Origin of the sequence: Lederbergia citrisecunda, from assembly GCF_018343695.1 — a bacterium.
GTDB lineage: Bacteria > Bacillota > Bacilli > Bacillales > Bacillaceae_C > Lederbergia > Lederbergia citrisecunda.
The window spans coordinates 964,042-1,425,414 of record NZ_JAGYPJ010000001.1; the positions used below are offsets into that span (position 1 = coordinate 964,042).

At 35.2% G+C, this 461,373-nt stretch carries 444 protein-coding genes, 14 pseudogenes, 1 riboswitch and 3 other annotated features (2 of these 462 cut by a window edge); of the genes and pseudogenes, 223 read left to right on the plus strand and 235 right to left on the minus strand.

Annotated features, from left to right (window positions below):
• The 57 genes from KHA93_RS04840 to cotE form a co-directional block, all read left to right on the plus strand.
• Positions 1-240: the 3' end of a FliA/WhiG family RNA polymerase sigma factor gene (locus KHA93_RS04840; protein ID WP_267916983.1), read on the plus strand. The gene continues 516 nt to the left of window position 1, outside the view; 240 of the gene's 756 nt are visible here — the last part of the coding sequence; the start codon falls outside the window, past its left edge; it ends in the stop codon at positions 238-240.
• Between the two features lie 15 nt (positions 241-255).
• Positions 256-567, plus strand: a complete 312-nt coding sequence (locus KHA93_RS04845) for a hypothetical protein (RefSeq protein ID WP_213109695.1) — start codon at positions 256-258, stop codon at positions 565-567.
• Positions 568-605: 38 nt separating this feature from the next.
• Positions 606-1,085, plus strand: coding sequence for a hypothetical protein (locus KHA93_RS04850; protein ID WP_213109696.1), 480 nt, complete (start codon positions 606-608; stop codon positions 1,083-1,085).
• A 148-nt stretch (positions 1,086-1,233) separates the two neighbouring features.
• Positions 1,234-1,953, plus strand: a complete 720-nt coding sequence (gene rpsB, locus KHA93_RS04855; RefSeq protein WP_213109697.1) for a 30S ribosomal protein S2 — start codon at positions 1,234-1,236, stop codon at positions 1,951-1,953.
• Positions 1,954-2,071: 118 nt separating this feature from the next.
• Positions 2,072-2,953, plus strand: coding sequence for a translation elongation factor Ts (tsf, locus tag KHA93_RS04860; RefSeq protein WP_213109698.1), 882 nt, complete (start codon positions 2,072-2,074; stop codon positions 2,951-2,953).
• Between the two features lie 207 nt (positions 2,954-3,160).
• Positions 3,161-3,886: a UMP kinase gene (gene pyrH, locus KHA93_RS04865; RefSeq protein WP_213109699.1), complete on the plus strand. Its 726-nt coding sequence runs from the start codon at positions 3,161-3,163 to the stop codon at positions 3,884-3,886.
• A complete protein-coding gene (gene frr / locus KHA93_RS04870; protein WP_213109700.1) occupies positions 3,886-4,443 on the plus strand; it encodes a ribosome recycling factor in 558 nt (185 codons plus the stop codon). Before pyrH ends, frr begins: the two co-directional genes overlap by 1 nt.
• Before the next feature lie 506 nt (positions 4,444-4,949).
• Positions 4,950-5,747 carry an undecaprenyl pyrophosphate synthase gene (uppS, locus tag KHA93_RS04875; protein ID WP_213109701.1) on the plus strand — a complete coding sequence of 266 codons (798 nt, stop codon included), beginning with the start codon at positions 4,950-4,952 and terminating at the stop codon, positions 5,745-5,747.
• Positions 5,744-6,529 carry a phosphatidate cytidylyltransferase gene (locus KHA93_RS04880; RefSeq protein WP_213109702.1) on the plus strand — a complete coding sequence of 262 codons (786 nt, stop codon included), beginning with the start codon at positions 5,744-5,746 and terminating at the stop codon, positions 6,527-6,529. The genes uppS and KHA93_RS04880 overlap by 4 nt, the downstream gene beginning before the upstream one ends.
• A 227-nt stretch (positions 6,530-6,756) precedes the next feature.
• Positions 6,757-7,902, plus strand: coding sequence for a 1-deoxy-D-xylulose-5-phosphate reductoisomerase (gene dxr / locus KHA93_RS04885; protein WP_213109703.1), 1,146 nt, complete (start codon positions 6,757-6,759; stop codon positions 7,900-7,902).
• A gap of 33 nt (positions 7,903-7,935) precedes the next feature.
• Complete coding sequence (gene rseP, locus KHA93_RS04890; protein WP_213109704.1) at positions 7,936-9,198, plus strand: RIP metalloprotease RseP; 1,263 nt, start codon at positions 7,936-7,938, stop codon at positions 9,196-9,198.
• 32 nt (positions 9,199-9,230) lie between these two features.
• Positions 9,231-10,931, plus strand: a complete 1,701-nt coding sequence (locus KHA93_RS04895) for a proline--tRNA ligase (RefSeq protein WP_213109705.1) — start codon at positions 9,231-9,233, stop codon at positions 10,929-10,931.
• A gap of 149 nt (positions 10,932-11,080) precedes the next feature.
• Positions 11,081-15,397, plus strand: a complete 4,317-nt coding sequence (locus tag KHA93_RS04900; RefSeq protein WP_213112775.1) for a PolC-type DNA polymerase III — start codon at positions 11,081-11,083, stop codon at positions 15,395-15,397.
• Positions 15,398-15,618: 221 nt separating this feature from the next.
• Positions 15,619-16,086: a ribosome maturation factor RimP gene (rimP, locus tag KHA93_RS04905; protein WP_213109706.1), complete on the plus strand. Its 468-nt coding sequence runs from the start codon at positions 15,619-15,621 to the stop codon at positions 16,084-16,086.
• A gap of 131 nt (positions 16,087-16,217) precedes the next feature.
• Entirely contained in the window at positions 16,218-17,345 is a 1,128-nt protein-coding gene (gene nusA / locus KHA93_RS04910; RefSeq protein ID WP_213109707.1) for a transcription termination factor NusA, read from the plus strand.
• Between the two features lie 11 nt (positions 17,346-17,356).
• Positions 17,357-17,641, plus strand: coding sequence for an RNase P modulator RnpM (rnpM, locus tag KHA93_RS04915; protein WP_213109708.1), 285 nt, complete (start codon positions 17,357-17,359; stop codon positions 17,639-17,641).
• Entirely contained in the window at positions 17,638-17,943 is a 306-nt protein-coding gene (locus KHA93_RS04920; RefSeq protein WP_213109709.1) for a YlxQ family RNA-binding protein, read from the plus strand. The genes rnpM and KHA93_RS04920 overlap by 4 nt, the downstream gene beginning before the upstream one ends.
• A 15-nt stretch (positions 17,944-17,958) precedes the next feature.
• Positions 17,959-20,460, plus strand: coding sequence for a translation initiation factor IF-2 (gene infB, locus KHA93_RS04925; protein WP_213109710.1), 2,502 nt, complete (start codon positions 17,959-17,961; stop codon positions 20,458-20,460).
• A complete protein-coding gene (locus KHA93_RS04930; RefSeq protein WP_213109711.1) occupies positions 20,457-20,735 on the plus strand; it encodes a DUF503 domain-containing protein in 279 nt (92 codons plus the stop codon). The genes infB and KHA93_RS04930 overlap by 4 nt, the downstream gene beginning before the upstream one ends.
• A 15-nt stretch (positions 20,736-20,750) precedes the next feature.
• Positions 20,751-21,092, plus strand: coding sequence for a 30S ribosome-binding factor RbfA (gene rbfA, locus KHA93_RS04935; protein ID WP_213109712.1), 342 nt, complete (start codon positions 20,751-20,753; stop codon positions 21,090-21,092).
• A gap of 214 nt (positions 21,093-21,306) precedes the next feature.
• Entirely contained in the window at positions 21,307-22,215 is a 909-nt protein-coding gene (gene truB / locus KHA93_RS04940; RefSeq protein WP_213109713.1) for a tRNA pseudouridine(55) synthase TruB, read from the plus strand.
• 12 nt (positions 22,216-22,227) lie between these two features.
• Positions 22,228-23,178 carry a bifunctional riboflavin kinase/FAD synthetase gene (gene ribF, locus KHA93_RS04945; RefSeq protein ID WP_213109714.1) on the plus strand — a complete coding sequence of 317 codons (951 nt, stop codon included), beginning with the start codon at positions 22,228-22,230 and terminating at the stop codon, positions 23,176-23,178.
• Between the two features lie 118 nt (positions 23,179-23,296).
• Positions 23,297-23,566 carry a 30S ribosomal protein S15 gene (gene rpsO, locus KHA93_RS04950; protein WP_213109715.1) on the plus strand — a complete coding sequence of 90 codons (270 nt, stop codon included), beginning with the start codon at positions 23,297-23,299 and terminating at the stop codon, positions 23,564-23,566.
• Positions 23,567-24,160: 594 nt separating this feature from the next.
• Positions 24,161-26,278: a polyribonucleotide nucleotidyltransferase gene (gene pnp, locus KHA93_RS04955; protein ID WP_213109716.1), complete on the plus strand. Its 2,118-nt coding sequence runs from the start codon at positions 24,161-24,163 to the stop codon at positions 26,276-26,278.
• Positions 26,279-26,674: 396 nt separating this feature from the next.
• Positions 26,675-27,673 (plus strand): polysaccharide deacetylase family protein, encoded by a 999-nt coding sequence (locus KHA93_RS04960; protein ID WP_213109717.1) that lies wholly within the window; start codon positions 26,675-26,677, stop codon positions 27,671-27,673.
• A gap of 56 nt (positions 27,674-27,729) precedes the next feature.
• Positions 27,730-28,968: a M16 family metallopeptidase gene (locus KHA93_RS04965; RefSeq protein ID WP_213109718.1), complete on the plus strand. Its 1,239-nt coding sequence runs from the start codon at positions 27,730-27,732 to the stop codon at positions 28,966-28,968.
• A gap of 283 nt (positions 28,969-29,251) precedes the next feature.
• Positions 29,252-29,491, plus strand: a complete 240-nt coding sequence (locus KHA93_RS04970) for a YlmC/YmxH family sporulation protein (RefSeq protein ID WP_213109719.1) — start codon at positions 29,252-29,254, stop codon at positions 29,489-29,491.
• Between the two features lie 433 nt (positions 29,492-29,924).
• Positions 29,925-30,824 (plus strand): dipicolinic acid synthetase subunit A, encoded by a 900-nt coding sequence (gene dpaA, locus KHA93_RS04975; protein ID WP_213112776.1) that lies wholly within the window; start codon positions 29,925-29,927, stop codon positions 30,822-30,824.
• Positions 30,824-31,414, plus strand: a complete 591-nt coding sequence (dpaB, locus tag KHA93_RS04980) for a dipicolinate synthase subunit B (RefSeq protein ID WP_213109720.1) — start codon at positions 30,824-30,826, stop codon at positions 31,412-31,414. The genes dpaA and dpaB overlap by 1 nt, the downstream gene beginning before the upstream one ends.
• 288 nt (positions 31,415-31,702) lie before the next feature.
• Positions 31,703-32,758: an aspartate-semialdehyde dehydrogenase gene (gene asd / locus KHA93_RS04985; RefSeq protein ID WP_213109721.1), complete on the plus strand. Its 1,056-nt coding sequence runs from the start codon at positions 31,703-31,705 to the stop codon at positions 32,756-32,758.
• A gap of 26 nt (positions 32,759-32,784) precedes the next feature.
• The gene (dapG, locus tag KHA93_RS04990; RefSeq protein ID WP_213109722.1) at positions 32,785-34,020 is read left to right on the plus strand and encodes an aspartate kinase; all 1,236 of its coding nucleotides are present in this window, start codon (positions 32,785-32,787) and stop codon (positions 34,018-34,020) included.
• Between the two features lie 18 nt (positions 34,021-34,038).
• Entirely contained in the window at positions 34,039-34,914 is an 876-nt protein-coding gene (dapA, locus tag KHA93_RS04995; RefSeq protein ID WP_213109723.1) for a 4-hydroxy-tetrahydrodipicolinate synthase, read from the plus strand.
• Positions 34,915-35,170: 256 nt separating this feature from the next.
• Entirely contained in the window at positions 35,171-36,841 is a 1,671-nt protein-coding gene (locus KHA93_RS05000) for a ribonuclease J (RefSeq protein ID WP_213109724.1), read from the plus strand.
• Between the two features lie 106 nt (positions 36,842-36,947).
• Entirely contained in the window at positions 36,948-37,703 is a 756-nt protein-coding gene (locus KHA93_RS05005) for a ClpP family protease (protein WP_213109725.1), read from the plus strand.
• Positions 37,700-37,912 (plus strand): YlzJ-like family protein, encoded by a 213-nt coding sequence (locus KHA93_RS05010; RefSeq protein WP_213109726.1) that lies wholly within the window; start codon positions 37,700-37,702, stop codon positions 37,910-37,912. The genes KHA93_RS05005 and KHA93_RS05010 overlap by 4 nt, the downstream gene beginning before the upstream one ends.
• 149 nt (positions 37,913-38,061) lie before the next feature.
• Entirely contained in the window at positions 38,062-39,408 is a 1,347-nt protein-coding gene (locus KHA93_RS05015; protein WP_213109727.1) for an MATE family efflux transporter, read from the plus strand.
• Positions 39,409-39,525: 117 nt separating this feature from the next.
• Positions 39,526-41,832, plus strand: a complete 2,307-nt coding sequence (locus KHA93_RS05020) for an FtsK/SpoIIIE family DNA translocase (protein ID WP_213109728.1) — start codon at positions 39,526-39,528, stop codon at positions 41,830-41,832.
• Between the two features lie 166 nt (positions 41,833-41,998).
• Positions 41,999-43,087 carry a BMP family lipoprotein gene (locus KHA93_RS05025; protein ID WP_213109729.1) on the plus strand — a complete coding sequence of 363 codons (1,089 nt, stop codon included), beginning with the start codon at positions 41,999-42,001 and terminating at the stop codon, positions 43,085-43,087.
• Between the two features lie 124 nt (positions 43,088-43,211).
• The gene (locus KHA93_RS05030; protein WP_213109730.1) at positions 43,212-44,747 is read left to right on the plus strand and encodes an ABC transporter ATP-binding protein; all 1,536 of its coding nucleotides are present in this window, start codon (positions 43,212-43,214) and stop codon (positions 44,745-44,747) included.
• Positions 44,740-45,780, plus strand: a complete 1,041-nt coding sequence (locus KHA93_RS05035; RefSeq protein ID WP_213109731.1) for an ABC transporter permease — start codon at positions 44,740-44,742, stop codon at positions 45,778-45,780. The genes KHA93_RS05030 and KHA93_RS05035 overlap by 8 nt, the downstream gene beginning before the upstream one ends.
• Positions 45,781-46,740, plus strand: a complete 960-nt coding sequence (locus tag KHA93_RS05040; protein ID WP_213109732.1) for an ABC transporter permease — start codon at positions 45,781-45,783, stop codon at positions 46,738-46,740.
• Between the two features lie 150 nt (positions 46,741-46,890).
• Positions 46,891-48,171 (plus strand): EF-P 5-aminopentanol modification-associated protein YfmF, encoded by a 1,281-nt coding sequence (gene yfmF, locus KHA93_RS05045; RefSeq protein WP_213109733.1) that lies wholly within the window; start codon positions 46,891-46,893, stop codon positions 48,169-48,171.
• Positions 48,168-49,457, plus strand: a complete 1,290-nt coding sequence (yfmH, locus tag KHA93_RS05050; protein WP_213109734.1) for an EF-P 5-aminopentanol modification-associated protein YfmH — start codon at positions 48,168-48,170, stop codon at positions 49,455-49,457. Before yfmF ends, yfmH begins: the two co-directional genes overlap by 4 nt.
• A 48-nt stretch (positions 49,458-49,505) precedes the next feature.
• Entirely contained in the window at positions 49,506-50,228 is a 723-nt protein-coding gene (ymfI, locus tag KHA93_RS05055) for an elongation factor P 5-aminopentanone reductase (protein ID WP_213109735.1), read from the plus strand.
• Positions 50,229-50,784: 556 nt separating this feature from the next.
• The gene (locus tag KHA93_RS05060) at positions 50,785-51,165 is read left to right on the plus strand and encodes a P-loop nucleotide/nucleoside kinase family protein (RefSeq protein ID WP_213109736.1); all 381 of its coding nucleotides are present in this window, start codon (positions 50,785-50,787) and stop codon (positions 51,163-51,165) included.
• A 206-nt stretch (positions 51,166-51,371) separates the two neighbouring features.
• Complete coding sequence (locus KHA93_RS05065; RefSeq protein ID WP_213109737.1) at positions 51,372-51,629, plus strand: DUF3243 domain-containing protein; 258 nt, start codon at positions 51,372-51,374, stop codon at positions 51,627-51,629.
• A 206-nt stretch (positions 51,630-51,835) separates the two neighbouring features.
• A complete protein-coding gene (locus tag KHA93_RS05070) occupies positions 51,836-52,624 on the plus strand; it encodes a YmfK family protein (protein ID WP_213109738.1) in 789 nt (262 codons plus the stop codon).
• Between the two features lie 19 nt (positions 52,625-52,643).
• Positions 52,644-53,519 carry a helix-turn-helix domain-containing protein gene (locus KHA93_RS05075; RefSeq protein ID WP_213109739.1) on the plus strand — a complete coding sequence of 292 codons (876 nt, stop codon included), beginning with the start codon at positions 52,644-52,646 and terminating at the stop codon, positions 53,517-53,519.
• A gap of 269 nt (positions 53,520-53,788) precedes the next feature.
• Entirely contained in the window at positions 53,789-54,367 is a 579-nt protein-coding gene (pgsA, locus tag KHA93_RS05080; protein WP_213109740.1) for a CDP-diacylglycerol--glycerol-3-phosphate 3-phosphatidyltransferase, read from the plus strand.
• Positions 54,368-54,393: 26 nt separating this feature from the next.
• On the plus strand, positions 54,394-55,638 hold the full coding sequence (locus KHA93_RS05085) for a competence/damage-inducible protein A (RefSeq protein ID WP_213109741.1): 1,245 nt from the start codon (positions 54,394-54,396) through the stop codon (positions 55,636-55,638).
• Between the two features lie 259 nt (positions 55,639-55,897).
• A complete protein-coding gene (recA, locus tag KHA93_RS05090; protein ID WP_213109742.1) occupies positions 55,898-56,950 on the plus strand; it encodes a recombinase RecA in 1,053 nt (350 codons plus the stop codon).
• A 269-nt stretch (positions 56,951-57,219) separates the two neighbouring features.
• A complete protein-coding gene (gene rny / locus KHA93_RS05095) occupies positions 57,220-58,782 on the plus strand; it encodes a ribonuclease Y (RefSeq protein ID WP_213109743.1) in 1,563 nt (520 codons plus the stop codon).
• An 82-nt stretch (positions 58,783-58,864) separates the two neighbouring features.
• Entirely contained in the window at positions 58,865-59,665 is an 801-nt protein-coding gene (locus KHA93_RS05100) for a TIGR00282 family metallophosphoesterase (protein ID WP_213109744.1), read from the plus strand.
• A 145-nt stretch (positions 59,666-59,810) separates the two neighbouring features.
• Positions 59,811-60,071, plus strand: a complete 261-nt coding sequence (spoVS, locus tag KHA93_RS05105) for a stage V sporulation protein SpoVS (RefSeq protein WP_213109745.1) — start codon at positions 59,811-59,813, stop codon at positions 60,069-60,071.
• 564 nt (positions 60,072-60,635) lie between these two features.
• Positions 60,636-62,180 (plus strand): tRNA (N6-isopentenyl adenosine(37)-C2)-methylthiotransferase MiaB, encoded by a 1,545-nt coding sequence (miaB, locus tag KHA93_RS05110; protein ID WP_213109746.1) that lies wholly within the window; start codon positions 60,636-60,638, stop codon positions 62,178-62,180.
• Position 62,181: 1 nt separating this feature from the next.
• Positions 62,182-62,610, plus strand: coding sequence for a YlbF/YmcA family competence regulator (locus KHA93_RS05115; RefSeq protein ID WP_213109747.1), 429 nt, complete (start codon positions 62,182-62,184; stop codon positions 62,608-62,610).
• Positions 62,611-62,861: 251 nt separating this feature from the next.
• Positions 62,862-63,419, plus strand: a complete 558-nt coding sequence (gene cotE / locus KHA93_RS05120) for an outer spore coat protein CotE (protein WP_213109748.1) — start codon at positions 62,862-62,864, stop codon at positions 63,417-63,419.
• A gap of 50 nt (positions 63,420-63,469) precedes the next feature.
• On the opposite strand, the gene KHA93_RS05125 is transcribed toward cotE, so the two are convergent.
• Positions 63,470-63,955, minus strand: coding sequence for a GNAT family N-acetyltransferase (locus KHA93_RS05125; RefSeq protein WP_213109749.1), 486 nt, complete (start codon positions 63,953-63,955; stop codon positions 63,470-63,472).
• 69 nt (positions 63,956-64,024) lie between these two features.
• Positions 64,025-66,121, minus strand: coding sequence for a type I pullulanase (gene pulA, locus KHA93_RS05130; RefSeq protein WP_213109750.1), 2,097 nt, complete (start codon positions 66,119-66,121; stop codon positions 64,025-64,027).
• Positions 66,122-66,362: 241 nt separating this feature from the next.
• On the opposite strand from pulA, the gene glgB reads away from it, so the two are divergent.
• From glgB to spoIIP, 19 genes are all read left to right on the plus strand, one after another.
• Positions 66,363-68,279, plus strand: coding sequence for a 1,4-alpha-glucan branching protein GlgB (gene glgB, locus KHA93_RS05135; RefSeq protein WP_213109751.1), 1,917 nt, complete (start codon positions 66,363-66,365; stop codon positions 68,277-68,279).
• Positions 68,276-69,427 carry a glucose-1-phosphate adenylyltransferase gene (locus KHA93_RS05140; RefSeq protein WP_267917015.1) on the plus strand — a complete coding sequence of 384 codons (1,152 nt, stop codon included), beginning with the start codon at positions 68,276-68,278 and terminating at the stop codon, positions 69,425-69,427. The genes glgB and KHA93_RS05140 overlap by 4 nt, the downstream gene beginning before the upstream one ends.
• Positions 69,428-69,431: 4 nt before the next feature.
• Complete coding sequence (glgD, locus tag KHA93_RS05145) at positions 69,432-70,538, plus strand: glucose-1-phosphate adenylyltransferase subunit GlgD (protein ID WP_213109752.1); 1,107 nt, start codon at positions 69,432-69,434, stop codon at positions 70,536-70,538.
• A gap of 29 nt (positions 70,539-70,567) precedes the next feature.
• Positions 70,568-71,992, plus strand: coding sequence for a glycogen synthase (locus KHA93_RS05150; protein ID WP_213109753.1), 1,425 nt, complete (start codon positions 70,568-70,570; stop codon positions 71,990-71,992).
• Positions 71,993-72,032: 40 nt separating this feature from the next.
• Complete coding sequence (locus tag KHA93_RS05155; protein ID WP_213112778.1) at positions 72,033-74,435, plus strand: glycogen/starch/alpha-glucan phosphorylase; 2,403 nt, start codon at positions 72,033-72,035, stop codon at positions 74,433-74,435.
• Positions 74,436-74,865: 430 nt separating this feature from the next.
• On the plus strand, positions 74,866-77,439 hold the full coding sequence (mutS, locus tag KHA93_RS05160; protein ID WP_213109754.1) for a DNA mismatch repair protein MutS: 2,574 nt from the start codon (positions 74,866-74,868) through the stop codon (positions 77,437-77,439).
• A 24-nt stretch (positions 77,440-77,463) separates the two neighbouring features.
• Entirely contained in the window at positions 77,464-79,332 is a 1,869-nt protein-coding gene (gene mutL / locus KHA93_RS05165) for a DNA mismatch repair endonuclease MutL (RefSeq protein ID WP_213109755.1), read from the plus strand.
• 14 nt (positions 79,333-79,346) lie between these two features.
• Positions 79,347-79,601 (plus strand): hypothetical protein, encoded by a 255-nt coding sequence (locus tag KHA93_RS05170; protein WP_213109756.1) that lies wholly within the window; start codon positions 79,347-79,349, stop codon positions 79,599-79,601.
• Between the two features lie 263 nt (positions 79,602-79,864).
• A complete protein-coding gene (gene glpK, locus KHA93_RS05175) occupies positions 79,865-81,358 on the plus strand; it encodes a glycerol kinase GlpK (protein WP_213109757.1) in 1,494 nt (497 codons plus the stop codon).
• A 41-nt stretch (positions 81,359-81,399) separates the two neighbouring features.
• Complete coding sequence (locus KHA93_RS05180) at positions 81,400-83,040, plus strand: glycerol-3-phosphate dehydrogenase/oxidase (RefSeq protein WP_213109758.1); 1,641 nt, start codon at positions 81,400-81,402, stop codon at positions 83,038-83,040.
• A gap of 44 nt (positions 83,041-83,084) precedes the next feature.
• Positions 83,085-84,038: a tRNA (adenosine(37)-N6)-dimethylallyltransferase MiaA gene (gene miaA, locus KHA93_RS05185; protein WP_213109759.1), complete on the plus strand. Its 954-nt coding sequence runs from the start codon at positions 83,085-83,087 to the stop codon at positions 84,036-84,038.
• 28 nt (positions 84,039-84,066) lie between these two features.
• Positions 84,067-84,294: an RNA chaperone Hfq gene (gene hfq, locus KHA93_RS05190; RefSeq protein ID WP_213109760.1), complete on the plus strand. Its 228-nt coding sequence runs from the start codon at positions 84,067-84,069 to the stop codon at positions 84,292-84,294.
• Between the two features lie 410 nt (positions 84,295-84,704).
• Entirely contained in the window at positions 84,705-85,646 is a 942-nt protein-coding gene (spoVK, locus tag KHA93_RS05195) for a stage V sporulation protein K (RefSeq protein ID WP_213109761.1), read from the plus strand.
• A 112-nt stretch (positions 85,647-85,758) separates the two neighbouring features.
• On the plus strand, positions 85,759-87,006 hold the full coding sequence (gene hflX, locus KHA93_RS05200; RefSeq protein ID WP_432806304.1) for a GTPase HflX: 1,248 nt from the start codon (positions 85,759-85,761) through the stop codon (positions 87,004-87,006).
• A gap of 14 nt (positions 87,007-87,020) precedes the next feature.
• Positions 87,021-88,292, plus strand: coding sequence for a methionine gamma-lyase family protein (locus KHA93_RS05205; RefSeq protein ID WP_213109762.1), 1,272 nt, complete (start codon positions 87,021-87,023; stop codon positions 88,290-88,292).
• A 122-nt stretch (positions 88,293-88,414) separates the two neighbouring features.
• Positions 88,415-89,752, plus strand: a complete 1,338-nt coding sequence (gene glnA / locus KHA93_RS05210) for a type I glutamate--ammonia ligase (protein ID WP_213112780.1) — start codon at positions 88,415-88,417, stop codon at positions 89,750-89,752.
• 632 nt (positions 89,753-90,384) lie between these two features.
• The gene (locus tag KHA93_RS05215) at positions 90,385-91,563 is read left to right on the plus strand and encodes an FtsW/RodA/SpoVE family cell cycle protein (RefSeq protein WP_213109763.1); all 1,179 of its coding nucleotides are present in this window, start codon (positions 90,385-90,387) and stop codon (positions 91,561-91,563) included.
• Positions 91,564-91,865: 302 nt separating this feature from the next.
• A complete protein-coding gene (gene ppc / locus KHA93_RS05220; protein ID WP_213109764.1) occupies positions 91,866-94,616 on the plus strand; it encodes a phosphoenolpyruvate carboxylase in 2,751 nt (916 codons plus the stop codon).
• 133 nt (positions 94,617-94,749) lie between these two features.
• Entirely contained in the window at positions 94,750-95,844 is a 1,095-nt protein-coding gene (spoIIP, locus tag KHA93_RS05225) for a stage II sporulation protein P (protein WP_213109765.1), read from the plus strand.
• Positions 95,845-95,875: 31 nt separating this feature from the next.
• Here spoIIP and lexA read toward each other — a convergent pair whose 3' ends face one another.
• Positions 95,876-96,499, minus strand: a complete 624-nt coding sequence (lexA, locus tag KHA93_RS05230) for a transcriptional repressor LexA (RefSeq protein WP_213109766.1) — start codon at positions 96,497-96,499, stop codon at positions 95,876-95,878.
• A gap of 160 nt (positions 96,500-96,659) precedes the next feature.
• On the opposite strand from lexA, the gene yneA reads away from it, so the two are divergent.
• From yneA to KHA93_RS05270, 8 genes are all read left to right on the plus strand, one after another.
• Positions 96,660-96,980 (plus strand): cell division suppressor protein YneA, encoded by a 321-nt coding sequence (gene yneA, locus KHA93_RS05235; RefSeq protein WP_213109767.1) that lies wholly within the window; start codon positions 96,660-96,662, stop codon positions 96,978-96,980.
• Between the two features lie 11 nt (positions 96,981-96,991).
• Positions 96,992-97,663, plus strand: a complete 672-nt coding sequence (locus KHA93_RS05240) for a YneB family resolvase-like protein (protein WP_213109768.1) — start codon at positions 96,992-96,994, stop codon at positions 97,661-97,663.
• A gap of 88 nt (positions 97,664-97,751) precedes the next feature.
• The gene (locus KHA93_RS05245; protein ID WP_213109769.1) at positions 97,752-97,985 is read left to right on the plus strand and encodes a DUF896 domain-containing protein; all 234 of its coding nucleotides are present in this window, start codon (positions 97,752-97,754) and stop codon (positions 97,983-97,985) included.
• A 107-nt stretch (positions 97,986-98,092) separates the two neighbouring features.
• Positions 98,093-100,096: a transketolase gene (tkt, locus tag KHA93_RS05250; RefSeq protein WP_213109770.1), complete on the plus strand. Its 2,004-nt coding sequence runs from the start codon at positions 98,093-98,095 to the stop codon at positions 100,094-100,096.
• Positions 100,097-100,293: 197 nt separating this feature from the next.
• Positions 100,294-100,731 carry a sporulation inhibitor of replication protein SirA gene (gene sirA / locus KHA93_RS05255; RefSeq protein WP_213109771.1) on the plus strand — a complete coding sequence of 146 codons (438 nt, stop codon included), beginning with the start codon at positions 100,294-100,296 and terminating at the stop codon, positions 100,729-100,731.
• 75 nt (positions 100,732-100,806) lie between these two features.
• Positions 100,807-101,019 carry a YneF family protein gene (locus KHA93_RS05260; protein WP_213109772.1) on the plus strand — a complete coding sequence of 71 codons (213 nt, stop codon included), beginning with the start codon at positions 100,807-100,809 and terminating at the stop codon, positions 101,017-101,019.
• Between the two features lie 352 nt (positions 101,020-101,371).
• Positions 101,372-101,881, plus strand: a complete 510-nt coding sequence (locus KHA93_RS05265; protein ID WP_213109773.1) for a hypothetical protein — start codon at positions 101,372-101,374, stop codon at positions 101,879-101,881.
• 2 nt (positions 101,882-101,883) lie between these two features.
• On the plus strand, positions 101,884-103,449 hold the full coding sequence (locus KHA93_RS05270; protein ID WP_213109774.1) for an Ig-like domain-containing protein: 1,566 nt from the start codon (positions 101,884-101,886) through the stop codon (positions 103,447-103,449).
• Between the two features lie 282 nt (positions 103,450-103,731).
• Here the strand turns inward: KHA93_RS05270 and KHA93_RS05275 are convergent, their stop codons facing one another.
• On the minus strand, positions 103,732-103,893 hold the full coding sequence (locus tag KHA93_RS05275; RefSeq protein ID WP_213109775.1) for an aspartyl-phosphate phosphatase Spo0E family protein: 162 nt from the start codon (positions 103,891-103,893) through the stop codon (positions 103,732-103,734).
• A 294-nt stretch (positions 103,894-104,187) separates the two neighbouring features.
• On the opposite strand from KHA93_RS05275, the gene KHA93_RS05280 reads away from it, so the two are divergent.
• Positions 104,188-104,898 carry a cytochrome c biogenesis CcdA family protein gene (locus tag KHA93_RS05280; protein ID WP_213109776.1) on the plus strand — a complete coding sequence of 237 codons (711 nt, stop codon included), beginning with the start codon at positions 104,188-104,190 and terminating at the stop codon, positions 104,896-104,898.
• 78 nt (positions 104,899-104,976) lie between these two features.
• A complete protein-coding gene (locus KHA93_RS05285; protein ID WP_213109777.1) occupies positions 104,977-105,447 on the plus strand; it encodes a CcdC family protein in 471 nt (156 codons plus the stop codon).
• Positions 105,448-105,472: 25 nt separating this feature from the next.
• Here KHA93_RS05285 and KHA93_RS05290 read toward each other — a convergent pair whose 3' ends face one another.
• Genes KHA93_RS05290 through KHA93_RS05300 form a run of 3 tightly spaced genes read right to left on the minus strand, consistent with a single transcriptional unit; the run spans position 105,473 to position 106,670 of the window.
• Complete coding sequence (locus KHA93_RS05290) at positions 105,473-105,832, minus strand: fluoride efflux transporter FluC (RefSeq protein ID WP_213109778.1); 360 nt, start codon at positions 105,830-105,832, stop codon at positions 105,473-105,475.
• Complete coding sequence (gene crcB / locus KHA93_RS05295) at positions 105,829-106,224, minus strand: fluoride efflux transporter CrcB (RefSeq protein WP_213109779.1); 396 nt, start codon at positions 106,222-106,224, stop codon at positions 105,829-105,831. Before crcB ends, KHA93_RS05290 begins: the two co-directional genes overlap by 4 nt.
• 14 nt (positions 106,225-106,238) lie before the next feature.
• Entirely contained in the window at positions 106,239-106,670 is a 432-nt protein-coding gene (locus tag KHA93_RS05300; RefSeq protein ID WP_213109780.1) for a DUF2621 domain-containing protein, read from the minus strand.
• A 380-nt stretch (positions 106,671-107,050) separates the two neighbouring features.
• On the opposite strand from KHA93_RS05300, the gene KHA93_RS05305 reads away from it, so the two are divergent.
• The 3 genes from KHA93_RS05305 to KHA93_RS05315 are packed head-to-tail and all read left to right on the plus strand — an operon-like array spanning position 107,051 to position 111,517.
• Positions 107,051-108,196 carry an exonuclease SbcCD subunit D gene (locus KHA93_RS05305; RefSeq protein ID WP_213109781.1) on the plus strand — a complete coding sequence of 382 codons (1,146 nt, stop codon included), beginning with the start codon at positions 107,051-107,053 and terminating at the stop codon, positions 108,194-108,196.
• On the plus strand, positions 108,193-111,327 hold the full coding sequence (locus tag KHA93_RS05310) for an AAA family ATPase (protein WP_213109782.1): 3,135 nt from the start codon (positions 108,193-108,195) through the stop codon (positions 111,325-111,327). The genes KHA93_RS05305 and KHA93_RS05310 overlap by 4 nt, the downstream gene beginning before the upstream one ends.
• Before the next feature lie 10 nt (positions 111,328-111,337).
• Positions 111,338-111,517 carry a hypothetical protein gene (locus KHA93_RS05315; RefSeq protein ID WP_213109783.1) on the plus strand — a complete coding sequence of 60 codons (180 nt, stop codon included), beginning with the start codon at positions 111,338-111,340 and terminating at the stop codon, positions 111,515-111,517.
• A 353-nt stretch (positions 111,518-111,870) separates the two neighbouring features.
• On the opposite strand, the gene KHA93_RS05320 is transcribed toward KHA93_RS05315, so the two are convergent.
• Positions 111,871-112,080, minus strand: a complete 210-nt coding sequence (locus KHA93_RS05320) for a hypothetical protein (protein ID WP_213109784.1) — start codon at positions 112,078-112,080, stop codon at positions 111,871-111,873.
• 205 nt (positions 112,081-112,285) lie between these two features.
• Between KHA93_RS05320 and KHA93_RS05325 the strand changes: the two genes are divergently transcribed.
• From KHA93_RS05325 to KHA93_RS05340, 4 genes are all read left to right on the plus strand, one after another.
• The gene (locus KHA93_RS05325) at positions 112,286-112,699 is read left to right on the plus strand and encodes a general stress protein (protein WP_213109785.1); all 414 of its coding nucleotides are present in this window, start codon (positions 112,286-112,288) and stop codon (positions 112,697-112,699) included.
• Between the two features lie 169 nt (positions 112,700-112,868).
• Complete coding sequence (locus KHA93_RS05330; protein WP_213109786.1) at positions 112,869-113,261, plus strand: hypothetical protein; 393 nt, start codon at positions 112,869-112,871, stop codon at positions 113,259-113,261.
• Positions 113,262-113,275: 14 nt separating this feature from the next.
• Positions 113,276-113,695 (plus strand): STAS domain-containing protein, encoded by a 420-nt coding sequence (locus KHA93_RS05335; RefSeq protein WP_213109787.1) that lies wholly within the window; start codon positions 113,276-113,278, stop codon positions 113,693-113,695.
• A 91-nt stretch (positions 113,696-113,786) separates the two neighbouring features.
• Positions 113,787-114,353 carry a lytic transglycosylase domain-containing protein gene (locus KHA93_RS05340; RefSeq protein ID WP_213112781.1) on the plus strand — a complete coding sequence of 189 codons (567 nt, stop codon included), beginning with the start codon at positions 113,787-113,789 and terminating at the stop codon, positions 114,351-114,353.
• Positions 114,354-114,390: 37 nt separating this feature from the next.
• On the opposite strand, the gene KHA93_RS05345 is transcribed toward KHA93_RS05340, so the two are convergent.
• Entirely contained in the window at positions 114,391-114,654 is a 264-nt protein-coding gene (locus tag KHA93_RS05345) for a GlsB/YeaQ/YmgE family stress response membrane protein (RefSeq protein WP_213109788.1), read from the minus strand.
• A 359-nt stretch (positions 114,655-115,013) separates the two neighbouring features.
• Here KHA93_RS05345 and acnA point away from each other — a divergent pair, with 359 nt between their 5' ends.
• The 7 genes from acnA (at position 115,014) to KHA93_RS05380 (ending at position 119,742) form a co-directional block, all read left to right on the plus strand.
• On the plus strand, positions 115,014-117,728 hold the full coding sequence (acnA, locus tag KHA93_RS05350; RefSeq protein ID WP_213109789.1) for an aconitate hydratase AcnA: 2,715 nt from the start codon (positions 115,014-115,016) through the stop codon (positions 117,726-117,728).
• Positions 117,729-117,871: 143 nt separating this feature from the next.
• Complete coding sequence (locus KHA93_RS05355; protein WP_213109790.1) at positions 117,872-118,000, plus strand: FbpB family small basic protein; 129 nt, start codon at positions 117,872-117,874, stop codon at positions 117,998-118,000.
• 55 nt (positions 118,001-118,055) lie between these two features.
• Entirely contained in the window at positions 118,056-118,199 is a 144-nt protein-coding gene (locus KHA93_RS05360) for an acid-soluble spore protein N (RefSeq protein ID WP_213109791.1), read from the plus strand.
• Positions 118,200-118,243: 44 nt separating this feature from the next.
• On the plus strand, positions 118,244-118,477 hold the full coding sequence (gene tlp, locus KHA93_RS05365) for a small acid-soluble spore protein Tlp (RefSeq protein WP_213109792.1): 234 nt from the start codon (positions 118,244-118,246) through the stop codon (positions 118,475-118,477).
• 195 nt (positions 118,478-118,672) lie between these two features.
• Positions 118,673-119,110 (plus strand): acyl-CoA thioesterase, encoded by a 438-nt coding sequence (locus tag KHA93_RS05370; RefSeq protein WP_213109793.1) that lies wholly within the window; start codon positions 118,673-118,675, stop codon positions 119,108-119,110.
• A gap of 1 nt (position 119,111) precedes the next feature.
• Complete coding sequence (locus KHA93_RS05375) at positions 119,112-119,423, plus strand: hypothetical protein (protein ID WP_213109794.1); 312 nt, start codon at positions 119,112-119,114, stop codon at positions 119,421-119,423.
• A gap of 19 nt (positions 119,424-119,442) precedes the next feature.
• Entirely contained in the window at positions 119,443-119,742 is a 300-nt protein-coding gene (locus tag KHA93_RS05380; protein WP_213109795.1) for a HesB/YadR/YfhF family protein, read from the plus strand.
• Between the two features lie 26 nt (positions 119,743-119,768).
• On the opposite strand, the gene KHA93_RS05385 is transcribed toward KHA93_RS05380, so the two are convergent.
• Entirely contained in the window at positions 119,769-120,875 is a 1,107-nt protein-coding gene (locus KHA93_RS05385) for a CapA family protein (RefSeq protein ID WP_233711047.1), read from the minus strand.
• Positions 120,876-120,953: 78 nt separating this feature from the next.
• Positions 120,954-121,535 carry a glycerol-3-phosphate 1-O-acyltransferase PlsY gene (gene plsY, locus KHA93_RS05390; protein ID WP_213109797.1) on the minus strand — a complete coding sequence of 194 codons (582 nt, stop codon included), beginning with the start codon at positions 121,533-121,535 and terminating at the stop codon, positions 120,954-120,956.
• 319 nt (positions 121,536-121,854) lie between these two features.
• Between plsY and KHA93_RS05395 the strand changes: the two genes are divergently transcribed.
• The 11 genes from KHA93_RS05395 to KHA93_RS05445 all read left to right on the plus strand — a co-directional run bounded on the left by KHA93_RS05395 (position 121,855) and on the right by KHA93_RS05445 (position 137,313).
• Complete coding sequence (locus KHA93_RS05395; protein ID WP_213109798.1) at positions 121,855-122,268, plus strand: CoA-binding protein; 414 nt, start codon at positions 121,855-121,857, stop codon at positions 122,266-122,268.
• A 441-nt stretch (positions 122,269-122,709) separates the two neighbouring features.
• On the plus strand, positions 122,710-124,686 hold the full coding sequence (parE, locus tag KHA93_RS05400; protein WP_349772262.1) for a DNA topoisomerase IV subunit B: 1,977 nt from the start codon (positions 122,710-122,712) through the stop codon (positions 124,684-124,686).
• The gene (parC, locus tag KHA93_RS05405) at positions 124,686-127,133 is read left to right on the plus strand and encodes a DNA topoisomerase IV subunit A (RefSeq protein WP_213109799.1); all 2,448 of its coding nucleotides are present in this window, start codon (positions 124,686-124,688) and stop codon (positions 127,131-127,133) included. Before parE ends, parC begins: the two co-directional genes overlap by 1 nt.
• Positions 127,134-127,333: 200 nt before the next feature.
• Positions 127,334-128,368 (plus strand): N-acetyl-gamma-glutamyl-phosphate reductase, encoded by a 1,035-nt coding sequence (gene argC, locus KHA93_RS05410; RefSeq protein WP_213109800.1) that lies wholly within the window; start codon positions 127,334-127,336, stop codon positions 128,366-128,368.
• A 36-nt stretch (positions 128,369-128,404) separates the two neighbouring features.
• Positions 128,405-129,634, plus strand: coding sequence for a bifunctional glutamate N-acetyltransferase/amino-acid acetyltransferase ArgJ (gene argJ / locus KHA93_RS05415; RefSeq protein ID WP_213109801.1), 1,230 nt, complete (start codon positions 128,405-128,407; stop codon positions 129,632-129,634).
• Between the two features lie 18 nt (positions 129,635-129,652).
• Positions 129,653-130,432, plus strand: a complete 780-nt coding sequence (argB, locus tag KHA93_RS05420; protein WP_213109802.1) for an acetylglutamate kinase — start codon at positions 129,653-129,655, stop codon at positions 130,430-130,432.
• A 1-nt stretch (position 130,433) separates the two neighbouring features.
• Positions 130,434-131,591 (plus strand): acetylornithine transaminase, encoded by a 1,158-nt coding sequence (gene argD, locus KHA93_RS05425; RefSeq protein ID WP_213109803.1) that lies wholly within the window; start codon positions 130,434-130,436, stop codon positions 131,589-131,591.
• 66 nt (positions 131,592-131,657) lie between these two features.
• The gene (locus tag KHA93_RS05430; protein WP_213109804.1) at positions 131,658-132,713 is read left to right on the plus strand and encodes a carbamoyl phosphate synthase small subunit; all 1,056 of its coding nucleotides are present in this window, start codon (positions 131,658-131,660) and stop codon (positions 132,711-132,713) included.
• Complete coding sequence (carB, locus tag KHA93_RS05435) at positions 132,706-135,810, plus strand: carbamoyl-phosphate synthase (glutamine-hydrolyzing) large subunit (protein ID WP_213109805.1); 3,105 nt, start codon at positions 132,706-132,708, stop codon at positions 135,808-135,810. Before KHA93_RS05430 ends, carB begins: the two co-directional genes overlap by 8 nt.
• Positions 135,810-136,757 carry an ornithine carbamoyltransferase gene (gene argF / locus KHA93_RS05440; RefSeq protein ID WP_213109806.1) on the plus strand — a complete coding sequence of 316 codons (948 nt, stop codon included), beginning with the start codon at positions 135,810-135,812 and terminating at the stop codon, positions 136,755-136,757. The genes carB and argF overlap by 1 nt, the downstream gene beginning before the upstream one ends.
• Before the next feature lie 349 nt (positions 136,758-137,106).
• Entirely contained in the window at positions 137,107-137,313 is a 207-nt protein-coding gene (locus KHA93_RS05445; protein ID WP_213109807.1) for a hypothetical protein, read from the plus strand.
• Between the two features lie 492 nt (positions 137,314-137,805).
• Here the strand turns inward: KHA93_RS05445 and KHA93_RS05450 are convergent, their stop codons facing one another.
• The 4 genes from KHA93_RS05450 to KHA93_RS05465 all read right to left on the minus strand — a co-directional run bounded on the left by KHA93_RS05450 (position 137,806) and on the right by KHA93_RS05465 (position 140,220).
• Complete coding sequence (locus KHA93_RS05450) at positions 137,806-138,555, minus strand: ABC transporter permease (RefSeq protein ID WP_213109808.1); 750 nt, start codon at positions 138,553-138,555, stop codon at positions 137,806-137,808.
• Positions 138,556-139,317, minus strand: a complete 762-nt coding sequence (locus KHA93_RS05455) for an ABC transporter ATP-binding protein (RefSeq protein ID WP_213109809.1) — start codon at positions 139,315-139,317, stop codon at positions 138,556-138,558.
• 170 nt (positions 139,318-139,487) lie between these two features.
• On the minus strand, positions 139,488-139,829 hold the full coding sequence (locus KHA93_RS05460; protein WP_213109810.1) for a DUF1048 domain-containing protein: 342 nt from the start codon (positions 139,827-139,829) through the stop codon (positions 139,488-139,490).
• 70 nt (positions 139,830-139,899) lie between these two features.
• Complete coding sequence (locus KHA93_RS05465) at positions 139,900-140,220, minus strand: PadR family transcriptional regulator (RefSeq protein WP_213109811.1); 321 nt, start codon at positions 140,218-140,220, stop codon at positions 139,900-139,902.
• Positions 140,221-140,974: 754 nt separating this feature from the next.
• On the opposite strand from KHA93_RS05465, the gene KHA93_RS05470 reads away from it, so the two are divergent.
• The 9 genes from KHA93_RS05470 to KHA93_RS05510 all read left to right on the plus strand — a co-directional run bounded on the left by KHA93_RS05470 (position 140,975) and on the right by KHA93_RS05510 (position 147,338).
• On the plus strand, positions 140,975-141,634 hold the full coding sequence (locus KHA93_RS05470) for a nucleotidyltransferase domain-containing protein (RefSeq protein WP_213109812.1): 660 nt from the start codon (positions 140,975-140,977) through the stop codon (positions 141,632-141,634).
• Between the two features lie 170 nt (positions 141,635-141,804).
• Complete coding sequence (locus tag KHA93_RS05475) at positions 141,805-142,062, plus strand: hypothetical protein (RefSeq protein WP_213109813.1); 258 nt, start codon at positions 141,805-141,807, stop codon at positions 142,060-142,062.
• Between the two features lie 277 nt (positions 142,063-142,339).
• Positions 142,340-142,723, plus strand: a complete 384-nt coding sequence (locus KHA93_RS05480) for an IolE/MocC family protein (RefSeq protein ID WP_213109814.1) — start codon at positions 142,340-142,342, stop codon at positions 142,721-142,723.
• A gap of 859 nt (positions 142,724-143,582) precedes the next feature.
• On the plus strand, positions 143,583-144,008 hold the full coding sequence (locus tag KHA93_RS05485; RefSeq protein ID WP_213109815.1) for a hypothetical protein: 426 nt from the start codon (positions 143,583-143,585) through the stop codon (positions 144,006-144,008).
• 36 nt (positions 144,009-144,044) lie between these two features.
• Entirely contained in the window at positions 144,045-144,512 is a 468-nt protein-coding gene (locus tag KHA93_RS05490; RefSeq protein WP_213109816.1) for a hypothetical protein, read from the plus strand.
• A gap of 147 nt (positions 144,513-144,659) precedes the next feature.
• Positions 144,660-145,202 (plus strand): hypothetical protein, encoded by a 543-nt coding sequence (locus KHA93_RS05495; RefSeq protein WP_213109817.1) that lies wholly within the window; start codon positions 144,660-144,662, stop codon positions 145,200-145,202.
• 113 nt (positions 145,203-145,315) lie between these two features.
• The gene (locus KHA93_RS05500; RefSeq protein WP_213109818.1) at positions 145,316-145,768 is read left to right on the plus strand and encodes an SgcJ/EcaC family oxidoreductase; all 453 of its coding nucleotides are present in this window, start codon (positions 145,316-145,318) and stop codon (positions 145,766-145,768) included.
• A gap of 283 nt (positions 145,769-146,051) precedes the next feature.
• On the plus strand, positions 146,052-146,387 hold the full coding sequence (locus KHA93_RS05505; protein ID WP_213109819.1) for a hypothetical protein: 336 nt from the start codon (positions 146,052-146,054) through the stop codon (positions 146,385-146,387).
• Positions 146,388-146,711: 324 nt separating this feature from the next.
• Positions 146,712-147,338, plus strand: coding sequence for a cysteine hydrolase family protein (locus tag KHA93_RS05510; RefSeq protein ID WP_213109820.1), 627 nt, complete (start codon positions 146,712-146,714; stop codon positions 147,336-147,338).
• A 334-nt stretch (positions 147,339-147,672) separates the two neighbouring features.
• On the opposite strand, the pseudogene KHA93_RS05515 reads toward KHA93_RS05510, so the two are convergent.
• Positions 147,673-148,910 (minus strand): annotated as a pseudogene (locus KHA93_RS05515) (IS110 family RNA-guided transposase).
• Between the two features lie 358 nt (positions 148,911-149,268).
• On the opposite strand from KHA93_RS05515, the gene KHA93_RS05520 reads away from it, so the two are divergent.
• From KHA93_RS05520 to KHA93_RS05530, 3 genes are all read left to right on the plus strand, one after another.
• Positions 149,269-149,439: a DUF3953 domain-containing protein gene (locus KHA93_RS05520; protein ID WP_233711048.1), complete on the plus strand. Its 171-nt coding sequence runs from the start codon at positions 149,269-149,271 to the stop codon at positions 149,437-149,439.
• 207 nt (positions 149,440-149,646) lie between these two features.
• Positions 149,647-149,997, plus strand: a complete 351-nt coding sequence (locus KHA93_RS05525) for a DUF2651 family protein (protein WP_213109821.1) — start codon at positions 149,647-149,649, stop codon at positions 149,995-149,997.
• Between the two features lie 197 nt (positions 149,998-150,194).
• Positions 150,195-151,052 (plus strand): aminoglycoside phosphotransferase family protein, encoded by an 858-nt coding sequence (locus tag KHA93_RS05530; RefSeq protein WP_213109822.1) that lies wholly within the window; start codon positions 150,195-150,197, stop codon positions 151,050-151,052.
• 303 nt (positions 151,053-151,355) lie between these two features.
• Here the strand turns inward: KHA93_RS05530 and KHA93_RS05535 are convergent, their stop codons facing one another.
• Complete coding sequence (locus KHA93_RS05535; protein ID WP_213109823.1) at positions 151,356-151,550, minus strand: hypothetical protein; 195 nt, start codon at positions 151,548-151,550, stop codon at positions 151,356-151,358.
• A 33-nt stretch (positions 151,551-151,583) separates the two neighbouring features.
• Positions 151,584-152,369 (minus strand): TraX family protein, encoded by a 786-nt coding sequence (locus KHA93_RS05540; protein WP_213109824.1) that lies wholly within the window; start codon positions 152,367-152,369, stop codon positions 151,584-151,586.
• A gap of 456 nt (positions 152,370-152,825) precedes the next feature.
• Here KHA93_RS05540 and KHA93_RS05545 point away from each other — a divergent pair, with 456 nt between their 5' ends.
• The 4 genes and pseudogenes from KHA93_RS05545 (at position 152,826) to KHA93_RS05560 (ending at position 156,257) form a co-directional block, all read left to right on the plus strand.
• Positions 152,826-153,161 carry a hypothetical protein gene (locus KHA93_RS05545; RefSeq protein WP_213109825.1) on the plus strand — a complete coding sequence of 112 codons (336 nt, stop codon included), beginning with the start codon at positions 152,826-152,828 and terminating at the stop codon, positions 153,159-153,161.
• A 293-nt stretch (positions 153,162-153,454) separates the two neighbouring features.
• Positions 153,455-154,741: pseudogene (locus tag KHA93_RS05550) on the plus strand (IS110 family RNA-guided transposase).
• Between the two features lie 472 nt (positions 154,742-155,213).
• Positions 155,214-155,402, plus strand: a complete 189-nt coding sequence (locus tag KHA93_RS05555) for a hypothetical protein (protein WP_213109826.1) — start codon at positions 155,214-155,216, stop codon at positions 155,400-155,402.
• Between the two features lie 255 nt (positions 155,403-155,657).
• Positions 155,658-156,257, plus strand: a complete 600-nt coding sequence (locus tag KHA93_RS05560) for a hypothetical protein (protein WP_213109827.1) — start codon at positions 155,658-155,660, stop codon at positions 156,255-156,257.
• A gap of 293 nt (positions 156,258-156,550) precedes the next feature.
• On the opposite strand, the pseudogene KHA93_RS23815 reads toward KHA93_RS05560, so the two are convergent.
• A pseudogene (locus KHA93_RS23815) lies at positions 156,551-156,742 on the minus strand (YolD-like family protein); the annotation flags it as partial.
• Between the two features lie 479 nt (positions 156,743-157,221).
• Here KHA93_RS23815 and KHA93_RS05570 point away from each other — a divergent pair.
• The 4 genes from KHA93_RS05570 to KHA93_RS05585 all read left to right on the plus strand — a co-directional run bounded on the left by KHA93_RS05570 (position 157,222) and on the right by KHA93_RS05585 (position 160,038).
• Positions 157,222-157,734, plus strand: coding sequence for a GNAT family N-acetyltransferase (locus tag KHA93_RS05570; RefSeq protein ID WP_213109828.1), 513 nt, complete (start codon positions 157,222-157,224; stop codon positions 157,732-157,734).
• A 169-nt stretch (positions 157,735-157,903) separates the two neighbouring features.
• Positions 157,904-158,410, plus strand: coding sequence for an RNA polymerase sigma factor (locus KHA93_RS05575; protein WP_213109829.1), 507 nt, complete (start codon positions 157,904-157,906; stop codon positions 158,408-158,410).
• Positions 158,403-159,344, plus strand: coding sequence for an anti sigma factor C-terminal domain-containing protein (locus KHA93_RS05580; protein WP_213109830.1), 942 nt, complete (start codon positions 158,403-158,405; stop codon positions 159,342-159,344). The genes KHA93_RS05575 and KHA93_RS05580 overlap by 8 nt, the downstream gene beginning before the upstream one ends.
• Positions 159,345-159,534: 190 nt before the next feature.
• Positions 159,535-160,038 carry a hypothetical protein gene (locus KHA93_RS05585; protein WP_233711049.1) on the plus strand — a complete coding sequence of 168 codons (504 nt, stop codon included), beginning with the start codon at positions 159,535-159,537 and terminating at the stop codon, positions 160,036-160,038.
• Positions 160,039-160,428: 390 nt separating this feature from the next.
• Here the strand turns inward: KHA93_RS05585 and KHA93_RS05590 are convergent, their stop codons facing one another.
• Positions 160,429-160,608 (minus strand): YolD-like family protein, encoded by a 180-nt coding sequence (locus KHA93_RS05590; protein WP_213109831.1) that lies wholly within the window; start codon positions 160,606-160,608, stop codon positions 160,429-160,431.
• Positions 160,609-161,210: 602 nt separating this feature from the next.
• Between KHA93_RS05590 and KHA93_RS05595 the strand changes: the two genes are divergently transcribed.
• From KHA93_RS05595 to KHA93_RS05625, 7 genes are all read left to right on the plus strand, one after another.
• Entirely contained in the window at positions 161,211-161,390 is a 180-nt protein-coding gene (locus KHA93_RS05595; protein WP_213109832.1) for a hypothetical protein, read from the plus strand.
• A gap of 63 nt (positions 161,391-161,453) precedes the next feature.
• On the plus strand, positions 161,454-161,741 hold the full coding sequence (locus KHA93_RS05600) for a hypothetical protein (protein ID WP_213109833.1): 288 nt from the start codon (positions 161,454-161,456) through the stop codon (positions 161,739-161,741).
• Positions 161,742-162,403: 662 nt separating this feature from the next.
• A complete protein-coding gene (pgsA, locus tag KHA93_RS05605; protein ID WP_213109834.1) occupies positions 162,404-162,982 on the plus strand; it encodes a CDP-diacylglycerol--glycerol-3-phosphate 3-phosphatidyltransferase in 579 nt (192 codons plus the stop codon).
• A 113-nt stretch (positions 162,983-163,095) separates the two neighbouring features.
• On the plus strand, positions 163,096-163,830 hold the full coding sequence (locus tag KHA93_RS05610) for a GNAT family protein (protein WP_213109835.1): 735 nt from the start codon (positions 163,096-163,098) through the stop codon (positions 163,828-163,830).
• A gap of 368 nt (positions 163,831-164,198) precedes the next feature.
• Positions 164,199-164,708: a GNAT family N-acetyltransferase gene (locus KHA93_RS05615; protein ID WP_213109836.1), complete on the plus strand. Its 510-nt coding sequence runs from the start codon at positions 164,199-164,201 to the stop codon at positions 164,706-164,708.
• A 361-nt stretch (positions 164,709-165,069) separates the two neighbouring features.
• Positions 165,070-165,933, plus strand: coding sequence for a hypothetical protein (locus KHA93_RS05620; RefSeq protein WP_213109837.1), 864 nt, complete (start codon positions 165,070-165,072; stop codon positions 165,931-165,933).
• Positions 165,934-166,063: 130 nt separating this feature from the next.
• Complete coding sequence (locus tag KHA93_RS05625; RefSeq protein WP_213109838.1) at positions 166,064-166,573, plus strand: AAA family ATPase; 510 nt, start codon at positions 166,064-166,066, stop codon at positions 166,571-166,573.
• A gap of 242 nt (positions 166,574-166,815) precedes the next feature.
• On the opposite strand, the gene KHA93_RS05630 is transcribed toward KHA93_RS05625, so the two are convergent.
• The 3 genes from KHA93_RS05630 to KHA93_RS05640 all read right to left on the minus strand — a co-directional run bounded on the left by KHA93_RS05630 (position 166,816) and on the right by KHA93_RS05640 (position 169,922).
• On the minus strand, positions 166,816-167,487 hold the full coding sequence (locus tag KHA93_RS05630) for a 5'-methylthioadenosine/S-adenosylhomocysteine nucleosidase family protein (protein ID WP_213109839.1): 672 nt from the start codon (positions 167,485-167,487) through the stop codon (positions 166,816-166,818).
• A gap of 861 nt (positions 167,488-168,348) precedes the next feature.
• Entirely contained in the window at positions 168,349-168,717 is a 369-nt protein-coding gene (locus KHA93_RS05635; RefSeq protein ID WP_213109840.1) for a VOC family protein, read from the minus strand.
• Positions 168,718-169,427: 710 nt separating this feature from the next.
• A complete protein-coding gene (locus tag KHA93_RS05640; RefSeq protein ID WP_213109841.1) occupies positions 169,428-169,922 on the minus strand; it encodes a DinB family protein in 495 nt (164 codons plus the stop codon).
• A gap of 356 nt (positions 169,923-170,278) precedes the next feature.
• On the opposite strand from KHA93_RS05640, the gene KHA93_RS23085 reads away from it, so the two are divergent.
• From KHA93_RS23085 to KHA93_RS05665, 5 genes are all read left to right on the plus strand, one after another.
• Positions 170,279-170,422: a phosphotransferase-like protein gene (locus KHA93_RS23085; RefSeq protein WP_349772343.1), complete on the plus strand. Its 144-nt coding sequence runs from the start codon at positions 170,279-170,281 to the stop codon at positions 170,420-170,422.
• 505 nt (positions 170,423-170,927) lie between these two features.
• Positions 170,928-171,377, plus strand: coding sequence for a DUF1569 domain-containing protein (locus KHA93_RS05650; protein WP_213109842.1), 450 nt, complete (start codon positions 170,928-170,930; stop codon positions 171,375-171,377).
• A 329-nt stretch (positions 171,378-171,706) separates the two neighbouring features.
• Positions 171,707-172,192: a hypothetical protein gene (locus KHA93_RS05655; RefSeq protein ID WP_213109843.1), complete on the plus strand. Its 486-nt coding sequence runs from the start codon at positions 171,707-171,709 to the stop codon at positions 172,190-172,192.
• Between the two features lie 146 nt (positions 172,193-172,338).
• The gene (locus tag KHA93_RS05660; protein WP_213109844.1) at positions 172,339-173,154 is read left to right on the plus strand and encodes a lipid II flippase Amj family protein; all 816 of its coding nucleotides are present in this window, start codon (positions 172,339-172,341) and stop codon (positions 173,152-173,154) included.
• A gap of 172 nt (positions 173,155-173,326) precedes the next feature.
• Complete coding sequence (locus KHA93_RS05665) at positions 173,327-173,923, plus strand: GNAT family N-acetyltransferase (protein ID WP_233711050.1); 597 nt, start codon at positions 173,327-173,329, stop codon at positions 173,921-173,923.
• A gap of 227 nt (positions 173,924-174,150) precedes the next feature.
• On the opposite strand, the gene KHA93_RS05670 is transcribed toward KHA93_RS05665, so the two are convergent.
• The 3 genes from KHA93_RS05670 to KHA93_RS05680 all read right to left on the minus strand — a co-directional run bounded on the left by KHA93_RS05670 (position 174,151) and on the right by KHA93_RS05680 (position 175,529).
• Positions 174,151-174,663, minus strand: a complete 513-nt coding sequence (locus KHA93_RS05670; RefSeq protein ID WP_213112786.1) for a DUF3231 family protein — start codon at positions 174,661-174,663, stop codon at positions 174,151-174,153.
• A 327-nt stretch (positions 174,664-174,990) separates the two neighbouring features.
• Positions 174,991-175,233: a hypothetical protein gene (locus KHA93_RS05675; protein ID WP_213109845.1), complete on the minus strand. Its 243-nt coding sequence runs from the start codon at positions 175,231-175,233 to the stop codon at positions 174,991-174,993.
• 110 nt (positions 175,234-175,343) lie between these two features.
• Complete coding sequence (locus KHA93_RS05680; protein WP_213109846.1) at positions 175,344-175,529, minus strand: DUF4083 family protein; 186 nt, start codon at positions 175,527-175,529, stop codon at positions 175,344-175,346.
• Between the two features lie 302 nt (positions 175,530-175,831).
• On the opposite strand from KHA93_RS05680, the gene KHA93_RS05685 reads away from it, so the two are divergent.
• From KHA93_RS05685 to KHA93_RS05695, 3 genes are all read left to right on the plus strand, one after another.
• Positions 175,832-176,095, plus strand: coding sequence for a hypothetical protein (locus KHA93_RS05685; RefSeq protein ID WP_213109847.1), 264 nt, complete (start codon positions 175,832-175,834; stop codon positions 176,093-176,095).
• Positions 176,096-176,602: 507 nt separating this feature from the next.
• Positions 176,603-177,595, plus strand: a complete 993-nt coding sequence (locus KHA93_RS05690) for a DUF2262 domain-containing protein (protein WP_213109848.1) — start codon at positions 176,603-176,605, stop codon at positions 177,593-177,595.
• Positions 177,596-177,809: 214 nt separating this feature from the next.
• Entirely contained in the window at positions 177,810-178,259 is a 450-nt protein-coding gene (locus KHA93_RS05695; protein WP_233711051.1) for a hypothetical protein, read from the plus strand.
• A gap of 161 nt (positions 178,260-178,420) precedes the next feature.
• On the opposite strand, the gene KHA93_RS05700 is transcribed toward KHA93_RS05695, so the two are convergent.
• The gene (locus tag KHA93_RS05700; RefSeq protein ID WP_213109850.1) at positions 178,421-179,137 is read right to left on the minus strand and encodes a DUF3888 domain-containing protein; all 717 of its coding nucleotides are present in this window, start codon (positions 179,135-179,137) and stop codon (positions 178,421-178,423) included.
• A gap of 540 nt (positions 179,138-179,677) precedes the next feature.
• Between KHA93_RS05700 and KHA93_RS05705 the strand changes: the two genes are divergently transcribed.
• Together KHA93_RS05705 and KHA93_RS05710 are read left to right on the plus strand one after the other, a co-directional pair.
• The gene (locus KHA93_RS05705; RefSeq protein ID WP_213109851.1) at positions 179,678-180,220 is read left to right on the plus strand and encodes a dihydrofolate reductase family protein; all 543 of its coding nucleotides are present in this window, start codon (positions 179,678-179,680) and stop codon (positions 180,218-180,220) included.
• 66 nt (positions 180,221-180,286) lie between these two features.
• Positions 180,287-180,679: a GNAT family N-acetyltransferase gene (locus KHA93_RS05710; protein WP_213109852.1), complete on the plus strand. Its 393-nt coding sequence runs from the start codon at positions 180,287-180,289 to the stop codon at positions 180,677-180,679.
• 566 nt (positions 180,680-181,245) lie between these two features.
• On the opposite strand, the gene KHA93_RS05715 is transcribed toward KHA93_RS05710, so the two are convergent.
• Positions 181,246-181,569: an EamA family transporter gene (locus tag KHA93_RS05715; protein WP_233711052.1), complete on the minus strand. Its 324-nt coding sequence runs from the start codon at positions 181,567-181,569 to the stop codon at positions 181,246-181,248.
• Between the two features lie 263 nt (positions 181,570-181,832).
• On the opposite strand from KHA93_RS05715, the gene KHA93_RS05720 reads away from it, so the two are divergent.
• From KHA93_RS05720 to KHA93_RS05730, 3 genes are all read left to right on the plus strand, one after another.
• Complete coding sequence (locus KHA93_RS05720; protein ID WP_213109853.1) at positions 181,833-182,270, plus strand: VOC family protein; 438 nt, start codon at positions 181,833-181,835, stop codon at positions 182,268-182,270.
• Positions 182,271-182,408: 138 nt separating this feature from the next.
• On the plus strand, positions 182,409-182,867 hold the full coding sequence (locus KHA93_RS05725) for a DUF4830 domain-containing protein (RefSeq protein WP_213109854.1): 459 nt from the start codon (positions 182,409-182,411) through the stop codon (positions 182,865-182,867).
• Between the two features lie 367 nt (positions 182,868-183,234).
• On the plus strand, positions 183,235-184,332 hold the full coding sequence (locus KHA93_RS05730; protein ID WP_213109855.1) for an L-dopachrome tautomerase-related protein: 1,098 nt from the start codon (positions 183,235-183,237) through the stop codon (positions 184,330-184,332).
• 153 nt (positions 184,333-184,485) lie between these two features.
• Here the strand turns inward: KHA93_RS05730 and KHA93_RS05735 are convergent, their stop codons facing one another.
• The 5 genes from KHA93_RS05735 to KHA93_RS05755 are packed head-to-tail and all read right to left on the minus strand — an operon-like array spanning position 184,486 to position 186,800.
• Positions 184,486-184,785, minus strand: a complete 300-nt coding sequence (locus KHA93_RS05735) for a spore coat protein (protein WP_213109856.1) — start codon at positions 184,783-184,785, stop codon at positions 184,486-184,488.
• A gap of 18 nt (positions 184,786-184,803) precedes the next feature.
• On the minus strand, positions 184,804-184,998 hold the full coding sequence (locus tag KHA93_RS05740; RefSeq protein WP_213109857.1) for a hypothetical protein: 195 nt from the start codon (positions 184,996-184,998) through the stop codon (positions 184,804-184,806).
• A 17-nt stretch (positions 184,999-185,015) separates the two neighbouring features.
• Entirely contained in the window at positions 185,016-186,152 is a 1,137-nt protein-coding gene (locus KHA93_RS05745) for a zinc-dependent alcohol dehydrogenase (protein WP_213109858.1), read from the minus strand.
• A gap of 18 nt (positions 186,153-186,170) precedes the next feature.
• On the minus strand, positions 186,171-186,539 hold the full coding sequence (locus tag KHA93_RS05750; protein WP_213109859.1) for a spore coat protein: 369 nt from the start codon (positions 186,537-186,539) through the stop codon (positions 186,171-186,173).
• Between the two features lie 15 nt (positions 186,540-186,554).
• Positions 186,555-186,800 carry a spore gernimation protein GerQ gene (locus tag KHA93_RS05755; RefSeq protein WP_066255762.1) on the minus strand — a complete coding sequence of 82 codons (246 nt, stop codon included), beginning with the start codon at positions 186,798-186,800 and terminating at the stop codon, positions 186,555-186,557.
• 139 nt (positions 186,801-186,939) lie between these two features.
• Between KHA93_RS05755 and KHA93_RS05760 the strand changes: the two genes are divergently transcribed.
• The 4 genes and pseudogenes from KHA93_RS05760 to KHA93_RS05775 all read left to right on the plus strand — a co-directional run bounded on the left by KHA93_RS05760 (position 186,940) and on the right by KHA93_RS05775 (position 188,629).
• Complete coding sequence (locus tag KHA93_RS05760; protein WP_213109860.1) at positions 186,940-187,197, plus strand: ATP-binding protein; 258 nt, start codon at positions 186,940-186,942, stop codon at positions 187,195-187,197.
• A 15-nt stretch (positions 187,198-187,212) separates the two neighbouring features.
• Positions 187,213-187,362 (plus strand): annotated as a pseudogene (locus KHA93_RS23820) (ATP-binding protein); the annotation flags it as partial.
• A 268-nt stretch (positions 187,363-187,630) separates the two neighbouring features.
• A complete protein-coding gene (locus tag KHA93_RS05770) occupies positions 187,631-187,807 on the plus strand; it encodes a hypothetical protein (RefSeq protein WP_213109861.1) in 177 nt (58 codons plus the stop codon).
• 147 nt (positions 187,808-187,954) lie between these two features.
• Positions 187,955-188,629, plus strand: a complete 675-nt coding sequence (locus KHA93_RS05775; RefSeq protein WP_213109862.1) for a hypothetical protein — start codon at positions 187,955-187,957, stop codon at positions 188,627-188,629.
• 306 nt (positions 188,630-188,935) lie between these two features.
• Here the strand turns inward: KHA93_RS05775 and KHA93_RS05780 are convergent, their stop codons facing one another.
• The gene (locus KHA93_RS05780; protein WP_213109863.1) at positions 188,936-189,514 is read right to left on the minus strand and encodes a histidine phosphatase family protein; all 579 of its coding nucleotides are present in this window, start codon (positions 189,512-189,514) and stop codon (positions 188,936-188,938) included.
• Between the two features lie 1,124 nt (positions 189,515-190,638).
• On the opposite strand from KHA93_RS05780, the gene KHA93_RS05785 reads away from it, so the two are divergent.
• The 7 genes from KHA93_RS05785 to KHA93_RS23825 all read left to right on the plus strand — a co-directional run bounded on the left by KHA93_RS05785 (position 190,639) and on the right by KHA93_RS23825 (position 195,322).
• Positions 190,639-191,166, plus strand: coding sequence for a sigma-70 family RNA polymerase sigma factor (locus tag KHA93_RS05785; RefSeq protein ID WP_213109864.1), 528 nt, complete (start codon positions 190,639-190,641; stop codon positions 191,164-191,166).
• Entirely contained in the window at positions 191,159-192,721 is a 1,563-nt protein-coding gene (locus KHA93_RS05790) for a hypothetical protein (protein WP_213109865.1), read from the plus strand. The genes KHA93_RS05785 and KHA93_RS05790 overlap by 8 nt, the downstream gene beginning before the upstream one ends.
• Positions 192,722-193,141: 420 nt before the next feature.
• A complete protein-coding gene (locus KHA93_RS05795; protein WP_213109866.1) occupies positions 193,142-193,432 on the plus strand; it encodes a hypothetical protein in 291 nt (96 codons plus the stop codon).
• Between the two features lie 183 nt (positions 193,433-193,615).
• Complete coding sequence (locus tag KHA93_RS05800) at positions 193,616-194,155, plus strand: hypothetical protein (protein WP_213109867.1); 540 nt, start codon at positions 193,616-193,618, stop codon at positions 194,153-194,155.
• Between the two features lie 307 nt (positions 194,156-194,462).
• Positions 194,463-194,783: a hypothetical protein gene (locus KHA93_RS05805; protein ID WP_213109868.1), complete on the plus strand. Its 321-nt coding sequence runs from the start codon at positions 194,463-194,465 to the stop codon at positions 194,781-194,783.
• Entirely contained in the window at positions 194,773-195,042 is a 270-nt protein-coding gene (locus tag KHA93_RS05810; RefSeq protein WP_213109869.1) for a hypothetical protein, read from the plus strand. The genes KHA93_RS05805 and KHA93_RS05810 overlap by 11 nt, the downstream gene beginning before the upstream one ends.
• Position 195,043: 1 nt before the next feature.
• Positions 195,044-195,322: a hypothetical protein gene (locus tag KHA93_RS23825; RefSeq protein WP_213109870.1), complete on the plus strand. Its 279-nt coding sequence runs from the start codon at positions 195,044-195,046 to the stop codon at positions 195,320-195,322.
• A 368-nt stretch (positions 195,323-195,690) separates the two neighbouring features.
• Here the strand turns inward: KHA93_RS23825 and KHA93_RS05820 are convergent, their stop codons facing one another.
• Positions 195,691-196,965: an MFS transporter gene (locus KHA93_RS05820; RefSeq protein ID WP_213109871.1), complete on the minus strand. Its 1,275-nt coding sequence runs from the start codon at positions 196,963-196,965 to the stop codon at positions 195,691-195,693.
• A 92-nt stretch (positions 196,966-197,057) separates the two neighbouring features.
• On the opposite strand from KHA93_RS05820, the gene KHA93_RS05825 reads away from it, so the two are divergent.
• The 6 genes from KHA93_RS05825 to KHA93_RS05850 all read left to right on the plus strand — a co-directional run bounded on the left by KHA93_RS05825 (position 197,058) and on the right by KHA93_RS05850 (position 202,119).
• Complete coding sequence (locus KHA93_RS05825; protein ID WP_233711400.1) at positions 197,058-198,035, plus strand: LysR family transcriptional regulator; 978 nt, start codon at positions 197,058-197,060, stop codon at positions 198,033-198,035.
• Between the two features lie 271 nt (positions 198,036-198,306).
• Complete coding sequence (locus tag KHA93_RS05830) at positions 198,307-199,242, plus strand: aminoglycoside phosphotransferase family protein (protein WP_213109872.1); 936 nt, start codon at positions 198,307-198,309, stop codon at positions 199,240-199,242.
• 191 nt (positions 199,243-199,433) lie between these two features.
• Positions 199,434-199,781: a hypothetical protein gene (locus tag KHA93_RS05835; RefSeq protein WP_233711053.1), complete on the plus strand. Its 348-nt coding sequence runs from the start codon at positions 199,434-199,436 to the stop codon at positions 199,779-199,781.
• A 156-nt stretch (positions 199,782-199,937) separates the two neighbouring features.
• Complete coding sequence (locus KHA93_RS05840; protein ID WP_213109873.1) at positions 199,938-200,354, plus strand: NUDIX hydrolase; 417 nt, start codon at positions 199,938-199,940, stop codon at positions 200,352-200,354.
• A 143-nt stretch (positions 200,355-200,497) separates the two neighbouring features.
• A complete protein-coding gene (locus KHA93_RS05845; RefSeq protein ID WP_213109874.1) occupies positions 200,498-201,040 on the plus strand; it encodes a GNAT family N-acetyltransferase in 543 nt (180 codons plus the stop codon).
• A gap of 617 nt (positions 201,041-201,657) precedes the next feature.
• Positions 201,658-202,119, plus strand: coding sequence for a staygreen family protein (locus KHA93_RS05850; RefSeq protein ID WP_213109875.1), 462 nt, complete (start codon positions 201,658-201,660; stop codon positions 202,117-202,119).
• 174 nt (positions 202,120-202,293) lie between these two features.
• Here KHA93_RS05850 and KHA93_RS05855 read toward each other — a convergent pair whose 3' ends face one another.
• The 3 genes from KHA93_RS05855 to KHA93_RS05865 all read right to left on the minus strand — a co-directional run bounded on the left by KHA93_RS05855 (position 202,294) and on the right by KHA93_RS05865 (position 205,867).
• Positions 202,294-203,865, minus strand: a complete 1,572-nt coding sequence (locus KHA93_RS05855; RefSeq protein ID WP_213109876.1) for a Vga family ABC-F type ribosomal protection protein — start codon at positions 203,863-203,865, stop codon at positions 202,294-202,296.
• Between the two features lie 290 nt (positions 203,866-204,155).
• Positions 204,156-205,328, minus strand: coding sequence for an MFS transporter (locus KHA93_RS05860; RefSeq protein WP_213109877.1), 1,173 nt, complete (start codon positions 205,326-205,328; stop codon positions 204,156-204,158).
• A 5-nt stretch (positions 205,329-205,333) separates the two neighbouring features.
• Positions 205,334-205,867 carry a PadR family transcriptional regulator gene (locus KHA93_RS05865; protein ID WP_213109878.1) on the minus strand — a complete coding sequence of 178 codons (534 nt, stop codon included), beginning with the start codon at positions 205,865-205,867 and terminating at the stop codon, positions 205,334-205,336.
• 199 nt (positions 205,868-206,066) lie between these two features.
• Between KHA93_RS05865 and KHA93_RS05870 the strand changes: the two genes are divergently transcribed.
• The 3 genes from KHA93_RS05870 to KHA93_RS05880 all read left to right on the plus strand — a co-directional run bounded on the left by KHA93_RS05870 (position 206,067) and on the right by KHA93_RS05880 (position 207,739).
• Positions 206,067-206,444 carry an iron chaperone gene (locus KHA93_RS05870; protein ID WP_213109879.1) on the plus strand — a complete coding sequence of 126 codons (378 nt, stop codon included), beginning with the start codon at positions 206,067-206,069 and terminating at the stop codon, positions 206,442-206,444.
• A gap of 218 nt (positions 206,445-206,662) precedes the next feature.
• A complete protein-coding gene (locus KHA93_RS05875; protein WP_213112790.1) occupies positions 206,663-207,196 on the plus strand; it encodes a bifunctional transcriptional activator/DNA repair enzyme AdaA in 534 nt (177 codons plus the stop codon).
• 27 nt (positions 207,197-207,223) lie between these two features.
• Entirely contained in the window at positions 207,224-207,739 is a 516-nt protein-coding gene (locus tag KHA93_RS05880; protein ID WP_213109880.1) for a methylated-DNA--[protein]-cysteine S-methyltransferase, read from the plus strand.
• A 387-nt stretch (positions 207,740-208,126) separates the two neighbouring features.
• On the opposite strand, the gene KHA93_RS05885 is transcribed toward KHA93_RS05880, so the two are convergent.
• From KHA93_RS05885 to KHA93_RS05955, 15 genes are all read right to left on the minus strand, one after another.
• Complete coding sequence (locus tag KHA93_RS05885; protein ID WP_349772344.1) at positions 208,127-208,411, minus strand: HAD hydrolase family protein; 285 nt, start codon at positions 208,409-208,411, stop codon at positions 208,127-208,129.
• Positions 208,412-209,072: 661 nt separating this feature from the next.
• Positions 209,073-209,306, minus strand: coding sequence for an IolE/MocC family protein (locus tag KHA93_RS05890; protein ID WP_213109882.1), 234 nt, complete (start codon positions 209,304-209,306; stop codon positions 209,073-209,075).
• A gap of 324 nt (positions 209,307-209,630) precedes the next feature.
• Entirely contained in the window at positions 209,631-211,610 is a 1,980-nt protein-coding gene (locus KHA93_RS05895) for a hypothetical protein (RefSeq protein WP_233711054.1), read from the minus strand.
• A 72-nt stretch (positions 211,611-211,682) separates the two neighbouring features.
• Complete coding sequence (locus KHA93_RS05900) at positions 211,683-212,042, minus strand: hypothetical protein (protein WP_213109883.1); 360 nt, start codon at positions 212,040-212,042, stop codon at positions 211,683-211,685.
• A 20-nt stretch (positions 212,043-212,062) separates the two neighbouring features.
• Positions 212,063-212,719, minus strand: coding sequence for an ATP-binding cassette domain-containing protein (locus tag KHA93_RS05905; protein ID WP_213109884.1), 657 nt, complete (start codon positions 212,717-212,719; stop codon positions 212,063-212,065).
• Between the two features lie 225 nt (positions 212,720-212,944).
• Positions 212,945-214,018, minus strand: a complete 1,074-nt coding sequence (locus KHA93_RS05910) for a sensor histidine kinase (protein ID WP_213109885.1) — start codon at positions 214,016-214,018, stop codon at positions 212,945-212,947.
• Complete coding sequence (locus KHA93_RS05915) at positions 214,015-214,725, minus strand: response regulator transcription factor (protein ID WP_432806305.1); 711 nt, start codon at positions 214,723-214,725, stop codon at positions 214,015-214,017. The genes KHA93_RS05910 and KHA93_RS05915 overlap by 4 nt, the downstream gene beginning before the upstream one ends.
• 430 nt (positions 214,726-215,155) lie before the next feature.
• A complete protein-coding gene (locus KHA93_RS05920) occupies positions 215,156-215,698 on the minus strand; it encodes a DUF6241 domain-containing protein (RefSeq protein ID WP_213109886.1) in 543 nt (180 codons plus the stop codon).
• Positions 215,699-215,954: 256 nt separating this feature from the next.
• Entirely contained in the window at positions 215,955-216,218 is a 264-nt protein-coding gene (locus tag KHA93_RS05925) for a hypothetical protein (protein ID WP_213109887.1), read from the minus strand.
• A 228-nt stretch (positions 216,219-216,446) separates the two neighbouring features.
• Positions 216,447-216,923 carry a hypothetical protein gene (locus KHA93_RS05930; RefSeq protein WP_213109888.1) on the minus strand — a complete coding sequence of 159 codons (477 nt, stop codon included), beginning with the start codon at positions 216,921-216,923 and terminating at the stop codon, positions 216,447-216,449.
• 90 nt (positions 216,924-217,013) lie between these two features.
• A complete protein-coding gene (locus KHA93_RS05935; protein WP_213109889.1) occupies positions 217,014-217,532 on the minus strand; it encodes a hypothetical protein in 519 nt (172 codons plus the stop codon).
• A 315-nt stretch (positions 217,533-217,847) separates the two neighbouring features.
• The gene (locus KHA93_RS05940) at positions 217,848-218,315 is read right to left on the minus strand and encodes a pentapeptide repeat-containing protein (RefSeq protein ID WP_213109890.1); all 468 of its coding nucleotides are present in this window, start codon (positions 218,313-218,315) and stop codon (positions 217,848-217,850) included.
• A 334-nt stretch (positions 218,316-218,649) separates the two neighbouring features.
• Complete coding sequence (locus KHA93_RS05945) at positions 218,650-218,952, minus strand: hypothetical protein (RefSeq protein ID WP_213109891.1); 303 nt, start codon at positions 218,950-218,952, stop codon at positions 218,650-218,652.
• A 318-nt stretch (positions 218,953-219,270) separates the two neighbouring features.
• Entirely contained in the window at positions 219,271-219,552 is a 282-nt protein-coding gene (locus KHA93_RS05950) for a hypothetical protein (RefSeq protein ID WP_213109892.1), read from the minus strand.
• Positions 219,553-219,731: 179 nt separating this feature from the next.
• Positions 219,732-219,923, minus strand: a complete 192-nt coding sequence (locus tag KHA93_RS05955) for a hypothetical protein (RefSeq protein WP_213109893.1) — start codon at positions 219,921-219,923, stop codon at positions 219,732-219,734.
• A 187-nt stretch (positions 219,924-220,110) separates the two neighbouring features.
• On the opposite strand from KHA93_RS05955, the gene KHA93_RS05960 reads away from it, so the two are divergent.
• Entirely contained in the window at positions 220,111-220,254 is a 144-nt protein-coding gene (locus KHA93_RS05960) for a hypothetical protein (RefSeq protein WP_213109894.1), read from the plus strand.
• A 203-nt stretch (positions 220,255-220,457) separates the two neighbouring features.
• Here KHA93_RS05960 and KHA93_RS05965 read toward each other — a convergent pair whose 3' ends face one another.
• Positions 220,458-220,802, minus strand: coding sequence for a DUF4362 domain-containing protein (locus tag KHA93_RS05965; protein ID WP_213109895.1), 345 nt, complete (start codon positions 220,800-220,802; stop codon positions 220,458-220,460).
• 543 nt (positions 220,803-221,345) lie between these two features.
• On the opposite strand from KHA93_RS05965, the pseudogene KHA93_RS23090 reads away from it, so the two are divergent.
• Positions 221,346-222,107, plus strand: a pseudogene (locus tag KHA93_RS23090) (COG4705 family protein); the annotation flags it as partial.
• Positions 222,108-222,933: 826 nt separating this feature from the next.
• Here KHA93_RS23090 and arsC read toward each other — a convergent pair.
• The 16 genes and pseudogenes from arsC to KHA93_RS06040 form a co-directional block, all read right to left on the minus strand.
• A complete protein-coding gene (gene arsC / locus KHA93_RS05975; protein WP_213109897.1) occupies positions 222,934-223,353 on the minus strand; it encodes an arsenate reductase (thioredoxin) in 420 nt (139 codons plus the stop codon).
• A gap of 27 nt (positions 223,354-223,380) precedes the next feature.
• Positions 223,381-224,676 (minus strand): arsenic transporter, encoded by a 1,296-nt coding sequence (locus KHA93_RS05980; protein WP_213109898.1) that lies wholly within the window; start codon positions 224,674-224,676, stop codon positions 223,381-223,383.
• Between the two features lie 16 nt (positions 224,677-224,692).
• A complete protein-coding gene (locus tag KHA93_RS05985; RefSeq protein ID WP_213109899.1) occupies positions 224,693-225,037 on the minus strand; it encodes an ArsR/SmtB family transcription factor in 345 nt (114 codons plus the stop codon).
• Between the two features lie 168 nt (positions 225,038-225,205).
• Entirely contained in the window at positions 225,206-225,718 is a 513-nt protein-coding gene (locus KHA93_RS05990; protein WP_213109900.1) for an arsinothricin resistance N-acetyltransferase ArsN1 family A, read from the minus strand.
• Between the two features lie 18 nt (positions 225,719-225,736).
• Positions 225,737-225,943 carry a hypothetical protein gene (locus KHA93_RS05995; RefSeq protein WP_213109901.1) on the minus strand — a complete coding sequence of 69 codons (207 nt, stop codon included), beginning with the start codon at positions 225,941-225,943 and terminating at the stop codon, positions 225,737-225,739.
• A gap of 69 nt (positions 225,944-226,012) precedes the next feature.
• Positions 226,013-227,383, minus strand: coding sequence for an FAD-dependent oxidoreductase (locus KHA93_RS06000; RefSeq protein WP_213109902.1), 1,371 nt, complete (start codon positions 227,381-227,383; stop codon positions 226,013-226,015).
• A 113-nt stretch (positions 227,384-227,496) separates the two neighbouring features.
• Positions 227,497-227,946: a MarR family winged helix-turn-helix transcriptional regulator gene (locus tag KHA93_RS06005; RefSeq protein WP_213109903.1), complete on the minus strand. Its 450-nt coding sequence runs from the start codon at positions 227,944-227,946 to the stop codon at positions 227,497-227,499.
• Positions 227,947-228,400: 454 nt separating this feature from the next.
• Positions 228,401-229,210, minus strand: coding sequence for a pyrroline-5-carboxylate reductase (proC, locus tag KHA93_RS06010; RefSeq protein ID WP_213109904.1), 810 nt, complete (start codon positions 229,208-229,210; stop codon positions 228,401-228,403).
• 393 nt (positions 229,211-229,603) lie between these two features.
• Positions 229,604-229,818: pseudogene (locus KHA93_RS23690) on the minus strand (TnsA endonuclease N-terminal domain-containing protein); the annotation flags it as partial.
• Between the two features lie 228 nt (positions 229,819-230,046).
• Positions 230,047-231,120 (minus strand): phosphotransferase enzyme family protein, encoded by a 1,074-nt coding sequence (locus tag KHA93_RS06015; RefSeq protein WP_213109905.1) that lies wholly within the window; start codon positions 231,118-231,120, stop codon positions 230,047-230,049.
• Between the two features lie 461 nt (positions 231,121-231,581).
• Complete coding sequence (locus tag KHA93_RS06020) at positions 231,582-232,256, minus strand: arginase family protein (protein WP_233711055.1); 675 nt, start codon at positions 232,254-232,256, stop codon at positions 231,582-231,584.
• A gap of 35 nt (positions 232,257-232,291) precedes the next feature.
• On the minus strand, positions 232,292-232,465 hold the full coding sequence (locus KHA93_RS23095; protein ID WP_233711056.1) for a hypothetical protein: 174 nt from the start codon (positions 232,463-232,465) through the stop codon (positions 232,292-232,294).
• Positions 232,466-232,663: 198 nt separating this feature from the next.
• Complete coding sequence (locus KHA93_RS06025; protein ID WP_213109906.1) at positions 232,664-233,083, minus strand: YhfM domain-containing protein; 420 nt, start codon at positions 233,081-233,083, stop codon at positions 232,664-232,666.
• 274 nt (positions 233,084-233,357) lie between these two features.
• Entirely contained in the window at positions 233,358-233,741 is a 384-nt protein-coding gene (locus KHA93_RS06030) for a VOC family protein (RefSeq protein ID WP_213109907.1), read from the minus strand.
• A 97-nt stretch (positions 233,742-233,838) separates the two neighbouring features.
• Positions 233,839-234,117, minus strand: a complete 279-nt coding sequence (locus tag KHA93_RS06035; RefSeq protein WP_213109908.1) for an ArsR/SmtB family transcription factor — start codon at positions 234,115-234,117, stop codon at positions 233,839-233,841.
• 340 nt (positions 234,118-234,457) lie between these two features.
• Positions 234,458-234,631 (minus strand): hypothetical protein, encoded by a 174-nt coding sequence (locus tag KHA93_RS06040; protein ID WP_213109909.1) that lies wholly within the window; start codon positions 234,629-234,631, stop codon positions 234,458-234,460.
• Positions 234,632-234,697: 66 nt separating this feature from the next.
• Between KHA93_RS06040 and KHA93_RS06045 the strand changes: the two genes are divergently transcribed.
• Positions 234,698-234,856, plus strand: a complete 159-nt coding sequence (locus KHA93_RS06045) for a hypothetical protein (RefSeq protein WP_213109910.1) — start codon at positions 234,698-234,700, stop codon at positions 234,854-234,856.
• 304 nt (positions 234,857-235,160) lie between these two features.
• Here the strand turns inward: KHA93_RS06045 and KHA93_RS06050 are convergent, their stop codons facing one another.
• The 6 genes from KHA93_RS06050 to KHA93_RS06075 all read right to left on the minus strand — a co-directional run bounded on the left by KHA93_RS06050 (position 235,161) and on the right by KHA93_RS06075 (position 239,871).
• Entirely contained in the window at positions 235,161-235,835 is a 675-nt protein-coding gene (locus KHA93_RS06050) for a class I SAM-dependent methyltransferase (protein WP_213109911.1), read from the minus strand.
• A gap of 171 nt (positions 235,836-236,006) precedes the next feature.
• The gene (gene paiA, locus KHA93_RS06055; RefSeq protein WP_213109912.1) at positions 236,007-236,525 is read right to left on the minus strand and encodes a spermidine/spermine N(1)-acetyltransferase; all 519 of its coding nucleotides are present in this window, start codon (positions 236,523-236,525) and stop codon (positions 236,007-236,009) included.
• A gap of 25 nt (positions 236,526-236,550) precedes the next feature.
• Positions 236,551-237,003 carry a MarR family winged helix-turn-helix transcriptional regulator gene (locus tag KHA93_RS06060; RefSeq protein ID WP_213109913.1) on the minus strand — a complete coding sequence of 151 codons (453 nt, stop codon included), beginning with the start codon at positions 237,001-237,003 and terminating at the stop codon, positions 236,551-236,553.
• A gap of 283 nt (positions 237,004-237,286) precedes the next feature.
• Positions 237,287-237,754: a cupin domain-containing protein gene (locus KHA93_RS06065; RefSeq protein WP_233711401.1), complete on the minus strand. Its 468-nt coding sequence runs from the start codon at positions 237,752-237,754 to the stop codon at positions 237,287-237,289.
• A gap of 369 nt (positions 237,755-238,123) precedes the next feature.
• Positions 238,124-238,816, minus strand: coding sequence for an acyltransferase (locus KHA93_RS06070; protein ID WP_213109915.1), 693 nt, complete (start codon positions 238,814-238,816; stop codon positions 238,124-238,126).
• Positions 238,817-238,887: 71 nt separating this feature from the next.
• Entirely contained in the window at positions 238,888-239,871 is a 984-nt protein-coding gene (locus tag KHA93_RS06075) for a glycosyltransferase family 4 protein (RefSeq protein WP_213109916.1), read from the minus strand.
• Between the two features lie 142 nt (positions 239,872-240,013).
• Here KHA93_RS06075 and KHA93_RS06080 point away from each other — a divergent pair, with 142 nt between their 5' ends.
• Positions 240,014-241,027, plus strand: coding sequence for a DUF4855 domain-containing protein (locus KHA93_RS06080; RefSeq protein WP_213109917.1), 1,014 nt, complete (start codon positions 240,014-240,016; stop codon positions 241,025-241,027).
• A 122-nt stretch (positions 241,028-241,149) separates the two neighbouring features.
• Here KHA93_RS06080 and KHA93_RS06085 read toward each other — a convergent pair whose 3' ends face one another.
• From KHA93_RS06085 to KHA93_RS06100, 4 genes are read right to left on the minus strand one after another with little or no spacing between them, the layout of a single operon-like run.
• Entirely contained in the window at positions 241,150-242,142 is a 993-nt protein-coding gene (locus KHA93_RS06085; protein ID WP_213109918.1) for a glycosyltransferase family protein, read from the minus strand.
• Positions 242,129-243,079 carry an NAD-dependent epimerase/dehydratase family protein gene (locus tag KHA93_RS06090; RefSeq protein WP_213109919.1) on the minus strand — a complete coding sequence of 317 codons (951 nt, stop codon included), beginning with the start codon at positions 243,077-243,079 and terminating at the stop codon, positions 242,129-242,131. Before KHA93_RS06090 ends, KHA93_RS06085 begins: the two co-directional genes overlap by 14 nt.
• Before the next feature lie 3 nt (positions 243,080-243,082).
• A complete protein-coding gene (locus KHA93_RS06095; protein WP_213109920.1) occupies positions 243,083-244,165 on the minus strand; it encodes a Gfo/Idh/MocA family protein in 1,083 nt (360 codons plus the stop codon).
• On the minus strand, positions 244,166-245,269 hold the full coding sequence (locus KHA93_RS06100; protein ID WP_213109921.1) for a DegT/DnrJ/EryC1/StrS family aminotransferase: 1,104 nt from the start codon (positions 245,267-245,269) through the stop codon (positions 244,166-244,168).
• 268 nt (positions 245,270-245,537) lie between these two features.
• Between KHA93_RS06100 and KHA93_RS06105 the strand changes: the two genes are divergently transcribed.
• Positions 245,538-246,845 (plus strand): nucleotide sugar dehydrogenase, encoded by a 1,308-nt coding sequence (locus tag KHA93_RS06105; protein ID WP_213109922.1) that lies wholly within the window; start codon positions 245,538-245,540, stop codon positions 246,843-246,845.
• Between the two features lie 289 nt (positions 246,846-247,134).
• Here KHA93_RS06105 and KHA93_RS23100 read toward each other — a convergent pair whose 3' ends face one another.
• Complete coding sequence (locus KHA93_RS23100; RefSeq protein WP_233711057.1) at positions 247,135-247,461, minus strand: alpha/beta hydrolase family protein; 327 nt, start codon at positions 247,459-247,461, stop codon at positions 247,135-247,137.
• A 48-nt stretch (positions 247,462-247,509) separates the two neighbouring features.
• On the minus strand, positions 247,510-247,890 hold the full coding sequence (locus KHA93_RS23105; RefSeq protein ID WP_233711058.1) for an alpha/beta hydrolase: 381 nt from the start codon (positions 247,888-247,890) through the stop codon (positions 247,510-247,512).
• 245 nt (positions 247,891-248,135) lie between these two features.
• Between KHA93_RS23105 and brfA the strand changes: the two genes are divergently transcribed.
• Positions 248,136-248,342: a ribosome rescue factor BrfA gene (gene brfA, locus KHA93_RS06115; RefSeq protein WP_213109923.1), complete on the plus strand. Its 207-nt coding sequence runs from the start codon at positions 248,136-248,138 to the stop codon at positions 248,340-248,342.
• Positions 248,343-248,357: 15 nt separating this feature from the next.
• Here the strand turns inward: brfA and metG are convergent, their stop codons facing one another.
• Positions 248,358-249,998 carry a methionine--tRNA ligase gene (gene metG, locus KHA93_RS06120; protein ID WP_213109924.1) on the minus strand — a complete coding sequence of 547 codons (1,641 nt, stop codon included), beginning with the start codon at positions 249,996-249,998 and terminating at the stop codon, positions 248,358-248,360.
• A 53-nt stretch (positions 249,999-250,051) separates the two neighbouring features.
• Positions 250,052-250,314: a binding site (T-box leader), on the minus strand.
• A gap of 170 nt (positions 250,315-250,484) precedes the next feature.
• On the opposite strand from metG, the gene KHA93_RS06125 reads away from it, so the two are divergent.
• Positions 250,485-250,658 carry a hypothetical protein gene (locus tag KHA93_RS06125; RefSeq protein WP_213109925.1) on the plus strand — a complete coding sequence of 58 codons (174 nt, stop codon included), beginning with the start codon at positions 250,485-250,487 and terminating at the stop codon, positions 250,656-250,658.
• A gap of 205 nt (positions 250,659-250,863) precedes the next feature.
• Here KHA93_RS06125 and KHA93_RS06130 read toward each other — a convergent pair whose 3' ends face one another.
• From KHA93_RS06130 to KHA93_RS06140, 3 genes are all read right to left on the minus strand, one after another.
• Positions 250,864-252,486, minus strand: a complete 1,623-nt coding sequence (locus KHA93_RS06130; protein WP_213109926.1) for an ABC1 kinase family protein — start codon at positions 252,484-252,486, stop codon at positions 250,864-250,866.
• A gap of 62 nt (positions 252,487-252,548) precedes the next feature.
• A complete protein-coding gene (locus KHA93_RS06135) occupies positions 252,549-253,001 on the minus strand; it encodes a GNAT family N-acetyltransferase (protein WP_213109927.1) in 453 nt (150 codons plus the stop codon).
• Between the two features lie 14 nt (positions 253,002-253,015).
• Positions 253,016-253,819, minus strand: a complete 804-nt coding sequence (locus tag KHA93_RS06140; RefSeq protein ID WP_213109928.1) for an HAD family hydrolase — start codon at positions 253,817-253,819, stop codon at positions 253,016-253,018.
• Positions 253,820-254,056: 237 nt separating this feature from the next.
• Here KHA93_RS06140 and KHA93_RS06145 point away from each other — a divergent pair, with 237 nt between their 5' ends.
• Both KHA93_RS06145 and KHA93_RS06150 read left to right on the plus strand, forming a co-directional pair.
• Positions 254,057-254,653, plus strand: coding sequence for a hypothetical protein (locus tag KHA93_RS06145; RefSeq protein ID WP_213109929.1), 597 nt, complete (start codon positions 254,057-254,059; stop codon positions 254,651-254,653).
• 123 nt (positions 254,654-254,776) lie between these two features.
• Positions 254,777-255,406, plus strand: a complete 630-nt coding sequence (locus KHA93_RS06150) for a metal-dependent hydrolase (RefSeq protein ID WP_213109930.1) — start codon at positions 254,777-254,779, stop codon at positions 255,404-255,406.
• Between the two features lie 27 nt (positions 255,407-255,433).
• On the opposite strand, the gene KHA93_RS06155 is transcribed toward KHA93_RS06150, so the two are convergent.
• Positions 255,434-256,414 carry an alpha/beta hydrolase gene (locus tag KHA93_RS06155; RefSeq protein WP_213109931.1) on the minus strand — a complete coding sequence of 327 codons (981 nt, stop codon included), beginning with the start codon at positions 256,412-256,414 and terminating at the stop codon, positions 255,434-255,436.
• Between the two features lie 224 nt (positions 256,415-256,638).
• On the opposite strand from KHA93_RS06155, the gene KHA93_RS06160 reads away from it, so the two are divergent.
• Entirely contained in the window at positions 256,639-257,997 is a 1,359-nt protein-coding gene (locus KHA93_RS06160) for an Nramp family divalent metal transporter (RefSeq protein WP_213109932.1), read from the plus strand.
• A 4-nt stretch (positions 257,998-258,001) separates the two neighbouring features.
• Positions 258,002-258,883, plus strand: coding sequence for a GNAT family N-acetyltransferase (locus KHA93_RS06165; protein ID WP_213109933.1), 882 nt, complete (start codon positions 258,002-258,004; stop codon positions 258,881-258,883).
• A gap of 7 nt (positions 258,884-258,890) precedes the next feature.
• Here the strand turns inward: KHA93_RS06165 and KHA93_RS06170 are convergent, their stop codons facing one another.
• The 6 genes from KHA93_RS06170 to KHA93_RS06195 all read right to left on the minus strand — a co-directional run bounded on the left by KHA93_RS06170 (position 258,891) and on the right by KHA93_RS06195 (position 263,612).
• Positions 258,891-259,226 (minus strand): L,D-transpeptidase, encoded by a 336-nt coding sequence (locus KHA93_RS06170; protein WP_213109934.1) that lies wholly within the window; start codon positions 259,224-259,226, stop codon positions 258,891-258,893.
• Positions 259,227-259,256: 30 nt separating this feature from the next.
• A complete protein-coding gene (locus KHA93_RS06175; protein WP_213109935.1) occupies positions 259,257-259,937 on the minus strand; it encodes an HAD family hydrolase in 681 nt (226 codons plus the stop codon).
• Between the two features lie 57 nt (positions 259,938-259,994).
• Entirely contained in the window at positions 259,995-261,059 is a 1,065-nt protein-coding gene (rlmN, locus tag KHA93_RS06180) for a dual-specificity RNA methyltransferase RlmN (protein ID WP_213109936.1), read from the minus strand.
• 232 nt (positions 261,060-261,291) lie between these two features.
• Complete coding sequence (locus KHA93_RS06185; RefSeq protein WP_213109937.1) at positions 261,292-261,936, minus strand: HD domain-containing protein; 645 nt, start codon at positions 261,934-261,936, stop codon at positions 261,292-261,294.
• Positions 261,937-262,137: 201 nt separating this feature from the next.
• Positions 262,138-262,821: an N-acetylmuramoyl-L-alanine amidase gene (locus KHA93_RS06190; protein WP_233711059.1), complete on the minus strand. Its 684-nt coding sequence runs from the start codon at positions 262,819-262,821 to the stop codon at positions 262,138-262,140.
• A complete protein-coding gene (locus KHA93_RS06195; protein ID WP_213109938.1) occupies positions 262,818-263,612 on the minus strand; it encodes an RDD family protein in 795 nt (264 codons plus the stop codon). Before KHA93_RS06195 ends, KHA93_RS06190 begins: the two co-directional genes overlap by 4 nt.
• Before the next feature lie 115 nt (positions 263,613-263,727).
• Between KHA93_RS06195 and KHA93_RS06200 the strand changes: the two genes are divergently transcribed.
• The gene (locus tag KHA93_RS06200) at positions 263,728-264,699 is read left to right on the plus strand and encodes a stage II sporulation protein M (protein WP_213112794.1); all 972 of its coding nucleotides are present in this window, start codon (positions 263,728-263,730) and stop codon (positions 264,697-264,699) included.
• A gap of 113 nt (positions 264,700-264,812) precedes the next feature.
• On the opposite strand, the gene KHA93_RS06205 is transcribed toward KHA93_RS06200, so the two are convergent.
• From KHA93_RS06205 to KHA93_RS06340, 28 genes are all read right to left on the minus strand, one after another.
• Positions 264,813-266,159, minus strand: a complete 1,347-nt coding sequence (locus tag KHA93_RS06205) for a DUF58 domain-containing protein (protein WP_233711060.1) — start codon at positions 266,157-266,159, stop codon at positions 264,813-264,815.
• The gene (locus KHA93_RS06210) at positions 266,122-267,051 is read right to left on the minus strand and encodes an AAA family ATPase (protein WP_213109940.1); all 930 of its coding nucleotides are present in this window, start codon (positions 267,049-267,051) and stop codon (positions 266,122-266,124) included. The genes KHA93_RS06205 and KHA93_RS06210 overlap by 38 nt, the downstream gene beginning before the upstream one ends.
• A complete protein-coding gene (locus tag KHA93_RS06215; protein WP_213109941.1) occupies positions 267,048-268,175 on the minus strand; it encodes a DUF4350 domain-containing protein in 1,128 nt (375 codons plus the stop codon). Before KHA93_RS06215 ends, KHA93_RS06210 begins: the two co-directional genes overlap by 4 nt.
• Positions 268,156-268,830 carry a DUF4129 domain-containing protein gene (locus tag KHA93_RS06220; protein WP_213109942.1) on the minus strand — a complete coding sequence of 225 codons (675 nt, stop codon included), beginning with the start codon at positions 268,828-268,830 and terminating at the stop codon, positions 268,156-268,158. Before KHA93_RS06220 ends, KHA93_RS06215 begins: the two co-directional genes overlap by 20 nt.
• 24 nt (positions 268,831-268,854) lie before the next feature.
• Entirely contained in the window at positions 268,855-269,763 is a 909-nt protein-coding gene (locus tag KHA93_RS06225) for a DUF7847 domain-containing protein (RefSeq protein ID WP_213109943.1), read from the minus strand.
• A 446-nt stretch (positions 269,764-270,209) separates the two neighbouring features.
• Complete coding sequence (gene msrB / locus KHA93_RS06230) at positions 270,210-271,292, minus strand: peptide-methionine (R)-S-oxide reductase MsrB (RefSeq protein WP_213109944.1); 1,083 nt, start codon at positions 271,290-271,292, stop codon at positions 270,210-270,212.
• 22 nt (positions 271,293-271,314) lie between these two features.
• Complete coding sequence (locus KHA93_RS06235) at positions 271,315-272,595, minus strand: hypothetical protein (RefSeq protein WP_213109945.1); 1,281 nt, start codon at positions 272,593-272,595, stop codon at positions 271,315-271,317.
• A gap of 66 nt (positions 272,596-272,661) precedes the next feature.
• A complete protein-coding gene (locus tag KHA93_RS06240; protein ID WP_213109946.1) occupies positions 272,662-274,455 on the minus strand; it encodes a hypothetical protein in 1,794 nt (597 codons plus the stop codon).
• Between the two features lie 138 nt (positions 274,456-274,593).
• The gene (murB, locus tag KHA93_RS06245) at positions 274,594-275,517 is read right to left on the minus strand and encodes a UDP-N-acetylmuramate dehydrogenase (protein ID WP_213112795.1); all 924 of its coding nucleotides are present in this window, start codon (positions 275,515-275,517) and stop codon (positions 274,594-274,596) included.
• A gap of 393 nt (positions 275,518-275,910) precedes the next feature.
• Positions 275,911-277,602: an arginine--tRNA ligase gene (argS, locus tag KHA93_RS06250; RefSeq protein WP_213109947.1), complete on the minus strand. Its 1,692-nt coding sequence runs from the start codon at positions 277,600-277,602 to the stop codon at positions 275,911-275,913.
• Positions 277,603-277,709: 107 nt separating this feature from the next.
• Positions 277,710-277,918, minus strand: a binding site (T-box leader).
• A 52-nt stretch (positions 277,919-277,970) separates the two neighbouring features.
• The gene (locus KHA93_RS06255; protein ID WP_213109948.1) at positions 277,971-278,810 is read right to left on the minus strand and encodes a DeoR/GlpR family DNA-binding transcription regulator; all 840 of its coding nucleotides are present in this window, start codon (positions 278,808-278,810) and stop codon (positions 277,971-277,973) included.
• 147 nt (positions 278,811-278,957) lie between these two features.
• Positions 278,958-280,235 (minus strand): L-rhamnose isomerase, encoded by a 1,278-nt coding sequence (gene rhaA / locus KHA93_RS06260; RefSeq protein WP_213109949.1) that lies wholly within the window; start codon positions 280,233-280,235, stop codon positions 278,958-278,960.
• Between the two features lie 82 nt (positions 280,236-280,317).
• Positions 280,318-281,802, minus strand: a complete 1,485-nt coding sequence (gene rhaB / locus KHA93_RS06265) for a rhamnulokinase (protein ID WP_213109950.1) — start codon at positions 281,800-281,802, stop codon at positions 280,318-280,320.
• Between the two features lie 25 nt (positions 281,803-281,827).
• A complete protein-coding gene (locus KHA93_RS06270) occupies positions 281,828-283,897 on the minus strand; it encodes a bifunctional aldolase/short-chain dehydrogenase (RefSeq protein WP_213109951.1) in 2,070 nt (689 codons plus the stop codon).
• Positions 283,898-284,404: 507 nt separating this feature from the next.
• Entirely contained in the window at positions 284,405-285,004 is a 600-nt protein-coding gene (locus KHA93_RS06275) for a response regulator (protein WP_213109952.1), read from the minus strand.
• A 12-nt stretch (positions 285,005-285,016) separates the two neighbouring features.
• Positions 285,017-286,135 (minus strand): sensor histidine kinase, encoded by a 1,119-nt coding sequence (locus tag KHA93_RS06280; protein WP_213109953.1) that lies wholly within the window; start codon positions 286,133-286,135, stop codon positions 285,017-285,019.
• A 79-nt stretch (positions 286,136-286,214) separates the two neighbouring features.
• Positions 286,215-287,246: a Delta(5) desaturase DesA gene (gene desA / locus KHA93_RS06285; RefSeq protein WP_213109954.1), complete on the minus strand. Its 1,032-nt coding sequence runs from the start codon at positions 287,244-287,246 to the stop codon at positions 286,215-286,217.
• 233 nt (positions 287,247-287,479) lie between these two features.
• Positions 287,480-288,016: a mismatch-specific DNA-glycosylase gene (locus KHA93_RS06290; RefSeq protein ID WP_213109955.1), complete on the minus strand. Its 537-nt coding sequence runs from the start codon at positions 288,014-288,016 to the stop codon at positions 287,480-287,482.
• Positions 288,017-288,163: 147 nt separating this feature from the next.
• Positions 288,164-288,760 carry an adenylyl-sulfate kinase gene (gene cysC / locus KHA93_RS06295; protein ID WP_213109956.1) on the minus strand — a complete coding sequence of 199 codons (597 nt, stop codon included), beginning with the start codon at positions 288,758-288,760 and terminating at the stop codon, positions 288,164-288,166.
• 15 nt (positions 288,761-288,775) lie between these two features.
• Complete coding sequence (locus KHA93_RS06300; RefSeq protein WP_213109957.1) at positions 288,776-290,551, minus strand: SLC13 family permease; 1,776 nt, start codon at positions 290,549-290,551, stop codon at positions 288,776-288,778.
• On the minus strand, positions 290,541-291,734 hold the full coding sequence (gene sat / locus KHA93_RS06305; protein ID WP_213109958.1) for a sulfate adenylyltransferase: 1,194 nt from the start codon (positions 291,732-291,734) through the stop codon (positions 290,541-290,543). Before sat ends, KHA93_RS06300 begins: the two co-directional genes overlap by 11 nt.
• Positions 291,735-291,760: 26 nt before the next feature.
• Complete coding sequence (locus tag KHA93_RS06310) at positions 291,761-292,678, minus strand: AraC family transcriptional regulator (protein ID WP_213109959.1); 918 nt, start codon at positions 292,676-292,678, stop codon at positions 291,761-291,763.
• A gap of 119 nt (positions 292,679-292,797) precedes the next feature.
• Positions 292,798-293,823, minus strand: a complete 1,026-nt coding sequence (locus KHA93_RS06315) for a Gfo/Idh/MocA family protein (RefSeq protein WP_213109960.1) — start codon at positions 293,821-293,823, stop codon at positions 292,798-292,800.
• 90 nt (positions 293,824-293,913) lie between these two features.
• The gene (locus tag KHA93_RS06320; protein WP_213109961.1) at positions 293,914-295,308 is read right to left on the minus strand and encodes a sulfatase family protein; all 1,395 of its coding nucleotides are present in this window, start codon (positions 295,306-295,308) and stop codon (positions 293,914-293,916) included.
• A 5-nt stretch (positions 295,309-295,313) separates the two neighbouring features.
• The gene (locus KHA93_RS06325; RefSeq protein ID WP_213109962.1) at positions 295,314-296,138 is read right to left on the minus strand and encodes a sugar phosphate isomerase/epimerase family protein; all 825 of its coding nucleotides are present in this window, start codon (positions 296,136-296,138) and stop codon (positions 295,314-295,316) included.
• Complete coding sequence (locus KHA93_RS06330) at positions 296,135-297,157, minus strand: Gfo/Idh/MocA family protein (protein ID WP_213109963.1); 1,023 nt, start codon at positions 297,155-297,157, stop codon at positions 296,135-296,137. Before KHA93_RS06330 ends, KHA93_RS06325 begins: the two co-directional genes overlap by 4 nt.
• A gap of 27 nt (positions 297,158-297,184) precedes the next feature.
• Positions 297,185-297,550, minus strand: a complete 366-nt coding sequence (locus tag KHA93_RS06335; RefSeq protein ID WP_213109964.1) for a sensory rhodopsin transducer — start codon at positions 297,548-297,550, stop codon at positions 297,185-297,187.
• Between the two features lie 136 nt (positions 297,551-297,686).
• Complete coding sequence (locus KHA93_RS06340; protein ID WP_213109965.1) at positions 297,687-298,571, minus strand: AraC family transcriptional regulator; 885 nt, start codon at positions 298,569-298,571, stop codon at positions 297,687-297,689.
• Between the two features lie 153 nt (positions 298,572-298,724).
• On the opposite strand from KHA93_RS06340, the gene KHA93_RS06345 reads away from it, so the two are divergent.
• Positions 298,725-299,558: a phytanoyl-CoA dioxygenase family protein gene (locus KHA93_RS06345; RefSeq protein WP_233711062.1), complete on the plus strand. Its 834-nt coding sequence runs from the start codon at positions 298,725-298,727 to the stop codon at positions 299,556-299,558.
• Positions 299,559-299,589: 31 nt separating this feature from the next.
• Here KHA93_RS06345 and KHA93_RS06350 read toward each other — a convergent pair whose 3' ends face one another.
• The 19 genes from KHA93_RS06350 to KHA93_RS06440 all read right to left on the minus strand — a co-directional run bounded on the left by KHA93_RS06350 (position 299,590) and on the right by KHA93_RS06440 (position 318,481).
• Positions 299,590-300,426 carry a sugar phosphate isomerase/epimerase family protein gene (locus KHA93_RS06350; protein ID WP_213109966.1) on the minus strand — a complete coding sequence of 279 codons (837 nt, stop codon included), beginning with the start codon at positions 300,424-300,426 and terminating at the stop codon, positions 299,590-299,592.
• A gap of 20 nt (positions 300,427-300,446) precedes the next feature.
• Positions 300,447-300,908 (minus strand): hypothetical protein, encoded by a 462-nt coding sequence (locus tag KHA93_RS06355; RefSeq protein ID WP_213109967.1) that lies wholly within the window; start codon positions 300,906-300,908, stop codon positions 300,447-300,449.
• Entirely contained in the window at positions 300,901-301,173 is a 273-nt protein-coding gene (locus KHA93_RS06360) for a hypothetical protein (protein ID WP_213109968.1), read from the minus strand. The genes KHA93_RS06355 and KHA93_RS06360 overlap by 8 nt, the downstream gene beginning before the upstream one ends.
• A 110-nt stretch (positions 301,174-301,283) precedes the next feature.
• A complete protein-coding gene (locus KHA93_RS06365) occupies positions 301,284-302,297 on the minus strand; it encodes an ABC transporter ATP-binding protein (protein WP_213109969.1) in 1,014 nt (337 codons plus the stop codon).
• Between the two features lie 19 nt (positions 302,298-302,316).
• Positions 302,317-303,360, minus strand: coding sequence for an ABC transporter ATP-binding protein (locus tag KHA93_RS06370; protein WP_349772263.1), 1,044 nt, complete (start codon positions 303,358-303,360; stop codon positions 302,317-302,319).
• 15 nt (positions 303,361-303,375) lie between these two features.
• Positions 303,376-304,524, minus strand: a complete 1,149-nt coding sequence (locus KHA93_RS06375; protein WP_213109971.1) for an ABC transporter permease — start codon at positions 304,522-304,524, stop codon at positions 303,376-303,378.
• On the minus strand, positions 304,521-305,519 hold the full coding sequence (locus KHA93_RS06380; RefSeq protein ID WP_213109972.1) for an ABC transporter permease: 999 nt from the start codon (positions 305,517-305,519) through the stop codon (positions 304,521-304,523). Before KHA93_RS06380 ends, KHA93_RS06375 begins: the two co-directional genes overlap by 4 nt.
• A gap of 84 nt (positions 305,520-305,603) precedes the next feature.
• Positions 305,604-307,547, minus strand: coding sequence for an ABC transporter substrate-binding protein (locus KHA93_RS06385; RefSeq protein WP_213109973.1), 1,944 nt, complete (start codon positions 307,545-307,547; stop codon positions 305,604-305,606).
• Positions 307,548-307,668: 121 nt separating this feature from the next.
• Positions 307,669-309,051: a sulfatase family protein gene (locus tag KHA93_RS06390; protein ID WP_213109974.1), complete on the minus strand. Its 1,383-nt coding sequence runs from the start codon at positions 309,049-309,051 to the stop codon at positions 307,669-307,671.
• Positions 309,052-309,326: 275 nt separating this feature from the next.
• A complete protein-coding gene (locus KHA93_RS06395; protein WP_213109975.1) occupies positions 309,327-310,190 on the minus strand; it encodes a dimethylarginine dimethylaminohydrolase family protein in 864 nt (287 codons plus the stop codon).
• A 211-nt stretch (positions 310,191-310,401) separates the two neighbouring features.
• Positions 310,402-311,625 carry an MFS transporter gene (locus tag KHA93_RS06400; RefSeq protein ID WP_213109976.1) on the minus strand — a complete coding sequence of 408 codons (1,224 nt, stop codon included), beginning with the start codon at positions 311,623-311,625 and terminating at the stop codon, positions 310,402-310,404.
• Positions 311,626-311,664: 39 nt separating this feature from the next.
• Entirely contained in the window at positions 311,665-312,678 is a 1,014-nt protein-coding gene (locus KHA93_RS06405; protein WP_233711063.1) for an ROK family transcriptional regulator, read from the minus strand.
• Between the two features lie 134 nt (positions 312,679-312,812).
• Positions 312,813-313,352 (minus strand): DUF1572 family protein, encoded by a 540-nt coding sequence (locus KHA93_RS06410; RefSeq protein WP_213109977.1) that lies wholly within the window; start codon positions 313,350-313,352, stop codon positions 312,813-312,815.
• Between the two features lie 45 nt (positions 313,353-313,397).
• On the minus strand, positions 313,398-313,541 hold the full coding sequence (locus KHA93_RS06415) for a hypothetical protein (protein ID WP_213109978.1): 144 nt from the start codon (positions 313,539-313,541) through the stop codon (positions 313,398-313,400).
• A gap of 190 nt (positions 313,542-313,731) precedes the next feature.
• Positions 313,732-314,805, minus strand: coding sequence for a branched-chain amino acid aminotransferase (locus tag KHA93_RS06420; RefSeq protein ID WP_213109979.1), 1,074 nt, complete (start codon positions 314,803-314,805; stop codon positions 313,732-313,734).
• A gap of 30 nt (positions 314,806-314,835) precedes the next feature.
• Positions 314,836-316,083: a glutamate-5-semialdehyde dehydrogenase gene (locus KHA93_RS06425; RefSeq protein WP_213109980.1), complete on the minus strand. Its 1,248-nt coding sequence runs from the start codon at positions 316,081-316,083 to the stop codon at positions 314,836-314,838.
• Between the two features lie 72 nt (positions 316,084-316,155).
• The gene (gene proB, locus KHA93_RS06430) at positions 316,156-317,256 is read right to left on the minus strand and encodes a glutamate 5-kinase (RefSeq protein ID WP_213109981.1); all 1,101 of its coding nucleotides are present in this window, start codon (positions 317,254-317,256) and stop codon (positions 316,156-316,158) included.
• A 62-nt stretch (positions 317,257-317,318) separates the two neighbouring features.
• Positions 317,319-317,533: a binding site (T-box leader), on the minus strand.
• 44 nt (positions 317,534-317,577) lie between these two features.
• Entirely contained in the window at positions 317,578-317,859 is a 282-nt protein-coding gene (locus KHA93_RS06435) for a DUF6509 family protein (RefSeq protein ID WP_213109982.1), read from the minus strand.
• A gap of 10 nt (positions 317,860-317,869) precedes the next feature.
• Positions 317,870-318,481, minus strand: a complete 612-nt coding sequence (locus KHA93_RS06440; protein WP_213109983.1) for a DedA family protein — start codon at positions 318,479-318,481, stop codon at positions 317,870-317,872.
• Positions 318,482-318,615: 134 nt separating this feature from the next.
• Between KHA93_RS06440 and KHA93_RS06445 the strand changes: the two genes are divergently transcribed.
• A complete protein-coding gene (locus KHA93_RS06445) occupies positions 318,616-320,001 on the plus strand; it encodes an amidase (protein WP_213109984.1) in 1,386 nt (461 codons plus the stop codon).
• Positions 320,002-320,090: 89 nt separating this feature from the next.
• On the opposite strand, the pseudogene KHA93_RS23830 reads toward KHA93_RS06445, so the two are convergent.
• Positions 320,091-320,165: pseudogene (locus KHA93_RS23830) on the minus strand (putative holin-like toxin); the annotation flags it as partial.
• A gap of 180 nt (positions 320,166-320,345) precedes the next feature.
• Between KHA93_RS23830 and KHA93_RS06450 the strand changes: the two are divergent.
• Positions 320,346-320,726, plus strand: coding sequence for a VOC family protein (locus KHA93_RS06450; protein WP_213109985.1), 381 nt, complete (start codon positions 320,346-320,348; stop codon positions 320,724-320,726).
• A 128-nt stretch (positions 320,727-320,854) separates the two neighbouring features.
• Here the strand turns inward: KHA93_RS06450 and KHA93_RS06455 are convergent, their stop codons facing one another.
• The 3 genes from KHA93_RS06455 to KHA93_RS06465 form a co-directional block, all read right to left on the minus strand.
• Positions 320,855-321,370, minus strand: coding sequence for a hypothetical protein (locus tag KHA93_RS06455; RefSeq protein ID WP_213109986.1), 516 nt, complete (start codon positions 321,368-321,370; stop codon positions 320,855-320,857).
• Between the two features lie 263 nt (positions 321,371-321,633).
• Positions 321,634-322,506, minus strand: coding sequence for an alpha/beta fold hydrolase (locus KHA93_RS06460; RefSeq protein WP_213109987.1), 873 nt, complete (start codon positions 322,504-322,506; stop codon positions 321,634-321,636).
• Between the two features lie 85 nt (positions 322,507-322,591).
• Positions 322,592-323,587 (minus strand): phosphotransferase enzyme family protein, encoded by a 996-nt coding sequence (locus tag KHA93_RS06465; protein WP_213109988.1) that lies wholly within the window; start codon positions 323,585-323,587, stop codon positions 322,592-322,594.
• Positions 323,588-323,894: 307 nt separating this feature from the next.
• Here KHA93_RS06465 and KHA93_RS06470 point away from each other — a divergent pair, with 307 nt between their 5' ends.
• Positions 323,895-325,286: an MATE family efflux transporter gene (locus KHA93_RS06470; RefSeq protein WP_213109989.1), complete on the plus strand. Its 1,392-nt coding sequence runs from the start codon at positions 323,895-323,897 to the stop codon at positions 325,284-325,286.
• Between the two features lie 209 nt (positions 325,287-325,495).
• Here the strand turns inward: KHA93_RS06470 and KHA93_RS06475 are convergent, their stop codons facing one another.
• The 5 genes from KHA93_RS06475 to yfkAB form a co-directional block, all read right to left on the minus strand.
• Positions 325,496-325,681, minus strand: coding sequence for a hypothetical protein (locus KHA93_RS06475; RefSeq protein ID WP_213109990.1), 186 nt, complete (start codon positions 325,679-325,681; stop codon positions 325,496-325,498).
• A gap of 38 nt (positions 325,682-325,719) precedes the next feature.
• Positions 325,720-328,890, minus strand: coding sequence for an ATP-binding cassette domain-containing protein (locus KHA93_RS06480; protein WP_213109991.1), 3,171 nt, complete (start codon positions 328,888-328,890; stop codon positions 325,720-325,722).
• 476 nt (positions 328,891-329,366) lie between these two features.
• The gene (locus KHA93_RS23110) at positions 329,367-329,783 is read right to left on the minus strand and encodes an SRPBCC family protein (RefSeq protein WP_349772345.1); all 417 of its coding nucleotides are present in this window, start codon (positions 329,781-329,783) and stop codon (positions 329,367-329,369) included.
• A complete protein-coding gene (locus KHA93_RS23115; protein WP_233711065.1) occupies positions 329,784-330,107 on the minus strand; it encodes an ArsR/SmtB family transcription factor in 324 nt (107 codons plus the stop codon).
• A gap of 194 nt (positions 330,108-330,301) precedes the next feature.
• On the minus strand, positions 330,302-331,426 hold the full coding sequence (gene yfkAB / locus KHA93_RS06490) for a radical SAM/CxCxxxxC motif protein YfkAB (RefSeq protein ID WP_213109992.1): 1,125 nt from the start codon (positions 331,424-331,426) through the stop codon (positions 330,302-330,304).
• Between the two features lie 805 nt (positions 331,427-332,231).
• On the opposite strand from yfkAB, the gene kynU reads away from it, so the two are divergent.
• From kynU to kynA, 3 genes are read left to right on the plus strand one after another with little or no spacing between them, the layout of a single operon-like run.
• Positions 332,232-333,503, plus strand: coding sequence for a kynureninase (gene kynU, locus KHA93_RS06495; RefSeq protein ID WP_213109993.1), 1,272 nt, complete (start codon positions 332,232-332,234; stop codon positions 333,501-333,503).
• Complete coding sequence (kynB, locus tag KHA93_RS06500) at positions 333,503-334,141, plus strand: arylformamidase (RefSeq protein WP_213109994.1); 639 nt, start codon at positions 333,503-333,505, stop codon at positions 334,139-334,141. Before kynU ends, kynB begins: the two co-directional genes overlap by 1 nt.
• Before the next feature lie 2 nt (positions 334,142-334,143).
• The gene (gene kynA, locus KHA93_RS06505; protein WP_213109995.1) at positions 334,144-334,992 is read left to right on the plus strand and encodes a tryptophan 2,3-dioxygenase; all 849 of its coding nucleotides are present in this window, start codon (positions 334,144-334,146) and stop codon (positions 334,990-334,992) included.
• Positions 334,993-335,056: 64 nt separating this feature from the next.
• Here kynA and KHA93_RS06510 read toward each other — a convergent pair whose 3' ends face one another.
• Entirely contained in the window at positions 335,057-335,341 is a 285-nt protein-coding gene (locus tag KHA93_RS06510; protein ID WP_213109996.1) for a hypothetical protein, read from the minus strand.
• A gap of 290 nt (positions 335,342-335,631) precedes the next feature.
• Entirely contained in the window at positions 335,632-336,390 is a 759-nt protein-coding gene (locus KHA93_RS06515; protein ID WP_213109997.1) for a hypothetical protein, read from the minus strand.
• A 257-nt stretch (positions 336,391-336,647) separates the two neighbouring features.
• Here KHA93_RS06515 and KHA93_RS06520 point away from each other — a divergent pair, with 257 nt between their 5' ends.
• Both KHA93_RS06520 and KHA93_RS06525 read left to right on the plus strand, forming a co-directional pair.
• Positions 336,648-337,649 (plus strand): RES family NAD+ phosphorylase, encoded by a 1,002-nt coding sequence (locus KHA93_RS06520; protein ID WP_213109998.1) that lies wholly within the window; start codon positions 336,648-336,650, stop codon positions 337,647-337,649.
• Positions 337,650-338,094: 445 nt separating this feature from the next.
• The gene (locus tag KHA93_RS06525; RefSeq protein ID WP_213109999.1) at positions 338,095-338,559 is read left to right on the plus strand and encodes a hypothetical protein; all 465 of its coding nucleotides are present in this window, start codon (positions 338,095-338,097) and stop codon (positions 338,557-338,559) included.
• A gap of 403 nt (positions 338,560-338,962) precedes the next feature.
• Here KHA93_RS06525 and KHA93_RS06530 read toward each other — a convergent pair whose 3' ends face one another.
• The gene (locus tag KHA93_RS06530; protein ID WP_213110000.1) at positions 338,963-339,706 is read right to left on the minus strand and encodes a 6-phosphogluconolactonase; all 744 of its coding nucleotides are present in this window, start codon (positions 339,704-339,706) and stop codon (positions 338,963-338,965) included.
• A gap of 283 nt (positions 339,707-339,989) precedes the next feature.
• Between KHA93_RS06530 and KHA93_RS23120 the strand changes: the two genes are divergently transcribed.
• The gene (locus KHA93_RS23120; RefSeq protein WP_233711406.1) at positions 339,990-340,202 is read left to right on the plus strand and encodes an NADPH-dependent FMN reductase; all 213 of its coding nucleotides are present in this window, start codon (positions 339,990-339,992) and stop codon (positions 340,200-340,202) included.
• Positions 340,203-340,271: 69 nt separating this feature from the next.
• Entirely contained in the window at positions 340,272-340,412 is a 141-nt protein-coding gene (locus KHA93_RS23125; protein WP_233711066.1) for a hypothetical protein, read from the plus strand.
• A 424-nt stretch (positions 340,413-340,836) separates the two neighbouring features.
• On the opposite strand, the gene KHA93_RS06540 is transcribed toward KHA93_RS23125, so the two are convergent.
• The 6 genes from KHA93_RS06540 to KHA93_RS06565 form a co-directional block, all read right to left on the minus strand.
• On the minus strand, positions 340,837-342,594 hold the full coding sequence (locus KHA93_RS06540) for a DUF4153 domain-containing protein (protein WP_213110001.1): 1,758 nt from the start codon (positions 342,592-342,594) through the stop codon (positions 340,837-340,839).
• 369 nt (positions 342,595-342,963) lie between these two features.
• Complete coding sequence (locus tag KHA93_RS23130) at positions 342,964-343,191, minus strand: HAD-IA family hydrolase (RefSeq protein ID WP_267917115.1); 228 nt, start codon at positions 343,189-343,191, stop codon at positions 342,964-342,966.
• Positions 343,192-343,569: 378 nt separating this feature from the next.
• Entirely contained in the window at positions 343,570-343,857 is a 288-nt protein-coding gene (locus KHA93_RS06550; protein ID WP_213110002.1) for a hypothetical protein, read from the minus strand.
• A 386-nt stretch (positions 343,858-344,243) separates the two neighbouring features.
• Positions 344,244-344,618, minus strand: coding sequence for a nucleotide excision repair endonuclease (locus tag KHA93_RS06555; protein WP_213110003.1), 375 nt, complete (start codon positions 344,616-344,618; stop codon positions 344,244-344,246).
• A gap of 70 nt (positions 344,619-344,688) precedes the next feature.
• The gene (locus KHA93_RS06560; RefSeq protein WP_213110004.1) at positions 344,689-345,297 is read right to left on the minus strand and encodes a branched-chain amino acid aminotransferase; all 609 of its coding nucleotides are present in this window, start codon (positions 345,295-345,297) and stop codon (positions 344,689-344,691) included.
• Between the two features lie 29 nt (positions 345,298-345,326).
• Complete coding sequence (locus KHA93_RS06565; RefSeq protein WP_213110005.1) at positions 345,327-346,607, minus strand: DEAD/DEAH box helicase; 1,281 nt, start codon at positions 346,605-346,607, stop codon at positions 345,327-345,329.
• Between the two features lie 625 nt (positions 346,608-347,232).
• On the opposite strand from KHA93_RS06565, the gene KHA93_RS06570 reads away from it, so the two are divergent.
• Entirely contained in the window at positions 347,233-347,769 is a 537-nt protein-coding gene (locus tag KHA93_RS06570) for an NADPH-dependent FMN reductase (RefSeq protein WP_213110006.1), read from the plus strand.
• A gap of 557 nt (positions 347,770-348,326) precedes the next feature.
• Here KHA93_RS06570 and KHA93_RS06575 read toward each other — a convergent pair.
• From KHA93_RS06575 to KHA93_RS06600, 6 genes are all read right to left on the minus strand, one after another.
• Complete coding sequence (locus KHA93_RS06575; protein ID WP_213110007.1) at positions 348,327-349,379, minus strand: hypothetical protein; 1,053 nt, start codon at positions 349,377-349,379, stop codon at positions 348,327-348,329.
• 68 nt (positions 349,380-349,447) lie between these two features.
• Positions 349,448-350,542 carry a phospholipase D-like domain-containing protein gene (locus tag KHA93_RS06580; protein ID WP_213110008.1) on the minus strand — a complete coding sequence of 365 codons (1,095 nt, stop codon included), beginning with the start codon at positions 350,540-350,542 and terminating at the stop codon, positions 349,448-349,450.
• Positions 350,543-350,658: 116 nt separating this feature from the next.
• Positions 350,659-350,826, minus strand: a complete 168-nt coding sequence (locus tag KHA93_RS06585) for a hypothetical protein (protein WP_213110009.1) — start codon at positions 350,824-350,826, stop codon at positions 350,659-350,661.
• A gap of 327 nt (positions 350,827-351,153) precedes the next feature.
• Positions 351,154-351,399, minus strand: a complete 246-nt coding sequence (locus KHA93_RS06590) for a hypothetical protein (RefSeq protein WP_213110010.1) — start codon at positions 351,397-351,399, stop codon at positions 351,154-351,156.
• Positions 351,400-351,573 (minus strand): hypothetical protein, encoded by a 174-nt coding sequence (locus KHA93_RS06595; protein WP_213110011.1) that lies wholly within the window; start codon positions 351,571-351,573, stop codon positions 351,400-351,402.
• Positions 351,574-351,735: 162 nt separating this feature from the next.
• Complete coding sequence (locus tag KHA93_RS06600) at positions 351,736-352,050, minus strand: hypothetical protein (RefSeq protein WP_213110013.1); 315 nt, start codon at positions 352,048-352,050, stop codon at positions 351,736-351,738.
• Positions 352,051-352,531: 481 nt separating this feature from the next.
• Between KHA93_RS06600 and KHA93_RS06605 the strand changes: the two are divergent.
• Positions 352,532-353,017 (plus strand): annotated as a pseudogene (locus KHA93_RS06605) (site-specific integrase); the annotation flags it as partial.
• A gap of 237 nt (positions 353,018-353,254) precedes the next feature.
• Here the strand turns inward: KHA93_RS06605 and KHA93_RS06610 are convergent.
• The 15 genes and pseudogenes from KHA93_RS06610 to KHA93_RS06680 all read right to left on the minus strand — a co-directional run bounded on the left by KHA93_RS06610 (position 353,255) and on the right by KHA93_RS06680 (position 371,830).
• A complete protein-coding gene (locus tag KHA93_RS06610; RefSeq protein ID WP_213110015.1) occupies positions 353,255-353,473 on the minus strand; it encodes a hypothetical protein in 219 nt (72 codons plus the stop codon).
• A complete protein-coding gene (locus tag KHA93_RS06615; RefSeq protein WP_233711067.1) occupies positions 353,473-354,165 on the minus strand; it encodes an AbiTii domain-containing protein in 693 nt (230 codons plus the stop codon). Before KHA93_RS06615 ends, KHA93_RS06610 begins: the two co-directional genes overlap by 1 nt.
• Before the next feature lie 102 nt (positions 354,166-354,267).
• Positions 354,268-354,774 carry a tyrosine-type recombinase/integrase gene (locus tag KHA93_RS23135; protein WP_233711068.1) on the minus strand — a complete coding sequence of 169 codons (507 nt, stop codon included), beginning with the start codon at positions 354,772-354,774 and terminating at the stop codon, positions 354,268-354,270.
• A 2-nt stretch (positions 354,775-354,776) separates the two neighbouring features.
• Positions 354,777-355,256: a site-specific integrase gene (locus KHA93_RS23140; RefSeq protein WP_233711069.1), complete on the minus strand. Its 480-nt coding sequence runs from the start codon at positions 355,254-355,256 to the stop codon at positions 354,777-354,779.
• A 269-nt stretch (positions 355,257-355,525) separates the two neighbouring features.
• Positions 355,526-355,891, minus strand: coding sequence for a hypothetical protein (locus KHA93_RS06625; RefSeq protein WP_213110016.1), 366 nt, complete (start codon positions 355,889-355,891; stop codon positions 355,526-355,528).
• Positions 355,892-355,995: 104 nt separating this feature from the next.
• Positions 355,996-357,459, minus strand: a pseudogene (locus KHA93_RS06630) (caspase family protein).
• Positions 357,460-358,705: 1,246 nt separating this feature from the next.
• Positions 358,706-360,358, minus strand: a complete 1,653-nt coding sequence (locus tag KHA93_RS06640; protein ID WP_213110018.1) for a LeoA/HP0731 family dynamin-like GTPase — start codon at positions 360,356-360,358, stop codon at positions 358,706-358,708.
• A complete protein-coding gene (locus KHA93_RS06645) occupies positions 360,355-362,355 on the minus strand; it encodes a GTPase (RefSeq protein ID WP_213110019.1) in 2,001 nt (666 codons plus the stop codon). Before KHA93_RS06645 ends, KHA93_RS06640 begins: the two co-directional genes overlap by 4 nt.
• A 580-nt stretch (positions 362,356-362,935) precedes the next feature.
• A pseudogene (locus tag KHA93_RS06650) lies at positions 362,936-363,132 on the minus strand (YdbC family protein).
• Positions 363,133-363,158: 26 nt separating this feature from the next.
• The gene (locus KHA93_RS23480; protein WP_213112800.1) at positions 363,159-366,257 is read right to left on the minus strand and encodes a type I restriction endonuclease subunit R; all 3,099 of its coding nucleotides are present in this window, start codon (positions 366,255-366,257) and stop codon (positions 363,159-363,161) included.
• Between the two features lie 13 nt (positions 366,258-366,270).
• Complete coding sequence (locus KHA93_RS06660) at positions 366,271-367,473, minus strand: AAA family ATPase (protein ID WP_213110020.1); 1,203 nt, start codon at positions 367,471-367,473, stop codon at positions 366,271-366,273.
• Positions 367,474-367,477: 4 nt separating this feature from the next.
• Complete coding sequence (locus KHA93_RS06665; protein ID WP_213110021.1) at positions 367,478-368,656, minus strand: restriction endonuclease subunit S; 1,179 nt, start codon at positions 368,654-368,656, stop codon at positions 367,478-367,480.
• Complete coding sequence (locus KHA93_RS06670) at positions 368,653-370,200, minus strand: type I restriction-modification system subunit M (protein ID WP_213110022.1); 1,548 nt, start codon at positions 370,198-370,200, stop codon at positions 368,653-368,655. Before KHA93_RS06670 ends, KHA93_RS06665 begins: the two co-directional genes overlap by 4 nt.
• A gap of 34 nt (positions 370,201-370,234) precedes the next feature.
• A complete protein-coding gene (locus tag KHA93_RS06675) occupies positions 370,235-370,828 on the minus strand; it encodes a type IV toxin-antitoxin system AbiEi family antitoxin domain-containing protein (RefSeq protein WP_213110023.1) in 594 nt (197 codons plus the stop codon).
• 443 nt (positions 370,829-371,271) lie between these two features.
• Positions 371,272-371,830, minus strand: a pseudogene (locus tag KHA93_RS06680) (recombinase family protein).
• A gap of 472 nt (positions 371,831-372,302) precedes the next feature.
• Here KHA93_RS06680 and KHA93_RS06685 point away from each other — a divergent pair.
• Positions 372,303-372,563 (plus strand): hypothetical protein, encoded by a 261-nt coding sequence (locus KHA93_RS06685; protein WP_213110024.1) that lies wholly within the window; start codon positions 372,303-372,305, stop codon positions 372,561-372,563.
• An 832-nt stretch (positions 372,564-373,395) separates the two neighbouring features.
• On the opposite strand, the gene treC is transcribed toward KHA93_RS06685, so the two are convergent.
• From treC to KHA93_RS06700, 4 genes and pseudogenes are all read right to left on the minus strand, one after another.
• The gene (gene treC, locus KHA93_RS06690; RefSeq protein ID WP_213110025.1) at positions 373,396-375,057 is read right to left on the minus strand and encodes an alpha,alpha-phosphotrehalase; all 1,662 of its coding nucleotides are present in this window, start codon (positions 375,055-375,057) and stop codon (positions 373,396-373,398) included.
• Positions 375,050-376,503: pseudogene (gene treP, locus KHA93_RS06695) on the minus strand (PTS system trehalose-specific EIIBC component). Before treP ends, treC begins: the two are co-directional and overlap by 8 nt.
• Positions 376,504-376,668: 165 nt before the next feature.
• Positions 376,669-377,013 (minus strand): annotated as a pseudogene (locus KHA93_RS23155) (PTS sugar transporter subunit IIA); the annotation flags it as partial.
• 170 nt (positions 377,014-377,183) lie between these two features.
• A complete protein-coding gene (locus tag KHA93_RS06700; RefSeq protein ID WP_213110026.1) occupies positions 377,184-378,920 on the minus strand; it encodes an ABC transporter ATP-binding protein in 1,737 nt (578 codons plus the stop codon).
• Between the two features lie 507 nt (positions 378,921-379,427).
• Between KHA93_RS06700 and KHA93_RS06705 the strand changes: the two genes are divergently transcribed.
• Positions 379,428-379,973: a DinB family protein gene (locus KHA93_RS06705; RefSeq protein ID WP_233711070.1), complete on the plus strand. Its 546-nt coding sequence runs from the start codon at positions 379,428-379,430 to the stop codon at positions 379,971-379,973.
• 71 nt (positions 379,974-380,044) lie between these two features.
• Here the strand turns inward: KHA93_RS06705 and KHA93_RS06710 are convergent, their stop codons facing one another.
• Positions 380,045-380,878, minus strand: coding sequence for a hypothetical protein (locus KHA93_RS06710; RefSeq protein WP_213110027.1), 834 nt, complete (start codon positions 380,876-380,878; stop codon positions 380,045-380,047).
• 119 nt (positions 380,879-380,997) lie between these two features.
• Between KHA93_RS06710 and KHA93_RS06715 the strand changes: the two genes are divergently transcribed.
• Positions 380,998-381,189, plus strand: a complete 192-nt coding sequence (locus tag KHA93_RS06715) for a YbxH family protein (protein ID WP_213110028.1) — start codon at positions 380,998-381,000, stop codon at positions 381,187-381,189.
• 68 nt (positions 381,190-381,257) lie between these two features.
• Here KHA93_RS06715 and KHA93_RS06720 read toward each other — a convergent pair whose 3' ends face one another.
• From KHA93_RS06720 to KHA93_RS06730, 3 genes are all read right to left on the minus strand, one after another.
• Complete coding sequence (locus tag KHA93_RS06720) at positions 381,258-381,578, minus strand: hypothetical protein (protein WP_213110029.1); 321 nt, start codon at positions 381,576-381,578, stop codon at positions 381,258-381,260.
• A gap of 68 nt (positions 381,579-381,646) precedes the next feature.
• Positions 381,647-382,117 carry an NUDIX hydrolase gene (locus KHA93_RS06725; protein WP_233711071.1) on the minus strand — a complete coding sequence of 157 codons (471 nt, stop codon included), beginning with the start codon at positions 382,115-382,117 and terminating at the stop codon, positions 381,647-381,649.
• Between the two features lie 10 nt (positions 382,118-382,127).
• Positions 382,128-382,547, minus strand: a complete 420-nt coding sequence (locus KHA93_RS06730; protein WP_349772264.1) for an SRPBCC family protein — start codon at positions 382,545-382,547, stop codon at positions 382,128-382,130.
• A gap of 455 nt (positions 382,548-383,002) precedes the next feature.
• Between KHA93_RS06730 and KHA93_RS06735 the strand changes: the two genes are divergently transcribed.
• Entirely contained in the window at positions 383,003-383,470 is a 468-nt protein-coding gene (locus KHA93_RS06735; RefSeq protein WP_213110030.1) for a GNAT family N-acetyltransferase, read from the plus strand.
• Between the two features lie 2 nt (positions 383,471-383,472).
• Here KHA93_RS06735 and KHA93_RS06740 read toward each other — a convergent pair whose 3' ends face one another.
• From KHA93_RS06740 to KHA93_RS06755, 4 genes are all read right to left on the minus strand, one after another.
• The gene (locus tag KHA93_RS06740; RefSeq protein WP_213110031.1) at positions 383,473-384,462 is read right to left on the minus strand and encodes an aminoglycoside phosphotransferase family protein; all 990 of its coding nucleotides are present in this window, start codon (positions 384,460-384,462) and stop codon (positions 383,473-383,475) included.
• 26 nt (positions 384,463-384,488) lie between these two features.
• Complete coding sequence (locus KHA93_RS06745) at positions 384,489-385,613, minus strand: DHHW family protein (RefSeq protein WP_213110032.1); 1,125 nt, start codon at positions 385,611-385,613, stop codon at positions 384,489-384,491.
• A 12-nt stretch (positions 385,614-385,625) separates the two neighbouring features.
• Complete coding sequence (locus KHA93_RS06750) at positions 385,626-387,011, minus strand: MBOAT family O-acyltransferase (protein ID WP_213110033.1); 1,386 nt, start codon at positions 387,009-387,011, stop codon at positions 385,626-385,628.
• A 233-nt stretch (positions 387,012-387,244) separates the two neighbouring features.
• On the minus strand, positions 387,245-387,802 hold the full coding sequence (locus KHA93_RS06755; protein WP_213110034.1) for a DUF4358 domain-containing protein: 558 nt from the start codon (positions 387,800-387,802) through the stop codon (positions 387,245-387,247).
• 333 nt (positions 387,803-388,135) lie between these two features.
• Here KHA93_RS06755 and KHA93_RS06760 point away from each other — a divergent pair, with 333 nt between their 5' ends.
• The 4 genes from KHA93_RS06760 (at position 388,136) to ftsH (ending at position 392,569) form a co-directional block, all read left to right on the plus strand.
• Complete coding sequence (locus KHA93_RS06760; RefSeq protein ID WP_213110035.1) at positions 388,136-389,482, plus strand: cytochrome ubiquinol oxidase subunit I; 1,347 nt, start codon at positions 388,136-388,138, stop codon at positions 389,480-389,482.
• Positions 389,479-390,504: a cytochrome d ubiquinol oxidase subunit II gene (locus KHA93_RS06765; protein ID WP_213110036.1), complete on the plus strand. Its 1,026-nt coding sequence runs from the start codon at positions 389,479-389,481 to the stop codon at positions 390,502-390,504. The genes KHA93_RS06760 and KHA93_RS06765 overlap by 4 nt, the downstream gene beginning before the upstream one ends.
• Before the next feature lie 15 nt (positions 390,505-390,519).
• Entirely contained in the window at positions 390,520-390,624 is a 105-nt protein-coding gene (cydS, locus tag KHA93_RS23835) for a cytochrome bd oxidase small subunit CydS family protein (RefSeq protein ID WP_432806306.1), read from the plus strand.
• 103 nt (positions 390,625-390,727) lie between these two features.
• The gene (gene ftsH / locus KHA93_RS06770) at positions 390,728-392,569 is read left to right on the plus strand and encodes an ATP-dependent zinc metalloprotease FtsH (protein ID WP_213110037.1); all 1,842 of its coding nucleotides are present in this window, start codon (positions 390,728-390,730) and stop codon (positions 392,567-392,569) included.
• Between the two features lie 185 nt (positions 392,570-392,754).
• Here the strand turns inward: ftsH and KHA93_RS06775 are convergent, their stop codons facing one another.
• From KHA93_RS06775 to KHA93_RS06835, 13 genes are all read right to left on the minus strand, one after another.
• Positions 392,755-393,522 carry a HipA family kinase gene (locus KHA93_RS06775; protein WP_213110038.1) on the minus strand — a complete coding sequence of 256 codons (768 nt, stop codon included), beginning with the start codon at positions 393,520-393,522 and terminating at the stop codon, positions 392,755-392,757.
• On the minus strand, positions 393,519-394,634 hold the full coding sequence (locus KHA93_RS06780; protein ID WP_213110039.1) for a glycosyltransferase family 4 protein: 1,116 nt from the start codon (positions 394,632-394,634) through the stop codon (positions 393,519-393,521). Before KHA93_RS06780 ends, KHA93_RS06775 begins: the two co-directional genes overlap by 4 nt.
• Before the next feature lie 104 nt (positions 394,635-394,738).
• A complete protein-coding gene (locus KHA93_RS06785) occupies positions 394,739-395,812 on the minus strand; it encodes an RIO2 family protein (protein ID WP_213110040.1) in 1,074 nt (357 codons plus the stop codon).
• A 208-nt stretch (positions 395,813-396,020) separates the two neighbouring features.
• Entirely contained in the window at positions 396,021-397,346 is a 1,326-nt protein-coding gene (locus tag KHA93_RS06790) for a UDP-glucose dehydrogenase family protein (protein WP_213110041.1), read from the minus strand.
• A gap of 1 nt (position 397,347) precedes the next feature.
• Complete coding sequence (gene galU / locus KHA93_RS06795) at positions 397,348-398,244, minus strand: UTP--glucose-1-phosphate uridylyltransferase GalU (RefSeq protein WP_213110042.1); 897 nt, start codon at positions 398,242-398,244, stop codon at positions 397,348-397,350.
• Between the two features lie 520 nt (positions 398,245-398,764).
• Positions 398,765-399,193 (minus strand): cell wall hydrolase, encoded by a 429-nt coding sequence (locus KHA93_RS06800; protein WP_213110043.1) that lies wholly within the window; start codon positions 399,191-399,193, stop codon positions 398,765-398,767.
• A 69-nt stretch (positions 399,194-399,262) separates the two neighbouring features.
• Positions 399,263-400,285 (minus strand): hypothetical protein, encoded by a 1,023-nt coding sequence (locus tag KHA93_RS06805; protein WP_213110044.1) that lies wholly within the window; start codon positions 400,283-400,285, stop codon positions 399,263-399,265.
• 5 nt (positions 400,286-400,290) lie between these two features.
• A complete protein-coding gene (locus KHA93_RS06810; RefSeq protein WP_213110045.1) occupies positions 400,291-401,133 on the minus strand; it encodes an SDR family oxidoreductase in 843 nt (280 codons plus the stop codon).
• The gene (locus tag KHA93_RS06815; protein WP_213110046.1) at positions 401,126-401,881 is read right to left on the minus strand and encodes an exodeoxyribonuclease III; all 756 of its coding nucleotides are present in this window, start codon (positions 401,879-401,881) and stop codon (positions 401,126-401,128) included. The genes KHA93_RS06810 and KHA93_RS06815 overlap by 8 nt, the downstream gene beginning before the upstream one ends.
• Before the next feature lie 13 nt (positions 401,882-401,894).
• Positions 401,895-402,722 (minus strand): GNAT family N-acetyltransferase, encoded by an 828-nt coding sequence (locus KHA93_RS06820; protein WP_213110047.1) that lies wholly within the window; start codon positions 402,720-402,722, stop codon positions 401,895-401,897.
• Complete coding sequence (locus KHA93_RS06825) at positions 402,697-403,728, minus strand: phosphotransferase (RefSeq protein ID WP_213110048.1); 1,032 nt, start codon at positions 403,726-403,728, stop codon at positions 402,697-402,699. The genes KHA93_RS06820 and KHA93_RS06825 overlap by 26 nt, the downstream gene beginning before the upstream one ends.
• Positions 403,729-403,791: 63 nt before the next feature.
• Positions 403,792-404,697 (minus strand): homoserine O-acetyltransferase MetA, encoded by a 906-nt coding sequence (gene metA / locus KHA93_RS06830; protein ID WP_213110049.1) that lies wholly within the window; start codon positions 404,695-404,697, stop codon positions 403,792-403,794.
• Positions 404,698-404,975: 278 nt separating this feature from the next.
• Positions 404,976-405,344: a glyoxalase superfamily protein gene (locus KHA93_RS06835; protein ID WP_213110050.1), complete on the minus strand. Its 369-nt coding sequence runs from the start codon at positions 405,342-405,344 to the stop codon at positions 404,976-404,978.
• A 159-nt stretch (positions 405,345-405,503) separates the two neighbouring features.
• On the opposite strand from KHA93_RS06835, the gene KHA93_RS06840 reads away from it, so the two are divergent.
• On the plus strand, positions 405,504-407,201 hold the full coding sequence (locus tag KHA93_RS06840) for a transglutaminase domain-containing protein (RefSeq protein ID WP_213110051.1): 1,698 nt from the start codon (positions 405,504-405,506) through the stop codon (positions 407,199-407,201).
• A 74-nt stretch (positions 407,202-407,275) separates the two neighbouring features.
• Here KHA93_RS06840 and KHA93_RS06845 read toward each other — a convergent pair whose 3' ends face one another.
• The 4 genes from KHA93_RS06845 to KHA93_RS06860 form a co-directional block, all read right to left on the minus strand.
• The gene (locus KHA93_RS06845; RefSeq protein ID WP_213110052.1) at positions 407,276-409,045 is read right to left on the minus strand and encodes an ABC transporter ATP-binding protein; all 1,770 of its coding nucleotides are present in this window, start codon (positions 409,043-409,045) and stop codon (positions 407,276-407,278) included.
• Positions 409,035-410,765 carry an ABC transporter ATP-binding protein gene (locus KHA93_RS06850; protein WP_213110054.1) on the minus strand — a complete coding sequence of 577 codons (1,731 nt, stop codon included), beginning with the start codon at positions 410,763-410,765 and terminating at the stop codon, positions 409,035-409,037. The genes KHA93_RS06845 and KHA93_RS06850 overlap by 11 nt, the downstream gene beginning before the upstream one ends.
• Positions 410,766-410,882: 117 nt before the next feature.
• Positions 410,883-411,632: a polysaccharide deacetylase family protein gene (locus KHA93_RS06855; protein WP_213110055.1), complete on the minus strand. Its 750-nt coding sequence runs from the start codon at positions 411,630-411,632 to the stop codon at positions 410,883-410,885.
• A gap of 71 nt (positions 411,633-411,703) precedes the next feature.
• Complete coding sequence (locus KHA93_RS06860) at positions 411,704-412,153, minus strand: hypothetical protein (protein WP_213110056.1); 450 nt, start codon at positions 412,151-412,153, stop codon at positions 411,704-411,706.
• 156 nt (positions 412,154-412,309) lie between these two features.
• Here KHA93_RS06860 and msrA point away from each other — a divergent pair, with 156 nt between their 5' ends.
• Complete coding sequence (msrA, locus tag KHA93_RS06865; protein WP_213110057.1) at positions 412,310-412,834, plus strand: peptide-methionine (S)-S-oxide reductase MsrA; 525 nt, start codon at positions 412,310-412,312, stop codon at positions 412,832-412,834.
• Positions 412,835-412,929: 95 nt separating this feature from the next.
• On the opposite strand, the gene KHA93_RS06870 is transcribed toward msrA, so the two are convergent.
• The 5 genes from KHA93_RS06870 to KHA93_RS06890 all read right to left on the minus strand — a co-directional run bounded on the left by KHA93_RS06870 (position 412,930) and on the right by KHA93_RS06890 (position 418,696).
• The gene (locus KHA93_RS06870; protein ID WP_233711072.1) at positions 412,930-414,093 is read right to left on the minus strand and encodes a DUF2264 domain-containing protein; all 1,164 of its coding nucleotides are present in this window, start codon (positions 414,091-414,093) and stop codon (positions 412,930-412,932) included.
• A 48-nt stretch (positions 414,094-414,141) separates the two neighbouring features.
• The gene (locus KHA93_RS06875) at positions 414,142-415,008 is read right to left on the minus strand and encodes an SDR family NAD(P)-dependent oxidoreductase (protein ID WP_213110059.1); all 867 of its coding nucleotides are present in this window, start codon (positions 415,006-415,008) and stop codon (positions 414,142-414,144) included.
• 156 nt (positions 415,009-415,164) lie between these two features.
• Entirely contained in the window at positions 415,165-416,727 is a 1,563-nt protein-coding gene (locus KHA93_RS06880; RefSeq protein WP_213110060.1) for an FAD-dependent oxidoreductase, read from the minus strand.
• A 104-nt stretch (positions 416,728-416,831) separates the two neighbouring features.
• Positions 416,832-418,055: a CapA family protein gene (locus tag KHA93_RS06885; RefSeq protein ID WP_213110061.1), complete on the minus strand. Its 1,224-nt coding sequence runs from the start codon at positions 418,053-418,055 to the stop codon at positions 416,832-416,834.
• Positions 418,056-418,513: 458 nt separating this feature from the next.
• Positions 418,514-418,696 (minus strand): cold-shock protein, encoded by a 183-nt coding sequence (locus KHA93_RS06890; protein WP_213110063.1) that lies wholly within the window; start codon positions 418,694-418,696, stop codon positions 418,514-418,516.
• Between the two features lie 184 nt (positions 418,697-418,880).
• On the opposite strand from KHA93_RS06890, the gene KHA93_RS06895 reads away from it, so the two are divergent.
• Positions 418,881-420,500: an ABC-F family ATP-binding cassette domain-containing protein gene (locus KHA93_RS06895; protein WP_213110064.1), complete on the plus strand. Its 1,620-nt coding sequence runs from the start codon at positions 418,881-418,883 to the stop codon at positions 420,498-420,500.
• Positions 420,501-420,672: 172 nt separating this feature from the next.
• Here the strand turns inward: KHA93_RS06895 and KHA93_RS06900 are convergent, their stop codons facing one another.
• The 4 genes from KHA93_RS06900 to KHA93_RS06915 all read right to left on the minus strand — a co-directional run bounded on the left by KHA93_RS06900 (position 420,673) and on the right by KHA93_RS06915 (position 423,449).
• A complete protein-coding gene (locus KHA93_RS06900) occupies positions 420,673-421,545 on the minus strand; it encodes a DUF421 domain-containing protein (RefSeq protein WP_213110065.1) in 873 nt (290 codons plus the stop codon).
• Positions 421,546-421,556: 11 nt separating this feature from the next.
• On the minus strand, positions 421,557-421,763 hold the full coding sequence (locus KHA93_RS06905) for a DUF1657 domain-containing protein (protein WP_213110067.1): 207 nt from the start codon (positions 421,761-421,763) through the stop codon (positions 421,557-421,559).
• 125 nt (positions 421,764-421,888) lie between these two features.
• Positions 421,889-422,092: a DUF1657 domain-containing protein gene (locus KHA93_RS06910; RefSeq protein WP_213110068.1), complete on the minus strand. Its 204-nt coding sequence runs from the start codon at positions 422,090-422,092 to the stop codon at positions 421,889-421,891.
• A gap of 286 nt (positions 422,093-422,378) precedes the next feature.
• Positions 422,379-423,449, minus strand: a complete 1,071-nt coding sequence (locus KHA93_RS06915) for an AI-2E family transporter (RefSeq protein WP_213110069.1) — start codon at positions 423,447-423,449, stop codon at positions 422,379-422,381.
• A gap of 151 nt (positions 423,450-423,600) precedes the next feature.
• Here KHA93_RS06915 and pepF point away from each other — a divergent pair, with 151 nt between their 5' ends.
• Entirely contained in the window at positions 423,601-425,412 is a 1,812-nt protein-coding gene (pepF, locus tag KHA93_RS06920) for an oligoendopeptidase F (RefSeq protein ID WP_213110070.1), read from the plus strand.
• A gap of 58 nt (positions 425,413-425,470) precedes the next feature.
• On the opposite strand, the gene trhO is transcribed toward pepF, so the two are convergent.
• A complete protein-coding gene (gene trhO, locus KHA93_RS06925; protein ID WP_213110071.1) occupies positions 425,471-426,439 on the minus strand; it encodes an oxygen-dependent tRNA uridine(34) hydroxylase TrhO in 969 nt (322 codons plus the stop codon).
• A 239-nt stretch (positions 426,440-426,678) separates the two neighbouring features.
• Between trhO and KHA93_RS06930 the strand changes: the two genes are divergently transcribed.
• Complete coding sequence (locus KHA93_RS06930) at positions 426,679-427,569, plus strand: YitT family protein (RefSeq protein ID WP_213110072.1); 891 nt, start codon at positions 426,679-426,681, stop codon at positions 427,567-427,569.
• Between the two features lie 179 nt (positions 427,570-427,748).
• Here KHA93_RS06930 and KHA93_RS06935 read toward each other — a convergent pair whose 3' ends face one another.
• The 6 genes from KHA93_RS06935 to pplA all read right to left on the minus strand — a co-directional run bounded on the left by KHA93_RS06935 (position 427,749) and on the right by pplA (position 433,834).
• On the minus strand, positions 427,749-428,987 hold the full coding sequence (locus tag KHA93_RS06935) for an MFS transporter (protein WP_213110073.1): 1,239 nt from the start codon (positions 428,985-428,987) through the stop codon (positions 427,749-427,751).
• An 85-nt stretch (positions 428,988-429,072) separates the two neighbouring features.
• The gene (locus KHA93_RS06940; RefSeq protein WP_213110074.1) at positions 429,073-429,876 is read right to left on the minus strand and encodes an energy-coupling factor transporter transmembrane component T family protein; all 804 of its coding nucleotides are present in this window, start codon (positions 429,874-429,876) and stop codon (positions 429,073-429,075) included.
• Positions 429,873-430,730: an energy-coupling factor transporter ATPase gene (locus tag KHA93_RS06945; protein WP_213110075.1), complete on the minus strand. Its 858-nt coding sequence runs from the start codon at positions 430,728-430,730 to the stop codon at positions 429,873-429,875. The genes KHA93_RS06940 and KHA93_RS06945 overlap by 4 nt, the downstream gene beginning before the upstream one ends.
• Positions 430,721-431,539 (minus strand): energy-coupling factor transporter ATPase, encoded by an 819-nt coding sequence (locus tag KHA93_RS06950; protein ID WP_349772265.1) that lies wholly within the window; start codon positions 431,537-431,539, stop codon positions 430,721-430,723. Before KHA93_RS06950 ends, KHA93_RS06945 begins: the two co-directional genes overlap by 10 nt.
• A gap of 29 nt (positions 431,540-431,568) precedes the next feature.
• Complete coding sequence (locus tag KHA93_RS06955; protein WP_213110076.1) at positions 431,569-432,615, minus strand: FAD:protein FMN transferase; 1,047 nt, start codon at positions 432,613-432,615, stop codon at positions 431,569-431,571.
• 316 nt (positions 432,616-432,931) lie between these two features.
• Positions 432,932-433,834 carry an extracellular electron transfer flavoprotein PplA gene (pplA, locus tag KHA93_RS06960; protein ID WP_213110077.1) on the minus strand — a complete coding sequence of 301 codons (903 nt, stop codon included), beginning with the start codon at positions 433,832-433,834 and terminating at the stop codon, positions 432,932-432,934.
• A 602-nt stretch (positions 433,835-434,436) separates the two neighbouring features.
• Between pplA and KHA93_RS06965 the strand changes: the two genes are divergently transcribed.
• From KHA93_RS06965 to KHA93_RS06975, 3 genes and pseudogenes are all read left to right on the plus strand, one after another.
• Positions 434,437-436,302 carry an FAD-dependent oxidoreductase gene (locus KHA93_RS06965; protein WP_213110078.1) on the plus strand — a complete coding sequence of 622 codons (1,866 nt, stop codon included), beginning with the start codon at positions 434,437-434,439 and terminating at the stop codon, positions 436,300-436,302.
• A gap of 37 nt (positions 436,303-436,339) precedes the next feature.
• Positions 436,340-436,756 carry a NusG domain II-containing protein gene (locus tag KHA93_RS06970; RefSeq protein WP_213110079.1) on the plus strand — a complete coding sequence of 139 codons (417 nt, stop codon included), beginning with the start codon at positions 436,340-436,342 and terminating at the stop codon, positions 436,754-436,756.
• A 21-nt stretch (positions 436,757-436,777) separates the two neighbouring features.
• A pseudogene (locus tag KHA93_RS06975) lies at positions 436,778-437,284 on the plus strand (Gx transporter family protein); the annotation flags it as partial.
• Positions 437,285-437,300: 16 nt separating this feature from the next.
• Here the strand turns inward: KHA93_RS06975 and mobB are convergent.
• The 3 genes from mobB to moaA are packed head-to-tail and all read right to left on the minus strand — an operon-like array spanning position 437,301 to position 440,095.
• Entirely contained in the window at positions 437,301-437,804 is a 504-nt protein-coding gene (mobB, locus tag KHA93_RS06980) for a molybdopterin-guanine dinucleotide biosynthesis protein B (protein WP_213110082.1), read from the minus strand.
• Entirely contained in the window at positions 437,774-439,063 is a 1,290-nt protein-coding gene (locus KHA93_RS06985; protein WP_213110083.1) for a molybdopterin molybdotransferase MoeA, read from the minus strand. The genes mobB and KHA93_RS06985 overlap by 31 nt, the downstream gene beginning before the upstream one ends.
• 27 nt (positions 439,064-439,090) lie before the next feature.
• Entirely contained in the window at positions 439,091-440,095 is a 1,005-nt protein-coding gene (gene moaA / locus KHA93_RS06990; protein WP_213110084.1) for a GTP 3',8-cyclase MoaA, read from the minus strand.
• Positions 440,096-440,242: 147 nt separating this feature from the next.
• On the opposite strand from moaA, the gene KHA93_RS06995 reads away from it, so the two are divergent.
• The gene (locus tag KHA93_RS06995; protein WP_213110085.1) at positions 440,243-440,959 is read left to right on the plus strand and encodes a TPM domain-containing protein; all 717 of its coding nucleotides are present in this window, start codon (positions 440,243-440,245) and stop codon (positions 440,957-440,959) included.
• Positions 440,960-441,110: 151 nt separating this feature from the next.
• Here the strand turns inward: KHA93_RS06995 and KHA93_RS07000 are convergent, their stop codons facing one another.
• The 3 genes from KHA93_RS07000 to KHA93_RS07010 all read right to left on the minus strand — a co-directional run bounded on the left by KHA93_RS07000 (position 441,111) and on the right by KHA93_RS07010 (position 444,494).
• Positions 441,111-443,024 (minus strand): vWA domain-containing protein, encoded by a 1,914-nt coding sequence (locus KHA93_RS07000; RefSeq protein WP_213112806.1) that lies wholly within the window; start codon positions 443,022-443,024, stop codon positions 441,111-441,113.
• An 18-nt stretch (positions 443,025-443,042) separates the two neighbouring features.
• Entirely contained in the window at positions 443,043-443,909 is an 867-nt protein-coding gene (locus KHA93_RS07005) for an ATP-binding protein (protein WP_213110086.1), read from the minus strand.
• Between the two features lie 93 nt (positions 443,910-444,002).
• Entirely contained in the window at positions 444,003-444,494 is a 492-nt protein-coding gene (locus KHA93_RS07010) for a Rok-like winged helix domain-containing protein (RefSeq protein WP_213110087.1), read from the minus strand.
• 269 nt (positions 444,495-444,763) lie between these two features.
• Here KHA93_RS07010 and KHA93_RS07015 point away from each other — a divergent pair, with 269 nt between their 5' ends.
• On the plus strand, positions 444,764-446,248 hold the full coding sequence (locus KHA93_RS07015) for an aldehyde dehydrogenase family protein (protein ID WP_213110088.1): 1,485 nt from the start codon (positions 444,764-444,766) through the stop codon (positions 446,246-446,248).
• A 352-nt stretch (positions 446,249-446,600) separates the two neighbouring features.
• Positions 446,601-446,723, plus strand: a complete 123-nt coding sequence (gene sda / locus KHA93_RS07020; RefSeq protein ID WP_213110089.1) for a sporulation histidine kinase inhibitor Sda — start codon at positions 446,601-446,603, stop codon at positions 446,721-446,723.
• Positions 446,724-446,791: 68 nt separating this feature from the next.
• Here the strand turns inward: sda and KHA93_RS07025 are convergent, their stop codons facing one another.
• The 3 genes from KHA93_RS07025 to KHA93_RS07035 all read right to left on the minus strand — a co-directional run bounded on the left by KHA93_RS07025 (position 446,792) and on the right by KHA93_RS07035 (position 452,829).
• A complete protein-coding gene (locus tag KHA93_RS07025) occupies positions 446,792-447,601 on the minus strand; it encodes a DUF2935 domain-containing protein (protein ID WP_213110091.1) in 810 nt (269 codons plus the stop codon).
• A 914-nt stretch (positions 447,602-448,515) separates the two neighbouring features.
• Positions 448,516-449,766, minus strand: coding sequence for a 2-oxoglutarate dehydrogenase complex dihydrolipoyllysine-residue succinyltransferase (odhB, locus tag KHA93_RS07030; RefSeq protein WP_213110092.1), 1,251 nt, complete (start codon positions 449,764-449,766; stop codon positions 448,516-448,518).
• A gap of 219 nt (positions 449,767-449,985) precedes the next feature.
• The gene (locus tag KHA93_RS07035; protein ID WP_213110093.1) at positions 449,986-452,829 is read right to left on the minus strand and encodes a 2-oxoglutarate dehydrogenase E1 component; all 2,844 of its coding nucleotides are present in this window, start codon (positions 452,827-452,829) and stop codon (positions 449,986-449,988) included.
• Between the two features lie 512 nt (positions 452,830-453,341).
• Here KHA93_RS07035 and KHA93_RS07040 point away from each other — a divergent pair.
• Positions 453,342-453,815, plus strand: coding sequence for an Hsp20/alpha crystallin family protein (locus KHA93_RS07040; protein ID WP_213110094.1), 474 nt, complete (start codon positions 453,342-453,344; stop codon positions 453,813-453,815).
• On the opposite strand, the gene KHA93_RS07045 is transcribed toward KHA93_RS07040, so the two are convergent.
• Positions 453,810-454,454, minus strand: coding sequence for an MOSC domain-containing protein (locus tag KHA93_RS07045; RefSeq protein WP_213110095.1), 645 nt, complete (start codon positions 454,452-454,454; stop codon positions 453,810-453,812). The genes KHA93_RS07040 and KHA93_RS07045 overlap by 6 nt on opposite strands.
• Positions 454,455-454,557: 103 nt before the next feature.
• Here KHA93_RS07045 and KHA93_RS07050 point away from each other — a divergent pair, with 103 nt between their 5' ends.
• Positions 454,558-455,820, plus strand: a complete 1,263-nt coding sequence (locus KHA93_RS07050; RefSeq protein ID WP_233711073.1) for an MFS transporter — start codon at positions 454,558-454,560, stop codon at positions 455,818-455,820.
• A gap of 52 nt (positions 455,821-455,872) precedes the next feature.
• Positions 455,873-456,286, plus strand: coding sequence for a VOC family protein (locus KHA93_RS07055; protein WP_213110097.1), 414 nt, complete (start codon positions 455,873-455,875; stop codon positions 456,284-456,286).
• Positions 456,287-456,334: 48 nt separating this feature from the next.
• On the opposite strand, the gene corA is transcribed toward KHA93_RS07055, so the two are convergent.
• Positions 456,335-457,285: a magnesium/cobalt transporter CorA gene (gene corA / locus KHA93_RS07060; RefSeq protein WP_213110098.1), complete on the minus strand. Its 951-nt coding sequence runs from the start codon at positions 457,283-457,285 to the stop codon at positions 456,335-456,337.
• Between the two features lie 135 nt (positions 457,286-457,420).
• Here corA and KHA93_RS07065 point away from each other — a divergent pair, with 135 nt between their 5' ends.
• The 5 genes from KHA93_RS07065 to KHA93_RS07080 all read left to right on the plus strand — a co-directional run.
• The gene (locus tag KHA93_RS07065; protein WP_349772266.1) at positions 457,421-457,918 is read left to right on the plus strand and encodes a hypothetical protein; all 498 of its coding nucleotides are present in this window, start codon (positions 457,421-457,423) and stop codon (positions 457,916-457,918) included.
• Between the two features lie 18 nt (positions 457,919-457,936).
• A complete protein-coding gene (locus KHA93_RS23160) occupies positions 457,937-458,209 on the plus strand; it encodes a hypothetical protein (protein ID WP_233711074.1) in 273 nt (90 codons plus the stop codon).
• Positions 458,181-458,420 carry a hypothetical protein gene (locus KHA93_RS23165; RefSeq protein ID WP_233711075.1) on the plus strand — a complete coding sequence of 80 codons (240 nt, stop codon included), beginning with the start codon at positions 458,181-458,183 and terminating at the stop codon, positions 458,418-458,420. Before KHA93_RS23160 ends, KHA93_RS23165 begins: the two co-directional genes overlap by 29 nt.
• 94 nt (positions 458,421-458,514) lie before the next feature.
• Positions 458,515-458,710: riboswitch (cobalamin riboswitch) on the plus strand.
• Positions 458,711-458,909: 199 nt separating this feature from the next.
• Complete coding sequence (locus KHA93_RS07075) at positions 458,910-461,174, plus strand: ribonucleoside-diphosphate reductase subunit alpha (protein WP_213110099.1); 2,265 nt, start codon at positions 458,910-458,912, stop codon at positions 461,172-461,174.
• Positions 461,162-461,373, plus strand: partial view of a flavodoxin gene (locus KHA93_RS07080; RefSeq protein WP_213112808.1) — the start only. The gene runs 229 nt beyond the window's last position; the window shows 212 of its 441 coding nt (coding positions 1-212); it begins with the start codon at positions 461,162-461,164; the stop codon falls past the right edge of the window. The genes KHA93_RS07075 and KHA93_RS07080 overlap by 13 nt, the downstream gene beginning before the upstream one ends.

Sequence of the window (461,373 nt, forward strand, 5' to 3'; positions counted from 1 at the left end):
AATATTCAAGATGAGGAAACACTAACACCAGAAGAACAGCTCGTAAAAAACGAATGGCTTCATGATCTTGAAATGGCTCTTTCTGAGCTCAATGAAAAAGAGCAGCTTGTATTAAGTTTATTTTATAAGGAAGAATTGACATTTACAGAGATTGGAGAAATATTACAACTATCTACTTCAAGAATTTCCCAAATTCATTCTAAGGCAATTGTAAAATTAAAAAGTGTACTTCTAAAATAACGGAGGTATAAAAGAGTGAGCCTTAAATCGATTGAAATGCAAGTTGCCATCCCTAGAACTATTGAAGCGGGGAAAATCTCCGAACAGCTTCAACAGAGAGGGCAAACCATCTTAGATCAGGCAACGGAGGAAATGAAAGAAAAAGTAGAACGTGAAAGAAACGGAATAATTGAAGCGGAGCGAAAAGAGAAATTATTGTTAAAAGATCGTTCATCATCCGATCCAAAAGACGAAGGAAAGCAGCCTGGAAAAAATAAAGTAAAAAAACCTAAAAAAGCGGACTCTCCTCACCCTTATAAAGGTAAAACAATCGATTACAATGGGTAGTGATAACATTGACCGGTATACTAATCTTTATCTTATTTATGTTAAATATTTTTTTGATTTTGGCTGTCGTCATCTTATTTCAACGCCAAAATCGTTTTATAGAAATGGAACGGAATCAACGTAAAATTCAACAGGAATCGGAGGAAATGTTATCTGCTTTTCTATTGGAAATAAAAGAAGAAAATAAATCATTCATTTCTAAATTTTATCACACGAAGCAAGATGATAGATCCGATGAACAACCTATAGACATTGACATCCATAGATCAAAGGATGAACCAATAAGAACATTAACACAGGAAGAGCCTATTACCTCTGAGACATACTCCAGAATGCTAGCTTCCGAAGTATATCAGAAATCAAGTGACAATAAGAGAGATTCAGAGGAAAAAACATTCATAGAACAAGTTGATGCTCTATCACAGAAAGGTTTAACTAGCAGTGAAATAGCAAAACATTTAAAAAAAGGAAAGACTGAAGTAGAACTTTTACTGAAGTTTCATGAAAATCGTAAGTAATACTTGATAGCATATTTTTTTTATGCTATATTGATTGATGGTGTTAATACACACGTTCCGTGATTTTGTTGCATGGTGCTGTTTCAAAAACAGAATGTACAAAAAATGAGCGGAGCGGAGGAAAAAAAACCAAGGAGGAAATAACAATATGTCAGTAATTTCTATGAAGCAATTGCTTGAAGCTGGTGTACATTTTGGACACCAAACACGCCGTTGGAACCCAAAAATGAAAAAATACATTTTTACGGAGCGTAACGGTATTTATATTATCGACCTTCAAAAAACAGTTAAAAAGGTTGAAGAAGCATACAAATTTTTAAGAGAGCTTGCAGATAACAATGGAAAAGTTCTTTTCGTTGGAACAAAAAAACAAGCTCAAGAATCAGTTAAAGAAGAAGCAGAGCGCGCTGGACATTATTATGTTAACCATCGCTGGCTTGGCGGAACGCTAACTAACTTTGAAACTATCCAAAAAAGAATCGATCGTTTAAAAGCAATCGAGAAAATGGAAGAAGACGGAACTTTCGATGTGCTACCTAAAAAAGAAGTCGTTATGTTAAAGAAAGAATATGATCGACTTGTTAAATTTTTGGGCGGTATTAAAGATATGAAGACTCTTCCAGATGCAATGTTCATTATTGATCCTCGCAAAGAAAGAATTGCAGTTGCAGAGGCACGCAAATTGAATATTCCTATCGTCGGAATCGTTGATACAAACTGTGATCCGGATGAAATCGACTATGTAATCCCTGCTAACGATGATGCAATTCGTGCGGTAAAACTTTTGACTGCTAAAATGGCTGATGCATTAATGGAATCCAAGCAGGATGAAGAAGCAGAAGAAGCAGCTGAAACAGCAAACGTTTAACATATAAAAGAGCTGCAGCACTGGGATCTTACAGAGCTGTATCGTTACGATAAAAGGTGATAAGAGTGTTAGACACTTATCACCTTTTTTCAAACTATCATTTAGGAGGACAAGACAAATGGCAATTACTGCACAAATGGTAAAAGAATTGCGTGAAAAAACAGGCGCGGGTATGATGGATTGTAAAAAAGCGTTGACAGAAACAAATGGAAATATGGAAGAAGCGATCGATTTTTTACGTGAAAAAGGAATTGCTTCTGCAGCCAAAAAAGCTGATCGTATTGCTGCTGAAGGTACAACTTTTATTTTGAGCAAAGGTAATGACGCAGTTATCCTTGAAGTAAACGCTGAAACTGACTTCGTTGCAAAAAACGAAAATTTCCAAAACTTAGTAAATGAATTGGCTGAGCACTTGCTTGCTAATAAGCCTGCATCTGTAGAAGAAGCATTAGAACAAAAAATGGATAATGGGCAAACAGTCGGTGAATATGTGAACGCAGCGATTGCAAAAATTGGTGAAAAAATCACGTTACGCCGTTTTGAAGTAAGAACTAAGGCAGATAATGGCGCATTTGGTGAATACTTGCATATGGGTGGCCGCATCGCCGTACTCACTGTACTAGAAGGTACTACGGATGCAGCAGTTGCTAAAGATGTAGCGATGCACATTGCAGCTATTAATCCTAAATATATTTCTCGTGATCAAGTTTCTGAAGAAGAAACTGAGCGTGAGCGTCAAGTACTTATACAACAAGCATTGAATGAAGGAAAACCTGAAAACATTGTTGTAAAAATGGTTGAAGGTCGCCTACGTAAATTCTTCGAAGATATTTGCTTGCTTGACCAAACTTTCGTAAAAAATCCAGATCAAAAGGTTCGTCAATTTGTAGAATCAAACGGTGCGAAAGTTGTAGAATTTATCCGTTATGAAGTTGGGGAAGGCATCGAGAAGCGTCAAGAGAATTTTGCAGAAGAAGTTATGAGTCAAATTAAGAAGTAATATTGAAGGGAACATTCTGTGTTCCCTTTTTTCAAAGATATTTTATTCTCTTACAGTAGAGGAAGCTTCTTAAAAGTGGCTCCACTTAAGTAAAAGGCTTTGTTAAAGCTCAATGTTGATTTTTCTGTTTGTTGATTGGAGCGGAAATCAATATTCTTGCTTAACTAAGCCATGCAAAATAATACATAACTACATACGGAGGTTCTTATGGGCAACCCAAAATATAAACGAGTTGTACTTAAACTCAGTGGTGAAGCACTAGCTGGCAATGAAGGTTTCGGCATTAAACCTGCAGTCATTAAATCAATTGCTGAACAAGTTAAAGAAGTAGCTGAATTAGGCGTTGAAGTAGCTGTAGTAGTTGGCGGAGGAAACATTTGGCGTGGGAAAGTAGGCAGTGAAATGGGAATGGATAGGGCGACAGCGGATTATATGGGTATGCTTGCCACTGTCATGAATTCTCTAGCCTTACAAGATAGTTTGGAACAACTTGGTATTGAGACACGTGTTCAAACATCGATTGATATGAGGCAAGTTGCTGAGCCATACATTCGTAGAAGAGCGATACGTCACTTAGAAAAAAACCGCGTCGTTATTTTTGCTGCTGGAACTGGAAATCCGTATTTCTCTACAGATACAACAGCTGCATTAAGAGCTGCTGAAATCGAGGCAGAAGTCATACTAATGGCTAAAAACAATGTCGATGGTGTATATAGCGACGATCCTAAAATTAATAAAGATGCGGTAAAATACGACCAACTTTCTTACTTAGATGTTTTAAAGGAAGGTTTAGGGGTAATGGATTCTACTGCTTCTTCTTTATGTATGGATAATGATATACCATTGATTGTCTTTTCATTTACAGAAAAAGGCAACGTAAAGCGTGCTGTCATGGGTGAACAAATTGGAACATTAGTGAGGGGGAAGGAATAATGGCAAAGCAAGTACTTTCTGAAACGAAAAACAAAATGGAGAAAGCGATCCAAGCGTATTCTCGTGAGCTAGCTAGCATTCGTGCTGGTAGAGCTAGTGCATCATTGCTTGACAAGCTGACAATTGATTATTACGGTGCGCCGACACCAGTAAATCAAATGGCTTCCATTTCTGTACCAGAAGCTAGAATGCTTGTAATTCAACCTTATGATAAATCCATTCTCGGTGCTATCGAAAAAGCAATATTAAAATCTGATCTGGGTCTTACACCTTCAAATGATGGCTCATTAATTAGACTAATGATTCCTCAACTTACGGAAGAGCGTAGAAAAGAACTCGTTAAAGTTGTAAAAAAAGAAGGCGAAGATGCAAAAATTACGATTCGTAATATCCGTCGTGATGGCAATGAAGAATTAAAGAAGCTTGAAAAAAATGGAGAAATTACAGAAGATGATTTACGTGGTTATTCCGATGATATCCAAAAATTGACGGATAACCATATTAAAAAAATTGATGACCTTACAAAAGAAAAAGAACAAGAAATATTAGCAGTATAAAAGGATTCAATGAAACGATTATTCTCCCTTTATCATGAAGGGAGTTTTTTTCTTTTATTAAGATTCCGAACAAGGTCGGTTGATTTCCGCTACAGGCATTCGCTTCCGCGGGCGGTTCGTGAGCCTCCTCGGCGCTTGACGCGCCTGTGGGGTCTCACGTATACCGTTATTCCCGCAGGAGTCTCACGCCTTTCGCTCCAATCAACAGTGTGAAAATAAATAATAAGCTTGAACTTAGTTTTTATACAAATAAAAAAAGCATCTTAGTAATCTTTCTTATGATTTCTCGTTCTGTCGCCAATTTACGCACTTCAGGTTCTTTTTCTTAAAGTTAAGGTTCTGAAGTTGCACTTCTATTAACATAAGTCTTCGATCTTTTGTTGTAATAAAATGTATTATATTTATACTTTCTGTATCATTCTCTATCCAAACAGTAATATTTTATTTATAATAGGAATTATGGCTCTTTCGATTATAAGGAAGCAACTCTGATGGGGGATCCTTTCATGTTAAATATATTTAAATTATGGAAAAGTTCAAAAAAAACATTTTCAATAGATGAGAGAATAGAAAAAGCGTTAAAACAGCCAGTTCCAACTCATATTGCCATTATTATGGACGGGAATGGCAGATGGGCAAAGAAAAGGGCTCTTCCCCGAATAGCAGGTCATCATGAAGGTATGAAAATCGTTCGGAAAATTACGATGTTGGCTAATCGACTTAATATTGATACTCTAACACTTTACGCCTTTTCTACTGAAAATTGGAAACGACCTAAACAGGAAGTTGATTATTTAATGGGGTTACCTGAGGAATTTCTTGGAAATTTCCTTCCAGAACTCATTGAAGAAAATGTAAAAGTTTGTATGATTGGCCATAATAATAGAATTCCAGAACATACAAGACGAGCAGTAGAAAAAGCAATACAGGAAACGTCGGCGAATACCGGTCTGAAATTGAATTTTGCATTGAATTATGGGGGCAGAGCAGAAATTCTTGAAGCAGTTAGAGACATTTCCAATGATGTAAAGAATGGAAAATTAATTGATAGTGATATTGATGATGAGTGCTTTTCTAAATATTTGATGACTCATGATTTACCTGATCCAGACCTATTAATTCGAACTAGTGGAGAGCTACGCATTAGCAATTTTATGCTTTGGCAAATTGCATATTCGGAATTATGGTTTACAGACGTACTATGGCCAGATTTTAAAGAAACACATTTACTCGAGGCTGTTGAGGCATATCAGCGGCGTACAAGGCGATTTGGAGGAATACATAGCGAGGAGTCACAGAAATGAAACAACGAATCATAACAGCAACAATTTTGATTGCGATATTTTTACCCATTGCCATTTTAGGTGGAATTCCTTTTTTATTTCTAGCATACATCATGGCATCAATTGGATTATATGAGCTTTTTCATATGCGAAAGCTTTCAATTTTTTCCTTTCACGGTTTAATAGCCACTATTTTACTGTGGATTTTCTTATTACCTAATCATTATTTTGACATGATTAATATTACGGGCTTATCCAAAATTGAACTTGCATTTGCAGCCGTTTTACTATTTTTATCATATACGGTGATCGTCAAGAACCAGTTTACGTTTGATGATGTCGGATTTATTCTATTATCCGTTTTATATATTGGCATCGGGTTCTTCTATTTTGTACAAATTCGTGAACAAGGACTTGTTTATCTTTTTTATGCATTATTTGTTGTATGGGTAACAGATTCTGGAGCGTATTTTGTAGGAAGAAAATTTGGAAAGCATAAATTGTGGCCAGATATTAGTCCAAATAAAACAGTCGAAGGTTTTTTCGGCGGGATTGCGTCCGGATTAATTGTAGCTATTTTATTTATTTTCTTTTCCAACATTCAAATACCTTTTGGAAAATTACTAATCGTTACGATTATTATTTCTATATTTGGGCAAATGGGCGATTTGGCTGAATCTGCATTGAAACGCCATTATGGGGTAAAGGATTCTGGAAACCTATTTCCTGGCCATGGAGGCATTCTTGATCGCTGTGATAGCTGGTTATTTGTACTGCCTCTACTCCATTTTTTAATATTTTAGGCTCTTTTCTTAAACATTGTTGCTTTTTTTTCTTAAGTTACATAGTAAGAATAAATTCGGAACTCAAACTTAGTCATTCCGCTTAGAAAAGAGCTGCGTACTTCATAAGAATCGCTAAACTCACCTTTTAAGGGTAAAAGCCGGCTTTTGGGCTTTTACAAAAACAACAAACTTTACGAAGACAGCCATATTTTAATACAGATTGTATTCAGCAAGGAGCGGAAATAATGAAATACATAAGTTTGCTTGGTGCAACAGGTTCGATTGGCATACAAACTCTTGATGTTATACGGAATAATCCAGAACAATTTAAACTAGTGGCAATTTCGGCGGGGAAAAATATAGAACTTGTAAGGAAAATTCTGCTTGAGTTTAAACCAGAATATGTTTCCGTACAATATAAGGAAGACTATGATAAGTTAAAAATAGAGTATCCACAAGGGTTTACTTTTGGGTATGGCTCAGAGGGATTAATGGAAGCGGCTGTGTATCATAAGTCCGATATACTCTTAAATTCGGTAATAGGAAGTGTAGGTCTGAACCCAACACTGGAAGCTATAAAAGAAAAAAAGACAATCGCTCTTGCCAATAAAGAAACGTTAGTGACAGCTGGACACCTTGTCATGACGCATGCGAAAGAGAATAATGTTCCCATCATACCAGTCGATAGTGAGCATTCAGCTATTTATCAATGTTTGCAAGGGGAAAAACTGTCTAGCGTAAATAGGCTAATAATAACAGCATCTGGCGGGAGTTTTAGGGATTATAAACGTGAAGATCTTAAAAATGTTACATTAGAACAGGCGTTAAGTCATCCAAATTGGTCAATGGGCTCCAAAATTACGATAGATTCTGCTACAATGATGAACAAAGGGTTAGAAGTCATAGAAGCACACTGGCTCTTTGATAAACCATACGAAAAAATTGATGTTCTTTTACATCGTGAAAGCATTATCCATTCAATGGTTGAATATGATGACAGCAGTATAATAGCCCAATTGGGAACACCTGATATGAGAGTACCTATTCAATACGCACTCACATATCCCGACAGATTCCATTTTCAGACAGAGAATCGTCTTGATTTAGCTAAAATTGGACAGCTTCATTTTGAGGAAATGGATTTTGAAAGGTTTAGATGTTTAGAATTTGCTTATGAGGCTGGAAAAAGAGGCGGAACATTGCCTACTGTTTTAAATGCAGCAAATGAAGTAGCTGTACATGCATTTCTTTCAGGTAAAATTTCTTTTCTATCAATCGAAGACTTGATTGAGAAGGCACTTGCTCGCCATACTACTATTAAAAACCCTGATCTCGAAACAATTCAAGATGTTGATGCGGAAACTAGGGTTTATGTTAACTCACTTACTTAACGAAGAGCATTTTTCTTAAAGGAGGTTGTGTAAATGAATACCGTTATTTCCTTTATCATTATATTTGGGGCTCTCGTATTTTTTCATGAGCTAGGGCATTTTATTTTTGCTAAGCGTTCAGGAATACTTGTAAGAGAGTTTGCAATTGGGTTTGGTCCGAAAATTTTTTCATACAAAAAAGGTGAAACGACCTATACAATAAGACTTTTACCTATTGGTGGGTTTGTAAGAATGGCCGGGGAAGATCCGGATATACCGGAAATAAAACCTGGACATCGGATCGCTATCCAGTTTGATCAAAGTGAAAAGATAAATAAAATTATCTTAACCGGTAAAAATCGCTATCCGAATGTAAAAATGATTGAAGTTGAAAAGGCCGATTTAGAACATCGTCTTTTTATTCAAGGATATGAAGAAGGTGAAGAGGATCATCTTCAAAGATTTGACGTATCTCGTGAAGCGGTCGTTGTTGAAGATCAAGTTGAAACACAGATTGCGCCATGGGATCGCCAATTTGCTTCTAAAAAATTAAGCGCAAGAGCAATGACGATTTTTGCAGGTCCATTGTTTAACTTTATTTTGGCAATTGTGGCATTTACGATGATTGGTGTTATTCAAGGCGTACCGATAGAAGAGGCTAAGCTCGGTAAGGTGCTTTCAGATGGGGCAGCCCAAGAATCTGGCTTGAAACAAGGTGATCTTGTTTTAAGTATTGATGGCTCTGAAGTGAAGACTTTTACGGATATGACAACGATTGTTAGAGCGCATCCTGAAGAGGAGTTAGTTTTTACGGTTGATCGGGACGGTAAAACTTTGGACATCCCGGTAACTCCGAAACGATTTGTTGAAGAAGATAAAGAAATTGGTTTGATTGGTGTCCAATCTTATTTAGATAAATCTTTTTCAAAAGTAGCATTAAGCGGATTTGTCGAGACGTATCATTGGACAATAAAAATTTTCCAATTGCTCGGACAATTAGTCGTTGGCCAATTTTCTATTGATATGCTTTCTGGGCCGGTAGGGATATACAAGTCCACAGAAGAAGTTGCTAAAGCAGGGATTCTTTATTTAATGAAGTGGACTGGTCTTTTAAGCATTAATTTAGGTATTATGAACTTATTACCAATTCCAGCCCTTGACGGAGGTCGACTACTATTTTTTGGTGTAGAAGCTGTCAGAGGAAAGCCTATTGATCGCCATAAAGAAGGAATGGTTCATTTTATCGGCTTTGCCCTGTTGATGGTATTGATGATAGTAGTTACTTGGAACGATATTCAACGTTTTTTCATTAATTAAACATTGTAGTAATAAAAGATGGGGTGCTAAGTTTGAGACAAAGTATGACATTAATTCCTACTCTTCGTGAGGTACCAGCTGATGCTGATATTAAAAGTCATCAGCTCCTCCTTAGAGCGGGCTTCATAAGACAAATTGCAAGCGGAGTCTATTCATATATGCCACTTGCGAAAAGAGCATTGGATAAAATTGAAAAAATTATCCGAGAAGAAATGGAAAATGCTGGGGCAGCTGAACTACTAATGCCCGCATTACAACCAGCTGAGTTATGGCAGGAGTCTGGACGTTGGTTCACATATGGCGATGAATTAATGCGTATGCATGATCGCCATGGACGGGATTTCGCATTAGGAGCAACTCATGAGGAAGTAATTACGAGTCTTGTAAATGACGATGTACAATCGTACAAGCGACTTCCACTTACCCTTTTTCAAATTCAGACAAAGTTTAGAGATGAAAAACGACCAAGATTCGGTTTATTACGTGGACGTGAGTTTATTATGAAGGATGCGTACTCCTTTCACACTTCTGCTGAAAGCTTGGATGAAGTTTATAATAAAATGTATACTGCATATATGAATATTTTCACTAGATGCGGTCTAGACTTCAGAGCCGTTCTAGCAGATTCAGGAGCAATTGGTGGTAAGGATACTCAGGAATTCATGGTTTTATCAGAAATAGGTGAAGATACAATTGCTTATTCTGATACTTCTGACTATGCTGCTAATATTGAAATGGCTGAATGTGTTGTCGATTATGAGAAGTCAACTGAGGACGAGAAAAAATTAGAAAAAATCGCGACTCCAAACCAAAAAACGATTGCAGAAGTGTCTTCATTTTTTAATATAGAACCTCAAAAATGCATTAAGTCATTAGTATTTAAAGTAGATGACGAGCCTATCATGATACTTGTTCGCGGAGATCATGATGTCAATGACATTAAAGTCAAAAATGTATTGAATGCAAAAACTGTTGAACTTTGCGATCAAGAGGAAACGGAACATATTTTAGGCTGTCCTACTGGTTCACTAGGTCCTGTTGGTGTGACTGGAAAGTTGAAGGTATACGCAGATCATGCGGTTAAAGCTTTAGTCAATGCCGTTTGCGGTGCCAATGCTGATGGTTTCCATTTCGTTAATGTGAATCCTGGAAGGGATTTTGAGGTTGAAAACTACGCCGATTTCAGATTTATTATGGAAGGTGATCCTTCTCCAGACGGAAAAGGAATAATACGTTTTGCCCGCGGTATAGAAGTGGGACATATTTTTAAACTAGGAACAACTTATAGTGAAGCAATGGATGCTAATTATTTAGATGAAAATGGACGAGCTCAAAACTATATTATGGGTTGTTACGGTATCGGTGTTTCTCGTACATTATCTGCGATTGCCGAACAATTTAATGATGAAAATGGACTTGTATGGCCAAATAATATTGCTCCATATCATATCCATGTGATTCCGGTAAATATGAAAGATCAAGACCAGGTTGACTTAGCTGGAGAACTATATGACTTATGTAAAACAAATCGATATGATGTTTTATTAGATGATCGTTCTGAAAGACCTGGTGTGAAATTCAAAGATTCTGATTTAATCGGTCTTCCAATCCGAGTTACGGTTGGCAAAAGGGCTAATGAAGGTATTGTTGAAGTGAAAGTTAGAAAAACGGGCGAATCATTTGAAGTGGATAAAGCAGAGTTGTTACCACTGATTAACAATTTATTGAAATAATAGGCATTGTAATAGTCTTAACATGCGGATAAATGGATTGTAGCGGAAAGCGAGTGGCTGCAGGAAAATCTACTTACAAGTATACAAAGTCAAATAATAAAAAAAGGTACCTATTTAGGTACCTTCCTTTATGGGAGGCAGATGTGGCAATGAATCCCGCCGAAAAAAAAGAGAGATTTCAGTTGCTTCTGCAACAACTTGGTTTAACGGATGATGCGTTTACTCAATATTTTTATAATGCAGAAATAACAAAGCTTACAATTGATCGATCAATAAAGCAATGGCATTTTTCCTTCACGTTTGAAAAAATCATTCCGCATAATGTGTTTTCTACATTTTCTAATCATCTTCAAAAATCTTTTCAACATATTGCTTCTGTTAGTTTTGTGGTTGAAGCAAAGGACTCGGTTCCTACAGAAGAACTTATACTAGATTATTGGAATGGATGCGTAAAGGAAATAGACGGCATTTCTCCAATGCTATTAACTTTATTAAACGAACAATCTCCTAAAATTAATGGGAATAAAATGATCATCGGTACTCGAAATCATACGGAAGCAGAGACGTTAAAAGCGAAATATGGTGGATTAATCCTTGATATTTATAAGAGTTTCGGCTTTCCTTTACTCCAATTCGATACTGAAGTAAATGATGAGCAACAATCAGAAGATGTACAAAGGATTATCGAGGCCAACAGAAAAGAAGATGAGGAAAGGGCTAGGCAAGCTGTAGTTGATATGCAACGTACAGATGCAGAAAAAGAAAAAAATAACGGTGAATTCGTTGGACCACTTATGATTGGTCTCACCATTAAAAACGATGAAGATATTAAAAAGATTGAAGACATTATCGATGAAGAAAGAAGAATTGCGGTACAAGGGTATATTTTTGATGCGGAAATAAGAGAATTGCGAAGTGGTCGATCATTATTAACTTTTAAGATGACCGACTATACGGATTCCATTTTAGTAAAAATGTTTTCAAGAGATAAAGAAGATGTAGAAATGCTAAACATGGTTAAAAAAGGAATGTGGGTAAAAGTACGAGGAAGCGTACAAAATGATACATTTGTTCGAGACCTAGTCATGATTGCTAATGATATAAATGAGGTAAAACCAAAAACACGATTAGATTTGGCGAAAGATGGATCTAAACGTGTAGAATTGCATCTTCATTCTCCGATGAGTCAAATGGATGCTGTAACCTCTATTTCCAGCTACGTCGCTCAAGCAAAAAAATGGGGACATAAAGCGATCGCAATTACGGATCATGCAGTTGTGCAATCTTTTCCAGAAGCTTATAGTGCAGGCAAAAAGAATGATATTAAAATACTTTATGGATTAGAGGCTAACTTAATCGATGATGGGGTGCCAATTGCCTATAATAGTGACCACCGACTTCTCGATACTGCCGAATATATTGTGTTTGACGTTGAAACAACGGGTTTATCTGCCATTTACGACACGATTATAGAACTTGCAGCGGTGAAAATTAGAAATGGTGAAGTAGTAGATAAATTTGAAAGCTTTGCAAATCCACACCATCCTCTTTCTGCGACAACGATTGAATTGACAGGAATTACAGATGATATGGTTAAGGATGCGCCAGAAGTAGAGGACATGCTTCAGAAATTTTATGAATGGTCCGAAGATGCCATATATGTAGCTCATAATGCAACGTTTGATATGGGTTTTTTAAACACTGGTTTCCAAAAAATCGGAGTTGGAAAATCTAAGAATCCTGTTATAGATACATTAGAGCTTGCTAGATTTCTATTTCCTGAATTTAAGAACCATCGTTTAAATACGCTGGCTAAAAAGTTCGATATTGAATTGACCCAGCATCACCGAGCTATTTATGATGCGGAAGCTACAGGATTTTTATTTTTAAAAATGCTAAAGGACGCCAAAGAAAAAGGCATAGAATATCATGATCAATTTAATGATTATATGGGTGAAGGAGATGCTTATAAGCGAGCAAGACCAAGCCACTGTATTTTGCTAGCAAAAAATGAAATAGGATTGAAAAATATATTTAAGCTTGTATCTATTTCACACTTAAACTACATTTATCGAATTCCTAGAATTCCTAGATCTGTACTTGAAAAACATCGAGAGGGAATCCTTGTTGGTTCTGGCTGTGATAAAGGGGAAGTATTTGAAGCGATGATGCAAAAGGGGCAAGCTGAAGCTGAAAAAGCAGCTGCTTTTTATGATTATCTTGAAGTTCATCCTAAATCTGTATACGCCCCATTGATTGAAATGGAACTTGTTAGAAATGAAAAGGATTTAGAGGATATTATTAAGAATATCGTCAACATGGGAGAGAAGTTGAGTTTACCAGTCGTTGCTACTGGAAATGTACATTATTTGAACGAAGAAGATAAAATCTATCGTAAGATCTTAATTTCCTCTCAAGGTGGAGCAAATCCATTAAATAGGCATGAATTGCCTGACGTCCACTTTAGAACGACAAACGAGATGCTTTCTGAATTTGCCTTTTTAGGAAAAGACCTGGCACAAAAGATTGTTGTCGATAACTCAATTTTAGTAGCAGATATGATTGAAAGCATTAAACCTATAAAAGACGATCTCTATACTCCGAAAATTGAAGGCGCTGAAGATGAAATACGGACAATGAGCTATGAGAGAGCAAAGAGCATTTATGGAGATCCACTTCCTGAAATTATAGAAGCAAGATTAGAAAAAGAATTAAAAAGTATTATCGGGCACGGATTTGCCGTTATTTATCTCATATCGCATAAGCTTGTAAAAAAATCTTTGGATGATGGATATTTAGTTGGTTCTCGAGGATCAGTTGGATCATCCTTCGTTGCAACAATGACTGAAATAACAGAAGTAAATCCAATGCCGCCACATTATGTCTGTCCAAATTGTAAGCACTCAGAGTTTTTTGATGATGGAACGGTTGGTTCAGGATTTGATTTGCCTGATAAAGATTGCCCACAATGTGAAACGGCCTACAAAAAAGACGGTCACGATATTCCATTTGAAACTTTTCTTGGCTTTAAGGGAGATAAAGTACCGGATATTGATTTGAACTTTTCCGGTGAATATCAGCCTCATGCACATAACTATACTAAGGTTCTATTTGGAGAAGACTATGTGTATCGTGCTGGAACAATTGGAACAGTCGCGGAAAAAACGGCTTTTGGCTATGTGAAAGGATATGCACAAGATAATAATCTACATTTAAGAAATGCTGAAATAGATCGCTTAGTACAAGGATGTACAGGTGTTAAAAGAACAACAGGTCAGCACCCGGGTGGGATTATAGTTGTTCCAGATGATATGGAAATTTTTGACTTTAGCCCAATTCAGTTTCCTGCTGACGATAAAGAGTCGGAGTGGAAAACGACTCATTTTGATTTTCATTCCATCCATGATAATTTATTAAAACTTGATATTCTTGGTCACGATGATCCGACTGTTATTAGAATGCTACAAGATTTAAGCGGAATTGATCCTAAAACAATTCCAACAGATGACTCTGAAGTTATGAAAATATTTAGCGGTACAGAATCTCTTGGTGTAACTGAGGAACAAATTATGTGTAAAACGGGGACACTTGGTATACCTGAATTCGGTACTCGTTTTGTGCGCCAAATGCTTGAAGATACTAAGCCGACTACTTTTTCGGAGCTTGTGCAAATATCTGGACTGTCGCATGGTACGGATGTATGGCTTGGAAATGCTCAAGAACTTATTCATAACAAAATTTGTACTTTGCCAGAAGTTATCGGCTGCCGTGACGATATAATGGTTTATTTAATATACCAAGGACTTGAACCTTCACTTGCGTTTAAAATTATGGAATCCGTTCGTAAAGGAAAAGGTCTAACTCCTGAATGGGAAGATGAGATGAGGAAAAATACTGTTCCCGAATGGTATATCGACTCATGTAAAAAAATTAAATATATGTTTCCAAAGGCGCACGCAGCTGCCTATGTATTAATGGCTGTAAGGATTGCCTACTTTAAAGTACACCATCCATTGTATTACTACGCCGCTTATTTCACTGTAAGGGCAGAAGATTTTGATTTGGAAGCTATGGTTAGAGGCTCGCAAACGATTCGAGCAAGAATAGAGGAAATCAATGCGAAAGGCTTGGACGCATTGCCGAAAGAGAAAAGTTTACTTACAGTGTTAGAGCTTGCGCTGGAAATGTGTGAAAGGAATTTTAAATTCATGCGTGTTGATCTTTATCGTTCAAGCGCAACGCAATTTATTATCGATGGAGATGCTTTAATACCTCCATTCAATTCAATACCAGGACTCGGAACTAACGCAGCATTGAATATCGTAAAAGCAAGAGAAAATGGTGAATTCCTATCAAAAGAAGATTTACAGCAAAGAGGCAAGGTTTCAAAGACCATTATTGAATACTTAGATAAGCATGGTTGTCTTGAATCTTTACCTGAACAAAATCAACTATCGTTGTTCTAGCGCTTTCTTATCATTTGCATATATATAATGGATATGGTATATTTTTAATGGAAATACTATGAATAACTCTCTGTTGACAAAAAGAGTGGGCGCCCCCCACTCTTTCGTATTGTTCCGGATAGTCTAAAGAAAGCGCAATAACCATGCTAATTAACGCAGTATTGCTAATCGATTTCAAGCCCAAAAATGAAAACTATTGAAACTCTCATATGGAGGTCATTATGAGTAAGGTAACAGAAATCGTTGAAGATCTCGTAAATCCTATCTTAGAAGATATGAAGCTTGACCTTGTCGATATTGAATATGTAAAAGAAGGAAAAAACTGGTTTCTCCGCATATTTCTTGATAAGGAAAATGGTATAGACATTGAAGAATGCGGTATTGTAAGTGAAAGACTAAGTGTAATTCTAGATGACATCGATCCAATACCTCATAATTATTTTTTGGAAGTATCTTCACCAGGTGCAGAACGACCATTGAAAAAAGAGTCTGATTTCGAATCTTCAGTCGGTAAAAACATTCATATTAAAACATATGAACCAATCGATGGTGAAAAGATATTTGAAGGGAAGCTCATTAATTTTAATGGGGAAACAATCATACTTGAGATGAAAATCAAAACACGTGTTAAAACGATTGAAATTCCATTTGAAAAAGTTGCTAAAGCTAGATTGGCCGTTGTTTTTTAAAAAATGACTTTGTTAAAGTGTATATTGAATTTTACCACAATGGAATCTACATACAAGATTAACAGAGCATAAAAAAATTTATGTTTGAATCATACAAAGGTAAAAAGTGAATTAAAGGGGATGACCATTAAATGAGCTCGGAACTATTGGATGCTCTCATTATTCTGGAAAGAGAAAAAGGAATTAGTCGTGATGTATTGATTGAAGCAATCGAAGCGGCTCTTGTTTCAGCTTACAAAAGGAATTTTAATCAAGCGCAAAATGTCCGTGTTGACTTGAATTTGGAGACCGGAACAATGCGAGTATTTGCTCGTAAGGAAATCGTTGATGAAGTTTTTGATTCCAGACTTGAAATATCTCTTGATCAAGCTAAAAAGATTAATCCTGCATACGAAACAGGAGATATTCTTGAGTTAGAGGTAACACCGAAAGACTTCGGAAGAATAGCAGCTCAGACTGCGAAACAAGTTGTAACCCAACGCGTTCGTGAAGCGGAGAGAGGTATTATTTACTCGGAATTCATTGACCGAGAAGACGATATTATGACAGGCATTGTTCAAAGGCAAGACCCTAGGTTTATATACGTTAGCCTTGGTAAGATTGAAGCTTTATTACCACAAAGTGAACAGATGCCAAATGAAACTTATAAACCACATGATCGTATCAAAGTCTATATTACAAAGGTTGAAAAGACGACAAAAGGCCCGCAAATATATGTTTCTCGAACTCATCCAGGATTGTTGAAAAGATTATTTGAAATCGAAGTTCCTGAAATTTATGATGGCACAGTAGAAATTAAATCTGTTGCCCGTGAAGCGGGTGACCGATCCAAAATCTCTGTGAGTACAGATAATGCTGAAGTTGATCCAGTAGGTTCTTGCGTTGGACCTAAAGGTGCTAGGGTTCAGGCAATTGTCAATGAATTAAAGGGTGAAAAAATCGATATCGTAGAATGGTCGTCTGATCCAGTCGTTTTTGTTGCAAATGCCCTAAGTCCTTCAAAAGTACTGGATGTTGATATCCATGAAGAAGAAAAAGCAACTACGGTTGTCGTACCAGATTATCAATTATCACTAGCCATCGGAAAAAGAGGGCAAAATGCTAGACTTGCAGCAAAGTTAACGGGTTGGAAAATTGATATAAAAAGTGAGTCAGATGCTCGAGCAGCAGGCATATATCCACGCGGAGATTCTCTTTTCTTTTTTGATGAAGATGAATCAAGTGACACATTCGATTTAAATGATGAAGAAATCGAATAGGGGTGAGTTAATTGGCAGTTCAAAAAAAAATTCCTATGAGAAAATGTTTGGCTACGGGCGAAATGAAACCGAAGAAAGAAATGATACGTATTGTTCGCTCTAAAGATGGAGAAGTATCGGTCGATTTAACCGGTAAAAAATCCGGAAGAGGTGCTTATGTTTCCTTAGACCGTGATGCTATACTTGCGGCTCAAAAGAAAAACATTTTTGCTAGCCAGTTAAATGCGGAAGTTGATAATTCCGTTTATGAAGAGCTTCTCGCATTATTAGATAAAGAGAGCAAGCCTAAACAATGAAGCAAGAAAAATGGATGTCACTGCTTGGATTGGCATATCGAGCAAGGAAAATTATTTCTGGAGAAGAATTGGTCGTTAAGGAAATCAAAAATAGAAGAGCAAAGCTTGTATTAATTTCCAAAGATGCCTCTTTAAATACTTCAAAAAAAATACGGGATAAATGCACTTATTACGAGATTCCTTTTTATTTTGTAGAGTCAAGGGAAAAACTTGGGAATGCGATTGGGAAGGACGAAAGAGTAGTTGTAGCAATCCTGGAAGAAGGCTTTGCAAAAAAGCTAACTTCAATGCTCGATGAATAAAACGGGGGTGAACCTATGAGTAAAGTACGTGTATATGAATACGCAAAAAAGCAAAATACATCAAGCAAAGATGTAATTTCAAAGTTGAAAAGTTTGAATATAGAAGTCTCCAATCATATGTCTATGATTGATGCACAAACTGCTGGAAAACTAGATTCCATTTATAATGGTAAAAGTACACAAAGCGATTCGAAAAAAACAAGCCAACAACTTAAAGCTCAACCGAATAGCAAGAATTCAGTCCAGAAACCTTATAGTAACCAAACAGGTCAGAGACCTCAAAGTAACCAAACAGGTCAGAGACCTCAAAGTAACCAAACAGGTCAGAGACCTCAAAGTAATCAAACGGGTCAGAGACCTCAAAGTAACCAAACAGGTCAGAGACCTCAAAGTAATCAAACGGGTCAGAGACCTCAAAGTAACCAAACAGGTCAGAAACCTCATAGTAATCAAACGAGACAGTCTAAAGAGTTTAGACCAAATCAATCAAAAAATACGAATGATCACCAGCGCCGCTCTGAACACACACACACTAATTCAGCACCAAAACAAAGACCGGCTGGGAAACAACGTAATAACGAGATGGGGCAAAGTAATCATAATATGAAAAATGGTACGGGAAATCATCAGAATAAAAACCAACAACAAAAAAATAATAATAAAAACGCAAATAGAAATCGAAAAGATAATGTAAGTAATAAAAACAATAAGCAAAGACAGAGACCGCAACAACATCAGCCGGCACCTCAAAAGCAAAAAGAGCTACCAGAAAAAATAACATTCAGCGGTTCTCTTTCATTAGGAGAGCTAGCAAAGAAGCTGCATCGAGAACCAACTGAGCTTATTAAAAAATTATTCCTTTTAGGAGTAATCGCGACTATTAATCAAGAACTCGATAAAGATGCGATTGAACTTATTTGCACGGATTATGGGGTTGAGGTAGAAGAAGAAATCCAAATCGATACAACGGATCTAGAAGTGTATTTTACTGAAGAAAATGAGGAAAACTTAGTTGAACGTCCATCCGTTGTGACGATAATGGGTCACGTTGACCATGGGAAAACTACCTTACTTGATTCACTTCGCAATACAAAGGTAACTGCAGGAGAAGCTGGAGGTATTACGCAGCACATTGGTGCTTATCAAATCGTTGCGAATGAGAAAAAAATTACATTCCTTGATACTCCAGGACACGCTGCCTTTACGACAATGCGTGCTCGTGGTGCTAAAGTAACTGATATCACCATTCTAGTTGTAGCTGCCGATGATGGTGTTATGCCACAAACAGTTGAGGCTATCAATCATGCTAAAGCAGCGGAAGTTCCTATCATTGTTGCTGTAAATAAAATGGATAAACCTACTGCCAATCCGGACCGAGTGATGCAGGAACTGACTGAGCATGGCCTTGTTCCTGAAGATTGGGGCGGAGATACAATTTTTGTTCCGATATCCGCATTAAAAGGGGAAGGAATCGACAGCTTACTTGAGATGATTTTACTCGTAGGTGAAGTAGAGGAATTCAAAGCTAATCCTAACCGAAATGCAATCGGAACTGTTATTGAGGCCCAGCTTGATAAAGGACGTGGATCCGTTGCGACTTTACTAGTGCAAAACGGTACATTAAAGGTCGGTGATCCGATAGTAGTTGGAAGCACATTCGGTCGCGTACGCGCCATGGTAAATGATGTCGGCAGAAGAGTAAAAGAAGCGCCGCCATCTACTCCGGTAGAGATAACGGGATTAAACGATGTACCACAGGCTGGAGACCGGTTTGTTGTATTTGATGATGAAAAAACCGCTCGCCAAATTGGAGAAGTTCGTGCCCAGGAAGCATTGCTCGCATCTAGAAATGAAAGCTCACGAGTTAGCCTTGATACATTATTTGAACAAATGAAGCAAGGTGAAATGAAAGATTTGAACGTAATCGTAAAAGCGGATGTACAAGGTTCAGTAGAGGCACTAGCTGCAGCGCTTAGACAAATAGATGTTGAAGGCGTTAATATCAAAATCATTCATACCGCTGTTGGCGCTATAAACGAATCGGATATTACTCTTGCTGCTGCCTCCAATGCGATTGTAATTGGATTCAATGTTCGCCCAGATGTTAATGCGAAGCGAGCAGCAGACTCAGAAAATGTAGAAGTTCGCCTCCATCGAGTGATTTATAAAGCAATCGAAGAAATTGAAGCTGCGATGAAAGGGATGCTTGATCCAGAATTTGAGGAAAAAATTATCGGACAAGCGGAAGTTCGTCAAACATTCAAGGTATCAAAAATTGGTACGATTGCAGGATCATATGTAACAGATGGTAAGATTACACGTGACAGCGGAGTTCGTCTTATCCGAAACGGCATCGTTATTTATGAAGGTGTCATCGACGCCCTTAAACGCTTTAAAGATGATGTTAAAGAAGTTAGCCAAGGATATGAGTGCGGTATTACGATTAAAAACTTCAATGATGTAAAAGATGAAGACATCATTGAGGCGTTCGTAATGGAAGAAATTGAGCGTAAGTGATTGGGTTTGTTGAGTGTGAATACAGAGTTTTTCATGTCCACTCATTAAAAGAAAAAAGGGCCGTCCTTAAGCGGACCTTAACTAGACTTAGACAAAAATTCAATGTATCTGCAGCCGAAGTTGATCATCAAGATGTATGGCAGTTAACGAAAATTGCTATTACGACTGTTTCATCTTCCCGTCAGGCTGCAGAACGTGAGTTAAATAATGCTCTTAGTTTTCTGGATTCTTTTCCAGAATGGGAAAGAGTAAGTACAACTTTTGAATGGCTGTAATGAGAGGTGTTTGTTATGAGTTTACGTGCCAATCGTGTTGGAGAACAGATGAAAAAAGAACTGGGAGAAATAATCAGTAGGAAAATAAAAGATCCTCGAGTAGGCTTTGTTACTGTAACCGACGTGCAGGTTACTGGGGATTTACAGCAAGCGACTGTTTATATTTCCGTTCTTGGGGATGAAGAGCAAAAAGCAAATACGTTAAAAGGACTTGCTAAAGCTACAGGATTTATTAGATCAGAAATCGGTCAACGAATCCGTCTTCGTAAAACTCCAGAAATTACTTTCGAATTTGATGAATCTATTGGATATGGAAATAAAATTGAATCTTTACTAAAACAAATTAAAGAAGACTAAACGAGCTAAAGTATTCAGCCGTCCCATATACGCTTTGTACTGATCACTCATATTATATTTATATGATGATTGGTCTTAGCCCAAACTGGTGACGGCTTTTTTTATCTAGGCTTTCTTAAAAATCATTGTTGATTTCACCAACATATTGATTGGAGAGAAAATCAATATTCAAGTTTAACGAAGCCTGCATGTAAATAGGAGGGAAGTTATTTTTATGGAAGGAATATTGCCATTATGGAAACCAAAAGGAATGACCTCTCATGATTGTGTCTTTAAAGTACGTAAACTTTTACGAATGAAGAAGGTCGGACATACTGGCACATTAGATCCAGATGTTGATGGCGTTCTTCCCATTTGTTTAGGAAGAGCAACCAAAATTGCTGAGTACATTACCGATGCTGGTAAAGTATATGAAGGGGAAGTGACGATTGGCTTTTCTACAACAACTGAAGACGCTTCTGGGGAAAAAATAGAAGAAAAAAAAATAGAACGGGATATTTCTATAGAGGAAATAAATACAGTTCTACAATCTTTTATCGGAACAATAAAACAAACTCCTCCAATGTTTTCCGCAGTTAAGGTAAAAGGAAAGAGGTTGTATGAATATGCGCGAGAAGGAATATCTATTGAACGACCTTCTAGAACTGTGCATATTTATGAACTAAAGCTACTCGATGACTTGATTCAAAAAAGCAATGGTACCTTTTCCTTTCGCTTTCGAGTCCATTGTAGTAAAGGAACGTATATTCGAACATTGGCTGTCATGATAGGAGAAAAATTAGGGTATCCTGCACACATGTCTTCTTTGACAAGAACGGAATCCGCAACAATAAAAACAAATGATTGTCTTACGTTTGCCCAGTTGGAAAAAGCTGTTCAAGAAGACGAAATCATTCAATATATTTATCCATTAGAAAAAGGTATTTCTCACTTGTCCTTTTTTTCATTAGATAGTAATTTAGTGGTAAAGATTAAAAATGGAGCTGTTCTTCCGCGACCAAACAATTGGCCGGAGAATGGTCAAGTAGTAATGGTTTATGAAGAAAAAGCTTACGCAATCTATCAGGTCCATCCCGATAATGAAACACTAATTAAGCCAGTGAAGGTTATACGAAACGAATAGCAGGTGAAAAAATTGAAAGTAATAATGATCAATCATCCACATCAATATAGTAAAGACGATTTCCCTCCTATGGCGATAGCATTGGGTTTTTTTGATGGTGTACATAAAGGGCATCAAAAAGTCATATCAACTGCACGTAATATAGCAAATGAAAATGACTGGAAAAGTGCTGTCATGACATTTGATCCGCATCCTTCAGTCGTACTAGGAAAGGAAAAAAAGAAAGTTCAATATATTACTCCACTGGAGGATAAAATAGAAATATTATCTACACTTGGTATAGACTTTTTATTTGTAGTAAGTTTTACTTCCTCATTTTCAAGTTTAGAACCTGAAACTTTTGTTAAGGAATATTTAATAGGACTAAACGCAAAGCATGTTGTAGCGGGATTTGACTATTCATATGGAAAATTTGGGAAAGGAACGATGGAAACTTTGCCGATTCATGGCGAGGGACAGTTTGAAGTGACTACAGTAGCAAAATTAGAAGATCATCATGAAAAAGTGAGTTCAACGAGAATTAGACAGCTTTTACTTAGCGGCGAAACGGATGAAGTGAGTAATCTATTAGGAAGATTTTTTGTTACGAAAGGAATAGTCGTTCATGGGGATAAACGTGGACGAACAATCGGTTTCCCAACCGCAAACTTACAGTTGGAAAACGATTATCTCATTCCAAAAACAGGTGTGTATGCCGTACGCTTTTATGTTGCAGGAAAATGGTATAACGGTGTATGTAATATTGGATATAAGCCAACTTTCAAAGAACCCGGACAAACTAGACTTTCAATAGAAGTACATATTTTAGATTTTGACCAATCTATTTATGGAGAAAAAGTACAGGTGGAGTGGCATATTCACATTCGGGATGAGAAAAAGTTTAATGGCGTCGAAGAATTGAAAGCACAAATTTCTAAAGATACCCAAACAGCGATCGAATACTTTGATAAGATGAACAAATAAACTTGATTTTTGCCTTGGAAAGATGTATTCTAATACAGTATCAAGAACCTTTGCTTGGCAAGACGACTCACCAACGTTTGCTAGGTAACAGGGGATAGGAAAATAGGAGGTGAACAGGATGGCGATTTCTCAAGAACGTAAAAATGAAATCATCAACCAATATAAGATTCATGAAAATGATACCGGATCACCGGAAGTTCAAATTGCGGTTTTAACTGAAGAAATCAACAAATTGAACGATCATCTTCGCGTGCACAAAAAGGATCATCATTCACGTCGTGGTTTGCTAAAAATGGTAGGCCGTCGTCGTAATCTTTTAACGTATCTTCGTAACAATGATGTGCAACGCTATCGTGAATTAATTAACAGCCTTGGCTTACGTAGATAATATCCGTATAGCCTATTAAAAAGCGGGAATTTTCCCGCTTTTTTGTTAGAAAAGAAACAATAAGTATATTATAGCTACTAGATCCAGCGCCTAATGGTATGGTGAACTACTGGTCATCTCATAAAATGATAAGTCAACTCGCTTGGCATAGTTTTGAATGTCTATTGAGGGTACACGTAGTAAACACTATTATCTGTAAGGGACTTGAGCTTTTCAAATTCGTCATTTTATTAAGTGGTTTCATGTTGCTGCCCGAGGCAATACTGCTTAGGACTGTCAAGTAATGCTTGGCAGAACTGAACATTGGACATGTGTACGATAATCTTGCCTAGTCAGAACTATAAATTTGAATCCTTTAAATAGTTAGGTTCAGTATAGCTCTAACATCAATTATCTAGCAAGCATGTCATTTCTCCTACATAAGTAAAATCCTTAATGGACAGGCGCTTCGAGTTATTAATTCTTTTCGTGCCTATGTCTAATGTTCAGTAATCGGCTGGCGGCATTGATTCCAAAAAATGACAACAACATTTTATATTCACTAGTCCACAATAAGATGGACGATTGATTCGTATGAAAGTGAGGAATGAATGCATGGAACAATTGAAACAAACATTTAGTATGGATTGGGCGGGAAGACCCCTAACAGTAGAAATAGGACAATTAGCAAAGCAAGCAAGTGGATCAGCCTTAATTCGTTATGGTGATACAGCGGTTTTGAGTAATGCTACAGCTTCTAAAGAGGCAAAAGCAGTAGATTTCTTTCCTTTAACAGTAAACTATGAAGAAAGATTATATGCAGTTGGAAAAATTCCGGGTGGATTTATTAAAAGGGAAGGACGTCCAAGTGAAAAGGCTATTTTAGCTAGTCGTCTAATTGATCGTCCGATTCGTCCACTTTTTGCGGATGGTTTTCGAAATGAAGTTCAAGTTGTAAGTATCGTCATGAGTGTCGATCAGAACTGTTCTTCCGAAATGGCGGCAATGTTTGGATCTTCACTTGCACTAAGTGTATCGGATATACCTTTTGAAGGGCCGATTGCTGGGGTTGTTGTTGGGAGAATAGATGGTGAATTCATTATCAATCCTACTGTTGAACAAATGGAAAATAGTGATATTAATTTAACAGTCGCAGGTACAAAAGATGCAATCAATATGGTTGAAGCAGGTGCCGATGAGGTGCCAGAGGAAATCATGTTAGAAGCAATCATGTTTGGTCATGAGGAAATTAAAAAGCTTATTCAATTCCAAGAAGAGATTGCAGCTAAAGTCGGAAAACCAAAAAGAGAAGTCGTTCTTTATGAAGTAGACGCTACTCTAGAGTCGGAAGTTCGTAATATGTGTGAAAAATCTCTTATTGAAGCAATTCAAGTAGAGGAAAAACATGCACGTGAAGATGCAATCCAAGCTGTGAAAGAAAAAGTGATTGCTGACTTTACAGAACGTGAAAACATTGAAGATGCTACCCTAAAACAAGTAAAACAAATATTGGACAGCCTTGTTAAAGAGGAAGTGCGTCGTTTAATTACGGTTGAGAAAGTTCGTCCGGATGGAAGAAAACCAGATGAAATTCGACCACTTTCTTCTGAAGTTAGGTTATTGGCAAGAACGCATGGTTCTGGTTTATTTACACGTGGGCAAACTCAAGCATTAAGTATTTGTACACTTGGTGCACTAGGTGATGTACAAATATTAGATGGACTTGGGATAGAAGAATCCAAACGTTTTATGCACCATTATAATTTCCCACATTTTAGTGTAGGAGAAACGGGTCCAATCCGTGGACCAGGCCGTCGCGAAATTGGACATGGAGCACTTGGAGAACGTGCATTGGAACCAGTTATTCCTAATGAAGCAGATTTCCCATATACCATTCGTCTTGTTTCCGAAGTTTTGGAATCTAATGGTTCTACTTCACAAGCGAGCATATGCGCAAGCACACTTGCGATGATGGACGCTGGTGTTCCAATCAAGGCTCCTGTAGCAGGGATTGCAATGGGACTAGTGAAGTCCGGTGAGCATTATACAGTTTTAACGGATATTCAAGGTATGGAAGACCACCTCGGGGATATGGATTTTAAAGTAGCTGGTACTTCAAAAGGTGTAACAGCCTTGCAAATGGATATTAAAATTGAAGGTTTATCACGTGAAATTCTTGAAGAAGCTTTAATGCAAGCAAAGCAAGGACGTATGCACATCTTAGATTCGATGTTAGAAACGATTAAAGAACCGAATAAACAATTATCTCAATATGCGCCAAAGATTCTAACAATGCATATTAATCCGGATAAAATTAGAGATGTTATTGGTCCAAGCGGTAAACAAATCAATAAAATTATTGAAGAAACAGGCGTAAAAATCGATATTGAACAAGACGGAAAAGTATTTATCGCTTCTGCTGATGAAGAAATGAATGTAAAAGCGAAGAAAATCATTGAAGACATTGTTCGAGAAGTTGAAGTTGGCCAAATATACTTAGGAAAAGTAAAACGTATTGAAAAATTTGGTGCTTTCGTCGAATTATTCCCAGGAAAAGATGGATTGGTTCATATTTCACAACTTGCAGAAGAACGCGTCAATAAAGTGGAAGATGTCGTATCTATCGGAGACGAAATTCTCGTTAAAGTTATTGAAATAGATAACCAAGGCAGAGTAAACATTTCAAGAAAAGTAATCTTAAAAGAGCAAAAAGAACAACAAAATAACGAATAACAACATATGGAGCCAAGGCAACTTGGCTTTATTTTTTTGAAAGTACGCAAAGTTTTATTAGTCTATATTTTTGAAAATAGGCATTTATTGTCCAGCCCATCGACTTGAAACTTCTTGTCCTTTGGCCGCATCGTTTCGTCTTGTCAAGCTGCAAGTACTAGGGGATTGAGCACCTTCTCCGAGGTGGAGAATGTACTTGTTGCTAATCGAGCGACTTGTCCTCAAAAAGTAATATGGGCAACGAGTGCCACCTTCTAAGGAGCCATCCCGTGGGCCAGCATCTGGAGGAGCAGGAGCTTACGCTTTACTTATAATAGTTCGTTAATTAGCTGATATATGGGCAAATGGTCTATCTTGTCCACCTTTTTCATAATCTTAAATGAAGGAGGAATAGACATGGTTAGTTCAAAAAACTTGATAGCCTTTGCCCTGATTGCTATTCTATCATTATCTGTGATATTCAATCCGTATACGAATAAGTATATGAACCAGTTACAAAGTGATAGTATTTTTGCTAGTAAACGTGAAGAAGAATTATTTGATTTTATCGTAAAGGCAGCGGAATATTATCAAATTGAACCGCAAGATGCTAAAATAGATCGAGTCTGGAAAGCAATGCCTGGTTATAATGGGATAAAGGTAGATATTGAAGCATCATATCAAAACATGAAAAAAGATAAAATGTATGATGAGAGGAAACTAGTTTTCATTCAAATTCCACCTAAAGTCCACCTTTCAGATTTGCCGCCCTCAACCATCTACCGCGGACATCCTGAAAAACCTATGGTCAGTTTTTTAATAAATGTTGCTTGGGGAAATGAATATATTCCATCTATGCTGGCTACTCTTAAAAAAAATAAAGTACATGCCACTTTCTTTTTGGAGGGACGTTGGGCGAAAGAAAATCCTGATTTAACGAAAATGATTGCAGATGGTGGACATGAAATAGGAAATCATTCTTATAGCCATCCTAATATGCAACTGTTAAGTGCTGCTGAAACACGCCAAGAGCTTTCTAAAACAAATGAAATTATAGAAGCAACTACTGGTAAAAAAGTAACTTGGTTCGGACCTCCAGCCGGTGCTTTTCGAAAAGAAACAATTGACATTGCCCATTCGCTTAATCTTAAAACCTTGATGTGGACAGTAGATACAATTGACTGGCAGAAACCTTCTACTGACGTTTTGATCCAGCGAGTTACATCAAAGGTTCACCCAGGAGCAATGATATTAATGCACCCAACGGAACCAACCGATAAGGCTTTACAAACTTTAATCTCAGAAATTAAATCTCGAAATCTTAGGATCGGAACAGTCTCTAAACTAATGGACGAAGAACGTATAATAAAATTGTATGGATCACAAAACATGGAACAAGAGAGAATGAATCCATAAGCCTGTTTGATTATGGACACTCGGCATGTTTTTGCACCACGTTAGGAGGAATTGCTATGATGAAAAAATATATATGCCAAAACGGAGTGAGAGTTGTCCTAGAAACAATTCCAACAGTTAGATCGGTAGCGATAGGAATATGGATTGGAACAGGTTCACGTGATGAAAATCATCATAATAATGGCATCTCGCATTTTTTGGAACATATGTACTTTAAAGGTACTGAAACTAGGTCTGCCAGAGAAATAGCCGAATCCTTTGATTCCATTGGTGGTCAGGTGAACGCTTTCACATCAAAGGAATATACATGCTATTATGCAAAGGTACTTGATAATCACGCATCATATGCCTTGGATACTTTAGCAGATATGTTTTTTAACTCTACTTTTGATCGAGACGAGTTAAGTAAAGAAAAGAATGTAGTTTTAGAAGAAATTAAGATGTATGAGGATACGCCAGATGATATCGTACATGATTTATTAAGTAAAGCGGCCTTCGATACACATCCTCTTGGATATCCGATTCTTGGCACGGAGGAGACACTTGAAACGTTTACTAGTGAATTGTTAAGAGAGTATATACATAATATGTATACTCCCGAAAATGTTGTAATTTCGATAGCAGGAAATGTAAAAGAAGACTTCATTCATATTGTAGAGCGTTATTTCGGATCTTTTGAAAGAGGTAAAAAGGAAGTTTCCGAATCTAAACCTACTTTTTATTCTAATAAATACACAAAGCAAAAGGATACCGAACAGGCTCACCTATGTATAGGATTTAAAGGTTTGCCAATTGGACATAAAAATATTTACGATCTAATTGTGATGAATAACATATTTGGTGGAAGTATGTCCTCTAGATTATTTCAGGAAGTACGTGAAGAAAAAGGTTTGGCATATTCCGTATTTTCATATCACTCCTCATTTAAAGATAGTGGATTAGTTACGATTTATGGGGGTACAGGTGCGAATCAAATGGACGAACTATATAGCACGATCCACTCTACACTTGATTTATTAAAGAAAGATGGCATCACTTCTAAAGAATTGAAAAATAGTAAGGAACAATTAAAAGGTAATTTAATGCTTAGTCTTGAGAGCACAAATAGTAGGATGAGTAGAAACGGTAAAAATGAATTGTTATTAGGCAAGCATAGAACTTTGGATGAAATGATTGAAGAAATTGATCAAGTAACTGTAGACAGCGTTAACGGCATTACTAATCAAATTTTTACGGATGATTACACCATTGCATTAATCAGTCCTGATAATCGAATCCCGCAACGAATACATTAACCCCTTGTCGAAAACGATAAGGGTTTTTTTGTTCTAAAAAGCGTTCAGACAACTTATATATGATTAATAATACAAGTATTAAATGTTGTTCAAAAAGTCCGGTAAAAATGACACATCGGTGTTTTGAGTTGGCTTGTTTCTCCGCTGCTCGAAACCGTGCCACCTAGAACTTCCACTCACAGGATGTGCTAGTGTCGGCGTTGCTGACAGGACGTCAGCGTAGTTAGCCGACCTGGTCCTTTTTATCCTCCTTTTTGAACACACACTTTAAGGAGGGGGGATTATGCGTCTTAGTGAATTAGGAGGCAAAGAAATTGTAGATTACAAAAAGGCTAAACGATTAGGTGTACTTGGGCAGACAGATCTTGAGATTAATTCAAAGACAGGAGAAATCAATCATTTAATTATTCCTTCAGGAAAATGGGGTGTGAGAAAAGGGACGAACGAAATTAAGGTACCGTGGCATTATATAAGAACAATCGGGACAGATATGATTATTCTTGAAGTTCCGGAAAATAACTAACCATTTTGTAGGTGTTTTCAAAAAGTTGTAGTATTTGACTTTTTGAAAGCACCTTTATTTTTTTGTTTAGTTGATTTACTCTACTGGCCCTCGCTTTCCCTAGGCACCGAAAAGCGAAGGTGAAGCTAGACAAGTTAAGGGGAAGCCTCCAGGGCACTTGACGAGCTAGCTGTGGTCACATCATGACCCTTTTTCCCGCAGGAGTCTCTAGCCTTTCGCTATAATTAACACGGTGCCAAAATCAATGATGCTCTACAAATAGCATGCATCGTTTTTATTTAATTTGTTTTAAGGAATTATTGTACAGTTTTTTTATTCGAATAAATATTATTTTCATCAGATTCCTGTGTTCATGCACAGGGGTATTTATCCTACATACACTAATGGTGCGGTGTTATTCTGCCATGCATAAAAAAGAAGGTGAAGAAATGTGATGTTGACAGATATGCACATAGCCGTTTTAGGTGGGGATGCTAGGCAATTAGAAATCATTCGAAAACTGACCGAACTCGATGCAAAATTATATTTAATTGGATTTGAACAATTGGCTCAATCTTTTACAGGAGCGGTAAAAGAAAAATTGGCAGATGTAGATTTCTCCACTATTGATGCTGTCATCCTACCTGTTCCTGGAACGAGCCTTGAAGGAGAAATTGAAACAATCTTTTCAAATGAAAAAGTGATTTTGACGGAACAAATTCTCAATAAAACGCCTTCTTACTGTAAGATTTACTCCGGTATTAGTAATAGCTATCTTGATAACATAGCAAATCTTTCAAAGAGAACATTAGTACAGCTTTTTGAACGAGATGATGTAGCGATATATAACTCTATTCCAACAGTAGAGGGAACAATTATGATGGCCATTCAAAACACAAATATTACTATTCATCAATCATCCATAGCCGTTCTCGGACTTGGACGGGTCGGTATGAGTGTTGCTAGAACCTTTGCCCTTTTAGGAGCAAAAGTGAAAGTAGGGGCAAGAAAAAGTGCCCATTTAGCAAGAATTACGGAAATGGGACTAAAACCTTTCCATTTTAATGATTTAAAAAATGAAGTTAAGGATCTTGATATATGTATTAATACGGTACCCAATATGATTTTGAATGCTGGTGTCATAGCTAATATGCCTACGAATACACTGATTATCGATTTAGCATCCAAGCCCGGTGGCACAGATTTTCGTTATGCCGAAAAGCGAGGAATAAAAGCATTGCTTGCCCCTGGGTTGCCTGGAATTGTGGCACCGAAAACAGCTGGGCAAATTCTTGCCAATGTACTTTCGCAGCTTCTTGCGGATGATCTCGAAAAACGGAAGGAGAATTCATAATGAGTTTAGCGGGAAAAAGAATAGGTTTTGGAATGACTGGCTCCCATTGCACTTATGATGCGGTTATCCCTGAAATTGAAAGATTAATGGAGCAAGGAGCAGAAGTCATCCCTGTCGTTACATTTACACTGAAAAATACGAACACTAAATTTGGTGATGGTGAAGATTGGGTAGCAAAAATTGAAGAAATCACTGGTCGAAAAGTAATAGATTCAATCGTTGATGCAGAGCCTCTCGGACCAAAATTACCACTTGACTGCATGGTGATTGCACCATTAACTGGAAATTCTATGAGCAAATTTGCCAATGCTTTAACAGATAGCCCAGTTCTAATGGCCGCTAAGGCGACACTAAGAAATCGAAACCCAGTTGTATTAGGAATCTCTACAAACGATGCACTTGGATTAAACGGCTTAAATTTAATGAAGCTGATGTCTGCGAAGAATATATATTTTATTCCCTTTGGACAGGATGATCCAATCAATAAGCCAACATCAATGGTAGCAAAAATGGAATATCTTTCTGAAACAGTTCAAGCCGCAATAGATGGCTATCAATTACAGCCAGTCATTAGGGAGTATAGTATATAATAAATTATATGTAATTAATACAGTAGTTTAATAAGATCAGGTAGGGGGAAACTTTTACCTGATTCATTTTGTATAAAAATTCATCGGCTAGTCGAATTCTTGTAGCAAACTAAAGATTATACATGTATAAATGCACTTATAAATATTTTAATGAAGTGTTATTTTAGTATCCTTTTTTAACAAATGTATACCGGTAGCAAAGCTATATGTGATAATATGATAATATTAATACATGTAAATAATAAAACAACAAAGATTTACTTTCTTTGGCTGGAAGGAGTACTATAAATGGCAAATAAAGATGGTTTTCACGTAGCTGTTATGGGTGCTACTGGTGCAGTAGGTCAACAAATTATTAAACAATTGGAGAAAAGAAATTTTCCCATTCGAAAATTAACTTTACTTTCTTCTGCCCGTTCTGCTGGTAAAGAAATTATATTTAATAACGAAATCATTACTGTAGAAGAAGCAGTACCTGAATCGTTTGAAGGTGTAGAAATAGCCCTTTTTAGTGCGGGTGGAAGTATATCGGAGAAATTTGCACCTGAAGCAGTAAAACGTGGTGCAATTGTAATCGACAATACTAGTGCCTTTAGAATGCATCCTGAAGTTCCACTAGTTGTTCCTGAAGTTAATTCAGAAGCACTTCGTGGGCATAACGGCATCATTGCCAATCCAAACTGTTCAACAATCCAAATGGTGGCTGCTCTTGAGCCGATCAAGGTAGCCTTTGGATTAAATAAAGTTGTAGTGTCTACGTATCAAGCAGTTTCTGGTGCGGGTTCTAACGCAATTAATGAACTATACGAACAAACAAATGCGATTCTAAACAACGAAGAAGTTAACCCTGCTGTATTGCCTGTAAGCAGTTTGGATAAGCATTATCAAATAGCCTTTAATGCCATCCCTCAAATCGATAAATTCACTGAAAATGGGTTTACATTTGAAGAGATGAAAATGATAAATGAAACAAAAAAGATTATGGGAATGTCTGAATTAAAAGTAGCTGCAACATGCGTTAGACTTCCTGTAGAAACTGGACATTCAGAATCTGTCTATATCGAAATTGGAACGAACGACGTTTCAGTAGAGGATATTAAAAATGTTCTTTCAAATGCACCGGGGGTTACACTCCAGGATGATCCGGAAGCACAAGTGTATCCAATGCCTGCTATGGCAGTAGGAAAAGATGACGTTTTTGTTGGGAGAATTCGAAAAGATTTAGATGAGACAACTGGATTTCATATGTGGATTGTTTCTGATAATTTATTAAAAGGTGCTGCACTGAACACGATTCAAATTGCTGAAAGCTTGATTAAATTGGGCTTAGTTTCTACTAAATAATCCAGTTATTTAAATGGGGTGAAACCATGAAAATCATCGTCCAAAAATATGGAGGAACTTCTGTTCAAAGTGTAGAAACGAGACTCCAGGCACAAGCTCATATCAAGCAAGCAATCGAAGACGGATATAAAGTCGTTGTCGTTGTCTCTGCAATGGGGAGAAAGGGTTCTCCGTATGCAACTGATACGTTATTGTCTCTAATAGGTGGCGATAAAACATTACTGAGCGAAAGAGAGCAAGATATTTTACTTTCCTGCGGTGAGACAATATCCAGTGTTGTTTTTACACAAGAGTTAAAAGAAACCGGTATAAGCGCAGTTTCCATGACTGGTGCACAAGCCGGTTTCGTAACAAACAATGATCATACAAATGCTAAAATTATCGAAATGAAATGCAAAAGACTGCTTCATGAATTAATTACTCATGATGTAATCGTTGTAGCTGGTTTTCAAGGTGCTGCAAAAAATGGCGACATTACGACGATTGGCAGAGGCGGAAGCGATACATCTGCAGCAGCACTTGGTGCAGCTCTTAAAGCAGAATGGATTGATATTTTTACTGATGTTGATGGAATGATGACGGCTGATCCACGTATAGTAAAAAATGCACGTCCTTTATCCGTAGTTACTTATAATGAAGTATGTAATATGGCTTATCAAGGAGCAAAAGTCATCCATCCTCGTGCAGTAGAAATTGCTATGCAAGCAAAAATTCCAATTAGGATAAGATCAACGTATACAAATTCACCAGGAACTCTCGTAACAACATTTACTAGAGAGAATGAAACTGCAGAAATACGTGAGAGGCTTGTAACAGGAATTGCCTATGTGCCAAATGTTTCACAAATAAAAGTTACAGCTGGAAAAGATCAATACAATCTTCAATCAGATGTTTTTAAAGCAATGGCTAATGAAAATATCAGTGTCGATTTTATTAATATTTCTCCAAGCGGAGTGGTCTATACAGTTCCAGATAGTACAATAGATAAAGCCATCTCTATTTTGGAACGTTTAGGCTATCAACCGTCAGTGATTAGTAATTGTGCGAAGGTTTCGGTGGTGGGCGCGGGCATTGCAGGTGTTCCAGGGGTAACATCCAAGATTGTAACTGCGTTATCTGAAAAAGATATTAGGATCTTACAATCTGCTGATAGTCATACAACAATTTGGGTTCTTGTTGATGGGAAAGATTTGGAACTGGCTGTAAACGCGTTACATGATACTTTTGAATTACAATATGATTTGTTGGAATATGAACGATAAGATTTGAGGTGTGATAAAATGGTCCATTTTGGCCAAGTGTCAACTGCGATGGTGACGCCATTTGACAATAAAGGAAATATAGATTTCCAAAAGACAACAATGCTTGTTAACCATTTGATTCATAATGGTTCAGACTCCCTTGTTGTTGCAGGAACGACAGGGGAATCACCTACCTTATCTACTGAAGAAAAATTAGCGTTATTCAGACATATAACGAATACGGTAGATGGAAGAGTACCTGTCATAGCAGGAACAGGAAGCAATAATACGTATGCATCTATTGAGCTAACTAAAAAAGCGGAAGAAATTGGTGTCGATGCGATCATGTTAGTAGCACCATATTATAATAAGCCAAATCAAAGTGGTTTGTATCAACACTTTGTTTCTATAGCAAGATCCACTACGCTACCAATCATGATTTATAATATACCGAGTAGATCTTCCGTGAATATTGCACCAGAAACGATGATTGAACTTTCCAAAGTTGATAATATTGTAGCTGCTAAAGAAGCAAGTGGAGATTTGAATGCGATGGCAGAAATTATTTCTAAAACGGATGATGATTTCCTTCTTTATAGTGGCGACGATAGTTTGGCACTTCCAGTGTTGGCTATTGGGGGCTGTGGTGTTGTTTCAGTTGCAAGCCACGTCATTGGTCCCGAATTGCAGGAAATGATAAGTTTATTCAAAGAAGGTAAACACGAAGAAGCTGCTTCTATTCATAGAAGGCTGCTCCCTCTCATGAGAGGATTATTTGCTGCACCAAGTCCAACACCTGTAAAGACAGCATTACAAATGAGTGGCTTTGATGTAGGTTCAGTTAGACTTCCATTAGTACCATTATCAGAGCAAGAAAGAGCGGATTTGGCTCATTTACTTGAGAGAATAAAATAAGTTGATCCATTTTTCGAAACATGAAGCTGGTTCCAATTTCGGAATCAGCTTCTTTATTTACATAGAAATCAGATAAACGGCTAGAGAATCTTCTTGTCTCTTGCAATTAGTAAGGGTCGTGAAGTTATAGGCTATAAACCTCTTGTCGAGCGTCTTTCATTTTTCTTTATTGGTAAAAGTTGAACAGCGATTTCATATTCTAGTATAATGAAACTGACTGATGTAGATCGGGAATAAACAATAGGAGGACATAGATTTGACAAAAAAGAAAAACGAGGTCATAAAGATCATTCCACTCGGAGGTGTGGGAGAAATCGGCAAGAACATGTACGTCATCGAAGTAGATTCGGAGATTTTTATTATCGATGCCGGACTCATGTTCCCTGAGAATGAAATGCTCGGGATCGATATAGTGATACCGGATATTTCATGGTTAGAAGAACAAAAAGATCGGATTAAAGCTGTATTTTTAACTCATGGACATGAAGATGCAATCGGAGCATTGCCTTATGTACTACGGAAAATCAATGCACCTGTTTATGGGTCAAAACTAACTGTTGCGTTGGCTAAGGAAAAAATGAAAGAACATAATATGAATTCTGGAGCTCAATTTCATATTGTTAAATCGAATTCAAAAATCCATTTTGACTATGCTTCAGTTACCTTTTTCCATACGACCCATAGTATCCCTGATTCTTTGGGAATTTGTGTTCATACGTCAGAGGGTAAAATCGTCCATACAGGTGATTTTAAATTTGATCAAGCGGCTACAGGATTATATCGTTCGGAAATCGGAAAAATGGCAAGCATTGGTGATTCAGGTGTACTATGCCTTTTATCGGACAGTACGGAAGCGGAGCATCCTGGATTTACAACTTCGGAATCTGTAACTGCCCGTGATATTTCAAATGCGTTTCATGCAGCTCCTGGGCGTATGATTGTTGCATGTTTTGCTTCAAACTTTATTCGAATTCAACAAGCACTTGATGCTGCGTTTGAAAATGGTAGAAAGGTGGCAGTTGTTGGGAAAAGTATTGAAAAAAGCTTTGAGATTGCCCTAAAATTAGGCTTTATATCAGTTGCAGATCCAGAGTTAATAATCCCTGTTCAGGATGTTGTAAAGTATGACGATCATGAAATTACCATTATATCTACTGGTAACATGGGTGAGCCTATAGAAGCACTGCAAAAGATGGCACGTGGAAATCATAAACAAATTAATATCAAAAAAGGTGATACTGTTTTAATTACAGCAACACCTTCCGCTGGACTAGAAACTAGTATTTATAAAACGATGGATATGTTATATCGTGCAGGGGCTGTTGTGAGTTCCGCCAATCGCAAAGTACATGTTTCCGGTCATGGTAGTCAAGAAGATTTAAAATTAATGCTAAACTTAATGAAACCTAAATATTTTATGCCCATCCAAGGCGAATATAGAATGCTTTTTTCTCACGCAAAAATTGCTCAAGAAGTAGGTTATAGAAAGAATCAAATATTCATCCCTGGTAATGGAGAAGTAGTTGAATATAAAGATGGCGTTATGACGACAGGTAACCGAGTTCCTTCGGGAAATATATTAATTGATGGCAGCGGTGTAGGAGATGTCGGAAATATTGTTCTACGGGACCGTAAGCTATTGTCTCAGGACGGAATTTTTACAATTGTTGTAACGATTAATAAAAAACAGAAAAAAATTGTATCAGGTCCAGAAATAATTTCACGTGGATTTGTTTATGTTCGTGAATCAGAACAATTACTTGAAGAGGCAAGTGAAATTGTTCGCTCCATTGCTGAAGAAGCGATTGCTGGAAATTCTTTTGATTGGTCAAGCTTTAAACAAGATATACGCGACCGTCTCAATTATTTCTTATATGAGAAAACAAAAAGAAGACCAATGATCCTCCCGATCATTATGGAAATTTAATAAAAACATTCAAAGCAGTCTCTGAAAAACGAGGCTGCTTTTTTATGGATTGAAATATGGCAGGCAGTTCATACTATGGATAATTCATATAAAGTAGGAGGCTATTATGCTTAATCAGAATACGTCTAAAACCGACACTGAAGATGATTCAAATGAAACGCCAGAAGGAAGAACAGAAGGCATTATAGAGAAGATTCAACAGCTTGGTCAAACGAGTGTACCGCAATTGTCACAAGACACTAATGTTCATTGCTTAACAATCATCGGGCAAATAGAAGGGCATATGCAATTACCTCCGCAAAATAAAACGACTAAATATGAACATATTATTCCACAACTTGTAGCGATTGAACAAAACCCAAAAATAGAAGGGCTGCTAGTTGTTCTTAATACAGTCGGTGGAGATGTGGAGGCTGGACTTGCTATTTCTGAAATGATTTCAACCTTATCCAAGCCAACCGTTTCGATCGTTTTAGGTGGTGGGCATTCAATCGGTGTTCCAATAGCTGTTTCTTGCTCATATTCTTTTATTGCGGAAACAGCAACGATGACAATACATCCTATAAGACTAACTGGGCTTGTAATCGGAGTACCACAATCATTTGAATATATGGATAAGATGCAAGAAAGAGTTGTAAAGTTTGTAACAAAAAACTCCGACATTTCTGAAGAAGTGTTTAAGGACTTAATGTTTGCTAAAGGAAATTTGACGAGAGATATTGGAACGAACGTAATTGGTTCTGATGCAGTTAAATATGGTTTGATTAATGAAGTGGGTGGTATTGGTCAAGCTTTAGGTAAATTAAATGAACTGATTGCACAAAGAGGGAAAGAAAGAAAGGGAGAGGGCTTCATACAATGATTTTACACACGATCGTTCCTCCAGAACTCATTTTTCAATATAGTGAAGATGCTTTTTCTAGCCAAACCCCCATAACAAGAAATGGAATTCCGATGATTGTTGAACAAAGTGGTCAGATGTATAAAGTAATTCGAATCATGAGCAGTAATCCCGACGATTATTTAAAAGCTGAATATTCACCAGGGACCTATATTCCATTACATGAATAATCCTCTTTTTATAAGCACCTTTCAGTCAAAACATTGAGAGGTGTTTTTCGTTTACATAAAAATATCGATTACATCTATTCTTTTCCATCAATATGTGATTAAATTATATAATCTGTATAAATAGATATAAAGAAATAGGGGATCACTTCATGAAAAACTGGAAAAAAATTATTCTGCTCGCCATCCCGTCCATCGCTTCATTTGCATCAATGACTGTAACCGGAATGATCAATCTAATAATGGTTGGTAATTTAGGTGCACTTGCTATCGCAATAGTTGGTGTTTCAAATGTTATCATGTACAATGCATGGGCGATGTTTTCTGGAATCGGTCACACTGTCAATTACTTAGTTGCCCAAAATTATGGCTCCAATACGATGAAAAAAGGATTGGATCGTACTTTTCTTGCGCTTATATTTGGATTTATTGCTGGAATCTTTACGATTTTAGTTGGTTTTTTCGGGGCAGAAGGAATTCTACGTTTAATGGGAAGCCCTGAAAACATGGTAGAAGAAGGAGCTCCATATTTACAAATCCGTTTTTATGCCATGTTGTTTTCCATTTTAACTTTTACATTATTTAGCTTTTTCCGAGGTATTGGCGATACAAAAACTCCTATGTATGCGTCATTATTAGGAAATGGGGTTATGATTTTTTTCACGTATTCATTAACTTATGGAAACTTAGGCTTTCCTGAGCTGGGTTTAAAGGGTGCGGGGATAGCATTATTTTTAGGTGAACTTTCAGCGTTCGCACTTATTACTTTTGCCTTTTTTAAAAATCTTAAAGAAAGGTTTTTCATTCGCTTTAAGCCTGTTTTTGATCTGTTGGAATCTAAGCTGATATTTTTTGAAAGTTTTAAATTAGGAACGCAAGAGTTTTCTAAAAGTATGGCAATGCTTGTATTTACAGCATTTGTCACTAGACTTGGAACGAACGCGCTTGCTGCTAATGAAATATCGTTAAGTGTTATGAGTTTAGGCTTTATGCCAGCAGCTGCATTTGGTTCAACTGCCACTATTCTAGTTGGTCAGGAAATTGGAAGGAAAAATCCGCATTTGGCAAAAAAACTTGGAATAGAAACAGCAAAACTAGGCGCAATGTTTATTCTTATTCTTGGAACGGCTGAATTCTTTTTTGCTGAGTCCATTTCACAAATATATACTGATGTTCCAGAGGTTTTTAAACTATCGGCAAATCTCATTATGATTTCTGCATTTCTTCAAATATTTGATGCATTGGCTAACTTTTTTGCAGGAGGTTTACGAGGAATTGGAGATACTACCTTCTTATTAAGAGCATCTTTGATTCACGCTTGGGGATTATTCGTACCTCTGTCATATATTTTGGTATTCGTATTTGATTTTGGAAGCTATGGTGCATGGATCGCCTTATATAGTTATTTAACTGTTTTTGGAACTACTATGATGATTCGTTACTTTATGAAAGATTTTACTCGTGTTGGATTAAAAAATGCTCTCAAAAAACCAGCTTAACGTCAAGAAACAGGCTGCGGATATATTACCGTAGCCTGTTTTATTTGTTTCTGCATAGGGGGAATACGCTAAATATGGTATAATGTACTAATAAAATAGCGCAGACAAGGTGATTAAATGGTTAAGAAAAAACGGAGAAGGCGCACTTCTAAAAAAATGAATAAAATCCTTAAATTTGAAATAACGGGAATCGCATTAGTAGCTTTATGCTTAATCATAATCGTTAATGGTGATAAGCTATCGTTATTAAATTCTCCTTTTTATTTTTTATTTGGTGAATGGCATATTGTTGGCCCATTATCCCTTTTATTAATGGCCGTCTACATGATCATTAAGAGAGAACTTCCACCTATTTTTGGACAAAGGTTAGTAGGAATTTATTTATTTATCGCATGTTTTTTACTCCTTTCTCATATTAAATTTTTTGATTTGAAAATGGAAAATGAAAAGATAAAAGGGTTTAGTATTATTGCGAACACGTACAACGACTTTTTTCAAATTATGAAGGGCAACACGTCAACAAAGGAATTAGGTGGAGGGATGATTGGCGCACTTTTAACAACCGTCACTTATTTTGTTTTCGGTTCGCTAGGGACGAAAATATTCAGCTTTTTCCTTATGCTAATATCCTTGATACTAATTACAGGAAAATCAATTGGAGAAGTGTTGGGAAGCGTATTTAAATGGATTGGAAATTTCATAAAAAATCAATGGCAACTATTTAAAACGGATTTAAAAGAATGGAAGGAAGAAAGAAAAGAAAAGAAAATTAAGAAAGAGTTTGAAGGTAGTAAAAAAGCTCAAGAACAAATACTTGAGCCACAAATTCCTGCTTCATATGAAGAGCATGAAAATATTAATGAACCAATTATTTCGAGTTTTACTGAAAGAGCATATCCCGATGAAGAAGATGCCAGTGATGATATAGTTGTGGAGGCAAATATAGAGGACGAAGTAGAGCTAGCCGCGCCGATTGTTTTTACTGAACATGAAAACAAGGATTATAAATTGCCGCCATTATCATTGTTGTCAAGACCTGGGCTGACGGATCAGAGCAGCGAGTATAAAATGATCCATGAAAATACTACAAAACTAAATAAAACATTCCAAAGCTTCGGAGTTAAAGCGAGAGTGACTCAAGTTCATCTTGGACCTGCTGTTACAAAATATGAAATTCATCCAGATGCCGGAGTCAAGGTTAGTAAAATTGTCAGTTTAAGCGATGATATTGCTTTGGCGCTAGCGGCAAAAGGTATACGAATTGAAGCTCCGATTCCCGGAAAATCCGCCATTGGAATAGAAGTACCTAATACTGAAGTAGCAGTCGTATCTCTTAGAGAAGTGCTGGAATCTAAAGAACATGATAATCCGGATGCAAAGCTACAAATTGGCCTTGGAAGAGATATAACAGGACAAGCAGTCGTAGCTGAAATGAATAAAATGCCGCATTTACTCGTTGCTGGAGCAACTGGTAGTGGAAAAAGTGTGTGCGTTAACGGAATCATTACAAGTATTTTAATGAGAGCTAAACCCCATGAAGTGAAAATGATGATGATTGATCCGAAGATGGTAGAATTAAATGTGTATAATGGAATACCTCATTTATTAGCCCCGGTTGTTACAGACCCAAAGAAAGCTTCACAAGCCTTGAAAAAAGTTGTAAGTGAGATGGAAAGAAGATATGAGCTTTTCTCGCACACGGGTACAAGAAATATTGAAGGCTATAACGAACATATGAGAAGGCATAATCTAGAATCAGAAGAAATTAGGCCATTACTTCCTTACATTGTCGTTATTGTGGACGAGTTAGCGGATTTAATGATGGTCGCTTCAAGTGATGTAGAGGATTCCATTACAAGGCTTGCTCAAATGGCTAGGGCAGCGGGAATTCATTTAATTATAGCGACACAAAGACCTTCAGTAGACGTTATTACAGGGGTCATAAAAGCGAATATCCCGTCCAGAATTGCATTTGCAGTTTCGTCTTCAACTGACTCTAGGACGATATTGGATTCGGGTGGGGCAGAAAAACTGCTTGGTAGAGGAGATATGTTATTTTTGCCAGTCGGAGCTTCAAAACCTGTAAGGGTCCAAGGAGCCTTTCTATCAGATGAAGAAGTCGAAAATGTAGTGGATTTTGTTATTGCACAACAAAAAGCTCATTATCAAGAAGAAATGATACCAGAAGATATTCCAGAAGTTTCATCGGTAGTAGAAGATGAACTTTATGAAGAGGCGGTTCAACTCATTGCAGAAATGCAAACAGCTTCCGTTTCAATGCTTCAGCGTAGATTTAGAATTGGTTATACGAGAGCTGCACGTTTGATTGATGAAATGGAAGCGAGAGGTGTAGTAGGACCTTATGAAGGCAGTAAGCCTCGATCAGTACTCGTATCAAAACCTGCAGAAGAACATACGTCGTAAACATTGGCTATCCCAAAAAATGGATAGCTTTTTTTTTATGAATAATAGACCTTCTTTATTTATTTATTCGATAAAAAATGTTATATTATGAGCGGTTGGCAGGCATGATATAGATACATAATATTGATTAGCTTTGCTAAATCCAAAATAATAGGAGGTTCTGTACGTGAAGAAACGGAACATAGGATTATTGCTCTCACTTATGTTACTAGTGGGCATGATATTAGGTGCGTGTGGTACTAGCAAGAACAACAACAAGAATGAAGGAGCCAATGGAGCACAGGAAAATAAAAATTTCACAGCTGCAATGGTAACAGATGAAGGTGGCGTAGACGATAAATCCTTTAACCAATCTGCTTGGGAAGGACTTGTAGAATTTGGTAAAGAGAATAATCTAGAAAAAGGGAAAAATGGTTATAACTATTATCAATCCAAAAATGAAGCCGATTTCTCAACAAATCTAAATGGTGCAGTTAGAGATAAATTTAATATCATTTATGGTGTAGGATTTAAATTAACGGATGCAATTGCAAAAATTGCCGATCAACGTAAAGACAACCATTTCGCAATCGTTGATTCAGTAGTTCCAGACAAGGATAACGTTGTTAGTATTACGTTTAAAGAACATGAAGGATCATATCTTGTTGGTATTGTTGCAGGAATGATGACAAAATCAAACAAAGTTGGTTTCGTTGGTGGAATTGAAAGTGATTTAATTAATAAGTTTGCTGCTGGGTTCGAAGCGGGTGTAAAAGAAGTGAATCCTAGTGCTACAGTAGATATTCAATTTGCCGGAACATTTACTGATTCATCAAAAGCCCAAGCCATTGCTGCAGCACAATATAGCTCAGGAGTAGATATTATTTATCATGCTGCTGGTGGAGCGGGTCTAGGTGTATTTACTGAAGCGAAAAATCTTAAACAAAAGGATCCAAACCGTGAGGTTTGGGTAATTGGTGTAGACCGAGATCAACATCCTGAAGGCGATGTGAAAATAGGAGATAAAACAGAGAACATCACTTTAACCTCTATGGTTAAGCGAGTAGATGTCGCTGTTAAAGATGTTTCTACTAGAGCAAAAGACGGGAATTTTCCAGGTGGACAAATTCTTGAATATGGCTTAGAAGAAAATGGAATTAAAATTTCTGACTCAAAAGAACATTTAACTGATGACGTATTAGCAAAAGTGACAGAATACGAAGGTAAAATTAAAAACGGCGATGTTAAAGTCCCGGATAAATTAAAAAAGAAATAAACTAACAATTGTCGGGCTTGGCTTTAATGGCCAGCCCGTATTTTTGTTACTAAAGAATTTTATTAAAAGAAATAGTGGTATTCTATCTAAAGGAGCATGACCTTTTGTTAGAAGGAGGATCAGTATGGATTATGTTATTGAAATGTTGAACATTCGCAAAGAGTTTCCAGGCATTGTAGCGAACGATAATATCACGTTACAAGTTAAAAAAGGTGAGATTCATGCGTTGCTTGGAGAAAATGGTGCGGGTAAATCAACATTAATGAATGTATTATTTGGATTATATCAACCTGAGCGTGGAGAAATAAAAGTAAATGGAAAAAAAGTGGAGATTACTAGCCCTATCATTGCCAATGATTTAGGAATTGGTATGGTTCATCAACATTTTATGCTAGTAGAGCCATTCACAGTTACTGAAAATATTATACTCGGCAAAGAGCCAAAAAAAGGTCTATCAATAGATATTAAAAGAGCAGAAAAACAAGTACAGGAAATCTCAGAAAAATATGGTTTATCCGTTAACCCAAGAGCAAAAATTGCAGATATCTCCGTCGGTATGCAGCAAAGAGTGGAGATTTTGAAAACGTTGTATAGAGGTGCAGATATCCTCATTTTCGATGAACCTACAGCGGTACTTACTCCACAGGAAATCAAAGAATTAAGCCAAATTATGAAAACTTTAATAAAAGAAGGCAAGTCGATTATTTTAATCACACATAAATTAAAAGAAATAATGGAAATTTGCGATAGAGTAACCGTTATTAGAAAAGGAAAAGGAATTGGCACGGTTGATGTAAAAGATACAAATACACATGAACTTGCTAATTTGATGGTTGGCCGTGAGGTTTTATTCACAACAGAAAAAACGAAAGCAAATCCAAAGGAAACAGTTCTTGAAATAAAAGATTTATTTGTAAAAGATAATCGAGGTGTTTCTGCGGTTAATGGGCTTAATTTGACTTTAAGGTCTGGAGAAATAATTGGAGTTGCAGGTGTAGATGGAAATGGTCAAGCGGAGCTTATTGAAGCTATAACTGGATTACGTAAAGGTGAAAGCGGATCGATTAAATTAAATGAGAAGGAAATCATGAACCTCAAGCCAAGAAAAATTACTGAATCTGGCTTAGGGCATATACCTCAGGATCGACATAAGCATGGCCTTGTCCTTGATTATTCCATCGGTGAAAACATGGTATTACAAACCTATTATCAGAAACCTTTTTCAAAATTTGGAGTTTTAGACTTTAAAGAAATATTTAAGAAAGCGAATTCTCTTATTTCTGAATATGATGTTCGAACACCAAGCGCTTTTACTCATGCACGTGCACTTTCAGGTGGAAATCAACAAAAAGCCATTATTGGACGAGAAGTAGACCGTGATCCCGATCTTTTAATTGCTGCGCAACCGACAAGAGGTCTTGATGTAGGGGCAATCGAATTCATTCATAAGCGTCTTATTGAACAGCGTGATAACGGCAAGGCCGTTTTACTCGTTTCATTTGAACTTGATGAAATTCTGAATGTCAGTGATCAAATCGCTGTTATTTTTGAAGGGAAAATTATTAAAATAGTCAATGCAGACGAAACGAATGAACAAGAACTTGGGTTATTAATGGCTGGTATGAGGCGAGAAGCAGTAGGGGGGGATACTTATGTCTAATCGTTTAACAAATATATTAGTTCCAGTCATTGCAGTTATTTTTGGACTTATTACAGGGGCTATCATCATGCTAGTAAGTGGCTACAATCCCATTGCAGGGTATGCCGCGTTATGGAATGGAATATTTGGTGAATCATATTTAATCGGTGAAACATTAAGACAAATGACTCCATACGTTTTTGCTGGACTTGCGGTTGCTTTTGCTTTTAGGACAGGCCTATTTAATATTGGGGTTGAAGGTCAATTATTAATCGGATGGGTAGCCTCTATTTGGGTAGGGTTGTCTTTCGATCTTCCGAAAATCATTCATTTGCCTTTAGCTATAATTGTAGCAGCACTAGCAGGTGCTCTATGGGGATTTATTCCAGGATTATTAAAAGCTAGGCTCAGGGTACATGAAGTTATTGTGACGATTATGATGAACTATATTGCTTTATATGTAACAAATTATTTGATTCGCTATGTGTTATCAGATCAAAAAGATTCAACAGCGATTATCCCCGATTCGGCTTCACTTCGTTCGCCTTTTTTTGAAAGTATAACAGATTATTCAACATTGCATAATGGTATTTATCTTGCAATTATTGCAGCAATTGTTATGTGGTTTTTATTGGAAAAAACGAAGGCTGGATTTGAATTACGTGCGGTTGGTTTTAATCACCATGCGGCAGAGTATGCTGGTATGAGTGTTAATCGTAATATTATTTCATCAATGGTTATATCAGGTGCATTCGCAGGTCTTGCAGGAGCAATGGAAGGATTAGGTACTTTTGGAAATGCTTTTATTCATACGGGCTTTTCTGGTGTAGGTTTTGATGGAATTGCTGTTGCATTATTAGGTGGTAATTCTGGAATTGGAGTTGTACTGGCAGCATTTTTATTTGGAGGTTTGAAAGTAGGAGCACTCCAAATGCCAAATGCGAATGTTCCGGAAGAACTAGTAGAAATCGTAATTGCTTTTATCATTTTCTTTGTAGCATCAAGTTATATGATTAAATGGCTGATTGCTCGTTTTAGAAGGAGTGTGAAATAAGTGGAAGTTACTACACTATTATCTCTTATCATCTCCTCATCAATTTTGGCGGCTGCACCACTCATACTCACTGCACTCGGTGGAGTTTTTTCAGAACGTACAGGTGTAGTAAATATTGGCTTGGAAGGTTTAATGGTAGTAGGGGCATTTAGCGGAATTCTTTTTAATTATTACACAGCTGATATATTCGGTGCAGCAACTCCTTGGATCTCCATTCTTGTTGCCATGATTGTTGGAGGAATTTTTTCGTTATTGCATGCATTGGCATCGATTACGTTCAGGGCAGACCAAGTTGTAAGTGGAGTTGCCATTAACTTTTTGGCACTGGGGTTAACGATTTTCCTCGTAAAAAAGATATTTGGAAAAGGACAAACCGAAATGATTGTAGAAAACATAAGGAAGGTAGATATTCCTTTTTTAAGTGATATACCAATCATTGGAAAGTTATTTTTTACAAATGTTTCTTACGTAGCCTATGCCACAATTCTACTTTCGTTTGTAGTGTGGTACATCATTTATAAAACACCATTTGGCCTGAGAATTCGGACTGTTGGAGAACATCCAATGGCGGCGGATACGATGGGGATAAGTGTAGCCCGACTAAGATATATTGGAGTATTTTTATCCGGTGTCTTAGGAGGTGCTGGTGGCGCTGTATATGCACAATCATTTACAGGTAATTTTAGTCACACAACGATTACCGGGCAGGGATTTATGGCTTTAGCAGCGATGATTTTCGGTAAATGGCATCCGCTGGGCGCAATGGGGGGAGCACTATTTTTCGGATTTGCTCAAAGCTTAAGTATAGTTGGATCGAGGATACCGATTCTTCAAAATGTTCCTTCCGTATTTTTATTTATCGCTCCATATGTATTAACTATTTTAGCGCTGGCAGGATTTATCGGTAGGGCAGATGCACCAAAAGCATCGGGAACACCTTATATTAAAGGAAAACGTTAATTCATTTTTGAATAAACATTGTAAAGAAGTCATAAACTATAAAGAAGTTTTGAATAGTACCATAAAAATATTATGTAAAGTGGGGGCGTAATTTATTTCGTCCCACTTTTTATCGGAATGTGAAATATTGCGAGTATTGGAGGATCCTACATGGAACTTGTAAAGGAATATTTAGTTGAAAAGTCTGGTTACACTCTTCATCTCATTCCAACTGAAAAATACAAAACAAATACAATAGTTTGGAAAATGAAAGCACCTCTTGATAAAGAAACAGCTACATATCGTGCACTACTTCCAAATGTCCTTCAAAGCAATTCAAAAAAATACACCACTACAAGTGCATTACGTTCTTACTTGGATGAATTGTATGGAGCTTCATTTTTTACAGATGTAAGCAAAAAAGGCGAGTTCCATATTATTTCTTTTACATTAGAGGTCGCTAATGAAAAATTTTTACAAGATAAGACTCCTCTTTTGCAAAAAGCGATTGAATTTTTAAGCGAAGTTTTGCAAAATCCTAATGTCACAGATCGCGCATTTGATGAAGCGACTATGAGGAAAGAAAAACATAGTTTAAAAAGGAGAATTCAATCCGTATACGATGATAAAATGAGATATGCAAGTGTTCGTCTAGTTGAAGAAATGTGTAAAGATGAAGCATATGCCATTCATGCTTCCGGCGATGAAGATAAAGTAGATAAGATAACAGGAGCTTCTTTATTTGATTATTATGAACGCGCATTCATGGAAGACAAAATGGATTTATATATAATCGGAGACATTGATAGTAACGAAGTAGAAAACTTCTGCTCATTATTTCAATTTCAGGATAGAACGACAAATCAACAACAACATGTAGAAGAAAAAAGTGTAACAAAAGTAAAAGAAGTGAAAGAAACCCAAGATATAAATCAAGGTAAACTAAATATTGGCTGCCGCACAAATATAAAATATGGGGATTCGGATTATTTTACATTGCAAATGTTCAATGGAATATTCGGCGGATTTCCACATTCCAAGCTTTTTATAAATGTTCGTGAAAAAGAAAGTCTTGCTTATTATGCTGCCAGCAGGGTTGAGAGTCATAAAGGGTTATTAATGATCATGTCAGGCATAGACTCCAAGAACTATGACAAGGCAGTTTCCATTATTAAAGAACAAATGGACTTAATGAAAGATGGCAGTTTTACTGATGAAGAAATTTCTCAAACAAAAGCTGTTATTCAAAATCAATTTTTGGAAACGATTGACTCAGCAAGAGGTGTTATTGAGGTATTTTATCATAATACTGTTGCAGGGACGAATGTGGCTATTAACGATTGGATTGAAAAAACGAATTCGACAACAAGAGATGAAATCGTAGCAGTAGCTCAAAAAGTGGAACTCGACACAATCTATTTTCTTTCCGGAATGGAAGGTGAGCAAGGATGAAAACGATTGAATTTGATCAAATAAATGAAACGCTTTTTTATGAAAAACTAGATAATGGGCTACAAGTATATGTCCTCCCAAAACTAGGGTTTAATAAAACATTTGCTACTTTTACGACTAACTATGGTTCCATTGATCACCAGTTTAAACCGTTAGGGAAGGATGAGTATATTCGTGTTCCTGATGGAATAGCTCATTTTTTGGAACACAAGATGTTTGAAAAAGAAGAGGGAGATGTGTTCCAAAAATTTAGTAAACAAGGTGCGTCAGCAAATGCTTTTACTTCATTTTCTAGGACTGCGTATTTATTTTCTAGTACAAGTGATGTGGAGAAGAACCTCATTACGTTAATGGATATGGTTCAAGAACCTTATTTTACTGAAAAGTCCGTAGAAAAAGAAAAAGGCATTATTGGTCAAGAAATTAGAATGTATGACGATAATCCGGACTGGAGACTGTTTTTTGGTACAATCGAAAATATGTACCATCATCATCCTGTAAAGATTGATATAGCCGGGACGGTTGAATCGATTTCTCATATTACAGCCGACCTTCTTTATGAGTGCTACCATACATTTTATCATCCGAGCAATATGCTACTGTTTATAGTGGGGCCAGTAAACCCGGAAGAAATGATGAATTTAGTTCGATCAAATCAATCGAAGAAACAATATAGTAATGCTCCTGAAATACAACGTTTTTTTGAGGAAGAACCGGAAACGGTAAATAATAAAAAGCAAGAATTGAAAATGAATGTCCAAACACCAAAATGTTTTGTAGGAATAAAATCGCAAAAAGTACATCAACAAGGTAGAGAAATGCTAAAGTATGAGCTTGCCCTTAATATTGTATTTGAAATATTATTTGGAAAGAGTTCTAATAACTATGAAGAGCTCATTACAAGCGGATTAATAGATGATACTTTTCAATATGACATCACACTTGAGCAAGGATATGGGTTTGCTCATGTTGGAAGTGATACGAAGGATCCAGATGCACTTTCTAACCATTTGCAAACCATACTATTAGAAGCAAAAAATGGTCAGCATTTATCTGATGAAGCATTACAACGGGCAAAGAAAAAACGAATTGGAGGATTTTTACGGTCCATGAATTCTCCAGAGTTTATTGCTAATCAATTTACTAGATATACATTTAACGGTATGAATCTGTTTGATACTGTATCCGTTTTAGAAGAATTAAACTTTGAGTATGTTAAGGAAGCAGCAAAACAGTTTATTGAAGAAAATCGAATGACTATTTGCCAAGTCGTTCCGAAAAAATAAAGAGGATGGCCCGGAAACTAACCGGGCTGTTTTTATGAGGAGAAATAGATGGAAAAGTATGCGTTAATCACTGGAGCGAGCGGGGGGATAGGTGCGGCTACTGCGTTTATGCTCGCTCGTGAAGGTTGGAATTTGTATTTACATTATCATCGGAATGAAACAAATATATTGGATTTAATGGAAAAACTAAAACCATTTGATATTGAGTTATTTCCAATTTGTGCCGATCTTTCAACGGAAGAGGGTGTACATCATGTTTGTAACTCGATATTTCATCTTAACGCCATTGTTTACTCAAGTGGCATGGCACCATATGGATTATTTACCGATTTAAGTGAGCAAACGATTGATGACATGTTGCAGCTCCATGTTAAAAGTCCGTTGATCATGATTCAAAAGCTCCTTCCTCAATTAATGAAAAATCCAGATAGCAGCATTGTTCTTATTAGTTCCATTTGGGGTCAGACAGGTGCTGCATGTGAAGTCATTTATTCGACTGTTAAAGGAGCCCAGATTGCTTTTATGAAGGCGATAAGTAAAGAAATTGCAAGATCTGGAACAAGAGTAAATTGTGTCGCTCCGGGAGCGGTAAAAACAAATATGTTAAACGGCTTTTCCCAAGAAGACCTAGACGTGCTTGAATCAGAAATACCTGTAGGAAGATTAGCAGAGCCTGAAGAAATTGCAGATGTTATTTCCTTTTTATTATCGAAGAAATCATCTTATATTACGGGACAAGTTATAGGAATAAACGGTGGATGGTATACTTGACATCCTCCTCCACCTAAGATCTATTGATTTCTTTGAGGGTGGAGATTCCAGCAACATGTATTAAAACGTGCTTCCTGGTGGTTACCTTTGCCTCTACTCAGTCCAATTTTCCTTTTTGAGACAACAGGTAGATCGTCATCGTGTAGGTGTATAGCGCAGGTAGGCACATTAGCGAATATTGGAATATTTGAAAAGGGCTGTATTCATTCCTTATATGGAAGGTCTTGTAGCAACCACGAAATTAGCACTCACATTTGCATCATGTTGATAGCCACAAGAGCATTTATATATCGAACTTCGTCTGTTTGACTTTCGATCATGTCTACATATTGAACTTTCTTGGCTCATGCTTGTTTTCTATCCAAGAAATTAACGTATAGCTTCGAAGGATAAGTTTACCGTTAAGCGAATGGGCAGGAAAGCTGAAGACCAATAAATATCGAACGATTACACATACTGGAATATGGAGGTGCAACCTATGGCGACACTTCATCTAACAGTAGGTCTCCCTTGTAGCGGAAAGACGACCCTTGCTAGGCAGCTTGAATAGAAATACTTGGCGCTCCGCCTTACACCTGATGAATGGCATACGCGGCTGTATGGTCAGGATATTGATGAAATGGACCATGAAAAAAGACATGATTTGGTGGAATCAATGCTTTGGGAGGTTGCTGCTCGCGTTTTAGTGCTTGGAGTTGATGTTATTTTAGATTTCGGATGCTGGATGCGTAGCCAACGAGACGATATGCGTATGCGAGCTAAGCAGTTAGGTGTTGACTTTAAAATGCATTTTTTAGATGCGTCTGAAGAGATTCTATTTGCACGACTTTCTGAGAGAAATGCTCAATCTCCTGAAGGAGCATTTCGAATAACAGAAAGTAAGTTGAAGGAATATATGCTGTTTTTTGAGCCGCAATTTCCGGAACTTTATGTATAGAAATAATCATAACTGAACAAGTTGCTGAAAGTTAAACGTCGCCTTTGAAAAAAGCTGAAAATAGCGATACATTTTCCCGCCTTCATACAGTTGAGGAAAGAAGATTCAATCTAATTATTGAAAAATTGCGGAAAAAAATTCTGCATAATGTCAGTTTCTCGTGAGCATAATAACGTCGAACGTTAAATTCCAAAGGAGGAAATGGCATGTCAGTACTTGAAAATTGGGATCAATGGAAAAATTTCCTTGGTGATCGATTAGACAATGCTCAAGAACAAGGAATGTCTGAGAAAGTGATCAATCAACTGGCACACCAAGTAGGCGATTATCTTGCAAAGCAAGTTGATCCTAAAAACGAGCAGGAAAGAGTACTTGCTGATCTATGGTCTGTAGCATCTGATGAAGAACAAAAGGCGATAGCAAGCATTATGGTGAAACTTGTCGAAAATAATAGTACACATTAATAATATTTTAGGACTGTCTATTTAAGCGGCTTCAATCCAACATGAAAATATAGGATTTGCCCTTATTTATGGGCAGTCTTTTTTTATGTCTAATTTTGACGAATTTCTTATATGTTTTTCTTCCATGTTTATTTAATTTCAGCTATGATATAATCGAGACAACTATGAATAATAAAGATTGTCGCCATCTTCAAGGGGATGTTTGTATGGACAGAAAAGAATGGTATTTAGAATACGAAATTATGATAGATCGTCCAGGATTGCTTGGAGATGTTTCATCGTTACTAGGGATGCTTTCCATCAATATTGTCAGTATTAACGGGATTGATAGTGGAAGGCGTGGGCTGCTCATTCGTGCTAGCAGTAAGAATCAAATTCTGCGCCTAGAATCGATTTTAGAAACCGTTGAAACAATTAAGGTTACAAAAATTCGTGAACCCAAGCTCAGAGATCGCCTTGCTGTAAGGCACGGTAGATACATTCAGAGAGATATGGATGATAAAAAAACATTTAGGTTCGTTCGTGATGAGCTGGGATTGTTAGTTGATTTTATGGCCGAGTTATTTAAGCAAGAAGGTCATAAGCTTATCGGAATTAGGGGAATGCCGAGAGTTGGAAAGACTGAATCAGTTGTTGCTTCCAGTGTTTGTGCCAATAAAAAATGGCTTTTTGTATCTTCAACTCTATTAAAGCAAACAATACGTAAAGAATTAATAAAAGACGAATATAGTGCTGATAATATATTCATTCTAGATGGGATCGTTTCTAGAAGAAGAGCCGACGAACGTCATTGGCAATTAGTCCGTGAAATTATGAAACTTCCCGCTGTAAAAGTAATTGAACATCCAGATATCTTTGTTCAGCATTCCGAATTTTCGATGGAAGATTTCGACTATATCATTGAACTAAGAAATAATGAAGATGAAGAAATTACATACGAAATTGTACAAGAACACAATTTGTTTACTGAACCAGACTTTGGTTTTGACTTTTAGGATTGGTAGGTGCCTTATAATGACTGAATTAGGAAGTCGTCTTCGCATGGCTCGTGAAGAAAAAAGTATGTCATTAGATGAGCTGCAAGATATAACAAGGATTCAAAAAAGATATTTAATTGCAATTGAAGAGGGAAAATACGATATAATGCCTGGAAAATTTTATGCAAGGGCATTTATTAAACAATATGCAGAGGCGGTTGGATTAGAGCCCGACACCTTATTCGAAGAATATAAAAATGAAGTTCCGCTTGCTTATGATAATAATTTACCTGAACAGATTTCCCGTACTCAGTCTAGAAGATCAGTATCTCAAAGTAGCTCTAAAGCTCTCGAGATATTCCCGAAAATTATTACAGCTATTTTTGTTCTTGCAATATTAGTTTTAATTTGGTTTTTGGTTGTAAAATATCTAGATCCGGGAGAGAAATCATCCGTTAATAGCAATAAAAATGGACCTGTGGATATAAAGGAATCGGGGGAAGTAACAACACCAACAGATGAAAAGAACGGAGAAACAACAAATACTGATGGGGAAGAAGAAGAAGAACCAATTCCAGAGGAAACAGTACAGCAGGAAATTACCATGGAAAGTGTTTCTGGAAATACGACTACGTATAGCTTATTAAATGCAGATAAATTTGAAGTGGAAGTGAAGGCAGCAAATCCAGGAAGAAGTTGGGTGAGAATCTCTAATGACAAAAATGAAGTTCTTTTCGAAGGTGAATTAAAGAATGGAGAAAGTCAGAAATTTGATCTTACGAACGATACTAACGCTTTTGTTAGAACTGGAGATGCGAGTAAGACTGAGATATTTGTCAATGATGAACTGTTGGAATATGAACTTTCTACGACTGTTCAAAACATCAATATTCAATTCCAAAAGAAGGAATAGAATAATTTTTTACCGCCTTAATGGCGGTTATTTTTTCACTAGGTTTAGTAAAACTCATTGTAATTCTTTCTGTATTGTTTTGGAGGGTACAAGTCTCTTGCAGGAAGGACGCGTCAATTGATATCCCGCAGGGCCAAAGGGATTCTGAGTCGTGTAATACCCGCAAAAAAGCGGTGCTTTAGCGGAAATCAACATGCGTTTTTTAAAAAGCTTTTTCACTAAAGTAAAAATATAATATTTTACGGTTTGTTGCTTAAGGAGGCATGAAAATGAACTTGCCAAATAAAATTACAGTTGCAAGAGTCATATTAATTCCGATTTTTTTAATTTTAATGCTTGTCCCCTTTAATTGGGGGAAGATAAGCTTGCCTGGTACAGAAATTGAATTAGCTCATTTTTTTGGAGCACTAGTATTTATTATAGCTTCAGTAACTGATTGGGTTGATGGCTACTACGCCCGCAAATATAATTTGGTTACGAATTTAGGGAAATTTTTAGATCCGTTGGCAGATAAGCTTCTCGTTTCCGCAGCTTTTATCGTACTTGTTGAAATGCAGCTTGCACCTTCTTGGATTGTAATTATCATTATTAGTAGGGAATTTGCTGTAACAGGATTGAGAATGATTTTATCTGGTCAAGGTGAAGTCGTTGCCGCAAATATGTTAGGAAAAATTAAAACATGGACACAGATTATCGCCATTTCACTTTTATTGTTACATAATGTATTATTTGAGGCGATAGGAATACCGCTTGATACAATCGCTTTATGGGTTGCATTATTTTTTACAGTTTGGTCAGGATATGAATATTTTTATAAGAATCGAGCTATATTTAAATATTCTAAATAAGCATTTTAAGAGAAAGGATCTGTTATATGAACGCTGAAATCATAGCTGTAGGTACAGAGCTCTTATTAGGGCAAATCGTAAATACTAATGCCAAATTTCTTTCGGAACAGCTTGCTGAAATTGGTGTAAATGTTTATTACCATACTGTAGTCGGGGATAATCCAACTCGACTTGAACAGGCCATTCAACATGCGGAGGATAGAGCGGATTTAATCATTTTTACTGGGGGATTAGGTCCGACAAAAGATGATCTTACGAAAGAAACAATAGCAAGACATATTGGGAAAAGCCTTGTACTTGATGATGATGCGATGCAAACGATAAATGCATACTTTCAGAAAACGGGCCGAACGATGACAGAAAACAATAAAAAGCAAGCTCTTGTCCTCGAAGGATCAAAGGTACTTCCAAATGAACACGGTATGGCACCAGGTATGTTTTTACATAATAAAACACATTCATATATGCTTCTCCCTGGTCCGCCTCATGAAATGCAGCCAATGTTTCGTAAATATGGCCGCATAGCTATAATGGATCAATTAGAATCACGTGAGAGAATTGAATCTAGAGTATTACGCTATTTTGGAATCGGAGAATCACAGCTTGAAGTAGAAATAGAAGATATACTAGATTCACAAACAAATCCAACTGTAGCTCCACTTGCGGGGGATAATGAAGTAACTTTACGAATCACTGCCAGACATCATTCAGAAAGTGAAGCTCAGAAAATGATTGATGTGATGGAGAAGAAAGTAAATGATAGAGTAGGTAAATATTTTTACGGATATGACGAAACTTCGATCATGAAAGAGCTGCTTAAAGTTTTGGAAGAGAAAAAACTGACGATTGCATGTGCAGAAAGCTTGACAGGTGGACTCTTTCAAGCTGAAATGACATCAATAGTTGGCGTTAGTACAATGTTAATTGGAGGAATCGTCTGTTATTCTAATGGTGCAAAAATTAAGCTTTGTAATGTAAAAAAAGAGACGATTGATGCATTTGGTGTCGTCAGTAAAGAATGTGCAATAGAATTAGCGGAAAATGTAAGAAGTATACTCGGTACAAGCATCGGTATTAGCTTTACCGGAGTAGCCGGACCTGATTCACTAGAAGGTCATCCAGCAGGAACAGTATGGATCGGTATATCCTTTGACAACAAACCTTCAAAGGCTTTCTTGCTTAACTTAGCTGGTTCTAGAAATGGCAATCAAAAGAGATCTGTTATGTATGGCTGCCATTATTTACTGCAAGAATTAAAAAATATCAATTAATAGAGAGCGCATATAGCGCTCTCTGATTCTTTTTAAAGAAAAGTAAAATCGTTTTTTTAAATGGTTAGCTTGTATTAAAAATCGTTTTTCCCATAAAGAAATATAAAATATAGGTATTTTTAATGCTTGAAAATAATCGAATAAATGTTCGCTTTTTGCTTGGCAAACGAAATGAAAACCTGTATACTAAAGTTAGCTCTTGATATGAAACACACACACATTTAATTGATAGAATATAAGTGTATAAGGAGGAAATTTAGTGAGTGATCGTCAGAAAGCATTAGAGATGGCTTTAAAGCAAATTGAAAAGCAGTTTGGTAAAGGGTCGATAATGAAGCTAGGTGAGCAGACGGATCGTAAAATTTCTACTGTTCCAAGCGGATCTTTAGCTCTTGATGTAGCTTTAGGAGTCGGTGGCTATCCACGTGGACGTGTCATAGAAATATATGGACCAGAAAGCTCTGGTAAAACAACTGTAGCGCTTCATGCAATTGCAGAAGTACAAGCAAAAGGGGGGCAAGCTGCATTTATCGATGCTGAACATGCTTTGGATCCTGTATATGCACAGAAACTGGGCGTTAATATTGATGAATTGCTGCTTTCCCAGCCTGATACTGGTGAGCAAGCGTTAGAAATTGCTGAAGCACTTGTACGAAGCGGTGCAATTGAAATTATCGTTATTGACTCTGTTGCAGCATTAGTGCCAAAAGCTGAAATTGAAGGGGAAATGGGAGATTCGCATGTAGGATTACAGGCGCGCCTAATGTCCCAAGCACTACGTAAACTTTCAGGTGCTATAAATAAATCAAATACAATTGCTATTTTCATCAATCAGATTCGTGAGAAGGTTGGAGTTATGTTCGGAAATCCGGAGACAACTCCTGGTGGCCGTGCATTGAAATTCTATTCATCCGTTCGCCTAGAAGTCCGCCGTGCTGAACAATTAAAATTAGGACAAGATATTGTTGGAAATAAAACTAAGGTGAAAGTAGTTAAAAATAAAGTTGCTCCTCCATTCCGGGTGGCAGAAGTAGATATTATGTATGGTGAAGGAATTTCTCGTGAAGGTGAAATCATAGATATGGGCTCTGAACTTGATATTGTTCAAAAGAGTGGTTCATGGTATTCGTATAACGAAGAACGCCTTGGTCAAGGTCGTGAAAATGCGAAGCAATTTTTAAAAGAAAATCCTGAGCTAAGAAATGAAATTATGTTTAAAATTCGTGAACATTACGCACTAGATGAAGAAAAAATTGCTCCACCTGAAGAGGAAGAAGACTCTCATGAAGAGTTTAGTTTATTAAATGATTAATTAGTTTAAGAGCAAAGCCAGTAAACCATGGCTTTGCTTTTTTATATGCCGAAAGCTCAACTTCTTTTATACCAGATTTAAAATAAACTCCATTTAAATGGTCATCCCTTGACAATGAAACGCCACAACTATAAAATTAACATGTATATTTTACATTTTTTTCGCATGAAATTTTTGAGCTTGGCTCTGTATATTGAAACCTATGTAACAATGTACCAGCCGACATGTTAAAAACATGATACAAGTTAATAGCAAGAGGGGGTGAATTTATGGATATTATCATAATCATCATCTCCAGTTTGCTTAGCCTTATCGTCGGTGTAGTTGTTGGCTATTTCATCTTTAAAACATTTGCTCAAGCAAAAATAGCAGGAGCTAGAGGATCTGCAGAGTTGATAGTGGAAGACGCAAAACGCGAAGCAGAATCTATGAAAAAAGAGGCCCTGCTAGAGGCGAAGGATGAAAATCATAAACTTCGAACTGAAACTGAACGTGAACTTCGGGATAGAAGAACCGAATTGCAAAAACAAGAAAATCGCTTATTGCAAAAGGAGGAGAACCTCGACCGGAAAGACGAAACTCTTGACAAGCGAGAAAATATGCTTGAAAAGAAAGAGGAATCTCTTAATGAAAGACAACAACATATTGAAGAGATGGAAAGCAAAGTGGATGAGATGATCCGCAAGCAGAAAAGTGAGCTAGAACGCATTTCAGGCTTGACTCGTGATGAGGCAAAATCGATTATTTTATCGGGTGTCGAAAAGGAATTAGCTCATGAATCGGCGCTTATGATAAAAGAAAGTGAAATGCGTGCGAAGGAAGAAGCGGATAAGAAAGCTAAGAATATTCTTTCCCTTGCCATTCAGCGTTGTGCAGCAGAGCATGTTGCGGAAACAACTGTATCCGTAGTGAATCTGCCTAACGATGAAATGAAAGGCCGAATTATTGGTCGTGAAGGCCGAAATATTCGGACACTTGAAACATTGACAGGGATAGATCTCATCATAGATGATACACCAGAAGCTGTCATTCTTTCCGGTTTTGACCCGATTAGGCGTGAAACTGCTCGAATTGCATTGGAGAAGCTTGTTCAAGACGGCCGTATCCATCCAGCACGCATTGAAGAAATGGTGGATAAAGCAAGACGGGAAGTAGATGAACACATTCGTGAGATCGGTGAACAAACGACTTTTGAAGTAGGAGTTCATGGGTTGCATCCTGATTTGATCAAAATTCTCGGACGCCTGAAATACCGGACAAGCTATGGGCAAAATGTTCTGAAGCATTCCATGGAAGTAGCATTCCTATCGGGACTTCTTGCAGCTGAATTGGGAGAGGACGAAACACTTGCCCGCCGCGCAGGACTGCTCCATGATATCGGTAAAGCGATCGACCATGAAGTAGAAGGAAGCCATGTTGAAATTGGTATTGAGCTTGCTACGAAGTATAAAGAGCATGCTGTCGTCATTAATAGTATCGCTTCTCACCATGGTGACACTGAGCCTACATCCATTATTGCAGTTCTTGTAGCTGCAGCAGATGCTTTATCAGCTGCTCGACCAGGCGCGAGAAGTGAGACATTAGAAAATTATATTAGACGCCTTGAAAAATTGGAGGAAATCTCCGAGTCTTATGAAGGAGTCGAAAAGTCTTTTGCCATCCAAGCTGGTAGAGAAGTTCGCATTATCGTAAAACCGGAACAAATCAATGATTTGGAAGCACATAGACTTGCACGCGATATCCGTAAAAGAATTGAGGATGACCTCGATTATCCTGGTCATATCAAAGTTACAGTCATTCGCGAAACAAGAGCTGTTGAATATGCAAAATAAGCAGTGTGTTATCACACTGCTTTTTTGTGCCTATGATGATAAAATAAAGATTGTATGAACTTAAGTTAGAAAGGGATTTATTATGGATATATTATTTGTTGGCGATGTAGTTGGATCACCTGGTAGGGAGATGATAAAAGATTATCTCCCAATGTTAAAAAGAAAATATCGACCACATTTAACAATCGTGAATGGAGAAAATGCAGCAGGTGGAAGAGGGATCACGGAGCAAATTTATAAACAATTTTTAGAAGCAGGGGCAAATGTCGTCACTCTCGGAAATCATGCGTGGGATAACAAGGACATTTTTGAATTTATCGATACAGCAAAATATTTAGTAAGACCAGCCAATTTTCCTGAAAGTACTCCCGGGAATGGTTTAGTTTTTATAAGAATAAATTCTCTAGAGGTCGCCGTCATAAACCTGCAAGGAAGAACCTTTATGCCTCCACTTGATTGCCCATTTAAAAAAGCGGATGAACTTATTGCGCTAGCAAAAAAGCGAACAAATATAATATTCGTTGACTTCCATGCTGAAGCGACAAGTGAAAAGCAAGCAATGGGATGGTATTTAGACGGAAAAGTGTCAGCGGTAATTGGTACTCATACACATGTTCAAACAGCAGACAATCGTATTCTCCCAAATGGGACTGCATACATGACAGATGTTGGGATGACAGGACCATATGACGGAATACTTGGAATGGAAAAAGAAGCAGTTATAAAAAAATTCCTTACAGCACTTCCTGCTCGTTTTGAAGTACCTAAAAGCGGAAGGAAACAACTTAGCGCATGCTTAATTAATGTAGACAATCAATCTGGGATGGCCATGCGCATAAAACCTATTTTAATAAATGATGATCAACCAATGCAGTTTGAATAAATACTAATCTTGTTTCTCTTGTCATGTGTTTTGGACAAACCGGAATAGTTCATAAATTACCTGAATATAGTAACAATGGAAAGGTAAACTGCGATTGACAGTGACAAGGCAATCGTTATGGGGAAATGACAAGGAGGAACAAGAAATGGAAATATTAAAAGTTTCAGCAAAATCTAACCCAAATTCCGTGGCGGGCGCGCTGGCAGGTGTTCTCCGAGAAAGAGGCAACGCAGAAATTCAAGCGATTGGGGCAGGGGCATTGAATCAAGCAGTGAAGGCAGTAGCGATTGCAAGGGGATTTGTCGCCCCAGGTGGTGTTGACTTAATTTGTATACCTGCTTTTACAGATATCATGATTGATGGAGAAGAAAGAACGGCAATTAAGCTCATTGTCGAACCTAGATAAAGAAAAAATGCGAAGGCGTCTGTTCTTCGAAGTACACGGCTACAGGCAATGGAAGTATAGACGTTGAAACACCCAGTGTTTTTAGTTGGCGATCCTTATTCGTTCTTTATCTTTACTTGGGGTTGATACTAAAAGTTTGTACGTGGCTGTCTGCACTAAAAGTAAACTTAAAGTGTACTGGCAAAGCAAAAATGCAAAATCGGACTTGATTGCCTTTATCGCAATCAAGTCTTTTCGAATTTTATGCAACAAAAGTTTCCTTATGTTGTATTCAAAAATAAAAGGCTATATACTAGTAGAATGGATACATTTAAGAGAAACACATTTTCGTTCAGAGAAAAGAAAAAATGAACATTTTTAAGGCCAATATTTTTGAATAAAGCTTTCACTAGCTAGCTCCAGCGCCTATCGACTAGCAAACTTCCACTGTGATAAGTTAACATCGACTAGTTCAATGTCGTGTATCCTTTATCCTTAAGGCATAGGACACGAAGTTTGTACGACAATGGAAAAGGCGCTTGCGCTTTTCTAAATGATTTTGTTATAAGAAGAAAGGGGATTTTCATGAACGAGAAACAACGTTTAGAGAGTCAACAAATCAATCAATCAAACAATCCATCCCCGAAAAAGGAAAAGGATTATAGTCAATATTTTCAATCAGTATACATTCCTCCTTCCATGAAGGATGCAAGACGGCGTGGAAGAGAGGAGATTAATTACAATATTGATTTTGAAATAGATGAAAAGTATGAAGGTATGGGCACGGGCAGAAAATTTTATATTCGCACTTACGGCTGCCAAATGAATGAACATGATACAGAAGTTATGGCAGGAATCTTCATGGGTTTAGGGTATGAAGCTACCGACACAGTCGAAGATGCGGATGTCATTCTGCTTAATACTTGTGCCATCAGGGAAAATGCTGAGAATAAAGTATTCGGTGAACTTGGCCATTTGAAATCTTTAAAATTAGAGAAACCGGATTTACTATTAGGTGTTTGTGGATGTATGTCGCAGCAAGAGTCTGTTGTCAACAGAATACTAGAAAAGCACCAATTTGTTGATATGATTTTCGGAACACATAATATCCATCGTCTTCCAGAAATTTTACATGAAGCGTATATGTCAAAGGAAATGGTTATTGAAGTGTGGTCCAAAGAAGGAGACGTCATTGAAAATTTACCGAAAGTCCGTAGAGGTAATATTAAGGCTTGGGTAAATATTATGTACGGCTGTGATAAGTTTTGCACGTATTGCATCGTTCCATTTACAAGAGGGAAAGAGCGAAGCAGACGACCAGAAGAAATTATCCAAGAGGTTCGCCAATTAGCGGCTCACGGTTATAAAGAAATTACCCTACTGGGACAAAATGTGAATGCGTATGGAAAAGATTTTAAAGATCTCGATTACCGATTTGGGGATTTAATGGAAGATTTAAGTAAAATCAATATTCCAAGAGTCCGCTTTACGACAAGTCATCCTCGTGATTTTGATGATCATTTAATAGAAGTGCTTGCTAAAAGAGGAAATATGGTTGAGCATATCCATCTACCTGTTCAATCCGGTTCGAGTGATATATTAAAAATCATGGGACGCAAGTATACGCGAGAGCAGTATCTTGAACTAGTAAGAAAAATTAAAGTTGCCATTCCAGATGTTTCACTTTCAACAGATATTATTGTCGGGTTTCCAAATGAAACAGATGAACAATTTGAAGAAACGATGTCTCTATACCGTGAAGTAGGCTTTGAAATAGCGTATACGTTTATCTATTCACCTAGAGAAGATACTCCTGCAGCAAAAATGAAGGATAATGTTCCGATGGAAGTGAAAAAAGCACGTCTACAACGTTTAAATGAGCTTGTAAATCAATTGTCTCGTGAAGCGATGAAAAAATATGAAGGTGAAATTGTAGAAGTACTCGTTGAGGGAGAAAGTAAAAATAATCCAGAAATTCTTTCAGGCTATACTAGAAAAAACAAGCTTGTTAATTTTAAAGGACCAAAATCTGTAATCGGCCATTTAGTTAAAGTTAAGATCAATGAATGTAAAACATGGACATTAGATGGCGAAATAGTAGAAGAACTCGAATCAGTTGAGGTGATATAACATGGGGAAATACACGAAAGATGATATATTGAAACAAGCCCATGAATTGGCAAAAATGATTGCAGAAACGGAAGAGGTTGATTTTTTTAAGCGGGCTGAAGCTCAAATTAATGAAAACCAAACCGTTCGAGAAATGATAGCCAGCATTAAAAGTCTACAAAAACAAGCTATCAATTTTCAACACTACGGGAAAGAAAGAGCATTGCAATTAACAGAAGAAAAACTTGAAAAGCTAGAAGCGGAGATAGACGAAATACCAATTGTACAGGAATTTAAACAATCACAAATTGATGTAAATGAGTTGCTACAAATGGTTTCATCCGCCATATCTAATAAAGTGACAGATGAGATCTTGATTTCCACTGGCGGTGACTTGCTTACTGGAGAAACAGGATCAAAAATAAAATATAGTGAATCAAGCTGTTCATAAGATTATAGGCCATTATCCAATTTGGATAATGGCTTATTTTGTTTTGGATAACTTTTAATTAGTGGGGGACAGGAATTATCGCATTTTAATGAGCCCAAATCATTGAAATAAGCACTAGATCTTAAACAAAATCCATCGCTTTACATACAATATCGTAGATAGACCTAGTGAATAAGCCTTCACGTAATAAGCACATTCGTCTAGAGAAATGCATACGATGAAGGGAAAATGAATGAGGAGGGTTCGCTCGAATGGCAGAATATAGAGAAATAATAACAAAAGCGGTCGTGGCGAAAGGAAAGAAATATACAAATTCCAACAATGCGATTACGCCGCAGCATCATCCTTCGAGCATTTTAGGCTGCTGGATTATCAATCATAAATATGAAGCGCGCAAAATCGGCAAAAAAGTCGAGGTAAGCGGTTCTTTTGATATGAATGTTTGGTATTCCCACCATGATAACACAAAAACATCAGTAGCAACGGAGAGAGTCGAGTATAAAGATGTGATAGACCTGCACTACCAAGACCCAGATTTCTTAGATGATAAAATAGTGTCGGCTCGAGTTCTCCAACAGCCTAATTGTTTAGAAGCGGTGATTTCTAAAAAAGGAAATAAGATCATCGTAAGCAATGAAAGAGAATTTCTAGTGGAGGTCATTGGAGAAACAAAAATTGTAGTAAGTGTTCACCCAGAAGAACGCCCAAGTGATGATGATGAAGATGAGGATTGGACAGAAGAACTAACCGATAACGAATTAGCTGAGGAAATTAATCCAGACTTCCTTGTCGCGAATGAAACAGAATAAGATCCGGGAAGAGCATCTTCCCGGTTTTTTCTTTGCCAACATAATGATAGTTACACTTTTAAGACCATTCTTACAGTATTAAGAAAATACCCATAAAATTCCTCTGAAAACTCTGAAACGAATTCAAATCCTTTTGCACGATAAAATGTTAAGCCAATGCTATTATCTTTTTCCACATTAATATAAATTTCTTTTGCTCCGGCTAAAGTAGTTATCCCCTTTTTTAATAATGCGGTTCCTATCCCTTTTCCTTGGTATTCTGGATCTAAATAAATCGCTGTTAACTCCGTTTTTCCATCCTCATTTACAGTAGAAAAATTGGCAAATCCAACTATTTCACCATCTACTTCTGATACAAAAATAGTAGAATGTTCTAATCGTCTTTGCAACATTTCATCATTATATGCCGACCTTAAAAACATTTCTTGTATTTCAGTAGGTATAATACCTCTGTATGTGTCATTCCAACTAATTATAGCGATTTCTTGTATTTTTGAAATATCTTCTTTTTGCATTTCTCGAATTGTAAAATCCAATCTTATCAGCCTCACATTCAACCAGACATTTTGTAACTATAAAAAGTTGTATTTTCAAGGATGAATCCATTATCGAGATTTTATTAATACAATTAACTCATAAGGACTAATCAAAAAAAATTCACCATCGACATCGTGATTAGCCCTATTAAAATCATTTGTAGCTATTATTTTCCACAAACCAGGTGAAGGCAATTGCAGTTTGTAGTTTTCGTTAGTCGGATTAATATAAATAGAAAAATCTTCATCATTCCCGAATAAGATATAGCCGAATATAGGTTTAGGCACATTTAATAAATGGAATCTTCTTCTAATCTCTTCTTTCGTCCTTAAACGAAAAACTTCATATTGTCTCCTTATTGCTATTAGATTTCTAATAAAATGAATGTTTGCTTCTTCTTTTTCTCTTTTCTTCCAATCCAATTGATTGATTGCGTCACCGGAAATATAACTGTTTTCAATGCCTTGTTTTGTTCTAAACCATTCTTGGCCAGCATGAATAAATGGTACTCCTTGGCTTAATAATACCATTCCAGTAGCAACTAGATGCATTTTTTTCCTTATTTCATCATCTTCGTGGCCGTTTGTTAATATCAACCTATCCCAAAGAGTATGATTATCATGACATTCCACATAATTGATAGTTTGCTCTACATTCGATACAAAAGGCTGACCTATTTCTTCTAAAATTGTCCCTGTTACAAGCTCGGGAAGACGCTCAATGAATCGTCCACCACCATTTACAAAGCCAGTATCTTCTACATTAAATACATTACCTTTTATCGAGTCTCGAAAATAATCATTGAAAAAACAAATACCTTTTAAGTTATGAGAATTTCTTGAAGTTGCTTTTTTTTCAGGAGGGAGTGAAGTTTCAAGCTCCCAACCTTCCCCTAGGAGTAATATATGGCTTGGTTCTTTTTCACAACGGGTCACGATATCATTCATGGTATCAATATCAATGGCTCCCATTAAGTCAAATCTGAAGCCGGACACTTGATACTCTGTAAGAAAAAGGTCAATAGAATCAAGAATCAATTTTCGAACCATTTTTCTTTCCGTAGCTAGTTCATTTCCAACTCCAGTGCCATTACTTAAACTCCCATCATCGTGATAGCGAAAATAATATCCTGGAACAAGTTTTTCTAAAGGAGATTGTTCCATTATGAATACATGATTAAAAACGACGTCAAGAATGACGGAAAGGCCTTCTTGATGGATAGTATTAATCATTTTTTTACATTCATTGATCCTAGAAACAGGATCGTGAGGTAAAATAGAATAGCTTCCTTCCAAAGATTGGAAATATAGTGGATCGTATCCCCAATTATATTGATCCTTTGGTTCTAGTTCGTTTACACGAGCGTAGTCGTTGATAGGCAAAAGTTGAATATGTGTACACCCTAATTCTTTTATATAAGAAAGTCCTGTGGAATAACCATTTATTGTTGTTGATTCTAATTCACTTAAACCAAGGAATTTCCCTTTATTTACAATGCCGCTATCAGAATGAATGGTTGCATCTCGAACGTGTAATTCATAAATAATGGCATCCTGTAAATAATGAATTGAAGGTCTTTTCACTATGATTGGATCCGTTTTGGAGAAATCAATGACAACTCCTTTTTCGCTATTGGCAAGCATCGATTTAGCATAAGGATCATTCACACGCATTGTTTTGCCATATGCCGTTATTTCATATTCATAGGCAAAACCATGACAATTTCCCTCCACTTGACACGTCCATACCCCGTTACTTTGTCGATTTAACTTTTTTGACATATTATTTAAATATAATATTACAGACGTAGCTAAAGGAGTCCATATTGAAAAATAGGTTACGTCATTGTTGCAATAAACTCCAAGTACTTCTTCAAATGCAGCATACGTCTCATCAAACCATGGAGTTCGAACAATTCCTCTTGGGTAGACGGGAAATGATTCGTCACCCCAAATTAATGTTAATGTTTCACCCATTGGCAGTATATCTGAAAAACTAAAATTTACAGCTGATGTGTTCGTTACATTCTCGATTGTTATTGGAAAATATTTATCCTCTTCTTCCCAATAAATGACAGGGGATTTGTTGTCCTTAAGGGATGTAATTTTATTTGTTTTTAAAGTTAAAAGATGAAGATCATCTATCCACGCTACATTTGTTTCCACTAAAGACACTCCTTAAAAGCTAGGTATTTGCAGTATATGTTTTTATCCTCGTTTACGTAATTCATACGTCTATGAATATGAATATTACACACTAAAAACATAGTTATATTTAAATAATTTAATCGACAAACCCATACATTATTGAATAAAACTCTCAGAGAACTGTCGAAGGAATCTTAGGTAAAACCATTTGATTGTCTCCTATAATAAAGGTGTTATAGCAGTGAAAGGAGCCAGCATATTGTATTTCAACATAACCGAGGATGACATTTTTTTATTTCATCAAGGAACTCATTATCACAGTCAACAAATTTTGGGGTGCCACAATATTCAGTGGGAAGGGAATGAAGGTTATAGATTTGCTGTATGGGCACCAAATGCGAAAAAAATATATGTTATCGGAGATTTTAACGAATGGAATGGAGAGCAACATCCATTAGTTCGAATTACAAATGAAGGAATATGGGTAGGTTTTTTTACAAATATTCCACTCGGAACTCCTTATAAATACAAAATTGTCACAGAAAATAATGAAGTTCTTTTTAAATCGGATCCCTTTGCACTTCAATCCGAGCTTCGCCCAGCAAATGCATCATTAATATGTGAGCCTTCGACCTATGAGTGGAATGATTTTGATTGGCAAGAGGCAAAGCTAGAATTTCAACCATTTTCATCTCCAATATCTGTGTATGAAGTACATTTAGGGTCATGGAAAAAGAAAAAAGATGAGAAATTTTATACATATTGTGAACTTGCAGATGAGTTGATTCCTTATGTAAAATCCTTAGGTTTTACCCATATCGAGCTGCTTCCGCTTGCGGAACATCCTTTTGATCTTTCATGGGGATACCAAATTACTGGATATTTTTCTGTTACATCGAGATACGGTTCTCATAATGATTTTAAATACTTTATTGATATGTGCCACCAAAACGGGCTTGGGGTGATTATCGATTGGGTGCCTGGACATTTTTGTAAAGATGATTTCGGACTTCGAGAATTTGATGGTAAGCCCATCTACGAATATCAAGATTCACGTAAAGCTGAAAAGCGATCGTGGGGAACATTAACTTTTGACTTTGGTAGACCAGAGGTTCAATCTTTTTTAATTTCAAATGCATTATTTTGGCTTGAAGAATACCATTTAGATGGCATTCGTGTAGATGCTGTAGCAAGCATGCTTTACCTCAATTTTGATCGATATAATGGTGAAGAAAAAATGGTTAATTCATACGGAGGAGAAGAAAATCTTGAGGCATATGCATTTATTCGTAAATTGAATGAAGTTGTATTTTCTTTTCATCCATCCGTTTTGATGATGGCAGAGGATAGTTCTGATGTGCCGCTCGTTACATCACCAGCCTATTTAGGTGGTCTAGGGTTTAATTATAAATGGAATATGGGCTGGATGAACGATATCCTGAATTTCATGAAAAAAGATCCTATCTATAGAAAATGGCACCATCATCTACTGACATTTTCGTTCATGTATACACATTCAGAAAACTTCTTACTTCCGTTATCCCATGATGAGGTTGTCCATGGGAAAAAATCATTGCTAGATAAAATGCCGGGGGATCAGTGGCAGCAATTTGCCAATTTAAGATTACTTTATGGCTATATGTTCGTCCATCCTGGTAAAAAACTGCTTTTTATGGGTAGTGAGTTTGCCCAGTATGCAGAATGGAAGGATCAAGAGCAATTAGATTGGCATTTACTTGAATATCCGTTACATAATGGGATTTTCCATTATGTAAAATCTTTAAATCATTTTTATTTACAAAATCCTGCACTTTACGAATTAGATCATCAAACACAAGGATTTGATTGGATCGATCCTCATAATATCGATCAAAGTACCATTGTATTTAGACGCTGTGGAAAAAGTCAAAATGAAGAATTAATTATTATTTGTAATTTTACTCCAAATGTTTCATATGACTATAAGGTTGGCGTTTGCATGCCTGGAACTTATAAAGAGATATTTAATTCGGATGCATCAGAATTTGGTGGATCAGGACAGTTAAATAAAAGTCCTCATTATAGTATTCCTAATAAATGGCACGGATTGCCACAACACATAAAAATTAAAGTACCCCCTTTAGCTATTACCGTTTTTAAACGTGAAATAACTACAATTGAGGAGGAAGTAAATTGAAGGAATGTGTAGGTATGCTTTTGGCAGGTGGAGAAGGCAAACGGTTAGGAACATTGACAAAGGAAGTGGCAAAGCCAGCAGTACATTTTGGTGGAAAATATCGCATCATCGATTTTACTCTAAGTAATTGTACGAATTCAGGTATTCACACTTTAGGTGTTATGACTCAATATTCTCCGCTGGAATTAAATAAACATATTGGGAATGGGAAACCGTGGGATCTACATCGACAAGATGGTGGAGTGACAATTCTTTCTCCTTATACTGCTCAGAGCGGTGGCAGCTGGTATTCTGGTACAGCAGATGCCATTTTTCAAAATATCCACTTTATTGATCAACATGACCCTGAATACGTCCTTGTTATTTCCGGAGATCATATTTACCAAATGGATTATAACGCATTGCTTAATGAGCATAAGCGTTTAAAAGCAGATGTAACAATTTCCGTTATTACAGTTCCTTGGGAGGAAGCCTCTCGGTTTGGGATATTAAATACAACGGATGATTTAAGAATATATGAATTTGATGAAAAGCCAAAAGAGCCAAAAAGCAATTTAGCTTCAATGGGAATTTATATGTTTACATGGAAAACATTAAAAACATATTTAATGGATGATGCTAAAAACAAATATTCGAGCCACGATTTTGGGAAGGATATTATCCCGGCTATGCTAATGGATCATCGACGCCTTTATGCATATCGCTACTCCGGTTATTGGAAGGATGTTGGAACAGTTCAAAGTTACTGGGAAGCCAATATGGACTTATTAGATGAAGATTGGAGCTTGTCATTAACAAATAAGAACCACAGATTGTATTCGAATGACTCTGACTTTCCACCACAATTTATTGCTGAAAAAGGAAAAGTAAAACATTCCCTCATTAATTCTGGATGCTGGGTGTTTGGAACAGTTGAAAATTCTATATTATTTCAACACGTTGTAATAGAAGAAGGAAGCTATATTTACCAATCAATATTACATCCTGGGGTGAAAGTGGGGAAAAACTCCATTTTGGAACGTGTAATTGTTATGGAAAATGTTGAGATCCCTGAAAATACTTATATACGAATTGGAAATGATGAAGAACCACTTGTCATTGATGAAGATAAATTATATGAAATGATTCATGAAAAAAAGGAGGCGTAGGTTAATGAACACAATGATGGGATTAATTAATTTGGAACATGAGCATCATTTCTTTCATGAATTAACGTATTTTCGAAACGGAGCATCTGTTCCTTTCGCAGGTCGCTATCGGTTAATTGACTTTGCTCTTTCTAATATGGTGAATTCAAATATAGAAGAGGTTGCAATCTTTACACGCAGTAAATACAGATCTCTAATGGATCATCTCGGAACAGGTGAAAATTGGGAATTGGACCGAAGAAATGGTGGTTTATTTATCCTTCCACCTGACTGGAACGACCCATCTGATATTTCAAAAGGCGATTTACAATTTTTCCATAATAACCGCGACTATTTTCATAGAGGAAAGTCATCTTATGTACTCATTAGTGGAAGCCAATTTATAGCTAATATGGATTATAAAGAGGCTTTTGCTTATCATCTAGAGCGGAATGCGGATGTAACCCTTATTTCAACAAGGTTAGAAACGGAGCAGCCGGAACATGAGCGTTGTTTACGTATTGAAGTTGATGATTTAGGATGGATTAACAATATAACGAGTGAGAGAAAAAATCCACTTTTGTTTACAGGCATTTACATTATCAATAAAGATATTTTGATGACTTTGATTGACAAGTGTATTGCTCATCATCAAGATTATTTTTTTGCTCATGGCATCATGGGAAATATATCTAATTTAAAGATACAAACATATGAGTATAAGGGATATAGTGCATACATCAATTCCATTGAAAGTTATTATCGTCATAATATGAATCTATTAAATGATGAAAATTACAAAGCTTTATTTTATAAAAAACCGTTTGTACGCACAAAGGTTGGAAGTTCACCACCTGCTACATATCGTGACGGAGCAAATGTAAAAAAGTCGTTACTTGCAAACGGCTGTGTCATTGATGGAGAAGTAGAAGGAAGTATTCTATTTAGAGGTGTAAAGATAAAAGAGGGAGCGAAAGTTAAGGATTCTATTATTATGCAGCGCTGTACGATAGAACCAGGAGTGTACTTGGAAAATGTCATTCTCGATAAAGATGTTCATGTAAAAGAAAACCAAAGATTCATAGGTTCAAAAGATAAACCGTATGTCGTAGCTAAAAGAAAAGAAATGTAAGTCGTAAAGCCGGATGAAGGAGACAGTATATGAGAAATGTATTATTTGTTGCATCAGAATGTGCTCCATTTATTAAAACAGGTGGATTGGCTGATGTCATTGGTTCGTTGCCTCAAACATTGAATGAAAATGAACGAGTCGATGTTCAGGTGATACTTCCACTATATGACGAAATATCTGATGAGTGGAAAGATCAAATGGACTTTTATACTTCCATCCATGTTCCGCTTGGTTGGCGTAATCAAGAGGCTAGACTATATACGTTAAGATATAATCACATCACCTATTATTTCATTTCAAATGATTATTATTTTTCACGTAAAGGTGTTTATGGCTATTACGATGATGGTGAACGCTTTATCTTTTTTAGTCAAGCTGTAATAGAAGCGTTAAATCATCTTAAAAGAAAACCACATATTCTTCACGCCCATGATTGGCAAGCTGGAATGGTTGTTGCCCTTGCGAAAATAATTCAGCCCATCAAAGATTTAAAAACCGTATTTACCATTCATAATTTAAAATATCAAGGTGTCATGCCAATCGAAACTTTTAATGATTTTTTTCAATTACCTGCCGAGCATATTGCAGGAATGGAATGGAATGGTATGTTAAATTGCTTAAAAAGTGCCCTTTTTCATGCCGATACGATTACAACAGTAAGTCCTTCGTATGCAGAAGAAATCAAAGATCCTTATTACGGAGAAGGACTCCATCCAATATTAATAGAAAGAGCTGGTGATTTGGTGGGGGTCCTGAATGGAATCGATGTAAAAGAATATAATCCATTAATAGACCCAGCCCTTTCAGTAAAATATCGTACCTCCAGAGCTAGAAAAACGGAAAATAAATTGATTCTTCAGGAGAGACTTAGTCTTCCGATTAATGGTGAGCGGCCTTTATATATAATGATTACAAGACTTGATGAACAAAAGGGTCTCCACCTTGTTCAGCATATTTTAGAAGATTTTCTTCAAGAGGACATTCAATTTATTATATTAGGAACAGGCAATGAAGAGTTTGAAGCCTATTTTGCTGACCTTGGCCATCGTTATCCTGAAAAAGTAGTATCATTATTGACATTTGATGAAAACTTAGCGAGACAGCTATATGCAAGTGCTGATTTCCTTATCATGCCTTCTAAGTTTGAGCCTTGTGGTTTAGCACAACTTATAGCTCTGCAGTATAAAACAGTTCCAATAGTTCGTGAAACAGGGGGATTAAAGGATACAGTACAGCCTTTTAATGAGATAACCAATGAAGGGAATGGATTTAGTTTTCCCCATTACAATGCTCATGATCTTTTAGCTGTGTTACGTTATTCGTTAACGATTTATCGTAATTCAGATCACTGGGCTTCTCTTATTAAAAATGTGAATAAAAGTCAATTTAGCTGGAAAAAATCAGCTCAAGAATATGCGAAATTATATGATGGTTTAGTCATGGAATATGCATAAGGAGGTGATGGCCGGCTTGCCTCAATTTACGGTTGATGAAATGATAGAGAAAATTAAGCAAAAAATTCGGATGGAAATAGGAAAAGATATAAAAGCCGCTTTAAATAGAGAAGTGTATGATGCGCTAACATCGATACTTAATGAAGAAATCAATATCCATTGGGAAAAAACGAATAAAAAATATAAAGAAATAGAAAGTAAACAAGTTTATTATGTGTCGATGGAATTTTTAATCGGTAGATTACTTGAAAACAATCTACTTAATTGCGGATTACTAGATATTACTAATGAAGCGTTAATTAAACTTGGATTTAATCCTGAAGTAATTTATTCAATGGAACGTGATCCCGGTCTGGGCAACGGAGGATTAGGCCGCTTGGCCGCTTGCTTTCTTGACTCCTTGGCTTCACTTCAATATCCGGGTCATGGCTATGGAATAAGATATAGATATGGCCTATTTGAGCAACGGTTTGTCCATGGAAATCAAATTGAACTTCCTGATTATTGGTTAAATGACGGATATGCATGGGAAGTGAGAAAAGCAGAAGAAGCAGTCTGTATTCATTTCAATGGAATAGTTCATATGTTTAAAAAGAATGATGGCAATCTCGAATTCAAATATGAAAATACTGATAAGGTTATGGCCATCCCTTACGATATACCGATCGTAGGTTATCAAAACAATGTCATTAACACATTGCGTCTTTGGAGTGCAGAACCACTTTTACATGAAAAGAATGATTCTAGCAATGAAGTGAATCACTATCACGACCTTGGTCATCAACACTCCATAGAGCAAATTTCTGGTTTTTTATATCCAGATGACTCCAATTATGAGGGAAAACTACTACGTTTACAGCAACAATATTTTCTTGTTTCTGCGAGCATTCAACACATTATTCTAAATTTCAAGCGAAATCATTCTTTATCCTTGTTTCATTTGTCCGAAAAAGTAGTCATTCAAATTAATGATACACATCCAAGCTTAGCCATTCCTGAACTGATGAGAATCCTTATGGATGATGAAGGATTTGGCTGGGAAAAGGCTTGGGATATAACATCACGAGTGATTGCATATACGAATCATACAACTTTGAGTGAAGCTTTGGAGACATGGCCAAAGGAGATGATAAGGCAGCTCCTCCCTCGTATTTATATGATAATTGATGAGATTAACGAACGATTTTGTAAAAACATTTGGTATAACCATCATCATCTTAGAGAGCATATTCCAAAGATGGCGATCATTGCTGATGATCGAATACACATGGCTAGATTGGCCATCGTAGGCAGTTTTAGTGTGAATGGGGTTGCAAGAATTCATACTGAGATTTTGAAAAACAAAGAAATGAAGTATTTTAATGTTATGTTTCCAGAACGTTTTAATAATAAGACGAATGGAATTACTCACCGAAGATGGTTGTTAAAAGTGAATCCGGAACTTTCACATCTGATTACTGATATTATCGGCCCTGAGTGGATTAGGCGTCCGAAACAGCTCATTAGCCTTTTAAAATATACAAAAGACCATTCTTTTTTAGAGAAATTTGATCATGTAAAACAGAAAAATAAACAATCATTAGCAAACTTAATCCATGAACGCACAGGGATCATAGTAGACCATCAGTCGATTTTTGATGTACAAATAAAAAGACTGCACGAATATAAACGACAGCTTCTAAATGTATTTCGGATTATAAACGTATACAATGAAATAAAAAACAATCCAAATCTTGATATGATACCACGTACATTTATTTTTGGTGCCAAGGCTGCACCAAGCTATCATTTAGCCAAAGAGGTCATTAAACTGATCAATAAGGTTGCGACGATGGTCAATTACGATCCGGATATTCGCGGGAAAATAAAGGTAATCTTTCTAGAAAATTATAATGTAAGTCTTGCTGAAAAAATTATCCCTGCTGCTGACATTAGTGAACAAATTTCAACAGCAAGTAAAGAAGCATCAGGTACTGGCAATATGAAAATGATGATGAATGGAGCATTAACTGTTGGTACATTGGATGGAGCGAATATTGAAATTAAAGATGTAGTTGGAGACCAAAATATATTTATCTTCGGATTATCAGCCGAAGAGGTTATTCATTTTTATCAAAATAGTGGATATAACTCCATTGATATTTATCACACAGATGATAGAGTAAGACGAATATTGGATCAATTACATGGTGGTGAATTTGGCACTCATGAAATTGAATTTAAAGATATATATTATAATATTCTCTCCAATAATGATCCTTATTTTGTGTTAAAAGATTTCGAGCCGTTTATTGAAATCCATGAGCTTGTAGAACAAGCCTATCGTGATCGATGGACATGGCTGCAAATGAGCGTAACCAATATCGCTCATTCCGGTAAATTTTCAAGTGATCGGACGATCCAAGAATACGCTTCAGAAATATGGAAAATAAAACAAGTGTAAGGAAGCTATCATGATGGGTAGCTTTTTTTTTGAGTAAATTGTTTCATAGGCAAGTATTATAGGTGAAAGTAGAATAAATTTGGACAGAAGTTGCTAAAAAACATGATTATTAAATAGTGATTTAACGAGTAAAAATCAGATATTGAGCCTCCATTCACTTACAATGATCATAATTCATGTAATAATTCTCAAATTACATCATTCCATGCACAAATATATATCGATACTTATCTCATTCAAAAAAAATTTTACTCATCAAGTATTTTCGATTTGGAAGAATCTTTGAAATAGATTTCTTACAATTTTGTAGAAATAAGTAGAAGTTTTTCTCGACATAGGATGGATCCATCCATAAAAAAATGAAGTGTCTTCAATGATTATGTTATACTAATCGAGATAGAGGTTTTGAACGGAAAGGAATTATGTACAAATGAGTCAATATACGCCAATGATTCAACAATATTTGCGAGTAAAGGCAAATTATCAAGATGCCTTTTTATTTTTTCGACTAGGAGATTTTTATGAAATGTTCTTTGACGATGCATTAAAGGCATCACAGGAACTAGAAATTACGTTAACTAGTAGAGAAGGAGGAACGGAAGAGCGCATTCCAATGTGCGGCGTTCCGTATCATGCAGCTGCGGGATACATCGAGGTGTTAATCCAAAAGGGTTATAAAGTGGCCATTTGTGAACAAACCGAAGACCCAAAGCAGGCAAAAGGTGTTGTTCGGCGTGAAGTTGTACAACTCATTACTCCTGGAACCGTTATGGAAGGTAAAGGGTTATTAGAGAAGGAAAATAATTATATTTCATCTTTTACAATGTTTGATGAAGTAACTTTTGGAATTGCCTATACTGATTTATCAACTGGTGAAAGTAAAGCAACCATCTTAACGGGCACTCACGAGGTATTATTAAACGAATTATCTACAATCGGGATGAAAGAAGTTGTAGTAGATTCAAATTTAGACAGTGAACTTAAGAAGAAAATAACAGACCGCATGAATGTGATTATTTCCATTGAAGAAAATATAGAAAATGATAATGAATTTAACAATATAATAACTAGGCTTTCAAATGAGAAGCTTAAAACAACTGCATTCCGACTCCTTCATTATTTAAAGAAAACTCAGAAGAGAAGTTTGGACCACCTGCAGGCTTTTTCTGAATACGAAATCAATCAATATATGAAGCTTGATTATTATTCAAAAAGAAATCTAGAGTTAACAGAATCGATAAGAGGAAAAGGCAGTAAAGGAACATTATTATGGCTGTTGGATGAAACGGTAACGGCCATGGGTGGAAGAATGCTGAAGCAATGGATTGATCGTCCTTTAATAAACGAAACACAAATTGTCAGAAGACTGGATCTAGTTGAAACAACTTTACATCATTATTTTGAACGTCAAGAGCTTCGTGAGTTGTTAAAAGGAGTATACGATCTCGAAAGACTCTCTGGACGTGTAGCTTTCGGAAATGCAAATGCACGTGATTTTATTCAACTTAAAAAATCCTTAATGCAAATTCCTGCCATTGTATCATTAGTTAAACAGCTAAATCAGAGTGAAGCCCAAAGATTAGTAGATCAATTGGATCCATGTGAAGATTTAACGGAGCTACTTGAAAAATCGATTATTGACCATCCACCTCTTACGATCAAGGAAGGTGGAATCATTAAGGATGGTTTCCATAAAGAATTGGATACATATAAGGATGCAAGTCGAAACGGAAAGCAATGGATTGCCGAACTTGAAAAAGAAGAAAAACAAAAAACGGGAATCAAATCGTTAAAGGTCGGCTACAATCGGGTGTTTGGCTATTATATAGAAGTGACTCGTGCAAATGTCCATTTGTTAGAAGAAGGTCGCTATGAGCGCAAACAAACATTAGCGAATGCAGAGCGCTTCATTACACCTGAACTTAAAGAAAAAGAAGCTCTTATTCTTCTGGCAGAAGAAAAGTGCATTGATCTTGAGTATGCATTATTTATGGAAATTCGTGAAACAGTTAAAACATATATACCAAGAATTCAACAAGCAGCCAAAATCATCAGTGAATTAGATGTGTATCAAAGTTTTGCGACTGTTAGTGAGACACGACATTATGTTAAACCAATTTTTAATAATAAACGACAAATTCATATAACAAACGGACGGCATCCCGTTGTTGAGAAAGTAATGGGTTCTCAAGAATATGTACCCAATGATTGCTTGATGGACTCTGAGCGTGAAATGCTCCTTATTACTGGTCCTAATATGTCAGGAAAAAGTACATTTATGAGACAAATTGCATTAACAGCGATTATGGCACAAATAGGCTGCTTTGTCCCTGCAGAAAAAGCCGATATTCCTATATTTGATCAAGTATTTACGAGGATAGGCGCCGCAGATGATTTAATTTCTGGACAAAGTACCTTTATGGTGGAGATGCTAGAAGCAAAAAATGCAATTGCAAATGCAACGAAAAATAGTTTAATTTTATTCGATGAGATTGGTCGAGGTACCTCCACTTACGATGGAATGGCACTGGCACAAGCAATTATCGAATATATTCATGATAGAATTGGCGCCAAAACACTTTTCTCCACTCACTATCACGAATTGACAGTACTTGAAGAAATGCTCGTTCAACTGAAAAACATCCATGTAAGTGCTGTGGAACAGCAAGGAAAATTAGTTTTTCTTCATAAGGTAAAACCAGGGCCAGCGGATAAAAGCTATGGTATTCATGTTGCAGAACTTGCTAATCTTCCTAAAGAACTAATTGCCAGAGCTACAGAAATTTTAAGAGAATTAGAGAATGAACAATCAAGGGACACCAAAAATGTAGATAATCGTGAACATGTAAACGAACAACTTGCTTTATTTGCTGAACCCACAAAGAGCAAATACTCAGACCATGAACGTAAAATTCTTGATGAGTTACGCCAATTGAACATTATGGATATGAATCCAATGCAGGCGATGAACAGCCTTTATGAAATACAAAAAAAGTTAAAATAATGATTACGGAAGGAGGCAGGGGCAATGCACGAAATAATAGAATTAGATGACACTCTATCGAATAAAATCGCGGCGGGCGAAGTAGTGGAGCGCCCAGCCTCTGTCGTTAAGGAATTACTTGAGAATTCAATTGATGCAAAAAGTACAGTCATAGAAATAGATATAGAAGAAGCGGGATTAAGTAAAATAAGAATAATAGATAATGGAAACGGCATACAAGAAGAGGATGCACTTTTAGCTTTTAAAAGGCATGCTACAAGTAAAATAAAAGATGAAAATGATTTGTTTCGAATTAGAACACTTGGGTTTAGAGGCGAAGCACTTCCTAGTATCGCTTCTGTGTCTAATTTACAATTAGTATCAGCAAAAGCGGGTCAAGATGGAACAAAAGTGATTCTTGAAGGTGGCAAGCTAATTCTTCATGAAAAGGCTGCATCTAGAAAAGGAACCGATATTTCAGTAACTAATTTATTTTTCAATACACCTGCTCGCTTAAAATATTTAAAAACGATTCACACAGAAATCGGCCATATATCTGATATAGTGAATCGAATTGCATTAGCGCATCCGGAAGTGTCAATAAGATTGCGTCATAATGAACGTCTATTGCTTCATACGACTGGCAATGGTGATGTACGGCAAGTACTCGCAGCCATTTACGGAGTATCGATAGCTAAAAAAATGATTCCAATTCAATCTGAGTCGCTTGATTTTAAAGCATCTGGCTTTATTTCACTTCCAGAAGTGACTCGCGCATCTCGAAATTATTTATCAACAATGATTAATGGAAGATTTATTAAAAATTACTCGCTAATAAAAGCCGTTTTAGAAGGATATCATACTCTCTTACCAATTAATCGCTATCCTATCGTTTTATTATCAATTGAAATGGATCCAATTCTAGTCGATGTCAATGTTCACCCTGCTAAAATGGAAGTGCGGATAAGTAAAGAGACGGAACTCAATGAGCTGATTACTGCAACAATTAAAGCAACATTTAAAAAGAGAGAATTGATACCGTCAAGTAACCCTCTTACTAGTAAGAGACCTGTAAACATATCCGAACAAACATCTCTAGAATTGGAAAACAACCAAGTTGTTACAAAAAATCCATTCAAAACTCCGTCTAATAGCGGAATACAACAATATAGACAAAAAGAAACGCTATTGCCAACTGAGGATATGAAAAAGCTTTATGAGCCAGCAGAAGAGAAAATACCTTCAGGTTTTATTGCGAATGAACCTCAGATTGAAGAGAGTCCAGAAGTAGAGGAGCCAATAGTGGAAAGTACTCCTACTAAGGAAAATAACAGGATTCCTCCTCTTTATCCGATCGGACAAATGCATGGTACGTATATTTTTGCACAAAATGATCAAGGTCTTTATATGATTGATCAACATGCCGCACAGGAAAGAATTAAGTATGAATATTATCGTGAGAAAGTGGGAGAAGTCGATCAAGAAGTGCAGGAAATGCTTGTCCCTTTACACCTAGAGTTCTCACGGGATGAATTTATTAAAATAGAGGAATTCAAGCAGGAATTAGCACAGATTGGGATTTTCCTTGAAGATTTCGGAATGAGCAGCTATATGATCAGATCCCATCCTAGCTGGTTTCCTAAGGGTAAAGAAAAAGAAATTATCGAAGAAATGATTGAACAATTGCTTACAATGAAAAAAATAGACATAAAAAAAATTATGGAAGAAGCAGCTATTATGATGAGCTGTAAAGCTTCTATTAAAGCGAATCAATATTTGCGGAACGATGAAATCCAAGCATTATTAAATGAATTACGTAGAACCGAGGATCCATTTACTTGTCCGCATGGAAGACCCATTATCATTCATTTATCAACATATGAAATAGAAAAAATGTTTAAGAGAATTATGTAAAAGGTGGAGAAGAGTTGACAGTATTTTTAATAATAGCTGCAGTATTCACATGTATTGCTGCTTTAGTCGGAACGTTATTAGTTGGAAAAGATATTAGTGCACAAATGAAAGAATATGAAACGGAAGGGGACGCAATCGAGAACGAAATTGCTAGATCTCACGAATATGAAACAAAATCGGTTAGTGTCAATATTAAATCTCTTTCATGGATTTATATAGTACTAGTTTTAGTCGTTATTTTCGTTTGTATTGGTATATTCTTTTATTAAATTAAGGGACCTATTGAAGGTCTCTTTTATTTTATTTGTAGATTAGCGCTGTTAAAGCGATATTATTAGATTCGAGCTAGTTAACGAGTTGAAAAAAATCATTAGCATATAAATTGAAATTAAACTATAGCTTATTTTGAGGTATATTAAGTTTTTGTAAATTATAATATTATTATGTAAACAAAAACGTTATTTTAACAAATTTTACCTCATTTTGTTATACTAATAATAAGATAATTGAATTTTTGAGGAGTGGTTGCCTAGTGGAAAAATACATATTGTCACTTGATCAAGGGACAACGAGTACGAGGGCTATTTTGTTTACTAAAGAGGGGAAAATAAAACATATTTCTCAAAAAGAATTTACTCAATATTTTCCACAGCCTGGTTGGGTTGAGCATGATGCAAACGAAATTTGGGGATCCGTTTTGTCGGTGATTGCCACTTGTCTCACTGAAGCAGGAGTTAAACCATCTCAAGTATCAGGTATTGGAATAACGAATCAGCGCGAAACAACGGTTATATGGGATAAAGAAAGCGGAAAACCGATTTATCGTGCTATTGTATGGCAATCGAGACAAACTGAAAAAATCTGTAAGGATTTGAAAGATAATAACTTAGACGCTATTTTTAGAAGTAAAACGGGGCTACTTATTGATCCATATTTTTCAGGTACAAAAGTAAAATGGATACTTGATCACATAGATGGTGCACGAGAAAAGGCGGCACAAGGGAAACTTTTATTTGGTACGATTGACACCTGGATCATTTGGAAACTATCAGGCGGAACAGCTCATGTAACAGATTATTCAAATGCCAGCAGAACGTTGATGTACAATATTTTTGAGCTTAAATGGGACAAAGAGTTATTGGATTTGCTTGATGTACCTGAAATCATGCTTCCTGATGTAAGACCTTCTTCAGAAATATATGCACATACAGCAACGTATCATTTTTTCGGACAAAAAATACCTATCGCAGGTATTGCCGGGGACCAACAATCAGCATTATTCGGTCAAGCATGCTTTGAAAAAGGTATGGCCAAAAACACCTATGGTACAGGTTGTTTCATGTTGATGAATACAGGTGAAGAACCTGTTAGATCCGAAAATGGATTATTGACAACGATAGCTTGGGGACTGGATGGGAAAGTGGAGTATGCCTTAGAAGGTAGTATTTTTGTTGCTGGGTCGGCCATTCAGTGGCTTCGAGATGGGTTGAGATTGATTAGAGAAGCAAAGGAAAGTGAGCAGTACGCCCTTAATGTTGATTCATCTGATGGCGTTTATGTTGTACCTGCTTTTGTTGGTTTGGGCACCCCATATTGGGATAGTGATGTGAGAGGAGCCGTTTTTGGGTTGACACGTGGTACTTCGAAAGAGCATTTTATTCGTGCGACGTTAGAATCTTTGGCTTATCAAACGAAAGATGTGCTAATGGCGATGGAAATGGACTCCGGTATTTCCTTAAAAACATTGCGGGTCGACGGTGGAGCAGTTGCTAATAACTTTTTAATGCAGTTCCAAAGTGATCTTTTGCGAACAGCGGTAGAACGACCAGAAATTAATGAAACAACCGCACTTGGTTCAGCATATTTAGCAGGATTAGCAGTGGGTTTTTGGGAGAGTAAAGAAGAAATTACGAAAAAATGGGAATTGAATAAGCGGTTCCAACCAAATATGGATGTTGAGACTTCAAATGATTTATACGCTGGCTGGAATATTGCAGTTCAAGCAGCCACTCATTTTAAACGTTGAGTAATTCTTTCATCCAAATCTTTTTGAAAGGAAGGAAGAATGTGAATTCATTTTCAGGACTAAACCGGGGAAATCTATTAGATTTACTATCGAAAACTCAATATGATGTATTAGTCATTGGCGGCGGTATAACAGGTGCAGGAATCGCATTGGACGCCGTTACTAGAGGGATGAAAACAGCCCTTGTTGAAATGCAAGATTTTGCGGCTGGAACGTCTAGTCGTTCTACAAAACTAGTCCATGGCGGTTTACGATACTTGAAACAATTTGAGATAAAGGAAGTATCCGATCTCGGCAAAGAACGGGCGATTGTATATGAAAATGGTCCACATGTTACGACTCCTGAATGGATGCTCCTCCCTTTTTATGAAAAAGGTACTTTTGGAAAATTGACAACGTCTATTGGACTTAAAGTTTATGATTTTTTAGCAAATGTTAAAAAAGATGAACGCAGGAAGATATTGTCTAAGGACGAAACCTTATTAAAGGAACCTCTAATTAAGAAAGATGGATTATTAGGTAGCGGTTATTACGTTGAATATCGCACAGATGATGCGAGACTAACGATAGAAGTGATAAAAGCTGCAAGTGAGCATGGAGCTAGCTTAATGAATTATTCAAAGGTGGAAAAATTCCTTTATGATGAACGCGGAAAAGTAAGTGGTGCAATGATTAAAGATTTGGTTTCTGGTAAAGAATATACTATTCGTGCGAACATCACTATTAATGCTACTGGGCCATGGGTCGACGACTTGCGAACACTTGATCATTCTAAAGTAGGAAAACATTTACAGCTTTCTAAAGGAATTCATATCGTCTTTGATCAAACCAAATTTCCATTAAAACAAGCCGTATATTTTGATGCACCTGACGGCAGAATGATTTTTGCAATACCACGTGGCGGTAAGACATATATTGGGACTACGGATACTTTTTATAATGGTGATATACAAAATCCTACACCTCAACAAGAGGATATTCAATATGTTTTGGAATGTATCCAATACATGTTTCCTACATTGCAGCTATCTGAAACGGATATCGAATCCAGCTGGGCTGGCCTCAGACCATTAATACATGAAGATGGAAAAAAACCATCTGAAATATCCCGAAAAGATGAAATATGGGTTTCAGAAAGCGGATTAATAACGATAGCTGGAGGAAAATTGACAGGCTATAGAAAAATGGCTGAGACGGTTGTTAATCTTATTGCCAAGGAACTAAGCAAAGTAGATTCTAAAGTTTTTGGATCATCGAAAACAAAAGCTTTGCCAATATCAGGTGGGAATATTGGTGGTTCAGAAAGGCTAAAAGCGTTTATTAATCACCAAAAGGAAAGGGCAAAAGTTATAGGGCTTAGTGAGGTCGAGGCGGCACAGCTTACTGCTTTTTACGGTTCTAATGTGGAGGATGTCTATTCATTTATTGAAGAAGGAAAAACGTTGCCACCCATCATCTATGCACGTTTGATGTATGCCATTCATTATGAAATGACTATAAAACCGATCGATTTCTTCAATCGTCGAACAGGTTGGCTATATTTCAATTTTCCTGAGGTTGAAAAGTGGAAGAAGCCAGTTATGGAAATAATGTCCGATATTTATCAGTGGAATGAACAACAATATGAAGAATATGAAAGAGAGTTAGATCAAGCAATTATGACTACTAGCTTTCAAGTTTGAAAAGAAATTGGTAAGATAAGGCTATAACGAATGTATAATTCATAATGAAGAGGTTGGCACAGGAAATGCAAAAATTAATCGTTATAGTTGGTCCTACTGCAGTAGGCAAGACAAAATTAAGTATCGAAATGGCTAAACGTTTTAACGGTGAGATTATTAGCGGAGATTCCATGCAAGTATATAAAGGAATGGATATAGGGACAGCTAAAATAACCGCTGAAGAAATGGAGGGAATCCCACATCACCTCCTTGATATTAAAGAACCTGACAAGGCTTTTTCTGTTGCAGATTTTCAAAAGCTAGTCAGAGAAAAAATCAATGAAATTACTGATCGAGATGCTATTCCTATTATTGTGGGAGGTACTGGCCTCTATATCCAGGCGGTTTTATACGACTATCATTTTTCTGAAAGTACAAGTGAACACACGCATTTAGATTTACACGATATGAGTCCCTTGGAACTTCATAATAAACTCAAATCCATTGACCCGGAAAGTGCTAATAAAATTCATCCGAATAATGTTAGAAGGGTTATAAGAGCTTTGGAGATTTTTGAGCAAACTGGAAAGACAATGACAGAATTGCAAAGTGAACAAAAGAAGTCAATTTTGTATAATACCGCTCTCGTTGGACTATCAATGGATAGAGACAAATTATACGAACGAATTAACAAAAGGGTTGACATTATGGTTAAAGACGGACTTGTGAATGAGGTAAAACAATTTTATGATAGTGGTCTTTCTAGGGATGCCCAATCCGTTAAGGCGATCGGATATAAAGAAATATACGATTATTTAGATGAAAAAGTATCTTTGGATGAAGCAATCATACAATTAAAACAGAACTCGCGTCATTACGCAAAAAGACAATTTACATGGTTTCGTAATAAAATGGATGTTGCATGGTTTGACATGACGGAAGAAAGGGAACACTTGAAAAAAACAAGAGAGATTATTGATTTCATTGCAGGAAAGCTGCAAATTAAATCGAATACATAAGTATAGAGATAAAAGAGGAGGCCATTATATGAAACAACCAATTAATATTCAAGATCAATTCCTGAACCAATTAAGAAAGGAATCAGTTCCAGTTACTGTTTTCCTATTGAACGGTTTTCAACTCCGAGGAAATGTTAAAGGCTTTGATAATTTTACTGTATTGTTTGAAAGCGAAGGCAAACAACAGCTTGTTTTTAAACATGCCATCTCTACTTTCTCTCCTCAACGGAACGTTCAAATTAATTTTGAAGAGTAAATCCATTTTGTAAAAAACCGTCCTTTCCACTTAAAAAGGACATCACTTTGATTATGTGATGTTCTTTTAAGTAGAATTGGCGGTTTATTTCGTTTCATTTCCTATACTTATCATGAATATAATGTAAAACGCATAGTTTGGCTCCCCTTACAGTAATGGACTTTGTTAAACTAAATGTTAATTTTACAACTGAGTTGATTGGGGCGGAAGGGGTGAGACTCCTGCGGGAAAAAGAGTATACGGGAGGAGACCCCACATGCGCGTAAAGCGCCTAGGAGCCTCCTTAACTCCCTTCGGAAAGCGCGCGCCAAGAGCGTAAATCAACGTACAAAGTTTACAAGATCCACAAAATTAAATGGAACCAATCTCATTTCTGGGCGTATACTGTTTTTGAATGTGAGGTGATGGGGATGAGTGAGCCAATACGCATGAAAAATAATGGGCAAATCAGCATTATGTTAAATGTAAACAAAAGAGAAAAAATAAAGGTTCAAAATAAAGCGATATCTTCTAAACCATTATCACATGAACATGCAGTCTTAAACGAAATTGAAAATGAAATGAATACCCTCGTTGGAATGGATCAAATTAAAAAAATGATGAAAGAAGTTTATGCATGGATATATATTAATAAAAAAAGGGAAGAAGCTGGATTAAAAGCGGGTCAACAAGTCCTTCATATGATGTTTAAAGGAAACCCTGGCACTGGTAAAACGACAGTAGCTCGTTTAATCGGAAAGTTATTTCAAAAAATGGATGTTCTTCCGAAAGGTCATTTAATTGAAGCAGAGCGGGCAGATCTTGTTGGAGAATATATTGGCCATACAGCCCAAAAAACGCGTGATTTAATAAAAAAAGCAACCGGAGGTATTCTCTTTGTTGATGAGGCGTACTCGTTAGGCCGCGGTGGAGAAAAAGATTTTGGAAAAGAAGCGATAGATACATTAGTTAAGCATATGGAAGATAAACAAAATGAGTTTATTTTAATTCTTGCAGGATATTCTAGAGAAATGGATTACTTCCTTAGCTTAAATCCAGGTTTGCAATCACGATTTCCGCTCGTTTTTCATTTCCCAGACTATACTGTCAATGAATTAATGGAAATCGGGAAAAGAATGCTTGATGACAAGGAATATACGATTAGTAAGGATGCCGAAACTAAGTTAAAGGATCATCTATTATATGTAAGAGGAATAAAAGGCGATAGCTTTTCGAATGGGCGCTATGTACGCAATGTCCTAGAAAAAGCAATACGCTCTCAAGCAATGAGGCTATTAAATGAACATCATCTAGAACGAACGGTTTTATCATCTCTCATAGGCGATGATTTTATTTTTCCTGAGACAACATAATATGGATTCGGCTGTTCTTGCTTATCGGAACAGTCTTTCTTATTTTGATTCGTCTTCGACCATACTTTTTGTTATGATGAGGCTATGGTATTCGAAAGAAGGTGGGATTTTCTTGCAAAAAAATAAGGAAAAGGCAATTCTTGTCGGTTGTCAACTTCAAGATAGAGATGATCGATTTACATATTCAATGTCTGAACTCGATTCCTTAGTAGCTACTGCCAAGGGTGAGACAGTTGCTACCCTTTCACAAAAACTAGAAAGATTGCATCCTGCGACTTATATTGGAAAGGGGAAATTAGAAGAGCTTCAACAATTAGAAGAAGAACTTGAAGCAGATATTATCGTTATTAATGATGAATTAACCCCAAGTCAATTGCGTAACTTACAAAATAGTTTAGAAGCAAGAGTATTAGATCGAACGCAGCTGATTTTAGATATATTTGCACAGAGAGCTCGTTCTAAAGAAGGTAAATTACAAGTTGAATATGCTCAGCTTCAGTACTTATTACCACGGTTGGCTGGACAAGGAACAGCTCTTTCTAGACTTGGTGGTGGAATTGGAACTCGAGGTCCTGGAGAAACACAGCTTGAGACAGATCGACGTCATATTCGCCGAAGAATCAATGAGATTAAAAAACAGTTACAGCTTGTAGTTGAACAAAGGGAACGTTACAGGGTAAGAAGAAAAAGAAACAAAGCTTTCCAAATCGCCATTGTCGGTTATACAAATGCTGGAAAATCAACATTATTTAATCGCCTTTCAACAGCGGAATCTCTTGAAGAAAACCAATTATTTGCCACTTTAGATCCGATGACAAGAAAACTAGTTCTTCCTAGTGGATATTCAACAATCATTACCGATACGGTTGGGTTTATCCAAGATCTGCCTACTTCGTTAATTGCCGCTTTTCGTTCAACATTAGAAGAGGTAAAAGACGCTGATTTATTACTACATGTAGTGGACAGTTCTAATCCTGATTACGGTAACCATGAAAAAACAGTTCAAAAGCTTTTAAAAGAATTGGAAATGGATCAATTGCCTCAACTCACTGTGTACAATAAAGCAGATGAAATACATTCCGATTTTGTTCCTAGCTCAGGCGAGTACTTTATTATGAGCGCCTTCGATGAAAAGGATCGAAATCAATTGAAGAAAAGAATTGAAGATATCGCCGTTTTAAGTATGCATTATTATCAAGTTATCATTCCATCTAACGAAGGAAGGCTTTTATCGGTTTTAAAAAATGATACGATATTACGTGAACTTATTTTTATGGAGGAAGAGCAGGCTTATAAATGCAAAGGTTACGTGCATAAAGACCATCCAGTAATGGGTTCTTTAAAATTATTTGAGCTTTAAAGGGGTATCGCAACATGAATCATATTTTACATGATAACAAGGATTTACAATCCATCATTGAAGAAGTTGAAAATCAAATTTTACCGATTCATCGTGAAATTGAACGGATGATTGAGATTAATCAATACCGAGTGTTAAAAAGTTTCCAGGACAATCGTGTAAGTGACACTTATTTTACTCCTTCCACAGGATATGGATATGGGGATATCGGAAGAGATGCATTGGAAAAAATATATGCAGACGTATTTGGTGCCGAGGCAGGATTGGTAAGGCCGCAAATTATATCTGGAACACATGCTATCTCTATTGCTCTATTTGGAGTATTACGGCCAGGAGACGAACTTCTTTACATTACAGGGAAACCATACGATACATTAGAAGAAGTTGTCGGTATTCGGGGAGAAAACAATGGTTCTTTAAAGGAATTCGGGATTGGATATAACTGTGTCAAGCTAACGGAAAAGGGAGAAATCGATTATTCTGCTGTTAGTAAATCAATGAAGCCGAACACAAAAGTAATTGGAATTCAGAGGTCAAAAGGATACGCTGAAAGACCTTCATTCACAATTGAAGATATAAACGAAATGGTCCGTTTTGTTAAAGAGATTAATCCGGAAGTCATTGTATTTGTAGATAATTGTTATGGTGAATTTGTAGAGGAGTTCGAACCTTGCCATGTAGGCGCTGATTTAATGGCCGGTTCACTTATTAAAAACCCTGGTGGAGGTATAGTTAAAACTGGAGGCTATATTGTCGGCAAGAAAAAATGGGTGGATGCTTGTTCTTATCGCATGACTTCTCCCGGAATTGGATCTGAAGCAGGCGCATCTTTGTATAGCTTACTTGAAATGTATCAAGGTTTCTTCCTCGCTCCTCATGTAACAGGTCAAGCATTAAAGGGTGCTGTTTTTACTTCCGCCTTACTTGAACGCGTAGGGCTATCAACATTGCCAAAATGGAATGCAAAGAGAACTGATTTGATTCAGTCTGTTCAATTCGATAATGAACAAATGATGATTGAATTTTGTCAGGCTATTCAATATGCGTCTCCTGTAGATTCCTACGTAACCCCATACCCGAGCTATATGCCTGGTTATGAGGATGATGTCATTATGGCAGCTGGGGCATTTATTCAAGGTGCGAGCATCGAATTATCAGCCGATGGTCCAATTAGACCGCCATATACTGCCTATGTTCAAGGTGGATTAACATATGCACATGTAAAAATTGCCATAACAATGGCAGTAGATCGTTTGATAAAAAAAGGTTTAATTCATCTTAAATAAGGAATAAAAAGTAAAGACAGCAAAAAAAAAATGCTGTCTTTTTTTACTTTTTTTTTGTAAAATTTTAAAGTAGATTTTTTCATGATGTATGGACGTCAATTAAAACAGGAGGACTTATGGAAATGGGAATGTATACGAAAGAAAGTATTTTACAACTATCAGAAGAACAAAACGTAAAGTTCGTTAGGCTACAATTTACGGATATTTTAGGTACCGTAAAAAACGTAGAAATTCCAATAAGTCAGCTTGAAAAAGCCTTGGATAATAAAATGATGTTTGACGGTTCTTCAATTGAAGGGTTCGTTAGAATTGAAGAATCAGATATGTATCTTTATCCTGATTTAGATACATGGGTTATTTTCCCGTGGACTGCAGAAAAAGGTGGAAAAGTAGCTCGATTAATTTGTGACGTGTATGGTTCTGATTTAAAACCATTCCCAGGAGATCCTCGCAGTAATTTGAAAAGAGTATTAAAGGAAATGGAAAAGTTTGGGTTTTCAAATTTTAATCTAGGTCCTGAACCAGAATTCTTTTTATTTAAGTTAGACGAAAATGGCGACCCTACGCTAGATTTGAATGATAACGGCGGTTATTTTGACCTTGCTCCTACGGATCTTGGTGAAAACTGTCGCCGTGACATCGTATTGGAATTAGAGGAAATGGGATTCGAAATTGAAGCATCCCATCACGAAGAGGCGCCTGGACAGCATGAAATTGATTTTAAATATGCCGATGCTGTAAAAGCTTGTGACCAAATCCAAACATTTAAACTTGTCGTTAAAACAATAGCAAGAAAACATGGTTTGCATGCAACATTCATGGCAAAGCCATTATTTGGGGTAGCAGGTTCAGGAATGCATTTTAATATGTCATTATTTAAAAATGGGGAAAATGCATTTTTTGATGAAAATGGTGAGCTAAAAATGAGTGAAACAGCTTATCAATTTTTGGCAGGAGTACTTAAACATGCTCCAGGATTTACAGCCGTCACAAATCCAACTGTCAATTCATATAAAAGACTTGTTCCGGGATATGAAGCACCATGTTATATAGCATGGTCTGCACAAAATAGAAGCCCGTTAGTAAGAATACCTTCTTCACGCGGACTAAGCACTAGAATCGAAGTTCGGAGCGTAGACCCTACAGCAAATCCGTACCTTGCTATGGCAGTTTTATTAAAAGCAGGATTAAGTGGAATTGAAGATCAATTAACTCCACCACATTCTGTTGATAGAAATATTTATAGTATGAATAAATCTGAACGTATTGAAGAAGGAGTCCTCGATCTTCCTTCAAATCTATATGAAGCTCTAGAACAGTTAAAACTGGATGAAGTTATTAAAGCTGGCCTTGGGAAACATATTTTTGAGAATTTTGTTGAGGCAAAAGAAATTGAATGGGATATGTTCCGTACCCAAGTACACCCTTGGGAGAGGGAACAGTATATGAGAATGTATTAAGCTTAATATATAACTATGTAGAGTAGGGGTGTGAATGTGAGTTTGCTATGATTAAGCACCTACCCTTCTAACTCCCCCAAAAATGAAAAAAAAATCACTTGAAATGCTGTCCGTGTTTTCATAGAAACGGGCAGCATTTTTTTATTCTTACTGGAAATGTGATAATAAATATCAGAAATTATGCTTCAATATTCACCTGCAAAAACATCGGAGTATGCGAGAAGTAAGTCAATACCAAACTGTTTAAGATGAGTCTTAACAAGGAAAAAAATTTATTTGATCATTTGGCAAGCAAATTTAATGCATCGGTGATTATACATTCTGAGGGTATTTCCTAATTATCTAAAAAACTATATGATGATAAATGGGTTGTTTTTCTCGTACTGGAAGACCAGAAGACATGGTATTTCAAAATCTGCAATTTTTCAGGAACAGTGTAACGAGTTCATCTCATTACTATATGTACTATTTGTTTCTTCTAATATTTCTCCAATTATTGTTGTAATGACATTTCCATTTTTAAGCTTTATTTCAATATTATGAACACCAAATTTACTTCTTTTTATATTTAGTTCCATTCAGTATAATAAAAAAATGTCGAAGGAAAAAAATTAATACAAGGAGGCGAATCGATGACTTCTCAGAAAAAAACAATTCCTAGATTAGATTACGGTATTATTTTTTCATTAATGCTTCTGACGATTTTTAGTTTAATTACTATTTATAGTGCCCAGAAAACGGGACAATATGGTGATAGAAATTTTGTAATCGATCAGATTATGTGGTATATCATTAGTACAGTAGCGGTAATTGTTATTATGCAATTCGATTCAGACCAGTTGAAAAAAATAGCATGGTATTTATATGGTTTATTTTTTATTTTGTTAGTCGTTCTCTATATTGCTCCGGTAACACAATATACTCCAATTTTAAATGGTGCGAAAAGAATGTTTGTCATTCCAAAATTAGGTGCCCTCCAGCCTTCGGAATTTATGAAAGTATTTACCATTATTCTTCTTGCAAAAATATCCGCAAGCCATAACCTAAAATATATAAATAAAAATATAAAAACAGATTTATTGTTATTAATAAAACTTGGGGTAGTTACGGCGCTTCCTGCGGCAATCATCTATAAACAACCAGACTTAGGGACAGCACTTGTATTTGGTAGTATTTTATTGGCTATCATCCTTGTTTCAGGTATATCTTGGAAACTATTATTCCCTCTCTTTTCTTCCATGACAGTAATAGTTGGTGGAGTGCTTTATATTGCAATCTATCATCATGGGCTTTTACAGGGAATCTTAGCAGAACATCAGTATAAACGAATTTATTCGTGGCTGGATCCGTATTCTTATAGATCCGATGAAAGTTTTCAATTAGTCAAATCATTGCTTGCCATCGGCTCTGGTCAAACAACTGGTAAAGGGTATAAAAACGGTGAAGTATATATGCCAGAAAGCCATTCTGACTTCATTTTTAGCACAATAGGAGAAGAATTTGGCTTTATTGGCGGAAGTGTGTTAATTGGGTTATTTTTTATGCTTATCTATCAAATTACTAAAACAGGAATTGAAACGAAAAATCCTTTTTATTCTTATATTTGTGCAGGTGTTGTAGCAATGATTTCATTCCACGTATTTGAAAATATTGGTATGACCATAGGTTTAGTACCGATTACAGGAATACCGTTGCCATTTATTAGTTATGGAGGAAGTTCATTGCTAGGAACTATGATGTTAATCGGAATCATATTATCCATTCGTTACCATTATAAAAAATTTATGTTTGCAGATGACTCAGATTTTTAGAAGTAGCCTTTAGGAAGTGGACGGAGTTTTAAGTAATGTTGATATTAAGCGGAATTCCACTAATAGAGGAAATATTTGGCGTATTTTGACGCATCTATTTTCTAAAAATATCGTCAGTTATCATTTGATATGCAGAATTACCTATGATAAAATATTATGTACTTTCAGGTGGTACATAATCTATCGTACAGGGACAGTTTATACCCGTTGGGAGATAAACTGTCCTTGGTTTTATTAAATCTTTATTAATGAAATATTTTGTAAAAAGGTCTTGTCGTTTTTGGGGAATAGGAGGAGATAATATGTACAACACGGTTGATCATAACGCTCAATTGCGAAGCGATGTGAAAAAATTAGGAAATATCCTCGGTGAAATATTAGTTCATCACGGCGGTATTGAGCTTTTCAATAAAGTGGAAGCAATAAGAGAATTAACGAAAAGCTTACGCAAAGAATATAACGAAAAGACATATTCAGAATTAAAGGATATGATAAGTAAACTTGAGCCACCAACACGTCAGCAAGTTATTAGAGCATTCTCGATATACTTTCATCTTATTAATATTGCTGAACAAAATCATAGAATTCGTCGTAGAAGAGAATATCAGTTGCAAGATGTAGGCGGTCAACCTTTTTCATTGGAAAATGTAGTATCCAAAGTAAAAGAGTTAAAGTTATCGAACGAAGTGCTTCAACAAGTGTTAAATGATTTATCGATAGAACTAATTATCACAGCACACCCTACTGAAGCGACAAAACGAACAGTACTAGAAATTCAAAAAAGAATATCAACGATTCTCCAAAAACTTGATAATCCGTTAGTGACAAAGAAAGAACGTCGAAACTATGAAGACAGCTTGTTTAATGAAGTAACGGCTTTATGGCAAACGGATGAATTGCGACATAGAAAACCAAAAGTTTTGGATGAAGTAAGAAATGGCCTTTATTATTTCGATGAAACATTATTTGATACATTACCATCTGTGCATCAAGAACTGGAATTACAATTACAAGATAATATTCCCGACTATCATTTAGAAGTCCCGAACTTTCTCCACTTTGGATCGTGGATTGGTGGGGATCGCGATGGGAATCCAAATGTAACTCCTGAAATCACTTGGGAAACCTTGCAAATGCAGCGTAATCTTGTTTTAAAGAAGTATGATGAATCTATCAATGAATTAATGAAAAGATTTAGCCAATCCACCCAAAGAATTCATGTAAGTGAAGATTTAATTACTTCTGTTGAACATGATGAGCTGAAATATTTAACAGAGGATGAAAGATGGCCGATTGAATCCGAATTTTATCGAAGAAAATTTGCGATTATATTAAAAAGAATTCAGGAAATAGGTAAATCGGATTTAGGTTATAAGGATTCTAAAGAATTATTAAATGATTTGATTCAAATAATGGAAAGTGCTGAAAAACATCAGCCAGCTCATAAGAAGCTTAAAACGATTAGAAAGCTGATTAGACAAGTTAAATTATTCGGATTCCATTTAGCTACATTGGACATTAGAAACCATAGTGGTGAACATGAAGCAGCTATAAACGAATTACTAAAAGCGGTCAACATATCAGAAAACTATTCGGAGCTTTCTGAAGAAGACAAAATAGATGTTCTTCGAAAAGTATTAAAAGACCCAAGACCACTTCTTCTGCTTGAGGAAGGGTATTCGAAAGAAACAATAGCGGTATTGAATGTCTTTAAGCTTATAAAAAAAGCTCATATAGAATTTGGAAAACGTTCTATTGAAGTTTACTTAATTAGTATGACACAATCTGCGAGTGATATATTGGAAGTTCTTGTGCTTGCAAAGGAAGCTGGAATCTATCGCCTTTACTCTGATGGTAGACTAGAAAGTGACCTACATGTTGCTCCATTATTAGAAACGATTGATGATTTAATCGCAGGACCAAAAATATTAAAATCCTTGTTTGAAATGGATGTTTATCGTAATCATTTAAGTAAACGCGGAAATCATCAAGAAATTATGCTAGGATATTCCGATGGAAGTAAAGACGGCGGAACGTTAACGGCAAATTGGAAACTTTTTAAAGCTCAACAAGAAATTCATAATATGGCAAGAGAATTTAAGATTCGTCTAAAATTCTTCCATGGCCGTGGAGGTTCTCTTGGCCGTGGTGGTGGCTCATTAAATACAAGTATTCTTTCACAACCCGTTGAAACACTTGGTGATGGAGTAAAAATAACCGAGCAAGGAGAGGTTCTTTCTTCTAGATACTTATTTGAAGATATTGCCTACCGGAATTTAGAACAGGCAGCATCAGCTTTACTAGAAGCTTGCTCAAAGGTTGCTTCATCTAATGGTGATGCGTATTTTCGTAAAAAAGAATGGGAAGTTGCGATGGAGGATATTTCCAAGCATGCATTGGAAAAATACCAGTCGCTTGTATTTGGTGATAAAGACTTCTTAACATATTTTAATCAAGCAACACCATTAAAAGAATTGGGTGCTTTAAATATTGGTTCTCGCCCTATGAGTAGAAAGAATAGTCAGCGATTTGAAGATTTACGTGCCATCCCTTGGGTGTTTGCTTGGACACAGTCAAGGCAAATGATTCCTGCATGGTATGCAGCTGGTACAGGACTAGAGACATTCTTAAATCTAAACGAATCCAATCTTGAATTACTTCAAACAATGTATAAACATTGGCCTTTCTTTAAATCAACTATTAATAATTTGCAAATGGCGTTGTTGAAAGCAGATATGGCTACTGCAAAAGAATATTTGAGTTTAGTTGAGGACCCGGAAATGGCTAATCGGATTTTTGATAATATTTCCGATGAATATTACAGAGCGAGAAGAGTTCTATTACAAATTTCCGGAAACGAAGAATTATTAGCACATACGCCTAATATTCAAGAATCAGTCCATAGACGCAATCCTTATGTCGATCCTTTGAACTTCCTACAAGTAGACTTAATTAAAAAATTGAGAGAAACTGAAAATCCTTCAGATGAGCTCGTAACGGAAGTATTGCTTACAATTAATGGCGTTGCAGCAGGATTAGTGAATACAGGTTGATCTTTTATCAAAAAACCTTGTGGTTAATTAGAACCACAAGGTTTTTTGTCTTTCTATCAATAATTTTAATTTTTCATTCATAGTCTATTAACTTTTTCATATAAATGGAATGTAGTTACAATTTGAAAAAGGGATGAAGACGATGATTAAAGTTGCTGCAAGATCCTCACTATCGGTTATCGCTGTTTTTTTTATTATTTCTGTTATTGCTTTTTCAAGTTTAAAAATTAGTGCATTTTCGTTTATAGGAACGGAATCATCAAGAACAGATTCTTTACTCTATATATTATCGTTGGAAAATCACACTCTTCATTCAGTTATGCCTTCCCAGCCGGATCGATCACTAGGGAAAGTGGCATTGGAAATTTTAACAAATATCAATCTGGCCGATATGAAAACATTTTTATTTACAGAGATCCCTGGGTTATACGCATCAAGTCCAAAAATCCTCATCGCTGGACAAGGGACGGATTTTACAAACCTACCTATTGAATCACCTCCACCACAAGATTTTGGAGTACTAGACGAAACAAATGAAGCGGAAGTTGTACCAGATAATGAAAAAAGAGAATTAACAAATGATTATGTCGCTTTTATTTACCATACACACACATGGGAATCATATCTTCCACTACTTCCTGGGTCTACCAATCCATCTAGTAATGATAAAAATGTGACGGTACTAGGAAAAAGATTGGGTGAAAAACTTGAAGAAAACGGAATAAAAACGTTAGTCGATTCATCAGATATTCAGGAAAAGCTATTAAAAAGAGGTATGAAATACTACCAGTCATATGCGGTTTCACGAGAGAGTGTTGTAGAAGCATTGGGTCAAAATAAACAGTTACAACTCATGTTTGACATTCACCGGGATGCACAGAGAAAACATGTCACGACTAAAGAAATTAAGGGACAATCTTATGCGAAAGTTATGTTTGTAATTGGCAGTGGAAACCCGAACTATATGAAAAACATACAATTTGCCGATAAACTTCATAAATTACTTGAAAAGAGTTATCCAGGTTTATCAAGGGGGGTCCTTAATAAACCAAAAATAGAAGGAAACAATGGTGTATATAATCAAGACTTATTCGATCATAATCTTGTAATTGAAATAGGTGGAATTGATAACAATCTCGAGGAATTGAACCGAACAGTTGATGCATTGGCAGAAGTAATCAGTGAATATTATTGGGGAGAAGCTGTTGAAGCTAGTAAAAATAAATAGAGCCTGAAACTAAAGGCTCTATTCTCATAAATTAATGTATGACTTGTCTATATAGTCCAATTACTTTTCCTAATATAGAAACCTCACGTAAAATAATTGGTTCCATATTCGAATTTTCTGGTTGAAGGCGGAAATAATCTCTTTCTTTAAAGAATCTTTTTACAGTTGCTTCATTTTCATCAGTCATGGCTACAACGATTTCGCCATTATTTGCGGTACTTTGTTGACGTACGATAACGTAATCGCCGTTTAATATTCCAGCTTCAATCATACTTTCTCCAACAATTTCAAGCATGAATACTTGATCGTCTGCAGGTACATGCTGTTCAGGAAGAGGGAAGTACTCTTCAATATTTTCAATCGCAGAAATCGGTAAACCTGCAGTTACTTTACCGACTAAAGGAACATTGATCGTTCTATGTCGAGGTATTGAATCATCTTCAGGCTGTATAATTTCAATCGCTCTTGGCTTAGTTGGATCTCGTCGTATCAAACCTTTATTTTCTAATCGTTCAAGATGCCCATGAACGGTTGAGCTGGAGGCTAGTCCTACTGCTTCTCCAATTTCACGCACGGAAGGCGGATATCCTTTTGATCTAACTTCTAGTTTTATAAAGTCAAGAATATCTTGTTGTCTTTTCGATAGTTTTATCAATTATGTTCACTCTCCCTCATCTCAATAATAACTTAGCCTCATTATATCATGGACTCTCTATGTATACAAACATAAGTTCGAATTTTAGTTGACAACAAACATGCGTTCGTATTACAATCAATATTAAATAAGAACACATATTCGAAAGAAGGTTATATCGATGATCTCTTTATGGAAAAAATACTCATATGCTATTCTATTTTTTATAATTACATTACTAATGGGTTTTTATATACTATTTAATGGAGATGACAATCATACTGAAATAGTTTTTACTGTTCAAAATGGAGATACACTGTGGTCAATCTCTCAAAAAAATGCTGAACGTTTTGGAATGACTACATCTGATTTTATGAAACTATTAGAAAAGGAAAATCAATTAAAGACGACTTCAATCAAAAGCGGTGACAAGCTTGTCATTTCTGGATCTTATATACATATTTCTAATGACAACATTGAACTTGCATTTAAAGAGAAATGAGGCAGGAATGTATGAAAGCCATTATTTATTGTAGAGTTAGTACGGACAAAGCAACACAAGAAACATCCCTTAGTAGACAAGAAGAGGAATTACTCGCTGCTGCCAAAACATGGGGAATGGAAGTAGATGCAATTGTATGCGATCAATCAAGCGGGTATGATCTTGATAGGCCAGGTATCCTGACATTACTCGAGAAAATCAAATCAGATACAATTGACGCCGTATTAATTCAAGACGAAACGAGGCTTGGACGTGGAAATGCAAAAATTGCATTGCTTCATACGTTTTTTAAAGAAGGGGTAACACTCTATAATCTTTCACATAATGGGGAATTACAGCTTTCTGAGACTGATTCAATGGTTCTGAATATCGTCAGCATGGTTGAGGAATATCAAAGAAAACTACATAATATAAAAATCAAGCGCGGAATGAAAAAAGCAATCGAAAGAGGATATCGTCCTGAAAAAAATTTAAAAAAACGAGGGAATTTCGAAGGAAGAGAACGAAAAGAAGTTCCTCTTGAAGAAATTATCCGGCTAAGAAATAACGGACTTACATTTAGTGAAATTGCAGCAACAATGAGAGGCTTCGGCTATGAAGTTTCAAAAGCAACTGTACATAGAAGATATAAAGAATATACTGCAAAAAATGAAAATATAACAAAGAGGGCAGATGATTTGTAGTCTCCCTCTTTTTTTAGTACGATTAATTTTAATCTAAGGTTTTAAAAATGCCTTATTACAAAACCTTTATTTTAAGGAGAATTTCAATATGCTGTCAAAAGACAAACTAATGAGAATCAATCATTTAGCTAAAAAAGCAAAGGAGCAAGGACTTACACAAGAAGAAGCGAAGGAGCAGACAAGCTTGCGCTCCGAATATTTAAAGACATTTCGATCATCCATGAGAAAGACAATTGAAAATGTACGTGTATACGACGCAACAGGAGAAGATGTTACTCCAGAAAAAGTTAAAAGTATCCAAGCTAAGAAAAAATTGCATTAATTTGAATTTAACTTATATAACTTTCACAATTTTTAAAAATGGTTGTTTAATCAATCATTTATCATTATTATAGATATATGCAAAATTAGATAGAAAGGTTGTTGTCAATGTTTGAACAAGTAGATCAATTAGCTGTAAACACAATAAGAACGCTTTCTATTGATGCCATCGAAAAGGCAAAATCTGGTCATCCGGGTTTACCTATGGGGGCTGCACCAATGGCATACACTTTATGGACGCGTTTTATGAACCACAATCCTAAGAACCCTGAATGGTTTAATCGTGATAGATTTGTTCTTTCCGCTGGACACGGTTCCATGTTACTTTATAGTTTGCTCCATTTATCAGGATATGGAGTTGAAATTGAGGATTTGAAAAATTTCCGTCAATGGGGGAGCCGAACACCAGGACATCCAGAGTATGGCTATACACCAGGCGTAGAAGCAACAACTGGCCCTCTTGGACAAGGAATTGGAATGGCTGTTGGTATGGCTTTGGCAGAACGCCATTTAGCAGCAGTTTACAACAAAGATCAATATAATATTGTCGACCATTATACATATGCGATATGTGGTGATGGAGATTTAATGGAGGGAGTAGCTTCTGAAGCAGTTTCCCTTGCGGGTCACTTAAAGCTTGGAAAAATGATTTTATTATATGATTCCAATGATATTACCCTCGATGGTGAGTTGGATAAATCCTTTTCCGAAAATGTTGGTGAACGTTTCAAAGCCTATGGATGGCACTATATCAAGGTTGAAGATGGAAACAATATGGAGGAAATTGCTAAAGCGATTGAAGCCGCAAAAGCAGAGACTTCCAAACCAAGCCTCATTGAAGTAAAAACTGTTATTGGGTACGGTTCTCCGAATAAATCCGGAAAATCAGCTGTCCATGGCGCGCCACTGGGTGAGGCTGAAATGAAGCTGACGAAGGACTATTATAAATGGACATTCGAGGAAGACTTTTACGTTCCATCGGAAGTCTATGATGTTTTTGAAAAGACTGCCATCCAAAATGGTAAGGATAAGGAAGTTGAATGGGAAAGTCTTATGGCCCAATATAAGCAAGATCATCCGGAACTAGCTGCACAGCTTGAATCAGCGATTTCTGGTAAATTACCAGACGGTTGGGATAAAGATCTCCCAGTATTCGAAGAAGGAACAAGCATTGCGACTAGGAAGTCCAGTAATGATGCATTAAATGGCATTGCGAAAAACTTCCCTCATTTAATTGGAGGAGCAGCAGACTTGGCGGGCTCCAATTATACGATGATCAATGGAGAGACAGATTTAAGCGCAGATAATTACTCAGGAAAAAATGTTTGGTTTGGAGTAAGAGAGTTCGGTATGGGTGCAGCCATGAATGGGATTGCTCTCCACGGGGGACTTAAAGTTTTTGGCGGAACATTCTTTGTTTTCTCTGATTATTTACGTCCTGCTATTCGCTTAGCATCTCTTATGGAACTGCCAGTAACCTATGTATTAACGCATGACAGCATCGCGGTTGGGGAAGATGGTCCTACCCATGAACCAATTGAGCATCTTGCTGCATTAAGAGCAATGCCAGGTTTATCAATAATTAGACCAGCGGATGCAAATGAAACCGCAGTAGCGTGGCGTTTAGCAATTGAATCAAGCAATAAACCGACTGCATTAGTTTTGACGCGCCAAAACTTACCAACGCTGCCAGGAACTTCTGAAAATGCAAGAGAAGGAGTAGAAAAAGGTGCTTATGTCATTTCTCCTTCTGAAAATAATGTAGATGCGCTATTACTTGCAACAGGTTCTGAAGTGAATCTTGCAGTAGAGGCGCAAAAGGCTCTTGCACTAAAAGGCATCAATGTATCAGTTGTAAGTATGCCTTCGTGGGATCGTTTTGAGGCGCAAACAAAAGAGTATAAAGAATCAGTTCTTCCACGCTCTGTTAAGAAACGATTAGCGATTGAAATGGGTGCCTCATTTGGATGGGAAAGATATACAGGTGATGAAGGAGAGACTTTAGCAATTGATAAATTTGGAGCTTCTGCACCTGGTGATAAAATAATTGAAGAATATGGATTCACTGTCGAAAATGTAGTAGCCAAAGTAGAGAAGATGTTACAAAAATAAAATCATCTAAAAAAGAGAGGAGCAATATTTCCTCTCTTTTTTAATCGAAATAAGCAGGAAATATGAAATGATTCAAGAATAGTAATGATTGAAGTAAATAATCTATACTATTTTCATGTTTCATACAACATTAGACAAATATTTTACAAAACCTCGTCTACAATGGGAGAAAAGCTGACTGAGGAGTGAATAAATATATGAGAATCTATCTAATTTATTTAATAAAGGATGAATTTGCGGATTTTTTTTACGGAAGAGAATGTAAATTCGTAGAACTTTTCATTGCCGAGCGGAGATTACGTGGAGAAATGAAGGACATAGTTCAACAACAAATTAAATACATTACGAAACCATTGCCATATTTAGATCTACATAAACATCTAGCTCACTCAGTCCAAAATAAGGAATTTTATATAAAAGGGAAGGTTTATTGTGCCGAAAATACTGGCATACATGAAGGTGCAGAATTATCGATAGGGGAACGTTGCTTGCAGCTAAAGGCTTGGGGAAGCTACGCATTCGAATCGATATTTTTCGAAGTATTGAGGCAATTTAATGGCAAATTTTTGGCGATGGATATTGAAAATGATCAGTATGGTTGGGTAAAACCAATTAAAGAACGAAAATTCGTATGAAAACTTCATACATTATTGTATAATAATCGGGTATTTAGTAAACTGAAGTGTAGACAATTTGAAGGAGGAAAAAGGATGTTTTGGTATTTTTTCTGGGCTTTTATAGGGATTTTAGCAGGAGTGGCACTTGGCTTCTTCATCGCCCGTAAATATATGATGAATTACCTTAAGAAAAACCCACCAATCAATGAGCAAATGTTAAAAATGATGATGATGCAGATGGGCATGAAGCCGTCGCAGAAGAAAATCAATCAAATGATGAGTGCAATGAATAAACAAATGAAGTAAAAAATATTGATTAATTAAAGGTTTGAAGGCAATAAAGTAAGACACCTTCAACATTCTTGTAGAGTGAATTTTTGCATCAATATTTTGTCTTATTTCTGCTTTATCTTTCATCAAACTAATCCGAAACCACTTTTTCTATTGGAAACTAAACCAAAGAAAGGTGGTTTTTTTGTGTTTTTTAAGGATGTATTAGAAGAGTAAAGGTACTATAGCAAAGTCAAAAGGTCCACATAAGATAATTAATCAATAAAAAATTTATCTCAATAAGAATATAGTTCGTAAAATAACATATTTAAAAAGTGATAAAGATTTTTGCGTGTACAATCTTAGGTGGCTTGGGAGAGGGGAATGTATGATTAAGTATTTGAAGTCAATATTCATTTTCATGTTAATACTCATGTGTTTTCAAGCGAATACCCCTGTTAAAGCAAGTACAGGCACAAATGTAATTGGAGCCATTAATCAGAATACAACTTGGACGAAGGCAGGGTCTCCCTATTCTTTAACAGGTGATCTTTACATCGCTAAGGGGATTAAATTAACGGTAGAGCCTGGAGTGACAATTAATGGAAATAATTTGCGCATGAAAGTTTACGGAGATTTTGAAGCGGTCGGGACCCCGAATTTAAAAATAATATTAAACGATGTGATATTTAACGATTTAGACATCGATCCACTAAATGCTTTTATCCACCTCGAAAATACTGACATCATACAAAGCAGTAATATTAGGTGGGGGTTTATCACCAATTTGATCTTAAAAGATTCAAGAATCTTCAATTTATCAAATCCCTTAACTCTTTTTTTCCGCTTAAGGATGTATTTATTGAACGCAATGTATTTATCAATTCTAGTGGAATAAATATGGCAACGTACAAGGATATCAAGGTTAATATAAAAAATAATGTATTTTACAATTATACCGATTATGCTGTTTCAACTTGGAGTACGGACGAAAGTTCTGAAACAGTTGTGTCATATAATTCTTTTTTAAAACCCAAAAATAATGGAGGTTATGCTTTAGTTTTACCTCCTGGTTTCTCAACGGCAAAAATGACAGCAATCTCTAACTATTGGGGAACAACAGACGAAACTTTGATCAAAAAAATGATCTTTGATAAGAATAGTGACCCTAGTTCTGGTTCTTATATCAATTATAAACCATATTTACCCTCGCCAGATCCAAATACTCCCTTTATAAAGATTGACTCGCCAGAAAAACCTATTGTCTTTGATGTAACAGACATCAGTGAGTATATCACGGGTAAGGCTGAAAAATTTTCTGTTATTAATGTAGTAAACGAGAATAATAATCTTGTAGGGGAAACGACAACAGGACCCAATGGGGATTTTAAAATTAAGATTATACCGCTTATTGCTGGTAGTAAATTATTTGTTAAAGCTACCGATGATTGGTTTAATAAAAGTGAGTCAACAATTGTAACCGTAAAAAGATTTATAGATGTTCCAACGGTCAATAAAGTAAGTAATAAATCAACTTCAGTGACGGGAAAAACAGAGCCAGAATTAATAGTTACTGTAAAAATAGGAACAAAAGGATATTCAGCTAAAGCAGATGGATCGGGTAATTACAAAGTACTGATCCCAGTCCAAAATACAGGTACTACCATTTCAATTACAGCAAAAGATAGTGTGGGGAATGTCAGTGCAGTAAAGAGTACGACAGTAGCAAGAGCTGCACCCAATATGCCAACAGTCAATAAAGTAAATAATAAATCAAATTCAGTGAAAGGGGAAGCAGAGCCAAAAGCCATTGTCACCGTAAAAATAGGAACTAAAGCATATAAAGCTAAAGCAGATGGATTGGGTAATTACAAAGTGACAATTCCTGTCCAAAAGACAGGAACAATGATTTCAATCACAGCAAAAGATAGTAAGGAAAATGTTAGTGCAATAAATAAGACAACTGTGACAAGAGTCGCACCGGATATGCCAACGGTCAATGAAGTAAATAATAAATCAACTTTAGTAAAGGGGAAAACAGAACCAAAAGCAGAAGTCACTGTAAAAATAGGAACAAAAGTATATAAGGCTAAGGCAGATGGATCGGGTAATTTCAAAGTTACAATTCCAGTCCAAAATACAGGAACAATGATTTCAATCACAGCAAAAGATAGTAAGGAAAATGTTAGTGCAATTAATAAGACAACAGTGAAAAGGGTCGCACCGAATATGCCAACAGTCAATGCAGTAAATAATAATTCAACCTTAGTAAAGGGGAAAACAGAGCCAAAAGCAGTAGTCACCGTAAAAATAGGAACAAAAGCATATACAGCTAAAGCAGATGTGCAAGGTAATTACAACGTGAAAATTCCTAAGCAACGAGTTGGAACGAAAATATATGTGAATGCAAAAGATAAAAAAGGAGCAATTAGTGCAACAAAAATGATAGCAGTATCCAGAAAATAATTATGGGAAGTAGGGAACTGCATAAAAAGCACTTATATTCATGGGTTTTTTATTAATTTCATTGGAAACTAGTTGTTGGTATAGCATTAGGATTTCCTATTGCTCGTAAATACATGATGAGCTCCTTTTTTAAAAAAACACGCCAATTATGATCAAATGTTAAAAATGAGTGCGATGAATAAACAAACGAAATAAAAAATATCCTTATTAGGGATATGAAAAAAACGGACGCCATTACTAGAGAAGGCATCCGTTTTTTGATTAATAAGGTCTCTATTGTTATCACACTTTTTTCAATAGCAAATGATAATACTGATTGATAAGTGTATCAAGTTCCATACTATACTGAAGAGACAATGCCGATGTCAAACCTGTTTGAGCAGCGACTGAAAGTAATTGTTGACGTTTAGTTTCAATTTTAGCAAGTAGCTGTTTATTTGACATAGTCTATTATCCTTTCTATGATGAAATATGTTTCTCTGTAATAGCCTACTACAAAGACGTATTCATATTGATCAATTAACATCTAGTAAAAACTATGTATAATAAATATACGAATGAATCATTAAAACGTTTCAATAGAAAGATTCTTTTAAAAGTATTAAAACGATAATAACATATTTATTAATGTTATAACAACTTTTTTTGTTCGACACAGAAGATTCACAATCGCTATGTGACTATAAGCACTATTTATTTGATAGAATGGATGCAAAAGATATTAGGAGTTGTCATGAAATGACCGGAGATATTAATGTGTTTTTGGCTTTTGGAGCAGGATTCCTAAGCTTCATTTCGCCATGTTGCCTTCCGTTATATCCAGCATTTTTATCGTATATTACAGGTATGTCTGTGAGTGAATTGAAAAATGAAAATGCGATGTTCCGACGAAGAAGTATGCTTCATACGCTTTTTTTCCTACTAGGATTCTCTATTATTTTTATCTTTTTAGGATTTAGTACTTCATATATAGGTCAATTTTTTTCGGATTATCTAAACTTAATTAGACAAATAGGTGCCATTTTTATTGTCCTTTTCGGTTTAATGGTAACGGGTATTTTTTCACCTGGATTTCTAATGAGGGATCGCCGCATAGAATTTAAACATCGTCCTGCAGGATATGTTGGATCATCACTTATCGGCATGGCGTTTGCCGCTGGTTGGACGCCATGTACGGGCCCGATTTTGATGATGGTTATCAGTCTAGCGGCTTCTAACCCAGGTTCTGGCGTTATATACATGATTGCGTACACACTTGGATTTGCCATTCCATTTTTTATTCTTTCTTTCTTTATAGGACGGATGAATTGGATTCGTAAGCATAATGTTAAGATCATGAAAATTGGTGGGTACATAATGATTTTGGTCGGTATTCTCCTTTTCTTTGATGGCATGACCTTAATCATAAGTGTTTTATCTTTGTTATTCGGAGACTTTGTAGGTTTCTAATTAGGGGAAAATATATTCTTTCCAGATGTATTATCTTTGTGTATAATTTTTAGGTTAGATATTTTGAAGTTTTAAGGAATGGTCGAAATGCAAATTTTAATACCTTCAATCTTTGCTGTATTAATGAGTATTGGAGTCCTTTTTATAAGGATGAAGGCGTCACATAAGCCTGTTTCTGCAAAGAAAATTATCCTCCCTCCTCTATTTATGAGCACTGGTGCTCTTATGTTTGTATCGCCTTATTTCAGGGTAACAGGTATGGAGATTATTGAAGCAAGTGTGGTAGGATTATTGTTTTCCATTTTATTAATAAAAACTTCCAAATTTGAAGTGCGTGACAATAATGTTTATCTTAAACGTTCTAAAGCATTTGCGGTCATATTAATCGCTTTACTGATTGTTCGGATTGTAGCGAAGTCAATACTAAGCCAGCAAATTGACGTTGGCCAATTGAGCGGAATGTTCTGGATTCTGGCATTTGGGATGATTGTTCCTTGGCGCATAGCGATGTTAGTGCAATATAAAAAATTGATGGTAACAACCATGTAAAAAAACAGCCCCTAGTGCTGTTTTTTTATTTTCCAAGTGAAAGGCCCAGCATTAGTCCTCCAAAAGCGAAAGCAATGCCGATCATATAGCTTAAGCTTGTATAGATCATCATATTCTTCCATTTATTTTCTAAAATCATCTTCACGTTCTCAACCATAAATGTAGAGTAAGTAGTAAAAGATCCTAAAAAACCAATGCCTAAAAATAGATTCATCCCGTTTGGAAGAGCAGTACCTATAATTAAACCGAGGAAAAAAGATCCTATTATATTCACTAAAAAAGTTGGAGTAGGAAAACGGGAGTGATCAAGGTGTATAAACCTACTTACACTATATCTAGCTATCGCACCTAAGAATCCACCGATCGCTACGTAAATAACTGTCATTTAGCATTTACCTTCTTCCACGTTCTACCTGAACCATTTAATATTCCTAACCACGACATAGCCAACCCACCAATAAAACTTCCAATGTAATATACAAATACTTGTAAATAATGGTGGTGCAACATTAATTGTACTATTTCATTACTGAATGTGGAAAAAGTGGTAAAGGAACCGATTAAACCGGTTCCTATGGAGATCTGAATATAGGAGGGAATGTTAGGAAAACGACTATAAAGTCCTGTTAAAAGTCCAAGTAAGTATGAACCTAAAAGATTTACGAACAAAGTATCTAAAGGCAGTAGTTCATTAGGTAAACCGAAATGAATATAGCTAACGAAATAACGTAATAAGCTCCCAATGATTCCTCCTATTCCCACTGCCAAATACTTCATTTTCATCACCTTTTTTATAGAAACAAATGCTCGTATGGTGTAACATCAATATTCATTTGGTCAAGCTTTTTCTTTAAAAATTTATGATCTCTTTTTGGAGTTGCTGTGATATAACCCCTGATTAATACATCTAAATCAATTTTCTTTACTTTTTCTTTTAACGCGATTTCTCCTATTTTCCCAGCAATTTTTTGCCTAGCCACATCTCTAAATAATTCTGGAACGGGACTGACAAGCTCATCCAGTAAGGATATATTATCTGGGGTCCATAACTTTTCTGTTTTTTCAACGTAGTATTCTTCCCAATCCATATCTGATTTTCCATCTTGTTTTGGCAGTCTTTTTAAAAACTTCCGAAACATAAAAAAACCACCTATTCCCATTAAAGAAATGAGAACTACTACCCAAAAAAGAATAAACCATAGGAACCAACCAGAAAGAACCATACACTTCACCTCGTTTCAAAACAAACCATTAATATCTATTATAACGAAAGAAAAAACTTAATGACAAGCAACTAGTAAATAAAATTAGACGGGGATTTTTTCAATAGACAGCGCTTAAAATAAGTAATGTAAAAGAATTTGGACACAAGAATACATTCGGAGCTTACTTAGTCTTAATGGAGTGTAAATCTGTGCAGAACTAAGAAACTAAACCAAGCCTTGTCCAAATTGCAATATCATTGGGCAAAAGAATAAAATTAGAACACTTATTTTCCTTAGTGAAAGATATTTCGGCTGAAATGGTTAGGGGGTATTTTTGTAACAACCCTATCATTTTAGTTTGGTATAATAGTAGAAAAGTTGTAAAGGGGTGGAGTCGGGTGAAGTTTATACATACTGCAGATTGGCATTTGGGTAAACTAGTACATGGCGTGTACATGACTGAAGAACAAAGATACGTATTAAATCAATTTGTACAGTTAATCGAAGAAGAAAAGCCTGAGGCGATTATTATTGCTGGGGATTTATACGATCGCTCGGTACCTCCTACAGAAGCAGTTAGTCTTCTTGAAGAAATGTTATTTAAAATAAATGTCGAGTTAAAGGTTCCTATATTAGCAATATCAGGCAACCATGACAGTGCGGAAAGACTTTCATTTGGTTCTTCCTGGTATAAACATAGCAAACTTTATATTAATGGGAAAATAGAAGAAAGCTTTAAACCAATACATATAAATGGGGCAAACTTTTATTTAGTTCCTTATGCAGAACCAGGGATAATCCGAGAATTTTTCCAAGATTCATCCATCTCTTCACATGATGATGCCATGAAACGAATAGTGAGTGAAATTGAAGATTCACTAAATCCCAACGAACCGAATATTTTTGTTGGTCATGCATTTGTATTTGGAGGAAAAACAAGTGATTCTGAACGTACCTTGTCTGTCGGAGGATCAGGGTGTGTTTCGGTTGAACATTTTTCTCCATTTTCCTATACTGCATTAGGTCACTTACATAGTCCAGAAGCATTAAAACATGAAAAAGTCCGTTATTCAGGATCATTGTTAAAGTATTCATTTTCAGAAGCAAATCATCAGAAAAGTGTTTCGATTATTGAATTGAATTCAGATGGATCATATGTATTGAAGGAAAGAACTTTAGTTCCACAAAAAGATATGAGAGAAATTAGCGGATATTTAGAGGAACTATTAGACCCTAGTGTTTATCAATATCAAAAAGTAGATGATTATTTAAAAGTAACATTGCTTGATGAGGGAGCTATAATCGATCCGATTAATAAACTTAGGCAGATTTATCCTAATGTCATGCATATGGAAAGAAGGATTGAACTTTCTGATTTAAGGAAAAAACACACCATTACCCAGAGTGGATTTGAAAGGAAATCTGAATTAGATCTATTTTATGATTTTTATCAAGAGATGACTACAAGTGAATTCACAGAGGACAAAAGGCGTTTAATGGCACAAATGATCGACGATGTTAAAAAGGGGATGGTGCTTGTATGAGACCGATTAAATTAATGATGCAAGCTTTCGGACCTTATGCAGACACAGAAATAATTGATTTCTCAAAGCTTGAAAATCGAACAATGTTTGTCATTTCCGGAAAGACTGGATCGGGTAAAACAACAATATTTGATGGTATAAGTTTTGCGATTTACGGTAGAGCTAGCGGAGATGACCGGGTCGGGGCTGATTTGAGGAGCCAATTCGCACAAGATGACATCGCTACTGAGGTATCCCTTGAGTTTTCACTAAAAGGTAATACATATTACATTTGGAGATCACCTCAGCAAGAAAAGAAAAAGAGCCGTGGGGAAGGCTTTACAATTGTTAATGCAAAAGCGGAATTATTTATTATTGATCCAGCTGGTGAACGGAAGCTCCTTGCTGCAAATGTAAGGGATACTGATGAAAAAATTAAAGAAATTATTCAATTGGATGCAAATCAGTTTAGACAAATTTTGATGATACCTCAAGGCGACTTTCGTAAACTGCTAACTTCAGACAGCAAAGAAAAGGAAGCGATCTTACAAAAGCTTTTTCACACTGAATTATTCAAACAGATTGAAGAAAAATTAAAAGATTATGCCAATCGTTTAAAAAGAGAAGTTGAGTTAGGAATTACGGAAAGAAGCCGTCAACTAAAAAACATCGTATACAAAGATAATGAACAATTAGATGAAGCATTATTAGCAGACCATCTTAATGATACGTTTATTTTAGTTTTATTGGATGATCTAATCATTGAGATGGAAAAAGAAATAGAGTTAATAAAACATAAAATGGAACAGCAAAAAATAATAAGAGACGATGCTAAGCGTCATGTTGATGCAGCGGAAGATTTATTAAAGCAAATGAAGATTCGTGATCAGCTTATTCAACAAAAGAGTGCCTTATTAAATAAAGAGTCAGAAATCATTAAAATGAAAAAAGAAATTGAAATGGCATATAAAGCAAATAAATTGCAACACCAAGAGGAGTTATGTCAAAGATTAAAAGTAGATTTAGATCAATTCGACTCCCGTCTCAAAAATGAGAAAGATCAATTAGCAAGTTTTGAAATAGAGCTTGAAAAAGCGAATGAGCGGGTACAGTTAGAAGAAAGACATGCCGGGAAAAGAGATCAATTATATAGTGAACTCACAAGGCTTAAAAATATGCGAGAAGATGTAATTTCGTATGAATCTAGAAAAGGAAATGTTAAGAAGGCAGAACAAAAGTTGCGGGAATGCCAAACTCAAATAACGTACGAAAAAAAGAAATTAGACGAAAAAACAAATGAAATAAAAGAACAAGAAACTAAGGTAAAGGAATTAGAAAAGCTCCAGATTCAGACATTTGAAATGGATAAAAAAGTAACTAAGTTAGAAGCTGTATTACAGTATTTACAAGCACTGAATGGTTTTACGGATAAGGAAGCGTTGTTGGAAAAGAAGATAAAAATAAAAAAGTCAGAGCTTGAACATGCCAAAAAGGTTGTAGATGATGCAAAGGAATCATTAAAGGTTTTGGAAAATCAATGGATCGCTGGGCAAGCTGGGCATCTTGCCGCTTCTTTAGTTTCTGGTCAACCTTGTCCAGTCTGTGGATCGATTGAACATCCACACCCATCTACAAATACAAATGTACAAATCGATGAAAATGATATTAAATCAGCAAAGGAAAATGTGGAATCTGCTTTTTCATACCACTCCAATATTGAAAGAGAATGGTTAAAGATGGGGGCGGAAGCAGATTTATTAAAAAATCAAATTATTGACACATTAAATAACACTTTAAATGTAATCCCTCATTTTTCAATTGCAGAGAAAGATATATTTTTGCTAGATTATGAACAAGAAATCGCTAAAACGAAAGATAGTTTGAGTGATTATAAATCTAAACTAAAACAAATACCTACCATTGAGAAACAAGTTACTCAATTAACAAAAGAAATAGAAGAGGGAAGGTTGATCGTAGAACGTTTGCAGGAAACAGAACGTAAGCTTTCTATTTTGCATTCTGAATCAACTCTCATCCTTGAAAATCTTATTCGTATTATTCCTGAAAATCTTAGAGACATAAATAAATTTGATATTAAAGTTCAATCCATTGAAAATGAAATTAATAAAATGGACGATGCTTTAAAAGCAGCCAGAGAGTCTTTCGCGAAAATAAGCGAGCAAGTAGCTGGAACTAAGGGCATGATTAAAAATCTTCAAGAAAATCTTAACACAGTAACAGAATCATTAAATATTGAACGAAACATCTTTTTAGAAAAATTGGAAGAGCAAAACTTCACGTCATTTAAGCACTACAGGGATTCCAAAAAGAGTACAACTGAAGTTAATCAATTCGATGATATCATTAGAAATTTCTATGAAGAACTAAGATCTATAATAGATAGACTATCTGATTACGAATCGCGACTCGAAAACAAAGATGAACCGGACTTGGATCGTTTGCATATTGAATTTGAAGAAAGCGAAAAGCTCTATCAATTATTAGCTGACCAATTTTCACATTTAAATATTCAGATTGAGAAAAATAATGAAATCAAAAAAGCAGTAACAACGATCAATCAACAAATTAAGCATTTAGAGAGTGAATATGAATTGGTGGGTCATTTAGCTGATATTACGAGAGGACAAAATACATATAAGCTTTCCTTTGAACGCTTTGTTCTTGCCTCTTTTTTGGATGGAATATTAGATGCCGCAAATGCTCGCCTTACAAAGATGACAAACGGTAGATACCAATTGCTTCGTAAAAAGGATCGATCAAAAGGAAATATCCAAAGTGGATTGGAGTTACTTGTTTTTGATCAATATACTGGACAGGAACGTCATGTTAAGACCCTTTCAGGCGGTGAAAGTTTTAAATCTGCACTCGCACTTGCACTTGGTCTTGCAGATATTGTCCAAGAATATGCGGGCGGGGTATCATTGGAAACAATGTTTATAGATGAGGGATTTGGAACATTGGATCCTGAATCACTTGATCAAGCGATTGAGGCTTTGATGGATATACAAAGCAGCGGAAGATTAGTAGGAATTATCTCGCATGTTCCAGAGTTAAAAGAAAGAATTGATGCAAGACTAGAAGTGTTCGCTGACCATAATGGCAGCAAGACAGAATTTCAATTTTTAGGTTGAAGGTGATCAATTGGAAAAGACATATTTTATTATGACGCTAGTATTTGGTTGGTTTATTACAGTAAGTCTTGCAGTCTTTACTTATTATGCGTTTAAACTAGATTATTTAATGATTGGAATAATCATTGCTTTAATACTGCTAGCATCCATTTCGATGAATATCGTCATGTTTCGAAAATGGAGAAGATAATACGATTAAAAGACCTGTTATTGAGAGACAGGTCTTTTAATTTTTTTTCCTATTTTTTTCTTGATTTTTAAGAAATACGATAAATATGATAACGGCGGCAGTAAACATTACAAACATGACACCTGATAGTAATATTGCAATACTTGTGATTCCCAAGACAATACCTCGCTTTTTTCAAATATTACTATTACCATATCACATTCACCGAAATCATTTGTTAAAAGTTTATGACGTTAATATATTCAAAAGTCTCACGTCTTCTACTCCAATCAACTAAGCTGAAAAACCAAGAATGAACTTCCAAAGCATTTCAAAAATATAGCGGTCAGTAAAATCCTGACCGCTATACTATATTATCCTTTAAAAGAAGAAAATAATTTTATTAACCCTGTTATAATGATTGCCAAGGCAAATATTACTACAACAATCACCGCTATCGTCAACAAAATGATTGTTAACGCACCAAGCAGGTTTGATACGCTTGAAATGACGACCAATCCAATGATTGCGTAGGCAGCTAAAATACAAGAGAGATATAACGAGACTGTATTATTTTGGCCCATAATTACACCTCCTTAGTAGTATTTTATGTTCTTGTAAAAATCAGTGTGTAGACAAGTATGAAAAACAAGCAATTTACCTAAATATATTGATTTTTCATATTTTTCACCTCTGTTTTAATGATCAAAGAAAAGGGTATTTTAAACAAAGGCACCAACAGAATATTTGGCATTCAATTAAGTAATTGTTACAAGGAGGAGTCTTCACATGGGATCTCAAATAGTAGGAATTTTTGACAGTCAGCAAGAAGTTATAAATGAAATTAAAAATTATGAAGCAAAGGGAATGGAGCGAAGCAAGTTTTCTGTTTTAGCAAAAGATGAGAGTAAAACTGATTATCTTACAGAGAAAATGGATGTTGATGAGCAGGAACCTGCTAATGAAGGAGCATTTGGGCTGTTGGGAGGGTTTCTTGCTGGAATTGGAGGAGGAATAGCTGTACCTGGAATGGCTATACCAGGTATAGGGCCTTTAATGGCAGCTGGTCCGATAGCTTCTGCATTTGTAGGAAACAATGAAGATTTACGGAATATGTTTATATCAATGGGAAACGAGGAATTAGCGGACCGTTATATGGAAGAGTTGGATGCTGGTAAGATTATACTTTTTTTAGATGAATAATAAAGGAAGCACCTAAGCAATATGCTGAGGTGCTTTTTAATAGGCAGTAATATCCAATTAACTTGCGAATTGTTTATGTTTTTCACATAATAAACTTAATACAATAGGTTGTAATAAATAATTTAGAGAGGAAGTACTTATCATTATGGCCCTCCATATTGAGAGCGAAATGTTAGAATTTTTGAATAAACATATACCGGATATGACATCTGAATGGATTAATAAAACGTATACTAGCGGTAATGGAGTTTATGCACAGCCGAAGGATTCGGAAGCTTATGATCAATTGCGCCATATGAATAAACAATTTATTTTGGCATTGAATAATTGTATATTTGGAAAAGAGACCTCATTACAAGAATGGTCCACCTCCATTGCCTCGGATAGGACACGTACTGCTACACCTCTTTATGATATAATTGTCAATTTCTCAATATTCAGGAGCATTTATTACTCGTATATTGAAAAATTTATTGAAGGGAATTCTAAAGAAGTTTCTGGAAACGAAGTAATAAATTGGGTTCGTATTATTAGCAGAAAATTCGATGATACCAACAGTTAGTTACAAAAAAATATATGGAAGATTATGAATACATATTCACATCACAACAAGAAACGATTCTTGAGTTAGGTACACCTGTCATTAGGGTAGACAAAAATATTGGGATTATCCCTTTAGTAGGAGAAATTGATACGTACCGTGCATCAAAAATACTTGAGACAAGTTTGAATAAAGCAAGTGAAATGGAGTTAGAATGGATTATTCTGGATCTATCAGGAGTACCAATTATTGACACAATGGTAGCAAATCAAATATTTCAGCTTGGAGAAACTTTTCGACTTTTGGATATATCAATGATTATTACTGGAATGAGACCAGAAATTGCACAAACGAGTATTAGTTTAGGACTGGACTTCTCCCGTATGAAAACATTTGCTCACCTCTATCAGGCAATGCATTATTTACGAGATAATTTAACTATTACAAATCATTGAGTTTTCTTATTGGACGTGGGAGGAGTATATGTAGGTGAAGAAAATAAGCAAAAATAATAAATCTAGTAAAAAGCAATCTCAACGAAAGCGAATGGTTTTGCTTATTCTTTTTCTTCCTATTATAGCTTTAATGATTGTAGGGATTTATTCAAATAAGCCGCAACAATCCGAACCTGAAAAGCCTATGATTCCTGAGGAGTTTATGCCGATTTACTTTGCTGCTGAAGAGGAATTTGGTGTACCATGGTATTTACTTGCGGCTATCCATCGGGTTGAAACGATTTTCTCTTCGATGGATCCGATGTTATCACCTGTTGGGGCAGAAGGTCATATGCAGTTTATGCCATGTACATTTGTAGGGTGGTCTCATCCAAGTTGTTCAGATTTGGGAAAAGGAAATATCCCAGATGACGAAAAAATGAATCCTGAAATCATTGCAAAATATAATGGGTATGGAATAGATGCAAATGGTGATGGTATTGCAGATCCTTGGGATGTTGAAGACGCGATATTTAGTGCAGCAAATTATTTAGCTAAAAGTGGAGCTGCAAAAGGAGATATTAGAAAGGCAATATTTGCCTATAACCATAGTGATCAATATGTAGAAGATGTAATGCATTATGTAAATCTATACAAAAATGTTAAAAATGAACAATAAAAGCGGGAGGCACGCCTCCCGCTACTTAATGTTATTTTTATGTGTTTCTACGTCCTCTTGCCATAGAACCTAAAATTAGGCTTAACACGAAGACAAGAACTAATGCTCCAATTAAGGCCGGGACGATTGGTATACCTGCTACATCTGGCCCCCAATTGCCAAATATTGCCCCTCCAAGCCACGCTCCAATTATACCTGCGATGATATTTCCAATTATTCCTCCAGGGATATCCTTGCCCAAAATTAATCCTGCAAGCCACCCGATGATGCCGCCTACAATAAGGTATAATAAAAAGCCCATTTTTTTCATCTCCTTTAGGATTGTTACTTGCTTTGAGCTTACGTATATTATTACCTGATAAATTCAAGGATAAACATATTTATCATAAGTAAGATGAAAAATATATGGAAATACGTATAGTAGATATAAGAAAAACATTTATATTTTTCTTTAAGGAATATTTTTGGTATTATGAATGGTGGAGTTTTACTGATTAAACGAAAACATCAATAAGTTTTCCTTATTGAAAACCATAACTTTCTTATAATTTACTTATGAGTGATATTGTCATAAGATAGTATTGAGAGGAAGTTTGGCAAGTAATTCTCATTTATTATTATTATTTTACTGAAACTATTTTTTGAAAAGGGGGAATAAACATGGCACAATCTAAAAATGATATTTTTAGTGCACGTTCTTCATTCGATGTTGGTGGCAAACGCTATAACTATTATCGTTTGGCAGCATTAGAAGAAGCAGGCGTTGCAAAAGTATCACAATTGCCATATTCCATTAAGGTTCTACTTGAATCTGTTCTAAGACAAATGGATGGACGTGTTATTAAAAAGGAACACGTTGAAGATTTAGCGAAATGGGCTGATGAGGACAATAATGGTGAAGTACCATTTAAACCATCACGTGTAATCCTTCAAGATTTTACTGGTGTTCCAGCTGTAGTTGACCTTGCATCATTAAGAAAAGCAATGTCAGACATTGGTGGAGATGCTGAAAAAATCAATCCTGAAATTCCTGTTGATTTAGTTATCGACCACTCTGTACAAGTTGATACTTACGGAACCCCTGAAGCATTGAATGTGAACATGGATTTTGAATTCGAAAGAAATGCAGAGCGTTATGAGTTTTTAAGCTGGGCTCAAAAAGCATTTGATAACTATCGTGCAGTACCACCTGCTACAGGTATCGTACACCAAGTTAACTTAGAATACCTTGCTAGTGTTGTTCATGCTATTGAAACTTCAAATGGAGATTTTGAAGCATACCCAGACACTTTAGTAGGTACAGACTCACATACAACAATGATTAATGGTGTTGGTGTGTTAGGATGGGGAGTTGGCGGTATTGAAGCTGAAGCAGGAATGCTTGGGCAGCCTTCTTATTTCCCAATCCCAGAAGTTGTAGGGGTAAAATTAACAGGGGAATTGCCAAATGCTGCAACTGCTACAGACCTAGCGCTTAAAGTGACTCAAGTTCTTCGTGCTCATGGTGTAGTTGGAAAATTTGTTGAATTTTACGGACCAGGTGTTGCGAGCTTACCTCTTGCGGACCGTGCAACAATTGCTAATATGGCACCTGAATATGGAGCTACTTGTGGATTCTTCCCAGTTGACGACGAAACGTTAAATTATTTACGTTTAACAGGTCGTCCTGAAGAGCAAATTGAACTTGTTGAAAAATACTTAAAAGAAAACGATATGTTCTTTAGTGTTGATAAGGAAGATCCTGTATATAAAGATATTGTTGAATTAAACTTATCTGAAATTGAGGCTAATCTTTCCGGACCAAAACGTCCACAAGATTTAATTCCTCTTTCCAAAATGCAAAGTGCTTTCAAAGAAGCTTTGCAAGCACCAGTAGGAAACCAAGGCTTTGGCTTAGAACCTGCTGAAATTACGAAAGAAGCAAAAGTGATGTTTAATAACGGCGAGGAAGCAGTTATGAAGACGGGTGCACTCGTTATTGCTGCTATTACAAGCTGTACAAACACTTCTAATCCTTACGTAATGCTTGGTGCGGGTTTACTTGCGAAAAAAGCGGTTGAAAAAGGACTGCAAGTGCCGAAGTATGTAAAAACATCACTTGCTCCTGGTTCAAAAGTTGTAACAGGCTACCTTCGTGATGCTGGGTTAATGCCATATATGTCTAAACTCGGTTTTGACCTTGTTGGATATGGCTGTACAACATGTATCGGAAACTCTGGTCCTTTGAAAGATGAAATCGAGAAGTCAATCATCGAGAATGACTTGCTAGTAACTTCTGTACTTTCAGGTAACCGGAACTTCGAAGGAAGGATTCATCCACTAGTTCGTGGTAACTACTTAGCTTCTCCTCCACTAGTTGTAGCTTATGCTCTTGCAGGTACAGTGGATATCGATCTAAATAACGAGCCTCTTGGAAAAGATAATGATGGCAACGATGTATTTATGAAAGATATTTGGCCAACACGTGAAGAGGTTGTTGAAGTAGTTCATAAAACTGTAACTCCGGAATTATTCCGTAAAGAGTACGAAAATGTATTCAGTGATAATAAACGTTGGAATGAAATTAAAACGAGCAATGATCCACTATATAAATGGGATAATGACTCAACATATATTCAAAATCCACCGTTCTTCGAAAATTTATCTAATGAATTAGAAACAGTAAAACCATTAACTGATTTACGAGTAGTAGCTAAGTTTGGTGATTCTGTTACAACTGACCATATCTCTCCAGCTGGTGCTATCGGTAAAGATACTCCTGCAGGAAGATACTTGCTAGAAAAAGGCGTTCAGCCTCGTGAATTTAACTCCTACGGTTCTAGACGTGGTAACCATGAAGTTATGATGCGTGGTACATTTGCTAATATCCGTATTCGTAATCAAGTTGCACCTGGTACAGAAGGTGGCTTTACAACTTACTGGCCAACAGGTGAAGTATCGTCAATCTATGATGCATGCATGCGTTATAAGGAAGACGGAACAGGTCTAGTCGTTCTTGCAGGAAAAGATTATGGAATGGGCTCTTCACGTGACTGGGCTGCAAAAGGTACAAACCTATTAGGCATTAAAACAGTTATCGCTGAGAGCTTCGAAAGAATTCATCGTTCAAATCTTGCGATGATGGGGGTACTTCCATTACAATTCAAAAAAGGCGAAAACGCAGAAGTTTTAGGATTAACAGGTAAAGAAGTCATCAATGTTCATGTTGATGAAACAGTAAAACCTCGTGACATCATAAAAGTAACTGCTGTTGCTGAAGATGGTTCTAAGAAAGAATTTGAAGTACTCGTACGCTTTGATTCTGAAGTGGAAATTGATTATTACCGTAATGGTGGTATTCTTCAAATGGTACTTCGCGGCAAACTAGCTGAATAATGATGTAATCGAAAGCATCTAATAAAACACTTTGCTAACTAAGTTAGCAAAGTGTTTTTACTTTAAAAAAAGTTTGAAAATTTGGTTTAATCTTACCGTTTTTAGACAATAATAACAATAGAACAAATGGAGGAGTGAATGATTTGAGAAGACGTGGGAAGAAAACATTTTTAGATCTTGTTCAAGAAAATAAACAGGCATTATTAAATGATTCACAAGCTTTGGAGAGAATTGAAAACAGATTAGACGAAAAACAGATGAGAAGAGCGTAGCTTGTTCATAATTCCTTTCTTTATGGAAATAGTAATACGGAAGGGAGGAGTATGAATGAGTAATCCGAAAAGGAGTCAAGTAAATTATACACCAGATAATCTTGGAGAAAAATCAGTTGCTGTTGATGCTAATAAAGGTAAAAAAATGGCAGATAAATCTGGTCAACATCCCCATATTATTCAAACAAAAGGGGAATAAATAAATACATCAAGAAAAAATCATCTAGAGAAGGGATGTAACAAATGGACTACAGTCGTAAACCAAAACCGGATGATCGCAGTGATAATGTAGAGAAGCTTCAAGAAATGGTTCATAACACGATTGAAAATATGGAAGAAGCAGAATCTACAATGGAATTCTCTAGTAGTGAGGACCAAGAACATATAAAAGCAAAAAATGAAAGACGTCGTGAATCTATTGAAGGAATGCGTGAAGAAATAAAAGACGAAGCTTCAGCTCATGATACTCAAGAATAATAATTACATTTCAAGAAAATCCCCCATACATTAAACCGGCCCAATGCCGGTTTTTTATTTTTGTAATGCTTATTGTTGGTTGGAGCAGAATTCAACATATTGGTTTAACAGAACATATAATAAAAGTCATATTAATTCAATCACATGGGAGAATGTGATAGAATTAACATATAAATTAGTATAGGTGGAATACAAATGGTTATTTCAGAAACGAAAATTGAAGTTCGTTATGCAGAAACAGACCAAATGGGGATCGTATATCATGCAAATTATTTAGTCTGGATGGAAATTGGACGTACAAAACTAATAGAAGAATTAGGTTTTAAGTACGCAGATCTCGAGAAAGATGGGATTTTGGCACCCGTGATTGATGTACAAGCTACATACATAAATCCTATTAAGTATGGGGATATTGTAACGATTAAAACATGGATTGATGAATATAATGGTTTAAGGACGACTTATGGTTATGAAATTTTTTCATCTAATGGAGAACTTGCGGTTACTGGATTTACTAAGCATGTCTGTGTTAGAAAAGAGAGCTTTAAGCCAATAACCCTTCGAAAGTTATACCCAGATTGGCATGAGGTATATATGAAAGCTAAAAAACCAGACGACATTGAGGAGAAATAAAATGGCGTTCGGAATTAAGAAAAATGAGCTGCTTCAGTGGAAACGTGATATTGACCAAGGGAAAATAGCCTTTATTACTCATTATTGGCTCGATGATCGTTTTCCTGATTGTCATACTGTTACAAAGGTTGGGTGCAAAGATCTAAAAATGCTATCGGAGTGGGGTAAACAATACGGATTAAAAAAAGAATGGATTCATCATAGGAAAGACGGTTATTCCCATTTTGATTTGCTTGGCCAGAAACAAGTAGAAATATTATTAAATGAAGGTTTAGAAGATCAATTGAAATCATTTTCTCTTTTACATTCATAAAGGGTAGGAGGATCATTAAATGCAAATTCATTTAACAGATAAGGCAGCAGAATGGTTTCATAATGAAATGTTTTTAGAAAAAGGCGAATATGTTCGTTTTTATGTGAGGTATGGTGGATCAAGTCCAATCCAACAAGGCTTTTCTTTAGGTGTAAATAAAGAAGACCCGATTGATTTAGGTGTCTTGCAAAAAATAGATGGGATTAATTATTTTATTGAAAAAAGAGATACGTGGTATTTTGACGGTCACGATTTATACGTAGATTACAACGAAAAACTTGATGAACCTTTATATGAATATAAAAAAAATAACGGTTGATCCTTCATAGGGTCAACCGTTTTGCATTATTTCTTATTTAAAAAAAACTGTTGAATTTCATCACTTGTATGAGTGGTAAATCCTTTATTTTTCGCAACATCTAGCGGATATACTCTGTACGTTCGAAAATGTGTACTTGCTGAGAAGGTTGGATGAAAATCTACTTTGTCGATTGAAGTAGTTGAGCTATTGCCTTTTACCTCTTTCTTTACTTTAATTTCAACCATACCTCCAATGTCCTTATAATCCCATATTTGACCTGATATAAAATTTCCTAATGAATAAACAACAATCCCTTTTTTTCCATCGGGTTTTTCAAACCACTCAATCGGTTGAAGAACGTGAGGATGATGTCCTATAATAATGTCTGCTCCTGCATTCATAAATTCGGCTGCTTGATCTTTTTGAATTTGATTAGGCTGCCGAACATATTCATCGCCCCAATGAATAGCTAATAAAACAAGATCAGATTTTGGTTTAGCTTCATTAATATCTTTTACAACTTGTTTTGGATCTAAATGACTGACAAGATATTCCTTTCCTTGGGGAATTGGAATACCGTTAAAATGGGTCGCATACGATAGTACGGCAATTCTTATTCCATTTACAGTCATAATTCTCATGTTTGCTTTATCTTCTGGATCTTTAAACGTTCCGGTATAAGGCAGTTTTTTCTTCTCGTAATAACGAATAGCACTTAAGATCCCACGTTCGCCTTTATCAAGTGAATGGTTATTGGCTGTTGTAACCATATCAACACCAGCATTCATTAACGCATCAACGATTTCATGGGGACTATTAAATGATGGGTAACTAGTAATGCCAATTTCAGATCCGCCGGGAATAGACTCTTGATTTGCAATTAACAAATCTGGCTTTTGCAATAAAGATTTTACGGGTTCAAACATAGGGTTAAAATCATAGCCATTTTTTGTTTTAGCGTCATTATAAACCCAGTCATGAATTAAAATATCACCAATACCACCAATAACAGCTTCCGTACTATATCCTTTCGATACAAGTTGAATGTTTCTCTGATTTTGTACATTGATGCTCTTTTGTATAGATTGTGTAGATTGATTATTTTGATATAGAAGTATAGTAATGATGCCTAAAAGTAATAAAATAATCAATATGCTGGAAAATACAATATTTTTTTTCCTCATTGGCAATCAATCTTTCTATTATTTATTTTACATTTTCAAATCTTCTCAAATCCATTTTACTTTAGGCTCTGTTTTATTGATAATCCGTTTAATATTCGTTCTATGTCGTATTATTACAAAAAATGCGAGAGCCGCAGCAACAAGAATAAGTGGCAAGTCTCCTGTGAAAAGGGAATAGATTACAGCAAACAATCCAGCCAAAATGGATGATAATGATACATATTTTGAAAATTTTAAACTAATTAAAAAAACGATTACTAATAATACAAAGAGTAGAGGCTCGTAGCCTAAAAGAACACCACCCGAAGTCGCTACCGCTTTTCCTCCGCGGAAACCAGCGAAAATTGGGAACATATGCCCCAGTACCGCAAACACCCCTGCAATAAGGGGATGTAAATCAATTCCAAAAATCATTGGTAGAAAGATGACGAGTGTTCCTTTTAAAATATCAGCTAAGGTAACTGTAATCCCTGCTTTTTTTCCTAAAGTTCGAAAAGTATTCGTACCGCCAAGATTTCCGCTGCCATGTTGTCTAATGTCTATTCCATAAAAGGCTTTTCCAACAATTAAGCCTGAAGGTATGGATCCAATTAAATAGGCTAAGAGTAGTACGAGTGCGTATAACATGTGCATTGCTCCTTTAAGTAAAATAAGGAAACTTAAAATTAAGAACTTTTTGAATTCCTATTTGAGATGGTTTCCGTTTAACTCCTGTATCTATGCTATATTTTTTTAACATCACGAAAGTCATTCATCACTGGATAGGCGTTTTTCGTATTTAGTTCATTTTTCAGTTCATTTCCCGTTCATTCATTGTACCATGAAGATTCTTTAAAGAAAAAACAATTTCTGCATAAATTGTCGTTCTGAGTATTGTGCTTGCAACAAATCTCTTACTGAATTACGATAATATGTAACACTTACTTCTAAAAAGGAGGAATTTGATATGGCCATTGAAAATCCAAGTCGCCAAGAAATCGGAGAAATATTGAAAAAAGCAAAAAGAATAGCGGTTGTCGGAATTAGTGATAATCCCGAAAGAACATCATATATGGTGTCTGAGGCGATGAAAAATGCAGGATACGAAATTATACCTGTAAATCCTCTCGTCGATGAAGTGTTGGGAACGAAAGCGGTCTCTACTTTAAAAGACATAGAAGGGCACGTAGATATAGTTAATGTATTTAGAAGACCGGAGTTTCTACCTGAAATTGCAAAGGAATTTACTGAAATTGATGCTGACGTATTCTGGGCACAATTAGGGATAGAAAACGATGAAGCCTATGAGTATTTAAAAGAAAAGGGATATACTGTCATTATGGACCGCTGTATAAAGGTCGAACATGCATTAACGAAATGATTTTTACCAATTCAAGCACTTAAAAGGTGCTTGTTTTTTATTGGTTCTGCAAAAGCAAATTTGCCAAAACCGGATTAAGGGTTATAGAATAAGACATACGCGATTATTTTTGATAAAATAAATATAGAGCGAACACCTGTTTGATTATTGTTTTTCTAGGAAATTATAAACTTGAACATTGTGGACAACTTTCTAGGTAGGAAGTTTTCGTCCAGCTTCAGCGCCTATCGACTAGCTAACTTCTTGTCCTTCTCCCTACGATAAGTCAACATCGGCTCGTTCCTCGCCGTGTTTCCTTTATCTCAGTCGAAGGCCGAGAGGAACGTCGACTAAAAACGCCACGTCCTGTGGCAACGTCGACGGACCCACATTCTGTGGGCCTGTACGTCGATGGACAGGCGCTTGCGCTTTTGTTCTTAGGTTGTTGAAAGGGGTATATAAGTGGTAAAAAATATAACAAACATTGAATATAATGATGATTCAATACAAGTATTAGAAGGACTGGAAGCCGTAAGAAAACGGCCAGGAATGTATATTGGGTCAACGGATTCACGAGGGTTGCACCATTTAGTTTATGAAATCGTAGACAATTCCGTTGATGAAGCGCTTGCAGGTCACGGAAATGAAATTATTGTAAAAATTCATAAAGACAATAGCATTAGTGTCGAAGATAAAGGTAGGGGGATGCCTACCGGAATGCATCAAACAGGTAAGCCAACGACAGAAGTCATCTTTACTGTTCTACATGCTGGTGGAAAATTTGGTCAAGGTGGTTATAAAACGAGTGGAGGACTTCACGGGGTTGGAGCTTCGGTTGTCAATGCCCTCTCAGAATGGCTAATCGTCACCATCAAACGTGATGGCTTTATTTTTGAGCAAAAATTTCATAATGGTGGTAAGCCTGAAACGACTCTTGAAAAAATCGGAACATCCAAACAATCCGGTACGAAGATTCATTTTAAGCCAGATGCATCTATATTTAGCACAACAACTTATAATTATGATTTATTATGTGAAAGATTACGTGAGTCTGCCTTTTTATTAAAAGGATTAAAAATAGAAGTAGTGGATCTTCGCCATGATCAACGCGACGTCTTTCATTATGAAAATGGAATCGAAGCGTTTGTTGAATATTTAAATGAAGAGAAAGATGTTTTACATCCAGTTGCTTCTTTTGAAGGCGACACAAATGATATCGAAGTAGAATTTGCCTTTCAATTTAATGATGGCTTTTCGGAAAATATGCTTTCCTTTGTTAATAATGTAAGAACAAAGGATGGAGGGACCCATGAGGTCGGCGCAAGAACAGCTATGACGCGTATATTTAATGAGTATGCAAGAAAAACAGGGCTACTAAAAGAAAAAGAAAAAAATCTTGAAGGCTCTGATATTAGAGAAGGTCTTTCCGCAATTATTTCTGTCAGAATTCCAGAGGGGCTACTTCAATTTGAGGGTCAGACAAAAGGAAAACTGGGGACAGCAGAAGCTAGATCGGCAGTTGATACTGTCATTACAGAGCATTTAACTTATTTTCTTGCCGAAAATCACGATGTCAGCACGTTACTTGCAAAAAAAGCGGTAAAGGCAGCTCAAGCACGTGAAGCAGCTAGAAAAGCAAGGGAAGAAGCAAGGAGTGGAAAAAAGCGTCGGAAGACAGACGCACTATTATCTGGAAAATTAACTCCTGCACAATCACGTAATCCACAGAAAAATGAATTATATCTGGTGGAAGGGGACTCTGCTGGAGGTTCTGCTAAGCAAGGTAGGGACCGAAAGTTTCAAGCGATTCTTCCACTTCGTGGAAAAGTCATTAACACAGAAAAAGCTAAGCTTCAGGATATTTTTAAAAATGAAGAAATTAATACAATCATCCATACTATTGGTGCTGGAGTAGGACCTGATTTTAGCTTGGAAGATGTAAATTACGATAAAATTGTTATTATGACGGACGCAGACACAGATGGAGCTCATATTCAAGTACTGCTATTAACCTTTTTCTATCGGTATATGAAGCCGCTAATTGAGGCAGGCAAAGTATATATCGCACTTCCTCCTCTTTATAAAGTAAGTAAAGGGAGCGGTAAAAAAGAAGTGATTGAATATGCTTGGACAGATGATGACCTTGATGCTGCTACGAAAAAAGTTGGGAAAGGCTATATGCTACAGCGATATAAAGGTCTTGGTGAAATGAATGCCGACCAGCTTTGGGATACGACAATGAATCCAGAAACGAGAACATTGATTCGTGTTATGATCGATGATGGAGCAAGAGCAGAAAGAAGAGTAACGACTCTTATGGGAGATAAGGTAGAACCACGCAGAAAGTGGATTGAAAGCAATGTTCAATTTGGAATGGAAGATGATCAAAGTATACTAGATAATGATAACTTGACATCGGAAGGGGGACCTCTGTTCTAATGAGTTTACAAGAAAGATTTCAAGATTTACCTCTTGAAGAAGTTATTGGAGACCGTTTTGGTCGTTATAGTAAATATATAATTCAAGATCGGGCGCTGCCTGATGCTAGGGACGGACTAAAGCCCGTACAACGTCGCATTTTGTATGCGATGCATATGGAAGGTAATACAGCGGATAAAGGGTTTCGAAAATCAGCTAAAACAGTAGGGAATGTTATAGGTAATTATCATCCACATGGTGATACGTCTGTATATGATGCGATGGTGAGGATGAGCCAGCCATGGAAGGTTCGGCAAATGCTTGTAGAAATGCATGGGAATAACGGAAGTGTTGATGGTGACCCAGCAGCTGCAATGCGTTATACAGAGGCACGTCTTTCTCAAGTTGCTTCAGAATTATTACGTGATATTGATAAAAGAACGGTGGATTTTGTACCTAACTTTGACGACACATCCTCAGAGCCCACCGTATTACCAGCAAGATTTCCAAACCTGTTAGTGAATGGTTCAACGGGTATATCTGCTGGTTATGCGACTGATATCCCTCCTCATCATTTAGGGGAAGTAATTGATGCTGTCATTATGCGTATTGAAAACCCTAGTTGCACAGTGGATAATGCGATGACGGTTCTAAAAGGACCTGATTTCCCAACCGGTGGGATTATCCAAGGAATTGATGGCATTAAAAAGGCATATGAAACCGGCCGTGGAAAAATGATAGTAAGAGCAAAAACGGAAATCGAGTCCATTCGTGGGGGACGCCAGCAAATTGTCATTACAGAAATTCCATATGATGTCAATAAAGCGAATCTCGTGAAAAAAATGGATGAATTTCGTCTAGATCGTAAGCTAGAAGGGATCGCGGAAGTCCGTGATGAAACGGATCGAACGGGTCTGCGAATTGTAGTTGAATTAAAAAAAGAAGCAGATGCTGAAGGTGTATTGAATTATTTATTTAAAAATAGTGATCTTCAAGTAACGTATAACTTCAATATGGTCGCGATCGATAATCGAAGGCCGAAATTAATGGGACTACTGGATTTGCTTGATGCTTACATCGGCCACCAGAAAGAAGTGGTAACGAATCGTTCAAGCTATGAACTGCAAAAAGCAAGAGAAAGACATCATATCGTGGAAGGGTTAATGAAGGCACTTTCCATACTTGATGAAGTGATTGCAACCATTCGCGCTTCAAAAGATAAACGCGATGCTAAAGATAATCTCATAAATAAATATACTTTTACAGAAAAGCAAGCTGAAGCGATTGTATCCCTCCAACTGTATCGATTGACAAACACGGATATTACAGCACTTCAGAATGAAGCTAGCGAATTAATCAATACGATTGAATACTTAACAGGAATTTTAGAAAGTGAAAAGAAACTTTTAAACTTAATAAAAAAAGAACTTAAAGACATCAAGAAGAAATATTCAGATGCCAGACGTACCGTAATTGAAGAAAAAGTTGCTGAAATAAAAATTAATCTAGAAGTCATGATTCCAAGTGAGGATGTTATTGTAACTGTGACGAAGGAAGGATATATAAAAAGAACGAGTATCCGTTCCTATTCGGCGTCAAACGGCCAAGAACTAGCTATGAAAGAATCAGACTGGCTTTTATTTATGCAAGAAATTAATACGACAGATACTTTATTATTGTTTACGAATAAAGGAAATTATTTATACATGCCTGTTCATGAGCTCCCAGATATTCGTTGGAAAGACCTCGGACAACATGTAGCTGCTATTATGCCGATTGCACGTGACGAGGAAATCATTAAAGCTATTCCAATTAAAGAATTTACTGAACATGAGTTCCTTGTATTCTTCACTAAGCAAGGAATGGTGAAGAAAAGTTCCTTAGATTTATACAAAGCACAACGATATTCTCGTCCATTAGTTGCTATAAATTTAAAAGAAGATGATCAAGTTGTAGATGTCCATATTACGGATGGTAAAAAGGATATATTTATCGCTACACATATTGGGTATGGATTATGGTTTTCAGAAGAAGAAGTAAATCAAGTAGGTGCAAGGGCTGCAGGTGTTAAGGCTATTAATTTAAAAGATCATGATTATGTAGTAAATGGTGAAGTTTTCTCTCCAGATGAAAGTGATATCAGTATTCTCATTGCTACGCATCGAAGTGCAGTCAAGAAAATGAAAATATCCGAATTTGATAAGGCTAGCCGTGCCAAACGAGGAGTTGTTTTATTGCGTGAGTTGAAAAATAACCCGCATAGAATCATTGGGATGAAAGTTGTAGATAATCGTGATGAATTAACACTCGTGACTGAAAAAGGCCAAGAAGAAGTGATTCATAGTTCGAATATTAGATTTAATGATCGTTATTCTAATGGATCCTTTGTTATGGATGAAGCGAAGAGTGGAAAAGCAGAAGCATTGTTTAAAAATGTCCATATCGGGGTAGAAGAAGAAAAGAATTGAAGAAAATAAGCCTTCAACATCGAAGGCTTATTTTTTTACAAAGAAATTTATAAATATACTATTGTATTTATTTTTATTCACAGTATAATAGAAAACATCATAAATAATTATTGAAATAACGACTCAAAAAAAGAATGAGTATATTTTTATACTCTAATATACAAGTGGCAAACTTGTCAGACATTTTAGGAGTGAAACGAATGAGAGTAGGAATTGTTGGTGCAACTGGATATGGAGGAGCAGAGTTACTGCGCATTTTACATTCCCACCCAAACTTTGAAATCGTTGCAATATATACATCTTCTCAGCAAGGAAGAAACATTCATTACCATTATCCACATTTGACAGGTATTATTCCTTCAACACTAGAAGAAATTGATCCTATAAAAATGGCAAAAAATACAGATGTTGTTTTTCTGGCTGTCCCTACTGGTGTTGCTTCACAACTAGCACCAGAACTACTATCTGCAGGATGTGTGGTCATTGATTTAACGGGTGATTTTCGCTTAAAAAATACTGAAGACTATGAATATTGGTATAAGCGTAAGGCAGCTCCAAGGGAATGGATCGAAAAAGCTGTATATTCATTACCAGAATTAAATAAAGCTTCAATAAAAGGCAGTAAATTAATATCCAATCCCGGTTGTTATCCAACAGCTACACTTCTAGGATTGGCGCCATTAGTAAAAGCTAAAATTCTAAAAGAAGGATCCGTTATTATAGACGCAAAATCAGGAGTTTCAGGTGCTGGTCAGACTGTAAGTTTAGGAAATATATATAGTGAACTCAATGAAAATCTTAAAATATATAAAGTAAATCAACATCAGCATATCCCGGAAATAGAGCAGATGCTGCAAGAATTGGGATACGATTCCCCTATCACTTTTCAAACACATCTTGTTCCGATGACAAGGGGAATCATGTCCACTATTTATGGAACTGTTGAAGGAAGTATGAGTGAAGATGAATTGTGGAAGCTTTACAATGATTTTTATGTCGATAAGCCCTTCGTCCGTGTAAGGGATATAGGCATATTTCCATCTACAAAAGAGGTTGCTGCTTCGAACTTTTGTGACATTGGAATATCATTTGACGATCGAACAGGGAGAATTACGATCGTATCAGTTATAGATAATTTGATGAAAGGGGCTGCTGGCCAAGCGGTACAAAATGCAAATTTATTATTTGGTTTTGAAGAAACCGCTGGACTAAATTTCAGTCCTGTATATCCGTAAACTAATATTACAAACATCAAAAGAGGAGTGATTAAAATGCAAATAACGGGAAAAGAGCAAATATTGAAAATAGAAGAAGGTACAGTCATTACCCCCCTAGGTTTTTCAGCTGCTGGATTACATACAAAGGTGAAAAGAAAGCGTAACGACTTAGGATTAATATATTGTGAAGTTCCTGCTGAAGCTGCTGCTGTCTACACGTTGAATCAAATTAAAGCCGCTCCTCTAAAAGTCACGAAAGAGAACATAGATCTTGAGGGGAAACTTCAAGCGATTATTGTGAATAGTGGAAATGCAAATGCATGTACAGGAAATCAAGGCTTATTCGATGCACATTTAATGAAAAATGCAGTAGCAAATTTGCTATCGATTAAAGATCATTATGTAGCTGTTGCTTCTACTGGTGTAATCGGTGAAAAAATGCCAATGGAGAAAATTATCCCTGGGATTGAACATCTTGTACCACAAAAAAATAAACAGGCTGCTCTAGATTTTAATGAAGCTATTTTAACAACAGATACATGCATGAAAACAACATGTTATGAAACGGTTATTGATGGTGTCCAAATTACAATGGCCGGATCTGCTAAAGGATCAGGAATGATCGCTCCAAACATGGCTACCATGCTTGGCTTCATTACAACAGATGCGAATATTTCTCACAACTATTTGCAGGCGGCTTTAAGTGAAGTGACAAATAAAACATTTAATAGAATTACCGTTGATGGTGATACGTCAACGAATGATATGGTCATTGTCATGGCGAGCGGTTTAGCTAATAATGCAGAACTAACACCTAACCATGAAGAATGGGATCAATTTGTTCTTTTACTTGAAAAAGTTTGTGAAGATCTTGCCATTATGATTGCGAAAGACGGAGAAGGAGCAACAAAACTAATAGAAGTGAATGTATATGGAGCGGTATCTGACGATGAAGCAGGAAAGGTCGCCAAAACAGTCGTTGGTTCAGATCTAGTTAAAACAATGGTATATGGCTCCGATCCTAACTGGGGCAGAGTCATGATGGCGATTGGAAAAAGTGGTATGACGTTAGATCCTGAAAAAATCGATATTGCTATTGGGCCATATTCACTTTTAGAAAACAGTCAACCAGCAAACTATGTTGAAGAAACGTTAAGCGATTATTTAAAAAATGAAACGGTTGTTATGAATATCAACTTAAATATAGGTGCAGGATTCGGAAAAGCATGGGGTTGTGATTTGACGTATGATTATGTGCGTATCAATGCTAGCTATCGTACGTGATTGAAGGAGGGTAAAGCAATGAAAAATATCATCGTCATTAAGTGCGGTGGAAGCATGATTGACACTTTATCCGATGACTTTTTTATAGGTATTAAAAAAATGCAAGAAACGGGTTTTTATCCTGTTATTGTCCATGGTGGTGGCCCTGCTATTAATGATCTTCTTAAGGATTTACAAATACAATCTGAATTTGTGAATGGATTAAGAAAAACGACGCATGAAATTATGGAAGTTGTTGAAATGGTTTTGTCAGGGACAATAACGAATAAATTAGTCCGTAAGTTTCAAAAACATGGAATATCATCCATAGGTATTACTGGCTCTGACGGTGGTTTGATGTATGCAAAGCCGAAAGATTTGGAGACTTTAGGTTTAGTAGGAGAAATAACTCGAGTGAATCAGAAATTTTTAACTGATTTATTGTCAATTGGAATGGTTCCCGTCATTTCTCCAATCGCTATCGGATTGAATCATGAAGATTATTACAATATCAATGCAGATACGGTCGCTGGTGAAATTGCCGTGGCACTTAATGCTGAAAAAGTCATTTTTGTAACGGATGTTCCGGGTGTGTTAAAAGATAATGAAATCATTGAAAAGACAACTGAGTCTGAAATTTTAGGATTTATCGATGATGGAACTATTTCGGGAGGGATGATTCCGAAAGTAATGGCCGCCATTCATAGCCTTAATAGTGGTATGAAGGAAGCGATGATTGTCAGTGGCCATAAACCGTTATTGGATGGTGTACAAATCAAAGGGACTACGATAAAAAAAGAATTGGAGGCAGTGAAATAAAATGACCCATTTATTCGAAAACTATGCAAGATGGGACGTAGAAATCGTCTCTGGTTCTGGAACTAATGTAGTAGATTCTAGTGGAAAAGATTATTTGGACTTTACATCGGGAATAGGTGTATGTAATTTAGGGCATTGTCACCCACATGTTGTAGAGGCCACGACTAATCAACTACAAAAAATATGGCATACTTCAAATTTATTTAAAAGTTCACTGCAAGAAGAAGTAGCAGAAAAACTTACTTTACATTCCATTGGAGGTTCAGTTTTCTTCTGCAATAGCGGTGCTGAAGCAAATGAAGCTGCTATTAAACTAGCTCGAAAATATACGGGAAAATCAAAAGTGATAACATTCCTTCAATCCTTTCATGGTCGTACGTTTGCAACGATGGCTGCCACAGGTCAAGATAAAGTGAAACAAGGGTTTGGCTCAATGCTAGAAACTTTTGTTCATCTGCCATATAACGATGTTAGCGCATTGAAAAATGAAATTGATCATGAAACAGCTGCCGTCATGCTTGAGATTGTCCAAGGTGAAGGTGGTGTCCACGTCGCTACTGAGGATTTCATAGTTTCAGTTGAACAATTATGTAAGGAAAATGGAGCACTCCTCATTGTTGATGAAGTGCAAACTGGAATCGGGCGTACAGGGAAACCTTTTGCTTATCAGCATTATAAACTTTCTCCTGATATCATTACATCAGCTAAAGGACTTGGAAATGGTTTTCCAACTGGTGCAATGATTGGCAAGGACTTTTTAATAGCCGCATTTAATCCAGGTAGTCATGGCTCAACTTTTGGTGGGAATCCAATTGCTATGACAGCTGCTAGCGCTACTTTAGATCTTATTTTTGATGACGAATTTTTAAATGAAGTAGCTGAAAAAGGTGAATATTTTAAATCGAAGCTTGAGGAGATATTTGCCCCATTGGAAAATTTCAAAGGCATACGCCATAAAGGTTTAATGTTTGGGGTAGAGTTTTCTAATGAAGTAGGGTCGATGATTAGTAAATTGAGAGAAAATGGTCTGCTTGCTTTAGTTGCGGGGCCAAATGTCATCCGGTTTTTACCACCACTTACCGTCACATATGGAGAATTAGACGCAGCACTAGGGATTATCGGTGGCACTTTACTTGATAAACAAAAAGTAACATTTTAATATTTTTTTGTTTGTGGTGTATAAAAATACAACTAGAGAAATAAAAATACGATGAGGTGAAGGTGCATGATGGAAGGTATGATTAAACTGGCGAATGGAGTTACATATACCGGCCATTGGCACGGGGACGAAACGGAATGCTCTGGAGAAATGGTCTTTTTCACAGGAATGGGAAATTTTTTAGAATTCATCTCCGACCCTGCCATGAAAGGGAAGATTGTATTAGCTACATATCCTAGCATTCTTAATAGTTTTATTGATCAAGAGAAGCTTGAGAGTGAAGATATCCAAGTTGCTGGACTAGTGATTCAGCAAGAATACGGAAAATCGTCCTTATCGGTTAAAAAATGGTTAACTATCTTTAAAGAAAAATGTATACCTGTAATGACAGGAATGGATACTCGATCGATCATTAAGCAACTTCTGAAAGTAGGAGAAACACCAGTTTTCATGAAAGCAAATGAGGTAGATGGTAAAAGTACAGTTAAGCGAAGTAAAGTAATGTCATCCTTTAGCTATCAGACAATTAATCCTAACGGGAAATCTCATATTGCCTTAATTGATTTTTCTGTAAAAAAATCATTAATGAAATGGCTAATTCAATCTGATTATAAGGTTACGATTGTACCTGCGGAAATTACAGCAGAAAAAATGAAAGCACTGAACCCAGATGGGATCGTTTTTTCGGGAGGAGCAGGAAATCCTTCAAACTGGAAAAAATACTTTCCTGAATACAAAGAAATTGCAAAAGAATATCCTACCATGGCATTTGGTCTAGGTCATCAAATACTAGCTGAAGCATTTGGTGCCTATATTGAAAAAATGAAATGGGGACATAGAAGTTTTAAACATCCTATTATGCATGTGGAATCAAAAGAAGTTTATATGTCAAATCAAAATCACGGATATGAAGTTTCAGAGGAAGGTCTTGAGGATGCAGGATTTAATATATCGTTTCAATCTATTCAAGATCAATCCATTGAAGGACTAACCCATAAAATGTATCCTATTGCGACATATCAATTTCATCCCGATGGAAAAAATCCAAAACTTGAAACGATCATCAAATATGCTTTTTCTAATCAGCTGAGACAAGCAAAAGGAGAAAACATTTATGCCTAAGCTAAAAGGTTTAAAGAAAGTTTTGGTTATTGGTTCGGGTCCAATCATAATTGGTCAGGCAGCGGAGTTTGATTATGCTGGAACGCAAGCATGTGTGGCTCTAAAAGAAGAAGGTATTGAAGTCGTACTTGTAAATAATAATCCAGCAACGATTATGACGGATGAACAATTTGCAGATATCGTTTATTTCGAACCAATGACTGTTCAATCCATTACTGAAATAATAAAAAAAGAAAAACCCGATGCCATATTAGGGACACTCGGTGGTCAGACGGGTTTGAATTTAACTGTTCAATTGTATGAGCAAGGAGTATTAGATAAGTATAATGTAAAAGTACTTGGTACTACGCCGGAATCGATTATCCAAGGGGAGGATCGTGAAGCGTTTCGTGCCTTAATGCATGAACTAGAAGAACCTGTTCCAGACAGTTGTATTATTCATACTGTCAATGAAGCTATCGAATTTGCAAACCAAATTGGCTATCCTGTCATCATTCGTCCAGCTTATACATTAGGTGGCGGTGGAGGAGGAATTGTAACGACAGAAGATCAATTGATCTCAGTAGTAAAGAAGGGGCTCGAGGCTAGTCCTATAACACAATGCTTAATTGAAAAGAGCATTGCTGGATTTAAAGAATTAGAGTTTGAAATGATTCGAGACGCTAATGATACATGTATCGCAGTTTGCAGTATGGAAAACTTCGATCCTGTAGGTGTCCATACAGGGGATTCCATTGTCGTTGCTCCGCAGCAAACTCTAACAGACAAGGAATATGAAGCTCTTTATGCTTCAGCTGTAAAAATTATTCGGTCATTAAAAATAATCGGGGGTTGCAATATCCAATTTGCACAAGACCCTAACAGCGCTCAATATTATTTAATCGAAGTAAATCCGCGGTTAAGTCGTTCATCGGCCCTTGCTTCCAAAGCAACAGGCTATCCAATTGCAAAAATGGCTGCAAAATTAGCCCTTGGTTATCATTTGCATGAATTAATTAATCCAGTAACAGGTACGACTTTTGCAAGCTCTGAGCCAGTTGTTGATTATACGGTCGTGAAAATGCCTAGATGGCCATTTGATAAGTTTATAGAAGCGGACCGAAAACTTGGTACTCAAATGAAAGCAACAGGTGAAATCATGGCGATAGAACGCCATCTCCCTGCGGCACTTCAAAAAGCAGTTCGATCACTAGAAATAAAAACGAGCGGACTTGAGCTAACCGGAATATCATCCTACAGTGATGAGCAATTATGGGAGTCTGTAACTTTACCAGACGATAGACGCTTTTTTTGTATACTTGAACTGATGAGACGTGGTGTAACGACAGAAGAAATTCATCATGCTACCCACATTCAGCTATTCTTTTTAAATCAGTTGGCACTATTGGTGAGTTTTGAAGATAAAGCAAAAAGAGTCTGCTTAGAGACGATTCCATCCGAATTAATGAAAGAATTAAAAACACTAGGCTTTTCAGATGAGTGGCTAGCTAAAATTTGGAATACTGATTTAAAAAGTGTACGTGAAAAACAAAAACAGTATGAAATTAAGCCTGTCTATAACATGGTTGACTCTTGTGCAGGGGAATTTCCTGCGGCAGCACCTTATTTTTACTCCACTTGGAAAGGTGAAGGCGACTTTATCTCCAGCAGTAAAAAACCTAAAATCGCCATTGTCGGATCTGGTCCAGTAAGAATTGGCCAAGGCATTGAGTTTGATTACTGTACAGTCCACGGAGTTCTTGCTTTAAAGAAAGCGGGCTATGAAGCTATTTTAATCAATAATAATCCTGGAACTGTGAGCACCGACTTTCAAATTGCGGATCGTTTATATTTCGAGCCTCTTAAAGCTGAAGATGTTTTAAATGTACTTGAATATGAGCAACCAGATGGTGTTATCCTTCAATTTGGTGGGCAGACCTCCATTAATCTTGCAAAAGAGTTGGAAGATAACGGAATACCACTGCTTTCTATTTCACAGGAACATATTGATATAGTTGAAGACCGTGAACGTTTTTATTCTCTTCTGAAAGAATTGGAGATACCTCATATTCCTGGATTAACAGCACTGAATGAAGCAGACTTGGTTGTTAAATCAACTGAAATTGGATTTCCTCTTTTATTGAGACCTTCTTATGTTATAGGTGGCCAAGGGATGTTGATCATTGAAAATGAAGATGAATTACAAGAGAAGTTGGGTAATATTTCTTATCCCGTCCTAATTGATGCTTATTATAAAGGTACGGAAATGGAAGTGGATGTGTTATCAGATGGAGAAAATATTTTTATTCCAGGGTTTTTTGAGCATATTGAAAAAGCAGGAGTCCATTCTGGAGATAGTATGGCCGTTACACCGCCTGTTTCCATAAATGATTTTTATCAACAACAAGCGTATGAATATTCGAAAAAAATAGCAACTAAATTACACTTTAAAGGAATTTTTAATGTTCAATTTGTGATTTATAATGAAACGGTATTTGTGTTAGAGGTTAATCCAAGGGCATCGCGGACCGTACCGATTATTAGTAAGATGACTGGTGTTAATGTCATAGAAGAGTGCATTAACATTTTGAATGGTGGTAAAATCAAGGAAAATCAAAAACGCCAAACTTATTTCGCTATTAAAAATCCTGTCTTTTCAACAGGAAAACTGGATGGCGTCGATCCACTATTAACTCCTGAAATGAAATCGACTGGTGAATTGATCGCATTTGGCAAGACGTTTGAAGAAGCCTTAGCAAAGGCAATCAAATGGAATTCAACTAAAGAAAAACAAAAATTAGAAGTATATATAGATGTCGAAGAAAAAGAGTTTCCTCTTATACAAGATATTTTATCAAGAGAGGGTGTTGTCATCGCAAATGAAAACTGTTCATTTGCCGAATGGCTGAAACAAAGCAGCGGTTCTCTCTTCTTAAGTCTAGGGACATCCAAACAATCTAAAGAAATGCGAATGGCGGCATCTATTGCGCAGCTTTCCGTCATAACAGAAATGGAAACTTTATTAACAACGATATCTGCCTATAAACAAAACATTGAAAAACCAATTTCCATGCAGGAATGGCATTTACAATTATCAAATAAAGAAAGGGTGATTTGATGGTGACAACAACGGCTAATAGTTTAAAAGGGAAGCATTTATTGAGCTTATTAGAGCTTTCAACAGATGAAATCACTCAATTAATCGATGTCGCGATTGGTTTAAAGAAAATGCAAAAACAAGGAGAACCTCATCATTATTTAAAAGGGAAAACAATGGCAATGATTTTTGAGAAATCCTCAACAAGAACACGTGTTTCTTTTGAGGTTGGCATGAATCAACTAGGTGGTCATGCACTTTTCTTAAGTCGTGATGATATTCAATTAGGTAGAGGTGAAACTGTCCCTGATACAGCAAAAGTACTCTCAAGATATGTTGATGGAATCATGATTCGTGCCTATGAACATACGGCTGTTGAAGAATTGGCTGCAAATTCAAGCGTACCTGTCATTAATGCACTGACAGATGATCATCATCCTTGTCAAGCTCTTGCCGATTTAATGACGTTATATGAAGTAAAAGGAACCTTTGCTGGGCGAAAGCTCGCTTATGTAGGGGATGGTAATAATGTAGCCCACTCATTAATGATTGCATGTGCAAAACTAGGAGTAGATTGTTCTGTAGCTTCTCCAGAAGGATATGAACCTAAAAAGGAAATAACAGAACTTGCAATGGATATAGCAAAAGAAACAGGAGCGGTTATAGAAGTTTTACATGACCCACATGCAGCAGTAAGCGGTGCAGATGCAGTATACACGGATGTGTGGACGAGCATGGGGTGGGAAGAAGAACAAGAAATTAGATTACAAGCGTTCCAACCTTATCAAGTGAATAGCGAATTAATGTCTTCTGCAAAAAGTGACGCTATTTTCCTCCACTGTCTACCTGCGAAACGTGGGGAAGAAGTAACAGCTGAAGTAATTGATGGCCCACAGTCATATGTGTTTGATGAAGCTGAAAATAGACTTCATGTTCAGAAAGCATTAATGGTAGCGTTAATGGGATAAAGAGATTAAAAAGATGTAGGCTGATTTAAACAGTCTACATCTTTTTTTCAATTGAAGAAGGTAACTTATTCCCCAGTAGCTGTACTCGTAGAATATCTAATAGGAAATCAGAGATGCGTAATTGAAGAAGACTTAAGGCTAGAGGAAGGCATTCAACTGTTAATCAATGATTGCTGTAGGGATCCTTTTATTGTTACTTAGCTAACTGACAGCATAGTTTAAGAAGGAGTTACTTTCAGTGTTATAGAAATCAAATACTAAGTCTGTATCTCCTTTTATTTGTCGTTCGAGTGGGGAATTCGGGGTGCAGAGAAGCAGCTGACCGTGATGACATTATTATAATTCTGATGTGCAAAATTTTACATCAACTGTCATTTCAGCTTTAAGTAATGGTGCAATTATTTATCCAAATAAATATGGCGGTGAGGTATATAAAATAATACTTTATTGTCATTATGTTGAGGGAAGAGCCATCGGAATGAGAGCAGCCCTTTATTCGATTGCACAACAAGATTCTCAAGGAAATAGTTCCTATTCGAAAGGGAAGGAAATATGAATGGACTGTGAGTTCGAAAAACAGGCACCATAAACAAGGAATGCCTTTTAATGGATAAGATCGAATAAAACAACTAAAAATCTGACTTCTGGGAGAAAAATTCTCTCAATTAGTTCTCCCTTAAAAATTTTTATCCTTCAATCGAAAAAAACTATGAATCACATTCCAACTGAAATGTAATCCATAGTTCCTTAAGTTAATGACATCGATTATCAAGGCGGTTTTGCTTCGGAATCTACTCTTTTACTATCAATTATATCTATGGGCTTTATTCTTCCTGCGAAAGACATTAACCGGCTGTAAAGTCTTCTAAAGCATGGATGGCAAATCTCGCGTTGGATTAAGTGATCGAGCGCCACCAATCACACCAATCTTGTGGGTTTCCATGTTTTCGTCGATGGCTGCCCCGGCATTTGAGCAGCCTTCCACGTGATAGCAAATACATTCATTGCAGCGCTGACTATTGATATGGCCAACCCCGTAATGGTGTACTTACCCTAACTGGCGTTTAAATTGTTTATTGGCGAAGAAGTAAGCGATGATCATGATGCCGACGCACCAGGCAAGCGCGATCCAGATATCGTTGCCAATGGACCCTTCATACATTAGGGCGCGAATCGCATTCACGATTGAGGTAACGGGCTGGTTCTCAGCGAACGCACGGACAATTTTAGGCATGGTTTCGGTGGGGACAAAGGCCGAACTGATAAATGGCAGGAAAATCAGCGGGTATGAGTAGGCTGTCGCCCCTTCCATAGACCCAGCTGTCAATCCGGGAATGACCGCCAGCCATGTCAATGCCAGCGTAAACAGCGCGAGTATTCCAGCTACCGCGAGCCAATGCAGGATATCAGCGCTGGAACGGAAGCCCATCAAGAGTGCGACGAGGATAACTACCACGACAGTAAGCGCATTGGAAACAAGCGAGGTCAACACGTGAGCCCACAATACCGACGAGCGTTTGATGGGCATGGTAATGAAACGCGCCATCAGTCCGCTCTTTACATCATTAAACAACCGCAGGGAAGTGTAAGCGACTCCGGATGCGATAGCCATCAGCAAGATTCCCGGTAATAAATAATTGACGTAGTTGTCCGTTCCTGTCTCTATGGCGCCGCCAAATACGTAGACAAACAGCAGCATCATCATAATCGGCGTAATCGCCACCGTGATAATCGTATCCGGGCTGCGCATGATGTTACGCATTAAACGCCCTAATAATACCTTTGTTTTGCTTTTCATTTACATCTCCTCCTTTTTGCCGATGATTGCGAGGAAAATTTCCTCCAATGTCGGCTGCTTCTCGATGTACTCCACTTTCGCTGGCGGGAACATTGCTTTGAGTTCGGTAAGGGTACCGGTCGTGATGATTTTTCCGCCATGCAGGATGGCGATACGGTCCGCCAATTGTTCGGCTTCCTCCAGGTACTGGGTCGTCAACAAGATGGTCGTGCCGCTGCCGGCAAGCTCCTTGACGGTTTCCCAGACTTCAATCCGGGCTTCGGGGTCAAGCCCTGTCGTCGGTTCGTCGAGAAAAATGACTGCTGGCGTTCCGATCAGGCTCATGGCGATGTCAAGCCTGCGTTTCATCCCGCCGGAATATTTGTCTGCCCGGCGGTTGGCCGCGTGACGTAGGCTAAATCTTGCAAGAAGATTGTCGGCGACTTGAGCGGGATTGGAAACTCCCCGCAACTTGGCGATCATCATCAGGTTTTCCCGCCCGTTGAGCATGCCGTCTAAAGCTGCGAACTGCCCAGTCAGGCTGATGCTCTGGCGAACATGATCTGGTTGACGATGGACGTCAAAACCGCAAATACCTACTTTGCCGCCATCGGGCTTCATCACCGTCGAAAGGATGTTGACCGTCGTCGTCTTGCCCGCTCCATTTGAGCCCAGCAGTGCGAAAATTTCGCCACGCCGTACCTCAAAATCCACCCCTTTTAAGACTTCCTTGTCTTTAAAGGATTTTTTTAACCCTTTTACAGAAATCGCTACATTGCTCATACTTTTTTCCTCCTTATAAATAGCGCCTTGCGGAGCTAGATTTCCTAAATACTTCTATTCAGTATGACTGATAATCTGTATTACTTATTACCAAGTTGAAAATATGACTGAATAGCGAATGTGCAACTCACATTTTTAACCAGCTATTCAGTCAGTATTTTCTATTGAATTTATTTTTTTCCTAATCGTTTCTTGATACTCTGATTCAAATCTTCACGATACTTGGCGACATAGGTTTTAGCGTTTGCCACTAGTTCGTCGGCAAAGGACGCCACGTCGTCCCCAGTGATTTCCAGCACTTGTCTCCCTTCCGCAGCACCAGCTTCGAACAACTCGATTAATTCATACTGCATGTGCAGCATATCCATCCCATTGCCCGATGCGAAATTCCACATGTAGTTTTGAATTTTCTTAAATACAAATTGATAGTCCTCTGGCAGGGCTTCAACCCGTGCCATCATCATCTTATACTCTTTTTTATCACCAATCATTTTCTTGAACATTTCCAACATGTTATTTTTCCTCCTTTTTATAAAGCTGAACAAGACACTCCAAAAATATCGGATGGATTAACTTATGAAGCTAGATTGACTTCAAGACGTTGATTTTTGATGATACAAAATCCCATTTTTTCCAAAACAATTCAAGTTCCTGACGGCCAGCATCATTAAGTGAGTAAAACTTGCGGGGCGGGCCCATATCTGACGGTTTTTTTTCTATGCTCACCAGTTCTTTTTTTTCTAATCGCACAAGGATGGTGTAGACCGTCCCTTCCACGACTTCGGTAAACCCAAGCTCGTTCAGGCGGCGAGTAATCTCGTAGCCATAAGTTTCATGGCGGCTGATAATTTCTAGCACGCAGCCTTCCAGCGAACCCTTCAGCATTTCAGTTAAATTTTCCATGTTTAGAGCCACCTCTATTCTGTCTGACCTATATTCAGTATAACTTAGTACTGAGGTAAAAATTTTACTGAATAGCTTTTGGGAATCACACTATCCAGTATTACTTATTACAGGTACATCGTAACACCGAGTAGCAGAGATGTCAACTATTTTTCTTAAAAATTTTTTGCAACCTCACAATTAAGTGGTGTTGGTATCAAGTGTGAACTATTACATGTATATCGTAACATGTAGTTGAGGGACTATCAGTTCTGCATATGGAGCCATGTTAGAAATATATCTGGAGGTGATTTTATGTTGTTTCACGCATGCTATTACAACGGGTAAAGCAGCCGTGTGATCTTAATGGGTATATAATAGGATTAGTGATATCTCCATAAATGTTCATGTACATTTTTAAAAAATATATCCATATGCTTATATAACATACGTTTTTATCTAATTTATTATAAGTACATAATTGTTCAACTGTACATAAATAGCAGATGTTAACGAATATTTTTGTATAGTTATTTTTCAATGATAATAAATGGTGCGAGATAGTGGACTCATGCTGCATGGGATCAAAGCCACCAAATCTCGAAATTCAAAAACTGCATTTAGGTTATCTATGGTGAATTAAATATAGATTGTGAAGAATTGTACTTACGCTAACGGGCAGTTTAATTTAAGAAGGAATAGAAAGATAAATATAGAAAATATATTATAAACGGATGTCGGAATGTTGTTCTTTTGAACTGAAAGAGTGATACATATGCAAAATATTATATCCAAAGCAGTTGATTTTTTCGCCAAATCAAATTTTGACTGGTCTATTTGTGGAGGCGACGCAATTGATTTTTTTATTGGAAAGACTACACGGAAACATAAAGATTTAGACCTTTCCGTATTTTGGGAGGATAGAAATAAAACTATTTCCTTTATGCTAAATGCAGGGTGGAGAGTATTCGAGGCTTGTGGGGAAGGCAAAATACAAGAACTATATGAAATTTCGGAATTCCTCGTAAAACGAAATATATTTTGTTTTCCTAATAGCAATTCTAATTGTCAGTTACAACCTACAGAAAAAGATAATGTTTTTCAATTTACTCTCGCAAATGATGAACAAATTGATTTCGATTATGTAGAATTCTTGTTTAATCAACGAGATGACGAAAAGTTTTATTTCTCCTCTAACCATTCTATAAAACGCTCATTGGATAAAGCAATTCTAGATAAAGCTGGAGTGAAATTTCTATCTCCGGAAATTGTACTCTTGTATAAATCAACATATCTAGATACAAAGGATGCAAAAAATCATAGACACGATTTTGAAATGTCTTTACCTTATTTATCTCTTGAACAAAAAGAATGGTTAAAGAATGCTTTAGGAGTATGCCATTCTAGTAATCACGAGTGGATATCTAGTCTTTAACCAAATTGATCCTTGGGAACAGCTATACAAAGCGGTTGCTTTGCAGTTCTCATTTTATTTAGCAAGATTGTGAAAAAATGTACTTAAAGTAACGGGGCGATTCTTCAAAATACAGGATCGTTTTTTTCTTATTCAAGTAAGGCAGGTTAGTTTAACAAGGGGGAATTAAAATGAAAAAAATCTACTTAAGGTTATTATCAACGATGCTTATATTATCCATTGCAGGGTGTTTAAAACATGAACCTATGACTTTCGAGGAAATGTACTCAGGGAATTTAACAGAAGTGTCCAAAATAGAGATTAGACACGGAAACGGAGAATTAAAGGAGATTACAGATAAATCGATTATTAACCCTTGGCTTGATAGTATTAAAGACATCATATTTGAACCTTCTACAAACCAAGATGCGGGAGTTGGTTATATATAGTGTAACACTTTTTGAAGGGGAAGAATTAAAACTTTCTTTGTCAACTACACAAATAAATGACTTTTATTATAAAGAAAATGAACAAATTTTGGAGAAATTAGATTCGTTATTTAACGAAAACTAAACAAACACTATTCAACTATTAGGGCGTTAATCAAGAAGGATTAATGCTTTTTTTGTTGAAGTTTTTAAGCTAACGGGCAGGATTGATGAATAAGAAGGATTGGGTTTTTATGGTAAAATAAAGCGAAGGCATTTTGAAAATGGGGGATGCTTTATGAAAAGAAAATTATTGTTATTTAACTTCTTATTTGCTTTTTTGCTTATAACGGTTTCTTGTAATCAACAGCCAGAAATAGATATTTCTAAAACAGTAGGAATGACAGAAGATTATTTTAGAAAATTAGATGAAATATCAACGACGGCGGCTTCATATAACAAGGAGCAAATAAAATTTAGGCTTATGGTTGGAAAACACCCTTCACAAAAAGAAGCAACTGCTATGTTTAACAACATATTAGATAATCTTGAAGAAAATTCACACACTCCTGAATTTTGGAATTATTATAATGGTTATTTTGAGATTAAATCTTATGATAAAGGTGTTATTTACGAAGCAACTAAAATTATAGGAGAAAACTTGAAAGTTAATCCTAAATAACAAGAACTGGTTGAATTAATGTGTGCTTTAATCGAAGAAGGATTATCGCTTATTTTTGTTGAAGTTATTGTACTAACGGGCAGGTGTGCGGCCGAGCCTAGGTCGTATCATATAGCGGGTGGGATTCCCGTCGAGCAAGAACTAGCCATTCACTCGTAGCGAGTCTTGGAGGGCTAAAGGTAACTTTAGTCTTTAAGCGTAGACAGTTAGGTGACGGGCCGAAAGCCAAATGGTTGAAGGGATTGAGCCCCATAATGTTAGTAAATCGAGAGGGCTGATGCTTTACCTGCAGCAGAAAGCAACATTTCATACTTCGTAAATGGCAAGAAGAATGAAACCTCTCTGGGGTCAGAGACCTTGGCACGTTACACATTGATATGATACGGCAACTCGGGAGACCCTATCGGTCTTTTCTTGTTAGAAGAGTATGGAGTACAAGCGATACAAAGTAAGGAAGCCAAACGCCGATTAGGGAGTCGGATAGCAGCGTAGTACCAATGAAGTTGGGTAATGCCGATGGAGGAAAGGCTAGCTACCAGTTACCACCTTTGCTAGGGACCATTTACTGCACACAGAGGTAGGAATCATAAATGGAAACAAGACTAGTAAGGATAGCAGAAATAGCAAAATTAAATATTAAAAGATTAGCTATAATTTTGTGAATGGTAACTAGGAGGAGCCGTGTGCGTTAATTGCGCAAGCACGGTTCTGGGAGGGGGGAGAACACAATTTACCGTGAGGTAGAGAGGTTCTCTTCTACTCGACTTGTAAAATAATAAATCGCAACAGGAATGAGCATTTACTAATAATTCATTGTAAATATTTATTCAATAAAATAAATCCATACAAGATAACGGGGATGATCGCCATTAAACTTTGTATTTTTTCATTGCTGATGTTTAGTATTTTATTGGCTGCTTGTAATTCAGATGGAATAGTAGTTTCGCCTAGTATTACTGTTGGGGGGCAAGAGCAAGAGATAGGCTATATCGGTTATGTTGCTGATCAGTCGGAAGTAGATAATAACGAACCTCCATCAATTTATCAAAACGTGGAACCATATACTATTAAACCTAATACAATAATTGAGTTAAATTATGAAGAAGTTCCCAAAAAAGTAGTTCTGAAACAATGGGTGAATAATAAGTTGGAGAAAGAAGAAGAGTTACCAGACTTTAGCTTTACATCTCCCAGTGAAGAAGGAATGTATATTTATAGCATAGGGCAAAGATGGAATTTCAGAACAGCCTCAAGTGTGGTAATTGTGTTAAATGTAAATCGATAAGAAACAGATATAAATATGCTTTGCGAAATTTTTAGTGTGCTTAAAGTAATGGAGCAGTTTCGTGGGAGGAGAACCTATATTGGGAGGCTGGATTTTTGTTTAAGATCTCGTAAAAAGTGGGCAGTTTTGCTAATTATTTTTTTCTTAATAGTAGTTTTTCCATTATGTTTGTTTTTTGCTGGGGGGAAATCTAATGAGGAAAAATCTTATAAAAGTATTGTAATGACTTTTGAAATTGAAAAGAAGGAACATCATATTGAACCAGGAAAATATATAAAGATGTGGGTGATAGGTGCCAATGCTAATGATAACAATCCAAATAAAGAGAGATATAAGGTAATGATTGAGGATTCAAGAATATATAATTTGTTAGAAGAAGATAATAAATACTTTGTAAATATACAAGGAGTAACAAAGAGAAATCAATCTGAATATATTTATACCTTTGGTCAATTAGGTTTGGTTGATGTAACACAATTGACTGGAAAAGGAAAAATCCAATAAGTTTGTGAATTACTGTACTTAAAGTAACGGGGACGTTAATCGAGAAGGATTAACGCTTTTTTTGTGAAGTTATTAAGCTAATGAGCAGTTTAGTGTAATAAAGACATTGGCTCATTTATGTTGCATTATTTCCTTTGGAGGTGAAATATGAAATTAAAAAAAGTTTTTTCTATGTCATTCATTATTTTGTTGGGCTTCATTGTGGTTTTTACTTATTATAAAGTGAATTATAAAACTCTCGATGAAGCTATAAGCGAATCAAACGTGCCAATGGATGAAATATTCCATACCACTGACTATAAAGGGCATACTATCATATTTTATGGCAAGGATGATAGTTTATCAGTAGGATTAGTAGAAAATACCCTTCTTGGATTTCGGTGGGGTTATGGTGCAGGAAGTAAATTGTTCAACGAAGAAGATATGATTTTAACCAGAATGTTTAGTAACTTACAGCCAAGGCATATAAAATCGGACGAAGAACTAGTGTCCGTAACATTTGGTGTAATTAATGACCCTTCAATAGAGGCAATAGAGATAAAATATAAAGACCAAGATTTTAATAAAGCTACAATTATGAATACTAGTAAAGGTCGAATATGGTATAGCTTCTCAGAGACTCCAGTTAATTATGACCCAGAAGTGAAAGTTTATTATAATGATGGAACTACAAAGTCAGGTTGGTATTGACTAACGTGGCAGGTTAGTGGAATAAGAAAATACATAAGTACTAAAATTGAATATTGATTTTTTCTATTTTAGAATCATAAGTAAATATCAGGATTAAAGGAGTAGTGAATAATATGGAGAATAATTCTTCTAAAGAAGTACAAGCAGTTTATAAACAACTATTAGATGCTTGGAATAATCGAAACGCTCGTGGAATGGCAGATTTATTTACAGAAGATGGTGAAAGTATTGGTTTTGATGGAAGTCAATCAATCTGCAGGGAGGAAATATTTTCGCACCTTAATCCAATCTTTGAGCACCATCAAACGGCTCTATTTGTTAGCAAAGTAAAAGATGTAAAATTTCTAAGTTCTGACATAGTAATTGTACGAGCAATTGCTGGAATGGTATCTCCTCAAACAAATGACATTAACCCAAACGTAAACACTCATCACACTCTTATTGTTGTAAAAAACGAAGGATATTGGCGTATTCAATTATACCAAAATACTCCGGCCCAGTTTCACGGAAGACCTGAATTAGTGGAACAAATGACAGAAGAGCTTAAAGCGTTATTAATAGAGTAGTAAATAAATTCAACAAGTTTGGCTGTTTCGGCAGCCTTTTTTCTATATACTTACTCAACTAACGGGGGCGTTAATCTAAGAGAAGGATTAACACTTTCTTTGTTGAAGTTATTATTAAGCTAATGGGGCATTTAGTTGAACATTCGTCATTAGGTTTTTTTCAACAATCGGGTCCATTTTGTTGAAGATCCATTTAGTTGTGTGCTTATCTAAATTATGCAATTTTGTAGAAAAAGAAACGGGCCAGATTGTTAGCAGTTTTTTATCGAGAGGTGTGAAAAAGATGGAATTCAATTTAGGGAATGGTATTTCTATTCATTTATCACCTTTACATATCACGATTATTGCTATTATAATCATTGTCCTTCTAGTTAGGTGGAGCAAACAGTTAGAAACACGACGTTTTACGATTTTCTTTTATTTTTTGATTAGCGCCTATATTGCTTCGATTTATTCTCAAACTACAAAGAATGGCGTCTTTGAACTATGGCTTCCCGTAGGCTTTATATTTATTTCCATTTATTTGGATGGTAATAAAAAATGCCATCCTGCTAAAGTAAAAGCGAGTATTCTAGGGCTTTCAATAGCGTTGTATCAGTTAATTGTTCATTATATTTAATAGTTTTTATTTATTTCTGCCCATTTTAAACAATCGGGCGCTTTTCTTTAATAAGAGGCGTTTTTTTATATTGCTTCTGATTCTGGAATAACTTATTTAATAGATTGGATTATGTTTAAATTATAGAAGAGATTGTGAAGGTTTCTACTTAAACTAACGGGTAGCAAGAGTTGAATATCTGGCAGCCATTTTCGGCGGTCTTTTTGTTTATCCGTACTTTATTGTCACTCATTAAATTCAAAATTTCATTTTCCTAAGGAATTTTTAATCAATGTAGTTTGTATAATCGATAAGTAAAAGAATAAAAAAGGTGGGAACAATTCTATGTTTAAACCAAACCCAGCGAATACTGCAATTGTTATTACTGACCCTCAAAATGACTTTTTGTCTCCAGGCGGAAGAGGATATCATTTGACAAAGGCTAACATTAAACAGAATAATACTTTAGCCAACTTGGAACTACTGTTAGGCACTGCCCGTAGTAAAGGTTATCAACTCTTTGTTTCCCCACACTTCTTATATCCACATGACTATGATTGGCAGTTTACAGGGAACGAACAAGAGATGTTGATTAGTTTGCGTGTCTATCAGAAATTAAATCAATATAGTACTCCAACTCCAGAAGCCGATTATGTTCCAACTTTAGCTCCGTATATCTGGGACAAAACAACCGTCATTGCAACACCTCACAAGGTGGCCAGTCCTCAGACAAATGATCTGGTCTATCAACTAAGGCAACGTAGAAAAGAACAAGTAATTTTGGCTGGGGTATTATCAAACGTATGTGTTGAATCGCATATGAGAGATTTAATCGAAAATGGTTTCAAGACAGCTGTTGTTTACGATGCAACTGCCACGATTAGTGAAAACGATTTTCATGCTGCTGTTACGAACTACCGAGCTTTCAGTAGTGCTACATGGACAACACGAGAAGCCATTTCAAATATGTAATGATACTCTTAAAAAGGCATACTAAAGGGAAGATTTTTCTTTGTTTAATTGTAATGTTTCAGCCGTTAGGTGCTTTCAATAACGATATCCAATAAGTCTATTCTAATTATGATATTAGTAGTTGAAGCTATTTTAATGGTTATATAACCAAAAAAGAAAGCAATGAGTGTGTTAAACTTTAAATTTTCTTCTTCAACTAAACCAGCTAATAGTTTGTCAACATTTTTCAATAAAAAGATTTATAACCTCATGATACACTAAAAATGTTCATGCCAAATAACCTTCCGTTATCCCTTAATTGGAAGGTTTTGTTGTATTTAGTTAGATATAGTTTTTAAGCTATATCCTGGAAAGTAGTTCTGCTTTTTAGTAATGCGTAAATCCAATGTAAGAGCTTATTAACACATGCAATAACTGCTACTCGGAAGGGTTTTCCTTCTTCACGTTTCTTATCATAAAACTCTCTTAATCTTTTATTGCGTGCGATTATTTCATCTGTCGTTTTCTTTTTACGAGAATCACGAATTCCACTTTGAACAGCCATATACAAAGCGTGACGAAGCCTACAAGAACCTCGTTTGGTAATTCGATTGACTGATGCAGTATACTTACCAGAAGAGTAAACACTAGGATCTACTCCAGCGAATGCAACGAGCTTTTTGGCGTCATTGAACCGATCTAATTCTCCAATTTCGGAAATAATCGTGGCGGCGATTTTCTCTCCGATTCCAGGAATAGACTGGAGTATATGATATTCTTCAATTTCTTTAGCGAGGGCATCTATTTCATCTGCAATCTTAGATAGATGCTCTTGGTATTGAAGAACGATCTTAACTAATAACTCAAGATTAAAAATATGACTCTGGTAAAGATTGTTTTGAAAAGGGTTACGAAGGGCTGCTTCTCTTAATTTTTTTGCCTTTTCATTTGCCCATGCATTTGAACGACTAATACATAGCGAAGCTATTTTCTCTGTTATTTCTTTTTCACTCACACTTAACACTGTTTGAGACGTAGGAAATGCTAATAATGTAAGCAATGAGACCTTTGAATATAGGCTTCCAAAAACTCCTCTATATTCAGGAAATACTTGATCCAAAAGGGTATGCAGCTGTATTGTAGTCTGTGCTGCTACTTCGGCAATACTTTCCTGTTGTCTTGTTAGATTACGAAGGTTTAAGAGTTGTATCCCTCGTTTTTTATATGGCTCTAACTCTTCTTTATAAAACAGTTCGCAAAGGTGATAAGCATCAACTTCATCTGTTTTTACCTTCCGCAAACTTGAACTCTTGGCTCTATGTGAGATAAGAGGATTGACAACAATATAAATATCATTTTGCTCCTCAAGAAATTGAATGATAGGAAAATGGTAGTGTCCAGTTGATTCTAAAACGACCAAAGGTTGATGTTCCCCAGCTGAAATCTCTACTTCATGAAGGAAATCTAATAAACTACCTAAACCTTCAGTATTGTGTTTGATACTAAAGCTCTTACGATATGGTTGCCTTTATCTAAAAATGCTTGAACTTGACTTTCACCTTTTGAAACATCCAGACCAATGACTGGATTCATTATTAAGTCTCCTCCTCTATAAAACAATAATTGTCGGTATCCCCTAAGGCTCCTTGTAATGTCATAGGTTCGCTTGTTAAACGGGCTCCTTGTCCCAACCAGCCTGAAACAGGGGGTGAACAGTTTAGTTGACGGGATCGAGTCCCACGGGTGCTACGTTCTCCCTCGACTACCGTAATCATATGACCATATATAAAAAGGTCAACCAGAAAATCTGGCTAACCTTATATTACGAACGGGTGCATTAATCCAAGAAGGATTAACGCTTTTTTTTGTTGAAGTTATTAAGCTAACGGGGCAGGTTAGTTTAACAATCAATTTGGAATATGTGGTAACTTGGTTAAAGGGGGGGTTTTAATTGTTAAAGTTTCTGCAAATTATTTTATCAATAACAGTTATTTTACTTGCAGGGTATGGATTGATTACTGAGGATTTTAAGTTTCAACCATATATGATGTTGTTTGTAGGTTTAACGATGTTGGTAATGGGATTAAGAGAATTTCAAAAGGGACAAAAAAGTTACGGCTAGCTAAGTATAGTTGTATTTATAATTATTTTACTTGTATCAATCAAAAGTTTGTTATTGAAGTAACGGGTGCGTTAATCGAAAAAGGATTAATGCTTTTTTTGTAGAAGTTATTAAGCTAACAAAGCAGGTTAGTAGAAGAAAGGTAAACTAAAAACAGGTAAACATTCATACCAAGTAGGAGTCAATCTATTAAATAAAACGGGGGCTATGAAAGTTATGAAAAGCAGTGTAAATAAAATGGTGTTGTTTGCTATGTTGATTGTTATACTTTTTGGTATTTACGGCTCGATGACTATATTTCAAATGAATGAGTTTCTATCTATCTTAATAATTTTTCCTGTCTCAGTATTTTTGATTGGTATTTTCAGTTATAAACTTTTTCAAAGTATTTGGGCAGGTCCTTCAGCGACATTTTTGGTAAGCATTATTAGTATGTTTACTATATTTAATACGTCCTTTTGGATTTGGGTTCTTATTTATATATTTATATGTTTGTTAGGTACATTTATTGGTAAAGGGGTATTGTTTCTTTTTAGTCAAACAATTAAACATTCATAAAACTAATGATGAACTAGATTGCATTGTGAACCATTGTACTTAAAATAAATAACGGGTAGTTATAGTCCAAGAAGGATTATAGCTGATTTTTGTTGAAGTTATTGTACTAACGGAGCAGGATAGTTGAAGAAAATATGATAGGATGAAACTATTGAAATTTTTATAATAGTAATTAATACAATTAGTTTGGAGGACTTATGAATATAAGTGTAGAGTTAGTTGAGAATTTAATTTCAGAGCAATTTCCTCAATGGAAAGATTTAAAAATTGAGCCAGTCAAAAACAGCGGGCATGATAATCGTACATTTCATTTGGGTGAAAAAATGACTGTAAGATTGCCCAGTGGAAAAGCATATGAACCACAAGTACAAAAAGAAGCAAAATGGTTACCCATATTAGCAAAAAACTTAGCTCTTCCAATTACTGAACCCGTGGCAAAAGGGCATCCAACTGCCGAATATCCTTTTGTTTGGTCTATTAATAAATGGTTATCAGGGGATACAGTTAATAAAAATAATATTAATTTATCATTATTTGCGGAAGAATTAGCGAACTTTTTATTGGAATTTGAAAGTATAAATGCTTCAAATGGACCAATCGCTGGTCCTCATAATTTTTATAGGGGTGGAGATTTAAGTGTCTATGACTCTGAAACAAAGGAGGCTTTAGTTAAACTTGAAGGAAAAATTAATATAAAAAAGTGTCAGTTGATTTGGGAGCAAGCTCTCTTAAGTAAATGGGAAAGCGAGCCTATATGGGTACATGGGGATATAGCTCCAGGAAACTTATTGGTTCAAAATGGACATCTGGCAGGTGTTATTGATTTTGGAATCTTAGGTACAGGAGATCCTTCTTGTGACCTAGCTATGGCATGGACATTTTTTGATAAAGATAGTCGAGAAGTATTTATTAAAAGTATGAATTTAGATAAAGGTTCCTGGGATCGTGCTAAAGGTTGGGCATTATGGAAGGCATTAATTACTTATAACAACCTTGATAAAAAAATAAGCGAAAACGCTCGTTATACTGTTGATGCAATTCTAAATGATGCGTAAATCCTACATAATGATGCTGAGCTTGATGTTTGTGAATAAATGTACTTAAACTAATGGAGGCTTTAGTGAAACAAGCAAAATTTAAAAGTCGATTCCTCAATTAAAAATCAGCTGTTTTATGTGAAAACTTTCTTAGCGTTGTAAATTCCTATTAGACATAACATTGCTTCTCGGCAGTTACTGAAAGTTGAACCTTTGAATTTCGCAACTTTAAGCCGCATTCGGGTGTTTTAAGGTCGGGAAATAATCAAAAAACAGGAAAAAAACGGAGAAGAGGGATCTTCGCTTTTCGCCTGTTTGCTTTCATTTTCTCGATCGATTAATTATGTCATAGTCATCGTCATTCTCATACCATTCAACATCATCAGGATTATTGGGATCTAGTAGTACATTCCCGAATCCATCTGATTTTAATTCCCTTGGCTTTCTTTTGGATTTACGGTCAAGCTTGGCAAATTCCAGTAAAAGTTCCTCAATGGATTTTTCTTTATCGCTCAATTTTTTACCTCCTTACAACATTTTATTAAAATGTTAATGGAGATTTTCTCCAATAAAATAAAGAATAATAATGTGAATAGGGTAGAAGAAATAAAAGAAATATTTTAATCCGATCCCTTTTTTTCCATTGTAAAGCAATAATAGAGGTAAAGCACCAATCATCATCCATTGGTAATCAGCAAATGGAAACCATAATCTTGAATAAGATGGTATCCTCCCACCCCACTTAGCGTAAGCAGCAAAGAGAAATAGGTTAAATAAGCAATAAGCTACAGTAAGTTTTATTTTATTATTGCTCAAATAAAGTAGAACACCAAATATAACAAAGAAAATTCCTCCTTCTACAATCATAATATGTCCCAAAATATCACCATAAAAAGGAGTAGTAATCCCTGTAGGCTGCTGAATAATCACTATGGACTGCCAGTCTAAAAGAACTAATAAAACGAAACTGATAATCTGCCATAAAATGAAATGCACATAAAGTTTAACCTGTCTTTTCTCCAATATATGAATACATACAACAATTAAAAATAACGTCGCAAAGTAATTGTTTCTGATAAAGTCCCCTGAATCATTATAGAAACTATTAATGATTAAATTGATAAAGGCCATAACAACCGATAAAACATATAAGCGAATCATGTATTTCTTTTTATTAGAAGTTTTTCTGTATCCAATTCCTACAAAATAGGCAAAGATGGGGATAGCTAATCTACCAATATACCTTAAATATTCTGGGGTATTAGGGATGAATTGTCCTGTATGATCTATAAGCATAGATACTACAGCTATTAATTTAAGGAAAGTAGTCGTCATTTGAATGATCTCCGAATTTAATGTTTAAAGGCTAAAAGTATCAATTACATTACGGGACACTTTTAGCCTTTAGATTCATATCATATTACTTAACATATCTATTAAAATATTTTAGAATAAAAAGATTTACACATTAATAACTCTTCTACAAAATAATATAAAACCCTTCCATTTTCCTGAAAAAATACAAAAACATTACAAAAATAGAGGAAAAGTGAAATATTGCACTTAAACTAACGGGGGCGTTAATCGAAGAAGGATTAACGCTTTTTTTGTTAAAGTTATTATTAAGCTAATGGGGCATTTAGTTGAACATTCGTCATTAGGTTTTTTTTCAACAATCGGGCCATTTTGTTGAAGATCCATTTAGTTGTGTGCTTATCTAAATTATGCAATTTTGTAGAAAAAGAAACGGGCCAGATTGTTAGCAGTTTTTTATCGAGAGGTGTGAAAAAGATGGAATTCAATTTAGGGAATGGTATTTCTATTCATTTACCACCTTTACATATCACGATTATTGCTATTATAATCATTGTCCTTCTAGTTAGGTGGAGCAAACAGTTAGAAACACGACGTTTTACGATTTTCTTTTATTTTTTGATTAGCACCTACATTGCTCCGATTTATTCTCAAACTACAAAGAATGGCGTCTTTGAACTATGGCTTCCCGTAGGCTTTATATTTATTTCCATTTATTTGTATGGTAATAAAAAATGCCATCCTGCTAAAGTAAAAGCGAGTATTCTAGGGCTTTCAATAGCTTTGTATCAGTTAATTGTTCATTATATTTAATTTTATACAATCGGGCGCTTTTCTATATTGCTTCTGATTCTGGAATTACTTATTTAATAGATTGGATTATGTTTAAAGTATAGAAGAGATTGTGAAGGTTTCTACTTAAACTAAAGGGTGCGTTAATCAAAGAAGGATTAACGCTTTTTTTGTTGAAGTTATTAAGCTAATGGGCAGCATTCCTGAAATGAAGAAATATGAGGTTTGAATATAAAAAAGCCACTTGGTAAGATATGAGTGTCCTAAGCTTGGCGGCAAAAAGGGCACAAACATACTACCAGGAGGCTATTTAAATGAATTATAACCAAAATGAAAAGATTGCTCAAATTACATCTCAAACATTGATTATAGGTGTTGATATTGCTAAATACAAGCATGTGGCAAGAGCTCAAGACTTTAGAGGTTTAGAATTTGAGACACCATTCAACTTTGAAAATACAAAATCTAGCTTTAATAATTTCGTAGAGTGGATTAAACAATTAATGGATCAAAATGAAATGGATAAAGTAATTGTTGGAATGGAGCCAACAGGTCATTATTGGTTTAATTTATCTCATTTTCTTAAGGATCAAGATATAAAGTTTGTTGTCGTAAATCCTATGCATGTAAAGAAAAGTAAAGAGTTAGATGATAATTCTCCAACTAAAAATGATGTAAAGGATGCAAGAGTTATTGCGCAGTTGGTCAAAGACGGGAGATATGCTGAACCGAATATTCCTCAAGGAGTTTATGCAGAACTTCGAGTAGCTCGAAAAATACGTGATCTCTTATCTGTTGATCTCCAAGCAGTTCAAGGCCAAATCCATAATTGGATAGACCGCTACTTTCCAGAATTTTTAACCGTGTTTAAAGATTGGGAAGGTAAGGCTGCTTTACAATTATTAAAGTTAAATGTATTGCCTCATGAATTAGTAAATCTAACCGAACAAGAGATACTTGAACACCTTAGAAAAGCTGTAAAACGTGCAGTGGGACTCAGTAAAATAAAAGAACTAAAGCAGGCGTCAATGGTTTAAATTGGCATTCGTGAAGGTTCAGATATGGCTAAGTTAGAGCTTCGCACGTTAATAGATAAATATGAACTCATAATTGAAAAGTTCGAAGAACTGGAATCTAACATAGATAAGCTTCTTGAACAGATTCCAGGTGTAGAACAAATGTTGGCGATTAAGGGAATAGGTAAAGACACGGTTGCGGGCTTTTTTTCAGAGGTAGGAGACCTAAGTTACTACTCCCACCCAAGGCAAATTATCAAATTAGCTGGGCTTAGTCTAAAGGAAAATACTTCAGGAAAGCACAAAGGGCAAACCAAAATCACGAAGAGAGGTAGGAAGACTTTAAGAGCACTCCTCTTCCGTGTAGCAATGCCTTTGGTGGCTAAGAATACTGCTTTTAAAGCTTTACATGAGTATTTTACAAAACGCCAAAATAATCCTTTAAAAAAGATGCAATCGCTGATTGCAATATGCAACAAGCTTATACGAATTCTGTTTACCATCGGTAAAAAACAATGTGATTTTAGTGAAGAACGTATGTTAAGGGATATTCCTCATATGACAGTATTACAGGCGGCAGCTTAATTTTCTTTTGAATCGAAATAATTTAGTAGGTTAATTGTTTTAAACATTTGAAGCACGGATTAGTCAGTATAACAACTAAAATACGGGCAAGGACCCTGTCGGGCAGCATGACTGACATCCACCTCATGGAAAAGTTGGACGAAGGAATTTGGGAGCAAAGACTCTGTGAGAAATGGGAGGGTTGACCTCCATGAGAAATGTGGAGATCCACCAGTGCAACCATAATTTACCTAGTTATCCATCCTTTGGATAAGGTTGGTTTGGTTACCTATAAGTTTCTTTTTCATTTTGCCCCCAAAATTACCCTTTAGTACACTATAATTCCAATCTTCAAATGGATTTTAAAACAAACTAATACGAAATTTGGAGGAAACAAGAGAAATCGTGAGATTGTCCTTTCTATATAGAGGGAGCTTAGTTAAAGAAGAAAAACGAATAATGCGTATTTGACACAAAATGTGAAGGAGTGAAAATGTTGTTCATAAATAAATTCAAAATAGATATAGGTCAAGGTGATTCCATAGATATAGCATTCGAGGATAAAGAAAATCTTAATATATCTGATTATATCGAATCGTTAGAAGAAAAAAATGGATGGATTCTTCTTGACTGGACAGCGGTAAACAAAAACCATATTAAAAAAATTGAAAAGTTAGAGTAGTTCGCATTTCGAATAAACTGTGCAATAAACGGGAGAAATGGGTCCTTAATCGGCAGTCAAACAAAGTAGCTTTTCTTATTCGACTAACAGGGTAGTTTAGTTCCATAAGTAAACTAAGTATACTCGATCCAGATTCTAATCTTGTGTTATGCTTTTATTAAAAATAACAGGAGAGCACTAATGTATAGAAGATTAACTTGGCTTGAATTTGCGATTGATTAGGAGAACGAAAACTTTAAAAATTATATTGAGTTTATGGAAGAAAATATTCATAAGGAACAGTCACAATTAGAACAGTCTTATAACCAACATGTAAAGAACTATCCACCCGAGGATCACAATCAAATTTTTGAATATATGTATGAGGACCAATTTTATAATATCGAAAAGGTTTTCCCTAAGATAATGAGAACGTCAGCTTTAATATCACAGTACTCATATTTTGAAAAAACACTCAATACAATATGCAATGAATGTGAAAGAAACTATAATATATCATTAAGTCCTGAAGATATTAGGCATAATGGTATAAAAAAATATCTTTTTTACTTACAGAGAGTTGTTGGATTAAATATCAACGATACCGAAATATTATGGCAAAAGATATATGCTTATAATCAAATAAGAAATCGTTTTGTTCATTCACCAGATGAAAATTTTACAGCGAGAGAAAAGGCCACCTTTGAACAAAAAGTCAAGGGACTGTCATTCGAACAACACTCGCTTAACCCGAATATTTTTGAACTGAAAAGTATAGATAGAGAAATTAATACTGATTTTTTTGAATTACTTACTCAAGCACTAAAAATTGTTAGTAGTGAAATAAAAAAGAAAGACAAAGAACTGGGGCAATAAGCCCCCTTTTGGCTTATTGAGCTAACTGGGCAGCATTCCTGTGATAATTGAAAACGCCATTGATATTGAGTACTAAGTTTGTGAAGAAATGTACTTAAACAAACGGGTGCTTTAGTGTAACAAGCTAAATTGATAAGCCGATTCCTTGAAGATGGAAATCGGCTTTTTATAAACTAAAACTTTTTTAGTGTTGTAAACCAGCATTTTCCTGACTGTAGCCCGATATAATCAATTATAGCATTCAAAACTTCTCTTTGTTTTTCTGGAATTTTTTTAAAATACACACACCTAAATTACTTAATTTGTATATTTATGATGGATTCAAGAGTAATTCTGTGTACATTTTCTTCAATGTCTTTAATTCTTATCTGCTTATTTATCAGATCTGCGTAATGAATAAATCCTTCAATTTTATCCGTAAATCCATTTACCCAATTCGTAACACATACAAGGGAATGAAACTCTAATGCGGTATGTATTACTTCGTCAAATTCTTCTACTCATGCTTCATCAAGTATAGGCTTCACTATTTTCCCTTTATCGAAGTGATGCGATATTATTTTATCTTTATGTTCAGGCAACATCATACGGCTTGATTATATCTTAACTATTGTACTTACATACCGTTTAGTAAAGGCATTTTACTTTGAGTACATGTCAACTATGTTAACTCTAGATTCTTTCTAACGTGCAACCATATTGTTGGTTTGAAATAAAGTTGCTAAGCTTTACCCCTTTAGACTTATTATCTAAAGGGATGTTTTGTTGTAAAAGGATGTACATAATTAAGTAGTTAAGTATAAACCGAATTTATAGAAATAATTGAAATGATATAAGGAAGTTTGTGAAAAAATGTACTTAACTAACGAAGCAGTTTTGTTCAAGCAGGATAATTGACTATCTATGTCAAAATTAATGTAAGATAAGAGATTTAAGTTAATGAGATTTCGGAGGAAAATTTCTAATGAATGTAACATTATCAATTGTTCCTTATGAAGATAAAGTGGTTCTTTCTAATTTAATTCAGTTATATCGTTATGACAGTAGTGAGTTTGATGGTCACATATTAGGTCAGCACGGTCTATATTTATATAAGTACCTTGACCATCAATGGACTGAAGATTATCGTCGTCCTTTGATAGTTAAAGTTGATGGAGAAATTGCAGGTTTCGCATTAGTTGCCCTTGACGTTCCAAGAGACTTCACAAAACTAAGTAACGCTGAAAAAACAAACATAATAAGTGACTTTTTCATAATGCGAAAGTTTAGACGTAAAGGTATTGGTAAGCAAGTTGCTTTTTCTATATTTAAACAGTTTAAAGGTGTATGGGAAGTAAGACAAACTTATGAAAATAAACCTGCATATGCTTTTTGGAAAAAGGTAATTTCCGAGTTTACGAAAGACTCCTCATATCAAGAAGAGATGTTGGAAAGTGAACTTTGGCATGGACCAGCTATGGTTTTTCAATCAAGTTAAAGTTATAAATGCAATAAGTAACAGGAGTTCGTTTCTTTTTGCACGAACGGGGGCTATTCTTCAAAAGGGAGAGTAGCTTTTTTATTTCAGTAAAAAGTTTTAGTTTTATTGTAAACTTTTTCAGGGATAAGGACTCTTTATTAGTGAAGGACATTTGATAGGAGGAGCTATGGACTCGCAGTTTCTGTTGAAAATATACAATAAACAAGCAAAAATGATTTATTTTTATTTAAAAAAGAATGGCTGCAATCATGAAGATGCGGAAGATATTGTTCAAGAAAGTTATATGAAATATATTGCTTATAGTAGCGGTGTTCCTTCAGATAAAGCCCTTTCATATATTTTCACCATTGCTATGAATGAATTTAAAAAAATGTTAAAGAAAAAAGGAAAAGAACAAGTAATTTCGATTAATGATTTTCGCTTCTGGAATAATCTTTCAGAAGACTGGGATACGGAGTCCAGCGTCTTAAATACCGAAACGAACCAGGAAATTACCCTTACTTTAGAATGCATGAAAGAGATCTATAAGCAGCTTCTAGTTTTAAAATATGAGCTTGAACTTAGTTATAAAGAGATTGCGCTATTACTGGGAATGAAAGAAGAAACAGTTAGGACCTATTTATTTCGGGCAAGAAAAGAATTTCAAAAAAAATGGAGGAGTTTACATGAATGAATTTTCAGATGATGTTTTTGATGAGAAGAAGATAAAAAAGGCGATAAATAAAGGCAAAAGAAGGACGATAATAACGATTGTTTTAGTTTCTATCATCGTATTCGTGGGTCTGAGTATTGCCAATTTTGCGGTTTCTGTTTATTTTAGCCAAAAAGCATTTAAGCAATGGGATGCCTATGTCCGACTAAGCACCCCGAATGGCTATATTAGTAAAACCATAGATTCAAGTGGTATTTTAGGTGGAATGAGCCATTATAAAATTTCAAAAGACATGAAAATTAAATCGATCGTTATCGAACAGAAACAATATCAATTCGGTTTGAAACCATCTGTTTTGATCTCAAGAGGTTCGGGAGGCAGCATCGGAGTTACAGGCGAGGATTGGCAATTTGCGTATAAGGAAAATGGTTGGAGGGAAATGCTGTTTTTCCACCCAAATGTTGCTTATAAAAAATATAAAAATGATGAAGACCTGATTAATCGTATGCAAGGGAATAAAATATATGAAGTCGCACTATCTTTTGACAAGCCGTACAAGCAGGGTGAACTCCCTTTTATTGAGCTTCCTGAAATGACTTGGTTTTGGGTAAACACTTATAGCAATAGCCAAATGAAGACATTTCAACAAGAGGCGAAAGAATACGATTGGTCAGCAACGTTTATTAGGGAGAGTGAAGCCTTAGGTTTTTCCACAAGGAATCCTTTTACTTCAACTTCTAATTTGGAATATGAATATAATGATTTTCTAAAATTATTACAAGCGAGTGCATTCCGCGAACACAAGAATGCCTACAACACAATGAAAAATAAAAAAATAGACGATGTAGAAATATTAGGGATAGTCATTTATGGCACAAAAGATGAAATAGCAGAAATCATGAAAGAGCCTATTATTAAAGCTTCTTCACTAGGTGGAGTCATTGATAATTATTAATGAAACCTATAATTGTTTCGCATTGGGCATTACCACAAAGATGGTAATGCTTTCTTTATAGAAGTAATGGAGCAGGTTTGTGGTGAAGGATAGCTGAGAGTATTGTCAATGCAAATCGTTTGATAAGAATCAATACTAATTACAGGTAGAATAATACCCTCTAAGAAAATAAACTTTAGAGGTGAATTTATTGCGCTTTATAATACTTTTATTTTTACTAATGCTTTTTAATAACAATCACGCAATAGCAGCCAAAAAACAACTCAATCCTTTAGAAAGCCAGTTAATGTCTTTTATGACTGGTTTGCACGTAGGCGAACCGAAACAAACGGTTGAATTGTGGATATTAGGAGTGAATAATCGAAGCGGTGCTGTTCAATATGCGATGTTGTCACCTTCACTTCAAAAAGAATCAAGGGAAAAATTTGAGCAAACTCACTGGGTGACAGGTCAGTCAAGCCCTTTGGTAAGTAACTTTCGTTTGACCAAAGTTGAAGAGCTTAACGAATCCCAAATGCGGTATACAGTTAAATACGATTTAGAGACATCATATGCAGATTTTGGTAGTGGGCAGAAGATTATAACTGTGGAAAAGAATCTAGAACCATTTAGAGAGTATTGGTTTATTTCATCAATAACAACGAAATATAATCAATGGGAAGCATTTACCCCGGCTGAGACAGTTTTAAAGTAGAGCATTACAGTTTCTCCTTTTTGGTAAAAAATCAAATAAAGGGTTAAGTTTGTGAATAAATCTACCTAAACAAAACGGGGGGGCTTTAGTGTAACTAAGCTATGTTGAAAAAGCCGATTCCTTGAAGATGACAAATCGGCTTTTTTATAGGCGAGAACTTCTTTAGTGTTGTAAATCCGCATTTTTCTGACTTTCCCCTGATATAATCCATTATTGCATGTAATACTTCTTTTTATTTTGTCGTTATTATTTTCAGCAATCCAAACACCACTAAACTTTACTTTATATGTATATTTATTATTGATTCGAGAGCAATTCTGTGTATGTTTTCTTCAAAATCTTTAATTCGTACCTGCTTATTTATCAGATCTGCATAATGAATAAATCCTTCTATTTTCTATTAAAACCATTTACCCAATACGTAACACAAACAAGGGAATGAAACTCTAATGCGGTATGTATTACTTCATCAAATTCTTCTAATCGTGCCTCGTCTAAAATTGGCTTTATCGCTTTTTTCTTCTCATAATAATGAGATATTATCTGTTCCTTATGTTCTGGAAGCATCATCCGGCTTGATTATATCTTAACTACTGTACTTACATACCTTTCAGTAAAGGCATTTTACTTTGAGTACATGTCAACTATGTTTACCCTTTAGATTTTTTCTAATGTACAACAATATTGTTGGTCTGAAATAAAGTTGCGAAGCTTTACCCCTTTAGACTTTTTATCTAAAGGGATGTTTTGTTGTAAAAGGATGTACTTAATTAAGTAGTCAGTATAAACCGAATTTATAGAAATAATTGATTTGATATAAGGAAGTTTGTGAACAAATGTACTTAAACTAAATGGCAGTATAGTTGAAGGAACTTAACATTGAATCTCGAATATATAAGTGAAACAACAATTGTTTTAGAAATAAACCAATTATTTCGCTAAAGGAATTCAGCATTTAGTGTTTTAAAAATTTACGGAATTTAATCATTTTTTATAATCTTATTTGAAAGGTCTTTATAATGGAGAGAGAAAAATTAAGTAATCATGAATGTAATTTTGAATGTAAATGTGAAAAATCATTTAATTGGTGTTGCAATTCATTTTTTTATAAAGACAATGAAGAAATCTTTATTAACCAAATAAAGAGTGGGTAATTCACAAGGAAGGATGGAATGTTTGCCAATGTTACTGTAGATTGGGTTCATCATTTAGCAAAATGGATTGGGACAAGAAAATGTCTTGAGGTAATGGCAGGCTATGGTTACTTAGCTAGATTACTAAATTATTTTGGTGTCGATATAATAGCAACCGATAATTACCATCTAATGAAGAATTATAAAGAGAGTAGGTAAATACGACGGGAACTTGGTATTCAAGAAATTAAACCTATATATCCAGTAAAAGAAATTGATGCAGTGAGAGCAATAAGATTGCGTAATGATCCTGCTAATAAACAATTGGATCGTAAAATCATAATTATGTGTTGGCCGTATGATATTGATGAATCTGCTTATGATTTAGTAAAAGAATTAAATCAGGACGATTTATTAATATACATAGGTGATAATGACTATTTCACAGGTACATCGCAATTTTTTAATGGTGTTGAGTGGCTTAATGAAGTAGATCATTCTAAAATTTACAATAATTTTGGAGATGTAGTAAAAAGTTACCAGGAATCAATTTTACATGAAAGACCCTGATTAGGGAGAAAAAAATTACTTTATCATGATGAAAAAAATGATTAAGCTCCCGGAAAATTATAGATAAAATAATACATTCTATTGAAAAAAATTACATTACCTCGAAATTATGTTAGTTTGAATCCAACTTTTAACTAGAGTTTGTAATTGCACTATTCTGGTTGTTAATAACAGTAATCTTCTGCTCTTTCTCGTATTTAGTTAGTATAGTAAATCATCTTTTTTGACAAAAATCACTTTTTTTGTATTTTACTTATAGAATGGCATTGGATATCTATTGATGAAGATAGTCCTAATGCTTCGGGATACCTATCCTTCGTGGCCGGTCTAGCTGCCATATGAGATGATTTATTCACCTGTCACTAGGTCTAGCTAGATCATAATATATTTAACTAACTTGTGATCAGCATCGACTACGGTTTTTCTTGAAAGATTATTTACCTATTCTTTTGCCCGACAGATTACTATATCATCAGTAGAAAATGTGCGATCTGACAATTACTGTTAAACAATGGCTCTTAGGGATAAATAATTTCAATAGCGAATGCATTATATAGTAAGAAAATATTGTTTTATAACTCAATATAAGGCAGGCAAATAGGATGAATTATATTATTTGAAAGATGTTTAATGTGTAAATAATAATCCCAAGGGGAAACAAGATGAATTTAGCAAATAAGATAACGGTAACTAGGCTATTCTTTATTCCTATATTCTTGATTTTTCAGTTAGCTCCAATTCCTTTAGGAGAGGTACAAATAAAAGGAATAGATATCCCCATAGCACATTTTATTGCAGCAATACTTTTTATTATTGCGTCAATAACTGATGGATTAGATGGATACTACGCTCGAAGATATAATTTAATTACGGATTTAGGAAAGTTTCTGGACCCATTAGCGGACAAGTTATTAGTAGCCGCAGCATTGATAGCTCTAGTGGAGCAACAAATAGTACCAGGTTGGATTGCTGTTATTATTATAAGTAGGGAGTTTGCTGTTACAGCACTTAGACTGATTGCAGTTCAAGAAGGAATAGTAATTGCTGCAAGTAACATTGCAAAATGGAAAACTCGAATTCAAATAATCTCTATCTCAGCCTTACTCTTGCATAATTATCCTTTTATCTATATTGGTATTCCTTTTGATATATTATCTTTATGGATTGCAATGTTTATTACGCTATTTTCGGGATGGGATTACTTCGTTAAAAATAAACGCATTATTCTTAAAAGTATATAGCAATAGCTTGTTCAACAAACGGGGGCTTTAATCGAAGAAGGATTAGCGCTTGTTTTTGTAAAATTTTTAAGAGGAGGGATAGTTCAACATAAACACCGATTAATATATTTGAGGTGATTATCATAGATATTCAAGTATATACTTTAAAAGATTTTCCAGAATTAAAAACTGTTGAAATTATGAAAGATGCATGGGCTAAATTTATGACACCAGATAAAGATACTATGAAATACTGGGCTAATATGAGGAGGAAATTTCCAGATTATCAGTTATGTCTATTAGATGGGGATAAACTTGTTGGCGTAGGAAACTCAATTCCTCTTATTTGGTCTGGACGTGAAGATGATTTACCAGCCAGTTGGACAGATACATTAATTCAAGGTGTTGAGAATAATGAGTACGATTTAGTAAATACATTGTCTGCAGTTAATATCGCGATACATACCGATTATCAGAAGTTCGGATTAAGTCAAAAGCTTTTATTAGAATTTAAAAAATTGGCAAAAGAAAAAGGGTTAAAGAGGCTGATTGTCCCCGTTCGCCCAAGTTTTAAAATGGACTATCCCCTACAACCATTTGAGAACTACATTCATTGGAAACGAGCGGACGGTGAACCATTTGACCCTTGGATTAGAACGCATTGGAGGTTGGGAGCGAAAATAATAAAACCTATACCAAAGGCTTTCACAGTTAATGGCACCATTTCAGAATGGGAAGAGTGGACAAATATGAAATTTCCCGAGAGTGGGAGTTATGTAATTAAAGGAGCTTTGCAACCCATAGAAATTTCTATTGAGCAAAGTAGAGGTGTTTATTATGACCCGAATGTATGGATGGAATATGAGTAATTAGCTGTTTTATGATTAAATTCAGATTGTGGAATAATGTACTTAAAGTAACGGGGGTGGAGCAATCAAGACAATCCATTCTTCAAAAAACATGCTTATTTTTAATTATTTCCCAAGAAAAAAAGCCCTGAATTCAGCCGTAAATGGCGAAATTCAGGAGTTCGGTTTTTAGGTAACTGCCGGGAAATGTTATGTCTACTTGATTTATAAATATATTTTATATAATAAAATAGCTATAAATGAAAAAATTACAATTGATCCAATTGATGCTAAAAATCCACTCTAAATATCCAGTAGTCTCCAAAATTCCCTCTTTTTTTCAAAAATGTATGCTAATATGCATATATACTGTTTTGGGGGGAATAAAGATGAACACTCAAATCGAAGTTCGTCAGATGACGAGTGAAGATATAGACATCATTTATCGAGTATTTACAGAACATAATATCGGGAAATCATTGGATTACATTTCAAAATGTTGGGAAGAAAACAAAACAGGTAAAAGAATAACCCTATTAGCGTTTTACAAAGGAAATTTTGCTGGAAGTTTGCATTTGCTCACAAAGTCTTTTTATCCTCACTTCGCGGAAAATAACATACCAGAAGTTAATGATTTTAATGTTATTCCTCCTTTAAGAAGATACGGCATAGGAAATGAGCTAATGGATGCAATAGAAAAAATTGCATTAGAGAAATATGGTGTGGTTGGAATTGGAGTTGGATTATACAAAAGCTATGGAAGTGCTCAACGCCTTTACGCAAAAAGAGGATACATACCAGATGGCAAAGGGTTAATGTATAACCAGCAACCAGTTGAGCCGGGAAGCCAAGTTTGCGCAGATGATGATTTAAACCTCTATTTCACTAAAAACGTATGATATTTGCCTTTTCCACCTTTTAGAAAATGACCACCAATGTTATATAATGGAGAAATCTATTCACAGTGTTATACAGAAGAAACCACCCTGAAACTACGCCAGAAAAAAATCAATTATATCAAATCCTTTTACAACAAAAAATAATTGTAGTGAGCATTTTTTGCAGACAAGACTTTAAAAAAAAATTCAATCTTTTAGTACCAAAGATTAATAATGACAAATGTGAATTCAATTTTAATCAGAACAAACGAGACATAATACGTATTTTTTCCTACAAAAGTGGCAGTAGTTGAAGAAGAGCAGACATTGTTGATCTTTAGATTAATATTGGTAATTACTGAATTTTAGGGAGACCCATGATTTGAATAAGAAACTAAAACAATTATTCGAAGAGGACCAACATGACCTTAGAACAATGCCCCACGATAGAATAGAACGTGATAGAGAAAGGCGAAATGAAGTTAAATTTATTCTTGATAATGGTGGTGCTACAGTTGCAATTGATTTTATTCATGCAGCTATTATCTATCAACATGGTGAAGCATTGGAAGATTGGTGGCAAGCATACAAATTAAGTGTAAAAGCTGTTAAATTAGGTTTTCAACCAAAATGGTTAGCGGCTGTTGCAATGGATAGGTGGTTATTACGTCAAGGTAAACCCCTTAAATATGGTAATCAAGTAATCCCTTTTGGTGATGTTTATCGAATCCCTCAATTAGACCAAAATACAACAGATGAAGAAAGACATAAATGGGATGTTCCATCGTTAGTAGAATTATTTTCTTTTCAAAATCTTCGTGGATTTATGAGTTATGAGATTGTCAGTACACTAGAAAATGAAAATCTAAAAGTAAATGTTATAAAGTTAGAAAGACACCCTGCACATAGCCCTCCACTTAGCGGTATTCCTTGCGAAACAACAAGTAATAATCGGATCGTTTATGAAAACTCATATGGTTGGAAATGGGTAGAAAATAGCAATGGTTCTTTTTATTTAGGGTGGTTACTAATACCAGATGTCCCAGAATTAGCACATGCAGTGGCGGATGAAGGAACACTTACAATGGAGAAAATCTTATTAAATGAGCAATCTTGTATTTTGGTTAAATATAACCAGAGCAAAACCCTTTATGTTAGAAGTAGTAAAGGAATATGGGCTATAACAGGGTTGGATTATAATAATGTAATTGAAAAAGCTTTAAGTCTATTAGCAAGTTCTTCTTGAACAACTGGTGCGTTAATTGGAGAAGGATTAGCGCTTTTTTTTGTTGAAGTTATTAAGCTAACGGTCAGTTTAGCGACAGATAGACATATACAATATATTGTGTTTATCTAGTAGAATGGAGGGTCTAACCATGGGCATTAGAAATTATCTGATTGAAGGCGTTTCCGGCACGGGCAAAACTACTGTCTGCAATGAATTGCAGCGGCGCGGCTACCATGCAATTCATGGTGACCGTGAATTGGCTTATCAAGGCGATCCGGAAACTGGTACACGGACGGATGGCGCCACGCACGAGCACCACATTTGGCATGTAGATAAAGTAAAAGCTTTGGTCGCCAAACAAAATGAGGCGGTAACATTTTTCTGCGGTGGTTCTAGGAACTTTTCGAAATTCATAGATCTATTTGACGGCGTGTTTGTCCTAGAGGTTGACCTTGACACATTGAACCGGCGGCTTGACGAGCGACCGGAAAATGAGTGGGGCGGAAAGAAAACGGAACGGGAACTCATTGTGCGATTGCACCAAACGAAAGAAGACATTCCGAAAAACGGAATTATAATCGACGCCACCGCACCGATCGAGCACGTCGTTGACGAAATCATCCGTTTAAGCGAAGAAAATAAACGCCAACGACAGTAACTTACGCTCGCCAACGAGAGCTTTACTTTAAGAAGGGATTCCACAGAGATCCCATCTTTTTCATCTTCTACTAACGAGGTAGGTTAGTTCAACAATAGTGAGAAATTAGAAATGGAAAAAATAATATTTTATATTTACCGTAAGCTTAAAAAATAATGGATTTGGAACTAACTGAGAACGATAGTTCAATAAAAGAGAAGTTTCATCAACAATTATAATCTTTCTATTAACTATAAATGTATTTAAATAAATCTTTTTAAATATTCGCCAAATATTTTGTTCATGACTTTGGGGGTGTTTTCTAAATAAACATTAATTTGTTCAATGTTGGATTTGAATTTATCAGAGTTTCTTTCATCTGTTGGAAAATCAGATATTCCTTTTATAATAATGCACTCAACATCATTCTTCTTACAGATATAAGCAATTGCACCCGCTTCTGTATCGGCTATTGTTATTTCGTTTTCTTTAAGTTCTAAATAGTCCTTCCACATAACTACTGCTTTATCAGCAGTGCCAATTGTTCCGGTATAAAAATCATTTCCATATTTGGAAAGGTCAATATCGACTATGAAGGATTGTTTAATAAGAGGCTCAATTTCTTTTACTGTGCAATCATATTGAACGGCTTTATCGGGTACAAAAATATCTAAATTACTGAACTTATCATCTATTCCTGCACATGTTCCGGCAACGATTACTTTAGTTAAATTAAATTTAGGAATCATATACTGATTACCACCAACACCATTTACTTTTCTCACACCGGTACTATAAAAAACAAGTTCAGTATCATTAATTGTTCTTATGAAATACTCTCCATAAGGATAAACGAAACGTTCGTTATCTTTTATGCCAAAGTATTCCAACGCCGCTTCATATTCCCACTTCGTTGCTATACTTATTCCTATCATCGATTTATCACCCTACAAATATAATTTGTCACTATTATTCACTTTAGCAATTCTAATCCAAATGCATAGAAACGCAAAGATTAGCCAAGAAAATACATTAACTATGGTGGAATTACATAAAAAGTACCTTCATTTTAAGTGATATACGTCTAACATTATACCATATATTGGAATACCCATTCCTTATTGTATCGCTTGAAATTTCGTTCATAGTCGATCGGTGGAAGTGCTTACCGGGGGCGATTCTTTAATAATGAATGATCGCTTTTTCCTTATTGAAGTAACGAAGCAGGGAGTTGAAGAAGGTAAAATATCATTTCCAAGAATAAATATTAATAACGACTTTATGAATTAGGAATTGATAGGGGGAAAGAAGTTCTTGACTCCTATTAGCTGGTTTAATCGAAGAAGGTTTTACGCTTTTTTGTTGAAGTTATTAAAATAATTAGAGGTTAATTGAATAAAGACATCTCGGTTGAATTGCTTTGAATTAAGTAAATGACATTAGTAGGACAAAACTTGGATAATGAAATTTTAAGTTTTACGGAAAGAACAATACAAGAATCGACCAATCCATCTTTGTTTTTCTGAATTTTATCTTTGTCTTGTCTACACTTGTTTTAATTTACTATTGATTTGCCAAATGAATGTAACGGCAAAACGGGGCCAAATCCAGAGGGGCCCCGTTTCCGTATGTGGAAGAAAAAATGATGACAAAGCAAAAGGGTAAAATGGATAAAGGCTGTGATTTAGAAAATAGTTTTGTCCATCTTCAGTAAAGCTATCCAACTCCTATTCATTCATCAATCTTCTAAGTGAGTGAAAATATTCCTCTTTTCACTCGCCTATTGCAATATTCGCTTATCTTTCTACCAATTCTAGCTTCTCACCATTCGGACCATGAAAAAAGGCAATTTTAACATTATCATTTAAAATGGTTCGAGGTTCTTCATCTATTAATTTGACACCTGCTTCCTTAAAGCGTACGAGTTCGGCTTCAATGTCTTCAACAGTAAAGGCCAAGTGGTTTACGATTCCTTCGTTTTCAACCTGAACGCCAAAAACAAGTTCAATCTCTACACTTGGCTGCTCTGGAAAATATAAAAAGGCCAGCTCAACAGTGTCATTTAACCACTCTCTATTTCTTAATTTTAAACCAAGGATGTTTTGATAAAACGCTAAAGACTCGTCCATATCATTGACCATAATTCCTACATGTTCCATTTTCATAATGTATTCCTCCCAACCAAAAATAGTATGTATCGTACTTTTATATAATAGTCTATAATTGACTATTCCGATAGTGGAAAAATTCAAATTATAGATGTTCTGGATTTTTTTGATCTAGGGGGAGACTCGGAGTAATTAACTTAATAAGCGAAGACCGGGAGACCCATATGAAATTTCACCTGTTAATCTTTATACAATCGAGTGCATGGTCAAAAAAGATGAATTCTTTTTGCTGAACTTATTGTACTAATGGAGCAGGTTTGTTGAACAAAAAGAATTTGTTAAATATTTTTTGAGTGGCTCATTCTATAAAAAAATTTGATAATATAAAGATGTAAAACCTGGAAAAGAGGGGTTACTTATGTTGTATTATAAAGAATCTCCAACACTAATAGGAAAAAGAATTTCCTTAAAAAATATAAATCCAGATATAGATAACAAGCAGTTTTACAATATGTTTCTTGAACCAGATATGCATTTATGGACAGGTAACAATATTCCAAATAATGAACTTTAAACATTCGAGCTTCTTTGCAAAAGAGAAGTATAAATATAGTTGAATTGAAACAAAAAAGCCATATCAATGATAAGACTTAAGAAGGGGTCTTATTCAACTAAAGCATGCTTTAGTTCTATATCAAAAAAGGAATTTCACAACAGTAAAATAAAGCCCCCTATAATGGAATAACTGTAAAGCTAATGAAGCTTTTTTAAAAGCCACGTTTCCCTGCCCAAGCTCCTTGCATTTTATTAAGGAATACAATTTGCCCAATATGATATGCGTCGTGCATTGCTAAACTCTTCAGTTCAAGCACTAATGAATGATCTTCTCCTGGAATCTGTCTATACAAATCTTCATGTTCTGATTTTGCTAGTATTTTTCCAAGTTCACGATGAACATAAAAGTATTCTTGTTTTGTTTTCTTCCAATTTTCTAACGTCTCAGTTGGTAATCGAAATGTAGATTCATTATTTTCTGCCTTTGGTTCATTAGCTGTTTCACCAAGAAATCGCATCAGAAATCTCTTTTCATTGAAAAGTAAATGACAAACTAATTCCCAAATGGAATTCATTGGCCCATCAGCTGGTTTCCAAATTGCCTGTTCAAAAGTGATGTCCTCTAGCACTTTTTCAAGTGGTGGAAACCAGTCTTCTTCATCTAAGCAGCTTGCCCATTGCTGTAACAAAAGTGTTTTTACATCCATTTTCTAATCCCTCCAATTTAATCCCTTTACTAGATAATCCGGGTTGGTAAAAATTCAATTGCGGCTTGCTGTAGAGAGTTCTCTAATTAAGGTTGTCTTCCCAATTCTTTTAACTTCTTTCTTGATAAAAGTATTTTTTTTCTTCCAGCATAACTACACAATTAATTAATTTATATTTCTATCTAAGATAAAAAAATCCTTTAATTATTCAACTTTACTGCCATTTAGTTGGATTAGGATAATTGATAATTATTCTACAAATAGCAATAAATTTCATTTACTAATATTTTATTTTATAAAAGCAACAAACTTTGCAAAAAGACATTTTTGCTGGATATCCCTTTCATATTGTTGAAGTGTTTTGCCCTTTGGTAATTTGCCGCCAAAGAAATATTGAACGTGGAGATAGAACCGAGGATCTATCAGATTGGCAAAGCAAAACTATGGCAAAAGATATACCATACAATTATGCTGTCAACACATATTTAAAATTCTCCTGAGGAATGTGCAGGTTCTATTCTAAAAGGTTTGTTTGGAAATCCGAAGTTTAGCGTATACGAAGTACCTTTATGCGGTTACTGCCTAAAAGCAATGTTATGTCATAATCAAGAAAGCTATTCATAGTGATTTGCAGAAGAGACTACTTTGATCTGCCCGTCATTAAGGGTGGCTTTTTCTTTTCAATGGGAGCCAAATAATGAGATTTACAGATTGTTTTTTTTTGAAAGAAGTGTTTTGCTTTTACAACTTCCTTTGGAATGTAAAAAGGATTGAAGATGCATTTAATAATAAAGTAGTAAATTTGCATATTTTTACTAGTGATATTTAGAGCATCCTATATCTGTTAATGGTTGCAAGAGTTAAAGAAGGGTTGTTGCAGCAGCGCTCTTTTCTTCTTGTGCGAAGGGCAGTATAGTTGAAGAGTGTTGTTTAACTTGTGTTCAACAATCGGGCAAAAATAAATTAAGAAGGTAGACTCATTATATTTAAAGGGGATATGCACTAATGAAAAATATTTTTGATCATATGTATACAGCAGAAGTTTTAAAGCGTATTGACAAATTGAGTCCAAATTCTCAACAACAATGGGGAAAAATGGATGTTGCCCAAATGCTAGCGCATTGTTCATCTTTCCAAGACATTGCAATGGGAAATTCTTTTCCACCAAGGAGTTGGTTAGGAATAATAGTAGGGAGGTTTGCAAAACAAATAATTTACAATGACAAGACATTGCCCCATAATATGTCTACTATTCCAACTATTTTGATTGCAGATGATAGAGATTTTGACACAGAAAAAGAGAAGCTTAAGCAAAAAATTATCACATTCCAAAATAATGGACCAGAGAAGTGCACAACTCATCCGCATCCTTTTTTTGGAAAACTCACTTCTGAGCAATGGGGTAAAGGAATTTACAAACACCTTGACCATCATCTTAAACAATTTGAAGTTTAAACATTGAAAAACAAAATGAAACGATGTGCATCGTTAGTTGAAGAAAGTATCTCTATGCCTAATTACTATCTATTCTCTTTCATAAGATGAACAATGCTTTGATATATTCTCAATTACTATTTGAAACAATCAACAGTATGTCTTTTTGTTTTTGTAAGATCTATTGTTTTGCTTTAAACGGGCGCAATTGTTGAATAAGCTTCCCTTTTCTTATGATGCGTTAATCGAAGAAGGATTAACGTTTTTTTTGTTGAAGTTCTTAAACTAATAAAGCAGTTTAATTGAAGAATTTTGTTAGCAGATCTTTATTTAAGGAAGGAGGCACTCGTTTGTTTTTATATCATATGTTCATTCAAATTGATATCGACGTAAATATAAGTTCCCAAACGGTTTTAAAGGAAGGATTAAATCATATGACGGCAACCAAATGGTATTCAAATAGCGCTAAATTATTTCCAGAATTAACAGATCGTTTCAGACCAGCAAATTTACCAAAATGGATTGATTTTGAAGTTGCTTTCAAAGCAGATTTGGAAGGATATGAAAAACCTTACTATCGATTTCCTGTGTTTAGTGATAAAATTTTAGTTTTTAACCAAGATATATCAAGTGATTTATTTGCTTATATTGAAGATATATATGATGGTAGCAAATGGCGTTTTGTCGAAGGATTACCTTCAAAGGAAGATTTAATGAAACATTATTGGGCTAGTATGAATACTCTAGATGAGTTTTTGAAAAACAAGCCTTTTAATAACCCTGAACTTTATATTTTTGAACCAGTTCCAGCACAGTTAATTGACTATATAGAGTAAATTCTTGTTCAACTAAAAAGGCGTTAATCGAGAAGGATTAACGCTTTTATTGTTGTTATTATCCTTAAGGCAGGTTAGTTCAAAAGAAAAATGATTTATATGGTAAAATTAGGGCATTAAATTCATTTGAAAAAGAAGGTAACATAATGGAGTTCTTAACTGGAAAATTGATATTTATAGCTTTGTTTGTTTTTATCATCCATTCGATAGAAACGCTAGCTTACGCTGTAAGATTGTCAGGTGCAAGAGTTAAAATGATAGCTTCAGCTTTATCTCTCTTTAACATAATGGTCATGGTTTCAAGATTAGCGAATATGATGCAACAACCCTTCACTGGTAGTCTAATTGATACTGCTCCAAAAAATAACGCTTTGGAGTTTGTTGAAACTCAATTTCGAATTCTCATAGGTGCATCAACGGTTGGAACAGTTTTTGGGATAATTCTACTTCCTACGTTTATAGCTTTATTTTCAAGAGCAATCATTCACTTATCAGAGGAAAAAGGATCTGTACCTTTCCTTATTAAAAGGATATTTTCTTTACAGTACATAAAGCGTGCCATAACACATTTTAGTCTACCTAAGTTTACATATTTGCAGGATACAAGAGTTAAAGATATACCCATTAGACTATTTTGTGTAAATATGATAATTACTTCAATCTATACAATCGGTGTTTTGTCTGCACTATACGCAGCTTTATTAGCTCCCGAAAGGCATTCTGCAGCAATTATGGCATCAGGATTAATAAACGGTATAGCAACAATACTTTTAGTTATTTTTATTGATCCAAAAATATCTGTAATAGCAGACGATGTTGTTAATCAACGAGGAAGTTACAACAAGCTAAAGAATATGTCATTAATGATGGTAATTTCAAGGTTGTTTGGCACAATACTTGCTCAATTGTTGTTCATCTGGGGAGCAAGATACATAGCTTGGTTTACAAAATTCATAGTGTAAATGTTTTCAAGGGGGACGATTCTTATAGAAGGAGAAGTGCCCTTTTTGTTGAAGTTTTTAAACTAAAAGCAGGATAGTGTAATAAGGAATTTTATTAAAGGAATTTTATTACAGATGGCGAACTATAAATTAGGTAGGAAATAGGTAAATAAAATTAAGGAGCTAAATGGATATGGAAGATGTGATACGAAAGATAGATTATAGCAATTATTTTTGGCAAGATGATAAAGTTAGGTTGCGTGCTATTCAATCTGAAGATTGGGAAGGAGATTATATAAGTAAGTTTGATACTCCTGCTCGTCGTTTATTGGAATGTGCTATTGAGCTGCCTCCTACAATCTCAGGTTCTAAAAAGTTCGTAGAGGAAAATGCAGATTTTGCTTCAACAAATGGAAGAATAATGTTTACTATAGAGAATTTAGAAGGTAAGAATATAGGTGGTATTAATTTAAATAGTATCGACGAGAGAAATGGAACATTTAGTATTGGAATAGTTATTGATAAAGAGTATCGTGGGAATGGATACGGTACAAGTGCAATGAGAATTCTTTTAAAGTATGCTTTCCTTGAACGAAGACTTAATAAATTCAATGACTATGTTCTTGAAGGAAATGAAGGATCTGCTAAGATGATGAAAAAACTTGGCTGTGTTCAAGAAGGTGTTCGTCGACAAGTTGTATATATAAACGGACAATATTTAGATTTTATTTTGTTCGGATTAACAAAAGATGAATTTGTTGGAATGCTAAAAGAAGAAGGTACTTTTTAAAAGGTAAGCGATTCTTCAATATGAAGGTTGCTTTTTCTTACTAAAATACATTGTGAAACATTGCGCTTTAACGAACGGGTGCGTTAATCGAAGAAGGATTAACGCTTTTTTTGTTGAAGTTATTAAGTTAACGAAGGAGGATAGTTGAAGAAGTTGTTTATTAGCTTCACTATTGACACAAAAAGTGAAAAAAAAGCGTCACTTAGACGCTTCAATTAAGAATTATATTATTTTTCTTCAGAACTTTTAAGGTGTAAAGGAGGAGGAATTAACCATCCTTTTTCCTTATTTAATTTTAAAAATTTTCCACCTAATAGAGCCTTTGCGGCATGAAATTGTCCGAACATCATTCCGATATCCTCGCGAATGCTCTGGCCCATTAATTGACTACAAGCAACTAAACCAGCTGCTATATCCATGGAAACAGCTGCACTAATTTCTGGATCCATAATTCTTGCCCCCGCTGGGATGCTTTCAAGATCTGCTGCTGGTCGGTCAGGAGGTGAAGGAGGTGGAACAACACCATTAGAAATTAATAATTCTTCGGTTTGAATAATTTCTTGTTTTAATCCCTGCATAGAATCTTCCAGAAGTCTTTTTAAATCTCTGTCACCAGTGTGATTTATTAAAATTTGATATCCAACAAGATGACCTTTTGCAGCTAATAGATAACTCCAGACACCAAATACTTCACCATAGTGCATGGGTTCAACTTGTGGGTTTCCACTTAAAATTCCCATAGTAGCACTCCTTATCATATTTATTTCCTCCTTAAAAAGGAAGTATTTCCAATGATTAGTGTGCGACTATTTGTCGGAAATATTCATTTGTCTGTAAAAATTAATTATGAACAGTTCGAGGAAATTGTGTATTAGTAAGATGTTCCTAGTTAACTAAAGGAATAAGTAAGGTTGAAGTTGAGAAAAAATGCACTTAAACTAACTAGGGCGATTCTTATATAAGGAATTGTGTTTTTATCATCATCGTGTCTTAATAATTTGGTCAATGTATAATTGACAGATGATGTGTAGTAAACAACTAAATTTAATTAAAAACAAAAGCAATAATTATTCATCTCTGAAAAAGAAACCAACAATAGTGTCATTCGCATCATACCATTTGTCGATGATCTCATTTGTGTTTAATGAAAAGATATCTTTTAGAAACTCCATCTCAAGTGAATTTTCAGGTGAAGATTTCATTTCTAATAAACTTTCTTTTATTGTTGATTGTTTTCTATCCTTAGCGGAAAAAGGGGATGCTATAAGAATTTGTGCAAGTATTTGATGATTAAGTTCAGTAAACTTCAATGCTAATTCCTCCTTTTAAAGAAACATCTTTCGAAGAAATAAACTTTTCATACATTATGTGCAATAGATGAGATAAAAAGACGCTCAAAATTACAGAGTATCGATATAACTTAAATTTGTTTATCTTGCTTTTCGAGCAATTCGATAATTTTATCTAACTTTTTATTAATATCACTAGGATCACTATTATTCGCCTTAGTATTAATAAGCATTCTTCTAATAAATAGTGCGAATGAAATAACTCCCAAGAGAAGTAATAAAATTCCTATAGATTGAGCAATAAGAATATCAATCATAAATAAAATTACCTCCAACTTTTTGGATAATTATACCATAATAATCTTGATTAGGTGTGTCACAGTACGAATACAATATGCAGTAGCTTGGGAATTTCTAGAGCAAAAAAAATACGCTCTTCTTAATTAATTTGGATCAGGCTGTGAAGGATTGTACTTAAGCTAACGAGCAGTTTAGTTTAATAAGGAATTTGAATACTTTTACGAATTATTGTTTAATATATTCAATACAAAGTAACAACGGAATAACCTTATTCGTAAAAAAAGCTAATATCCATTAAAATAAAAGAGGCTAGAATTTAATGAAAGAAACAAACACTAAGTCAATATTAGCTTTAATATTAGCGATTTTGTCTTTTTTTGTACCAACAAGAGGTATAGTATTCGCTACAATTGGTGTAGCAATTGCTACTATTAGTTTTGTTTTATCAATAAAAAGTTTAGAAGAGATTAGAAGATTCAAGCAAGTAGGGAAATGGTTTGCTCGCTCAGCTTTTATCTTTAGTATTGTATCCGTATTATTGCACTCGCCTAACTCATGGAGTATTGACAAGATACTTCCGTAATACCCTTTTTTGGTATTCTGTATTTAATTCTATGTAGGAATTATGAACTTTGTAGAAATGTTAGTAAAAAGTGGATTTAATCCTGAAAGAAGGAATAAATCAGGACGAACTTCAATGGATTTTGCAAAGTAGATAAACGATTATAAATTGAGAGAAACTCTTAATTATTGTATAGGTTCAATATAATTTAATTCTTCACAATAATATTAGATCTTGTTGAACTAACTGGCAGCGTTAATCGAAGAAGGATTAACGCTTTTTTTGTTGAAGTAATTGTATTATAGGGGCAATATATTGAAAGAAGATTTAAGTATTGTGACTCAAAAACATCTAATGTATAATACAACACTTGTTTTTCTATTGTGATTTATTAATCTATTAAATAAATGACCCATATTTAATGTGAAAAGATCACAAACTCGAAATTATATAGTATTTAAGAATTAAGAAGTCAAACATTTACCTATGTAGAAAAGTGAGTTTATATCATAAAAGGGGAACCAATTCATGATTAGAAGATTGATTAATTATCTATCAGTACGATTATCTAAAGTGAAAAAGCTTGATATTGATTTAAATGAATATTTTCCATTAACAGTTAATGATTTTAAGGAATACAAAGGGATTTATACATCAAAACAAGATAATTTTCCCTTTATATGCCTTAGTGAAAACATGAAAATGCTAGATTTTGAAGGGAAGAATACAATATTACAAAACCGAACATATATAAATGGTGAAGGCTCTATTTTGATTTCAGATGAGCTTGTCATAGGAAATAGCAAAGGTAAAGTTTATGAGTATAGCCGATACAGAAATGGAAAACAAACAGTTCATCCAGTTCCGATGGTTTATATAGATACATATAAAAAAGGCTTGTATCCAAACAACGTTTTCGTATTTAAATCGTTTAATACACAGTTTATAAATGACAAAGAAACGCTGTGTTTATTGGTAAAAAAAACATTTTATTCTGGATGGCGATTACAAAGGATTGAAAGATTGTATCTTTTAAAGGGCGTTGGGATGGTAAAATACGAAGAAGAATCCTTTTATCCTTATAAATTTAAGCTCTCTTACAAAATATCTGAAGAAAATAGTGGTTATAGAATAATAAATAATGATATTTTTGGGAATTTATTATATAACCCCAGCTCAGAACAATTATCTGGAATGGTTCAAATTGCTTTTGACCATTGGGTGAACCTCATTATATCAACCGGAGCAGGATATAAAGAAGATTCAATGCTTAAAGTAGAGGGGATTTTAAATGACCTTATTAAAATGGAATACCCTCTCAGACAACAAATATCCGAGGAATTATTAGTCGTATATAACGATGAATGGAGCGAAGGAGAAGTTATTACTTCAAAAGAATTTGCGGAAAGAATAAGATTAAATACCATTACACTATTTGATGATGGAAGTATTGATACTTATTTCGATGATGGAGATCTATTTTGGGGGCATACAATTCTAGCAAAAGCTCGAACATGTTGATGTAATTCGTTAATTTATGTAAAAGTGTTGCTAAATATAAGAGGAATTACTTCGATACAATATAGTAGTTAATCAAGAAATAAAAAAGAGTTATTGATAATGGGTAATTAAATGTAAGATATCGATTATATCAGGAGTTGCAACTGCAACTCCTTTTATTATTAAGCTAACGGGAAGTTTAGTTCAACAAAAAATGTTAATGGAGGTAGATTTTATGGATTCTAATTATAAATGTTTTATTGATATTCATTTCAGTGGTGGAGATATTCAATTTGACGTTTCAAGTGACACACAGTTATTTAGTTTCAAATCAGGTATAGGTTTTGTAGCAATCCCACATTTTTTCTCTACGCTTTCCTTTCTATATAAGGGGGAAATAAGTGAGGCAAGATTGGATTGTCACGGAAACTCTGATTATTATATATTTTCCAGTGATGGTTTAAACCTTTTTATTGAACATATAAGCCATTGTCCAGATGGTATATTAAAATATCAATTTAAGCTGAAAGAGTATATCGAAGTTATTTATACAGAATTTCAAAAATATCTGCAACAACTTGAAAAGGAAGGAATATTACCTTTAAAAACTCAAGACTTTGCTCATCCATTAGGTGATGATGTATTAAATGCTTTTTATGATTTTTCATCCCTTTTTAGCCGTTAATTTTATAAAACTATTTACGTTGTTCAACTAATGGGGGCGATTGTTAAAGAAACAAATGAAAAGAATATAAGAATGGGCTCAAATGAACTGAGCCATTCTTTGTGATAAAAAACGGAACCCGTTATACCTTTTAGGGGTTTTTTGTTCATACAACATCTTGTTTACCGGGCTTTCTGTTTTATAATGTCTTGCCAATGTGGAGGAAGATCATGTGTTTCAAGATGTTCAAATTTCTTTAATTTAATTTGGCTAGGAATTATTGTTGGAGCAATTTCAAAAATCAGTCTGTCTTTTCCTACAGAAATATGTGCTCCAACCACTGGTGTAGTTTCTAATGTTATTAAAAAATGAAAGGTACGGAACCCACCAATTCTTTTTACATTTACGATTTCAACTTGGTAAGGATAGACCGATGGCGAATAAGTTAGATATTCAGAATAATAATTGCTCACCGCAGTATCTATTTCTGGACCTAATAAAAGCATTAATATATCATTGACCATCATTTCTTTTGTATCTTTAGGTGGCGTTGTACTTTCATGTTTCCACCCTGTCAAAAGCCAATCAAAAAACTCAGCTGATTTCAATCGAAGCTTTTGATTCTTTTGGGTAAGTATGACATCACCATCTGCCAGCGTACAAAATTTTGATTGATTTTGAATATAGCAATTATATGCAGGTTTTACTATAGCAACATCACCGTTTTTCATTTTAATTTTTAAAACGGCAATCGGAGTTTTTTTATATACTAATTCTGATGATTCTTTTACAGGGCTTGCTGTGTTAATCCATTCAATCACTTTTTGTATGACGAATACTTCAATACCATCATTTTCATTGAAAGTTCGTGTTCCTCCGGAAGTGCGGTTTATTTGCATTGAAGCTACATCCTCCAATTTCATTAGGCCATTTGCCTTTACTAGTTGAACCGGGAGAAAAATTCCAGTAAAGAACAGGAATAATATAACTAACTTTTTCATTAATTTTTCACCACCATTGCAGTGCTCAAATACTTCTTATTATTTTTCCTCAATAGAAAAACTTGATGATTGCCATTCTTTTGTAATTAAGATATAAAAAAGCAACTCTGAGAGCTGCTTTTTTTAGTTATCTGGAAGGATATAAGCAATAAGATTAAAAAAGATAAGAAGCAATAATAATCACTACAAAATGTAAAGGAGTTGTATACAGATAATAAAGTTGATTAATTTACAATAAAGTCGTTTGAAAAATAATAAAGGCATTTAAAAAAATGTGAGTCATTTTATTCAACAAACGGGCCATTTAATGGGATAAGGCTTAATGAACTTCCTGTGGAGTGAAAGAAGAATAAAATTTAATCTCGTGAATTTAAAGGAAATTATAAAAGTTTTATAGAAAATATTTAGAAAGTTCGTTTTATAGGGAGGGATTTCTGAATGGCAAAATTGATTTATCATATTGCAATTACACTTGACAATTTTATTGCAGATTTGAATGGAGTAGCAGACGATTCTATATTTTTAAACGAGGGTGATCATGTTACAGATTTCATATCTGATATTCAGCAATATGATGCGGTATTAATGGGGGGGAAAACATATGAATATGGCTTTCAATTCGGTCTTAAGCCTGGTGAGCCTAGCCCTTATAACTTGAAGCATTTTATTTTCTCAAACACAATGCAGTTTGAATCAAACGATGAAGTGAAATTAATTAAAAATAACACGCTAAGCTTTATACAAGATCTCAAAATGAAGGAAGATGGAAAGTTGTGGCTCTGTGGTGGAGGTAACTTGGCGGGTTCATTAATTCAACATAAACTTATTGATCAATTAGTCTTAAAAGTTAACCCTGTAATGATTGGCACGGGGATACCTCTATTTGGCAGTGTTAAACCTAGTTTGAATTTGGAATTAGCTGATATGAAACAATATTCGAACGGAGTCCTTAAATCAACGTATAATATCATTTATTCTTAGCAGGTAAATGTGAAAATCAATTGTTGATTGATCCTTTAGATTTTTTAATATAAGAGGAGTAAGAAGATGGAATTACATACCCAAAGACTAAAAATCGTTCCTTGCACAGATGAATTATTATCAACGATTTCAACAGAAGAATACAAAATAGGCCCTCATATAAAAATGTTTTTGGAGAAACTTAGAGAGGATTCTACTGAATTAGGTTGGGGTGTATGGCTAGTTATCAATAAAGAAAGCAATACGATTATTGGCGATATTGGATTTAAAGGTAAACCTAATTCAGAAAATACGGTTGAAGTAGGATATGGAATTATAAACAAAGGTTTTGCAACTGAAGCCTTAAATGAAATTATTAATTGGGCGTTTACACATGATGATGTAGATAAAGTAGTGGCTGAGTGCCTACATGATAATATTCCATCCATTAAAGTGTTAGAAAATTGGAACAGTGAATGAAATGTTAAAATGGGAATTAAAAAAGGTGAGATGAACTCAATTTAATTATCTTAATAATAGAGCTATTTTTACGGAAATTAATGAGAAGTCTTTGAAGCTTTACATTGCTTAATAGAAACTCAAGGCGGTAAATAATAATTCATTTTTTAATCGCAAAAGAAAATCAAATTACAAAATAAACTTATTCAATAAAAGGGCGCAATTCTGTAGTAAGAATTACGCTCTTTCTTTATGTTAAGGGCCAGATTGTTGAACAATAAGGTTTCAGTTTGTATTTCTATAATGGTTCAAACTACACTTAAGTGTCTTTAACTTGTTAAGATTGCATGATATGGTTCCTCTATCACGCAGCCCTACAGTTACTCGTGTTTGACAAGCAACCGTAGAGCTGCTTATAATTGATAAATTTTATATTTTTAAATTTAATGGTCTTAGTCCGGTGGTATATCGAACTAAGGCCATTGTCTATTTTTATATTATCGACTTGACAGAGTGCAGTTTAAAATGAGGGGATTCCGATTATATTTTGCAGATATGTTAATCTTGCGCCGCTCCAGACATTATCCTCAAAGATAAAGTCCATCAGAAGTCTCCTTTTTAGGTTTCAAATTGACAAGCGCAATATTAAGCACGACAATGATCATTCCTACGATAAGATTAATTGTAACTGCTTCATGTAGAAATAAGGAACTCCCTAAAATAGCTATAACAGGGATAAAAAAAGTATAAGTTGATACTTTGCTTGCCTCCCCCGAACTAACCAGTGTAAAGAAAACAAGCCAACGAAAATAAACGGTATGTTCCATGAAATGGACGACCAGCTTTCTATTCCCGTTCCAACTGTAAGTAGAAACAGCCCCCCAATAATAATATGAAACGTAGTTAGCCAAATTCCATCAACTTTTTGGGCTGTTTTTTTCATATACACCGTACCTAACGCAAAGAAAGAGAAGTAGTAGAAATTTGACTAACACTAGGGAGTTAAATTAGTTATTTATTCTAAAATAATTTAAGATTGTGAGGGAATGTACTTAAAGTAATGGGCAGATTTATTGAAGAAGGATATTTTTCTGTTTTAAGCGAATTAGAATTTCAAACAAACCTTACACGAATACAGGTATTGAAAATAACAGGAACATAGGAGGTATGAGATATGAAGATCAATAGAATAGATCATGTGAGTATAAACGTAAATGATCTTTCAGAGGCTAAAGAGTTTTTTCTTGATTTAGGACTTGAAGTGCAAGCGGAATGGGAATTGGATGGAGAACAGTTGGACAGAATAGTTGGGCTTAATGATGTTAAAACGGCATGTGTAGGATTGGGGATGCCAGATGGTCAGGCATGGATAGAGCTTGTCAAATTTTATACGCCGTCAGATGAAAAAGATATTCAGCAACCTTTTGCAAATACGCTGGGTATCCGACATATTTGCTTTGCTGTTGAAGATATTGACTCTATTGTTGCAAAATTGAAAAAGAAAGGCACGGAAATCTTTAGTGAGATACAGCAATATGATGAAAGTTATAAGTTATGTTACGTTCGTGGTCCTGAGGGAATTATTTTAGAGTTGGCGGAGAAAATCAGATAAATATTGAATGGGACTTTAAATGATTTAGATCTCCAACTTTAAAGATTTCTACTTAAACTATCAAGGGCGTTAATCGAAAAAGGATTAACGCTTTTTTTGGTGAAGTTATTGTACTAAAAGGCAGGATGAATCAAGAAGATGAATCCTTTGAAACCATTGATATTCAATACCACTATTAAACCGAGGAGGTGTTGTTATGAAAATGAGATGTTTTTAATACTTGTTGCGATATTAAATGTTTCTGCTTGTGGTCAAAAAACTCTTAATGAAGAACACAAAGTATTTTTATTCAACAAAGGTTGGTTAATTAAAAAGTCTATCGAAGTTGAAACCTATATATTAGATATTCCTAATGAAATGCTTAGTAATTATGAAGCGAGTGGTATTGCATTTTTGAGTGAGTATTTAGGAGAAGAAGTTACACAATATTCCTATGAGTTAAAAGAAGAAGATGTTGAAGGAAAACGTTTGAAAGCAGTAGTATTCGAAGCAGAAGAGATTATTGGGGGTTATGGAATTCTTCCAAGTTGGACACCCGGTACATTTAATTTGGACGATAAAGAACGTCTAATCAATGATCAAATGATTAAACAATAAAATTCGATAATGGTTAGAAAATAAGTTCTTCTTTACCTACAGGGGCTACTCTTAAAAATCAGGCTGCCATTTGCCATCTTTTCTTATTCTACTAACGGGGCAGTTTAGCTTAAGTACATTTCTTCACAAAATTTAAAAAGAAAATTTTCCTGTTTTTTTATAACAGCTTAACGTGGATTCAGGAATATTGAACTTCGCTATCTGCTAATTGAATTCTTTTTCCTCTGTAGACCTTTAAATTTCGAAAACAATCGAAAACAATCATTCAATCTTCTTTTCATATAGAAAACTTATTAAGAAACATGCACTAGAAAAAATTTAAATCATATATAGGAGATATCCCGTTTGAATGCTTGAGGAGGATATTATGAAACCTATGTTACCTAGTGAAAAATATTTCGGTAATTTAGAACTGGTTTATGCATTTTATGGGGCTATGCCTACAGGTGTTACTGTTTCAGAAACCGGTCGTATTTTTATTTGTTTTCCGAAATGGGGAGACGATGTTAAATTTACGGTGGCGGAAATTGTTGAGGATAAATTGCAGCCTTATCCTAATTTACAAACCAATTTGGTTAACCCCGAGAATATCACAATGACTTTCATCAGTGTCCAAAGTGTAGTTGCTGATGGAAGGGGAACGCTCTGGATATTAGATACAGCAGCACCCAATTTTTCTGAACCTATTAAAGGGGGGGCAAAATTAGTCGCTGTTGATTTAGAAACCAATACAATAAGAAAAGTATATACCTTTACAGAAGATGTTGTCCTGCCTACAACTTATCTGAATGATGTCCGTTTAGATTTTCGTGTTGGAAAAGTAGGTTATGCCTATATAACGGATTCTTCTTCAAGAGGACCAGGAGCTATTATCGTCGTAGATTTATCAAATGGAAACGCGTTTAGACGGTTAAATGGAACAAATTCAACTTCACCCGATCCCTATTTATTACCGAAAGTAGAAGGTCAAATTTTAATGAATCGAAACAAAGACGGTTCAACTTCTCCATTTAGATTGGCGTCTGATAGTCTTGCGATTTCTCCCGATGGGAAGATATTATTTTTTGCTCCACTAACCAGTCGGCATTTGTTCTCGATCTCAACAGAAGCCCTGAGAGACAGAACGATACCGGACATGGATTTAACTTATCATGTGGAGTATTGGGGAGAAAAAGGTGCGTCTGATGGAATGATCACCGATGTAAAGGGAACTGTTTATGCTGGAGATTATGAAAACAACAGTATCCGTAAGATATTGCCAAATGGCATAATGGAAACTATAGCACATGATCCGAGAATATTGTGGCCGGATACTTTTTCAATTGGTCCGGATCAATATTTGTATGTAATTGTGAACCAATTACATAGACAGCCTAGATTTCATTATGGAAAAGACTTACGACAGAAACCATATAGTTTACTTCGTATCAAAATTGATGAATTTCCTGCTCCGACCTTTTCATAATAAAAATAGTCAATTAATTGTTTTCATTGTATAGTATAAAACAAACACGAATAAGCAAGAAGTATTAACTTTATTTACTTCTGCTAAATAAACTCAAAATGGTTTAATAGGAACAGTTTATTTGGTGAGTGTTAAACTGTTCCTGGAAATTTTTTATAATGTCGGTAAGTTCAATGCTGTATTGATACTATTTAAATCCAAACTGATCTGTTTGTTTGTATCCCAAGCAAGGTACCATCCTTTTTCTGCCATATATGCGGATATTTGTTCATGCATATCAAGAGCTTCCACTAAATGGCGAGTGAGCATTTCTTTAATTTCCGGTGTTCCTGCCTCCGTAACTGCCATGGCATAATTTCTAATTCCACTTTTAGCTGAAATGAGTAGATCCATGGCAACGACTTGATCCGATATTGCGTCCATGCCAGTTAAAGTTTCAATGATTGGATTCATGTTCATTCATCTCCTAATTTAATGCTTAGCGTTTGTAAGGATAGAAGCATATTCTTGTAATTGTCTCGTAGATACATCAATGTCTTGCTGCATAATATCTTTTAATAGCTGATCTGTAACTAACGCTTTCATCGTTTTGGATTTAGTTAAACTAGTGGTCTTAAATGCAGCCATCTCATGGACCTCAAGAACTTCATGTAAGGCGTACTTCAATTTTTATACCTCCTTCCTCAAGGTTTCAACACGACTTTTATACAATCATCCATTTTTGTGTCAAAAATCTCATAGCCACGCTTTGCTTCACTAAGTGGAAGTACATGACTTACGACATCTCCTGGATCGATTTTTCCCGTCGAAACTAATTCAAACATATATGGCATATAATGAATCACAGGTGCTTGTCCAGTGCGTATATTGACGTTTCGGTTCATAATATCACCCATTGGGAACCCATTATATCTTCCACCATAAACGCCTGTGACCTGGATGTTTCCGCCTTTTCGAACTGCCTGTGAGGCGATGATAAATGCGCTAAACGCTCCCCCTTGAAGTTTCATTCCGCTCGCCAGGAACTCTAAATCAGTCATTTTACCGTCCATACCAACTGCATCAATGACAACATCTGCGCCGCCATTCGTCATTTCTTTTAAATGCATTCCCACATTTTCAAAGTGTTCGAAATTTACAATTTCAACTTTGTTGGTACGTTTGGCGTGTTGCAAACGATAGTCTACATAATCTACGGCAATGACACGCTTTGCTCCTTTTAGCCAACAGAATTTTTGAGCGAAAAGACCAACGGGACCACAGCCAAGAACAATAACTGTATCTCCACCCTTTACGCCTGCATTGTCAACACTCCAAAAACCAGTAGTCATCGCATCGGCAATAACTGCTAACTTTTCATCTGGTTCTTCACAAGTCTCTGGAATTTTAAAATGAGTAAAGTTGGCAAACGGAACTCTTAAATATTCAGCTTGCCCACCTGGATAGCCACCCGTCGTACCAGAATATCCGAAATAGGCACCCATATCACCATTATCATTAGAATTATCACATTGGCTTTCCAAATGGTTTTTACAGTAATAGCATTCACCGCATGCTATATTAAAAGGAATAATGACACGATCTCCCTTTTTTAGCTTAGTCACACCTGAACCAACTTCTTCGACGATTCCCATAGGTTCATGGCCAATAACATAGTTTTCTTGCAGGTTAGGAATCATGCCGTGAATTAAATGTAAATCAGATCCACATATAGCTGTGCTCGTTACTTTAATAATCATGTCATCTGGTTTTTCAATCTTTGGATCTGGAACTTCTTTGACTACAACATTTTTAATACCTTGATACGTTACTGCCTTCATTGGTTACAGCCTCCAGTGTTAGTGTTCATCAGGTGTCCGGTCAAACATACCTTTTCTATTGGTCTCAACAGGAAATAGATTCATTTTGCCAATCATCAATGTATTGTTGGCAGAGAGTTGGTCTAATTGATATTGTTCACTTAGTTCATATGGATGGAACCATTTTTTACTAATCATTAGTTCTGTAATTTCTTGGTGCATGGCAATACCTTGCATTAACTGGTTTCGTAAAAGCCTTCTAACATCAGGTGATGCAGACTCCGTTAATGCAACAGCAATATTGCGCACACCTTCTTTGGCACGAAGAAGTAAATCCATCGCAAATGTAGTATCTGCTAGCTCTGGTACGTGTAGCGCGTTTATAGGGTCTAAATAGTCCTGGTTCAATGATTTGCCTCCTTTTTAATTTATTATTGGTGTTGGCCGGTTTTGAGGAACTGGAGCTTCAAAAGGTGCGCGTTGATAAATTGCCTGTAATTCTCCAAGCGCTTGCATGGATTGTTCAACATCTTTTTGCATTAATGCTCTCAAATCATGATCAAATACCAGTCCTTGCATTAGTTTTGATTTCGCTAAGCATAGGGTTTTAAAATTAATAACTTCATGTAGATCCAAAGACTCATGATCGGCTAATTTTTGATTATCCATTTCTAATTAACCTCCTTATTCTTTAATACAATCAATTGTATTGTTCCAAAAAAGGGGGGGGAAATTCTTTATTTAAAATTGGCAGATTATCTTAAATGGTTGGAATATTCATAAAGAGTTTTTGTTTCTGGAGGTTGTGGTGCTAATACTCAGCATAATTAATGGTTTTTCATTGAAGATATTTAAGTATTTTTTCCTGTTGGCTGGAATTAGTTCAATAGTAAATGCAATAGAAAGTTACAAGCAAAAAGAGCAGAAATTTAAAATAGATGTTGTTGTTTCGATTATTTCAATTCCTAAAAATGGGTTTGTAGAAATCCAAGGCAGTATAGAAGGAAAAAATGTCCTAATAAAAATAATCGATAATGGAATTGGGGTAAGTGAGGAGCGAGTTTAGAAATTAGGTGAGCAGTTCTATAGTAATAAAGAAAAAGGTACTGGTTTAGGTTTAATGATATGTTTTAGAATTGTTCGGGAACATAATGGGTCAATAAAAGTAAAAAGTAAAGAAAATGAAGGTACTACGGTTGAAGGTAGGTTACCAATAAAAACTTGTCAATAGGAAGAAACCTAATGAATTAAACCATATATAGCAGTTAGGAAAAGAATATGCACTAAGGTAATACAACGCCATTAAATGCAAACGAAAAAACCTCCAATGGCTTATTCATTTGTTATAAAATTAATTAGATTGTGAAGGATTGTACTTAAACTAACGGGGGCGTTTCTACAAATGAAATGGTAGCTACAAAGAGGATAACTGTATTTTTGGTTCTGAGTATGAAGCTAAAGAATGGACAGATGCTTTATATCCAGATTTTGTTGCTTATTTGGGTAATCAAATTAATGTAGGATATACAACACCTGATAAAAAAGTAATTAAATATATAGCCTCTGTTTGGCCTCAATGGGCTGATTATAACAATTTACTAGTCGATATCAATACAGATAAAACAAAAATAGGCGACCAAACTATCTATAGAATTTGGACACAGCAGAAGATATGAACAAGGAAAGATTGTGAAGAAATGTACTTTTTCTAAAGTGGGCGTTAATCGAAGAAGACGCTTTTTTTTGTAGAAGTTTTTAAGCTAACGGGCAGGATAGTGGAATAAGGTACCATGTTAGGGAACACTTAAATGAGGTGTGAACTAATGAAAAAATATATTATTTTAATAATGGCATATCTTCTAGTTGTTGCGCCTAATAAATCAGGGGCAACAATTAGCGGGTACTATATAGTTTCGAAGTCAGGTAAGGATGATATAACTATGTATGCCAAAAAAATCGATGACTTATATTATGACTTCAAAATTGACTTTAAGGGAAGGATTGCATCAAGACCTTTTTGGATGAACGTTACAAACCCAACCTATGCCCCGAAAATATATTATGAAGACATCAACCAGGATGAAAAGAACGAGTTAATCATAATCCTGACGAAAGGTTATGGTACTGGTGCTTTAGATGAAGAGGTTTATGTATTTGAAACAGATTCTAATCGATTTGGTGAGGTACTTGTTGATAACCCCCTTGCAGTAGTATTAAAAAATACGAAAACCAGGTTAACACTAACTGCAGCGAAATTAAGTATTGGAGACAAGCAATATGTTGTAAATATAAGTCCAGTAGGTATCAAGCCTGAGAATATATTTAAAGATATATATTTTGGAAGCATTATTAAATATGAGTTAGAAAACAATCACCTTATCGCTAGGTTAGCTGCGCAAGTTTCTCTAGCACACTCTATTGGTGAAGTTATTATTACTTATGAATATCGTGACAAAATGTATCAAGCAAGATCAGTGGACTTTCGGCCCTACAAATAAAGTTTGTGAATAATTGTACATAAGCTAACGGGAGCTTTTCTTGAATAAACAATAGTTGGTATACAATATTGGACGTACATAAAATAAAAAAGCCACTTGGATTGATATTTTAGTGGAATAATCCAGTGGTTACTACAATTAGAATATACCAACAACACTGGTAAAACTGATTAAATATATAAAGTAAGCTTTTTACTACAATAACAATATCAAAAAAGGTACATCTCCTTCTATATGGAGAGCACCCGTTGCTTTAAATAGATTGTTTCACATATCAACTTCTATGGATTGAGTGAAAGTATCTCTTTATTCACTTGAGAGGTGCTTTGCACAGTTGAAAAGTTCACAGTTCCAATCTGAACCATTGTAATTTATTGTTGTCATGGATGTATTATGAAAAAACACATCAATATTTGTAGAAGGGATTAATCCTTTTATTGTATTGCCAATTAAAGCCCCGTGACTTACAACCAATATTCTTTTGCCTTTATAAGTCTTCATAATTTCTGATAGAAATGAAGTTCCTCTGCGGGTTATCGATTTATCATCCTCAATTCCTAGGGATAAACTCTCCCACTTACTTCCCCACCTATTTATTCGCTCTTCAAGAGTGGTTCCTTCTGTCTCACCTTTATGCATTTCTCTTAATCGGTGATCTGTTTGAACGTCCAGACCAAGTGTTTTAGCCAGAATATCTGCCGTTTCTTTAGCTCTCGAAAGATCGCTTGAAAAAATCAGATCCCATTTCTCACTTTTCAATCGACTCGCCAATGCACGGGCTTGTTGACGACCTTCTTCATTTAGTGGTATGTCACTCTGTCCTTGCGCTCTTCTTTCAGTATTCCAGTCAGTTATTCCATGTCTAATCAATACAATTTGAGTCATTATATCAAATTTTCTCCCTTCTCATAACGCCATCATAATTTACGAAAAACTTGAAACTAGTTCCCTATAATGACTTTTTAATCCGACATATATGTTTAATCTGTTAGAGCATACCAACACCATCAGTGTAGCCTATAAAATAATTAAAGCAAACCTTTTAAAATAATGATTATAGAAATGGAACGTTAGGTATTGAACTATCGGGACAGTTATGTTGAATAAAAGAAGATGGAATTTTTAAGGGGGTGGTATATATATATAAAATGGAAATTTGTAATACCAACGTTAATTGTAATCATTTGATATTCTTTATAAGTGGCTATAGATATACGGCGCTAAGTGCTGCCAAAAGTAATACTTTCCTTTCGAAGGATGCAGAGTTGATGGAAAAATATGATAAAGGCTCATCTGTTATTTTTTTATTTAAGAGCGAAAAACAAAAAATATACCAAACCGTATTATATGAAAGGTCAGGTCTGTTTTTCCGCAGTAGTACATCAACTAATAATCCGTATAGTTCTGATTAAATTCAAACAGTTGGAGGTATTAGCTTTACCACCAAAAATGATGCAGCCACATTGCTGAGTGTAATCTCATATGATGAAGAAGTCGCATATATAGAGGCTGGTGTCGAGTCTAACTTAGAAAGAAAGTAAATAAACAAAGGGTAACGTATCTCTTTCTTGTTTCCATTCAGTGAACAAATTGATTTTCTTTACCCAACCGCATTTAATAAATAGGGAAAAAGGCTTTATTATTATGGATACCCCAAAGATACAAATGTATTTAAGAGCGAAGATTTTAAGTGGCATAAAATCGAAGGACAATAAATAAATTTCCTTTTTATTATTGGGGGCAAGACTTAAAGAAGGGTTACTACAGCGACTCTTTTTCTTATTCCAATAACGGGTGCTATTCTCAAAAAGGAGAATAGCACTTTCCTATTAAACTAACGGGCAGTTTAGTTCAATATGCGTTTGATAAATTCTACAGTTCAATTAAACTATTGAAGCTTTTGTGTCGGGAAAGTGGTCTACTTACATAATATTTTGCAACCATTCCTTTCGGGTTCCGTCTAAAGTTTGAAGGGGGTGTGAAGCATCATAGAAAACAGAAGGTTAGAAATGGAACAAATTTTTTATTCAAAAGAAGAAACCGTTGAATGGTTGATGAATGAGTACGGAAAAATGATTGTCAGACTTGCATTTACATATTTAAAACAAGAGCAACTTGCTGAGGATGTTGCGCAAGAGGTATTCATTAAGTGCTATCAGAAGTTAGATACCTTCCGAAATGAATCATCTTATAAAACTTGGCTATACTCTATTACAGTAAATTTATGTAAGGATAGACTAAGGAGTTGGAGCTTTAGGAATATCGTTATCAATAATTACCTCTCCAATAGTAGTATTAGTAAGAAAACTCCCGAGTCGGATTTAATGGACATAGAGTCTAGAAGAGAACTTTCGCAGCTTGTATTAGAATTACCTGTTAAATACCGTGAAGTTATAATTTTTTTCTATTATGAAGAATTAACTTACCAACAAATAACACAGCTATTAGGGATCAGCGATCAAACACTTAAATCTAGGTTGTATAGGGGAAGGAATCTCTTGAGAAAGAAGTTAGAGGGAGGGAGAAGCAATGACTGATATATTAAAAAACTTAAAGGAAGATATGAACGATACTATTTTAAAAGAATTAGATTTCAATGAAAAAAACAAAGCAGCAGTAAGAAAAAGTTTTGGTAACAAATACGTACAAAGTAAGAAAAGATGTTTTCCGCATATGGGGTTAGTATTAAGTGTATGCTTCACCATTTTCTTTATCGGAAGTATCAGCTACTTTGTTTTAAATAGTCTAGGTCTTAATGAACAGGAGAACCTTGCAGTTAATGAAAAGCTAGAAGAAACGAACGAGAAAGAGAAGTTCTCGATTATTGCACAACCTGAACCGAAAGAGAACTTTGAAGATATGTCAAAAGAAGATATATTAACGAGACTACTTAACTCAGTAGATTATTTTGAAACTGCAGCTGGAACTTTTGAAACTTTTGATTCTTATTATGATGGATCAATAAGTAAGACTAAAATAGAGTACAAATATAGTAATAATAATGTAATTGGTGGATATGAAAAAGTAAATGGTTACCCTGATGAAAATAATCCCAATTCAAATTCTGAAGGCTATGAAAATGAGCGTTATTATAACAACAGTACAATATGGATGTTAGATTTAAATCGAAATGAATATGTTTCCCAAAACTATGAGTTAGGTGGTAAAAAAGATAAAGTTATTCCAAATGATGTCTTTCAAATTGATTTATATAAGATATATGATTCAGCAGAAAAGTTCAGAGAAAGGCCACCAGTCAGTGGTAATTTATTCTATTATGAATTTGTGGCAAAATATTTAAGGTATGAAGACCAATGGGAGATTGAAAAACAGAATGAAGAACTACTTGGTCACAATACAATAGTCATTTATGGACATATAGATGAAAGCATCAAAGAGACTAATTATGTGCAGCCAGCTGAAAACAGTTTTCGTATTTGGGTTGACAAAGATACAGGAATCATTATGAAGAATGAAATTTACAACAACACAGGAGATGTAATCAGCTATTTACATCCATCTTCCCTAGTTATTAATAAAGTATATGAAGAGGAAGAGTTTTTACCTATATTAGACAAATATAAAGAAAGACATATACCGAATTTCCCTGTAAATGATGAAAGAGAAAACGATATTGAAGTTATTGAACATGCTGATGCTATTCCTAGTAGTGTACAAAAAGTAATGGAAATTCAACGAGAAACAATTCCGTATTTTTATGAGTTCAATGATACAAAAGTAACAACATTTTCGGCTAGTATTGAGGAGTATAAAGGACAAAAGCAAGCTTATGTAGTATATAGCTATGACAAGCCAAATACAGAGCAAGGATCGGGTTCAAAGTTACTATATACAAGAATTTATCCTAGGGACTCAGTGGTTAGAACAACGGGAGACTTTAATTCAGAACTAGGAGAAGAGATAGAGAACTTTACTTTGAATGAAATAAAATGGAGTGTATTTGAGATAAATGGGACACCAGATATTCACCTTAAAGGAGATAAAGATGGGATTATATATGAAATAGTTACGCAAGAGGTATCTCTACAAGAAGTTAAGGAGTTACTAGCTAAATTGATAAGAAGTTCATAATGTTAAATAAGGTGTTAGTCCTTACTTTGGGTTAACAACTTTATATTGAGTTAGTAAGGGGAAAGTAGAAAGTGCTAAAGACGAATATGTGATGTTTTTTACTCTGGTAAAGGACCGTCAAGATTGCTTTCTTGAAGTCGGAGATGAAATCAAAATATCAATAACTAAGTAAGTGCCCTTCCTTGTTTTTCAACTAAAAGGGGCTTTAGTTCAACAAGGTAAATAAAAAAAAAACGGCCCTTAAGATTAGGTAGATCACGGGGGCGAGCACCATGGGCAGTTACGTTCTACCCTGGCCACAGATAAAATAAGACCAAATAAAATAAGGTTAACCAGTAATAGTTAGCATTCTGGCTAACTTTATAATACGAACGGGGCAGTTTAGTGTGAGGAGTGGATAATTCGAAAGGGTGTCTTGATATGAATAATCAAACTAATAATTTTGATGATGTTCCAGCAGGTGAAAGTATTAGTCATGAACACCTTTTGATTTATTTGGAACAAGGTAGAGAAATTGAATTTGTTTTTCAAGGAAAGGAATATTTTATTTCTTATACTCCAGAAGGAAGGGCTGTATGGACACGGCAAACAAGAATAAGTGAGTATTTTGGTGAACGAAATAAAGATATTATAAATTTCACAAAAATTGATGGAACCTCTTTAGCGGATTTATTTAAACAGAAAAAAGCTAAGATTACTACTATTTTTTAGAGACACCTAAAATACAAGTTTGTGAAGGATTGTACTTAAAGTAACTGGGGCGATAGTCCAAGAAGGATTATCGCTTATTTTTGTTGAAGTTATTCAAGACTAAGTGGATATTGCAAGGGTTTCCGAATGGAGCGAGTGAGTGTTGGATTTTTGTTAGTATAAAGGCATAAAGGGGATTGGTCTATGGCAATTAAGAATAAAAAGATTCTTTTTGTTGTTTTGGTAATCATAGTAATTATTTTAATAACATTCATATTAAACGCTATGAAGAGAGAGTATGGTAATGATGAAGAATCCATCTTAAAGGTGATCAGATCAATTGACGGATATAACTTTCAATCTATAAAAATATTAGAAATTAAGGATATAAAAAATGAACGGGTTGTTCCATTTTTAATGAATAATAATCCTGGTTATATTCAGTTTACCAAGAATAAAAGAGGAAACTATGAATGGAAACATATTGAGAAGAGGGAAAATCAGTCTTTTGCTTCGTACCTGGTCAATCTCCACGGTGAGGAGCTACCTAATTTAAAGTTTTTGTTCGTGACTAATGAAGATAGTGAGATTGCAAAAGTAGAATTAGACGTGAACGGTCAAGTCTTTAAAAAGGAATTTAAAGTACACGAAGATTTAGTAGCGTGGATCGATTTACCTAAACATAAATCTGCGGAATATAAATATAAGTATTATGATGAAAATGGAAAATTAATCGAAGAATAGAAAAAGGTTTATAGGCTTTAAAAGTTTGTGAATTACTGTACTTAAAGTATAGGGGGCGTTAATCGAAGAAGGATTAACGCATTTTTTGTAGAAGTTCTTATTGAACAAACTGGCAGGTTAGTGGAAGAAGGAGTAAAGATACTTTGTATAGAAATTATCAATGGTTGATGAGATATGCGTTACTTTATAGAGGGAGGATAGTTCCAGAAACAATGGGAATATTTTGTTGTAATGAAGTTCTCTATTGCGAAATTCCCAAATAACTTACTTAATATTATATTAAGATCTTAGCTGAGGGGTGCTTTTCTTGTACAAACATCCGTTCTTCAATTTACTTTTGCACGGAGACGAGGAGCTTGAATCCATACTAGGAGCTTCCATTGCAGAACGATCAACACTTCATGAATGGCCACTCTCCTGTGTTCAACTCATTCGCATGTGTGATTCATCGACTATTATTTATAAAGTACAGTCTGAATTTTCCATTGAGGCTCAGTTTTATAAAGAAGCTAGTTCTTCTCTTTTAGTAAGATCCAGATCTATTGAGCAAAATGATACTCTATATGCATTGCTATTAGAAAATATCGATGCTCCTTGTTTATCCGACATTTCGATGGATGGATATTGATGAAGCATTGCGCTTCATTGATGACATTACGAATCAGATCTCCCAAATTGAAGGCAATCTCCCTTATTTATATAACATAGGAAGCCCATCTGACTGGGAACGTTTTAGCAGCTCGCTATTAAGAGACCTTGAAACATTAATTCAGCGTGGAACATTCCAAAAGACAGATCTAGAAGGAATCAAAAATAATTGCATCTTGTTGCAATCATTCCTCTGTTGCAGCAGCGATCGAATCCAGGAGCGGTTTAGTACATGGTGATTTGAACTGCGGCAACATCATTGTACATCCAGAAAGAATGAAGATAATTGACTGGCAGCGACCATTTTATGGGCCAATAGTACTTAATCGAGCTAACCTGCTAGTAGAATTAGGTATAGACGCCAAGCAATATGTAGACCCAGGGGTTATAAACTTACTGTACATACTGAGAATATCTTGGTTAACACAATGCGCGTTGCGCTGGTTCCCACAAGGCGCAGAAGGTTATGATATAGAAATCGACAGATTATGTGGACAATTTGTCAGGATGCCACAGTAATCTTCCCCAACTAATGGATGCTTTTATTAAATAAACAACAATAGATTATTCATCTTTCCTAAGTCCATTAAAATGCCAAAAATCCCTGCTTTTTGATTGGTAACAGGGATTTTTTCTATGTTTAATCAATATGATTCATTTTGGAAACACTCCATTTAACTTTTGATATAAGTTACTTTACAATATTTAAAATATAAAACACCAATCATATTCTCTAATCGAGCTAGATTGGGCACCTTTTAGTAAGAAATATAAGAAACTCTTGAATACAGGGTGCTTGCTAGAATCTATGGAAATCGTATCATACAAATAATTCATTCTATATGAGAGTAAAGTTAAGACATCAGTTTTAGCATTTCTATGCGTTGCTATATATTCATGATTCCTTCTTTAGTTAATAGACTTGAATGTTGTTTTTTAATAGTAATAACAAATAAGCTTGCTAATAAACAGAAAACTCCTGCCAAGAAGAATGCCCAAGTGTAAGTGTTGAAAAGTTTATATGTTAACCCTCCTCCATATGCTGCTACTGCAGCACCTGCCTGATGAGAAGCATAAATCCAACCATAAACTATTCCACTTTTATTAGTGCCGAAGATCTGTCTAGAGATACTAATTGTTGGTGGAACAGTTGAGATCCAATCTAATCCATAAAACACAGTAAAGATAATTAGCATAGTCATGGACCCATTATTTAATGCATAAGGAAGCATTACAAGAGAAGCCCCTCTTAATCCGTAGTACCAAAATAATAGCCATCGATTATCGAAACGATCTGACAGCCAACCGGATAGTGTCGTCCCTAATAGATTAAAGATTCCCATAAAGGAAAGAAACGAAGCCGCTGTAACTAAAGGTACTCCAAAGCTAATGCAGTAAGAAACAAAATGTGTACCAATTAAACCGTTCGTTGAAAGCCCACAAATAAAGAAGCTACCGGCTAATAACCAAAATTCCTTTACTTTCGCTGCTTCGAATAAACCATTGAAAGCTATAACAATGGGATTTTCTTTTTGTCTTTCATTGCTCTCTCGTTTTTCTTGTTCAAGTCCATAGGGAAGAATTCCAACTTCCTTTGGTGTGTTTTTCATAAATAAAAGGATTATGATAAGCATAATGAAAATAAGGACCATAATTAAACCAATCGCTGGACGCCACGAATAATTTTCTATAATAGTCGCCAAGACAGGAAGTAGAATTAACTGACCTGTCGCTGTACTTGCCGTTAATATTCCTACTGCAAGCCCTCGCTTTTTCTCAAACCAATGATTCGCCACATATGGACTTATTACTGTTAAAAAAAGACTTGATCCTAGCCCAATAATAATTCCCCAAATGATGATCAACTGCCATGATTGATTCATAATGAATGTTAGTATCATACCAGTCAGCAAAGTTGCCATAGAAATGATCATCATTTTCTTTAAACCCATCACATTAAGTAATGCTGCCATAAACGGACCTGATATACCGTATAAAAACATACTAACGGCAAAAGCTAGTGCAATAACTGAACGATCCCAGCCAAATTCATTTTCGAAAGGATTTATGAAAACCCCTGATGATGACATAACGATTCCGGCTGTAATAATGGAGAAAAATGTTATGGCAAGAATAAACCAGCTATAGTGTATACGTTTCAAAATTCAACCATCTCCATTGTCTTCAAATAAAATCCTGTTTTCTAATGTCCTTAATCATAATTCATAACTTACTATCAGTAAAATTGAAATATATGATATTATCCATTGATTATTTTGATACTATAGAAGCAAGAGTAAAAAAAGTGGGTGAAATGATGGAAATACGCCATTTTGTTACGTTTAAAAAGGTTATTGAAACGGGTAGCTTCACACAAGCAGCAGAACATTTAGGTTACACCCAATCCACGGTGACTTCTCATATTCAGGCTCTTGAAGAACAAATAGGCGCACCTCTGTTTGATCGGATGGGTCGAAAGGTACGGTTGACTGATATCGGAAAGAAGTTGTTGCCCTATACTCAAGAGATTATAGATACTTATGGAAAAATCGAAAGCATTACCAGTGATGGAGAGGATATCAGAGGGGAGTTAAAGATTGCGGCTCCGGAATCTCTAACTGTATACCGCCTAGAACCAATATTAAGAGAATATAGAAAGAAGTTTCCCCATGTAAGCATCAGTTTAAGTAACGCCACCTGCGGAGATAACAAGAGAGCAATACTTAATGGTAGTGCAGATATTGCATTTGTCATGTTGCCACAGTTGCAGGATTCAGATTTAACTGTCCATTCGTTAGTGGAAGAACCTATTGTCCTTGTTGGAAGCGCTGATTGTTGTCCGCTGAATATTTTAGATAAAAGCTACGAAAATCAAAAGATAAGCGAGTGTTTGATTGTGAACGAGAAAGAATGCAGTTATCGAAGGATGTTTGAAGAATACCTTGGAGAACGGGGAATTGTACCTTCACACATAATGGAGCTTTGGAGTATAGAAGCTATGAAACGTTGTACAATGAGTGGGCTTGGTATTGCTTGCTTACCTTTAATGACTGTAAATGATGAAATCAAGGAAGGAAAGTTAAAAATAATTCCCTGCGTTGATGGCTTTAAACAAATTTTCTCCCAAGTCGCTTATCACAAAAATAAGTGGATTTCCCCAGCATTATCAATGTTTATCGATATTACTTTGAAACATGCAAGGGACTGGTCATGTACAGAGGCTACTTGTTGAGCGAACATGGTGCTTCCTTTAAGAAAGCGACTTTTTATAATGGAGCAGATTCTTAAGTACAAAGAAATTGAGGTTATATTAAAGTTCAGAAGAGCTTGTGAAGGCTTAAAATTAAACGAACGGGTTGCGTTAATCGAAGAAGGATTAACGCTTTTTTTGTTGAAGTTATTAACTAACAGTTAGTTTAGTTTAAGAAGAAAAACTTAAACTAGAAATTGATTAATAAAAATGTAAGCAGTAATTAATCACATAGCTAATTAAGGAGAATATTATGATAGAATCAGTTGTTTTGAAAGCAGAACGAATAACAGAGGATTTTTTGCAAGAAAGTGTCAAAAAATCATTTCAAATATTAGGTAAAGGAAGCGTAAATCAAGTTTGTGTAGCTGAGACAGATAACAGTAAAGTCGTTGTCCGCATGAACAATGCAAGTACATATTCGAGTTTTGTTAAAGAAAGTTGGTGCATCGGGCAAGCTCGAGCAGTTGGCATTCCTAGTCCTGAGGTGTTGTCTATTGGAATAGTTGACGAAACAGCGTATATGATCCAAACCTTCGTAGATGGAGAGAACGGATTAGATAGTACGAAACCTAAGCTGGATATTTGGAGACAACTTGGCGTTTACAACAAACTTATTCATACGATTCCAGTTATGGGATATGGGGAAAACTTGATAAATACAATACATGGTGTGTTTCAGTCGCCTTCTCATGCAGGGTCAGATGGTAGTTGGCTAGGTTATGTAAATTATAATATCAACAGTTTAACGGAGAATGATCGGTTTATTGAACTTGGGGTAATCAATCAGACTGAATCGAAAATAGTAAGAAAACTGTTCGAAAGTTTGAAGAAGGAGAAGTTCCATTTTGCTTTAAATCATGGGGATGTCTCATTGAAGAATACAATCGTCGATAATGAAGGGCACGTAGTTTTACTAGATTGGGGCAGTGCAGAAGTAACTGTAGTACCACATGGTGACATTATTGAAATGATGAAGTGCCAAATCCTAGGTGAGGGACCTAATATTGAGGAATTTAAAGCATTTTTAGATGGCTATGGTTTAAAAGAAAAGGACCTTTCTAGCATGAGAGTTTTGTTGCTATTAAGAGCTTTCGACAAACTCAGATGGGCTGTTGATAAAAGCCCTGACCAAATTGAACCCTTTGCTACGTTTGCGAAACAAGTTGTTGATATGACTTTGGATTAGATAAATAGTGTATTTTTGTCTTAAAATCACATCAATGGATAAAGGACCTTATTCAACTAACGGGAGCGATAGTCCAAGAAGGATTATCACTTATTTTTGTTGAAGTTATTGTACTAACGAAGCAATTTAGTTGAATTAAAAAAGTCTTATTATGATAACTGGTGTAAAATTTGGAAAAAGGGAAGTGTGAGATGATGGATGATGTAATTGGTTATGTAATGGTTGTATTTCTAATAATCGGCTGTAAATACGGTTTAGTAAGACAAATTCAACATACATTCACTATTCAAAAATCTAATAAAACAGTTGTACCTAATTATAAAAAGTCATTGTTCGGCAATTATCTAATTTGTGTGTCATTTTTGTGTTTTCTCATTTCTTATATATTAAACGTATTAGTTGCTATGCAAATAATCAATTTAAGTATGATTACAAGTGATAATACCGGCTTTAGTTGTTTTATATTTCTTCTGGTTCTTTTAATTGCTAAATTTGGAGTTCTTCCTAAAAATCGTAGAAACAATGATTTATTAAATTGATAACAGATTAATTTAATCTTTTTTACTTTTCTTATTAAAGTAACTGGTGCGTTAATCGGAGACGGATAACGCTTTTTTTGTTGAAGTTATTAAGCTAGCAGCTCAGAAGACTTGAAGATGTTTCGAGGAAAGATATTAATATTGGAGGGTCATTTAATGTTTGTAGTAAATGTAGAGGGTGCTATTCGTCAAAATGACAAATGGCTTTTAATCCTTAGAAGTGAAAAGGAGGAACACGCAGGCGGTTCTCTTTCTCTTGTCGGTGGGAAGTGTGAAGTCGAAGGAAATTCTTCCGATATTTTGGAAAGGACTTTGCAAAGAGAAATATTTGAAGAAGTGGGAATCGAAGTGACAGGTCTAAGATACGTAAATAGTTCATCGTTTGTTACTGATTCAGGGCTTAATGTTATTGACATAGTTTTTATATGTCACCATAAATCTGGTGAACCTTATGCTAAAAGTATGGAAGAAGTTGATGATGTAGTATGGATGACAACACCAGAGATCTTATCCCACAATGGATTACCCACATATTTAAAGGAAAATATAAAACTTGCTGACAAGCTGTTATAAGATATGAATCTTCTTTATCCAAAGGGTACTTTGCTGCAAAAACGAAGGACGGCTTTTTCCTTATTGAAGTAACGGTCAAGATAGTTGAATTAGGACGGAATGCTTATAATTATTAGTATGATGTCAAAGGGAGTGAAATAAAAATGAATATAAAATATGAAATCATACCAATTGAAAAAGCTTACTGTTGTAAAGAGTTGTGTAATGAACTTATGGTCTTTCAAAAATCAATGGCAAAAATTAAACCTGAATTGTTTGATGATATGAATTTTGAGACAAGAATGCTTCCTTCTATAAAAAGTGCAATATACAATCAAATCGTGGTTGTAAGAGATGGTGACATAATAGTTGGTTATGTATATTCAAACATCTCTCCTAAAGAAGCCTACTCAAATAATTTTGCAACTTTTTTTGACCTTTCTTCAGTGCATAGAAACAATGTAGGGTGTTTATCCCAGTTGTATATAAAAGAAGAATATAGACGATATGGTATTGGTTCAAAGCTTTTTGAAATGTCAATGAAATGGTTGACTCAATTTGATGATATTGAGGATTATTTTATTTTTGTTTCAAATGGCAATGAAGAGGCTTTAGAATTTTATAAACGTAAAGGTTTTGCTTTCAGCCATAATATCTTGAATGGATTTATAACTGTTTTACGAAACAAAAGACTAGCAAATACATAATTTTTTTAAAATGTGAAGAATTTCATATCAACTAACGAGCGCGATAGTATAAAATCCAGCTACCATTTACGGCAGCTTTATTTGTTATTTAACTATAGGTTAGTTTAGTGAAAAAAGAAGGTAATTTTAATACGGAAAGGATTAAGGAAAAGTATTTATTAATTGATAAATGGAGAGAGTAATTAAATAATTACACAAGAAATATCAAAAACTGTAGTTGGTGCAAGGGAATATAATAGCAATCCTACTTGTATCTAGGTTTTTTTATTTCCCTATATGTGTTTTCTAAACTACATTTTGGAATAGGTTTTAGTTTTCAATGATGCATATATCCAATGAAAGAGTTTTTCGCACATGCAATTATGGCTTGACTTCAAATGTAAACTCCGCAACGAAGCTCTTTTGTAAAAAAAAACTCCCCTTTTAGTAGGCAGATATTTATTGTTTAAGCTGTTTAATAAAAGGGAAGCATTTCAACATTAGGACGGGGTTTTACATGTTTTAGTACTAAATAACTTTATTTGTCACTCTACAAATATTAAATAACTGTAGTCAATTCACCTAATATAGGCATTTACCATATAATGCAGTAATCATGTAAAAAGGGGAGCTGCATAATGGAAGAGCTGCAAACCGATCAGTTTACCGTAATGATTGCACCACCCGTTACTTCTTACGGACCGGTAGAAGGGCGGAAATATACACTAAGTACATCAGACACAGACAATTCCAGACATTTAACGATTGGTACAAAATATAATGTTAGTATATATAAAACTTTTGAAGATATTTTTACAGCTGAATGGATATCTAAACTTGGTGAATACGTATTTTCTGGAAGAATCTATATTAGTGGTGGGGAATATGACGAAAAACAAGCACAAACTCGATTTAATCACATACATTCTTTATTGCCAGAGATGATATTTCATATTATTAAATCAGATTTCGAACTTTTTAAACATGTACCTTGGCTCCTTGATGCACCAATCATCATCGAATACGTATCAAATTTCCACCAACTACGAACAGTCAAAAATTATGGCACTCCCAGGAAATATCTAACCTTGCAAAATTAACTCGGAGATGAAACGAACTTAGAATGCTTATAAAAAAATCATCATGAACAATTATAGCTCTTAGACCTGAAAGAAATAGGTGAATAGGTATGAATTTGATTGGAAAACTCGATTTTTATAATCTTAAAGAGCAGACTTAAGTAATGTAAGAAGAAGGGAAAAGGAAACAATTCCTCATCCCTTTTTTAATTTGTTTTTTTCTGCTATTAACGCTTGAAACTCCAGCTCCAAATCATCTGATGGTTCGATACTTAGTCGACTTAATACATCCGAAATTTTCGTATCTAATAAAAGTAACTCATCCTCAACAGTATTGTGCTTTTCAGCGGGGGTGTACTGTTGAAATTCTTCATATGTCCCATCAAAAACTCGAATATTTTCGTTTTCAATGGATAAAATTCGGTTTCCAATCGATTGAATAAATCGGCGATCATGAGAAACGAGTAAAACCGTTCCTTCATATTCTTGAAGAAGAGATTCTAATTCTTCAACTGATTCAATATCTAAAAAATTGGTTGGTTCATCTAATATTAAAGTGTTAATATCGCTTACAAATATCTTTGCAAACGCAACTTTAACCCGTTCGCCGCCACTTAATACATTAACTTTTTTATAAACGTCATCTCTAAAAAATCTCAATCTTGCGAGTACGGTTCGAACAAATGATTCATCTTGTGTAGAGGTTGATTGTACATTATTTAGGATCGACTCATTTACATTTAGAATATCTAAATTTTGACTGAAATAACCAATTTGCACAGAAGGGGAGATTGAGATCCCATCTTCCTTGTTCATGATTTTTTTAATGAGTGTTGATTTCCCACTTCCATTTTTTCCGATTATGGAAAGTTTATCTCCACCTTTTACTTCGAAACTCGTCTCTTTCCAAAGTAATCGATTTGGGATTGAACCAGACACATCCTTTAATCTTAATACAATACGTCCTTTAAAGGATTCTTCGTTAGGAAGCTTCATTTTAACAGGTGGTAGCTCTTTTACTTTTTCTACCTTTTCAAGCTTATCGAGCCTAGTTTCAATTGCTTTAGCTGCTTTTCTTAGTTTCTTTTGTTTATTTGCAAAATAAGGCTTTGCACCAGTGATTCTTGCTTCAGAAGGACTAACTTTTTTCGGTGCTTTTGTTGCACGCACCGCTTTTTGTTCTTTTAAAATCAAAGCTTCTTCTAATTGCTTTTTCTTTCTTTCATACTGTTCGTAAGCATTTTCTTGCTGCCTACGCTCCAACTCTTTTTGAGAAAGATAATCTGAATAATTACCTTTATATTCATGAACCATTCCATCCTCAATTTCCCATATTTTCGTACTAAGGGAATCAAGAAAAGCACGATCATGTGATACGATTACAATTGCTCCTTGCCATTTTTTCAATTGGTTCTCTAATTTTTCAATATGAAATGTATCTAAATTCGTTGTAGGCTCATCAGCAAAGAGCAAATCAGGTTTTTTTGCAAGTGCTCGGTTTATATATTCTTGTGTAATCTCTCCACCACTTTTTGTCGTATTTGTACTTTTTAATTGGGGGAGCAGGACAAAATTAGCATATAAAGTTACGTTTCCTTCATCAGGAATTTGTTTTTTAGCAAGAAGTTCCATAAGTGTCGTTTTCCCACTGCCGTTTCTCCCAACAAGTCCTATACAATCACGACTTTGAATCATTAAGTGTTCAATATCAATGATTAAACGATCTTTGATATACAATTTAAGGTCATTCGCTTCTAATAAAATCATAATATCATCTCCTTTTCTACAAAGATGGAGACAAAAAAATGCCTCCTATTTTTCAGAATAGGAGGCACGGGTGCAAACCAAATAGAGAGACTACTCCCTAAAAGGTAAACATGAAAATCCAATCCTATTCCGAAAACTGAATGAAAGTACCATAAATAAAACAGAGGTCCATCTGTTTGCAAAAAATACTTTCATTTGTTTGTTTTCAATAAATAGGATTAGTTCCACATGTAATAAATTCACCCTTCCGTTTTCAATTAATATTACTATATGTTATACAAAAGTAAGTGTCAATTCATTGTTGCGGTTTTTTTAGATTTTAACGTATACATCTGATACAACAGAAGTGCGATAATGGATAAAATGATTCCAGAAATATAAGGGAGGCCGATTGCAATGGAAAAAAGCATTCCACCGAGCGGGGGACCTGCAATTCTCCCTAAGGAATCGAAAGAAGAAAGTAACCCGGTTGCACTTCCATGACCAGATGTAGATTTTTTCGTTAATAATGCTGAAACGCTAGGACGAATAACACCATTCCCAATACCAAAAATGGTTAAGAAAATTGCTGCTGTCGTAAAGCTGTTGACCAGTAAGATAAGAGCAAAACCGATTGCAGAGACGATAATTCCTATTTGAATAACTAATCCTTCTCCATATTTTTTTGTCATCCTACCGACTAATCCACCTTGTACTATGGCTCCAGCCAATCCCATAATCATAAATAAATAGCCTAAGGTTACTGTCCCTAATCCAGCTTTTTTAGCAGCATAATAAGCAAATGTTGCTTCTAATCCAGATAGAGAAAGGGAAATAAACAATTGTAATATAAATAATATCGATATCGATCCATTAAAAGCTTTCCATAACGATTCTTTTTCAGAATGGGGCTGGCTTCTATCCTCCTTCTTGAGAGACTCTTGGAGTAGGACCCAGACAAGGAAAAAGGTGATAAATGAAGATGCCCCTGCAATATAAAAAGGAGTACTTAAGCTGTATTTGGAAAAAATTCCTCCTATAGCGGGACCGAACACAAAGCCAAGACCAACTGCAGCTCCAACTATTCCCATGCCTTTTCCGCGATCTTCAGGAGATGTAATATCAGCAACATATGCCATTACAGTAGGCATATTAGCAGAAGATAAAAATCCACCGATGATTCTTGCTGCATACAGCATCCAAAGCTGTGAAGAAAATCCCATTAAGAAAAAAGAAACGGAAAGTCCTAAAATACCAATCATGATTACAGGTTTACGGCCAATCCGGTCAGAAATTCGTCCCCACATTGGTGCAAAAATAAGCTGCATTAGAGAATAGACAGCCATCAATAATCCTAATTGCGTAGGGGAAGCTCCCACATTTTCGGCGTAAAAGGGGAGGACAGGAATAATTATCCCGAATCCAACCATGACTAAAAACATGACGGCAAATAAAATCGGCAATGCTTTTTTTGTTTCAGACATAAAACTCACTCCGTTTCTAGATGAATATATTCAGATAATTGTTGTATGGTCTCGTTTATAAAAGATAAATCGGCTTCAAGCATTCTTTTCTTATGATTCATTGCAAGTTTAACGCCACGGCTGCATTCTTGAATGGAAAGCTGTTTGATCGTATTGTATTTTTCATTTAATATTTGATATTTTTTTTGCAATGATTCAATCGCTTCATGTAACGGTAAATGATCAAGGAACATTAAGCCAATATCCCCTTCATAAAAAATGCTTTCAGAAGACGATACATTTTTGATAAGTAGTTGATAAAACTGATTTCGCCCTGACTCATTTATCGAATAGACTTTTCTGGGCGGGCGATTTCCATCAAACTCGACGGATACATTAATAAATCCTTCCTTACTTAATTTATCAAGTAAGGAATAGGCAGTAGCTTTTTTCATATTAGAAATAAAAGGGAGGTTCTTTTCTATAAAATCGTGAATCTGGTATCCGTGTTGACTATCTGACATAAGTAACCCAAGAAGAAGTAATGATCGATGATCCATAGCAAAATCTCCTTAATTTATTGATTGAATAAGATCATTATAATTAATTATTTTATGAATAGTCAACTTCTGACTATGTGAAGATTAATTCCTTATTTAACAGTTTTTTCTTGAGTTTGATGTTGTATATTTTTGTTACTGAAAAATATGAATTGTATAATAAAAAGAGATCGTTTTTACGAAGGAGAATATGTTGGAAATGGACAAAAATGCTATTAATACGATTGATGAGTATATTTTACAATTCCCTCTAGAGACACAGGAAATCTTGAATAAGATAAGAAATGTAATAAAAGAGGTAGCACCAGAAGCAGAAGAAAAGATAAGTTATCAAATGCCTGCTTTTTCGTTACATGGAAATCTCGTTTATTTCGGTGCGTGGAAAAATCATATTGGATTTTATCCAACTTCTAGTGGAATCAATGCTTTTATAAATGAAATATCAGAGTATAAAGGGACGAAAGGGTCCATACACTTTCCATTAAAAAAACCAATACCGTATGAATTAATAAGTAAAATCGTGAAATTTAGAGTGGCTGAAAATACCAAAAAAGCAAATGTAAAAAAGAAAAAGTAGAAATCAGCTTTTTAGGTGATCTTCCAAATTATTTCCATCTTTTGTATTTTGTCGTTTTATTTTGATATCCTTAGTTTCATTATCTTGCTCTTACAATCAAATCGTATTAATTTTTATCATGAATGATGCTATAGTGTTAGTTGTAAGTTAATGTATGAAAGGGAAGAGGGGAAGTGGCAATCATTATCGATATTGGTACACTATATGAGGAAGTATTAATGACGCATGAAAGTTGGTTTGCAATTATTAATAATGATGCTTCTTACAATAATCAATTTTTCTACGGCGTAAAGACTACGAAAATTTTCTGTAAACCTTCATGCAAATCGCGAGTTCCAAAAAAAGATAATGTTCTTATTTTTCAAAATGTGGAACAAGCTTTAAATGCACATTTTCGCCCATGCAAGCGTTGCAAGCCTACTAATGAGAAAATGCCAGATATGGATTGGGTTACCCTCGTGACTGAATACATTGATCATCATTTTTCAGATAAGTTAACATTAGAGACGTTAAGTGACATTGCTCATGGAAGTCCATATCATTTACACAGGACATTTAAAAAGATAATGAGTATAACGCCAATAGAATATATACAACAAGTTAGGTTAAATGCAGCAATTGAATTTTTGAAACAAACAAATAAAACAATTGAGGACATTGCCATTAGTGTTGGAATACCAAACACACCTTATTTCATTACTTTATTTAAAAAGAAAATCGGTAAAACCCCTGCACAATATCGGAATGGTTAATGGAAAATAGAAATGGGAGAGAATAAAATGGGATTAAATAGCAAACCGACTCTTTATTGGTCTTTGCTGAGACATAATGACTGGAAACTTTATGTTGCTTCGACTACAAAAGGAATATGTTACGTTGGTCCGAATAATAAATCATTTGAAGAATTGTCTTTATGGTCTGATAAACATTTTCCAGGACATATTTTAATCGAAGATGATAATAAGCTTGAGAAATATAAAGTTGAAATCATTGAATATTTGGATGGAAAACTAAAAAAATTTACGATACCACTTGATTTAAAAGGAACTGATTTCCAATTAAAGGTATGGGATATACTTTTTCAAATTCCATATGGTGAGACAAAGACTTATTCTGATATTGCAATTGCACTAAATAAACCAACCGCTGTTCGTGCCGTTGGAGGAGCTATCGGTGCTAATCCAATCTTAATGACAATACCATGTCATCGTGTTGTTGGAAAGAATGGATCGTTAACCGGATTTCGTGGTGGATTGGAAATGAAAACAAGATTGTTGGAGTTAGAAGGACATTGATAGATTACAAATAGAAAAGTCATGAACTTGGATAATGAATAATTCAAATTCATGACTTTTTTTATTTAATTGCTTTTCGTCTCAATATTAAAAGTATACTTTGGTTATGATACAAAATTAATATTTGTTCTTTAACTTCCGATAATTTATATTATGTAAACTAGAAAACAGAAAGAGTAGCAACGAAGGCTCTTTCACCTAATTCCATTGTCCGTTGAAGAGAATCTCCCTGGTCTTCACAACAAAGAATATAATAGTGACCTTATTTTCATAATTTACGTAAAATATTGTTATGTAGGGACATTCTCTTTACTGAACTTTTTATTTAGAGATTCTAAAGAACTCAGATTTGATATTAAAATTTTCGTCGGATTTTTTTCTTTAATTTCATTTAATCCAATTGTCTTCAACTTCTATTGATAAACAGTGTTCTCTTTCCATTTCAGTTAAATAATCGATTAGTTCTGAAGATAATTTTGAATCAATTGAAAAGTGCTGGTTTAGACCTAATTCCTCACTTACAATCATAGCACCGTTATAATAGACCATTATTGCTTGAGCTTGGATTTCTTCAGGCAATAAATATTTAACTGTTCTTGGAGGTCGTGCAGTTGCTATGATTACTGGAATTCTAGATTTGTGTAACAATTCAATTGATTTTCTATTCCTTATACTAACCTTTTATTCAGAATTTAATAAAGTACCATCGAGGTCAAGAACTAACGCTTCCATTTTCAACTCCCCATCAATATTAATAATAAAATTTATCTATTTTAAATATAACTACCAATCCCATAAAAATAAATAAGTTCTTCCACTAACCTGCTTCGTTAGCTTAATAACTTCAACAAAAAAAGCGCTAATCCTTCTACGATTAACGCCCCCTTTTTGTTGAAATTTTTTAACTAAAGTATGAGATTTCTAAGAAACAAAACTCCATATATCAAAGCACCACAAATCACAATAAATAGCCCTACCATTACAAATCCATAGACAAAACCTTTACCCATAGCGAATAAATCCAAGAGGATATTCTTAAAAGTACCAAGTAACTTACTCATCAACATCAACCCCATTAACGTTACCATTATTTTACCATTGACAAAATAATCCTGCCCTTTTGCTTAATAATTTCTACAAAAGAAGCATTAATCCTTCTTAGATTAACGCCCCCGTTAATTCAACAAGTTTTGTTATTTAGGAGTAACTTTCAAGTTTTCTCCTATTAATTTAGTTGCTTCGTAAATAACACCTTTATCATAAGATTTAATGTCAAAATAACCATTATAATAATCCCAAAATTCAGGAGTGTGAGAGTTTTTTTCAAGATTATCTAATATGTTGTTAAACATAGCAGTTGCTTCTTCTTGTGAAGGATGATAAGCCTAAATTTTATTTGCTCCTTGTTATATGAAGCCGCCGTCGTTGATATTTCATCTAATTGTCTAAAATAATCTTCTGTCATTCCTACTGTTTTAGAAATATCTATTTCTGGCTGTTGATTACAAGAAACCGTTATAAGCAACAAAGTAAATAAGAAGTTAAATAACAATAATTTTCTTTTCATAAAGCATCCCCCATTTTCAAAATGCTTTCGCTTTATTTTACCATAAAAACCCAATCCTTCTTATTCAACAATCCTGCCCGTTAGTTTAAGTGAAAATTATCACAATTTTCTTCATCCATAACGATTTTCTTTAAATATTTTATTCAAGAATATGGCCCAATTGTGGAACACAAGATAAACATCGATATTCAACTAAACTCCGTTAGTTGAATAAAGGGGCCTTACCAACAATAAGCGCAAAACATACGCTAAGCACATTTCGACATGAAAAAAGCCGAGTTTTCCTACGTCAAGGAAATCTTCGGCTATTATGTTGATCTTCAATCAAATCCTACGTTTACTGACTCCATTGAAACACCAATGTACGGCAAACAGATGGGACAGCGGAACAATAAGCAATCCGTAAGCCGCAGTCACAAGTACAATTCCTATCGCATTAGGTCTTTGTAGCATGACGACGATAATCACGAGTAATATCCCCACAAGCAGTTCCTTGGTCACGCGACTCTGAAGGATCCGCATCCAAGACCGCCCTGCCAACCGCAATGGGAAGTCACGCTTCGCCTGTAATGTTGCGGTGATCAATGCACTGATTGCAGTAGCAACACTGAAGGCAACCGACAGTGCAATCAGCGAAAGATGCTGCAACCACACAAGGTATGCTGCGAACTGCGCTTGTAGTATGGCCTCTTCGGCAATGTAAACAACTTCCAGTTCACCTTTGATCCCGCGATCGCGTAGTGCATGTACATCAAGGCTGTGTCGTTCTAATAATTGTTGGGTAGCAGTTACACCAGTGAACACTATGTTGTCACTCGAGATCATGGATGTCAAGGTAGAATCATTAAAGGTGTCGTACAGTGAGGGAACGACAGTGAACAGGACATCATCCCCAAAGTGGAGACTTTCGCCTCCTCCCCCTTGAGCCACTGGAAGTCGGGACCCCTCGACTGGTTGGAGGAATTGTAATTGTTCGAATAGATTCTCGGGATGCCCTTCTCTCGACAAAATATCAATTTCTTCTTGGATTTCGTGAACAAGATTTTCTAAAATGTTATGGTATGAAACAGGCGTTACAACCGGCTGTTTCGCACCCATAGTGACTAAGTCAAGCCAACGCTGGTTTACGAAAGAGACGGCGGAGTACTCACCAAAATCAACCGATGGCCGCATTTCCTTAGTGTACGTATAGGAAAGTGCTACTGCTTCAATCGATTCCGCATCCTTTACCATCTCGCCAATCATTGGCTCCATGCGATCCATTTCGTCATTGTCTGTAGCAAACACAATTGACACTTGGTCTGCAAGTCTCTTCCACTGTGCCATTTCAGTTGCCTTAGCAGATGAGTGTTTATATGCAGACCAAGCAGGAGCAGCAGAAGCCACCACTAAAACGAACGTTAGTGCTTGTATCACAATCGCCAAGGAACGCAGGCTTTTTACAGCCGGTTGTCTAGTAGCAAGCATGATAGCACTCGGCCACGCAGAGGCTGACATAATAAGCGCAGCAAGTATGGATATGGCAATAACAACGACTTGAAGACTAATCAGTACTTTGAGGAAGGTACTGACGTACATCCAGCCATGAAAAAAAACCACATAAATAGCTGCAACCATAGCCACAGTCCCCGCCGAAACAAATAGCGCCTCACCAAACTCTGTGATGTCCTGCATCTGAATCCGCATAGTGGGAGACCCGCCCAGAACCCGAAGTGCACGTCCACGCGCCCTCACTGACAACCAGAACAGTGCAAGCGATGAAATTAGCGCAAGCGATGCAATGATTACGGTAGTAAATCCTCTTTCCTGCATCACGAATACAAGACTATCCAAGATTGAGGCATCCCTGCGGCTAACCTCTACCCCAGCATCTTTCAGGGTGTCCGCAAACTCATTCAAACGGGCAGTATTGCCAGTCACAAGATATAACCCATCGGGATAGGAATTGGCAAGCCGATTTTTGCCAACAATTTTGACTGTATCGTCGCCACTAAACCAAGTAAGTTCATCGGGCAGCCCTTCATCGTTTAGCGTTGCAAAAATCTGGCCATCTCCTTCGCTGGCCAGATCTGGGGCGATTTTGACCAGTCCAAGCTTTAGGCTTGTATCGAGTTCTTCTAACTTCGAAAACGCTTCAGTGATAGAGAGCCCCGATTTGTTGAAGCTAATATTAAGCCTACTTTCGCTCCTAATAGCCTGTGGGAAGTCTCGATCATTAAGGTCGGTAATGATTGCGGCCAACAGTGCTAGTAAAGTAAACAACGCTACCGAAACAACCACTATGATACGTTTATACATATTCATCTCTCTTTTTCACCCCTCTTTCTTTTTAAATGCGAGAGACAAAGTTTTAGGCTAACTAGTTGAAAGCCTGCGTTAGCGCTTCTCTAAATGAACTGGAACCCCAAATCCTTCACTGCGGGAGAGCAGTTTGTTTATGGCATCACGCTCGGATTTCAAATCATATCTCACCAAGACAAGCCCTCGTTCCTGATTATCTGGACACGGCTTGCCCACTTCCACTTTAATCCCATCTCCCAGCTTTTCTATTTCCTTGGCGAAATTTTCGTGATTGTCCAAAGCAGCAGTGGCCTCCGCAATGGTCGGCAGTTGGTCGCATGGCGGGTGGGTGTCTTTTGATGATGCCGTTATCCAACCATTTATAAACGTAAATGCTCCTACTAACAACAGGAAGCCAACAATGACACTGATTATAATCTTAGAAATTGATTTCATAAGTATCCTCCTTGTGTTCTTTAGTTCATGTGACGAGCCTCGGAACCAACCTGATGAATGGCACCGCAAGCATCAATCATCTCGGAATCATGCGTTGACACAATGACCGTCCGGCCACGCACAGCAAAATTCGCAAGCAGTTCGATGACCATGCGCCGGTTAGTTGCGTCTAGAGAAGCAGTTGGCTCATCAACAAACAGGATATTAGCATCTTTGTAAATGGCACGAGACAAGGCAAGTCTCTGTTTCTCGCCTCCACTCAGGTGTCCAGCCAACTCATTTTCCCTACCTTTTAGACCCGTCTGTTCAAGTGATTGTTTCAACCGTTCTTTGTTTCCCGAGACAACTCTTCCAATGATGCTCGCCTGCATAGTGACATTGAAGGCAACCGACTCGTCATCCATAATGCCATAATCCTGAAGTACGAAATGAGCGTGATCGCGCCAGAACCGACGTCGTGCTGAGGTGCCGTACCTTGTGACATCGTTCTCGTCAAGTAGGATGCTTCCTTTATCCACCGGAAGCAACAATCCGAGGCAATGTAGGAGTGTGGTCTTTCCAGATCCACTCGCGCCAACAAGAGCTGTCATAATACCGGGCTTGCAACGAACGGACTCACTGTCAAGCACAAGCCGCCCACCAATTGCTACTGAAATATCTTGAGCTTCAATTAACATTCGCACCACCCATCAAATTCGACGTCTATTGAGAGCATTGCCAGCATAGTGAACATTACTTTGATAGTTTGATTCAAGACCTTCCTTTTTTGCCTATATAAAGATTTTTTCATTTATTTCATTCCTTCCAATTCAATAATAAATGACTCGCCACGAATAATCTGTTTCTATACGCAGTATAAGGCAAAAAAATAAACACCATTGAAATGGTGTCTTAACGGAACCTTAATTTTGGAAAGGAAATAAAATTTTTATCTTCGTTCCTTTATTCGGCTCACTTTCGACTTTGATCTGCCCCCCTTGTTTTTCAATAAACTGTTTAGCAATGGACATTCCCAACCCTGACCCAAGATGGGACTTGTCCGTCGTCGTACCTCGGTAATATTGATTAAATAATTGTTGAATTGTTTTATCATCCATTCCAATACCATCATCTTTAATTTCTATTAAGATTGAGCCTTCAGCTGTTTCTATGGAAACAGTAATCGTTGTTTCACGGGGATTGTGATAAATAGCATTCATAATGAAATTTTCTAATGCTCTTTTTAATAATGTTTGATCAAATGGTAATAAAATATCGCCTTCATCCTTGACCTTTAAATGAATAGGATAGTCATTAGCCATCGGATACTGACGAACATCTTCCAAAACATTTTTTACAAAAGTGACCAGATTTATAGTACGTAAATTCAAAGGGATTTTCATTTTATCAAACTCATAAACAACACTTAAATCATCAATTAACTGCTCCATATATAATGACTTTTCTTCAATAATTTTAGCAAATTCCTTAATTTCTTCTTCATCCCATTTATGTTCGGAACGAAGCATGGCTGCGTAACCTTTAATGTATGATAACGGCGTCTTTAAGTCATGTGTCACTCCCGAGGTCCAGTTCCTCCTTGTTTCATCAAGTTCTTTTCGTTCTTTCTCTGCTGCATTGAGTTGATATGTTAAACCATCGAGCTTTAATTTAAGTTCCAAAAACGGACTAAACCTCATCTTATTTAAAGAAAAATTCTTTATTGTATCAGGCATTTTAAAGACCCCAAGTGATAATTGATCAATCCAGCGTATAAAAAAGAAAAGAGGCTTCCTGATTTGGCGGTCGATAACAAGGCCAATCAGAATAAGCATTCCAATGAATAGTAGCGGGAATAGAACATATGTCACAAATCCATTAATTCCTAGAGGGATGTTCAATACGCTAAGGACTGAAAATCCCGTAATAAAAAAAAGAGCACCTACGGTTAAAAAAATCATTATTAATATCAATGAAATTTTAGTTTCTAATTTCATTGGGAACTCCTTTGGTTTTCATTGCTTAGCATGTAACCCAGTCCCCTCACATTTTTTAAATACTCTGGATGTTTAGGATCTTTTTCAATTTTTTGACGTAGGCGACTAATATGGACCATAACCGTATTTTCTTTCCCCACAATACTATAATCTCCCCAAACTTTTTCGTATAGATGGTCTACGCTAAAAACCTGATTGGGATGCTGGCACATGAATTTAAGTAATTGGAACTCCTTAGCTGGGCAATTTACTTCTTTTCCTTCCACAATCAACCTTGCCTGGTCATAATGCAAAACGAAACTCTCTGTCTGAAATACCCGAGACATCTCAAGTATTGTTTTCCTTTGACGATGTAGAATGGCTTTGATTCGGGCAGCGACTTCGAGTGGATTAAAAGGTTTCGTTATATAATCATCGCCACCCATAGAAAAGCCGGTTAATTTGTCAATATCGGTAGTACGTGCTGTCAAAAAGATAATGGGTACTTCTGATATATCTCTAATTTGTTGACACAAATCGAACCCGTTTGTATCTGGCAGCATGACATCGAGCAATATCAAATCAATCCTGTGTTCCAGTACCTTTTTCAATGCTTCAGCACCCGATTCGGCTTGGTATATCTCTTGAAATCCTTCCTTATCTAACAATCGTTTTAGCATTTTAATTAATCCTACTTCGTCTTCTATAATGAGTATACTTTCGTTCACTTTTTCCCTCCTCGTGTATAGATATCTTATATCAAACATATAAAAACCAGAAAACACGGCATTAAACATATGTTTAACTAACGCCCCCATTAGTTTAAGTACAGTAATTCACAAACCTATTCAATTTTTCCTTTTCCGACTATTTGTGTTCCATCAATCAAACCTAATTGACCAAAAAAATATATATACATTCAGTTTGATTCCTCTTTTTTACACCTTGAATATTTACAAAGTATTCATTACCTTCTTCAAACAAATTATAGATTCTTGAGTCCTCAATCATTACATTATATCTCTTAATTTGGAATGTTATCATAAGCATTAGCGCCTATAAACACATCTTAATATATTTCCCTGGCTTAATATGATGTTCTTTCTTTTCAATTTCAAAAAGTGTACCTTATCTAAAATCATTTTGTCTAATCCCCCCTTATTCTTCACTTTGACTTTCGATAAATGCTTTTTCTTCCTCTGGGTCCATTATTCCTTCCGCTGCGCCGACATTTCCACCTTGGAATCCCCATACCACATTGTGGTCTTTATCAATCCTTGAAAAGTCTCCTTTTTTCCACCTTTCAAGAATATCAAAGTATACCTTTTTGTATTTCAATTTCATGTTATCTAATTCAACCGCTTCGATTAACCAATCGATTCTCTCGTCTGTAATGAGGTAGAATCCCCCCCATTTTTCCTGTGATTTAACCTTTTGGTGTGACATTAAATGAATATAACGCAGTATATCATCATCTTCTACTTCTTCTATTGAAAGGCTTTGACCAAATGGATTTTTTTCCGTTTCTGTAATTTCTATGTCCTCATCTGTAATGTTCTCGTCTGTAATTACTTCATCTTCAATTACTGGATTCTCTCTTTCCTCTGCGATCGTGCTCATATCCTTATATATGGTATAGCCGAAATATATAAAAAATCCTGCTACTAATATACCTAATCCCCACATAATTTTTTTAATCAATGTAAATTCCCCCCCTAGTTAGTTTGGTTTCATTCTAAAGGCAATCTCTCTGTTAAAGTTTGACGAATAATTAAATACTCGGTATCTAATCAGGAAAATCCTTCCATAACCTAGTCTTACAGAACTAACTTGCCCGTTAGTGGAACAAGAAAAAAAGCCGCCGAAGCAGCTGAAGATCTTAAATTATAGCACCCGTTAGTTCAACAAGAACTATTATTTTTGCGAAGAATTAAATACAGAATACCAAAGAAGGGTATTACGGAAGTATCTTGTCAATACTCCATGAGTGAGACGAGTGCAAAAATATGGATACAATACTAAAGATCATAGCTGAGCGAGCAAACCATTTCCCTTCTTGCTTGAATCTTCTAATCTCTTCTAAACTTTTTATTGATAAAACAAAACTAATAGTAGCAATTGCTACACCAATTGTAGCGAATACTATACCTCTTGTTGGTACAAAAAATGACAAGATTGCCAATATTAAAGCTAATTTTGACTTAGTGTTTGCTTCTCTCATTAAATTCTAGCCTCTTTTATTATAATTGATATAAACTTTTTTTAACTAATAAGGTTATTCCATTTTTACTTTGTATTGAATATTTTAATACATAATTCGTAAAAGTATTCAAATTCCTTATTAAACTAACCTGCTTCTTTAGTTCAATAAGGACTTCTACAAAAAATGCGTTAATCCTTCCTGGATCAACGCACCCGTTAGTGCAATAAACCTTATCTACACATTATTTCATAAACTTTTACGAAAATAATCTAAAAGAAGAGATAGAAAAATGGAAGCGGTTAAAAATATAAAGTATGTGTTTACATTAAAATATTGCTTGTTGACGTGTATGGACATAAAAGAAGTGATGCTATCAATATACTGCCCGTCTATAAATCCAAAATCTACTTTGTATTTTTCTGCCAAAATATTTTTATATCTTAGAAAAGCAATCCTTTGATAAAAAATTGACATCACTAAATGAATAAAGGTAACTGTAATCCCAACTAATAATACGCCAGTTTTAATAGTATAATCACTAAAAACTTTAGTCCATAAATACACAAGACAACAAAACATAATAAAAATAATACCCAATAATAAAATTGCTGGGTTACCATTCCCTGATGTTTGACCTGGTTTAGGATTCATAAAATTGCATATTAAAAATATAGGTATCGCTAAAATGCTTATCCCTATTATGAGAATTACTCTCCTCCTCATACAAAGACACCTCCAATACCCTTATTACACTATCCTGCCCGTTAGTGAAAATTACGGCCTATGGGAAACTTTCTTTCAAGGTGCATTAGTTCACAATGAGTTTGCGATTTCTACTAGCGTTGGCAAAGGATCGTCTAATAATTTTTCCTCAATACTCAGTATATAAGTCCAATTATTTTTAATAAACATTAAAACAATTATAACCTTTTCATCTTTTCCTGCTGTTGAATAATAAGCATCCGTCCCGTCTTTTAGAGATATTTTAGTGTCTGTACTTGAAAAAAAATCCCTTTCATTTCTAGCAGGAAAAATATTTATTATATAATTAAAGTTTTTTTTCTCATTTAAATATTCAATCTCGAGGTTCTCATTTTCTCGGTTAAATCTGCCAAAAGTGTGGCTAAAATTTAAAGGCGGCAATTTTTTTGGCAAATCTAAGTTTGTTTTAAAATATGACTTGGTTTCCTCTATTGCTTCTGCAATAGATTTGTATCCTAGGTCATAATAGATTTTTTCTACATTTTTTTGCAGGGATATTTTAGCTGATTTCCATCCACCGATAAAGAGACTAAATCCTAACAACAAAATAAAAAATTTCTTTTTATTCACTTTAGATTACCGCCCTTCGTCGGTCCTATATCAAAACTAAGCAATTAAAAGATTCGAATATAATTATGTGGATTGTCTCTCTTAACTTGTCCTAAAAGTCAATTCATCCTATTCTTTACCTTATTCAATATAAAGATAAAAATAACCTATCTTGTCAAACTAACCTGCCCCGTTAGCACAAGATGAAATTCAATAAAAAAGGACCATAAACCTTAATGGATTAAAGCCCCCGTTTGTTGAATTATAATGTACCAGTCAATTCATATATAATAAGTTTAAAATAGTAGCATTTTTTGTCCCGTCGATATTAGTGCTTTATTTGTTCTTAATTAATTCTTCAATTAGTATTCCATTAATCTTTAATCCAGAAATATCACAATCAATAATCTCCATGTTTGATAAATTACAGTTTTTAAATTGTCCTTTTGTAAGGTCACTATTTAGAAAGCTAATTGGTTTATATTGCCCGTCGGGATTAAAATTCCCATCACCCTCAACTGGAAAAACTATATTATGAAATTCTGTCCCAAATAAATGAACATGATCTATAACTGCATTACTAAAGTTTGCATGCTGAATTCCTACCCCAGATAGATTAGCGTTTGATATTTTACTGTCACCCAAATTTACATCATTAATAGCCATTTTACTCATATTTACGTTATTAATTTTTGTATTAGCCAAACTTACATTGTCAATTTCAAGTTTCTCAGCTTTAACTTCTTGCCACTTTGAACCAGAAATATCAGCCTTTTTTAAATCAAAGTTTTTAACATCCAACATTTCAACAATCCCCCTAAATTCACTTATTTTTTATTCCCTAAATAAATTCTATATTCTATTTGATAACCCCTTTTGTTGCAAAATATGAATCGTTCGACAAATAACGATGTTATTATAGTTGAATAAAAAAGGGGCTGATGCAGTTATCCCTCTTCGACTAAACTGCCCTTTAGTTTAAGTACATTTCTTCACAATCTCATCTAAAATATCCATTTATTTAGAAAATGAGTTACTCAGCAATCTTGCCCTTTAAATGAAAATGAGGCACAAATCCTTGTTCAAGAATTGCGCCCGATAATAGAACTCCTATTAGCTGGTTAGTAAAAAATAAGTATTATTTTAAGCCAGTGAATTTAAAGTGTTCTTGTTCAATAAGATTAATAAATTTTTCTTTTTCCTGTTCGTTTCTAATAAGTAATTCAACATTTTTAGACTTAATAAGGTAACGTTTCACTTTTCTGTTATGCCAAATGACATAACTATATCTATAGTCTTGATACAATGTGGAAAACCATTTTTCGTTCCTTAATTTATCAATATTTTTTTCGAGTTTTGATTTAGGAGTAATAAAAAATAGAGCATTCGCTAATAAGTCTATAATGAAGCCAATAATCGCCTCAATAATAATATCAAACACCTCACCCTATTTTTTCTTAGTATCTTTTAGCATAAACGTATTTCTTATTAAAGATAATGGCCCAATTGTTGAATACAAGTTATAAACCTCTCTTGAACTAAACTGCCTCGTTAGTTCAATAACTTCAACAAATATAAGCGATAATCCTTCTTGGACTATCGCATCCGTTAGTTTAAGTAGAAACCTTCACAATCTTTTCTATACTTTAAACATAATCCAATCTATTAAATTAGTTATTCCGGAATCAGGATCAATAAAAAAAACGCCTCTTATTAAAGAAAAGCGCCCGTTAATTAAACACTTGTTACTTTGTTCATTCTAAAATAAACCCACAACGGAAGGGTTTATGTATTGTAAAGTGAGAATAAAAAGAGCAATCAAGCCTATTGTGGATATTAAAAACACCCAAACTTTTTTTATCCTTAACTGTACAAAAGCAGATACCAATACAAGGATATTAAAAATCGCAATCATTGAAACCCAAGCCCCATGAGTTTGATCTGGGTCTGGTGCAGCAATGCTAAACATTGGGCCTATACCAATAAGAATTACTAATATGAATATCAATCCGTGTACCAAATATACTGCTGCCTTAAACAATTAAACCACCTGCTCTCTCCAATTTCGATCGTTAGTTAAACAATCCTTACTCCTTTAAATGGCCCGATTGTTGAATACAAGTTAAAAACCTCTCTTGCACTAAGCTGCCCGTTAGCTTAATAACTTCAACAAAAAAGGCGTTAATCCTACTCGATTAACGCTACCCGTTACTCAATAATTTATTTTTCTTGTTGCCCTTTTTGCTTTTTTATTGTTATCAGTTTTGACATAACAAAATGACCAACTGTAATAGTAAGTAACAGGTCTCTATATGGCGCATTTGTGCCCCCTAAAAGTGATGCAACAATATAGAAGAACATAAATGATATTATAAGCAAACCAAGAACATAATACTCAATTTTCACTTCCATTATATTTCCTCCTTATTAAATAAACCTGCTCTTTTACTTCAATAAGCGAGGGAGCTACCATCACGATAAATCCTTCTATCGTCGTTCAAGCATCGATTTCTTAATAGCGTTAAGAAATATTAATTTATTTCAACCATTTTTATTTTCAAGGTAAAAGTTGGACATATTATCCGTAGGAGGTGATAAGGTGGCTGACAAAAAGAAAACTTCCAAACACATAGAAAGATACAGTAAATTAGATAGATACAAAAACGATCGACATAATGATAATGCTAGGGCAGCAGCGGCTCTTGAACCAGAAACCCCAAGAATTAATACGGATAATCTTTAACAGTATGTCTATTGTTCATACATTTGAAATAGCATACCGAATAACAAACTAATACTACGCCTATCAACGCTTGGTTTTAGATCCAAGCGTTACTAATTCTAATATGCTTTTATTTCACTCTAGCCCCCGTTAGCACAATAAGTAAAGAGGATTTTATTCAACCCTAATTAAAATGCTTTCAAGATTCTTGGAACAACCACTTATTAAATATTCGATTTCGCCTTGTGTATTTTCTTTTCAATTACTTCTTTGCAAACATCGGTCTCTTTACCTTTATTTTTTCCAGCATATTCATCATTTGAATTATCATAAGTGTAATGAATAACTTCCCCATCAAATTGTAAATCTTGGAAAATAGGGTCTCCTTCGTGAGTATAGCCTGTAACTCGTATGGTGTCTTCTTTTTTGTTAGATAAATTAATTAAGAACTGTTCAAACCTTTCTAAATTAACAACTTCATTTTGGTAAACAACATCCCCTCTCTTAATCGCTTCCTCTGACCCGTAAGCACCACTCTTTGAACAACCAATAATACTAATAACAACCAAAAATATAATTACATTTAATATAAATCTTTTTACTTATTTCCTCCCTAATTCGATTATCTATATAAATTTATTTCTTCATTCTTCTCGTTTATACCTTCTTGCACTGACCTGCCCCGTTAGATCTTCAACACTCCTGGACGTATGTAATATAAGACAATGCCGCTTATGCTTAATAGACACTTAAGATAATTTTAATCATTTTTTAATAAATATCCCCCTAATTTCTATTAAAGTAGAGACTGATATCATCTCAAATGAAAATAAGAGATGGAAATTTCTTTGTAACAATGTTTACTTCCAAAAAGAAAACTTAGTATTTTCAGAACAAACTGAAACGGTTCACCCTTTAGGTCGATAAATGATATACAAAATATTAAAAGTCACCATATTTTTTGAAATCGTCAAGATTATGGCACCCACTGTGGGTGGAAACAGCGCAGACTTCCTTAATGATAATCTTGGATTTGGATGGGTATCCTTAATTAGAGAGAGAGAAATAAAATTAAGTTGTTGGCATCCATTTTTAAGAAAGGAAAATTATATATGCAAGGAAACCAAAATAAAATGAAAATTTTACTTAACAAAGTGCCACAAGTGACGATTTTCTTTTGGATTATCAAAGTTTTGTGTACAACTGTTGGTGAAACATTTGCTGATTTCATCAACTTCAACATTGGACTTGGTTTAACTCTTACTACCATTATTATGGGAGTTGGGTTTTTTATTGCATTGTTTTTTCAATTTAAAGCAAACAAATATGTTCCAGCCATTTACTGGATAACAGTTGTTCTTATAAGCGTATTTGGAACACTGGTAACGGATAATTTGACAGATAATATGGGCGTACCACTTGAGGTTAGTACAAGTGTTTTCTCGGTGCTACTAGGACTAACTTTTCTATTTTGGTATCTTAGTGAAAAAACACTCTCGATCCACTCGATTTTTACTAGAAAAAGAGAAGTTTTCTATTGGCTTACGATCCTTTTCACCTTTGCACTTGGAACAGCGGTCGGCGATTTATATTCAGAACAACTTGGTTTTGGTTATCTTTACACCGGAATAGGCGTTGTTGTTATTATTGCTCTGGTGTTCTTAGCTTATAAATTTTTGAAACTTGACGGAGTATTAGCTTTCTGGATTGCGTATATTTTAACTCGTCCACTTGGAGCGTCACTTGGAGATTATCTATCTCAACCAAAAGTAAATGGCGGATTAGGACTCGGGACAACCGTTACGAGTGTGATTTTTCTTATCGCTATTTTAGCGATCATCATTTTCCTTGCCGTTTCAAAGATTGATACAAATGCTAAAAGTGAAATATCGGAAACAAACCAAAGTAATGCAAATAACAAACATGCGCTAGCACAAACGATTGTTATAATCGTAATTTTCTTAGTTATTGGTATAGGTGGTTATAAATGGCGCATTAATAATATTACATCACAAGGTGCTGCAGAGCACGCTACATTAGCAGGTCAATTAAACGATTTTGTTAAATTTGAAAATGATATGCTAAACGCTGTAAATAAAAACGACTTTGCTACAGCAAAAAAAGGCGCTGATAACTTGGAACATCAGTGGGATACACAAGAACCTAAGCTTCGAAAAATTGATGGCGCTACATGGACGAAAATTGATGGAACAATTGATGTTGTATTAGCAGCAGTTCGTTCATCGAATCCTGATGTAAGCAAATGTAAAACAGCACTTACTAATTCACTTAGTACAATAAACGCAGCAAATAAATAATAATCTTAGGAATCGCTAAAATCGCGGTTCCTTTTTAAATGGAACTCTTATTAAACTAAACTGCCCGTAAGCTTAAGTATAATGCTTCACAAACTTTCATGAAAAACTCTTTTCAGTTTATTTCATTCGAATATTTATAACGCGTATCTAATGGACTATCTACAACTACCATAACACTAACTATTTAGATAACCCTTATACATTAATTACCTGCTCTTTTTAACAATCCTTCTATGTTTTACCCCTGTTGAACTGCAAATTGCACGATCAAAGATTTGAATTTTTAGCATATTTTCATCCTCTTAATTATGATATAAGAATGTACTTATACATTAGTGAAAGTAAAAGCCGTGAGAGTTTCTCACGGCTTTTACCTTAATTATTATTCTCCAGTATTCGCGAAATGTTCAATTCTTTCTCCAATTTCGTCACGTACACGTTGGAAGAACATCCATTTTTCCTCTTCTGTTCCTTCTGCTTTTGCAGGGTCATCGAATCCCCAGTGAACACGTTTGATATGTGGAGGTGTTACCGGGCAATTGTCTGCTGCATGACCACAAAGGGTTACGATCAATTTTGCATTATTTAATATTTCAGGGTCTATCACATCAGATGTTTGATTTGAAATATCTATACCTGCTTCCTTCATTGCTTTCACTGCATTCGGATTTAATCCATGTGCTTCTAGTCCAGCACTTTTCACTTTCCACTCATCACCTAAATGCTTTTTTGCCCATCCTTCTGCCATCTGGCTGCGGCAAGAGTTACCTGTACACAGAAAGTAGATTGTTTTTTTAGACATGTTGAGATTCTCCTTATAGGAAATTTGTTAAATGATAAGTAGCCAAATATATAAACCAACCAGTGTAATGAACAAAGTTGGAATAGTTAATACAATTCCTGTCTTAAGATAGGTTCCCCAGGATATTTTAACTCCCTTAAGGGACAATACATGCAGCCATAGCAGTGTTGCAAGAGAACCAATCGGCGTAATTTTTGGACCTAAATCAGATCCTATGACATTCGCATAAATGAGTCCTTCTCGAATAATGCCACTAGTATTTGTATCTGCAATGGCAAGTGCGTCAATCATAACAGTAGGCATGTTGTTCATTACAGAAGAAAGAAATGCCGCGATGAATCCCATACCGATTGTTGCAACAAATAGCCCCTGGTCTGCAGTTAACTGGATTAAATCAGATAAAACATTTGTAAGACCTACATTTCTTAAACCGTAAACCACTACATACATTCCGATAGAGAAGAAAACGATTGCCCAAGGTGCTCCCTTAATAACAGTACCCGTATTAACAGCTGGACTTCTTCTAGCCATGAATAAGAAGAAAATAGCTACAATACCAGCTATAAAAGAAACAGGAACTCTAATAAATTCACTTGCGAAATAGCCTATTAATAAAATCCCTAGAACAACCCATGATAATTTAAACATTTTTTTGTCTCGAATTGCCTTAGTTGGTGCCTTCAAATTCGATAAATCGTAATTCTTTGGAATGCTTTTTCTAAAATATAAGTACAAGACAATAATACTAGCAGCTAATGAAAAGAAATTCGGAATAATCATTCTTGAGGCAAACTCTACAAAACCTATTCCAAAAAAGTCAGCAGATACGATATTAACTAAGTTACTTACAACCAATGGCAGTGAGGTTGTATCCGCAATAAATCCACTCGCAATGATAAAAGGAAATACCATTTTTTCATTAAAATTAAGGTTTCTCACCATGGCAAGGACAATCGGCGTTAAGATCAGTGCCGCCCCATCATTCGCGAAAAATGCAGCGACAATGGCTCCCAAAATAGAAACATAGATGAACATCTTTACCCCGTTACCTTTTGCTGCTCTTGCCATATGCAAGGCTGCCCATTCAAAAAAGCCAATCTCATCTAAGATGAGGGAAATAATAATGATGGCTATGAAAGCCAAAGTGGCATTCCAAACTATTGATGTTACATCGATGACATCTTTAAAATCTACAACACCTACTATAAGAGCTAATATAGCTCCACCACACGCGGACCATCCAATTGATAGTCCTTTTGGCTGCCATATAACAAGTATAATTGTGAATAAAAAGATCACTGATGCTAAAATGATTGATGTCATTACTTAAATCCTCCATCTAGTCACACGAAATTCGTAAACCCTGTTCTTCCAATTCTTTTAATTTATAATCTTGGCTTGGAAGGTGATCCAGCAGGTCTTGAACCATCGGATAATACTCACTGTCCTTATTTAATGCATAAATAATCCATTGTCCTTTCCTGGTTTCTCCTACCACTCCCGCATCTTTTAATTTACGAATATGCTGGCTGATAGCGGGCTGGCTCATTTTAAACATCGCCACAAACTCACACACACAACAATCATGGTTATCTAAAATTGACACCATGGTTAATCGCGTCTTATCGCCTAATAATTTTAAAATGTTTGCTGCTTTATCAATCTCCACTGTGGATTTTTTCATCCTGTGTTCACCTCCGCTTTCCAAATATTAATATATAATGATTTGCTTATATAAGTAAATGCTTTTATTCTTCTTTACAAAATCTTTACATTTAGTATGTTCATTTTAAAGTTCACCTAAATTCATGATGATTAATGAACAAAAAGGCGGCTAGATATTAGCCGCACTTTAATAAGAAATAAGATATAGAATTTTTTCCATTGCCATTACATCAACAAATTCCCCGTCTAAAATACCCTGGTTTTTAAAAATGCCTACTTCACGAAAACCCATTTTTTTATATAGTCCTTGTCCTAAAGCATTAAATGGAAAAGTAAATAAAACTAGCTTATGAAAGTTATGTTCTTTTGCTTTAGTTTCAAGAGTGGTAAGCAGTTTACCACCTACTCCTTTGCCTCTATATTCCCTGGAAATATAAACTGAAATATCCGCAACTCCATCATAAGCACATCGGTTATTATAAGGATTTAAAGAAGCCCATCCAATTATTTTATTTCCGTCTTCTGCAACCACTACACTATATCTGTTCTGATGCTGCTTGTACCATTCTGTCATATATGAAATATCTTTAACCTCTGTTTCTAAAGTGGCTATCCGATCTTCTATCCCTTGGTTATAAATTGTCATAATAGCTTCCAAGTCTGTCTCTCCGACTCCACGAATGATTGCTCCTCTTATCATTTAATTTCCTCCACAACACTATTTAAAATTGTTCTTAATTTCTTGGTAAGCTAAGAGAAACTGTTTATACGTTTGCTGACCCATTTCATTTTCCTTAAAACGAAACAGCCGTTCAAAGGTTTTATCTTTAGATTCCTCAATTGTACAACCAAAAGCATTCATGATTAATTTCATATAAGAAATGAAATATTCCTTTTTTAACGCTCCACCATGATTAATGACCATCTTACACTCACCTTTTAATAAAAATTTTTTTAGGGAAGCACGCGCTCCCCTTTTTTTGAAGTTGTTTTATTAATTGCAACAAGCAGATGCAGGTCCATCACAGGAGCTTTTACTATTTAGATTGACGCTACAGACTCCCGTTTCTGGCAAATCTAATTCTAATTTCTCAGCGGCATTCAAATCACCACTTAAATATGCAGCTACTGACCTAACCTGCTCATATCCTGTTGCCATTAAGAAGGTTGGGGCACGTCCATAACTTTTGGCACCCACGATATAAAAATCCTTCTCGGGCTGTCTTAATTCCTTTTCACCGTGAGGACGAACAGTACCGCAACTATGAATGTTAGGGTCAATCAATGGTGCTAACGCTTTTACACTTTCAGTAGAGGAATCAATAGAAGTACGAAGTTCATTAATAATCGAAAAATTAGGACGGCAACCGGTATTTACAATCATTTCATCTATCCCATCAAGTCTACTCTGGTTGCCTATTAACTCAATCCCCTCTCCTGATTTCCTCACTAATTGGATACGAAATGGTGTAATTACATTCACCTGTTGGTTATCAACCATATTGTGTATTCTACTACCGAGAAGGCCACGTGCTTCAAGAGCATCCTTCTCTTCCCCACCATATGCATCTTCAACTCTCTGCCTTCTCAAAATCCACAAAATCTCAGTTTCAGGATAATATTCTTTCAATTTAGCTAAATCTAACAGTGTATTAATGGCAGAATGCCCTCCTCCAACAACAGCTATACGTTTATTTGCATATCGTTGTTGTTCCTTCTCTAAAATATCGGGAATTCCATAGTATATTTTTTCTTGGAGGGATTTCTCATCGGCAAGCCAAACACCACTCGAAACAGCAGGATTAGGATTTCCCCATGTACCTGAGGCGTCTATTACTGCCCTAGCTTCAAATGATCTGTACTCCCCATTTTTTTCAGAATGGATAACAAATGGAACATTTTCTCTATTTGCAGTTTTCATTTTATCCACGTCTTTTCTTCCAATCGATAAAACTTTCGTATTAAGGTAAACGAAAGGTATAATTTCAGGCACCTTAGAAAGTGGCTGCAAATATTGTTCAACAAGCTCCTGCCCAGTCGGTAAATTTTCTAATTCTGGCTGAGCCCAACCACTGGCATTTAATAAGTTCATAGCAGCTTTATCTATATTGTATCGCCATGGTGAAAATAACCGAATATGTCCCCAACTCTTGATATTGGCACCTACTTCCATCCCTGCCTCCAATAAAATAAACGATTGATCCCTTCTTGCTAAGTGTGCAGCTGCTGCTAAACCAACCGGTCCAGCTCCAATAATAACAACAGGCAGTTGCTTAGTTATTTTCTTATTCGTTACATTGTTGTTTTCTAAATCATTTTTTCTCGGGTTACAACATCCTTGGATATTATCATTCAAAGCAGTCATGTTTTCTCCTCTTTTCTTTTAATTAGGATTTTTTTACTTGAGTACACAATAAAAAATGTTTAGCTTTTAAAAACCATCAATACTTGCATAATGCAAGTATTGATTCTGGGGAATCACCCCTGCAATGGCTTGCAGCATGCGCTAGACTTTGCCATTGCATTATTTAATAATTGAATTGAACGGATGACGGTTTCTTTTTCAAACTCATTCATATGAGAAAAAACCTCATTTAAAAATGCATTCATTTGTTGATCTATGGTTGCTGCAATATACTTACCTTCAGTAGTCAGAGACAGAATACTAATTCTTTTATCACTGGGATCTGGTGTTTTCTTAATTAAGTTCATTTTTACTAGCGATTGAACCTGCCTGCTAAAAGTAGTAATATCAGTTCCTAATGTTTCTGCTATCTGCTGCATAGATGGTTTATTTTGATTATCAATCTCATATAGGATGTGGCTTTGAATAAGGGAAAGATCACATCCACCAACAGTACAGCAATTTTTATTAAGTAAACCGAATCGACGTGTCATTATTTGAAACATTCCACGGAGATTTTCCATTATTTTCACCTCATAATCACATTATATGCACGTTACTTGCAAAATGCAACTAAAATTTTCGTTGAGACTAAGATTAAAAAAAGTTATTGAGATTTATCCGCAAAGTCAATTTATTTGTGTAGTGTAAGTAAAAAGTCAACACTTTTGTGTCGGCGATTATTATGACACAAAAATGTTGACTTTGTTTTGTAATTATTGAAATTATTACATTCCTAAAGTAAACAGATTTGTGTCGATAATCAAATATCTTATATCCACGCTTCTATTGACGCTTGACACAAAACTGCCTACTTTTTTGACAAGAAAATAACAACTATAATTTTTTTATAGCTTTAGGATGATTTGGGGTCTACACCAAAATCTGTACTTGAATAATAAATAGATACACAAAAACATCTGTATACACTATTGTTGAAAGTACCACCAAACAACAGACCCTTTTGGCTTCCATTTTTTATTCGTCATCTAATCCTTTACTTTTCCGAGTACATGCTTTCATTGCATTCAAGATCGATGACCTGAAATTACTTTCTTCCAATGCAGCAACAGCTCTAATGGTTGATCCTCCTGGTGTGCATACATCATCCTTTAAACTTCCTGGATGGTTCTCCGTCTCAAGCACCATTTTCGCAGCTCCAAGTACAGCTTGGGAAGCCAATTTGTACGCTTGCTTTCTCGGAATGCCATCTCTAACCCCTCCATCAGCTAATGCTTCAATAAACATATACACATAGGCTGGTGAAGAACCACTAATAGCAGGCACAGCATCCATCAGTTCTTCTTTCATAAGTTCTGTTTTTCCGAACGAATTCAAGATTTCCACAACATCCGCCAAATCTATTTGAGTGATTAATTCATTGATGGAAAAGACTGTCATTCCTTCTCTAACTAGTGAGGGTGTATTTGGCATCGTCCGTACTAATTTAACGGGCTTGCCGAAAGCAGACTCCACCGTTTGAATGGAAATACCTGCTGCAATCATTATAATAACAGCCTCTTCTTTCACATCATATTTAATTTCTTCGATCACTTTCGCATAACTTGATGGATCAACTGCTAAGAATAAGATGTCCGCAAATCGGGCAATCTCTTTATTGTTTAGCGTTCCTTGAACATGCAGTTTTTCCTTAACCATTTGTAACGTATTTTCTGAGCTTGTACTTACCTTTATAAAATCAGCCGGTACAACACCCGCTGTAATCATCCCTAAAACCATCGCCTGTCCCATTTTTCCGCAGCCAATAAATCCTATTTGTTTATTCATGTAAAACACATCCTATTTAAATATTCTGTTTTATCCCAGTTTATCAGTTCTCCTTTGAAAACAAAAACAACTGATGGAATTTTGCACCGAGGCTTCGTGATTTAGCTGATACTAAACTATACACCATTCAAAAGCTGAGTGATTTTTCGAACATATCGGAATTTTCGGTTTTAAGATTTATGTTGACACGCCAGTAAAACAATGTTCAAAAGGGACAAAACAAAAGGTAGGTTTAATTCAAGCACTTATTATGAAACCCGATATTCTTCTAAAAATCAGTTTCAGTGTGTTGGTTAGAAAAGCCGTGAAAGGATGCCGTTAGTATCAAATATTCTTTTAGTTTAAATCGTAGATTCTCCGGAAAGTGTTCTGGTACATACCCAATCTTCCTCTATAATTTGAATATTCAGTTAAATAAAAATAATTGCGTTCTAAATCCGACAGAAATTCATGCTGTATATTTGTTTTTATTCCTTTTAAACTAGTGAACGCCCCTTTGAAGATACTTCTTGAATCTTTAACCAAGGTTTATAATCTACTCCCATACAGGTCCCTCGACCTTGTTTAATCCACTGTTCAATCTCAGATGTTCTTTTTCTTTTTGATATAAAAACGCCCCTTTAGATAATCGTATCTAAAGGGGAAAAACGGTGCAACTTTATTTCAAATCTACATATCTAGCATAAAATCAATATATTCTTCCTTTCACTTAATCTCTACGAAAAGGAATAACATATACCTTGTACTTGCAATATCAATTGGTAAAAACTCCACTATTTTTTTTCGAGTTTTTTGAGTCTATCAGAATTAATTTTCTACAAGCTGCTACTATCAGACTAAATAATTCGTTTCTCATACACAAACGGTTCATCACTCGAGTAAATTTCATGGAAAAAACCCTCATACGGGATATCGTCTTCCAGACATTTTATGAGATACGACAGGTCCTCGTCACACTCCGGCTCTTCGCCATTATGCTGCATCACCTCAAATGCATCTACAATACTTTCCATGAGGGTTATTTGGATAAATAAAGGCAATTTATCCAACATCGTACTATCAATACTAGTCTCGGATCTGTATCCCTCTAGGACTGTTTTAAAATAATCATCCATAAACTTCTTGCGTTCACCAGCATCTTGTTCAAATTGGATCCATCCAACTCCATTTGTCCAGAGATCTGCCAGGTCATACATATACCAACCGAAACATGAATTATCGAAGTCATATACGGTTATTTGCCCTGTATCAAAGTCTATTGAATAATTCCCATCGTTGTAATCAAAATGGATCATACCGAAAGACTCACGGTTCCTGTCCAATCCTTCTAATGTTTTAAGGAGCTCTCCCAGCTTCCCCTTAAGCAAAGATAAGGAGCTGGGTATCAGTTTATCGATATATTCGGCATTGTATTTATCAAAAAAACTATACCTACGATGGACAGGAGTGTATTCTTTCGACAATTGGTGCAGTTTCCCCAGAACTTTACCGCAGTTATAATAATATTCGGTAATCGGAACTCCTTCCCGGTACCGATAGTTATTTTCCACAAGCATTTTTCCCTTAGCCTTTTTAAACAGGCAGATAAAAAAGGTATGATTATTAAAAGTTATCTCTTCCAACAGATTTCCCTTTCTGGAACTAATTACATCCGAGACATTTCCGCCATGTTCGAACAAATACCTGATATACTCAACTTCGCCCAGAAAATCTTCCCGGCTTCTGTCATTCAAAAAAGCGATTCTGAGTATTTTGGAGTCGGCGCCATTTTTCTCACATGTATAAACGACATTACGCCCTCCGGGATGTGCCTTAACCGGCTTGGTTTCATAGCCTTCCAACCCATACAACTCTGATACTAATGGTAGTAAATATGTACCACCGATTTTAACAACCTCGTTATGAGTCATAATATCTTCTCCTTTAGCTACTAACGTAGTTAAAAACTCCATTATTATTTATTAGAGTCATCACGTGATAGAATGGTAGAGATCACTCCGATTCCACGTAAGAATGTCTATTTTCTCTTCCAACGACACTCCTTCCAAACCCATTCAATACATGTAGTTTAACAGCTTTTACTGATACACTGGATAGTAAAAAACCATTATAATTAAACTATCCTGCCCCTTGAATAACAAAAGAGCATTGCCCTTCTTAAAGAAAAGCCCCTTTAGGTAAAGTGCATTTTATCAGAAAAGCTTCGTTTTCATTCTATCTTTAATATTAATGCAAGGATTCCACTTTTAATTTTCCCCTAATATGAGAAGAGGCTCTCAATTTTTGAGGCTTTTTATCTCAACAACACATCAGTGCAAATTTCACTTTTGATGTTTATGGTCATAACCAGTTATAACGGGGTTCATCCTTTTTATTTATATCTCCTATTAAGGGAAGCCGCTGTAACATATTTTGCAATGCATAAACATCCCAAGGAACATGTTCTGTAATACCTAATCCCACAACATCGGTTTTTTGCTACATCTTGGAGAACACGTATAATCGTTTCCATGCTCGACGCTTTCGGCGCTTTAACAAGCATCTCTTCATACGTATCCGGATTGGCTCCTAAAAGAGAACGGAACTCTCTAAGATCAAGTACATCTAAATCAAAATGAATAAATACTTTTGCCGGATTTAATTTCTCTAACCAATTTAATACCGGTGAACTGTCTTTCAATAATTCTTCCAGCGTAATGGCACTTAAGTGAAATTGGTTCATGACTTTCTGTTCTTCGGCAGACCATTCATTTAAGCCGACATAGAGGACATGATTAGGTTGAACAAGTTTCGGAACGGATGCGACAAATTCTTCATCGCCGACACCGAATAAGGTAGCCAATACATGTGCGTGTTGGCCGATGTAATTATCCGGCAGTTTGACATCGGGATGGGAATCCACCCAAAGGACGGCTACATCACCATCGTATTTTTCATTTAAATACGCTATCGGCGCTAATTCTACACCGCAGTCTCCTCCTAAGACGACGACGCGATCCGGTTGATGTTTATATAAAATGTCGAATGCATCATGTAACTGTTTCAATACGTCGGTGCGTGCATAAGTCCCCTTTTCTACTTTTATTCCTTCGGTATTAAAGAAACCGGAACTTCTACTTGAACATCATCTGAAGCGGGAGCAAGCCAATTTAATAATAGTGCGCCTAAATAATAGGTCGGATTGTAGCCGCCTTGCCATTGCGGCATCAGTAAGCGAAGAGTCTTACCCTTTGCTGCTTCTTTTTGTCCTTTCATTGGGCATTCTTCCTCTCAGAAAATATTAATAAGACTATGCGTCAAATGTTTATTGAATCCCGTTTAAACCTTAAATTTACCACAAAAAACCATAAACTATTGAAGTATTCCACCAGTTAGCTTGATACCTCAAAAAAAGCGTTAATCCTTCTTTAATCAACGCTATCAGTTAGTTGAAGAGTATAAGAAGATAGGGAATTATTTTATTAATTCTTCTCCTGTTAAAATATCATATAGGTCTGCTGAATCTTGCTTTGTTAATTTCACATACCTATCGCTATCGGTAACTATCTCCAGATTTTCACCATTTGAGCTAATCCATAGTAAATAAGATGCTATTTTACCTTTGCTGCCGTTGCTATTCTTAGACGGGAATTGAAATTGGTAGTCAGCATAGCTTGCCATTTCTACTTTTTCATTTTTCCAAGTAGCATTTTTAACTATATCTATCGCTTTTTTCACCTGTTTTCTTTTAGTGACTTCTTTGAAGTCTTCAAAAATATTTTCTTCACCAGTTCGTTTTTGTATAGTTATTTTCTGCTCAATTATTTCATCCAAGCAACCCGAAGTAACTAACAGAACAATTAATAGAGATAAAAACAGTATTATTTTTTTCAATCTGTTCCCTTATTATTACTTCCTTAATTGTACTAACCTACTCCTGTTAGCTTAATAGCTTCAACAAAAAAAGCGTTATTCGATTAACGCACCCTATAGTTTAAGTGAACTTATTCACAATGTTATTTAATTTTATACCTTAAACAAGTATAACCCCGACCTAAAATTAGGACAGGGTTAGCTTAAAATTGTTTAATTATTGATAAAAAACACTTCACAGATCAAAAAATTTACCAATAAAGTTGTATAGAAACTAGGTTTTTTGGTCATTAACTTACTTTTGCGCTATTTGAATAAGGTTACCGCATGTATCGTCAAAGACAGCTATTGTGACTTCGCCCATTTCTGTCGGTTCCATAGTGAACTTCACGCCGTTTTTAATTAATCTTTGGTACTCTTCGCGAACATCTGCAACGCCAAACATTGTTGCTGGGATGCCATCGGCAAATATCTTCTTTTGATACTCTTTGGCAGCAGGATGGTCATTCGGTTCGAGCACAAGTTCAGTACCGTCTTGAACATCTGGAGAAACAAGTGTTATCCACCTAAATTTTCCGACGGGAACGTCATGCTTTTTTACAAAACCCAGCGTTTTTGTATAGAACTCTAATGCCTTTTCTTGATCTTGAACAAATATACTTGTAACAATGATTTTCATAATGCTTTTGCCTCCTTTGATATATGCGACGTATAGTGCTCTTCTAACAATCTGGCTCCAAGCAGAAAAACCCATACATTCGTTATTAGTTATAAAATTATTCTATCCATCCTTTCAGCAAATTTTTAAGTGGTTCGTTGTTGAATATAAGTACTCGATATTTTCCCTTTCGTTTTGATTTTACGAGCCCTGCATCTTCCAATGCAGAAAGATGTTTAGCTATCGCCTGTCGCGAAATAGAAAGGTCGTACCTCATAATGAGACGTACCGTAAGTTCATACAAAGTCAGTTCGTTGCGTTCGGATAGTTCGTCTAATATAAGTCGCCTAGTCGAGTCGCCAAGTGCTTTGAATATAGCGTCTTTGTCCCAATTCATATATTAAGTATATGCAACCATACGGTTGCTCGTCAAGTATAAGCAACTGTATGGTTGCGTGAAGAAGAAACATATTAATCAATCCTTCATAATTGAGTATTGACAAAATTTTATTCTGTTCCTACCTTTTCATTGCTCATTCTTAAAGGGTTTCTATGAAGTTATAAAAAATTATCTGTTTAGAGTATTTTAAATTTAAAACTACTTTTATGATTATCATTCTAATATTTATGTAGAATACTATTTATTTCTTCCTAATTTTGTTAATTCCTTTTTCAAGTAACCTCCTATATAGTTCAATAATACTATTGGCAACTTGCGACTTTAAGATATGCACCAACTAGATAAATAGCTCATATTCTTTATAAGCCAAAGCTCCTTGTTTAACATATTTTATAATTTTTTCTACCTCAGTTTGAACTGGTATTCTTCCCTTTTCATTAAGAAACCAGTTATCTTTTCTTGTAATACCATCATGTGCTTGACACAAGGTGAATTTTATCCAATCGGGCATATATGTTTTAAGTGTCAAATACAATCTTTTCATGAGGGTCGAGTTCATGAACGATACCAATTTACTTTGCAAGTTTTTGGAGAGGAATTCAAAGGCTTTGTACATGAAGGAGAAATTCAATGGTTCCATCCATATCCTAAGCAAAAACTTGAAGATGGACATGTTTTTGCGATTGAATCAGAAGTGCACAAAATGGTGGAAGAACATGAAAGTGATAGTGCTTAGAATAAGGAAATCCTTCTTTTTCTAAATCCTAAACTCAATATTCAAGAGATATCCATTACAATTGTCATTTTTAGGAACTATTTTGCACCTATATTGGATAATATTTTAGACATCCAAGCTTAAAAACCCAGCTATCTTCACATAAGAAGATTAGCTGGTTTCATAATTTTTTATATCCAATCACTAAAAGAATCCGGATCTGCCTAGAAAAAAACGACTGCCCTTTGTTCCGCAATCACCCGATTGTTGAACAAATAAGCTTTAATTAGTATTAATTATGTAGGTATGCTTTCTTCAAAGTACCCTAATTCTTTAAAGCCTTCCAAATAAATCTCTTTTCTTGGACAATTAGTCCTCTATCTGTTTTATGGGCTTCAACTAATTTGTTTAATAGGTGTTGGTTTGTTGAATCTAAGTAATCAGGATGTCCAGGCATTCTTGTGAAAAATTTCGCAAAATCTACTTCTGTTGGGAAATATTCATTCGTAGTATATTCATTTATTTCAATTGAGTAAAAACCGTTATTATTTAATTCATTAATAATCTCATCTATCGCTCCACTATGAATTCCAAAAATAACGCCATCTTTTTTTAGCACTCTAATCTCTCTAAAGATACTCAATGGTCCCCTACGGTTATAAATGATGTCAAATTGTTCATCTTGGAATGGCAAGTCATTAGCATACGAATGGAAAAATTGAACATTTGTAATTTGGCTTTCCTCAAGAAGTTGATTAGCCTTTTCGATCATTTCAATGGAAAAATCAAATCCAATAATTCTCTGTGAAAAACGTGACATTTTTAATGTGAAATCACCGTGACCGCAACCAGCATCTAAAGCTATTTGATATTTTTTTAAGAGCTCTTTTAATTGTTCTTCAAAGATATCCTCACCAGAGATGTGATCCTTTATTGAGTCCCAATTTTTGGTGTACCCGCCAAGTTTCTTTGCAATCATGTTGTACCAGTCCTTACCCATTACAACAACCCAATTGAAAGTACTTTAAGCTTTCAGGGAACAAAAAACTCTCTCGTAAAACCTTCATAACTACCTCCCCATTTTGGAATGTATTTTACTAGTTTATTTCTTTATATCATTACGATTTTCCTTCTTAAACAATCTAGGCTAGTTATTTAACCTTTACTAAAGTTATATCAGAGTTTTGGTCATTATTAAGTCCATTTGTTCTTCATCACCCATATAAAAAGAGTGGAATCCGGTTTGAACAAACCCGGTTTTCTTATAAAAAGCAATAGCATTATCATTTTTTTCCCATACGCCTAGCCAGATTTTCTTTTTATTACGTTCCATTGCAATTTCCATACTTTTATTTAGCAGATATTTACCTAACCCTTGTTTTTGAAATTTGTTCTTAATATAAATCCTCTCGATTTCAAGTGATTCATCGTCCATTTCTTCGGATTGGTCATCATTAATATTTACCTTTAAATATCCAGCAAGTTCTTCATTGAAATAGATGAAAAAGAATTCCGAAGAAATTTTGGATAATTCTTTTTCTAATTGTTTTAAGTTAAATGCCCTTTCCAAATAGGCATTCATATTTTCAGGTGAATTCTGATCTTTAAATGTATCGTTAAATGTTTCATAACTAATTTCTTGAAGTTTGCGTAAATCTTCAAAGATGCACTTTTTTATTTTTATAGTCATTTAAATATGCCGCTCCTTTATAGAATCAATAATTTCTCTTGTTTCCCTTTTTTACAAATTCCCAGTCTTTTTCTATATTTTTTCTTACTCTTTGAAGAAGATTGAAAATGGTTTCTGCTTCTCTTTCGGAAAATCCCACTAATGCGACACTGTTTGAATGATCATTTTCTCTTTTTATTAAAGGAAATACACGTTCCCCTTTTTCTGTTGGATAGAGTTTTTTTATTTTTTTGTTATGCTCATCATCTTTCTTTTCAATAAATCCTTTAATTTCAAGTTTTTTTATTGCCCGTGCTGCGGTTGTTCTGTCTACTTTAATCATTTCAGCTAACTTTTCTTGAATGATTCCCGGCTTTTCACATATTCGGACAAGGTACAAATACTGCCCTTTTGTAAGATCAAATTCTTTAAATTCTATATTACTTATAGAATCTAATGCCCTGGCAATCATTCCAATTTCACGTAGGATTTCCTTCATATATCCAACTCCATTAATTTCTTTTACTAACCATTATTTTTAATAAATATTATTATATTTTTGTTGCATTTACAACAAAAATCACTTTCAACATAAAGATTTTGTTACCCTTATTCAACTCCCTCAGTTTAATAGCTGTATCTCACAAATACTGGCTAACCTCCATTTTACTTTAAGCAAATTTTTTCACTATCTCGGGCATAAATTATTGATTTATTAATTCCTTTTTTAAAAAATCAAAAAGCATCCCTTTTTGAAGGAATGCCCTCGCTACAATAAAAATTTAAACAATCGTTAGTTCTATCCCATATTTCAAAGCTATTGACATCAAATTTTGAACTTCTTGTGGGCTAGGAGGACCTGTTGGAGCATGTGGCATTTCTTGGGGAAGAGGCACACTAAGTTCCTTAACAAATTGATCAAATCCAGAGGGATAAACAGAAACTAATACTTTAGCTGTTTCTGTGTTCACTTTGAAGGTATGGGAAATTCCTCTAGGAGCATATACATACGTTCCTGGTGTAGCTTGTATACTTGTATCGGCTATAAAATAGGTAACTTCCCCTTCAAGAACGTAAAAGGTTTCGTCTTCCCTCGAATGAATATGTGGTGGAGGTTCAAATCCTCTCCGCTCCTCCATCAAAACAGTAGCGTATCTACCTTGCGTATCCTCTCCACTAACTAGGATAGAAGCCTTATTTCCTATAAATAAGAATGTGTTATCCTTAGACGACCGACGAATAAATGGCATATCCAAAAGTTTCGACCTCCAATCTTTTAACACATTAATAATATGCAAATCAAAACATAAGTAGTATGTTTTTGTACACTGTTATTCAACCTTTTTCGCAGACGTCCTTGTGATCCTATCGTCAATCCGAATTATAAAAAATTTAGACTTCCAAAAGGTCTTCAGTTGATAATTTTAAACAATGTCTTTCTTCCACTACTTCCGTATGTGAAAAATTTTAAACTCTTTTTACCTAATAGTTTAAGAACTACACAATCTATTTTTAGCAATAGAAAAATGTGACCCTAAAAGATCACACCACTTATTCATAAATTGTTTAATACAATTTTTTTACCACAATTTAGTAAAATCAATAGTCATACAAAAATGCTATTTAATGATTCGACCCGGATTTCCAACAATGGTTTTATGTGCAGGAACGTCTTTAGTAATAACGCTTCCGGCACCTACAATAGCATTTTCACCAATGGTGACCGCTGGTAGCAAGGTCGCGTTGTTGCCAATCTTGGCTCCTCTTCTAATAATAGGGCCTTGGTGCTTGAAATTTCCCTGTCCCATGTATTTATCATTGGAAGTAGAGCAACATGGACCAATAAATACTTCATCTTCAATTATCATATCTGCAGTTATATATGTCCCTGTCTGAATGGTGACGCGTTTTCCAACTTTCGTATTAGTTTCCACCATTACGTTTCTACCTATAATACTGTCTTCACCAATTGTTACTTTTTCGCGAATGCTTGCCAGGTCTCCAATAAAAACGCCAGTATTAAGTTTAACTTCACGGTAAATAACGCTATTGCAACCGACAACAACATGGTCATTAATCATTAGGGGCTCAAGATCTTTTTCGGGTTTGCGCTTCATTTTTTTATTGGAGGAAGGAGATTTACCAAGAACAGTTTGTTCTCCGATTTGAACATTTTTTCCAATCATTGTATCTTTTTTAATAACTACATGATGTCCTATAGTGACGTGGTCACCTATTATCACATTTTCTTCAATCACCACATTTTCTCCAATAGAGATGTTTTCTCCTATTTTTGCTGTTGGATGTATCATACTTGGCGCTCCTTATTTAACTAATCATGAAAAGAAGCAGAAGTTTATCATAAGCGCTTCCCTTACTACCTTTATAGTTTCTGATAAATCTTTAAAAGCTTATCTGTCACCCGTTCAGCCGAATGGTATTTTTCTACATACCTTCTCCCCGCTCTCCCAAGTTCATTACGGCGTTTGGGGTTTTGTACCAACTCCAAAAGAACATCTGCAATCGTTTCCGGAGTTGCTTGAACAATTGGAAGATCTTTCGGAAACTTTTCTCGTACATCTTCTCTTATAAAAGCAACAACTGGTTTACCCATGGCCATTGCTTCTACACTAAACATTCCGTACGTTCCACACAGTAATTGATCGACAATAATATCAGCTTTCAGATACTCGGAGACGGCTTTCTCATGACTCATTTTTTCTATCATTTTATAGGTAAATTTACCTTTATTTTGAATTCTTCTAATAGCTCTTTCAACGTAATGAGAGCCCTTAAATTTTCGGTTTGTAGGAGCGTGAACTATTAGGGGATTATCATTAGTTACTGATGGGTAAGAGACTCTGAAATCATTTAAATTACATGCAAGGGGTAATACGAAAACATTTTTGTAATAATCTTTTACATAATGATAAGCTTCATAATCTTGAACAATTGCCGTATCAATGTACTTAGAAATAGTAGTGAGTTGTTTATGAATTTCTCTGTCAGTATAGTAGGTTGGAACTAGAGGATATGGGTTTAACTTTTTAACCATTTTAACAGTACGCACATCACTTCCCCAATGCTGCATAATCATTTTCTTTCCATTTTCTTTTAGTATTGGGAGGTCTTCGAAGTTTTGGAGAAACGTATTGGCATTGTGAAAATGAAAGATATCTGTATTATTTATTAGAAAATCAAGTTCTTTGATTAGTTCCCATGCATCGGTATTAATAATATCACCTTGATAGCTTAAGTAAGTATGAAACCAATTGTATCCGGAGACTTCATGCCCCTTTTTTCTAAGTTCTTTACATAGAGTACCCATCTGTCCAGCTATTTCTGTGGGGGCGTGCACTATTTTCATGTAATTCTCTCCTTTCGTTTCAGTATATTCCTGAAGGACAAATCGGTTATATCTTACTTAAAATTTGAATAAACAGCGGACACACAGGAAACACTAGTAAGTCATATTCTGTATAGTAGGAATTTAAAAAGGTGGGATATTTTTGTCATTAAACAACTATATGTCGGCAAAAGAGCTTCGTGTACAAAATAATATATGCCTACTTCCCTGTGGAGACGAAGCAGAAAGCAAGATTTCTAAATGGACAGCCAAGGACTTAAAACCATATCAATATTATGTAGTTAACAAAAAATCCATTGATACGATGTTTAGTGGATTAATTTTCTATCCTATCACTGGTAGACGAAAGCATTATCTTTATCCAATGTACTCGAATATTGGTTTATTAGCTGAAAAAGAAGACTGGGAAGTAGCATTAAAAGGATTATTTTTGGAAAACTATAACTTTGAAGCTGCCTCAACCAATACAAGAAAAGGAAATAAGACAGATATATGGGTAACACTTCCGTATCCTACCCATACTCAAACCAATTTTGGAAAAGTTAATGGAAAAGTTCTAAATTTTAAAGTCGAATCAAATCGATTTGAGGCAATGCAATGGTGGATACTTGAATTTATTAAAAAATGGAGAAAAGCTGAACATATACACGATAAATTATCATTCAAAGGGTTTGTCTGGCCGAGAGCTTCGATTGATAAGGGAGATGAAAGTCTTGTTAAAAGAGTAACAAATTTTATTCGTAAAAATGGCTTTCTCTCCTTATGGTTGCAGCAATATGGATCTGCTGGTTGTGTGGATTGGAAAAAGTTTGGATTTAGCGCTGCTTGTACTCATCCTAATTATTACGGAGGAAAAGGCCCAGGTGTTAATTGGATTACCAACACAGCGGCATTTGCAAAGTATTACCATACAGGTATGCAAATTATTTATGGGAAAGGAATTCTTTTTAAAGAAAATCATTTGCTTGATTATTTAAATTACGGTGTCTCTAAAAACTATATGAAGGATAGTTTGCTAGTTTATCAATTTCCAAAACAAACTATGCGTAAAATTAATGAAGAGAGCCCTGATGATTATGCTAAGCTATATTCTTTTATTAAAAAAGAATATAAGCCAATTTACCCAACAGCTGCGTTTCCATTAAAAAAATCGTAATTCTCTAAACAGAAATTAAAAGACTTATCCGAATATGATCAGGTGTTTGATTTAATGAAAATAAGGCTAATTCAACAAAAGGTTCCCTTTTTTGAACTAGCCTTATTTTTTGTTAGTTGCATCTAAAGATTTAAATATATATCAATCAATTGATTCACTACAACATCATTTGCATGAAATTTATCTACATATTGACGTCCTTTCATTCCTAACTCCTTACGTTGGACTGGGTTGTCAAGAAGCTTTTTTACTTGTTGAAATAAATTATCAGGGTTGCTATTAACAATAGGGATTTTAGATGGAAAAGTAGAAACTAGATCAGGGCGAATAAAAGTCAGAACTGGTTTTCCAAGTGCCATTGATTCCACACTTAGTAAACCATATGACCCACATAAAACTTGATCAATAATGATATCTGCATCCTTGTAAATGTTAATGACTTCTTCATGGCTCATCTTCTCAATTCTTTTATATTCAAAGCTATATTCTTCTTTTAATTTTTCTATGCTTTTCTCAATAAAGTATGTGCCTTTAAAATCAGGATTTGTAGGAGCATGAAGAATGAGAGGCTTTTCTTTTGTTGCTGATGGATAATTAGGTTGAAAATGTTTAAGATCGATGGCAATAGGTAATACATGTACCTTTTCGTAATAATCCTTAACATATTCATATACTTCATAATCTTGTACAATGGCTTCTCTGATGTATGGTGTTATCTTCATTAACCTTTCATGAATAACCTCATTTGGGGGTGAATCTCCCGTATAGACATACGGATTATTCTTTCTAGCTTGATCATGAAACCTAACGTCATTTCCCCAGTGGTGCATAATCATTTTTTTATTTCTTCTTGTAAGTTCTGGCAAGTCACTATAATCATGGCAAAGAGTAGTTGCATAATGAAAATGAAACAAGTCAAATGAATCAAGAATTTCTTCATAGGTGCCCTTAAGTGTCTCATGATCGAGATTAACTAGATTATCCTTATAATCTAAATAAGAATGAAACGTATTGTAACCAAGGGAGTAGTGTCCCTTATTAATAAGGGCACTACTCAAGATTCCCATTTGACCTGCAATCTCAGTAGTTCCATGGAAAACCTTAATCGATCTCATCTCCTTTTAGCCAACAATAAGTTTTATTTATCCCCTCCTCTATAGAGTGACGAGGTTCCCAGTTAAGTTCATGCTTGATCTTCTCAACACCTATACATCGCCGCTCCACTACATCCACTTTACGTTTCGGCTCAAACCTTAGGGGAATATTTTGGTTCATTGTGGCTTTTTTTATTTCCTTAGCAAGTTCAAGGATATTTGTTTCCACTCCAGTTCCAACATTATAAACTTGCCCAATTGCTTTTTCATCAACGGTTGCTAGTATTATGGCATCCATTGCATCCTCAACAAATGTAAAATCTCTCGTCTGGTTTCCATCACCATAAACGATCATTGGTTTATCGTTCTGAGCCGATTCAAAGAACTTAGCAACCACACCACAATATGGGTTTGTGGAAAGCTGACCTGGTCCATATACATTTGAAAATCTAAGAACACTGACCGGAAATTTGTACATATTATGATAAACATTACAATAATGCTCCATAGAGAATTTACTAGCTGCATACGGAAGATTGATATTATAGTATGATTCAGGTGTAGGTAAAATTGAGGCCTGACCGTAAATTGAGGTTGTAGAGGCATAAACAAACCGCTGTAGTGAAGAACAGCACTCTTGAGCTTTTTTTAGCAACAAATAGCCTCCATACAAATTAGTTTTATAATCGCTTTCTATATTTTCAACTGACAGAATAAGATTTTTACAAGCAAAATGAAAAATATAATTTACATTTGGCAATACCTCTTCTAATATTTTTTCGTCTGTAATGCTTTCTTCGTAAAATGTAATGTGATTAGAATTAGGGATTGCTGTCTTGTTTCCAGTGGATAAATCATCAATAACATAAATATGGTCACACAACGGAATCAGCCTTTTAACTAGCTGTGAACCTAAAAAGCCTGCTCCACCTGTAACCACCACTTTTCCTAAATTCATCGATTAATTTCCATCCTTTCTGTTCATATCCGAGGTTGCAAATGTTTCTAAAGGACAGTTGACAACTTCATGTTTGAGTGATGATTGATAAAGAGCAAAAATAAGTTCAAGTGCTTTTTTTCCTTCTTTGCCATCTATCAATACGTGCTTATTATCGGAATCTACTGCTTCAAGAAAATTTTCATACAGGTAAATTTCCTCATTCTTATCATTAATGAGCTGATTGAGCTCTTCTTTATTTACTTCTTCACCTTCTATATACCAACGGGAAATTTGATTAAGAGACTGTCCCTCAATACAAATAGTTCCTTTTTCCCCGAAAATTGATAATGAATACCCCAAATTATTTGGCTGTGTAACAATGTTAGCTTCAATTATCCCCTTTGCTTGATTACAGAAGCTGATTACTCCCACAGCAGCATCTTCTGTTTCCTTTAATTGTGAAAGATACTGCATGGTTTCACCGTATACTGTTACGGCGTCGCCAAAAAACCATTGAAGTAGATCAATAACATGTATACCTTGGTTAATCAACATTCCGCCATCACTTTCCCATTTGCCTCTCCATGAAGCTAATGAATAATATTCTGGGGAACGATTGATTCGGATTGAACAAACACCTAAAAATAGTTTTCCGAGTTTCCCATCATCTATCATTTTCTTGATTCTTTGCATAATCGGCATAAAGCGCAGCTGATGACAGACCATAAGCTCCTTATTTTGTTTTTGGGATAGAAGAATTAACTCATTTGCTTCTTTAATAGATAGAGCCATCGGTTTTTCTAAAATAACATGTTTGCTTGCTTCGAGCGCGGCATTTGCCATCTGAGCGTGGAGACCTGTGAATGAAGCAATGATAACCGCATCAATATCATCATCCTCTAGCATTTTTTGATAATTTTTATAGAACTTAATAGGATATTCTTGACCTGAGGAGACTGTTTGATAATACTTCTTAGCCTCCTCCATTCTTTCTACACTAAGATCGCTGACTGCAGTTAACTGAGTCCCTTTACAGGATGAGAGCGCCCATAGATGTTTTTTGGAAATATAGCCACAGCCTATCAAGCCAAAACGTACGACCATCTATGCACCACCCATTTCGCTTAAAATTTCTATAACTCTATCTTGTTCACTCTCTGATAAAAACGGATCCATAGGGATAGCAAATAATCTTTCTGATAATGATTCAGAGATTGGAAAATCTCCTTTTTTATAATTTAATGAGCTATATACTTCCTGAAGATGTAAGCAGCGTGGGTAGTAAATACCCGTTTGGATTCTTTCTTTGTCAAGAGCTTCAATTAGTTCTTTACGATAATCAGTTTCAATGCAATATAAGTGATAAATATGTGTCCGATCGTTAACATCACTAGGTAGCTTTAAATAAGGAACGTCACTAAGTAATTGTCGATAGCGGCTAGCAATCTTTCTTCTTTCTCCATTCCATTGATCTATTTTTGTAAGATTAACAAGCAATATTGCTGCATGTAATTCATCTAAACGACTGTTATAACCTATCCTATCGTGATAATATTTTTTAGTTGTTCCGTGAGTGCGAAGTTTTCTAATTTTATCTGCAACTTCGATATTTGAAGTGGTAATGATCCCCCCATCGCCAAGGGTTCCTAAATTTTTTGTTGGAAAAAAAGAAAAGCAAGCTGCATCTCCTAAACTTCCTACCCATCGATCTTTATAAGTTGCTCCAAAGGCTTGACACGCATCTTCAATGACAAATATCTCATACTTTTTTGCAATCTCATTGATTTCATCCATATCCGAGGGCTGTCCGAATAAATGAACAGGAATAATTGCTTTAGTAGATGAAGTTATTTTTTTTTCAATTTCTAATGGATTTAGATTATAAGTTAAAGGATTTACATCAACGAAAACAGGGATAGCTCCAACACGCGAAATTGCTTCTGCAGTGGCAAAGAATGTAAAAGGTGTTGTAATAACTTCATCTCCCTTTCCTATTCCATAAGCCTCTAGCGTAAGAATCAGAGCATCCGTTCCATTTGCAACAGCAATTGCTTCTAGAACGCCTATTTTTCTAGCGATTTTTTCTTCGAGCTCCTTCACTTTTGGTCCTAAAATATATTCCCCGTTATCAATTACATCGCTAATACCTTGAAGAATCTCATCTTTGACACTTTGAAACTGATTCTTTAAATTAACTAAATTTATCATCATATACTCCTTATCTCTATATCATTGAGCCTTACACTTAATACGCCGACTGATATAGTTGTTAAGATATTCTTCATAATTTATGACTAAGTTATTAACGGAGTAACGGCTTAAAACCAATACCATTGCCAATTTTCATTTGAATTTAAAGTTTCTATTTCTAGTTCTACTACACAAATTTCATAAAATAAGATGATTGTCCATTACCAATATGAACATGAAACATAACTTAGATTGTATTAGATTAATATTGAGACGAGGGAGATGAATGAACATAATAGAATATTCAAACGACAAAAGGAAAAAAATAGCTGTTATAGGTTTAGGTTTTGTGGGACTCCCATTGTCTATCATGCTTGCCGAAAAAGAATTTCAAGTAATTGGAATAGATATGGATGAGAGTAAAGTATCAAAACTGCAGCTCTCAATAAGCTATGTTGGAGATATTGATAACAATAGGTTAAGCAGAGTTATAGATAGTGGGAAATTCGAGGCAACTACTAATTTTGATGCTATTAAGGATGTTGACACAATTATTATTTGTGTGCCAACACCACTTACAAAAGAGAAAACACCTGATTTACGTTTTATTATTAACGGAGGTGAAGAAATTCAACAAAGACTCAAAAAAGGGCAACTTGTAGTACTGGAAAGCTCAACTTTCCCTGGCACAACAAAGGAAGTCTTTTTACCAATTCTAGAACAAAGTGGTTTACGGGTAGGAGAGGATTTTTATTTAGCCAATTCTCCTGAAAGGGTTGATCCTGGTAACAATCAATATGACTTAGATGAGATTCCTAAAATAGTAGGAGGGGAAACAAATAGATGTAAAGAAGAAGCTGTTTCACTTTACAGCGAAATTTATAAGGTAGTTGTTCCTGTCTCCACAACAGAGGCAGCTGAGTTGACTAAACTCCTTGAGAATACCTTTCGTTTCATTAATATATCATTTATAAATGAAATGGCAATTCTTTGTGATCAATTAAAAGTTGATATTTGGGAAGTAATTGGTGCAGCAGGTACAAAACCATATGGATATATGCCATTCTATCCAGGTCCAGGTATTGGGGGGCATTGCATTCCAGTTGATCCTATTTATCTTCAATGGAAACTTGAGCAACTAGGAACAAAAAGCAAGTTTATTGCTATATCTGAAATAGTAAACCAAAAAATGATTGATTATATTGTCCGCCATACGGAAGAGGTTCTACAACCAAATAAAAAGCTATCTTCAGCGAAAATACTGATTTATGGTGTAACCTATAAAAAGGATGTAGCAGATACTCGTGACGCTCCGACTCTTGAAATAATTGAGAAGTTTAACCAAAAAGGTGCTTCAGTCTTATATCATGACCCTTATATCCCCTCATTAAATATTGGTAATAAATTATATAAGAATACTGACATAACTGAACAAATACTTAGGGAAGTTGATTGTGTGATTATATTAACTGACCATACAGCAATTCCTCTTAAAAAAATATTAAATCATGCTTCTCTAATTTTTGATACAAGAAATGTGACAAAAGGACATAAGGGAAATGCAGTTGTGATCCGTTTAGGAGACGGGCTATAATTTAATAATTATAAAAAATTTTAATAAAATAATATGTATAAACTCTATACTTATACAGACTCACAATAAAAGTCTACCAACAATTTCCTGAAGAGCTGTTGTTTCTAACAAATTTTACTTACACTTTTAAGTATATACCTATAGCTGCTTTAACCAGAAACTAATAAAAAAACTAGACATAATCTAAAATCAAAACTTTTCAAAGACAACATTTCGAAAGGTTTTGTTTTTTTCTCCATTTTTTGAAAAATATCTCATAAGATATGCATACTTATCTTTTAGGATTAAGTTAAGAATCTCTATTAGCTTGATAGTCGCCAATTATTTTATGCAGCCAAGAAATACCCAAATCAAACCATTTTGCAAAATCGTAATCTACAAAAGACTTCAATCCTGATGAAGTTAATGATTTTCCTAATGACAATCCATGTGTTCCTCTCTGAAAAATATGTGATTCAAATGGTATGTTTTTCTCATTTAAAGCTTGCATAAAGAGAATAGTGTTCTCAATTGGAACAAGTTGGTCTTCAAAAGTAGAGAACAAGAAAGTCGGTGGTGTCATTTCATCAACTTTTTTATCTAGTGAAGGTACTGGGAATGCGAGTATATTAGACATCGATGATAAAATACAAGGATATCCCAACATTATTGCGTTAGGTCTATATTATCCCATTGTACCAATTGCAGCTGCAAGATGACCGCCAGCAGAAAAACCGATAACAGCAATTTTATTTTCATTTATGTTCCACTTTGTAGCATTGTTTCTTACTGTGGCTATAGCGTCCTCTGCATCATAAAATGATGTTTCAAACGTAATATCTTCGCCAACGGAATATCGTAATATGAAGGCGTTGAATCCTTCAGCTAAAAATGCCATAGCAATTGGTTCTGCTTCGCGATCAGATGTATTATAGTAACCCCCACCTGGAAAGATCAATACAGCTGGGCGAGTGGTAATATTGCTGAATTCTGCGGAATTGTCTAATAAATAGGCAGTTAGAGAGACTTCATTAGTATTGTTAATATTAACTTTTTCAATTCTCATGATTTTCCTCCTTCAATAAATGATTGAATTTAAATTATTTACTGTACATTGAAGTAATATCTGGTGTCTTTAATTAGCAATTTCTTTATCTTAAATATTAACAATTTTCCCATAAATTGAAAGTTTTTTTTATAGCAGGTCAAAGCAATATATTGGCGGCATGTTAACCACTCAAAAAAAATTATCTAACTATTCTAATCAAAATTGTGTATACTAACACTAATATATTATAAGGAGTGATTGCTTTGTCATTTTCCAAGGCAAAAAAGCAAAGACAAAAATTAGCTCGTGAAGGACGTAGGAATCCAGCAGATAGCAGAAGCCCTTTCGCTTTTGCTGATATGAGAACTCGAAAAACTAAAACAAAAAAAGATCGATTATATAAGATAAAGCATAAAAACCACGCTTCCCAAAAAGGAAATGATGGTTTTTATTTTTTGCGGAATAAATGAATCCTCTATATTTGTTTAATTATCTTCTGATTTTCTATTCAAGTTTTCTACTTCAGCCGCTATATTTTCAACATCAATCCTTTTAAATAAAGGACTCACTGTTTTCAAAGAAGTAGCGGAACATTCTATTGCTTCCCACTTATAGTCGGATAGTTCTAATAACTTTTTTATCTCCTCACTTGAAAAGGGTAGAAACGGCTGTAGCAGCTGTGCTAAATTTACGATTATATATACACATGTTGCCATTGTGTTATCGCAATTTTTCGGATCATCTTTAATTTGAATCCAAGGCTTCATTTCATCAAAATATTTATTTGCTCTTCTAATAAATTCAAAGATTAATTCCAGTGCTTGTTTAAAATGTGTATCTTCAATTAATTTACCCGCATCATTATATAATTGTTGTACCTCCCTCTTTATTTGCTCATCAATGTTTCCAGTTGGAAAGTTACCCGAATACGATTTTTCAATAAACTTTAAAGTTCGATTGATAAAATTTCCATAAGCGCCTAATAACTCACTATTATGACTGTAGATAAATTCTCTCCACGAAAAATCGGAATCTCTGTTTTCAGGTGCATTGATCGTTAGAAAATACCTAATCGAGTCTGGTTCATATTTTTTCAACATATTAGGAACCCAAATCGCCCAATTTTTACTTGTTGAAAGCTTTTTCTTTTCTATTGTTAAATACTCATTTGAAACAATATGCATAGGCAGACTTTTGATTCCGGCCCCCAAAAGGATAGAAGGCCAAATTAAAGTATGAAAAGGAATGTTATCTTTACCATGTATATAATAGGATTTAGTATTTGAATTCCAAAAATCTGCATCACTTTGATCAAAATCCTGCGCCCATTTTTTGCTTGCAGAAAAATAGCCTGAAACTGCTTCTATCCATACATAAATTTTCTTCTCTTCATAACCTTTAACAGGCACGGAAACACCTATCGGTAAATCTCGAGAAACGGGGCGATCATGCAACCCTTCCTTTAAATACCTCTCCGTCAAGTGAATCGCATTCTCTCGCCATAAATGATGTTTATTCGCATGATCAACATATTCCTCTAATTCAGCTTGAAATGCACTTAACTCGAAATAAAAATGTTCAGTGTTTTTTGATGAGGGAGCATCTCCACATATTTTACAGCGTTTCTCCAATAGGTCTAATGGATCCAATAATGTTGAACAGTGATCACACTGGTCGCCTCTAGCATCTTTTCTGCAGTTTGGACATATTCCCTCTACAAATCGGTCTGGCAAAAATTGATTACAAGTATGACAAAAAGCTTGTTTAACTTCATTTTTATAGATATAGCCATTATTTAATAACTGTAAAAATAGATCTTGTACGACCTCGTGATGATGTTCTGTATCCGTTCGTGTATAGCAATCATATGTGAACCCTACCTTGCTAAAACAATAACTAAACTCTTTGTGATATTTATCTGCAACTTCTTGAGAGCTAACTCCTTCCTGTTTTGCTCTTATTGAAATCGGTGTTCCATTACAATCGCTACCAGAAACATAAAGTACCTTATCCCCTTTCGCCCTATAATACCGTGCCAAAATGTCCCCGGATAATAAACTAGCGATGTGACCTAAATGAAGAGATCCATTTGCATATGGCCATGCTCCACCTATAAAAATATTCATGATAATTCCTCCTCCTAAATAAAATAAAAAAACCCCGTCCTAAGACAAAATTGTCAAAGGACGAGGTTTACACTCGTGTTACCACCTTTTTTCACTAATCACTTACATGATTAGCCTCGATAAGTACGGAACGGAAACGTTCTTATACTCTGACATTTATAACGAGTGTCAAATCTCGTCATAGCCTTACTTTCATCGAAAGCTCGGCTACGCGACTCAGAGACCATTTTCAACCAACTTTTCTTTGCTTCTTTTCAGCTACCGAAGCTCTCTGTAAAAGAATTCATTAGTTTACTCTTCTCTTCATCGTCTTTGAAATAATAATTTTCCTTATTATTACATTATCCTTAATAAAAAACAAGGTCATGAGAAATAAAATGTGCTACTGAAGAAAAATATTAACAGCAAAATTATTACCGACTACTATACATTTATACAAACATTTTTTATACTATTTTTAAAGGAATTAATCTGGAGGTTTATTTTATGACGGAAGGTCCAAAAAAAATATCACTACAAGAATTGATGCAAAAGAAACTTGCCGACAAAAAAGCTGCTCAAAAATCTCAAACTGGGATAAAAGGTAGTACAGAAACAAAAAAATTACAAAGTCAGCAAACCAAAAAAACGAGTAACACAAGAAGGAAAATGGGAGTTTAACGCCCAAAGAAGTTTATGGATAAATGAGGTCCATAAACTTTTTTTATTTTCTAAATGTCAGAATAACAGTTGAACATTGGACTTTGATGTATCTTATTTATCTTTCATGATTTTTTTACTAGTCCAACATACACTGAAAATCTAAAAACAGCTTAATAAAAAATAAAGAAAGGCTAAAGTAAGAGAATGATCCTGCTCTCCTTCTTCAGCCTCTTCTGTTATCAGACATATATTTCATCCACTTTTTTTGTCTGTAACTAATAATAAAATATCCTATACCTGAGGACGCACATACTCCGAGTGCTAGCTCCCAAATAAATGGCTTTGTTGTATAAAGTCCTACAGTAATCCCTATTCCCCCAATAACGGTTAATTGAAAAAGTTGTTTTTTGTAATTTTCATAAATAGTAAATTGAAATTGTCTTCTTTGTTCAACTTCTTTTATATGTTCTAGTTGTTGAGGCAATGTGAGAAACTCTTTTACAGAATAGACAATTCTAAATAAAGGTTGTGATTGAATCCAGTGCCATACAAATGTCCACTTATTATTTCCGTGTTTTTCTAACCAATCCATAAAAACAGGCTTTACTAAATCAATTAATTCTTCCTCAGGAACTAATTCTCGAACCAAACCTTCTATCGTAACAAAAGATCTACCAAGAAACACAAACCTTGTAGGAGCTTGTATTGGAAGTGCTCGAATCAAATCGTTCATTTCCATTTTTAACGCAATTAAATCCATTTCTTTTAATTGTGAAGGCTGGAAGGACATAAGTTCAGCCAATAGTCTCTCCATCGTTCGAGTATCTGCTTCTGGAAGTAGGAATCCTAAATGAATAAAACCTTCAACAGCTTTGGTATAATTTTTGGATAATAAACTTTCAATTAACCCTTGGAAATGGGTAGCATCTTTTTTCGTTATTTCCCCCACCATGCCAAAATCAAGTAATATTATTTTTCCTTCTTCTGATACGAGAACATTCCCTGGATGTGGGTCAGCATGAAACATACCTGACTCTAACCATTGCGGTAGAAAAATAGAGATCAGTTTTTGTGCCAGTTCATGTCGGTTAATCGATAATCGATCCAACGCTTCTATATTATTAAGACGTACCCCTTCCACCCATTCCATCACAAGAACTTTTGACGTACTTAACTCTGTATACACGGATGGGATGATTATACCTTCAACGTCTTTATAGCGTTCCTTAAAAGATAGGAGTGATTTTTGCTCTTTTAAAAAATCGAGTTCTCTTTCAATGACTTCTTTCAGTTCATTAAATAAAACCTTTAAATTAATGAAGCCCTTTGGTATGGGAATAAAGTGATCGGCAAACCATATAATAAATCTAAGTGTGCGAAAGTCTGTTCGTATAATCGATTCGATATAAGGACGCTGTACTTTAATTGCGACGGTTTTACCATTTTTAAGTTTTCCTCTATACACTTCTCCAATCGAGGCAGAGGCAATAGCTTTTTTTTCTATCGTAAGCAAGTTTTGATCTATTGTTCCTCCCCACTCTTTTTCTAGAATTTCCTGAATCTCTTGAAAACCAGAAGGCGGAACATTATCAGTTAGATCTTGTATTTGCCTAATAAATGAGTGAGGAAGTAAATCTCCACGAATACTTAGCATCTGACCAATCTTAATGAGTAAACCTTCCAATTCAAACAGTGTTTTTCTAAAACGCTCTCCTATGTTCCCCCATAGCCGCTCCCAATCAGAATCAGACTTTCTTAGGATTTTATAGAAACAAATGTGGAAAAAACAAATAAAGAACATTGAAAGTACCTTATAAATACGAAAAAGCTTATTCGTTGTTTTCATAAAAAACCTCTCATGTTCTAATGAATAGCAAATAATTTACGAACAATCCAATTAATAACAGATCACAAGTCTAGAGATAAACGCACCATATCTACAGCTTGTATACCATTTTCATATATTGCTTCATGATAATGCTTTATAAAAAAATCTTTGTCTATTCCAGTTATTCTAAATCCACATTTTTGATATAAGGCAAGTTGGTTAATGCTAGAATTCGCTGTCCCAATTTCAATGGTTGTATATCCAAATAATTTAGCTCTTTGAATGGCGTCTAGGACTAATTGCTTTCCTATTCCTTTCCCGTGGAATTCTTCAGCAACGGCAACGTTTACTAATTCCACTGTACTAGGTCTTGTTGGTAAAAGGACAAAAACTCCAATTATATTATGATTAACCTCGGCAACAAAGCACTCCCCTCTGCTTAAATATTCACTGATGAGTTCATATGAAGGGTCAGCTAATAGTAATAGATTGATAGGAGGTTGTTCATTAACGTTTAATTTTCTAATGTTCATTTATTAATCCACCATTACCGAACTCCAACATTAATGGATAGTTCATCCAATATCGGAAAAAGTTCCTCTAAATGCTGAATTTCATATGTTGGTATTACATTAGTTCGTTCTTTCTTATGGCGGTTAATCCATACGGATTTAATGCCAGTCTGATTAGCGCCAAGAATATCAGTGTTTAAATTGTCTCCAACCATAAGCACTTCATCTTTGCTCAATTCCATAAGGGACAATGCATGTTCAAATATAGAAGGATCGGGCTTCCCTTTTCCAAATCCTCCAGAAATCACAATCTGTTCAAAATAAGGAGAAAGCTCAGGTGTAATTGTCAACTTAGTGTTTTGTAAATCTGGTGAACCATTCGTCAAAAGTAAAAGGCGATAATTCCCCATTAATTTATTTAATACATCGAAAGTTTCTTCATACACAAATGGAAGGTTTCTTCTTTCTAATGGAAAACGTTCCGCCAGCTCAAATCCGAATTCAGGATCATCAATGCCTACTATTTTTAATCCTTCCGTCCAGGCATCTTTTCGATAAGTTGGAACGATATCTTTCATTTTGATAAAATCCGGTTGATCATCTAAAAAGTTTCCCCAAAGTCCTTCAAACGGATTAATTCCAATCATTTGCGTAAATGGATATGTTTCATAATTTGAGTATAAATTGCTAGCCGCTTTACGAACAGCCTCTTCTAATCTATCTACTTCAATTCCGTATCGTTGCTCGGCAATTTTACATGTTGCCAAAAATGCTTCCTTTACACTTTTTTGATCCCATAGCAGGGTATCGTCTAAATCAAAAAATACTGCTTTAATCATTATTGTCCCGCCTCTATTGTAAATATTCTATCAATATGGATAGTGTACCATCTTTCTAGATCAATAGAATAGAAAAATCCGTTTTATTATGTTTTTTAAAGGTAATATACATACTAATAGGAATTTACTAGTGTTTGTAATATAATTGTAACAATAGAAATATTTTTGATAAAAAAGTGAAACTTTTTCTATTCACAAACGTCTATTAAGTATAGGACGAATCGAGGAGTGTTAAATATGAAAACAAAATTATATGCAATAATCATCATGTCATTTATATTATTTTTTGCTGGAGCCATTGGGTATGAAGGTCTACATAGCAATGCATCGACAACTCCGCAGAAAACATCTGATATGTTAATACACCCTCAAAAATCCAATAGTGAATTAACTAAGAACCTTGTTCTTGTCGATGACGTGACGAAAGAAAATGATTTGGAATCCTCAGTTGTCACGGAAGAATCACTACCCGAAGAAGTTACGATTGATAATACAGTGTTCGTCAATATTATGAATGATAATAAATTTTCAGACTTGAGCAAGTTGGCTCGTAAATATAATGCAGGATTATATGCGATACCTTATAGTGACGTAGTTGCAATTGTAAAAGACGGAAACCCCATCTTTTTCATGAGTGCTGGTTCAAAATCAGCAGTAAAAGAATACTCGGATCTACTTTCAGAGTCACTTGCATTTAGCGGATTTGAAAATCTTGATGAGGTTCGTGAAAACATGAATACTGTGTTGGAAACAGGCAAAGAAGTAAATGTTGATAATAGTAACGAAGAATATTCCATTTTTCAAGTAGATGGATGGATATATGTATCATGGTAAATTAATATTCATGAAAGGATTAGTGCCGTATTTTCTTGATGGCCTAATCCTTTTTTCATTTCAATACTCATCTAATCATGTTAAGATACTAATCTAGTTATTATCTATGAAAGGATGCTTTTGATGGACGGGAAAACACATTTTATCGTAGGAGGAATTGCTGGAATTGGCGTATCAAGTTATGTAGGAGTGGAACTGCCTACCGCTATTTCTTATACATTATTAGGAGCTTGTATTGGATTAATTCCTGATTTGGACGTAAAGGGTACACTTTCAAATAAAATTTCACTTAATAAAAATTGGATTATCACACTGTTGGCGTTATTAGGTTTACTAATCATTGTGAATAGCTACACGTTGTATAAAGACTTCGACCGATGGCTAGGTTTTGGTTTAGGACTTGCCTTATTGATCTTTCCACCATTTTTAATTAAGCAAAAGTACATGTTATTATTAACGGGTGCTGCATCCTTATTGATAGGAGTATCCCAACAAAGCACTTGGTTAATGATGCTTGGAGTATACATATGTGTTGCAGCTTTACTCCCCCACCGTTCTCTAACTCACTCTTTAATTGGCTTGTTCTATTTTTCTTTAATCGGGTACTACTTAGAGAAAGATTTTCAAATGAATGGAATTTTACTCGTATGTGTCGTAAGCTATGCCAGCCATTTATTATTAGATATGAAAATTTTTCCGAAAAATCGCAGAGGCGTAAGGCTGTTACAGCCTTTCTCTAAAATTGAGATTTAAAAAAGGACCGATGTTTACTCAATTGGGTTAACATCGGTCTTTTTGTGTTTCATTCAATATTAATTCTAGAAACTTTTCTTCTTCTTCAAACATTGGGGAATGGGCTGATTGCTCAAACCAAATCCAATGTTTTTCGGTAGCAACGACATCGTTAAAAAATGTAAGTGTAGGTTCAAATGGAATGGTTAAGTCATGTCTTCCCATACAAAAATATATTGGTATCTTCACATCATGCACAACATTGCTCAAATTGACCGTTTTCATTTCATCTTGAAGCATTTTCAAACTAAAAAATTGCCCCTTTAAATGATTGATCATATCCGCGAAAGAGTACTCAACACTAATTAACATCTCTTTAAACATTTTAGTAATAAGTTTTCCATCATGCGAGATGCCACCACGAAAGACTTCTAAATACTTTTGGTGAACCTTGTCATGTTTTAACTTACTCCATGGAGGCATTCCAATCTCTGATAATTTCTTAATCGCTTTTTTGTTATTTTCTTGCTTTGCATTTTCCAAAACATATTTATATGAAAGTTGCTCACCTTCTATATAATCGATGAGTTGAGCAACACCAAAATATCGATAAAAAAGGAACGGTTCTTTATTAACAGCCAATAATCCAATAATGGTACCCCAAGAATGTCCGATTAAGTAAATTTTTTCTTGTTTAAATCGTTTACGAAGATAATTCGTTAACTCAATTGCATCATCAACAAATCGAGCGATTGTCATCGTTTCGGGAGGAATTTTTTTGTTATATGATAGCCCAGATCCTCGTTGATCCCAATTCACGACAACAAAATACTTCTCAAATTCCTGTTGAAATTTGCGAATAAAGCCAATTTGAGCGGCACCTGGACCACCATGTATCATTAATAATACTGGCTTCTTCTCGTTCTCTCCTCTAATATATATCCATTGCTTATGATTTCCAATGGTCAAAGGAAAAAGCTCCGATATTGCATTTTCTTTATCAATTTTTTGGGCTTTTCTCGTTAACATTTTTTTCTCACCTATAGTCGCCTCTCGTCGATTATAGAATATCATACAATGTGATTCACATACATTATCAATAATTTCTTAAAAAAAATTAAGATTTTTTTCTTGCCTATTTAATTAATTTGGATTTATTATAAAAACAAAGCATTCGTTTTAATTTTTTTACACAAAAATTTGCATTAGGTAAACTTATTTAGATGACAGCTAAAGTTTAAGGGGTGAGCAAGATGAGAGATAGAGGTAACGTTTTAGATCACAAACAAGGGTGGTTAAAGAGTAGTTCTAACATTAGTTTAGAGGAGGTAAATAATTCGGTTCGAATTCCAGAACATGCCGGCTTTTGGAGAAAATTATTTGCCTTTGCTGGACCAGGATCTCTCGTGGCTGTTGGATATGTGGATCCTGGAAATTGGGCAACGTCTATCGCAGGTGGAGCTCGTTTTGGTTATACTTTACTTTCCATTATTTTAATTTCTAGTCTAATGGCGATTTTATTACAAACATTATCCGCTAAGCTCGGGATTGTGACAGGTAGAGATCTTGCGCAAGCTACGCGTGATGCAACAGGTAAAAAAACAGCAATTTTTCTATGGATCATGGCAGAACTCGCAATTATTGCAACCGATCTTGCCGAAGTTATTGGCTCAGCGATTGCGTTGAATTTGCTTTTTGGAATTCCTTTATTAGTAGGAATTTTGATCACGACCATTGATGTATTATTACTTTTACTATTACAGAAAAAAGGATTTCGTATTATTGAATCCATCGTTATTGTATTGATGGTTACGATATTTGCCGTTTTTATTTTTGAGGTCATCGTATCCAAACCAGAAGTCGGTGCCTTATTAAATGGATATATTCCTAAAATGGAAATCGTAACGAATCCTCAAATGCTGTTTATTTCATTAGGAATTCTTGGTGCAACGGTTATGCCGCATAATCTTTATTTGCATTCTTCTATCGTTCAAACACGCCAATATAAAAGAACAGAAAAAGGCAGAAAAGAAGCGGTGAAATTTTCAGTCATTGATTCTACCTTTTCATTAACTATAGCTTTTTTCATCAATTCTGCCATCTTGATATTAGGTGCAGCAGCCTTCCATGGAAAAGGAATACAAGTGTCTGAAATTGAAGAAGCGTATAAATTACTGAGTCCAACTGTAGGAGTTGGGATTGCAAGTACGTTATTTGCAGTCGCATTATTAGCCTCAGGACAAAATTCTACTATTACAGGAACGTTATCTGGGCAAATCGTAATGGAAGGATTCTTACATTTAAGAATATCTCCATGGCTAAGACGAATTATTACTCGTATGCTTGCGGTTGTGCCAGCATTTATCGTCACATGGATGGCAGGTTCAAGAGGAACAGCAGATCTCTTGCTTTGGAGTCAAGTTATTCTTAGTTTACAGCTTCCATTTGCTGTTGTTCCGCTTATTTTATTTACAAATAGTAAAAAGAAAATGGGCGTCTTTGCCAATAAAACAGGTACAAAAGTGTTAGCATGGATCTGTACCGCTGTAATCATTATTTTAAATGTATTTTTAATAGGTTATATCCTTATTACTGGACAGGATTTGGGGTAATTACATGGGGAAATTACGATTTATTAAAGATTATAAAGGTGACGAAGGTTTAAGAAAAAGCTTCAATGCTCTTGCGAATAATATATTTGGAATCGATTTTGAAGAATGGTATCAAAAAGGTTTTTGGGGCAGTCATTACATTCCTTTTTCTTACGCTAATGGCGATCAGGTCATTGCAAATGTTTCAGTCAATATACTTCATCTAATGATTGACGGCGAAACGAGAAAGGCTGTACAAATTGGAACTGTAATGACTCATCCAGATTATCGAAACAAAGGACTTTCAGCTGCTTTAATGCATAAGGTACTGCAAGAATATGAAAAAAAGAGTGATTTTATCTATTTGTTCGCCAATCAATCAGTTATAGACTTTTACCCGAAGTTTGGTTTTGAAGCTGTAGAGGAATATGAGTATTCAATGGAGTTTCGATCGAATGAGACTCCCTCCGTTAGCGTACCTAAACTAGATGTGAAAAATGTAAACGACTTGCACTTCATACAACAGTTCGCATTTGAAAGAATTCCACTTTCTCAAAAGTTTAGTACAGACAATGCGATAGGGATTTTTATGTTTTATTGCCTGAATGTTTTCCCTGATGATATCTACTTTTTAGAAAAAGAAAATGTGATCGTGCTCTTTAAGAAAGAACACGATCACCTACATATTTTTGACATTGTCAGTAAAAATGAATTTAATATTCAACAAGTATTACGAAAAATAACGGATGATTCTATAAGAAAAATAGTTTTTCATTACACACCAGACTATCCAAATATACAAGTAGAGCGGAAAAAGTATAGTGGGTCTGATGTTTTATTTGTAAAATCTACAAGTCAACATCGTTTTCCTTTACAAATTAAACATCCGCTTACTTCTCAAGCTTAAAATATTATTATCGATGGATAACTACCTTTGTCCCTATTGGAACGCGTGACGATAAGTCTAAGACATCGTGGTTATACATTCTAATACACCCATGGGAAACATTTTTTCCAATCGAGGCGGGATTCTTTGTCCCATGAATTCCATAATGAGGTCTTGAAAGCCCCATCCATAATACTCCAAACGGACCACCTGGATGGGGTTGTTTATTAACAATTGTATACGTCCCTGAAGGTGTTGGGGTTAACATTTTCCCTACTGCAATCGGATACACTTTAATAATTCTATTTCCATCATGAAGTGCTAGTTGATGCTTAGATGTAGAAACACTAATCCATTTGGCCATAAGATCACCTCGTGATATCTTATGAGGCTCTTATACATTTGCTTTTAGTAGGCTTAAGATTTCAGAAGGTTTTTTCAATTTTGGAAAACCTGCTATTTTTTCACTTATAAATAATGGTTGGAACCATACTGCATGATAAGCGATTAAGCCTGCTTCTCTTGCTCCATACAGTTCGTTAGATCCCCCATCGCCAATGAATAGTGAATGTTCAGGTAATACATTTAGATTTGCACAAGCTGTATTGTAAATCTTTTTGCGAGGTTTTGCGCATTTTACTTCGTACGAAAAAATAACCGTATCGAATAAGATAGCTAGTGGTGAATGCTCCCATGCTTTAACTTCTTCAGGTGCACAATTACTAATTAATCCTACTTTGATCCCCATTTCTTTTATTTGCATGATTGTCCTAATGATTTCCTTGTCAATTGATTGAAATGGAATCGTTTTTGCGTTGATTCTATTTTCAATTACTGTATGAATATCATCCATATTTATAGGTTTATCCAATGCTTGAAACATATCGACTAAACAACTTTTTGCATCTGGAAAGGATCCATCCATTCGTAGTTCTTTTCTTTTACTCCATTCACTTTTAAATATTGCTTGATCGATTCCAAGAATATTTGCAGGATGAAATTCAGCTTTCTTTTTTCCATTCTCCCACTCTGTTATTAATGTTTCATACAAATCGAAAAACACAGCTTCAATCATCCTTAATCCTCCCCCTCCTTATAATAAAAAAAAACGCATCTATAGAATAGATACGTTTTACAATGCCTTTGTTTTCTTTATTTGTTTACTTCTTAGTTGTCCACATGCAGCGTCAATATCCGTACCTTGTTCGTGGCGAATACCGCATTGTATGCCTTTTTTCTTTAATGTGTCGTAAAAAGCAAGGATGGATTTCTTTTCACTGCGCTCATACTGAATATGTTCATTGACTGGATTGTATGGAATCAAATTCACATATGTGAGATGGCGTTTGTTATGAAGTAGTTTTGCAAGCTCCAATGCTTCCTTCTCATGATCGTTAACATCCTTCAATAATATATACTCAATAGTCACCCTACGGTTATTTTTTTCTAAATAATAGTCAAGAGCTGCCATTAATTTCTCTATTGGGAATGCTTTATTGATTTTCATGATTTGCGTTCTTAATTCATCATTTGGTGCATGTAAAGATAGAGCAAGATTAACTTGTAAATCCTCGTCTGCAAATTCACGAATTTTTTGCGCTAGTCCACTTGTTGAAACTGTAATATGTCTTGCTCCAATCGCAAGTCCTTTCGGATCATTAACGACACGGAGGAAATTCATTAAATTCGTATAGTTATCAAATGGTTCTCCGATTCCCATGACAACAATATGGCTAACTCTTTCATCTTTTCCTCTTGTATCTAGGAATTGTTGTACCTTCATAATTTGTCCAACAATTTCACCACTATTTAAATCACGGCTTTTTCTCAATATACCACTAGCACAAAAACTACATCCGATATTACAGCCCACTTGAGTCGTCACACAAACGGATAATCCATATGAAAAACTCATTAAGACCGTTTCAATTAAATTTCCATCTGGTAATTCAAATAGAAATTTGATTGTTCCATCCGCTGATTCTTGTTTAATCGATTCCTTTAATAGAACAATGTCGAAATGTTCTTCCAATAATTCTAAACAATCTTTATTAATATTCTTCATATCAGAAAATTGGCTTACACGTTTTTTGTATAGCCAATCCCAAATTTGCTGAGCGCGATATTTTTTCTGGCCATTTTCCAATAACCATTCGGTAAGTTGTTCCATTGTCAAAGTATATATTGATGGTTTCATTATGTTTCCTCATTTCTAATAATTACCTGAGTTTCAAATCTTGATGACTCGGGAAAATTATACATACATATAATAACGATTTAAAAGGAATGTATCCAAAGCAAATATTTTATATTATTCATCTTATCATGTAAATAAGTATCGACTAATTCCAAGTATAGATAAACATTAACCTAATCTATAATATAGGAAAAACAATCGTATAACAACTACCAAATATTGAGTTGATCATTTATTCCAATTCCCATTCATTGAAAAATGTTTCTATATAATCTTTCATATATTGATGTCTACTTTCAGCCATTTTTTTACCCATTTCCGTATTCATTAAATCCTTAAGTTTGAAAAGTTTTTCATAAAAATGGTTGATAGCTGTTGATTTTCTTTTCCTATATTGTTCAGGATCCAGTTTTTCAACTGGCTTAATATCAGGATGATAAATAAGTTGATTTTTGGAGCCTGAATACGCAAAGGTTCTTGCAATTCCAATGGCTCCCATTGCATCAAGACGATCGGCATCCTGAACAATCATTCCCTCTAGCGTTTTCATTGGTGGTTGGCCTCCACCTTTGAAAGACATGGTTGTAATAATTTCCATGATTTTTGAAATATATTCTTCATCGACATTGATTGATAATAAAAAGTCTCTAACTTTGTTAATACCTTCTTCTTCAGATATATTTAATTTTTCATCGGCAATATCATGTAGCAATGCAGCCATTTCGCAAAGAAATATATCCGCTTTTTCTTTTGCTGCTATATTTTTGGCGATATTCGTCACTCTATGAATATGCCACCAGTCGTGGCCACTGGCATCATCGTGTAACTGTTCATAAACAAATTTTTCAGTTGTAGAAATAATTTCATTCTTTTTCATTTACACTCGACTCCATCATGTCTTTATATCTCTTTTGATTCTATGTTTTACACTTTATGCTCACTCATACAGTCACCATATGAAATAAGCACTCAAAGCTGTCGTAACTGCTACAAATAAAGGAACCTATGATATATAAAAAATTATCAATATAAAATCACCGAACCATTTCTTCGAGTGAAAAGGCTCTGACATAAGCAGCTAGAATCCTATTTTTGACCAATCAAATAAAGAACCCGGATCCGTTTTTCTCCCTGGTGCATACTCATCATGGCCTACAATATACTTCCGATTTCTCTGTATTGAAGGGTTTCGATCTGTTATGTCATCCAATAATGAGTTTAATGATTTATATTGGGCATCTGTATACCCAATAAGTGAAGGATTAATAGAATCATATAAATCTTCCTTCATCATTGAAGCCATTTCTTCCTTTGTACCGATTGCTAACATTTCAATACCAATCGAATATTGATTCATATTATTTCGATATTTGGTGAAATAGGGTAAAACACCTAGTCCTGCATGGTATGCAACCCTTTCTTCAGGAACTAGTTGGTAGATCTCACCTGACCTACCTATTACGTAATGTGATGAGACACCATATTCTAGAAATATAGAATATACATCTTGGAGATTATAAGGGTCTTGCGCATTATTTCCAACATTACTTATAAAATGTAAAACCACATGTGTAGGTGTTTCCGTTCGAATCTCTGAATTTTGTAAAGGAAGAAAATAATCAATGACGTTAAGTTCTTGTTTGGCGCTTTCTTCTTTAATTTTTTCAGGTTCATGTATTACTTTAGTGGAACAACCAGTTAATAACATTGCAGTTAGGAAAAATAAGGATGTACGAATCTTCAATGCAATTCTGTTCCTCAAAGTTCATACTCCCATTCTTCCTTTAATATTAAATAAATGATGAGAAGCTTATTCTCTAAATCTCCATCATCTAGATCTAATCCTAGTTTTGGGAATAATATTTCAGCAATTTGTTTCGTCATCGCTTCTCTTTCTTTTTGAGGCAATTGTAAAAAACGATTGCTATATGTTTGGACTAATTTCCAATCTTTCATATTCATAGATTTTAATGACCACTCTTCGATCATAAGATCATTAATTGATAATCCTCTCGTCTGAATTTCCTTTTCAATCGGAGATAGCTTTCTTTTTCGTTTTGTTTTCCTTTCGTGGATAACGATTGTACCTGCAACTAGGTCACCTATACGCTTATGCTTCGAATGAAAGAAAATCATCATGATCCCAAGGAAATAACTGGTCGGTAATGAATCAATAATTCGTAATAGGTTGCGAATAAAACTTGATAATAATGTGATGCTATGCCCATTTTCTTGAATCACTCTTATTCCCATCAGGCGTTTTCCTATTGTTCTCCCTCCGGAAAAGTATTCAAAAACAAAAAAATAGCCCCAATTAATAAGAAAAATAGCTATAATTCCTATTGCCAAAAGATATGAATTCATATCAAGAAAAAATAATAAGTCCGGTTGACCATTAGCAATGACAATAAAGATGACAATAACGGCAATATTAAAAGCCATTAATATGAGTTGATCAATGATAAAGGCTGCAGTCCTACTTCCAAGTCCTGCAACTTGAAATTGAAGAGATACATATTCGGGTGTTTTTATATCTATACGGTCTTCATTCAACAGAAAAACCTCGTTTCTTTGTTATTTCATGATAAGCTGTTTCTATTTTATAATGAAATTACTATAATAAGAAGAATAGATATTGATTTACATTATTGATAGTGTAGGTGCTATGATGAATATTAAACAATTTATTAAACAACATCGCGATGAATGGAAACAGCTTGAACATCTTATTGGTGTTTTACAAAAACGTAAAAATACATATACAGCTGTAGAAATCGAACAATTTAACAGACTTTATCAAAAAGCTGCACAAAATCTATCGTATTGTCAAACGTATTTTCCTAAAGAAGAAGTGACGATTTATTTAAATGGACTCGTTTCAAAGTCACATAATCTTTTATATAAAGACCAAATATCTAGTTTTAAACAAATACGTCATTTTTTTAGTACAACGTTTATTGGTCTTTTATTAGGACAATGGAAAGCTGTAGCGACCGCAATGTTGCTTTTTGTCCTTGGTGCATTAGGGAGTTTTTTTTCTGTTTTAAACGACCCGCTTAATATGTATACAATCCTTCCAGCAGAAATTGCTCAAAATGTTGATCCTACACTACTAGGTAGCCAAGATGGCGCAGTCGATTCCGCTTTAATGTCTGCAAGTATTATGACGAATAATATTCAAGTAGCTATTTTAGCTTTTGCTGGTGGCGTGACATTTGGTTTATTGACTGTATATGTATTAATTTATAACGGAATTATGATCGGAGCGCTCGCTGCACTATTTTGGAACTACGGAAAAACATATGATTTCTGGGCATATATCGTTCCTCATGGAATGGTTGAACTTACAGCTATTTTTATTGCAGGAGGCGCTGGTCTTTTGATGGGATATAAACTTCTAGTTCCGGGTTATTTTTCGAGGGGCTTCCATTTAAGGCAACAAGCTAAACGTTCTGTTCAGTTAATGCTTGGAACAATCCCCTTATTTATTATCGCTGGAATTATTGAAGGCTTTATTACTCCTGCAGCCATATCGTTGGAAGCGAAATATTTTGTAGCACTTATAACTGTTTTTGGGTTAATTCTATATATGCTGATAGGAAAAATACTGTCGAAGCGCTCCCTTTCTAATGAGTTGTGATTCTGATAATACTTTTATCTACAAATTCGCGAATCTATTAGCGATAAGGCTAATAGATTCGTTTTTTTTGTTATTCTAATTTAAGTGTTCAATTAAACGTTTGACTAGTTCTTTTACAGTAAGTTTCGATTCATAATATCGATATAATGAGAAACGGCCGCGGTCGCAAGGCTTTCCTCTTTTGCTTCGATCATAACGAGGCCATTTCTCTCCCACTTGATTTTTTCCTTCTTTTTAAAAAGTATTTGCTGTTGTGCAATACTTTTGATCATCGTTTGGTGCACATTCTCTGGTTTCTCATTAGCTCTATTTTGAAGAGTCGAGTCTTCGATTCCAACCATTAAAAATAAATGCCTTTGTCTAAGTCGCTTTAAATAAAGTAGAGCGTGTTCTTCGTAAAGAAATGTTCTCACATCACTGAACAAAAGGAGGAGGCTTCTTTTCTTTTGCATTGTTTCTAAAAAAGAAAAAACAGATGCATAATTAGACTCTGCAGAATCAACAGTCACATTATAAATTGAATGTAGTATTGTTTGTAAATGTGCCATACCTTTTGCAGCAGGGACAAATACTTTAACATCCTTTGAAAAAGCCAAAACCGAAACATAATCTCCATTTTGAAGTGCAGCTGCCGCGACTAAATGTGCAGCCTCTAATGCTTTTTCCAGTCGATTCCCTTTTGCTAATTCTGCCCCCATCATCCTTCCACAGTCAATTAATATCGTTATAGATTTCCCATGTTCAGGTTCATATTCATTCGTCATTACTTGTCGCAGCTTTGCCGTTTGTCGCCAATTGATCTTGCGAGGGTCATCCCCTACGACATAGTTACGAATTTGAGCAAAATCGCCAATGCCTGTTTGATGCTTCCTAATTTTATTTCCTTCGAACAGCAAATATTTTTGAGCATTTTCTAAAAAATGTTTTGTCTCAGTTAAGTCAGGTATTACTTTAACAGTATCCTCTAAATCTACAGTCATTTGTTTTTCCCATAAACCTAACAGACTGGAAAACCGAAAATATAGTTTTGTTAATTCATATTCCCCTCGTACAGGAGCTGTCGTTTCATACTCTATGACTATAGTTTTTCCTTTATCAACACTTCCTATTAACGGAAATTTCCTTTGAAAACTTTGCGGAATCCCATCAATTAAAGAATACGAAAAAGAATACTTCGAACGATTTGTAACTACGATTTGAACTTTATAGTTTAAATCCCTTTCCAATTCATCCGGAATAATCCTTTTAAAGTGAAGCTCCTTTCTCTTAGGAGAAAAAAATAAATCGACTAAACTTGCTAAAAACACAAAAAGATTCACAACAATAAACGGCCATATTGAAAGCTTAGCGAAACTATTGACAAAGAGAACTAATGATATGATGAAAAATCCGATAAGTAAACGTTTAGATGGTAATATCCCTCTACCTTGGAACAGGAACCGAGCCCACAAGTTCTTCAATGATTTGGTCAACAGACGCTCCCTCCAATTCTATATGAGGAGATAATTGAATACGGTGTCGTAAAGATGGTTTGGAGACCAATTTTACGTCATCTGGAGTTACATAGTCTCTCCCAGATAAATAAGCCCATGATTGAGCAGCTTTTCCGATCGAAATTGCTGCCCTTGTACTGGCGCCAAAGCGAATCGTATCTGTCTCTCGCGTTTTTCTTATAATTTTCATGATATAATCGATAACATTTTCCCCAATGTTCACACTTGAAATTTCTTCTTTTATCGCTAAAAACTCGTCCATATTAATGACAGGAGATAATGGAACTGAGTTGCTTTTATTTTCAATGACTTGATGTAATACATTTTTTTCATCTTCAAAACTAGGAAAATCTATGTAGAGCTTAAAGAGAAAACGATCTTGCTGTGCTTCAGGCAACGGGTATGTCCCTTCAAACTCAATCGGATTTTGGGTCGCTACAACGAAAAATACGTCTGATAATGAATATGTTTCCCCTTGAATCGTCACTTGCTTTTCTTCCATTGCTTCTAATAGAGCGGCTTGTGTTTTAGCTGGTGTACGATTAATCTCATCGGCAAGTAGAATATTTGTGAACACAGGTCCTTTAATCGTTTCAAATGTGCTGTCTTTCATATTGTAAATTGTGCTTCCAGTAATATCACTAGGCAATAAATCAGGCGTAAATTGAATTCGATTAAAACTCCCCCCTAGAAGTCCGGCTAGGGTTCTTACCATTTGTGTTTTTCCCGTCCCTGGAACTCCTTCTAAAAGGACATGTCCACCCGCTAAAATGGCGGACAAAAGTAGTTTAATATTTAAGCTTTGTCCTATAATTCTTTCTTCAAACTTTCCAATTAAGGTTTGTAATTCCGTTTTCATCGCCTAACAACCTCTTCTCTTAATCGATCTAATCTTTTCGACCACAGTATATATTCCTGTTTCGTTAATCTATCTTTTTGTAAAATCGAACCAATATCTTTCAAATTTTGAATATCTGTTATATTGAGTCTTTTGCGTTGAAACAAATCTTCAAGTTCAAACCACTCTAGCGTAGAGGGAATATGATAACGTTCCTGCAATAATTGTTTTATATAATCAGCTTGTATTAATAAAGATTCGTGGTATCGTTGCCCTCTTGAATACCAAGCAGCTAATGCTTTAATTCCCTCATCACTAAAGCGGACCGTTTCTTCTCTAGGAACTAATATCGGGCCAAATCTCTTCCCTTTTGCCCACAGCCATAAAACACTTAATACGAGGATTTGAAGCATTAAGATTAAAAACCAATTTGGATAGACTGTCCATATCGAAGAAGCATTTTCTCCCTTATGAAGGTATTCATCAAAAAGAATAGAATCTCCCTTTTCTTCATTTATTAGTGATAGGAAGAGAGGGACATTATCATTTGATAATACTTGGCCGTTTGTCAGCCACTCTGGTGTAATGGAAATAATTAAATGGCCATCTCCAAACGCCCGCTTAAAAGCAATGACCCCTTCTTTATCATGCAATAAGACCGTATCTTGTTTATTTGTTTGCAGTCGTATTGACGAGCTTATTTTTCCTTTATATGTAGTTCCGTTTTGATCTTTAATTTTGATGTTTTTATCTGAAAGGTTCTCTTCCAACCTTTCGGATTTCAAATCAAAATAACCTTCTGGATTTTTACTGAATAAAAGAATCGAATTTCCAGTATTCATAAATTCCTTATATTCATCTATTTCCTCGGTGGTCGGCATAAAAAATGGTTCTACTATAATAAGGAGTTGGTTTCCCGCTCCTTTATTTAATAAGGTCGGAGCATGAGTCCATCTATTAACCGTTTCATAATGTTGATGTAAATACGTATATAAAGCCTTTACTCCTGTAGGTGAGGGAGAGTCAGACACGTAATTGGGATAACTCTTTGGTTTTTGTGAAAACATGATAAAGCTTGCAAATATAAAAATGATGAGGAGGAGGATAAGCCAAATCCACGTTTTTTTATTTCTTTGTTGAAGCATTCGTCTTCGGCGCCTCCTGTCCATCATTTATATCTTCGTCAATCCATTCCATTACTTGCGATTTATATTGTATATATTCGTCTTTATTGACAGTCTTATCTCCATATGTGATCTCGTCAAATAAAAGAGCTAAATTATAAAAACGCTCTGCCCATTCTTTATTCACCTTTCGAAGTTCATCATAATATTCCCAATTCGTTTTCCAAATTCTTGCAATAAGCCATTCTTTTTCGTGAAAATATAAAAGTAAGGAAAGGAAGAGATGCCGTGTCGCTAAAGTTAATTCTCCTAATGATTCTTGTCTCTCTGACTCTTCTACATGGCTTTGAAAGGTCCATTCCATTTCTTTCAAAGATTGGAAAGGTTTATGATCTTTATATTTTCGTTGGCGCACCTGCCTCCGAACGAGTAGAAAGGCCAAAATGAACACCATAGCAACAATGATAACGATAATTGCAATTAGAAGCGGCCCAGCTGCTGCATGACTGGCCGATTCCAAGGAAGGGAACAATTTTTCTAATTGATTGGCGATCCATTCTTTTGCTCGTTCCCACCATATTGTAAAAATACTTTTTGAATCGTTGGCATATACTTGATATTCTTTGTTGTTTAAAATGTCACGAATCTCATCTTTTGCCTTATTCACGTTCTTCATCGATATCACCTAACAACAATCGATTCACGATTGCACCACATTATAGTCTTGAATCATTTCTTTTAAATCATCTGCATCATGTCTTGTTTTCGCATCAAGATACATAACAGCATATCCAACAGAAAAAATCATCGTTGTAAATAAACTGACAACACTTGAAATGATAGATAGTAATACACTATTTCCTAAAAAGAGTCCAAATGATAATTCCACAGCATAACTAATACTAGAAACAATCAAGGTAAATACGATATATAAACCGAACAACGCCCATGTTCTCTTTTGTGTTAGCTTCCAGCTTCTTGATATTCCGAGGTATTCACCATCTAAGACAACCGAACCAAAATAAAAACCCCAACGAGTCAATAATAGGCCGATTCCAACTGCAAATCCTAAAAATAATAAAATAGCAAATAAAATACCAGCAACAGGATTTGCGATAGATCCAATAACCCCGACAAGCACAACAATAAAGATTGGAACTACAATAAGACCTATTAAAATAAGTACAAAAACAATGGTGCTAAGTAGGATTGGACCATACCTAGAAAATGCCTCTTTTATAACTGAGCCTACTGAATATTCTTCATTTTTTCGCATATGATTGATCGCTATAAGAATAGCTGCTGAAGCAACTGGAAATAAAAATATACTAAAAAATGAAACAGCAATAATACCAAGATCGGCTCCTAAACTAGCATTCCCCGTTTCTTCAAACCCTGAAATAATTTGTTCATACCACACTTCACCTGATCCAAGCTCCCTAAAAAAACTTACTCCTGAAATAAGCTGGATCAACGTTTGCAATAGGTAAATGGGTCCCATAAAAATAAGATTAATAAGCAAAAAATCAGAAAATTTATTTTTGCTTAATCTAAATGTCAGATCTAAAATCTCTCCAAACCCTTTCGGTCTATTAAATTTCGTATCCAATATCAATGTCCCCCTATTTAATATTAAAGTATCATAACGATTATTTTATCATTAATTTGTTATACTTTGAGCAAAAAAGTATTAAATAGACATTTTACACAAAAAAAGACATGGCAGGTAGCCAATGTAAAAGTTTATCTTGATGCATTCATCCTCTGACGAATCCATCTTATACCGAAATATAGAATAATAATCTAGAAGATCATCCTGTAACAAGTTGGAATAGATGGATTCATACGTGATTTTGTAACTTCAATTTCAATGAATTGGTTTTTAGAAGGTTTGCTTTATTAAAAAGAGGATCGAGTTATTATTCCTTTGCTATGACATATTGCTCTATTTTCTATGATGTATTCTTATGTTTTAATCAAATAAACGGTTTGCATAGCAGAAAAAGAAAAAAAAGTCACCCACTGCAAATAAGTGGGTGAAAAAGTAGATTCTTATTATTCAACTTCGCCTATTAAATCCCCATAACCCTCTTTTTCCATATCTTTCAACGGAATAAATCGAAGTGAAGCACTATTGACGCAGTATCTAAGCCCTCCTTCTTCCTCCGGACCGTCATCAAAAACATGGCCAAGATGAATATCTCCGACTCTACTGCGAATTTCTGTCCGATTCATATTGAAACTTGTATCTTCTTCGTACTTTACGACTTTGCGTGAAATAGGTTTCGTGAAGCTTGGCCAGCCACAGTCGGAGTCATATTTATCACGGCTTGAAAAAAGGGGTTCTCCTGTTACGATATCAACGTAAATGCCCGGTTCATAGAAATCCCAATATTCATTGGAATAGGCAGGTTCTGTATCATCTAATAAAGCAACTTGATATTGTTCAGGGGTTAAGTTTTTCTTAAGTTCTTCATCACTTGGTCTTTTATAACTTTCAGTGTCATCATTATCTTCATTCAAAATATTTAAATCAATATGACAATAGCCATTTGGATTTTTTTCTAAGTAATCTTGATGATATTCTTCAGCTAGGAAAAAGTTGCCCAATGGCAATACTTCTGTAACGATTTTTTCATAGTACTTTTCTTGCTCTTCCTTGATAAAAGCCTTAATTATAGCTTCTTCACTTTCATCATCAAAATAAATGCCAGATCGATACTGGATTCCTTTGTCGTTCCCTTGCTGGTTAATACTTGTTGGATCTACTACTTTGAAAAAATACGTTAGAAGTTCGGTTAATGTAACTCTTTTAGGGTCGTACTCAACATGAACAGTTTCAGCGAACCCACGCTCTCCTTGGATGACATCTTCATATGTTGGATCTGTTCCTTTACCGTTCGCATAACCAGACGTCGTATTTTTAACCCCTAATATTCGTGCAAAATAAGCTTCTACTCCCCAAAAGCAACCACCAGCAAAGTAAATCGATTTTATTTCACTAGTTGAATAATCGATATTTTCATTTGGGTTATATGGCAAAGAAGGATTACCGCTACTCTTCTGAGAGTTAATAGGTGAACAAGCAGTTAAAAAGATGATAAGGCATATAGGTAAACAGTATTTAAGCCGCTTCATTCTAACTCCTCCTGAAAAAACTTCAAGTCAATTTGCTTTTATACCATTTCCCAACAGTATGAAATAATTTTTCATCAGCCCATCCGTAACAATAATATAACACACCATCCGCTTCACTTTCTTCTGCTGCTTCTAGTGCTTCTATTAAGTGGTCTTCTTCAATATTCCACATTTGGATGCCACTAAATATATGCGTATTTGGCTCCGAAAGTTCCCGAACCTTATCATTTTCATTTTTTACGAAGGAGATGAGATAACCGTTTTCTTTAAAAGCTTTATAAGATATATTGTATTGTAAATTAAAATATGAAAGGAAAGCTTGAAACGCTTCTTCTTGTTTAGCTGGCGTATCAGCAAAGTATTCAATGAATCCTTGTACATCCGCCCCTCCTCCAAGTTTATGATAAGGAAAATGTTTTAGTGTATCAGATGCTTTTGTTAATCGGCTATAATCCTGTCCTAACAACCATGCGTAAGAAGGCGGCCACAAATCTAGCCATAAATGGATGTCAGGATTAATTTTGTGTATTTCATTTAAAAGATTTTCAACAAATACTGAAACACTATCCTGTCTAAACTGAATCCATTGTTTTATATGTTCAGAATTTAGTAAAATATGAACTGCAGGTTTGAATTCTTGTTTCTGTAAGAGCAGTGCAACTTCATTCATTGTATCCATTAGCTTAGGAACATTAATTTCCAATGATTCCATCCCCTTTTTACAATGAGGACAAAAGCAACTAAATATTCCTTTTGGATTGACTTGTTTACCAGCCCAATCCGGAAATCGTATTCGATCAATCAAATAAGTCTTATACCCATACTTTTTCGTTAAGGCGATAATTAAATTTGACCACATAGGAACTACATCCGGTCCATTTGGACATAACCAATACTCTACATCGTTTCCACGAAAATCCACTACTCTATTACTTTGGACATTTCCTTGAAAATCTCCATTAAGTAAATTTAGCCATGGAATGATGGTGAATGAAGTAGTAGATGAGCCTTCCTTTAGCAACTGTATGGAGTCTTCACCTTTTTGAACAGATTCATCCACTTTTTGATACAATTTTTCGAATACAGCTTTTACATCAAGCGGCACATGCCATGTTCCTTCACCTTGTACAAATTCATGAACCGGATTATGCGGTAGTATTCCTTTTGGGTATGGATTTCGTTCAAAAATCGTATTCACTTGAGGAAAAATATATTGAATATCTCCCATCACATTTAATAAGGTAAAAATTTTATCAGTACCCTCGTCAATAATGTCATGAGGATGAAGATGGATTCCGTTCATAAAATAAGCCCTCCTTTAGAGATTAAACACCGCAGCAAAACTTGTGCGGTGCCGTAGTCATTATGTTTACTTCACTGTTTCTAATGCTAAAAGCTCGTTCTCGATAGAAACTAATTTCTCCATATTGGATACTTGTTCTTTTTGCCCTTGAGAAAGTGATGTATAGGCTGAACGAACGAGTGCAACTTTCTCCTTATCTTTTAGTTTGAGGTTGGAAGAATACAAGTATTCGATTCGTGTTTCAATTGCTTTCGGTTCAAACTGATTAAGAATAGAAACATACTCCTGATTTAAATGAATGCGCTGTTCGTCGGTTAAAGAATCTACTATTTCGCGAAGTCGTGCAATGTATAGGGCGTCTGTTATAGTAGCTTCATTATTCATAAATCGGCTACCTACCTTACTAAAAGGAGTATCTTGTAAGTAATGTAAAGCAGAGTTTACGGAGCTAACTACCTCTGAATCTGTTTTGAATAGATCAGGGAATGTTAATGGATCCTTAATGGTAAAGTCTACCCATGCAATTCCAAATTCTTGACTCGTTACTTCAGCTAAACACTCACCAAGTTTTTGAATAATTGGTGCATCTTCTGCATAATACCAAGTGGCATCTGGACTATAGCCAATTTGATAGAGAACATCATTTGGATAAAAGTGATCTGCCCAAGCCTTAAATTCAGGGAGAAATCCAGATTGCACTTCTCCATCCATACTTCCCAACCCTTGACTATCATTGCAGAATAATAGATCACTACGATAAGTCGGAGGCAGCCAACGATAATTATAGTGTTTTAAAAACATACGGTAATTTGGATTAATTGATTTAAGGTGATTATTCCATTCTTTAGCCATTTCATCCGTTACCGGAATTCCTGCATCTTCAGTAATTCCGTAATACCATTCAACGTCTACACCAAAACCAATTACGCTTTTGTGGTGGCCATATTTTGCGAAAATAAGATCCATCAATGTTTTCATATCTGCAAAACCAGATTCAACTTGTAGAAAGACTTTAATACCGTGCTCATCAAAATAATTCAAATAGTCTTCATGGGAAAGATGCCCAGGCTTAGTCGGCTCACCAAAACTAATATTCTGGGATGCATAGTCAGTACCATCATTTGGAGCATCAAATTCTAATTGTGTACCGCCTATCCCTACTTTCGTATCTAATTTTCCGATAATCCATACGTATGTCGGCTGTGCACCAGGGAAGAACCCATCCATTTTATCAGCAATATGTTGCCAATCCTCTATTCCTAACCATTCACCTCTAATGCCGTAGATCGATGAACGAGTTCCAGCATAGGCTATATTACTTGGTGATTTAGGAGACAAATCGCGATTAAGCATATTTTCCGCTTGCTTTAATTCAAGGTAATTTCCAACCATTGCTTTTTGATCACTTGTTAATTCCTCGTAAGCAGATCTTACTGATTTTACTTCTGATTCCATGATTTCCATTCTATCAATCAATTTTTGCACTTCTTTAGCTTTCTTGAAGTTTTCTTGTTTCATAGACTGAAGATGCTTAAGTTGAACGTGTATATCTTCTATACGATTAATATTCAAAACATATGATTTTTGGATTTCATTCATGTTATGATATTGCTCTAAAATAACATATGTAAGACCACCATCAGCAGAAGAGACTTTTTCTATACTGTCGATCCATAGGTTTAGGATTTGAGCTTCAGCTTTTTCTAAAAGCTCCAAATTATGTACCGATGATTTTTGCTCATCACTTAACCTCATATATGCTTGCCTTGCAAAAGTAACAGCCTCACGATCAGCGAGGGATGTTACATTTATTTGAGCAATCATTCCTTCTACATTAATTCCTTTCAATAAAGACATCATCCATTCCCCCTTTTTATTAAAGCGCTTCCAAAACAATTTAATATAAGAAAAGTCAGACAATTATGTTATACCTCATTACGAACAAAATGTAAAGAAAAGAAAAAGCAACTTGCCTTAAAGACAAATTGCTTTATATTCTTAGGAATCATCCCCAATAATTTTTACTTCCGTCTCAAGATCAACACCAAATTTTTCTTTTACTGTCTTTTGAACATGTTGAATTAATTGAATATAATCCGTTGATGTAGCATTGTCCACATTGACAATAAACCCTGCATGTTTTGTAGAAACTTCAGCCCCTCCGATTCTTGTTCCTTGGAGGCCACTATCTTGTATCAGTTTTCCTGCAAAATGTCCAGGCGGGCGTTTAAATACACTGCCACAAGAAGGATATTCTAGGGGCTGCTTGGACTCACGAAGAAAAGTATTTTCATCCATTTTTGCTTTTATTATAGTAGGATCTGCAGTCTTTAAAGAGAAGACAGCTTCTAAAATAATAAGATTTTCATTGGCAAAAATACTGCTTCTATAGCCGAATTGGAATTCACCGACTTTAAAAGTACGAAGCTCCCCTGATTGAGTAAGGACTGTTGCGCTCGTTAAAACCTCGGATATTTCACCGCCATAGGCACCTGCATTCATAATCAATGCACCACCAACTGTTCCTGGGATTCCACAGGCAAATTCCAATCCTGATAATTGATGTTGCAAGGCAATTCTTGATACATCAATTATATTTGCTCCGCTTCCAACTGTTATAATCTCACCTGTTACGGATACTTTTGTAAGTTGATCAAGACTTACGACAATTCCTCGAATCCCCTCGTCTCGTATAATGACATTCGTTCCTTTCCCTAAAACCGTCAAAGGAATGTCGTGAGAAAATGCATATTTTACAATTTTTTGTAGATCAAGTACATCAAACGGCTTAATAAACACGTCGCCATTGCCACCTGTTTTAATAAATGTATGTTTTGATAATGGTTCCGACATGGCTATTTCAGTTTTAGGAACCATTTGTTGTAAATCTTTAAAAACCATTAATATTTCTTTCATATTTATTCTGCCTCTTAATTTATTTTAAGTATATATTGATATTAAAATAATTATGATTCATTAGCAACGCTCTTTCATGAAGTCTAAAAACTCAAACATTATATTTTCAGAGTTATTCGTGCCATAAATATCATATTCATTTCCCTAATTTATGTTTCATATCTTGATTCTTGAGAAAACTATAATATCGTAAGATGGTATGTAAGAAAGATGTTTATCCTCAAGTCCAAGCTGTTGACTAGCAAACTGTTTTTCTTTTCAATGCGTAAACATCAACTCATATCTCGTAGCGTAAATGCAAGCCTTGGGCCGTAAAAGGAGCGTCGAATTAAGACCGACACGTCACTTAAAAACGTGTCGGATCCACAACCTGAGTATACGGACATGAACTTCGCTATTTTACATTTCATCCGGTGCCTTTAAACCTAATAATCTTAAACCTTCTTTTAAAATTATGGTTGTCGCTTCAACAAGTGCAAGTCGACTTTCCATACCGCTTTCATTAGATAATATTTTAACATGACTATAATATTTATTAAATTCTTTCGATAAATCAAGTAAATATTTTGCAATTTGAGAAGGTTCATAATGAACAAAGCTTTTTTCAATGACAGTTGTAAATTCCATTAAAAGTTTTATAACTGGCCAAGAATAATCGTCATTTAAACCGGAAGTAACGGAATATTTATGATCATTATCTGCTTTTCTCAAAATAGAACAAGCTCTTGCATGTGTATATTGCACATACGGTCCGGTCGTTCCTTCAAATTTTATCATCTCTTCTAAAGAGAACTCGACGCTATTTTGTCTTTCATTTTTTAAGTCATGGAAAATAATAGCTCCAACTCCGACCATATGGGCAACTTCTTCTTTATTTTCAAGGTTCGGATTTTTATCCTCAATATTCATTTTAGCCATTTGAATGGCTTCAGCAATTACCTCATCCAATAAAACGACTTTCCCTTTTCTCGTCGACATCTTTTTGCCATCTTTCAAAATAAACCCAAATGGAATATGAACCATTCCTTTTGCCCAATTATATCCCATCTTTTCAAGGACAAGAAACACTTGTTTAAAATGAAGACTCTGTTCCTGCCCTACTACATATAAAGCTTTATCAAATTGATACGTTTCTTTTCTATATAGAGCTGCTGTAATGTCTCTTGTTGCATAAAGGGTAGCACCGTCTTTTTTCATAATTAAACAAGGAGGAAAGTCATATTCTTTCAATTCGACGACTTGGGCGCCATCGGAAAGAGTAAGAAGCCCCTTTTTCTTTATTAACTGTATAGTATCGTCCATCTTATCATTGTAAAAAGCTTCTCCGTTATAGGAATCAAAATGAACGTTTAACAAAGAATAAATTTTTGTGAACTCATGTAATGACTCATCTCTAAACCATTTCCAAAGATTTTGTGCTTCACTGTTACCTTCCTCTAACCATTTAAACCACTTTCTAGCTTCGTTTTCTAAATCCGGATCGGATTCTGCTTCTTCATGAAATTTGACGTAAAGACTTAATAATTCTTTTATTGGCTGTGCTTTTACAAGTTCTTCATTGCCCCACAATTTATAGGCAACAATTAATTTTCCAAACTGTGTTCCCCAATCGCCTAAGTGATTGATTCTTATTGCTTCATAACCACATTTTTCAGCAATATTAGCAAGAGCATTACCTATTACAGTAGATCTAAGATGTCCCATTGAAAATGGCTTTGCAATATTTGGTGATGAAAAATCTATCGTGATGGTCTTTCCATTTCCTAATGCAAGAGAGCCGTAATGACTTTTTTCTTTTAAAATTGTTTGAAATATTTTTTGACTCGCTAAACTTTTATTAAGAAAACAATTCACATATGGTCCATTTGCCTCGATTTTTTCAAAATAAGGATGGTCGATTTTGCTTGCGATTTCTTGCGCTATTTGCACAGGTGATTTTCTTAATTGCTTAGCAAGAGTAAAGCATGGAAACGCCAAATCTCCTTGATCATCAAATCTCGGTTTTTCAATTAACTCTAAGACATCATCTAATGTTAACAAATCATCTAATGAATTTGTGATCTGTTCTGCATATGTTTTTATGAAATCCATTTTTGCATTCCTCCTAATTATTAAAAAATCTATCTTAAAATTGAATGTTGATTTCTGTTCCGATCAGTATTTTTGCGTTATTTTTAAATAAAAAAATCCCGTCTCAAATTAGAGACGAGATTTACCCGCGGTACCACTCTGATTGTTCATAAGAACCTTCTTGTATTGATAACGGGGTCCACCCGATATTACCCTACTTATAGTTTCAGGCATATTTCTCAAAAGTGCGCTTCATTATGATTCATCTATTAGGCTCACACCATCCCTAACTCGCTTTAGATTTCGCCATAATTACTCTCTTTTTCATTGAAATGACAATATATATTTTTGTAAGTATAGAAGATAATACAATACAAATCAAGTACTGTTTATCGACGTAATCTTAATTTTTGATTTTTGCCTTTTATGAGTGGTAATTTTCGATCTAGAGGTTCTTGCATATTTGACAATTGTGTAGTTACGACCGTAATGTCATTCTCTTCTAATGTTTGTTGTGTAATAGGATCAATTTTTTTGTCTGTAATAATAACATTCACTTCATGTAGCGGGAGAATTTGTGAAAAAGCTCTTTTCCCGAATTTGCTGGAATCCGCCATTAAGTATACGCGTTCCGTTCTTATCATCATTTGCTTTTTTAGCAGTGCCTGAAGTTCGTTAGAGTCGCTAAGACCGTCTTGAAAATGGACTCCAGTACATGATATAAACGCTTTATCTACATGATAATTGGAAATTGATTGTTCGGCTAACGGACCAACGAAAGAAAGGGATCTTGAAAGAAGCTTTCCACCTGTTGAAATGACTTCAATTTTTTCCTTCTTGCTTAGCTCCATGACGACTTTTATCGAATTTGTCACTACAGTAAGTGGTATGTTTGGCAACTCTTTTGCCATATACCATGCTGTTGTACTTGCATCAAGTATAATTCGATCACCACTATTTACTTGATCAGCCGCTTCTTTTGCTATTGCTTTTTTCTCTGGAACATTTGCTGTAACCCTTTCTGAAAAATGTAATTCAGAATTGGGTTCTTGTATACTAACGGCACCACCATGACTTCTCTGAAGTTTCCCTTCAATTTCTAACTTCTCTAGGTCTCGACGAATTGTTTCTTCTGTTACTGAAAATATATCGCTTAATTCGGAAACACGTATACTTAAACGTTGGTTAACGAGTTCTATAATTTTTTTATGTCTTTCTGCTACGAGCATCGCAAACGCCCCTGACTTTTGTTTGTTTTTGTTTGTCTGTGATGATGAAATTATAACACACATATTCATAAAAAAGTAAGGACGACTATTTGTTGATGAGTCGTCCTGTTAGTTTATTCATATAATTGAATGATATGGTTAATTTTCTTAAGGTTTTAAAAGAGTAGCTGCAATATTACGTTTTGATAATATCGTATTTTCATATGTTTTAATCTCATTTAACCAAGCTTCTTTAACAGGAACATTCATCATGTAACAATAGTAATCCCAAACAGCGCCAAATGGATACGTTTTAAACTCCTCGATCAATGCTAATCTTTCAGTGTAATTTCCATCTTCTTGCAGTTGTTTCATATATTCATTAGGTGTTAGAAGTGCATAGAGCAATGCTTTTATCATATTGCGCGTACCAATCGTCCAAGCTGCCACTCGATTAATACTCGCATCGAAAAAGTCTAAGCCAATCATAACACGATCAAGAGCATCATTTCTTACAATTTCAAGAGCGATTTCTCTAAGCTCATCATCTAATGTAACAACATGATCGCTATCCCATCTAACGGGACGAGAAACATGTAAAGCCAATTTTTCACTAAACAGCAACATGGATGAGATTTTATTAGATACAGTTTCAGTCGGATGGAAATGACCTGTATCAAGTAGGCAAAGTTTATTGTTTTTTAATGCATATCCAAGGTAAAACTCATGAGATCCAACAACAAATGCTTCCGAGCCAATTCCAAACAATTTACTTTCAACTGCATCAATATTATGAGCTTCATCTATTTCAACAGCAAAAATTTCATCAAGGGATTCCTTCAGCCTTTTTCTCGGTGTTAGGCGATCACTCGGAATATCTTTATATCCATCAGGAATCCAAATGTTCGTAAGGCTTGGTGATCCCAATTCTTCACCGAAATATTCACCAATTTTTCTGCTTGCAATACAATGTTCAATCCAAAATTGACGGATTTCTTCATCAGGATGAGATAAAGTAAGCCCAACTTCGGCTTTTTCATGAGAAAATAGAGTGGGATTAAAGTCTAAACCGAGGCCTCTCTCTTGAGCCCACTTTACCCAATTTTCAAAATGCTTAGGTTCGATTTCATTTCGATCAACTACAACACCATCTGTTTCAGCGTAAATAGCATGTAAATTTACTCGATGTCTTCCTGGTATTAAAGAAAGAGCTTTATCCAAATCCTTTCTTAATTCTTCTGGATTTGTAGCTTTACCAGGATAGTTTCCAGTTACATCAATCCCTCCAGACAATTCGCGTTGATTTACTTCGAACCCGGAAATGTCATCACCTTGCCAACAATGAATGGATATAGGAACTTTTTTTAATGTTTCTAAAACTTCATCAACATTAATGCCCCATTTTTCATAAGCTTTTTTCGCCATTTCATAATTTTCACGGATCATTTATTGGATCTCCTCTCAAATTTACATTTTTTCATGGGTTACTGAAAAATGATTTCAATATGCACTTTTGTTCCAATCACTGTTATGATGAACTCTTTAAAGTGCCACTTTCATTACTTCTATTTTTTGAAACTAATTCTACAAAACGCTGTATTACTTCTGGACTGGTTAACGGACTAGGTTGATATTGTTTAATCTCGAAAGACTTACTTACAAGTATTCTTCCTGCTTCTAAGCTAGTAATTTTCTCCATAGATATAAGCTGCATTAGCAAATTTCCAATAGCTGTAGCTTCGACAGGACCGCTGCAGACGGTCTTTCTGCTTAAATCAGCAGTCAATTGGTTCAAGAACTCATTTTGTGAACCGCCGCCCACAATATAGAGCAGCTCAATATTCTCATCAACGATTTTTTCTAGATTCTGAATTGCAACCGCATACATTATCGCTAAATTATAAAATACAGCTGCCGCAAGTTCTCCTGCAGTTTTTGGTATAACTTGGTTTGTCTCTAAGCAATATGCTTGAATCTCTTCAATCATGTTTTTGGGGTTTAGGAAACGATCGTCGTCAAAATTGATTAGTTGTTCATAGGGAGGCACTTGTTTTGCTTCCACTATAAGCTGTTCATAACTAATCTCTTCTGGCAAATTGCGCTGGACCTCTTGTAAGATCCACATGCCCATAATGTTTTTCAAAAACCTATATGTTCCGAAAGCTCCCCATTCATTCGTGTAATTTTCTTTAAAAGATGCTTCAGTGATGATTGGTGAATCCAGTTCCATTCCAAGAAGGGACCATGTGCCGCTGCTTAAATATGCCCAATTTACACCTTTCCCTGGTGTACCAATAATGGCGGAAGCGGTATCATGCGATGCTATATTAATAATCTTACAGTTAGGTAATTCAAACTCTGGAAACCAATCGTTTCGTAAAGTGCCAAGAACTGTACCGGGTTCAACAAGTGTTCCAAATTGCTCTGCCTTTACTGATATAGTTTCAAGCAGTTCGGAATCGAAAGTTCTCTTTTCAACGTTCATCAATTGCATCGTAGAAGCGTTAGTCACCTCTGCAACAGCTTTTCCTGTCAACCTGAATCCTAAATAATCAGGAACCATTAAAATTTTGTCTGTGGCATTCAATAATTCTTTATTTTCTTCATACAACTGGTAAATGGTATTAAATTGTAAAAATTGTATTCCCGTTTTTTCATAAATTTTTTCTTTCGAAATGATCTTTGTAACTTTTTCTATTGAATGATCAGTACGATGGTCTCGATAGGAAACAACATCTTGAAGTCGTTTCCCATCACTACCTACCAACGCATAGTCTACTGCCCACGTATCAATCCCTACTGTGCAATCCTCATAACCAAGCGATTTGACAATTGATAAGCCTTGTAATATTTCTTTTAATAGATGGTCGATATCCCAGAAATACGTTCCGTTTCTATTCGTAAATTCATTTGAAAATCTATAAATCTCTTGAATCTCTAGTTTATCATGAATTATTTTACCAGCGACTAAACGTCCGCTAGATGCGCCAATATCAACCGCAATATGGAGCATTGTTTTCACCTCCAACTCTTGATCTCTATCTTGTAAACGCTGCTGGGACTCCACCATCAACCGTAATCATGCAACCCGTTGTTTTTTCAGCTTTAGATGATGCGAAAAAGGCAATTGATTCTGCGATATCGTTAGGATAAATATTCACTTTTAAAGTGGTACGCTTTCGATAATGCTCTTCAAGTTCATCTGGTCGAATTCCATAAGATGCCGCACGTTCTTCACGCCAACTGGAATCCCAAATAGCTGATCCTTGCAAAACTGCGTCAGGCAACACAGAGTTTACACGAATTCCATATTCCCCACCTTCGACAGCAATGCATCGTGCTAAATGGGTTTCGAGCGCTTTGGCAGAACTATACGCTGTCACATTTTTACCAGCATACAAAGAGTTTTTGGAACCAACAAAAACCATATTTCCTCCGATACCTTGTTTTTTCATTTGTTTAAACGCCTCTCTAGCTACAAGGAAATATCCTGTTCCAAGGACATTAATATTTAAATTCCACTCATCTACACTCGTTTCATCGAATGGACTGGATGTGGCGAGTCCTGCATTATTAACAATGATGTCTACTCCTCCATAAGTTAAAGCCGAACTTTCAAAGGCAGTTTTTACTTGTTGCTCGCTCGTTACATCCATTTTTATAGCATGAGCTCTTCCTTCGCCAAATGCATTATTTATTTCAGCCGCAAGTTTTTGAGCACCTTCAATATTTAAGTCCGCTATTATAACATGGGCTCCTTCTGATACTAAGAGGCGAGCAGTTGAACTACCGATTCCGCCGGCACCACCTGTAATCAATGCAACTTTACGGGAAAATTCTAGCTCTGGTGGAGCGAGCGTCAGTTTATATAATTCGAGTGGCCAATATTCAATGTTGTATGATTCATTTTCGCTTAAAGAAACAAATTTCCCAAGAGTCGTTGCACCCTTCATTACTGCAACGGCACGGTGATAAAGGGCACCGCTAACTTTTGCCATAGCAAATGTTTTTCCTGTGTTAACCATCGCTATTCCAGGGATGAGAATGACTCTTGGAGCAGCTTCGAACATTTGATCATTTTCACTTTTGTTTTTATTGAAATATTCTGTATATTCTTTTTTGAAACTATTTATTCCTTCAATAATTTTAGTCTTCAATGTTTCTACATCATCAACATGAGGATCCCAATTAATATAAAGAGGTGTACGTTTTGTGTGAACTAAATGGTCAGGGCAAGCCGCACCCACTTGTGACAAATCCTTAGCATTGCAGCTATTCACAAATTGCAGAATTTCATCTGCATCATCATACGATAGGATCATTTTCTTTTCCTTACTGACTGCTCCTCTTATAATCGGCAACACTTCTGATAAAATTTGTAAACGATTACTTTTTGGTAAGGATTTGTACCTTTGTCCTCCAAAATTTGATTCTTCGTTCATCATTCGCTGAATATAATCCTCAGCTTCGTTAATGATCGATAGGGTTTTTCCATAAGATTCTTGAGACGTTTTTCCCCACGTAACAAGTCCGTGTTTTTCCATTAATACAAGTTCCGCTGCAGGATTATTTCGAACACCTTCTGCAATCATTTTGGAAAGCGTAAAACCAGGACGAATATAAGGAACCCACACGAAGCGGTCTCCATAAATTTCTTTTGCGATTTCTTTTCCGTTATCTGCACAACAAATGCTTATGATTGAGTCGGGGTGAGTATGGTCCACATGATTAAACGGTAAGAAAGCGTGCAGTAATGTTTCGATCGATGCACGCGGATGTTGACTATCGATCATACAGTGAGCAAGATAGGCGACCATTTCTTCATCGGACATTTTCTCTCGTTCAAACAAAGGTCGTATGTCTTCCATTTTTAATCCTGTGAAGTTTTTAGCTTTCATAGTTGCGAGATCGGATCCGCTCCCTTTCACCCACATAACCTCAATTTCATTTCCACGAAAGTCTTTCTCGACTGTTTTCATCGACGTATTACCTCCGCCCCAGTTACATATGGAACGGTTAGATCCGATTAAATTCGAACGATAAACAAGTTCCTCTACCCCTTGAGGTAACGTTGAAGCATATTCTTGATCCCATACATTATTAACCATTCTGTCCCTCCAAATTTTTACTTGTTTGTTTTAGTATATACTATATTTGTTTATTTTTGAATACGTTTATTTATCTTTTGTTTGTTTCTGCAAACCAAAATACTTCGGTAAAAAAGATATATAAAAAGACGGTTCAGTATTTATCTGATTACCGTCTTGGAGAGAAAAAGATAGTATTCATTTTTTTAGGGAAGCAAATCTGCATTCTAGAATTTCTTTGTCTAACTACGTAATTATGAACAAGCTATCTTTTAGAAATGATAACCTCTTCTTATCATTTCTAACTGCAGGCTAGTCTGAAATGGTCCCAATATCTAACAACTAAAGTAATACTTGCTCGTTTGATGAATATAGATTTTGGACCAGGAAAGCGTTTAAAGCACCAATTTTTCACTTAGCCTAACGTGCTTTCTCATTATTAAATAGTCTACTTCTTTATTTGCCTTGTCAGGTCTCGATTCTATTTATTCCTCATTGAATTGCTGCTTGAAACTTAATAATTATCCTTTATTTAAACCATCCTTTTTTCCTTGATTGGGTAATGGCTTCTATTCTGTTTGTTACTTCAAGTTTATCCAAGATTTGTGAAATATAGTTTCGGACAGTGGCAGCCTTAATACTCAATTGATCTGCAATTTCCTTTGTGTTTTTTCCATCCGCAACAAGCTCAAGGACCGCTTTTTCCCTAGTGGTGAGTGGGTTTTCTTCACTATAAACATCGTCCATAAGCTCTGGAGCATAAACCCTTCTTCCCGCCATGACACTCCGTATTGTATCAGCAAGTTCTTCACTTGGACTATCTTTTAATAAGTAGCCTTTAACTCCAGCCTTAATGGCTCGCTGAAAGTACCCAGTCCTTGCAAAAGTGGTTAATATGATCACTTTGCACCCTAATCCATTTAGTTCTTCAGCTGCTTCAAGCCCTGTTTTTTCAGGCATTTCAATATCCATTATACATATATCAGGCTGATATTTACGGACAAGAGCTATTGCCTCTACTCCATTATTCGCCTTTCCAACCACTTCCATATCCTCTTCCAAATTGAGCAGTGAGCCTAATGCGCCCAACATCATTCTCTGGTCTTCCGCTATGACAATTCGAATCACTTCAGCTCCTCCTTAGCGGTTGTTTTTTATTATGTTAGGTACTGTCATCCTAATTAATGTTCCGTTACTACTATTTATATCAAGGTTTCCATTCACAAACTCTAAGCGTTCTTTCATTCCAAGCAATCCATTCCCCTTTGATAAATCTCTATCTTCAATACCTACACCGTTATCTTCAATTCTGATACAAATATCGTTCGTAGATTGCTCTATTGAAATTTTGCAGAAGGTGGCTTTACTATGTTTAACAACATTGGTAACGGCTTCCTTCATACACATACTAAGTATGTTCTCAAGGAATAAAGAGACATTGTTTAATTTAACTTCCTCTTCAATAATCAATTCAATCTCAGCCGCTTTTAGTATTTGCTTAACACGAACCAATTCTTCCTTTAAACGAATTCCACGCATTTGCGAAACCATATTCCTTACTTCATTTAACGCTGTTCTCGCAGTTTGCTGGACATCCCTTAACTCATTTCTTGCTTCTTCAGGATTTTTATATACTAGCTTTCTAGCTAAGTCACTTTTTAACCCAATAAGTGAGAGCCTTTGTCCTAAAGTATCATGAAGATCTCTAGCAATTCTCTGTCTCTCTTCTTGCTTGACAAGGTCAGAAATTCTTTTGTTCGCGTATTCGAGCTGTTGTTCAAGCTGTTCCTGTTTCTTGCGGTTATATAAATTAAAAGGAAGTAAAATGACACTCATCCATATAATAATGATAAATGGCAGCTGTGTTAAAAATAATTGATTTTGTATAACGACACTATAATTAATTGATATAGTCGTACATACTAAATGAATGATATATAAAGTTAAAAATGCAATTCGATTTTTTATGTTTCCATTATAATAAGCAATATAAAAGGCAAAATAGACAAATTGAAATATGATGGTCATCGTAATGGAAATGGCAATTAATATACTCGTCCAAAGATAGACTGGCCACTTTTTTGAAATAAACGCCAGTCTATATACGATAAAAAAGAGTATTGTTAATATGATTCCAGCGATAATTTCACTCGTAGACGAAGACTGAAAAATAAAATAGAAAGGTAAAACGGTAAAAAGACTCCAAATATAAGGGTTAATCCCAGAGCTTTTTAGAAATGACCATGGTTTCTTTTTCATATTAAAAATACCTCAATTTATTAAAAAATGTAGCTCCTCTGTTATAATACCACAAAAGAGCTACACCACTTCATTTCACTTATGCAGGAATGCGTGTACTTTTCTTTTTCTTTTCTTGGGAAAGACCTTTCACTTCTTTAAAGCCAACAAATCTTTTCCCTTGTTCATCCCAAAGACGAAACTTAAGTGAACGTAGGCTAGTTTTAATCGTTATTGTCTGGACTTCCTGTAGTCGTTCATGATTATTATGGACTTCCTCAAGATAGTAGTTCGGGACTCTAGGACTTAAATGATGAACATGATGAAAACCAATATTCCCAGTAAGCCATTGGAGGACTTTAGGTAATTTGTAATACGAGCTACCATCCAATGCAGCCTTTACATAATCCCATTCATCTTGATTTTCAAAATACGAATCTTCAAATTGGTGTTGTACGTAAAAAAGCCATATACCCAATGAACCAGAAATTAAGAAAATCGGTCCTTGAATTAGCAGGAAAGCTTGCCAGCCAATTGCCCAACACAACAACCCAAAAATAGCGACGATTGAAATATTCGTTACGTATGTGTTTCTACGCTCTCTTGATCTAGCATTTTTAGTATTAAATCTGTATGCAATTAGAAATATATAGATGGGACCAAGAACAAACATAACAAGCGGATTTCGATATAATCGATAAGCGAACTTTTTCAAAGTTGATGCTTCCATATATTCATTAACTGTAAGAACCCAAACATCACCAGTTCCTCTTTTATTCAAGTTACTACTAGTAGCATGGTGAATGGAATGGCTATGCTTCCATTGTTCATATGGACATAAAGTAAGTATCCCAGTTATGGTTCCTAGAATATTATTGGCATGACGGTTTTTAAAAAAGGAGCCGTGGCAGCAATCATGAAAAATAATGAATATTCGTACTAGAAAGCCAGCTGCAATGGTGCATATCACGAGTGTTAATAAATAAGAAATGGAAAGCGAAAAATAAGCTAAAATCCAAAGCGAAAAAAAAGGCAATAGCGTATTTATAACCTGTGTAATACTACTTTTTGTATTTGATTTTTCATAAGGAGCAATCTGTTTTCTTAAAAGTTTCGGATCTTGTTTAGACATTTAAGCATCTCCTTCCAGAGTCAATATGTACAATCATATACATAAGAAAAGGATAGTTGAAGGCATAAATGTCATGGACAAACCATGATAAATATCATGGTTTCAAACTATATGCATACGCTCTCTTTTTTGCGGTACTTATTGCTGGATACGCATCTCCGCATCACTGAAAGCATTATGACTCGAAAGTTAATATTTTCAACTAGCCCGTATGTACGTTTAAATGATACTTTCTACAAAATGGAATTATGACGCTGTTGGTTCACTACTGGAATAAGCTTAGGTAAGTCTGAATAAATTTCTGCAATATCATCGATACCCATTCTGACAAGACCGCTAGATGAAGGAGCAACAAAATCAACAACTCCCGAAATAACTGGAATTAATTGCTTTCCCCATTGAACATTTTTTCTACCACTATATTCCTGGTATACTCCTTTTCCTACAAAGCATATAATTTTTGGTCGATATGTTCGTATTTTCGCTTTTAATAGCTCTCTTCCCAGCCGATACTCTTCAGAAGAAATTTCCTTAGCATTTTTGGTTGGTCTAGCAACAATGTTGGTAAAACCATAACCGAGATTTAGTAATTTAAAGTCCTCAGTGGGTAAATATTTTCTATCAGTAATCCCTGCTTTGTATAATATGGACCAAAAACGGTTCGTAGGATTAGCGAAATGATGTCCGGTTTCACTTGACCGAATACTCGGGTTAAACCCTACAAACAAAACATCTAAATTTTCTTTTATATGATCGGGGATAGGTTTCATGTCATAATCTCCTTGTTAATCTTGATGGTATATTGACAAGTTAAATCGACTTCTTGTGCTACTCAATGCCGGATTTGGTTACTCTACTCCTCGAAAGACAAACGTTTTCAACTAGTATGAATGTAAATTATCTGCTATCAGAATCAATTATATATAATTATGATCCTTTAGATAACTTAGCACTTTGTCTACGGATGCTGTTACGGTTTCTTTATCGCTCTCAATTACAATTTCAGGATTAATAGGTTCTTCGTACGGAGCATTCACTCCCGTAAAGTCATTAATTTCACCTAATCTAGCTTTTTTATATAATCCTTTCGGGTCCCGTCTTTCACATTCCTCTATGCTGCATTTAACATATACTTCAATGAATTCATAGTGATCGACCAAATTTCGGACAAGTTCTCTATCTTTTCGATAAGGTGAAATAAAAGCAGTTAAAGTAATAATCCCTGCATCTACCAATAATCTAGACACTTCACCTATTCTACGAATATTTTCTGAACGATCTTCCGGACTAAATCCTAAATTTTTATTAAGTCCGTGCCTAATATTATCACCATCTAATACATATGTGCTCATTCCTAGTGCGAATAATCTTTTTTCAATTTCCACACAAAGTGTCGATTTACCTGAAGCAGATAAGCCAGTAAACCATAAAATGGCACTTTTATGCCCGTGCAATGCTTGTCTATCTTTTTTACTTACATGTTGCTCATGCCATGTTACATTTGTTGATTTCATTCATATTCTCCTTATCTATATCCAAAAAGTATAGATCATAAAAACCGTCGAAAACATAACGATTATATTTAATGGAATTCCGATCTTTACATAGTCGATAAACTTGTAGCCTCCTGGACCATAAACGATTAAGTTTGTTTGATAACCGATTGGTGTGGAGAAGCTAGCTGACGCTGCAATCGTAATTGCAAGAACTAATGGTATCGGGTCTACCCCTACTTGTTGTGCCACCTCTAATGAAATAGGAATCATGATGACGGCAGCTGCACTATTTGTAATGATTTCCGTAAGTATATTGGTTACGAGGTAAAGAACTCCTATTACAGCTAAAATTCCAAAAGGCTGTGCAAACTGGACCAAGCCACTTGCTAAATATGAAGCTGTTCCGCTTTCTAGTAAAGCTGTCCCAATTCCGAATGCACAAGCAATTAATAGCAATACGGGAAAATGGAAGGATTTCATTGCTTCTTCTGGAGTGATTACTTTTAATAGTAACAACATACATACTAGAATGATCATTGCCTTTAACATAGAAAGAATATTCAATGTAACAAGAATAATCATGGCTAAAAGCAAAATGAACGAAAACCAACCTTTCCGCTGATCCTCTAAAATGGAAGGAGTCGTTAATGGTGTTGTAACATAAAAATCATTTGATTGGCTCATTTTCTTATCGAAGTCCGGACCACATAATAGTAAAAGAGCATCTCCTGGCCTTAAAGTAATATCACCTATTTTACTTTTAATCCGTTCTCTATGCCGATGTACAGCTATGACTCCAGCATCAAATTTACCACGAAAATAAGAATCTTGTATTTTTTTATATAAGAGAGTTGAATGATGAGATACAACTGCTTCTACCAACTGCGTATTCCCGTTTTTTAACATATCCAAAGAAAAATCCGAATCGGTTTTTAGTCGCAGTCCTTTTATTTTTTGCAACTCTACTATAGTTGAAATTAGACCGGTAAAAATGAGTTTATCTCCTTGTCTAATAATGGTTGTTGATTTAACAGGTGATACTTTTTCATCTTTACGGATAATTTCAATTAAAAATAAACCTTTTAATCTTCTCAGTCCCGCAGCTTCTACAGGTTGGTTTAAAAAAGGAAAGTCTAATCCCACTTCCATTTGCGAAATATACTCTTTACTATGCTCATTGACTTTATCTAGTAAGACTTTATGATCTGGAAGCAGCTTGTACCCTATTAAAATAATATAAAGTAAGCCAAGTATCACAGCAGGAAATGCTACAAATCCGATTTGAAAAAAAGTGAACCCTTTCATACCAGTATCCAGCAACATTCCATGAACAACTAGATTTGTAGATGTTCCGATCAATGTTAATGTTCCACCTAAAATCGTTGCATATGATAATGGTATTAAAAACTTTGAAGGCGACAGTTGATGGTCAGAACACCATTTTCGCAAGATAGGAGTAAGGGTGACGACGATAGGTGTATTGTTTAAAACACTTGAAAATGTGGTAACTGGAATAAGAATTTTAAATAGGGACTTTCTAATAGATTTACCATTCCCTAATAGTTTCGTAATCACCCTATCTGCAATACCGCTTTTTTGAATGGCTGCTGCAACGACGAATAATAACGCAATTGTCAGCATACCTTCATTTGAAAAGCCATTAAGTGCCTCTTCAGTAGTTAGTACACCTGATAACAAGAGTAAAGATAAAGTAAAAAAAAGAATGATGTCTGGTCTAGTAACTTCAAAAACTAGACCAAGCAACATTAAAATAAGGATGAGTATGACAAAACCTATTTCAATCGTCATAATCCACTTTGTCTCGTAATCCGTTAATTAAGATTTCAGCAACTTCCGGCCGCGAAAATTCTTTTGGAGGCTTAATGCCATTTTTTAGCATCTCTCTAACTTTCGTACCACTTAAATGAAGATGGTGTTCCTCTAGATGAGGGCATGTTTTGGCTGTTGCCATATTCTCACACTTTTTACAATAAAAAGAGTGCTCAAATTTAAGGATGGTCATTCCAATTTCTCTTTCATATATACTGATTAGTTCTTGAGCTTCATACGTACCGTAATAATCACGAACTCCAGCGTGATCTCTCCCTACGATAAAATGTGTACACCCATAATTTTTCCGAACTAATGCATGCAAGATTGCTTCCCTAGGACCTGCATATCGCATTGCAGCTGGATATATGACTAATCTTACACAGTCTTTAGGATAGTAATGATCTAATAAAACTTCATAGCTTTTCATTCGAATGTCTGCTGGAATATCATCAGACTTTGTTTGTCCGACTAAAGGATTTAATAACAATCCATCGACATTTTCCATGGCGATTTTTTGTATATATTCATGCGCACGGTGTACAGGGTTTCGTGTTTGAAACCCAACGATCGTTTTCCAACCGAGTTGTGCAAACATTTCCCTAGTTTGAACTGGATCTTTAAAATAAGAAGTAAATTCTCTGTGGTCCGGTCTATTGAGTAAGGTGATTGGTCCTGCGAAATACACTTCACCTTGATCATATATTTTTTTTACACCAGGATGCGCATCATCCGTCGTACCATAAACTAAACGGGCTTCCTCTTTTTTATCATATAAAAATTTTTCCTCAAGCTTTAAAATTCCGTATATAACATTATCTGTTCCTATTAGAGCAATTTCTTGGCCAATTGAATATTTGGAAGCCTTATCGAATGAAACAGGCAATGTTATTGGAATGCTCCATATAAGACCGTTTTCAAGGCGCATTTTATTAATAACAGAAAGATAGTCTGATTGTTTCATAAATCCTGTTAAAGGACTGAATCCACCAATAGCAATTAATTCTAAATCTGATATCGCCCATTCAGACACAACTAAAGTAGGCAAATGTATAGCCCTTTTTAATTGGCTCTCCCTTTCTGTATCGCTTACTTCTCTATTTATTAAAACTCCACCATGTGGCTTGATGTTAGTATAATGTTGCAGTGCATGGACACTCATTTATAAACTCCCTTCAAGGATTATTGCTAGCCGCTCATCGTGCTTATGTTTACACTTCCTTTATATTTACCTGGAGGGCAGCCGACCATTTTTCGGAATAGTTTACTAAAAAAAGCTGAATCGTCATAACCTACTCTAATTGCGACGTCAATCACCTTATCATCTGTCTCCAAAAGAAATTGTTTTGCTTTTTCAATCCGAATACTATGTAACATTTCAATAACGGTTTTCTTCGTCTCTTGCTTAAAAAGTCTATTAAGATGACGTGGACTTATATTAAAAATATGGCATAAATCTTGAATCGACACCTTTTGGTCATAGTTCCTCGATAAGTAACCACATATGCGTTGAACTAAAATACTATTGCTGCTATCAGTCGTAAAAGGTTTTTCCGAAACAATATTCCTTTCGTTATAAATTCGTGAAAGCAGGATCAATAATTCGACCATTTGCAAGCGTATTAATGTAGAATAACAAGAATTCTCCCTATTGTATTCATGCATCATTCCTTCTAATAAAGATAGGAATCTAGCTGAATAGTTCATATCTAAATTCAGTAAATGGTGAAAACGTTCATTCCGATCTAAAAAGGGATGAATATAGAAATAATCCATTGATTGTGAGACGCCTAATTCTTTTAACCAAGAGTCTTTTATCAAACTTGGCAAAAATAAACAATTAATAATTTCAATACTTTTATTTTTTTCCACTTCAAATGTGTGTACTTCACCAGGATTAATAATAAAAACGTCATTTGTTTTAATGGTATATGATTGACCTTCAAAAACATGTTTTGCATTACCTTGTATAACGAACACTAATTCAATAAATTCATGTGAGTGAGCTGGCGGTACATTAGTAGAATCATGTCGGAACCGTTGAATCCAGAAAGGAAAATCCTTAGTTTTCATGTATTCACTACTCTGATATCTCATCGTACTCATGATTACTCCTCCTATGAATTAATTCACTTGAAATACTGAGTAATTGGTGCGTCTATATGTTTCTGAAAGGTTGATCAAACGAAAAGAATTGACTTAAATCTTACTAAGATTCAGCTAATTCAATGCAATTGTTTTCCTTTTTCTTTAATACTTTTTACTTCAATGACTTTACCATTTTCTATATGCGAACATATAATTGCTTCAATTACCTCTTGTGCAGCTAATGCATCCATTCCGGAACCAGTCATCTTATCTGGATAAACGCCGTCTTTAATTTCTTGAATAAATGTATCGATACGATTTTTAAAAGTTTCATTAAAACCATTAATTCCGGATAGTACGGAATTTTTAAATACTTTCATTTCTGAACTTTTATGTGGAAAAAGGGTCATCTCATTATATACGTCATTGATAATAAATCTTCCTTCTGTCCCTGCTACCTCGCAAAACTCAATCGGGTGTCCATTGTCCATATCATAACTCCCAGTTAAATGACCAACAGCTCCAGAAGCGAATTCCATATTGATTGAAGCAGTAGACCAAACGGATCTTCCGGGTGCTTTTGTCATAAATGCTTGAACCCTACGTATGTCTCCACAAAAATAACGCATGACATCAATCGAATGTGGATGTAAGGCCCTCATATGAATCCACGGGCTAGATTCATTTGGATTCCCGATCGTTAGTTTCATATTAATAAAAAGTAAGGTTCCTAAATCCCCATTATCAATCCACTCTTTGGCTTTATAGGCAGTCGGGACGAATCGATGGTTAAGATTACACGCCAGCCTTACCTTCTGCTTTTCGGCGTAATCAACCATTTCTCTCGCTTCTGTAATATTGTTGGATATCGGCTTTTCAACCAATACATCCTTCCCATATTCCATTGCTAGCATCGCTGGTTCATAATGATGGGAACCATTTTCAAATCCGCCCGTTGCAACGCTTACAACATCAATTTCTTCTTGTTTGAGCATATGAGTTAAATCCGAATAAGCTGGAACCCCAAAATTTAGTGCAACTCTTTCCACAAGTTCCTTATTTAAGTCACAAATGGCGACTAATTGAGCATGGGGATTTTCTTGATAATAACGGCAATGAAGCTTTCCAATATGATTTACACCAACTACAGCAACTTTAATCAAAGAATCCTCTCCTTCCCAATATGCTAATGTTTTTCATATTTAATGAAAATGCTTCGAAAGTAACTCTTTCGAAGCATTCTAATTCGTTACTTATACTTTCTCTTTATCCTTTTCTTGGAGTTTCTGGGCAGTACTGATTGATCCGATATACAATGAATCATATGCTTCTTGGGAAGTTTTGAATGGACCATGATCATGTCCGTGCCAGTTTAAATTTGTATACATAGGATTCGTTCTCCCAGTTTCAGCTTCCCTTTTAGCAATATACTTATTCATTCTTCCCTTAAGCATATTGACGATTTCAGGTTCTTGATCCGCGACATTCGTCAATTCACCAGGATCTTTAATCAGATTATAAAGTTCTATTTCAGGCTTAAAGTGAAAATCTGGCTCAAGTGAGCAGATCAATTTCCATTCTGGAGTACGCCAACCGTGCTTCCTCATCCATGTACACTCAGTTATATAAAAATCTGAAACTTGTGAAACGTTTTCACGCTCATTAACTAGGTCTAATAGATTTCGCCCATCAAAGGAAATGTTAGTTTCTATTTCAAGAAGGTCTAAAACCGTCGGCATTATATCCTTAATGAGTGAAAAATTTGATATCCTTTTTCCTTCCGGAAGTTTTCCGGGGTATTTCATGATTAATGGAACCATTAATGTATTTTCATAAAGTCCATGATGGTCATAATAGCATTCATGCTCATTCAATGTTTCACCATGATCTGATGTAACAATGATTAATGTTTCTTCTTTAATTCCAAGTGATTCTACTGTCGTAAAAATGTTTTGAATACATGCGTCCATATATGCAATCGCACCATCATATTGTGCATCCGCATATTCTGAATCTGTGCATCCTTCTGGGAGCCAAGAAGTAATATAGTCAGCAAATGGTTTAAACTGTTTCAATTTATTAAGTGAGTCATTGTTTGGATCACATTCATTTCCGTCATAAAAAATTCGCTCATACGGTTCTGGCGGCAAATATGGGGAATGAGGATCCATATGTCTTAAAAATAAGAAGAATGGTTTATCTTCATTCACTAATCTTTTCAGTTCCGGAATGGCGACATTGTTAAGATTTTCGGCTTTTGGACAACGACCAGTTTCATCTGGCCCCCACCCCTCATAATCTATATATTTTTGAAATCCTCTAGAAGAAGGATTGCCGGTGAAACCAACGCAAGTTGTATTATAGCCATTCTCACCTAACACCTCAGGCAATGTTTTAACATGGTCACCTAGAGGTCCTTGATGTCTTAGAGCTACTACATCTGTGCCGAAGCAATCCATTCCTGATAGCATTGAGGCATATCCTGGAGTAGTTGGAATACTCGGGCTAAAATGATTTTCAAATAATACCCCACCTTCTGCAAATTTATCAATATGCGGGGTCGTTAAACGGTCATAACCATACGAACTCATACGGTCTCTTCTAAGACTATCAATCCCAAAAAGAATAATATTAGCTTTCTTTTTCATTAGACTTATCCTCTCTGAACGAAATTTGCTTCTCTTGCACCAAGAGCTTTTAAGCATGCATTCAAGTAACCATAGCTTTCTGCAGCGACAATGGAAACATCAGCCAGTGAATGGTTATTCGCTCCAATCACTTCGAGTACGACGGGGCCGGAATAATTTCCATCTACCATAGCTTTACAATAAGCAAATAAATCGATATCCCCACGTCCACAGGCTTGATTGTGAATAGCTCCAGGTCCTGCAGAACGACCTTTGCAGTCACGAATATGGATGTGCTTTACTCTGTTTAATACTTTTGGTAATTCCGCTTCGGGATTCTCATTTCCACGATAAATATGGCTCGGATCCATATCTATACCAAAAGCAGAAGAAGGAATCTCTTCCATCGCTCGAAGTGTCGTTTCCGTATTATAGATGGCATTCCCCACATGTGCCTTCACACAAAGTGTCACACCGTAACTCTCTGCTTTCTTTGATAAGTGATAAAGCGTTTCGATCGAATGTTCTAAATCTGCTTCCACGCCGGATTTTCCTCCCGGTCCTACATTGACAACCGGAATTCCAATCGCAGATGCTGCTTCAAAAGCTAGTGTAAGTCGCTCCTCATCCAATGAAGCTACTTCCATAGATAAAAACTCCAATCCATTTTCATCAACGATTGAACATAATTCTTCCACTTGTTCTTTCCAACGCTCTAATTCAAGATGTTCACACATTCCTTTAATCGCTGATATTTCTACTCCGTCATATCCGCACGCAGCAATTTGTTTTGCCGCTGTCGCAAAATCAAAATCCTTAAATAAAACGGAGTTCACACCCAGCTTAATCATTTTACCCCTCCTGAAATGAGACCTACTTCTTTTACATCTACAATCGTTCCTGTTTCCCATGACTTTATAGCTGCTTCGATAATGAGTTGAGCTTTTAAAGCATCTTCACCGGAGCCATCTACTCGGTCATATGTAACACCTGTAACAAGCTGGTCAACAAATGAATTAATGCGACTTTTAAACGTTTCTGAGAAAGCGCGCATTCCACCAAGATAACTGAACTTTTCAGTCTCGATGCTAGTTCTTGGATAAAACGTTAAATGTTCGCAAGCGTCCTCTAATACAAAACGTCCTTTTGATCCTACGACTTCACATAATTCAAGGCCGTAGCTTGCACCTGCGTCATAACTTCCTACAAGGTTTCCAATTGCTCCATTTTCAAATTCCAAAATAATTTGGGCATTGGACCAAATTTCGCGCCCTTCCCCTTTCATCATAAAAGCGGCTACTCGTTTTACATCTCCGCAAAAATATCGAATAACATCAAATGAATGAGGGTGCAAGGCACGTAGGTGAAACCATGGTGAGCTTTCTACCGGATTATTAATCCACATTCTCATATTAATCATATGAATTTGTCCTAATCTTCCACTTTCAAGCCATGATTTCGCTCTTTCTGCTGCAGGGGTAAAGCGGTGATTTAAATTAACTGCATAAGGAATTTTGTTGTTCTTGGCTAATTCCACCATTTGTTTTCCTTCGTCAATGTTATTTGAAATTGGTTTTTCCCCTAGAACAGGAATGCCTGCTTTTAATAATTCCATCGTTGGTGTGAAATGCTCACTTCCATTTTCTTCGCCCTTCGTACAAACACTGACAAGGTCCAATTGGATGTTACTTGCGAGCATGTCTTCCACACTGTAAAATGGCGTCCCGCCAAACTTTACTGAAGCTGCATCTGCTTTTTCCTTTACAATATCGCACACCGCAACAATTTCAGTTCCCGGGTTTTCTTTGTATACAGATGCATGTATGCTTCCAATGTTTCCAACTCCCACAATCCCTACTTTTAACGTCATTTTTTCATCCTCCAATAAAATTATTAATTAATGTGCGGGATAACCCATTGTTGTAAATAAAGCAAGGGCTTCTTGAGATGTATCTAATCTACTATGCTGTACGATAATTGGTACATTGCTTTCGACTTTAATGGCATATGGAACTCCTCTCGGAATTTCATTTCCTTCACGGTCCTTAATTTTATCTAAACGAATATGATGTGTTCGATTAGATCCACATTCGGAAAAAAATTGATCCATTGGTTCACGATCTTCGAAGTATAAAGTAAGATGAATATCAGCTGGACCATCCGTCAAATTCAATACACAAACAGCTTCATGACTTATTTGTTCTCCTGTACTTTTCGGTTGTAAAAAGCCATCAGGAATTATCCAAGTCTGTTTTCCAATCAAATTAATCTCCTCCGTTCGACAATATTTGTAAACGCTTTCGTATGTAAGTTTATTTTATCTACACATAATAGAATCATCATTGTTCATCCTGCCAATTTTATGGTCGATTCGGCCATTTCGTTTTAACCCTATAGTACTAAAGCTCTAAACTTTGTAGCTTATACTCTGTTGGTGTTAAACCTGTAGTCGATTTAAAATTCCTACAGAAATAATGGATACTAGTATATCCGAGTTTAATAGAAACCTCTTCGACGGTTTTTGATTCTAACAATAAATGTTTAGCTTTCCTGATTCTTTCATTTATTAAATATTGCTTAGGTGTGTAACCTGTTGATTCTTTAAAGATGGAAGAAAAATAGGTTGGATGGTACCCGCATATATCAGCTAATTCATGTATTGTCCAATTATTTTCAGGCTGTTTTCGGATCACTTCCAAAGCCGGTGCTATTTTTCTTCTTTCCCCTAAAGACGGATTCCCATTTATCTCATTTCTAATAATCAATGTTATTAATTGAGTAAGAAGTCCCCGAAGAATAAAAGTGTAACCTTGTTCCTCATATCGGTATTCTTTAACAATATTGGCAAACATGCTATCTATATTCGGGATAATAAAGTGATGTGGAAAAATAACTTCCCACTGCTCATCTAATTTGACTTTGTATGTTGTTATTTTATTTGTTAATTGACAATCCCTTATTCCATAAAGCGGATGAATTGGATTAGTAGATTCGGAATTCCAATCAAAATGGATACTCATGAAAGTAAATGGGTTACTGTTTGAAGAAACTAGCTTATGCGAACTATCAGTTCCGTAAAATACACATTCTCCGGCATTTAATGAATAAGTTTTTTCACCAAGTGTTAATGTTGCTTTCCCTGACTCCACGAAAATTAATTGGCAATCAGATATAGTACGTGGTCCCCAACTTTGTCCTTCTTTGGCAGACATTTTATTCGCAAAATTAACGGTTGGTTTAAGGGTTGTAAGGAACCCAACATTGACTTCCTCATTCGTTTCCATGTTCAGCTCCTAAATTATGGAATTATGATGTTCTTTCAAAAAATCATCTGTGAAAAGTGCAAAGATTTTATTGAATATTCTAACGACATGATGTGTTTCGGTTGATATCATCAACTTAACGAACTGCATAATCTATATGCGAAAGGATGAGAAATGTTGTTAAGTGCTCAACAATTAAAAGAATTCGAAGAGTATGGATTTGTCAAAGGTGATGTCATCTTAAATGATGAAGAAGTTGAAATCCTTCGTGAGCAACTCGATTTAGTAATGGAAGGCAAATCTGTAAAAAAACCTGTATTAAACCGCGATATGAATGATAATTCCGAATTTGCGATGAAAATGGCGAAAAAAGATACAGTCGTCCAAATCGTAAATATGTGGATGGCGAGTGAAGCATATCTAAACCACGCTGCTAATGAAACACTATGTGAAGAAGTTGCCCAGCTGTGCAAAACAGAAGTCTTGCGAATCTGGCACGATCAAGTTCAATACAAACCTCCTGTGATTGGTGGACCTGGTGACTGGCATCAAGATCACCCTGCATGGCCAATTATTCAACCGGCAGATCTTGTAAGCGCCTGGGTTGCACTAGATGATGCGACAATTGAAAATGGCTGTATGTGGATGGTTCCTGGTAGTCATAAATGGGGGGATCATCAACAATATTTACAAAATACTGCTGACTATAAGCCACACCATACGAAACCTGAATTATTGCCGGAAGGTGTTAACATTAAACCTGTTCCGTTTGAAATCAAAAAAGGTCAAGTCGGGTACCACCATTGTCTAACTTGGCATGGAAGCGGGCCAAATATATCTCAAAGAAAAAGACGAGCTATTGCAGTCCACTATATGCCTGGCCATGTTCGTTATGAACCAACTGGTTCTCATCCCATGGAGCCGTTTGTATCAGTACAGCCTGGTGAAATTTTAGTTGGAGATGATTTTCCTGTTGTTTATAGAAAAAAGCCTGCGGTTCAGCTGTAATCTAGTAAAGGGATGTCTGTATGACGTCCCTTTATTTATATTGAAAAGATGCCATTTCATCAAAACGAACGACCCGATCACGGATATCGCAAAAATTATCGATATTTACATACTCCATAATAAAAGGGACATCCTCTGTATATTTATGATACAAATGTAAAAATAATGGCCAATTAATATCACCATCACCTATGGCTCGACCATATGTATCATTTACTTTTCGATCTTTTCCGTGAAAATAGGCGATATGAGGAGATAAGTAAGCAAACATATCTTCCTCAGAATTATTTGCAATTAAATTGGCTGGATCCAACAATACTTTTACTCGATTTGAGCCTACTTGATCAATAAAATCGACCATCCGCTTTGCACTTGGGATGATATCTAATACACAAGGTTCAATTGCAATTGAAACATTATATTTTTCTGCTTTTTTTGATAGACGTTTTACATTTTCTACTATTCTTTGAAAATCTGATTCATACGTATCGGCATTCACACCCCTTTTCCCAGGGATAAACCCACATTCAGTCGATACGTACGGGACATGATTGATACTTGCGATTTCGATTAAACGTTCAAAATACGCAAGATTTTCCTCCGCCTCTTTTTCATCTCTTTCCAATAGATTCGTAAAAACTCCGATGGAACTTACTTCCACCCCTTTATTACGATAGGTCTCTACAATTTGAATACTCTCTTCATCTGTTAAGCTTTTCATATCTGACCGTCCGTTATACACCCAATAATTCGAATCTGTTTGTGAGAAGCAAAGCTCGGTCCATTTGAATCCTTTTTCAGATAAAAGCATAGCAGTTTCTTGATTACTTAACTGAGGAAAGCTTCTTGAAACAACACCGACATCCATAATTAAACCTACTTCCTTTATTAAATTTTTGCGGAAACATTATGATTCTTTCTCTTTGCTTTAATAAAAAGTGACCAGGAAATAAAAATACATCCAAGCAAAAATTCGCTGACTAATAGAAAAATATTCGACAATATCCCTTTGTCCAAAATGATCATAATACTTTCACAAAAAAACAGTAGAAATGACTGTAATCCCGTTATCAGTAAAAACAGGGAAAGAAAACGACCAGTTTGTTTTCCCTTGTTATAGTAATGGAACACGATAAAAACAAATATGAGCCAAAGAATACCGAGTATTAAAAAGCTGAATTGATCGGCTGCTGGTACTTTCCATTTGTCAATTGAGTTGAAAAGTAATATGGTCAAGAATGTATCCTTCAAAACAAACCAAAGTACTAATCCAATTCCGGTAGAGATAATGCCCATTAACAATACGACCAGATTTGACATCCATTCTTTTCCAGTATTCTTATCATTCATGAACCTTATTCTCCCTCCAGCAATGACGCGTTTTTTCCAAATCAGAGAGAATTGAGGAACGGGTTTCTTCACTATCTACTAAACTAGTTTTTTGTATATAAGTAACGATTTTATTAAGTTTTTTCATATAATCCCTAATCGCATCACTTTGTAATTTATTTGCTTTTTCCATTTGACCTTTATGTTCGAACTTCATCCGTTTATCTTTATATTTTCTTGACCAAAGTTCAGGAACCTCTCCTTTTGTAAGTTCATCAAGAACCATATGCTTTTCACCTATATATTTTCTCGTAAAGATATTCATGAACCATATCGAAGCAACCATAATTGAAAAGATGGCTATTATGAAAACGATGAAAAGTAAGAGTATAGGGTTCATATTGCGACAGATCCTTTTAAATCTAATTCCCCTGCGAAATGACAAGCGACTTGGTGACCTGGACTTACTTCTTTGAAGGAAGGTGCTTGCAATTTACAAATTTCTTGAGCGTAAGGGCATCTTGGATGAAAATAACATCCTGATGGCGGATTAGCTGGATTTGCCACTTCTCCTTTTAGGATGATTCTTTCTTTTTTTAATCTTGGGTTTGGAATGGGTTTTGCAGATAATAATGCCTCTGTGTATGGATGTTTTGGATTTGTAAACAATTCTTCTGTCGTTGCTGTTTCGACCATTTTTCCAACATACATGACACCAACCCTGTCTGAAATATGCTGAATCACACCTAAATCATGTGAAATAAATAAATAACTTAAATTTAAAGATTTCTGAAGGTCTTCTAATAAATTAATAATTTGTGCCTGTATAGATACGTCCAAAGCGGAAACAGCTTCATCGCAAACAAGAAATTTCGGATTTGTAGCTAATGCACGGGCGATTCCAATTCTTTGCCTTTGTCCTCCACTAAAGGCATGGGGATATCGCTCTAAATGTCGGCTGTTTAATCCGACAATTTCCATTAAGTGCTTAACTCTTTCCCTTAATTCCTCACCTTTTGCCAACTTATTACAAATAATTGGCTCGCCAATAATATTTAAAACCGTCATACGCGGATTTAATGAAGAGTAAGGATCTTGAAATATTAGCTGCATATCTCTTCTAATATCTCGTAACTGCCTATAGTCTAAGTCCATTACATTAACCGTTTCATTATGCCGGTTTTTAAATTTCACTGAACCTTCTGTTGGTTCAATTGCTCTCAATAAGCTTTTTCCTAAAGTAGATTTACCGCATCCAGATTCACCTACTAGACCAAATGTTTCACCTTCTTTCACATAAAATGAAACATCATCTACTGCCTTTATTTGCCCTACTGTTCTTTTAAAAAATCCTTTTTTAATAGGAAAATATTTTTTCATCGAATGTACTTCAAGAATATTATCATCCATTACCGAAGATGCCCCCTTGTTATTGTTCTTTTGCTAATACACATCTAACAAAATGATTTTCTTTTACTTTTACGAGCGGGATATCATCAACATTACAAACTCCATCTTTTGCAAACTTACATCTGGAATAAAATCCACACCCTTTTGGAAGATTCATAGGAATAGGCACTGTCCCTTCAATGGACTCAAGCCTTTGATTCTTTAAAGATATTGTTGGGATTGATCGTAATAGTCCTTGGGTGTATGGATGCACTGCACCAAAGAATAAAGTATCAACGTCCGTATATTCTACGACTTTACCTAAATACATGACGGCAACATCGTCAGACATTTCTGCGATGACTCCCAAATCATGTGTAATAAAAATGACTGCGGATCCCGATTTTTCTTTAAGATTATTAATTAAATCTAACACTTGAGCTTGAACTGTGACATCCAATGCAGTCGTCGGTTCGTCCGCAATCAGAATGGAAGGATTACAGCACAGTGCCATCGCGATCATTGCTCTTTGTCTCATTCCTCCCGAGAGTTCGTGAGGATATTGATCAATTCTTTGCTCTGGATTAGACATTCCTACACTTCTCAATGTCTCAATCGCAATGTTTCTAGCTTCCTTTTCATCTTTTGTCACATGTAGCATAATTCCTTCAATAAGTTGATTTCCTATTGTATGTATGGGAGAAAAGGCTTTCATAGGTTCTTGAAAAATCATTGATATTTCTCCACCTCTGATGTCTCTTACTTCATCTCCTTTAGGAGAAAGCTTTCCAATATCAACAATGGTGTTATCTCTACGACGAAACTTTATTTCCCCTTCTACTTGTCCAGGTGATTCTACTATTTGCATAATTGCCTTTGCAGTAACGCTCTTTCCGCTCCCACTTTCTCCAACAATTCCTAATGTTTTCTTTTTCTTAATCCTAATATCTACACCATTTACAGCTTCTAATAGCCCTTCATCAAGCTTAAAATGCACCTTTAAATTATTTGTTTCTAGAATGATTTCATCACTATCTTCTATTTTGGAATAAATATTTTGCTCCTTCGCTTCAATTGTCTCCACTTTCGCCATCCTCCTTTATTTATAAGGATCCGCTGCATCTCGCAAGCCATCACCAAGGAAATTAAATACGAGAACTGCTACTATAATAAATGCCGCTGGCCAAAGCAACCATGGATGATGAGCTAGATTTTCTAATTTTTGTGATTCTCCTAGTAAAACTCCCCAACTTACAACTGGTGGCTGCAGCCCTAATCCTAGGAAACTTAAAGATGTTTCACCTAGAATCGTTGCCGGAATTGATATAGTGACACTTATGATGATGTAACTTGCAAAAGAAGGTATTAAATGTTTTGTAATTATTCTCATATTGCTCGCTCCAGCAAGTCTTGCCGCCATTGTAAAATCTTCTTCACGAAGAGATAAAATTTTTCCTCTTACTACACGAGCTAAACCGGTCCAACCGATTATCGAAAATATCATGACCATACCTAGGTATATTTTACTAGGTGACCAGTCTGATGGAAGAGCAGCAGCAAGTGCCATCCATAAAGGAATAGTAGGAATACATAATAATAAATCGATTATACGTTGAATTACAGTATCCGTGACTCCTCCAAAATAACCTGAGATTCCACCTAAAATGATTCCTAGAATAACTGTCAGAATGATACCGAGAAACGCAAAAGATAAAGATATTCTGGAACCGTACAGTGTCCTAGTAAACAAATCCCTTCCTAATGAATCAGTTCCCATTATAAAAAAAGGAGCATCAGGATCTTTTAATCCAACAATGTGAGTTTTTGTTTTAAATAATCCCCAAAATTTATATTCCTTTCCCTTTACAAAAAAATGAATGGAATGTGTTTTACTCGCATCCTCTGCAAATGTTCTACGGAATGTTTTCTCATCCATTTCTTGCTTCAAATCATATACAAAAGGTCTGAGGCTAAAACCTTTATCAGGGTGAATGAAATGCAATTTTTGAGGTGGCGCATATTTATAATCAGAAAAGCGTTCTAGCGGCAAATGCGGACTTAAGAATTCAGAAAATGCCGCGATAATGATGAGTATCGTTAGGATGGGAGCAGATATAATCGCTAGTTTATGTTTCTTAAATTTCCACCACATTAACTTCCATTGGGAGGCAACTTCGTAATCTTCGTCTATTTTTTTATTGTTTACTGTTATGTTAGGTGTTGTCTTTTTATTAAAAACTAGCTTCATTCCTGTACACCCCCAAACCTAATCCTTGGATCGATCCACGCTAGCAAAATATCAGAAATTAACGTCCCTATAACGGTTAGGACACTTAATATGAATATAAAACTCCCGGCTAGATACATATCTTGCGTCATTAATGCATCTAACAACATTGGTCCAGTCGTCGGTAAATTAAGTACGATGGAAACAATTGCTTCACCTGAAATAATCGCAGGTAACGTCCAACCAATGGTGCTGATCAATGGATTAATTGCCATTCTCACAGGATACTTGAATAATAGTTTTCCTTCTTTTAATCCTTTTGCACGTGCAGTGATGACATATTGTTTTTGTAATTCGTCCAAGAGCATTCCACGCATAACCCTTATTAACCCAGCTGTTCCAGCAGTTCCGATAATCAGGATGGGTACCCAAATTCTTTGAAGCATATCAAAGAATTTAGCTATACTCCATGGGGCTGATGCGTACTCAGGTGAAAACAATCCCGTTATAGCTATACCTGTATTAACAAAAACTGTGTAGACGACAACAAGTGCAATCAAAAAATTCGGCAAAGCAAGGCCGATAAATCCTATTAAGGTAAATACGTAATCTAAAATGGAATATTGACGAACAGCGGAATATATACCAATTGGAATGGCGACGATCCAGGTAAAAATGAGAGTCATGATTGAAATCACTATAGTTAACCCGAGTCGTTCCCCGATAACATCAGCAACCGGTTCATTCCAAGTAAAAGAACGGCCGAAATCACCATGTAGGACGATGTTTTTAATCCATATAAAATATTGAACGTATATCGGTTTATCTAATCCATACTGCCTTTTTAAACTAATGACAGTACCTTCGGATACTTCGGTACCTGATAATTCTAATTGATTAATATACGTAGTTAAATAATCGCCTGGTGGTAATTGAATGAGCGCAAAGGAGATGATACTGATGGCGATCAGCAATGGAATTAATTGTAAAAGTCTTTGTCCAATGTATGTAAGCATCTTTGAATCTCCTTTATTTACGAATTTTTAAGAAAAACTTAGGCAGTAATACAACCTACTACCTAAGTTTTTTTGTTTTCCGTATTATTCTCTAAAAAACATTTGTTCCCCGGCAAAGTTAATGCTGATAGCGGTTCCTTTATCTGTTATATTCCCTAACTTGGAATTAACAATTAACGGCTGTTTCACGTGCTCAATATGAACGAAGTAGTAAATATTTTCATGCATTTTTTCTCTCAACGTATCCATTATTTTGACCGCTTCTTCCGGTGGGCTAACATTCATCTTGTTCATTAATCGGTAGAATTCTTTAACATCTTCTGGTGGCTCTTCACCTTTTTCTCCACCTGAATTCCACCAAGCATTCCAAAGATTTCCCCAGAATCCCTGCCCCCAATCCTGCATGTAGTACAGTGGGGTATGTGTCCAAATAATCGTTGCTTGTAGCTCATTCGCAGCATTTCTTGTTCCCCATAATGCTGAATCTAATGTTTTTACAGTTACATGGATTCCAATTTCTTTCCACATTTCTGTAAGTAATTCAGCTAACGGAACAATATCTGGAGCTGCGGCTTGTACTTCAAATGGAATCGTAAATCGTTTTCCGTCCGGTCCTTTACGGTATCCATCGGAATCTTTTTCCATTCCCATCTCATCTAATAAAGCATTCGCCTTATCTAAATCCAACGTACTATCGATAACTGTGGATGGTTCGGCAAAGCCGTAATAGAGTGTGTCGATAATTTCATCACGATCGATAGCATAATTTAGTGCTTTTCTAAAGCGGACATCATTGACCACTTTACGCCAATTTTCATTTTTATAAGTTAAATTCAACATGACATCAGTTGGAGTTAAGTGCATATTTGCTAGTAACGCTTCATATCCACCTTTTTCTGCGTTTTCTCTATAAACAGGCATTTTGGACAATGCTGTTGCTTCTCGGTTAAAGTCTACTTCCCCTGCAATAATCTTCAATCCTGTCATTTCAATGTCTTGAACAATAGCACTTTTCACATTATCAATGTATGGTAATTGATTTCCTGCTGTATCCACTTTAAAATAATATGGATTTCTTTCGTATAATCCATATGTTTTTGTCATTTCTTTAAGCTTCCACGGATATAAAACAGGAAATCCGACTGCATTTGGATGACTCATTTCTCTTTCAGTAATATCCATATAGTTAAATAGATTCACCCAGCTCACTTCTTGATCTTCCTCAAATTTATGTTCGGCAATTAATTTTTTTAGTTCATCTTTATCCGCATAATCTTTATGGAACTGCTTAAGGTAATGAGCTGGTTTTAGAAGATCAGCATACCCTCTCCAGCTTTGGATTGCTAAGCTAATCGGAAATCCTCCATTTGGTTCATCGAATGATATTTTAAATGTATAGTCATCGACCACTTCAAGTTTTAATGGAGTTCCTTCAACATTTCCACCAGAATGAAGCCATGCAGGTAAAATTGGCATCAATTCCTTATTAAGCTGGAAATCCTCGATAGCAAACCTTACATCCTCCGTTGTGACGGGCTCTCCATCGGACCATTTAAGTCCTTCTCTCATATGAAATGTAAATTCTTTTTCATCATCGGAAACTTCATAATCTTTCAATACATTTCCTGTTACTTCTTCACCGAGAATTCCTGGTGTGTTTAATAATGGTTCGTTGCTCATTACAAAAAAGTCTGGGTCCCATGTAGGAGACTGAGCTACTGTATTTAATGTACCTCCATACTTTCCAATTTCGAATTGAAGATATTCAGGTGGCATTTCATTTGGAATTTTAGGTTCTTTCGGAAGCCTATCCTTTAGATCCGGTAAATCCATACCATCTAACATAGGTGATTGATGAAACTCAGTTATTTCAGAAACATCTACTACTTCTGGTTGAGTTTTTCCATCACCATCAGGGCTTTCTTTCTGTGGTTCATTGGAGGTCTGATTACTTTTTGGTGAACACCCTACGATTATTAATGAAAAGATGACAAGAATCATAAAGCCAAGTTTAATAGATGACCTCATACATTATCCCCCTACTGTTATTATTGAAAAATATAATTGTTTCAAATATTTAGTTAATTGATTTTATAACCTCCCTTTTATTCAAATAACATTGCTTAGACATCCATCACATAATGACTATTTATGCTTTCCTTGTTGCTAAATCAATTCTTTCTCTTTTTGGATTCGCTTTCCAATCATCCCAACTTAAACTATACTCACTAAGGACTTTTTCAATCCTTCGTTTGAAAGGCAATCCTTGTTTTCTTAACACATATTGCATCGGATCTTCTCTATATTGGATTTTGTCATTCACCCATTTGGATAATTGTTGCTGAAATGCTGATGCTTGTTCAGGAAGGCTCCCAATAAGATTATGTTCTTCATTAGGATCTTCTATTACGTTATAAAGTTCAGCAGGAGGTCTCGTAAAAGGTCCCGAATCGTATGTTTCTATATATTTATACTTCTCAGTGCGAATTCCCCGTGCCGCTTGCCATGCACATTCACTTAAATAGATTTCCGTATGCTGCTCATGCTCTCTTCCATTAATTAATGGGAAAAGACTTTTTCCATCCAATCCTGATGGTATTTCAAGATTAAGTGCTTCAAGGATTGTAGGCATAAGATCAGCATGCTGCACTAAGCCCCGAACCCTTTTACCTGGCGGAATAAAATGTGGCCACCGGATGATTAATGGAATGTGGACAGTTTGATCATATAGACCACAATGATCCCAATAAATATCGTGCTCTGTTAAGCTTTCTCCATGATCGCCAAATAAGACTAGCATCGTTTCATCTTTTATACCTAACTCGTTAAGATACTCATCTAATTCTTTTAATAAATCATCCAAATATCTTATTTCTGCATCGTATAGTGAATTAACATACTTTGCATCCGTAATATTTCCAAGCAAATCATAATGATGATATTTAAAAAATGGATAAGCAGGATGATTAAAAGCTCGTTCCATGCTTTTATTAGTTGGATCATATTGATTTTTACTAAAATCATAAAATGATGGGATATAATCTTTAGGTGGTAAATATGGGGTATGAGGATCCCAATAATGAAGAAATAGAAAGAAATCTTTGTCTTTATGCTCTTTAAGCCATGGTTTCGCAAGACTATTAATTGTCTTCCCGTCAATCCATCTTGTTTTACCCACGGTGTTAATATAATATTGATACCCTCTTGCAAACCATTCTTTTAAATTGTATAAATTGTCTACCGCTCCTGTAGTATAGCCTGCGTTTCGCAAAATAGTCGGGAACCAATCGACTTCTTTAGGTAAATGAGTCAATGATGAACCATGTGAAACAACGCCAGTTGATAAACCAACTTTTCCCGTAAAGATACTCGTATGGGCAACTTCAGTAGGAATATCAGATGCGAAAGCGCTTTCAAAAAGTACACCTTGCTCCGCGATTTCATCAATATATGGACTTGTAGGTAAATGATATCCATAACAACCGAGCCTATTTGCTCTTAATGTATCCAATGAAATAAATATGATTTTCATGGTAGCCCCCTAAACAATGATACAGATTCAATAAAACTCTGTTACTAAGTTATGTATCATTTTACTTTCTAAAAATTCTTTATTCATGGTCAAAAAGGACATATTCTTGGTGTATCTGGCCAAATTTTGGATATACTTCCGATTTTCTTTATATATGAATGTTTTTTCTTGTTAAAATAAAAATAAAAGTAAATGAAAAAAGGCAAAGTCAAAAAGACTAAACCTTTTACACAAAACAGTTTGATAATCAAAAAGATCAATTTTTTATATCCTTATTATTTATGTCTTTCTCTTAATACTGGTAATGTACAACAGCGAAATGAGCCTCCAGATTTTATGATTTCTGTAATATCAACTTCAATAACATTAAAACCCAATTCTTTCAGCTTTCTGTTTACATTCTTATTAATAGGTAAGCTAAATACTCTTTTCTTTCCTATGGATAGGACATTCGTGCCTAGAGTAAATTGTTCATTTGCTGTTACTTCAACTAATTGAAATCTTGTTTTCAACAATTCAATCGTTTTTTGATTTAAAGCTCCTGGAAAATATAAAGCCTCGTTTGGAGAAATAATATTGAAAACACAATCTAAATGAAGATATTGTTCGTCAAATGGGATTGGAACTATTTCGTAATCTGTTAAGAACTTTTTCAATTGTTCCATAGCCTTATCATTTGTCCTGCTACTAATCCCAATATAGACAGTATTCCTATTAATAATGACGTCTCCGCCTTCTATAATTCCTTTTGTTAAGTCCTGAAAGAGAATTCTCTTTTCCATTAAAATATTCTTTAGAGCTTGCTCCTCACCTAATCTAATATCATTTGCCATCTCTGCAACAAACAACGTACTCCCAATCGTAAACCCGATATCACGAGTAAATACTTGTTCTGGATATTGTTGGGATGGAGGGATGAGAATCACCTCTACACCTTGTTGTCGCAGCGACTTGATGAATTCCCTATGCTGAATCGTCGCAAGCTTCGAATCAATATTTTCCTTTTTGTATTGTTTTTGCGTTTCGTTAATAACTTCTTTGATCTTCATATACTTTGGCTCGCATAAAATGACTTTATGTAATGTCTCGTATTCCGTGTCACAATAAACCTTTAATTGTTTGTCCGAAGCTGTTACCATACAACATCCTCCAAATAGTTTTATTTTATGTTTTCCGGATACGTATCACATATTCCCCTCTTAACAATGTGTTTAAACAAAAATACACTGTCTTAATTGAAATAATAAAAAGGAGATAGAAAAAATGACGTTTTTCTATCTCCTTCACAAATATTTAGAGTTAAAATTGATAATTATAAGTGGAATTACCTACGACATGTTCATTTTATTTTTAACTAGCAGATGAATTTGGGATGTTTGTTATTGGCTTTTTTCTAAACAGTTCATTTAATTTTTCCGACCCTAAAAGCATTACAGCCACAAAAATAACAATAAACAATGGGAAAAGTTTTATCGTAGAATGAGATGCAATTAAACCAAATAGAGGCGGTAAGAAAGTAGCACCTGTATACGCAACAGCCATTTGATAACCCATAATTGTTTGAGAATGTTTCTTACCAAAACGTGCAGGAGTTTCATGCAACATACTTGGAAATATAGGTGCTAATCCTAGACCTACCAAAATAAAACCTACTAACGAGAAACCCGGAGATAGTGGCAAGAATAGACATAACGCTCCAGCTAATGCAATCATTTGCCCTGCCCTAATTAGCATTTTATTGGTTACTTTTAATGTAATAAAACCTGTTACAAATCTTCCAATCGTAATCCCACCGTAATATAAAGAAACCCATCTTGCAGCAACCTCTACTGGCAATTCCTTCACATTTACCAAATAACTACTTCCCCAAAGTCCCATAGTTGCTTCTACGCCACAGTAGAATAAAAAAGCTATCAGTGCTAATTTTACTCCTCTAATTTTCAAAGGTCTTGTATTTTTAACACTTTCATCAATATTAGCATTCGTATCATCTTGTTCTTCACTTAAATGATTATTGCTTCGATTTCCAACTTTATTCCATAAAGGTAAGCTAAAGAAAAGAATGATTACTAGAACAAATTGTATTCCAGCAATCGTAAAATATCCGTTTCTCCAAGCATTTTGCTCTGAAATAAATTGAGCAATGATGATAGGTCCAAGAGTGGCACCTACTCCCCAGAAACAATGTAACCAGCTCATATGATGAGCTTTGTAATGTGTAGCAACATAATTGTTTAATGCTGCATCAACAGAACCTGCACCTAGTCCAAGTGGAATAGCAAATATTACTAACCAAATAAATGATGGTGCATATGAAAATCCAAGTAAAGCGACTGCCGTCATAAATACACTAATAAATGTGACTTTTCCAGTTCCTAATTTTCCAATAACTGTCCCGCTTGAAAGACTAGAAATAATTGTGCCTCCAGCTATTATCATGAAAAGCACTCCAGCAGTTTCAAGTCTCGCCCCAAATTCAGGTTGCATTGCTGGCCAAGCTACCCCTAACAATGAATCTGGTAAACCTAGACTAATAAACGCTAAATAAATAAGTATTAAAAAGAATGTTGCCATTTATGTAACCACCTTTTTTGAAGTAATCCATTACTTCTTCTACATTCCTGTATTTGAAATCATTAATCCAAGACCAAGACTCTGTAATCCAAGCAAATAGTCTTGTTTCCAATCGCTCATTGTAATTTCCGGAAGATGCGCTCGAGGAATATATTTTGAACTTGATAAAGTAATTTCCTCTATACTAGATGCGGTCACTTCGTCACTACAAAAAATAAAAGTATGCGGGTTAATGATAGCTGTAAACGAAGCGATTAATCTAGCAACGGCATCAATTTTATTATCCTCTCGAAATGATTTACTTTTATTTCCTAATGCTTGAAGAAAATTACGATCATCATATAAAGGGACAAATGAAACCTCTCCTGAGAAAAAAGTACTTCCTCGTACCACTTCTCCATTAATCATAATTCCTGAACCTGGCCCATTTTGTCCAGAAGATAAATATATAAGTGATTGATTTTCTTTACTTCCTTTATATTTGTAATATCCAAGTACGGCCGCATTCATATCATTTTCTACTACAACTGGGATGGAAAAATAATCCTCATAGTACTTTTTTAAATCAACATCTTGGAAATGTTCGTAGTCTGGTATAAAAAATACCCGACCATTATCAACAGACCCGGGAACTCCAATGGCGATAGAACTAATCTTTGGATATTTCACTAAAATTGCATCTATTAGTTTTGTTAGTCTGTCTATATTATCTACACTATTTGTTTTACTCTGTTCCTTTACTTCACCTAAACAATTAAAAATTGTAAAATTTGTTTCTGTTCTTTCTAAAAAAATGGCTAAACCTAACATATGCTCCGGATTGTAAGCAAATCTTTTCGCTCTTCTTCCCCCGCTAGATTGATCAAGACCAACTAATAAAAGCTCTCCTTCCTTCTCCATCTTTGATAAAAACTTACTAATCGTTGGGAAACTAATCCCTAATGTATCGCTCAGTTCGACCTTTGTTGAACTTCCTTGTTCTAAAAGAGTTGAGCGAATCCTACGATAAATAACAGATTTCATTGTTTTTGGAGTAGTGAATTGATCGTTCAAAATAAAACACCTCGTAATTCTGTAAACTTATTAAACTTCTTTAATAAGTATTGGTGCTAATATAGCATAGTCTTTTTTAGTTTTCAATAAAAAAAATAAACGTTCAGTTATTCTGAACGTTTTGAAGTAAAGAACTATTTAGGTTGATGCTTTTTCAACATTTCCTGTAAATATGCTTCTGATTTTCCTCTCGGGATACTCAAGCTTTCCCAATTCTCACCTTTTAGTTGCTTACCAATATAAACAATCTGCCCAACATGATAGGAATAATGGGCTAACTGTCTTTCAATTGCATCAATAACTAAATGTTTTTCGCCGCGAATAAATACATTTTTAAGTAAATCCTCTTCTTTTAAACTTTTTAGCGCCTCAAAAAGTGTATTCCAGCCTTTTTCCAAATACTCTATCATGTCATTTTTTGATGATAGATCATCTGCGAATTCCTGTTCGCGATTCCTATCAGGCTTTTCACCGTCCGAATGAAGGAAATCAGTCCATCTTGAAATCATGTTTCCACTTAAATGCTTCGAAATGATAGCAATACTGTTTGAATCTTCATTTATTCTCCAATGAATCTCGTTTTCTGATAATTGTTCGATTGTCTTATCTCCAAGACTTTTGACACTTTTAAATCTTTCGATAATGATTCTTAAATACTCAGCTTCAATACTCATTGGACTCCTCCTAAATATATAGTTTTTATAATATATTCAAAAGTTCTAGTTATATTTTGCTATTTTTACAACTCGTTTTGCAATAATTTCATTTGGATCAATGAAGGGGACATCCATTTCAACATCAGATAAAATAATCGGAATTTCAATACAGCCCATAATCACTGCTTCCGCCTCATTCTTAACCATAAGGTTTGCAGCAGTTTTTTATTTATTACATTGTCTGCATTTTTTCTATGATACCTAAGGAAAAATGTAGACAATGTTACCTCTCTCGTTGAATTGTTTATGTAAAATGAAAACTTAAAAAACTCAAAACACAAGGAACCATAGCAAGTGGCATTTATCACTTGCTATGGCAAATATGAACACATCTTGTTTAATCTACTTTTACTCTCCACCCAAATGGATCTTCGTGATTGCCTGTTTGGATGCCTGTTAATGACTCATATATTTTTTTCGAAATATCTCCTGTGTTTCCATTGTTAATAGTAATTTTTTCACCTTGCCAAAAGAGCTCGCCGATTGGAGAAATGACTGCGGCTGTTCCTGTACCGAATGCTTCCTCTAATTCACCTGCATGGTAGGCTTGGAAAATTTCATCAATTGATATTCTTCTTTCAACGACTGGAATATTCCAATAGTGTAAAAGTTCTAATACCGATTTTCTTGTAATACCTTCTAAAATACTGCCATTTAATTCAGGTGTCACGACTTCTCCATTTATTTTAAAGAACACATTCATACTGCCAACTTCTTCAATATATTTATGTTCTTTTCCATCTAGCCAAAGAACTTGCGAAAAGCCTTCTGCTTCCGCTTCTTCTTGTGCTTTTAAAGATGCGGCATAGTTCCCAGCTGTTTTTGCATTACCAGTTCCACCTTTAACAGCACGGACAAATTCACTTTCAACGGCAATCTTAACAGGATTGATTCCTTCCTTATAATAAGCTCCAACAGGTGATAAAATAATCATAAATCTATACGTATCTGAAGGAGATACTCCTAAATAAGGCTCATCTGCAAAAATAAATGGACGAACATAGAGAGACGTGCCTTCTACGTTCGGAACCCAATCTTTATCTATGGAAATCAGCTTTTTTAAGGCAAATAAAGCAAATTCCTCATCGATTTCAGGTATGCATAACCTTTGATTAGAACGATTCAATCGTTTCATATTTTCATCAGGTCTAAATAATACGACTTCTTCTTCTTTCGTTTTATATGCTTTAAGTCCTTCAAAAACAGTCTGCCCATAATGAAAAATAATTGCAGCGGGGTCCAACATAATCGGCTGATAAGGAATAATCCTTGCATCGTGCCAACCTTTTCCTTTCGTATAATCCATTACGAACATATGGTCCGTAAATACAGTACCGAAGGAAAGCTGGTTAAATGCAGGCTTTTCTTTTTTAGTTGTGCTTAGCTGTACATCAATTTGATAATCTTTCAAAAATGCCATCTCCTTTTTTGTCTCCCTTAATTATATACGTACTTGCCCATTCCCATAAATAAAAAATTTACTTGAAGTAAGTGCTTGTAATCCCATTGGTCCTCTTGCATGTAGTTTTTGTGTGCTAATTCCAATTTCAGCACCATAACCAAATTCGAAACCATCTGTAAATCTAGTTGAAGCGTTATGGTAAACAGCAGCTGCATCAACGCTGCTTAAAAAGATCGCTGCATTTTTTTCGTCGTCGGTAATAATCGCTTCTGAATGTTGCGTTCCATATTTATTTATATGGTCGATAGCTTCTTCCAAGGAGTTTACTACTTTTACACTGACGGTTAACCCAAGGTATTCAGTCTCCCAATCTTCTTCAGAAGCAAGTTTTGCAGGAGGAATTACTTGGACAACTTTTTCATCACCATAGATCTCTACATTATTTTCATGTAGCTTTTCTAAAAGACTTTCGCCAAATTGGTTAAACCACTTTTCATGGATGAGAATTGATTCTATAGCGTTACACACAGAGGGACGCTGTAATTTTGCATTCAAAACGATTTCTTGTGTCATACCTTCATTACCGCTTTCATCAATAAAAATATGACAATTTCCTGCTCCAGTTTCAATAACTGGTACAGTTGATTCACGAACAACAGTATCTATTAAATTTTTCCCACCTCTTGGAATCAGAACATCTAAATATTCATTTAACTGAAAAAGTTCTTTAGCTGTTTCACGACTCGTGTCTTCGATAAGTTGAATAGATTCAACAGGAACGACACTTTTTTCAAGAGCAGTATGAATTGATTTAATTAAAGCCATATTAGAAAACTTTGCTGAAGAACTACCTCTTAATATAACTGAGTTTCCAGTTTTAAGAGCGAGTGTTGCAGCATCGATTGTCACATTTGGTCTCGCTTCATAAATCATCCCTATTACACCGATTGGTACACGTTTTTTACGTATGAGTAAGCCATTGTCTTTTTCAATCGTTTCAAGCGTTTCGCCAATAGGATCTGTTAGTTCGATTAATTGATGAATCCCATGGGACATATCAATAATTCGTTTTTCATTGAGCATTATGCGATCAAGCACTGCATCTGTTAACCCATTCTTTTTCCCTTCAACCAAATCCTTTTCATTTTCTAAAAGAATAGTTGCTTTGTCTTCTAGCAATTGACTGGCAATCAAAGCCAAAGCAGCATTTTTCTCATCAGCGGAAAGTGTTACGAGTGAATAACTCGCCAACTTTGCCGCTCGCCCTTTTCTTATTACCTCACTCATTTCTACCCCTCCAATTTATCAATTACTATTAGTTGGTTATGGACAATCTGTTAATCTGAAGATTGAAATACATTAAACCTGCACCCAACGATTTCGATGTATTACTTCAATAGAAGGTGCAAGAGCTTCCATTCCTTTTTCATCATTTCTTCTTTTTATTTCCTTTTTTAATTCGTCGGAAGAATAGCTGACTTCTCCTTTTCCTATTAAACCATTAATCCCAAAGACTTCTACAACATCACCTTTTTGAAAGGTGCCATTGATTTTGAATACTCCTGCAGGTAATAAACTCTTTCCATTATAAAGAATCGCTTCTTCTGCACCTTGGTCGACGTAGATCTTCCCTGTTGATTCTGAATGGAAGGCAATCCACTGTCGGCTCGTATTGATTGGAGAAAAATCAGAGCTGGAAATATACGTGCCATCTCCATTACCGTGAAGGATATCCATCAATTTATCCGGTCCCTGCCCCTTTCCGATAAAAACAGGGACACCGAGAGAAGTAGCTGTTTTAGCTGCCAGCAATTTGGACCTCATTCCGCCTGTTCCGACTTTAGAACCTATTTCATTCGTTGCTGAAAGCATTTCATCTGTAATTTCATTTAATAAATCTAATTTCTTCGCCAGCGGATTTTGGCGAGGATTTGAATCATATAATCCGTTAATATCAGTTAAAATAATGAGCTGATCTGCATGAACAAATCCACTTACTAGAGCAGAGAGCATGTCATTATCTCCAAAGGTCAATTCTTCCACAGAAACTGTATCGTTTTCATTGATTATTGGCAAAATTCCGCGTTCAAGTAATTCCATAATTGTCGCATAAGCATTTCTGTATCTTTCCCGATTGGAAAAGTCATTTCGAGTTAGAAGAATTTGTGCAGGAATTATTTCGTATTGGCTAAATTTTTCAATATACGATTGAATCAATACACTCTGCCCTACTGCAGCAGCAGCTTGTCTTCCTTTGATTGTAACAGGTCTAGAAGGATATCCTAGACGAGCAAATCCGGCTGCAACTGCTCCGGAAGAAACCAAAATTACTTCATGCCTAGCTTTGCGAAGTTTAGCAACTGCTTGTACATGGTCATTTAGCTTCTCCTGATCAATTTCTCCCTTTTCATTTGTTAATGAACTACTGCCAATTTTTACAACAATCCGTTGCTTTCTCATACTCCTATCCCCTTGCACTTTACATTATATGGAAATGATAAAAAAGCCCCTTCATCCCTTTGCTTAAGGACGAAAGAGCTTTGCTTCCGCGGTACCACCATAATTAGATGTAATATCCATCTCACTTTGCCTCATAACGCGAGGTCTGCGCTTATGTTTTTTCATAAGACTCTAAAGGCAGGTTCTGTAGATTAATTGTGGCGAAACCTTTCAGCTCATAAATCTCGCTCTCTTTCACAACAAGGCCTACGTACTAGTCCTTCTTCAACGTTCAGTGATTTTATAATATTATGACGATGAAATGATAAAAAGTCAAGTGGTTCAATCAAGATGCTGAGAACAATAATCCGCCACCATTTTTTCCTCTTCTTCATCCAACGCAAAATCCAAAAACTGGTTTGTCACTTGTTCCATAAAATTATAATTTGCAACTCGCTTTTCATCTCCAATGATAGAAAAAATTACTCGTAATTGGATACCATTTTCCGAAAAAAGTTCATCATCCTCAAGTACATCAAGATCGAGGAAAAATTCATATCGATCTCCTTCAAGAATTCCAGTTGGATCAAGCAGCTGCTCTACTGTATGTCCTGTAATTTCCATATAAAAAAACCTACTTCCTAAACAATCTTTTTTTCATAAATAGTATGGCTAACATTACTATTAATACTACTAAAATAATATATATGATATTTGAATAAACATCCATTATCTGAACGATATCTTCCCACGATTTTCCGACTGTAGCGCCTAAACGTATTAATACAATATTCCAAATGAACGTTCCAACAGATGTTAATAGTAGAAAAATACCAAAATTCATATGAGCCATTCCTGCTGGTATTGAAATCAAGCTTCGAACCAACGGAATAAATCGACAAAAGAACACGGTCCACATTCCATATTTGGCAAACCAAGCATCTGCCTTATGTAAATCATCTTTTGTTAATCTTAATATATGACCGTATTGTTCAACTATTTTTTCCAATCTATCGATATTGATAAGATGACCAATTCCATATAACACAACTGCTCCAACAACTGACCCTAATGTGGCGAACCACACAATCCCTAAAACAGTAAGATTAGTTTTAGTCGTCATAAAGCCACCAAATGTTAAGATTATTTCAGAGGGTATGGGTGGAAAAATGTTTTCAATTGCGATTAAAAATAGGATTCCGATATAACCAAACTTTTCCATGATCTCAATAATCCACGTTTCCATCTTGTACACTCCTAAAATAATCATTACTTTATCATATAGAAAATCGCCTAATTTTATTACTAGTTGCTAGAAGGACTTTTTAATCTAATGATATGGTAAGCTAATAATATACTATTTTGTGGAGGTTCGATAATATGGAAAATTTGTCGATTCGTTCGCTGAAAGAAGGTTATGAGAAAAAACTATTTTCTCCTGTTGAAATTACAAAAATGTATTTAGAGAGAATCCACCTTTTTCAGGACTTGAATGCATACATAACGATAACAGAAAATCTAGCACTTCAACAAGCTGAAATCGCAGAGAAAAAATATGTAGCAAATGAAGCCGTGGGAACTTTAGAAGGAATCCCTCTCTCTTATAAAGATAATCTTAATACGAAAGGCATACGGACGACGAGTGGCTCCAAAATCGATGAGAATAATATCCCTAAAAAAGATGCTGGTGTTGTTCGCATCCTTCAAAGAGAAGGAGCTATTCACTTAGGAAAAGTCAATATGCACGAATTTGCGTTTGGGATTACATCAAACAATCCGTTTTATGGACCTGTTAAAAACCCATGGAATAATGAATATTCACCAGGTGGATCAAGTGGTGGCTCAGGTGCAGCGGTTGCAGCTTCTTTAAGTGTAGCTTCGATAGGAACAGATACAGCTGGTTCCATACGCATTCCCGCTGCATCCTGTGGTGTTATTGGATTAAAACCGACACACGGGTTAGTTGATGCTTCTGGGGTAAAACATATTTCTTGGACACTTGACCATATTGGCCCTCTAACTAAAAATATAGATGATTTGGCCATTATGATAGAGGCCATGACGGGTATAAATTATTCAACTAGATTGACAGAAGATATACGCGGATTAAGAATTGGTGTTCCGAAAAACTATTTTAATGAGGGAATTGACGAGAGTACTGCCACATTTTATAAGAAAGCATTAAAAGATTTTGAGAGTCTCGGAGCAATTCTTATCGAAATCGATATCCCCTATTCGCTTGAGGATCTTGCTCTTTCCTTTGCGATTGGATTGTCAGAAGCTGGATTTGTACACGAAGAATCTATCTTATCTGAGTTAGATTCATATGGTTTAGATGTAAAAGCTTCTCTTGAAAACAGCCACTCGATTCCAGCCATTGATTATATAAAAGCATTAAAAAGAAAAGATCAACTCACTTCACAATTCGAACGGCTATTTGAAACAGTGGATGTCATCGCTACTCCTACTACACCAATCACTCCTCAAAAAATCGGTGAGGAAATAGTCGAGATTAATGGCATTCAAGATAGTGTATTTAATACGATGATTCGGCTTCCTGCTGTATTTAATTTAACTAGTCAACCCGCATTATCAATACCTTGTGGAGCAGCAGAAAACGGACTTCCCGTTGGATTACAGCTTGCTGCTGCACGTTTTAATGAACGAGTTTTGATTAGAGCTGGTTTTTCCTATGAACAAGCATTTTTACAATCATTTTACGAAAAAAGAAATAGAATATCGGAACTAGCTATTGAAAAAAAATAGGATTGTTTTCATATATGAATTATTTAGAGCATAATGAATGAAAAATATAATAAAGTCAAAACCGCCTAGTATCCAACTCAAGGGCGGTTTTATTCTTTATCTTTTAATGACAACACAGCTACAATCAATATTCCGAAGGAAATCATGATTGTTAATGCTTCATATACTGTCTAATACGGCAACACCTCCCTCCTATTTGGAGGACTATTTGCCGACCATCTAATCAGTAAACCAAATATGATTTAATGTTCTTGATATAAAGAAATTAAGTGGAAATACTAAAAAATCTTAACTCTTATGATAAAATGATGTCTAGCTATTAACTTTTTTAGGAGGCTATGTAAATGATTAATCAAGTTGGCCAAATCATGTTATATGTACAAAATCAAGATGAGTCAGTAAAATTTTGGACGGAAGAAGTAGGGTTCGTTATCATTTCAGAAACAGATACTGGTCAAGGAATGAGATGGATTGAAATTGCGCCATCAAAAGAAGCACAAACTAGTATTGTCCTCCACAACAAAGATTTAATCGCTAAAATGCAACCTGAATTAAATCTTGGTACACCTTCTTTAATGTTTTTCTCTGAAGATCTAGACAAGTTATATAAGGACTTGACAGATAAAAATATTACGGTCGGGGAAATAGTAAATATGCCATCTGGAAGAGTATTTAATTTTGCTGATCGTGAAAATAACTATTTTGCTGTGATGGAGAGAAAGTAATTCTGAAATAACTTTAAGAAATGCAGGGTATTGATCCCTGCATTTCTTATTTTCGTTCCTTTACTGATGTTCAAATGATTATTTTCATTTTCCATTCATTATAGGACCAGGTATTCTCTAACCAATCATCAAATCTCAGATAGTTCTTCCAACGTTTTTAATACATGATCAAGAAAATCTCCGATTTCATTCATATTTTCCTCGTTGATTTTATGTTTAAATCTAACTTCAATTGTGTCAATGTAATCTGATCCTTCTTGTGCATACTTAAAACTCAAGGTTTGAGTTAATTCAATTTCATTTTCCCAAATAGAATTTAATGCTTGCTCAATGTCGTTGCACTGAATAGCTACATTATCGATGCGTTTATAAAATCGTAAAGTGATGGAACAACCTGGATTTGCACCTGGCCATTCTAATATTTCCTCTGCTAAATCCTCTATAGAAGCCTCTAATACTATTTCAGCTGTTATATCTGGGTGATCGACCAAAGCGAAGTGAATGGAAAAATCTCTAGCTAGAACCGCTAAATCCATTCGATCCACTCTGTCCAAAATGGTTATTATGTGATCGATATTATCAAGATCGTATATATGATTTTCGAATGCTACTTTTAAATTCTCAAAAACGGTTGGGTCGTACATATTAGTCCTCCGATGGAAAGTATCTATGCTTCTCAAGATAGGCAGATATTTATTAGACATTGTTTTTTTTTAGTTAACATATTTCTATATTCTGTATGTTGATTATCCTTGTTAAGCCATTTAGCTTCCAAGTACTTATTTTTCCTATACTAGTTAATTTTTCCACCTAAGCTAAAAAGATGAGACAAAATGCTTCATCTCTAACATTACATCCAATAACTCATTCCTTTTAATTTATCACTAAATCTTAATAGAATAACGATTCATTTTAAAAACGTTACCTTCAACTTAGTTTGCCAGCTATGAATTTCGCTAGCTACTTTTTCTGGGTGCTCCCAATGAACCATATGATTAGTCTCATCCATAGAAACAATCGTAACATCTTTTACATTTCGTCTTAATTCGTTTATTCCCCTTTTCCTAGCATTCTCTAAATCCATTGGAAGAGTTGAATGGATTAAAATCAGTGGTGATTTAATGTATGGGTATGTTGTAATAAAGCTTTCTTTAAAAAATGCTTTAATAATAGATAATACAGTGAATTTTGAAGTGATAAGCTCATATTTTTCATATTTATTGAAAAGTGTTGATACCATTAGTTCTATTTTTTCGTTCCATCGTTGTGTAAATTGTTTATACTCTCTTGCAACATCTTCCCAAGATTCGAAAACTGAAGAATGATCCATATAATATTTCCAACCATTATATACTTTTGAAAATGTCATATCCTCCTGGAAATCTGGAAATGTATAGCCACCATCTAGTAAAATAACACCTTTAATTTTTTCCGAGTTATATTTTGCATAATGTAGTGCAATATCTGCTCCCCAAGAATGACCTAAAATATAGAAAGGTTCTTTTAATACGTGCTGAAATACATGATCATACCATTTTACCAGCTTTGAAAATAAGTATTCATCTTTATTTTTAAACGGAGGTGTTTTTCCGTGACCAGGACTGTCGAATGCCAGAATATAATAATTTTCTTCTAGGTATTCAGCCATTTCAAAAAAGGCTGATGCACTATTACCAAGACCGTGTAAACATACTATCGCTGGTTTGTTACACTTACCCCATTCATAATAGTGGACATTATACCCTTCTATTTCAAAAAATAATTCCCTTATGATTAACACCCAGTTCCTCATTATTTTCCTGACTATTTCTTGAAGTTAGTACGATATTCCTTCTTCAACAAACCTAATAGTCCTATCTGTAAAGTTAAAAGTTGTACAGGATACTTTCTCCATTTAAAAAGGGTTTGCAATGTAGTTTACAAAGCAATGGCATGCGTTCTCTAATCCATGGGTGTACTTCTTCATTTTCCATCTGATTTGCATAATATCCCATTATCGAAATCAACATAAAACCTTCCACAATTAGTAATATATCTTTCGAATAAGTGGTGTTTCCAAAATACGCTTTCAAGAAAATATCTCTTGTTTCTGGAGTAGTATTCAAAGCACCCATAGCCACGTCTAAAAGATAATGACCGTAACCAAATAGCCCAAAATCGATAAAAGCAATTTCCTCTTTCTCCGTCACAAGAATATTACCCATATTCAAATCTCCGTGAATAATTCCCCAATCATCGGCGTTTTCCTTATTACCAAACAGACGTGAATGTATTAATTCGACTGTTTGAACGATAATATCGTACTCATGCCCCCTGAATAACCCTTTCTCCACACCTTTATATATATGAGCCAGCATATTCTCATTTTTATTTCTGCCGTAATGTGGTCGTGATTGTGTTATGTCATTATGTATTAAGCCCTTAAAATATTTATGCAAATGGGCTAACTGAACTCCTAATTTAGTAACTAGCTCGCGATTCGAAAAATCTTCCCTTTGTAAATTTCTACCTTCAATCCATTTTAACAATGAACAATAGATGGACTGGTCAGCTATAAAAGAATATTTAGTAATTAGTTGACTAGAATGGGTTTGCACTGGTTCTTGTACAATTAAATCAGTTTCTTCTGTCATATCTTGAAGTAGTGCTAGTTCGCAATGTACCCCTTCTTTTGTATGTTGCAATCCTTCCATATTTTTAGTGATTGGATGATGAACGCGAAATAAATAGGAATGTTGTAAACTTGTATCGATGATTTTATATGTTAGATTTTCATTGTGTCTTATTAATGAGATTTGAGGAGCGTTTATGCCATACTCTTGAAGTATCCTTTTGAGTTCTGAATCATGTATAGATGCCATTTCATAAACCACCTTCTATTACAAGCTATAAAATTAAGTTCTATATATTTACAGTAAAATCCTTTTTTATCTAAATAAACTACCTTTTTTGACAGAAATCCCCATAACGCAGAGAAAATTTTCCATTATAAGTATTGTATTCTAGTAAGAATCTGATAAAATTTCAATATTGTATGAATATACTTAAATTTATGGCTAAAATTAAAATTGGTCCCTATTCACCTTTATACAATGAAAAGTCCGTTTTTCATCATGGCTCCAATTTACATATAGAAATAACACTCTAAAAAAAAGAAGGGTTCCAATAATGAGCTTATTTGTACGAGAAAAATCATTTTATAAAACATTTTTCACCTTAACAGTGATCATTGGTCTACAAAACATTATTACATTTGGAATTAATCTATCAGACAACTTAATGGTCGGAGGATATAGTGAATATGCACTCTCCGGAGTTGCACTGGCTAATCAGATTCAGTTTGTACTGCACATGCTCGTCATGGGTGTTGGAGAAGGCGTTGTCATTATGGCTTCGAGATACTGGGGAGCTAAAAACATCGTATCAATCAAGAAGATATCGAGCATTGGGATGAGCCTAGCCATTTCGGTTGGATTGATTATGTGGGCGATTATCTTTTTCTTCCCTGAAGACGTCCTGTCATTGTTCACTAAAGATGTAAACGTTATATCAGAAGGAACTAAATTTTTGCAAATCATTTGCTTTTCTTATGTTTTCTTTGCTATTACTAGTATTCTACTAGCAATTCTAAGGAGTGTGGAAACTGTAAAAATAGGATTTATTTTGTCTACTTCCACTCTCATCATCAATGTTTGTTTAAATTACATCCTGATCTACGGACATTTTGGGTTTCCAAGCTTGGGAGTGCAAGGTTCAGCTATTGCAACTCTAACTTCAAGAATCATAGAGTTTATTATAATTATCATTTTTGTAAAGCGCTTTGACCAAAAGATTTACTTGAAACTTCGTGATTTCTTTAACATTGAGTTTGGTTTATTTAAGCAATATATCAATCTGGGATCACCAATTATTATGTCCAACTTTATTTGGGGTTTAGCGATGGCAGTACAGACTGCTATTCTCGGACATATGGGTGCTGCTGCGATTGCGGCAAATAGCATTGCGACTACTGTATTTGGTATTGTAGCCGTTGCCGTTTTTGCCTCTGCTAGTGCCACAACCGTATTAATTGGCAAAACGATAGGTGAAGGAAACGTCAATAAAATTAAATCGTACGCTAAAACCTTACAAATCTTATATCTCATTATTGGATTCTGTACAGGTGTACTCTTGTTTATTACAAAGGGTTTGGTTCTCGATTTTTATTCCATTTCTGAAGAAGCTAGATCTCTTGCATTGCAGTTCATGACCGTTTTATCGATAACGGTTTGCGGTACTGCCTACCAGATGCCAGCTTTAACAGGAATTGTTCGCAGCGGTGGCGATACAAAATTTGTTTTGATCAATGATACAATTTTCATGTGGATGATAGTGCTTCCAGCTTCAGCCCTTTGTGCATTTGTATTTGAACTATCGCCTTTGATTACTTTTATTTGCTTAAAGTCGGATCAAATCTTGAAATGTTTTGTAGCAATTGTGAAGGTAAATCGATTTAAGTGGATTCGGACGTTTGATTCAGCAGCGGATGAAGTGGATGGAAAAATCCTGAAGGCGAATTAAGAAGAAAATTATCTTTTAAAAATATATATTAATTATAAAAGCAGACCCGAATGAATCGGGTCCTTTATCTTAAAGTATATTTTCACATTCTTCATGTCGTGAATTTGAGAAGAATCTTTCACATCTTTTTTAATTTCGTGAATTTTGATGGTGGATGATGAATTGTTTTTATACCATATTTACCTACTAGAATACTGTCCATTATATCTTTAATTAATGTATTTTCTAGAATAGTTTTTAAAAGGGATAAAAAAAGGTATAGCATTTTTTCTCACTTCATTGTTTTTTTGTCTATCTAGAATAACATTTTTTAATTCTTTTAAACCAGCAAGCTCCTCTTCAGAATAGAATAAAAACTCATTTGCAAATATTACTGCAAATGAGTTTTCTATCACTGACTAACATCTAGCTTTGTTTGAACATAAGGCTTGTTCTACACATTTTGTTCAAGACATTGATATACTGCCATCATATCTCGTTTATTCAACTCACGAATACGATTGAAAATTGGAATATGTGCAACAGCCTCAAGGTTCGAGTCTTCAGCAAAAACATCTCTTACTGTACCTGTTAGCCATGTTTGGACATCTATGCCATCGACTTTTTCCTTCCGTCCTTCATCATCGATACCACTTGCATAACAACTAACACATGGAATTGTTAATTTAAACACACCATCATGCAGATTATCTTCTGTTATTACTTTCTTTCCTTTACAAAATGGACATGGATGACTTTTTTTAATCTTATTAATTTCGGTGACAATTTTTTTGTAACCAAACGCTTCGTAGACATACGTTATTTTTTTAAATTTTCCTTTGGTGAAATACTTTTCAATAATGGTTTCTCTCGTTTCATCAATATTAGAAAAATCACAGATTGTAATCCGATTTTTGCTGCTTATTGCTTCGATATTCCCTTTAATTCTGTCCCAGAATGGTAAAACATTTTGTAATACCATTTCATAGCCTACAAAGCTTGCTAGTTCTAGTTCAAGCATTTTCAGCGATACTTGTGTTTCCCTAGGTAGTAAGGAGACATCTTCCGTAAGTGTAATATCGCCGCCAACAATTGCTTTTAGTTTTACCAGTTCTGGTAAGTTACCTACTGATTGTATAACTTGATCGATCGGTGTTTGAATAATCTCTCGAATATCGGTGTCACCATATTTTAGTTGTTTATGGTGGTTTAACACGGTTCCCTGACAGACTGGACAAGTAATCATCTCTTTTGATGCTTTCATATGCTCTTTAATCATTGATTTCGAAATAGACATATAGCGCCCAATAATTACATTAAAGCCTTCCCATGTTCTCCTTGTCTTGCCTTCCTTATCATAGAATGACTCTTCCCAATACCCATATAAAAAAGTCTGCTTTTCTGCTTCAGTCATATCATTATAACTTTTACTTATATCCTGGCCGAGCTCATTCTTTATCTCATCAAAGAGGAATTGCAATTTCGGGTATTGATAATATTTTAATACTTCCATTACGTCCGGATGTAATAAGCCATCCCAGAATGGTACGTTTTTGTCTTGAATGACAACATCAATATCAAATTTTTCAATAACCCTGCGACCAGAACAGCTTGGACAATGATTTTCTTGATTATAGAAATCGAAGCTTCTTGTATCTTTATTCGTCGGATGAGAAGCCACAATATGGTTGATCAAACCACCTATCTCATAAAGAAAACTATATTGACTATACAAATGCCTTTCAAGATCAATGGCAATGACAGGTGCAATAGTATCGGATTCGTATTCCCCATAAATTAGACGCGCCATGGATGATAAGCTTTTTAAGATGCCACCCTTATAGACGTTTTCTGCATTTTTAAAATAGTCGATATGGTTTTCTTTTAAGTATTTAATGCCATTATTTGAATCAAGTGTTGAAGAAATATGCATTTGAGCAACTCTATTTGTACTGTTATGTTGACTAAAATAATCATCATGACTGATAACATCAAGATGTCGAACAGGTTCTAGCTGTCTTTTACCAAAATCAACAATAAAATCAGAGCTTTCGAGCATATAGTCGTTATGTTCGATCATCATGATGCTGACAGATTCATCTTGGAGAATGACCCTGACACTATCAATAAATTGGTTTAAAATATTTTGTGATAAACCTTTGGAAGGCTCATCAAAAATAAAAAGCGTATGTGGGTTTCTTGAGTTCGAAAACAGCTCAGAAACTAAATGAACACATTGAAATTCACCTGTCGATAAGGTTTGTGTCTTTCTTTCCAAGGTCAAATATCCGAGTCCTAGTTTGATCAATAAGCTTAAGCGCTTATGAGCGATGTCTTCATTTGGAATGTCCTCAATAATGTCTTCAATGGAGCGCTCAAAAATATCATCAATTTCGTCACTGTATTTTGTAAGTCTCCTTTTGATATCAAGAAACGTTGCAACAGTTGACCTACTGGTAATCGATTGGTTTCGATCTTGACCTACCATAACCAGTTTATCTTTTGGATATCGCTTTAGAAAATCTTTGGATATACACTCATTGACAAGGGTTGACTTACCACATCCAGACTCACCCGTAAAGGTTACAAGTCTATTTTTTGGAATCTGAATTTCAGACATTTGAATATTACGACAGTAAAGATCATGAAATTGATAGTATTCTGTAGGCATTGCCTGATTTCGTTCCCAAAAAACAGGTTTTGGACGTGGTGATTCTTCAACAATTTTCCCGCCATATTTCCCACTGCCAGGTCCAAAGAACAATTGCTTATCAGTTGTATCGAGCACTGTGTCAGAATGATCAATGAGCCAAATTTCATTCTTATAGCCTAATTGATTAATCTGTTCTAGTATTTTCAAAAGTGTTTGGTGATCAAGACCCACGGAGATTTCATCAATAATAATAATGGTATTTTCACTAGAAGACATGAATTCTGCCAAGTAAAGTCTTGTTAATTCTCCACCTGACAAAGTACCCATAATGCGATTTAATGTTAAATAACCTATATTCATATTGATAATATTTTTAAGAATAAGTTGTTTTGCTTCACTAATATGTAAATCTTCTGCTAGTGTAAGTATCGTTTCAATGCTCAACTCATTAATATCGGAAATACTATGTGGTTGATTCAATAATTCTATTCTTTTTTGCTCAACTTCCTGATTATAACGCCTACCATTACACTTATTACATTCGACATTTTTGGTAGTCCCACGTCCTTTACAAGTTGGACACCAGCCCAATTCATTATTAAATGAAAAAACTTCTGGAGAAAGATTAAATTTTTCAGCAAGCCGCACGCGGATCTCTTTAAAGACGGTGGTATGGGTGCCAATTGTTGAACGTGGATTGGAAGAAATAGATGATCTTCCAAGAAAAAGGACTAAGGGCATGTCTTCCATCTTTATGGCACTAAAATTCGTTTCCATAATATTAGAAAACAAATACTGATATTCTGCCTTTGGTAATAAGGAAACGAGCCGCTTCTTGGATTCTTCACCAATAGTTTGACAAAATGTGGTTTTTCCAGATCCGGACAAACCAGCAATTCCTAACGATTGATCTTCAGGTAAGATGGTATCTAATCGGTTAATATTGTTCGCAATTAATTGATTTACTTTCATCAGCTATCCTCCCCATTCTCTAAATTTAGTATTGCCATGTATGTAAAACTTCAAATGAATCTATTGTGTTTTATAATCGACAAACTCATAATAATTTGATAAAAAAATTTTCTACGTCACTTAAATTTTATTAACGAAAAGTTTCATGGCGTAAAATCTCGCAGTTAGTAGTCCTTTTATCAACGCCCCACAAAGTATTTATCTTCCCTCAGTTGTATGATAAAAGCTTCTACAACCATCCCTCTTCCTTGGCTTTAAAAATAATTATTACAAAACTACCTATTAAACTCAATTCTTTATTAATAAAAAATGACGCTTTTCTTTTCCCGGAAAAGCGCCCTATTTATGAAGAAAGGTTTAATTGTATAAGACGATTATAAAAAATTTAATAAATTTCTATTAATTGATATATTCTAGTACCCACGTAGAAGGTTGGTGCTAAAAAGCAAACATCCTAGTGAATGAAGAAATCCTCTTTACAATTCAGCCAACACTTTTTCGAGTTGTTCTCCATTTTTCGTCCAAGCATAATTTGCACCCTGGATGGCTCCCGCACGGGCTTTTGTTGCTTCACTGAATCCAGTTTGCTCTAAATGGAGATGGGTGGTTCCATCATCAGCTTCTGTTAAAGTCCATGTAATAGTAGTTCTTTCTCCAGCACTTAGCCAAGTGTAAGATAATGTATGAGGCTCGTTCACTTCGAGCACCTCGCCATCTACAATGCCATCCCACCATTCATTTGGCTCAGATCGAAATTGGAATTTATGTCCTTCAATTTGTTTAAAGTCATTTTTCCATATCCATTTTGCAAGCATATCCGAATCTGTTAATGCGTTCCACACTTTGCCTATTGAACTTTTATAGTGGAAATCTAATGATACATCTGCCATTATTTACTCCTCCTCTAATAAACTTCTTAAAATTACCATTCTATCCGTCCAAAACTTCTCGTAAAAAGATACCCAATCTTTAATCTCTTTTAAGGGAGCTGCATTTAGTCGATACCTTGTTTCTCTACCGACTTTACGATCAGCAACTAAACCAGCATTTTTAAGAATGGCCAAATGTTTTGAAACAGCAGTACGCCCCATTTGAAATTGAGGGGTTAATTCATGAAGAGGTAGCTCTTCTGCTTCTGCTAACAAGTGTAATAATTTGCGTCTTGTTGGATCAGCAATGGCCCCATAAACATCTCGCTCTAGATTTTTATCGTTCAAAACCACCCTCTCCTTGCAAATTGGACACCAATTGGTGTCTTTATTATAAGACACCAAAAAGTGTCCAGTCAAATTTATTATTACATATTGGAGTTAGTTTTATTTTCTTAATTAAGCTTTATAGAATTAACACTGTTTATAACATCTTCTAAAGAATTAATTTGGTCCACAAAATGTGGTCTATATATTTAAATCTATATCCTCGCTTTTCTTTGTTGGAAATCCTGTTCCGGATAATAAGTATTTTTCACTAACAAATTTGGCCCGAGACAACGAACTGATGGACAATGACAATTTAACGTTTTTGCCAAAGGATTCTCAATCCATTTATCGAACAAATGTGTTAGAGATTCTGTTTGAATATTACCAAGAGCTGGTACATCCCCAAAATCAGCGACAATGACATCACCAGTAAATATATTTACATTTAATCGAGATCTACCATCAGGATCATTCCGGACAGATACATTTTTACTCTCATAAATTCTCCGCTGTAAGTCGAGATCATCCTGATTTTCATTACATGGATAAAATGGAAGTGTACCAAATAACATCCATACATTTTCATCACGAAAATCTAGAAGCTGATGAATGGCAGATTTAGTTTCTTCTAAGCTTAAAACCTCAAGATTTGCAGCAAAGTCACTTGGGTACATTGGGTGAATTTCATGACGCGTACACTTCATCTCTTCTACAATTTGCCTATGAATGTTCTCAAGATAAGGCAGAGTCCTCCTATTCAGCATCGTTTCAGCTGAAACCATAACACCTGCCTCCGATAAAATCCTGCTATTTTCAATCATGCGTTCAAATTGCTGTGCACGTTTTTCACTTGGCGGCTTTTTATCCATATTTGCAAAACCACCATCAATAAAATCATCTACAGTACCCCAATTATGGGAGATATGTAACACATCTAAGAATGGGATTACAGTTAAATAACGATCTATAGGCATAGTTAAATTAGAATTCATCTGAGTACGAACTCCACGGGCATGTGCATATTTTAATAAGGGAAGAACGTAATTTTCTACTGATTTTTTTGAAAACATCGGCTCTCCGCCAGTGATACTAATCGCTCGTAAATGTGGAATTTCTTCCAACCTTCTAATTATTAACTCAATCGGTAAAGCTTCAGGATCTTTTGGTTGCAACATATATCCTACCGCACAATGCTCACAACGCATATTACATAAATATGTGGTTGTAAATTCAATATTGGATAAAGTCAATTTTCCATGTTCTTCAATATCTAAATATGCTTCCCAAGGATCATTATCTGATTTCATGCTGTTAATTTTTATCAAGTTGTTTATCATTAACCTGACTTCCTTTACTAAAGTTTGACATCTCTTTCTTTTCTAAGAGGCAATTCTAATTTTAGCATGAAAAAATTGTCGGAAGAAATCCCACTGCAAAAATATAATTGTACTTTTGCTCCTTTTAAATTTGCGTTCTACATTTTATCTGAACGTTTCAATATATAAGAATAGTAGTAAATCCTTCTAACAACAAATCCCCTCTTACTATCAAAAAGGGAGATTCTTATCAATCTGCTATACAACAAACTATTATTATATAATTGGCGAAGGTCCTATCCAACGCATGAATTCTACAAAGTGCCTTCTTAATAATCTTTATATCCCACAATCCGTAGTTAAAACAATTCTCCCATCCATCTGGATCTTCTATTGTGGAACCTTCTAAATCCTAATTTAGAAGGTATCGGGCAAGGTTTTCCCTCTTGTTAACTATACGAAATACTGTTTAGGAAGCGGATTGCCAATCCCATACATGGCCCGTTGCCTCTCAATATCTTCTTTGGTTGTGCCTGTCTAAATAAGCAAACGGATCCCCGGGAGCCAGTTTTGCAAGGGAAAAAATAAGGGTGGTTATGATAATCAAGTTGGGAGTAATCCCGAGGATTCTGACAAATATATACTTATACAATGAATCACTCTCCATTTATTCAGCAAATTGCTCTTTTTGTTTTGCATAATATAAATGGCAAGCAACATAGTGACCCACCTTCATTTCCATTCCTATTTGCAATCATGTATACTGAGTTTTCAGAAGAGTTCATATAGATGTAATATTGTAAATTAATAAAGGGGTGCCAATTACATGCATACGCAGTTTTCCTATGCACAAGAAATGGATCAAAGCGATGTGCTAAGAGAATACCGCAATGAATTTTACGTTTCGGAGAAAAAAATTTATTTTGACGGAAATTCATTGGGGCTTTTATCAAAACGTGCTGAACTTGCAACAGGGAAAATATTAGAAATGTGGAAGGAATATGCCATCGACGGATGGACTGAGGGAGAACATCCATGGTTTTATTTATCCGAAAAGCTTGGTGAGATGTCGTCCAAACTAATAGGGGCAAAGCCAAATGAAGTCGTTATAACAGGCTCAACTACAACAAATCTCCATCAACTCGTTGCTAGTTTTTATAAGCCGGAAGGAAATAAAACAAAAATACTTGCCGATGAATTAAACTTTCCTTCCGACATATATGCATTAAATAGCCAGCTAAACTTGAGAGGCCTTTACCCCGACAAATATCTAGTTCAAGTGAAAAGCAAAAATGGAGACACACTGGAAACAGAAGATATTATCTCTTGCATGACTGAAGATATTGCCTTGATTGTTTTGCCCGGGGTTCTTTATCGCAGTGGCCAAATTCTAGATATGAAGACATTGACAGAAGAGGCGCGAAAACGAAATATTATTATAGGCTTTGATCTATGCCACTCTATAGGAGCCATTCCGCACCAATTGTCAGAATGGGGTGTTGACTTTGCTTTCTGGTGCACGTACAAACATTTAAATGGAGGACCTGGAAGTGTTGGCGGTCTTTATGTGAATGAAAAACATTTTGGCCATCAACCCGGACTTGCTGGCTGGTTCAGCTCGGCAAAAGATAAACAATTCGATATGGAGCATACGCTGATACCAGCTGTAAATGCCGGTGCCTATCAAATCGGCACGCCGCATTTATTAAGTGCCGCCCCATTATTGGGTTCATTGGAAATGTTTGAGGAAGCAGGCATCGATAAAATTCGTGAAAAATCACTGCGTTTAACAGATTACCTGATGAAATTGATTGATGCTGAACTGGTGGAGTACGGCTTTACAATTGCCAACCCAAGGAATGACCTGACACGAGGCGGACATATTTTTCTGAAACACCCCGAGGCAGCCCGTATTTGCAAGGCTTTAAAATCTGAGGGAGTTGTGCCGGATTTTCGCAACCCGAACGGAATTCGTCTGGCACCGGTCGCTTTATACAATACATTTGCAGAAGTTTGGCATGTCGTGCAAATTTTGAAAATAGTAATGGCAGAAGAACGTTATAAAAAGTATGAAAACAAGCGGGGTGTAATTGCCTAATGACCAAATGGATTGATATTTCCCAACCGCTGACAAACGATATGGCGCATTGGCCAGGAGACACACCTTTTTCTTTTTCGCTTACGTACACAAAGGAAAAAACTGGATCCGTTAATATCGGACAAATGACAACCAGTTTGCATACAGGAACACATATTGATGCACCATTTCACTATGACTCGAGTGGAAGAACAGTGGATCAACTCGATTTGGATCACTATATTGGCAAAGCGTTTGTTGCGGACGTAAGCCATACTGAGAAAATAACGGCAGCGGTATTACAGAAATTCAACTGGGACAATGTTACTCGAATTTTATTGCGGACAGCACTCCCAAATAATCCGAAATATTTTCCGGAAAAAATGCCCTTTCTGGATCCTGATATTGCTCCATTTTTGAAGGAAAAGGGTGTAACATTACTAGGTGTTGACATGCCTTCCGTTGATCCGCCTGACAGTAAAACGTTAAACACCCATCATGCACTTTACGAACATGGAATTCATATTTTGGAAAATCTAATGCTTGACCATGTAAAGGAAGGTTACTATGACCTAATTGCCTTGCCGCTCGCAATTACAGGGGCTGATGGGAGTCCGGTGCGTGCTGTTTTAGGGCCAATTTTGGAAGGAGAGATTTAAAAATGCGTGAACATGATCCGAATGATACATTTAAATCAGAAAAAAACATCCATACCAATTTTAAAGAAAAAATGACGTACGGTGATTATTTGCAGCTTGATACATTATTATCCAGTCAAAAGCGATTATCCGACCATCATGATGAAATGTTATTTATTATCATTCATCAAGTAAGCGAATTATGGTTAAAGCTGATAATTCATGAAATCCAAGCTGCCATAGGGGCGATTGAGCGGAATGAATTACAAACTTCATTTAAAATGCTGGCCCGCGTTTCAAAAATTCAAACTCAGATTATCCAGGCATGGGATGTATTATCAACATTAACACCTACAGAGTACATGGAATTTCGCGACAAATTGGGAAATGCATCCGGCTTTCAATCCTATCAATATAGGTTGGTTGAATTTGTCCTTGGCTATAAAACGCCTTATATTCTAAAAATCTATCAAAAGGATTCGGAGCTTTTTAAGATTTTGGATAAAGCATACCATAGTCCAGGGCTTTACGATGTTACGATTCAGGCATTGTCCCGTGCAGGATTTCCAATTAACCCAGGGGTTCTGCATCGCGATTTTTCAAAAACATATGAAAAGGATGCCACTGTCGAACAGGCCTGGCTAGCAATCTATCGCAATGTCGACAAGTATTGGGATTTGTACCAACTGGCGGAAAAACTGGTTGATATCGAAGATTGGTTCCAACAGTGGCGCTTCCGTCATATGAAAACGGTTGAAAGAATTATCGGACATAAAACAGGAACCGGAGGCTCATCGGGTGTTGGTTATTTAAAGAAAGTTCTTGATAACTATTTCTTCCCGGAATTGTGGGAGATTCGGACAAAGATATAAATGAATAGGATATACGGGTTTGCTTGATGAATTTGGGACAAAGGAAAGAAATACGATTTTACAGTTAATTTACGTCCTTGTTTCTTTCTTCTATTCTCTCTACACGTTTAAATAAAAATCGATAAATTAACCGAAAAACTTCCTCTAATGACATCTCCTCTTGGAACCCATTTACATAATTCAAAGCGAAATTCAAGTCCCATAGACCATCATTTTGATTAAACATTAATTCAAATCTTGCATCATCTCCATGTAAATCTTTACGTAAGTTTTCTTTAATAGATATCTCAAACTTTTTCTGTAGCTTCAATCCTACCATGACGTCGTATGTTCCAAATACATCGTTCACTAACAGAGTTTGTTGAAATCGGCCAACTACCTTTATTTAACCAAGATTTTGAAGGAGACCTTGGAACTCCCGCAGAATATACAGAATTCCGTAATACAATCAAAGAATTAGACGCGGTATTATTGTCTTTGTGGAATTATTCTTGATAGTTTAGTCAAAGAATTTTTTAGGCCCTACTTCATCAACTCAGGTGCATTATTTGAATAAAAAACTAAGAGTTTTTACTCGGAATAGGTTATGCCGGGAGAAAAACTCTTTTTAACACTTACCAACTTCTGTGAAATAGATTATTATTTAATAAAATCTTGGTATTTTTCTTTGTAATTTTCTCTTGCCTCTTTAATAATCTTGTTTTGTACAGGAATTGTAATTGTGTATATTGCCAATAATAGTGAAACTACACTAATACCATTAGAAAAATTCAACCATTCTTGTGCCTTTACCCATGAAGATAATATCCCAAGAACCGCTACGTGATCACCTTCAGTAAATTTGATAAAACATAGCATCCCATATAAAACAAACAAAAAATATAAAAAGGAATTTATCAAACTTATATTATAAAAAACTTTTTGTTTATCCAATTCTATATACTTTGACAGCTTCTTTTGACTTATTTGCAAAAACCTATTTACTTCTGGTTCTCTCTCAAACGGAAACATTTTTTTCAGTCCCCAATAATATAGTACGTTAATCAAATAATATATAAATACACCAGTAACGTACAAATAGGCAAACAAAACCGCAACCAATCCATAACCATAAATAATTTGATTATTTATCAATGTAAGTAGAAAAATGAAAGCAAATGAAAGTAGTAATAAATATAACAATACTTTAAATCCTAATGGATAGTCCTTTATCTTATTCTTAGAAACTTGTACTAATAGATACATTGTCGCTGAGAATAATAATGCAGAGATTATTAATTGAAAGATAGGAATGTAAAATAATATTAAAAGCATCCCTAAGAAAAAAACAAGGACAAACGTTATAGCTTCTCTTTTTTTTAGCTTTCCTAACTCTGCTAATCTATAGTAGTTTCCCATAGCCGTACCTCACAACCGATTTTTATTTGAATCATAAAAATTAAAATCATAGCATTATTAAATCTATACAATTTTATATTCTACCTTAAAATCAAAGTAATTTTGCATAATAATTAGTTCGTTTGTTTTGATATGAAGGTTACTATATTTATCTTGCTACAATAAGAAATGTTATAATAATTTATGCTAAAGTAATTACATTGTAGAGAGGATTTGATGAAATGAACTGTTGTCTACATTGCTTTGAAGACTCTTATATGATAGATAAAATTAAAAACGAAGGATTTATTTCAGACTGTGATTACTGTGGTGAACAAAATGTTCCTGCCATTAATATAGAAATGTTAGTTGGAGATTTCGAGAATTTATTTTCTATCTATGAACCCACAACCCATGGTGAACATTATAATTACCATCTCCAGTGTGCTACAGATAATGGTAATCTTTTAGAAGAACTAATACAAGAAGACTGGCAAGTATTCTCGGATGAAACTAATCAAAATGAGCTTTTATTTGATATATTAAACTATCATAGAGACTTTGAAGATTCTTTAGATCGTCATGAATTATATTCTAAAAATAGTAGTGCTTTTACTTATGTTAGTAGTAGTGAGATGTGGAATGAATTTTCCAACTCTATCAAAAGAAGAAATAGATACTTTCCCGAATATGATTTATCAAATGAATTAAAGATGTTACTTCACAACAAAAAAGTCCTATTTGATCCCAATTCACAATTTTACAGAGCAAGAATTGGTAGATATTCTGTTGAAGAAATGGGGCCGCCACCATATGATAAAGCTACTTCAGGAAGAGTGAATCCAAGAGGAATACCCTACCTTTATGTTGCAAGCGATAAATACACATGTATTGCAGAAACACGACCTTGGATTGGTGCAAAAGTAACAGTCGCAACAATTCATGCCAATAAGCAACTTAAAATTATAGATTTAAGCTCTAAAGAGTTCTTAAGTTCACCTTTTCTATCAGATGATTTATCTCAAACTATTCAAGCACAAGAACTTTTGAATTACCTCGCTTACATACTAACAAAACCTATTGATCCATCTGTATCAGATATTGAATATATTCCAACACAATATCTTGCGGAGTTGATTAAAAACCTTGGTTATGATGGTTTAAAATATAAAAGTTCTCTTGGCTCAGGAGTAAACTATGTTTTCTTTTATCCAGATATGTTTGATATCATGACAACACATGAATTTGATGTAACAGCGGTTGGATATGATTACAATTAGATAGCTTAATCAAATAGATAATTATACTTACTATATTGTAGTTTAACTAATTCCCCCTACTCATTATAGGGAGAATTAGTTTTACAGAATTATCTATTTGAACATAGCCATTTGAAATAACCATTAAATAACTTGTAGACCTGTTAGATAGATTCAATAATTTGTTGATTATATTGGCTCTGGTCATTCATATTTCTGATTATAATATCCAACCGAGAAAGATTTTCTTTAGCTTCATTTAATCTCTTGAAACGAACTTTTATATTTACCTGAGCTATACCAGAGGCGACTTTTCTTGGATCAAGTGATTTTTCCCTTATATTCCCGGAATTTAAGGTTGTACGGCAAGGTATTGGTAGAATCTATCATATATTTATTAAATAATTCCGATTTGCAAGAAATGTATGCTACAATAATGGATAGATTATGATTGGGAGATTATTAAATGAATACATTTTTATATTCGGGTAGTATTTGGGATATTCTAACTGCTATTGGAACTGTAGGTGCTGTAATTGTTTCTTTATGGATTGCAATACGTTCATCTAAAAAGAAAATTACATTGATAATTGCTCCAGATAGCATTTTCCAACACCACTATGAATTGAACTTATTAAAAAATCCTTTTGATTATTTTGTAATTAAAGAAGTTGGAATTATATATAGATATAAAAAAGTACAGTTTTCAAACAGTTATAAAAGTATAGAGTTATTGGATCAGACAGGAACTACAATTGATCATGAAGTACCCTTTGCATTCTCTAAAGGGCACTTAATAAAAATCCATCTAAGTAGTGTAAAATTAGACAAATGGTATGGAAAAAAAATAAAATTTTATATTAAAGATTTTGAGGACAATGTTTTTAAAACTAACAAAGTAAAGTTATCTAATTTAGAGAAGAAAAAATAATCTAACTGGTACTTTTACTATCACAAACATTTTTCCAAACGGTTCTGACCGTTCGGAATGGAATGTTGCTTTATTTTCTGTGGAATGATGTCAATAATTAAACAAAACTTGTGGACTGCCCAACATTACGGAATAAATCTATTAAAGCTCAAAATAAAAGATACTGTCTAAAATTATATTAATAATGTTAGACAATATCCAATAGGCCCCTTATACTATAAAATTTCGTCATTACTCATCATTCAAGTCATCTGCATAAACAACAGCGCTAAATATATCTCCACTTACACCATCTTTCACAGACACAGACACCGTTAGCTTTGACTCTACACTTTTGACCCGGCAAGCACTTAGAATATTAGGATCAGTCTCCCGTTACGGTAATTTTAACAATACACCAAAATCACAGTACCTTTTCTTTAATTAACGAACCCGAATCTTGATCCAAATAAAGAGTACAATTAGGATGACTTCTTAGGATGGTTGCTGGTATTTGATTGGTGATTTTTTCACTTTCTAATACATTCTTAATGGCTTCTGCCTTTACTAAAAATGGAACCGGAGAAACAATACAGCGGCATTGTAAGATTTGGTGAACAGACATCGTAATAGCTTGTGGCGGTACTACATCAATCGAAGAAAACCAGCCTTCTCCTACTTGTTGTTCTTTACAAGCCTGATCAAGATTAACGATAATAAATGGCTCTTTTGTTTGAAAGTCTGCCGGCGGATCATTAAAAGCAATATGGCAGTTTTCCCCAATACCAATAATGCCTAAATCAATGGATTCTTTACTAATTTCTTCATTTAATTGTTTGATCATCTCTCCAACATTACCTTCACTATCTATAAAGTGAGCCTTTTTTAATGGAAGTTTACTAGTAAAACGTTCCTTTAAATATTTCCGGAAGCTTGCAGGATGATTCTCAGGCAAATTTATATATTCATCTAAATGAAACATTTCAACCTTTTCCCATTGGATAGGCTGGCTAATCATATGGTTCAACGTTTCCAACTGAGATTTCCCCGTTGACAGGACAATTCTAGCACTACCCTTTTCGTTAATCGCCTCATTGATAATTTGCGCACTTTTTTCAGCAGATTTTACCCCAAGGTCAACGGCATCTTGACATTTAATAATTTCCATTTCTATCATCCCTTCGTTTGTCATAATTATATATTTACCTTCAAAATCACATCTTTAATGAAACATACCTTTATGAATAAAAATTATCGGACCATTCCCACAACTTAAGAAGCAAACCTTTTAATAAAATGATAAATCTCTCTTATTGAACGTAGCAAAGGAATTCTTTTACAACATATTTCTATTTAAGTAGTTGCATATCCTTTAAAAAAATAAAAAGACCTCCAATGGAGGTAAGGATCTTGCAGAAGGATATGTAACAGAGTTTGTTGAAATTGGCCACCTGCCATTATTTAACCAAGATTACGAAGGAGATTTCGGAACTCCTGCAGAATATACAGAATTCCGTAATACAATCAAAGAATTGGACGCGGTATTATTTGTAACACTTGAATATAACCGTTCAATCCCAGCTGCATTAAAAAGTGCCCTTGATGTAGCATCTCGTCCTTATGGAGAAAGTGTTTTGGAATGGAAAACCTGCAGCGATCATTAGCCAATCCCCTGGTGCGCTTCAGGCTTCGGTTCAAATCATCACTTACGTCAAGTACTTTCTTTCTTAAATATGCCTGTTGGTCAACAAACAGAAGCATATATTGGATCTGTACATGAATTATTGGATGAAAATGGTAAGCTGAATGAAGGAACCGTAGAATTCCTACAAGGTTTCGTTAATGAATTTGTTGAATTGATCAAGAAATATTAATTAGGAATAAAAAAGTTGGAGTGTGTACAGAAGGTACCTGCCTCCGCTCCAACTTTATTTTTATTCACAGGTTGCCTGATAGTGTGAAAATTCGTTAATTAGCACTAATTCAGTCTCTCCCCATTTGTCAGCCCATGCAAATTTCTCTTTCTATGATAACCAATAAATTGGCAACTTCGCACAATAAATAGGATAAGGAGCAAAAGTAAAGGATAGATCCCCAGTACGTTAACGCTTTATCCTACTTGGAGTCTGGCCCTTGGACAGTTGTTTTATGCTGTATGGGCTTTCTCCAAAGCTTCAATACCCTAATCTATTTTCAACCTTATTTATCTTGTCCGGAGATATTACCTCGGGGAATTACCCTACATTCCCTACATGCTTCTGAACTGTAATCATATTTAGCTTTTTTGTTGCCCTCCCCTTACTTAATTTTAAGGAAAACAAAAATATCCGCGTTGTATTGAGAACCATAGTTGTCAACGGACGTAGCTAGAATGGTCATTTTGACTTTGTCATTTTCCTGGGTAACCATCAATTTCTCCGTAGTTAACATATCTTTTCCTGAATCACTCACAAGCTGGTTCTCAAAAATTTGATCAATCGCTTTCTTCATATCAAATCTGAATATTTCTTGTTTTTCATCAATTAAAATAAGATTCTCACTGTCGTTCTTTAAAGAGTATGGTTTATTGTCTATTTCAATTGGTATTTTCAAATCGGTTTGAGAATCTTGAAAATACAAATGAATCAACCGGTCATAATTTTCAATATTTACAACGGGGCTGCGATTCCAATCAAGGTGAGCAAATTTCCCTTCCGTTCTATCGCTTGTTTGATCGTATGTTTCTTCGAATCCGAACGTCTTATTAAATTTATCATAGTAAAAGATTTTTTCCGGAAGCCAATCGATTTCATCCAAATAGTTCAAGTTATCTAAATAACTGACAGTCCTCGTAATTGTTTTCTTATCACCAATGGATATGTCCGAATTCGGTACAACTTTGCCATTTTGAAGCATATCATTTTCCACCAAAGTCCTTTTTAGCAAATTTACTTGGCTCACCTTGGCAACTGTAAAAGCATCGACAGGTGGAATGATCGAAATGGTAGAGAAAACAATCAATACAGAAGCGATTAGTCCATTTTTTTTGACAGGGAAAAAGCTGAATACAATTCCAGCAACAAGGGCGAAGATGCCAAACATGATAGCGTAATACCGGCCATACGTGTTACCTATTTCGCTGATTTTTAAAATCGAAGCGACTGTTTGGAATAAAACGATTGGTATTAATATTTTCGGGAAAACCTTCCTAAATAATGTGGCAAATTTGTCCTCAAGGTGACTCGCAAGAATATACACTAAAATAACCGTAATGGCGTAAGAAACGAGCATCGGTTCTAATAAGTTATTTGTCCAGAAATCGCCGCGGATATTTAAAATTGTATAGGCAAGAAGGATAATCGTATATACGGCTGTTAAAGGTATGATGATAAAAGAAATCAAGATCCCTAATGTTTTGGGACATGTGATAGCTTTCTTTACCTTTTCTTCTTGGTCACTTAGGATGATATCTTTTTTGCCTGGAAATGGTGGGGTATATGATAGAAAGAAAATGGGGGCAAATAAGGAACATAAAATATTCATAATATGTGCATTCACCTTATAATTCATCGAAAAAAGAAGCTGGTCAATTGCAAAAAGGATTAAATTTAGCCCCACTGCAAGTACGGATGAAAAGAGCACCGTGAGAAAGAAGGCTTTAAATGCAGACATAAAGCCCTCATTAAACGTTACCCTACTTTTAATGGCTGGGATCCAGATAAAGGCTATCATCAAGGCAAATATGGAAACAGCTGTTTTTGTACCAATTTCTAAATTAAAGGTGGATGCGGATTGAATAGCAAAATAATAGCCAGTTGCCAAAAGAACGGATCCAACGATGAGCATGACACGTTCACTAACTTTTGTAAAAAATCGTTCATACACTTGCTGTCCGATCACACTTAACAATGCCCCGACAATAAAAGTAAATAGATATTTTAAATAATCTTCTGTTTCATTGTTGATCATATTCACGTTCACAGTAGCAATAGCTAAAAGAAAAAGCATCGTTAAAGGATACCGGTTTACAGCCTGAATCAGCCCAATCAACTTATTTCGTAAGTTTTTCATTTTCATCAACCTTTCACCCTTCTCCTTTATAACATATATATTCAATAGGTTTTATCTAAAGGCATTGGGTAAAAAAAAATAGCTTACTGGGCGTCAGGCACCTTCACCAGTTGATTCCCCCTAAAATTTCCCGTGAAATTTTTGTTTACATCCGTACAGGATTCCTAGAATCTCTCATAACTATTTCACAGAAGTGTTCTAGACTATTTCATAAAGTTCAGTCAAGCTCACAATCGTGTATGTACTTTGAATGTCTGACAGGTTTTTTGGCTGCGCTCTGTTGATCGAGCATGTATCGATACCTGATAAGATACCACCTTTGATATCTGAGCTTAAAGAATTACCGATAATCAACGCTTCCCTTTTATTGAAACCCTAAATATGATCCATCAGATAATCAAAAAACTTCGGAGATGGTTTTTGAAATTCGATGCTTTGCGAACCGAAAATGTCTTCAAAATAATCGTATAGGTCCGATGTATTTAATCTTTTAATCTGTGTGCTAGTGATGCCATTAGTAACGATAAACAATCGATGTGTCGCAGGTAATCTTTGGCAGACATCCAAAGCCCCCTCCATCAATACCTGTTCCCCATCGCCCAATAACTCCCTATATTGGTTTTCTCATTCTACAACGTCCACAACTTTTCCTAGTTTCGAAATGGTTTCTGAAAACCTGGTGTTCAATACCATATCGAGTAGAATATTTCCATTTTAATAATCCCCCACAGTTGCCCGTTATTAGATTGATACAGCTGGGATAATTCATCCGAAAATGTATAGCCGTATTGCTTCCAAAAGGTGTTGTAAACCGATTCGTTTGCCGGTTGAAAGAACCAATTCTGAATTGTACTGAAATGAGACAGTGTCAGGAAAATGTAAAGTGCCAGTCCTCCACTACTTTAAATCTTATTGTAGGAGAGGACTGGCACAAGATTCCCGGAGGATTTGTTAAGTGATTTTAATTCCAATTTTTTTGGATTATGGTTGTACATCATCCTGCATAGCTTGAAGGTTTATAAGTGCTCTTTCCATATGTCCCACCGAATCTTCTACGCGCAAATGAGCGTCAAATAAATGCTCACTAGAATTAAAGTTTCCTTTCATTTCTCTTCCCTGGGCCTGTAAAATCCGCTCCTGTAGTTCATGTAATTGTTGTTTCACCTCTTGAACAGCTTCAATATCAGCATTATTTCTAGCGGCAATTGCTTCTTGTTCAAGTTTACGGGAAAGTTCGATAAGCTCCCAGTTCTCTCTAGCATTCGTCATACAGCATTCCTCCCAATATAATCTCGACCATATCTTTAGCTAATTTTCATTTTTGTAGACTCTTTTCTTAACTAAATATTATTGTAAAATAAAGGAATTCACATCCACTACCTACTCCCTAAATTTTGAGTTTACATTCCTGAAAAATAGAGGGATGTTTCGGCAGAATCTCAGGTCGAATAAATAAGCCTCTATCTGCTCTGAGTCATTAGATTGTGGCTTACTCCTCTCTAAGGTCGTAAATACTTACTTTCACCTTGGGTCTAGGCAAAGAGTATTTCTTCATGAACAGAATGAACTTATCCCAGCACAAAGAACTTAAAAGTCACTCGAAGTTAGCTGCTATCAAAAGATGTATACAAACAATGTTTTTTACGAAAACAACCTTATTGATAAAATACTTTCTCCACGTTATATTTCGACTGGAGTTTATTAATGATATACGTTTCATATATTTCTCGTTCCATTGGATCTTCTACTAAACAAATATCGATTTTATATACTTCGTCTCTGTGCTTTTTAATAGGTGACACGGTATCTTCAAAATGTTTTTTAATTCTTTGACGTAGTTTCCGTGCTTTTCCAACAAAAAGAAGTTCATCCTTATTATTAAAAAATAAGAAAATGCCGCCTTTATCTCGTGGTATTAGGTGAAAATCAATAAATCCATAAATATCCTTGATTTTTGGTTCATTTTCTTTCGGATCTTGTTTCCGTTTTGTAATCGTAATATCTGGAGTTGGTATGCTAATTTTTATCATGTTTCATCACGTCCTCTTTTTGTTTAGAGCTAAATGCTATCATATCTAGGAAAGAAATACGATTTAACAGTTAATTTACGTCCTTGCTTCTATCTTCTATTCTCTCTACTAGTGTAAATAAAAAACGATAAATTAACCGAAAAGCTTCGTCCAATGACATCTCCACTTGGAAACCATCCACATAATTCAAAGGGAAGTTCAAGTCCCATACTCCATCATTTTGATTAAACATTAATTCAAATCTTACTTCATCTCCATGTAATTCTTTGCGTAAGTTTTCTTTAAGAGCTGCCTCAAACTTTTTCTGCAGCTTCATTCCGACCATGACGTCATATGTTCCAAAAACATCATTCACCTCAAACGTAATCCCATCAACACCGATTACTTCTAACCAGTTAGATTCTAAGTATAGAAATTCATTCTTATGTTTTTGCAGGTAGTCCATCGGGTGTTCTAAAAAAGCGAATGATTCTTTAAAGAGAGTTTCTTCTGTTTCTTTGTCACATCTTTCAATATAAGCTTCTTGGAAACGTGTAGTAGGAACTTTTTCTATTAGTGTAACGTCGTTTGAGATTAAATCATGTTTCTCTATATACTCTTTTTCCTCTGTATATATCTCCAGCTTTTTCCCTTGATTCAATGCTGAAAAAATGTATTGTTGCATTTGTTTATGTAACATAGGTGTCTCCCCCTATTATGATCAACTATTTAGCGCGTTCGTTTTCTACCTCTTGTTGTCGTGCCTGAATTGACTTTTGGTCTGCTAGGTTTTCTATTGGAAGAAGGTGTTGCAGATTTTTTACGACCTTCCGAGCGTTTACCAGATTGTTGCTTGCTGTCTACTCTCTCATAATCCTCGCGATCAGGGATACTGACTCCTTTAATCACTTGTATTTCCAGCCGTTGATGAATCCCTTTTTCAATCATTCTTAGGAACTCTAGGTCCTTAGGAGCCACTAACATAAAGGCAACTCCATGGCCACCTGCACGGCCAGTTCGTCCAATTCGGTGAACATAGCTTTCCACATCATGTGGAATATCATAGTTGTAGACATGTGTCACCCCTTCTACATCAAGTCCCCTTGCAGCAACGTCTGTTGCAACTAAAAACTGAGTTTTTGCATCACGGAATCGTTTCATTGCTTTTTCCCGTTTTGACTGAGATAAATCACCGTGCAGTTCGTCTGAATTATACCCGTTGGCAATTAGCGCTTCATGAAGTTTGCTGGCACGAATTTTTGTACGACAAAATATAATCGCTAAGAATGGCCGATGTTCGTCGATTAAGTGGAATAATGTTGCTTGTTTTCTGCGATCAGTTGTTTCAATCACAACTTGTTTAACCTCTTCCACCGTTACCTTTTTTGCTTTCACTTCAATGAATTCTGGCTCCACCAAATATTTTTTGGCAAGAGTTGTAATTTCATTTGGCATTGTTGCAGAGAATAGCATTGTTTGTGGGGAAGAAAGTGCCTCTTGTATGATTTCATCTACCTCTGGAAGAAATCCCATCAGTAACATTTGGTCCGCTTCATCTAATACAAACATTTTAACAGTTGAAAGATCAATCGTTCCACGACGAATATGATCTAATAAGCGCCCAGGAGTTGCCACGACAATATGTTGCGCACCTTTCAACTTTTTCAATTGATGCTGCACATCTTGTCCACCATAAACAGCTAACACATTGATGCCTTCTACGTTCTCCATCATTCTCTTAATTTCTTTTGAAATTTGCTGAGCCAATTCTCTTGTGGGAGTTAAAATAAGTGCTTGAACATCCGACTTGTGCACATCTATCTTTTCAAGAATGGGAAGAACAAAAGCCAACGTCTTTCCTGTTCCCGTTTGTGCTTTTGCAATAACATCCTTCCCCTCCAGTACAGATGGGATCGTCCGTTCTTGGATGGAAGTAGGAGCCACTATTCCTAATGACTTTAATGTATAGTTAATTTCTTTTCGAATACCAAGTTGTAAGAAGTCAAGCAAGGCTAATCACGTCTCTTTTCTTATATGAATGCCGTTGTATTTGTACAAAGGCGTATTAACTATAGCATATTGGTTAGTATTTACAGAGTGATTCGCAATATTAATTTTGTATTTCAATGGATGTAGTTCTTTTTTGAAAAAAAGGGGCCTGACCCCATGTGTGGTAATGATTTAAGCTATATCAACCTTGGGGTCAGGCACTGTGATCCTGTCCATTCAAGTCTAATAAAAACCCAGTTAGTAGAAACTGTATTGAAACGAGATCCTGATTTAAGAAAGACACTAGAGGTCAATTTCCCAATTCCACCGCATGCAGCAGAGCCTAGAGATCTTCTTATATGGTATTGTTCTCAGCATCTGATGAGTCTAGTTATGCTACGAGAAGTGAATTTGGTGGATGGAGGATTTACTTCTAAATAATAGATAATGATAAACTAATCTTGTTAAAAAGATACTAACTAAAGCGTATAAAAAGAGTTTTAAAAATTTAATAGATTAAAAGAAAAGATGATTTTACCTTCGATAAGTAAGATCATCCTTGTTTTTCTACCGTGTTTCGTGTACTAAGCCCTTCTATTTATACCAAAGTAAGCGTAGGTAAAACTTTCATATCAAAAAGAATAGCATGACTAAAGTTGGTATTATCGTTAGTAGTCTTCGTACAAATTCTTTTTCAAAACAAGTTGCTGATAACGTAGCACCTTTATTCCCAGAAGGATATGTAACAGAGTTTGTTGAAATCGGCCACCTGCCTTTATTTAACCAAGATTATGAAGGAGATCTCGGAACTCCTGCAGAATATACGGAATTCCGTAATACAGTCAAAGAATTAGATGCGGTATTATTTGTAACACCTGAATATAACCGTTCAATCCCAGCTGCATTAAAAAATGCCCTTGATGTAGCATCTCTCCCTTATGGAGAAAGTGTTTGGAATGGAAAACCTGCAGCAATCATTAGCCAATCCCCTGCTGCGCTTGCTGGCTTCGGATCAAACCATCACTTACGTCAAGTACTTTCATTTTTAAATATGCCCGTTGTTCAACAACCAGAAGCATATATTGGTTCTGTACATGAATTGTTGGATGAAAATGGTAAGCTGAATGAAGGAACAGTAGAATTCCTACAAGGCTTCGTTAATGAATTTGTTGAATTGATCTAGAAATATTAATAACGTATAAAAAAGTTGGAGTGTGTACAGAAGATACCTGCCAACACTCCAACTTTATTTTTATCACGGGTTAACTGCTAGTATATAAATTCATTAACTAGGACTAATTCACATTAATCCATCTAAATAGAGTGAATCGTAGTCGATATTGCAACAATATCAATACCAGTAATACGACTAAGTGCCTCTATACGGCCCATTGAGTGGTTCGTCTTTTAGACAAGATTATTTACTCTTTACGAAATAAATTCTAGTCTACACGAAACTAACACAATTAGCGGATATAACTCAAACAAAAAGAGAACTGTATCCTCGGCAGGTTAGAACCGAATTACATGCCTTTTAAATGTTGCTATATAATTGTTTCTGACCAAAAACATGATACTGGTGGTCGGGGTCGATATAGTTCTTTAAGTATTGATTTTATTAGGTTTTGAATTCGCCTTGTGTAAAATTTGTGTAAAATGTTTTGGTGTATGGAGGCTATGAATAGAAGTAATAGCTTAATACACAATATACAAAAGGCTGATAATAACAGTTTTTTTATGTTACCTTACAGTTTTTCTTAATACCTCTTCCAACCAATTAATTATATCTAGTTTACTGGTATTCGGTATATTTGCGAGTTCTAAGACCAAATTATCAATATCTACAATCGAGTCAATTAGTTTAATTGGTTCTTCCAGCTCCGGGGGCATCACATCAAGTAAACTACCATCGAATAACGCAGCTGCACTCTCGTACCATGACCTTTCATATTTTTTATAAATTGAATTTAATAATTCTTCATAATTCGCAGCACCCTCAATAACTTGTTTAATTAATTCTTCATCTCTTAGTTTTTGAGTTTTTTTATCTAATTTTAAATATTTTTGAATTATTCTAGATTTAATATGATTCCTCAGCACATATTCCTTACCATCAATAAAATTGCTAAGTTCGTATTCCCTATGAACTTCATAATAGACTTTTATCTTGAATTTTGGATTGTTTTCTTGAATCTCCTTTAACAAAGAATAACAATATAGACATGGTTCTAAAAAACGAGTATATAGGAATAGCTCCCCCTGCAACTCCGCTTTTTCAGCTTCCGTATATTCTTCATCATAATTACTAATCCTATTATTTACATACTCTAATTTTATGTGTTCTAGTATTTTTCTTTCACAACAAAATTCTTTTTGTTTTATAAACTTTTGACCATCAATATCATTTTCAGGAACTTCTTCAAATTCCAAATCTCCATTTAGCCTTTTTATTTTATAATAGATTGGTTTGTGGAGAACAGTTTCTACAGAATGTACATTTTTTATTTCTTTTATCAAATCTTCATGATTTATTTGCTCGTGGATGTTATCATCTATCTTTTCCAATCTACCATTTAAGTTACTTAAAGCAAAAAGATGTTGACCGTTATTATCAGGGTCTGTAATCTTATAATATGCAATTGCAACATTCTTGGTACCCTTAGGATTCATATTATTTTTAATATAATTTTTATATTTCTTTTTTTTAGCTAAAGCGGTATTATCTAGCGAATCAATATGATTTATAATGGTCTCTTTTATCTCTGATAATAACGTTATTAAGTTTTCCTTCAATAATATCACCTCATATTAATAATTAAAAATAATTTAGTAGAATTTGCACCTGAATAATTACACTCTTGTTAAGTATTGTCTATTTGTTTATTTATGCTTGATGGTATGTTATTCAATATGTATTCTGCTTGCTGTTTAAGTTCATTTAACTTATCAAATAATGTTAAGACATCCGTTTTTGCTATTTCTTCTAATTCACATTCTTTCTCATATGCCACTTGGGAAGCTGAGTTGCGAAATTCATCTACTTCATCGGGATCCACATTTATTTCATATTCATTAATATAGTCCATAGCATAATCCTGGTTATCAAAATTTATTAGATTAAATATATTCGTATCATCTGAATACATCATCTGAATACTCTCAATGTCTAAGTCCTCGACCAACTTTTCTATGCTTTTTGTTTCTATTCCCATTTCTACCATTTCTTCTACAATCTGTTCACAGATATTTTCAAACTCCTCAAAAACCTCCGATAACCTGTCCAAGCTTGTTTCTATGTAATCGGTATTATTAATTAAATCAAAGTACTCAAAGAATCGCCCTTGATGATCACCGATACTATGGCAAGACAATCGAACTTCTTCAATCATACCAATTAGTTTATAATAAATAAATTTATACTCAATTTGTAAAGAATTTATTAAATCATTTGAATAATACTGCTCCGATTCAATTTTTAAGTAAGGAATAATTTCATTTCTAATTGTTTTAATAAAGTCAATATCACGAGTAATTATTCCACATTCTACATTTTTCCTCGATTCGTCTGAAAAATTAGATGACCCAATGTAAACAACATTTTTAGTCATTACTATTTTAGCATGGTTTTCAAAGTTAAAATATGTACTTAAGACAGAATCAAATTTTTTAGGATCTAGCTTATTTAGATACACACGAACAGTATCCTTAGCTCTATTCCTCACGTATTGATTATAATAGCTTTCAAACCTGTTAGGTATATTAGTTATAATATCTACAGTTGTAGACTTATCTAGGTTTGCAAGATAATTAAGTAATTCTATATTATTTTTTGATATATTATATGTAAGAATAAATATATAGTCTGTATTATTAAAATCATCCAATACTTCCTGGTAGCCTAATTCATCTTTTGAAATAATAAATTCAGCCTCTTTTATGGGAAATCTATTTATCATAACATTCATCCTTTCTTTTGATATAGGGAATAACTCTGAAGAATATCGATGAACCAAAAAATTCTTGAAAATAATTAAATGAAGAAACTTATAAACTATTAACCAATATTCTACAGCTATAGCTCAAACAAATCATACACCGTTGGATCTAACCTATTCCATACCATACCAGATAATTCTGCCAACGTTTCGATTCCCCAAATCAGAGAACCAAATTCATCTTTTTTATAGTCTTCCCATCGCTCCCATGCATCTGGATTAATCTCAATATTTTTACTTATCATTGGAAGAAGTTTATTGGCTTTTTTCTAGAGAAAGATTGGGGAGCTCTTTATATGCATTTATCTGATAGGATATTCCTGTTAATCTACTAAGTTGCCTCTCTAACTCGTTCGCAGACGTTTTATAGTAACCGAATGAGGAGAACCTTGTATCATGCGTAACCACAATGACAAGTAACATTTCTGGTTAAATGTTCAAACTGTTTGCTAAAGCAAAGGCTAAATAGCTTGCATCTTCCTTATACATTTCCTCATATGTAGTCACCATATCACGGATATCTTGATAAAAAGGTCTTCTTCCTACTAAGGATAATTTTTTCGAAGAATCTACTAAACCGAAAAATACGAGATGTTCTCCAGAGCTATAGTGCAATTTTTGAATTGTTTTTGTAAAATGGCATGAAAATCATGATGAACTAATGGTTCATGGATAATAAAAGCAAAAACACTATATTCTTTTAGGGAATCTAATGCAACCTCCATTTCAATACTTTGAAAAATATTAGGTCTTTTCGCTACATCCACACTGTCAGCAATGTATTTTAGTACGGTATAACTTGATAATGGTACCCTCACCTAAAGTCCTTCTTTTACTCGTATTCTTTCTAATAACTTTTGCTCCATCCAAGAAATTAACTCTGCTTCATTCATCACTTTTACTAGTTTTCTAGTACTATTTCTGTTTGCTCTAAATAATTCCCTCTTCAATTCGGAGATTCCCTTCCCATTCTTGAGAAGAAATTCAGCCATTTGATGGGTATCCTTCAGTACTAGTTACAGTTCCCACTTTCCTGTTTGAGATTTAGCGATTAAATCTGGATCTACGTTATTCCAATTCATTAATTTCCAATCATAATTCAACTTCATATCTTGCATGAAGTGTTGCTTCAGCACCATGAACCAACATGCATTCTAATGTCCAAAGAAAGAAATAACAGGAGTCTTCTTCCCATGCCCATCACAACTTGAAATAGTTCTAACACCTGCTGCACTTAATGCTTTTACAAAAAGGGCTACCCTAGTTTCTAAAGAAATCGTCCTAATCTTTGGCCCATACATTCCTTTACTAAAATACTTCCAACTACGCCAACCACCATTTCCCCCAGCCTCATGATTCTTTGCAGGATACCACAGGAACTCTTCATATTTCTGATTATCAATATGTTCTGATGTGATCATTATTTTATTATCAGAAAAAGTTACTTGTATATTTAGTTTTTCTATCATTTCCTTCAGTTCGACTTCGTCCCGAGAATGACTCCCTTTTCCTAACTTTAAGTAGCCATTTTCCTCGCTGAAGAAAAGCCTCGCATTTTTAGTGCTGTTTTTATGTTAGTCATTGGAGTGCCTCCTAATTAATTATTTCTTCTATCCAATGAGGTCATGGTATTAGACTAGTAGTTGTATTTTAAGTACATATTACCATAATAGTTTCAATATCTACGAAAATATTCTGATAAATTCACTCTTCTTCTGTGACTTTATGTAAATGATTTATATTAATCTCGTTAGGCATATTATAGAACAAAAAACATGACTATCTTAGAACTTTAAAAATGAGCACGAATGGCACGAGAACGGTTCTTTTACTCATTGAAGAGCAAATTATCCAGCATGATTCACAAGGTAAGCCGTACTAACCTGAGGCAATCCTGCGAATAAGCCCGAAGAAAAACATTTAAATTATTTTGAAACTAAAAGATTACTAGAAGTGATTTATAGTTTGTTAGATGAAGGGCTAAGTTATTATCTAATTCCATTAGAGTTGACTTCTGGAGAGAAGTTTGGCGAGTTAGTGGGAATGACAAGAAAGGATTTTGACTTTAAAAACAACCCAATAAAGATTGAAAAAACATGGAGTTATGCGAAAAGACATCGTGAAGGTTTTGGTTCACCGAAAAATGAAGCATCCATGCGTACGATCAAACTAGATAAAAAGACAATGAATGCATTTAGAAGACTTTTCGAGACAGTAACACCTAATCTGTATGGATTACTCTTTTATACCCCAGAGTCCAAGTACAGAGTAATTAGCAACACCAATGACAATAAGCTCTTACAAAAAACTTTACAAGAACTTGGAATTGCTCCAGTTACAATGCATGGCTTAAGACACACTCATGCAATTGTTCTATTATATAGGAAAGTTGACATTAATTATGTAAGTGAGCGTTTGGGACATAGCAATATCTGAAATAACGCACCAATTTGAAATAATGTATATACAGATGATAAAAACAGAAATTGTCCTTAATTTCACATTAACATAAATATCCAATTTTAAAGGGAAAAGTTATTATATACCCTCGATTAGTTTGTAATTATGTAGTTTGAACTTTTAAAACCAACTTCTAAGTTTTTCATTTTATTAAGGTAAAAAAAAACCGAAACCTTTACAAGTAGATACTTGTTGGTGTTTCAGCTTAGATTTTTATTTAAAATAATTTTCTATCCAATTAATTACGGTTTCCCAGAAAGAAAAAAGCATGATAAAGCCAGCAACAAATGAGATTAAAAACGAAATCAAAACAGGATGCTTTTCAAATAAAGTTTGGTTTTGGGTCACTTGATTTTGAGCATTATTTGACGTAAATTGGTGACCGATATTAGATTTTTTTATTTTGTTCTTATTGCCTATATTTATGGTCATTATCTTCCTCCACCAAACCAATGACCTAGCTTTGATCTACCGATTTTATTTCTATCTCCAACGTTAATTGAGTTGTCAAAAATGATTTGTTGTATATTTCCAACAACTTCTTCCTTTTTCTCTCGGTTATCGACAACTTGGTCTTTAATATCTAGGTCGTCCAAATTCTCAAATTGTTTTTCTAATTCCATAATCACTTCAACCAACTTCGCTTTTACATTCGATACGATTGCGTCGAGTTGGTTTGCACCGTAATAGATAGTCATTCCAGTTATTTGCAATTCCATTGTAGATATTGTATGACAAAATTCTGTAGGAATTAATTTTTGATAGTGATCTCTATTTTCACTATTTAATATATTTTGAAGAGCACCGATACTATCTGTAACATCTAGTGTTACCATTTTATCTATTAGGACTTCAGATAAGATATGTCTTAGCGGCACGTTAGCATTTGTATATTGGGCTACTTGATTAATAATATAAGTACCTTTTGGTGCTCCTCTTAATACCCTATAAGGCGGTACCTCAATTTGCTCTTTATAACCCTTTAACTCTCCTTCAACCCAATTGATAATTGCATCGTTATCGAGATCAGATAAAATTACTTTCAATCGTAGTAGAATACTTTCAATGCTTTCCTTTCCATTAACAACGTCCTTTAGTAACTGACTTCGTGCCAATCTAATCATCCCTTTGCCACTCCATTTACCTTTCATTATATCAGAATCTATTTAAAGTTCGGAATAAAATGAAGATCTTTGCTACACACTAAAAGTCAAATGAACAGCAAGTTACTGAATCAAATACTTTTTATGTTGCTCTCGCTTTCGCTCATGAGTAATCTTTGCATATCTAAGTGTCGTATCTGGTGAACTATGACCCAAGAGCTCTTGAATCGCAACCAATTCAGCACCATTGTTTAAGGTTAAAGTAGCAAAACTGTGTCTTAAAACATGAGGACTTACTTTGTCTTTTAAACCTGCTTTTTGAGAAATTCTATCTATTTCTCTTTGTATTCCTCGTTTAGATAATCTTCTATAAGGTTTTCTCTCTGTAAGCATCAAGGTTTCACAATTGTCATTTCTTCCATTTATATATTTACCTAAATGATACATTGCTCTAATCGAAAAATAGACTTCCCTTTGTTTATCACCTTTACCAATAACTAAAGTGCTCATATTTTGTAAATTGATATCAGCTTTATCTAATCCATGAACTTCAGACAATCTACAACCCGTTGCGTATAATATTTCTAGAAAAGCACGCTGCCTGACTGTATCGCAGGATTCTCTTAACATTTTTAGTTCTTGATTGATAATGATTTAGGAAGTCGGAACTCATCTTTTGGAGCTTTTAATTTGGTGGTTGGGTCACGCTTAATATATTCTTCTGAAGCTAACCAATTAAAAAAACTTTTTAAAACAGATAACTTCTTTCTATTTGTCTTCATTTTTAAGGTCCCATCTTGACTTAAATACATTCGAACATCGGATGTAGCTATGTCCTCAGCCTTCTTTTTTACGATATCAGCAAACATACTTATTTCCATTAGGTATTTGTCTAGAGTAATAGAACTTAAACCTTCTAGTTTTTTTGCCGAGATGAACAATTGTATTTTATCCTCAAGGTCAGGATGTACCTCACCTAACTCAACTCTTTGAATATAATACTCTGATAGAACAGTAGATAATTTATTCTTTGTACTTTCCACTTCAATATTAGGATACAAATCTTTTATAGTAGCCATTAAATCTGATAATATTTGCTCACCTAGATTCATAATAATCAACTCTCCTTAGTTCTTATTAGTAACTAAGGATTACCTATTCAACAAGCAATAATACTAACTGAGTATAAACAACTTTTTATTTTCTTAGATTTTTTCCCTTTGAATAAAAAAGAGACGATTACAGTTGGAGTAATCATCTCCTGATAGATGTGTATATCTAGTATCGTACTGTGCAGTAAATGACTCTGATATATTATTATTTTTTACAATCCTACAAGCTGCCTGTTTATTTGACAACAGGTATTCCTTCGAATGTGCAATCAGTCACTAACTTTTATTAACCGCACTTTATCTTTTGCCTTTAGTAAAAACGCTTCGTATTGCTCTCGATATATATTTTCTCCCGTAGATACCTCTTTGGCAATCTCGGTTAATGTTCCAGGTGAGTACTCTCCATTTATTTCAAAATACACAGCGTAATCAGTTTCGGATTTATCGAAGTATCTAACTTGACTGCCTACTTTCACTTCATCATAGAAAGATAGTTTTTCATAATGCTCAACATATTCATAACCATGTTCACCAGGATAAGGTTGTCCCATTTGGATAGGCTTATACACCCAAAATGTTAATCCACTATCTTCTCGATAAGGTTGTTTACTTACTTTAAGAATGTGCTTTCTCATAAAGTTCTTCCTTTCAGTTGATTAATACCTTTCTGGAAACCTGTTTATAAGTAGTTATCAATTTTTTTATATCCATAAGGCCCCATTCCATAAAAGCTACTTATTTACTCTTTAAATTTTAGCAAACAAAAGTCTATAGGCACAATCACATACTCATCTTGAGGTGTTCTTCCATGATCATGAATTATCAACTTATTAAATGGACATGCGGTCATCTTTGATAGTTTTTCCTCAAACTCTTCATACTTCATTCTTGTTATATACCATGAGTTTTTATAATCAAATAAACTCTCTGCATCTTCATCATATAAAACATTTTGAGCATTATAACATATCTGGCTTAAAAACTTTTTACCATTATCTTTATCTTCCTTGAAGAAAATATCAAACACCAATTCTTTATGTCCAGGTTTATAAAGTACTTTGTTTTCAAATGGAATTAATGAGTACCTTATAAATCTTTTTGATTCCTCATATTTAGGCTTTTCAATCAATGAAAGTAATTTTTCAAAATGATCTGTTTTTAATCTCCTTCTAATTTTACCACGAGAATCAAAATACACCTCATATAATAAACCATTTAATAAATGAAACGCTACTTCTTCATCCTGCTTGTTTAACTCATTCTCTAAATTCTTTATAAAATCAATGGTCTCATTCGAATTTCCGCATGCTGCTTGATATATATTTCTTCCCAATACGAATAGTGAATCAACTTTATATTCATTTAATTGTAATTTTTTTAAACTTGTTATCGCAGGATTCTGAGTGTACCAATCATGGCTTTTTAATCCTTTGATAACATTATCGATGCTGTTATCTTCAAACACATACCTTGAATCAGCAAAAGCATTTTTCAAATATCTCGTAGAAAATTCACCTGAAATGTATCCATAATTGAAATAAAAGTCTCCTATCAAGGATGTGTGTTCCCAAGATGTTTGTTTTCCCATCGTTATTAAGCTCAAAGTATTTCTTACTCTTTTAAACATTTCTTCAATACTAATATCAATTGTTTCTATATGTGTTAATAAAGCTTGTGTATATACGCCGTTTCTCCCTTCTCCATCGTCAGCTGTTTCACCAGGTGATGTTGAGTACCCGATTATTGTCCCTTTGGGTGCATTTATTGGAGCTAACGTCATTGATGCATCACCACGAAATCTTCCACCAAAAGGATTGTTTCTACATGCATCTAAGATAATAATCTTAGTTCTTGCATTGCCTGCTTCAAACATATCTAGTATATCGTTTAAACAAAACGAAGTTCTTTTAAGACTATATTCATCGCTTGATGAAGTATCAATTGTAGCCAAATAATTTTTGCCTTCGATTTGAAATCCATGTCCGGCAAAATAAAATAGACCAATATCTGCATCTCATAAAATATCTTTGTATTCTGATACTAACCTATCCATTTCTTCAATATTTACATTTTGGGCTTGTATAACTTCAAAATTAAATTTTCTAAGTATACAACCAATATCCTCTACATCATTGACGGGATTTTTCAATTTTCTCATAGCTTCATAATCAGCATTTCCAATAATAAGAGCATTTTTAATCATCTCTATCGCCTCGTTCACATTAATTTAATGTCTTATTCATTACATTCCTTATAGCTCAGCCAAAATTATTTATAATCCTATATTGTAGTCTTGTATATTCACACTCTTACAATATTAAGTAATTAAATCTTTCATCTATCCTTAAATATCCAAATACGGGTTTATAGAAAAATCATTAATGATTCCTTCTTAGTCTAAATGAAAAGTTAGCTTAAATATATTATTTCACAAAGTCACCTAAAAATAGAGACTTTGTTGCGCAGGAATAATCAACTACGTAATACAGAGTTACTACACAATCAGCCCGTTCCATTTGCTTTTTAAATATCAATTGTAAATAATACAAATACGTAATAGTAAAACTCTTCAAGTCTTAGTAGGCACCCGTACATAAGTACACTAGGCACAATAAATATCATTGTGTAAAAAATGTGTTAAACCAATTCAATTCCTACCTTTTTCATCCGTTTTCCTCAAAAACAAAAAACACTCATAAACATTGATACATCAACATTTGTGAGTGTTCTATAGTTTCTTAATTATACTCGTTTTTACCAAAAGATACCAGTGGTCAGGGTCGAAGTAACGGTCAAAGTATATATTCAATATGGTTTAGGTAATGCAATGTGTAAAATTTGTGTAAAATGATGTGAATGTGTAATACAGGAGAATAAGTTTCACCAGCTTTTCTTGTTACCACTCTCCACATGGCTTGGGTGGTGATCGCAGACAAATTGATGTAGTGGCGTTTACCTTACTTTTATTATAAAAAGGTACTTTTTTTAAGCGATTTTTCCTGATTGATTGTTAAATAAGCTAACTTTCATTTAGATTTCGATAAATAAGTATTTCCATACTCTCTTTTACTATTTAAAACATATTTAGAGAAGTTACACTTCCTGTATTTAATTGTTTCAAATGGTTACCTTCCTGTTTTCAGATGAACAGTTCTATTGGCAAAAGATGTACTACTAGAACTGTTCATACTTTTTTGTCACCTAACTTACCACAAAGCAAAATGGAAACGGTTTACATACACAACCGTTTCCGATGTAACTCAATTTTAACAATCTCTAATGCATTTAAATCAACTATTAATCTTGGACAATATTCGAATGAACCACCAGGTTATTAGATTAAAATCGGTAAATACAGAAAATTTTCGGTATCACTCTTGCAGGCTTAAATGTCTTAGTACGCTGCGAGTGTGAACCTAAACTCAAACCCCACCAAAAAAGAAATAATGTTATTTTAATTCAAAATCTTGCTCATTTAATTCATGAATTATTAATTCTAAATTATTTTGAGTTTCCCTATTAGCAATATGGATTTTTTCGAGGTTCTGACGAATCTCTTCCTCCTTTTCCACAACTGGGAAATAATAATTTATATAACTTTCAATAGTAAATGAAGAGATGAAGTCTTTAAAATGATTATTAATTTCATTTTTTATATTAGTTCGTTGTTTGCTCAGTTTTTGTTCGCTTACAATTCCTGAGATGATTGAAATGGCATTTAGTGCTACAGGAAGACCTTGCAAGAATTTGCCGAATTTAGTTACCGCATCTCCCCACTTTATTGCCCCCCATGGTTTAAATTTGATTGGAATTTTAGCAAAGTCACGAACCTTAAGGATAACCTTCGAGATTTCTTTGGCTGATTGGGCTGCAATTTTCTCACCAAATTTTGCTCCTGCTTTTCCCAGAATATTAACAAGTTTTTGCTGGATTTCACCATGAAAATCCAAAGATGATTCAATGCCATGTAAAATATCACTTTGCTCATTGAATAAACTTTCCGTATGTTTTTGTACAATTAAATTTAATTTTTCGTTTAGAATATATCCACCTTTGCCAACCTTCATATCCATAACATTTGATAAACCCTTTAGGTCGGTGACAGCATCTAAGGCGGACAAGATATCTTCTCGAACAATCAGTACTTCTTCTTTAATATTTCTATATTTTGTATTGATATCGCGTTTAAATTTATTTAAATTGGTTTCAATCTCCCAAAGTTGATTTTCACTTAAGTCTATTTGTTTTTTTAGTTCATTACGGATATTCTCAAGTTGTTTAATGGACCGTTGTAAGGTATCTTTTATAACGCTAATGCCTGCTTTATGGATGAATTCATTTTTCGAACTTTTGATCACATTGTCCAATTCGATATCAAGCATTTTTATTCGGGAAAGCCGATAATATTCCTCTTCATTTTGAAGCCAATGTTCTAATCCAAGACCATATGGATCGGCAGCTAAACAAATTACTTTTGGTTCTTCACGTAAAGGGGTTATGCTATTTATGGTATTTATTACCGTCTCTGTCTTAATGCGGCTGCAACGGTCAAAATCATGACTATCATCTAAGTCTGCTACTTCATCCATTTTATTTATAACAAAGATAGTAGCATCGGCCTTATTTAATTTCTCCAACAACCATTTGACTGTTTCATGGTGGCTCTGCTTTAATGGATTAACTGGGTCCACTGTATATAAAATTACATTTGCCTCCGAAATATATTGAATGGTTCGCTCACTGTGAATGACGTTCTCAGAAAACAATCCTGGGGTATCAACAATAATAATATCTTCAATATTTGAAGAATCATCCATAGTCTTATATTTATATAAATGAATTCCGTCAGTAATTGGTTCAGGAGCAACTCTAATATCCAAGTTTTTAGTAAGTGCTGAAATAATCGTAGATTTACCATCAGTAAAGGCTCCAAACATCGCCACAACAAACTTTTCACTCTCAATATTCTTAATGGCGCTATCTATTTTTTCGATAAGCTGAGAAAAATTAATATCATATTTTTCAATTGAAATTAGTTTATCTTTTAATAAATAAAGCTTATCTAATACTTTTTTCTTTTCATTTTGGAATGTCTGAATCATGATTCCTTTCTCCTTACACCTTGGATTGGGAAATACGGGTCTTGCATCTTAAGATAATTAATCAGATTACTAGTGCTTTGAAAAGTGAATTCGTCCTGAGAATCAAAAATAATATGATTTTCATCTATGTCGTTCTCCAATGAATCAAAGTATTTTCCTGTAGAAGAGAATGTACTAAGCATCTTTAAGCGAAAAACAGATGCTGTATTCATTGAAATATTTTCACCGATTAATAAACCGGATTGCAATCCAATATCAAAAAAGGCAAATTCTACTGGCTTTTTAAGTATAGTGGCTACCAAAGCTTTACTAATCTTTACCTTTAAATGATCAAGTTCAGTAATTTTACCATCCATCGCATAACTTAACTTCTCAATCTCATGATTGATGGTCTTAATTCCTGTCACTTGCTTTTTAATACTGCTTTCAAGATTTTTAAGTTCCTTTTCTGTTTTTAAGAGAACCTCTTTTTTTACCTTATTTACTGTATTATTAATCTCATGGTATGCTTTATTTTTAGCTTCCCTTTTCCTTTTGTTTGGATCCCCAAAAAACCAATCCCAAATTTTTTTTACTAAACTAACAACACCCGAAATGATTCCCAGGACTGGATTAGCAACGATGGCAATTATTACTCCACCAATGGACAAACCCACCTCAAGAATTTGTCCTAGTACGTATTTTACATTTACTTCCACATTCTTCAGGATATCTCCTATATTAAAATCACTTTGACCGATTCCACTAAATTTAAACTCTAGGTCCATTCGGTTATGAAGTTGTCTTATTGCATCAGTGATTTCATTTCGCATATTTCCTAATATATTTTTCAATTCAGTAATAATACTTTTTTCGAAGGTTTTCTTTTCATTTGTTAACCTTCTTTTTAGAATCGCTTCATTAGATTTTTGGTCAATTCCTTCGTAAACAATTTTATGTAAATCACTTTTAAAACCTTCTAGCTTTCTATCTATTAAATTTATTATCTCATTACGATATTTGGAAATACACTTTTCTACTTCAACAATGGTAGAAGAAATATGGTTTTTTAGGGCTTTAACGGCAGCATCAAAATCATTTTTTCCTTTTAAAATTCTCTCATTTACCTCTTCAAAAATACCTAAAAATTTATAGGTATTAGATAAAGATATTTCTTCCATACTTGATATAGACAATTCATGAATCATTCTTTCAATTAACAGAAGTTTACTGAAAGAATAGGCTTCTCTTTTGCTTGAAAAGACTTCCATTAATTTTTGTTGATCATTTATCAGATCCTCGCGATTCGGATTTCCCAGGGCTAAAAAGCTGAGATGAGCATTCACTACCAAATTATCTACATAATGATTACCTAATATCCTCCTAAATTTTTGAATAGTCCTAGCTTCTATCTTCTGAATATTAGCATCATATATTTCCTTTTTATATTTATACGTTGATGGCTTTCCCCGTACATTAATGATAGAGTATACCTTGGCCTGATCTTTCAAATACGAGCGGATTTTCTGCAAAGTTTCTTCTTCCGGTTCTTTATTGGTGCCGATTACAAAAAAGACTACATGAGACTTCTCAATCCCTCTTTTTATTTCAGATATGTATTTTTCTTCATTCCCTTCAATTCCTGGTAAATCAAGCAATGTTACATCACCATATTTTTTTTCTCCAAGAGTTTGAGTATAATCCTTTTTTCCATCACCAATTAATTCTCCATTTCCTCTTAAAAGAGCCTCTAGTAAAGTGCTTTTGCCAGCATTTGTTTCCCCAAAAAAGGAAAGGTTGAATCGATTCCAGTCCACATTTTGCATTAGATAGACTAAATTTCCTTGAATTTTATCAATCCCTGTTGATACATCTTGATTAATTGCATTAAGCATTTCTTTTAGTTGTTTATGATTTATTTCATTATTTGCAAGTATTTTGAACTCTTCCAAAGTTTGAAGGGTTTTAGAGACTTCTTTAGTAAATATCTCCGAGTAGGACACTTCAGTAGCGATCATATTCTTCACTCCACATGGGTCTTATGAAATTGTTAACCAAATATTATTTTAATAAGAGGGGAAAGAAAAACCTGTCGAAAATTGTAGAATAGCTGAGAAATTTATTAATACAATACTTTATAGGAGGGGCGAGCGGGACAATTGTAACATTCTAAGCATTGGGGAATAACATGAACGCATGCAATTCTTCTACTAGTTCAAGACGATTAATTACAACTAGAAATAGGGTCAGTCCCCAGGTTCTCTAAAGCGTTACTTGTCTAGGGGACTGACCCAAGGGCTTGAAAAATTTTTAATATTCCGTTATATTTTTATGTTTAACCCTATATTATTCCATATAATGAAGAAACCCCTTTTTACTTAATCAAATAAAGGTGCCAGATCCCCACCGTATTAAAACATTGGAAAAATTTGCTGACAAATCGGTCTTAATTTCTTATCTATATAATGCCCAATGAGATAAACAATCAGAGTATAGATCCTTTTTTATTTAGTGAAGCAATCATAGAATTATTTACAGTAAAAATGTATATACTGGTGGTCGGGTATTATTTGTTACCTAATCTATGGAATTCAATGCTTACTTCAGCTTATCTAACTCTTCATTACTTAACGTGACACCCTTACCCATCTTCTCATGATTTGGCGCCTAGTAACGGATGCGTATTTCGGTTCACGTCCATTACAACTGATTAGATTGAGTTCTTTTGTCCATCCCTTTGAAGATTCAGACAGTATGCCATGTTTTTGGGTTACTTCGTAATTGAATTCTGCCATTTATCCTCACTATCCTTTTAGATTTATTAAATTTTTCCACCTACTCCCTTAAACTTATCTACAAAGGCAGATATTTTCTGAAAAACGCTCTGTTTTTTTGTTAAATACTGAGGATTGAGAGGACTCATTTTAGGAAGAACCTCATTAAGCTCCGTTCCATTTTCACTGGCATATTCTCTTTTTAATGAAGTCAAAATATATCTTTTTGCAGCATCTTCATTCAGATTTTCAGTACTAATCAATTCTTCTGCTTCACGCTTTTGTTCAGTTTGAGCAAATGAGAAAAAAGCGTCAATAATACTTGCTTTATCTTGAATACTATCTAAATCAGCTTGGTTGATAAAATCAACTACCAAGCTTTCTTTTGCACGGTTTCCTACACTAGAACGAATTAATCGGCGAACTTCTTCAACCAAGAATGCTTTATCTTTCACCTTTTTGTTATGCTCAAAAATAAGTTCAAGAATGTAATCTAAGTTGATCTCTTGGGATTTCAGAAGATCTACTTCAAAGACAATATCATCCCAATCAATAGAGGCATTTCCTTTTTCTTTTCCAGTTTTTTCTCGACGAAACCAATCACGAATATCATTATATGAAGAACGATAATCTTGAATAGCTCTTTCTTCTAACACTTGAGTCTCTTGCATAACAGCTATATCTTCATCCGTTACATAGTGAGTAGCCTTAAAGTCTTCTAAAGCTTTAGGGTCAGTCATATCTACTGTTTGTAAAGCTTTTAAAGCTGAATATTCATCATAGTTCTGTAGGATATTTTCAATACGCAAATATTCACCAAATAGTTTAGTAAATTCTTTCTTATCCTTTTCAGTAACAATCTCATCAACATTAGGAAAACGTTCCTTTAATTCTCTGACTACATCTGCATAACCACGACGGGCTTCACCCGTTGCCACATCAGCGAATCCTTCCATATACTCTTTATAACTTTTTTCTAAAACCACATTTTTAGTGTTTTTATCTCCAAAACGAGTAATAGCGTCTATGGTTGCTTGTTCTAAATCTCTAAAAGTAACAATATTCCCAAAAGTTTTAGTGGAATCATAAATACGATTTGTTCTCGAATAAGCTTGCATTAAACCATGATACCTAAGATTTTTATCAACAAATAAAGTATTTAATGTAGGTGCATCAAAACCAGTTAAAAACATTCCAACAACAATTAACAAATCAATCTCTTTGTCTTTTACTCGTTTAGCAAGGTCACGATAATAATTTTGAAACTCTTTACTTTCTACGCCATAGTTGGTTTTAAACATCGCATTGTAGTCTTTGATGGCTGAACTTAAAAACTCTTTTGCACTGCTATCCATAGCTGTTGGTTCAAAAGTTTCATCAAGAATTTCACCTATCGCAGTTTGCGCTTCATTAGCAGCAAAGGAGAAGATTGTAGCAATCTTAAGGGGGTTATTGCTTCCTTGTTGTAATTTATTTAATGATTCATAGTAGAGTTTGGCTGCATCGACACTGCTCACAGCAAACATGGCATTAAATCCTTTTCCATTCGCGTTTAGACGATGGGTTTTTACTCTGAAATTATTAAGAATATATTGAGAAATTTCTTTGATGCGTTCAGGATGTAGTAGTGCTTCTTTATTTTCTGCTGCCGATAGCTTTTTCTCGTCCTGTTCTTTTTCGATCGTTTTGAACTTGGGACGTACATCGTTATAATCTACTTTGAACTTTAAAACCTTTTCATCTCTAATGGCATCCGTAATGACATAAGAGTGTACCTCTCGACCAAAGACAGAAGCAGTCGTTTCAGAACCAAGCGCATTCTCCGGGAAAATAGGTGTGCCTGTAAATCCAAATTGATAGAACTTCTTAAACTTTTTTTTGATATTTTTTTGAGCTTCACCAAATTGTGAACGGTGAGCTTCATCAAAAATAAATACCACTTGCTTATTATATATAGGTAACTCTGTTTCGCTTTTCATTAGGTTATTAAGTTTTTGAATCGTCGTCACAATAATTTTATTATCATCTTTTTCGATGTTACGCTTTAATCCTGCGGTACTTTCTGAACCATTAACACTATCAGGAGAAAAACGCTGATACTCTTTCATCGTCTGAAAATCCAGGTCTTTCCGATCTACAACAAAAAAAACTTTATCGATAAAATCCAGTTCAGTAGCCAAGCGTGCTGCTTTAAAACTCGTAAGCGTTTTTCCCGAACCTGTTGTATGCCAAATATATCCGCCGCTTTCAATGGTACTCCATTTTTTTGCTTGGTATGCACTTTTAATTTTCCATAATATTCTTTCTGCCGCGGCAATTTGATAAGGTCGCATAACCAGCAGGTTGTCGCTCACATCAAATACGGAATATTTCAGTAGCACATTCAATAAAGTATCTTTCTGAAAGAATGTAGCCGTGAAATCCTTTATATCTTTAATTAGGATATTATCCGCTTTGGCCCAATTCATAGTGAAGTCATAACTGTTCTTATCACGTTTCGTCGTATTTGCAAAATAACGACTATCTGTACCATTAGAAATCACGAAAATCTGTAAATACTTAAATAGAGAGTTCTCAGAATTGAAACTCTCTTTACTGTATCGATGAACTTGGTTAAAGGCTTCGCGAATCGCAATCCCTCGCTTTTTGAGCTCCACTTGTACTAGAGGTAAGCCATTGACTAAGATGGTAACATCATATCGATTCGCATGCGTTCCTTTTTGTTCAAATTGCGAAATAACCTGCACTTTATTATTGGCAATATTTTTTTTATCTACTAGGTAGATGTTCTGAATATGCCCATCATCAAAAACAAAGTCATAAATATAATTGTTATGAATTTTCCGGGTTTTATCTATGTGGTTGTCACTCGGTTTATCTAAAAATTGCTCACAAAATCTAAACCATTCAGCATCTGAAAATTGCACATGATTAAGATTTTGCAGCTGCACACGAGCATTAGCAAGCATCTGCTCAGGAGAGATTAAATTAGGCAAATGCTCATAGCCAAGATTAATTAAATCTTGAATGAGTTCTCGTTCTAAATTAGCTTCCGTTTGATAGCCAACCCCTTGTTCAGCTATCTTGGTATACTTATCTAAAACTATATAGTTGTTTGATTCTGCGATGGGTTTGTGGTCGCTCACTATAAATCCCCCCTTAATTATTCTCTTTTTTAAATCTATATATTTCACAGATTTCACCGATAAGATGTTTTAATACATTTTTGTCATCATTTGTCAGTACAACAATTTCTTCAGCTGAATGCTTTGAATGACTGGATAAATTTAGAATTCTTTCTTCATATGCATCCCGACTTCCTTTAACAGGTAATAATAATTCCCCCCAATTAAGATAACCTAAAAAAGTGGAGGTTTTCTCCAAAATATTTCGAAGGAAGCTAAAATGATATTTATGCACTTGTTCAGAATCAATAGCTTTTTCAATTTCTTTTATTAGAAAGAGATGATAAGAGAACGGCGAATCATTAGGCTGCTTTATTAGTCCGTAAGTTCCCTCTTCTTGCTTTTCTAGTCTATACTTTTTAAAGTGTTTATCTCTGTTGTAACCTGTACTTTTATTAGAATTATTAAATTCATTACATAGCACATTATAAAAAAGAGGATTATGTGTGGTTATAATGAATTGGAGGTCTGTTAATGCACTTTTTTTTATTAATTGTGCTAAATTTACTGCTATTTCAATCAAGTGGTTATCGTCTAATGAACTTACAGGGTCATCTATAAATACATATTCAAGCTGATCAAATTGATCTGTTTCTCTATCACTTGATTCAGCTACATTTAATACCTCAATAACTTGTTCAAGTAGAGAATAAAAAACACACCATACAAAGTTACTCTCTTCACCTTTTGAGATTTTAATGTTATCTGAACGTTCATCATTACCACGTTCATATGAAAAGGTTATTTCTGTAAAAGCTCCTACTGTCACATTATTACCATTTTTATCTTTAGTAGAATATTCTTCATTAAAGTGTGGAGTTAATTTTTCATCGGTATAGTGTTGAAAATTAGTAATTATATTTCTATCTTGTCCTTGCTCTTCAAAAATCCATTTTGTAAATGAGTTAGAATGGATTTTAAGTTTTGGTTCAGCATCAAACTCCAAATCATTATCCCAATAAAACAAATCTTCTGTAAACGCATTGTAATAAAGTATTTTTTTACTAATTACTTCTAATTCCTCTAATTCCATATCACCATTTACATCGGGTGACACTAAGGATTTAAATTCCCTTGATAGCCTAGTTTTACCGGTTCCATTAAAAGCGTAAATCAGCTGAACTTTTTTATTATTATCTTTTAACTGATTTGCAATTTCATTTAAACTCTTCCCCATACTATTATTCTACCTCACTTTTGGAAAATGAAAGAAGCATATTACGATAATATTCGTATTGTTCTTGACGCAACTCTATTTCACGAAGTAAATCCTCAGTAATTGAGTTAGTTAAAGCATCGAATTTGTCAAGGATAGAGACGATACGTTCTTGTTCCGCAAGTGTAGGAAACGGTAATAGTAATCTTTCAAAAGTTGAAAGATTGATATTTTCTTGCGCACTACCAGTGCTTTTTGACCGAAGTTTCGATTTATACGAAGTCAAAAGATATTCAACATAGCTTGAACTTGTTTTTTTAGGATTAGCAACAAAACCTATAATACTATCTGGAAAGCATGAATCAAAACCAAGAATAGCAGTTTCAGCAATATTTGCAGCTATCGTTATGCAAAGTGTCCCTTTTGGCCACAACTTACTCTGCTCTAGTCCAAATTCACTATAAGTTTGTGTGAATTCTCTAATGATATGTGGAGCATTTCGGACATCTCCCGTTTGAATGAATGGAATGTTTCCACCATATAACTTAGAATCATTTCTTGGACGGTGTTTTGATTTTCCGCGTCCAAATTCAAGAGCAACTTCCCTCAACGTCTTCCACTCAACTTCACCCTCGTCAAAAGTCAACAACTGATCACGGTAATAGTTATATTGCTTTTTACGAGCTGTAAGCTCTGCTGTAAGCTCTGCTATAAGCTCTGCTGTAAGCTCTGTGAAGGTGTCCAAAATACGGACGATTTCTTCTTGGACTTTAAGTGGAGGGATGGGGAAAGGGAATGCTTCAAGCATTGGCTTTCTAATAGAAATAGAAGTTGCACCTACACTTCTCGTCAAAATGTATTGTTTGAAACTTTCAGACATTACGTAATACAAATATTTAGCATTTACTTTATTTGAAAGCAAATGAATTCTATATGCCCGTTGATGTAAAGCATATTTCCCTTGTACGAAATGAAAAATATCACCAATTCCACCTTCGCCAGGTACTACAATTGCAGTTTCATCATACTCAAAAGTATTTGATTTCAATATATTTTTTGATCGAACATAGAACGGGTAAGTCCCAATTTCATCTTCATCTTGACGGTTTGAGCTACCTGTTCCTATTTCCGCAACTTCCCCTAGAGTCTTCCACTCCACCTTAACCCCATCAAGTTGTTTCTCCATAAAGTTCGGCTTAATCATGATTCAATCACCTCAATAATGTCATCAATTTCAGCACGAAGTTGGTCTATCTTTGCTACGGTCGTTTTTATTTCTGCATTAAGCTCATTTATATTAATGACTTCCCTTATATCTTTTCTTACCACGTAGGTGTTCACAGATAGGTTGTAATCTTTTTCAACGATTTCAGCATAATCAACAGATCTTGCAACATGATCAATATCTTCTTTACTGTCAAACATTCTCATTATCTGCTCAATGTGTTCATCTGTTAGTATGTTATTATTCGTTTCTTTTTTGTAGAAATCTACTCCACTTACATCAATAAATTGAGTTTTATTATCGGTTTTATGCTTAGAAAGAACCAAGATATTAACCGCTATTGAAGTTCCATAAAAAAGGTTAGGTGCTAATGAAATAACCGTTTCAACAAAGTTATTATCAATTAGATATTTTCTAATTTTTTGCTCTGCACCACCACGGTAGAAAATACCAGGGAAACAAACAATAGCAGCACGACCTTTACTTGAAAGGTAACTAAGCGAATGAAGTACAAAGGCAAAATCGGCTTTAGATTTTGGTGCTAATACACCTGCAGGAGCAAATCTTTCATCATTAATAAGCGTTGGATCATCACTACCAATCCAATGTACGGAATAAGGTGGATTAGAAACAATGGCATCGAATGGTTTTTCGTCACCAAAGTAAGGATCTCGAAGCGTATTTCCTAAAGCAATATAAAATTTATCGTAATTTATGTTGTGTAAAAACATATTCATACGAGCAAGGTTATAAGTAGTATGGTTAATCTCCTGTCCATAAAAACCATCTTCGATAATATGAGCATCAAACTGTTTCTTTGCTTGTAATAGCAATGAACCTGAACCGGCTGCAGGGTCATATATCTTATTAATGGTTGTTTGCTTGTGTATGGCTAATTGAGCAATAAGCTTAGACACACTCTGCGGTGTGAAGAATTCTCCTCCAGATTTACCAGCATTGGCAGCATAATTAGAGATTAGAAACTCATAGGCATCACCAAAAAGGTCAATTTGGCTATCTTCAAAACCTTTAAAATTAAGCCCTTCAACTCCTTTAATGACAGCAGCTAGACGACTGTTTTTATCCTTAACAGTATTTCCTAATCTATTGCTTGTCGTGTCAAAATCAGCAAATAATCCTTTAATGTCTAGTTCAGATGGATAACCATTTGCTGAATTTTCAATAGCAGAAAATATAGCAGCTAAATCAGTATTCAAACTTTCATTTGTGTTCGCGGTTTTCGCAATATTAGCAAATAGCTGACTCGGATATATGAAGTAACCTTTTGTTTTAATGGCATCCTCTTTTATTTCTATCGTTATAATATCATCAGGAAGTTCTGCATATTTGATGCTTTCGTCTCCCGCTTCAATATAGCTAGAAAAATTTTCGCTAATGAAACGATAAAATAGCGTTCCTAAAACGTATTGTTTAAAATCCCATCCATCTACTGAGCCACGGACATCATTGGCTATTTTCCAGATTTGAGATTGTAATTCGGCACGTTGTGCTGCACTTGACATTTGTGTACCTCCAATTTTTCTTCTTATACATTGATTATAAAAGCACTTCCAAATAAGTTTGAATCTTTGCTTCCACCTTTAGCTTCTTTCCATATTCACAGAGTAATGCAATGTTCTTGTCTTTTCTTCTAATATACCTTTTAAAAGCATCTGTGATGATCTGTATATCCGTTTTATTATGCTTTCGCAAGATATCGCATAATGTCCTTTCCATGTTATAAGCTCTCACTGTATTCCCTGTAGGTGTTTTTACTTTTACAACTCCAAGCTCATACAATTCCATAATGACACGATTGCACTTCACGTTTTCGCTTTTTACGGTTGAAGTATTGTAATTATGAGGAAAGGTCATTTGAAATTTTGCTGGCGTACTGTCGGTTAAATCAAATAAATAAAGTGCAGTAGCACCAGAAAATATCCCTCGTTTATAACGAACTTGAAGATTATACATTTCATCTTCCAATGATCCAACCAGTTGATATACGCCTCGTCCTGTCCGTTCTAACAAACCTGTATCCATCATATATTTGAGATTGCCGCGTGAAATTCCTGCTTTTGTTACTTCGGCAGCAGTAATGACACCATTATTATTTTTGATCATTTCCATAATGAACTCAGTACTTGCCATAACACACACCTTCTCTCAAAAATAAAAAAAGACTCTACGCATATAATTATGACCCACTTATGCGTAAAAGTCAAAAAGTAATTACTAAAATTTCCTGTTCTAAACTTTAAAAGCGAAAAGGTTGCCCACAAGCCATACATAATTGCTATACATACATCTTTTAAAACAAAATAAAAACAACCTACAATCAGTAGCTTGTTCATTTTCTATATCCTCTTATTCTTTTCTCTAATAAACTTCATGACTATTTTTCGTTAAATAACCATGAACAAAAAAGCCTTTGAACAAGTTTATTTACATAGCGAAAATACTATGGATCCCGAACCTGCCCAAAGGCTTTAATTTGTCGAATACCTCAGACTCCTTGTTTAGTCAAAAAATTATTATTAAACTATATCAAGTTATTTTTCATAAATAAATATTTTATAACCAATATCACTTATTTAATTTATATTTTTGATTCTCCTCTTTGCACGTATGAGACTACTTTTACTAATCCCTGTAAATTCCTCTACTTGCTTATATTAATGGGATTCTAATAAAGTCAATGCATGCGAAATCTGCTTCTTGCTAAACTTTCTAGGTCTTCCTTCTCTAAAGTCTTCTTTTTGTTTCGCAATCGCTTTCCCCTCTTGTGTCCCGTTCAACGATCATGTCCCTTTCAAATTCAGCAAAAGCACTCAATATTAAATATTAAACGTCCTGTTGGCGTGTCTTCCACTAAGCCATATTTAAAATATGTACTTTAACCCCTTTTTCAAAAAGTATCTTAATAGTTTTTATAGCATCAACTGTAGATCGAGCATACATATCTAATTTTGTAACGACTAGTATATCGCCAGGTTGCAAGACAGTTAAAATTTCTTGAAACTTTGGACGTTCAGCTTCTGTCCCAGTAAATTTCTCCGAAAATACTTTTTCACAACCCTCGTTTTTAAGTGCTCGACGTTGTGTTTCTAAATCTTGGTTAAGTATACTGACCCTTGCATATCCGTATTTAATAGAATTCCTCTCCTTATTTTCGGTTATATGTTTTTATACCATTATATAAATTGATCTTATTGCCTATCATAAAAAAGCGTCAAAACTTTTAGTTTATGACACTTTCGGTGGATATCCTTATTCTTTCATCCGTGTTTCCATTCGGCCAACTAGTACTAGCGGCACTATCAATAGATCAAAGAGAAATTAATAAGATAGTTAAAAGGCTATAGTTTATAAAAATCGATTAAATACAAATTGTACTAAATTGGAATAATCAACATGTTTTTTATTAAAATTCGACTTTTCCCTAGGTGATTTGTCCAATTTCAGGTACTTTTTTCCTCAAATCTCTTTTTTGTCCTTTTGATTAATCTTACAATCTTCAATAAATTTGTCTTGTAAGTTATTAAAGGAGGAAAAAAAGAAAATGTATAAAAACAATAAAGGTGTATGGATAAAGGAATACCAGGAGACATTAGGGGAGAATTTAATGAAGGAGAAATTTCAAATTGAATTTAAAGACAACCATTATTTACATAAGACAATATCCTTAGATCTCATCAATAAGCCGGTTCAAAATATGGGCCGCATGTGGATTTTCGTTGTAAAAAGTGATGATTATGTTGCTAATCGTAGAATTTATGGTGAAGTAGTAAGGGAAATACATGATAGGATTGTTCCATTCTTACAAAAAGAATATAATTATGAACCACAAGCTTGTTTAATTGACTCTGAACATAAAGTGTACTAATGATAGATCTTTTTGGGCAGCTGGATCTCACTGGCTGCTTTGTATTCCAAAAGTAAAAAGGTTCTTGTAAGAAAGGCTATAAACGCCTTTCTTACGTCAGGCAATCACTTTTCACAATAATCTCTTACAGATGGCTTATTTAGTTCATACCTTGGGGTTAATTGGGATGATTCTTTCCAATTCGCACAATAGTCACACATCAGCTTCACCCTTTTTTCACTTCCTTGGGTTGTTTTACAAGTATTACTTAGCACGCTCACGACGTGTATCAAGGTTCCCTCGCTTCTCTTCTGGGACAAATGCGTAAATAGCTTCAATCTCTTTTTCTTCCGTTATCAGCTTCCCTACTTAATTAATACACCCCCCTCTCCCACGGGGGTAATTTGGCCTTTCTTTTGTTTTGGATATTAAATCATTACGCACCTGATTATTATCAAAAAAACTTCTCCCACACTACAATAGTCGATCTTAGTGCCTTGCGATAACTAGTGAAAAACAATTACAAATCTTATCTTTCAACAAAAAACACTTACAAACATAGATATATCAACATTTATAAGTGTCTAATCTTAATGAAATCGCATTGGGGGTCGAGCACTAGAATTCAAAATAAAATCCTTGTACGACCGATAGCGTGATTGACCATAAAAAACAGGTTCCGTAATTCTCATTGATACAATTTCCAAAACATTCAGTAACCTATAATAATGACATCCGTATCCTTTATCTGTCAGACAAATTTGCTGTCATGATTCGGAATAATATCGACATCTCCTTCGAACCGTTTAAGATGGGCTGACCTATTTTTTTCGCTAAATATCCTTTGTTCAACCTATCCCCTGTCCAAATACACGATTGACTCATAAGGTCTCAACGTTATTTTATACAATCTCTTTGATGAATCAGCATAATTTGATAGTAGGATTTGCGGGTTTTCTACACCTTCTACTTGCAGTTCGACTGAAACTTCTTTAGCATAAAAGTTATTCACCACGATTAATTTTTCATTTTTCCATTCTCGTGTATAGGCAAAGATTTGGGGGTCATTTGCTAGTAGCAGATGATAGTCCCCATAAGTTATGATGTCATATGTTTTACGTAGCTTAATTAGTTTTTGATAATGACTGAAGATCGAATTGGGGTCATTCATTGCATTTTCAGCGTTAATTTCATTGTAATTTCGGGCTGGTTCGATCCACGGTACACCTGTTGTAAATCCAGCATTTTTTTCACTGGACCACTGCATAGGTGTTCTGGCATTATCACGTGATTTTTGCTGGAGTATGGCGATTATTTCTTGCTCTGATTTTCCCTTTTGCTTTAGAATCTCATGTGTATTCAAAGATTCCACATCACGGTATTGACTAATCGAGGTAAACTCAGGGTTTGTCATCCCGATTTCTTCACCTTGGTAAATATATGGGGTTCCCTGCATCATATGGATTGTGGTTGCAAGCATTTTTGCTGATTCCTTATGATATGTTTGATGATCGCCAAATCGAGATACAGCACGTGGCTGATGATGATTGCACCAAAACAGGGCATTCCATCCTCCTCCATCATGCATACCAATCTGCCAATCGGAGAGGATTTTTTTTAATTCAATAAAGTCAAATGGTGCCTTTGTCCATTTATCCCCATTTGGATAATCTACCTTGAGGTGATGAAATTGAAAGGTCATATCCAATTCTTTTCGTTCCGGTTTTGTATAAAGGATGCAATTTTCTATTGTCGTCGAAGACATTTCCCCAACCGTCATCATGTTATTAGGCGCAAAAACGGCTTGGTTGATTTCATGTAAATATTCATGGACTCGTGGACCATCGGTATAGAACCTTCTGCCATCACCGTTATGATCATTTGGGAAATGCTGATCCTTTGAGATTAAATTGATCACATCAAGGCGAAATCCATCAATTCCTTTCTCTGCCCAGAAGCGAATCATCTCAACCAATTTCTCTCTAACCTCATTGTTTTCCCAGTTAAGATCTGCCTGTGTTACATCAAATAAATGCAAATAATATTGACCCGTTTTCTCGTCATATTGCCAAGCTGGACCTCCAAATTTTGATTCCCAGTTTGTAGGCTCCTTTCCATCAACAGCATCATTCCATATATAAAAATCACGGTACATATTTGTTATGGATGACGATGCTTGTTTGAACCATTCATGTTCCGTCGATGTATGATTAATGACTAGGTCCATAATTAGCTTTATACCGCGTTTATGAGTTTCATCCAATAATTGCTCGAAATCAGCCATTGTCCCATACATTGGTTCAATAGAGTAATAATCACTAATATCATATCCATTATCTTTTTGCGGTGATTGATAAATAGGTGTTAACCAAATTACGTCCACGCCTAGTTTTTTGAGATAATCTAGCTTTTGGATAATTCCCTGTATATCACCAATACCATTTCCGGTTGTGTCATTAAAACTTTTTGGATAAATTTGATACACGGTTGACTTTTTCCACCAAGCTTCACTCATTACTTTCACTCCCAGGCATTGATAACCTCCGTTTTGCAATAAAATACGTAACGATAAACGGAAAGACAATGACGATAAGCATGCCAATTAAAAACGATACCCAATTAGACGCTACAATCGATAATATCGCCGGAATGCCTCCAACACCGATTGATGTCGCTTTTACGCCTTGTAATGTGATAAAAGCCCCAGCAATCGCAGTACCAGTGATTGCCGCAAAGAACGGATATCGATACCGCAAGTTTACCCCAAACATTGCAGGCTCCGTAATTCCGAGCCAGGCAGAAATACCCGATGTTCCTGCCAACCCTTTTAACTTTTCATCTTTTGCAACTAGCATCATGGCAAATACTGCTGCACCTTGGGCAATGTTAGATAAAGCAACAATGGGCCACAAGAAGGTCGTTCCCGTACTACCGATCAGTTGCAGATCTATCGCCAAAAACGTATGATGCATACCGGTTATGACGAGTGGAGCATATATTGCACCATATACTAGTCCTCCGATGACTGGTACTACATCAAAGACGTATACTAGTCCTTCTGTAATCCAATTTCCGATTTTAAATGTAACAGGACCGATTAAAACAAATGCCAAAAAGCCCGTTACCAATAACGCAACTGGTGCAACCACCAATAATTGAAGTGAATCAATGACACGTTTCCTAAGGAAGATTTCTATTTTAGCTAGTACCCATGAAGCAAATAGTACTGGAAGTACTTGTCCTTGATACCCAACTTTATTTATTTCCAACCCAAAGATATTCCAAGTAGGGATTTTACCTTCCGTAACTGCTGAGCCATATCCCCATGCATTCATTAAGTCTGGATGGACAAGAATTAAGCCAAGGACAACACCAAGTAATTCATGCCCCCAAACCTCTTAACGGCTGACCAGCCAATTAATGCAGGTAAGAATGTGAAGGCTGTATTCGCAATGATATTAATCATATCCGCAATACCAGCCCATTGTGGGTATGTCTCGATAAGTGCTGGTGCACCTTTCCCAAAGATTCCTGGATTCGCTAATATATTATTAATACCCATTAATAAACCAGCAGTTACAATCGCCGGTAAAATCGGAATAAAGATATCCGCCAATACTTTTATTGCTTTTTGCAGTGGATTTAGTTTTTCTCCGCCCGCTGCTTTAACATCCTCTTTCGATGCTTCAGCAATACCCGTCTCGTGAACCATTGCTTTATAAACCTTATCAACAGTACCTTGGCCAATCACAATTTGATATTGGCCATTTGCCGAAAACGTTCCTTTTACGATTCCCATATTATCTAGGGCTACTTTGTTAACCTTATCTTCATCCTTTAGTGCAAAACGCAGACGGGTCACACAATGGGTGGCTGCATTTATATTCTCTACGCCGCCGACTGCAGCTACAATTTCCTCTGCCTCTTTACCATACTGCACCCCATTTGTGGATGTAGTCATTTGTTCATTATTTTTATGCTCAGCCTTTCCTTTTGGCGCTGTTCCCAAAAGAACGGAGTCTACTGCAATAACATCTTTCTCCTTCGTTTTATGTAATTCTTCGAACTGGTCTCCGTTTATAACAATAATTGGAGTGACATGATTTTTCGCTTTTTCCTTAATAAAATCCAAGTCAAAAGTGACTAATGGGTCTCCGGCTTTTACCTTATCCCCTGACTTAACATGTGCTTCAAAACCTTCTCCATTAAGGGAGACGGTCTCTAGACCAATATGTATTAATAATTCAAGTCCCGAATGGCTAATAAGCCCAATGGCGTGCTTAGTTGGAAAAATTTGAATGACCTCTCCATCAAATGGAGCGACCACCTTCCCATCCGTAGGTTCAATCGCAATGCCATCTCCCATCATTTTTTGAGCAAATGTCGGGTCTGGAACATCTTCTAAAGCCACTACATTACCACTTACGGGAGCATAGATTAAAATCTGATTGGCTTCTCCATTAGTTGTCATTCAATGTGACCCCTTTCATTTAAATCCTCGCTTGTCAAAACAGCATTCAAATCAATAGTCTTAATATACGTTTCCCATAAAACTATGGGTCAAAACAAAATATACAACCGTTCTACCTTCAGACAACAAATCTCCCTTTTCAATATCGAAAAGGGAGATCTCTTAAACTGCTATATGACAAATTGCATATTATACAATTGTGCATATGTCCTATCTAATGAGAGTAATTCCTCATGTGTTCCTTCTTCTGAGATCCCGTCATCAGTCAACACAATAATCCGCTCGGCATTTCTAATCGTCGATAATCGATGGGCAATGACTATTGTCGTACGATTTTTCGCTAAAGCTTCCAGTGAATCTTTGACGATTTTTTCGCTTTCATTATCGAGAGCGCTAGTTGCTTCGTCAAAGATCAATACTGGTGGATTTTTTAGGAAGACGCGTGCAATGCTTAATCGTTGTTTTTGCCCTCCGGATAATTTGACACCACGTTGGCCAATATCGGTTTCATATCCGTTTGGCAAAGCAATAATAAAGTCGTGTGCATTAGCATTTTTCGCAGCCTCAATGATTTCTTCGTTTGTTGCCTCAGGTTTTCCGTAACGAATATTTTCAAGAACCGTTCCTGCAAACAAATACACGTCTTGCTGAACAATTCCGATATTCCGTCTTAGAGAATGCAAGCTGATATCCTTAACGTTCACGCCATCTATTAGTATTTCTCCTTCATTAACATCATAAAAGCGTGGTATGAGTGAACATAAGGTTGTTTTACCGATTCCTGATGGTCCCACCAATGCAATATAATCTCCAGAATTAATGTCCAATGAAATGTTATTTAAAACACTTTGATTGTTTCCGTTGTAACTGAAACCGACATTTTTAAACTTTACATCGCCTTGTACATTCTTCAATTCCATTGCATTTGAAGAGTCTTTGATAGACGGTTCTATTTCTAACATTTCCATAAAACGATCAAATCCAGTAATTCCATCTTGAAACTGCGTCGTCACATGAGTTAATTTTTGAATTGGCTCAATCAAGTACGCAATATATAACAAAAATGTAATCATATCGGCCAAGTCTAATGAAGCATGAACTATATTGATGCTACCAAAAACAATCACCGTTATTGTAATGAGCTGAATGAAAGTATCCATTCTCGTATAAAAATACGCTTCACTTTTATAGCCGTTCTTTCTGCTTTCTAAAAAGCGATTGTTTTCGTAATTGAATTTTTCTACTTCAAAGTTTTCATTCCCAAATGACTGAACTACCCTAATGCCTGAAAGATTATCTTCCACTTGGGCATTAATATCAGCAATTCGATCTTTATTTCTTCTTAGCGCAATGTTTAGCTTTTTATTAAAGTAAAGCGCAAACACTGCCATGAATGGCAAAAAGCAAAAGATGGCTAATGTCAATTTAGCGTTGATGAAAAATAGGATAACAAATGAACCGACAAATTTAATAAAATATTTCATATAATCCTCAGGACCATGGTGATACAACTCAGATAGCAAAAACAAATCATTTGTTACTCTAGACATTAATTGTCCTATTTTTTGCGTGTCATAAAAGTTGAATGATAGTTTTTGATAATGCTCAAATAATTCTCTCCGCATATCACTTTCCATCATCGCGCCCATTTTATGACCGTGATAATCCACGACAAATTGACAAAGATTTTGTAGGACCACCAAAACGAGCATAATCCCGCAGACGATATAAATTTGGTTTAGTGCATTTGAAAGATCATTTGTTAAAATATTTTTCGTAATGTACCTTGTTAACAAAGGATACAACAGTGCAATGGCTGAACCAACTAAGGCACACGCCATTACAGTGTAAAACAGCCTCAAATACGGTTTGTAATACGATAAAAACTTCTTAATTCGATTATTCACAAGTTTACCCCTCTAATGTTAGATTTCCAGAATACGAATCTACACATAAGGGGAACACATTAATGTTTAATTTAGTGTTACACCCCTATATGTTTGTACAAAAGTTGTTTGTTTTCTCATTGTTATTTCCTCCTTCTAGTTCAATGGATAAATTATACAAAATAAACCAAATATTTAAAAGATAAAAAACACCTTAATCCATTTTCTCCACAGAAAAATCCTTGTTACCATGAAAATAAATTTAAATATCAACATAAAGAGAAAGTGTCCTCTAACTAGCAGTATTATTGGAATCCTTTATATGCAACTATACTTTAGTGTTATTATATTTTGTCCTTTTAAAAAAATTAGCCACTAATTTATTGCTACTACCATGCAGCTGGAAGACAATGTATAACTGATAAAGCTAAAATGTATAACATCTAATAAATTTTAAAAAAAGGATTTTATTTGCTTTTAAAGAATATATAAAAAGTGTTGTTACTTCTAAACAAAAGAGGTGGAAAAATGTCGATAGATATCAAAACATTATTTTTAATCGATCAAAAAGATGGTTTGAATGAGGAATTTAGTAAATTAGTTTCTATGATGAATTATACAAGAGTTATGACGCTTGAAGAAGTAAAGAAATTAACTGTGGAAGAGTTGGATTTCCTTTATGATAAGGGTGATGGCAATTCAGTTGGAATGTTGCTTTCACACATGGCGGCCGTGGAAAAAGCATATCAAATCGAAACTTTTCAAAATCGCGAATTGACTGAAGAAGAAATTAATGACTTGAATCCTGCATTGGAATTAGGAAATAAGGCACGTGAACAAATTAAAGGCCATAGTATAGAAATTTATTTAGAAGAATTGGCTAATATTCGACATCAGACAATCGAAACCTTTAAAACACTTCCAGATGAATGGTTATTTCTACAAACTCCATTTTGGTTTGATGAGTCAGCCAACAATTATTTCAAATGGTTTCATGTATTCGAGGATGAATTGAATCATAGAGGCCAAATAAGAATTATCAAAAAGATGATGGCAAAACAGTTGCACGTTTAATATAGATCAGCCAAAGTCCCCCACTTCTATTAGTGGGGTTTTTACATGATTATCGCAACATATTCATTCATTTATCTTTCTTCTTTTTCCATAAAAATGTCCTTTACAAGCTGTTTACTGTCAACCTTCCATCCGTTACTAGGTGAAAAACGAATTAAATATATAGATCCTTTATAAATATGACGTTTTGAATGTTCATCAATCCATTCAATATCAACGGGAACATTAAGATATAGTTGGTCATCTTTAAAAGGAGGGACGATTATTTGTCTAGCTTTGATGTTATCTACGTGTTGAAATTGTTTATTCCAGTTCAATTTTTGCACTGAAATGACCGAGACAATTCGCTTATCTTTTTGTTTAATTCCAGCTACATAAGCTTCAATAAGATCAAATGGTTCTACACTATTCAAATACTCATTCAATGTACCAGCTGATTTCAAAATCATGAGCTTATGAGAAAGATCTTCTGATTTACTTCGATGCGTTGTGCTCCCATTAAAGTGAACGCAAAAATGACCTCGAAAATCATTGTCCAGCTTCCCAGCACCATGTGGCATCCCATGCATTGAAGCTGCTATCCATTGATCTTTATGAATGACAATGATCGCCCTTCTCTTCCAACTCCATTTTCCGTTATAAATATCTTTCATAATTTTCGTATCCTTTGATGTCAATGGCTGAACGTCGGCATGTCCGCTTCCTGCTCTTCTTTGTACGTCAAACCTCTTTCCGGTTTCCACATCCAAGATCGTAAACTTGCTATATTTCGGCAATATTCCATTGACTTCATCCCACGGAAGCAAATCTACCCAAATTCCGATTCCCTCATCTTTAGCCGATGCAGCTTTCCCATTAAAAAATACGACAGAAGTTAGTAAAAAAAGCATAAATATATAACGCATCTAAACACTCATTTCTTAATTGTTAAAAAAAGCTTTCCAAAAATGAGTCGAACCTATTCATGATTTATTCTGAAAAAATAGGGAAAAGTAACACGAGAATCTATAGGGGGTAACATCAAATGGGAGCAATCGAACGAAACGGATATATATTTGAGCCAGAATACAGTGTTATTGAGCAAAATGGCGCCGTCCATGTCTTTCATCATGGTGAGTTTATAGAAGAAGTTAGATTTTCGTTCCAAGGTGAATATCCAGAAATGGATCAAATCGAACAACTTGTTGCTGATTACTGTAGAATAAATGGAATTTAATAACTGCACCAAAATTGCTAGTGTTCACTAGCAATTTTGCTGTAGTTGGGAAAACTGGTGCTAGCTAATTAAGGACCAAAAGAAACAACATAACTGATCATAATAAGCATAAAGGCAAAAACGGAAATCGTACAAATACACACTAGATTCAGAAGGATAAAAAGAATTTTCTTTTTACCTTTTATGAAAAATGAATATATAAAACCAAATGTAGGATTCAAAAGTAATAAGAAGAGAAAGGTAATGATTACTACTCTTTTTATATTAAATACGATGTTTGAATCGGACTCTGGTACTATAAATAATATTAGTAATAAAATAAACACTGCGATTGTTGTGATTAAGGAAGTTAGCGCTACTTTAGGAGGGTTTCGGAAAAACTTCTTCATATAAATCCCCTTTTATTAGTTATTTATCAATACTATTCGTTATCTAAAAATAACCCCCTTCTTATAAGCTATTGTTTTTCGACAAAGTGTTCAGTAGTCTTAGGCAAATGATTAATTCCCATTCTCAAATATCTTGGATATAACTCCACATCTATAAGATCATTGATAGGCGTCCATTTATAGATCGACCGCTCCTCTTCAAGTCCAAAAAAAGGCTCTTTGCTAAACAAAGAATGATCGTTTGCGGTGATCATATAATAAAATCCAATTTCATGGTAATCATTACCACCATATTTGAAAAAGTTTTCCCCAACCCATACCAATCTATTAATATGTATATTAACTCCTAGTTCCTCTAGGAACTCCCTCTTCATACTTATTTGTGACTCTTCCAGCAAAGCGACTCTACCTCCTGGAAGTGACCAATTTTCCTCATTTACGTCTCTATGAAGGAGAACATGTCCATTTTCTATCCATATTCCTGCAACTCGATAGTTAAATATAGCTGTTTCTGTTTTAAAAACTGCATCCAATATCATACAATCCTTTCTATCCTCTATTTTGTGAATGTTCCTTTATAATGTCCAATACCTTCTCCCATAATATCTTCATTTCATCTCTAACCTTCTCATCAGAAAGATGTTCTTGGTGAAAACTAATCGTTGTTTTATTTTCCTCTTTCGGCAAGATACGAATTTGAACTGTTGAAGGCCTTGTCCATTCTTCCCTTTGCCAAGTAAGTCGGATTTGTTGTAAAGGCTTAATTACACGGATTTCCCCACTACCCGTATCTGCACTGTATTTTTCACCTTTTTGTAATGGAAAACTCGTAAAGTCTCCTAACCATAATTTTAAGCCTGCATTTGACGTTACAAGCTTCCACGCTTTATTTTGGGAGATTGGAAATGTTCTTCTAACTCCTATTTGGAATCCCACTGTTTTTGTTTGTCCCACTACTTCATGTTCCACATAACCATCTCCATATTTTTTAATTAGACATTATAGACCAAGGCTTCCAAGATACTTGAAATCAAGCTGCAAATTATTTTTTTTCTGTTCTTTAATCATTGTTTTCAGTTACTAAATAGTGTGGTTGTATAGGATTTAACAAACTAACGGGAGAATGTTCTTAGGATCCGCTTTCTCAGAAAAGTTCTTCGTACCATGGATAATCCAAATGGACTTTGACTATTTTCTTACTAGTAAAGCTTTTTAATTTAACTTGATCATTTGAACTACAGAAAAATAATATAGTGAATAAAATAAGGAACGAGATTGTAAATATATTTATAAAACCACTTCATAATTTAAAACTTTTAAAAATTCAATAAATATTGTACACATGAATGGTATCATAAGTTAGAGATTGTAAAAATGATTGCATTTAAAAATCTAAGTTTATGTTTGAAATTAAGGAGAAAATAATGAATATCAAAAATTTAACAAAAGAACAAGCTAAGCAAATCATCAAATGGAGATATGAGCCACCATTTGATTTTTATAATATGGATGACGATGAAGAAACTCTGCAAGAGCTTCTTCACTATTTTGGTGTGTTAGATGGTCAAGTTTTACTTGGCTTTTATTGCTTAGGATCGTTCGCCCAGGTGCCTATTGGTCGAGAAAAGGGATTATATCCGGAATCGGAAGGATTAACAGATTTAGGATTCGGTATGAAGCCGGAATTAACCGGTCAAGGTTTGGGTTATACATTTATAAGCTTTATCATCGAGGAAATTCAACAAAAGTATAACCTAAACAAAATTCGCTTAACCGTTGCCGAATTTAACAAAAGAGCTATAGCGCTTTATGAAAAATTAGGATTTGTAATGCAAACATCGTTCATTGCAAATGATACTACTTTCTTGGTAATGATAAAAAAGCTAGAGTAAATTCATAAAGCTTTTTCTATATCTGTTCGAAAGGAATCAGCTTGAGAACATTCAATTAATGTTGATCTAAGCAGTTTAAGTGTAATATCTTCTGATTTCACAAGTCCCTCAAAGCGCAAATCCTTTATCCATTCCCAGATGTCTTCTAATTTTCTCTTTAGGAAATAAAATTCGTATGCATCTATATCTGGTGTGTCATAATTCATGTATTTTTTATACACTTTTAAAAACTGCTTTGCATATGGCTCTGTCACGACTAAAATGAGGTCTTGTTCTTGTGGTGCAAGTTTTACACATTCCCAATCAATTAGCATCAAATTTTCACCTTGCATGATATTCCAATTATGGGCATCAGCATGGCACAATACGTATTTGTGTGCTTTGTTATATAGTGTTTTTGATAAAAACATCATCCTATCAATCTTATCTAGCAAACAATTACAATAAGGTTTTACAATTTCTAATACTACATCGTCTTTTTTATCAAGATCGTAATGTATAAACGACGATAACAAATCACAATATTCAATACCGAAGTCTTCTACTGTCTGCTGTTCTCTCAATTTATTTGAAACTTTGGAGGTACTTTGATGGAGCAATCCAAGGATCCTTGCTAATTCATTAACCTGATTAGTACTTAGTGGATTCTCGCCTATTGTTGCACCTTCTACATACTCAGAGAGTAAGTAAACAAAGCTTTCATCTTCACATTTATTACCATCAAATTTCGTAAAAATTGGATTTACTATATTGTTATTTAATTCTGTATAATCATGAAGCCATTTTACTAGCGGGGTACATCCGTCGATTGCATCTATCCATTGAACGACTGAAGGCTTGTTCTTGTTATAAACTTTCAAGAAATAATTCCTTTCCTTATCTTCAATGAAAAAAGCTAACGCCGACCAGCCGCCCGTCTGTTGTTCTATCCTTGTCACTTCTATATTGTAGTTTTCTTTTAACATCGTCACGATTCGATTGTTAATATCCATCCTGTTCCCACCTTCAGTTACGTATCCTACTTCTTCAACCAAATCAGATTGGAGTCTGTTGAGAAATTCACCACATTATAAAGGAATAGCACTTCTTTAATATCGTTTTCCCTAATAAATTGATCAAAATCTGAATGGTAGTATCGTAAATCAATGACATATATTTCTTCAAAATGATTAGCTAAAAAAGGAATAAACGCATGAGCATAGGAATCTTTGATAATGGCTAATTTCCGACCATTATTTACACTTGATTTAATAGTAACTAAACTATGATTTCCATTTAAAAAGAAGGAATATTGGTCTTTTTTCTTTAAAAAAGACCATTCAAATAACGAGTCGGATATTTGTTTTTTATCATCAAATCGCACTGAATATGATGTATCAAAATTAGGCTCCAACTTTTCAATCATGTCAGGTATTACATTATGCCCTAACACCTTGGATGCAAACGTTCCATAAAAATCGTTTGATACTGTTTTTACTGTAAAATCATGCAAGGAATAAGGTTCGATCCCTAATGTATGTGCTGCTTGGACATAGGCATAATAGGCTCCACGCATCGTCCAATGGTGATCTGTCTTAAAATAAATCGATTCGTTTTTATGGTCTGTTAACGTATCTAATACTTCAATAAATTGTATAGAGTTTAATAGTTTCTTCCTTACCTCATCTATCACTGCTTTTTGAGGAAAAGACTGAGCAAATAAAGGAAGCTTTTCTTTGTAAATGTCTACTGATGTCGGTGCTAGCATCATGTAATAATCAAGATTCTCGTTTTTCTTCGCAAATAAATTAATATACTCTATGTTTTTATTCAATTGGTCTTTAGGCTCTATAAATCCTTCCAATAAGAATCCATCTTTCCCTAAGAAAATCCCATTCGATTCTTGCTTCAACATCGCTGTTTCCGACGCAGCTTTTATCCACATCCATTCCTTTTTCCATACGAACTGATCAGAAATATATTTCTCGAAACGATCCATGAATTTTCCGGATAGAATATTATTTACAGAAATTGTTGGCTTTTGTTCGAGATTCCGATTTTCCTCTTCTGAAAAGGCAATATCGTCTGAAAACAAATTTAATAAACAAACAATCCCTAAAAAACTAATAAACATACATGCAATGATCTTATCGCTAATTCTCATTTTTTTCCCTCATTAAAAACGAAAATACAAAAATGGATTATATGATGCATTCACTAGAAAAGCTATCGAAAGTATCAGAATGGCGAAGTATATGAACGGCGAGATGAATGAATTAACTTTTCTATTTTTGAATAGATTCATAATTGGCAATGCTGCAATGATGGCAACAATGAACAAGACTCCATTCGTGTAAAGCTCGTATAACGTTTGCTCATTTATAATCGCATTACTAGATAGTCCAAACATAATATTTAGATATTGAAACCCTGCCATTAGATCCTCAAACACAAATAAAACCCACCCAATTAAGATGAAAAAGATGAAATATAGATGCTGAACAACTGGATGAAATCTTGCTAAGAATGTACTTAGACCCGCTCTTTCTAAAGCAATCAAAATTCCGAAATAGAGTCCCCACACAATAAAATTCCAGCTTGCTCCGTGCCAGAAACCAGTCAATCCCCAAACAATGAACAAATTACGATATAGTTTAACCTTCCCTTCTCGGCTTCCCCCAAGCGGGATATATACGTAGTCTCTAAACCAGCCACCTAGTGTCATATGCCATCTCCGCCAAAATTCTGTGATGGTTTTAGAAATGTATGGATATTGAAAATTAACAGGAAAATTAAAGCCAAACATTTTCCCCAGTCCTCTTGCCATGTCTGAATATCCACTAAAATCAAAATATATTTGTAGTGCAAATGCTAGGATACCGAGCCATGACGAAACTACAGTCAGCTCTGATAAGCTTCGACCTTCTATATCGTTCCAAAGTATACCAACATTATTGGCAAGTAATACTTTTTTCCCTAGTCCAATCACAAATAAACGGACACCATCAGCAAATTGCTGTAAAGAAATACGACGATGAATCAACTCTTTTTCAATTGATTCATAACGAACTATCGGTCCTGCGATAAGCTGTGGGAATAAACAAATATACATCGCCAAGGCAATTGGATTTTTTTGCGGCAGCACCTTACCTCTATATACATCAATCGTATAGCTCATCGTTTGAAACGTGTAAAAGGAGATTCCGATTGGTAGCGGCAAATCAAGAAGTTCTAAATTTGCTCCCAATAATAGATTTAGATTTTCTATAAAGAAATCCGCATATTTAAAAAAGGAAAGTACTCCGATATTTATTATTAATGACGATAGAAGAAAGATCTTCGACAAATACTTTCCCTTAAACTTTGCAATTAATAAGCCATGAATATAATCTGTCACGGCTGAAAAAAGCATCAACAAAATATAAACAGGCTCCCCCCAAGCATAAAAAATCAAACTTAGTATGAGAAGGAGCACATTTTTCAATTTCTTTGGACTTAAATAATAGATTAATAATGTAATAGGTAAAAAGACAAAAAGAAATACTAAGCTGCTAAAAACCATTTAAACACATCCTAATTAGAGCGAAAACGCCTTGCACATCGACATACAACCCACTCAGTGTCGGTCTTAGCCAATGTTCTTACCTGAGATAAAGAAAACACGATTCGTTCAACAGAACGAATCGATGTTGACTTATCTAACGGAAGAGGACAAGACGTTTACTAATTCCTAGTCGATAACATCAAAGCTGACAATAAAAGACTTATAATAAATTTTCATTAGATGAAACGAAATCATTTAAGCTTTTTATCAAATACTTCTTCCAATTTTTCAGGATGTGCATACGTAATATAAATTAAATAAGAGCCTTTTACTTTAATAATATTATTTTTCACTTTGTCGTACTGATCAGGTAAATATTGTTCCCAAGTAGTGACTTGCGCTTCCTTTTCTTTTTTCAGTACATCAATCAATTCATCCACTTTCGAATCATCTTTTGCTTTTAGCAAAATGATTTCATCAGAATTTATATTCATCATGGCAGCGATGACATAGCCTTCTTCGATATTATTTGGGTCAATATTCAATTTTTCCATTAAAAATTCGCTATTAGGATTATTTGCGTCTTTTTTGACAAGGTCACTTTCTATGTATGTTTGTAAAACACCATCTTTTAGAGCGTCGTCAACCCCTTCTGCTTTTAAATCTTCAGCAATCTTTTCTTTTATACTATTGACGATTTCTTCTAATGAAACATCAGCAGCCCCAGCATTGTTTACTCCATTACTACATCCAATAAGTGTAAAAAGTATAATAGCAATCATTCCTGTAAAACCTATCATTTTTTTCATGTTTGCACCTCGATTATTTTGTTATCCATTATCTTTGACGAAAGTTTTTACGTTTTGTTTCATTACATTGGATATTTATTTTTCCATGTGATAATGTTCACAATATAGACTGGAATATATTAATAATTTGTCATACTTTCTAAGTACATACGATTTTTAAAACGGGTATGATAAATAAATGGAGAGATTATCGGCATTAAATTTTTATATAAGGAGCTTTGAAATATGTATAAAAAACATGAAAAAGGGCTTATGTGGCTAGCGTTCGTCGTAGCGGCAATCATGTTTGTTTCCATACTTGGGAGAATCTTTGGTTAAAGGAGGAGAATTTCATTGGTAAATGAAGAAGCACTTTTTTTCAGCCGGATTTTAACGGAACTAACGCTTTCTTTTCATATCATATATGCCACAATTGGTGTTGGGGTTCCACTCATGATCATGATTGCTCAATGGGTGGGCATTAAAAAGAATGATGAACACTATATTCTACTCGCGAGAAGATGGACACGCGGTTTTGTTATTACTGTTGCCGTTGGGGTCGTGACAGGTACGGCCATTGGTTTACAGTTATCCTTATTATGGCCAAATTTTATGGAGCTTGCAGGGAACGTCATTGCCCTACCTCTTTTCATGGAGACATTTGCTTTTTTCTTTGAAGCCATTTTTTTAGGAATTTATCTTTATACGTGGGATCGTTTTGAAAATCAGAAAAAACATTTACTATTGCTTATTCCGGTAGCCGTTGGGGCATCTTTTTCTGCGATCTTTATAACGATGGTCAATGCATTTATGAATGCTCCTCAAGGTTTTGAACTCGTAGACGGCCAACTCGTAAATATTAATCCTATAGTGGCTATGTTCAACCCTGCCATGCCTACAAAAGTAGCGCACGTCGTCGTTACTGCATATATGACTGCCGCTTTTGTCCTTGCATCTATTGCTGCTTTTCGATTGCTAAGAGGTTCCAATCATATTTATCATAAAAAAGCTTTGTCATTAACAATGAAGCTCGGTCTTATATTTTCAATTGCTGCAGCTGTTATTGGTGATTTTTCAGGAAAGTATTTAGCGGAGTATCAGCCAGAAAAATTAGCTGCGGCTGAATGGCATTTTGATACTGAAGGAAAAGCACCATTAATATTGTACGGAAAATTGGAGGATGGCGAGGTCAAGTATGCGATCAAACTTCCTTTTGCACTAAGTGTATTGGCACATAGTGATCCAACTGCTGAAGTACTTGGATTGGATAAGTTTCCAGAAGATGAAATCCCTCCACTTTATATTCATTATCTATTCGATACGATGGTAACGATTGGAGTATGGATGGTTGTATTATCGTTTGTCTTTTGGGTAGGCTTGAAGAGAAGATGGCGAATTATTCATACGAAGTGGTTTAGATGGCTCGTTGTGTTGGGTGGTCCCCTTTCCATCCTCGCGATTGAAGCAGGTTGGTGGATGGCAGAAGTTGGTAGACAACCGTGGGTACTTAGAGGCTTGATGAAAACCGCTGATGGAGCTACCTCAAGTAATCAAGTGGACCTCATGCTCGTGTTATTCGCTGGATTATATGTCATCTTAGCTATCGGTACAATCGTTATATTAAGCAGGATGTTTCGAAAAAATCCAGTCGAACGTGAATTAGAAGATCGGGCAGTAGAAAAAGGCGGTGATCCAAGATGAATTTAGAGATCCTAGGGATATTAGTTCTTTGGACTTTCCTATTTGGATATGTGATTGTTGCTTCTGTTGATTTCGGAGCAGGTTTTTTCAACGCTTACAGTGTTTACACAGGTAAAAAACATATATTAACGAATATCATACAACGATATTTATCACCAGTTTGGGAAGTGACGAACGTATTTCTTGTCTTCTTTTTCGTTGGAGTGGTCGGATTTTTTCCAAAAACTGCATTTTATTACGGTACGATTCTTCTTGTACCTGCGAGTATCTCGATTTTACTATTAGCCATTCGAGGGTCGTATTATGCATTTGAAACATATGGATCTAAAGGACATAAAGGATATGCTTTTATGTATGGATTATCTGGGTTGTTTATACCAGCATCATTATCCATCGTATTAACGATTTCTGAAGGCGGATTTGTTTCAATAGTTGACGGAAACCCCGTCCTTGATTATTGGACTCTATTTTCCAGCCCATTAACATGGAGTATCTTCGTTCTAAGTCTCACTGCTGTTTTATATATTTCAGCTGTATTTTTAACATGGTATGCCCATAAAGCAAAAGATAAAAAAGCAACTGAACTTATGAGAAAATACGCTTTACTTTGGGCGTTTCCAACGATTGTAACAGCGGGTGGAATTATTGTTGAACTGCGGTTCCATAATCCTGAACATTATGGACGAATACTTGATTTATGGTGGATGTTCGCTCTTTCCTTTTTGATGTTTATCGGTACGGTTTATCTTATCTGGAATCGAAAATATTATGGACGTGCATTCGGGTTACTTGCAGGACAGTTTGCTCTTGCTTTTTATGCATACGGATTTTCACATTATCCTTACTTGCTTTACCCGCATTTAACTATTTATGACGGATTCACAAACAAAGCGATGGCTATCTCTCTTGTCGCTGCTTTTATCGCAGGTCTGTGCTTGTTGATTCCATCATTGTATTTGTTATTACGGTTGTTTTTATTTGATAAAAAATACGTGGAAGGAAAATCAGATTATCACCCATAAGGAGAGATGTTTTTCGTGACTAATTTCTTTATATTTGCTGCACCATTTATTGTGTTGGCATTATCGATTGGTCTTGCATTTTGGGCTGCGTTAAGAGACACACCTTATATTGATGAGTAATGTTATGATAGCCTAATTCTTTCAGGATTAGGCGGCTTTTGAATTAATGATTTACATTTAAGTTGGAGAACATATTAAAAGTAACCATCTGGGAGGATGTTAAATGAAAGAAATAAAACCACCCAAGAAACCACTTATTTTTTACTATGGAATCACGATTCTTGTAATACTGCTTCTTAATTCATTTATTTTACCAGCTATCTATAATTACTCTATTAAAGAGGTTGATTATGGTACATTTTTAACAATGGTTGAGGAAGGTAAAGTAGAAAAAGTAGAAATTGAAAATAATGAAATAGTTTTTCAACCATTTGATACGTCTGAATCTAAGTATTATAAAACGGGAGCGATAAATGACCCTAAATTAGTAGACAGATTGCATAATGCAAACGTTCAATTTTCTAAAGTTATACCGAAGGAAACCTCGCCGGTACTCAGCTTTATTTTATCTTGGATACTCCCACTTATAATCTTTATAGCGATCGGTCAATGGTTTGCGAAAAAAATGCAAAATCGAATTATGGGTGGAGGCAATGCCCTATCCTTTGGAAAAAGTAAAGCCAAAGTATATGTCGAAGCACAAACTGGCATTACGTTTGCCGATGTTGCAGGTCAAGATGAAGCGAAAGAAGCATTACAGGAAATTGTCGACTTTCTTCATAATCCTAATAAATATAAAGAGATCGGTGCGAATATCCCGAAAGGTGCTTTATTAGTTGGACCACCAGGAACAGGTAAAACCTTGTTAGCGAAAGCTGTTGCAGGAGAATCAAAGGTCCCCTTCTTCTCCATATCAGGGTCTGAATTTGTAGAAATGTTCGTCGGTATGGGAGCGGCAAGAGTAAGGGACTTATTTAAACAGGCACAGGAAAAGGCTCCTTGTATCGTTTTTATCGATGAAATAGATGCTATTGGGAAAAGTCGTAATTCAGGAATATCGGGGGGCAATGACGAAAGAGAACAAACATTAAATCAGCTTTTAACAGAAATGGATGGTTTTGATGCTGATAAAGGTGTGGTTATCCTTGCCGCAAGTAATAGACCTGAAACGCTTGACAAAGCACTTCTCAGACCCGGAAGATTTGACCGTAGGGTTCCAGTTGAATTACCGGATTTAGCAGGACGTGAAGCAATTTTACAAGTTCATGCCAAAAAAGTTAAATTAGCGGATCATATCGACTTTAACGTCATCGCAAGAGCAACTTCCGGAGCATCGGGTGCTGATTTGGCAAATATAATTAATGAAGCAGCACTTAGGGCGGTTAAGTTGGGACGAAATAAAGTAACACAAAACGACTTGGAAGAATCAGTCGAGGTTGTCATTGCAGGTTACCAAAGAAAAAATGCTGTAATCTCGATGAAAGACAAATTAACGATTGCTTATCATGAAATTGGACACGCATTAGTTGCAGCGAAACAAACCCACTCTGCCCCTGTCCATAAAATAACGATTATTCCAAGGACATCAGGTGCTCTAGGGTACACAATGCAAGTGGACGAACGTGAAACCGTCTTAATGTCTAAAGAGCAAGCTTTGGATAAAATTACGACGTTTATGGGAGGACGTGCCGCGGAGGAAATTATTTTTAAAACCATTACGTCCGGTGCATCTAACGATATTGAACAAGCGACTAAAATTGCTAGGTCCATGGTAACAAGATTCGGTATGAGCGAAGAATTTGATATGATGGCACTGGAAACAGTCAATAATCCGTACTTAGGAGGAGATACTTCCCTATTGGTTTCAGCAGAAACAGCTTCTAAAATCGACGACGAAGTTTTAAACATCATTAAATCTTGCCACCAAAATGCGATCAAAATATTAGAGAAAAATATAGATAAATTACACGAATTGACAAAATTCCTTCTCGAAAAAGAAACGATCAGTGGTGAGGAATTTATGGATATATTATCTGGAAATCAAAAGGAAGATTCGATCACATAAAAAACTAATTGCAGCCGTTTTATGTCACGGCTGTTCCTTTTTAATCATAACTTGTACGTATAAGTGCTGCCCGGATTTAAGACTAGGTACTAAAAGTGTAATGTCTACTATTAATTGTACCAATTCTAACGATATATTAGTATAATTAATAAACTATATTAAAAAAGACCCCTCATGGAGTCCTATTACTTATGCATTGGTCGATACATTTCGTGAATAACTTTCTGTAACAAGTTGGGAAGGATATGTTTTCGACGTTCGACCAATGTGCTTACTATCGCCTTCCTTTCTTCTCTTGTTACATTCCATTCATCAGGTATTACTGAAACAATTTCTTCTATTAAAAATGTAGGGATTGTTTGTATTAACTCAAGTTGCTCATAAAAACTGTTTTCATCTTCAATATACTTTGCCATAAATTGATGAGTTGCGCTTTTCATTATATCTGCTTGTTGTATTTCAAGATCGGAGAGGAGCCAACTGTACGAACCAAAAACTTCTGAATGGTCAATGGCCCATAAGTGATAGGATTGAGGTTCTTTTTCGAGTAATAAAATATTTTTTCTTGTTCGATCTCGATTATGAAGCCAATAATCAAATAAAATGATGCTTGCCAATGTATCGTTATTGATGATGTGAGAAACGGAAGTCGCTTCGTGACCATCGATGCAATCGGGAATATATAGAGATGCAAAGTGGTGATGACTATCACTCATTTGTAGAAGTTCAGGTATATTAGTAGAAAACTCACTTGGTATTTCTACTATTCTAGAGTACGGAATCGGAAGTCCAAGATATCTTCCTAAGCAATAGGCTATCCACTCATTTGGTAAAGCTTTATCAAAAACTGGTTGAACATATTTAACGACGTAATCTTTTCCATCGTCAAAAGTAATTAGATGAGCACAGGACTTCCCTTCGAGTGTTTTTTTGTATGCAAGAGGCTTGATCATAACGCACTCAACTCATTTGTATTTTCATTACTGTTTACTACTATATTTTTTAACAACTCAATATACTGGTCCCCCACTTGTTGAATGGAAAAATGATCACGTACATGGTCATTGGCTGCTTCTGACATCTTTTGATGTAATTCAGGATCATCCAATATTCGATATATTTGTTTCACTGCATCTATTACACTCCGCTCTTTATAGAGCAATCCTGTTTTCTCTTGAATCACTAATTCAGTCATAGGCATTAACTTTGATGCTACCACTGGTACCCCACATACCATAGATTCAATAAATGTATTACCAAATGATTCAGTTTTTGTAGTTGCTAGTGTACATCCACCAGATTGTCTAATCTTTGCATATACTGAAGGCATTTTCTGATAAGGAATGACTGGAAACCATTTAACGATATCGGTAAGCTGCTCTTCTTCTCTTTTCAAGGCAAATTCTTCACGTTGTACACTTTGTGCTCCGCCAATCAACCATATTTCAATATCATTTCTTTCTTCTTTAATCTTTTTGGCGATATCTAATAACATTGGCCAATTCTTTCGTTTATCTACTCTGCCAATCCACCCGATAATCTTTTTGTTATTTGGTAATACAGGCAGCTCTTCTTCATCTATTTCCCCAATAGATAATACTCGGAAGAATGAAGTATCGATTCCGTTATAAATGACATTAATTGGGATCCCATCAGAAAGAATCGAAACTAATCGCCTTTGATATTCCGACGGAACAATAATTGATTTTGGTTGTATTCGTCTAAACTTTGTTAAATGGGGTTGGAGTTTTATGAGCTCAGGTGTTCGTGCTTCGACAATAACAGGACCTTTATACTTTGCTTTTTGGATCCACTTAAATGCAGCACCCGTATCTACAACAATAATTGCATCATAAGAGTTCTTCTTTATGATATTAATAATTATTTCATCATCTTTTGTTAAATAAACGGGAGCTACATCCTGCATGATGTGGAGACCACCGTGGTCGGTTGTATATAGAAATTCAGTATGAATCCCATGTTTTTTAAAATGAATTGCGCGATTTCTCCACCCCGCATTAACCCCCCCAACTGTGAGTAGACGCCATATTACAAGTACTTTCATTTAATTTTCTCCTCACAATATATTCGCTCTTCGTTTTGTCATGTATTAGGAAGTATAGAGTATTTGTACTGTATGGGAGCTTTTGATAAATTGATTTCCTCGATCTAATTCCATTTTATTTCTTGTATGCGGTTACGCCTTTTATTTGGTCTAAATTCATTCACATACAAATCCATTTTCTCTTCTTTTTTCTTATTTTTACGTTCTTCTTTTTGACTTTTTTTCCAGTCATCATCGTGCCAGTATACTATTGATTTGTCTCGATTTTGATCTCTTTTCGGTATTAATTCATATTCATACCAATCCCTAATGTCTGAGTCTGAATTCGAGCTTTCATTCAGTCTCTGTTCATATTTATCCCAATGTTCATCGATTTTTTTCATTACAGAATCTATATTATATCCTCGAGCAAGCATTGCTTTTATCCATTCTTCTTTAAAAACTTTATGTGATAAGCCCTCAAGTAAAATCACATATTGTTTTTCATCGTTTGTTGTTAATAATCCTGAACTTATCGTGTCTAAACTATTTTCCTTAGGTTTTTGTGCCATAAATGCTTGTGTAATTTGTCGAGAAATTTCTTCCATTCTAATGTAATGAACCCACTCTTTATATAATTCGGGTGCTAATTCTTGAACATGAGACATAAACAAGGCCTTATTCTTTTCACCTAATGAAGTTAATAACTTGCGTGGATAAGGATATACACGGTCACGCCAAACTGTCCTAGAAACATCAATTACTTTTAAATTTCCATCATCTTGAATGAAAATTTGTCTTTTATGATGATCAATCCGTTCGAAGCCAACTTCCTTAAACGTAATAAGCAATTTGATTAATTTCTCTGAAAGTGCTTCAGTTAAAGGCTGAGATAGTAAATATTCTCGAACATCAACTCCTTTAATGAAATCCATCGCAATATAATTGGATCCTTTTGCTAAAATGCGAGGAAAAATGTCTGATTGTTGCCCTAATGACAAGGCATAGTGTTCACGTTCACAGTCTTCCGAATTCCCGAATACTTTTACACAAACCTCATCACTTACTTGGAAAACGGCTCCTTGGCGACCTTTGCCAATCAAATCCATGGGTGATTTATTAACAACTTCCACATCTTTATTTTCTATATTCCGGACTTTGATTTTCTTAATCCATGCATCCAGTAATTTAGTATCCATAAAATTCTCCTTTTTCAGCATTAATAAAGGGATGGCAGAAAGTAAGAATGAGCAGAAACAAATGAATGATTTCAGATCATTCTTTTAGCTTGTTTTATCACTTATATTCTGTTGAATTTGTAATAAAAAATAGTTTGATATTACCACTCATGATAGTTAATTCAATGAGGTATAAATGTGTAAAGGCAAGCGTCTAAAAAGGGAAAAATTAATGAGTTTGCTGATGTGGATGTATAATGGAAGGTCGCCCAACGGGATAATATTCAACAATGTCAAGTGCATTAATAATGTTTTCGTCTAAACAATTTCTTCCATCAAAGATGATGGGCCATCTCATTTTTTTCAATATATTTACATCTAAGTGTTTAATTTCATCCCAATCTGTAACGATAAATATAGCATCTGCATCTATTGCAGCGTCTTCAACTGAACTTGCATAATTAATCGTATTTCCTAATATTTTCCTTGCATTACTATTGGCGACTGGATCATATGCTATTACTTCTGCTCCTTCATTTGCTAATGATTTAGCAATTTTTATCGATGGTGCGTCCCTCATATCATCCGTATTTGGTTTAAAGGAAAGACCAAGCAAGGCAATTTTTCTTGCTCTTAAATGTCCAAAACGTTTTTTCGCTTTTGTCACAAGAATTACTTGCTGCTCATTATTAATCCTCATTGTTTCTTTTAACATTGAAAAATGAATACCATGTTGATTAGCTGTTAGTTCTAAAGCTTTCACGTCCTTTGGAAAACATGATCCGCCATATCCAATACCTGCTTGTAGAAAAGACTCTCCAATTCTTTTATCTGCCCCCATACCCACAGCGATATCAGTTACATCAGCACCCACCTTTTCACATAAATTTGCAATTTCATTAATATAACTAAGCTTTGTTGCTAAAAAAGCATTAGAGGCGTATTTTATCATTTCTGCACTTCTTATACTTGTCATAATCATTGGAGCGTTTAATGGAAGATACATCTCTCCTACTTTTTCTGCTACTTCCTTTTTGTTTGCTCCTATAATGATTCTATCTGGGTGAAGGGTATCATTAATAGCCGTACCTTGCCTTAAAAACTCGGGGTTAGATGCCATTTTTATTGTGCTTTCTCTATTGCAACGATTCATTATTATTTTTTGTATGTTCTCATTTGTTCCAACCGGAACTGTACTCTTTATGACAACAATCGCTCCATCTGTCAAATAAGGTGAAATATCTTTCGCGCATTGGATAATATATGACAAATCGGGACTGCCATCTTCACCTTGTGGAGTTCCAACAGCTATAATGATGATTTCTGCGCTATCTAATCCTTCTTGATGAGAGGTCGTAAATGTCAATCTTCCTGCTTTTGTATTTTTTTGAAGTAAATTCTCAAGATTTGGTTCATATATAGGAGAAAATCCTTGACGAAGCTGATTAATTTTTTGCTGATTGATATCAATACATGTTACATAGTGACCTATTTCTGCCATACAAACACCAGTGGACAGTCCGACATATCCTGTACCTAGTATAGAGATTTTCATATCAATTCATCTTTCTCTTTTGTTTTTCTTTCATATATACCTCAGCTATATATTTCAGTATCTCATCCCTTATATCTTTTCTTAATATAGCAAAATCAATAGTTGCCTTAATAAATCCAATTTTATCCCCAATATCGTAACGATTTCCTTCAAAATTATAGGCTAGAACTGCCTGATTTTTATTAAGTTCATTAATAGCTTCTGTAAGTTGTAATTCTTTGCCGTCATTAATTGGAAGCCTTTCTAATATCTCAAATATTTCAGGTCTTAAAATATATCTCCCCATAATCGCATAATTAGACGGAGCTTCTTCCTGTTTTGGTTTTTCTACTAATGAATCTATGTTAAACAGATTGGGATCTGTATTATTTCCTTTTGGTTTAATCACACCATATTTGCTTATATCCTTTTCTAAGACCTTTTGCACTGCTATAACTGAGGTATTATAATAATCAAAAACATTTATAATCTGTTTTAAGCATGGAGTTTCGGAAACTACGATATCATCCCCTAGTAAAACAGCAAAAGGCTCATTTTCAACAAAACTTTTCGCGCAAAGAATAGCATGTCCTAGCCCTTTTGGCTCTTTTTGTCGCACATACACAATATTTACTAAATTAGATATTTTCTGTACTTCCTCTAAAAGTGTTAACTTCTTTTTTCTAAATAGGATATCTTCCAATTCATATGATGTATCAAAGTGATCCTCTATTGAACGTTTACCTCTGCCATTGATGATGATTATTTCTTCAATACCTGAAGCTACTGCTTCTTCTACAATATATTGGATCGTTGGTTTATCGACTATAGGCAGCATTTCTTTAGGCTGAACTTTTGTTGCTGGCAAAAAACGGGTTCCAAGACCGGCAGCAGGAATAATTGCCTTTCGGATTTTCATGCAAATTCCCCCCCAATAACATTTTTGTTAATCTTTTATATGCGGATGTACATATTCGGGACACGATAAATGCCTATAAATACCAAATAATATAGTGTTTAAAACGAACAAAATGAATTCGAATGTCCATCGATTTAATAACTTCACTGTATTGTAGGGGAAAATACAAGTAGTTTACTAGTTAAAAAGCACTAGAGCAAGACGATAAACGCCTTAAAGAAATTCATTCGGATTGTTAACATAATAATTTTCTGGTAAATTAAAACAAAAACACAATATCCTGTTCATCAACGTACTGGACAAATGGTGTGGGTCCGTCGCCTGGCCCTTTTAGTTGATGTTCCACTTTCGGTCCTGCCCATGGATAAAGCATGAAGGAAAAAGGACAGAAGTTTACTAGTCGTCAGCTGCTTGCACTAGACGAAAACTACCGACTTAAGGATATCCACAAGTGCTTCCAATAAATATGTCTAAAGGCATAAAAAAAAGCATCGATATCGATGCTCACTAAAATGGCGGTTTAATACGTATTATATACATTCTCACATTCTTCGCCGGTTGGCTCGTAGAAACAATGTAGTTTATATCGTCCCACTAAAGGCTGATTATACCACTGAGCTGGACAATCTCCTTCCGGTCTAAAATACCATAAACTATATTTAGATGGCCAAAGCCTATGACCGTTCACAGCTTTCCTTGCTAAACTTCTTTCTTTTTCTCTTGCCCCTTGATAAAAATATCCATGTATAACCGCTTCAAATGCATGAGGCTGATAAATCATTTGAGGAATCGTTCGAATACCTTTAAAGTCGGAACAATTTGCCCTGATCCTGTTGACGCCGACATTCCCAACCATTAACATGCCTTGTATTCCTTCCCCTTCTGCTTCCGCTCTTAAAAGGCGTGCCAACAAATCAATATCTGATTCTCTGGCTTTAACTACAGCCATACCTCCACCTCCATCAATCATTCACGACTATCATATTTCAATTAATTGTAATTGTTGACGGAGGTTCATTTAAAAATGTCTTCGTGCTAATTTTGATACATCTTCTGGTTGAAATACAGAAAGAGGTTCTTGATGTATAGTTTGGAAAAAATTCATATCACTAGTTTCAAGTTGACCTATCGTAAATCTGGCAATAAGACGTACATGGATTGGTTGCTTAAGTAATGGATTTACGGATAATTGCAATGATAAATTGAAGCTTGTAAATCCTTGTTCTAATAATGATGGAAAAATGGATATTAAGCCTTTAGCAAAATCTTCCCAATCCTGTTCCGTAATATCTTGAACTGTGAAAACATTTGAAAAAATTCCGATAAAGTCATTATGACTTTTTGGAGAAAAAGCATGGATCCAAGCAATATTTCCATTTTCTCCAATCCATCTTTCATTCAAGTTTTTTTCTACCACGTAGAGCTCTGAAAAATATTCCTTACCAGTGTCACTATTAAACGCAACTGCCTTTTCCATCACGTTTGCCTGATAGTTAGTAGGTGATTCCGATAATATAACATGTAAATGAGGATGCAGAATACTGCCACCAGAATCAGGGAGAAAATTCCAGTTAATCGAGACAAAGGAAGCATCGGCATCTGTATCTATAACACGAAGAATATAATTTTGTGCAGCTATAAAAGCATCTTTTATCATATCAATTGTAAATTCCTCTAGCCTAACATAATGTTGATTTGAAAAAATAACGACACCATTATGCTTACCATAAGGAAAAAGATTAGGGAAAACAATCGCATTACCATGAAAAATCCTACCTTCACTCGCAATCTCTTTTGGAAATACTGGCGTCATATTAAGGACATTTTCCGGGCAGAAAGGACAATTTTTTCCGGCAGTTTGCTCTCCAGCATTTGTGTATTCTTTCGGTGTCACAGCTATACCATGTCCATAAAAAACCCGGGACGTCTCCGTAGTTAAAGGATCATAGCGAACTTCTGTTTTTCGTTCAATCTTGTTCCCATTTCCATCAAAAAAAGTAAACCACTCTTCTTTTTTATTAAATGTTATGGTCACAATCATTCCTCCTATACATTTAATCTTTTATGGAAAATCCTTTCCCAAATCGTCCAAGGAATAATATTTTTCAAAAAGAGTGATGACTTAACCCCTTTTCCAATTGGATATCGTAGTTTTGTAAGTTCTTTTTTAGAGCATAAATTAACCATCAATTGAACCACTTCTTTTGGATTACCATAGTTTGATTTTCCTGACTCTAATTCCTTCTCAATTGCTTTCATATAGGAAGTGTACGGTGATGAAACAAGTGTTGATTTTTTAGCAATCTTCTTACCCTTTGTCCAAATATTCGTTTGGAATGAACCTGGTTCAATAATGGCAACATCTATCCCAAATGGTTTAACCTCAAGCCGAAGACATTCGGACCAGCCTTCAAGGGCATGCTTAGATGCCACATATGGTGAAAGTCCTGGAAATCCGATTTTTCCAGAGATGCTGCTAATATTGATTATTTTTCCACTCTGTTGTTTCCTCATATGAGGAAGCACTGCTTGAGTTACGGATATTAAACCAAAAAAGTTTGTATGAAATTGTTCTTGATATTCTAAGATGCTTGTCTCCTCACAAAATCCACCTAAAGCAAATCCTGCATTGTTGATGAGAATATCTACAGAAGGCAATTGTATTAGATGACTAGCAAAATTTTCTATCGATTTATGATCCGTTACATCCAACTGCAAAAAAGAAATTCTAGAAAGGACTTTTTCCTGTTTACATAATTCTTTTATAGTATCCTTATTTTGTAGGTTCCTCATTGTTGCTAAAACTAAAAATCCATTTTTTGCTAGCTCTATTGTTGCAAGTAGACCAAATCCACTAGAAGCCCCAGTTACAATCGCTGTCTTATTCATTGATCTCTAACACCACTGGACAATGATCGCTCCCCATTACATCACAATGGATCTGTGAATCTATTAACTTTTCAGCAATTCTTTCAGATACAATAAAATAGTCAATTCGCCAACCGATATTGCGCTCTCTCACCTTGTTCATATACGACCACCACGTATAGGCTCCTTCTTGGTCTGGATAAAAGTGGCGATAGGAATCGATAAAGCCGTTTTCAAGAAATGTCGTAAACTTCTCCCGTTCTTCAAAAGTAAAACCAGAATTGCCGACATTTGATTTTGGATTTCGCAAATCAATTTCTTTATGAGCTACATTTAGATCTCCACAAAGAACGATAGGTTTGATCTTGTCCAATTCTTTCAAATATTGAAGCATTCTATCTTCCCATGACAAACGATAATCGAGTCTCGCTAAATCTCTTTGAGCATTCGGTGAATAGACATTAATTAAAAAGAAATCTTCGTATTCCAATGTGAGAATCCTTCCCTCAAGTTCTTCCATATCTTCACCTATTCCATAAGATACGTTTAAAGGGGGTTTTTTTGAGAAAACAGCCGTTCCTGAGTACCCTTTTTTCTGTGCGTAATTCCAGTATTGGAAGTAACCTTGAAGCTCTAGCTCAATTTGTCCTTCCTGTAATTTTGTTTCCTGAAGACAGAAAATGTCGGCTTCTACCTCGTGAAAATAATCTAAAAATCCTTTTTTTACACAGGCTCTAATGCCATTTACATTCCATGATACAAGTTTCATCTCTATTTTCCTTTCATTTCCGGTATAAAATTGAATCCATGATCGGTTCATAACCAATTTCCATATAGATTTTATTAGAAGTTGGATTATCCAAGTCTGTATATAAACTCGTTGTTTTATAGCCTTTATCTAACATTAATTGTGAAAGTGCAGAAACACAATTTGAAGCGTAGCCTTTTTTTCTATTCTCAAGCGGTGTAAAAACTAAGCTTATACAAATGTTACTTCGAGTTGGACGACTTGTACTTGCCATCGTCACAATGCTTCCATCCACTTCCCAAGCATACGTTCTTTCACTTGTAATTAACTGCATTGCTTTTTCCTCGGATTCTTGCAAACTTATTTTCTCTCCAATTTCTTCACAAAACAGATAGACCCATTGCTTTATTAATGGAAAATCTTCCATTTTCACTAAACGGAGATTACCAAATGAACTTGGTTCCTTTTTCACTTTCGTCAATTCATAAATTCTTTGATTCATTTGAACAAAGTATGCCGATTTATCAATAATATTGACCATTTTATCGGTAAAAGTCTTTTCACCAATCAAACCAGGAATATCATCTATATTTTCACTTAATAAACGTGCAATTTCAGAAATCACATGATCGGACATAATAGGTGGTTTCGATAAAATAATTTGCAAAGGATGTGTTTGCAATAGTACTAACACAATTTTGTCTTCTCGTGTGATCGTAGCCATCAGATAAACAGTGGATTCCTCTGTTAATGATTCTAGAACACCTATGGGAAGATTGTTCTCTACTTCATTTTTATTTAGATAGGACAAAACATCTGATTTGAAGTTTTTGTAATCATTGTATTTTGTTAATTTTAACATTTAACCAGCTCCTTTTAATGTTTTTAAGACTTTTTCTAATTTCCTCATGCGGGATTGGCAAATAAGGCTGCAATTCCTTCCAGGCATGTTCATTTTCCTCATCCCCTGTCGAACCGAAAAAAAGCTGTGATCCATAATCTGAGATTTCTTGTAAAGCCCATCGATATAAATAAAACTCAAATACTTCTAAATGTAATTTAGCATTCTGATGATATTGTAAATATTCTAAAAGGAACTGTTCGAAATATTCATTTTCAGTAAAGGCCATTATATCTCGTTCAATGGGTCCATATTCAAGCCACTCACAATCTATTAAGTGCAGATTTCCATTTGAATCTCGCATAATATTCGCATAATTTGGATCTCCATGAGTAATTGAAAAGGATAATGGCAAAGATTGTATTTGTTTTTGCATTGCTCTCATATGCCGTAAAGTTGCATAAATATCGTCCTGCTCTGTCGCGAATAATTCCCGTGCCTGTTGTCTAAAGATAGATTCTGTCTTATCATTCATCTCTAAAGTATGCATTAATTTTAAGATGTTTTTTTCAAAAGGATTGTCAAATTGTTCATGAAGTAGATCACTTACTTTGTTTTGCTCAATCTTATGTAAATCAGCTACCATAAAAGCAATTTTAGATGTGTCGGATAAAGTAAGTTTTCCTTCGTAAATAGAATTCCCATTAATATAAGGAAAAACTGATATTTGATATGAGTCAAAATGTTCAACGACTTCACCCGCTTTTGATTGAATCGGTGGCAGTAAATATGTTCTTTTTTCGCGGAAGTGTAAAAAATAGATTGCAGATAATGATGGTGATAGATTCCTTACCGTTTTGGTCGCTTTTACAAAATACAATCCTCTAGATTTAGTTTCAAGAGAATAACAATATCCCTCTTCGCCTTTTGGAATAAATTCAATTTTTTGTCCCTCGCCAATATCATAAGTTTGATTAATAAAAGCTAATAAATACGACTTATGAATATTACTATTATCTACTTTCACATCTTCTCCTCCTACGACTTCCTATATAAAAAACTTATGGGCCGATACGGTCCATAAGTTCTCTTAGCTCCAGTCAAATGGTGTTTCTTGATATACGTAATAATTAAGCCAATTCGAAAATAATAAATGGCTATGTGACCGCCAAGTATTGACAGGTGGTTTTGTATGATCATCGTTCGGAAAATAATTTTCTGGTGGCTGAATATCGATTCCCTTATTGATATCCCGTTTATACTCTTCAGCCAATGTCGTCGTCTCATATTCAAGGTGACCTGTTATCATAATATTCTTTTCATCTTTTGATAATATGATAAACGGCCCTGCTTCGCCTTCAGATAATAATGACAATTCTGGATGGGATTTTATCACATCACTTTGCACACTTGTATTCCGTGAATGTGGAGCAAAAAACACATCATCAAATCCTCTGAATAATTTTACAGTCGGATCATCTATCCTATGCTGATAAATCCCTGAACATTTTTCGGATAGTTCATATTTTTCAATTCCATAATGATAAAATAAAGCAGCTTGTGCTCCCCAACAAATATGCATCGTGGAAGTGACATGATCTTTTGTCCACTCCATAATTTGTTTCAATTCTTCCCAATATGTTACAGCCTCAAATGGTAAATGTTCGATTGGTGCACCTGTAATAATCATCCCATCAAAATATTTCGTTTTAATAGCTGAAAACGTCGTATAAAACTGGTCGAGATGAGACTTGCTGACCGTTTTTGATTGATGCGTTTCCATATGAAGAAAAGAAATATTCACCTGTAAAGGTGTATTTCCTAGAAGGCGCAACAATTGAACCTCTGTCTTCTGTTTTTCAGGCATTAAATTTAAGATTAAGATATTCAAAGGGCGAATGTCTTGAGTAGTTGCTCGCTCCTCATCCATCACGAAGATTTTCTCTTTTTCTAATATTTCTCTTGCCGGCATTCTAAGTGGTATATTAATCGGCAACTTGAACTCCCCCCTCACTAATTAGAAAAGCTCCAGTGCCTTGCACATCAACGTACAAACTTCGGGGTCTAGGAAACTCGACAGGACCAAAATGACGAGTCTATGTAGAACAATCATTGGATAACGACAAGAAGTTTGATAGTCGATAGGCGCTGTAGCTGGACAGCGTAGGTCTAAATACAAAAATTTAGGGTAATAATCCTTATAAAAAAAAAAGCTAATAAAAACAATTATAAAGTTGATTGAGAATTTCATCAATAGCGACTTAAATGAAAACTTTAATCGATTTTATCCTCATAAAAAGTGATTCGATTATAAAATGGATCACCTACAGTAATCTCAAGCGTATCCCAAGGCTTCTCTTCAATACCTGGTCTTGCATACTTATAGTTTTTCGAAATAAGTTTTTCATGTAACGACTTAATATTATCTACCTTAATTCGAACTGAAGATCCTGGTGCCGCGTCGCCGTGGTGTTCTGATAAATGAAGAATACATTGACCTGAAGATATTTGTATATATAAAGGTGTGTTTTCATCGAAGCGATGTGTCCAATCTACTTTAAACTCTAAAAACTCCACGTAAAATTCCATTGCTTTTTTTTCATCAAAGATTCTAAAAATTGGTGTTGGATGATATGTATTCATATTCGTTCCTCCCCTAACTCTTTTTATCATCATAGTTTCATTATAGTAGTTTTTCTAGTGAAATAGTTCTCATTTTAAAAAAATTGAGAGTATTACATTGTAACTACTCTAACGATTATGGTATATATATAGCAAGTTCATCTGAAAGGAGAATTCTTTTTGAAAAATTGGAAACTACTGTTTTTGATCCTTCTTTCAATTCTTTTTATTAATACAGCATGCAATAATGAAACATCTGATTTGCCCAAAGAACCAAAAAAAGATGAACGTGTTAGCAACAAGAAAGAGTCAGTTAATAAATATACTAGCTTAGCAGAGACAAAAAGTAACGAAATTGAACATAAACCAATCCAACTTACTACCTTTGCTGATGTCGTAGATGCATCACTCACTAAACCACTTTACGATGATTTTGAAGTAGAAAAGGAATTTACTATATCTGGAACGGTTAAGAAATATGATCTTTTAAAAGGAAAATATGCTTGGATTAAACTGAAACATCTGGACAAAGATGAGACCTTTGAATATTATTCACCAGTAAAAGATGGTCGATTTTCACAATCTATTCATTTTTTTAATGGTAACGGTAAATATTCAGTTCAAGTGTTACTTCCTAGTACAGACCAAGAAAATTATTACTCGGAATTAGCTGCATTTGAAGTAATGAATACGGATACAAACATGATTCGCGATATTTCATACACCCCTTACGGTTTAGACGCAGGACTACATATTAACGAACCTAATACAGGACTCGTTGAGGAAAATGAAATGATTCATGTTTCGGGTAAAGTAGCTGAGAGTTCAGTCATGCTTCAAATCGAAAAGGAAGAGGATTCATGGCAACATATTATACCAGTATCAAATGGAAGTTTTTCATTTGAACTCCCCCTCTATTTCGGAGAAGGAGTGTATAATGTCCATGTTCTTTTACCTGACAAAAAGCTGGAAAATCGCTATCAATATGGAAGTACATTTAAAGTTCACAATACATCCTCAAAAAATATGAAGCCGATTGAATATCATCGTGGATATGAAGAAAAAGGGATTAACCTCGAAGCTCCAATATACGGTGGATATGAAGTCGACTTAATGTTACCAATTAAGGGCACTATTGATTCAAGAACAATGAATGTTGATCAATTAACACATTTATATATTAAAACAAAAAAGGGATCTGATGAGGCTTTAGATGTTGTTCCGATTCATCATTTTCACTTTGACGAATCTATTTATCTACGATTTGGGCCAGGCGAATATGAAATAACAATCAATGTCCCTGAAATTAATCCTACTAATAAATCATATTTCAGTTTTTCTTCTATTGCTGCATTAAAGGTGATCAATATTGCAAAAGAAGACAATCGGGATTTACTTCCTTCAAGAGGCATTCAATCTGATGCACCTGAAATCATTGCACTTTCACATGAAATTACGAAAAATGCAAAAAGTGACAAGGAAAAGGCTAAAGCAGTTTATGAATACGTAGCTAAAAATATTTCTTATGATGTAGAGAAATATAAAAATAGTGAATTTGAATGGGATGATAACGCATTAAAAACGTTATCGACTAAAAAAGGAGTTTGCCAAGATTACGTTTATTTAGCTGTAGCCCTACTAAGAGCAAATAATATTGAAGCTAGATTCATAGCAGGCCAAGCTGGGACAGGAGTCTCAAAAGAAAACCATGCATGGGTTGAAACAAAAGTAGATGGAAAGTGGCTCATCATGGATCCAACCTGGGGCTCAGGATATTTAGAAAGCGATCGTTTCGTAGCAAAATACACTGAAAAATACTTTGATCCTGACAAGGCTGAATTTACTAAAACCCATATTAGGGAGAAGGAAGAATATTAATTCAAAGACTATAAAATATATATAAAAATAGGCCTGGCACTTCTAAAAACGAAGGCCAGGCTTTTTTCATCAAATTATGATCCAACTTCTTGCTTCAATTGACTATTGTAAAGGCTATAATAAAAACCTCTATTTTTTAAGAGTGATTCGTGGTTCCCGTGTTCAATTAATAGTCCATTGTCTAAAACTAGTATTTGGTCAGCATTTTGAATTGTATTCAGTCGATGGGCAATGACGACGCTTGTTCGCCCTTTCATCAAACGATACAAAGCCTCTTGAATTTTCATTTCAGTAATAGTATCGATATTACTTGTAGCTTCATCAAGTATGAGCAACGAAGGATCGGATAACATTGCTCTTGCAATTGATAGGAGTTGACGCTGTCCTTGGCTTATCCCACTCCCATCCTGCTTTAATACTGTATCGTATTGCATTGGAAGCTTCATTATGAATGAATGGGCATTAGCCATTTTCGCGGCTTTTTCCACTTCAATATCTGATGCATCTAATTTTCCATAGCGAATATTTTCACGAATCGTTCCTTGGAACAAATAAGAATCTTGAAGTACGAATCCCATTTTACTACGAAGGTTATTTCGTTTAACGAGTCCAATATCATAGCTATCGATTAGTATTTTTCCTTCATCAGGATCATAAAAGCGTGCCAACAAATTAATAATCGTTGTTTTACCTGCCCCAGTCGGTCCAACCAAAGCAATCGTTTCTCCAGGCAATGCATGAAAACTAACGTTTTTAATTGTTTGATCGTCTTCTCCATAAGAAAAGGAAACATTGTTAAATTCAACTTCACCAACTACATTATCTAAGTTTTCACCGTCGACAAGATCCTTCTCTTCTTCTTCATCTAATATTTCAAATACCCGTTCTGCTCCCGCTACTGCCGATAATAACGTATTGAATTGGTTAGCTAAATCATTCAATGGACGAGTAAACTGGCGTGAGTATTCCGTAAATATGATAATGGTCCCAATCGTGATATGTCCGCGAATTACTAACCAGCCTCCAGCCCCCGCTATAATGGCAAAGCTTAAGTTATTTAACATATTCATTAGCTTTGGAATAAAACCAGAATATGTTTGTGCCCAATAACCGGCTTTTCGAAGTCTTTCATTTTTTTCCATAAATTCATCTATCATATTTTGCTCTTGAGAAAATGTTTTGACAATCGTCTGTCCAGAGATTGTTTCTTGAATAAAACCATTTATTTCCCCTAAATGTCTTTGTTGTTCTTTAAACAATCTACCTGTACGATTCGTAATCCATTTCATGCCATAAAACATTAAAGGGATGATTGTCATTGTAATAAGTGTCAGCAAAGGGCTAAGTACAAGCATAACAGTAACAGTACCAACAAGGGTTAATACACTTGAAAATATTTGAATTACTGAGCTGTTTAACGTTTGGCTCACATTATCAATATCATTCGTCAACCGACTCATTAGCTCTCCGTGCTGTCTTTTATCAAAAAATTTAATGGGAAGACGATGGAGCTGACTAAAAAGTTGACTCCTCATTGTAAAAACTGTTTTTTGACCTATTCCAATCATCCAATAGTTTTGCAGAAAGCTTGATAGAGAGAAACAAAAATAGACAGCTCCAATTACAATAAGTATAAAAATAAGCATATTCCCACTATGTTTTGCAATATACTCATCTACTGTTCTCCCAATTAAATAAGGTCCTAATAAACCTAAACCTGAACTGAGAAGAACCATAATTAATACAAGAAATAACTGACTTCTGTAAAAATCTAAATACTTCCATATTCTTACTAATGTTAGCTTTAAATTTTTCACTTTTAATGATTGTTTCTTATTGGACATCCGCTAACCCCTCCTTCGCAAACTGGGATCTATAGATATCACGATATAATGCAGAGGTTCTCATTAGACGTTCATGTTCTCCGCTTGCAATTAACTTTCCATCATCCAGCAACAAAATCTGATCTGCTTCTCTAGCAGTACTAATTTTTTGTGTAATAATAAATGTCGTACAATCGTATTTTTGTAAAGACGCCAACAATTTAGCCTCTGTCTTCAAATCAAGAGCACTCGTACTATCATCTAAAAAGAGAAGTTTTGGTTTTCTTATTAGAGCACGGGCAATGGAAATTCTTTGTTTTTGCCCACCGGATAAATTAACTCCTTTTTGTCCGATCCTCGTATCATACATATCCGGCAGCCTTTGAATTGTTTCGTGAATTTGTGCATCTGTTGTACTTCCGATAATATCCTCCATAGAGGCGCCTTCTTTTCCCCAGCCAATGTTATTTTCTACAGAGCCCGTAAAAAGGATAGATTCTTGGGGAACAAATCCAATTTGCTTACGCAACGAATTAAGATCCATCTTTTTTATATCCATGCCATCAATTTTAATTGAACCGCTCGTTACATCATATAATCTTGGAACAAGTTGAAATAGTGTTGATTTACCTGATCCAGTTGCTCCCATAATGGCGATCGTTTCTCCCGGTTTTGCAGTAAACGAAATATTGGATAATACATAAGTGTCCGAACCAGGATATTTGAAACTAACATTATTAAATTCTACTTTTCCAAATCCAATGATTTCGGATGACCCTTTAGTGGTATTCTCAAAATCTGCGGATGTCACAAGAACGTCTGAAATCCGCTCTGAGGATGCCTTCCCTCTTGAAAAAGCCATGATGATCCACGAAAGCATTGAAAGCGCCATCGTAATACGAAAGCCATAATTTACTATGGCAACGACTTCTCCTACGTTAACCTTGCTTTGGTTTACTTCAATTACACCTACCCAAAGAATAAATAATATTCCAACGTTCATGACAAATAAAAGAATCGGTCCAATTAATTCGACAAGTCGTAATACTTTAACCGTTTGATCTCGTAATTGTTCATTCGCATTTCCAAAACGCTTTTCTTCAAATTTTTTCCTGATAAATGCCTTTATTAAACGCATCCCGGTTAAATTTTCTTGCATAACATTGTTTACTTTATCTAATTTTTCTTGAACAATTTTAAATAATCTGCCGCTTTTATTCAGCATCCAAATTAATAAAATGACTAAAATTGGGATTGGAAATATTAAAAATAGTGCAAGTTTCACATTAACAAATAATGCCATCGTCGCTCCACCAATGACCAATAATGGCGCTCTAAGCGCTATTCTCAAACTCATAAAAACAGTATTCTGTACTTGAGTAATGTCATTTGTTAATCGCGTAATGAGTGATGACGATTGAAAGCGGGCCAAGTTATGGAATGAAAACGATTGTATTTTTTTAAATAGTGCTGCCCTTAAATCAAATCCAAATCCTTGTGCTGCATATGAGGAGAAAAAAGAATTCGTAATGCCCGCCAAAAAACTTAGCATAGACAAACCTACCATAACCCCTCCCCACTTCATCACTACCCCTAAATCTTCTTTAAGTATTCCTTCGTCAATAATCTTCGCCATAAACATTGGATGCCAAAGTTCTACAATCAGCTCCGTTAGCATAAGCATCCATGCAATTGACATTGTCAATCGATATGGCTTTAAATAAGATAGCACTTTCCCCATTTTAATTACCCCCAGCCAAACAAAAAACATTTAGTAACCCGTAATTAATTATAATCATAAATGACAAAAATATAAATGTCATCTAAATCGTTTTAATATTTAGAAATTGGAAATATGTTATTGAGGGTCAACATCATCTATACCTGTCATTTGAAGTAATTCGGATACGGTAACTAATTCATATCCATCATCAATTAATTTAGGAATAATTTTTTTCAACGCTTTCACAGTTTGTGATCGGTTACCTCCTGCATCATGAAAAAGGATGATATCACCAGGTCGATAATTATTTAAAACTTTTTTTGAGATTCTTCTTGCACTTACTCCCTTCCAATCTTCCGTGTCTTGATGCCAAGACCACATAATTACTCGATAACCTTCTTTGACTGCTGTATTGATGATCATATCATTATAGTTACCACCTATAGGGCGAAAAAAAGCAGTTCTTGTTCCAGTAAGCTTTAAAATAATATCATCCGTTTTTTTTAATTCCAGGCGGATTTCGTCAATTGTGTCATTTTGTCTTTTATAGTGGCTATACGTATGATTCGCTATTTCATGGCCTTCTCGTATCTGTCGTTGAATGATTTCCGGAAATTCCTCAGCGTGTTCCCCAATGACAAAAAAAGTAGCCTTTGCATTATATTTTGCAAGTAAATCTAAAACTTGCGGAGTATATTTTGAATGTGGACCGTCATCAAATGTTAAAGCGATTACTTTTTTATCAGTAGGTACTTCCCAAATAACATCTCCTGTTTTTTCAAAAAATGTTCTATCGTGTTCTACTGCTCCTGTAGGAGGTAATAATATGAAAAACATTTCGAATACCATTATAACTATTACTATTACTATTAATTTTTTTATCATACCCATGCCTCCTACTTAAAGTGGCTGTCCCAATTGGTTAAGCTTCAAATTGGGACAGTTCACTTTTGAGATTACTTTTGTTGTTTTGTATTTTGTTGACCCATCATGTTTGTTGCTGTACTCTGTTGTGCTGTATTTCCTTGCGTATTTTGTTGAGTACTACTCATAGCATTTTGCTGAGCTGTACCTGTTGCATTTTGTTGAGCTGTACCTGTTGCATTTTGCTGCGCAGTATTAGAAGCGGTATTTTGTGCAGCCCCTCCAGAAGTCATAATACTGGAAAGTTCCTGGGAAAACTCAGTAAGAGGATTGGCAGTCGCTCCGGCAAGTACATTTTGCATCCCTGTGTTTTGGAACTTCTTCATGACATTCTGGATAGGTGTCATCCATTTCCCGTTCTTGTATTTGCGAAGGCCATAAATGGCAGCACTTATTCCAACCGTAGTTAATATTGGTACCCACATCATATTAGGATTTTTTCCTGTAAATTTTCTTGTTGAAAAAATGGATTTTTTATTCACAGACAAGGCTCCTTTTATATGCATTGTCCATAGTGGACATTTTTATTGTTTGTAGTAAATTATCCTTTATTACTGCCAACATTTTCATAGCTAACATATATTTCTTTAACATGGTATGATATTATCCATAAGGAATTGGAAAGAGGAGTTGTATGAATGGAGAGAAAATTACATACTGCTACATTTGCAGGAGGCTGTTTTTGGTGTATGGTAAAACCATTTGACCAATGGGATGGAATTGAGAGTGTAATTTCTGGCTATATGGGGGGCCATCTTGAAAACCCAACATACGAAGATGTAAAAACTGGAGAATCCGGCCATTATGAGGTCGTTCAAATCACATATGATCCAAAAGTTTTTTCATATGAACAATTATTAGAAATTTATTGGCAACAAATTGATCCAACTGACGCCGAAGGACAATTTCAAGATCGAGGTTCTTCCTATCGTACCGCGATATTTTACCAAGACAATGAACAAAAAACGGCTGCTGAATTATCAAAAGAAAAGCTAGCTTCAAGCGGCAAATTTCAAAAGCCCATCGTTACTGAAATCTTGCCAGCTCAAACTTTTTACATAGCTGAAGATTATCACCAAGATTTTTATAAGAAAAATAAAGCTGAGTATTTAGCAGATAGAGAAAAATCAGGTAGGGATGAATTTATAAAAAAGCACTGGTAATAAAATTGTCTTGCTTTTCTGTATAAGATAAAAAATGCGTTATTAAAACCATGCACTTTTATTAAAGTAAGGTGAAGAAAAACAAGACGTTTTCTTCACCTTACTTTATCTGCATAATCAATCGAAATTGTTTCTCCGGACCAAGCACGTTTTGCCGTCCAATCGGCTTGCCCTTGCCAAAATGGTGCATCAGGTGACAAGCCAAGCGGCAAGAAAATAGTTGAACATAAATATAAGCTTCCAATTGAGATATAAATTTCTCCTAATTCAGGTTGATGACCACATAAGCCAATTTGCAGCCATCCCTCTTCATCAAAAGTACCTGGCATTTCTATCACCCTTTTCATAACTGCAGTTAATGCGCAACGTATTTGTGCCGGTTCCAAGCTTTCATCCATTTTTTGTTGCAAAGCCATCTGTGCTAAATGTTGAAATGCTCCAAAACGATAAGCAAGTGATCTCCCTACAACAGGAAACGTTCCTTCAGGTGAAATGCTTCTTTCTTGAATAATAGCGAATCTTTTCGCTCTATGAATGATCCTCTCTTTCATTTCCCGCCAATCAGATTCTTTATCTCCCAATACTTCAATGATATCTACCATCATTGGCTGAATGACATAGCTATTATAATAATCCATTCTAAATTCTGGTCCATCTCCGTATATACCATCACCTTTATACCATTGGTCATGTTGCTTTAATGCATAATCTATCCTCATTCGATCCCAATCTTTTTCATTCATAAGGTAAAGAGCTGTTTCAATCATTGCTGAAAATAATAGCCAATTGCTAAAAAAAGGTTTTAGTCTTCTTGTGGATTTTAGTGCACTCACCAAATTTTTACGTACCCGAGGCTCAAGTTTTTCCCAAAGTTCCTTAGGGGCTCTAAGAATGGCATGTGCCAAAAAAGCCGTATCAACGATTGGTTGATGGCCTTGAGTAAAATTCATAAAATCAGGTGAATCTGGGTCTGTAGCAGCATTAATGCATGCTCTAGCTAATTGAGCGTAGTTTTCTCTTAACGTCCCTTCTTCCCCATCGATAGGACCTGTTTCCAGCCAAGGAGCCAACCCACATATTAATCTTCCAAACGCTTCTAAATAACTATATTTATCCCGATCTAATCCTTTTGTTTCTATCGGCATTCTTATTTTTAATTGTTTTTCGGACAAAGCGTGGAGAACAGGATCTGCAATCTTACACATTGTTTCGATCCAGTAAGTTCGGTCATTATTGGATGTAAGGTCCATGTGCTTCATCTGATTTCTTTCCTTTCAATCAGTAGTTATGTTGGATAACCTATTTTTTTATAAACTCAATCCTCCATTAATATGCAATTCTGTTCCTGTTACTTGCTTTGATTCATCGGCTAATAAATAAACTACGCCATAAGCCATATCTTCTTCAGTTTGCATTTCGCCTGTTGGGATTACACTTTCTGCCCATTTTTTTAGTTCTTCTTCACTCGTACCCATACTTTCATGAAGTTCGATTTCACCTTCGGATGCAACCCAGCCAACAGTAATCCAATTAGATCTTATTTTATGTTTAGCATAATGAGAGGCTATACTCTTATTTAATGTACGCATCGCACCTTTTGAACACGAATAGGCGACTAAATTTTCCATGCCGCTATAAGCATTAGTCGAGCCGATTTGTACAATTGATCCTCCGCCAGTCTTCAGCATTTCATTAATTGCATATTTAGAGCAAAAAAATGGACCTTTTATGTTTACGTCAAAAATCGTATCGAATAAATCCTCAGTTGTTTCTAGTATGGTACCTCTAGGAAAGATTCCCGCATTATTTACAAGACCATCAATCCGACCAAAATGTAATATAGATTCTTCGATTAATTCACGACAGCCTGATTCTGATGAAATATCTTTTTGAATAAATACTGCCTTTGTACCATACTCTTGTTCAATATGTTCAGCTACCTTTTTTCCCGCTTCTTCATTTCTTCCGTTAACAATAACATTAGCACCTTCTTTTGCACATATATATGCGATCCCTTTTCCAATTCCTTTTGTTGCTCCAGTTATGATGACAACTTTTCCTTGTAATCGTCCAGTCATTTCCATCCCTCTTCCTTTTTTGTTAACTTTTGAATTTTCTATTTCTTCTTCAAATATTAGTACGACATTGACTATGGCGTTTCCTGTTTTTCTCAAAATCTTTAGTTCATTCTTTGTTCGTTTTTATGAAAATTCGTATTTAATATTCAGCAAGGGATCATATAAGCTCACCTATACTTCTATATAATAAAAATAAAAAAGCTGTCATGATTAATCAGTTTTCACCAATTAACATGACAGCTTTTAACAAAATTAAGATGTTGTGTAATCAATACTATCTGGATCAATTCTCTTTAGTGGTCTTTCCGCTGGACCTTCTATTACTTCACCTTCTACAGAGAATCTGGAACCGTGGCACGGACAGTCCCAAGTCTGATCTGCACTATTCCAATTTATTTCACATCCCATATGGGTGCATGTTGTATCTACTATAAATAATTGGCCATCCATTTTTTTAAAGGCACCAGCACGGCCACCTTTAATGGATACAACAGCTCCTTCGCCTTCTTTAACATCCTTTATTTCTTTATCAGGTCGATTCAATTTTCCGCTAATTAGATTTGTCGCTACATTCACATTTTCCTTAACCATTGTTTTGAGTCCAGGGTCTGCTGTGAATCGGGAAGGAGCAAATAAATCTTTATATCGGTTGGCTTTACCTATTAATATATCCTTCATCAGTTGTGCGGCTACCATACTCGTTGTCATTCCCCATTTCCTAAAACCAGTTGCTACGAGTACACGTTTATCATCTTCATTGCTACATCCGATATATGGAACTTTATCGTCCGTCACAAGATCTTGAGCAGACCATCTGTATAATATTTCTTTTGCCCCAAATTCATCTTTTGCAAATTTCTCTAATGCTTCATAGTGCTCTTTTTCAGGTTCTCCTTGCCCAGTTTTATGGCCGTCTCCACTAAATAGTAGTACTTCTTCACCTTCTACATTTACAGACCGTATCGATCTTGTAGGTGTTTCTGCATTAATATACATACCACCAGGGAATGATTTTTCTGGTTTCGCTGCAACTACATATGACCGTTTAGGATGGAGTCGTGCAAAATATCCTCGATTATCATGAAAAGGAAAATGTGAAGCAGATATAACGTGTTGTGCCGTAATTTTTGCTCCGTTTCTTAAATGGACAATTGGCTTTTCGCTTATATCCATGTGGGTAGCAACTGACTGTTCGTATATTTCTCCTCCACTTTCCTTAATAAAATCCACAAGCTGCGTTAAATAATGGAGTGGGTGGAACTGCGCTTGGTTTTTCATGACAACGGCACCTTTTATATTTCCAATATCTAAAGGCAGACTGTCAACATATTCACCTTCTATTCCCAATCTTTTATATGCCTCATATTCATTTTTCAGTTTTTGTATAGAATCATTAGAGTTCGTATATACATATGCATCTTCTTTTTTAAAGTCGCAGTCAATACCGTGCAAATGAATTAACTCAGCAATATGTTCTGCGGCTTCTTTATTCGCTTCATAATAAAGCCGTGCTTTTTCTTCACCAAAATGTTGAATGAATTCATCATAGATTAATCCGTGTTGAGCTGTAACTTTTGCCGTCGTATGTCCTGTAGTTCCGTTAAAAATAGTACTAGCTTCAATTACCGCTACTTGAAACCCTTCTTTTACTAGCAAATATGCAGTTGTAATTCCTGTAATTCCCCCACCTACAATTACAACATCTACTTGTAAATCGTTTTCAATTGAAGGAAATGATGGAGGTTTTGTTGATTTAAGCCAATAAGACGATAGTTGATCTGGAAGTTTTCCCTCTCCATTATTTAGTATACTCATGTGACGGTCCTCCCTTTTTATTATCTATTAGTTGATATCCCCTATTTCTTAAGAAATCATGTACGAAAAAAATAAAAAAACCGGCCTTAGCCGGTTAATATTGATTATTTCGGAATAATATCTCCTGTATTCGAAATTTCCACATCGAAAGAAATAGATTGCAAATACCGAAGAAATTGATCTCGTTCAGCATTTTCAACAGGAATTATTTGCCCTTTTGAAATGATATATGGGTCAAAGTTCATTTTAATTTGATCGCCTTTAAACGTAACCTTCAACAAGCCTGTTTGCGCTGATTCATTTTTTACATAAGGCGGAAATAAAAAATTGCCGAGGGAGTATGCAACTGGCATGCCATTATAATATTGAAACCCTTGTAGCCAGTGAGGGTGAGATCCAATGATTAAGTCAACACCAGTTTTTTGAAGTTCCTTGACATATTCATACTGATAGTCGACAGGAATATTTTGCTTCTCTTTTCCCCAATGAAAATAGACAATCGTATAATCTGAGTCACCTTTTTGCTCCAAAATCGTCTTTTTAATTAGTTCGAGATCATAGCCATTCGGAATACCGGACCTATCATTTTTCGCAATCCAATTAACATCAGGAAGAAAATGAACAAATGAGAAGAATCGAAACTTCTTCCCTTTGATTTCAATTTCCTTAGAAGCATATGCTTCTTCTTCATTTCGTCCCGCTCCAATATAATCAAAACCATATTGTTCAACATATTGAAGTGTATCATTAAGTCCTGGCCTTAAATAATCCAAAGTATGGTTGTTTCCGAGGTTTAGCATATCAAAACCAGTTTTATTTAAGGCTTGTAGACCTCTTGGATCCGATTTAATCCAAAATAACTGTGAAGGATCTTTTTCAGTTTTATCCGTAAAAACAGTTTCAGCGTTTACAAAAGCATAATCTGCTCGTTGAACTTTATCCTTTACATAAACAAATGGATAATCATAACCATTCTTCTCAAGAATTGGACGTAGATCCCAATCAAACATGGTATCGCCTGCAAAAATGATATTAATCTCTGGGCTCGCCTTTTGTTGTTTTTCTGCTTCTTTTTTCGGAGCACTATTTTTGTTTTTTACTTCCTGATTCTTTATAATTTTGTGGGTTTTTGTTTTATTATTACCATTTTCCACAAGAGCTGGGACAGGTTTTTTTATATGTAGATTCAAAGATTTCAGAGCTTGATAATCTTTCCACTGTACTAGCAAAATAATAAAACAAGAAACTAGTAAAGTAAGCAATCCAATAAAGATTTGTCGATTTCTTCTTCGACGCCTAATTCTTTTAAATTTTGTTTTTCGATCCATTTTTTTCTCCCCTTAGAAAATTATAGTATCATAATTTTCTAGAGTGAAGTAGCACATTTTTCAAAGAAAAAAGATAAAACGATAAACAAAAAAGAATATTCTATAAATTGAGTATTTATGGCTTTTATTAAAAAATTCGTGGAACGAAAAATGTTCATAAAAATCGGAGAGGATCGCGCCCTACTCCTGGGTGACAAACGGTTAAAGGGACACCCCATAAAAAAAGTGAAGGCGAGTTAGCAAACTAAGAGCGGAACTTCATGTAGCAAAACCTGTAGATTTTCGTTGCAAAGGGTACACTGGAGGGATACATGTCGAGTAACGAGTAGAGTTAGTGTGCCAAGGAGGCTCTTGAGCCCCAAGAGTAAAGCTAGCCATAGAGCGGAAATCAACATTAACCTATGTTAAAGAATTAAAAAAGACCGCTTTTTAATTAAAAAGTAGTCTTTTCATAAAATTTAACTGATAACCGGTAGCATTCTTGTTTCCTTCTCCATATCTGATTTACAGATTGGACAAACAGTTTTTTCATCTGAAGAAAAGGCATCCCTCATCCAACATGAACAATCTTCATTCGTGCATGACCAAACAATCGTTTCCTCTTCAGGAATAGGTTCCTGAGGTCCTCTTCTAAAAGCCATGGCAAGATCCCCCTTCTTATTATTAATTCCATTATACGCTAACTTTATATTTAAACCAAATCGGTAGAAAACTTTCGTGTATCGGATATAGGAAGATAATAGGAACCCTTCTCCACTATGAATGTAGACTAAGAACATGCTATAATGTTTTGGAATATGGAATAATTGGAGGAAGGGATATACCTTGATTACAGTAACTAATGTTAGTCTCAGATACGGAGACAGGAAATTGTTTGAAGATATAAATTTAAAATTTACACCTGGAAACTGCTATGGATTAATTGGAGCAAACGGTGCTGGGAAATCGACATTCGTAAAAATATTATCAGGCGAAATTGAACCGCAAACAGGATCCGTTTCTATTACTCCTGGTGAGCGCCTAGCTGTCTTAAAACAGGATCACTTTCAATATGAAGATGAAGAAGTACTCAAAGTGGTTGTAATGGGACACACTCGTCTTTATGAAATTATGCAAGAAAAGGACGCTATCTATATGAAAGCTGACTTTTCAGAAGCGGACGGAATGAGAGCTGCCGAGCTTGAAGGTGAATTTGCGGAATTAAACGGATGGGAAGCAGAATCTGAAGCAGCAATATTGCTTAAAGGTCTGGGGATCAATGAAACACTCCATACTAAAAAAATGGCAGAGCTGGCAGGTTCTGAAAAAGTAAAAGTACTTTTGGCTCAAGCGTTGTTTGGAAAACCTGATATTTTGCTTCTTGATGAGCCAACAAACCACCTTGATATTAAAGCAATTCAATGGCTTGAAGAATTCTTGATTAACTTTGAAAATACAGTTATCGTAGTTTCCCACGATCGACATTTTTTAAATAAAGTATGTACCAATATTGCTGACCTTGATTTTGGTAAAATTCAAATTTACGTCGGCAACTATGATTTCTGGTATGAATCTAGCCAGCTAGCATCAAGAATGGCACAAGATGCCAATAAGAAAAAAGAGGAAAAGATTAAAGAACTACAAGCTTTTATTGCAAGGTTTAGTGCAAATGCGTCAAAATCAAAACAAGCTACATCAAGAAAGAAATTACTTGATAAAATTACACTTGATGATATCCAGCCTTCTTCACGACGTTATCCTTTTGTAGGTTTCAGCCCAAATCGTGAAATCGGAAATGATCTATTAAGAGTGGAGGGCCTGTCTAAAACTATAGATGGCGTTAAAGTTTTAGACAATGTGAGCTTCATAATGGACAAGAATGATAAAATTGCGTTAGTTGGTAGAAATGAAATAGCCAAAACGACTTTATTTAAAATATTAGCTGGTGAAATGGAACCCGATGCTGGTACTTTTAAATGGGGAGTTACAACGTCGCAAGCGTATTTCCCTAAGGATAACTCTGAATACTTTGAAGGCACTGATCTAAACCTAGTGGATTGGCTAAGGCAGTTCTCACCGCAAGATGACAGCGAAAGCTTTTTGCGTGGATTCCTAGGAAGAATGCTATTTTCAGGTGACGAAGTGTTGAAAAAAGCATCTGTGCTTTCAGGTGGAGAAAAAGTAAGATGTATGTTATCGAAAATGATGCTAAGTGGCTCAAACGTGCTTCTATTGGATGAGCCTACGAACCATTTAGACCTAGAATCGATTACAGCACTTAATAACGGCTTAATTAGTTTTAAAGGATCCATTATTTTTGCATCTCATGACCATCAGTTTATTCAAACAACTGCCAATCGGATAATTGATATTACTCCTAAAGGTATTATCGATAAGCAAATGTCTTATGATGAATATCTTGAAAATAATGAGTTGCAAAAACAACTAGAAGAAATGTACGCATAAAAAAAACCGTAGCTGCCTTTCTCATCTATGTACGAGCCAACTGGATGTCGTTGACATATGAAATAAACATTCCTCTATCCAACTTTTACTGTGTGTTTAAGGTGGATATGCGCTAGAGCAGGTTAATAAGGTAAGAAATACCCGGATGATAAGTGAACTTCCGGGTATTTTCTTACCCTTTTAATAATAAATGTTCTGTTTTCAATAAGATTTGTTCCAATTTTTTGGCATTCCTCTTATACATTTGTTTTGCCTCTTCGGATTCGGTTTGCAAGGAATAAGATTCTAAATCAGCTTGACATTTTTTTAATGCACTTAAAAGACTTTGCCTTGGCTTTGGCTCTGGAATTTGGATTTTATCATCATAAATATCAACAGTAAGCTGTCCGTATGAATCAACTTGGCCAACATACACATTATCAATAGCAACATTCAGCTTCTCAAGTTCCATCTCCAACCATGCTCTCGTTAAACCACTCGCAGCTAATGCAGCATCCATTATTTCCCCTTCTAAAATAACGGTTTGCGGCACTTTTTCAGGAGCGACATCAAGTTGTAAATCTGTAGGAGTTAATGGCTGTTTCTCTTTCTTTAGCAACACACTTAAATCTCCGTTTGCTTCTAGAACTGCAAATTCTACATCAGCAACTTGAAAGGCGTTTTTCTTTCTCAGTAACTGCATTAATTCATCGACGGAGTATTGCTCTTTTCTTAAATTTTCTTCTTGTATTTTTCCTTCCTTAATGACAACGGTTGAAGTGCCTTCAATAAAACTTCGTGCTTTTTTACTTTTCATGCCAATAAACCCTGCAATAAAAGGAATAGCTGTCCAAACGAGCAAACTGTAAACACCATTCATAAAATTACTCTCAAGACCTGTAGATATTTCAGCAGCGATACTACCAATAGTAATGCCGGCGATATATTCAAAAAACGATAGATGGGATAGTTGTTTTTTCCCAAGAACTTTCGTCAGCAAAAAAAGGACAAATACGAGTATAGACGATCTTATAATGATTTCAAGCCAACTTGGGACATCCATCATCTGTATCCCCCTTACGAATTCCTATATTGCAGCTCTTCAGCCTTCATAAATTCAATTCTTTGCTGAAGGTCATGTATGACATCATCAATCTCCATCATACATTCATGAAAAATGGCACTTGCCTCTTGGTCCTTTGTTATTTGAGCTAGACGACTGAATTCAGATTGAATAGCCTTTGCACTTGCGAGGGTTGCTTTTACATTTGTAAATACAGTCATTATCATTTCCTCCGAACTATTCAAAGGGAACAGAGTGATGAATGCATCACTCTGTTTGTTGAAAATTTTTTTTAATTCCTAGGAAGACATTGCACTTTCTAGACTTTTAGGAATTGTGTAATATTTTACTGATTATATTGTGGCTCTTCCTGCATAATTTCCTGCATGCGTGGTGTTAAAGTGTCAATGACTGCTTGAGTTTGCTGCGCACACATTTTGTACAGTTGTTTCGCTTGCTGGTTATCGGTATCCAACGCAAAACCTTCCAAGCTCGCCTGTGCAGTTTTTAATCCTGTAACTGTTTGCTGTACCTTATTAATAACTGTCAATGTATTGCCCTCCCTGTGATTGTTCTTTTGAACGTTTCTATTTTGTGATTAATTTTCGGACATTATTAGATGAAAAAAATACCTATCATCTCGATAGGTATTTCTGACGTTTTACAATCGCTTGCATTCTTCAAAGCTTCCCTTCTTGCGTTGCTCACCGTATAGTGTGCAAATTCTCTTTAAAGAAGACTTTGCGCCTCGAATGACACGTTTCCTACTGAATATACATTAAAATAAATTTAGCCACAAACTAAAAAACCTATCATAACGATAGGTATTTCACAACTTATTCTAGTCGAATATAACGATAAATATGGCTTACGATCACTTTTAATAAAGCATAGGCAGGTACAGCTAGTATTAAGCCAAGAAGACCGCCAAATTGACCTGCAACAAGTAACACAAAAATAATTGTCAACGGATGCATATTCAACGCTTTTCCCATGACAAATGGCGAAACAAGATTGCTTTCAAATTGCTGGACTACAACCGCTACGATAACGACTAACAGTGCTTGTAAAGGAGAAGTAAACAACCCTACGATTACTGCGGGCAACGTCCCAATCCACGGCCCAACGAAGGGAATGACATTCGTCAACATCGCAAGAACACCAAGAATTAACGCATAATCTAATCCAATGATTAAATATCCAATAAAAGCTAATGTCCCTACACAAAGACTTACGATTAGCTGGCCTTGAATATATGAACTTAGAGCTCCATCCATTTCTTCTAATATTTCATCAGCTTCTTTTTGATGTCTTTTCGGCAATATTTTTTCTAAGAACTTTGGAGCATGCTTGCCATCTTTCAGCATGAAAAATAACACAAATGGTACGAGAGCAAAGATCATGACCATATTGGCAATAAATCCAACTGTACCAGCAATTTTAGAACCAAATCCTTGTAAAATCAAACTGGCATTTTGCTCAAATTGTTTTGTAAATTTCTCTACAGAAAAATAATTACTTTGTTGGAATTGTACAAACCAATCCTTTTCTGTAAGAGACATAGCCCAGGTTTGTATGTTTTGAGCATATGCTGGAATATTTTCGATTAATAAATTAAATTGTTTTTGCAGTTCTGGACCAATTAATAATACCGCTCCTGTTGCCAGCCCCGCTATTGCGATAAACATGATAACAATTGATAGTGTTCGGGGAATTTTTCGTGAAAGGAAGTTAACAGCTGGCCGTAGTACGTAATATAAGACTCCCGCTAATATAATTGGTGGGAATAATGTTTTTACAATAATAACAAGTGGAGTAAATATAAACCTAATTTTTGTTCCAAGCAAAATGATTAAAAAAATCATGATGATGGCGATTCCTAGTTTAAACCATTTTTCCTTAAACATAATTCTCCTCATTTCTCTCTTTTTCCAAGGCTTTGTATTGATATTATCGCATTTTTTCTACTGAATTCCAATGTTTTCTATTTTCTCATAGCGCATATTAAAAAGGTCCGATATAATTAGTGTGTCGAAATAAATTTTTAGGAGGATTAAAATGGAAGCTACAGAAAGACGATTATCACGATCAGAAGTTCCTGAACACCTTACGTGGGATTTGAGAGATCTATTTCAAACAGATGAAGAGTGGGAAAAAGAGTTAAAAGCTGTTCAAGAAAGTGTACCCTTATTGACTTCATTTAAAGGTCGTTTAGGGGAAAGCGCTGATATATTACTTACGTGCTTGAATGAAATGGAGTCCCTAGAAAAACGATTAATCCGCGTTGCAACCTTTTCAAATTTACGTCAATCAGCAGATGGTACAGACCCTGTTAACCAAGGGAATTCCTCCAAGGTTGCTGCGATGCTTGCAAAAATAAGTGCTGATTTATCTTTTATTCAATCTGAAATATTAGACTTGCCTGACGGTACAGTAGATACATATATAAACGAAAATAAGGATTTACAGAAATTCTCTAAATATTTATCAGATATTCTTGATAAGAAACCATATAAACTATCTCCTGACACAGAGAAGGCATTAGCATCTCTTGGAGAAGTGTTAGATGCTCCATATACAGTGTATCAATTTAGTAAATCTTCCGATATGCAGTTTGATTCCATTCAGGATGATAACGGAAATGTTCTTCCAATGTCTTTCGCATTATTTGAGGACCGATATGAACTTGTTCCGGATACAGATTTAAGAAGAAAAGCATATGATTCTTTCGTGAACACTTTAAGACAGTATAAAAATACATTCGGTGCCAATTATGCAACAGAAGTAAAGAAACAAGTGGCAATGGGTCGTTTACGCAATTATGAATCCGTTACACATATGCTACTTGCACCTCAACAAGTTTCCTTAGAGATGTATCATAATCAATTAGATATTATCCAGAAGGAACTTGCACCGCATATGCGCAAATTCGCAAAGCTTAAAAAAGAAGTATTGAATCTTGATACAATGAAGTTTTCCGATTTAAAAGCTCCACTTGATCCAGAGTTTAATCCAACGACTACATATGAAGAAGCTTCTGAAACGATTTTATCTGCCTTATCAATTATGGGTGAAGAATATAATGAAGCGATGAAAAAAGCATTGACAGAAAGATGGGTAGATTTAGCAGATAATGTAGGTAAATCTACAGGTGCATTCTGCTCTAGTCCATATGGCGTTCATCCATATATATTAATCACATGGACAGATACAATGAGAGGTGCCTTTATCCTAGCTCACGAACTTGGTCATGCAGGTCACTTCTATTTGGCTGGACGTAATCAGGATTTAATCAATACTCGCCCTTCTATGTATTGTATTGAGGCTCCTTCTACGATTAATGAATTAATTCTTGGAGAGCATATTTTATCTAAAGCAGATGATCCAAGAATGAAACGTTGGGTAATTTTACAATTACTTGGTACATATTATCATAATTTTGTTACACATTTATTAGAGGCCGAGTTCCAACGTAGAGTATATAACCTTGCTGAAAATGGAACACCACTAACTGCAAGTGTATTTTGTGAACAAAAAGCAAATGTATTAAAAGATTTCTGGGGAGACACTGTAGAAATTGATGAAGGTGCCAGCCTTACTTGGATGAGGCAACCACATTATTATATGGGATTGTACCCTTATACGTACTCAGCTGGGTTAACGGTTGCAACTGCTGCTGCACAAATGATTAAAGAAGAAGGTCAACCAGCAGTCGATCGTTGGCTTGAACTATTAAAAGCTGGTGGAACATTAAAACCTCTTGATTTAATTAAAATTTCTGGGGTTGATATGTCTAAGCCTGATGCGATAAAAAAAGCTGTGGCATATGTTGGATCATTAATTGATGAATTAGAAAAAAGTTATAATTAAAACATTAAACCCGATATCCATAAGGTAGATATCGGGTTTATTAATGATTATTGGTTTATTAATTTACAGCCATTTCTTTTTCGAGCTGGCTTAATCTTTCTTTCACTTCTTCTTCAGAAAGACCGTGTTCTTTAATATACATATTTCTCGGATGAACACGACATTCATCTGTACAGCTTCTCATATATTTATGCTCATTTTCTTCTGAGCAGAGGAATTGTCTATTACATTCTGGGTTTGCACAATTTACATATCGTTCAGATGGAGTGCCATCAAAGTATTCACGTCCGACAATCACGTGCTCTTTTCGATTTATAGGAACAGCAATTCTTTGATCAAACACATAACATTGACCGTCCCAAAGCTCCCCTTGAACTTCTGGATCTTTTCCATATGTGACGATTCCACCGTGTAACTGAGAAACATCTTCAAAGCCTTCTCTAACAAGCCAGCCTGAAAATTTTTCACAACGAATGCCGCCTGTGCAATATGTTAAAATCTTTTTGCCTTCCAATTGGTGCTTATTCTCTCTCACCCAATTTGGCAAATCGCGAAATGTTTCTATATCTGGACGAATCGCTCCACGAAAATGACCTAAGTCAAATTCATAATCGTTCCTTGCGTCTAGAATGACAGTATTTTCATCCTGCATTGCTTCATAAAATTCTTTCGGACTTAAATAATTACCAGTAATTTGATGAGGATCGATATCATCTTCTAAACGAAGGGTTACCAACTCAGAACGAGGACGAACATGCATTTTCTTAAAAGCATGTTGATCTGCATCATCAATTTTAAATACGATTGTCTCAAAGCGCGGATCATTTTTCATTTCATTCATATACATTTCTGTCTGATCCCAAGTTCCAGAAACTGTACCATTGATTCCTTCTGATGCGACTAAAATACGTCCTTTTAGACCAATTTCCTTACAAAATGCTAAATGATTTTTAGCAAATTCTTCTGGATTTTCGATATGGACATATTGATAGTACAATAATACACGATACTTTTGATTTTCTGACATGACAAAATACCACCTATCATCTTATATTTGCAAGATATAAACGTGTTTAGGAGGATATAGTTTCGGATTGATTCCGAAAGATATACACTTTATTCTTACTCAAGGTATTGTACAGTTATCATAAAAAAAAATCAAGAATGAACTTACTTCCAATATTTTTTCTGAGGTAAAATATTTTTCTATCGAAAAAAAATTAAGTTATAATAATATTAAAAGTTTTTACTAGAAAGGATGAGACAATGACCGATGCTGAAAAGTTTGTAAACACAATTAGACATAAGAAATTACCTAGGAAAATACTTTTGTTTCGCATCCTCCTCGTAACATTCGGCGCTGCTTTAATGGCAGTTGCTCTCGAGCTATTCCTCGTTCCTAATCATATTTTAGATGGAGGTATTACCGGAATATCCATCATTATCGCCCATTTTACAGGTTGGCGTCTTGGAATTATTATCTTTACACTCAATCTTCCATTTATTTATATAGGTTACAAACAAATTGGTAAAACGTTTGCTTTGACAACCTTATACGGCATTTTTATTTTGTCCGTAACGTCTATATTTCTCCATAACATGATCGTAGTTACCGACGATCTTTTATTAGACACTGTTTTTGGTGGTATTATACTTGGAATGGGTGTAGGTATCGTTATTCGTTATGGAGGATCCTTAGATGGCACTGAGGTCTTATCCATCTTGCTTAATAATAAACTGCCCTTCTCAGTCGGTGAAATCATCATGTTCTTTAATTTCTTTATTTTTACAACAGCTGGGTTTGTTTTTAGTTGGGAACGAGCAATGTACTCAATTATTACTTATTTTATTGCTTTTAAAGTAATTGATATTGTCGTTGAAGGGTTGGATGAATCAAAATCAGCCTGGATCATTACAGAAAAAGCAGAAGAAATTGGGGATGCTATATTAGCAAGACTTGGACGAGGGGTCACGTATTTAAAAGGCGAAGGTGCCTATACTGGCGATGACAAAAAAGTAATTTTTTGCGTTCTAACTAGGCTGGAAGAAGCAAAATTAAAATCAATTATTGAAGAACTCGATAGTAGCGCCTTCCTTGCGATTGCCAATATATCTGAAGTTCGCGGAGGACGGTTCAAGAAAAAACATATTCATTGAGGAAGTACAACTGTCCGACAGCTTATGTTCGTCGACGAGGAACTACCGATATATATTGACTTATCGTAGGGAAAAAGACAGAAGTTTTCTTGTTGAAAAGTTACACCCATGGTTTAAACTTTTATACCATCCTTTTTTAAAAAAACTGTCCCTTTTTTCCAGGGACAGCTTCTACAATATTAAGAATTTAGTTCTCTTACTTTTTTATCACTTGGCAATAACCATGTCAACACACCAATAATCGGTAAGAAGCTACATAAAATCATTACAAATTTTATACTAAATATATCAGCTAAAGTTCCAAAAAACACAGCTCCTATCGCTCCCATTCCAAAAGCAAATCCGACAATAAGACCAGAAACCATACCGATTTTTTTCGGCACTAGTTCTTGTGCATAGACAACAGTTACACTAAAGCTAGATGTAATGATAAAACCGATTAGAAAAAATAACGGAATAACCCAACCTAGAGATACGTACGGCAATAATAGAGTAAGTGGTGCAGCCCCAGCCATGGAGAGAAAGATTATATTTCTCATTCCAAATCGATCTGCAAGCGGCCCTCCCAAAAAGGTTCCAAGCACACCAGCAAACATGAAAATAAATACGTATAATTGTGCCTCTTTAATCGTAAGCCCATAATCTTTTATTAAATAAAATTGATAAAAGTTACCGATACCTGCTGAATACCATGAGCGAGCAATAACTAAAAAGACTAGCAGCCCAATTGCCGCTTTAATTTTTGGATGAATTGGCGTTCCGTTTGTTCCTTTTTGGCGTTTAACAGGTTTAAATGCTTCAATTTCAAGCTGTGATTTATACCAGTTTGACACATATAAAAGAAGCAATATTCCCATTAACGCTATTACTGTGAACCCTAGTGCCCCTTTTTGACCAAAGCGAACAAAAATAAATGCAGTAAAAATCGGAGCTAATGATTGTCCAAAATTTCCTCCGACCTGATAAATTGACTGCGCCAATCCTCTTCTAGGTCCCGCCGCCATATAAGAAACCCTTGATCCTTCAGGATGAAACACAGCAGAGCCTAACCCGATAAAAAATACGGAAGCTAAAATAACATAAAAGTTTGGTGACAAGCCAAAACCAATCAAGCCCGCCATACTTAATAACATTCCAAATGGCAAAAGAAATGGAGATGGTCTTCGATCTGCAAAATAACCAAGTACCGGCTGCATGACAGAAGATGTCATGTTTAATACAAATGCAATCCAACCAATTTGTGCATAAGATAAATTTAATGATTTTTCAAAAATTGGATTCATTGCAGGTACTACTGATTGAATAGCATCATTAAAAAGATGTCCACCACTTATAGCAAATAACACTCCATAGACAGTCGCCATTTGCGGCATTGCTTTTGGTGCTTTTGTTACACTAGTAGCCTTTGCTGTACTCATATATACATCTCTCTTTCTAGGTAAAAACAAGAATAGTATGTATGTTATTATACATTACCATTCTATTATTAACACTCCTTAATATTTAACTTGTTATCAAGCGTAAAAATACTAAACATATCGTCAATAATACCATGATAAGCATTACATTCGTATCCTTTGAACACCAGTGTAGCTTCCTATATGAGGATCTAAGCTTACTAGTTTGATATCCTCTTACCTCTAAGGTATTAGCTAAATCTTCAGCACGATTTAAGGAACTTACAAAAAGTGGAATAAAGATTGGTACGAGTGCTTTCATTTGTTGTAATACATTTCCTACACCAAATTCGGTTCCTCTTGCTCTTTGTGCATCCATAACTTTTTGTGCCTCATCAAGAAGATTTGGAATGAAGCGCAATGAAATTGATAGCATTAACGCCATCTCATCGACAGGTATTTTCAAATATCGTAACGGGTGAAGTAAACGATTAATTCCATCGGTAAGATCAATTGGCTTTGTGGTTAATGTAATGACCGTCGATATGAACACAATCATAATGAAACGACAAAAAATATAAAATCCATTCATTAGTCCAAATTGCGAGATTGTGATCATTCCATACTCTACATAAATATGTCCCCCAGCAGTGAATAATATTTGTAAAAAGACCGTAAATAATATAAGCCAAATTAACGGTTTAAGTCCTCGAATATATATTAGAAAACTAATCTCAGATAAACGTATAACCAAAAGAGTAAACAACCATAATAGTAAATATGCTTGCCAGTTATTTGCGAGAAATAAGATGATGATGAAATAAAATCCTGCAATGATTTTTGCTCTTGGGTCAAGATGATGTAAAAAAGATTGTCCTGGAAAATAACGACCTAAAATCAGTTTATTCATACGACACCACCCTCAATCAATGCCTCAGCAAGATCCTCAACCGATAAACATACATGAGGAAATGTTAAACCGATTTCTTTTTCAATTTTCATTTGGAGCCTTCGAACATCAGGAACATCTAGTGAGTATTGATTCAGAAGCTCATTATTGGAAAAAAGTGTACGTGTTTCGGTATGAGCAGCCACTCTCCCTTTTTCCATAATGATTACATCATCTGCGTAAAGAGCTACGTCGTTCATATCATGAGTCACTAATACAATCGTCATTCCTCGATCTTGATTCCAATTTTTAAGTAATGTTAAAATATCTTTTTTTCCTTGTGGATCTAAACCAGCACCTGGTTCATCCAAAATAAGAATATCTGGCTCCATTGCTAATACGCCAGCAATGGCAACACGTCTCTTTTGTCCACCCGATAGCGAAAAAGGTGATTTAAATAAAATATCATTGTCCAAACCGACCATTTTAATGACATTTCTAGCTATCTCTTTTGCCAGCTTTTCGGGTACTCCAAAGTTAACTGGTCCAAAACAAATATCCTTTTCAACCGTTTCGGCAAAAAGCTGTGATTCAGGAAACTGAAAGACCATTCCTACTTTTTGGCGGATTACTTTTATATCTTTTTTATTTCTTCGAGAATCGATTATTTTTTTTCCAACAAGAACTTTACCTTCTTTCGGAATGAGTAATCCATTCATCGCCTTAAGTAGGCTTGATTTCCCAGCTCCTGTATGTCCCACGACGGCTGTAAATGTACCTGTCTTTATTTTTAAATGAACGGAATGAAGAACAAGAGGACTACGAATCGGTCCTATTTGAAAATCGGCTGATACATTGTCAAATATTATTTCCATAAGTATTTCACCAACTCTTTTTCCGTCATATATTTGTCAGGCATTTTTTTACCATGCTTAATCAACTCTCGTCTTAACTGCTCTACAATTGGATACTCAAACTTCATTGTATTGTTTGAAAATACTTGCTTTGGTGTACCTCTATTTACGACCCTCCCTTCCTTCATAACTAGAATGTAATCCGCCTCCGCTACCTCATTCATATCATGTGTAATCGAAATAATGGAAGTATTATCTTTTGATTTTATTTGCTTTAAAGTCGAGATAAGCTCTCGCCTGCTTCTCGGGTCTAACATAACTAATGCTTCATCCAATAGTAATATATCGGGCTTTAGAGCTAAAATTCCTGCAATCGCAACTCGCTGCTTTTGTCCACCAGACAATCTTGAAGGATCGAATAATCGAAGATTAGATATACCAACAGTTTGCAATGCTTCGTCTATTCTTAAGCTCATTTCTTCATAAGATAGATTAATATTTTCCAATGCAAATGCTACATCGTCTTGAACGGTAGTTCCGATAAATTGATTTTCTGGATTTTGAAATATCAGACCGATGTGTCTTCTAATCTCCCATTTTGTCAATTCATTCATTTCGATGTCTGCGATACAAATACGGCCTTTTTCAGGAATAAATAAACCTACTAATAATTTTGCTAAGGTTGACTTCCCAGACCCGTTATGACCGATAATGGCAACCCACTCACCACGATTGACAGAAAAATTCACATCTTGTAGTGTCTCTATTTCTTGTCGTATATCATATCGAAAGGATAAGTTTTCTACTTCCAAAATAGTTTTTGCCATCATTTAGCCTCCATTCAGTATATAACACTCTTTTAATGGAGTTCCCCCATCTTAAATGCATCATTCGTTAATTCAAAGTTATTTTTTAATCCCGTTGTCGTAAAAATCTTCTTTTCCGTACTGATAAATATAGCTTCAGCACCTTTTATTCCTTCGATAAATTTCATACCCTCTTTAATTCCTTTTGAAAAAACAATCGTTGAAAGAGCATCTCCATCTATTGAAAGATCCGTTATGATTGATACACCAGCCACATCGTTTTGAAATGGATATCCATCTTTAGGATTAAGTAAATGATGATATTTCATTCCGTCGACTTCTAAGAATCTCTCATATATACCAGATGTCACGATGGATTTATTGGATTCATTGATTTTTCCAACAATCTCTCCTCTTGGAGAAAAAGGGTCTTGAATACCAACTGTCCATTCTATTCCTGATGGATTTTTTCCCATAACATAAATATTTCCGCCTAAATCAATAATAGCTGTTTCAACGTCATGTTGAATTAAAACCTTTGCTACTTCGTCTGTAATAAATCCTTTTGCAATTGCACCTAAGTCAAGTTGCATCCCTTTCTTTTTTAATAAGACAGTTTTTTCGTCTGTATTTAGCTCAATATCATTAAAACTAATTAGCGGCAAGACAGATTCAATTTCTGTATCGTTAGGCTTCCTTGCATCTGGAAACCCAATATGCCAAAGAGAAGTTAATGGACCAATAGAAATATCAAAGGTACCATCCGCTTTTTCACTATATTCTTTTCCAGCAGCGATAAGTTTATTAATATCCTCCGACACCTTCACCGCTTGTATGCCAGCATTTTTATTGATGTTGTCAATTTCCGATCCTTGCTCATTAACTGTAATTTGATCGGCTAATGATTTAATACGTTTGAATGCATGTTCGAGAACCTCTTCTTTCCCTTCATCATAAATTCTAATTGTTACTACAGTTCCCATTAAAAACTCAGTTTCTTTATATGGGCTACTCAATACTTTTGGTTGATGCGACTGTCCACAGCCTGAAAGTAATATAACGGAAATAACGATGAAAAATATCCATTTTTTATTTAACATTTCTATCAAACCTTTCGAAAAAGGAAAATGGGTTGTCCGATTTTTTTTGGAGTAGGTCTCTGAATATTATAGATGCCTGGCTCAACATTACGGACAACCCCTCTATGAAATGGTGCACTTGCTCTCCTGTCCAGTACCTGCGTCTATCCACTAGCACACTTCTTAATCCTCTTCTTTAAGATAAGTCAATAACGATTCATCTTTTCTGACATATCGTGTTCCCTTTATTTATGTCAGAGTCCAAAATGGGAAATCGAATAGAGCCTCAACATCCTGTACGCCAATACGACTATGCAACGCACTTACGCTCACTACTTTACTTACTATAAACATAGTTATCTATTTCAATTTTCGTTGTGTCCCCTTTTTGTGCTGCATTGACAAGCTGAGCAGCATACATTTTAAATGTTTGACTAGAGTGTGATGCGCCAGTTACTACATCTACCTCAGCTGGATTTTGCTTTTCAACTAGAGATTTGTTTAATGCTGGAATGAAGTCTTGTGGTCCAGTACCTGTCTTTTCTTTCATTTTTTCTTGATAGCCTTCATCATTTGTTTTTAAATCCCCATCCTTATTTAGGTAGTTATAGTCTGATTCAATTATTTGACCATCTTTAACCGTTATATTTAAATAGGTTTTCCAGCCCGTTGAACCAATATTTTTTTCAACTAATGAGTAAACTCCATCAACTAAAGGTGCTCTCGTATCAATTTCAATTGTAGATGTATCGCCTTTTTGTGAAGCTTGAATCAATTGCTGTGCATAATTTAGGAATGTTTCCGATGAATGAGTTGCCCCTGTCACAACGTCTACTCTTTGTGCATCCTGACTTTTAACCAATTCTTCATTTAATTGTGGAATATAATCCTTCGGACCAACACCAGTCTTTTCAGACATATTCTTTTGATAACCTTCATCTTCTGATTTTAATTTTCCATTTTCATCTTCATAGTTGTAAGTAGATTCTGTTATCTTTCCACCCTTGACTGTAATGGTCATCGACGCTTTCCAACCGTGATCATCAAAATCCTTTTCCTTTAGAGTGTAAGTTCCATCCTTCATTTCTGCACCTGCAATTACTTTTTCAATTCCCTCTTCTTCATTGGACACTTGCTTATTCCCATCATTATTCTTTTCGGAGACACTTGTTGATCCACAGGCTCCCAATAATAATGTGACTGATGCGACTACCGTTAAAAGTTTCGGCATCTTTTTCATTTTTCTGTCCCACCCTTTTTAATTTTTATAATGTGAAATTATTCACATTTATAGACAGGAATTTTGTGAAGTTTTTCACATTATTGCACCTTTAGTTTAGCACTTCCTTTTAGATCTGTCTAATGATTTTTGGAAGTAATGTAAAAATTTATAAAAAACACTATTAACTTGAGTACTTATATATGACATCTCAATCTTAAGCTATCTAATTATTAAATCTGTTTATTGTTCTTTAAAATGCTCAACTATAGATGAACTTAATTATCTTGAAACACAAGAACAAATAGCTATTATTTTTATCTTACTGTAAATCGTTTTAAGATAAAGAATTTGTACTGCAGTTACTCATTGCATGGATCTTCCTTCCTCTAATAAACTCATAAAATAATAGAAATTTACCATTTTTACGAAAAACCATAGACAGTTTTGAATATTCATTGTAAACTAAAGACGAAAGTTCAACACTTCACAAACTTAATATCGTTTTATGCTCAAATCTTCACAAAAGAACATAGTGAGGAGATTGTTTTAACCTTTTTTTATTAAATTATGCTCATTGTTTCACAAAGGAGTGTTGAATCAATATTAAGGGGGCGATATTTATGGCCAATAATGACATTGTGATCATTGGTGCTGGTTATGCTGGTGTTCATGCTGCGAAGAAACTTGCGAAAAAATTTAAGAAAGATGAATCGGTTTCTATAACTCTCATTGATCGTCATTCCTACCATACGATGATGACTGAATTGCATGAAGTTGCAGCACATAGGGTTGAACCTGATGCCATTCAGTTTGATTTGCGAAGGTTGTTTAATCGGACTAAAGTGCAATTAGTCACGGACAATGTCACCCATGTAAATTATGAGGAAAAATGTGTAATAACTGAGCATGGTCAATACCATTTCGATTATCTTATTTTAGGTATGGGTGGAGAACCAAACGATTTTGGTACTCCTGGAGTTTCCAAACATGCTTTTACGCTTTGGTCTTGGGAAGATGCTATGAAACTGCGAGAACATATTGAAAAAACGGTCCGGAAAGCTGCTACTATTCATAATGATGAGGATCGTCGAGCAATGCTTACCTTTACAGTATGCGGCTCTGGTTTTACTGGGATTGAAATGGTAGGTGAATTGCTTGAATGGAAAACTCGCTTAGCAAAGGATTACAAAGTAGATGAAAATGATATTTCGTTATATGTTGTGGAAGCTGCACCTACCATTCTAAATATGCTAGATCGAAAAGGTGCAGATAAAGCAGAAGCCTATTTAATTAATAATGATGTAAAAATCCTAAAAAGCTCCCCTATTGTTGAGGTAAAAGCTGATTCCGTTTTATTGGATTCCGGGAATGTCATAAAAACCCACACATTAATATGGACGGCTGGCGTTCAAGCTAACACCGATACTAAAGATTATGGAATGTCTAGTGGTCGTGCTGGTAGATTAAAAGTTAATCAATTTATGGAAGCTGACGGATTGGACAATGTTTATGTTGTCGGAGACTTAGCGTATTTTGAAGAAGAACCAGGTAAGCCTACTCCACAAATTGTTGAAGCAGCCGAACAAACCGCTGGTACGGCAGCAAATAGCATTATTGCAGAAATCAATGGTGGTGAAAAACAGCCTTATAAAGGTAAGTACCATGGCGTCATGGTTTCCATCGGTGCAAGGTACGGCGTAGCCAACTTAAGTGGCATTCATTTGAGCGGCTGGTTTGCCATTTTTATGAAGCATATGGTAAATCTCTATTATTTCTTCGGAATAAGAAGTGGATATTATATGTTCCAATATATCATGCATGAGTTTTTCCATACGAAAGATAAACGAAATATTTTCAGAAACACAACTACACGATATGGTAATGTGTTGTGGAGCTTCCCTCTCCGTTTAATGGTTGGTGGTTTTTGGATTGCTGAAGCAGGAGCAAAAATTTGGGGTCATGAAACATGGAAAGAAGCGACAGCAAGTTTCACTACATTGCCTAAATTATTTAAAGGAATAGGAGAAGATTCTTGGTTAACAAGTAACACGGTGACAATGCCATTCGACTGGTTGCAAACTACTACAAGTGGAGCTAGTGAGGCAGCATCAGGAGATTGGGCTACTCCCATTTTATCTCATATGCCTGGCTGGTTTGAGTGGATCATGAAAATCATGCTTCCTACTCCTGAAGTGGCTATCTTTATGCAAAAAATGATGGTGTTTATTGAATTAGCAATTGGGCTGGCCATTCTAATTGGGCTTTTTACCTGGCTAGCAAGTTTTATGAGTACCGGATTCCTTCTCATGTTTACGTTTAGTGCGATGCTCGGATGGGATAAATTTTGGGCTCTCCCTGCTTCCATCGCCTTATTAAACGGATCTGGGCGAACATTAGGTTTAGATTATTGGGTTATCCCCTATTTACAAAAAAGTATTGGCAAATGGTGGTACGGCAACGTTAAAGGATTTTATAAGGATTGCTAGTTTATAATTCCTTAATAATGGTAAGGAGGAAATAGAGATGAGAGAGTTTTTTCTGATGATCAAAAAATGGGATCTAATCATCATTATTCTACTCATTCTATTTTCCTTTTTACCTGTTTCAATTTTTAGCTATCAACAAGCAAAAGAAACAGAAGCCAGTTCCCGTTATGTAGCAGTTATTACAGTTGATAAAAAAGTTGTAAAAGAAATCGAAATTTCTAGTCATACGGGGACACAAAGATTTGAGATTATTAGTCAAGATTCCGACATTAATGTAATTGAAGTAAAAGATAGTCAAGTTCGTATGAAAAGTGCTAATTGCGCAGATCAGGTCTGCGTAAGAACAAGGGCCATTTCAAAACCTGGGCAAACGATTATTTGCTTACCACATAAAATAGTGGTTGAGATAAAAGCTGTCAATGCCCCATTAGAAGAAATGATTATTAGTTCTTAATAAAAATGAGAGGCAATAACTATGACGAAAAATCAACGAATTGTATATATAGCGTTATTAGCTTCCCAAGCCGTCATCATCAGTCTCCTTGAAAGAGCAATCCCCTTCCCTTTTGCTTTCGCTCCTGGAGCAAAATTAGGGCTAGCCAATATTATTACGTGCATGGCGTTATATACTTTGTCTACTAAAGACGTCGGAAAAGTGATCGGAATCCGCCTCATCTTATCATCACTGCTTGGTGGAACAATCTCCACTTTTATGTATTCTGCATCAGGAGCCATTTTAAGTTTTATCGGTATGTGGATAGTGAAAAAACTTGGTCCAGAACGAATCAGTTTAATCGGCGTAAGTGTTACTGGCGCAATTTTGCATAATATTGGTCAACTAGTTGTAGCGAGTTGGATTGCCCAAACATGGACTGTTCTTCTCTACTTACCCGTTTTATCTTTTATCGGCATATTGTCTGGTATAGCCATCGGTGTTTTCGCAAATTATTTACTCACTCATATAGAAAAATTACATTATTATCGATATGTACTGGAATCTAATCGAAGAAAAAACAATGATAAAAGAAGTCAACAAACTCGTCCAATTGTTTTTGTAAAAAAACGCGATGATTTGTTTCAATAGGGATCCAACTAATCACAGCTTTTATATTATTCAGTTTTTCCAATAAATAAAGATCCTCTTCATTCCTAATTAAAACAGCTTTTGGATAAGAGGATTTTTTATATCCTTCTACGAGTATTAGATCTAAACCAAAATGGTGGTAAATATGAATAATCTCTTCAAATTTCCAATTATTTCCAGTTGCTTCTATGAGTAAAGAGTCGTCACCTGCAACACTTGAAATAACAGAACCTGCAAGGGTATGCCGTTTCGAATCCTTATTTGGGTTTGGGTGATCGAGTGGCCCGCCATGCCCATGATGCTTGATCGTACCAACTCGTAATCCTCTTTCATTTCCTGACTTTATCAATTTTTCCATTAACGTCGTTTTCCCACTGTTTTGGTAACCTACGATTTGGAAAATTTTGCTTCCACCCATGGCTTTTCACTTCCTTGTTGATCTTCAAGCAATAATAGTTCAATCTGATCTCCATTCATGTAACCCCTCGTTCCTCCTGGAAGAATCATTAAACAATCTGCCCAAGCAAGTGATGTAACAACCCCTGACTTATCTAATCCAACAGGCTCTACAAACACATTACCATTCTCATAAACAATTTTTCCGCGAACAAATCTGCTGAACGGGTTCGGCTTTGAAAAATCATTTTTTAATGTACCGCTAATAGTGCGTAAATATGGTCGCTCCGAACAAAGCCAAGTACGTATATAAGGACGAACAAATAATTCAAACCCTATATAGCACGCAGATGGATTACCTGATAAACCAAATAATAGTTTCCCATCTTTTTCAGCGCAGCTCGTTACACTCCCAGGTCTCATTGCGATTTTATTAAATAATAGATTTGCCCCAAGACGACGATAAATTTCTGGTAAATAATCATAATCCCCTACCGAAACTCCACCAGTTGTGATCAAAATATCACATTCATCCAAAGCAAGCTTTATTGTTTCGTAGAGCTTGTCCAGATTATCTGATATTGATGCGTATCGTTTATATTGGGCACCTGCCCTTAAAATTTGCGATTCAATCATATAACCATTACTATTACGGATTTTCCCAGGCACTAACTCTTCATCTGGATTTAAAAGTTCACTTCCGGTTGCAATTATTCCGATTAGAGGGCGTCTAGATACCTTCACATTGCTATAACCAAATGTCGCAAGCAATGCCTTTATTCCTGGATTAATTGCTACTCCTCTATCGATGAGTGGGTTCCCTTTTTTTGTATCCTCACCTTGAAAGGATATATTTTCACCTTCTTTTAAGGAGCGTTTAATCGTAATTAATGTTCCTTCACTTCGCTTTTCTTCCTTTACTAATTCCAACATGACGACACTGTCTGAACCTTTTGGAATTTGGGCACCGGTCATAATTCTAATCGCTTCCATATGTCCAACTTCAAATTCACTTACATGTCCTGCACCGATCTCATCAATTACTTTTAAAGATAATGGATTATCTCTCGAAGCGTTCTTAGTGTCTACTGCTCTTAATGCAAAACCATCATAAGGAGAACGATTAAATGGTGGTACATCATGGTCAGCTACGAGTGGCTCTGCTAAAAATCTCCCATCACAATCGTCTAAGGAAACGATCTCAATCTCCCCGTGTTTTTTATATTGCATGACGTAATCAATAGCATCTTTTACCCACATAGGTTTTCTCCGTTCAACCATCGTGCCCCTCCTCCATTTCAATTACATTTATCCACCGATGTACGACATTTCAATTTTTCTCGCAGACGATACTGACCCTATTACTCTTTCGTCTGAATAACGATCGTCTCTGTTTTGCCAAATGTCACTTATTGTCTTAAGTATTTGCTCATCATCATAATTGTTTCGTAAAAGGGACCTTAGATCATGTCCTTTATCAGCAAACAAACAAGTATAAAATTTTCCGTCTGCAGAAATTCTTGCCCTCGTACACGTTGAACAGAAAGATTCAGAGACTGATGTAATAAATCCTATTTCTGTATCAATATTTTCATATTTATAACGTTTAGCAACTTCACCATAATAATCTGAATCAACAGGTTCCAAAGAAAAGTGCTTGGATAGAATGTTAAAGATTTCTTTTTTTGTTACGACTTGATCCCAATTCCATCCATTTGTGTTCCCAACGTCCATATATTCGATAAACCTTAACGTGACTCCCATCCGTCGAAAGTGATCTGCCATAGGGACGATTTGATTATCATTTACTCCTTTTTGGACAACCATATTGACTTTAACAGAAAAGCCTGTCTTTAATGCCGTTTCTATACCCTTCAATACAACCTCTGATTTAACCCCACGTCCATTCATTTTTTGAAAAATAGTATTATCTAAAGCATCTAAACTAATATTTAATCTTCGTAATCCTGCATCATATAAAGCTTGAGATTGTTTTAAGAGTAGTACCCCATTCGTTGTCAACCCTATGTCATCTATTGCTTCGATTTGATTAAGCATGGAAATTAAGGATGCGATATTTTTCCGGACCAATGGTTCGCCACCCGTTATTCTTATCTTTTTAACCCCTAGTTTACTAAATATGCTTGCCAATCGTTCAATTTCTTCAAATGACAATATTTCTTCTTGTTTTAAAAATTTGAAATCCGGACCGAAAATTTCCGCTGGCATGCAATATTGGCAACGAAAATTACATTTATCAGTAACAGATATTCTGAGATCATGCAGTGGACGTATAAGTTTGTCTTTTATCATTCCTACAGATCAACTCCTATCTGAACTACATTTTTTCTCATTGTAACATCTTGGCTCTTATATAACTAATAATGAGATAACCATAAAGTGACAATAATCGATTGATATTATAAAATAAACATATTGTTCTTGAAGGGATGGGGATTGATGAAAAAGGTACATCTCCTTTTTATCTTATTCTTTTGTGCAGCAACGATTCTTACAAGCAACCATTCATATGCAGCATCAGTACCTGAACCTGCCGGAAATATTTATGTGCAGGATTTTGCAAATATTTTAACTTCCAAGCAAAAAAATGACTTAATTAAACTTGGTACATTTATGGACAAGGAGTCCGAAGTGCAAATTGTCGTGTTAACGGTCGATTCACTTGAAAATGTTCCAGTGGAAGAATATGCTACTGCAGCTTTTGAAAAATATGAATTAGGAAGTGGAAATGAGAATAATGGCGTCCTAATGCTGTTTGCTTTAAGTGACCGTAAAATTTATATAGAGGTTGGGTCTGATTTAAAGGATAAGTTGAACGATAAAGTAGTAGGAAAAATTATTGACACCCACGCATTGCCTTACTTAGAAGAAGGTGAACTGTCACAAGCTATTTCCAATACATATAAAAAACTATTTAATGAAGTTGCGGATGAATATGGAATCAAAAAGCAAGTAAAAACAGAAAGTTTCGAATATGGTTATGATGAAGGAAAAAGTCGTTTGTTGATGATTATATATATATTTATTTTTCTTGGAATCATTTATTTAGATTATCGATTTTTAAAAAGCGCCATTATCTTAACCATTTTAAGAATGATTGCTGTGATTATTCGAACATTATGGAAACTTACTCGAAAGCTCCGTTCAAAGATGTGAGGGTCATACTGTTGGCTAACTTTGCTTTAATTCGGCACCCCAACTACTCTCCACTGATCGATTTGCACATTGAAAGATAATAGGTTTGAACTAGTCTGAATGGGCTTTTGAATTATATTGTTTAAAAACTAAGGCTGTCTTTAAGACAGCCTTAAATTATTGACTTTAAAAGTAGCTTTTTCAGTAATGGAAGCAACAAGTCAGGCAACTCTGCAACAGTTGGAGCAACTAAACTGTACGGACCATAAATATTTTGAAATACCTTTCTTTGTTCATCCCCCACTCCATGTTGAGAAAGGAAAATATTGAAAACCTCAATTCCTCTTTTCCGTGCCTCTGTAACAGCTGCATGAGTGTCCACTATACCATTTTGGTTATAGCCATATGCAGCAGGCTCTCCGTCTGAAAATATGATTAAAAATTTTTGTTTTTCAAGTCTCTTTAATAATCTCTCACTCATTATTCTGATGGCGAAACCATCGCGATTATCCTCTTGAGGTTCAAGCTCCATAATTTCCGGACCAGATTGCGGAATTAATGATGTAGTAAAATCAATCACTCTTTTAAAATAATTCGGTTGCTTCATTGAGGAAGATTCGTTTGCATCTTCCCAAAATCCTGTAACTTCATGAGGAACTCTTACGGATTTTAAAGCCTCATGAAACAGAATAATTCCTTTTTTCGTTTCGGTCATTTTATCTTCCATTGATGCAGAACAATCTACGAGTAAACTAAAAACAGCGTCAATATCCTTTGACTCATCCGTTTTTTTATAAAAAAGTCGAGGCTGTTCCTCAGTAAAGAATCTGATTAACTTTTTATTTAGTTTTCCGAATTGTAAATCAGAACGCGGCAACGTCTTTTTATGCTCTAATGTTAAATCGATCGATTTTTTTAATCTTTTTTGATAAAGCTGCACTTTATTTTTTATTACATAGTAATTTGATATATGTTTGCTAGTAGGTAGCACTTTAGTTAAAAAGATCGCCTCAGCGTTTTTATTTTCTGCTCCATATGGTGCATTGCTTCTAGCACTTTCCGTATCTTTTTTATCCCTAACCTCTAATGTTGAAAAATCCTTGTTAGTCGTTTTTTTAGCTGATCCTTGAACGATGGCAAGAGCTTGGTCTCCTGCCTCCCCTTCTCTTGCATCATTTGTTAACATATCTGTTTTTGTGCCTTGATCTAAATCAAATTGAAGAAACGAATCACCTGGCGTCTCTGTCTCACGATGCCATGTTTTTAGTTCTTCCTCAAAAATATCTTCTCCCCCACTACTGTTTTCATCTGCTTGATCATCGTTAACGAGAGGGTCTTTTCTTAACAAATCATTGTACATCATGTCTTGTTTTTCAATTGGTTGAAGATATAGGTGGAAATAATCATTCACCATATCCCTACTTATATTATTTTCCAATAACATGACAATCGACTTACAAATTTCTGCTATTTCAGTAGAAGATAAGGCATCATAAAAACGTTCAACTCTATTTCTCGTTAAGGACATTAAAGAATCCAGATTCTCATGTAATTCCGGCATAGAGAAGTAAAGCGAATCACTATTCATCATTAAATAGATGAGGTTAAATATAGCATCTAGAAAAAGGCTTCTTTCTCTATTTACTTTCAATTGAGTTTCAAAATAAGTATTGTAAACATCACGTCTAATTTGAAATTCTTTCCCCATGCCCGGACGAGCTTTTTTACAAAGCTCTTCTATTCTTATATCTTCAGCAAGTGCAAAAAGCTGCTTCGCAAATCGCGGAATATATGTCGTTTCACACCATTTTCCATATTGTACAACTACTTGATCATCTGTATAATACATATTCCCTTGTGCTCTTAAAAAAACATCACTCTTCATGGCCGCTCTCATAATCATTTCGGGGCGATGATTCCAAAAATGACTAACATATATTTTCTTTTCAACTTTACTGATATAGGAGTGGACTCGGAATTCTGTATTGTATTCTTTGTCTTTCGTTAACGTCTTTGTCAAATCTGCCAATTCCATTAATAATAAAGAATCTATTTTCTCATCATTAAAATCGATAAATCGATACATATTCACATATGTCACCACCTATACAAATAAGGTTTGCGCAATGTTCATCACAGCGGCTTTTTCCCTTTCTTCTTCCAATTTATCTGCAATTCCTCTTTGGACTGCACGTAATGGTGGCATATACGTAGCTAAGTCGCATGTATCAATTAAAGCTCTAATCGAAGCAGCTTCTTCCGGAATTTGGCCATTTCGGACTTGAGTAATAAGATCTTCTGATAACATTACAAACTTCTCGATCTTTGTATTATCCTTTAATATGCTTTCATTGGAGAGAACTTCTTTTAAAGTATTCCCCTGAACATACGGTACTTCTATTACGACAAATCGATTTTTTAACGCTTCGTTTAGTGGTACTGTGCCAATATATCCTTCGTTAATAGCCGCAATGACTCCGAAATGATTAATTGCCTTTTCAACGGTACCGGTGAAGGGATTAAAAACCATTCGTCGATAATCCAATACACTATTTAATATTGGCAAAGTTTCAGGTTTTGCCATATTGATTTCATCTATATATAATAAATGACCTTGATTCATCGCCTTGATGACAGGACCTGGAACGAATTCAATCGTATTTTTACCATTTTCTTGACCAATCGTTTTAAAACCAAGCAACGCCTCAGCATCCATATCAACTGAGCAATTTATGCTATGCATCGGCTGCTTGAAAATATTTGAAAGTGTTTCAGCCAATTTTGTTTTCCCAGATCCAGTCGGACCTTTTAGAAGCACATTTTTTCCTAATGATAAAGCTATTAACGCATCTGTTAAAATATAATCATTTGCGGAGATAAAGCCACCTTTTAAAGGTACTTGTTTTTCAGTATTTGAAAAGGCTATTTGACGTTCTTCAATTAAGTTTTTTATTTCAGCTGGAATGTTCATAATGATGTTTCCTTTCTAATCTTTAACTTCACATACATAAACATATAAAAAAGCTTGCAGATCAGCAAGCTTTTAGCGTTATTGTAGTCTATCTCAACCTAGTATTCTTGTTTCATTACTACGAATCAAATGACTCTTTTGATAATAGTATAAACCTCTGCCTAATTTCATAATATTATCATCCGTTTTTTTAATCGTATTCATGAACGTAGTCATATTAGCAATCCTAAATCCTGTTCTTTCTTCAATTTCCTTCTGTAAAACCGATCCTCTAATAGGTGCATCTTGTTCTTTCAATATCATTATAGCCGATTCTCTCATCTTAGTCGTTTTACTTCTTCTAGAAGGCCGACCTTTTCTAGCTTTGGGAGCAGTTTCTATGATGTTGGAAGGCGCATCGATCGTATGAGAGTCTATATAATGAACTTTTTCTGTAGCTGTCGTCTCTCGTTCTGAGAGAGAATCTAGTTCTCTAAGTCTATTGAAAATTGCATCTCTTTCTAATTGAAATTTTGAAAGTAGTTGCTCTTCAGCATCTTTCATTTGTTCCAATCTCATCTTTAAAGCAAGTCTTTCATTAAACATTTTCCCGCCCCCTCACGATAAACTTTCTATATTGAATATTTATTTTTAATTATAGTTGACATTAGTGATAATAGTAAAGAGTGTAAAAAAACTATTTTTATCTGTTAATTGAAGGAAAATGTCGAGGATTGCATAAAAACATAAAATAATGTTTGTAATTATCAGAAAGTATTAGTTGTATTTATTGAGTGTGACTAATAGAATAGAGATTGTTAGCCGTCAAACTTAGAATCTCTCTACAAAATTATAAAAATTTTAGGAGGTATTCAATGAGCCAATTGACAGTGGAAGTAAATGAAAAGGTGCAAAAGTTTTTACAAGGGACGAAAAAGTTGTTTATTAACGGTACGTTTGTAGAAAGTGCATCAGGCAAAACATTTGAAACACCCAACCCCGCTACTGGTGAAACTCTAGCAACTTTATATGAAGCGGAACAGGAAGATGTGAACCGTGCCGTTAAGGCAGCAAGAAATGCTTTTGATAATGGACCATGGTCAAAAATGAGTGCTTCAGAGAGAAGTCGCCTAATGTATAAACTTGCAGATTTAATGGAAGAAAATAAAGAAGCCCTGGCACAATTGGAAACTCTTGATAATGGTAAGCCAATTCAAGAAACTACAAATGCCGATATTCCACTTGCTATTGATCATATGAGGTATTATGCTGGCTGGGCAACGAAAATTACTGGGCAAACAATCCCAGTTCCTGGCCCTTATTTCAATTACACACGTCATGAAGCTGTTGGAGTTGTCGGTCAAATCATACCATGGAATTTCCCTCTATTAATGGCGATGTGGAAACTTGGTGCAGCTCTTGCCACTGGTTGTACTGTCGTACTAAAGCCAGCGGAACAGACTCCACTTTCAGCATTATTTTTAGCTGAATTAATTGATGAAACAGGATTTCCCGAGGGAGTTGTAAATATCATTCCTGGATTCGGTGAAACTGCCGGACAAGCGTTAGTTGATCACCCTCAGGTTGATAAAATTGCCTTCACTGGTTCGACAGAAGTTGGAAAACTCATTATGCAGAGAGCATCTAATACTCTAAAGAGGGTAACGCTCGAGCTTGGAGGAAAATCTCCAAACATCATTTTACCAGATGCAGATCTGACACGTGCCATTCCAGGTGCATTAAACGGTGTTATGTTTAACCAAGGACAAGTATGCTGTGCTGGTTCACGTGTTTTTATACAGAAAAAGCATTTTGATAATGTAGTAGCTGATATGACGTCCCATGCTCAAAATATTAGACAAGGAGCGGGACTTGATGAAAATACACAAATGGGCCCTTTAGTCTCAGCAGAACAACAAAATCGTGTATTGAACTATATAGAAAAAGGAATAAATGAAGGTGCCGAATTGTTAATAGGGGGACAAAAACCGCGCGAAGAAGGATTTTTTGTTGAACCAACCATTTTTGCAGATGTTAATGATGAGATGACGATTGCAAAGGAAGAAATATTTGGACCAGTCATTTCTGCCCTTCCATATGAAGATTTAGATGAAGTAATCAAGAGAGCTAACAATAGCGATTATGGTCTTGCAGCAGGAGTATGGACACGCGATGTAGCCAACGCACACTATATTGCAAACCGACTTCGAGCAGGTACCGTATGGGTCAATTGTTACAATGTGTTTGATGCAGCTTCACCATTTGGTGGGTACAAACAATCAGGAATTGGCCGCGAAATGGGTTCCTACGCACTCGAAAATTATACAGAAGTAAAAAGTATTTGGATTTCAATGAACTAATAAGAAAAGCGCAAGCGCCTTACTTATCGACGTACAGGCTTACAGGAAGTGAGTCCGTCTACGGTCCTTCTTTGGCATTCGACTGAGATAAATGACATATGTTCGAGCCTATATAGGCGAGTCGTTGTTGACTTATCGTAGGAAGAAACAATAAGTTTGCTAGGCGCTGCCTGCTTAAGTTAAACGGAAACAATATATAATGTCCTAAAGCATAAGAATAGAAGAAATACAGTTTAAAAAAGAACTGTATTTCTTCTTTTTTATTGTTATCGCTTTCTTTTTTACAAAATAAAGGGTACAATAAACCATATATAGAGAATAATCCAAATTCACGAGGAGGTTTTTTTCTGGCATGAAAATTATGAGTAATGAATTGCTAGTTGCTGCCTATCGAGACGCTAAAAAGAATGAGCATGAGAGTGAATGGATAAAATTATTAAAATCGGAAATGAAAAAGCGTGGTTTAAAACTATAATAGATTTATAGTAATTCTCTATGAAACTTTAAGATTGAGATTATGCGTGCCTTTATGTGCACGCTTTTTTACTGCTCGTTAATTCTAGGTGAAGTAGGATCACAGTCAGGTTCCGTTGAATTTGTGGATTGAGCTAATTTTGTTAAGTAATAACATTCTTCCCTAAACATATGATCCGCCATTAATGCTTGAAACGTCCCCAAAACTTCTTCTGAAATTTCCAGTTCCATTATTTCATTTAAAAATATTTGAAAGGCTTGGATTTCCAACTTTGCTTCACTATTTAATCGTGAAAGAGCTGGAAACTGGTAAATGTGAGTACGAAGGTAGCCTGCAAACTCAACAGCTTTTAAATAAAGATGCTCAAAGTCCTTTAGAAAAGTGGCACTTTCTTTTTTTAGCATTTTTTCAGTAGCATCCAACTGATCCTGAATAGCTCCCGCATGCCCCGCCGCGTCACTAAGCCATAGTAAATGATGATGTAATTCATGCGAAATCGGTGGAGATTCCTTGTTCAAAAAATATCCAAAGAGCCTCTCATATTCTTCCAGCTCATTGACCATATGATTAACAAACGAGGATGATAAATGAAATTTGATTTTTTTAAACAAAAGTTTTTCAAGTAAAGATAATTTAAACTTTTTTAACTCGATTGTTGCAGCTTTCGCGTTAGCAGTTAAGATAATAGCTTCTTCAATATTTGTTAATTGTCTTGCTTGAGCTAATAATTGGTCAAACGTATTCTTGAACTTTTGAGCCAACTCTATATCTTTTGTTTCAGATGGAGCTAATGAATCCAAAATAAATCTAGAATGATCGCCAAGAATTTGCAGCCAAAATTCATGTTCAAATTTCAACTCATTTAATGTCAAAGACAAAACAACACCCTCCTCATATTTGCATTCAATTCAGCATATTCCCCATCCCTCACATTTCATGAAAACAATTTTTTCTGGAGACTATCTTTAAAATAATGAGCAATGAATTTACAAAGTTATTAAGTGAAATCGAGATAAAAATCCTTAAATGTTGTAGTTCTGTTTCGATTCACTTCCAATCAAGACTGAAATCCAAAAAATATCGTCGTTCTGTCCAGATTCACTTCCAGTCGAGACTGATATCCAATAAATATCGTAGTTCTGTCCTGGTTCACTTCCAATCGAGACAGTAATCCTATAATTATCGTAGTTCTGTCCCGATTCATTGCCAATCGAGACAGATATCCAATTAATATCATAGTTCTGTCCTGGTTCACTTCCAATCGAGACAGATATCCAATTAATATCATAGTTCTGTCCTGGTTCACTTCCAATCGAGACAGATATCCAATTAATATCATAGTTCTGTCATGATTCATTGCCTATCGAGACAGATATCCAATAAATATCGTAGTTCTGTCCTGATTCATTGCCAATCGAGACAGATATCCAATTAATATCATAGTTCTGTCCTGGTTCACTTCCAATCTAGACAGATATCCAATTAATATCATAGTTCTGTCCTGGTTCACTTCCAATCTAGACAGATATCCAATTAATATCATAGTTCTGTCCTGATTCATTGCCAATCGAGACAGATATCCAATTAATATCATCTTTCTGTCTCGATTCACTATCTGCAAGGGTTTCAATATAGTTCTCATTAGGATCTCAGCTAACGAATACCTATAGATGGATTAAGACCGAATATACAAAATCGAGCTAAGGTTCTGATTCACACTCGCCGCATGTATTAATGCGTTCATTTTATCCACAAAAAAAACGACCGCGTACACGGTCGTTTTTGTTATTTATTAACTTTCTAATAATAGGTCTTCAGGATTTTCTAATAATTTTTTAACCGTTACGAGGAATCCGACTGCTTCCTTACCATCAATGACTCTGTGATCGTAAGAAAGAGCTACATACATCATTGGGCGATTTTCCATACGTTCTGCATCAATAGCAACAGGTCTAGTTTGAATGGTATGCATACCGAGAATACCTACTTGTGATCCGTTTAAGATTGGAGTGGATAGTAAAGATCCAAAAACTCCGCCATTCGTAATCGTAAAGGTTCCACCTTGTAAATCACTTAAAGCTAGTTTATTATCTCTTGCTTTTTTAGCTACGCCTAAAATATCTGCTTCGATTTCTGCAAAGTTTTTACGGTCACAATCACGAATAACAGGAACAACTAGCCCTTCTTCAGTCGAAACGGCAACACCGATATCATAGAATTTTTTTAGTACTAGCTCGTCGCCTTGAAGTTCAGAGTTAACAGCAGGATATTTTTTCAATGCAGCTACAACTGCTTTAGTGAAAAATGACATAAATCCAAGTCGAACATCATGTTCTTCATAGAATTTATCTTTTTTACGCTTACGTAATTCCATTACAGCAGTCATATCTATTTCATTGAAAGTTGTTAACATAGCTGCGTTTTGTTGAACTTCAACTAGTCTTTTAGCAATTGTTTGGCGACGTCTTGATAAACGAACACGCTCAACTGGCTTGCCTTCTTCTTGAGTAACAGCTGCAGCTGGAGCAGCTTTAGGTGTCGCTGCTGCTTGTTGTACAGGCTGTTGCGGCTGATTTGAATAAGATGTAATATCTTGTTTTCTAACACGGCCAAGTGGATCAACAGTTGGAACTTCACTTAAATCGATCCCTTTTTCTCTTGCCAGTTTACGAGCTGCTGGTGAAGCGATAGGTCGATCTTTTTTCTCAGTTTCTACTGGAGATTGTGCTTGTTCTTTTTGTGGTTCTTCAGCCACAGCTTCAGCTTTCACTGGCTCTGCAGTAGGCTGCGCTTCTGTAGGTTGTTCTCCACCTGCTTCGACGATAGCAATAACTTCACCTACTTGAACTGTATCGCCTTCCGCTGCTTTCAATTCTTTAACAATACCTGATTCTTCGGAGATTACTTCTACGTTAACTTTATCAGTTTCAAGTTCAACGATATATTCTCCCTTTTCAACATGATCACCTGGTTGTTTGAGCCATTGCGCGATTGTACCTTCCGTAATCGATTCTGCTAATTCAGGTACTTTAATTTCAGCCACTTTAAATCCTCCTCTAATATCAGTGCCGCCTAGGCAAAAATTAGTCAAAATTTTTTTTCAATCCTAATTCCGTAAAAATCTGAGAAGACAGCCATAGGCTTTAGCTTAATTCAGCAATCTAGACTCCTCTATGTTTTAATTTTTTCTCCACACAATAGAAGATTTTGCTGAATTAAGCTATTCCAATCTTATCAATTTTTGCTATTATTCTTAATTCAATTATTTTCTTATTGCTTCTTGAATAATGCGATTTTGTTCTTTTTTATGAATGGTTGGATCTCCTTCAGAAGGACTAGAGCGTCTTCTTCTTCCAGCGTATTTTACGTCTACCCCTTTAGGAGCAACTTCTCTTAAATACGGATCTACATGCATCCATCCACCCATATTTTTTGGTTCTTCCTGTACCCAAACTAGTTCTTTTAAGTTTGGATAACGAGTTAAGATATTTTCGACTTCTTTTTTAGGGAATGGATATAATTGTTCTACTCGTAAAATATGAAGCCAATCCATATCGGAATCATTCTTTAAATGTTCCTCAAGATCAATCGCAATTTTTCCACTACAAAGAACAATTCGTTCTACTGCATCTTTATTTTGTCCTAGACCTTTTTGTTCAATCACTTGCTGGAAGCTACCTTCTGTTAGCTCATCAAAATTTGATGAAGCAAGTGGGTGTCTTAGTAGACTCTTAGGTGTCATGATGACGAGTGGTTTTACTCCATCAGATCCAAGTGTTGCAGCCTGTCTTCTTAATAGATGGAAATACTGAGCAGATGTTGATAAATTCGCAACCGTCCAGTTATTTTCTGCTGCGCTTTGAAGGAATCTTTCAACTCTTCCGCTTGAATGTTCTGGCCCTTGACCTTCGTATCCGTGAGGAAGCAACATCACTAAGCCTGATTTTTGCCCCCATTTAGCGCGGCCAGATGAAATAAATTGGTCAAAATATACTTGAGCCATATTTGCAAAATCACCAAACTGAGCTTCCCAAATAACGAGTGTTTCTGGAGCAAACACGTTATATCCGTATTCAAAACCAACTACCGCTGCCTCTGTCAAAGGACTGTTGTACACGACAAATGAAGAATTAACACCAGAAAGATGATGCAAAGGAATAAATTCTTCGCCTGTCTTTTCATCATGCAATACAAGGTTTCTTTGAGCAAATGTTCCTCGTTGGGAATCCTGACCAGTGAAACGGATTGGAGTACCATCTTTTAAAATAGAACCGAATGCTAGAGACTCAGCATGCGCCCATTCAATTTTGCCATCTGTATCAAAAATATTTTCTCTTCTTTTTAAAATACGACTAAGCTTTTGGAACACATTAAAATTATCTGGCCATTGCAATAATTCATTATTGATTGTTTTTAATTCTTCTGTTTCAACGCTTGTATTATATTGCTGTAACCCATTCATAATGTATTCCGGTGGTTCCATTGCAATATCCTGGTCTTCTTCCTTATTTGCAACGACCCCATCATATTCTTTTTGCAATTTTTCTTGAATAGTATTATCGATTTTTACTGCGTCTTCTTTAGTAATGATTCCTTTAGATATTAAACGGTCTGCATAAATTTCTTTCACAGTTGGATGGCTTTTAACGATATTGTACATTAATGGGTTTGTAACCATTGGCTCATCCATTTCATTATGACCAAAGCGTCTATAACCTATTAAATCGATAACAAAATCTTTACTGAATTTTTGTCTGTAATTATAAGCTAAGATAGCTGCAGCGAATACTGCTTCTGGATCATCAGCATTCACGTGAACAATTGGAATTTCGAATCCTTTTGCGATATCTGATGCATATTTCGTCGAACGTGAATCTGAACTTTCTGTTGTGAATCCAATCCTATTATTTGCGATTATATGGATTGTTCCACCAGTGTTATACCCATTTAATTGACCCATGTTCAAGGTTTCTTGAGTAATTCCCTCTCCAGGAAAAGCTGCATCTCCGTGAACCGAAATTGCTAGACAACTGGCAAAGTCTTGTTCAGGATAACCAGGTTTATTACGATTTTCTTGAGCTGCACGTGTGTAACCATCTACAACTGGCCCAACCACTTCAAGGTGACTTGGATTATTAGCAAGTGTAATTCTCGTGTTTGCAGTGCTACCACGGTTCACTCTGCGATCAGCACCTAAATGATACTTCACATCCCCAGTCCATCCATACGTAATTCCAATAGAACCTTCAGATGGAATCATATCTTTATTAGGAGCGTGTTGGAATTCAGAAAAAATCATTTTATATGGCTTTTCCAATACATGCGCTAACACATTTAAACGACCGCGGTGAGCCATACCAATATTGACTGTTCTTGTTCCGGTTTCAACCGTCAAGCTAATAATTCGATCCATTAAAGGGACGAGAGTGTCTACACCTTCAATCGAAAAACGCTTTTGGCCTACGAATGTTCTATGTAGAAACTTTTCAAATCCTTCAACTTCCGCTAATCGATTTAATAAATTGATTCGTTCTTCGTTTGTTAATGACGGGTAGAAGCTTTCTGATTCAATTTGTTGCTGCAACCAGTTTTTCTCTTCCAGCTCATGCACTTGATGGTACTCGAACGCTAATTTTTTCGTGTATACTTTTTTCAAATGGTTAATCGCATCTAGACCATTTTTTAAATCTGAAGGTGCATTTGGTGAAATGAAAGATGCAGGTACAAGTTTCAGATCTTCTTCCGTTAAATTGTATTCTGAAAGCTGGATTCGTCTATTTTCTTTTTCTTTATCGTCTAATGGATTAATATCCGCAGCTAAATGACCGTATGTTCGAATATTATCCGCAAGCTTAACTGCTGCAACAATCTTACTAAATAAATTTGGGTTTGCTGGAAGCTGGAATGAAACGTCAGCTTGCCCCATTGTTGACTCTTCTTCAGCATTAGAAGCAGGTGCACCCCATTGATCAAAAAGTTGTTTCAAATCTGGTTCAACACTATCTGGATCTATAAGATATTGCTCATATACTTCAATAACATAACCTAGGTTAGGACCCGAAAAATTATGCCAAGGTGTCCCTTGAAATGAAGCCTTTTTACTCATTAATGATACGCCTCCACCATTTCAACCATAATTTTTGTTTTTCAAATATTATTCATAATATTTTCGTAAAAAGCTCACAATCTCCATTTTATCACTGACTAACCTTAATATAAAGACTAAATGTGATTTTCCATCCTATTTTAGCTATTTTTGTCGAATGAAAATTATTGATTTGATTTTATTGCCTTTTAACCATATCAATCTTACTATGATTGCTTAAAAAATCCAACGGTTTTGCTTGATTGTTTTTCATCATGATTCCCACCTCCGCCTACTTCCGCATATATTGTATTAGAAAAGAGTAAGCTCAATGGCCATCGACTTACAAACTACAGGTCACAACTTGCGATAAAGGAAACACGACTAGGAACGAGTCGATGTTGACTTACGCAAGAGAAAAGGACAAAAAATTGGCTAGTCGATAGTGCCGAGGCGGGACAGGAAAAGCCTATATTTAAAAATATAGGCTTATATACAACTTATTCTAAGAAATTCAAGTTGGAGTGAGAATTATGTTTCCATGGGGGATGTTTCCTTTTAATGAGGATATTAAAAAGTTAACAGAACAATTGAATCCTTCGGACGTTCACTCATATGTAAATGATATGATGAAAAAACTTATGAAAAATACTCCAATGGATAATATGGTTTCACCACAGATGAATAATAATAATAATGATAACGATCATCAGCAAACATCCCAAAATGAAATAACCGCACGAGTGTTCGAAACTTTTGATGATGTATTTGTAAGGTTACGATTACCCGAAAATGTTTCATTAAGTCAATTAAGGATCTTCCACACATCAAACCAGGCTATTATTGAAAATTTACAAGGTGATGGAGCTAAACAAGTAATTACATTACCTAGTCTTGTCAAAAAAAAAGGAGCAACCGCTCAAGTAAAAAATCAAATATTAGAAATTAAAATTCCAAAAAGTGATGATCTACAATATACCGAGATCACAGTTTCAGAAAAATTATAGTCTCTTTGATGGAAGTAGTTTTTCAAATTTTTCCCTCATATCATTTGCTAGTTCAGGAACGGCAACAACCCCTAATATTTCCTCATAATTTTGACGTTCGTGAAAAAATAATCGATGAAGAACTGAAATATTCAAACCTGGATTAGGGCGCTCTTGAAGCTTTAGCTCTAAATCAGGTTTGATTTCCCCTTCCTGAAGCACTCTCGCAAAATATCCTGTTTTTCCAGTCTGAATAATTTCACTTAGCATTCCTTTAATTCCATTAGATCGATCGATTGTGACACATGGAATACGACCTTGGGTAATTTGTATAATCGTATCTCCAACCTGATAAATGTCACCGATACAAATATCATCTTCAAGCATTTTTGTTACTGTTATATTTTCTCCAAACGAAGGAATAGTCAGGCTTTTCCCTGTCCACTCTTCCCACCATTGATAATGTTCAAATGGATAAAAACAAACTGCTCGGTCTTCCCCGCCATGATGTCGTAAATCTGCAACCCCATCAAGGTCAAAACCGCCTTTACGAAGAAATGCCATTTGTACAGGTTGTTTTCTTATTCCTGATTTAAAGGTTTGACCATTTGAATTACTGATCAACTGTGGTCTTCCAATGCTCACTGCTTTAATATTCATTTACGCTTCCCTCCCATTAAATGCTCTATGTATAAAAGGATAAAATATTCTTATAAGTAAATATTAATCTTACTATGTTTGAAAGGAAATAGCGATGGAACTTTTGAATAAACAAGATTCACATCATATTCATGGTGAGGAAAAAAAAGCGAATAAATGGTCGATTATTGCCATTGCCTCCATCCCTTTAATCATGACTTTAGGAAATTCAATGCTTATACCTATATTGCCTTTAATGGAAAAGCAGCTACATATTTCTAAATTACAATCGAGCTTAATCATTACAGTTTATTCGATTGTTGCCATTTTTTTAATTCCAATAGCTGGCTTTCTTTCAGATAAATTTGGAAGGAAAATAGTAATTATACCATCACTTATTATAGCAGGACTTGGTGGAGTCCTTTCTGGTTGGGCTTCATGGCAATTTGACTCTGCATTTACATGGATCATCATCGGACGGATTCTTCAAGGTATCGGTGCTGCAGGAGCATTTCCAATTGTAATTCCGTTAGTTGGTGACATATACAAAAAAGAAGAAGATGTCAGCTCATCACTCGGCATAATTGAGACTGCCAACACATTTGGCAAAGTGTTAAGTCCTATTCTCGGAGCGTTAATAGCTGGAGTAATATGGTTCTTGCCCTTTTTCGCTATTCCCGTATTTTGTATTATTTCATTTTTATTAATAATGGTTTTTGTTAGAAAGCCAAAAAATGATGTCCATCAACTTTCTTTTGGTCGATTTGTAAAAAATACGAAGGAAATTTTCTCAGAACATTGGAAATGGTTATTAGCTGTTTTTATTATTGGAGCGATTATTATGTTTATATTGTTTGGACTTCTTTTTTATTTATCGTCCATCCTTGAAGACAAATATGGTTATGATGGAGTAAAAAAAGGGTTTTTACTTGCTATTCCGCTCGCTGCTTTATGTATTGCCTCTTTCGTTGCTGGAAAAATCATAAAAGACAGTCTAAAAAAAATGAAGTGGATTACTTTTTCGGGGATGGTTTTAACAGGTTTAAGCGTTGCTGCAATCATGTTTTCTGACCGATTTATATATTTAATTATAGTGATTTTATTGTGTGGCATTGGGATAGGCGCCTCTCTTCCTTGTTTGGATGCAATTTTAACACAAAGTATTGATAAGGAAATGCGTGGTACGATTACATCTATATTTAGTGCTATGCGTTTTGCTGGTGTAGCAGCCGGACCTCCAATCATAGCATTGTTAATGAAAGGAAAGAATTCGGACATGATTATATTGTTGACTATCCTTAGTGTTATTGCATCATTGTTGGCGTTTAAAGCAATAAAACCGGAGAGAGAGAAAAAAGCGATTGACATGGATCCTGTATTAGATTAATTGGTAAAACTTATATATAATAAATGTATACCAATGTTAAGGAGTGTTATGAATGGCAGTTAATGTTTATATGAATTTCAATGGAAATTGTCGCGAAGCTGTAGAATATTACGCTCAAATTTTTAACTTAGGAACTCCGGAAATTATGACTTTCGGAGATCAGCCTCCACATCCTGATTACCCACTACAGGATGAAATGAAGAATTTAGTCTTACACGCTCGTCTTAACATTTTTGACAGCGATGTTATGTTTTCCGACACGATGCCAGGCATGCCTTTTACTGTAGGCAATAACATCACCTTAGCGATTGTTAGTGACAAATTAGAAGAAATGAAAACCGCATTCAAAAAACTGGCTGCGGATGGGAATGTTAAAATGGAGCTTCAAGAAACTTTTTTTAGTAAATCCTACGGTCAATTAATAGATAAGTTTGGAGTTTATTGGCAATTCAGCTACGATAGCTAAGATAAAAAATAGGATATGGGATGGTAAAATACCATCCCATATCCTTTCTTATTTAAACCAACCTTTCCGTTTAAACCAAACAAACATTCCACTCCCTATTATCACCATCACAAACAGAGTTCCAAAATATCCATACTTCAACTGCAATTCCGGCATATTCACAAAATTCATTCCGTAAATACCCGCAATAAAAGTTAATGGCATAAAAATAGTTGTAATAAGGGTGAGCACTTGCATAATACGATTTGTTTGATGTGCATTTAAGGATAAGTAACTATCTCGAATATCCGTTGTTAGTTCACGATTTTCTTCAATCATCTCAGATAATTTGACTAAGTGGTTGTGGATATCAGTAAAATATTCCATTTTGGGACGAAATTCTTTTAAACGTTCAGAATTTATTATTCGATATACGAGATCCCGCATCGGCGATATGACATGGCGAATTGATAGTAAATCATGCCTTGTATCATATAGATCTTGCAGTAACAGACGCATTGGTCTTCGATTAGAATTTTCGTCAATATCATTTAGTACGTCCTCAATTTTTTCAACTAGAGGAAAATAATTATCAACGATTTCATCAAGAACATGATATAAAACTTGAATAGGATCCCAATTCTCCATACTCGTGGCTTTGATGATACGATCCCAAACTTTATCTATTTCCGTTGAACTTTCTTGATGAAAAGTGGCAATATATTTTTCGCTTAAGAAAAAATTGACTTCTTCTCTTTTAAGGCATTCCTCTTTTATTGCTTGGGCAACAAAAAAGAAGTGTTCATCATAATAATCTAACTTTGGCCTTTGAATATCGTTAATACAGTCTTCAATTGCCAAAGGATGAAAATGCAACGGATTTTTTAATAATTTTATCTCCTCCTCGGTTGGCCGATCAAAATCGAGCCAATACCAAAGATAATCCCCGTTAAGCAATTCCTTAATTCCAATATTCATTTGACATTCATTATTTTTATTAATGGCAATTGATCTTATCATTGTTTCTCCTATTCGTTCAAGCCAGTTACAAGTATTTTAACTCTTTTACATATGAAACACACTTCTAAAGAATTAGTACAACTTATCTTTGAATATTTTATCGTAATAACTATAACCAAAAGGAGAGAGAAATAGGTGAAATATAAGTTAATTGGAGAGAACGAACATGCTCTTCTAGAAAAGATTGCTAATGCTATAGAAAATGGCATGGCTGCAAAAGAAGTAGTTTGTTCTATTACAACTGGATTTCGTAAAGTTCCTTCGATACGTACTGCTCCTGGTCTTAATCCGTACCATGCTTCAGTTGCTGATATCGGTTATGGCTTTGATTCTGTTCATGGAACGATTAACAGGTTATGTAAAGGTGAAATCTTTCCTTTTCCTAAGGAAATGCTTGTTCTTGATCTTGATACGTTGAGAATAAGCGCAAAGCAATTAAGTCCAAATTTCGAACTTGCCGTAAAACGAGCCTCTCCGGATGTTTATCATTTAGTTGAACAAAGTCGAATATTAAATCAGCAAATTACTGAAACAATTAACGAAACAAATAGGTTAGGCAAAATTCTCCTCGGTTCAGAATGGAAAGTGATTCGTTCAAAAATAAAAAATATCCAAGCAATTCCTCGCCTTTAAAATAATGGGGGTGTAAAAATGTCTGACTTTCGACCGATGAAATTAAGTGAGGAGGAACAAAAACGCTTATTTGCCTGGTGGCAAACAATGGAATCTGCAAAATTAGTCGTTCAACACTTATGTTCACTCGTAAGCGAACTAAGATTAAACCCTGAATCCAGTCATGCAGATGGAATGATACTTTTTTATCGTGCCGTTTCTGAAATATCATATGGCTACGCGGGTGTTAGAGGAGGAGTTCGTAGAGCATTGACGACAGAATATGGTGATGTGTCAAAGTTTTGCCCCTAAATTTTCAGTAGATGCTAAAATTCTTCTCGAACGAATCGCAAAGCAAATATCAGGTGAAAGTTCCCTAGTTATCATAAATCAAATTAGGGAAACTCTGTCTGAAAATGACATCATGTTAATCGAATTAGAAAAAAAAGCACAAGAATTTTTTGGTAAAGAAGCTTTTGATCATATAAACTTTACCATCATTCAGGATATGTCTATGTATTAATCCTATTATTTTATAGTTGATATTCTCAAACTCACATGCTATTATCAATATCGATACTATATTTAGTACCTATATTAAATTTTAATACTATATATTGAATTGCAACGAGTGAAGGTGCCCATTCAGGGCTTAAAAGGGAATCTGGTGAAAGACCGGAACTGTCCCCGCAACTGTAAATGCGTACGAAAGGGAAATGCCACTGTATCGATTTGCTTCACGGCTTCGGTACGGGAAGGACCCTACTAGGATGATGCATAAGTCAGGAGACCTGCCTTACTTGTCTGAGTTTCAATTCTTCGGGGATTGGGAAGATGAAACGATAGTGAAAACATGTTTTTTCCATTTTCCTATCGTTTGATCCGCTCCATTCCTGAGCGGATTTTTTTATTTTCAAGGCTTTGTTAAAGCATATAGTTGATTTTTCATCTATGTCGATAGAAGCCTATACTAGTTTAACAAAGTCATTATGAAAAAAGAAAGGTGAATGAAATGACAACGATATCGAAAGAACAAGGAAATCGATCATTAGCATTTGATAGAAAGCGATTAGAGGGCTTTATAAAACGAGTTACGTCGATTAATTCAAATGAATTCAACGAAAAAATCTATAGAAGTATAGAAGCAAGAGATGAATATAAGGCAGAGCACATTACCTCCCTTCTTATCAAAACCGCATTGGAAAATGTTGATGAGGTCAACACACAATGGACTTTTGATGCTGCTAAAATCTATCTTCAAAGCTTGTATAATAATGCAAGCGTAAACCGTTCTTACGATAAAGAACTAAAATATGGAGATTTTTATGGTCTATTAAAAACACTAGCTGGTAAAGGCATTTATTCTCCTAATATATTAGAAAAATATAGTAGAGAAGAAATTATCGAGTTATCCAATTTAATAGAGCCAGATCGTGACTTACTATTTGATTACATTGGATTGCATACATTAGCCACAAGGTATCTTGCAACCGATCATGAAAAAAATACATACGAACTTCCGCAAGAACGTTGGCTTGTTATTGCAATGCATCTGATGCAAGACGAGCCAACGAGCCAACGTTCGCACTTAGTTGCGGAAAGCTACTGGGCGCTATCTAATCTATATATGACCGTCGCAACTCCTACCTTAGCGAATGCTGGCCTTGCCCACGGACAGTTATCGAGTTGTTTTATCGATACTGTTGAGGATTCATTAATGGGTATTTATAACAGTAATACCGATGTAGCAAGGCTTTCCAAAGATGGTGGTGGTATTGGTGTTTATATGGGGAAAGTCAGAAGTCGCGGCAGTTCCATAAAAGGATTTAAAGGTGCGTCATCTGGTTGTATTCCTTGGATTAAACAACTAAATAATACAGCAGTTAGTGTTGATCAACTTGGTCGTAGAAAAGGCGCCATTGCTGTTTATTTAGATGTTTGGCATGCAGATATATTATCATTTTTGGATTTGAAGTTGAACAACGGAGATGAGAGACAAAGAGCACATGATATTTTTACAGGAGTATGCTTACCGGACCTTTTCATGGAACAAGTGGAAAGACGCGGCGATTGGTACTTATTTGACCCTCATGAAGTTAAAAATGTAATGGGATATGCTCTTGAAGATTTTTATGATGAGAAAAAAGGACAAGGTTCTTTTAGAGAAAAATATGAAGAATGTGTCCAACATAACTCATTAAGTAAAACAAAAATACCTGCGATAAAAATCATGGCCAGAATTATGAAATCACAGCTTGAAACTGGAACACCATTTATGTTTTATCGTGATGAAGTAAATAGAAAAAATCCAAATAAACATGTAGGGATGATATATTCAAGTAATTTGTGTACAGAAATCATGCAAAATATGTCCCCTACTATTCAATATGACGAAACAGTAGATGGCGATACAATCATCACATATAAAAAAGCAGGCGATTTTGTTGTGTGCAACCTCTCTTCCATTAATCTTGGGAAGGCTGTACCGGAGGATGTTTTAGAACGTCTTATTCCTATTCAAGTTAGAATGCTTGATAATGTAATTGACTTAAATACGATTGACGTAAAGCAAGCGACGATCACAAACAAAAAATATAGAGCGATTGGATTGGGTACTTTTGGCTGGCATCACCTGTTGGCACTGAAAAAAATTAAATGGGAATCCCAAGATGCGGTAAATTTTGCAGATGAATTATATGAACGCATCTCCTTTTTATCCATTAAAGCTAGTGTAGAATTAGCGAAAGAAAAAGGCTCATACTCTAAATTTACTGGCAGCGATTGGCAAACAGGAGATTATTTCAAACAGCGTGGATATATAGAAGGTGAAAAGAAGGATGATTGGAAGCAATTAATGAAAGAAGTTGGCGAAAACGGTTTAAGGAACGGCTATTTAATGGCTGTCGCTCCAAATTCCAGTACTTCAGTCATCGCTGGATCTACTGCTAGCATCGACCCAATTTTCAAACCGTTCTACCATGAGGAAAAGAAAGATTATAAGCTACCTGTTGTTGCTCCAAATTTGGATCACAATACGTATGATATTTATCGACGTTCAGCTTACATCGTAGATCAGCGCTGGTCTATTTTACAAAATGCGGCGAGACAACGTCATATCGATCAGTCGATTTCATTTAATTTCTATGTGCCAAATCATATTAAAGCACAGGTAATGCTCGATTTACATTTACAAGCATGGGATTCAGGATTAAAAACAACATACTACGTCCGTTCCACTGCTTCGGACATTGAGGAATGTGAGTGGTGCGAGTCTTAATTTGTTATGCAAGTTTTAGCGGAAATACGAAAGAAACAGCAGAATTGATTGCAGAAACGTTAATGAAAGAGCAATATGATATCAAGCTATATAGGATTGGGACTGGACAGATTCCAGATCCCTCCCTTTTTGATGTTATGATGATCGGTTCCTTTACATGGGCTAAAGGTGCAACACCAAATGATGTGAAAGACTTCGT

Excerpts from the sequence above, each read along its gene's own strand:
- KHA93_RS05030 (WP_213109730.1), top strand. The coding sequence starts at position 43,212 with ATGGATTATGTTATTGAAATGTTGAACATTCGCAAAGAGTTTCCAGGC.
- KHA93_RS05495 (WP_213109817.1), top strand. The coding sequence starts at position 144,660 with ATGAAATTAAAAAAAGTTTTTTCTATGTCATTCATTATTTTGTTGGGC.
- KHA93_RS06965 (WP_213110078.1), top strand. The coding sequence starts at position 434,437 with ATGGCCAATAATGACATTGTGATCATTGGTGCTGGTTATGCTGGTGTT.
- KHA93_RS06480 (WP_213109991.1), bottom strand. The coding sequence starts at position 328,890 with ATGAAAGTAAATCAATTAATTGCGAACAATATTAACCGATTAGATACC.
- KHA93_RS06940 (WP_213110074.1), bottom strand. The coding sequence starts at position 429,876 with ATGAATAAACTGATTTTAGGTCGTTATTTTCCAGGACAATCTTTTTTA.
- hfq (WP_213109760.1), top strand. The coding sequence starts at position 84,067 with ATGAAACAACCAATTAATATTCAAGATCAATTCCTGAACCAATTAAGA.
- KHA93_RS05370 (WP_213109793.1), top strand. The coding sequence starts at position 118,673 with ATGGTTATTTCAGAAACGAAAATTGAAGTTCGTTATGCAGAAACAGAC.
- mutL (WP_213109755.1), top strand. The coding sequence starts at position 77,464 with ATGCACGAAATAATAGAATTAGATGACACTCTATCGAATAAAATCGCG.
- KHA93_RS05465 (WP_213109811.1), bottom strand. The coding sequence starts at position 140,220 with ATGGAAAATTTAACTGAAATGCTGAAGGGTTCGCTGGAAGGCTGCGTG.
- KHA93_RS05240 (WP_213109768.1), top strand. The coding sequence starts at position 96,992 with ATGAAAGCCATTATTTATTGTAGAGTTAGTACGGACAAAGCAACACAA.
- KHA93_RS06380 (WP_213109972.1), bottom strand. The coding sequence starts at position 305,519 with ATGCTTACATACATTGGACAAAGACTTTTACAATTAATTCCATTGCTG.
- KHA93_RS06155 (WP_213109931.1), bottom strand. The coding sequence starts at position 256,414 with ATGTTAACGAGAAAAGCCCAAAAAATTGATAAAGAAAATGCAATATCG.
- desA (WP_213109954.1), bottom strand. The coding sequence starts at position 287,246 with ATGTCTAAACAAGATCCGAAACTTTTAAGAAAACAGATTGCTCCTTAT.
- KHA93_RS05320 (WP_213109784.1), bottom strand. The coding sequence starts at position 112,080 with ATGGGCCAAAATAATACAGTCTCGTTATATCTCTCTTGTATTTTAGCT.
- KHA93_RS05500 (WP_213109818.1), top strand. The coding sequence starts at position 145,316 with ATGGAGAATAATTCTTCTAAAGAAGTACAAGCAGTTTATAAACAACTA.
- kynA (WP_213109995.1), top strand. The coding sequence starts at position 334,144 with ATGCGTGAACATGATCCGAATGATACATTTAAATCAGAAAAAAACATC.
- KHA93_RS05730 (WP_213109855.1), top strand. The coding sequence starts at position 183,235 with ATGAAACCTATGTTACCTAGTGAAAAATATTTCGGTAATTTAGAACTG.
- pepF (WP_213110070.1), top strand. The coding sequence starts at position 423,601 with ATGGAAGCTACAGAAAGACGATTATCACGATCAGAAGTTCCTGAACAC.
- KHA93_RS05775 (WP_213109862.1), top strand. The coding sequence starts at position 187,955 with ATGAAAAAATATATTATTTTAATAATGGCATATCTTCTAGTTGTTGCG.
- KHA93_RS06850 (WP_213110054.1), bottom strand. The coding sequence starts at position 410,765 with ATGGGGAAAGTGCTATCTTATTTAAAGCCATATCGATTGACAATGTCA.
- kynB (WP_213109994.1), top strand. The coding sequence starts at position 333,503 with ATGACCAAATGGATTGATATTTCCCAACCGCTGACAAACGATATGGCG.
- KHA93_RS06235 (WP_213109945.1), bottom strand. The coding sequence starts at position 272,595 with ATGAACGGAATCCATCTTCATCCTCATGACATTATTGACGAGGGTACT.
- yfmF (WP_213109733.1), top strand. The coding sequence starts at position 46,891 with ATGGAACTTGTAAAGGAATATTTAGTTGAAAAGTCTGGTTACACTCTT.
- KHA93_RS05325 (WP_213109785.1), top strand. The coding sequence starts at position 112,286 with ATGGGATCTCAAATAGTAGGAATTTTTGACAGTCAGCAAGAAGTTATA.
- KHA93_RS05475 (WP_213109813.1), top strand. The coding sequence starts at position 141,805 with ATGAAAAAAATCTACTTAAGGTTATTATCAACGATGCTTATATTATCC.
- rpsB (WP_213109697.1), top strand. The coding sequence starts at position 1,234 with ATGTCAGTAATTTCTATGAAGCAATTGCTTGAAGCTGGTGTACATTTT.
- KHA93_RS05755 (WP_066255762.1), bottom strand. The coding sequence starts at position 186,800 with ATGGATAATCAAAAATTAGCCGATCATGAGTCTTTGGATCTACATGAA.
- KHA93_RS05825 (WP_233711400.1), top strand. The coding sequence starts at position 197,058 with ATGATATTATCCATTGATTATTTTGATACTATAGAAGCAAGAGTAAAA.
- KHA93_RS06705 (WP_233711070.1), top strand. The coding sequence starts at position 379,428 with ATGTCGATAGATATCAAAACATTATTTTTAATCGATCAAAAAGATGGT.
- yfmH (WP_213109734.1), top strand. The coding sequence starts at position 48,168 with ATGAAAACGATTGAATTTGATCAAATAAATGAAACGCTTTTTTATGAA.
- KHA93_RS06455 (WP_213109986.1), bottom strand. The coding sequence starts at position 321,370 with ATGTACGACCCAACCGTTTTTGAGAATTTAAAAGTAGCATTCGAAAAT.
- KHA93_RS05575 (WP_213109829.1), top strand. The coding sequence starts at position 157,904 with ATGGACTCGCAGTTTCTGTTGAAAATATACAATAAACAAGCAAAAATG.
- KHA93_RS06745 (WP_213110032.1), bottom strand. The coding sequence starts at position 385,613 with ATGAGAATTAGCGATAAGATCATTGCATGTATGTTTATTAGTTTTTTA.
- KHA93_RS05115 (WP_213109747.1), top strand. The coding sequence starts at position 62,182 with ATGGGGAAATACACGAAAGATGATATATTGAAACAAGCCCATGAATTG.
- KHA93_RS05860 (WP_213109877.1), bottom strand. The coding sequence starts at position 205,328 with ATGTCTGAAACAAAAAAAGCATTGCCGATTTTATTTGCCGTCATGTTT.
- KHA93_RS06800 (WP_213110043.1), bottom strand. The coding sequence starts at position 399,193 with ATGGCTGTAGTTAAAGCCAGAGAATCAGATATTGATTTGTTGGCACGC.
- KHA93_RS06515 (WP_213109997.1), bottom strand. The coding sequence starts at position 336,390 with ATGGGAAACTACTATAGATTAGCAGAGTTAGGAAAGCTAAAAAAAAGA.
- KHA93_RS06210 (WP_213109940.1), bottom strand. The coding sequence starts at position 267,051 with ATGAAAACGGAATTACAAACCTTAATTGGAAAGTTTGAAGAAAGAATT.
- KHA93_RS23100 (WP_233711057.1), bottom strand. The coding sequence starts at position 247,461 with ATGTCTAATATACTCGCATTCCCAGTACCTTCACTAGATAAAAAAGTT.
- KHA93_RS05865 (WP_213109878.1), bottom strand. The coding sequence starts at position 205,867 with ATGGATCATCGATCATTACTTCTTCTTGGGTTACTTATGTCAGATAGT.
- KHA93_RS05840 (WP_213109873.1), top strand. The coding sequence starts at position 199,938 with ATGTTTGTAGTAAATGTAGAGGGTGCTATTCGTCAAAATGACAAATGG.
- rimP (WP_213109706.1), top strand. The coding sequence starts at position 15,619 with ATGAGTAAGGTAACAGAAATCGTTGAAGATCTCGTAAATCCTATCTTA.
- KHA93_RS05085 (WP_213109741.1), top strand. The coding sequence starts at position 54,394 with ATGAACGCTGAAATCATAGCTGTAGGTACAGAGCTCTTATTAGGGCAA.
- KHA93_RS05850 (WP_213109875.1), top strand. The coding sequence starts at position 201,658 with ATGGAAGAGCTGCAAACCGATCAGTTTACCGTAATGATTGCACCACCC.
- KHA93_RS06560 (WP_213110004.1), bottom strand. The coding sequence starts at position 345,297 with ATGTTACATAAACAAATGCAACAATACATTTTTTCAGCATTGAATCAA.
- KHA93_RS05590 (WP_213109831.1), bottom strand. The coding sequence starts at position 160,608 with ATGATGCTTCCAGAACATAAGGAACAGATAATATCTCATTATTATGAG.
- KHA93_RS05665 (WP_233711050.1), top strand. The coding sequence starts at position 173,327 with ATGGAAGATGTGATACGAAAGATAGATTATAGCAATTATTTTTGGCAA.
- KHA93_RS06645 (WP_213110019.1), bottom strand. The coding sequence starts at position 362,355 with ATGATCGCTACTGAAGTGTCCTACTCGGAGATATTTACTAAAGAAGTC.
- KHA93_RS06215 (WP_213109941.1), bottom strand. The coding sequence starts at position 268,175 with ATGCTTCAACAAAGAAATAAAAAAACGTGGATTTGGCTTATCCTCCTC.
- KHA93_RS06555 (WP_213110003.1), bottom strand. The coding sequence starts at position 344,618 with ATGATAAAAATTAGCATACCAACTCCAGATATTACGATTACAAAACGG.
- pyrH (WP_213109699.1), top strand. The coding sequence starts at position 3,161 with ATGGGCAACCCAAAATATAAACGAGTTGTACTTAAACTCAGTGGTGAA.
- KHA93_RS05595 (WP_213109832.1), top strand. The coding sequence starts at position 161,211 with ATGTTTGCCAATGTTACTGTAGATTGGGTTCATCATTTAGCAAAATGG.
- KHA93_RS06815 (WP_213110046.1), bottom strand. The coding sequence starts at position 401,881 with ATGAAACTTGTATCATGGAATGTAAATGGCATTAGAGCCTGTGTAAAA.
- cysC (WP_213109956.1), bottom strand. The coding sequence starts at position 288,760 with ATGAAATCAACAAATGTAACATGGCATGAGCAACATGTAAGTAAAAAA.
- plsY (WP_213109797.1), bottom strand. The coding sequence starts at position 121,535 with ATGTTATACGCACTCGTACTACTCTTAGCCTATTTAATTGGATCCATA.
- KHA93_RS06750 (WP_213110033.1), bottom strand. The coding sequence starts at position 387,011 with ATGGTTTTTAGCAGCTTAGTATTTCTTTTTGTCTTTTTACCTATTACA.
- KHA93_RS06140 (WP_213109928.1), bottom strand. The coding sequence starts at position 253,819 with ATGATTAAAGCAGTATTTTTTGATTTAGACGATACCCTGCTATGGGAT.
- sat (WP_213109958.1), bottom strand. The coding sequence starts at position 291,734 with ATGAGTGTCCATGCACTGCAACATTATACTAACATCAAGCCACATGGT.
- KHA93_RS06540 (WP_213110001.1), bottom strand. The coding sequence starts at position 342,594 with ATGAAAATGAAAAACTTACGAAATAAGTTGATTGGGCTGATTCAGGCT.
- KHA93_RS06525 (WP_213109999.1), top strand. The coding sequence starts at position 338,095 with ATGAATACATTTTTATATTCGGGTAGTATTTGGGATATTCTAACTGCT.
- KHA93_RS06090 (WP_213109919.1), bottom strand. The coding sequence starts at position 243,079 with ATGAATTTAGGAAAAGTGGTGGTTACAGGTGGAGCAGGCTTTTTAGGT.
- KHA93_RS06165 (WP_213109933.1), top strand. The coding sequence starts at position 258,002 with ATGGGGAAATTACGATTTATTAAAGATTATAAAGGTGACGAAGGTTTA.
- KHA93_RS05150 (WP_213109753.1), top strand. The coding sequence starts at position 70,568 with ATGAGAAATGTATTATTTGTTGCATCAGAATGTGCTCCATTTATTAAA.
- KHA93_RS23135 (WP_233711068.1), bottom strand. The coding sequence starts at position 354,774 with ATGTTAAGAGAATCCTGCGATACAGTCAGGCAGCGTGCTTTTCTAGAA.
- KHA93_RS06810 (WP_213110045.1), bottom strand. The coding sequence starts at position 401,133 with ATGAATAAGACAGCGATTGTAACTGGGGCTTCTAGTGGATTTGGTCTA.
- KHA93_RS05875 (WP_213112790.1), top strand. The coding sequence starts at position 206,663 with ATGACGCATGAAAGTTGGTTTGCAATTATTAATAATGATGCTTCTTAC.
- KHA93_RS06095 (WP_213109920.1), bottom strand. The coding sequence starts at position 244,165 with ATGGTCGTACGTTTTGGCTTGATAGGCTGTGGCTATATTTCCAAAAAA.
- KHA93_RS05995 (WP_213109901.1), bottom strand. The coding sequence starts at position 225,943 with ATGGTCATTAATCATGGTGGAGCGTTAAAAAAGGAATATTTCATTTCT.
- KHA93_RS06135 (WP_213109927.1), bottom strand. The coding sequence starts at position 253,001 with ATGAACATTAGAAAATTAAACGTTAATGAACAACCTCCTATCAATCTA.
- KHA93_RS06600 (WP_213110013.1), bottom strand. The coding sequence starts at position 352,050 with ATGATAGAAAAACTAAATATACAAGTAACTTTTTCTGATAATAAAATA.
- KHA93_RS07015 (WP_213110088.1), top strand. The coding sequence starts at position 444,764 with ATGAGCCAATTGACAGTGGAAGTAAATGAAAAGGTGCAAAAGTTTTTA.
- rny (WP_213109743.1), top strand. The coding sequence starts at position 57,220 with ATGGATATTATCATAATCATCATCTCCAGTTTGCTTAGCCTTATCGTC.
- argJ (WP_213109801.1), top strand. The coding sequence starts at position 128,405 with ATGCAAATAACGGGAAAAGAGCAAATATTGAAAATAGAAGAAGGTACA.
- KHA93_RS05895 (WP_233711054.1), bottom strand. The coding sequence starts at position 211,610 with ATGAATATGTATAAACGTATCATAGTGGTTGTTTCGGTAGCGTTGTTT.
- mutS (WP_213109754.1), top strand. The coding sequence starts at position 74,866 with ATGAGTCAATATACGCCAATGATTCAACAATATTTGCGAGTAAAGGCA.
- cotE (WP_213109748.1), top strand. The coding sequence starts at position 62,862 with ATGGCAGAATATAGAGAAATAATAACAAAAGCGGTCGTGGCGAAAGGA.
- truB (WP_213109713.1), top strand. The coding sequence starts at position 21,307 with ATGGAAGGAATATTGCCATTATGGAAACCAAAAGGAATGACCTCTCAT.
- KHA93_RS06325 (WP_213109962.1), bottom strand. The coding sequence starts at position 296,138 with ATGATTAAGCTGGGTGTGAACTCCGTTTTATTTAAGGATTTTGATTTT.
- KHA93_RS06465 (WP_213109988.1), bottom strand. The coding sequence starts at position 323,587 with ATGGCATCTATACATGATTCAGAACTCAAAAGGATACTTCAAGAGTAT.
- KHA93_RS06675 (WP_213110023.1), bottom strand. The coding sequence starts at position 370,828 with ATGGCAAGTACTGAGTTCATTATGGAAATGATCAAAAATAATAATGGT.
- KHA93_RS06060 (WP_213109913.1), bottom strand. The coding sequence starts at position 237,003 with ATGAAGGAAATCCTACGTGAAATTGGAATGATTGCCAGGGCATTAGAT.
- KHA93_RS06030 (WP_213109907.1), bottom strand. The coding sequence starts at position 233,741 with ATGAAAATCATTGTTACAAGTATATTTGTTCAAGATCAAGAAAAGGCA.
- tkt (WP_213109770.1), top strand. The coding sequence starts at position 98,093 with ATGTTTGAACAAGTAGATCAATTAGCTGTAAACACAATAAGAACGCTT.
- KHA93_RS06890 (WP_213110063.1), bottom strand. The coding sequence starts at position 418,696 with ATGGCTTTTAGAAGAGGACCTCAGGAACCTATTCCTGAAGAGGAAACG.
- KHA93_RS05155 (WP_213112778.1), top strand. The coding sequence starts at position 72,033 with ATGATAGAGAAAATTAAGCAAAAAATTCGGATGGAAATAGGAAAAGAT.
- KHA93_RS07035 (WP_213110093.1), bottom strand. The coding sequence starts at position 452,829 with ATGAGTAAAAAGGCTTCATTTCAAGGGACACCTTGGCATAATTTTTCG.
- nusA (WP_213109707.1), top strand. The coding sequence starts at position 16,218 with ATGAGCTCGGAACTATTGGATGCTCTCATTATTCTGGAAAGAGAAAAA.
- KHA93_RS06360 (WP_213109968.1), bottom strand. The coding sequence starts at position 301,173 with ATGGTTCTTGATGAACTTACAAAAGGAGAGGTTCCTGAACTTTGGTCA.
- KHA93_RS05310 (WP_213109782.1), top strand. The coding sequence starts at position 108,193 with ATGAGACCGATTAAATTAATGATGCAAGCTTTCGGACCTTATGCAGAC.
- KHA93_RS06350 (WP_213109966.1), bottom strand. The coding sequence starts at position 300,426 with ATGGATGTCGGTGTTGTTTCAAGAAGCTTTCCTCAGTTAAGTAATCAA.
- KHA93_RS05070 (WP_213109738.1), top strand. The coding sequence starts at position 51,836 with ATGGACAGAAAAGAATGGTATTTAGAATACGAAATTATGATAGATCGT.
- KHA93_RS05940 (WP_213109890.1), bottom strand. The coding sequence starts at position 218,315 with ATGTTGGATGTTAAAAACTTTGATTTAAAAAAGGCTGATATTTCTGGT.
- KHA93_RS05470 (WP_213109812.1), top strand. The coding sequence starts at position 140,975 with ATGCAAAATATTATATCCAAAGCAGTTGATTTTTTCGCCAAATCAAAT.
- KHA93_RS05525 (WP_213109821.1), top strand. The coding sequence starts at position 149,647 with ATGAAAGTTATGAAAAGCAGTGTAAATAAAATGGTGTTGTTTGCTATG.
- KHA93_RS05835 (WP_233711053.1), top strand. The coding sequence starts at position 199,434 with ATGATGGATGATGTAATTGGTTATGTAATGGTTGTATTTCTAATAATC.
- KHA93_RS05800 (WP_213109867.1), top strand. The coding sequence starts at position 193,616 with ATGGCAATTAAGAATAAAAAGATTCTTTTTGTTGTTTTGGTAATCATA.
- KHA93_RS06685 (WP_213110024.1), top strand. The coding sequence starts at position 372,303 with ATGAAGGAGAAATTTCAAATTGAATTTAAAGACAACCATTATTTACAT.
- KHA93_RS05845 (WP_213109874.1), top strand. The coding sequence starts at position 200,498 with ATGAATATAAAATATGAAATCATACCAATTGAAAAAGCTTACTGTTGT.
- KHA93_RS05900 (WP_213109883.1), bottom strand. The coding sequence starts at position 212,042 with ATGAAATCAATTTCTAAGATTATAATCAGTGTCATTGTTGGCTTCCTG.
- KHA93_RS04965 (WP_213109718.1), top strand. The coding sequence starts at position 27,730 with ATGATGAAAAAATATATATGCCAAAACGGAGTGAGAGTTGTCCTAGAA.
- KHA93_RS05980 (WP_213109898.1), bottom strand. The coding sequence starts at position 224,676 with ATGACATCAATCATTTTAGCATCAGTGATCTTTTTATTCACAATTATA.
- KHA93_RS05380 (WP_213109795.1), top strand. The coding sequence starts at position 119,443 with ATGCAAATTCATTTAACAGATAAGGCAGCAGAATGGTTTCATAATGAA.
- frr (WP_213109700.1), top strand. The coding sequence starts at position 3,886 with ATGGCAAAGCAAGTACTTTCTGAAACGAAAAACAAAATGGAGAAAGCG.
- KHA93_RS06720 (WP_213110029.1), bottom strand. The coding sequence starts at position 381,578 with ATGAAGAAGTTTTTCCGAAACCCTCCTAAAGTAGCGCTAACTTCCTTA.
- KHA93_RS05955 (WP_213109893.1), bottom strand. The coding sequence starts at position 219,923 with ATGGAAGTGAAAATTGAGTATTATGTTCTTGGTTTGCTTATAATATCA.
- KHA93_RS05485 (WP_213109815.1), top strand. The coding sequence starts at position 143,583 with ATGATCGCCATTAAACTTTGTATTTTTTCATTGCTGATGTTTAGTATT.
- KHA93_RS05395 (WP_213109798.1), top strand. The coding sequence starts at position 121,855 with ATGGCCATTGAAAATCCAAGTCGCCAAGAAATCGGAGAAATATTGAAA.
- KHA93_RS04920 (WP_213109709.1), top strand. The coding sequence starts at position 17,638 with ATGAAGCAAGAAAAATGGATGTCACTGCTTGGATTGGCATATCGAGCA.
- KHA93_RS06425 (WP_213109980.1), bottom strand. The coding sequence starts at position 316,083 with ATGAGTGAGGTAATAAGAAAAGGGCGAGCGGCAAAGTTGGCGAGTTAT.
- msrA (WP_213110057.1), top strand. The coding sequence starts at position 412,310 with ATGGAGAGAAAATTACATACTGCTACATTTGCAGGAGGCTGTTTTTGG.
- KHA93_RS05705 (WP_213109851.1), top strand. The coding sequence starts at position 179,678 with ATGGCAAAATTGATTTATCATATTGCAATTACACTTGACAATTTTATT.
- KHA93_RS05265 (WP_213109773.1), top strand. The coding sequence starts at position 101,372 with ATGATTAAGTATTTGAAGTCAATATTCATTTTCATGTTAATACTCATG.
- spoVS (WP_213109745.1), top strand. The coding sequence starts at position 59,811 with ATGGAAATATTAAAAGTTTCAGCAAAATCTAACCCAAATTCCGTGGCG.
- KHA93_RS06200 (WP_213112794.1), top strand. The coding sequence starts at position 263,728 with ATGAATATTAAACAATTTATTAAACAACATCGCGATGAATGGAAACAG.
- KHA93_RS05035 (WP_213109731.1), top strand. The coding sequence starts at position 44,740 with ATGTCTAATCGTTTAACAAATATATTAGTTCCAGTCATTGCAGTTATT.
- KHA93_RS05580 (WP_213109830.1), top strand. The coding sequence starts at position 158,403 with ATGAATGAATTTTCAGATGATGTTTTTGATGAGAAGAAGATAAAAAAG.
- KHA93_RS05205 (WP_213109762.1), top strand. The coding sequence starts at position 87,021 with ATGAATCATATTTTACATGATAACAAGGATTTACAATCCATCATTGAA.
- ymfI (WP_213109735.1), top strand. The coding sequence starts at position 49,506 with ATGGAAAAGTATGCGTTAATCACTGGAGCGAGCGGGGGGATAGGTGCG.
- KHA93_RS06580 (WP_213110008.1), bottom strand. The coding sequence starts at position 350,542 with ATGATAAATAGATTTCCCATAAAAGAGGCTGAATTTATTATTTCAAAA.
- KHA93_RS05215 (WP_213109763.1), top strand. The coding sequence starts at position 90,385 with ATGACTTCTCAGAAAAAAACAATTCCTAGATTAGATTACGGTATTATT.
- KHA93_RS06660 (WP_213110020.1), bottom strand. The coding sequence starts at position 367,473 with ATGGGGAAGAGTTTAAATGAAATTGCAAATCAGTTAAAAGATAATAAT.
- miaA (WP_213109759.1), top strand. The coding sequence starts at position 83,085 with ATGAAGAGGTTGGCACAGGAAATGCAAAAATTAATCGTTATAGTTGGT.
- KHA93_RS05930 (WP_213109888.1), bottom strand. The coding sequence starts at position 216,923 with ATGAGGAGGAGAGTAATTCTCATAATAGGGATAAGCATTTTAGCGATA.
- KHA93_RS05720 (WP_213109853.1), top strand. The coding sequence starts at position 181,833 with ATGAAGATCAATAGAATAGATCATGTGAGTATAAACGTAAATGATCTT.
- KHA93_RS06340 (WP_213109965.1), bottom strand. The coding sequence starts at position 298,571 with ATGGAAACGAATGAGGAAGTCAATGTTGGGTTCCTTACAACCCTTAAA.
- yfkAB (WP_213109992.1), bottom strand. The coding sequence starts at position 331,426 with ATGATAAACAACTTGATAAAAATTAACAGCATGAAATCAGATAATGAT.
- KHA93_RS05625 (WP_213109838.1), top strand. The coding sequence starts at position 166,064 with ATGGGCATTAGAAATTATCTGATTGAAGGCGTTTCCGGCACGGGCAAA.
- KHA93_RS06390 (WP_213109974.1), bottom strand. The coding sequence starts at position 309,051 with ATGAAAATCATATTTATTTCATTGGATACATTAAGAGCAAATAGGCTC.
- KHA93_RS06520 (WP_213109998.1), top strand. The coding sequence starts at position 336,648 with ATGATAGATAAAATTAAAAACGAAGGATTTATTTCAGACTGTGATTAC.
- KHA93_RS06175 (WP_213109935.1), bottom strand. The coding sequence starts at position 259,937 with ATGATTGAAGCTGTGTTTTTCGATTTGTATGAAACATTAATAACAGAG.
- KHA93_RS06270 (WP_213109951.1), bottom strand. The coding sequence starts at position 283,897 with ATGGTTAATAATGTATGGGATCAAGAATATGCTTCAACGTTACCTCAA.
- KHA93_RS06780 (WP_213110039.1), bottom strand. The coding sequence starts at position 394,634 with ATGAAAGTACTTGTAATATGGCGTCTACTCACAGTTGGGGGGGTTAAT.
- KHA93_RS06835 (WP_213110050.1), bottom strand. The coding sequence starts at position 405,344 with ATGAATACATATCATCCAACACCAATTTTTAGAATCTTTGATGAAAAA.
- KHA93_RS06345 (WP_233711062.1), top strand. The coding sequence starts at position 298,725 with ATGTTGTTAAGTGCTCAACAATTAAAAGAATTCGAAGAGTATGGATTT.
- KHA93_RS06640 (WP_213110018.1), bottom strand. The coding sequence starts at position 360,358 with ATGATTCAGACATTCCAAAATGAAAAGAAAAAAGTATTAGATAAGCTT.
- proB (WP_213109981.1), bottom strand. The coding sequence starts at position 317,256 with ATGAGAAAGCAACGGATTGTTGTAAAAATTGGCAGTAGTTCATTAACA.
- KHA93_RS06905 (WP_213110067.1), bottom strand. The coding sequence starts at position 421,763 with ATGACTGTATTTACAAATGTAAAAGCAACCCTCGCAAGTGCAAAGGCT.
- KHA93_RS05555 (WP_213109826.1), top strand. The coding sequence starts at position 155,214 with ATGTTGTTCATAAATAAATTCAAAATAGATATAGGTCAAGGTGATTCC.
- KHA93_RS05270 (WP_213109774.1), top strand. The coding sequence starts at position 101,884 with ATGGCAACGTACAAGGATATCAAGGTTAATATAAAAAATAATGTATTT.
- KHA93_RS06970 (WP_213110079.1), top strand. The coding sequence starts at position 436,340 with ATGAGAGAGTTTTTTCTGATGATCAAAAAATGGGATCTAATCATCATT.
- rpsO (WP_213109715.1), top strand. The coding sequence starts at position 23,297 with ATGGCGATTTCTCAAGAACGTAAAAATGAAATCATCAACCAATATAAG.
- KHA93_RS04960 (WP_213109717.1), top strand. The coding sequence starts at position 26,675 with ATGGTTAGTTCAAAAAACTTGATAGCCTTTGCCCTGATTGCTATTCTA.
- KHA93_RS05340 (WP_213112781.1), top strand. The coding sequence starts at position 113,787 with ATGGTTTTGCTTATTCTTTTTCTTCCTATTATAGCTTTAATGATTGTA.
- dxr (WP_213109703.1), top strand. The coding sequence starts at position 6,757 with ATGAAATACATAAGTTTGCTTGGTGCAACAGGTTCGATTGGCATACAA.
- KHA93_RS05880 (WP_213109880.1), top strand. The coding sequence starts at position 207,224 with ATGGGATTAAATAGCAAACCGACTCTTTATTGGTCTTTGCTGAGACAT.
- KHA93_RS05615 (WP_213109836.1), top strand. The coding sequence starts at position 164,199 with ATGAACACTCAAATCGAAGTTCGTCAGATGACGAGTGAAGATATAGAC.
- KHA93_RS05335 (WP_213109787.1), top strand. The coding sequence starts at position 113,276 with ATGGAAGATTATGAATACATATTCACATCACAACAAGAAACGATTCTT.
- yneA (WP_213109767.1), top strand. The coding sequence starts at position 96,660 with ATGATCTCTTTATGGAAAAAATACTCATATGCTATTCTATTTTTTATA.
- KHA93_RS06715 (WP_213110028.1), top strand. The coding sequence starts at position 380,998 with ATGGGAGCAATCGAACGAAACGGATATATATTTGAGCCAGAATACAGT.
- KHA93_RS05100 (WP_213109744.1), top strand. The coding sequence starts at position 58,865 with ATGGATATATTATTTGTTGGCGATGTAGTTGGATCACCTGGTAGGGAG.
- crcB (WP_213109779.1), bottom strand. The coding sequence starts at position 106,224 with ATGAAGTATTTGGCAGTGGGAATAGGAGGAATCATTGGGAGCTTATTA.
- KHA93_RS06870 (WP_233711072.1), bottom strand. The coding sequence starts at position 414,093 with ATGAAGCACATGGACCTTACATCCAATAATGACCGAACTTACTGGATC.
- dapG (WP_213109722.1), top strand. The coding sequence starts at position 32,785 with ATGAAAATCATCGTCCAAAAATATGGAGGAACTTCTGTTCAAAGTGTA.
- argB (WP_213109802.1), top strand. The coding sequence starts at position 129,653 with ATGAAAAATATCATCGTCATTAAGTGCGGTGGAAGCATGATTGACACT.
- KHA93_RS06665 (WP_213110021.1), bottom strand. The coding sequence starts at position 368,656 with ATGATTAAGCCGAACTTTATGGAGAAACAACTTGATGGGGTTAAGGTG.
- msrB (WP_213109944.1), bottom strand. The coding sequence starts at position 271,292 with ATGAAGCGGCTTAAATACTGTTTACCTATATGCCTTATCATCTTTTTA.
- KHA93_RS05700 (WP_213109850.1), bottom strand. The coding sequence starts at position 179,137 with ATGCAAATAAACCGCACTTCCGGAGGAACACGAACTTTCAATGAAAAT.
- KHA93_RS06410 (WP_213109977.1), bottom strand. The coding sequence starts at position 313,352 with ATGAGTATTGAAGCTGAGTATTTAAGAATCATTATCGAAAGATTTAAA.
- KHA93_RS05075 (WP_213109739.1), top strand. The coding sequence starts at position 52,644 with ATGACTGAATTAGGAAGTCGTCTTCGCATGGCTCGTGAAGAAAAAAGT.
- KHA93_RS05015 (WP_213109727.1), top strand. The coding sequence starts at position 38,062 with ATGAAAAACTGGAAAAAAATTATTCTGCTCGCCATCCCGTCCATCGCT.
- KHA93_RS05510 (WP_213109820.1), top strand. The coding sequence starts at position 146,712 with ATGTTTAAACCAAACCCAGCGAATACTGCAATTGTTATTACTGACCCT.
- KHA93_RS06470 (WP_213109989.1), top strand. The coding sequence starts at position 323,895 with ATGAGCTTATTTGTACGAGAAAAATCATTTTATAAAACATTTTTCACC.
- KHA93_RS06995 (WP_213110085.1), top strand. The coding sequence starts at position 440,243 with ATGAAAAAGGTACATCTCCTTTTTATCTTATTCTTTTGTGCAGCAACG.
- KHA93_RS05455 (WP_213109809.1), bottom strand. The coding sequence starts at position 139,317 with ATGAGCAATGTAGCGATTTCTGTAAAAGGGTTAAAAAAATCCTTTAAA.
- KHA93_RS05735 (WP_213109856.1), bottom strand. The coding sequence starts at position 184,785 with ATGAATCCAATCATTGAAACTTTAACTGGCATGGACGCAATATCGGAT.
- KHA93_RS06105 (WP_213109922.1), top strand. The coding sequence starts at position 245,538 with ATGAACATAATAGAATATTCAAACGACAAAAGGAAAAAAATAGCTGTT.
- KHA93_RS06610 (WP_213110015.1), bottom strand. The coding sequence starts at position 353,473 with ATGACCATAAATATAGGCAATAAGAACAAAATAAAAAAATCTAATATC.
- KHA93_RS06445 (WP_213109984.1), top strand. The coding sequence starts at position 318,616 with ATGGAAAATTTGTCGATTCGTTCGCTGAAAGAAGGTTATGAGAAAAAA.
- KHA93_RS05680 (WP_213109846.1), bottom strand. The coding sequence starts at position 175,529 with ATGATTGATATTCTTATTGCTCAATCTATAGGAATTTTATTACTTCTC.
- dpaB (WP_213109720.1), top strand. The coding sequence starts at position 30,824 with ATGAGTTTAGCGGGAAAAAGAATAGGTTTTGGAATGACTGGCTCCCAT.
- pgsA (WP_213109740.1), top strand. The coding sequence starts at position 53,789 with ATGAACTTGCCAAATAAAATTACAGTTGCAAGAGTCATATTAATTCCG.
- KHA93_RS05260 (WP_213109772.1), top strand. The coding sequence starts at position 100,807 with ATGTTTTGGTATTTTTTCTGGGCTTTTATAGGGATTTTAGCAGGAGTG.
- pplA (WP_213110077.1), bottom strand. The coding sequence starts at position 433,834 with ATGAAAAAGATGCCGAAACTTTTAACGGTAGTCGCATCAGTCACATTA.
- KHA93_RS06570 (WP_213110006.1), top strand. The coding sequence starts at position 347,233 with ATGACTAAAGTTGGTATTATCGTTAGTAGTCTTCGTACAAATTCTTTT.
- KHA93_RS06170 (WP_213109934.1), bottom strand. The coding sequence starts at position 259,226 with ATGGCCAAATGGATTAGTGTTTCTACATCTAAGCATCAACTAGCACTT.
- KHA93_RS06775 (WP_213110038.1), bottom strand. The coding sequence starts at position 393,522 with ATGATCAAGCCTCTTGCATACAAAAAAACACTCGAAGGGAAGTCCTGT.
- KHA93_RS05010 (WP_213109726.1), top strand. The coding sequence starts at position 37,700 with ATGATTTTACACACGATCGTTCCTCCAGAACTCATTTTTCAATATAGT.
- KHA93_RS05810 (WP_213109869.1), top strand. The coding sequence starts at position 194,773 with ATGGATATTGATGAAGCATTGCGCTTCATTGATGACATTACGAATCAG.
- KHA93_RS05275 (WP_213109775.1), bottom strand. The coding sequence starts at position 103,893 with ATGTCAAATAAACAGCTACTTGCTAAAATTGAAACTAAACGTCAACAA.
- KHA93_RS04970 (WP_213109719.1), top strand. The coding sequence starts at position 29,252 with ATGCGTCTTAGTGAATTAGGAGGCAAAGAAATTGTAGATTACAAAAAG.
- KHA93_RS06790 (WP_213110041.1), bottom strand. The coding sequence starts at position 397,346 with ATGAAAATCTCTATACTAGGTACAGGATATGTCGGACTGTCCACTGGT.
- KHA93_RS07055 (WP_213110097.1), top strand. The coding sequence starts at position 455,873 with ATGGCAGTTAATGTTTATATGAATTTCAATGGAAATTGTCGCGAAGCT.
- rbfA (WP_213109712.1), top strand. The coding sequence starts at position 20,751 with ATGAGTTTACGTGCCAATCGTGTTGGAGAACAGATGAAAAAAGAACTG.
- KHA93_RS06855 (WP_213110055.1), bottom strand. The coding sequence starts at position 411,632 with ATGATAAAAAAATTAATAGTAATAGTAATAGTTATAATGGTATTCGAA.
- KHA93_RS05795 (WP_213109866.1), top strand. The coding sequence starts at position 193,142 with ATGAATAATCAAACTAATAATTTTGATGATGTTCCAGCAGGTGAAAGT.
- KHA93_RS06845 (WP_213110052.1), bottom strand. The coding sequence starts at position 409,045 with ATGTCCAATAAGAAACAATCATTAAAAGTGAAAAATTTAAAGCTAACA.
- KHA93_RS05540 (WP_213109824.1), bottom strand. The coding sequence starts at position 152,369 with ATGACGACTACTTTCCTTAAATTAATAGCTGTAGTATCTATGCTTATA.
- KHA93_RS05685 (WP_213109847.1), top strand. The coding sequence starts at position 175,832 with ATGAAAGAAACAAACACTAAGTCAATATTAGCTTTAATATTAGCGATT.
- KHA93_RS06255 (WP_213109948.1), bottom strand. The coding sequence starts at position 278,810 with ATGCTCGTAGCAGAAAGACATAAAAAAATTATAGAACTCGTTAACCAA.
- treC (WP_213110025.1), bottom strand. The coding sequence starts at position 375,057 with ATGAGTGAAGCTTGGTGGAAAAAGTCAACCGTGTATCAAATTTATCCA.
- KHA93_RS23095 (WP_233711056.1), bottom strand. The coding sequence starts at position 232,465 with ATGAAAGGACAAAAAGAAGCAGCAAAGGGTAAGACTCTTCGCTTACTG.
- KHA93_RS05790 (WP_213109865.1), top strand. The coding sequence starts at position 191,159 with ATGACTGATATATTAAAAAACTTAAAGGAAGATATGAACGATACTATT.
- KHA93_RS05530 (WP_213109822.1), top strand. The coding sequence starts at position 150,195 with ATGAATATAAGTGTAGAGTTAGTTGAGAATTTAATTTCAGAGCAATTT.
- KHA93_RS07000 (WP_213112806.1), bottom strand. The coding sequence starts at position 443,024 with ATGTATCGATTTATCGATTTTAATGATGAGAAAATAGATTCTTTATTA.
- KHA93_RS06035 (WP_213109908.1), bottom strand. The coding sequence starts at position 234,117 with ATGAATTGGGACAAAGACGCTATATTCAAAGCACTTGGCGACTCGACT.
- mobB (WP_213110082.1), bottom strand. The coding sequence starts at position 437,804 with ATGGGTGGAAGCAAAATTTTCCAAATCGTAGGTTACCAAAACAGTGGG.
- KHA93_RS05480 (WP_213109814.1), top strand. The coding sequence starts at position 142,340 with ATGAAAAGAAAATTATTGTTATTTAACTTCTTATTTGCTTTTTTGCTT.
- KHA93_RS06145 (WP_213109929.1), top strand. The coding sequence starts at position 254,057 with ATGAAAACAAAATTATATGCAATAATCATCATGTCATTTATATTATTT.
- carB (WP_213109805.1), top strand. The coding sequence starts at position 132,706 with ATGCCTAAGCTAAAAGGTTTAAAGAAAGTTTTGGTTATTGGTTCGGGT.
- KHA93_RS06330 (WP_213109963.1), bottom strand. The coding sequence starts at position 297,157 with ATGACGTTAAAAGTAGGGATTGTGGGAGTTGGAAACATTGGAAGCATA.
- glnA (WP_213112780.1), top strand. The coding sequence starts at position 88,415 with ATGGGAATGTATACGAAAGAAAGTATTTTACAACTATCAGAAGAACAA.
- proC (WP_213109904.1), bottom strand. The coding sequence starts at position 229,210 with ATGAATAAACAAATAGGATTTATTGGCTGCGGAAAAATGGGACAGGCG.
- KHA93_RS05630 (WP_213109839.1), bottom strand. The coding sequence starts at position 167,487 with ATGATAGGAATAAGTATAGCAACGAAGTGGGAATATGAAGCGGCGTTG.
- KHA93_RS06805 (WP_213110044.1), bottom strand. The coding sequence starts at position 400,285 with ATGATTGTGACCATAACATTTAATAAAAAAGAAGAGTGGTTTACTTTT.
- KHA93_RS06075 (WP_213109916.1), bottom strand. The coding sequence starts at position 239,871 with ATGAAAATAGTGCACGCCCCCACAGAAATAGCTGGACAGATGGGTACT.
- KHA93_RS04880 (WP_213109702.1), top strand. The coding sequence starts at position 5,744 with ATGAAACAACGAATCATAACAGCAACAATTTTGATTGCGATATTTTTA.
- arsC (WP_213109897.1), bottom strand. The coding sequence starts at position 223,353 with ATGTCTAAAAAAACAATCTACTTTCTGTGTACAGGTAACTCTTGCCGC.
- KHA93_RS05545 (WP_213109825.1), top strand. The coding sequence starts at position 152,826 with ATGGAATTCAATTTAGGGAATGGTATTTCTATTCATTTACCACCTTTA.
- KHA93_RS07045 (WP_213110095.1), bottom strand. The coding sequence starts at position 454,454 with ATGAATATTAAAGCAGTGAGCATTGGAAGACCACAGTTGATCAGTAAT.
- KHA93_RS06015 (WP_213109905.1), bottom strand. The coding sequence starts at position 231,120 with ATGACTCATAACGAGGTTGTTAAAATCGGTGGTACATATTTACTACCA.
- KHA93_RS23105 (WP_233711058.1), bottom strand. The coding sequence starts at position 247,890 with ATGAGAATTGAAAAAGTTAATATTAACAATACTAATGAAGTCTCTCTA.
- spoVK (WP_213109761.1), top strand. The coding sequence starts at position 84,705 with ATGAGTGAGCCAATACGCATGAAAAATAATGGGCAAATCAGCATTATG.
- KHA93_RS06740 (WP_213110031.1), bottom strand. The coding sequence starts at position 384,462 with ATGGATATTAACAATCGAATCGTGACGATGTTAAAAGAAAACTACAAT.
- KHA93_RS06150 (WP_213109930.1), top strand. The coding sequence starts at position 254,777 with ATGGACGGGAAAACACATTTTATCGTAGGAGGAATTGCTGGAATTGGC.
- argS (WP_213109947.1), bottom strand. The coding sequence starts at position 277,602 with ATGGATTTCATAAAAACATATGCAGAACAGATCACAAATTCATTAGAT.
- KHA93_RS05640 (WP_213109841.1), bottom strand. The coding sequence starts at position 169,922 with ATGGATGTAAAAACACTTTTGTTACAGCAATGGGCAAGCTGCTTAGAT.
- KHA93_RS06935 (WP_213110073.1), bottom strand. The coding sequence starts at position 428,987 with ATGAGTACAGCAAAGGCTACTAGTGTAACAAAAGCACCAAAAGCAATG.
- KHA93_RS04850 (WP_213109696.1), top strand. The coding sequence starts at position 606 with ATGTTAAATATTTTTTTGATTTTGGCTGTCGTCATCTTATTTCAACGC.
- KHA93_RS06670 (WP_213110022.1), bottom strand. The coding sequence starts at position 370,200 with ATGTCAAGTGCAGCACAACGTGCCGAATTACAATCTCAAATCTGGAAA.
- pnp (WP_213109716.1), top strand. The coding sequence starts at position 24,161 with ATGGAACAATTGAAACAAACATTTAGTATGGATTGGGCGGGAAGACCC.
- KHA93_RS06185 (WP_213109937.1), bottom strand. The coding sequence starts at position 261,936 with ATGAAAAAGAATGAAATTATTTCTACAACTGAAAAATTTGTTTATGAA.
- uppS (WP_213109701.1), top strand. The coding sequence starts at position 4,950 with ATGTTAAATATATTTAAATTATGGAAAAGTTCAAAAAAAACATTTTCA.
- spoIIP (WP_213109765.1), top strand. The coding sequence starts at position 94,750 with ATGAAGACGATGATTAAAGTTGCTGCAAGATCCTCACTATCGGTTATC.
- sirA (WP_213109771.1), top strand. The coding sequence starts at position 100,294 with ATGAGAATCTATCTAATTTATTTAATAAAGGATGAATTTGCGGATTTT.
- KHA93_RS06820 (WP_213110047.1), bottom strand. The coding sequence starts at position 402,722 with ATGTTAAAATTAACAAAATACAATGATTACAAAAACTTCAAATCAGAT.
- miaB (WP_213109746.1), top strand. The coding sequence starts at position 60,636 with ATGAACGAGAAACAACGTTTAGAGAGTCAACAAATCAATCAATCAAAC.
- KHA93_RS06915 (WP_213110069.1), bottom strand. The coding sequence starts at position 423,449 with ATGTTTAAGGAAAAATGGTTTAAACTAGGAATCGCCATCATCATGATT.
- pgsA (WP_213109834.1), top strand. The coding sequence starts at position 162,404 with ATGAATTTAGCAAATAAGATAACGGTAACTAGGCTATTCTTTATTCCT.
- KHA93_RS06585 (WP_213110009.1), bottom strand. The coding sequence starts at position 350,826 with ATGATAAGTAAAAATATTGAGATTAATCCAGATGCATGGGAGCGATGG.
- KHA93_RS06050 (WP_213109911.1), bottom strand. The coding sequence starts at position 235,835 with ATGGGTAAGGACTGGTACAACATGATTGCAAAGAAACTTGGCGGGTAC.
- KHA93_RS06310 (WP_213109959.1), bottom strand. The coding sequence starts at position 292,678 with ATGAGTACGATGAGATATCAGAGTAGTGAATACATGAAAACTAAGGAT.
- KHA93_RS06450 (WP_213109985.1), top strand. The coding sequence starts at position 320,346 with ATGATTAATCAAGTTGGCCAAATCATGTTATATGTACAAAATCAAGAT.
- KHA93_RS06290 (WP_213109955.1), bottom strand. The coding sequence starts at position 288,016 with ATGAAACCTATCCCCGATCATATAAAAGAAAATTTAGATGTTTTGTTT.
- KHA93_RS05910 (WP_213109885.1), bottom strand. The coding sequence starts at position 214,018 with ATGAAATTAGAAACTAAAATTTCATTGATATTAATAATGATTTTTTTA.
- KHA93_RS05560 (WP_213109827.1), top strand. The coding sequence starts at position 155,658 with ATGGAAGAAAATATTCATAAGGAACAGTCACAATTAGAACAGTCTTAT.
- KHA93_RS06415 (WP_213109978.1), bottom strand. The coding sequence starts at position 313,541 with ATGGTTAAGAATGAGGCGGAAGCAGTGATTATGGGCTGTATTGAAATT.
- acnA (WP_213109789.1), top strand. The coding sequence starts at position 115,014 with ATGGCACAATCTAAAAATGATATTTTTAGTGCACGTTCTTCATTCGAT.
- KHA93_RS05855 (WP_213109876.1), bottom strand. The coding sequence starts at position 203,865 with ATGATTTTATTAGAAGCGAATGACCTTAAATTGTATATCAAAGATCGT.
- KHA93_RS06625 (WP_213110016.1), bottom strand. The coding sequence starts at position 355,891 with ATGAGAAAGCACATTCTTAAAGTAAGTAAACAACCTTATCGAGAAGAT.
- rlmN (WP_213109936.1), bottom strand. The coding sequence starts at position 261,059 with ATGAAACCATCAATATATACTTTGACAATGGAACAACTTACCGAATGG.
- KHA93_RS06880 (WP_213110060.1), bottom strand. The coding sequence starts at position 416,727 with ATGAGTATACTAAATAATGGAGAGGGAAAACTTCCAGATCAACTATCG.
- KHA93_RS06725 (WP_233711071.1), bottom strand. The coding sequence starts at position 382,117 with ATGATATTGGATGCAGTTTTTAAAACAGAAACAGCTATATTTAACTAT.
- KHA93_RS06955 (WP_213110076.1), bottom strand. The coding sequence starts at position 432,615 with ATGTTAAATAAAAAATGGATATTTTTCATCGTTATTTCCGTTATATTA.
- KHA93_RS05670 (WP_213112786.1), bottom strand. The coding sequence starts at position 174,663 with ATGGGAATTTTAAGTGGAAACCCACAAGTTGAACCCATGCACTATGGT.
- argD (WP_213109803.1), top strand. The coding sequence starts at position 130,434 with ATGACCCATTTATTCGAAAACTATGCAAGATGGGACGTAGAAATCGTC.
- KHA93_RS05570 (WP_213109828.1), top strand. The coding sequence starts at position 157,222 with ATGAATGTAACATTATCAATTGTTCCTTATGAAGATAAAGTGGTTCTT.
- KHA93_RS05690 (WP_213109848.1), top strand. The coding sequence starts at position 176,603 with ATGATTAGAAGATTGATTAATTATCTATCAGTACGATTATCTAAAGTG.
- glgD (WP_213109752.1), top strand. The coding sequence starts at position 69,432 with ATGAACACAATGATGGGATTAATTAATTTGGAACATGAGCATCATTTC.
- KHA93_RS05870 (WP_213109879.1), top strand. The coding sequence starts at position 206,067 with ATGGACAAAAATGCTATTAATACGATTGATGAGTATATTTTACAATTC.
- KHA93_RS06395 (WP_213109975.1), bottom strand. The coding sequence starts at position 310,190 with ATGGTAACAGCTTCGGACAAACAATTAAAGGTTTATTGTGACACGGAA.
- KHA93_RS23140 (WP_233711069.1), bottom strand. The coding sequence starts at position 355,256 with ATGAATCTAGGTGAGCAAATATTATCAGATTTAATGGCTACTATAAAA.
- KHA93_RS06530 (WP_213110000.1), bottom strand. The coding sequence starts at position 339,706 with ATGGAAATTATTAAATGTCAAGATGCCGTTGACCTTGGGGTAAAATCT.
- KHA93_RS05065 (WP_213109737.1), top strand. The coding sequence starts at position 51,372 with ATGTCAGTACTTGAAAATTGGGATCAATGGAAAAATTTCCTTGGTGAT.
- KHA93_RS05290 (WP_213109778.1), bottom strand. The coding sequence starts at position 105,832 with ATGACAGTTATTTACGTAGCGATCGGTGGATTCTTAGGTGCGATAGCT.
- KHA93_RS05430 (WP_213109804.1), top strand. The coding sequence starts at position 131,658 with ATGATGGAAGGTATGATTAAACTGGCGAATGGAGTTACATATACCGGC.
- KHA93_RS06070 (WP_213109915.1), bottom strand. The coding sequence starts at position 238,816 with ATGATACATCCAACAGCAAAAATAGGAGAAAACATCTCTATTGGAGAA.
- sda (WP_213110089.1), top strand. The coding sequence starts at position 446,601 with ATGAAAATTATGAGTAATGAATTGCTAGTTGCTGCCTATCGAGACGCT.
- KHA93_RS06040 (WP_213109909.1), bottom strand. The coding sequence starts at position 234,631 with ATGCCCGATTGGATAAAATTCACCTTGTGTCAAGCACATGATGGTATT.
- KHA93_RS06615 (WP_233711067.1), bottom strand. The coding sequence starts at position 354,165 with ATGATTAGATTGGCACGAAGTCAGTTACTAAAGGACGTTGTTAATGGA.
- paiA (WP_213109912.1), bottom strand. The coding sequence starts at position 236,525 with ATGACTATAAAAATAAAAAAGTGCATCTTTGAAGATTTACGCAAACTT.
- KHA93_RS05450 (WP_213109808.1), bottom strand. The coding sequence starts at position 138,555 with ATGAAAAGCAAAACAAAGGTATTATTAGGGCGTTTAATGCGTAACATC.
- KHA93_RS05020 (WP_213109728.1), top strand. The coding sequence starts at position 39,526 with ATGGTTAAGAAAAAACGGAGAAGGCGCACTTCTAAAAAAATGAATAAA.
- KHA93_RS05925 (WP_213109887.1), bottom strand. The coding sequence starts at position 216,218 with ATGAGAGAAGCAAACACTAAGTCAAAATTAGCTTTAATATTGGCAATC.
- KHA93_RS06435 (WP_213109982.1), bottom strand. The coding sequence starts at position 317,859 with ATGGAAATTACAGGACATACAGTAGAGCAGCTGCTTGATCCAACTGGA.
- asd (WP_213109721.1), top strand. The coding sequence starts at position 31,703 with ATGGCAAATAAAGATGGTTTTCACGTAGCTGTTATGGGTGCTACTGGT.
- trhO (WP_213110071.1), bottom strand. The coding sequence starts at position 426,439 with ATGTCAGAAAATCAAAAGTATCGTGTATTATTGTACTATCAATATGTC.
- KHA93_RS05985 (WP_213109899.1), bottom strand. The coding sequence starts at position 225,037 with ATGAAAAAATCCACAGTGGAGATTGATAAAGCAGCAAACATTTTAAAA.
- KHA93_RS05300 (WP_213109780.1), bottom strand. The coding sequence starts at position 106,670 with ATGGTTCTTTCTGGTTGGTTCCTATGGTTTATTCTTTTTTGGGTAGTA.
- KHA93_RS05695 (WP_233711051.1), top strand. The coding sequence starts at position 177,810 with ATGGATTCTAATTATAAATGTTTTATTGATATTCATTTCAGTGGTGGA.
- KHA93_RS05780 (WP_213109863.1), bottom strand. The coding sequence starts at position 189,514 with ATGACTCAAATTGTATTGATTAGACATGGAATAACTGACTGGAATACT.
- KHA93_RS05710 (WP_213109852.1), top strand. The coding sequence starts at position 180,287 with ATGGAATTACATACCCAAAGACTAAAAATCGTTCCTTGCACAGATGAA.
- KHA93_RS06885 (WP_213110061.1), bottom strand. The coding sequence starts at position 418,055 with ATGGATCGAAAAACAAAATTTAAAAGAATTAGGCGTCGAAGAAGAAAT.
- KHA93_RS06355 (WP_213109967.1), bottom strand. The coding sequence starts at position 300,908 with ATGAATGATAAGAATACTGGAAAAGAATGGATGTCAAATCTGGTCGTA.
- KHA93_RS05360 (WP_213109791.1), top strand. The coding sequence starts at position 118,056 with ATGAGTAATCCGAAAAGGAGTCAAGTAAATTATACACCAGATAATCTT.
- galU (WP_213110042.1), bottom strand. The coding sequence starts at position 398,244 with ATGAAAATCCGAAAGGCAATTATTCCTGCTGCCGGTCTTGGAACCCGT.
- KHA93_RS06125 (WP_213109925.1), top strand. The coding sequence starts at position 250,485 with ATGACGGAAGGTCCAAAAAAAATATCACTACAAGAATTGATGCAAAAG.
- KHA93_RS07075 (WP_213110099.1), top strand. The coding sequence starts at position 458,910 with ATGACAACGATATCGAAAGAACAAGGAAATCGATCATTAGCATTTGAT.
- KHA93_RS06765 (WP_213110036.1), top strand. The coding sequence starts at position 389,479 with ATGAATTTAGAGATCCTAGGGATATTAGTTCTTTGGACTTTCCTATTT.
- KHA93_RS05505 (WP_213109819.1), top strand. The coding sequence starts at position 146,052 with ATGGAATTCAATTTAGGGAATGGTATTTCTATTCATTTATCACCTTTA.
- KHA93_RS06385 (WP_213109973.1), bottom strand. The coding sequence starts at position 307,547 with ATGAGGTCATCTATTAAACTTGGCTTTATGATTCTTGTCATCTTTTCA.
- tsf (WP_213109698.1), top strand. The coding sequence starts at position 2,072 with ATGGCAATTACTGCACAAATGGTAAAAGAATTGCGTGAAAAAACAGGC.
- metG (WP_213109924.1), bottom strand. The coding sequence starts at position 249,998 with ATGAATATTTTTATAGGTGGAGCATGGCCATATGCAAATGGATCTCTT.
- ppc (WP_213109764.1), top strand. The coding sequence starts at position 91,866 with ATGTACAACACGGTTGATCATAACGCTCAATTGCGAAGCGATGTGAAA.
- KHA93_RS06950 (WP_349772265.1), bottom strand. The coding sequence starts at position 431,539 with ATGATGGCAAAAACTATTTTGGAAGTAGAAAACTTATCCTTTCGATAT.
- KHA93_RS06000 (WP_213109902.1), bottom strand. The coding sequence starts at position 227,383 with ATGACTGCTTTGAATGATAATATCCAAGGATGTTGTAACCCGAGAAAA.
- KHA93_RS06130 (WP_213109926.1), bottom strand. The coding sequence starts at position 252,486 with ATGAAAACAACGAATAAGCTTTTTCGTATTTATAAGGTACTTTCAATG.
- KHA93_RS06065 (WP_233711401.1), bottom strand. The coding sequence starts at position 237,754 with ATGCCATTTATTCGTCGGTCGTCTAAGGATAACACATTCTTATTTATA.
- KHA93_RS05345 (WP_213109788.1), bottom strand. The coding sequence starts at position 114,654 with ATGGGCTTTTTATTATACCTTATTGTAGGCGGCATCATCGGGTGGCTT.
- moaA (WP_213110084.1), bottom strand. The coding sequence starts at position 440,095 with ATGATAAAAGACAAACTTATACGTCCACTGCATGATCTCAGAATATCT.
- KHA93_RS06375 (WP_213109971.1), bottom strand. The coding sequence starts at position 304,524 with ATGAAGCTAGTTTTTAATAAAAAGACAACACCTAACATAACAGTAAAC.
- KHA93_RS06300 (WP_213109957.1), bottom strand. The coding sequence starts at position 290,551 with ATGACGATTGAAATAGGTTTTGTCATACTCATCCTTATTTTAATGTTG.
- KHA93_RS06595 (WP_213110011.1), bottom strand. The coding sequence starts at position 351,573 with ATGGCTGAATTTCTTCTCAAGAATGGGAAGGGAATCTCCGAATTGAAG.
- KHA93_RS05905 (WP_213109884.1), bottom strand. The coding sequence starts at position 212,719 with ATGTTAATTGAAGCTCAAGATATTTCAGTAGCAATTGGTGGGCGGCTT.
- KHA93_RS06945 (WP_213110075.1), bottom strand. The coding sequence starts at position 430,730 with ATGGAAATAATATTTGACAATGTATCAGCCGATTTTCAAATAGGACCG.
- KHA93_RS23125 (WP_233711066.1), top strand. The coding sequence starts at position 340,272 with ATGCCTGTTGGTCAACAAACAGAAGCATATATTGGATCTGTACATGAA.
- argC (WP_213109800.1), top strand. The coding sequence starts at position 127,334 with ATGAGAGTAGGAATTGTTGGTGCAACTGGATATGGAGGAGCAGAGTTA.
- argF (WP_213109806.1), top strand. The coding sequence starts at position 135,810 with ATGGTGACAACAACGGCTAATAGTTTAAAAGGGAAGCATTTATTGAGC.
- infB (WP_213109710.1), top strand. The coding sequence starts at position 17,959 with ATGAGTAAAGTACGTGTATATGAATACGCAAAAAAGCAAAATACATCA.
- kynU (WP_213109993.1), top strand. The coding sequence starts at position 332,232 with ATGCATACGCAGTTTTCCTATGCACAAGAAATGGATCAAAGCGATGTG.
- KHA93_RS05745 (WP_213109858.1), bottom strand. The coding sequence starts at position 186,152 with ATGAAGGCAGTAACGTATCAAGGTATTAAAAATGTTGTAGTCAAAGAA.
- KHA93_RS06985 (WP_213110083.1), bottom strand. The coding sequence starts at position 439,063 with ATGGTTGAACGGAGAAAACCTATGTGGGTAAAAGATGCTATTGATTAC.
- KHA93_RS05660 (WP_213109844.1), top strand. The coding sequence starts at position 172,339 with ATGGAGTTCTTAACTGGAAAATTGATATTTATAGCTTTGTTTGTTTTT.
- KHA93_RS05375 (WP_213109794.1), top strand. The coding sequence starts at position 119,112 with ATGGCGTTCGGAATTAAGAAAAATGAGCTGCTTCAGTGGAAACGTGAT.
- tlp (WP_213109792.1), top strand. The coding sequence starts at position 118,244 with ATGGACTACAGTCGTAAACCAAAACCGGATGATCGCAGTGATAATGTA.
- KHA93_RS05990 (WP_213109900.1), bottom strand. The coding sequence starts at position 225,718 with ATGATAAGAGGAGCAATCATTCGTGGAGTCGGAGAGACAGACTTGGAA.
- KHA93_RS05330 (WP_213109786.1), top strand. The coding sequence starts at position 112,869 with ATGTTAGAATTTTTGAATAAACATATACCGGATATGACATCTGAATGG.
- KHA93_RS05245 (WP_213109769.1), top strand. The coding sequence starts at position 97,752 with ATGCTGTCAAAAGACAAACTAATGAGAATCAATCATTTAGCTAAAAAA.
- KHA93_RS05785 (WP_213109864.1), top strand. The coding sequence starts at position 190,639 with ATGGAACAAATTTTTTATTCAAAAGAAGAAACCGTTGAATGGTTGATG.
- KHA93_RS06900 (WP_213110065.1), bottom strand. The coding sequence starts at position 421,545 with ATGATGGATGTCCCAAGTTGGCTTGAAATCATTATAAGATCGTCTATA.
- dapA (WP_213109723.1), top strand. The coding sequence starts at position 34,039 with ATGGTCCATTTTGGCCAAGTGTCAACTGCGATGGTGACGCCATTTGAC.
- KHA93_RS06240 (WP_213109946.1), bottom strand. The coding sequence starts at position 274,455 with ATGATGTCTTTATTGAAAGGAATTAATGTAGAAGGAATGATTGCTCAA.
- KHA93_RS06160 (WP_213109932.1), top strand. The coding sequence starts at position 256,639 with ATGAGAGATAGAGGTAACGTTTTAGATCACAAACAAGGGTGGTTAAAG.
- KHA93_RS06005 (WP_213109903.1), bottom strand. The coding sequence starts at position 227,946 with ATGGAAAATCTCCGTGGAATGTTTCAAATAATGACACGTCGATTCGGT.
- KHA93_RS06085 (WP_213109918.1), bottom strand. The coding sequence starts at position 242,142 with ATGAGATCGATTAAGGTTTTCCATGGAACTACTGAGATTGCAGGTCAA.
- KHA93_RS05650 (WP_213109842.1), top strand. The coding sequence starts at position 170,928 with ATGAAAAATATTTTTGATCATATGTATACAGCAGAAGTTTTAAAGCGT.
- parC (WP_213109799.1), top strand. The coding sequence starts at position 124,686 with ATGAGTTTACAAGAAAGATTTCAAGATTTACCTCTTGAAGAAGTTATT.
- KHA93_RS06785 (WP_213110040.1), bottom strand. The coding sequence starts at position 395,812 with ATGGATACTAAATTACTGGATGCATGGATTAAGAAAATCAAAGTCCGG.
- KHA93_RS05635 (WP_213109840.1), bottom strand. The coding sequence starts at position 168,717 with ATGAAAATGGAACATGTAGGAATTATGGTCAATGATATGGACGAGTCT.
- KHA93_RS05280 (WP_213109776.1), top strand. The coding sequence starts at position 104,188 with ATGACCGGAGATATTAATGTGTTTTTGGCTTTTGGAGCAGGATTCCTA.
- KHA93_RS06100 (WP_213109921.1), bottom strand. The coding sequence starts at position 245,269 with ATGATAAATTTAGTTAATTTAAAGAATCAGTTTCAAAGTGTCAAAGAT.
- KHA93_RS06280 (WP_213109953.1), bottom strand. The coding sequence starts at position 286,135 with ATGAAAAAGAAACCATGGTCATTTCTAAAAAGCTCTGGGATTAACCCT.
- KHA93_RS07010 (WP_213110087.1), bottom strand. The coding sequence starts at position 444,494 with ATGTTTAATGAAAGACTTGCTTTAAAGATGAGATTGGAACAAATGAAA.
- rhaB (WP_213109950.1), bottom strand. The coding sequence starts at position 281,802 with ATGCTCCATATTGCGGTTGATATTGGCGCATCTAGCGGACGTTTAGTC.
- dpaA (WP_213112776.1), top strand. The coding sequence starts at position 29,925 with ATGTTGACAGATATGCACATAGCCGTTTTAGGTGGGGATGCTAGGCAA.
- KHA93_RS06400 (WP_213109976.1), bottom strand. The coding sequence starts at position 311,625 with ATGGCAACATTCTTTTTAATACTTATTTATTTAGCGTTTATTAGTCTA.
- KHA93_RS23160 (WP_233711074.1), top strand. The coding sequence starts at position 457,937 with ATGTCTGACTTTCGACCGATGAAATTAAGTGAGGAGGAACAAAAACGC.
- KHA93_RS07005 (WP_213110086.1), bottom strand. The coding sequence starts at position 443,909 with ATGAACATTCCAGCTGAAATAAAAAACTTAATTGAAGAACGTCAAATA.
- KHA93_RS05460 (WP_213109810.1), bottom strand. The coding sequence starts at position 139,829 with ATGTTGGAAATGTTCAAGAAAATGATTGGTGATAAAAAAGAGTATAAG.
- KHA93_RS06440 (WP_213109983.1), bottom strand. The coding sequence starts at position 318,481 with ATGGAAACGTGGATTATTGAGATCATGGAAAAGTTTGGTTATATCGGA.
- KHA93_RS06320 (WP_213109961.1), bottom strand. The coding sequence starts at position 295,308 with ATGAAAAAGAAAGCTAATATTATTCTTTTTGGGATTGATAGTCTTAGA.
- KHA93_RS06735 (WP_213110030.1), top strand. The coding sequence starts at position 383,003 with ATGAATATCAAAAATTTAACAAAAGAACAAGCTAAGCAAATCATCAAA.
- corA (WP_213110098.1), bottom strand. The coding sequence starts at position 457,285 with ATGATAAGATCAATTGCCATTAATAAAAATAATGAATGTCAAATGAAT.
- KHA93_RS23165 (WP_233711075.1), top strand. The coding sequence starts at position 458,181 with ATGGTGATGTGTCAAAGTTTTGCCCCTAAATTTTCAGTAGATGCTAAA.
- KHA93_RS05285 (WP_213109777.1), top strand. The coding sequence starts at position 104,977 with ATGGTCGAAATGCAAATTTTAATACCTTCAATCTTTGCTGTATTAATG.
- KHA93_RS05830 (WP_213109872.1), top strand. The coding sequence starts at position 198,307 with ATGATAGAATCAGTTGTTTTGAAAGCAGAACGAATAACAGAGGATTTT.
- rseP (WP_213109704.1), top strand. The coding sequence starts at position 7,936 with ATGAATACCGTTATTTCCTTTATCATTATATTTGGGGCTCTCGTATTT.
- KHA93_RS06930 (WP_213110072.1), top strand. The coding sequence starts at position 426,679 with ATGACCGATGCTGAAAAGTTTGTAAACACAATTAGACATAAGAAATTA.
- KHA93_RS05725 (WP_213109854.1), top strand. The coding sequence starts at position 182,409 with ATGAATCCTTTGAAACCATTGATATTCAATACCACTATTAAACCGAGG.
- KHA93_RS07040 (WP_213110094.1), top strand. The coding sequence starts at position 453,342 with ATGTTTCCATGGGGGATGTTTCCTTTTAATGAGGATATTAAAAAGTTA.
- KHA93_RS04900 (WP_213112775.1), top strand. The coding sequence starts at position 11,081 with ATGAATCCCGCCGAAAAAAAAGAGAGATTTCAGTTGCTTCTGCAACAA.
- KHA93_RS06755 (WP_213110034.1), bottom strand. The coding sequence starts at position 387,802 with ATGAAAAAAATGATAGGTTTTACAGGAATGATTGCTATTATACTTTTT.
- KHA93_RS05890 (WP_213109882.1), bottom strand. The coding sequence starts at position 209,306 with ATGAAAAGAAAATTATTGTTATTTAACTTCTTATTTACTTTGTTGCTT.
- rhaA (WP_213109949.1), bottom strand. The coding sequence starts at position 280,235 with ATGATCCGTGAAAATTATGAAATGGCGAAAAAAGCTTATGAAAAATGG.
- KHA93_RS06550 (WP_213110002.1), bottom strand. The coding sequence starts at position 343,857 with ATGACGAATGCTAGAGAGAACTGGGAGCTTATCGAACTTTCCCGTAAA.
- KHA93_RS06365 (WP_213109969.1), bottom strand. The coding sequence starts at position 302,297 with ATGGATGATAATATTCTTGAAGTACATTCGATGAAAAAATATTTTCCT.
- KHA93_RS05005 (WP_213109725.1), top strand. The coding sequence starts at position 36,948 with ATGCTTAATCAGAATACGTCTAAAACCGACACTGAAGATGATTCAAAT.
- KHA93_RS06710 (WP_213110027.1), bottom strand. The coding sequence starts at position 380,878 with ATGCGTTATATATTTATGCTTTTTTTACTAACTTCTGTCGTATTTTTT.
- KHA93_RS06220 (WP_213109942.1), bottom strand. The coding sequence starts at position 268,830 with ATGAAGAACGTGAATAAGGCAAAAGATGAGATTCGTGACATTTTAAAC.
- ftsH (WP_213110037.1), top strand. The coding sequence starts at position 390,728 with ATGAAAGAAATAAAACCACCCAAGAAACCACTTATTTTTTACTATGGA.